This window comes from Paraburkholderia kururiensis (genome assembly GCF_034424375.1).
Classification (GTDB): domain Bacteria; phylum Pseudomonadota; class Gammaproteobacteria; order Burkholderiales; family Burkholderiaceae; genus Paraburkholderia; species Paraburkholderia kururiensis_A.
The window spans coordinates 1,146,154-1,603,333 of sequence record NZ_CP139965.1 but is presented as its reverse complement, the minus strand read 5'-3'; the positions used below and the strand labels follow the sequence as shown (position 1 = coordinate 1,603,333).

Genomic DNA, 457,180 nt, shown 5'->3' with positions numbered 1-457,180 from the left:
GAAGCACGTAGAAGGTTGCCGTCTGTCTGATATTCATAAATTGACTTGGTGGTCAAGGACTTTATATTGGCCACCAGACCATGGAGCTCGCACGATGACAACAGCTGCAAGTCCTATCGATCCAATCACCGGTGTCCTTGAAGCTTTTGAGTCCCACAATGTCGTCGCGATTTGCGACGGTGGCCACGGATGTGAGCAAGCTTATGCATTTCGGGTTTCGCTGATCCGGGACGCTCGATTTGCTCACGTGGTGAACGATATCGTGGTTGAAAGTGGCAATTCTCTTTATCAGGAGTTGATAGACCGGTTTGTTGCAGGGGAATACGTCCCCGAAGATAAACTTCGCCAAGCATGGCAAAACACGACACAACCCCACGACGTCTGGGATCGTCCTGTCTTTGAGGGGCTTTTTCGTGAAGTCCGCGAAGTAAATTCCTCACTCCCGAAAGACCGTCAAATCCGTATCTTGTTGGGCGATCCACCAATCGACTGGTCGAAAATCAGCAGCGCCGAAGAACTCGTTGAAGCCTGGAATGCCGTTGGCGACCGTGATAGCTGCCCAGCAGACATTATCCAACGTGAAGTGCTGGCCAAACAGCGTCGCGCCTTGGTCATCTACGGTGGCATGCATTTGTTGCGTAGGAACCTCTACTGGCACGCGAAAAAACAAGAGCTGGTGAACCACCAATTCAAGCCACTACCCGATGGCATCGTTTCGTTGCTGCAAAGGCAGGGCGTCGAAGTCTATTCTGTTTGGGTTCCGGTATTTGTTGATCTGGCAACACTACAGGCCGACGTCACCTCTTGGCCAACTCCCAGCCTTGCGCACATTCGCGGCACCCCACTCGGGGAGGCAAGCTTTGCCTCATATTATCCGCATGCCATGTTTACCAAGCATGACGGTGTGACCGTAGAGATTTATGTCGATCCTATCCGCTCCCCTGTAATGCAGGAACAGTTCGACGCCATCCTTTATCTCGGACCACCTCCCGCGTTGACCTGGAGTCAACCGTCTCCGGCGTTGTCCTCTGATCCGGAATACATCAAGATGCGTTCGCAGAGGCTCGCATGGGCCGGCATGGGCGGCGGTGGCTAACGCGTCGACATCTGTCGGGTTGGATTCCAGACGACTTCCATCAAGCTGCTCGTCGGTGTGCTGTGACCGAGAGGGGCGTTTTGTCGACGATTCGTGGAGCGATGTCGAACGGCCAGTTGTGGCCGACTACGGGCTCATCGTCTTGCATCGAAACCGCAGCGAGCGGTCCAGGCGACCCGCTCAACGCAACCCGTTGAAGACCCCCGACACTTTCAACAACAGACAGTCAGCAAACTTAATTGCGCTCGAACTCCTTGAGAAATCTTTCGACCCGCCGATCGGGAATGATCCACAGCGCGGCAACGAGGGCATACAGAAGGTAGGACACCACCGGCGCAACAAAGGCCAGCACAATGCCTGCAAGGTAGAGCAGAGGTGAAATCTTGCTCTTCCAGTCGGAACCCAGGGCCTGCTTCATCACCGACTGTTTGCCTTGAGCGTGCACGATCGCAACCTGAAGCACGTTCCAGGCGAGCGCGGTGGTGAGCAGCGAGACGCCGTACAGTGCCGTGGGCACCGGCGCAAAGCCGTGCTCCCCGGCCCATGCCGTTGTAAACGGGATGAGCGACAAGAAAAACAGCAACCCGAGGTTGGCCCAGAGGATGCCGCCAGTGACTTCGCGGATCAGGTGCGCGAAGTGATGGTGGTTGCTCCAGTAGATCCCGACATAAACATAACTGAGAACATAGGACATGAAGATCGGCCACAACGCGACCAGGGCCTGAAACGTCACGTCGTGCGGAGCGTGCATTTCAAGCACCATGATGGTGATGATGACTGCCACGACGCCATCAGTGAATGCTTGCAGCCTTTCTGATCTCATACATGGTTTTCCTTAAAAACGCCATTCACGTCCATCGCCTGTCCATAGCGAAACGATAAGTGCGATTGTCGCCAATCCGGAAGTTTCAGTCCAATGGCAGCGTCTGCCCGAGGCTATGTGAAAACTCGCATCGAACACACCCGCTGACAAACGCGGCTCGCCAGATCGCCGCGTTCGTCGAGCCATTCGATCCGGTGAGAACGATGCTGTGCGATTCCGGCAACCCGGAATGCGTCCACCGGTTCGACGGCCACGACGGTGTGCTCCATCGCCGCGAAAGCAGCGGCGTCGGTTCCGATACCGGCTCCAACGTCAAGAACGTAGGACGAATTCATCGGGATGAGATGCATGATGGCCGCGTGGTGTTGTCGCAAACGAGATGTCTTGCCATTGTTCGATGAGCGATCGTGCATTCTCCGCGTAGCCTTCCGCCCCTGCCCATCTCCAGCGCAAAAAAACGTCCTGGCCTATATTAGGCGCCTGGTAAGCGGTCGATGGCGGAATCTCGCTGATCCGACCGCATAGCGCTGGCCCAACGTCATCTCGGTGGTCGATATGCACACAGACGCGAAGATCGAGCCGGCAAGCTTGCCGCCGGCGTCCCAACTGATGTCCTCTTACGGTCGAGCCGATTTTGCCGACGCATTTTCGGTCGATCTGCCGGAGACCGCATCCCACGACGCAGAGCTTATCGCCCGGTACATCTTCGACCATCAGCCCGAATGGATTGCGGCGCTGCTGGAATTGCGCGACCTGCTGGTACGGCCGTTTGGTATAAGGCGCGCCGCGGACCTCCGGGCCGCGGGCGGCGACAGGATAAACATTTTCCGCGTATTCGGGCGATATCCGAACGAGATCGTGCTCGGGGAAGACGACACGCATCTGAATTTCCGCGTGTCGGTGCTCTTGCAGCCCTCCTCCGATGAATGCCCCCGCCGGGTGATCGTGACTACGCTCGTTTTCTACAACCAACTGCTCGGCCGCGCTTATATCGCATTGATCGCGCCGTTCCATCGCATGGTCGTGCGAGGCTCGCTTCGTCAGGCACAGAAAACCGGATGGTCCGCCTGAGCGGATGCCGCCATCGCAGCCGTGGCGACGCGTCGTTACTTATTCGCGGTCGTCGGCTACCCGGCGGCGGGCGGGCCAGAAATAGAGTGCGACGAGCCCGCGCTGGCTGCCTCGACGAACCGCGCCGGCGGTGCGCCCCCGGAACAGGAATGTATTGGAAACGACGGCTGTGCCAGGCCTCAGATCCCTGTCGAGCAGATTGCTGACCGCCGGCATGGCGGACGGCATCAGATAGCAAACGATCGCATGGGCGCGGCGAAGATTACTGCGATGGAAATCGCCCCACCGAAGCGTAACGTTCGGCAACCCGGACGCTCTCAGGCGTGATATCAGGTACGGAAATAGCGATATCTCGATCCCTTCCACCATCGCTTCGGGAAATGCGCGCGCGACTGCCACCACCAGCGCGCCCCACCCACTTCCCAGATCGACGATCACGGCAGACCGGGCAAGATTTGCCTGTTTGAGCAGCGCAACGACGTCGGAGGCTTCGACGCCTCTCGAGGAAAGCGTCGGCACGCCCGTGAGCGCCGTGAAAATCACAAGCGACAGGCCCGCGAGCAGCGTCAGAGCGACGGCCGTATACGACAGCAGCGTCATCATCAACGCGGAATGCGCGGTAGCAACAGGTACGACACATGTTCCCCGCCGGTCGCGATCGTGTTCGTTCCGCCATACAGCGTGGCGTCGCGGTTCGGATGAGCGGCGAAAAAGAGCCCTGAGTTGTGGGCGTCGGGAAGTGCGTAATCGTCAGCGTGCACAATGTTCGCATCCGGTCCGTATCCGAAATCCTTGCCCTGGATCGTCAACGCGAGTCGATAACCCTTTGGAATGACGATGCTCGTCGGCTCGGTAAATTCGACGTCGACGGGATAGAGTTCCCCGGGCGTCATCGGCTCCGAAGTGGCATGCGGGTGGAAAGGCTGGTAGGGGGTCGACTTCGCCGGATCGACGGCGCGGTGCGACACGCGCAGATATCCGAGATCCAGCGGCACGTTCGGATCGCTGTTGCCCACAAAGGTGACGTCCCTTCCCTGCGGATCGATCAGCCTGAGGGCTGCGAAGATATCCATATCCGTCGTCGAGGAACCGACCCATAGCCTCACGCCGATCGGGCCGGTGAATTCCGTCTCCGCGCTGAAGGGCTTCGTCGTGAAAGTCAGCCCACCCTCAAGTCCCGCGTACGACTTCTCAGCGGACGCCAGATGCTCGCTATCCGGCGTCATCGAAGCATTGGCCGCGTCGAGATAGTAGCGTTGCCAACGCGTGCCCGGCAGCGGCCAGGCGGAAGCGCTCCTCCAGACTGTTCCGTTGGGCCGGCGGATCTGCACAGCGACGCGCGGCTCTTTTTCCCAACCGTTATCCAGGCCCTTGAGGAAATGATCAAAGAAGCGCTTTTGCAGCGCGAGCGCCTCTTCCGAATAGAAAGGCGTCAAGTGGTCTCCGGTCTGAATCCGCAGCCATTTGTCCTTGCTGGCGGCGAAGCGATAGCCCGCGGTGCTCCAGTCCGTCCAGTTCGCAACGTCGAGCAGCGGTACCTTGATCCGGCTCGCGTCGGCCCGGTTCAGTACCCACCGCATGGCAACGTGGGCGTTTAACGGCCTCCATCGCGCAAGCCAGCCGAAATGCCTCGCACAGTCTTTACCAGGCAAAGGCACCACGGGGACGTCGATCGTCCCGCGACATGCCTTCGCCCCCATGGCCTCGAGCGAGGCAACCGTATGAGCCGAACGCACGAGGCCCGTCACCGCGTGGCCCGCCGTAACGAGTTCGCGAACGACGGCGGAACCGACGAAGCCCGTCGCGCCTGTGATGAAGACCCGCATGGTCGTCTCCCCCGGTCCCGCTTCAATGGGACGAGCCGGCCGGTTCGATGCGGAAGTAACCGGGATCGGCGAGGTCCGCGAGGAGCCCCCGGTGCTGCGGCGTCCAGCCCAGAATCGCTTGCGTGTGACGGCTCTCCGCAGGGGCGTCGATCGCGACGAAGGGTGCAAACCACCCGAAATGCGCGGAGGCTTCTTCCGCGGAAAGGGAAACCAGCGGCAGGCCGAGGCTATCGCTTATCGCCGCGGCGATGTCCTTGAGCGCTACGCCCATTTCGCCGATTGCGTGGAACGGCCCCGCCGTCACGTTCTCGAGAGCCAGACGGTAGACACGAGCTGCATCGAGCCGATGCACGGCGGGCCAGCGGTTGAGCCCTTCGCCCACATAAGCCGAGACGCCCTTCTCGCGCGCAATGGCCGCAAGACGCGGCACAAAACCATGGTCGCCCAGACCGTGAACCGATGGCGCGAGGCGTATCGTGGTGGCCTGCACGCCCCGCGCGACCAATTCCCTCACGGCCGCCTCCGACGCGCGGGGGAATCGCTCAGAAACGGGTGGCGCGATGTCTTGTTCGGTTGCGATGCGACCAGGGGCCAACAAGGCGACGCCGGACGTGACGAGGAATGGCCGGTCGGATCCTTCAAGCGCCGCACCGATCGCCTCGATCGCACGCCGTTCTACCGCGCTGTTCTCGGCAAAGCGGGACCAGTCGTGATTGAACGCGGTATGTATCACCGCATCGGCTTCGGAAGTGCCTTCCCGCAGGCGCCCGATATCTTCGAGCGACCCCACGAGCGTCCGCACGCCGGCCGTCCCGAGTTGGGCCGCCCGCTCTGCGGATCGGACTAGGCCCGTAACCTGATGCCCTGCCCCGACCAATTCACGCACAACCGCAGAGCCGACCCAGCCGGTCGCCCCGGTCACGAATATCCTCATCGCACCTCTCCCGTTGAATGACGGGTGCAGCATAGGGCGTTGAACCGGAACGATCCATGCCTTAGAGTTCGCTTCTGGTATTCGATCGTTCGAACTTCGTCATGGATCCACTCTCCGATGTGTTGTCCCTCCTGAAGCTGCAAAGCTACGTTTCCGGCGGCTTCGATGCGGCCGGCGACTGGGCCGTGAAATTCGCGTCATTCGACGGGATCAAGTTTCATGCGGTGCTGCGGGGCCGGTGCTGGCTCAGCGTCGATGGCGAACCGGAGCCCCTTGAGGTCACTGAAGGCGAGTGTTTTCTGCTCGCGCGAGGCAAGCCCTTTTGCATCGCGAGCAATCTGGCGGCAGCGCCGGTCGCGTTCGGTACTCTGGTCCCGCAGGTCAGGGACGGCCGCATCGTGACGCACAACGGTGGCGGCGAATTCCTTAGCGTGGGCGGATATTTCACGCTGGCCGATGGTCAGGCCGATCTGCTTTTGAACGTGCTCCCCGCGGTCATTCACGTTCGGGAGGAACCGGGTCCGTCAACGCTGCGATGGTGTATCGAGCGCATGAGAGCGGAATTGCGCGAAGCGCAGCCAGGCGGCGCCATCGTCGCGCAGCAGTTGGCCACGCTCGTGCTTGTGCAAGCGTTGCGGCTGCAGCTTGCGGGCGGGCGCAATGAAGCCGTCGGCTGGCTTTTCGCGCTCGCGGATAAACGGATACGCGCGGTGATCAACGCCATGCACGAGACGCCCGGAGCGAAATGGACCGTACAGACGCTGGCCGAGCAGGCGGCCATGTCACGCACGAGTTTCGCGCTCCGGTTCAAGGAACTCGTCGGGCTCTCGCCGATGGACTATCTGACGCGTTGGCGGATGAATCTGGCCGCTGCCAGGCTGACGCACTCGCGCGACTCGATCGCCGAAATCGGCCTCGCGCTCGGGTATGAATCGGAAAAGTCCTTCAGCGCAGCCTTCAAACGGATCATGAATTGCGCTCCCCGCCAATATGGCCGCCAGCCGCCCTCGCACGCATGACGGTAAATCGTCCGCGCGGGAACAATGGATGGATCACCCGTCTGGGGTCGCCTACCGCTGGATGCGGATCTCTGCGAGCGCCTTGATCGATACGCTGCTGGCGTGGCCACAGGGCTACGCGCATTAAAGTGGCCCGCGGATGCACGCCGTCTGCAACGCTCTTTGAGCCGGCAATCAAGCGCTCATTGCCGGCCAATCAAATCGGTAAGTGAGCGGTAAGTCGAGCTCCCATAAAGTCAGTCCCCTCTTGTCTGCTGACTTTCTGGAAGCGATCGTGAAAAAAAACTTTTTGTCGGTTCGGCCCGTCATCTTCATCGCAGCCATGCTTGCACTCTTTTCGAGGACAGCGTGGGCCGAAGGAGAAAATCCCGACCCGACCGATGCGGCAAGCTCGGGGCTTACGATCCTGAATAATGCGACGAACGTGACGCGCTGGGGCCTGGGTGCGGGCGTGGGTGTCGGGCAATCGCCCTACAAGGGATACGGGACGAAAGTTGAACCCTTTCCGTTGGTTTACTTCGACGACAAGTGGGTGCATCTCCTTGGCACCACGCTTGACCTGAAAGTCGGCACCTGGCATGGCGTGAGCGTTGCACTTCGCGGAAAGTATTCGCTGGGCGATGGCTACAAGCAGTCAGATGCGCCAATCCTGAATGGCATGGAAGACCGGAACGGCGCTTTCTGGTACGGTCCGGCGCTCGCATGGCGCACCGCGTTCGGCACGCTGTCCGGCAACTATCTGTTGGGCGGAAACAAGGGCGAGAAGGCCGCTCTGGATTACAGCAAATCATTCGATGTCGGAGATTTTTCGCTTACCCCGCACGTGGGCATCGAATGGCTAAGCGGAAAATACGTGAATTACTATTACGGCGTGCGCCCTTCCGAAGCGCGCCCCGGACGCCCGGCTTACACGGGCACGGCAACCTGGAGCACGTCGCTCGGAACTCGTGTCGATTACAACTTCACGAAGCACCAACGCTTCGTGCTGGACGTGGGCGTATCGCACCTGGGCAGCGGCATCACCGACAGTCCGCTGGTCGGCAAGCGCTTCATTCCAGATATCAGGATCGGCTACATGTACCAGTTCAAGTGAGTTCAGTTCCATGGCGCGAGTCGCAATTGTCGAAGACCACGAACGTCTCGCCGACATGGTGAGGCAGGCTCTCGCCGGCGTGGGCATCGAGGCAGACCTGTTCCACACTGTCTCCGAGGCTTCCTACGGCGTGCGTCGGGCCGATTACGCAGTGTGGATCGTTGATCGCGGCCTTCCTGACGGCGATGGGCTCGCCTTCCTGCGTACGCTGCGCAAGGCGCATCAGATGACACCGTGTCTTATGCTGACGGCCCGCGATGCCTTGCACGATCGCGTGGAGGGTCTTGAAAGCGGCGCAGACGACTACCTGACCAAGCCGTTTGCAATGAGCGAACTGGTTGCCCGGGTGCGTACCCTGATGCGCCGCCCGGCGTCGTTGACCGCATTGGTCATGTCGTTCGGCGGCGTGACGGTGGACCCCCGGCAACGCGAGATGCGATGCGGCGCATCGTCCATCCTGCTCGCGCCGGCGGAACTGCAGATCCTGTCGTGCCTCATCGAGGCGGGCGGTCGCACGGTTCGGCACGCGGCGCTCGAGCATGCCGCATGGGGACTCGGCGAAGCAGTCACACCGAATGCACTGGAAGTAACCGTGCACCGGTTGCGCAAGAAGCTGGCCGCGATCAACGCAACCGTGCGACTCGTGAATCTTCGCGGCACGGGCTTTACCCTTCAGGAAGCCTTCGATGACGGGCGCGGACCCCATGCACCGCAACACGAGCGCGTATAAACGGGAGGTTTTTCGTTCCAGCCATTGGGCGGTCGAGATTGACGGAAATGCATGACGTGTCCCGTCGTCCGGCCGCCCAGGCCAATACCGCTTTCAGGAAAGGGGCGTCGTGCTCGATCATTGGATTCGAAGTCTGTCTGCGCGGTTATGGGTGACAACCGTCGTGGCACTGGCCATCAGCCTGACCGCCCTGGCTGCCCTCGTGATCTATGTGTTCGATCACTATCCGGAGCAGACGCTGGGTCGACGGGAGTTGATGGAAAACGTCCGCAACGTGGTTGGCGCAATCAACTTCGACAACGAGGACATGCCTGTTTCCGTAAAACTTCCGGAGCGTGAAGGCTGGCTGTTCCGGGTGGCGTCCACCGAACTCAAATACCGGATACTGGATGAACAAGGACACATCCTGCTGGCTTCGGACGGCGGCAAACGCGATGGCCCCTGGCTTGCCGGGGACCTTTCCGGGGACGCAGGCAAGATCGTGCACGCGACGATCGGCGGGGAGCGGTTCTCCGTGGCGACGCAGCAGGTCGTGCGAGGCCGGTCCGTGTACTACGTGCAGACCGCGACAAGCAGACGTTTCATCGAAGCGCTCGTCAGCCTGAAGGTCAAGCCGATTCCGGCCCTTGTGAGAGTCACCCTGCTCTTTGCCGTCGTTATCTTCGGGCTGGCCCTGCCCTTCACGATTCGCCGCGTGCTCAAGCCGCTGCGCGACGCGTCCGATGCGGCAGCGCAGATCACGCCGCGCAATCTGAAAACGCGTCTTTCGGCTCGCGGCATTCCGAGCGAGATCAAGCCGTTGATCAACGCATTCAACGACGCGCTGGAACGACTGGAGAAGGGCTTTACAGTCCAGCAGCAATTTCTTGCGACCGCCGCGCATGAGCTTCAAACGCCGCTCACCTTGATTCGCGGCCAGATCGAGCTGCAATCCGAGATCAGCGAAAAAGACCTGTTGTTCCGCGAGATCGATCTGATGTCGCGACAGGTTCGACAACTGCTGCATCTCGCCGAAGTCAGCGACGCCCAGAATTTCGACTTTGGCGAAGTCGACACGGCCGACGTAGCGCACGAGGTGATTGCATATCTCGCCCGTAAGGCCGATGAAAAGCAGGTGAGCCTGCATATCAAAGAACGTCCCGCACTACCCGCCATTTGGGCTGACAAGGGCGCGCTTTTTATTCTCCTCAAGAACCTCGTCGAAAACGCGATCCATGCGTCGCCCGCGAATGGCATCGTGCTGTTGACCATCGACGCAGCGTCGATCGGAATTAGTGACGAAGGGCCCGGCATACGCGAGGATCATCTTCCCTTTCTGTTCAAGCGATTCTGGCGTGCGCCCGATGCAAAACATGAGGGAGCCGGTCTTGGGCTCGCGATATGCAAGGAAATTGCGCTGGCGCATGGCTGGCGGTTGACCGTGAGCGCTTTCTCGCCTGGAACGGGCTTCACTGTGTGGTTGTGATCGAGTCCTCATTCCCGGCCACACCCACAGGCATTCCCTCAAACCGCCACGTTCAGCAGCCGATTTTTTTTTACGCTCGCCACAATATTCCCGCGGCTGAAACGTCTTCAGACGCATGGAATCGCCACCCACTTCGCGCCCGATGACCGACCCAGACCGCGACATCACCGCGACAGTGATGCGTGAACGAACGAGGCTCGTGAATTTCATCCGGCGTCGAATACGCGACCCGGACGACGCCGAGGACATCCTGCAGGACGTGTTCCACGAATTCGTGCAGGCCTACCGCCTTCCTGCGCCGATCGAACAGGCGAGTGCGTGGCTGTTCCGTACCGCCCGCAACCGCATCATCGACCGCTTTCGCAAGAAGAAAGAGCAGCCGCTGACCGAGCTGCTCGAAGCCGAGGACGACGATGCCAACGTCGAATATCGCCTCGACCTCGCGCTGCCGGCGCACGATGCCGGGCCCGAAGCGCTGTACGCCCGCGCGCTGTTGCTCAAGGCCTTGCAGGATGCGCTCGACGAGCTGCCGCCGAATCAACGTGAGGTGTTTATCGCGCACGAACTGGAGGGCCGATCCTTCAAGGAAATGGTCGGGCAAAGCGGCGTCGCGCTCAATACGCTGCTCGCGCGCAAACGCTACGCCGTCTTGCATCTGCGCGCCCGGCTGCAGCCCATTTATGACGAACTGGATCTCTAGAGGAGTCCGCGAATGAATTTTCGAATCAGATGTGTGGGTAAGGCGCTGCTCGGAGTGATCGCCATAGGCGTGCTCGGAGGGATAGTCATGACGCTATGGAACTGGGTGATTCCGGCGCTGTTCGTCGGCGCCCGTACGATCGACTTCGTCCATGCACTGGGCCTGCTGGTATTGAGCCGCATCCTGTTCGGCGGATTCCGCGGACACCGTGGCTGGCACGGCCGGCGCCACTGGCGCAAATGGGAGTCCATGACGCCCGAAGAGCGCGAGCTGTTCCGAACGGCGTGGCGAGCGGGCCGCAGCCGGCGCACAGGAGCGTGAACATGCGCGAGAAATCGGCGAGCGGCTGCAAACAGGAGCCGGGCGTGATTGCGCCCGTCGTCGACCTGAAACGTTGCGAGGGCAAGGCGGATTGCGTCACGGTCTGCCCCGAGGCCGTGTTCGAGGTGCGCCACATCGACAGGACCGATTACCTCGGCCTCGATTTGATGCATCGCCTCAAGCAGCGGGTGCATGGAATGAAGGTCGCCTACACGCCGAATGCGCAGGCGTGCCGGTCGTGCGGATTGTGTGTGACGGCCTGCCCCGAACGCGCTATCACGCTCGTCCGGCGGACATAGCAGCGCCCGCATTCGCCGGTGACGAAACCCCAGCGTAGAACGCCTGACGGGGCTTAGTCGCCGGGTACGCCATCGATGTCATCGATCTCATCAGGGAACGCACATGGGCTCATCCACGACCCTTCTTCTGCGACGGCTTCACGAACAAAACCAGACCGAGTTGATGGCCCGCGCACGCGCGCAGTACCGCGGGCCGAGCGAGGCGTTTCTGACGCTCGCGGAGGAATACGAAGCCCTTGCTCCCCGGTTGCGGGGAAGGTTTCTCGAAACGCTCGGACTCTCCAGTGAAGACTTCGAGTCTTCACAAGGCAATCCGCTGCTATTGGCCGTGTCGGCGGAAACGGGACGATTCCTGCGCAACATGGTGCTCTCGCAACAGCCGGCCCGAATCCTCGAACTCGGCAGCTCCTGCGGCGTGTCCACGCTGTATTTCGCCGAAGCCCTGCGCACCCTGGGCCGCGGCGTGGTCGTCGCGACGGAATGCGACGCGCTCAAGTGCACACAACTGCGCGCGCACGTCAAAACAGCGGCCCTGGACGCTTATGTCGACCTGCGTGAAGGCGATGTATTCGAGACCGTTGCCGGACTGGACGATACGTTCGACATGGTCTTTATCGACGTCTGGGCCGACGCCTATCTCGACCTGTTCAGGCAGATCGGGCATCTGTTGCGCCCGGGATCGGTCGTACTCGCCGACAACATGTACACAGCCGAGAGCGCGGTCCAACCGTACAAGCACTACCTCGACGACAATCCGCGTTTTTCGACCACGACGCTGGACTTCGAATCAGGCATTGAATTCACCGTCGTCGTTTCCTGAAGGATGGCGGTGATGGAATGTGCCGCGGCTGCGGATGTGTTTGCGTCAGCGGGACATGCGCACGCTGTGGTTTGATGGAGAACCGGGCCGCAACGACGCGGCCCGGGGTTCGCATTGCAGACATGCACGTGGCGACACTCATGCAATCGCCGTCTCGCTCTCCACATGCGGAGCCGGTGCGTCGCCGGCATCGGGCCGGATCTTGAACCAGATGGAGTACATCGCGGGCAGAAACACCAGCGTCAGGACCGTGCCCGCGAACGTTCCGCCGATCAGCGTGTAGGCGAGTGTGCCCCAGAACACCGAATGGGTCAGCGGGATGAAGGCGAGCATCGCGGCAAGCGCAGTGAGGATGACCGGCCTCGATCGTTGGATGGTGGCTTCCACCACCGCATGGAACGGCGTCATCCCTTCGCGGCCGTTATGCTCGATCTGTCCGATCAGGATCAGCGTGTTGCGCATCAGGATGCCGGACAGCGCAATGAGCCCGACCAGTGCATTGATGCCGAACGGCTGGTTGAACAGCAGCAGCGTGGGCACCACACCGATCAGCCCGAGCGGGCTGGTGGCGAACACCATCATCGTGGCGGCAATCGAGCGCGTCTGGAAGATGATGATGAGCAGCGTCAGCGCGACCATGATCGGAAAGAGCGGCACGAGCGCCTTCGTCGCCTTGCCCGATTCTTCGATGGACCCGGCCTCCTCGATCCGGTAGCCCTCCGGAAGTTTCGCGATGATAGGTTGCAGCTTTGCCAGCATCGCCGTGGACACGTCGGGCGGTTGCAGGTCTTCCGCGATATCGCCGCGCACCGTGATGGTGGGCGTGCGGTCGCGACGGCGCAGGATCGGGTCTTCCATGCGGATATCGACCTTGCCCACCTGTGAGAGCGGCACGCGCTGTCCTGCCGAGCCGACCAGCGTGAATCCGCTGATGCGGTTGGGATCGAGCCGGATCTCGCCGGCCGATCGCGCGACAACTTCCACCGAACGAATGTCCTCGCGCACGTTCGTCACCGGGATGCCGGTCAGCAGAAACTGCAACTGCTGCGCAACCGAACTGGAGGTCAGCCCGACCGCCGCGAGCCGATCCTGATCCAGCGTGAAGTGCACCGTGGGCACGAGCGGCCCCCAGTCGGTATTCACGGTTCGCATCATGGGGCTTGCGTTCATGACGCCTTCCACCTGCGCGGCGATGGTGCGCAACGTGCGGGCGTCCGGTCCCATGACACGGAACGCGACGGGATACGGCGAGTACGGGCCGAACACGAGCTGCGTCACGCGCACCTGGGCCGCGGGCACCAGCCCTTCGGCAACCGCTTCGCGCAGACGGAGTTTAAGTGCCTCGCGCTCTTTCTCGTCATTCGTGCGGATCACGATTTTGGCGAACGACGGGTCAGGCAATTCCGGAGACATCGCCAGATAAAAGCGCGGCGCGCCCTGCCCGACGTACGAGGTCACGATCTTTGCTTCGGGCTGCTTAGCGAGCCATCCCTCCACCTTGCCCGCGGCCGCCGAGGTTTGCTCGATCGAGGTGCCATAGGGCATCTGAACTTCCACGAGCACTTCAGGGCGGTCGGACGTCGGGAAGAACTGCTTCTTCACCACGCTCATGCCCATCACCGCCACCACGAACGAACCGACCACGATGCCTGCCACCATCCACTTGCGTTGAACCACACGCACGAGGAAGCGGCGAAAGCGCTGGTAATTCGGCGTGTTGTAGATCGCCTCGTGGCCGCCTTCGATCTTCGGAATGTCGGGCAGCAGCTTGACGCCGAGATACGGCGTGAACACGACCGCCACGATCCACGAGGTGACCAGCGCGATGCCGACGATCCAGAACATGTTGCTCGTGTATTCGCCGGCCGTGGAGCGCGCAAAGCCGTTCGGCATGAAGCCGACCGCGGTGACGAGCGTGCCCGAGAGCATCGGCGCGGCCGTGTGGCTCCACGCGTAGGCAGATGCTTGCACGCGGCTGTAGCCCTCCTCCATTTTCACGACCATCATTTCGATGGCGATGATGGCGTCGTCCACCAGCAGCCCGAGCGCGAGGATCAGCGAGCCGAGCGTGATGCGATCGAAATTCTTGCCCGTGGCGGCCATGACCACGAACACGCCCGCGAGCGTCAACGGTACCGCCGCCGACACCACGATGCCCACGCGCCAGCCCATGCTCACGAAGCTCACGATCATGACCACGAGCAGCGCGACGAAGAACTTCACCATGAATTCGTCGATGGCCCCGTGAATGTTCACGGCCTGGTCGGTCACCTTCGTGAGGCTCATGCCGAGCGGCAGGCCGGCATTGATCTTCGCCACTTCCTTGTCGAGCGCCTGCCCCAGGTTCAGCCCGTTCCAGCCGTCGCGCATGACGATACCGAGCAGCAAAGCCGGTTCGCCGCCATTGCGTATCTGGAAGGTGGCCGGGTCCTCGTAACCGCGCTCGACGGTAGCCACGTCCGAGAGCTTGAGCGTGCGGCCCTGCACGACGATGGGCGTGTCGCGGATCTTCTGCAGCTTGTCGAAGGCGCCCTCCACGCGAATGAACACCTGCGCGCCTGCGGTATCGATGGAACCGGCCGGCGTCAGCACGTTCTGGCCGTTCAATGCCGCGAAGATGTCCTGGGGCGTCACGCCGAGCGTGGCGAGCCGGTCGTGCGAGAACGAAATGAAGATCCGTTCGGCCTGCTCGCCCACGATGTTGACCTTCTTCACGCCGGCCACGTGAAGCAGCCGCTGACGAAGGTCTTCGGCGTCACGCACGAGCAACCGTTCGGGTTGCCCTTTGGCTTTGAGCGCGAACAAGGCGAAGGTGACGTCCGAGTATTCGTCGTTGACGAGCGGACCGATCACGCCGGCCGGCAAATTGCCAGCTTCGTCGGAGAGTTTTTTGCGCGCCTGGTAGAACTCTTCGGGCACCTCGGCGGGCGGCGTGCTATCGAGCAAGGTCACCGTCATGAACGCGAGGCCCGGACGCGTATAGGTTTCCGTGCGGTCGTACCAGCGCAATTCCTGCATGCGCTTTTCGAGCGGCTCGGCGACCTGATCCTGCATCTCCTGTGCCGTGGCGCCGGGCCATGCCGTGATGACCGTCATCGACTTGACCGTGAACGGCGGGTCTTCGGCCCGCCCCAGCTTGAAGAACGCGACGACGCCGGCAACGGAAATCAGGATGATGAGAAACAGCGTGACGGAACGCTCGCGAACCGCAAGGGCCGACAGATTGAAGCCGCTCATCGCGTGTCTCCCTTCTGGGCGACCGAAGCCGTGGCCATGCTGTCATCGGCCAGTCGCACCTTTTCACCGTCGTGAAGCAGGTGCGCACCCAGCGCGACCACCCGCTCGCCTTCGCGAAGGTCGCCCGTGACCGTCGCCGTGTCGGTGCTCAACGCGCTCACGCGTACCTTGTGCCAGGACGCATGGGCCGGCGCCCCGTCGATGGTCCAGACGCCGGTGCCCGTGCCCGGATCGAACAGCGCGCCCACCGGCACCTCCAGCGCGGCCTCGTGCTGGCCGCCCTTACTGGCCGGACCCGGCAGATCGATGGTCACCGTGGCACCGAGCGGCGCGTCGGCGAGCGCGCCGCCAAGAACGTACCGGGCCTCGTAGGTGCGCGTCAGCCGGTCGGCGGAATCCGAGAGCTGACGCAACGTGGCGGGCACGCTCTTCCTGTTCGCGCCGTAGAGCGTTGCCTGCGCAACCGAACCCGCAGCCGGACGCAGCGTTTCGGGAAGCTGCACGACGGCTTCGCGCGGCCCCGCGTGAGCGAGGCGCACGACGATCTGCCCCGCGGTGACCACCTGCCCCGGTTCGGCGAGCGTCTCGACAATCACGCCGTCGGCATCTGCCAGGAGGACGGCATATCCCGACGCGTTGTTCGCGAGGTCGGCTTGCGCTTTCGCGGCGGTGAGCTGGGCTTTTGCCGAATCGGCGGCGGCCTTGAGTTGCTCGTACGTCGATGCCGATACCGCGCCTGCTGCTACCAGCCCGCGATAGCGGGCCTCGTCGTCCGCGGTCTGCGTGGCTCGGGCCAGGGCGGCATCCACGAGCTGCTGTTGCGAGCGCGCCTGCAACCCAAGATCGATCGGATCGATGCGCATCAAGGGCTGGCCGCGCTTGACCGTCTGGCCCACGTCGACCAGCCGCTCGATCACTTTGCCCTGAACCCGGAAGCCCAGATCGCTTTGAACCCGAGCGCCCACGACGCCCGTGAACGCGCGGCTTTCGCCCGGGGCGTGCTGAACGATGCTGGCGCGCACCAGCGGAATCTCGGTGCGCGGGTCGGAGACATGCCCGTCACCGCATGCCGCAAGAGCAAGCGAGGTCAGGCTCAGTGTGTAAAGAAGATGACGACGCCGAAACATGAGATCGCTCCTTGCGACGAGTAGGAGCGCTCATTCTGGTACCAGTGACCAATTTAGTCAACGGTCACAACGAAAACTCAGGGAGACAGGCTTCTGAGCACCAGGCTCGCGAGCTGGGTCGTCGCTTCCTCGGCGGAATCGAGGTTGTACTGGAGCTGCAGCGGGTTGAAGTACGGCTTCATCACGAGAAAGATCGCATTCACAGTCTCGTCGAGCGGTGTCTTGCGCTCGAACTCACCGGTCTCGCGGCCCTGCCGCAGGATGTCCGACAGCAGCTGCCGGATCCGCTCCTCGTAACCCCTCACCGAAGGCCACGGCGTCGCTGCGGCCACGGCGGCGATGTCGTAAAGCTTGCGGTCCTGGAAGAAGAGCTGGCTGCCGGAAGCCACTAACGTCTTGAAAAAACGCCGAAATTTTTCGGTGGCGCTACTGACTTCGGCCACCGCCTCGTTCACGGCCGCGTTGATGGCTGCCAGGCGATTGGCGCAAATCACCTCGCCTATGGCCTGCTTCGAGTCGAAAAACTTGTAGATGTAGGCCTTCGAAAAACCGATTTCTTTCGCGAGGTCGGAAACGGTGGTTTTTTCGTAACCGTATCGGGTGAAGTATTCCGTCGCGGCATCGACAATCTGCGCGCGGACTTCGTGGTCCGTGGGGCCACGGGAGGGCTGGGCGGGGGGGCTGGGCTGAGTCATGTCACCAAGCTTAGCCTCTCAGAGAGTGATTGACAACAAGTGACCATATTGTATATTAGTCACTAATTTCTCACTTTTGAGGCTCATCATGCTTTCACGTCGCCCCGTCCTTCTTCTGCTGAGCGCCGCCGTGCTCTCGGCCTGCACGGTGGGCCCCGATTACCGGCAGCCCGAGGTCCCGCTCGCGCAAAGCTACATGACCCGGCCGCCTACCCCGGCGGCCACCCCCGCCGCGGCGGATCTGTCGGCCTGGTGGGAAGGGTTCGACGATCCGCTGCTCACGCGCTATGTTTCGATCGCACTGGCCCAGAATCTCGACCTCGCCCAGGCGGTCGCGCGAATCGACCAGGCGCGCGCGCGGCTCGGCGGGGCCACCGCGGCGCTGCTTCCCTCGGCGACGGTTTCGGGGTCCGCGGCGCGGGCGTACCAGTCAATCGATACGCCCGAAGGCCAACTGCTCAACGCGACGCCGAATTACAAGCGCTGGGGCAGCGAGTACGAGACTGATCTCGAAGCCGGTTGGGAAATCGACATTTTCGGTGGTCTGCGCAGACAACGCGAAGCCGCGCTGGCAGATTATTCGGCCACCCGCGCAGCGGCCGTTGCAACCCGACTTGCCGTTGCTGCCCAGACCGCGGACATCTACGTGACGATACGCGGCCTTCAGGCACGCCTCGACATTGCGAACCAGCAGGTGAAGACGCAGGAAGAACTGCTCGATGACGTGAAGCTCCTTTACTCGAAGGGGGCGGCCGCCAACTACCAGGTTCAACAGGCGCAAGGAACCCTCGACCAGGTTCGCGCAACCATACCTGTGCTCAATGCCGGCCTGGATGCGGCATCGAACTCTCTTGACGTCATCCTCGGCTCGCCACCGGGTACGCACCGCGCAGAACTGCTTGCTGTCGCGCCCATCCCTGTTGCGCCGTCCCTCGCCGATATGGGCACGCCCGCCGATCTGCTGCAAAGACGGCCCGACCTGATTGCTGCGGAACGCCATCTCGCAGCCTCCAACGCGCGTATTGGCGCCGCGATCAGCGAGTACTATCCCACCGTTTCGCTGAACGCTTTTCTGGGCAGTGCAACGGCGGCGGGAGCCGGGACGCTTTTCACGAGCGGTGCCACTCAAGGCGCGGGTCTTGTCGGGTTGCGCTGGCGCCTGTTCGACTTCACGCGCATCAACGCCGACGTGAGCGCGGCGAAAGGAGCCGATGCCGAGGCGCTTGCCGGCTATCGCCTCGCCGTACTTCGCGCCACCGAGGATGTCGAAAATTCTTTGTCATTGCTGGTCAACCGCCAGACGCAAGCGGCCACCCTTTTGCACGCGGAATCGTCACTGACTCAAGCGCGAAATTCCTCGATGGCCGCTTACCATGGCGGAGCTGCAAGCTTCATCGACGTATTGCACGCCGACGAATCTTTGCTGCAGGCGTCCGACGCGAGAGCGCAGGCGCAAACGGAATCGGCTCGCGCCGCCATCGCGACGTTCAAGGCACTCGGCGGCGGCTGGAATCCGCAACCGATCCAGACAAAGCCGGCTGGCACAGCCATCACAAAATTGGGCTAGATTAGCTATTCCCGCTTTTTAATCGCCACCCCGCAACGGCACGGACGCCGGCACGAGGCATTCATGAATGAATGAATCAACGGCACGAGTCCGCCGATCTGATCAGGCTGATTTCTTCGGACCGTTTCAATCCTGGAGAACGGCCTCGATTGTTTCAGTTGAACAATACCGCTGCTTGAACTCGTTGGGCGTCAGGTAATCCAGATTCGAATGTGGCCGGATCGCATTGTAGTGACGCCGCCACTGCTCGATCACTGAAGCTGGCCCAACCTGTCCTGATCACCATCGCAATGGCTGCGGTTCAACGTTCCCTTACCGCGCGCTATGTCGCCGAACGCGGGTTGCCGATCGTGCCGCGCGCTGACAGCCGGCCCCTCGGTCGAGCGGGATACATCTGGCAGTGAACGGGCACCCCAATATTCACGTTACATCCTCTATACAGCAATCACCTCACCCACTACTCTCGCATTCCCCGCTGGTTCCCATGGACGTCCTTGAAGTCACTCCCCAGGTGCTCGCCGGTCGCGGCGTGTCGTTCAGCTCGCGCGAAAATGCCGTGTTATCTATTGGTCGGCGATATGGTGGCCATGGCGCACACGGATGACTGGCTCGGGACGGATCATCTGGTCGAGCTGTCGCTCGTCTGGATGCGCGCCAACGGTGCGAATCCAGAATGGCAAGACCGTATCAGTATCGTTCGCATGGCGGTCGACCTGGCTGCCGACATCCTCATGACATTCGGGCTGAGAACCGAGCAAGCCGTGGCGTCACCCTTTGCCGGCGGCGGCTGACTCGATTATCGCGTGCCACTCGTCGGCCACACGCGCACATGGGCGAGAGGCTGACTCGACGCACTTGTGAACGAGGCCAGATACGCTGACTAGCCCTCCCCCAACGGTTACGGCGGCCCTTCTTCCGAATCACGAATCCTTTACCAAACCGAAACCAGGTCATCACGCTTCTTCGCCGGGTCATCACTAGACTGTGAGCCATCGAATCGTCGTAACCCTGCGACGATTCATCGGCCGGAGAGGGGCATGAACGGAGCAAATGTCGGATGTACCCCCGCATCGGACGCGGATACCTGTTCTGCTCGCCCGGCGCGGGCCGGCATGCAAATGACCTGTGGCTCTTCATACGTGTATTGGCAGCTCGGCGACATGGAGCAGCTTGAGGCACTCACAGGCGGCGAGACAGGCGAGTGCCCCGATCACTTGCGTAGCGCAACAGCGATATTCGATTGTGCAGTCGACGCAATGGCCGAACTTCGGAAACTGCACCTGAATTCAGCCCAGGCATTGGCCGAGCATGCTTTCGACATGGCACAACACGTCGCTGACATCTCGTCGTCGATCGATGTGTTGCCGGCCAGCATAATTGGGCACGTGCTCTTTGAGCGGGGGCGCCTGGACGAAGCCCATGCATTGATCGCGCCGCGTCTGCCGCATCTGCGCCACGCGGGCATGGTCGAAGGTGTGCTTCGTTGCTACGGCTTGCTCGCGCGCATCGCGGCAGCGCGTGGACAACCGGGCCATGCCCTGGCCTTGCTCGCTGACGCCGAGGAACTTGCGATCGAGCGCTGCTGGTCGCGCCTGCGCGTCGCGTCCCTTTCACAACAAGTGGCCATCCATCTCTGGATGGGATCGCCCGGCGAAGCGACGGGTTGCGCGCGACGGCTGGAAGAGCAGATTGCAGCATGTGCGCAGCAGGGCAGTATGCCGGGCTTCGATATGGCACGTTACCAGGTCATCACGCATGCGCGCCTCGCGCTTGCACGGCCGAATGGCACCTTCGATGTTCAGCAGCTTCAGAATGTCTACCTCGATTGTGTATCGCGGCACGATTACATCAGCGCGGTCGAGATCGCGCTGCTGCTCGTGGAAGTGCAATTGCAGCAGCAGCGACAAGATACGGCTTTCGAATTGCTCGCTGCGCTAGTGCGTTATGCCGTTTCAGCAGGGTTGATGCAAACGCTCGTGGACTGCAACGACAGCGTGGGCGAACTGATCTCGAAGCTCGGGCGGGGGGACATGCCGCCGCGGCTAACCGATGCTCAGAGCTTGCGTGCCTACGCAAGCCTGATCGACGCGCGACGGCGAGCGCGACGTGTGCCGCAACCGTGCCGAGGTGCGGTCGCGACTGCGAATGCCCTTCGCGGATTGCCCTCGACTACGAGTCTCAGCGACCGCGAACGCGTGGTCGTTTGGCTCATGGGACAAGGGATGACCAATAAACAGATTGCGTTGCATTTGCGCATCGCACCCGAAACCGTCAAGTCTCATGCGAAGCATCTATACACCAAGCTATCAGTAAAAAACCGCGCGGAAGCAGTAACAGTCGCAGTTCGACTCGGGCTGGCACAGTTTCCGGAGAAAGGCGCTGCGGCCAGCGTTGTCAGAGGGCGCATCGGTTGACGGTAATGCGCGCGATGCGGCTGAACCCAAAACCAGGTCACGCAAAAGGAAAGAAGTATGGACATCGGAAATTGGCAAGAAGCTTATGACGGTGGATCGCCGGAGGCGGAAAACGCCCTCTTTCTTCAGTTAGCCGGGAAGATGCTCGATATCCAGGAGGCCAATCGGAAAGCATCCCGGCGCGAACACGCGGACCGTACGCTACACGCCAAGATGATCGCAGGCGTGACGGACGCAGTGTTGGTGGTGGATGCAGCACTGCCAGATGAATTCCAGGTGGGGCACTTTCGTGCGGGGGCCACGTTGCGCGCGGCCGTCCGGTTTTCGAACGCGAGTCCGTTCGCACAACCCGACAACAGTCCGGACATGCGGGGTGTCGCGATCAAACTCTGGCCCGATGCCCGAGCGTCGCAGCCGCAGCAGAGCGAGCCCGAATCGCAACACGTGCACGATCTTCTTATGACGAACTATCCCGTTTCGCACGCCCGAAACGCGACGCAATTTGTCGACTTCGCGGTGCTTGCGCAAGGACCGCGCGATACGTTTGCAGAGCGCCTCTCGCAGAGATTCGGCGAGAGCGAGGCCCGACGCATGCTCGACAATGTGCGACATGGCGCTCGAGTTCCTGAAAGCCTCGCCCTGGAGCGCTTCTGGAGTCGGGGAGCGATACTTTGGGGTGCTGTGCCGGTGCGCTTCGAATTGTGTCCGGCACATGGCGCTTCGGCGCTCGCGAAAAAGTTCGACGGCGAAAATGCACTGCGTGACGAACTTGCGCAACGGTTGAGCAAGGGCGATGTGGTCTTTCGTCTTGCGCTACAGCGCTTCGTTGACGAAGTACGTACGCCCATCGAGGATGCCGCCGTACCGTGGCAGGAAGCTGATTCTCCGCCGGTCGATATCGCCACGTTGACGATATCGCGCCGATCGCTCGACAGTGACGAGGGCAGACGCCAGGCACAAGCCGTCGCCGATATGGCTTTCAATCCCTGGAACGCGCCAGCGTCGTTTCGTCCGCTGGGCAACCTGAATCGCGTGCGCAGACTGGTATACGGCGAGAGCGCGCGACGATGGCAGGGCCGCTCGTGAGCCTTGTCCGGAAAGATCGGGGGCGAAGGTTTCAATGAAGTACGCTTGCGGGGCGCACAACCATATCGGCATCGTCGCGCAGATAGCTCACCACCACCGTCAGGCGAGCAGCCTGGAAGCCGTGTGCGCAGAGCGTAAGCGAATCTACCGTCAAAGAGTCGGCACGATGCGTATGCTCCCTCGCCCACGCGGCAGACGGCTCATCCGGAATCTGTTCCAGCAGCGCAGCGATTTCCTGCAGCGTCAGACGGCCGGGAACATGCGCGCCCGACGTTGACATCACGACGATATCGGCGGGTGCCGGCGCGACAAGTCGATCCGGCCCGCTCGATACGATATCGGCAATGAACCGATACCCTCGGCTACGATGCGTCTCGATGAACCGGGGTTGCCTCGCATCGTCCTCCAGAACGGAGCGAATCGACCTGACGTGCGTTTTGATGACTTCTGGCTGCACCCACTGATTGGGCCACAATGCAGTCAACAGGCCTTCGTGAGTCACCAGCCGGCCGGCATTCCGTATCAGGAATTCGAGCATGTCGAAGGCTCGCGGAGCCAATGTCAGCCTGTGCATGGCGCCAGTCGCCGTGGACTTCCAGAGGCATTTGTTGTCGGAGTCCAGTTGGAAAGGAGGAAAAGAAATCATTCGGCGCTCCGTGTAAGCTCTTGACTCGGTGATCGACATGCTCAATGCAGAGCCGGCACGCACCAACACAGGGCGCGTTCTGAATTCCCTAACCATGGAAAAATATTAGTTCCGCTGCCACGACATGCCTATCAGCAACTCGCCTGCCAGCCGTGGAAAATTCCCTTAAATATCGGGTAGGGCGATTCCTACCCCGGATGACGATCCGCGCTGGTCTCAATGGTCGGACCGCCATCCGCCGCAGTTCGACGATCTACGCGTCGACGTCGAAGCCCCGGATTTCCGACCGGCGTGTGAAATGATATGAAGCGCTTGTCTACTCGACGTGCAGCAGCGGCAGTCGTCGCGGCACTAGCTGTTCTTGGCGTTGCGGTGGCATATACCGTCTCGCGGTACCGGTCCAACGAATCGGAACTCACTCTCTTGACCTGGTGGTCATCGCCCTCCGAATCGGCAGCGTTGAACCACATTGTGGACGCCTTCAACGCATCGGGCGGACGACTGACCGTGCAGATTGCACCGGGCGCGCTCGTCGCCGAGCAAACGACCATTCGGTCCATGCGCGACGGCCAGTCACCGGATGTCGCGCAATTCAATATCTCGCGGCAGTTCGACCAGTTGGTCGAAGATGGACAATTGCGGCGGCTTGATTCCGTATCGAACAGGAACAATTGGGCGAACGTCTTTCCCGCCTACGTGCAAAGTGTCATCCGGCGCAACGGCCACTTCTATGCGGTGCCGCTGGGCATCCACAATTACAGCGCGATTTTCTTCTCGTGGCCGGTTTTCAAGAAAAGCGGAGTGGATTCGCCGCCTCGCAATATCGACGAGTTGATCGCGGACTTGCGTAAAGCACGAGACCACGGTTTCGTCCCGGTGGCTGTAGGCCCGCAAGACTGGGAAGTCAAAATAATCTTCGATAGCTTGCTGCTTGGCGTGGCAGGCAAAGAGCGGTTCCTGCGGCTATACCGGGATCATGACGTGGCACTGGCGGCTTCTCCCGAACTCACTCGCGTCCTGACCTACCTCCGCGAAATCAGAGACCTCGCTGAGCTATCGCCGCAAGCATCCACGTGGAGCGATGCAACGCGACAGGTCGTCTCGAATCACGCTGCGGTGCAGTTCATGGGGGACTGGGCCGAAGGAGAATTCATTGCGAAAGGCTTATCTGCCGGAAAAGACTTTGGATGCCTGACCGGAATCGGCACGGGGCCGGTGCAGGCGGCAATGATTGGCGGCGACGTATGGGTGTTTCCGAAGACGGATGAGCCGATAAAGATAAAAGCGCAGAACCTGCTGGCCGAGGTGGCGACCGATCCAGGAGTGCAAATCGACTTCTCTCGTGAGAAGGGTTCGATTCCCGCGCGTCTGGATGTCGATACCGACAGGCTGAACGTCTGTCAGCAGCGCTTCGCGGCACTGGTGAGACATGACGATGTCGTGCCGAACGCAGACATGTTTCTGTCGCCGGACGAAAGCCACGCGATACGCGCGGTGCTGATGCGCTTCTGGCGTCGGCAATTGGACGTCGCGGGTACACAGAAGGCGTTGCAGAATGTTCTGTGACCTTGCATTTGCAGCGGCACCGACTCGAAACGCGATGTCGCGAATCGCCGGCAGCCTTCTTCTTGCAGGCGACTAAATGTCCAAACATTATCCGCAAGGTTATCTGGTCGTACTTTTCGTCACGCTTTTTTGCGTTTGCCTGCTCGGTATTGAAGGGTGGCGCAACTGGGCGGTTCGACTTGAAGAGTTGCGCTCGATGCACGACCGCGGAGAGGAACTGGCCAAGCTGGCGGCGCAACACGCTGACGGCGTGTTCCTGCAGGCGCAGCTCGTTCTTGCGTCGGTGGCCGACGCAGCACGTTATCCGGCCAGCGGCGGCGCTTCCGCATTCGAATCCACCATCTCGGCCATCAAGCGGCGTATGCCCGGCATCGATTCTGTCGCGGTGGTCGACACCGATAAAGGTGTTGTTACCTTAGATGCCGATTCGATCGCCCTCTATAACGATGCGACTCCACCCAAATCCGCATTGAATCTGTCGGCAGGACTCGAGTGTGAAAATCCGTGCATTCGCCGCCCTGTGGTGAGCCCATGGACCGGAAAGCTCGTGATTCCCATGATGCGGCGCATCCCCGCCACGGGCTCCGGTTCGCACAGGGTCGCACTCGTGACCATCGATATCGAGCTATTCAAGACATTTTATCGATCGCTTTCGATTGGCCAGGAAGACAAGATCTTTCTCAACTCCGAAGACGATTACACGTTTCTCTCCAGACCATCGAATAACGCGTTGAGCGGACGTCCAATCAGTAACCGGCAGGTGTTCGAATCGTATCGATCCGAGGGCCCGGTCGGCAGCATTCTTGTCCAATCGACGGCGGACGGTGTGAACCGGCTCTATAGCTACCGCAGGTTGGCCAATTTTCCCGTGTTTGTCATGGTCGGGATATCGAGGGACGATCTGCTGGCGCGATGGTGGCGCGACGTCGCCTGGAACCTGGGTGCAACGGCGGCTTTAGTGTTCGCGGTCGCCCTGGTCGCCCTTCATTTCGTGCGCCAGTCCAGATTGCGCGCGAGTGCTGAGGAGCGGACCGAGGAGGCATTGGCGCTGAGTGGCCGGATCAGCGGCGTGTCGGCTTACCTCGAATCCGCGCGCGAGGAAGAGCGCAAGCGAATTGCGCTCGAAGTCCACGACCAATTAGGTCAATCGCTCACGGCGCTCAAGATCGAAGCGTTTCTGCTGAAACGCCCAGGGATTACGCCTGCCGACGCGACGCGAAGCGCGGACGAGATGCTCGACATGATCGACGGGACGATTGCCACTGTGCGCAATGTTTCGAACGCACTGCGCCCGGTCGCTCTGGACTACGGAATCGTGGCGGCGCTCAAATGGCTGACGACCGATTTTACGGCGCGCAACCGCATTGCCTGCGCATTTCAGCATCACGGTGAAGTACCGTTGCTGGACGAAATGGTTGCCACCGCGATATTCCGGCTGGCACAAGGCGCGCTGACCAATATCATTCGTCATGCCCATGCACGGTCGGTCAGGGTGTATTGGTCGAACGAGGATGGCACGTTGAGCATGTCGATCATCGACGACGGATGCGGATTCGACGTCGATGCCTCGCTGGAAGCTCAGTCATACGGCTTGCTCAGCATGCGGGAACGCGCGCGCATGTGTGGCGGCAGTCTGTCGATCAAAAGTGCCCCCGGTTTCGGCACGACTGTGAGTTTAATTATTCCTTCAGGAGCCTTTTAAAATGGTCAGGCTCATTATCGTCGACGATCATGCGATCGTGCGTCGCGGTCTGCGGCGCATTTGCGAGACGGATCGCGATCTGGTGGTGGTCGCAGAAGCAGGCAGCGGCGCGGAAGCGCTTGCATGGCTCGGCACCAACCCTGTCGATGTCGTTCTGCTCGACATGACGATGCCCGGTGTCCATGGCGTGGATCTGATCAAGCAGATTGCATCGATCCGGCCGGCGTCACGCATCCTCGTTCTCAGCATGCATGCGGAAGCCGAGTTGGCGACGCGGGCGCTGCGCGTCGGCGCTCATGGCTACCTCACGAAAGACGGCGACCCCGACGTCCTGATCACGGCCATCCATAAAGTGGCGTCTGGAGGAAAGTTCGTCGATCCATCGCTCATGGAAGCCCTCCTGTTCGCGAAGCTCGACGCGGAGGTGCAGACGATGTCCGCACTCAGCGACCGTGAATTCGAAGTGTTCAGGTTGCTCGCATCGGGCGCCTCCGTCACCGAGATCGCGGAACGTTTTTCGCTCAGTGCGAAAACGATCAGCACGCACAAGACACGACTCATGCAAAAGCTTGGGCTGCGCAGCAACGCCGACATCGTGCGTCTCGCGATTGCCGAGGGCATCATCAAGAATGACGCGCGATAGACAACGCGCTACCGAAGCTTGCCCCCATCCGGGGGATAGGGCCGCCTGGGTCTGCGTGCGATAGTCGTTCGAGCAGTGCGCACACGTTCCTGTGAAGACGGGAACCCATCTTTCCAGATCGGGCAGAACCGGACCTTCCGCTTTTTTGATGAATCAAGCGGACGGAGGCCGACAAACCGGAGGCTGAACATGAGCAAGAAGGTAGCGGATGTCATTGTCGAAGTCCTGGAGTCTGCCGGCGTCGAGCGCTGCTACGGCATCGTCGGCGATACGCTGAACCGGATTGCGGAGTCGATTACCGAAAGCCATATCGAATGGATCACCATGCGCCATGAAGAAGCGGGCGCGTTTGCCGCATCCGCCGAGGCCCAGCTTACGGGCGGGTTGGTCGCGTGTGCGGGGAGCTGCGGTCCTGGCAGTTTGCACTTCATCAACGGCTTGTACGACGGCCATCGCAACCGGGCGCCGGTGATCCTCATTGCCAGCCAGTTGATTCGCAAGGATCTCGGCTTCCAGTCGGTGCAGGAGGTCGATTTCAAGAAAGTCTATGGCGAGTGCAGCGTCTATTGCGACATGATTTATTCGTCCGATCAGGCGCGGCGCAAGACCGTCGCCGCGTGTCAGGCCGCGTTGACCAAACGCGGCGTGGCGGTGCTGATCGTCCCGGCCGACGTCTCGCGCGAAGATGCGGTCGACGAATTGCCGTTTAGCGTGCATGTGAGCAAGCCGGTCATCCGGCCCAATGATGAAGAGCTTGACCGCATTGCGGCCATCCTCAACACGGGCGGCAACATCACGATCTACGGCGGCTCGGGCTGCATGGGCGCGCACGCGGAAATCATGGCGACCGCATCGCGCCTGAACGCGCCGATTGCCCGCACCTCGCGTGCCAAGGATGCACTGCAGCCCGACAACCCGTACGACATCGGGATGACCGGACTGATCGGCAACGAAGCGGGCTACAAGGCGGTCCTGCAATGCGACACGTTGCTGCTGCTCGGTGCGGATTTCGCGTGGAGCCAGTTCTACCCGTCGAAGGCCAGGATCGTGCAGATCGATATCGACTCCGATCATATCGGCCGTCGGCATCCGGTAGAGGTCGGCGTGGTGGGCGACATCAAGGATACGCTGGCCGCATTGCTGCCGCGCCTGGTACAGCACGAGAGCACCGAGTTTCGCGACACACTCGTGATGCGTTACCTGGACGGCGAGCGGGCCGCCCGCGAACATGCCCGACCGGGATATCACAGCGGCTTGTCCGGTATCCACGTCACCGAACTGATCGACACGTATGCCGCCGAGGACACACTCTTCGCCTGCGATGACGGCACGCCCGTCGTGTGGGCCTTGCGTCATATGCGTGCAAACGGCAAGCGCCGCTTCTTTGCCAGCCTCTTGCACGGAACCATGGCGAGCGGCATGGCTTCTGCCATCGGGCTGCAAAAGTGCCAACCCGGGCGGCAGGTCATCGCCTTGTGCGGCGACGGCGGTTTCAGCATGCTGCTCGGCGACCTGTTGACGATCGTTCAGCAGCAGTTGCCGATCAAGGTGGTGGTCTTCAACAACGGAAAACTCGGCTTCGTGGAAATCGAGCAGAAGGCCGAAGGCATGCTCAACACCTTCACGCATTTGCAGAATCCGGATTTCGGCGACGTGGCGAAAGCCGTGGGACTGTGGGGCCGGCGTGTGGACAAGGCGGAAGACATCGAGGCCGCGGTGGTCGACTGGCTGGCACAGCCCGGTCCGGCGCTGCTCGACGTCAAGGTCAACGCGATGGAACTGGTGATGCCGCCTTTCGTCGCCCTGGAACCTGCAATCGGCATGGCGTTGTATACGGCCAAGGCGGTCCTGCACGGCAAGGGCGGCGAAGTGTGGGAGATGATGACCGAAAACTTCATTTGACGAACGGGCAGCCTGGGACTGACGTTCGGTCCCGGGTTTGCCGTGCAACGTGCAACGTGTGGTCGGTAAAACAGCGGGGCTTCCTCACATCAGGAAGCCCCGCCGCGTTTCAGGAGATGCGCTCGCCGCTCGTGAAGTGAATCATCCGTCTCGCGCCGCCTGACGTTGCGTGTCGGGCGCCCAGCCGCCGCCCAGCGCCTGTATCAGGCTGACCGCAGCATCGAAACGATCCTGGCGCGACTGCACCAGCGACAGTTCGGCGGAAAGCAGATTGCGCTGCGCGTCCAGCTGGTCGAGGTAAGTGGCATAGCCTTCGCGGTATCGGCTGCTGGCAAGCGAGAAAGCACGTTGCAGGATGTCGCGCGTGCGGGATAGCGATTCGTACTGTTCCCGATATTTCGCCGTGGCGGCCAGGTTGTCCTCCACCTCGCGAAACGCCTGCATGACCGTCTTGCGATAGGCGAAAGCGGCTTCGTCGCGACGCGCGGTGGCGACGTCTTCCTGCGATCGCAGCCGGCCCGCGTCGAGCAGCGGCGCGAGAATGCTGCCGCCAATCGACCAGACGCTGACAGGGCTCGCATCGACCAGCGTAGACCCGACAAAGCCGCCCATTGCAGACAACCGGATATCCGGCAGAAAGGCGGCGCGCGCGGCATCGAGTGTGTGGTCGGTTGCGGCAAGGCGCGCTTCGGCCGCTGCAATGTCGGGGCGGCTGCGCAACACGACGGACGGCAACGCGACCGGAATCTCCGGCAGCGTCAGTTGCTCGAAGCGGCGCGGGCGCGCGACCGCGCCGGGTACGCGACCCAGCAACAGGCTCAAGCTGTCTTCCGCGCGAGCCATGCCAAGCTCGAGGCCGGGCAGCCGTTGCACGGTGGATTCCACCTCCGCTTGCGCACGGGTCAGGTCGAGTGCCGTTGAATAACCGGCATCGAAGCGATGCTGCTCGATATGGAGTTCGTCGCGTCGCACCTGAAGGGTCTGCCGCACGATCGCCAGTTGGGCGTCGAGCGAGAGCAACGTGAAGTAGCTGGTCGCGACGGTGGCGGCCACCCCCAGCCGCACGGTCTGCCGCGCGTCCTCGGTGGCGAGGAGCGAGGCGCGTGCAGCCGCGCTGCTGGCCTTCAGTCTGCCGAACAGATCGAGGTCATAGCTGGCCTGGATCAGCGCCTCGCCGGCGGCCTGTTCCTCGGGGACGCCGAATCCCGGATTGACGTTGCGTTCGCGACCGCCATCGGCGCCGAACTGCACGTTCGGCATACGTTGCGCCTGCGCATAGGCAAGCTGGGCTCGCGCCTCTTCGACATTGACCGCGGCCAGCGCAATATCGTCGTTGTGCGACATCGCTTCATCGACCAGAGCGTTCAACGTGGCATCGCCGAACGACTTCCACCAGTCGAGCCGCAGTGTGCTCGTGCCGGCGTTGGTCGGCGTGCGCCAGGCCTGCGGCGCCTGAACGCCCGATCCGGCCGGCGCCGGCCTGCGCGGACCCGCGCAACCGGCCAGTGCGGCACCGATCAAGACGATAAAACGGCGACGTATCATGAGCGGCGCTGCGTGTCGGTGGAGTGGTCGCGCCGAGCCGCGGCATGCGTGTCGACCTCCGTGACGACCGACATCCCGGGGCGCAGACGCGCTGCGAGATCCTGGTGCGGATCGACGGTAATGCGCACGCCGATGCGTTGCGGCACCTTGACGAAGTTGCCGGTCGCATTGTCCGGCTTGAGCACGGAAAACTCGTTGGCCGCCGCTGGCGAGATCTGTTCCACATGTCCCTGCAACCGCGCGCCGTCGAGCGCGTCGACCGTGAAGCTCACCGGCTGGCCGACGCTCATGTGCGCGGTTTGCGCTTCCTTGTAGTTGGCGATGATCCAGCGTTCGTCGGGCACCACCGCCATGAGTTGCGTGCCGTTCGTCACGTACTGGCCCAGCCGCACAGCGATTTCGCCCAACTGTCCGCTCTCCGGTGCCCGGATCACGGTGTGGCCCAGATCGATCTGGGCGGCATCCAGTTGTGCCCTGGCCTCGGCGATGGCGGCCTGCAGGCTGAGGCGCGCCGTTTCGACCGTCAGAATGGCTTGCCGCGCCTGTTCTCGCGCGGCCTGTGTCTGCCGCAATTGCGCCTCGCCCAGTGCGAGCGCGGCCACGGCCTGGTCGCGCTCGCGCAAAGACACGGAGCCGTCGGCGACCAGTTTCGATATGCGAGCCATGTCGGCCTTTGCCTTGGCCAGTTGGGCCTGGGCGTTGAGTATGCCCGCGTCCTGGCTCTTCAAGGCGGCTTCGCTCGAAGCATGCGCCTGCGCGTTGTTGGCGAGATTGTCTTCCGCTGCCTGCAGGGCGGCCAGGGCTTGTTCGACCCGAGCGCGATAGCTGCTGTCGTCGATGCGAACCAGTACCTCGCCTGCCTGCACGCGCTCGTAGTCGTGCACCGTTACCTTGGCGACATAGCCACTGACCTGCGGTGCGATAACTGTGGTGCGCCCGCGCACATAGGCGTCTTCCGTCGTTTCGCTGTGCAGTGAAAACCAGCCCCACGCGTAAGCGATGGCGAGCAGGACGGTCAGCGCGATGACCGCGACGAAGGCCGTTACCCAGAAGCGCCGATGGGGCGGCGCCCATGTGGCGGGCGTCGTTGGCGGAGATGTCATGGCTGCACCTGTCGGGCGGATTGGCGTAGGTGATTGAAGAACAGCGAAAGCGCGACCGCGCCCGCCGTGCCGGCAGCAAGCCACGCCAGCAGACGGAACACGTCGTCGTAGGCGAGCACGGACGACTCGCCGGATATCGACTGGTTCAGCAGCGCGCCGCCTTCGGCAGCGCGCATCGTCGGGTCGCTCATCACGGGAGCTACGGCGGCGGCGCCCGCCGAAAGACGGCTGCTCACGGCGGGATCGCCGATCGCCGCTTGAGCCGCCAGGTCGTCGCTATGCACGTGAGCACGTTCAATCTGGTAGCTGCCCATCATGGCCGAGCCGGCGAGCGCGCCGACGTTCTGCGTGATGCTGAAGACGACGACCAGCGTGATGTAGTGATCGCGACCTGTGCGCAGCATCTGGATGAATCCGTACAACATGGCCGGGCCGATGAAGAGCGTGGTGCCGAAGCCGATCAACGCCTGGCTGAGGTAGAGCTGTTCCGGTCTCGTCAGGTTGTTGGCATGGCTGTCGAGCCACGCACTTGCGGCAATGCAGAGTGCCGCCAGCATGACGTGATAAGGCAGCCGGGCTTCGCTCAAGGTCAGCGCGCTCACGACCATGCCGGCCACCATCGCCATCGCCACCAGGACGAACAGCATGTGCAGCTGGTCGTTGTCGAGGCCGGCGGCCGACAGCAATCCGACCGAACCGAAGGTCTGCTCCGCGAGAGCGAGTCGCATCAGCAGCGCGATGCCGACGAAGCGGGCGATATTGATCGTGGACAGCCACTTCAGTTCGAGCAGGGGCCGCTTGCGGTTGGCCTCGATACCGATGCCGATGGCGAGCAGCAACACGCAGGCGGCCAGCATGCGGCCCAACCAGGGCGTGTCGTGCCACCAGACCGAGCGTCCGAGGCCCAGCACTTCGCAGCCGAGCACGACGCCGGGCACCAGCAGCGCGATGCTGACGAAGTCGATCGGCTCGAATGAGCGTGCCCGGTCGCTGGGCGGCAAGGGCGCGAGCAGAATCGCGGCCAGTATCGCGAGCGGGACGGCCAGTTCGATGCAATGCATGCCCTGCCAGCCACGCGCGCTCAATAGCTCCACCGGTATCAGACGCGCCAGCGGCGTACCGAACTGCGTCAGGCTGATCCCGACGATGACCGCCAGCGGACGGTGCTTCGCCGACATGATCACGAGGAAGTAGTAGATGGAAAGACTGGTCAGCGCGCCCGTTTCGAGGCCGTTGGCGATGCGCGCTGCAACCGCCATGGGAAAGCCGGGCAGCAGCAATTGCAGCGCAGCGACGAGCGCGTAGAGGACCAGCAATCCCTGTGTGACCAGTGGAATGCCGAATTGCGCGCGCGCCTTGACCAACGTGAGGTTCGCGCTCGCGTTCATGCCGAAATAGAGCGCGGGAAGCCAGCTCGCTTCGGCCGTATACAGGCCGAGCGAGCCCGAGATGGTCCCGAGGTTGACGTTGGTGAGTGCGTTGGGAAAGGTCGTCATCAAGCCGATGAACGTGCCGACCAGGGCATAGGCTATTCGACGCCTCGATGTCATCCGTGGGGTGTACGGAGAACCCGCCGACGTTGGCTTCTCGGAATCGGCATAGACGTAGGCGCTCATCGCACTCCCCGGTGGCTTGACGTGCAAGCCTACCTTGCGCGCCGTGGTGCGCTGTATCCCCCTGATTGGGGATGGCGGCGGGGAGTTATGGGGGATGCGTGTCCCTTCCGGTTCGCGACAGCTTTGCCGTCTTCCTTGCGCAAACCCCCTGCCTGCGCCGGGCCAAAGAGCCGGGTGAAATACCTTCCGCTTTCGCGCGAACTCGAGCCGGTGCCGCCCGTCCATCACGACTCCCCGGCGCACCTCGCCAGTGGATGTGCCAGAATCGCCCGCATGAACTGGATTGCATCGCTGCCGATGTATAACGTCACGCCCGTGCTGGCCTCGCACTGGCGCGCGCTGCTCGCCGATACGCTGCGCGTGGCGGCGCCCGGCGCGCGCATCGAAGACCGCGGCAGCGACCTCTACGGACTCTGGCGCGACGACCGTCTCTTGCTCGCGCAGACGTGCGGCTATCCGCTCATGCATTCGCTTGCAGGCGCGGTGCAAGTGGTCGCGACGCCGCACTTCGATGCGCCGGGCTGCGACGGCCTCTCCTACCGCAGCGTGCTCGTGGTACGCGTCGACGCGCCTTATCCGTCGCTCGAAGCGTGTCGCGGCGCGCGCGCCGCGTTCAATCAGGACGATTCGAACAGCGGCATGAACCTGTTCCGGCACGCTGTGGCCCCGCTCGCACGTGGCGGTCGCTTCTTCGGCTCGGTGCTCCAGACGGGGTCGCACCTCGCTTCGTTGCAGGCGCTGGCGGAAGGCCGCGCAGACGTGACCGCAATCGACTGCGTGACCTTCGCCTTCGTGCAGGACGGATTGCCGGCGCTGGCCGCCGCGGTGCGCGGCATCGGCTGGACCGCGCCCGCACCGGGGCTCCCGCTCGTGGCCGCGCGCACGGTGCCGGCTGCATTGATCGAGAGCCTGCGCGGTGCACTGGACATCGCGCTGCAAGCCGATCCGGACCGCGCGCGGGCGCTGCATTTGAAGGGTTTTTCGGTGCCGCCCGCGCACGCTTATGACCGCATCGTGACGCTCGAGCAAGAGGCCGAAGGGGCCGGCTATCCACACCTCGCGTAATGCCGGCCGCAGGTGGGCGCTCCCTGATACGCAGCATTGCACCTGACTTCGACACTCGCCTCGTCGCGCTGCGGGCCTTCATCGCCATGCGTCAAAACCGGCGTTTTGCTTTGCAGACCACTTCGCTGCCCGCTTCACATCTCCTTCACCGCCGGCTTCGCCACGACGCGCGACGGCCTTCATCGGCGGACGCAGGGCCAGGCCGCGAGGAAACGGCAAGCCGCCATTTTCCAAGGCGCATGCCCCGGCCGGCCTCCGCTGTGCGCACGCCCCTGCCGCCCCGCGCCTCACCGCGCCCTTACTGCGCTTCCATCACCAGCAACTGCGCGCCGTCCGCCACCTGATCGCCTACGCCGTAGAGCACTTCGGTCACCTTGCCGGCGGCCGGCGCGCCGATGGTGTGCTCCATCTTCATCGCTTCCATCACGATGAGCGGCGCGCCCTTCTCGACTATCGCGCCCGGCTCCACGAGCACCGCGATCACCTTGCCCGGCATCGGCGCGGTGAGGCGCCCTTCGCCGTGCTCCGCGTCCGCGGCATGCGCGAGCAGGTTCTGCCACTCGAATGCCAGCGCCGCGCCGTTGCAGAAGACGTGGAACACGTCGCCGTCGGCGAAAACGCGGCCTGTCGTACGCACTTCGCTCCCGCCGTCGCCAATGGTCGCGCCGTACTCATGCGCGCCCTCGCCGCGCCACCAGCGGTACGGCTCGGTCTTGCCGCCGTAGTGCAGCGTTTGCGTGTCGCCGTCGCGTGAGAAGACGACGTCGAAGGCGGCCTCCCCTTCGGGATCGCGCCACGCGAGCTTTTGCGTGTAAGCGCCGTTGAGCCGCCAGTGCGAAAGCGCATCCCACGGCGAGCGGCCCTGCGGCGCGCCGCCTTCGCGCGTGAGCAACGCTGCACAGGCCAACGCCAGTGCTTCGCGCACCGGCTTGTCGTGCGCGCCGAACAGCGAATCGGCATGGCGTTCGATCAGGCCCGTATCGAGCTCGCCCGTCATGAACGGATGGCTCGTCACGAGGCGTTGCAGGAACTCGACGTTGGTGTGCGGCCCCACCACCTCGCACGCTTCGAGCGCGCGTTTCATGCGGGCCAACGCCTCGTCGCGCGTGGCGCCGTAGACGATCAGCTTCGCGATCATCGGGTCGTAGAACGGCGTGATGGTGTCGCCTTCGCGAATGCCGCTGTCGATGCGCACCGCCGCGCGCTCGCCCGCCGTGCCCAGCGTGAACGCCGCGCCCTGCGGCATGCGCAAATGCTTGAGCGTACCCGTCGAAGGCAGAAAACCGCGCGCCGGATGCTCGGCGTAGATGCGCGCCTCGATGGCGTGGCCCGTGCACGTCAGTTCGTCCTGGCGCAGCGGCAGCGGCTCGCCGGCCGCCACGCGCAGTTGCCACTCCACGAGGTCGAGGCCCGTCACCATTTCCGTGACCGGGTGTTCCACCTGAAGGCGCGTGTTCATTTCCATGAAATAGAACGCGCCGCTGCCGGTCATGATGAACTCGACCGTGCCGGCGCCCACGTAGCCCACCGCGCGCGCGGCGGCCACCGCGGCCTCGCCCATCGCCCGACGCACCTCGGCGGCAAGCCCCGGCGCGGGCGCTTCCTCGAGCACCTTTTGATGCCGCCGCTGCACCGAACAATCGCGGTCGAACAGATAGACCGTGTGGCCGTGGCGGTCTGCGAAGACCTGCACTTCGACGTGACGGGGCCGCGTCAGATATTTTTCGATCAGCACACGGTCGTTGCCGAAACTGGCGGCCGCCTCGCGCTTGCACGAAGCGAGCGCCGCGGCGAAGTCCTCGTGCCGGTCCACTACGCGCATGCCCTTGCCGCCGCCGCCCGCGCTGGCCTTCAGCAGCACGGGGTAGCCGATCTGATCCGCCTCGCGTTGCAGCAGCGCCGGGTCCTGGTCGTCGCCGTGGTAGCCCGGCACGAGCGGCACGTCCGCCGCCTGCATGAGCGCCTTGGCCGCGGCCTTCGACCCCATCGCGGCAATGGCTTCCACCGGCGGCCCGATGAACACGATGCCGGCCTGCTCGCAGGCGCTCGCGAAGTCCTCGTTCTCGGACAGAAAGCCGTAGCCCGGATGGATCGCCTCGGCGCCGGTGGCGCGCGCGGCCTCGATGATGCGTTCGATGCGCAGATAGCTTTCGGCCGCGGCCGAGCCGCCGATGTGCACGGCCTCGTCGCAGGCGGCCACGTGTTTTGCGCCGGCATCGGCGTCCGAATACACGGCGACGGTGGCGATGCCGAGCCGCCTGCACGTGGCGGCGACGCGGCACGCAATCTCGCCGCGGTTCGCTATCAGGATCTTGTTGAACATGAGCTGTCTCGCTGGAGCAGGGTCGTGCTGCCTGGTGTAGTTGTGAAGTCGACGCGGGTGCGCTTGCGGCGCCCGCGCGCGTTCGGTCAATTCGGCGGCGTCATTGAATCCGCCGCAACATGAAAGCCGGGGTGGCTCTCAAGCCGCGCGCCACGCCGGCGTGCGCTTTTCGAGAAACGACGCCACGCCCTCGCGGCCTTCGTCGCTCGCGCGAATGCGTGCGATGCGCGTGGCCGTGTCTTCGATCAGCGCTTCGTCGATCGCGCGGCCCGCCACGTCCTGCACGAGCCGCTTGCACTCGCGCACGGCGTTCGGGCTGTTGGTGACGAGCGAATCGGCAATCTGGCGCACGGTGGCGTCGAGCTTGTCTTCGGGCACCGCTTCGCCGACGAAGCCGAGCCGCAGCGCCGTGGCGCAGTCGAACGCTTCGGCCGTCGTGAAGTAGCGGCGCGAGGCCTGCTCGCCGAGCGCGCGGATCACGTACGGCGCGATGGTGGCCGGCATGAGCCCGAGCCGCGCTTCGGAGAGACAAAAGCGCGCCGTCTCCACGGCCACGACGATGTCGCACGCCGCGATCAGCCCCATGCCGCCCGCGTAGGCGTCTCCGTTCACGCGGGCGATCACGGGCTTGCGGCAGCGGTAGATGGCCGCGAGCATCTGGGCGAGACGCAGTGCGTCGGCGCGGTTTTCCTCGTCGGAAAAGCCGGCCATCTTCTTCATCCAGTTGAGGTCCGCGCCCGCGCAGAACGCCTTGCCGTTTGCAGTCAGCACGACGGCGCGCACGTCGTCGCGCGTGTCGAGCAGGCCGAACACGGACGTGAGTTCCGCGATCATCTTTTCGTTGAACGCATTGCGCACGTCGGGGCGATTCAGCGTGACCGTGGCTACGTGGTCCGCGAACGCTACGCCGAGAGTTTCGTATTGCATCGCCGCTTCTCCGTCACATCGGTCGTCACATGCGCCATCACATGCGGAACACGCCGAAGCGCGTCTCTTCCACGGGCGCGTTCATCGCGGCGGCAAGGCCGAGGCCCAGCACGTCGCGCGTCTGTGCCGGATCGATTACGCCGTCGTCCCACAGGCGTGCGCTCGCGTAGTACGGGTGGCCCTGGCGCTCGTATTGATCGCGAATGGGCTGCTTGAACGCTTCTTCCTCTTCCGCGCTCCACGCGCCGCCCTTCGCTTCGATGCCGTCGCGCTTCACCGTGGCGAGCACCGATGCGGCCTGCTCGCCGCCCATCACGGAGATGCGCGCGTTGGGCCACATCCAGAGAAAGCGCGGCGAGTAGGCACGCCCGCACATGCCGTAGTTGCCCGCGCCGAACGAGCCGCCGATGATCACCGTGAACTTCGGCACCTTCGCCGTGGCCACGGCCGTGACCATCTTGGCGCCGTTGCGCGCAATGCCCTCGTTCTCGTATTTGCGGCCCACCATGAAGCCCGTGATGTTCTGCAGGAACACGAGCGAAATCTTGCGCTGGCAGCACAGCTCGATGAAATGCGTGCCCTTCAGCGCCGACTCGGAAAACAGGATGCCGTTGTTCGCGACGATGCCGACGGGGTGCCCCCAGATGTGCGCGAAGCCGGTGACGAGCGTGGTGCCGTAGCGGGCCTTGAATTCGTCGAAGGCCGAGTCGTCCACGATGCGCGCAATCACCTCGCGCACGTCGAAGGGCTTGCGCGTATCGGCAGGAATCACGCCGTAGAGGCTCTTTGCGTCGTAGCGCGGCGGCAGCGGCTCTTTCAACGCGAGCCCGGCGGGCTTCGAGCGATTGAGGTTGCCCACAATGCTGCGCGCAATGGCGAGCGCATGCGCGTCGTTCTGCGCGAGATGGTCGGCCACGCCGGACAGGCGCGTGTGCACGTCGCCGCCGCCCAGGTCTTCGGCGCTCACTTCCTCGCCCGTTGCAGCCTTCACGAGCGGCGGGCCGCCCAGGAAAATCGTGCCCTGGTTCTTCACGATGATCGACTCGTCGCTCATCGCCGGCACGTAGGCGCCGCCCGCCGTGCACGAGCCCATCACCACTGCGATCTGCGGAATGCCCGCCGCCGAGAGATTCGCCTGGTTGTAGAAGATGCGGCCGAAGTGGTCGCGGTCGGGAAACACTTCGTCCTGGTTCGGCAGATTCGCGCCGCCCGAGTCCACCAGATAGACGCACGGCAGCCGGTTTTCCGCAGCGATTTCCTGCGCGCGCACGTGCTTCTTCACCGTGACCGGATAGTACGTGCCGCCTTTCACGGTGGCGTCGTTGCAGACGATCACGCATTCCTGGCCCGCAATGCGCCCGATGCCCGTGATGATGCCCGCGCCCGGCGCCTCGTTGTGATACATGCCGTATGCGGCGAGCTGCGAGAGTTCGAGAAACGGCGTGCCCGGATCGAGCAGTTGCGCAATGCGCTCGCGCGGCAGCAGCTTGCCGCGCGCCACATGCTTGTCGCGCGCCGCCTCGCCGCCGCCGAGCGCGAGCTTGCCCACCTTCTCGCGCAGGTCGGCCACGAGCGCTTCGAGCGCAGCGGCATTGGCCCGGAAGTCGTCCGAGCGCGGATTGAGCTTCGTTTCGATGATCGGCATCGCGTGAGTTTTCCGCTGGGTTGCTGTGTGAGTGCCTGTGGTTCGTGGCGCCGTGTGCGGCGGCGCCTTACATCGTTTCCGCGAACAGCTCGCGGCCGATCAGCATGCGGCGAATCTCGCTCGTGCCCGCGCCGATCTCGTAGAGCTTCGCGTCGCGCCACAGGCGGCCCACGGGGTACTCGTTGATGTAGCCGTTGCCGCCCAGAATCTGGATGGCTTCGCCGGCCATCCACGTGGCCTTTTCGGCGGTGTAGAGAATCACGCCCGCGCAGTCCTTGCGCACCTGACGCACATGTTCGCGGCCCAGTGTGTCGAGTTGACGACCTACGGCGTAGAGATACGCGCGGCAGGCCTGCAATGTGGTGTAAAGGTCGGCCACCTTGCCCTGGATGAGCTGGAATTCGCCGATGGACTGGCCGAACTGCTTGCGGTCGTGGATGTAGGGCACCACGGCGTCCATCACGGCGAGCATGATGCCGGTGGGGCCGCCCGCCAGCACGGCGCGCTCGTAGTCGAGGCCGCTCATCAGCACCTTCACGCCGCCGTTGAGCTGGCCCAGCACGTTTTCTTCGGGCACTTCCACGTCCTGGAACACGAGTTCGCCCGTGTGCGAGCCGCGCATGCCGAGCTTGTCGAGCTTCTGCGCCACGGAAAAACCCTTCATGCCCTTCTCGACGATGAACGCCGTGATGCCGCGGGCGCCCGCTTCGGGATCGGTCTTCGCGTAGACCACGAGCGTGTCGCAATCCGGGCCGTTGGTGATCCACATCTTCGTGCCGTTCAGCACGTAACGGTCGCCCTTGCGGTCCGCGCGCAGCTTCATGCTGACCACGTCCGAGCCCGCGTTGGGTTCGCTCATGGCGAGCGCGCCGACGTGCTCGCCCGACACGAGCTTAGGCAGGTACTTACGCTTCTGCGCCTCGGTGCCGTTGCGGTGGATCTGGTTCACGCAGAGGTTCGAATGCGCGCCGTACGAGAGCCCGACCGACGCCGACGCGCGCGAGATTTCCTCCATCGCCACCATGTGCGCCGTGTAGCCCATGTTCGCGCCGCCGTATTCCTCGGAGACCGTCATGCCCAGCACGCCCAGGTCGCCGAACTTGCGCCACAGGTCCATCGGGAACTGGTCGGTGCGGTCGATTTCGGCGGCGCGCGGCGCGATCTCTTTCGCCGCGAAGCCAGCCAGGCTGTCGCGCAGCATTTCGATTTCTTCACCGAGCGGGAATTGCAGGCCGGGCACGTTGGTCATCGATGTCTCCTGGTATTCGTGGGGGCGCCTGAAGACGCCATAAAGACGACGCCGTAAAGACGCGTGGGGCGCGCGGCTGGCGCGCCGGTCAACGCGAATTTCACGCCACATTTACGTATACGTCAATAGGTATTTCTGAGCCTTACTCAGATTTTCCATTGAGCCTTCTCGAAGCCATGTAACATGGACTATCCTTCACGGGTAATTGCGGGCATTCGCCCAACCCAGCCACCTGAAAGTGACCTTTGCTCATATGTCGTCCGCTACCCCGGCCGCCCAGCCTTCGCCCACCTCGCCTTCCACGCGCCGGCAGCCTGCGGGACGCAAGTCGCAGCAGCGCGTGAAGGAAATTCTTCAGGCCGGGCGCGACGTGTTCTCCGAAAAAGGCTACGAACGCGCCACCACGGCCGAGATCGCCCAGCGGCTCGGCATTTCCGAGGCCACCGTGTTCAGCTACTTTCGCGGCAAGCGCGAGTTGTGCGCGCGCGTGATCGGCGACTGGTACGACGAGATCATCGACGCCATCGAAACGGGCCTGCCGCGCGACGGCTCCGTGCGCCAGCAGTTCGCGTTCATCGTGCGCACGCATTTGCGGTTGATGCTCGTGAACGGCACGGGCCTGTGCGCGCTGGTGCTGTCCGAGGGCCGCACGCGCCACCACGAACTCTCCGAAGCGCTCACCGACCTGCAACGCCGCTACACCGCGCCGCTCATGCGCGTGCTGGCGCGCGGCCAGCAAGGCGGGCAGGTGCGCGCCGACGTGCCGTTGCGGCTCTTGCGCTCGCTCGTGTTCGGACCGATGGAACACGTGTTGTGGGACGCTACGCTGGCGAACCGCCGCATCGATATCGAAACCACGGCCGAGCGGCTCATCGACGTGCTGTGGGCCGCCTTGCAGCCGCCGGACGTGGCGGTCGCGGCACTCGTGCAGTTCAGCCAGGAGGTGGGCGAAGCCGCGAAGCGGCTGGAGGCGGCGCGGGCGGTTCAAGCCGGACGGGCGAGCGTTCAAGGCGATGGCTCGGGGGCAGCGCGGGAGGGTTGAGCGCGGGGCTTTGGGCTTTGGGCTTTGGGCTTTGGGCTTTGGGCTTTGGGCTTTGGGCTTTGGGCTTTGGGCTTTGGGCTTTGGGCTTTGGGCTTCGGGCTTCGGGCTTCGGGCTTCGGGCTTCGGGCTTCGGGCTTCGGGCTTCGGGCTTCGGGCTTCGGGCTTCGGGCTTCGGGCTTCGGGCTTCGGGCTCCGCAACGCAAACCATCACCGGCGACCAGGCCCAGCCAAGCCCTACCACCTACCCGCGCTTCCCCGCGCTTCACTTTATCGATCATTTATCGATAATCTGTCGTGTAACATTCGCCGCTGCACCCTGTACCGACTCCCCACGAGGCGCCGATGTCCGCACAACTCACCTCCGCCCTTGCATCGAAGTTCGCCACGCTCGCGCTCGGCCACCTCACGCGCGAGTACCCCAACAAGCTCACGCATTCGCTCGCCGGTCCGCAGGACGTGCAGGGGCCGCGTGCGCTGCATCCCATTTTCTACGGCAGCTACGACTGGCATTCGTGCGTGCACGGCTATTGGCTCGTGCTGCGTCTGATCGATCGCTTCCCCGGCTTGCCCGAAGCCCAGCAGATCGTCGCGGTAGTGGACGAGCATTTCACCGAGGAAAAAGTGGCCGGCGAGCGCGCCTACCTCGATCTGCCGCACAACCGCGGCTTCGAGCGGCCTTACGGATGGGCATGGCTCCTGGCGCTCGCAGCCGAAGCCGCTGAATTGAGGGTGCCGCAGGCGCCGCGCTGGTCGCAGACACTTGCGCCGCTCACGGAAGCCTTCGTCGAGCGCTTCGAGGAATTCCTGCCGAAGGCAACGTACCCGCTGCGGGTCGGCACGCACTTCAATACGGCGTTCGCCCTGGCGCTGGCGCTGGATTTCGCGCGGCGCACGTCGCGCGACTCGCTGGCCGCGCTGATCGAAGAGACCGCGAGGCGCTGGTATCTGGACGACGCGGCGTGCCAGGCGTGGGAGCCCTCCGGCGACGAGTTCCTTTCGCCTTCGCTGATGGAAGCAGAGTTGATGAGCCGCGTGCTCGCGCCGCGCGAGTTCGAGCCGTGGCTCACGCGCTTCCTGCCGGGGCTCGCCGCGCGCGAGCCCGCCACGCTGTTCACGCCCGCCACGGTCACGGATCGCACTGACGGCAAGATCGCGCACCTCGACGGCCTCAACCTGAGCCGCGCGTGGTGCCAGCGCTCGCTGGCGCGCGTGCTGCCGCCTGCCGACCCGCGCGTGGCGGTGCTGCTCGACGCCGCTGAAACGCATCTGGCCACCGCGCTCGATCACGTGGCCGGAGACTACATGGGCGAGCACTGGCTCGCCACGTTCGCGACGCTGGCGCTCGAAGCGTAAGGGCTGCGCCGCGCGGTGGCCGGGGATCTAGCGTTTTCTCCCGGCCTTCGCCATGCCTCGTGCACCTGCTGGTTTGGGTTGGGTCTGCGCCGCACGCGGCTGCGGCTGCGTCCCCTTTGCCTTCTTCGCCTTCTTCGCCCTCTTCGGCTTCTCCACTCTCTCCACTCTCTCCACCCGCGCCGGCCACGACTGCGCCGCAACGCTCACCGCGTCGGCGAACGCGTGCGCGGCCTCGCTACGGCTATGCGGCGCCCGCTCCACCAGGCCGATTTCTCGGCAGAACGACGGATCGCCCACGTCGAGCGCCGTCACACCTGGCGGCCATGCCGTGCGTCCCAAGGTCTTCGGCACCAGCGCGCAGCCCACGCCGTGCGCCACCAACTGCACGATGGCGTCGAGTTCATCGAGTTCCACCACGTCGCGAACCGTGATCCGCGCGCGGCGCAGAAAGCGGTCCACCACACGGCCGCCGAACGAACTGCGGTCGTAACGCACGAACGGTGCCGTCTTGAGCACGGTGCGCCAGTCGGTGGCGGCAAGCGCATCGGGCACGAGCAGCGTGAACGGCTCGACGGCAAGCGTGCGCCACGCGAGTTCCGAGGGCAGTGCAAACGGCGGGCGAATGATGACGGCCGCGTCGATCTCGCCCGCGTCCACCTGACCGAGCAGATTCAGCGACACGCCCGGCACCACGCGAATGCGCCAGCCCGGCCACTGGCTGCAAAAGGCGTGAATGGCGCCGACCAGAAACGACGTCTGCGCCGAGGCAATCGCGCCCACGCGCAGCACACCGGTTTTCTGCGCGGCGGCGCCGCGTTTGCCGAGGCGCGCGTAGAGCGACATCAGTTCGCCGGCGAGCGCGAGCGTTTCGCGTCCGGCCGGCGAGAGTCGCGCCGAACGCCCCGTGCGGTCGAACAACACGACACCGAGTTCCTCTTCGAGCCGTTGCATCTGCGCACTCACCGCCGACTGCGTGAGCCCGATGCGCGCGCCGGCCGCCGAAAACGTACCGTGCTCGGCTACGGCGAGGAAAGTCTTGAGTTCGCGAAGCATGACGATTCATCGATAAATTTTGTGCTGAGCACGAAAATATATCGTTTCTCGCCAATTTCCGTCATGAGTAGACTGGGCGTTTTCTAACCGATCACACTGCACAGCCACCCATCGCCATGAGCCAGACCGCCGCCGCCTCCAACACCGCATCCACCGCGATTCCGCCGTTCCATCTCGCCTTCCCCGTTCACAGCATCGCGGCCGCGCGCGAGTTCTACGGCTCCCTGTTGGGCTGCCCCGAAGGCCGCAGCTCGGAAAACTGGGTGGACTTCAATTTCTATGGGCATCAGATCGTCGCGCACCTCGCGCCCGAGGAAATCGGGCATCGCAAGACAAGCGCGGTGGATGGCGACGCCGTGCCTGTCCGCCATTTCGGCGTCGTGCTTTCCATGCCCGAGTGGGAACAGATTTCGGCGAAGCTGACGGCCGCGGGCATCGACTTCATCATCGAACCGCATATCCGCTTCAAGGGCGAAGTGGGCGAACAGGCGACGATGTTCTTTCTGGACCCGTCGGGCAACGCGCTCGAAATCAAGGCGTTCGCGGATAGGGCGTCGCTGTTCGCGAAGTAGACGTGAAACGCGTTGCGCCGCCGCTTCGCAACGAAACGGGGCGCAGCAGCGCGGCAGTTTTGGGGCACGCGGGCCGCGAGACCCATCGCGCGGCCCGATCACACCTCAACGGCGCGCCAGCACCCAGTAGAACACCCCGCCCAGCGCCACGCCGATGAACCACGAGAAGTTCGCGAACGCCTTGAGCGACGGCACGAACGCGCAGGCCACCGCGATCGCGGCAGCGGGCAGCAACGCCCCGACCGCACGCCAGTTCACGCCGTTGCTGTACCAATAGGCGCCTTCCTCGGACATCGAGTACAGCTCGTCCGTCACCACATGCTGGCGTTTCACGAGGAAATAGTCGACCAGCAGCAGGCCATACAGCGGTCCGATGAATCCGCCCAGCACGTCGAGCGTGTAGTGGATCACTTCGGGATTGTTGAACAGGTTCCACGGCGTGATGAACACCGAGGCCACGGCCGCCAGCATGCCGCCCGCGCGCCAGCTGATGCGACTGGGCGCAACATTGGAAAAGTCGAACGCGGGCGAAACGAAGTTCGCGACGATGTTGATGCCGATGGTGGCCACCATGAAGGTCAGCGCGCCAAGCACCACCGCGAACGGCTGGTCGATGCGGCTCACGGTTTCTACGGGGTCCGTAATAAGTTGGCCGAAGACCGGTAGCGTGGCCGACGTCGTGATGACCGTAATGACCGAGAACGCCAGGAAGTTGACCGGCAGCCCCCAGAAGTTGCCGCGTTTCACGCTGCCGAAGCTCTTGCAGTAGCGCGAGAAGTCGCCGAAGTTGAGCATGGGCCCCGAGAAGTACGACACCACCAGCGAGATCGCGGTGATCATCACGGGCAGACCGTCCCAGCCGCTGTATTTCACTTCGCCGAGGTTGAGCCCGATGTTCGAGATGCCCGCACGCGCCACCATGTAGAGGGCGAGCACGAACATCACGACGTAGACGGCGGGACCGGCGAAGTCGATGAACTTCTTGATGGTCTCCATGCCGTTCCAGAACACGAGCGCCTGCAGCAGCCACAGCAGCATGAAGCCCGTCCATCCCAGCGACGAAAGCCCGAGCCAGCCGTGCTGATGCACGTCCGCATACGGCATGAGCGAAGGCGCGAACTTCAGCACGACCACCACGAACGCGCTCGACGCAAGGTAAGTCTGGATGCCGTACCACGCCACCGCGATGAGCCCGCGAATCACCGCGGGCACGTTCGCGCCCAGCACGCCAAAGGTGGCGCGGCAGATCACGGGATACGGCACGCCGTGCTTCTGGCTCGACTTGGCGATGAGGTTGCAGAACACGTTCACGATCGCAATGCCCACGATCAGCGAAACGAGGACCTGCCAGCTCGCGAGCCCGAGCGCGAAGAGACTGCCCGCGAAGACGTAGCCGCCCACGCTGTGCACGTCGGACATCCAGAACGCGAAGATGTTGTAGGCGCCCCAGTGCTGGTGCTCGAGCGGCGCGAGGTCGTCGTTGCAGAGGCGCTCGCTGTAGCCCGCGCGCGCCGCGATGTCGTCCTGCGCATCCGCAGGCCGCCCCGGGATGGCGGCGGAGTTGATGAGGTCAGCCATGACGGCCTCCAGTCGAAGGGAGCACGCGCGAGGCCTACATGAATGGTCGGCCTCGATCGCGCCGGATCGAAATGGACTCTCCCGCCGCGATGCGCGACGCTGCGAACGGACGATGCAGCGCCACGCCTTCGGCGAAGAAAGCGCGGGGTTACTGCGGTGCTGCCGATTGGAAAAATGGATGGAGCGGCGCTGCGGTTGCGTTCACTGCACATCGGGAAATGCGACTGCAAGCACGGACTGCGAGCACACGCTGCGGCCGCACGCGTATTACCCGAGTTGCTGGAGGGTCATCGTAAAGTGGCCAAAAAGATTGTCAACAAATTTCCTTGGCATCTCGAATCATTTCGACAACTCAAGGCACGCCCAACCGGTAAATGAGCACTGAATGCCGCGCTATTCCGGTGCATTTGCACCGTGACGCGGCATGACCCGCACCAGATATTGATAACAATCCGGCATCCAAAAATGCGCTGCGGCCGCATCCCACATTGTTGACAGTCTTTGTATTCGCGCTACGATGGAGCGCGATCCGAACCCTGCCCGCCATGACAGAAACGAATACCAACGGAACCGGCAATCTGAAGCCCGATGCCATTGCCGCCCACATCCGCACGGCCATTCTCGAACACCGCCTCTCGCCCGGCACCAAGCTCACCGAAGCGCAACTGTGCGACATCTTCGGCGTGAAGCGCGGCCCCATTCGTCTCGCGCTCGCGCAGCTGGCGAGCGAACGGCTGGTCGATCTGGAGCCGAACCGCGGCGCTTACGTGGCGAGTCCGTCGCTGAAGGAAGTGCATGAAGTGTTCGAGATGCGGCGCATCATCGAGCAGGCCGTGATCGAGCGCGTAGCCGGCGAACGCGGCACGCCGCGCCATTTGAAGACGATCAAGAGCCTGATCGGCCAGGAGCGCAAGGCCTTCGAGAGCCGCGACTTCGCGCAATGGATTCGCCTCTCGGGCCAGTTCCATACCGAGCTTGCCACGCTCACGGGCAACGAAGTGCTGTGCGACTGCCTCAACGGCCTCGTCGCGCGCTCTACGCTCATCTCGGCACTCTACGAATCGCTGGGCCGCAGCCCATGCTCGTTCGACGACCACGCCGCCATCGTCGCCGCCCTCGAAGCGGGACACGCGGCCGAAGCCGCCGACCTCATGTCGCGCCATCTGCGTAGCGTCGAGGTGAAGATGCTGGACCGGCCCTCGCACGGCAACGTCGATCTGCGCGACGTGTTGGGGCCCATTCAGACGCAGTCGCGCGACGCGTCGGCGCCCGCCGATAAAAGCTGACCGAAGCCGAGGAAACCCGGCAAGCGCTTAAGCGCGGCGCGCCGATTCACCCGAACGTCCGTTCCAAAGCGGGCAACCCGCCCTCCTGATTTACCCCAATCGGGGTACGCGCCCTGCTGCAACGCACGACATTGCCGAAGCCTTGCGCCGCAAGACTTCTCGTGCGCGGCCGCGCCCATCCCTGCCGCCTTGCATCGTTTAGCGTTCCTTGACGACGCCGCACGCGACTGCTGTACTAAATCAAGCCGATTGATTTACTCCCACAGAGCCGAGCCACGCAGCCGGCCGCCCACAGTCGTCCATCAAGAAACCGGAGGAGCGTTCCATGAATCTTCATCTGCATGCCGTCGCGCGGCGTCTCGGTGTCCGGCACATTGCCGCCTTGAGCGTCGCCGTTTCCGCTGTCTGGTGTGCCGCGTCCGCGCAGGCCGCCGACCAGGTCGTGGTGGGCCTCATCACGAAAACGGACACCAATCCGTTCTTCGTGAAGATGCGCCAGGGCGCCGAGGCCGCGGCGCAAAAGAACGGCGTGAAGCTGCTCACGGCGGCCGGCAAGTTCGACGGCGACAACGCGAACCAGGTCACCGCGATCGAGAACATGCTCACGGCCGGCGCGAAGGCAATCCTCATTACGCCGAGCGACACCAAGGCCATCGTGCCGAGCATCAAGAAAGCACGCGCGGCCGGCGCGATCGTGATCGCGCTCGATACGCCGACCGAGCCGCAGGACGCCACCGACGCCCTCTTCGCCACGGACAACTTCAAGGCCGGCGTGCTGATCGGCGAATACGCGAAGGCGGCGATGGCCGGCAAGCCAGCGAAGATCGCGACGCTCGATCTCGCGCCCGGCATCTCGGTGGGCGTGCTGCGTCACAACGGCTTCCTGAAGGGCTTCGGCGTCAAGGAAGGCGACGCCTCTATCGTGTGCAGCCAGGACACGCGCGGCGACCAGGCCAAGGGACAGACGGCAATGGAGAATTGCCTGCAGAAGTCGCCGGACATCAACCTCGTCTACACGATCAACGAGCCGGCCGCGGCGGGCGCATGGCGCGCCTTGAAAGCAGCCGGCAAGGAAAAAAGCGTGATGATCGTCTCCGTCGACGGCGGCTGTGACGGCGTGCGCAACGTGCAGGCCGGTGCCATCGCGGCGACTTCGCAGCAGTACCCGCTCAAGATGGCCGAACTCGGCGTGAACGCGGGCGTGGAATACGCGAAGACGGGCAAGAAGCCGAGCGGCTACCACGACACGGGCGTCACGCTCATCACCGACAAGCCCATGTCCGGCGTCGACAGCAAGGACTCGAAGTTCGGGCTGGAGAACTGCTGGGGCAACAAGTAAGCGCCGCCATGCCGTTGTCCGTTCGTCCCGCCGCCATCGTCATTGCCTGAGAGGAGTGCATCATGCCGACTCCAACCGCCCCGGCGCCCAGCCCGCGCCAGCATCACTTCGCCGACCGGCTGCCGTCCATCGCCGATGTCGGGCCGTTCCTCGCCCTCGTGCTCGCGTGTGCGTTCTTCATCTCGCAGAGCAATCGTTTCCTCTCGTTCGAGAATCTTTCGCTGATTCTCCAGCAGACGATGGTGGTTGCCGTGATCGCGATCGGTCAGACGCTCATCGTGCTGACGGGCGGCATCGATCTTTCCTGCGGCATGGTGATGGCGTTCGGCTCCATCGTGATGACGCGCTTCGCCGTGATACTCGGGCTGCCGCCGCTGCTCGCCATCGCCTGCGGCATCGCGGCCACGACACTGTTCGGGCTCCTGAACGGTGTGCTGATCACGCGCATCAAGCTGCCGCCGTTCATCGTGACGCTCGGCACGCTGAACATCGCATTCGCGCTCACGCAGATCTATTCGAACGCGGAGAGCGTGTCGAACCTGCCGAACGCGATCATGTTCTTCGGTAATACGTTCGGCGTCGGGCACGCGCAGGTGACGTACGGCACGGTGCTCACGCTGCTCATGTACCTCTTCACGTGGTTCGTGTTGCGCGACACCGTGCCGGGCCGGCACCTGTACGCGCTCGGCAACAACGCCGAAGCGGCGCGGCTCATGGGGCTTTCGTCGCAACGCATCCTGCTCACGGTCTACGGGCTCGCGGGCGCCATTTACGGCGTCGCGGCGCTGCTTTCGGTGGCGCGTACCGGCGTGGGCGACCCGCAGGCAGGGCAGACGGAAAACCTCGACAGCATCACGGCCGTGGTGCTGGGCGGCACGAGTCTCTTCGGCGGACGCGGCACGATCGTCGGCACGCTGCTTGGCGCGCTGATCGTGGGCGTGTTCCGCAACGGGCTCACGCTGATCGGCGTGTCGTCGGTGTACCAGGTGCTGATTACGGGCATTCTCGTGATTCTCGCCGTGGCCGCGGACAAGCTCTCGCATCGCCGCGCATGACGTCCGACGGTACAAGTACAGCCACAGCCCCAGTCTCAGCCTGAGTTTCGCAAGCAAGGAGCAAGCGATGTCGACACTCCCCTCCTCTTCGACCGCCACGCCCGTTCTCGCGGCACGTGGCCTCGTGAAGCGCTACGGCCAGGTCACGGCGCTCGACGGCTGCGATTTCGAAGTGATGCCCGGCGAGATTCTCGCCGTGATCGGCGACAACGGCGCGGGCAAGTCGTCGCTCATCAAGGCGCTTTCGGGCGCCACGGTGCCCGACGAAGGCGAGATCCTGCTGGACGGCAGCCCCGTGAAATTCCGCAGTCCGCTCGACGCGCGCGACCACGGCATCGAAACCGTCTATCAGGACCTGGCGGTGGCGCCGGCCATGACCATCGCCGAGAACCTGTTTCTCGCGCGCGAACTCGTGAAGCCCGGCTGGCGCGGCAAGCTGCTCAAGATGATCGACAAGCGGCGCATGCTCGAAGAAGCCACAGCGCACATGAAGGGCCTGCAGATCGGCATCCGCTCGATGAAGCAGGCCGTGGAAACGCTTTCGGGCGGCCAGCGCCAGGGCGTGGCCGTGGCGCGCAGCGCGGCGTTTGCGCGCCACGTCGTGATTCTCGACGAGCCTACGGCGGCGCTCGGCGTGAAGGAAGGCAACATGGTGCTCGAACTGATCCGGCGCGTGCGCGATCGCGGCCTGCCGGTGATCCTCATCAGCCACAACATGCCGCACGTGTTCGAGGTGGCCGACCGCATCCACATTCAGCGGCTCGGTCGGCGCGCGGCACTCGTGAAAACGAAGGACATTCACATGTCCGAAGCGGTGGCCATCATGACGGGCGCGAAGGAAGCCGACGTGAAGGCGATTGCCTGAACGCGTCTTCCCGAAGCCGACTGCTTCGTTCGCGCTTCGTTCGTACTTCGCGCTCGCTTTGTTCTCGCTTTGTTCTCATTTTCGCGCGCGTCATCCCGCGCCTCTCGCGATGGAAAACGGCCACCGTCCTCCGCTCAAGCAACCCGTCAGGCAACCTGTCGGCTCGAATCAGGTGGGCATGCGGCAGTTCAACGAGCGCATCGTGCTGCAGGCCATCCGCCTGCGCGGACCGCTCGCGAAGGCAGACGTGGGCCGGCTCACGCGGCTTTCCATGCAGACGGTCTCGATGATCGTGGACCGGCTGATCGACGACGGTTTGCTCGCAAGGCAACCGCGTGTGCGCGGCCGCATCGGTCAGCCGTCGGTGCCCATCGCGCTGGCGCCCGACGGCGCGTTCACCATCGGCATCAAGGTGGGACGCCGCAGCCTCGACGTGCTCGCGATGGACTTCATGGGCAACGTGCGCACACGCGACGTGCTGGAATACGAATACCCCGACCCGCACCTGCTCTTTCCCGCGCTCGAAGCCAAGCTCGCGCGCGTGAACGCGCAGCTTGGCGCGCACGCGAAAAAGATCGTGGGCGTAGGCGTGGCGGCCCCGCTCTGGCTGGGCGGCTGGCGCGACTTCCTCGGCGCGCCGCCGGAAGCGCTCGCGGCGTGGAACGACATCGACATTCGCACGCGCATCGAAACGATGACGGGCCTGCCCGTGGAGTTCGCGAAAGACACCACGGCCGCCTGCGCCGCGGAACTCGTGATGGGCCAGGGGCGCGGCATCAATCACTTTCTGTATCTGTTCGTGGGCACGTTCATCGGCGGCGGGCTCGTGATCGACGGACGCCTGCACGGCGGCCCGCACGGCAACGCGGGCGCGGTGGGGTCGATTCCGCTGGCCGGCAACACGCCGGAGTCACACGGCGCGGCCGACCCCGCGCGGCAACTACTGCACGCCGCGTCGGGCTTCGTGCTGGAACGCCTGTTCGCCGCGGCGGGCGCACCGGCCACGGCTGCCCACGATCATCGCGCGTTGTCCGCCGACCTGTGGCGCCTGACGGAACAATGGCTCGACACCACGTGCCCCGCCATCGCCGCGACGCTCACGAACGCGGCGGCGCTGCTCGACCTGGAAGCCGTGGTGATCGACGGCGAACTGGACCGGCAACTGCTGCGCGAAATCATCCGGCGCACGGAACGCGTGCTGGACCGTTTCGAATGGGAAGGCATGGTGCGCCCGCAACTGCTGGAAGGCACCATCGGCGCCGACGCGCGCGCCATGGGCGGCGCGATCCTGCCGCTCTACGCGCATTTCGCGCCGACGCACGAGCTGTTTCTCAAGCCTGCTACACAGGCAGGCTATTGACGGCGGCAGTGCGCGGCACGCCGGGCTTGTGGCGCGCGTGTTTGCATTCGCCTCTTTTGCGTCTTTAGCGTCTTTCGCCTCTTTCGCTTCTTCGAGCCGCGCCTTGACGCGCGCAATACAGGCCGCAGACGCCGCTACCGCTGTGCCGCGTTCGCCGCTGCCGCCACACGTTGCAGCGTTGCGGCATCGTCGGGCACGCCCGGCAGCGGCGTGCTCTGCGCACCGGCATTCGCCACCTGTGTGCTGCCCGCCGCCTTCGCGGGCGCATCCACGAGCGGCTGCAACGCCGGCGCCAGCGACTTCAGCAACTGCACCGCGAGCGCACTCGTGAACGAATAGCGGCTTGCATACGGCTCGTGCACCCACGCCGTGAGCGTGCCGTAGAAGCGGTCGCCGATTGCGAACACGAACGTCGCCGAACGGTTCACCTTGCGCGACTCGATGAGTCGTGCGCCGCGTGCGTAGACGTTGAAGCGCTGGTCGCCCGTGCCGGTCTTGCCGTACACCGGCAGCGTGCGGCCGTCGGGGAACGTCATGCCTTCGGCCAGCCGGCGCGCCGTGCCGCCCTGCACCACGTCGCCCAGCAGGCCATGCACGACCGCCGAAATTTCCGGCGAAATCAACGGTTGCGGCGGCGTCGCCGTTCTCGCGAAGCGCGTTTCGTAGGGCGTGCCCTGCGCGAATTCGAGCGACTCGATGCTGTGCGTCGGCAGCTTGTTGCCGCCGTTGGCAATGAGGCCGATGAGCTGCGCGAGCGCGGCGGGCCGGTCGCCCGATGCGCCGATCGCCGTGCCGTACGAAGGCGTGATCGACGCGAACGGATAGCCGAGCGCCTGCCACGACTTGCCGATCGCCTCGTAGGCGCGCTCTTCCACCATGCGGCGGATGCGGCGGTCCTGCGTGCCGTGATAGCGCGTCTTGAAAAGCCACGAGTAGGTGTAGGCGCGCACCTGGGCGCTCGCGTCCTGCGCCTGCGCGAGCGTTGCGTCCGGGTGCGTGCGCAGGTAGTCCACGGTCCACAGTTCGAGCGGATGCACGCGCGCAATGTAGCCGCGGTCGTTCAGGTTGAAGCGGTCCACGCTGTACTTCGTGTAGAGGGCCGCGAGGTCGTCGTCGGTGAGCCACTGGCCGGGCGTGCCTTTCAGGGCCGCGCGCATCTGCGCGTCGAACCAGGCCTGCGGCTGGTCGGGCGCCACGCTGCGCAGCACGGTGGCCACCTTCGGCGGCGACTTGCGCACGTCGTGCAGCAGCGTGGCGAGCGCGTCGTCGGCGGACTTGCCGTGGTACTTCTGATAGAAGCGCTTCAGGTACACGCGGCTTTCCTGATCGGCGAAGCGCGCGAGATACGTGCGGCGCACCGCGGGGTCGTCGAGCCATTGCGACGGCGGCCCCGAGGTCTGAATCATTTCGTAGTGGACGATGTCGCGCATGAGCCGCACGAACACCAGGTTCACCGAATGCTGGAACGCCTTGTGGACCGTGAGGATGCGGCTGTTGTCGCTGGACTCGAAGTTGTTGAAGCTCTGCGCGCCGCCGCCCGTGTAGAAGGTTTCGCCAGGATTGGCCGAGTATTTGCGCTCCACCGCGGCGTCCAGCATGGCGCGCAGCGAACGGTCCGGCGTGTGCTGGAGGTAGTCCACGGCCCAGCGCGTCAGCGCGTCGGACGGATCCGGCTTCACCTGCTTCAGTTGCGCGGGCGTCATCGCGGCGTAGCGCGCGTGCAGTTCGCTCACGATCTGCAGGTAGGTGACCACCGTGCGTAGCTTCGCTGTGGAGCCGAGGTTCAGGCGCGCGCCCTGGTTGATGTCGAACGGCTGGTTCACGCTGTCCGTCTGCACGCGCACCACGTTGGAGTCGCCGCGCCTCTCGAACAGCGTGAAGCTGTAGGCGATCTTCGAGGGGTCGTCGTGCGGCGTCAGCATCTCGAAGCCGACGAGGCCCGCGGCGCTCGCGCCGTCGCGCGTGGCGGCCTGCGCGAGGCGCTCGCTCACGGCACGCTGAACGGCGTTGTCGAGCGTGGACGTGGCGGTCAGGTCGAGCCGGTCGAGATCGTAGACGTTGCTCACGCCGAGCGTGCTCATCAGATACGTGCGCACCGCGTTCACGGCCTTGCGCGCGACGAACGACTGCGCCGTATGCACGGGCCGCGCGGTGCTCAGTTGCAGATGCGCCGCGAGCGCCGCGTCGCGCAGCGCGGGCGTGATCACGCCGCCGTTCGCGAGCAGACGCAGATAGCTATCCGTGAGCCGTTCCAGGTCCTCGTTGCCATGCAGGAGGAAGCGCGACGGCGAGCGTTGCGCGATGAGGAGCGACAGCATCTGGCGAAACGCGAGCGCCTGCTCGTCGAGCGTCGCACCCGACTGTGGCGCGCGCAGAATGCGGTTCACGTCGTCGAAGTCGCGGCCGTACCAGGCGGCGAGGCCATCGCCGATGCCGTTGATCTCGCCCACGCCGGCCTTCGCCGCCAGCGGCACCGAGTTGAGGTAATGGACCACGATCTGGCGCCGTGCCGGCATGGTCTGCGGACCGTCCAGGTAGGCGCGCACCGAAGCGGACGCGATCTGCCGCAGCTTTTCGGGCGGCGTCGCGGTGCGGCCTTCGGGCGAATGGCGAAACTTCTCGATCTGCGTGGCGAGCGTGCTGCCGCCGGGCGTGGGCTGACGGTGGTTGAAAAAGCGCGCGCCCTGGTCAAACAGCGCGCGGCTGAAGCGCCCCCAGTCGATGGCGGGATTGCGGTTCGGCTGGTCCGCCGCGAGCAGGTAGCGGTCTTCGATGAAGAGCAGCGAGTTCGAGATAAGCGGCGGCACGTCGTCGAAGCGCTCATAGACGCGCATCGGATAGCGCGCCGAAAACAGCGGCTCGCCGCTCGAATCGCGCAGCACGAGACCGGCTTCGTCTTTCTCCTGATAGGGCAGGAAAAGTCCGCGATCCGCGAGTTCGGCCATGCGTTCGGAATCGCGCGCCTGCGCCACGACGGCAAAACCGTGCGCCTCGAGCCGCTTTTCGAACGCGGGAATGCGCGCGTAGCCGAGGCGTTCGTCGTAGGGACCGTGGGAAGGAAAACGAATGCTGTCGCTCGGACCGGAACCCACCGTGAAGCCGACGTCGCGTGTGAGTTCGGAAAGATAGTGCGCCTGCAGGCGGGAAGTCTCGATCTCGATCTGAATGATGCGACCGGCAATGACCGCCGCGACGAGAATCGCGGCGACAAGCCCCCACTTGATCCATCTCCAGATGGACACCGCGCTCGCGACGCGAACGGGAAATCGAACCAGCGGCCGATTCATGGCGGCTTCTCCCTGGCGTTGGCCAGATCGCTGCACTGCACTTTTCAGACTGCACTTTCAAGCTGCACTTTTTAGCAGTCTAGCTCGCGCGTTCAGACTTCGGGAAATACGGACAAACACCGCTTCACATCAGTCGCGCGGCCACAACACACTCGTGCGCGGCACCGGATTGCATGTCCACTCATGCATGCAATGTGCGCTGCTGCACGATACTGCCTGGTGGAGTGCCGACGGCCGCGCGCGAAGTGCGAGCCTCGTGCATGATTGAGCAATCGCAGTACCCGCGCCGGCTCGTTCTAACCGATGCCTTCCGCCTACGCCTTCCTGTCTTCGCCATGCAAAGCTATTACGAAGCCACCGTCACCCGCCCCGCACGACCGCAGCTTGCTGGCCGGCATAGCGCCGCGGTCTGCATCGTCGGTGGCGGGCTCGCGGGACTGTCCACGGCGCTCGGGCTCGTGGAGCGCGGGGTGCGCGACGTCGTCGTGCTGGAGGCAAAGCAGGTGGGCTTCGGCGCGTCGGGGCGCAACGGCGGTTTCGTGTTCGGCGGCTACAGCCTGGATTGCGCGGAGCTGCTGCGCATTCTCGGCGCGCCCCGCGCGCGCGAGCTTTACGCGCTCACGACGTCGGCCGTGGACTTGATGCGCGAGCGCATCCGCCGCTATGCGATCGACTGCGACGCAACCGACGCCGGCGTGATCCTCGCAAACTGGTTCGACGACCCGGCGCGGCTCGACGCGCAGCGCCGGCTGATGAAGACGTCGTTCGGCGTGGATTGGGAGCCGCTCAGCGCAGCCGAACTTGCCGCGCGCCTCAAAACCACGCGCTATCACGGCGGTCTCTTCGAGCGCAACGCGTTCCACTTTCATCCGCTCAAATACGTGCTCGGCGTGGCGCAGGCCGCCGTTGCGGGCGGTGCGCGGATCTACGAGCAGTCGCCGGTGCGAGGCCTGCGCCGCGAAGGCAGCAGCTATGTGGTGCAGACCGCGGAAGGCGAGATCGAGGCGCAGCACGTCGTGATGGCGGGCGGCGGCTACGCGCGGCGTGTCTACCGGCGCGTGGAGCGCGCGGTGCTGCCCATCGCGACCTACGTGATGGCGACCACACCGCTCGGCGCGCGGCTCGCCGACGCCATCGCCTGCGAAAGCGCCGTCTACGACACGCGCTTCGCGTTCGACTACTACCGGCCGCTGCGCGACACGCGCATTCTGTGGGGCGGTCGCATTTCGGTGCGGGAGCGCGAGCCCGAGGCCATCGCGCGGCTGCTCCGGCGCGATCTGCTGAGGGTGTATCCGCAACTGCACGACGTGCGGATCGATTACGCCTGGGGCGGGCTCATGAGCTACGCGCGTCACAAGATGCCGCAGATCGGGCGAAGCACCGACGGCGTCTGGTACGCGGTGGGTTTCGGCGGACACGGCATGGCGCCCACGACGGTATCCGGCGAGCTGCTGGCGGCGGCCATCACGGGCGAGCGTGCCGTGCCCGAGGCGTTCGCGGCGTTCGGCCTCACGCGGGCGTACGGGCTTGTCGGGCTTGCCGCCGCGCAGCTCACCTACACGGCGATGCAGGCACGCGACGCGTTCGCCGACCGCAGACGTTGACCGCCCGGCAATCGATTTTCGGACGATGCCGTGCCGTACGCACCGTCTTTCGCGACTATCGACAAGGCCGTCTGCTCACCCTTCGGCTCGAGCATTCGCCAGCTGCCGGCAAGCCGCAAAACACCGGCCTGCGACCGCGCAAATGCTTGCCGGACGGCGTTTTTCACCATGCTAGAATGCCCCGTCCATGCCCGTGAAACGCACAATGAAAAAGGCAAGCAGGGTCGCCGCGCCCGAAACCGACGGCACGCCGTCCGAAGCCCGCCGCAAGTACGATCCTGAACAGACGAAGCGCAACATCCTCGAGGTCGCCACCCAGGAGTTTTCGTCGATGGGCCTCTCCGGCGCTCGCGTGGACGCCATTGCGGAGCGCACGAACACCACCAAGCGCATGCTCTACTACTACTTCGGCAGCAAGGAAGGGTTGTACGAGGCGGTGCTGGAAAAGGTGTACGGCGACATCCGCACGCTGGAGCAGGACCTGCCCATCAGCGAACTGGATCCCACCGAAGGGCTGCGCAAGCTCGTGGAATTCACCTTCGACTATCACGACCGGCACCGCGACTTCGTGCGGCTCGTGTCCATCGAAAACATTCACGGCGCGAAATACATCGAACAGTTGAAGTCGTTCAAGAGCCGCAACGCGAGCGTCATTCGTACCATCGAAGACCTGCTTGCGCGCGGCGTGGCGGCGGGCCAGTTCCGTCCCGACATCGACGCCATCGACCTGCATCTGCTCATCAGTTCGCTCTGCTTTCACCGCGTGGCGAACCGCTATACGTTCGGCAGCGCGTTCGGTCGCGATCCGTCGCATCCACGGCTACGCGCGCGGCATCGCGAGATGATCGCCGATGCCGTGCTGCGGTTCGTGCGCAAGGAAGCCTGACCACAAATAAACAGGGGCCCGTTCGGGCCCCTGCTCTTTACCGCGCGTCCGTTCGAATTCAGTCGAGCACGATGCGCTTGATGTCCCCCACCACGAAGATATAAGACAGCGCGCCGATCAACGCGATCACGCCGATGAACGCGAGCGCGCCGACGAACGACCCCGTGGCCGACACGATGAAGCCCACCGCGAGCGGCGTGATGATGCCGGCGAGGTTCGCGGCAAAGTTGAAGATGCCGCCCGTCACGCCGAGCAGGCCGTCCGGCGCGATGTCGGACACGAGCGTCCAGCCGAGCGCCGCCATCCCCTGCGCGAAGAACGCCACCGAGAGAATCACGATCACCGTCACGTTGCTCTGGACGTAGTTGGCCAGCACGATGGTGGACGCGAGCAGCAGGCCGGCAATGATCGGCAGCTTGCGCGCCACGTTCGCCGACTTGCCCCGACGCAGCAGCCAGTCCGACAACGTGCCGCCGAACATCACGCCGACGGACGCTGCAATGAACGGCATGATCGCGAAGAAGCCGATCTTGAGCCACCCCATGTGACGTTCGGTGGCGAGGTAGGTCGGGAACCACGTGAGGAAGAACACGAGCGTGGAGTTGCCCGCAAACTGGCCGAGACAAATGCCCGTGAGCTGCCGGTGCTTGAGCAGGCGTCCGATGGTGCGCCACTCGAAGCCGCCCTTCTTGCCTTCGCTTGCAGCGCGCGCATTCTGTGCCGCGGCATCGGCCGGCTTGCGATGCGTGAGACCGCCGCCCGCTTCGATGTAATCGAGTTCCGCCTGGTTGGCCGCCGGATGCTCGCGCGGCTCGCGATAGAACAGCCACCAGATGCCGCCGAACACGATGCCCACGCCGCCCACCACGTAGAACAGCGAACGCCAGCCGAAGGCGCCCATCAATGCGAACAGGAACGGACTGAAGAACGCGAGGCCGATGTACTCGCCCACCGTGTACGTGCCCGTCGCCATGGCGCGCTCGCGCTGCGGGAACCACGTCGCGACCACGCGGCTGTTGGTCGGAAAGCACGGCGCTTCCGTCACGCCCAGTCCCAGCCGGCACGCGAACAACGCGCCCACACCGCCCACGAAGCCCTGCAGCAGCGTGAACACCGACCACAGCGTCATCGAAAGGTAATACGTGACGCGGCTGCCGAAGCGGTCCAGAAAGAGGCCGCCCGGAATCTGCGCCGCGACGTAGCTCCACGAGAACGCCGAGAAGATCAGCCCCATCAGCGCAGCGCCGATACCCAGCTCCTTCGTAAGCTGCGGCGCGGCGATGCCGAGCACCGTGCGGTCGAGGTAGTTGATCATCGTGCCGAAGGCGAGCAGCGCCAGAATGCGATAGCGTGCTTTCGAACGCCGCATGGTGCCGACGGACGTGCGGGCGGCGGGCATCAGAGGCTCATCGCCAGTTTGGGTCGATCCGGACATGGTTGTCTCCTGGTGTATTCGAACGATGTTGTTGTAGTGAGCGTGGGTGCGTACCGGTGGGCGCTGCTGAGCGTGAAAGACGGCGGCGTCCTCAGCGGTTCAGCAGCGACTGGAAGTGCCGGTACATCCGCTCGGCGTCGGGCTCGCGGCCCGTGAAGAGGCCGAACGCGTCGACCGCCTGATACACCGCCATGCCGCCGCCCGAGAGCGTGCGGCAGCCGGCCGCCTCGGCGGCCTCGATGAGCGCCGTGCGAATCGGGAAGTAGACGATGTCGGTCACCCACAGCCCGCTGTGCAGCAGATGCGCCGGCAGCGGCAGGCCAGGCAGCTTCGCCATGCCGGTGGGCGTGGCGTGGATCAGACCGTTCGCCTGCGCGAGCGCGTCGCCCAGCACGCCGCCGGCCGTGACGGTGGCCTGCGGAAAGCGCGCCTGCAGGTCGGCGGCGAGCGCGCTGGCGCGTTCCTTGTCGACGTCGAAGAGCGTCAGCGTGCGTGCGCCCATCATCAGCGCGGCATGCGCTACGGCGGCGCCCGCGCCGCCCGCACCGAGCTGCACCACGCGTTCGAGCGACACGTCCGGCAAACCGCGCCGGAACGCGCGCGCGAAGCCGGACCAGTCGGTGTTGTGGCCGATGCGCTTGCCGTCCTTCAGCAGCACGGTGTTCACGGCGCCGAGCGCGCGGGCATCGTCGGAAAGTTCGTGCAGCAGCGGAATGATGGCCTGCTTGCAGGGAAACGTGACGTTCAGGCCGTTGTAGCCGAGACGCTCCGCGCTCGCGAGCAGTTCGGGCAGCGCCGACGCGTCGAGCTTGAGCACGTCGAGGTCGATGCGGCGGTACACGTAATTGAGACCGAGCTGCCGCCCTTCCTCTTCATGCATGGCCGGACTCAGCGACCCTCCGATACCCGCGCCAATCAGGCCGATCAGAAACGACGACGTGCTCATTGCTTGCCTTTGTTCTTCAAAATGGTGGCCATGCGCTCCAGCGCGAAAACGTAGCCGTCGGTTCCGCATCCGCAGATCACGGCTTCGGCGCCGGCCGAAACGAACGAGTGGTGCCGGAACGCCTCGCGGCGATGCACGTTCGAGATGTGCACTTCGATCACGGGCTTCGCGACTGCCGAGAGCGCATCCGCAATGGCCACCGACGTGTGCGTGTACGCGGCCGGGTTGATCACGATGCCCTGCACGGCCGAGCGCGTTTCGTGCAGCCAGTCGATCAGTTGATGCTCGGCGTTCGACTGGCGAAAGTCCACGGCAAGACCCAGGCGCTCGCCCGCTTCGCGGCAGCGGCGCGCGACGTCCTCGAGCGTTTCCGCTCCATAGATATGCGGCTCGCGCGTGCCGAGCAGATTCAGGTTCGGCCCGTTGAGGACCAGTACCGACGCAAAACTCATCAAGACCCCTCTATGTCAGGAAGGCGCCGGAAAGCGCGGCGGCGATGCACACGCTTCTCCAGCCTGACGCGCAGTGTGCGCCGGAATGCCGCAGGTGTCTTTGGGGGTTTTCGATAATTTGTACGATCTAGTTAGTTTGGATAAACTCCGCCTCGAATCCATTGCAATAGCCTTTTCCGCGCAGCAATGGTGTACCAGACAGATACAAATGGAACGTTCGATGGTGCGGCGCAACGGTGCGTGCGCTCATCGCACGGTGCCGCTGGAGCAGGTGCGGATCTCAGACCGTCTGCATCCATTTCGTCCCAACTTTTCGTCCCTCTCCGTGTGCCCGCAGGAGCCTTGCATGCAGCGTTCGATTGCCACCGTCTCCATGAGCGGCACGCTCATCGAAAAACTGACCGCCATTCAGGCGGCCGGCTTCGACGGCATCGAAATCTTCGAGAACGATCTGCTCTACTTCGACGGCTCGCCCGCCGACGTGCGTCGCATCGCCGCCGACCTCGGGCTCGAGATCACGCTGTTCCAGCCGTTTCGCGACTTCGAGGGCGTGAGCGGCGAGCGGCTTGCGCGCAACCTCGAACGCGCGAAGCGCAAGTTCGATCTGATGCACGAGCTGGGCACGAACCGCATCCTCGTGTGCAGCAGCGCTTCGCCGGACACGATTCGCGACGATGCGCTCATTGCCGACCAGCTCGGCGCGCTCGCGCTCGCCGCGCAGCAGGCCGGCGTGTATGCGGGCTACGAGGCGCTGGCGTGGGGCCGGCACGTGAATTCGTATCGCCACGCGTGGCGGCTCGTGGATGCGGTGAATCATCCGAACCTCGGGCTCGTGCTCGACAGCTTTCATACGCTCGCCATCGGCGACAGCGTGGACGAGATCGCTGCGATCCCCGGCGAGCGCATCGCGTTCGTGCAGATTGCGGACGCGCCGAAGCTCGCCATGGACGTGCTCGAATGGAGCCGCCATTACCGCTGCTTCCCGGGCCAGGGCGACTTCGATCTGGCGGGCTTTACCGCGCGCGTGGTGGAGGCCGGCTACACGGGGCCGCTGTCGCTCGAAATTTTCAACGACGGTTTTCGCGCGGCGCCCACCGCCACCACGGCCGCGGACGGCTATCGGTCGCTGCTGTTGCTCGAAGAGCAGACGCGCGGCGCGATGAAGGCCGCACAGGCGGGCGGTGAAGCGCGACACGCCGGCGGCGACGCTGCCGTCGCACTCTTCGAGCCGCCCGCCGCGCCGGCGCACGTCGGCTTCCAGTTCCTCGAATTCGCCGTGGACGACACGGCCCGCGCACATCTGGCCGACTGGCTCGGCAAGCTGGGTTTCCGCCAGACCGGCCGGCATCGTTCGAAAGACGTCGAACTGTTCCAGCACGGCGATGCGTCCATCGTGCTCAACGCCGAAGCTGACTCGTTCGCGAGCGCGTTCTTCCAGCAGCACGGCCTGTCGCTGTGCGCCTCGGCGTTCCGTGTGAACGACGCCAGGCTCGCCTTCCAACGTGCAGCGGGCTTCGGCTACGCGCCGTTCTCCGGACGAGTCGGCCCGAACGAGCGCGTGTTGCCCGCCGTGCAGGCGCCCGACGGCAGCCTCAACTATTTCGTGGACGAAACGCCCGACGAACCCACGCTGTTCGAAGCGGACTTCGTGCTCGCCGACCGCTCGGCGAACGAGGCAGCGCGCGGCCCCATCGCGGGCATCGATCACGTGTGCCTTTCGCTGCCGGCCGCTTCGCTCGATACGTGGGTGTTGTTTCTGCGCACGGCGTTCGGCTTCGAACCCGAGCCGGGCCAGCTCGTGCCGGATCCGTACGGCCTCGTGCGCAGCCGGGCGCTGCGCAGCCGCGACGGCTCGGTGCGCGTGGCGCTCAACGCATCCGTGGATCGCCACACCGCCGTGGCCGAGGCGCTGCATACCTATCGCGGCTCGGGCCTGAACCACGTGGCCTTTCACACGGCGGACATCTTCCGCGCCATCCCGCACTTCGTCGCACGGGGCCTGCCGCTGCTCAAGATTCCGCGCAACTACTACGACGACCTCGCCGCCCGCTACGCGCTGCCCGATCAGACCATCGACGCGTTGTACGAAAACAACATCCTGTACGACCGCGACGCGCAGGGCGGCGAGTTCTTCCACGCCTATACGGAACTGCTGGACCAGCGTTTCTCGCTGGAAATCGTGGAGCGCCGCGGCGGCTACGACGGCTACGGCGCGGCCAACGCCGCGGTTCGCCTTGCGGCCCAGGCGCAGCAGCGCCGCCATGCGGCCCGCTGAACCATGGCGACCCTCGGGAATCAGGGCACACGCGGCTATACAGAGAAAGTAAATCGTTATACCGTAGCTGCCGCAGTATTTAAGGCACGTTTTGTGCCGCAACAGGTAATCGTTTTCCTCTTATAAACGATGAGACAGCACGCCCGTCCGGCGTGCATAACAAAGCCAAGGCTGGAGATAAAAGATGACTTCTCGCGATACCTTCCGTAATGCATTGCTGGGCGCCGGCTTCGCGCTCGCCGCCGGCCCCGTGCTCGCGCAAAGCAGCGTCACGCTCTACGGCGTGGCCGACGACGCGATCACCTACGTCAGCAACCAGAAAGGCCACTCGAACTGGTACCTGCGCCAGGGCAACCTCTACGCCTCGAAGTTCGGCCTCAAGGGCGTGGAAGACCTGGGCGGCGGCACCAGCGCGATCTTTGACCTCCAGGCGGGCTTCGACCTGAATACGGGCGCGGCATCGTCGTCGGGCCTGCTGTTCAACCGCCAGGCGTTCGTGGGTCTGCAGAACAAGGACTACGGCACCTTCACGATGGGCCGCCAGTACACGCCGTACTACCAGTTCGTCGGTCCGCTCGCATCGAGCAACTGGCTCACGGGCGCAACGGGCGCCCACCCGGGCGACTACGACGGCCTCGACACCACCATCCGCGTCAACAACTCGTTCATCTATACGTCGCCGCTGTGGTACGGCGTGCAGGCGAGCGCGATGTACGCGCTGGGCGGTGTGGCGGGCAGCACCGGCAAGGGCCAGACGATCAGCGGCGCGCTGCGTTACGCCAACGGCCCGATCGCCCTCGCGGCCGGCTACCTGCGTATGGACAACGCCTACGTGAACCCGGTTTCCACCACGAACCCGGCGTTCGACTCGTCGTCCACGGCGAGCTTCGCGGTCTCCGCCGTGAACCAGGGCTACGTGACGGCGCACTCGGTCCAGCACATCGCCGCCGCCGGCGACTACACGATCGGCAACCTGATGGTCGGCGTGAACTACTCGAACGTGCGCTACCTGCCGGGCAGCCGCTCGCTCTTCACCGACACGGCGGTGTTCAACTCCTACGGCGCGATCGCCTCGTACCGCTTCACGCCGGCATTCGACATGGCCGCGGCGTTCTCGTACACGATGGCGTCGAAGGCGAACGGCATTTCGAGCGCCGCGCGCTACCAGCAGTACTCACTGAAGGAGGCCTACCACCTCTCGAAGCGCACCACGCTCTACGCCGTGCAGGCGTACCAGCACGCCACGGGCCAGACGCTCGGCTCGAAGGGTGCAGGCAGCATCGTGGACGCGGCGCCTGTGGTGGGCGACTCGCAGAACTCGACGCCGTCGTCCACGCGCTCGCAGTTCGTCGGCATGGCCGGTATCGCGGTGGCGTTCTAACCGCGACGGCCTGGCCTGGACGCGCACACGGAAGGCGCGCTGCCCGCGGGCGGCGCGCCTTTTTTGTTTTTCCAGCGCCGGGCATACCGCTTGCAAAAACTGCTTTAATCGCGACCGATATAATCGGCCGGATCGTTTCAGGCTGCGCAAACCCACGCAAGCCAACGTTCGTCAACGCCAGGAGACACATGAACAAACTCGCCGCCACCCTCTGCGCCCCGATGCTGCTCGCCGCGTGCGCGTCCTTCCAGAGCAATCCCGATGCGGGCGAACCGGTCATCGACACCACCACGCAGCGTTCCGTCGACAGCGTCGTGCAATGTATGACCGTGGAGGCTTCGAAGCATGACAGCAGCGTGAAAACCACCGCGCTGCCGCAAGGCGCGATGCTGGACTTCGGCGACTCGAACGTCGTCAAGGTGCGCAGCGACAACGGCGCCACGACTTACCGGTTCTACGCCGGCAAGCGACACATCAAGAATCTGTGGATCGAGAGCGCGAGCAAGACCTGCGCGCCGTGAAGAAGCGGCCAGAGCGCGGGCGTAACGCGTTGTTACGACTATGGCAGCGGCGGTTGCACTCGCGGGCCGATTCTTAAGAATCGTTTAAGACTTCCTGCGCATGATCCGTCGAAACTCGACCGAACAACCGCGAAGCAACCCGGAAGGTGGACCGATGGACAGGCAAGACACGACTTTGACGAGCGCGCCGCAGCCTGCGGCCCCGGCGAAGCGCACGATTTTGCGCCGCCTGCTCAGTCATCACGAAATCGCCACGTTGCTGCTGTTGCTGCACGCGCCTATCGACGCGTCGGCGAAGCCCGAGATTCCGCTGCTGCAGGAAGCCGGCCTCGTCGAGCAGGTGCAGTCCGAGGCCGGCACGCCGCACATTCGCCTCACGCCTGAGGGCAACGCCATTCTGCGCGGCCTGGGCCTCGACCGTCCTTCGCGGTAATCCGCGCCTCGATAAAGCAGGCAGTCACGCCTGCCACACCGCGTACCCGGCTTCGCGCAAGCCGATTCCCAGTTCCACTTCCATGTCGCGCGCACCGTCGTACGGCAATGGATTGAACACTTCATACAGTTCCGGCATCAGCCGCAAGCCGTAATCGCGCACGAAGCGGTTCGACTGGATACCCGCCTTGTGGCGGTCAAAACGCAGATCGGGATCGAGCCCGGTCATTCCCACATAAACGCAGGGCTTCGCGAACCGGTAGTCGGGATTCGCGCGGCGAAAGCGCGCCTCGTTCCAGACGGTGTCGGCGAGTTCGACCACGTAGACGTAGTAACGGTGGGCTTTCGGTCGAGCCCCGGTACGCGCTTTTCCGCTTGCTGGCATGGCGGGACGATCAGCAGATCAGCAACCGCGGTCGGCCGCAACCATGCACGCTGTTCAACAACGACGGCCGCCCGGTCACGCCTTCGGAGCAGCCGCGGCCGTGCCGTGCAAGAGCGCGCGGTACTCGGTGGGCGTCACGCCCACGGTGGCCTTGAATTGCCGCGTGAATGCGCTGTGGTCGGTGTAGCCGCATAGCGCCGCGACGTCGGTGACCTTGTCGTGCGAGACGAGCAGCGCCGTGGCCGCATCCAGACGCGTCTTCAGCAGCACCTGGCGCGGTGTCAGGTGGAAGACCTTGTGGAAATAGCGCTCCAGCTGCGCCACCGACATATCCGCCATTTCCGCCAGCTGCCTCAGGTTCAGCGGCTGCACATAGTTTTCCTGGATGTACTGCACGACGGTGGCGAGCTTGCTGTAGGCAGGATGACTGCTCTCGTCCGCCCTGAGGTCGCGCGAAATGCCGGCCAGTCCCACCACGGTACCCGTCGAAGGGTCGCGCAGCGGCGCCTTGCAGGTGAGGCACCAGCCCGGCTGCCGCCCCGGATACAGATGCAGTTCCAACTGGTCGATGAGCGTATTGCCGATGCTCACGATGGTCCGGTCCTGCGCGGTGTAGACGCGGCCGAAGCGGCGCGGAAACACATCCTCGGCGGTCTTGCCGAGCAGTGCTTCCTTGTCCTTGTAGCCGCAGCGCGAAGCGAGCGTTCGGTTCACCAGCACGTAGCGCGCCTGCACGTCTTTCACGAAGAACACGACTTCGGGCATCGCGTCGAACACCGGCTCGAGCAACGTGAAATGCGTGAGCATGGCCGTGAGCGTGGCGTCGGCAAAGGCCGACGCATCCGCGGACCCCGCTGCGCCGGGAACCGCGTTCGGCGTCATACCGGCTGCCGCTTGCAGCGCCGGATGGATGATGTCGGCCAGCATGGTCATGTCGGAATTCCGCGCGCCCGGAGCGGGTGAGAACGTGCGCTCGATTATAGGGCGCGGCACCGGCGCAAAAAAATCGGGAGAGGCCCGTGCTCAGGAATCGGCGGCCTCGATCAAGGTGGCGATCTGCGTGGGTTGCAGCGGCGGACGGGGGGCGGCCCTACCCGTGCCTGCGCCCGCTTCTGTGCCCCAGCCGAAATAAGTGCGCGCCGCCGTCGCGCAGATGCGGCCCTGACAGGCGCCCATGCCGCAGCGTGTCTGAAGCTTGGCGTCGCGCCAGTTCGCATGGGCGCGCACGGCGCCGACGGTCACGTCCTCGCAGCGGCACAGCAAGGTGTCGTCGGGCGGCAAGGCGCGCGCCGCTTCGCCCAGCGCGAAGGCCGCATCGACGTTCGCCGCGAAGCGCCGCCATCGCGCGCGGTCGGCAAAGCGGGCGCGGGCAGCGGGCGCGGCGTCCACGGCCGCCAGTCCCGCGATCTCCCCTTCCACCCGGGCGAGTTCCATGCCGCCCACCCCCGTGCATTCGCCGGCCGCAAACACGTTCGCAACAGAAGTCTGCTGCAGGTCATCCACGACGAGCACCAGGCTCGTCCTGTGGGCCGCGACCGTGCATCCCAGCGATTCGCCCAGCAGCACGTTCGGCTCCAGTCCATAGCCGCACGCGACGCGATCGCACGCGAGCGTGACCTCGCGCGCGCCGCGACGAATCGTGACCTGTTCGACGCGTCCCGCTCCCCTCGCCGCATGCACCACACTGCCGGTCCAGTACCGCAGGCCAACGAAACCGCGCGTGAGCGTGGTCGCCTGCGCGAGCTTCGACGGCGTGCGCATCAACCTCAGCGCAAAATGCGCGACCGCCCACGCGCTCGCCTGTTCGACCACGGCCAGCACGTCGGCGCCTGCATCGCGCGCCGTGGCGAGCGCAGCGAGCAGCAGCGGCCCGCTTCCGGCGATCACGAGGCGCTCGCCACGCACCGGCACGCCGCCCTTGATCAGCGCCTGCAAGCCGCCCGCGCCCGTGACGCCCGGCAGCGTCCAGCCCGAAAACGGCAGCAGACGTTCGCGCGCGCCGGTGGCAAGAATCAGGCGGTCGTACGAGATACGCACGCCGCCGTGCTGTTCAGACTCGATCAGCAGTTCCCTTCCCGCGAGCGGCGCGACCACGCGCGACGACTGCCACCACGTGACACGCCCCCCCGGCGCGAGATCGTCCATCAACACACGCAAAGGCTGCTGAGCCGGATGCCACGGTCCCTGGCGCCAGACCTGGCCGCCCGCGCGCGGATTGTCGTCGACGATCGCCACGCGCGCGCCTTGCCCCGCCGCCGCGCGCGCCGCACTCAAGCCTGCCGGCCCCGCGCCGACGACCACCACGTCGTAGCGTTCGCTCATTCCGTCCTCGTCGTCTCGATCCGTTGGCCGTCGCAACACAGCGTCTGGCAGGCAAGCCGATGCGCGCGGCCGTCGATGGTCACGCGGCACTCCTGGCACACGCCCATGCCGCAAAACATCGTGCGTGGCTCGCCGCGAACGGACACGCGCGCGCCTCGTGCGGCGCCTACCGTCGCGGCAATTGCCAGTGCGGCGGCAACCGTGGCGCCCAGCGGCACCGCCACCGTGTGGCCGTCCACCGTCACGCGCACTTCCTGCACTGGCGTGTGGCTCGCGTGCTGGGCGTCACGCATGCTCGACTCCTTGCGCAAAACGCGCGGGCAGGTACGGGTGGGCGGCAATGGGTGGCGGCTCGTCGAGTATCTGGGCCGCCAGCAGGTTTGCCGTAGCGAGCGACGTGGTCACGCCCAGTCCCTCGTGGCCCACCGCAAGCCACACGCCGCGCAGGTCGCGCCCGGCCGGGCCGATCAGCGGCAAGCCGTCGGGCGAGGCGGCGCGAAAGCCCGTCCATGCGCGAATCGCGTTCAAGCCCGGCAGCGACGGCAGATAACGCGACGCGCGCTTGAGCATCTGCGCGAGCACGGGCATATCGACGGCGGGGTCCGTGGTATCGAACTGGCGCGACGAGCCGATCAACAGTTGCCCTGTCGGCCGCGGCTGCACGTTGAACGCCACGGACGTGCCCTGCGCGTGATGCGCGCTCTTGATGTAGCCCAGTTCGAGCAGCTGATGTCGGACCACGCCGGGGTAGCGGTCGGTGATGAGCAGGTGGCCCTTCTTCGGCTGCAGCGGCAGCCAGGGCACGAGACGTTGCGCGGCGAGGCCATTCGCGACGACCACGTGCGCCGCGCCCAACGTCTCTCCCGTGCGCAACACTACGCGCGACGGCTCCAGAGCGATCACCTCGGCGCCCGTATGCAAACGGATGTTCGCGGCTGCCGGCGAATGTCGCAGCAGCCACTCGGCCGCCGCAGGCGCATAGACGATGCTGTCGTGCCCAACACGCAGCCCGCCCGCCATGCCTGGCGCGAGCGCCGGCTCGCAGGCGTACAGCGCGTTTGCGTCCAGCAGTTGCGCCGCCACGTTCTGTGCCGCGAACGCCGTCTGCATGGCGCGGGCCGCGTCGAGTTCTTCGTCGTCGCTTGCGACCCAGAGCGTGCCGCAGCGGGAGAACGCATCGCGCTCGCGCAACCGGGGCGCGAATTCGAGCCACAGTTCGCGCGAATAGCGGGACAGCGCCAGCTCCGCGGGCGAGTCGTTCATCACGACGATATGGCCCATGCCCGCCGCCGTCGCGCCGCCGCCCACGCCATTCGCTTCGAGTACGGCCACGTGCAGGCCGCGCGCCGCCAGCGCGGCGGCACACGCGGCGCCGACAATGCCCGCGCCCACCACGATCACATCGGCTACGTGGTCCCTCGTCATGCCGTGCGAATGCCCCACACGAACGGGTCGCGCTCGTCGAAGCGCAGACGCGACTCCGCCGTCACCCACGCCTCGCCCGTGATGGTCGGTACGACCGTGGGCGTGCCCTCGCCGTTGGGCTCGCCCGGCACCCAGCTCGCTTCGAACACGCTGCCGATGATGCTCTCCTGCCGCCACACGGCGCCCGGCGCGAGCTTGCCGTCCGCGGCGAGGCACGCCACTTTCGCGCTCGTGCCCGTGCCGCACGGCGAGCGGTCGTACGCGTTGCCGGGACACAGCACGAAGCTGCGGCTGTCGATGCCCGCGCGCGAGCCCGGCCCGAACAGTTCGATGTGGTCGATGAACGCGCCATCCGCGCCCGTGATCTGCTGGGCGTCGAGCGCGTCGCGCATGGCTGACGAAAACGCCGTGAGTTCGGCGATATGCCGCGCTTCCAGCGTGCGCCCGGGGTGCGCGACGAGAAAGAACCAGTTACCGCCCCAGCCGATGTCGCCCGTGAAGCGGCCGTAGCCAGGCACGTCCACCGCGACGTCGCGCCGGTAGCGATACGCCGGCACGTTGCGCACCGACACGCTGCCGTTCTCGTTCAACGTTGCGTCCACCACGCCGACCGGCGTTTCGATGCGATGCCGCCCCGGCCCGATGCGCCCCATGTGCGCGAGCGACACGACGAGCCCGATCGTGCCGTGTCCGCACATGCCGAGATAGCCCACGTTGTTGAAGAAGATCACGCCGGCCGAGCATTGCGGGTCGTGCGGCTCGCACAGCAGCGCCCCCACCACGACGTCCGAGCCGCGCGGCTCGTTGACGATGCCGGCGCGCCAGTGGTCGAACTGCGTGCGAAAGGTGTCGAGCCGCTGGGCGAGCGGGCCTGGTCCTGAGGAAACCACGTCGGGACCGCCGGACACGACGAGCCGCGTGGGCTCGCCTCCGGTATGGGAATCGATGATGTCGAGCGTTTTCATGCCCTGATGGTAGGAACGCGCCCGCCGCGCGTCTTGGTGGCGTTGCGCGTGCGGCGTGACGATTTCTGCACAATGCGCCCGTGCGCACAGCGTGCCCTTCGTGTTTGCACAGGCTGTGCGGAAATCGTCATGCGCGATGCGCGAATGACGCAAGACGCCCATCGCGCTGCTGCTTACACTGCAACCCATCGATCACATGAGGAGAGCCGTCGTGGCACATATCTGGCAAGGCGTCATGCCCGCAGTCACCACCAAGTTCAACGCGGATTTCAGCATAGACCGCGCCTGGACGAAGAAGAACATCGAGGCGCAAATCGATGCAGGCGTGGACGGCATCATCGTGTGCGGGTCGCTGGGCGAAGCGTCCACGCTCTCGCTCGACGAGAAGCTCGAAGTGCTCGACATCGCCGTGGATGCCTCGCATGGCCGCGTGCCGGTGCTGCTCACCATCGCGGAAAACAGCACGCTGGACGGCTGCCGCCAGGCCGAAGCGGGCGCGAAGCGCGGCGCCGCGGGCTACATGGTGCTGCCGGGCCTGCGCTATCTCTCGGACCGGCGCGAAACGCTCCACCACTTCCGCATGGTCGCGGACGCGAGCCCGCTGCCGCTCATGGTCTACAACAACCCGCTTGCCTACGGCGTGGACATGACGCCGGAAATGTTCGCCGAGATCGCGGACGAAGCGAAGATCGTCGCCATCAAGGAATCGTGCGGCGACGTGCGACGCGTCACGGATCTCATCAACGTGGTGGGCGACCGTTACGCGATTCTGTGCGGCGTCGACAACCTCGCCATGGAAGCGATACTGATGGGCGCCCACGGCTGGGTGGCGGGTCTGGTGTGCGCATTTCCGCACGAGACGGTGGCAATCTACCGGCTGATCCGCGCGGGGCGTCTCGAGGAGGCGCGCACGCTGTACCGCTGGTTCGCGCCGCTGCTCGCACTCGACGTGTCGGCCAAGCTCGTGCAGAACATCAAGCTCGCGGAAGCCATCGTGGGCCTCGGCACCGAGCCCGTGCGGCCGCCGCGCCTGCCGCTCGCGGGCGCGGAGCGTGAGGCCGTGGAGACGCTGATCCGCCGCGCCATCGAAACGCGTCCGCCGTTGCCGCAGATCTGATGGACGCGCCGGGGGAGCGCCGGCATAGGCGCCGCAGCGCCCCCCGGCGCCGCTTCAAGCGGGCTGCGGCGCCCCGCAACAATGCTTTTCATCAAAGCCCACGGCGGGGCGTCGTTCTTTGCCCCGCCGCCTTGCACCCACGCCCGCCCTCCGAAGCACCCGCTTACATCCTGTAAAATCGCGCGTTGGCCTTCGCCCTGCCGCCCTACCCGGGCGCCCAGAGCGCGCCGCCTCGTGCCCACCCCGCGCCTTTCGGGCTTCAACCCGCCCGAGCACCGCTACACGCCACGCGCAACGCGTGACCTTTCATTCCAACGATTATTCGGCCATGCAAGCAACCGACCTGGGCGTCGCCACGCCCGCCCCTGCCCGCGCACTCACGCGCGCCGACTACAAGACGCTCGGCCTCGCCGCTCTGGGCGGCGCGCTCGAGTTCTACGACTTCATCATCTTCGTGTTCTTCGCGCCCGCCATCGGGCAGTTGTTCTTTCCGCCCGCCATTCCCGACTGGCTGCGCCAGTTGCAGACCTTCGGCATCTTCGCGGCCGGTTATCTGGCGCGGCCGCTGGGCGGCATCGTCATGGCGCACTTCGGCGACCTGCTGGGCCGCAAGCGCATGTTCACGCTCTCCGTGCTGTTGATGTCCCTGCCCACGCTCATGATGGGCCTGCTGCCCACCTACGCCACGATCGGCGTATTGGCGCCCGTGCTGCTGCTCCTCTTTCGCGTGCTGCAAGGCGCGGCCGTGGGCGGCGAGGTGCCGGGCGCGTGGGTGTTCGTCTCGGAGCACGTGCCGTCGCGGCACATCGGCTATGCGTGCGGCACGCTCACGTCGGGCCTGACGGCGGGCATTCTGCTGGGCTCGCTTGTCGCGGCCGCGGTGAACCGCCATTTCGTGCCGGCCGAAATCTCGGCCTACGCATGGCGCCTGCCGTTTCTGCTGGGCGGTGTGTTCGGCCTCTTTTCGGTGTGGCTGCGCCGCTGGCTGCACGAAACGCCGGTGTTCGCGGAGATGAAAGCCCGCAAGACGCTCGCCGCCGAAATCCCGCTGAAGGCCGTGCTGCGCGACCACGGGCGGGCTGTGATCGTCTCGATGCTGCTCACGTGGATGCTGTCGGCCGCCATCGTCGTCGTGATCCTGATGACGCCCACGCTGCTCCAGAAGCAGTTTCACGTGGATGCCGCGACGTCGCTGTTCGCCAACAGCGTCGCCACGCTGTGCCTGACGGCGGGCTGCATCGTGAGCGGCGCGATGGCGGGCCGCATCGGCGCGCGCCCGACGCTGATCGTGGGCGGCCTCGCGCTCGCGGCGCTGTACTACGCGATGTTCCATCAGATCGGCACCGACCCGTCGATGCTCGTGCCGCTCTACGCGGTGACGGGCTTCTTCGTCGGCACGATCGGCGCGGTGCCGTTCGTGATGGTGAAGGCCTTCCCGCCGGTGGTGCGCTTCTCGGGCATCTCGTTTTCGTACAACGTCGCCTACGCGGTGTTCGGCGGACTCACGCCCATCGTGGTGTCGCTGCTGATGAAGTCGGAGCCGATGGCGCCAGCCTTCTATGTGGCCGCGCTCTGCGTGGTGGGCGCCGTCACGGCGCTCTTCATCAAGGACGCGCACACCGCGCGTTGAGCCGCCCCGGTTGAGGCACGGCCCCAGGACGAGGCGCTTTGAGCCGGCAGCGCCCGTCCCGCATCGACACTTCAGGCCGGCGCGAAACATCGCGCCGGCCGTACCGCCTACGATGGGGTCATGAACACGACACCTCATCCCCGCGCGCCCCGCCCTCCATTCACGCCCACGCTCGCGCGCATTGTCGCGACCGTGAGCGTCGGCTTCGTCGTCACGCAGCTCGACGTGACCATCGTGAACATCGCGCTCGCGCGGCTCGGCACCGATTTGCACGCCGACGTCGCCGGTCTGCAATGGGTGGTCGACGCCTACACGCTCGTCTTCGCCGTGCTGATGCTCTCGGCCGGCGTGCTGGGCGACCGCTTCGGCGCGCGGCGCCTGTACGCCGCGGGCATTGCGATCTTCGCGCTTGCCTCGCTCGCCTGCGGGCTCGCCACCAACGCCGCGACGCTCGTGGCGGCGCGGGCGCTGCAAGGCGCCGGCGCGGCGGCCATGCTGCCCAACTCGCTGGCGCTCCTCAACCACGCGTGCGGCCACGAGCGCACACTGCGCGCACGCGCCGTCGGGCTGTGGACGGCGGCGGGCTCCATCTCGATTGCGGCAGGCCCGGTGGTGGGCGGCATGCTGATCGCCGCCTTCGACTGGCGCAGCATCTTCCTCGTCAATCTGCCGATTTGCGCGGCGGGGCTGGTCGCGACGTTCGCCTGGCTGCCTAAGCCGTTGCCCGCGCCGTTATCCAGGCCGTTATCCGCGCCGTTACCCAAGCAGCCGACAGCCCGTCAGATGCTTGCATCGAACCCCGCGGCGGCCACTGTTGCCCGTGGGGTCGATCTGCGCGGCCAGTTGCTCGCCGTCGTCGCATTGACGGCGTTCACGGGCGCCGTCATCGAGTGGCGCCCGCTGGGCTTCGCGCATCCCGCCGTGGCGGGCGGTTTCGTGCTGGCGGTGGTGGCCGCGCTCGCGTTCGTCCGCGTGGAGGCACGCGCCGCGGCGCCCATGCTGCCGATCGCGCTGTTTCGCAACCGCACCTTCAGCGCGGCCGTGCTGTTCGGCGTGTGCGTCAACCTCACCTACTACGGCACGGTGTTCGTGCTGGGCCTGTATCTGCAGCGCGTACGCGGCGACACGGCCTTGCAGGCCGGCCTCGCGTTTCTGCCGCTGACCGGAGGCTTCCTGCTCTCGAACATCGCGAGCGGCTGGGTAGTGGCGCATTACGGCTCGCGTGTGCCGATGATTCTCGGCGCGATGATCGCGTCGCTCGGCTACGGTCTGCTGCATTTCGTGGACGGCGCCACGCCGCTCGCCGCGGTGCTCGTGCCGTTCCTGCTGATTCCGTCCGGCATGGGCCTCGCCGTACCCGCCATGACCACCGCGGTGCTCGCGTCCGTGGAGCCCGCGCGCGCCGGCACCGCCTCTGCGGTGCTCAACACGGCGCGCCAGGCGGGCGGTGCGGCGGGCGTTGCCGCGTTCGGCGCGCTTGCAGGCGGTTCTGAGGCCGCCCACATCGTGAGCGGACTGCACGTGGAAACGGCGGTCTCGGTTGTGCTGCTGATGATCGGCGCGGCACTGGCCTGCGTCGTGCATCCGCGACCCGAGGCGAGCCACGGCGTGGAACCGTGCACGGGCGGCGCGGCAAGCCACAGCGAGCTGAGCAACTCCTGACGTCTGTTCCGGCGCTACCTGAAGCGGTCCTTGAAGCGGTCCCTCAAGCGGCCCCTGAAGCGGCCCCTCAAAGCCGCGCCTCCTGAATCGCGCCGGTCGCGATGGCACGCTCGATCAGCCCGTCGTCCTTCGCCTTGCGAATGGCATCGGCAATGAGCTGTTCCGGGTCTTCCAGTTCCGCCTTCAGCGTGCCGATCACGCCCGACGCATCGAACACGACGAGCGTCTTCGCCGAATCGGCAAGGCTGATGATCACGCGGTTCGGAGGCTCCTGGCCGATGCTTGCGCAGAGCTGCACGAGCTGGCCGCCCATGGTGTAGTCGAAGTTCTGTATCAATGCGCGCTCCTTCGGGAACGGTTCGTTTATCCCGACAGGCCCAAACGCGGCGCGCGCGCTCCATCCACGCTGATGCGCCCCGCGCCTGTCACGAACAGCAGCAGAAAGCCTCCCGCAATCGCCACGTTCTTCCAGAAGTGGATCACCATGTCGCGTTGCAACGCGGCGTCGGTGACGTTCCAGAAGTCGTGCCCGAATATCGCGGTGACGATCGTGTAGACCGCCATCACGAGGCCGAGTGCGCGAATCCTCACGCCCAGCACGAGCGCAAGTCCACCGAGCACTTCCACTGCCACAGCAATCGGCGCGCCTACCTGCACGAACGGCACGCCCTTCGCGTGCAGATAGCCGACGAAACCCGCGTACCCCAGAAGCTTCATCGCGCCGCTCCACAAGAACAGAACGGAGAGCGCCACGCGGGCGATGAAAATCACCAGGGAGTCGAGGGGTCGCGTCATTGAAGGCTCCTGAAAAGGGGAAATAGCAGATGACCTCTTGGGGTCATGTCAGTTCCAGCAGCGTGTGGGGTCAGCATATGTCCGATCGGAAGCCATTTCCAGGTAGATGCGGCGCGACAAGGGAAATCCCCGGAAATGAGCGGGCAGAATCGCCGCGTCAAGGCGCGACGCAGGGAAAACCCACAGGCGCCGCACGCACGTACGCTTGTTATAATCCTTTCACGAATTCGAACGAAACATAACGCACCGCGTGGCGCTGTTCTTTTGCCCGCGCGCACGGTGCGCAAGGATCCCCATGCTCAAGGACGAACGCCTGCGCGTACTCAGCCAGGCGCTGGCGAAACAGAACGTGATGCGGCTGCGCGACGCGGCCGCGCTGCTCGAAGTGTCCGAGATGACCGTGCGGCGCGACGTGGCCGCCAACCCCGAGCGCTTCACGTATCTGGGCGGCTATATCGTGAGCGCCACCGACGTGCCCAACACGCCCGGCTACTCCCTCGACGCCGAGAAAGACCATTTCGCGCAGGCGAAAGCCGAAGCCTCGGCGCATGCGGCGAAGCTCATGGCGAGCAACGAAACCGTATTCGTGGATTGCGGCACCACCCTCACCACGCTCGCGCGCCTCATTCCCGCGGACCTCCAGGTCACGGTGGTCTGCTACTCGCTCAACATCGCCGAGATTTTGCGGCGCAAGCCGAACGTGCGCATGATCCTGCTGGGCGGCGTGTACGTGCCGTCGTCGGACTCGTTCGCGGGCGACGAAAGTCTCGAGATGCTGCGCCGCATGGGCATCAACAAGGCGTTTATTTCAGCGGGCGGCGTGGACGAGGCGCGCGGCGTGACCTGCTGGAATTTCCACGAAGTGGCCATCAAGCAGGCTGCGATGGCGAGCGCCGTGGAACGTCACCTCGTGGTGGATTCGAGCAAGTTCGGCATGGTCAAAGCCGTGCGCTTCTCGCAGCTGGTCGAGTTCGATTCGGTGATTACCGAGAAAGGGCAACAGCCGGTCAAGCGGTAGCGTGCAGTCGCGGCTCGCCGGTCGCTCAACCCACCGTGCGCGAACCGTCCCTCGCTTCAGTTCCCCCGCCGCCACGCGAACAGCACGCCGGCCAGCAGAATGAACGCGCCGATGATCACTTTCTGCCACGTGCTCGGCACGCCCACCAGAATCAGCACGCTGTTGATCAGCGTCACCAGCACCACGCCCAGCAGCGTGCCCATCACGCTGCCCGTGCCGCCCGTGATTCTCGCCCCGCCCAGGATCACGGCGGCGATCACGTCGAGTTCCGAACCCACCAGATCGAACGGATTGGCGAGCCGGTTGTTCGACACGTGCAGGATGCCCGCGATACCGGCCAGCATGCCCGTGTAGCCGAACACGAACAGATGCACCGCGCGCAGGTTGTAGCCGAGGCGCTCCGCAATCGCGAGACTGCCGCCCATCGCATAGACGGCGCGGCCCATCATCGTGCGGTTCAGCAGCCACCATGTGAGCGCCGCGGCCATCACGAGCGCGAGCACCGAGACCGGCAGCACCGCGCGCAGGCCGTCCGCCGTGCGATAGAACACGAGCGGAATACGTCCGAAGTGGTCCATGCTGTGCGGGATGTTCATGAAGAACGTGGTGCCCACGAACGTGAGCAGCAGCCCGCGGTACAGGTACTGCGTGCCGATGGTGACGATCAGCGACGGCGCCTTCAACCGATGCACGAGCAGCCCGTTCACGAGCCCGAGCAGCACGCCGCCCACGGCGCCGCACACGAGAATCAGCACGAACGGCGCGTCGGGCCACCAGGCGAACACGGCCTTCGTGATGGAGTACATGGTGAGCGCCGCGATCGCCGTGAACGACACGTCGATGCCGCCCGAGGCCAGTACCACGAGCGTGCCCAGCGCGAAGAGCGATATCGTGGTGGCCGAGTGCAGCAGGTCGAAGAGCGTAGCGAACTGGAAGAAGCGCGGATTGATTGCGCCCACCACGCCGCACATCACGACGATCAACGCCGCCGTGAACCATTCGGGCTGGCGCGCGAGCACCACGCGCCAACCGTGCTTCACGGCGGGCTGGACGTCATCGGCGGCGGGTGGGGTCATGGTGCGGTTCATCTGCGAGGGAACACTGGGTGGCATGTCAGGCGGCCTCCGACAACAGCGCGTGATACAGGTCCGCTTCCGTCAGCTGGTCGGCACGGTACTCGTTCGCGACGCGCCCTTTCTTCATGAGCAGGATGCGGTCGCAGTTCTGCAGCAGCTCCGGCAGGTCGTCGCTGATCAGGATGATGCCGATGCCGCTCTGCGCGAGCCGCTGCATGATGCGATAGATGATGTCCTTCGAGCCCACGTCCACGCCCACCGTGGGGCCGTGCAGGATCAGCACGCGCGGGTCGATGGCGAGCCACCGGCCGATCAGCACGCGCTGCTGGTTGCCGCCCGAAAGCGACTGCACGGGTTTGTCGATGCCGGGCGTCGCGATCTGCAGGTCGTCCACGGTCTGCCGCGCGAGCGCATCGGCCCGCGCGCGGTCGATCTGCCCGAAGCGGTCGCGCAGGCTCGAGATCATCGCGGTGATCACGTTGTCGCGAATCGGCTTGTCGAGAAAAAGCCCTTCGTTCAGGCGGTCTTCGGGCACGTAGCCGATGCGGTGTTGCTTCGCATCCGACGGCGTGCGCACCGTAATGGACTTGCCGTCCAGCACGATCTGCCCGGACTGTGCCGGCGCCACGCCGGCCAATGCCCGCGCGAGTTCGTTGCGGCCCGAGTCGAGCAGCCCCGTCACGCCAAGGATCTCGCCCGCACGCAGCGAGAACGAAACGTCTGCGAACTGGCCCGCGCGCGTAAGCCCTTTCACGTCGAGCACGCGGTCGCTGCCCACCTCGCCTTCGCGATAGCGTTCGCTCGTGAGGTGGCGGCCCGTCATCAGTTCGCTCAACTGCGCTTTCGTGTACTGCGTAATGGGCCCTTGCGCCATCTTCTGACCGTCGCGCAGCACGATCACTTCGCCGCCGATCGCATAGCACTCGTCGAGCTTGTGGCTCACGAACAGCACCGTCACGCCGTGCGCGCGCAACTGGCCGAGCACGCCGATCAGGTTATCCACTTCCTTTTGCGTGAGCGAGGTGGTGGGCTCGTCCATGATGACGAACTTCGCCTCGCTCGCAATGGCGCGCGCAATCGCCACGAGTTGCCGCGTGGCAAGCGGCAGCTGCTCGACGAGCGTCGCCTGGAACGCGGCGTCGCCGGGCAGCCCCACCGCTTCGAGCGCACGCGCCGCCGTGCGCGCGAGCGCGCGGCGGTCGAACGTACGGGCGAGCCTGCCGTCGTGATCGGCAAGCTCGGACGTGAGCGCCACGTTCTCCGCCACGCTCATGTTGGGCAGGAGCGAGAGATCCTGATAGACCGTTTCGATGCCCGCCGCAAGCGCCTGCAACGCGGTGAGTCGCGCGTGCCGAACGCCCTCGACGATCAGCTCGCCCTCGTCGGGCGGCTGCGCGCCGGAAATGATCTTGATCAGGGTGCTCTTGCCGCACCCGTTTTCGCCGAGCAGGTGATAGATCTCGCCGCGCCGGAAGGCGAGGCTCACACCGCGCAGCGCATGCACGCCGGTGAACCGCTTGTGAATGCCGGCCACCTCGAGAAAGTGCGGCGAAGACGTGGGCGCATTCATGTCAGAACGGGTATTGCTTGTAGTTCGTCTTGTCCACACTGACCCAACCCTGGCCGCGCACGATGATGCCCTTGCCCGGCCCCTTCGAGACCGTCACCTTCGTGTAGCCCGGAATGCCGAGGTCCGCACCGTTCTCCACCGTCTTGCCGTCGATCAGCATCTTCGCGACCTTGTTCATGGCGAGCCCGGCGAGCTTCGGGTCCCAGAAGGCGATGCCGTTGATGGCGCCGCTTTCGAGGAACTTGCCGGCCTCCGTGGGCAGGCCCGTACCGTAGACGCAGATCTTGCCTTGCAGCCCCGCTTCTTCGACGGCGCGGCCAATGCCGATCACGTCGAGCGACGACGAACCCTGGAAGCCCTTCAGGTCCGGATGCTTGCGCAGCACTTCCTTCGCGACCTCGTAGGCGTGCTCGCCGTCGTTGTTGGTTTCGAGCTTCGGCTCCACGAGATCCATCTTCGGATACTTCGCCTTCGCGTTGCCGATGCCGCCGTCCGCCCACTGCACCTGCGAGCGGCTGCCGAGCGACCCGACGAGCACGGCCCACTTGCCTTCGTTGTGCATGCAGGCCGCGAGCCGCTCGTTGAGCGCGGCGCCATACGCGGTGTTGTCGAACGCTTCGATGTCCACCATCGTGTTCTTCTCGTTGTCCGCCTCATGCGTGACGACCTTGATGCCGCGGTCCATCGCCTTCTTGAGCGCGGGTTCGAGCGTAGGCGGGTCGTACGGCACCACAGCGATCGCGCTCACCTTCTTCGCGATCAGGTCTTCGATGATCTTGAGCTGCTGGGCCGCATCGGCGCGACCCGGGCCGGTCTGGTAGGCGGTGACGCCGGGGTTCTCTTTCGCGAACTGCTTCACGCCGTCGTCCATGCGATTGAACCAGTTGATGCCCGTCACCTTCACGACCGTGACGATGGTTTCGTTCGCGGCGTGGGCCGCGGCGATCACGCCCGTGGCGAGCGCGGCTGCCGTCAGCGCGGCGGCGAGTCGAGTGCGTTTCATGCAATGTCTCCTTTATGGTTGGTTGTGGACTGCGAAGATCGGGTCTGCCGTGTGTCGGCCTCGTGTCAGTCGGTCCGCACGCTGTTGCCACCGCTGCCTGCGCTGCGCCGCCAGGGCGCGCCGAAACCGAACATGGACCGCACGCGCGCCTCGCCGGCAAACGCGAGCGAAAGCAGCAGCAGGAAGCCCCAGGCGCAGTCGCCGAAGAACTGCGAAACGCCGAGCAGATTGAAGAGGCTCGCGAGGAACTGCAGCACCGTCGCTGCGAAGAACACGCAGACGATACGCCCATACCCGCCCGCCGGATTCACGCCGCCCATCACCGCAATCAGGATGGCGATGAGCAGATACGAGTTGCCGTAGTCCCACTTCGCGCTCAACGTGTGCGTGACGCTGATGAGCCCCGCCAGCGCCGCGAGCACGCCGCACATGGTGTAGGTGGCAATCAGCATGCGGTCGCGCGGAATGCCGGCGTAGAAAGCGGCCTTCGGGTTCGTGCCCATCAAATAGAGCCGCAGGCCGAACGGCGAGCGCTTCGCGATCCAGCCGAGCAGCAGCACGGCCGCGATGAAGATGCAGAACGAAATGGGCACCTGAAAGACGGTGCCGTTGCCGATGTCCGAGAGCGGTTCGACATAGTCCACGTGCACCGAGGCACCGTTGCTCAGCACCACGGCGATACCCGTGAACAGCAGTTGCGTGCCGAGCGTGCAGAGAATCGGCGTGAGCCGCAGCCGCGCGATCACGATGCCGTTCAGCAAGCCGCCCACGAACCCCATCGCAATCACGATGACGCAGAAGAGCGCCGTGTAGAGCCCCGGCTGGTCGTCGCCGCTCACGACCTTCGGCACCACGAGCGCCGCGATCATGCCCGAGAGGTTCGCGAGCCCCACGCCGGAAAGATCGATGCCGCCGTTGCCCGAGATCATCGAGAGCATGATGCCGAGCGCGAGCAGGCCGAGTTCGGGCAACTGGCCGCCCATGGACTGCAGATTGTCGAGGCTCACGAACTGGCCGTGCGAGAGGAACGTCGCGACCAGCACAACGAGCACGTTCACCGCGAGCAGGAAATTCAGTTGCCGGTCCTTGAGCCACGCTCCCGGCGAAAACGAACGCTTCATCGCAAACCCCACTCCTTTGACGATGACGCCGCGCTTCATGCGCGGCACAGTTCAATGCACGTGTGAAGGCTCGCCGGCCTGTTGAAGGACGCGCGTCACTTCGTCGAGCGTCGGCATGGAAGGCGCCGTGCCCGGACGCGTGACCGAAATGCCCGCGAGCGCGCAGCCGAAGCGCACCGCCGACACGGCATCTTCGCCGCGCGCCAGCGCCGCTGCGAAACCGCCCGTGAAGCCGTCGCCGGCACCGGCCGTTTCCACCACGCGTCCGCACTGAAACGCCGGGATCAGCAGCGACTGCGTGGCCGAATGCAGCAGCGCACCCTTCTCGCCGAGCGTGATGATCGCGGTGCTCACGCCTTTGGCAAGCAGCACGTCGGCGGCACGGCGCGCGTCTTCCACGCTTTGCACTGCGATGCCCGTGAGCGTGGCGGCCTCGGTCTCGTTCGGCGTGATGTAGTCGCACAGCGCGTAGACGTCGTCGTCGAACGGCATGGCGGGCGCGGGATTGAACACCGTCGTCACGCCATGCCGGCGCGCCAGTTCGAGTCCGCGGCGTGCAGCGGCCACCGGCTGTTCGAGCTGCGTGACGAATACGCGCGCGGCAGCGATGTCGGCTTCGATGGCATCCACATCGGCGGCGCAAAGCTGTTCGGCGGCGCCGGCGGCGACGATGATCGCGTTCTGGCCGGTCGCGTCGTCCACGAAAATGTGGGCGGCACCCGTCGATACGCCGTCTGCCACCGCGGGCACCCGCGCCGTGATGCCTTCGGCGGCCCACGTCGAGCGGGCGATGGCGCCGAAGGCGTCGTTGCCGATGCGCGTGCAGAACACCACGTCCGCGCCCGCGCGCGCCGCGGCCACCGCCTGATTCGAGCCCTTGCCGCCCGGCCCCATCTTGAACGCCGTGCCCGCGATGGTTTCGCCCAGCAGCGGCATACGGCTCGCGCGGAACGTGAGGTCCGTCACGTAGATGCCGAGAATCACCACGCGACTGGCGCCCGGTCCACCAGGCCCGCGCGGCTGCGTTGCCGGCGCATTCATGACCGGCTCCCCGCGCCGGGCTGCGACGGGGCGTCGGGCGCGAGCAGCACGCCCTTCTTGAACACGAAACAGCCATAGCCGCGCTGCTCGCCGGTGGCGATCACGCAGTAGGCCGTCCGCGCACGGTCATAGAAGGCAAAGCGTTCGATGGAGGCGAACGGCACGTCGCGCCCTTCGGCCGCGTTCACTTCGGCCTGGGCCTCGCGCTGAACCGCGGGAAGGGTGTTCGGCTCGCCGACCACTTCCATGCGCAGCGCGGGGTGGTCGACGAACGTATCGAGCGGCAGCACCGAAAGCACGGCACGAATCGCGCGCGCCGAATCCACGCCGTCGAGCCGCAGCAGTTTGCCGAGCACCGAGGCGCGCGCCACCGAGTCGGCGGGAAAGTTCGCATCGCAGATCACCACTTCGTCGCCGTGGCCCATCGATGCAAGCGCATGCAGCACGTCGGCACTCAGAAGCGGGTCGAGATTCTTCAGCACGTTTTGTCTCCTACTCTCTGTTCGGTTTATTCAGTCTGTTCGGCAATCACGCGGTACGTCCGGTCTAAGACGCCTGAGCCTGATACTCAGTCTCCGTAAGGAATCCAGACGTTCTTCACCTGCACCGCCTCGTGCAGGAACGGCAGGCCTTCGCTCGCGCGGTCGAACCAATCGAAGACGCGCCCGTGGTCCACGAACGTGCGCTTCAGGTTACCGGCCGACTCGCGCTCGACGAGCGCCGCATGCGCCGCACTGCCGAAGCACCATACCGCGTCCACGTCGTCGTGACGCACGAGCGCCGGCAGCAACGCGCTGCGCTCGCCCGTCACGATGTTCAGCACACCGGCCGGCACGTCCGACGTTTCCACCACCTGGTAGAAGTCCGTCGCGACGAGCGGCGCCGTTTCGCCCGGCAGCAACACGACGCGATTGCCCATCGCGAGCGCAGGCGCGGCGAGCGACACGAGCGCGAGCAGCGGCGCTTCGTCCGGACACGCTATGCCGATCACGCCGAGCGGCTCGTGCATCGCCAGCGCCACGCCGCGCAGCGGCGGCGTGTGCACGGCGCCGTCGAACTTGTCGGCCCACGCAGCATAGGTGAAAAGCCGCGTGATCGCCGCGTCCACTTCGGCATGCGCCGCGGCGTCAGACATACCGTGGCGTTGCACGAGCTGATGGGCGAACTCTTGCGCACGCACGGCCAGGTTTTCCGCGAGGTAGTAGAGCACCTGGGCGCGGTTGTGCGCCGTCGCGTTCGACCACCCTTGCGCCGCGCGCGCCGCGGCCACGGCGTTGCGGATGTCCTTGCGGTTGCCCGCCCCCACCTCGCCCACCACGCGGCCGTCCGGCGCATGCACGGGCAGCACGTAGCCGCTGTCGGGCCGCACCTGCTTGCCGCCGATGAAGAGCTTCGGCGTGCGGTCGATCACGGCCGCCGTCGCGAAGGCCTCACGCTCGCCGTCTTCGTCCGCGTCGTCTTCCAGCGCCACGGCATGCGCGAGAACCGCCTGCTGCTGCGCCGGCCGTTTCGCAAGCGTGAGCCATGCGCGCGGCTGGAGGTATTCGTAAATGCCCTCGCGTCCACCCTCGCGACCGAAGCCCGATTCGCGGTATCCGCCGAAGCCGACGGCCGCATCGAAGAGGTTCGTCGCGTTCACCCAGACCACGCCGCATGCGAGCTTCGGCGCGATGTCGAGCGCGCGGCCGATGGTTTCGCTCCATACGCTCGCGGCGAGGCCATAGCGCGTGTTGTTCGCGAGCGCCACCGCTTCGTCGGGCGTACGAAAGCTCATGGTCACGAGCACCGGGCCGAAGATCTCCTCTTGCGCGAGCACCGATGCACTCGCCACGCCCGTGACGAGCGTGGGCGGGTAATAGCAGCCCTCGGGCGGCATCTCCACGTGCGGCGGCTGCCAGATGTCGCAACCCTCGGCACGGCCGCGTTCCACGAGCGTGCGAATGTGTTGCAGCTGCACGTCGTCCACGATGGCGCCCATGTCGATGCTCTTGTCCAGCGACGGCCCCACGCGCAGCGTCGCCATGCGGCGCTTCAGCTTCTCGACGAAGCGCGCTTCGATGCCTTCCTGCACGAGCAGGCGCGAGCCCGCGCAGCACACCTGGCCCTGGTTGAACCAGATGGCGTCCACCACGCCTTCCACGGCGCCGTCGAGGTCCGCGTCGTCGAATACGATGAACGGCGACTTGCCGCCCAGTTCGAGCGTAAGCGCCTTGCCCGAGCCAGCGGTGGCGACGCGGATCTGCCGGCCCACGTCGGTGGAGCCCGTGAAGGCGATCTTGTCCACGCCGCGATGCTCGACGAGCGCGGCACCCGTGCGTCCGTCGCCGGTCACGACGTTGAGCACGCCCGCGGGCAAGCCGGCGCGCTGCGCGAGTTCGGCGAACAGCAACGCCGTGAGCGGCGTGTATTCGGCCGGCTTGAGCACGACGCAATTGCCCATGGCAAGCGCCGGCGCAATCTTCCAGGCCAGCATCAGCAGCGGAAAATTCCACGGCACGATCTGACCGATCACACCGAGCGGCGCCCACTCGGCGAACTCCGTTTCCTGAAGCTGCGCCCAGCCCGCGTGATGCAGAAAGTGACGCGCGACGAGCGGCACGTCGATGTCGCGCGTCTCGCGAATGGGCTTGCCGTTGTCGAGCGATTCGAGCACGGCGAAGAGCCGGCTGTGCCGCTGCACCATGCGTGCGAGCGCGTAGAGATGCCGCGCGCGGCCCGGGCCGCCCAGCGCCTGCCAGGCGGGCTGCGCGGCACGTGCGCTGGCCACGGCGGCGTCGACGTCGGCCGCATCGCCCTGCGCCACGTGCGCCAGCAGTTCGCCGGTGGCCGGCGCGTGTGTGGCGAAACGCTCGCCTTCAACGGGCGCGCACCATGCGCCGCTGATGAAATGGCCGAACGCGGCCTCGTGCTGCGCGAGCCAGGCGCGCACAGGACCGTCGTCCTCAGGGGCGGGGCCGTAGGCCATCGATGAAAAATACTCCGCTACGCTCATGGTCATGGTGGGTGATTCGGGCAGGCGTGGTGGTCGTGTTCCCATGTTCGTCGTGGCGCTCATGCGAGCGGATGACGATGAAAAGCCGAATAACGGCCGCTCACGTGGTGTTCCAGCTGCCGTTCGATGTCGGCGAGCAGGCTCGATGCGCCAATGCGAAAAAGCGCCGGTTCGAGCCATTCGCGGCCCAGTTCCTCTTTCATCAGGATCTGATACGAGAGCACGGACTTCGCGCTCGACACGCCGCCCGCCGGCTTGAAGCCGATCGCGAAACCGGTGCGCGCCAGGTACTCGCGAATCATGCGCACCATCACGAGCGACACGTCGAGCGTGGCGTTCACGCCTTCCTTGCCGGTGGAGGTCTTGATGAAATCGGCGCCGGCCATCATGCAGACCATCGACGCGCGCGCCACGTTGGACAGCGTGCGAATGTCGCCGGTGGCGAGAATCGCCTTCAGATGCGCGGGGCCGCAGGCGGCGCGAAAGTCGCGCACTTCGTCGTAGAGCGCGCGCCAGTTGCCCGTAAGCACGTGTTCGCGCGTGACGACGATGTCGATTTCGGCGGCGCCGTCGGCCACGGACGCTTCGATTTCCTTGAGCTTCAACTCGTGCGGCGTGAGGCCTGCGGGAAAGCCGGTGGACACCGCCGCGACCGGAATGCCGCTGCCTTCGAGTGCATCGACGGCCGCCGCGACGAAGCGGTGATAGACGCACACGGCGCCCGTCGTGATGCCGGCAGACGCCATGCCGAGCGCTTCCAGAATGTCGTCGCGCACGGGATGCCGCGCCTTCGCGCAGAGCCGGCGCACGCGGCCTTCGGTGTCGTCGCCGTTGAGCGTGGTGAGGTCGATGCAGGTAATGGCCTTGAGCAGCCACGCGGCCTGCGCGTCTTTCTTGACGGTGCGGCGCGTGGCGAGCGTCGCGGTACGGCGTTCCACCGCCGACGCATTCACCCGCAGGCTGTCGAACCAGCCGGCGTCGAAGGGCACGCCGGGGTTGCGTTCGCCATGTGCACCCAGACCGCGATGCAACGCGATGACGGACAGCGGCATAGAGGGACTTTCAGACATCGTCACGACCTGATCTTGTGCAATGCAAAACAGAAGTTGACGGTTTGCTCGCATGCATCCTACATCGACTGATAGGATCGTAACAAGTCGTCGTTACGATTATTTCTTCGCGCTTTCCACGCCTTCCCCCTGCCCATGCCTCGGTGTTTTCACCAGGCCTGGCGCATGCGCGCAGGTCGTGAAAGTGGCGTGAAGGTTTGCCCCCGCGAGAATCCGCCCCATTCATCCATTTCAACGCAGTGAATGAGGAGACGATCGTGAGGAAGAAGCATCTCGCATTGGCCGTACCGGCGGCGGTCGCGTTCGCGGCAGGCAGCGCGCACGCGCAATCGAGCGTCCAGCTCTACGGCCTCATGGACCTGAGCGTGCCGACCTGGCAGTCGCATGCCGACGCGAACGGCAATCACGTCATCGGCATGGGTATCGGCGGCGAGCCGTGGTTCAGCGGCAGCCGCTTCGGGATGCGCGGCGCGGAAGACATCGGCGGCGGCACGCAGGTGATCTTCCGGCTTGAAGCGGAATACCGCGTGGCGGACGGACAGATGGAAGACCCGGGCCAGCTCTTCGACCGCGACGCGTGGGTCGGTCTGCAGAACGGCACGTTCGGCAAGATCACGGCGGGCTTCCAGAACACGATTGCGCGCGATGCATCGGCCATTTACGGCGACCCGTACGGTTCAGCAAAGCTCTCTCTGGAAGAAGGCGGCTGGACCAATTCGAACAACTTCAAGCAGATGATCTTCTACGCGGCCGGCTCCACGGGCACGCGTTATTCGAACGGCCTTGCGTGGAAGAAGCTCTTCAACAACGGCCTCTTCGCGTCGGCGGGCTACGCGTTCGGCAACCAGACGAGCTTCGGTCTCAACTCGGTGTATCAGGGGGCGCTCGGTTACAACGGCGACGCCTTTGCCGTGTCCACGTTCTACAGCCACGTGAACAAGCTGGGCTTCGCGAACCAGAGCTTCTCGGTGGGCGGCAACTACACGTTCGGCATTCTGCGGGCCAACGCCGGCTACTTCCGCTACTGGGGCGATCAGGGCTCGCTCGGCCAACGTCAGGACAACGCATGGACCGTGTCGTTCAAGCTCTCGCCGAAGGGGCCGCTCGACTACGAACTCGGCTACCAGCAGATGCGCGTGCACAACGCGGCGTACAACGCGGACGGCAACATTCCGAACGCGAACCTCGGCACGTTCGACCCCGCCTCGGGGCTGCACAACGGCTTCAAGGAGACGCTGTACGGCTCCGTGTTCTATCACTTCTCGAAGCGCACGGAAGTGTATCTGGCCGGCGACTACATGCGCCTGCACGGCGGCTACACCGTGGGCAGCACATTCGGCTCGAACAACCAGGTGGAAGTGACGGGCGGTATCCGTACGCGGTTCTAAGTACGCGCTTCTAGGTACGCGCTTGCAGGCACACGCCGAAGAACCGTTCATCCTCCACGTGTAGTGGATTGGCGACCCGCATGGGCACTTGCCCTGCGGGTCCTTTTTTTAAGACGGTGGGTGCAACGCCCGGCACAGCGCGTGAACAGCAGACCGCATTGGACTGTGCGCACGCCCGCCGTAAAAGATCAGCGCACGCCGCCGCTCGCGTTCAGATGCTCGCCGGTGATCCAGCGCGAATCGTCGGAAGCGAGGAACACCACGACACGCGCAATGTCGTCGGGCTGGCCGATGCGGCCGAGCGGCGTTTGCGCGAGCACGTTGCTCTCCATGTCCGAGCCGATCACCGAAGCGGCATGCGTGCCTTCGGTCTCGATCAGGCCAGGATTCACGGCATTCACGCGAATCTTGCGCGGGCCGAGTTCCTTCGCGAGCGAACTGGTGATGGCGTCCACGGCGCCCTTCGTGCCCGAGTAGACGGCCGTATATGCCGGCGTGATGCGCGTCACCACCGAACTGACGTTCACGATGCTCGCGCCCTCGCCCAGATGCTTCGCGGCAGCCTTCGTGGTGAGCAGCAGGCCCAGCACGTTGATATCGAACTGCCGATGGAAATGCGCTTCGTCGATCTCTTCGATCGGCGCAAACGAATACACGCCCGAGTTGTTCACCAGAACGTCCAGACGGCCATACGTTTCGACTGCGGTGTTGACGATGCGCTCGGCGTCCGCGGCCTTCGAAACGTCGCCCGCGACAGCCACCGCTTTGCCGCCCGCGGTGATGATGGCGTCCACGACGGCGTCTGCGCCGGCCTTGCTCGACGCGTAATTGACCACCACAGAAGCGCCTTCGGCAGCCAGTGCTTTCGCGATACCCGCGCCAATGCCCTTCGATGCGCCGGTCACCACGGCGACTTTGCCAGTCAGCTTGCTCATGATCGTTTCCTTCAAAAATGCGTAAGTGGGTACAAGGAACGCGATGGGTTCCGTGCATATGCAGTAAGACGGTGTGAATCTATCCCGGCCCGGGTCTGGGATAAACGTGCTGAGAGCGAATACATTGGCCGGATGAGACAAACAATCGCCGGCCGGGAGGCGGCACGTTTCGCACATGCCGCACGCAACCATGACCTGCAAGGTAATGGACCCACCGCGGGCTTTGGCTATCATCGCGGCCATGAGCACACTGACCTCCGTCCCGCTTCGCATGTCGACTTCGCAACCGGCGGCCGCGAGCCGCCCGGTCGGCGAACTGCTGCGCGAATGGCGCCAGCGTCGCCGAATGAGCCAACTGCTGCTCGCCACCGAAGCCGAGATCTCCACGCGCCACCTGAGCTTCGTCGAATCCGGCCGGGCGCTGCCGAGCCGCGAGATGGTCATGCATCTCGCCGAGCGGCTCGACGTGCCGCTGCGCGCACGCAACGCGCTCTTGATCGCAGCCGGTTACGCGCCGCTGTTTCGCGAACGGTCGCTTTCCGATCCGCAGCTTGCCGCGGCGCGCGAAACGGTGGAGCGGGTGTTGAAGGGGCACGAGCCGTACCCCGCGCTCGCCGTGGACCGGCACTGGACCATCGTCGCCGCGAACGGGGCGCTCGCGACGCTCGTGGCGGGTGTCGACGCGGCGCTGCTCGAAGCGCCTGTGAATGCGCTGCGGTTGTCGCTGCATCCGCAGGGCGTCGCGCCGCGCATCGTCAACTGGCATGCATGGCGTGGGCATCTGCTGGCCCGATTGCAACGCCAGGTGGAAGCGAGCGGCGACGCCACGCTCGCCGCGCTCCATGAGGAACTCGCGGGTTATCCGGCCCCGCACGGCACGCCGCCCGCCGACGACGAAGCCACCACCGCGTTCGACCAGATCGCCGTGCCGCTGCGTGTCCAGACAGAGCTCGGCGTGTTGTCGTTCTTCAGCACGACCACGGTGTTCGGCACGCCAGTCGATATCACGGTCTCCGAACTGGCCATCGAAGCGTTCTTTCCTGCCGACCCGCAAACAGCCGAGGCGCTGCGAGCCCATGCGGCGCGGCCAGCGAATCCGGCGGATGAGTGCGATGGTTCGTGACGCGCCGCCGCGGCGCATAGCGGGCGTACGCCCCATCGAATGAAACCGCAAGCCGCGGAGCGTTTCGCGCATGCGGCGTGCGTAGAGTGGTTCATGGCCTCACAGGAGTACGCACATGAACCGCTTCGACTCGCAACTTCCCCTGCTCGACACGCACCACGATCCCGCACGATCGGTTGCGCCGGACGATCACGACGCGCGGCGCCCCCATACGGCGACCTCCGCTGCGCCCCTTTCTCGACGCATCGAAACACTGGACTGGGGCGGCATCACGCAGACGCTCGACGAATACGGCTATGCCGTCGCGCCCCAATTACTGACGTGCGACGAGTGCGAGGCGCTCGCCGCCCTCTATGACCGCGACGAGCGCTTTCGCAGCCGCATCGTGATGACCCGGCACGGCTTTGGCCGCGGCGAGTACCAATACTTCCGCTATCCGTTGCCGCGCCTCGTCCAGCAGTTACGCACGAGCCTCTATCCGCATCTCGTTCCGATTGCCAACCGCTGGAACGAGGTGCTCGGCATCGACGTGCGCTATCCGGCCTCGCACGCGGAATACATCAAACGTTGTCACGCCGCCGGCCAGTCGCGCCCCACTCCGCTGCTGCTTCGATACGGGAAAGACGACTACAACTGCCTGCACCAGGACCTGTATGGCGAGCACGTGTTCCCGTTACAGGTGGCGGTGCTGCTGGCCGAGCCCGGCCGTGACTTCACGGGCGGCGAGTTCGTCATGACCGAGCAGCGGCCGCGTATGCAGTCGCGCGTGCAGGTGGTGCCGCTGCGCAAGGGCGACGCGGCCATCTTCGCCGTTCACCATCGGCCGGTACGGGGTGTGCGCGCCGCGTACCGCGTCAATCTCCGGCACGGCGTGAGCCCGCTGCGCTCGGGCAGACGACACACGCTGGGCGTGATCTTCCACGACGCGACGTAAGACATTCGAAAGAAACAGATGCGCGGCCCGCCGGTTGTTACAAACGGCGGCCGAGAACCGTTACAAATGCCGGCGCCAAGCTGTTACAAACGGCGGTGAAATGTAACGCGTCCGTATGTCGCATTTTTTACCGCAAGAGTAAACCCTTCGCTTTATTCATATCAAAAGCGGAATGGAATTTCGGGCCGCCGCGGGAGCGTCGCCGGAAAGTTGCTTCAATCAGTGGATACCCTGTCGCAGCAAGGCTTTGAGGCCGGCACAAGGCGCCCGCCGGTCGCTCGGCGCCGCCCAATAAGGCATGTTGCGAAATTATGAAAAAATTACTGATCGACAGTCGGTTTTTTTCCACATTTTTTTTGATCGGCCATTGCTTTTTGACATTCGCCCCCATACAATTCGCTCCAAGCTGTTACGAGTTGTAACAAGCTGTATCAAATAGACAGATATCGCCGAAGGTCGTTACAAGACCAGGCGGGGGCAGAAAAGACATAACGGCGAACAACGCCGGCAGTTCAATCGGGGCTTCGGAAAACTGAGAAATGGACCGTAGCAGCGAGACGCTGGAGTCAATCCGCGAAATCAATTTGTCGTACATCATGCTTGCGCAACGTATGTTGCGTGAGGACAAGGCAGTCGGCATGTTCCGGCTGGGCTTGTCGTCGGAGCTGGCCGATCTGCTTGCCGGGCTGTCGCTCGCACAGATCGTCAAGCTGGCCTCCTCCGACCAGCTTTTGTGTTTCTTCCGCTTCAACGATCACGCGATGCTGTCTGCGCTCACGCAGACGACGCGTCACGCTGACGTTGCTTCGACGCATGCCGCCATCCTGCTCGCGGGTCAATCCGCAGAGCAGTTCGCCTGACAGGGACCGCCATGCAAGCAGAAGCCACTATGCTCAAGGCTGCGCCGAAGCGCAGCCTCACTGAAGACGCACAGGAAGTGTTCCGCGCGATCGCCTTGATCGAACTGGGCGCCCGCATGCAGGTGCTGGAAAGCGAACTCACGCTTTCGCGCGACCGCATGATCCGCCTGTACCGTGAAGTGAAAGGCGTGTCGCCGCCCAAGGGCATGCTGCCCTTCTCGGCGGACTGGTACATGACGTGGCTCGCGAACATTCACGCGTCGCTGTTCTACAACACGTATCTGTTCCTCAAGAACGAGGCGCGTTGCTCGCACCTCGACGCCTTGACGAAGGGCTACCGGCTGTATCTGGAACACTGCCGCCACAGCGACACGGAAGCCGTGCTGGATCTCACGCGTGCCTGGACGCTCGTGCGCTTCTTCGACGCCGGCATGCTCCAGCTCACGCCGTGCTGCCGTTGCAGCGGCAAGTTCGTCGCGCACAAGCACGACCTGCAACACAACGTAGTATGCGGCGCCTGCCAGCCGCCCTCGCGTGCAGGCAAGACGAGGAAGGCCGCCGTGGCGCGCCGCAACGTCTGCGAAGACACGGTCATGGCCGACGACGCCCTGCTTGCTGAAGTGACGGCGCAGGCCCATGCGCCGGTTGCGCAAGCACGCGTCGCAGAAGCGGCCTAGCGGATCAGGAAGAAGGCCCGCAGGCCCGCCCATTTCTCACCGTTTCATCGGTTCATTTCGCGGCCCGCCTCCATGGCGGGCCGTTTTGTTTTTAGCGTCGCGCGCCTCGCTTCCCTCCCCGCCGATCGGTACTTCCCCTGGCCTTTCTTGCAACGCGTCGATAGCGAACAGAAGGTTTCGTTTCGCTACGATCCCGCAAACGCAAGGCCGTTCGCGGCCTCACAACAACTCACAACAATAAAGACACCGGATTCCTTACTTTTTCACTTCAACAATGTTTCGTTCTCCTTCGTCGGCGTGCAACGAAAGGAGGACGAAATAACCGGTGCAGGGACGCAAGATGAAAGTACTGCTCGCAGAAGACAACGAATCGCTGAGCCACTGGCTGCTCAAGCTGCTGAAGGAAGAGCGCATGGCCGTGGATCGTGCGGCGGACGGCGATGCGGCCGACCAGCTTTTGCACACTGAACAGTACGACGTCGTGCTGCTCGATCTGCAACTGCCGAAGATGACGGGCAAGGACGTGTTGCGCCGTCTGCGTGGTCGTCGCAACAACGTGCCGGTACTGGTCGTCACGGCGAGCGGATCGATCGACGAGAAAGTGGAGTGTCTCGGGGCCGGCGCCGACGACTACATCGTGAAGCCGTTCGAAACGCGCGAGCTGGTGGCACGCATCAAGGCGCTCGCGCGCCGCCAGAACGGCGAAAAGCACACGGACTTCGCCTGCGGCGACCTCACCTACAACACGGACAGCCGCCAGTTCCGCATACGCGGCGAGCCGCTCTCGCTACGCCCCAAGGAGCATTCCATTCTCGAAATGATGATGCTCAAGTGCGGCAAGACGCTCTCGAAGTCGGCGCTGATGTCAGGCGTGTACGCACTCGAGGAGGAGTCGAGCGAGGACGCCATCGAGATCTACGTGCATCGCATCCGCAAGCGGATCGAGCACTGTGACGCGACCATCGTCACGTTACGCGGCATCGGTTATCTGCTTCAGCAGAAGAAGTCGTAAGCCGGAGCGGCGAACACATCGGCCACACATCGGCCCGTTGGTGCGCTTAAAACAAAGGCCGTGCACGTCGGCTGACGACATGCACGGCCCTACGTTCCCTACGTTGCTTTGCCTGAATCGCTTAAAACAGCTCAGCGTTTGGCCATCTGCTGCGTGTCTTGCGCGGCCCCCTGCTGAGGCGAGGCGTTGCCGATCTTCGTATCGTCACCCCAACCGCCGCCCAGCGCACGGATCAGGTTGACCGTGGCCACAGCCTGCACGCCCTGAAGCTGGCTTGCCTGCACCTGCGAGACCAGCACCGAGCGCTCGCTGTCGATCACGTTCAGATAACTGACCTGCCCTTCCTCATACTGCGTGCGCGACAGATGCGCGGCCCGCTGCGACGCGTTCACCGCATCGTTTTGCGCCTTCATCTGATCGTCCAGCAAGCGCAGGTCGGACAGGTTGTCCTCCACTTCGCGGAACGCCACGAGCACCTGCTCGCGGTATTGCGCGACCTGTTCGTCGTACCTCGCGCGGGCCTGGTCGAGACCGGCCTGGCGGCGCCCGCCGTCGAAGATCGGCAGCGTGAGCGCCGTGCCCGCGAACGGACCCAGCAGGAAGGTGCGCGTGGACCACTTGAACAGATCGCCCAGCGTCGCCGACTCGTAGCCGAACGAACCCGTGATGTCGAGCTGCGGGAAGAACGCGGACTTCGCGAGCCCCACGCGCGCATTCGCCGCGGCCATCGCGCGCTCGGCGGCGGCGATGTCGGGCCGGCGTTCGAGCAGCGCGGACGGCAGGCCGGGCGGAATGCGCACCGCCACGGGGGCAAGCGGTGTTTCGGGGAACGAAAAGTCCGCGGGCGCCTTGCCGAGCAGAATCGCGAGGCTGTGTTCCGACGCCGCACGCTGACGCGCCACGCCCACCGCATCGGCCTGTGCCGTAGCCAGTTCGTTGCGTGCCTGCGAAACGTCGAGTTCGCTGATGTCGCCTTCCTTGAAGCGACGCTCCGCGAGCTTGAGCGCGTCCTCGCGCAGCGCCACCGTGCGCCTGAACAAATCCACCTGCGAATCGAACTGACGCAACTGGAAGTAGTTCTGCGCGACGTCCGCCTGCAACGCAAGCTGCACCGAGCGGAACAGCGCCTCGCTCTGCTGCGCATCCGCGCGTGCCGCGTTCACGTTGGAGCTGACGCGGCCGAACAGATCGGCCTCATACGAAACGGTGCCCTGCGCGCGCCACAGCGTCTGCGTCGGCACATTCCGGTCGTCGGGCAGGAACTGCGAGGCCGGCGAGAGCCGTTCGCGTGTGGGGCCAAAGCCCGCATCGAGCGACGGGAACCACGATGCGCGCGCCGAGCGCGTCACGGCACGCGCCTGCTGCACGCGCGCCGCCGCCGCCTTCAGGTCCTGATTGGCCGCCGCGGCCTGCTCTTCCAGCTGGTTCAGCGTGGCGTCGCCGAACACGCTCCACCACTCGCCGCGATGAGCGTCGTCGGCCGGCTGCGCGGCCTTCCACGTGCCGGCGTCTTTTGCGGCGATGGGCGCTTCCTTGAAGGCCGCGGGCGCCGCCGCGTCGGGGCGCTTGTATGTCGGCTCCACCGAACACGCGGCGAGCAGCGCGACGAGCAGGCCGCTGACCGCAACCCAGCCGAGCCTGCCGAGCCCCTGCATGCCGGCAGCGCCGCCTATGAATCCACGATTTTTCATTATCAGGTTCTCCTCAATCCATCGCGGGCAGCGCGGAGCTGCGCGGCGAGTCCTTCTGCGCCACGTGGATCGTGCCGCCTGCCAGCATGCGCAGCACCACGTAGAACACCGGCGTCAGCATCAGGCCGAACAGCGTCACACCGAGCATCCCGAAGAACACCGCCACGCCCATCGCATGGCGCATTTCCGAACCTGCGCCCGAAGAGAGCACGAGCGGCACCACACCCATGATGAACGCGATGGACGTCATCAGGATGGGGCGCAGCCGCATGCGGCTCGCTTCGATAGCCGCGGAAAGCGGCGAGTGTCCGTCGTGCTCCAGCTCGCGTGCGAACTCCACGATCAGAATGGCGTTCTTCGATGCGAGGCCCACCAGCACCATCAAACCGATCTGCGTAAAGATGTTGTTGTCGCCTTGCGTGAGCCACACGCCCGCGAGTGCGGACAGCACGCTCATCGGCACGATCAGGATCACTGCGAGCGGCAGCGTGAGGCTCTCATAGAGCGCGGCCAGCACGAGGAACACCAGCAGCACGCTGATCGGGAACACCCAGATGCCCGAGTTGCCCGCAAGAATCTGCTGATACGTGAGGTCGGTCCATTCGAACTTCACGCCGCGCGGCAGCGTTTCGGCCGCAATGCGTTCGGCTGCTTCCTGGGCCTGCCCCGACGAGAAGCCAGGCGCCGGGCCGCCGTTGATGTCCGCCGCGGTGTAGCCGTTGTAACGCACCACCATTTCGGGGCCATACGTGGGCGACACGGTGACGAGCGACGACAGCGGCACCATCTCGCCCGCGTTGTTGCGCGTCTTCAGTTGCAGGATGTCGTCCGCATGCTGACGGAACGGCGCATCGGCCTGCACCCGCACCTGGTACACACGCCCGAACTCGTTGAAGTCGTTCACGTAGAGCGAGCCCAGATAGATCTGCATGGTGTCGAACACGTCCGTCACCGGCACGCCGAGCTGCTTCGCCTTCACGCGATCCAGGTCCACGTTCAACTGCGGCACGTTGATCTGGTAGCTCGAGAACGTCGGGCCCAGCTCAGGCGTAGCCGATGCCTTCTTGATGAAGTCCTGCGTCGCCTTCGCGAGTTCCTCGTAGCCCACGGCGCCGTGGTCCTCCAGCTGCATCTTGAAGCCGCCCAGCGTACCGAGGCCCAGCACCGGCGGCGGCGGAAACACGGCCACGAACGAACCCTTGATGCCCGCGAATTTCTGGTTCAGCGCGCCTGCAATGGCACCTGCCGAGAGCGCCTTGCCCTTGCGTTCGCTGAACGGCTTGAGCGTGACGAACACGATGCCCGCGCTCGAACTGTTCGTGAAGCCGTTCACCGAAAGACCCGGGAACGCCACGGCGCTTTCCACGCCGGGCTGCTTCAGCGAAATGTCGCTCATCTCGCGAATCACGTTCTCCGTGCGGTCCAGCGACGCGCCGGTCGGCAACTGCGCAAACGCCACGAGGTATTCCTTGTCCTGCGCGGGCACGAAGCCGCCCGGCACGATGTGCATGACGAACACCGTCGCGCCGAGAAGCACGGCGTAGACCGCGAGCATCGCGCCCTTGCGCTTGAGCACGCCGTTCACGCCGCGGCTGTAGTTCTCCGCGCCGCGATGGAACACCTTGTTGAAGCCGCGGAAGAAGCCGCCCAGCAAGCGGTTCATGATGCGCGTGAGCCAGTCTTCCTTCGCGCCGTGGCTACGCAGCAGCAGTGCCGACAGCGCCGGCGAAAGCGTGAGCGAGTTGAACGCCGAGATCACCGTGGAAATGGCGATCGTCATCGCGAACTGCTTGTAGAACTGGCCCGTCAGGCCCGTCATGAATGCGAGCGGCACGAACACGGCCACCAGCGTGAGCGCGATCGCGATAATCGGTCCGCTCACTTCCTGCATGGCGCGATACGTGGCGTCGCGCGCACTGAGTCCGCGTTCGATGTTGCGCTCCACGTTCTCCACCACCACGATCGCGTCGTCCACCACGATACCGATCGCGAGCACCATCCCGAACAGCGAGAGCGCATTGATCGAAAAGCCGAACGCGAGCAGCAGCGAGAACGTCCCCACGATGGAGACCGGCACCGCAATGAGCGGAATGATCGACGCACGCCACGTCTGCAGAAACACGATCACCACGATCACGACGAGCGCGATGGCTTCGAGCAGCGTGTGCACCACGGCCTCGATACTCGAGCGCACGAACTGCGTCGGGTCATAGACGATCTTGTAGTCCACGCCCGCCGGGAAGTCCTGCTTGAGTTCCTTCATCGCGGCGCGCACCTGGTCCGAGATCGCGAGCGAGTTCGCGCCCGGCGCCTGGTTGATGGCCAGCGCTACAGCCGACTTGTTGTCGAGCAGCGAACGCAGGCCGTATTCGGACGCACCCAGTTCGACGCGCGCGATGTCACGCAGATACGTCACGCCACCATCGGGCGCGGTCTTCACGACGATGTCGCCGAATTCCTTCACCGTCTTCAGGCGCCCGCGCGCATTCACCGAAAGCTGCAACGGCGTGCCGGGCAGCGTGGGCGATGCGCCGATCACGCCGGCCGCCACCTGCACGTTCTGCTCGCGAATCGCGTTCACCACGTCGTTCGCCGTCAGGCCGCGCTGCGCGACCTTCTGCGGATCGAGCCACACGCGCATCGCGTAGTCGCCCGCCCCCCACAGCTGCACCTCGCCCACGCCCTGAATGCGCGCGAGCCGGTCCTTCACGTTGAGCAGCGCGTAATTGCGCAGATACGTCATGTCGTACTGATCGTTCGGCGAGATCAGGTGCACCACCATCGTGAGCGTAGGCGAGCTCTTGATGGTCGTGATGCCGAGCCGCTGCACGTCTTCGGGCAGACGCGGCAGCGCCTGGTTCACGCGGTTCTGCACGAGCTGCGTGGCCTTGTCCGGATCGGTGCCCAGACGGAACGTGACCGTGAGCGTCATGTTGCCGTCGCTGTTGGCCTGCGACTGCATGTACAGCATGTTCTCGACGCCGTTGATCTGCTCTTCGAGCGGCGAGGCCACCGTTTCCGCGATCACCTTCGGGTTCGCGCCCGGATACTGCGCGTGCACGACGACCGACGGCGGCACGACCTCGGGATACTCGGAAATGGGCAGCTGGAACAGCGCGATCACGCCGGCCAGCAGAATCACGACCGACAGCACACCCGCGAAGATGGGCCGGTCGATGAAGAATTTCGATATGTTCATGGGTGGCTCTGAATAAGGGAGAGCGTATGTGCGATGCGGGCGACGTCCTGCTTGCGCCTGCCATGAGCGGGCATTGCGTACGTCATGAGTTCTTCGCCTGCTTCGTCGCGTTGGCTGCGCCGCCCTGGTTCGCTCGCGGCTGCGCCTGCGCTTCGCTTTGCGTCGGTTGCTTGCCTTGCGTGCCGGCTGTGCCTGCAACCGGCGCGCTGTTCGGGTCGCCGTCGCCCGTCATGGGCACCATGTGCGCTCGCACTTCCTCGCCGGGCCGCACGCGCTGCGTGCCGTTCACCACGATGCGCTCGCCCTTCTTGAGGCCGCCCGTAATGACGCGCAGGTTGCCCTGCTGGCCACCCAGCTGCACCGCGCGATACGCGACGTGATTGGCGCTGTCCACGACGAAGACGAACTTCTTGTCCTGGTCGGTGCTGATGGCGGCGTCGTCGATGAGGAGCGCCGGATGCGGCGCGCTGCCGCTCACCTTGATGCGCGCGTAGAGGCCGGGCAACAGCGTGCCGTCCGCGTTGTCGAAACGCGCACGCACGCGGATGGTGCCCGACGACGTATCGAGCCGGTTATCCACGGACTCGATCGTGCCCGTGCGCGAGTAGCCCGTCTCGTTGGCGAGGCCGAGTTCCACGGGCACTTTCGTGCCGCCCTTCACGTGGCTGATGTAGTCGAGATACGTCTGCTCGTCGGCGTCGAACGAGGCGTAGATGGGCGACACCGAAACGAGCGTGGTGAGCGGAGCCGCATTGGCGCCGGCCGACACCACGTTGCCCAGCGTGATTTCCGCGCGCGACACGCGACCCGACACGGGTGCCACGATGCGCGTATAGCCCAGATTGATCTGTGCCGCTTCCAGCGCCGCCTGCGCGGCCTTCAGGTTCGCGCTCGCCTCGCGGGCGGCGTTCTGCTTCTGGTCGTAGTCGCGCTTCGCGATGGCGTTGTCCGTGATGAGGCGCTGTGCGCGTTCCCAGTCGCTCTGCGCATAGCCGGCGCCTGCCTGCGCCGCGGCCAGTTGCGCGGCGGCGCGATCCACTTCGGCCTGATACGGACGCGGGTCGATCACGAACAGCGTGTCGCCCTTCTTCACGAGCGCGCCGTCCTTGAAGTTGACCGACACGATGGTGCCCGACACCTGCGGGCGAATGTCCACCTTCTCGATGGCCTCGAGCCGGCCGGAGTACGACTGCCAGTCGACGATGTTGCGTTCCAGCACATTGGCTACGTCGACTTCGGGCGCCATGGCCGCCTGCGACTGGGCCGGCGCGTTGGCATTCCCGCGCATAGCGCCGACCGTGCCGAGTCCGGCAACGACCACAAGGGCAACCACTGCAACGATGATTCGGGGGCGAGACAACGGAAAGACAGACATAGTGGGCTCCAATGCGATGGTCGTTTCAATTCGTATTCGGTGGGTCGTTCGCGCACATTCCTTCAGCGAGCGGTTCTGCTACGTCGTCGCGTGCGGGTCTCACGCAAGCGCGCGCGTGTCGAACTGCCACTGAAAAAAGCGCACGGCTTCCTGCAATGCGGCCGGATAACCGCCAATGGCCGCGTGCGAGACGCTCGGGAAACGCACCACCTGGGTGCGCACGCCCGCGTCGATCAGGCGGCTCGCGTACTTCTCGGCCTCGATGTGCAGCACGTCGTTCTGCGCCGTCACGATGAGCGTGGCGGGCAAACCGGCGAGCCGCGTACATTCCAGCGGCGCCGCATACGGATGCATGCGCTGCGAAGGCTGCGGCAGATACGCGCGATAACAGGCCGCGCACTCGCTCGCCGTGATGTCCGAACTCAGGCGCCGCTCGTCGCCGAGGCGCGTGAGGCTCGGGTCGAGCATCGGCGCGAACAGGGCCTGTGCGTCGAACCGCACGTCGGAACGGTCACGGCCGATCAGCGCGACGACATTGGCGATCTGGCCACCCGCGTCGTGCCCCGCCACGCCAAGGCGCCGGGCATTGCCGCCGAACGAACGTGCGTGCGACTGAACCCACAGCGCGGCACGGTGAGCGTCTTCGGGCGCGGCCGGAAAAGGGAATTGCGGCGCCAGCGAATAGCCCACCGAAACCACGAGTGCCGGTAAGTGCTCTGCGAAATAACGAGCGGCGTGGTCCGCTTCTTCCAGTGATCCGCGTACAAAACCGCCGCCATGGAAATACAGCAATACCGGCAATCCATTCCCTTTCACCGGCCGATAAAGACGCAATACGATGGATTGCGCGTAGCCGTCGATCGTCACGTCCGAGACCACCAGCGCAGGCCCCGCCGGTTCGCCGTCCGGGGCCGCGTCCGTCTCTTGCGCCGTGCGGTCCCCCGAGGGCGCGAAGCCCGACGGGGCAAACGGAAACGACGGTTTGAATGCATCCATGGCGAAGCGCGCAATGCGCGAAATTAGTATCGAACGGGGCGAATTGTGGGTTCGGCAGAGTTGCAAATAAATGCCTATAATCCGGCAACACAATTCGGCGGCACTGAACAATCGTTTTTGCAGACACGCGTCTGCCCAGACAGTGGAACGCCCGCCCCCTTTTGGAGAATCGCAATGGACCGGCTTCAGGCCATGCAGGTATTCACTCGGGTGGTCGACACGAACAGCTTCACGCGCGCAGCGGAAACGCTGGACATGCCCCGCGCGTCGGTCACGACCATCATCCAGAATCTCGAAGCGTTTCTCGGCACCCGTCTCATGCATCGCACGACGCGGCGCCTTTCGCTCACGCCGGACGGCGCCGCCTACTACGAGCGCTGCGTGCGCATCCTCGCGGACGTCGAGGAAACGGAAGCGGCCTTCCAGAACGGCAGCAAGAAACCGCACGGCAAGCTGCGCATCGACATGCCGGGCTCCATCGGCCGGCTGCTCGTCATTCCGTCGCTGTGCGAGTTCCGGCAACGCTACCCGGACATCGACCTGCAACTGGGCCTCACGGACCGCCCCGTCGACCTGCTTCAGGAAGGCGTGGACTGCGTGATTCGCGTGGGCGCACTGCAGGACTCGTCGCTCGTCGCGCGCCGCATCGGTCTGTTCGAAGGCGTGACGTGCGCGGCGCCCGCGTATATCCAGCGTCACGGCATGCCGAAGTCGCTCGAAGACCTCGAGCAGCATCGCGCCGTCAATTACTTCTCCAGCCGCACGGGGCGCGTGATGGACTGGGCCTTCCTCGTGGAGGGCAAGGAAATCGAGGTGAAGATGCAAGCGGCGGTGTCGGTGAACGACGCCGACGCGTACGTGACGTGCGGCCTCGAAGGCTTCGGCCTCATTCAGCCGGCGCGCTACCAGGTGCTGCCGTATCTGAAGTCAGGCGAACTGGTCGAAGTGCTGCCCGACGAGAAACCGCTGCCCATGCCTATTTCGGTGGTCTACCCGCACTCGCGGCATCTTTCGCCGAAAGTGCGCGTATTCGTGGACTGGATTGCCGAAGTGTTCGACCGTTGCCCGCTGCTCTCGGGACGCGCTGCGCTCGACAAGACCTGCTCGAAGCGCACCTTCGAGGAGCGCGAGTCCAAACCGGATATCGATACGCCCGTTGTTACGGAATGGGCTGCGTGAACGAAGCGCAAGCGGCGAGACACAAGCGGCGTGAGCCCGGCAGCGATGCCGGGCTTTGTGTTTGTTCAACGGCGCCGCGGCTCGGCAAACGAGCGGCGGCAAGTCAGCGGCTCGGCACCCCTTCGCGCCACTCCGCCCAGTGCGTCGCGATGTCCTGCACGAGCGGATTGCCCGCTCGGTAGAGGTTCTCGATGGCAATCGAAAAGCCGCCCTGCGCCGCGTAGTTCAACAGATTGTCCGCGCTCGACTGGCCCGCATAGGGCCGGTCGAAATCCGATCCCGAACGCAGTACCGCCACGCGGTTGAGATCCACTCGGCCCACCGCAGCCGCGCGCGTGAGCGCTTCGTACGTTGCGTTGTCTTCCTGCTGCGTCGTGCAATAGACGCCCTTGCCGTCCGTGAGAATCTTCGTCCAGTCGCGCGCACGCTCGCCGAGCAGTGTGCCCGACCACCACGTGTCGCCCGCCAACGTATCGCACTGAATCACCGTGGGCGGCTGGTTCGCGGGGGCGTAACCGTATTTGGCGCGCGCAGCCTGGGCCTGCGCGTTGTCGGAAAGCGTGACGCTGCGCGACAGCGCGAACGCTGCATCGGTCAGCTTCGTGTTGAGCTGGAAGACCTCGGTGCGATAGTCGAGCGGCGGCTTGTCGCTCGGGCTCTTCGTGTTGATGCCGAGGTAGCCGGTGTTCCAGCCCGACGGAATTTCGCGTCCGTCGATTTCCCACTGAATGCCGAAGTCGACCAGATACTTCGCCCACGCCGCCGACCCGAGCGTGCCCTGCGCCGGATCGATGCCTGCAATGCCCGCCACCATGAAGTACGTATGGCGCAAATCGAAGCGCGGCGAGAACGCGAGCGCCATGATGGACGCCGCCGCATTCGCGTGGCCCATGCCCGTCGTCATCACGCAGACGTCCTGCTTGTTGCAGTGAACCGCGGGATAGTCGGGCGAGAGCCCGGCCACCTTGATGTCCTGCCACGGCCCCAGGCGGTCGAGCCACACCTGCCCTTCGGGCCCGAACATCGAGACGATCATCACCTTCACGTGACGGCCCTGGCCTTCGCCCGCGCCCTGCGCGAAGCTGCTTGCATCCTCGGCATTGGCCGGCACGGTGGAAACGGCGGCGCAGGCAACCAGCGACAGCGCGGCAGCGGCGCTCAGTGTACGAGTCATCATGTTCGTGTCTTCCTTCTGGGTGTCGTACGGCGGGTGGGAGGCATGCCGTCGTGGCGGCTCGTCCAGTTCACGAGCGCAACGGCGACAGCCACAATGACTGCGGCCACGGCTCATCAGGCGCCACCCAGTATAGGGGCACGAAATTCTGTTTCGAAGTGCTTTTTCGCGTGCGTAGCCGCGTGTTCGCGGCGCGTGATTGGGCATCGCGGGCATCGCGATGCGCCGCGGCTCGTGGTACGCCCCTGGCGGCTCGCGGCCGTCAAGGCGTGGCCGCTGCGCCCGAGAGCAATGCTGCGGCCTGGCTCGACCCGGTCTGCTTCGCGATGTCTCCTGCCGTGAGGCCGCGATTGTCGCGCAGCGTGCGGTCGGCACCGCGGGCAAGCAGCAGCTTCACGGTATCGGCGCGGTCGTAGCCCGCGGCCCACATCAACGCGGTCAGGTCGTTCTTGTAGAGGCGATTTACGTCCATTCCGGTATCGAGCAGCAGTTTCACGACAGCCGTGTGCCCCTGCCCCGCGGCGTATTCCATGGCCGTCTTGCCGACGCGGTCGGTCGCGGCCGGGTCGGCTCCGTGTGCGAGCAGCAGTCGAACGATCTCTTCATAGCCGCCATACGACGCCGCCATGAGCGGCGTGACGCCCTGCACGTCGGCCTGCCGCACGTTCGCGCCGTGCTCCACGAGCGTACGCGCCATGCCGGCGAGGCCCTTCTTGCTCGCCGTGATGAGCGCCGTGTCGCCGATACGGTTGCGCGAATCCACGGCGGCACCTTCGTCCAGCGCCGCACGAACGGCGGCTTCGTCACTGCTGCGGGCAGCCGCGAGCAGTTGCTGGTTCAGGGCATCGCCGGCAGCGCTCGCGTAGGTGGCCGCACCCAGCATGCTGCCGAGCAACGTGCGCGTCATCCATATCGCGGTTCGCTTCATCGTGGAGTCCCCTTTGGTCGGGCTGGTTCTTCTCTCTCGAACAACGGTCGATGGAATATCGTCTGCATCACTGAAGATTGGCGATGTAGGCAGCAAGGTTGCGGATATCGTCGTCGCTGAGGCCGCGCGACACGCTCGCCATGTTGCCCGCATCGTTGGTACGCGTGTGCGACCGGAAGTCCTGCAACTGTTTGGCGATGTACTGTGCGTGCTGACCCGCCACGCGCGGAATCTCGTTCTGGCCGAGAAAGCCGCCAAGGTGGCACATCGTGCACAGCACCTGCGCTGCTTTCTGGCGGCCCGCATCGATGCTCGCAGCGTCGGCCTTCACGGGCACCGGCACCAGCTTTTGCGCGGCGAAATAGGCGGCGAGGTCCTGCATGTCCTCTTTCGATAGCGTCGCGGCCACCGGGCTCATGCGCGGATCGCTGCGGCGTCCCTCCTTGAAGTCCTTCAATTGCAGATAGAGATAACGTGCCGTCTGTCCCGCGAGGATCGGATAGTCGGGATTCGTCGAATTGCCGAGCGGACCGTGACAGGCCACGCATACCTGCGCCTTCGCTTCGCCCGCAGCCGCGTCGGCGTGTGCGAGGCAAGGCAAGACGGCCGCGCTGATACACGCGAGCCAACCCGCTATGGCCGCGTGGTGGCGAGACACTCTGCATCGCCATGCGTATCGCAGATAGACGCGGCATGCGGCGCATGCCGCACAGGCGACACACCGCGCCCGCTCCAGCTGACGACGCGCGCTGCAACGGTTCAAAGCGGCCTGCGACGAGATCGGTTGAACCATGGCCGCATCGCGTCAGGGCAACGCAAACACAAGCACGGTGTTGCCGCGCTTGAAGTCGAGTTGCGTATTGCCGCCCGCTGCCACGGCAACGTACTGCTTGCCGTGAATCGTGTACGACACGGCCGGCGCGTTCACGCCCGCGCCGCACTGGAATTCCCAGAGCTTCTTGCCGGTCGATGCATCGAATGCGCGGAAGAGGCCGTTCCCCTCGCCGTTGAACACGAGACCACCCGCGGTGGCGAGCACACCGCCGATCAACGGCTGCTCGGTCTTGTAGTCCCACACCACCTTGCCCGTATCGATGTTGACGGCCGAGAGCTTGCCCCACTGCTGTTCGGCTGCAATCGTCTTGAACGCGCCGCCCAGCCAGAGCTTGCTGCCGCCCGGATAGGCGGCGTCTTCCACCTGATACGTCATGGGCTGATGCAGGTTCGCCGCATACACGAGCCGCGTCTTCGGGTCGAACGCCATGGGCGACCACTCCACGCCGCCGTTCGCACCAGGCAACATGCGCGCGCCTTCGGCCGTGGGCAGCGTCCACATGTTCTCCTGCGGAATCATCGCGTCGGAGAAGCGGATCAATCGGCCCGTCGCGCGATCGTGCACATAGACGTGCCCCGTCTTGCCGCCGTGAATCACGCCCGGAATCATGCGGCCGTTCTCGTCGCGCACGTTGACGAGAATGGGTGGGCTCACGGCGTCGAGGTCCCAGACGTCGTGCGCGATGTACTGGTAGTGCCACTTGTATTTGCCGGTATCGAGGTCGATCGCCACGAGCGAATCGGTATAGAGGTTGTCGCCCGGCCGGATCGCACCGTAGAGGTCCGGCGACGGGTTGCCCACCACGAAGAACACCGTGCGCGAGGCGCGGTCGATGGCGGGCGTCATCCAGACACCGCCGCCCAGCGTCTTGTAGAAGTCGCCGCCTTTTTCAGCAAGCTGCTTCTTTTCGGCGTCGATGTCGCGCTTCATGTCGCGGCCCGTGGCGTCCTTCGTTGCCCACACGCCTTCCTGGCCCGAATCCGGAATCGTGTAGAACGTCCAGAGCAACTGGCCGCTCGCGGCATCGAACGCCTTCAAGAAACCGCGAATACCGTACTCGCCGCCGTTCGTGCCGATCAACACCTTGTCTTCCACCACGGTGGGCGCCATGGTTTCCGAATAGCCCTGCTCAGGGTCTGCGATCTGGCTTTCCCAGAGCAGCTTGCCCGTTTTCGCATCCAGCGCGACGAGCTTCGAATCCAGCGTGCCCATGAACAGCCGGTCGCCGGCAATGGCCACGCCGCGGTTGTTCGGTCCGCAGCAGAACGTCGTGACGGGTCCCATCTTGTGCTTGTAATGCCAATACTCCTTGCCGCTCACGGCATCCACCGCATAGACGTGATTGAACGACGTGGTGATGAACATGATGCCGTGCGAAACGATGGGCGCCGTCTCCATCGACTCGTTCACCGCAGTCTGGAAGATGAATACGGGCTTCAGCTTCGCAACGTTGGTGCGGTTGATCTGCGTGCCGGGATAGAAGCGCGTCTGCGCATACGAGCCGTTTGCGTGAAGCCAGTCGGTGGCATTGCCCGCTGCGGTGTCGAGCTGCTGCTGCGTGACGGGCGACAGCACGGGCGGCATGGGCGACGTCGTGGTGGTCGCTTCGCTTTCCACTTCCTGGGCGGCCCATGCGGGCGCAGCCCCGAGCGTGAGCGCAACCAGCGACGCGCAGACGAATGACGAGTGATGGATCGTATGCATGAAGGTCTCCTCTTTCATGGCTTATCGAGGTATTCGTCATGCGAATGCAGCAATCACCGCGCAATGGAATGATTGCCGGATACGGAATGGCGCATCCCTCTCAAACTGAAGATCCGTTTCCAACCATGGGTTCTTTCGAGCGGGCGGAGCGACTGCGCTTGCAGAATTAAGCTATCCCAGGAATACCGGCGGGGCTTCCGGCCAGAGGGAAGGCTCCCTCAAGCGTAGGCGAGCCTATTGCGGTTTTCCAGGGATTTTCAGGCAGTATTAATACGGGTTTTTCGGCAGCCGATTAAGGCGCGCCCAAAGGCGGGAATGCCGCAGCGCGATGTTCCGCTCGAATACTCCAATCTCGATGGACCGGGGCGGCAAAGCGCCTCGCGAAACGCCGTTGCAGCGTTTCGAGCCGACACGTTCGGCGTTGCAGCAAAGCGCTGCCAGGTGGGGACAATCAGGCAGATCGCAAAAAGAGAATCGATGTGCCATGCACCACTGAATGAATTGCGCTGCCCGCGCGCAGCGCAATTCAGTACCGCTCGCTCAAACCACTTCCACGCGCGGCGCGCCTTCTCTCATCTCGCCGATCACGGCGGCGCGCTCGAAGCCGTCCGCGTTGAAGATGGCCAGCACTTCGTCCACCGCTTCCGGCGCGCAGGAGACGAGCAGCCCGCCTGAGGTCTGCGGGTCGGTGAGCAGCGTGCGCGCCACGTCGGGCAGGCTCTCGGCAAGGCGCACCTCCTCGCCATACGAAGCCCAGTTGCGTCCCGATGCGCCGGTGAAGATGCCTTCGCGCACGAACGCCTCGACGCCCGCGAGCCACGGCAGATCCGCATAGCGCACGCGCGCCGTGAGCCCCGCGCCGCGCGCCAGTTCCAGCGTGTGACCGAGCAGGCCGAAGCCGGTTACGTCGGTGAGCGCGTGCACGCCGGGCAACGCGGCCAGCTGCGTGCCGGGGCGGTTGAGCTTCGTGGTGGCCGCGATCATCGCGGCGTAGCCGGCCGCGTCGAGCTGGTTCTTTTTCAGCGCGGCCGAGAGCACGCCCACGCCCAGCGGCTTGCCGAGAATCAGCACGTCCCCCGCCTGGGCTGCCGCATTGCGCTTCACGCGCGACGGGTGCACCACGCCCAGCGCCACGAGGCCATAGATGGGCTCGACCGAATCGATGGAATGACCGCCCGCCACCGGAATGCCGGCCTGCGTGCAGACGTCCTCGCCGCCGCGCAGCACGGCCGCAATCACGTCGTGCGGCAACACGTTGATCGGCATGCCGACGATGGCGAGCGCAAAGAGAGGCTTGCCGCCCATCGCGTAGACGTCGGAGAGCGCGTTGGTGGCCGCGATGCGCCCGAAGTCGTAGGGGTCGTCGACGATGGGCATGAAGAAGTCCGTGGTCGCGACGATAGCCTGCTCGTCGTTGAGACGGTAGACAGCGGCGTCGTCGGCGGTTTCCGTGCCGACGAGCAGATCGGGAAACGCGGGCAGCGGCGCGACGCGCTTGAGCAGCGCCGACAGCACGCCCGGCGCGATCTTGCAGCCGCAGCCGCCGCCATGCGAGAGGCTGGTGAGGCGCGGCACGGCGGGCGCGGACGTGTCGCTCGAAATGGAAGAGATCGGGTGGGTCGGTTCGGTCATGACGGGCATCGCCGGCGAAGGCGTTGAATCGCGAATGGCATGGGAAAGCGCGTTGGAACGCGGCGTAGCCGCTATTATCGCCAATCGCCGCACAAGGCGCCTTCGGTCATGCCCTTGCCGACGCCGTCGCCCATACGCTCACCCCCGCTCCAGCGTCGCCATCGCCCGCACCACCACGAGCAGCATCGAAAGGCTCGTGCCGCCCGTCGCGCGCAAGTCCGCAAGCAACCGGCCGTAATGGTCGAGCGGCGCCTCGCGGCGGCCTTGCCAGCTTTGCACGAGATCGGCCGCCGTATCGTCGTGCGCATGACCTTCGGTGAGCGCGCTTACCGTCAGCGCCCGCTTGAGCCGTGCGAACTCGGCGAGCGCCGCCGCCCGCGCCAGCATGTCCCAATGCGTCGGCGTGGGGAGCGCCGCCGCGCGCTCGCCAATCCAGCCATAGTTGAGCAGCGTGCCCAGCGTGAAGTACACGCCCGCCACCTGTTCGAGCGGACGCCCGGACGTTGCTGCCACTTCCGCGATGTCGAGCAACGCGGCCGATATCTCGCCGCTCACCACACGCACCGCGAGTTCGCTGTCCACGCCTGCATCCACGAGCACGCGTTGACGCTCCGACAACGCTTCGAGGTCGGCTGCGGGCAGCAGCCGAGGCCATTGCGGCGCGAGCGTCTGCGCGGCCTCGCGGCAGCGCGAGAGCAGCTCCGCCATGCCGCCTTCGCCCGCGGCGCCCGCCTGCAGTTGGCGCAGAAACCACAACGCCGCGCGTTCGAGCAGCCGCACGACTTCCACGAACATGCGTGCCTGCAGATCGTCGGGCACGCGGTTGTCGAGCGCATCGATGGCGCGCCACACCTCGTCGAGTTCGAATACGTCGCGCGCCATCACGCAGGCCCGCACGATCTCGGCAGGCTTCGCATCCGTCTCTTCCACGAGCCGGTACACGAATTCGCAGCCCACGCGGTTCACGAGCGCGTTGGTGAGGTGCGTGGCGAGTATTTCGCGGCGCAGCGGATGCTGCTGCATCAGCGCGCTATAGCGGCGCTGCAACGGCTTCGGGAAGTAGTCGACCAGCATGTCGGCCACGAGCGGATCTTCGGGCACGTCGGATTCGAGCAGCTCGTCGTAGAGCCACATCTTGCTGTAGGCGAGCAGCACCGCACGCTCCGGCGTGGTGAGCCCCTGCTTCGCCGCTTCGCGCTCTGCGATCTCTTCGTCGTTCGGCAGGAATTCGATGGCTCGATTGAGCCGCCCGATGCGTTCCAGCGCGCGCATGAAGCGCACTTCGGCTTCGAAGAGCGGCACGCCATAGCGGCCCGCAATGGAAAGCGCTTGGGTCTGATAGTAGTTGTCGCGCAGCACGAGCAGCGCGACCTCGTCCGTCATTTCCGCGAGCAGTGCATTGCGCTGCTTTTCGGTCATCTCGCCGTCCGCCACCACGAGTCCCAGCAGAATCTTGATATTCACTTCGTGATCCGAACAATCGACACCCGCAGAGTTGTCGATGGCATCGGTATTGATGCGTCCGCCGCGCTGTGCGAATTCGATGCGGCCCAGTTGCGTGAAGCCGAGATTGCCGCCCTCGCCCACCACCTTGCAGCGCAGATCGGCACCGTTCACGCGCACGGCGTCGTTGGTGCGGTCGCCGGCCTGGGCGTGGGTTTCGCGCGTGGCCTTCACATAGGTGCCGATGCCGCCGTTGTAGAGCAGGTCAACGGGCGCCATCAGAATGGCGCGCATCAGCTCGTTGGGCGCGAGCGCCGTCGCGCTGATGCCGAGCGCCGTCTGTACGGGTTGCGAGATGGGAATCGTCTTGGCCGTGCGCGGGAACACGCCGCCGCCCGCGGAGATGAGCGCCGGGTCGTAGTCGGCCCAGCTCGACCGTTCGAGCCCGAAGAGGCGCCCGCGCTCGGCGATGCTCACCGCCGGGTCGGGATTCGGATCGAGAAAAATGTGCCTGTGATCGAAGGCGGCCACGAGGCGAATGAACGGCGAAAGCAACATGCCGTTGCCGAACACGTCGCCCGACATGTCGCCGACGCCCACCACCGTGAACGGCGTGGTCTGCGTATCGATGCCCATTTCACGGAAATGGCGCTTCACGGACTCCCACGCGCCGCGCGCCGTGATCGCCATCTTCTTGTGGTCGTAGCCCACCGAGCCGCCCGAGGCAAACGCGTCGTCGAGCCAGAAGCCGTATTCGCGCGAAATGGCGTTCGCGTAATCGGAGAACGTGGCCGTGCCCTTGTCGGCGGCCACCACGAGATAAGGGTCGTCGGGGTCGTGGCGCACCACGTCGAGCGGCGGCACGATGGCGCCGCTCACGCGGTTGTCCGTGAGATCGAGCAGGCCGCGCAGGAACGTCTGGTAGCACGCCACGCCTTCCTTGAGCCAGGCCTCGCGTTCGCTCGCGGGCGGTGGATTCTTCACGACGAAGCCGCCCTTCGATCCCACCGGCACGATCACCACGTTCTTCACCATCTGCGCCTTCATGAGGCCGAGCACTTCGGTGCGGAAATCTTCGCGGCGATCGGACCAGCGCAGGCCGCCGCGCGCCACGCGTCCGCCGCGCAGGTGCACGCCTTCCACGCGCGGCGAATAGACCCAGATCTCGAACATGGGCTTCGGTTCGGGCAGCCCCGGCACCTCGCGCGGATCGAACTTGAACGAGAGCGCGGGCCTCAGCCCGCCCGCGGCATCGCGCTGGTAGTAGTTGGTGCGCTGCGTCGCGTTGATGACGCCGAGAAACTGGCGAAGAATGCGGTCTTCGTCGAGATTCGGTACCTTGTCGAGCGCGCCTTCAATCGCCTTTTGCAGATACGCCACCCGTTCGCCGCGCAGGCTGCCGTGTGCCTCGCCCAACGCCGGGTCGAAGCGCGCGCAGAACAGTTCGACCAGCGCGCGCGCAATCTGCGGATTGCCTGTGAGCGCACGTTCGATGTAGGCGTCGCTGAAGGTGGAGCCCACCTGGCGCAGGTACTTTGCATAGGCGCGCAGAATCGTCACCTCGCGCGCGGCCAGATGCGCGCGCAAGACGAGGCGGTTGAAGTTGTCGTCTTCGATGGCCGCGGTCCAGACCTGCTCGAAGGCCTCTTCGAACAGGTCTTTCACGCGTTCGATATCGAACTCCATCTCGTCGGCCAACTCAAGCCCGAAGTCGTGAATCCACGCAGGTGTGACGCCCTGCGCCTCGATCAGGTACGGCCGTTCCTCGTCCACGCGCACGCCGAGATGTTCGAGCATCGGCAAGCTGCGCGAGAGCGCAATCGGCGGCCCTGCGCGATACACCTTGAAGCGGAACGCGCGCGGCCCCGACTCGATGGGCCGGTACAGGTTCATCGCGAGACGGTCCGTGCCCTGCACGCGTTCGATCAATTCGATGTCGCGCACTGCCGTACGCGCGGCGTAGTCGTCGCGATAGCCCGCGGGGAACGAATCGCCGTAGCGCAGCAGCAGGCGGTTGCCCTGCTCTTCGCCGAAGGCGTCGAGCAAGGCGTCGGCGAGGTCGTCCTGCCAGCGGCGCGTGGCCAGCACGACGCGCGCTTCCAGTTCGCGCGTATCGACTTCGGGCATGGCGCCGGGCGCCGCGTGCACCACGAAATGAATGCGCGCGAGCGTGGACTCCGAAAGCAGCGGCGTGAATTCGACGCTCTCGCCGTTGAACGCACCCATGAGCAGCTTCGCCACGCGGCGCCGCCAGTCGGTGTTGTACTTCTCGCGCGGTACGAACACGAGGCACGAAACGAAACGGTCGAACCGGTCGCGCCGCACGAAGAGCCGCGTGCGCTGATGTTCCTGCAGGCGCAGCACGCCGAGCGCCATCTCGTAGAGCGAGTCTTCGTCGGTCTGGAACAGTTCGTCGCGCGGCCAGGTTTCGAGCACCGTCACGAGCGACTTCGCGAGATGCCCTTTCGGCAGGAAGCCGGCGCGCTGCACGATATGGGCGCACTTGCGGCGCACGATGGGAATGTCCGCACTGGAGCCGAAATAAGCGGTGGACGTATAGAGACCAATGAAGCGGCGCTCGCCCTTCACCGCGCCGTCCGCGCCCGCAAGCTTCACGCCGACGTAATCGAGATAGCCGGGCCGGTGCACCGTGGCGCGCGAATTCGCCTTCGTGAGAAAGATGGGCCATGCGCCGTTGACGATCTCCGCCGCCGCGGGCGGCAGCGGCGTGACGTCGGACGCGCCCTGCTGACGCAGGCCTTCGCGCAGAATGCCGAGCCCGGAGCCCGGCACGCCGCGCAGCGCGAGACCGCCGTCGTGCTCGACGAGTTCGTAGTCGCGCTGCCCGAGAAACGTGAAGTGGTCCGCCACCATCCATTCGACGAACGAGCGGGCCTCCACGCCCTCGGGCGTGGTCTCGTGGGCCTTCATCTCTTTGATGGTGGCGCGCGCCGTTTCGATCATGCGCGGCCAGTCTTCCACCGCGGCCCGCACGTCGCCGAGCACGCGCGTGATGTCGTTGCGCAACGCGTCGAGCTTTGCCGCGTCGCCGCACCGGTCCACCTCGAAATGAATGAACGAGGCGAGCAGCGAATGCCCGTTGCCGTCCTCGCTGCCGGGGCAGACGCGAACGATGGCGCCCGTATCGCCTTCTTTGCCGGCCGCTTCGGCGCGCCAGATGCGAAACACCGGATGCAGCACCGAATGCAGCGCGAGCCCCAGCCGGTTCACGGCCATCGAAACGGAGTCCACGAGAAACGGCATGTCGTCGTTGACGATCTCGACCACCGTGTGGTCCGAGTGCCAGCCGTGCTGTTCGAGTATGGGGTTGTAGACGCGCAGCCGTTCGCTGCCGGAAACGAAGCGCTGCGCGGTCTGCCAGTGCGCCATAGCGGCGCCGTAGAGGTCTGCGATGCTGCGGCTTTGCAGGTCGTCCGCATCGCCGAAATCGTAGTAGTGCCGCAGAAACGGTTCCACCACATTGAACGCCGCTTCGGGAAGGCGCCCCCGCGCGAATTCGACGACATCGTTGAGCCGGTGCGCCACGGCTTCTTCGGTCTTCGCCTGCATGATGTCCTCCGCCAACGGGTGAGCATCGCGTGCATCGTCAGATGCGCATTATGCGCCACGGCGGTGAAAAAGCGAGGCCAGTGCAGGCGCCGCGCCGTCATCGTCATGCAATGCAGATGCACGGATGTGCACTCCGCTTCCATGCTGCCCGGCGGTCACGATCTGTTACACGCCGAACGTGCGGCAGCCCGCATTTCGATGTGGTTTCCAGGGTTCGCCGCAGTGGCGCCGCTGTGCTCGTGCGCTACTCTTTGGAGGTCCGGCGAGCCGTCGTTCGAAGGCTTCGACGGCACGCTGCCCGTCTCATCCATACCAGATACATAGCGCCGGCACGGCATGAACGCCGATGCCTGCGCATGCATGACCGGAAGTGAACTCGGCGATGCTGCATTGCGCTCATGCATTGCAGTGCACCGTGCACTCCGGTTCATGCCCGACGTCTTTCAGACGCGCGGTTTTGTCGAAAGACGCCGGCCTGCAATCGAAATGTCCCGGGGGCAACACGCCGAGTCATGGAGACCGAGCCATGAGGAGCAGGCCATTTCGACGATTTCCGAGGGGTGTCCGCGCGAATGCCATTGCGTGCGCCACGTTGCTGCTGTTTGCAGTGAGCGCGCGAGCGCAATCGCTGGAAACGCAGGCCGCTCAGGCGGCCCAGGCGGACGAACGCGCGAGCATCAGCGCGCTGCGCGAGGAACTGGATAAACGCATCCACGAACTTGAAACGCTCAAGCACAAGCTCGCCGACGAAGAGGCGAACTTCGCGCGCTTGAGCCGTGCGCTCGAAACCGGCAAGCTGGAAACAGCGCGCGGCACGGGCGGCACCGACGTGAACGGTCAGCCGCTCGGCACTGCGGACGGCACCGCAGCCGACACGTCGGGCAACACCGCCGCACCCGGTCAGGCCGTGCAAAGCGTACAGGCGGCGCCGGCCGGCAACACCACGCCGCCCTCCACGCCCGCGCCGAGCCAGCCGGTGGGTCAGGCGCCCGTGGCGGATACGCGGCCGCCCGCCGTCGCACCTATCTTCGAACAGCCCGGCGTGCTCACGCCGCGTCACTCGTTCGTGGTAGAGCCGTATTTTCAGTTCGCCTATTCGTCGCAGAACCAGCTTTCGCTGGTGGGCTACACGATCATTCCGGCACTGCTGATCGGCCTCATCAACGTGAGCGAAGTGAAGACGACCACGCTCACGGGCGGCGTGGCCGTGCGCTATGGCCTCACGAACCGGATGGAGCTGGAAGTTCGCGTGCCCTACGTGTATCAGACCAACGATACGGTGGGCCGCCAGATCTTCACGGGCGCCGCCTCGAACAGCGTGATCAGCAGCAACGGTCACGGTATCGGCGACGTGGAAATGACGTTGCGCTACCAGCTGAACCAGGGCGGCCCGGACAAGTTCTATTACATCGGCTGGCTGCGCTTCAAGTCGGCCACCGGCAAGAGCCCGTTCGACGTGGTGACCGACTGCGTGACCACCTGCGTTTCGAACACGACGGGCACGGGCCTGCCGCTCGAGCAGCCCACGGGCTCCGGCTTCTATGCGATCCAGCCGGGCCTCACCTGGCTCTTCCCGACCGACCCCGTGGTCTTCTTCGGCAACTTCAGCTATCTGCACAGCTTCGGCAAGGACGAAACGCTCACGCTGCGCAACGGCGCCACGCAGTTCCTCGGCAAGGTACAGCCCGGCGACATCTGGGGCTTCAATATCGGCATGGGGCTCGCGCTGAACGAGAAGGCGTCGGTCAGCATCGGCTACGACCAGAGCATCGTGCTGCCCACGTCGCAGAACGGGCAGACCGTGCCGGGATCGGTGCGCGTGGTGCTCGGCACCCTGTTGATCGGCTACTCGTACCGTCTCTCGCCGAAGACGACGCTCAACTTCTCGATAGGCGCCGGGCTCACGCGCGACACGCCGGACCTCACGCTCACGCTGCGGGTGCCGATGTCGTTCTGAGCGTTCTCATTGCTCCGAAGGGCTTCGCTTGCCGCTCCTCGCTTCAATCGACCCATCACCACCGCGCGCCCTTAACGGGGGCGCACGGTGGCGGCAAGCGCCGCGTTGATGGACGAAATGAGATTGGCCACCTTGTACGAGGCAAGCGAGTTCACCGACGTGTTGATCGACGTGAGCGCCTGGATCTGCTGGTTGTTCAAGGTGTTCTGAATGGCCATGGCGCCCGGCGGCAGCGCGCCGGGCTGCACCGCGTTGCCGCGCCCGTTCTGCACCAGCGTGCTCGCGCCGCCGGATGCCAGCAGCGCCTGGGCCTGTTGCGCCGTCATCGCGCCCACGTCGGGAATGTTGAAGCTCGTCTGCGTGACGAGGTTGCCGTTCACGTAGACCGCGCGCGAAATGCCGAACGAGACTTTGAGGCCTTGCGATGTATCGAAGCCGCCGCGCAGGGTGTCGAGGCGTTGCTCGCTGAGCGCTGTGGTTTGCGTCGACGGCCAGTTGGCGTCGTTCGCGGTGGAAGGAGCCGGAGCCGCGACGGCCGCTGTGCGCGTGTCTTTCGCAATGTTCGCGACGTTCGCATCATCGGCCTTGTCGCCCAGTTCGCTCACCACGGGCGCTTCGGTCGGAATGGGCGCCGCCACTTCCTCGCCGGGCTGACCCGCCGCCGTCTGCACGCCGTCCGTTCCCGCCGCCGACGAATATCTCGCCACACCGTCTTCGTCGATGCTGCCGGTCGCGACGGAAGGTACGTCGCCGTCCACCGCGTCGACCACGGGCGGCACGAGTCCTCCGTACGCCAGCGCCACGATGCAAGCGAGTTTCAGAGGTCTATGTTTCATCGCGGTTCTCAGAATTCGCCCGGACCGAGCTTCGGCACGACCACCTGAAACAGGCTGTCGCGCGGTATGCCCACGTAGAGCGGCGCTTGCGGCGCAACGTGCCAGTCGCTGGCGTCGTTGAACCTGGGCGGCTCGGCCCGGTTATGGATGACGAACACCACGTGGTCCTGCCATCGCTCTTCGAAAGTTTCCTGCGATATGGCGCGCGTGCCCGTGGCCGGATCGCCGATCAGCACGCGGCCATTGTGCATGCCCTTCACCACCACGAAGTGGTGATAACCGTGTTCGACGATCAGCACGATGGCGGGCGTCTTCGTCTCTTCGAGCTTCGCGAGCGGCACTTCGTAGCCGTCCGCCAGGAAGCCGTGCGCCATCAGGAAATTGCGGATGTCGAGCAGAGAAAAACCCTCCCTGCGGATCTTCTCCTGGTTGCCGTGCTCGTACATTTCCACGAAGGCCTGCTGCTCCGTCACCGGATAGTCGTACTGGTAAGTCAGCAGCGTCGCCACTGCCGCCGAACCGCAGCTGAAGTCGAATTGCTGCTTCACGGTGCGCTTGAAGCGGGCCTCCTTGAGGCTCGTCACGTGCATGCCGTAATAGCCGCCGCGCGGATCGGAGATGTTGATCGAGTCGGCCGAGGCAGCCTGCACGATCAGGCCGGCCGCCAGCGCGGCACACGCAAAAACGATCTTCCTCGCTGCGTTCGGGTTCATGACTTGCCCGCACTCGATTGCACTCAATTACCGAAGCGCACGTTCAAGACAGTGGCGTTCTGGATCAGCACGTTCGCGCCGGTGTTCTGGATCACCGTGGGCAGCCCGCTCGAGTTCGAGAACGAGCCGTCGTTGATCGAGTTCGAACCCGTCACGACCTTGTAGGCGGTGTTGTCCGCCACCGTGCCGGTCAGATTGTTCTGGCCGACCATCACGTCGCCGCCGCGCTGCGTATCGAGCCGGCTTGCGTCGAGCGCCACGCCGAACTGGGCATCGGGCGGTGCTATTGCTGCGGCGGCCGGGGCTGGGGATACAGCGGGCGCTGGAGTGGCTGTGGTGGCTGCGCTCTGTTCCCGCGCAGCACTGCTTATGGGCACTGCCGTCGCCTGCGCTGTCCGTGCAGCCTCCGTGGCTACGCCCGTTGCCGCCGCTGGAGCATCGGCGGCCTGGGCCGCGAAGCTGGGCAGCGCGAACACAACAGGCAATACCAGCTGCGCAAACCGTTTTTGCGCTTGCATGGTGGTCTCCCTCGTCCTGCAGTCCTGCATGCGGCCGGATGCCAGGCACGCACGACCGGTTGTCTGCGATGCCTGCCGTGTGCCATGGGTGGGCCGGAGCAACGAGGCCCGACGCGAGGCACAGGGCGGCGGAGCGACCGCCGCAGGGCGCTGACCACGCGCCCCGCGACGAGTCGCACGACTGACTGCTTACGTCGACTGACCGCTCAACGTCCGACCGTCAGGTTGGCCTGCACGGTCACGGCCTGTTGCACGAGCGATGCCGCGCCGCTGTTCTGGTTCGCGATCATGATGCCCGCTGCCGACTGGCCGACGCTCGACATCGCGTTGGACATGTCGAACGTGCCCGCGCTCACCGCAATGGTTCCGCCATTGCCGCCTGCGCCGCCCGCTGCGCCATTGCCCACGCCACCGTTGCCGGTGCCGCCCGCTCCGCCTGCGCCGCCCGCCGCGCCCACGGCGCCGTTGCCGGCCGTGGCGCTGCCGTTGCTCGCCGTGGTGGATGCGCCGCCGTTGGTCGCGCTGCCGCCGGTGCCCGTGCCGCCTGCACCGCCTGCACCGGCCGTGCTCGTGGCTGCGCCGCCGTTACCCGCGCTCGCCGCCGCTGCGCCGCCCGTGCCGGAGCCAGCTCCGCCCGTGGCCGTGGATGCGCCCGCCGTGCCCGCGCCGCCCGTGCCCGTGCCGCTTCCGCTGCCGGTACCCGTGCCGGTGCCCGTGCCTGCGCCGGTCGAGGCCGACGCCGCGCCGCCACCGCCGCTCGTGCGTGCACGTGCGTCGCCCGTGCTGCCGCTGCCGGTGCCGCCGCCGAAGCCCTTGCCGAGTCCGGCTGCATCGCCGCCCAGACCGACCGAGGCCGCGAGCGCTCCACCGCCCGTGCCGCTGCCGCGTCCGCCGGCCGCACCGGCGTCCCCGCCTTGCGTGCCGCCTGCCGACGCCTGACCGCCGCGGCCGCCGTTGCCGCCATAGCCGTCGCCGGCCGTGGCGCTGCCGTTGCTCGCATTGCCGGCCGTGGCGCTGCCGTTACGCGTATTGCCGCCGCTGCCGCCGGCGCCGCCTGCACCGCCGGCTCCGCCCTTGCCGCCATAGCCGTCGCCGCCATAACCCGCGCCGCCCTTGCCGCCGCGGCCGCCGTTCGCGTTACCCCAGTTCCCCGCCTGGTTGCCGATGCCGGAGACACTGAGATTCGTCACGGTGCCGTCGAGCTTGCTGAGCGCGACAACCTTGGTGGAGTTGAAGGAATCCTGGTAGGCGGTGGCGCCTGCAGCGAGTTCGTTGGCGTTGCTACCCGTGGTGCTGGTCTGCGTGGAGCTTGCGGAGCTGGTGAGCGTGTTGGCGCCAGTGGTGGACTTCTGGTCGCATGACTTGCTCGTGTCACTGCATGGATTTGCCATTGCGTATCCGCTGAAGCCCAGGGCCAGGGCCGCGGCGGACGCCAATAAGGTTCTGCGCATGGAATCCTCCTGTTCGTGATGAGGGGCGGCTTGGCCAACCACGCCAATCCGCGGCACGTCAACGCATAGGTGATGCCATTCGCGCAAACCGTTGACAGACAAGGGAAAGTTAAATTTCTCGAAACGCGCGGTATTTTTATAAGGGTTTTCCCTTATATTTTATGTTTCAGCCGCGCAACGGGAAAATCGGAGCATATCGCGGCGATTAAAATGTGCGCTCGCACATTTCCATAACATTCATGGAATTACAGAAGGAATTTGAAGTTTAATCGTAAAAATAAAAAGTGTTTCGTTGCTGCTATCCGGAAAGACGGTGTAAGACCCGGAAAGCACGAGGGGTAGCGCGCAAACGATTCAACGTTCACTTCCTGCGCCTTGCCCAGAGCGGGTGCGGCGCTTGCTCATAGTATGGGTTCGGCGCGCCGCCCCTGCGCGACAGGCGCGGGAAAAACGTATCCTTTCACGTTAGGCAGACCACAAAGCGCGAATTAATTCGCCAATTGCGAATCCATTATGCATGGCGATTTCCGGGCAAGGCAATACAACCGTCATACGAGATTGCAGCGCACCAATATGCACGTCCGTTCGCCTTGCTACATTGTCGTCTAATTATATTTTCGTCTGACGTGCAAAAGTATTTAAAGCCTTTTTTATCCCGGCTTTTAAATGGACCGTACGCCATGGCTGCTATGAGCCGGCCTGTACGGTTTCGGCCATCCAGTGGTGGACGGCCTGGCAAATCCATAGAGAATCGTCGTGCGGAAGATCGTGGCCGGCCCAGGGATGCTGAAGATGCGTGGCCTGCCAGCGCGCCGCGAGTGTCTGCGAGCAGACGGGGTTCACGAGGCTGTCGCCGCGCGAGGAGAGCACGAGCACGGGGCTCGCGGGAGCCCTCGCCTGTGCCGAGAAATGCGCCGCGGCCCACAGTTGCCTCAGCGCGTTCGCACGTGTGACGGGCGCACTGCGCCGGATGGCCGACCATACCGCGACGTCCTCGTCGAAGCTCTGCCGGCGGTTGCAGGTGAGCCGGTGCACGCGTGCTTCGATGGCATTCGCATTGCGCGGATCGCCCCACGCGAGCGCGATGCGCGCGAGGTCCGGCCACGCGCCCGGCTGCAGGCGTTCGGTTGCGCGATTGAACGGCCGCATGCTCGTGTTGATCAGCACGAGCCGCGTGACGTCGGCGGGATGACGCGTGGCCCAGTCCGCGGCCACCATGCCGCCCAGCGACATCGCAAGCACGTTGAACGGTCCCGTCTTGCCCGCCTGCAGCAGCGCCAGCCGCACGAAGCCCACCATGTCCGCCACCTGGCCTGGCGAACGTAGGGCGGCGAACGTGCCGTTGCCGGGCAGGTCGAGCGCGTAGACGTCACGCGCCGCCAGGGTGTCGCGCAACATTTCCGGCAGCACGCCCCAGTGGCGCGCTTCACGCGTAAGCCCCCGCAGCAGAATCCAGGTACTCATGCGCCGGGCTTGCGATACCAGTGCGCGATGGCGCGCTGGAACATCTGCTGGCGCGCATAGCCCTGCGGCAGCCAGCGTTTCGACGAAAACGCGGCGCGCGCGAGGAAGTCGAACAGGTTCGCGTGACGACGCAGCACGCGCGCCGTGCGATGCGCCATTACCGGGTTGAAGATGCCCTGGCGCGAAAAGATCTGCCGCGGATTCTTCTTGATCCAGAGCCACGAGCCCAGTTCGAGCGTGAGCGGCAGGAAGATGTTCTGCACGGGCGCGCGGTCGTAGGCGCAGTCCCATAAGTCGCCGTGCAGCAGGTACTGGTGGCTCTGCGGCTCGAACTTGTAGCCGTGATGCGGATGCGCGCCCTCGAACATCGACTTGAGCGCGTACATCTCCGGCAGGTGGTGCATGAGCTTGCGCGTACGCGCGTAGGGAAACCAGATGCTGTCGGCCCAGCCGTAGCCCGAGTGGCAATCCAGCGCGATGCTGAGCGGCCGCGCCGCCAGTTCTTCCTCCACGAGCTTGAGAAGCGCCGCGGCCTCGACCTCCATCGGCTCGCCGCGCCTGCCGCGATACCAGGGCAGCCACGCGCCCACGCGCTGGCCGCCCGCGAGAAACGGCACGCGCGCGTCGGCGTCTTGCGGCGCGTTGCGCATCAGGTCCACGCCGTTCGGATTCGCGCGCGTGGCCTGCCACATGCCGCCCGGGTTCACGATGGGCATGAACACGAGCCGGATGGATTCGAGCTGGCGCAACAGCAGATCGTCCCATTCGAGACGGCCCACCAGCGCGCGCATGTAGTCGAGCACGAGGTGCGTGCCGATGCGTTCCAGGCCATGAATGCCGCCGAAGAAACCGATGGCGGGCGCGGCGGGATTGTCCGAGCCGATACAGGCGGTGTAGAGCCGGAAGGTGCGGCCGTGAACGTGCGTTTCGCCGGCGCTGCGGATGTCGAACCAGGCACGGCCGTCGTCGAGAATCGATTTCAGGTCTTCGTATTCGGCAAAGCTGTCGGGAAGGAAACTGAGGGCCTGCATGGCGACGCCGGTTCCTTTCGCTATTGTCGGGTTTGCCGGGCCTGTTCGGGGCACGCGCTAATGCTTCAAATATAGCCGCTTCATGACGAATAAAGCATGACAGTGTGACCTTTCACACGAACGTCACACGGCATTCGCCTGCGTGTGCCTTGCGCCCGTTCGTCATGCGGTTCGCCTGCGCGATACACATATAGTCATCTAGACGTCTCGATGGCTTCACCGAACCGTCATAGACCCTTCCTAGAATGCCTCGACATTCACGGGCGCACGCACTCGAACCAGCGCATTCGCGCGCCCGCGCCTGAAACCACGACGGAACTGTGATGGACGCCATTCGCATCGAACGCCTGTCGAAGACTTTCAGCAACGGCCGCAAAGCGCTCGACGAAATCGATCTGCGCATCGAGCCCGGCGAGATGGTCGCGCTGATCGGCGCGTCGGGCTCGGGCAAGTCGACGCTGCTGCGCCACATCGCGGGCTTCACGGCGAGCGACGCGCAGCCTTCGCTGATCTCCGTGCTGGGCCGCCCGATCCAGCAGAACGGCAAGATCGTGCGCGAGGTGCGCAGCATTCGCCGCGACATCGGCTTCGTGTTCCAGCAATTCAACCTGGTCGCGCGGCTTACGGTGGAAACGAACGTGCTGATCGGCGCACTCGCGCGGCTGCCGCTGTGGCGTCGGTTGATCGGACACTTTCCGCGCGAGGCGCGCGAGATGTCACTCGGCGCGCTGGCCGAGGTGGGCATCGCGGAACACGCCTACGAACGCGCGTCGACGCTTTCGGGCGGCCAGCAGCAGCGCGCGGCGCTCGCACGGGCCCTTGTGCAGCGCGCCCAGATCATCCTTGCCGACGAGCCCATTGCCTCGCTCGACCCCGAATCGTCGCGCCGCGTGATGGACATGCTGCGCGCGCTCAATGCGAACCACGGGCTCACGGTGCTCGTGTCGCTGCATCAGGTGGACATCGCGATGCAGTACTGCCCGCGCACCGTCGCGCTGCGCCAGGGCCGCGTGGTCTACGACGGGCCCTCGGCCGCGCTCACGCCGGCCTTGCTGCAAAAGCTCTACGGCGACGACGCGCGCACGCTCTACGAAGGCACGCACTACGAAGCCACGATCATGCGGCGCGACATGCCGCCGGCGGCGGCCGCGCAGGCGGAATGCAGCGCCAGCCTCGTCGCGCCCGCAAGGCATCGCGTCGCCACGCCGGTTTGATCACCGCGTCGAGCAGTCGCGCACACGATTGACGTCAAGCCGCCGGCTCAACCATTCGCCGCCCCTTCATCACCGATCCACCCAACGGACCCGTTCTCATGAAACTGCTTCGCTTCCTGCTTGCCGGCGCCGCGGCCTGCGCCACGTTCGCCAGCGTGACCGCCCACGCCGAAGACCTGAGCTTCGGCATCATCTCCACCGATTCGTCGGCTGTGCTCAAGCAACGCTGGCAACCGCTGATCGACGACCTCAACAAGCAGACCGGCCTTTCCGTGAAGGCGTTTTTCGCCACGGACTATGCGGGCATCATCGAAGGCATGCGCTTCAACAAGGTGCAGATCGGCTACTTCGGCAACGCCTCCGCGATGGAAGCCGTGGACCGTGCCAACGGCGAAGTGTTCGCCAAGGTGAAGTACGCGAACGGCGACGCGGGCTACCACTCGGTGCTCATCACGAACGTGGCGAGCCGCTTCAAGACGCTCGACGACGTGTTTCGCAACACGAAGGACGTGAACCTCGGCTTCGGCGACCCGAACTCGACCTCGGGCAGCCTCGTGCCGGGCTACTACCTGTTCGCGAAGCGCAACGTGCCCGTCAACACGTCGGCGTTCAAGATGGTGCTGCCCGCGAGCCACGAAGCGAACCTGCTCGCCGTGGTGAACAACAAGATCGACGTGGCCACCAACAACACCATCGAGCTCGCGACCCTGCAAAAACAGCATCCGGACAAGTACGCCCAGGTGCGCGTGCTGTGGACCTCGCCCATCATTCCGTCGGACCCGCTCGTCTGGCGCAAGGACCTGCCCGACGCCACCAAGGAAAAGCTGCGCAACTTCTTCTATCACTATGGCGAGAGCGATCCGCACGAGAAGGCGGTCATGGCGGCGATCACGGGCTTCGCGGGATTCGCGCCGTCGTCGAACGAGCAACTGCGTGCCGTGCGTGAAATCGCGCTCTTCCAGCAAAAGCAGAAGATCGCGAACGACACCCAGCTTTCCGACGACGACCGCAAGACGCAGCTCGCCGCGCTCGACGCGAAGCTCGCGGCACTCTCCGGCACGGCGCCGAAGCAATGAACGCGGCGGACGTGGCGGCTTCGGCTGGGTCGGCACAGGCGCCGGCTTCGGTCGCGACATCGGCGGATCGCAACGCGCAGGCCTTGGCAGCAGGCGCCCGTGACGGCCGGGCCGCGGCACTGCGCCCGAAAGCCCCAGCCAAACGCGGCTGGACCTCGCTCGCGGGCTGGGCCATCGCGTTCGTGCTGCTCGGCGCGTCGTGGCGCGGCGCGGACATGCGCCCGCTCGAACTGTTCTCCGACGCCGGCAACATGGGCCAGTTCGCCCGCGAATTCTTCCCGCCCGACTTCACCGAGTGGCACACGTACCTGCATGAAATGCTCGTGACGCTCGCGGTCGCGATCTGGGGCACGGCGCTCGCCATCGTATGCGCGGTGCCGTGCGGCCTTGCCTGCGCGCACAATCTCGCGCCGCGCTGGGTGCTGCATCCCGTGCGCCGCGTCATGGACGCCTGCCGCGCCATCAACGAGATGGTCTTCGCGATGCTGTTCATCGTCGCGGTGGGGCTGGGGCCGTTCGCGGGCGTGCTCGCGCTCTGGGTCCACACCACGGGCGTGCTCGCCAAGCTCTTCGCCGAAGCCGTGGAAGCCATCGATCCGCGCCCCGCCGAAGGCGTGCGGGCCACGGGCGCCTCGCCGCTCGACGAGATCGTCTACGGCGTGCTGCCGCAGGTGCTGCCGCTGTGGATTTCGTATGCGCTCTACCGCTTCGAGTCCAACGTGCGCTCGGCGATGGTGGTGGGCATGGTGGGCGCGGGCGGCATCGGCGTGGTGCTGTACGAGGCGATCCGCTCGTTCAACTACGCGCAGACCTCCGCCGTGATCCTGATGGTGATCGTGGTGGTGACGTTCATTGACGTGGTGTCGGCCTGGCTGCGGGAGAGGGTTACCTGAGCGAGTTAGCTGAGCGGGTTGCCTGAGCGGGCCACCTGAGCGCGTGACCTGAAGGCCTCGCGCGGCGCATCGGCCGCCGGCCCATCGCCTGGGCCGAAGCGTGCACGATGGACAGGACGCGCGCGAGGCGGCTGCCATAATCGCGCGGTCGCCCTCGTCTACGTCACCCCTCCCTGTGCCGATGGAAACGGCCGTCGTCCTGCTGGTTCTGCTCTCCGCCCTGTTGCGCGCTTCCTGGAACGCCTTCCTGCATCTCTCCGACGACCGCGTCTGGCTGCTCGGCATCATACTCGGGCAGCGTGGCGTCGATGGCTTCGGCGAGCAGGCCGAAGGCAGGCGCGATCTCCTCGTCCGGCACGCAGGCGTAGCCCGCGAGCAGCCCGCGCGGCGCGCTCGCCGGTTGCGCGTAGTAGCCCGAAAGCGGGCGCACCACGATGTTGCGTTCGAGCGCCGCGGCCGCCACGGCGCGGTCGTCGGCGCCCGGCGGCAGTTGCATGACGAGGTGCAGGCCGGCGTCGCCGCCCACCGCGGGCAACGCGTCGCCGTAGCGGGCCGCGACCGCGTCGAGCAGCGTCTGCCGACGCTGCCCATACAACGCCCGCATCTTGCGGATGTGCGACGTGAAATGCCCCTCGGCGATGAACTCGGCGAGCACCGCCTGCTGCAACAGCTGCCCTTCGCGGTACAGCTCGGCGCTGGCGGTGGCGAAGGTATCGGCAAGCGCTTCGGGCACCACGAGGTAGCCCACGCGCAGCCCCGGAAACAGCGTCTTGCCGAAGCTGCCCACGTAGATCACCTGGCCCGCCGTATCGAGACCCTGAAGCGAGGCGAGCGGCCGGCTGCCATAGCGGAACTCGCTGTCGTAGTCGTCTTCGATGATCCAGCAGCGGTGCTGGCGCGCGTACTCCAGCAGCATGCGGCGCCGTGCGAGCGTCATCACCATGCCCAGCGGATATTGATGCGAGGGCGTGACGAGCATGAGCTTGGGCGGCTGCGCGAGATCGTCGGGCGACGGGGCAATGCCTTCGCTATCCACGGCAATGGGCCGCGACTGTAGACCCGACACGTGCAGCACGCTGCGCACGCCCCAGTAGCACGGGTCTTCGGTCCAGATCACGTCGCCGGGATCGGAGAGCAGCCGCACGGCCAGATCCACGGACTGGTGGATGCCCGTGGTGATGACGATCTGCTCCGGCGCGCAGCGCACCGAGCGCGAAGTACGCAGATAGTCGGCCAGCGCGTGGCGCAGCGAAGCGAGGCCGCCGCCCGGCGCATAGGTGAGCAGGTCCGGCCGCAACCGTCGCCAGTATTTGTTGTGCAGGCGGCTCCAGACGCGCGCGGGAAAACGCGAGACGTCCGGCACGCCTGGCATGAAGGCGCCCCATTGACGCTTCGAGACGCCGGCCCCTGCGATGAGCCGGGCGCCGCGGGCCGAGAGCACGTCGGCGGGATCGAGGCGCGGGGCGGCGAGGCCCAGTGCGCTGCGATCCGCCGTGTAGAGCAATCCGGCCGCGGAACCGGCCACGCCCGCCGACGCGTCGCGCCGCCCCGCGAAGCCGCCGCCGGCCGGCTGCGCTGGCCGGCCTGTCTGGAAGACCGCGCCGGCCGACGAGCCCTCGCCGCTCCTCGCGGCGTCGCCCATATCGCCGACGATCTCGTCCGGCGCGCTGTCCGCCACGAACGTGCCGCGCCCCGTCGCCGAGGTCACGTAGCCTTCCAGCGCCAGTTGCTCGTACACCTGCGTCACGGTATTGCGGGCGATGCCCAGCTCGCTCGCGAGCAGCCGCGACGACGGCACCCGCGTGCCGGCCGGCAGTTCGCGGGACAAAATGGCCTGCTGCAGCAGCCGGTGCAACTGGCGATAGACCGGCTGGCCGCTGCCGCGGTCGATGCGCTGGGCCAGCCAGTCGGAGAGCACGCTCTTGCGCAAGATTGGCTCCTAAGAATTTACCGAAATGGCTCTGAAACTCGGAGCCAAACCTGAGTATAGTCGCTGCACGTACCGCGCACGACGCGGGAGCTGCGCGCCATTTGCCCACCCCCGCCAACCCCGCTAACCATATGGGAAGGAGATCACTGTGACGAACGCCAACGACAACGCCGGTCTGCATAGCCGCAAAGACGCCGCTACGCCTCGCGGCGTGGGGGTGATGTGCAACTTCTACGCCGAGCGCGCCGAAAACGCGGAACTCTGGGACGTGGAAGGCCGCCGCTTCATCGACTTCGCGGCGGGCATCGCCGTGGTCAATACGGGCCACCGGCATCCGAAGATCGTCGCGGCCATTCGCGAGCAACTGGACCGCTTCACCCACACGGCGTACCAGATCGTGCCGTACGCGTCGTACGTGGAACTGGCTGAAAAGATCAATCGCCGCGCGCCCGGCAACTTCCCGAAGAAGACCGCGTTCTTCACGACGGGCGCCGAGGCTGTCGAAAACGCGGTCAAGATCGCGCGCGCCCACACCGGCCGTCCGGGCGTGATCGCCTTCACGGGCGGCTTCCACGGCCGCACGATGATGGGCATGGCGCTCACGGGCAAGGTCGCGCCGTACAAGATCGGCTTCGGGCCGTTCCCGGGCGACGTGTTCCACGCGCCGTACCCGAACCCGCTGCACGGCGTGAGCACCGCGGACGCGCTGCACGCCATCGAATTCCTGTTCAAGGCCGACATCGATCCGAAGCGCGTGGCGGCCATCATCTTCGAACCCGTGCAGGGTGAAGGCGGCTTCTACCCGGCGCCGGCCGACTTCGTGCGCGGCCTGCGCAAGATCTGCGACGAGCACGGCATCCTCCTCATCGCCGACGAAGTGCAGACGGGCTTCGCGCGCACCGGCAAGCTGTTCGCGATGGAGCATCACGACGTGGTGCCCGACCTCATGACGATTGCCAAGAGCCTGGGTGGCGGCATGCCGATCTCGGGCGTGGTGGGCCGCGCCGACGTGATGGACGCCGCGGCGCCCGGCGGCCTCGGCGGCACCTACGCGGGCAATCCGCTTGCGGTCGCGGCCGCGCACGCGGTGCTCGACGTGATCGACGAAGAACGCCTCTGCGACCGCGCCACGGCACTCGGCGAACGTCTCAAGGCGAAGCTCAACGCGCTCAAAGGCGAGGTGCCGCAGATCGCCGACGTGCGCGGTCCCGGCGCGATGATCGCCGTCGAGTTCTGCAAGGCCGGCACCGACCAGCCGGACGTCGACTTCACGAAGCGCGTGCAGGCGCGCGCCCTGGAGCGCGGGCTGCTGCTGCTCGTGTGCGGCGTCTATTCGAACGTGATCCGCTTCCTGTTCCCGCTCACGATCCAGGAAGCCGTGTTCGACGAAGCGCTCGGCATTCTCGAAGAAGTGCTCAAGGAAAGCGTGGCCGTGGCCGCATGAATCTGACTGAACGCGCCTCACCGAACGCACCTGCACCTGACCGACCGGAACCGCACATGAAGCTCAACGATCCCTCACTGCTGCAAACGAAGGCGTACCTCGCCGGCGAATGGCAAGGCGCCGACGACGGTTCGACCTTCGACGTCGTGAACCCCGCCACGGGCGAGCGCATCGCCGACGTGCCGCGCATGGGCGCGCCCGAAACGCGCCGCGCCATTGCCGCGGCCAACGCGGCGTGGCCCGCGTGGCGTGCGAAGACCGCCAAGGAACGCTCGCAGATTCTGCGCAAGTGGTACGACCTGATGGTGCAACACGCCGACGACCTCGCGCTGATCCTCACCACCGAGCAGGGCAAGCCGCTCGCCGAGGCGAAGGGCGAGATTCTCTACGCGGCGTCGTTCATCGAATGGTTCGCGGAGGAAGGCAAGCGCGTCTACGGCGACACGATTCCGACGCCGGCCGGCGACAAGCGCATCGTCGTGACGAAGGAGCCGGTCGGCGTGTGCGCGGCCATCACGCCGTGGAACTTCCCGGCGGCGATGATCACGCGCAAGGTAGGCCCCGCGCTGGCCGCGGGCTGCCCCATCGTCGTGAAGCCGGCGGAAGCGACGCCGCTGTCGGCGCTCGCGCTCGCCGTGCTGGCCGAGCGCGCCGGTGTGCCGAAGGGCGTGTTCAGCGTCGTGACGGGCGACCCGAAAGCGATTGGCGGCGAACTCACCAGCAACGCGACCGTGCGCAAGCTCTCGTTCACGGGCTCGACGCCGGTGGGCCGTCTGCTGATGGCGCAATGCGCGCCCACGGTGAAGAAGGTTTCCCTGGAACTGGGCGGCAACGCGCCGTTCATCGTGTTCGACGACGCCGATCTGGACGCCGCCGTGGCCGGCGCCATCGCGTCGAAGTACCGCAACAGCGGCCAGACCTGCGTATGCACGAACCGCTTCTACGTGCACGAGCGCGTCTACGACGCGTTCGCCGCGAAGCTGCAGGAAGCCGTGATGCAACTGAAGGTGGGCCGCGGCACGGAGCCGGGCGTGGTGCAGGGTCCGCTCATCAACGAAGCGGCCGTGCTGAAGGTGGAGTCGCACATCGAAGACGCGCTCGCCAAGGGCGCCCGCGTGCTGACGGGCGGCAAGCGTCACGCGCTCGGACACGGCTTCTTCGAACCCACCGTGCTCGCCGACGTCACGCCCGCCATGAAGGTGGCACGCGAAGAGACGTTCGGGCCGCTTGCGCCGCTGTTCCGCTTCTCGTCGGACGAAGAAGTGATCCGCCTCGCCAACGACACCGAGTTCGGCCTCGCCTCATACTTCTACAGCCGCGACATCGGCCGCGTCTGGCGCGTAGCGGAAGCGCTCGAGTACGGCATGGTGGGCATCAACACCGGCCTCATCTCGAACGAGGTGGCACCGTTCGGCGGCGTGAAGCAGTCGGGCCTCGGGCGCGAAGGGTCGCACTACGGCATCGATGATTACGTCGTGATCAAGTATTTGTGTATGGGTGGGGTTTAGCCTTCTCTGAAGGACTTCCGTTGCGAGGGTGGCGCCACCTGCTACGCGCGCCAATGCGGCGGAAGTCCACAGCAGCTGGGTCCGGGTCACCGCATCGAACCTTGTCCGGCGCGCGCCGCCGGGCAGTCGTCCAGGCCACCGGGAAGCTCCTCCCGCCGTCCGACCGTCAGCACCAACTCGCGCAATACACGTCTCTCCACTGCTGGCGCTCCCGCCATCCACGGCGGCGTCCCACCACGGCGCGATGGATCTGTCGCACTCGACAGCCCACATCAATTTCATTCGATTTGAATCCCCCGCACGCAGGCGACGCGCAGCGCCACTTCCCGAACGGAAGCGACGTGCCGCTGAGTATCGTTTGGCAGTCTCTTTCTTGCCATTACATCAACTGCATGGTAATTAAACGGCTGCTCCGGCACTCAACGGTCCAATATGCGACGCAGTTATCTAAAAATCGGCGATAAATCGTCGGCCGACGGAACGGTCATCGAGGGAATTCCCGGCGTAACACATAACGGCACCGAATTCACTTTTGTCGGCGCACACGTGGACTGTCCCACTTGCAAATCGGTAGGCGTGATCGCCGCCCAGGGCCCTCGCTGGCCTGGCTCCATGATGGGAAAGGACAGGGCACTGGAAGGCGATATCTGCATGTGCAAATGCTCGCCACCGCCGACCATGATTGCATCTCAGTCCGTCATGTTCGAAAGCTTCGAAGGTGATGCATTAGCGACCATGGGTTTTGCGCCCAATGGCGAGCCTCTTGAGCACGCCTTCAACGGCTATAACCAGCACTTTCTGATAATTAATAGCGACGGGAAGCCGGTAGAAGGACTGCCCTACCTTCTCAAGAGTGCGGATGGCACAACTGTGAAGGGCACCACATCGAGCGCCGGCGTAACCGATCTGGTATCGGCTAACGGTGCGCACGATGTCCAGTTTCTGCTCCGCACCGTGAGAGGCGAATAATGCAGTTAGCCAGCGGCGTGATGACCCCCAAGGATGACCGCAAGCCGATCACGGTGCAATGCAAGGTCTACTGGATTCATCGTCACGAATGGAATGCCCAATGGATCGCGCAATATCATGCCGCGACACCGTCCCTCGCAAAAGAGATACAGGCGCGCAAGGTCGATATGTCCAGACTGGACAGCGAACGTGTCGACGGATCGCCCACGGGCGGCAACGAAGCAAACCGGTTCACGTGCGAAGACTTCGCGTTCGAGGTCCTCATAGAATTTGCGTCGCGCAACAAACTTCCACTGAAAATCAAGACGGATTCAGCGGTCTTCAAAAACATCGACAAGGACTTCAGGTCGGGTAGCAAAACGGCTCCGCCGACACCGGCCGGATTCGCACTCGACGTGGCCTATGCGAGCGGCGCTCCCGACGTACTGAGGAACTCCTCGCCTGTTGCGGACAGTGACCTGTTGCCAGGTGATCTCTTCGTCGAATTCAACGGCGGCCACATTCAGGTGGTTACTAGCGTTGCACCTGGCAAGATCGATATCATGCAGGGCAACTTCCCGGGCCCCGGCGAAACACCCAGGAGAAAATGGACAAGCTACCTGGAACTCGGTCCGTGGTTGCGCTCAACGAACGACGGCAACCGGAAAAGCTCGAACTATCTGGGTGCCCCCGTTCAGGACGCCAGCTATGAGCAGCGCGGCGGCAAGTGGATGTATCAACGCCATTACGGCAACTATCAAAACTGGGACAGTGATGTCTGGGGCACCATGAACAAGCATGTCCGCTGGAACTTCGCCGAGTTCAACAATCTATGAGACTGCGATTTATCGCCGTGGCGTTGGTCGTGCTCGCCCTGTGCTACTTCGGTGCGGGCGCGCCCGCAATGACCTTGCTGCTCAAACCCGCGATCGTCGGCGATGGATTGGCGCTGAAATCGATCACGTACCATTGGGCCAATCGCGCCGACCGCGCCATACCGGAAACCGAGTTGCTGGCCAGCCGCTTTTACGTGCTGCTGTTCGCCGCCGTCACCGTGGGGGCGGCGTTGTCTGCACTCAAAGCCGATCGCGACATCAGGCGTTTCGCTTTTGCTTTCGGCTGGTCCATCGTCCTCTTCGGCATCCTGGTCTATGCGCAGATGCAGGCTTTTTACACGGTCGGCTAAGTCATGAAACAACGATCCACAGTAATGCTGTCCGTCGTTGCCTTGCTAATTGCGATAGTGGGACTCGTATTCACCGGAGGCACGCTCCTTCGACTCAGAGGCCTCGACCAGTTGCATCGCCTTCTGAGCTACGACTACATGAGTTTCGTCGATAGTCAGGCCGATGGCGCCCTCGGTAGTGTGGCGAACGACTTCTTCACGGGCATTGCCCTCATGCTCGTCGGGTGCGTCCTTTTCACAAGGGTGGCGAAAACTGGTCGCGTTGCAGGTGTTATATCGGCGTTTCTGTTTGTGTTCGTCGCCGTCACGTTGGTGTATGCCTGCCTGACGTCTCGCGTTGGGACGACACCGTATTGATGCGGCGTTCTGTGGCGCGCTCCGTCCTATCCCCATTCAGCGCCACCACCTGCCCCGCCAGCTCGCGCAGCCGCGCCCGTAGCTCGGGCGGAGCAAGCACTTCCACGTTCGGGCCCATCGCCAGCAGCTGTCCGGCGGCGAAGTCGAAGGTCTCGACGGGTAGCGTCACTTCGTGCCAGCCATCGGCATCCGCGGGTGCAATCGCGGCCTGCTCTACCGACGCCGCGCCGAGCTTCGCGAGCCGCGCCATGCCTTCGCGTGTCACGCGCAACCGCGCCGTGCCCTTGAGCAGGCTCTTTTCGTAGGCGGCGACGGACGCGCTCCATTGCGTGCGCAGATCAAAATCGCGTGGCCGCTCGAAGCGCTCGTTGTCGAGCACCTCGAGCCGCGTGATGTTCGCCACCTTGTAGACGCGTTGACTGTCGCGCACATGCGCCACCAGATACCAGTCGCCCGCCTTGAGCACGAGCCCGAGCGGCTCGCGCTTGCGCATGCCCGCGCCTTGCCAGCTGCGGTAATGCATCGCGACGCGCTTCTGTTCCCACACCGCACGCGCAAGCTCCGGCAGCAACGGCACGGGCGCGGGCCGCTTGTACCAGTCCACCGGATCGATATGCAATCGCGCGCCGATTCGCGATGTCGCCGCGCCGCCGTCGCCGGGCGCGGCCGCGACGAGCTTCAGTTGCGCGGCGCGCAATTCGTCGGCAAGACCGAGGTCGGCTGCCGCGCCGCCCAGGCCCGCGAGTGCGAGCGTGTCGGCATCGGCGCGAGTGAGATCGGCAAGCGGCGTGCGATAGCCGTCGAGCAACGCGAAGCCGCCTCCGGGCCCGCGGTCCGCGTAGACCGGCACGCCCGCCGCACTCAACTGATCGATGTCGCGATAGACGGTGCGGATCGAAATCTCGAACTCGTCGGCCAGCGCCTGCGCCGTGACGCGTCCGCGGCTCTGCAGCAACAGCAGCATCGAAATGAGGCGGCTCGTACGCATGCGGCATGTTCCTCGCAGCTTGGGAAATCCTGACACCGGTTGTCAGCTATTGGGCAGTATAAGAACGGGTGAGGCAACGGTGCACCGCACTCGCGCTTCTTCACTACGGAACCGTTCATGTCCACTGTTCGGAAAAGCGCTCCGGCAAGGCCCGGAGTTGGAGTTGACGGCGCGGTGTCCTGCGTCGCGCACGAGACCGGCTCGTCGTCCGCTCGCCGCGGTCGGCTCACCGTGCTGCAAGGCACGGCGCTCTATATCGGCGCCGTGCTGGGTACAGGCGTCATCGCCCTGCCCGCGCTTGCCGCGCAGGTGGCGGGACCGGCCTCGCTGCTCGCGTGGCTCGCGCTCGTCGTGCTCTCGGCGCCGCTTGCCGCGACGTTCGCCGCGCTCGGCATCCGCTTTCCCGATGCGGGCGGCGTCTCCACTTACGTGCGCAATGCGTTCGGCCCGCGCGCCGCGGCAGTGGTGGGCTGGTGCTTCTACTTCACCGTGCCCGCAGGCTCGCCGGCCGCGGGCATGTTCGCCGGCGCCTACGTGGCCGCGGCCTTCGGCGGCGGCGAGCACACGATGATCGCGACGGCCGCGGCCCTGGTGCTCATCGTGAGCGCGGCCAATGCGTGGGGCCTGACGGTGTCCGGGCGCCTGCAGCTCGTGCTCGCCGCGCTACTGGTGGGGTTGCTGCTGGTCGCAGTGGCCGCGTCCGCGCCGCATGCGCGCGCGGTCAACCTGCATCCGTTCGCGCCGCATGGCTGGCTTGCCGTCGGACCTGCCGCCGCGTTGCTCGTATGGAGCTTTGCGGGCTGGGAGGCCATCACGCATCTGGCCGGCGAGTTCCGGCATCCCGCGCGCGACTTGCCGCTCGCCACGGGCATCGCGGTTGTGGTGGTCGGCGTGCTGTACATGGCCGTGGCCGCCGCGAGCGTGCTGGTGCTTGGGCCAGCCGCGGGCGCATCGACTGCGCCGCTCGCGCAACTGCTGGCAAGCGGCGTGGGCGCCAGGGCTCAGGCATTGACCGCCGTGGCCGCGCTGCTGCTCACGCTCGGCACGATGAACGCGTACTTTGCGGGCGCCGCCAAGCTGGGCGCGGCATTGGGCCGCGACGGCGCGCTGCCGGCATGGCTTGCGCGCGGCAGCCTGGCGGGCGACGTGCCGCGGCGCAGCCTCGCCGTCGTCTTCGCTCTCGCGGCGAGCATGCTGATCCTGGTGGCGGCGACCGGCATCGGGACGAAGTCGCTCGTCATGATGACGACGGGCTCGCTGGTCGCGATCTACGTGTTGGGAACGGCCGCGGCGCTGCGGCTGCTGCCGCGCGGCAGCGCCGCGCACCGTTGCGCGGCGGTGGCCTTCGCGGCCGTGGTGGGACTGCTCGCGCTGACCGGCTGGTATCTGCTGTGGCCGCTCGCCATTGCGGCGTGCGCGCTGGGGTATCTGCGGATGCGTGGAAACCCTCCACGCACCCACGCCTGAGCGCACCGGTTCAGGTCGCGTCGATCAAACCCGCTCGATCGCGATGGCGATGCCCTGGCCCACGCCGATGCACATCGTGCAGAGCGCGTAGCGGCCCTGCGTGCGTTGCAGTTGATACATCGCGGTGGTGACGAGACGCGCGCCGCTCATGCCCAGCGGGTGCCCCAAGGCGATGGCGCCGCCGTTCGGATTCACGCGCGGGTCGTCGTCGGCTACGCCGAGCATGCGCAGCACGGCGAGCCCTTGCGAGGCGAAGGCCTCGTTCAGTTCGATCACGTCGAACTGGCCGATGCTCATGCCCAGCCGCGCGAGCAGCTTCTGCGTGGCCGGCGCCGGGCCGATGCCCATCACGCGCGGCGCCACGCCCGCCGTCGCCACGCCCAGCACGCGGGCACGCGGCACGAGGCCGAAGCGCTTCGCGCTTTCTTCGTTCGCGAGCAGCAGTGCCGCCGCGCCGTCGTTGACGCCCGAGGCATTGCCCGCCGTCACCGTGCCGTCGGGCCGCACCACGCCCTTGAGCTTCGCGAGCGCTTCGAGGCTCGTTTCGCGCGGATGCTCGTCTTTCGCGACCACCACGGGCTCGCCCTTCTTCTGCGGGATCGTGACCGGCACGATTTCCTGCGCGAGCGTGCCGTCGGCCTGCGCGCGCGCCGCCTTCTGCTGGCTGCGCAGCGCGAAGGCGTCCTGGTCCGCGCGGCTCACCTGGTAGTCTTGCGCCACGTTCTCGCCGGTTTCCGGCATCGAGTCCACGCCGTATTGCTGCTTCATCAACGGATTGACGAAGCGCCAGCCGATCGTGGTGTCGTAGACCGCAGCCTCGCGGGAGAACGCCGAAGCCGCCTTGCCCATCACGAACGGCGCGCGGCTCATGCTTTCCACGCCGCCCGCGATCATCAGCCCGGCCTCGCCCGATTTGATCGCGCGCGCGGCGATACCCACAGCGTCCATACCCGAGCCGCACAGGCGGTTCACCGTCGAGCCCGGCACGCCTTGCGGCAGGCCCGCGAGCAGCAGCGACATGCGCGCCACGTTGCGGTTGTCTTCGCCGGCCTGGTTCGCGCAGCCGAAGATCACGTCGTCGATCGCGTTCCAGTCCACTTCCTTGTTGCGCTCCATCAGCGCCTTGAGCGGCACGGCGCCCAGGTCGTCGGCGCGCACCTGCGCGAGGGCGCCCGCGTAGCGGCCGATGGGGGTGCGAATGGCGTCGCACAGGAAGGCTTCGGTCATCTGTGTCTCCGATGGCAGGTCATGGTTCAAAAAGTTCTGTATACGAACCATAGATCGCATAACGAACATTGAGGCCGATGTTAGGCCCGCGCGGACCGGCATGTCAAGCCGCGCCCCGGCGCCCGGTGCCATCCACCGGAGCGCCCGCCTCAGCCACAGCAGCTTCGCATCCACGGCAAGACTCGCGCGAAGCGCGGTTGGCGAAACAAAACGCATGCGCTATCTTCTCGGGTTCCTGAGACGGCGCGCCTCTTTGCCTCCCCGCCTTCCCCTTGCGTTTATGAGCCCAGCCCCCGACGACCTCACGCCCGTTCCCGACACCGCCGCCCAGGCGCCCGACAAACCCGGCGATTCGTACGTGCAGTCGTTCGCGCGCGGTCTTTCCGTGATCCGCGCGTTCAATGCCCAGCGGCCCGAGCAGACGCTGACCGAGGTCGCCGCCGCCACGGGTCTCACGCGCGCGGGCGCGCGGCGCATCCTGCTCACGCTGCAAACGCTCGGGTACGTGGAAACCGAAGGGCGGCTGTTCCGGCTCACGCCGAAGATTCTCGACCTCGGCTTCGCCTATCTGACCTCCATGCCGTTCTGGAACCTTGCCGAGCCGGTCATGGAGGAACTGTCGGCCGAGGTTCACGAGAGCTGCTCGGCGGCCGTGCTGGACCGGACCGAAATCGTCTACGTGCTGCGCGTGCCCACGCACAAGATCATGACGATCAATCTGTCGATCGGCAGCCGGCTGCCAGCGTATTGCACGTCGATGGGCCGCGTGCTGCTTTCCGCGCTGGACGACGCCGCGCTCGATGCCACCCTCGCCGCGTCGCCGCTCCAGACCCACACGACGCGCACCGTCACGGACAAGGACGAGCTGAAGAAAATCATCGCGCAGGTGCGCCGCCAGGGCTGGGCCATCGTGGACCAGGAACTGGAAGGCGGCCTGATCTCGCTTTCCGCGCCCATCCGCAACCGCCAGGGACGCGTCATTGCCGCCATGAACATCAGCGGCAACGCGCAGCGCACCTCGGCAAAGCAGATGGTGAAGGCTTTTCTGGAGCCGCTTCAGCAGGCCGCGCAACGCGTGTCGCAGATGGTCGCGGTGCGCGGCTGAAGGCGCTGCTGCCCTGCGCCTTCAGTCCGTCGCCCCCTTCGCGGTCTCGCGCAGCAGCGAGACCGCCACCAGCGACGCCAGCACGCATAGCGTCACATAACCCGCCGGCGCGAGCTTGCTGCCCGTCACGCGAATCAGCCACGTCGCCACCCGTTGCGCCGTGCCGCCGAACACACACACGGCCAGCGCATACGCGATCGAAATGCCCGTTGCCCGCACGCGGCGCGGAAACGACTCGCACATCAGCGCGAACTCCGACGCCGAGCCCATCGAGCAGCACAGCAGCATCGAAAGCGACATCGGCAAGCCCGGCGTGTGAATCGCGTACGTGGGCATGTAGAAGTTGAGGATATAGATGGAAACCGTGCCGCCCATCACCGTGAGTGCGATGAGCAGCAGCGTGCGCAGATGCCCGATGAACAGCTCGCGCAGCATGCGACGAGAGAGTCCGTGATGTTCGGCGCCGAGGTTGTCGTCGGCCAGGCGCCGGCGCAGATAGATGCCGAATGGCGCGATCAGCAGACCGAGCGCGAAGGGCACACGCCATGCCACTACCGGAGAGCCGATCGATGACCATCTCTATCGCAAAATCAATGGGTTAAAGGCTTCGCAGCCCGTGCCCCTGCTTTGGCTCTTGCGCCGTGTAGCGGAAGTGTAAGCGGTTGGCGCCAGGCTTCCGATGCACTTCAGTAAAGCACGGCGGCAGAACATGCATATGCCAGCGTGTGGCAATGCCAGGTCGAACGTGCACGAATCCTGCTGCCGCGAAATCGGCAATCGGTATGGTTTCTATGCTCGGGCGGCGGAACGGTTCTGCGATGCGACCAGCAGCGGGCTCGGGCGGCACTCACACAGGCACCAGTCGCCGCTGAGCGCAGACTTCCTGCCGTCTGGCCCCTGCTCCAGCAGGCGCTCGCCCACACAGACAATTTTTCCCGTGGTACTGCACTTCGGGCACCAAACCGGATCGCCCTCATACGCTGCTGCCCTGCCGTCGATGATGTCGTTGCGCACCGTCGCGATTACGCGCCCGTTCGCGGTCGTGGTATCGCCGTCGCGGATGTCGTGGCGAATATTCATGCTGTTTCTCCCTCTTCAGCGTTATCCAGTCGGTCCGGGCACCGTCGCGACACGGCACGAAACGCCACCGCTCTGCTTCCGGATCGAAGAGCGCAACCTGCCGGGGTGCCAGCCACGCACATAATCAAGCGTCTCGCGCCAGGCATAGAGCAAGCGCCGTCGCTCGCCGTACGGATGGCTTGCTGTATTCATCACGCCCCGGAAAGCGCAACCTGCGGGGAGCCTTCGGCGGGAGCAACGTGTGTCGGCCTGGTGCCAGATTCAGTTGCAGTTGCGCGACTGCCCTCCACGTCGATGATCTGACGCGCACGCAGATACCCGCTGCTGTCGATCCGGAGGAACCCTGCGCGAGAGTCGTGCACGTACTGGTCGAAGAAGCGGACCATGTTGGCCGAAAGCTCCGGCGGGTTCAGCCACGCGTCCCAGTAGGCCTGCTGCTCTTCGGACAGCGGCTTGTTGAAAGGAGAGTCGCCACCGCCAGCCGTTTCCACCACACGGTTGTATTCGCTGCGATCCTTCTTCCACAACTGCGTGAGATAGGCGCGCCAGTTCATGGTGTCCGCGTCGATCTTCATCTGCTCGTGGAATTGCCGAATCCGCTCAAGCTGCGCCTGTATCTCTGGATCGGCCGAGCGCACATTCTTGTAGATGTCGGCCGGTCGCTGGTTGAATCGGACCTTCAGCCAGCCATAGAACAGGCGCATGTGCGCGAAGACCTGCTGTTCCAGCGTGCCGGTCGCGTTCACGGTACGCATGTATTCATCGAACAGCGCCTTTACGTCCTCGTCGTACTCGAACAGCGCGCTTATTTCCTTGCTGGCGAGTTTCGGCGCGATGAACGGCACGCCGCTGATTGCCGCATCAAGGCGCATGCGGTTCAGGGCGATACGTGCCAACAAATCGGAGCGCGCCTGTTCTTCAGGGCGGTATCCGCCGCCAACGTCGGAATGCACGCCCGGCAGAACGGTCTCCTCGTAGAACGCGGTACTGCCGCGCACGGGTGTCAGGGGAAAGCAGGCACGCAGTTCATGGCCGGAGACGAAATGCACGCACCGCTCGACCTGCTCGGGCACCTCCAAGCGCAGATCGGAAAGATTGTGGGCGGGCAGGCCAACCGATTCGACCGTGTCGAAGACGCCAAGGAAGCGAAAATGCAGCGGCGCGGATTCGCCATCCACTGCTGTCGGACAGGGCCAGTGTGCTACGCCATCCTTAAAAGAGCATTTCTTCAGCAGACGGTTCACGAATGCGCGCGCGAGTGTTGCGCCACGTGAGAAGCCGAATACGGCGATGTCGATGCGGCTGACCTTGTGGTTGTATTTCAGGTTTTCCGAAAACTCCTTCTCAGCCTTGTCCAAGCGCACATCGCTGCCCGCCCCGGCTCCGCCCCCCAACATTTCGCTATCGCGGACCCTTTCCCACCAGCCTGGATCGCTAGCATCGAGCGGTGTGCCCACGCCAGGATAGTAGAGTGGAACAATCAGCGGCAACTCATCAGCGATATGGCCTTTGTACAGACGAGCGATATTGGAAAGCTTCTGTTTGGGCTCGTCAATAGCGAGATTATTCCCCGTACCGTCGAAAAAGAAACTGAACCACGGCTGCTGTTCGCACGTCGTGCAGATCATGAACTCTTCAGCGTGCAACTGTGTTGCCGTCTTCATCGACCGCAGGAAGTGCATCGGATCGTCGGTTATCCAGTCTTGCATTTTTATTCTCCCATGTGGCGCATCACACGCTGACCGTAAAACAGTTTATCGACACGCGGACTCGCGGCATCGCCTGGTTCCCCCCGGTCCGGGATCACTTCAACTTCCACCTGATGATCGGAAAAAAATCTGACCATCAGGATGTTGTAGGCATCTTTCTTGGTTGGCATCGCACCTTTCACCACAACATCGCGGCTATACGTTTTCCACTGTGACTTGTCGTCCTGACGTCCACCGACGCGCCACACTACCTTGATCGTCTTGCCGACTCCGGGCATCAAGGAACAACAAATATGTCCGCTCGTTCCACCTCGCGAGAACTCCGACACCAAGACTCCACCCACTCCAGTATCCTTACCCTCGTCGGTCTGAATCCAGAAGTCCTGAATATAGTCCTCGGTGTAGTTCGCGCCCCACGCCGAAACATCCACATAACCGCGTGGCTGACCTGTCGCACAGGCTGCCAGCACGCACAGCGTCATCGTCATGAACACACGTGTCATCCACCGCGTGATATTGGTGTGCATCTGCCACGATTCGCCAATGTCACGGTTATTCTCCGTGCCATCGAAAAAGAAACTGAACCACGGCTGCTGTTCGCACGTCGTGCAGGTCATGAACTCTTCCGCATGCAACTGCGTGGCTGCTTTCATCGACCGCAGGAAGTGCATCGGATCATCGGTTATCCAGTCCTGCATTGTCATTCTCCCATGTGGCGCATCACGCGCGGTCCAACGAAAAACAGTTTGTCCATGCGGGGATTTGAGGGGCCAAAGCTGCCGTCGCCAGGAAAGACCTCTGCTTCAACTTCATGATTCGGGAAGAAACGAACTATCAGAACACTATGGTCTTTCGTGTCCCCCGGCATTTTTCCAATTACCACAACATCGCGGCTATACGTTTTCCACTGCGACTTGTCGTCCTGAGGTCCACCGACGCGCCACACGATCTTGATCGTCTGGTCTACGCCCGGAATTAGCGAACAGCATTCGGAGCCGCCCGCACCTCCCTTTGAAAATTCAGCCACATTGGCGCCGCCGATTCCTGACCTCTTTCCATCCACAGTCTGAATCGAGAAGTCCTGAATATAGTCCTCGGTGTAGTTCGCGCCCCATGCCGAGACATCGACATAGCCGCCTGACTGACCTGTCGCACAGGCGGTCAGCACGCACAGCATCATCGTCATGAACACACGTGTCATCCACCGCGTGATATTGGCGTGCGTCTGCCACGATTCGCCAATGTCACGGTTATTCCCCGTGCCATCGAAAAAGAAGCTGAACCATGGCTGCTGTTCGCACGTCGTGCAGGTTATGAAGTCTTCCGCATGCAACTGTGTCGCCGTCTTCATTGACCGCAGAAAGTGCTTCGGATCGTCGGTTATCCAGTTCTGCATTTTTATTCTCCCATGTGACGCATCACACGCTGGCTGTAAAACAGTTTATCAACGCGTGGACTCGCGGCATCGCCGGGTTCTCCCCGGTCAGGGATCACTTCAACTTCTACCTGATGATCGGAAAAAAATCTGACCATCAGGATGTTGTAGGCATCCTTCCTAGTTGGCATCGCACCTTTCACCACAACATCACGGCTATACGTTTTCCACTGGGACTCATCGTCCTGACGTCCACCGACGCGCCACACGATCTTGATCGTCTGGTCTACGCCCGAAATTAGCGAACAGCATTCGCGACCACCTTTACCGCCTCGTGAGAACTCCTGAACCTGAACACCCGCCAACCCGGTATCCTTGCCATCAACGGTCTGAATCCAGAAGCGAGGAATATAGTCCTCGGTGTAGTTCGCACTCCACGCAGAAGCATCGACATAGCCACGTGGCTGACCTGTCGCACAGGCGGCTAGCATGCCCAGCGTCCATACAATGAACATGCGCACAATCATCCTCATCGATTCATCCTCCTTGCTTTTGGGTTAGCTTATCGAGAACGGGCCAAAGCAACGGATCGATGTGAGCACTGGAACGTCCGGCCTTTATTTCATCGTCTGAAATAAACTCGGCCTGAATGGTGACCGCAGGAAAATCATTCATGAACCGGATAATGAGGTTAGAAAAATGACTGGGATCGTCTGGTGCCGAGCCGGTTAACACGACTGTCCTTTTGATGAATTGATTTCCCATGGACTGTTTGTCCAGTAAATGGTAATTTGCTCGCCGGGCCTCGGTAACTGATAGCAGCATGCGGCCGGTCCGACTCCTCCCATGGCAAGCGGCGGAATCGGCCCGCCGAACCCTACGTCTTTTGCATCCCGTGACTTGACAAGTACGGCTCCAATTTCGAAATCCGTATAGTTGACCGTAAAGATACCCACCTTGTTCAGCAAACCAGTTCTGCCGTGATCCGCATTGCTGCTACGCTGACCGGTCGAGCAGGCGGCCAGTAAACCAATCATCAACGCGACCGATACGCGTGCCATCCATCTCATCAACGGCTTCCTCTTATGTCGGCTCACTGTCGCTACGCGGTGGCTGAAAGCCACCTGCGTCGTGCCGTTTGACTGCAACTTGAGTAGGACTTTCTTTTCCATAGTCCTGCGGCTATTTCCAGCAGTTGAAATCCGGGTCCGACATACGTTCACTGACACACCAGATCGCCAGCGCTGTAGACATGCACCCGCTGAGGGATAGCGCGGTGAGCACAATCACCATCACTTGAATCGTTCTTTTCAAATCACATCCCCACTTGGGTTACCACTGCCGTGCCTTCGGCTTTGGTTCCTCGGCATACATGCGAACGTAGACCCGCCAGTCGCGTGCGAACGTCACGACCGCCAGCCCTTCGCCTTCGGCGCGGGGCAGTTCTCCCGCCACCAAGGCATCGTCCGAGTTCTCTCCCATCGGGCCAATCCATTTCACTGTGACGCGTGTTCCTGGAACCGGCATCCGCGCAGCCGCGACGATGCGCCGGGTCGGCTCGAACCCGTTCGGGTCGATATCGCCAAGGCTCGCGCTGGTCGTAAAGAGATCTCTCGTCGATTCAATCTCGATCTTCCGTTTGTGACTTGGGGTGTCGTTTACGATCCTGACCCGCATGGTGGCGTGGCCGTATTCCCGCAGCTTCGCCTGATGTGCCTCGGCCGCAACTTCTGCCGCACGCTGCCGGGCAGTGGCCGCGACCTCGTTCCAGACGCCATCACCCAACGCTGCATAGGCATCGATCAATGCCGTCTTCCCGCCACGGAACTGCGCAAGCACGGCCTGCAATGCCGGATGATCGTCGTACTGCCGCCCGTAAAGCAGTCCTGCCGCGACATAGACACCCTGGTCTGTCTTTTCGGTCACGCCGTAGCCGAATGCCTGTTCGACCAGCGGCGTGATCTGCTGCAACTGGTCGTTCGCGTCGAGGCGCTGATCGAGCACGTCAGGACGTGCACGTTGCAGCCAGGCCCGCACCTGAACAGGCGCGCCCGCGCGGTGAAGCGCATCCACGACCTCATCGGGAACAGGCAACGCGTCCCATGCCGTCGGGATCGGCAGGTTCTCACCAGGCAGTTCAACGAGTTCGCTGCGATAGTCCAGACACCACCACGAGAGGCATGGGCCGAACACGTAGCGACGCGTTTCGCAGGGTAACGTCCGGTGCAGTACGGGCAGGTAGGCCGGCTGGTGAAAGAAGAACCACGCGTCTTCGCCCGCCGTTCCGAGTTTCGCGTGCAGCAGCGTCTGCAAGTGGTCAACGAGCGGTTCGACCTCGTGCGTTGCCCATAGCCACGACACGAACCGGCTGTCGCGCCTGGCGAGCCCAAGAAGTGAACGGTACGCGCGCAACGGCTCGTCCCCTTCAGGGGGAGGACACACGATCAGGAACGGTCCCGTTGTCGCCAGATCGTCCAGACCGGTATTGCCGTACAGGGGCACACGCGGCATCGCCCGGATCGTGTCCGCCAGAAAGTGCTGCCAGTTGGGCACCATGGACGCGACGTCGAGCAGCGCATAGAGTTGCGCGCGCGGGTGAGTGGCCCTGTACGCGGCGTACTGATCGCGAAAGCGATCCAGCAGGGGATCGTCCTGTTTGAATACCATGGAGATTCGATTACTGGCGAAGGGATTACATACGCGCGAACGGCACGCCAGCGCGACTCGCGCGCTGCGCGCATTCCATCGCGGCGGGCGTGGGAAGCACCGGCAGGTCGCCTGGCAGGCTCGCCGGTCCGCTACGGTCGAAGGCGGCAGCACGCCATTTTCGATCCCCCCGTGTGGCGTCCTCGATGCCGTTCGCGGTCATGCGGAAGTAGGAGCCGCCGCACTTGAACAACAACTCCTTTTTAGCCTCGATGACCACGCGCCCTTTCGAACTCGTGATGGTCGTATCCTGTTCCGACGCGATGCTGATTTCATCGCTCTGCGCCTGAATCTGCACCTTGCCGCGCGCGGCGAACAGCTTGATGCCGCACCTGTGCGCGAACAGCGACAGAACTTCGCCTGCGGCAATCACAACGTGCTTCATCGCGCTGACGTTGAATCCCGAGGATGCCGTGACGCTCACATCCTTGCCCGCAGAAAACAGCATGCGATCCGGCGTCGCCATGCCGATGCCTTTGGGCGCGGACAGTGCAATCACGGCCTGCTTCAGGCCTGCCAGTTCGTCCTTCAGCCACGCGTTTTCTGCCTTCACGTCTGCGACTTCCGCATGTGCGGCGCGGGCCGCGTCGGCCAGTTCCTGCGCCTGGGCCTGCGTGAGATGGAACTGCTCCGTCGCGGGTTCCATGTCGGTCAGGTGCCCCCGTGCAACCGGCTGGGCATCCGTCGAAACCAGCATCCCGCCGCCTGCGCGCAGGTGTCCCTTCAGGTCCGTGCGAAGCTCGTACCCCTCGCCCCGGTCCGCGTTGTTCCGGTCCACCGCGTAGCCGAGATTCAGTTGCGTCTTGCCGTGCTCGGTGGCGAGCTTGATATGCTCCTTGCCTTCGCGGTCCTCCATCTGCAAGGTGTTGTTGGACCGCGTATGGATGGTGTGCCGCGTCGCCCACGGATAACCCATTACAACCGGGTCCGTATGATGTGCCGTGTGCAGCACCTGGGATATGTATGGCCGGTCGGGATCGCCCCACAGGAAACCCACGAGCACGATGGTGTCCGGCTCAAGGGCAAAGTGGAAACCCGTCTGTCCCTGGCCCGCGAAAGGCTTCGCGAGGCGCACCGGACAACTCTCCAGTCCGGGCGTCCTGCCGTCTGCGTCTGCGTGAATGCTGACGATGTAGCGCCCCTCTCCATCGAGATAGGGACCAACGTAGCCTTGGGTCGATGCAACCTTGCCGGTCACAACGCCCTGGATGCGCGGCCATGTCTCTTCCTTTAGCGGCATGCGGTAAATGCGGTCGCTCGGGATGGCAGTGAATTCCACCTTGTAGCCCTGCTTGAGTGAGGCACTGCACTTCATGCTCACCACCAGCAGGCCGTGCTTCACTTCCGGCAGGGCACGGTTCGACAACCTCAACACGCATGAGGGCGCCATGTCCAGCAGATCACACTCTCCCGTGTAGACCACCTGTTCCGCCAGCGCCGCTTCCTGTCGCAGCAGGGCTTCGCGCGCAGCATCCTGCTCGTCGTCCAGATCGCGGCCCCACGTGTACGCTTCACCATACGTGGTCCGGTCGTCGCGGATCGCCTTCGTGCCGTCCATGCGCAGGTTGTTCGGCTGCTCGGGGCTGTAGCTGCGCACCGTGAATTTCGCCGGCACCGTCTTCGTCTTCATCGTGAGCGACTGCACGGACTCCCGCCCAACCGTATGCAGGCCGTTGGGCTCCTGATACGGCACAGTGAGGCGTTCGCGGTCGTGGACGTAATGCGTGAAGTCGTCCCCGAACCGGACCGTTTCACAGTGCTTGCCGGTCTCGCAGACGAACCAGATACCGATGCGCCTGCAAAGACGCGTAATGAACGCGAGATCGTCTTCCTGCCATTGCGTGATGATGGGCCGCTTGCGATAGGTGCGATAAAGATCGAATACGAAGTCGGCCAGAACCTTGTCAAAACCGTTCTCCCTGAGAATCTTTTCGATAACTTCCGGCTCACTCTCGTTCAGAAAGAAGCGGGTACGCGGCGAATTGCGCAGCAGTGCGAGGCGTGATTCGAGCGTTACCTCGTACATCGTCTGTTCGTGATTACTCGCAACGAGGGAAAATCCGGTAATCACGCCTTGAACGCGGCGCGCGTCTTCCGGCGTGTGCCAGCGGGTCGCGGGCGGCGGCTGGATGACGAACGACGCCGGTTTCAGGATGAAATTGGTGCGCGGCAGGTCGCGTTGCGGATGCGTGAACTGGATCGTGTACTTCGTCGGCTCGCCCATGCCTCGCGTGCCTTCGAACGCATAGACATCAGCGAGCGCAGCACTGGCGGAAGAGGGTATGTCGAGAGAGTAATACTGGTGGACGTTTATGCCGGGACGTGCCAGCGGATCGCGCGAATTCAAGTGAGCACTCCTGCGAGAGGCGGTGGATTATCCTTCGCCAGACTGATAATGCTTCTCCATTTTTCGCCATATCGCAATCGGAAAAATGTCAAGAAATATCAAGCTGGGTGGCATCCCGGATATTCGGCATGGAATTTAACATGTGGTAAAACGCGGTTGATATCGATTTAAATCAGGACGCTGCACTGCCGTGCCCATCATTTAAAGCCCGCGCAATGCGGTTTTTTTCGTCTTATACCTCTCCCGCAATTCCTCACCATGCGCGACTGTTACGCGGAAACCGCTGCGGCCTTACGAGAAGCGCTGCGGCCTACCGTCAAGCGCGGCGGCGCATCGTCGCTCGGGGTATTGCACCAGGGCGTACCGGCTCCTTCCACGCTGGCGGGCGACGCCGCGACGGCGCAGAACGGGCGCATCCGGCGGTAACCCCACCGACCGTGACCTGCGCCACGTGCGCCGCTCGTCGTGGCCCATGCGCCGCACGATGTTGCGTGCACATGCCGCGCGCTGTACTGCGCCGGCCACTCTCCGAATCCCGAATGGCGCTCGGCGCTCGATATGGATTTGCGCGCGTTGATACGATGCTGCGCGAGGCCGGCATAGTGGCCTTGCCGAAGAAACGGCAGAAGCGGCATAGCCGCGGCGCGCTGCGGAGGGCCATGCAGCATTCGGCAGCCAGAAGAAAGGATGCGTGTTACTCGGCAGGACATCTTCACCGGCAGGGGCGACGTACCGGCGTGCGTGCATTGATCCATGCGCCGCCAGGCATTTGCATGGCATATCGGAAGGTACGACCGGACCTGCGCGTCGTGCAGCAGTAACAGCCGGACAAACGCGCCCAGTCCGTTACCGCGCTTCCTGACGACGCCGTTCAGAAGGCGCTGGCGCAGCTAATGGCCGGCAGACACCGAGCGAATCTGGAGCATGAAATCGCGTGAACAGCAGCAAAGCGGTAGCAGACGCCTCCAGGCGCGCCTCAAGCTCCCGTACGCGCCGCGCGAGCGCTTCGATTTCCTCGGTCTGGTCGTGCTGGTCGCGTAACGGATCAGATCGGTGCGGGTGTAGTCAGTGGGAACAATGTGCCGCTGCGTTCGAGCGGCTTTGACCTGCGGCCGTTTGCTCTTTGCATGCCTTCCTTGCCAGACGCGGCTCCTGCGATCGGCCTGTTCGAGCAGCGTCGAGGTGGCCGCGCCGAATTCGCCGCCCTGCGAGAAGCCCTGCATCAGCCGCGCGAGCACGATGATGACGGGCGCGCCGCGACGCCGATCTGCGCATCAGTGGGCGCGATGGCGATGAGTCCCATGCCGAGCGCCATCAAGAGAATCGTGACGTTGAGCGCAGCCTTGCGTCCCTTGCGGTCCGCGTAGACGCCCAGCAGCACGCTGCCGAGCGGACGCGTGAAAAAGCCCGCCGCGAACGTGCCGCGCCGAAAGCAGCAGCGAGTGGGTCGAATCCGCCGACGGGAAATACAGCTGGCCGATGATCACGGCGAAAAAACCGTAGACGGTGAAGTCGAAGAACTCCAGCCAGTTGCCGACCACGGCGGCCGCGACCGCACCGCGGCCCATGCGTGTGGCCGGCGTAACAGTGTGCTCATCGCTGCCCCAGATAACGTTCGACGAGCCGCGCCCAGAACGCTGCGCCCACCGGCAGGTTGGTGTCGTTGAAGTCGTAGTGCGGGTTGTGCACCATGCAGCCGTCTTCGCCCACGCCGTTGCCGATGCGCAGAAACGTGCCGGGCCGCTTCTGGAGCATGAAGGCGAAGTCTTCGCTGCCCATCAGCAGGTCGGCCTGCGCCACCACCTTGTCGTGGCCCACGAGTTCGCGCGCCACTTCGATGGCGAACTCGGTCTCGGCCTCGGAATTGATCACCACCGGATAGCCTTCGATGTACTCCACCGTCGCCTTCGCGCCGTAGCTCTCGGCCTGCGCCTGCGCCAGTTCGGCGATGCGCTTTTTCAGCAGCGCGCGCACGTCGGCGCTGAACGAACGCACGCTCAATTCGAGCCGCGCGGTGCTCGCGATCACGTTGTTCGCGGTACCCGCATGCATCGAGCCCACCGTAACCACCGCGGGCTGCGCCGGGTCCACGTTGCGCGCGACGATGGTTTGCAGCGCCATCACGATGCTGGCTGCCACCACCACCGGGTCCACCGTCAGATGCGGGCGCGCGGCGTGACCGCCCACGCCCTCGATCACGATCACGGCCTTGTCGCCCGCCGACATGAACGGGCCCTTGCGGAACAGGAACACGCCGGGCTCCGCGCCCGGATGGTTGTGCACGCCGAACACGGCGTCGCACGGAAAGCGCTCGAAGAGACCATCTTCGATCATCTTTTTCGCGCCGCTATCGACGCCGCTTTCCTCGGCCGGCTGGAAATACAGATGCACCGTGCCCGAGAACCGGCGCGTCGCCGCCAGATGCTGCGCGGCGCCCAGCAGCATGGTGGTGTGGCCGTCGTGGCCGCACGCATGCATCTTGCCGGGCGTGGCGCTCGCGTACGGCAAGCCGGTCTCTTCGACGATGGGCAGCGCGTCCATGTCTGCGCGAATGCCGATGCTGCGCGCGCTGTTGCCTACCCCGTCGCCTACCTTCAGCGTGCCCACCACGCCGGTCTTGCCGACGCCGCGCGTCACCTGCCAGCCCCACGCTTCGAGCCGTTGGGCCACGAGGTCGGCGGTCTGGACTTCCTCGTAGGCCAGTTCGGGATGGCGGTGGATGTGATGGCGGATTTCGCGCAGCGCCTGCCCGGCGGGCTGCAGGTCGGCGACTTCGGTAAGGCGTGTGGCCTGGTTCATTGGCTACTCCTCATCGGTTACTCCTTCAGGAACCCCGGTTGATGGGCGAGCACTATATCGGCGCAATTTCCTTCGAATAAGATGCTGTTTTTTTCACCCCGATTAAGCCTGCTTATCACGGGGTTAACCCTTGCTTCCGTCGCCCATGAAGCTCCAGCAGCTCCAGGCCTTCGTCGCGGCCGCCCATCACAAGAGCCTGCGCGCCGCCGCGCGCGAGCTCGGCATCACGCAGCCCGCCGTGACGCACACCATCCGCGAACTCGAAAACGCGCTCAACGCCGAGCTCATGGTGCGCAGCGTGCGCGGCATCGAACTCACGGCGTGCGGGCTCGCACTGCTGCCGCGCGCGGAGCAACTGCTGGGCGACATGCAGCGCACCGTCGAAGCCGTGGAGCAGGTGAAGGGCGAGCTGGCCGGCAAGGTGAGCGTGGGCACCATGCCTTCCATTGCGCTTACGGCGCTGCCGCGCGCCGTCTCCGCCTTTCGCGCGGCCATGCCGCTCGTGCGGCTGCATCTGGAGGAAGTCACCGTGCCGGACGCCGTCGCGCGGCTGCGCAACGGCAGCCTCGATATCGCCGCGATCCACCACGTACAGGCGCTCGACAGCGACCTCGTGCAGGAACCGCTCTACTCGACGCAGTTCGTGGTCGCGATGCGCGCAGGGCATCCGCTCGCGAAGGCACGGCGCCTTGCCGACCTCGTGGACGCCGAATGGATCGTGACCGTGGGCGCCGATCACTTCCCGCACAGCGTGATGATGGCCATGTTCAGCGCGCACGGGCTGCCGGTGCCCCAACGGCTGCTGCGCGCGCCGTCGTCGTTCGCGGTAACGCTCGGGCTCGTCTCGCAGACCGACGTGATCGGCTGCTTCACGCGACCGCTCGCCGCGATGGTGGAGCCCCTCGGCATCCGCACGGCCGACATCGAAGAAACGCTGCCCAGCTACGACCTGAGCGTCATCTCGCGCCGCGATCTGCGGCCCACGCCCGCCGCCGCGCAGTTCGTCTCGTGCCTGCAACGCGCCGCGCGTGAATGCTTCGCCACGCCCGGCGAACACATCACCGATGGATGAAACCTTCCACGATCGCGGCTCAAGTCGCGCGCCACGCTGCCGTTAACCGAACGATCACCACGCGAGCGCGATGCCCGTCGAACCGGTAGCATCAGCATCCGAACCTACCCGTCTCTACCGACCGCCATGCAACCAGGCTCCCCCACCCCTCCCGCCAGCTTCGAAACGATGGGCGTCGCCCTGTTCGATTTCTTCGACCTCACGCCCACCTCGCTGTGGCTCGAAGACTACAGTCAGTTGCGCGCGCTCTTCGAGCGCTGGCGCGCGGAGGGCGTAACCGACCTGCGCCGCTTTCTGGAAGAGGACACGAAGCGTGTGGCCGCGTGCTCGGCGTGCATCCGCGTGCTGAAGGTGAACCGGCACACGCTTGCGCTGTACCGTGCGCAGTCGTTCGACGAATTGGTGTCGCGACTCGACCACGTGCTGCGCGACGACATGCTCGAAGCGCACGTGGATGAACTCGTGCAGATGTGGTCGGGCAAGACCTCGTTCGAAAGCAAGAGCGTCAACTACACGCTCGACGGGCGGCGCCTCGATATTCTGCTGAAGGGCGTGATCCTGCCGGGCCACGAGGCGCAATGGGACCGCGTGCTCGTGGCCATCGACGACATCACCGAACTCGAAGACGCTCGCCGCCGCGCCACCGCGAGCGAACAGTACGCGCGCGGCGTGTTCGAATACGCGCCGGTGTCGCTCTGGATCGAAAACTTCTCAAGCATCAAGGTGCTGCTGGAAGAAGTGCGCATGCAAGGCATCACGGACTTTCGCACCTTCACGGACGTGCACCCCGAGTTCGTGGAGCGCTGCATGGCCGAAATCCAGGTGCTCGACGTCAATCAGTACACGCTCGGCATGTTCAAGTCGCCGGACAAGGCAACGCTGCTCTCGCGCCTGCCCGACGTGTTCCGCGACGACATGCGTCCGCACTTTCGCGAGCAGTTGATCGACCTGTGGGAGGGCCGGATCTTCCAGCAGCGCGAGGTGGTGAACTACGCGCTGGACGGCAACGAAGTGAATGTGCATCTGCAGTTCTCCGTGTTCCCAGGCCACGAGGAACATTGGGATCTCGTGCTGCTCGCGCTCACGGACATCACGGCACGCAAGAAGGCGGAGATGTACCTCGAATATCTCGGCAAGCACGACGTGCTCACCAAGCTCAAGAACCGCTCGTTCTACGTGGACGAATTGAACCGGCTGGAGCGCAAGGGGCCGTTCCCGGTGAGCGCGATCATCGTGGACCTCAATAATCTGAAGGCCGTGAACGATCAGCTGGGGCACGCGGCGGGCGACGCCCTGCTGCGCCGCGCCGGCGAAGTGCTGAGCAAGGCGGTGCAGAAGCCGTTCCAGACGGCGCGCATCGGCGGCGACGAATTCGCGGTGCTGATGCCGGGCGCCGACGCACGCGACGCCGAAGTGGCGATGGAAAGCATCGTCAAGCTCGTCGAACTCAACAACCAGTTCTATACGGGACCGCGGCTCAGCTTCTCGATGGGCAGTGCCACCTGCGAAAAGGGCACGCGACTCGAAGACATGCTGCGTGCCGCCGACAAGGCGATGTACGAGAACAAGCGCAACCACTACGAAACGGTGAATAACGTGGGGCGGTAGGAACGCCGGGCGACGTGTCTGGTTGCGTCGCCTCGCTGTGTGGTTCAGTTGCGTACCTCGTCGCGCACTTCGCTGCCCGATTCACCGGCCCGCCACTGCGGTACAGGTATGCGTGAATGCGAAGGCGTAAGCATCGATACGTAGCCGCGCACGCATTCGTTTCGCCGCACCGCACATGACGTTACTCGTGGTTACACAAGCCACATGAGCGTTTCACCTCGGTCCCGCAGGCACTTCTAGAATCCCTCCGGCAATTCGCGTGGCGCGAAGCGGTGCTGCATCGGCACGCTTTGCACGACCGTCAGCACTGTCCTCGCGCCCTGCCCTTCATCGTCACACGGAGAACTCATGACCCGCTTGCCTCTCGCCCGCGCCGCTCGTTCCGCTTGCCTCACCACGCTTCTTACCGTCGCCGTTGCCGGCACGGCCCACGCACAGCAACCCCAGGCACCCGCCGACGCCCCGAGACTCCACGCTTCGGACGAAGCGTTCGTTGCCGATGCCACCCAGGCCGTGTCCACGCAGATCGACGCCGCGCGCATCGCCACCGCGCGCTCCACAGACCGCGACGTCAAAGCCTTTGCCGAACATGTGGCGAGCGACGACGCGAAGGTGTCCGCCGCGCTGCGCGCCGCCAGCCCGCGCGGCGTGGACGTGCCGAAGAACGACCCCGACGTGGCCGCACTCGACGCCGTGAAAAACCTGCGCGGCGCCGACTTCGACAAGGCCTACATCGAACAGGTCGCGCTGGGCGGCGGACAGAAAACGCTCTCGGCGTTCCAGGCGGAAATCGCGTCGGGACGCAACGAGCCGTTGAAAGACGCCGCACGCAAGGCGCTGCCCACTATCCAGCAGCACTACGCGATGGCGCAGGAACTGGCAAAGCGCAAGCATCTGCCCGAAGGCGCGCAATGAAGTGAAGGACACACGGCGGGCTCGGGTCGTATGAAGTGGCCTGGCGCCGCCGTGTGCATGAATTGAGCGACTGCTGCAACAAACTTCATGGCAACCGACACCGCCATGCACTGAAGCCGTTACGGCACATGCACCGGCAGTGCACCGTAACGGCTTCATGAAAAAACAGCCCATCGCGGGACGAATCCCGCGACGAACATCACCATCAAACCGTGGCAATGCCCGGGTCGCTCACGCTCGGGCGCCCCGTTTCCACGTGACCGGCAAAGCGCTGCAGGAACGCGCTGTCGCCGTTGTCCACCACGGAGAGGTCGTACCATCCGTGGCTGCCGCGCAGGTCCCAGTAGTCCTCCACGTGATCGCCGGGCTTCACCGTGAACACACGCGGATACCCCGTGCCGTAGGCGTTCGTCACCGTGATATGGCGCGCGGTGTTGCCGCGGTTCACGATGCGCAGCGAGACGTTGCCGTTCGCCACGTCGTAGCCCGTCTGCACTTCGAGGCGCGCGTGGCGGCCCTTGCCTGCCGCAGTGGATACCGAATAGTTGCCCTTGAACTCGCGCAGGAAACCGTTCGGGCCGTGCACGGCAAAGTCGTAGACATCGTCCGTGGACGAGAGCGGCGTCCACGCCGTCGAAAGCTTCTTGCCGGCTTCCACGGTGTAGGTCCACGGTCCGTCGGTGCGGCTTTGCGAGGTCACGTAGAAGGCCGCGCCCACCTCGCCGCGGTTGAAGAACTCCAGACGGAAGCGGCCGCTTTCGCCTTCGGCGTGACCGTGCACGAAGAGCTCGTAAGGCAGCGCGCGCGCCGGACGCAGGCCGCGCTCCTGACGCGGCAGCGACTGCACGAGCGGCGGCAGCGGCACGTAGTCGGGATGGCGCAGACGGTCGGGCGGCGCATAGCCCGTCGTGTCGGGCAGTTGTGGCCACGAGCCGTTCGGATTCGCGAAGTTGAACGCGGTGGTGAGGTCGCCGCACACCGCGCGACGCCACGGCGTAATGTTCGATTCGGGAATGTTGTACTGACGGCCGAAGCGGCGTTCGATGAAGCGGATCAGCGACGTATGGTCGAACACCTGCGAGCAGAGCCAGCCGCCGCGGCTCCACGGCGACACGACCGTCATCGGCACGCGCACGCCGAGCCCGTAGGGGCCGGCGGGGTTGTTCGAATCGCCGGCATAGATTTCGTTGGCCGTGCTCACCGTGGAAGCGCCGTTCGCGCTCGACGAAGGCGCGTACGGCGGCACCATGTGATCGAAGAAGCCGTCGTTCTCGTCGTAGGTGATGAAGAGCGCCGTGCGGCTCCACACTTCCGGGTTCGACGTGAGCACCTTCAGCACCTGCTCCACGTACCACGCGCCGTAGTTGGCGGGCCAGTTGGGGTGTTCGGTGTAGGCCTCGGGCGCCACGATCCACGTGACCTGCGGCAGCGTGCCGTTCGACACGTCCTGTTGCAGCACGTCGAACAGCGTGCCGCCCGCGCTCACGTTCGTGCCCGTGCGCGCCTTCTCGTAGAGCGGCGAGCCCGGCTGAGCGTTCTGGTACTGGTGGAAGTACAGGAGCGAGTTGTCGCCGTAGTTGCCGATGTAGGGGTTCTGCGTCCAGCCCCACGAGCCCGCCGCCGTGAGCCCCGTGCCGATGTCCTGATAGATCTTCCACGACACGCCCGCCTGCTCCAGCACCTCGGGGTACGTGCTCCAGCCATAACCGGCTTCGGCATTCGAGATCACCGGGCCGCCGCCCGCGCCGTCGTTGCCCACCCAGCCCGTCCACATGTAGTAGCGGTTCGGGTCGGTCGGGCCCATCAGCGAGCAGTGGTACGCGTCGCAGATCGTGAAGGCGTCGGCCAGCTGGTAGTGGAACGGAATGTCGTCGCGCGTCAGGTACGCCATCGTCGTGGTGCCCTTGTGCGGCACCCAGCCGTCGTAGCGGCCATTGTTGAACGCGCCGTGCGTGTCGGTCCAGCCGTGCGGCAAATCCTGCACGAATTGCATGCCGAGATTCGGCGCATCGGGATGGAACGGCAGCAGGTAGCCGCCCACGCCGTTCGGCTGGTACCAGACGGACTTGCCGTTTTGCAGGGTGACGGGCCGCGGATCGCCGAAGCCGCGCACGCCGCGCATCGTGCCGAAGTAATGATCGAACGAGCGGTTCTCCTGCATCAGGATCACGATGTGGCCGACGTCTTCAATCGTTCCCGTCGCGTTATGAGCGGGAATGGCGAGCGCATCGCGAATGGTTTGCGGCAGCGCGCCGAGCATCGCAGCCGCACCGGCCGAGCCGGCGGCAAGACGCAGAAAGTCACGACGATTCTTCGAGGTCATCTTGTTTCGTCCAGAGGTAGGGGCAAGCTTCAACGGGAAAGCAGAGGTACGCCCACGCGCTACCGCATGCGTCGGGCGGCTCTGCGCAACGGTTACTGCGCGTAGTGCATGACGGGTGATGCGAGACCGTCGGCGGAAGGCGCCGCGGCCTGAAGCTGCGCGTTGGCTGCGGACTGCGCGGCCTGCCCGGCCGGACTGGCCGCGTTGCTGTTCGCGGCCGTGCCGTTGCTCGCGCTTTCGGTGTTCGCGTCGCTTGGGCCGCACGCGGCGAGCGAAACCGAGAGCAGCGCGGCCGCGCACCATGCAAGCCGGGGACGGCGAATGGCCAACATGCGGCGCGCGGCTTGCGATGCGTTCGCCTCTTTCGACACCTTCGGCATTCGCGTAAGCAGTCTTGAGCTTCCGTTCATCGTGTTGCCCTGGCTTCTGGTGGGTGTTAGTGATGTAGCGGCTTGCGGCTAGTCGGCCCGGCTGAGTGAGCGCGGCGCTCGCGCAGATCGTCACTGCGGGATGGCTGCGCAGGTCACGATCGAATGGCGGGCAGCATACCGGCGCGACCGTGTCACCTTCGTGAATCCGGTAAGGGGGTTATCCGCGAGCGGACCGTGTGGCGGGGCTCTCAGCGGGGTTGGCCTTGCAAGGCGTTACCTTTTGTTACTCTTTACCTGGGCTCGGACTGCGCTACGCGAGAGACCTTCGCGGACTCGTCGGCACGTGCGCGAACGGACGATGGCCGCGTTCGTGGCACCATCGAACGCGTGGCGCGTGGGTCTTCAACGCCGCCCGCGACGACGCTAGAGTTTTCCGCTTGCCGTTTTCCGCTTGCCGTTTTCCGCTTGCCGTTTTCCGCTTTCCGCTTGCCGCATCGAACCGAACGGGGCTGCCATGTCTGCACAGACCAACGCGAACACCAACACGCTCATCAACGAATACGCCCAACCTGTCGGCGCGCCGCTGCCCGGCTGGTCTGCGCGCCCCATGCCCGAGGCTGTCACGCTGGAAGGCACGTACTGCCGCCTCGAACCGCTCAACGTGGAACGCCATGCCGCCGATCTCTTCGCGGCCTATCGCGCAGCGCCCGATGCGCGCGACTGGACCTACATGGCCGTAGGCCCGTTCGAGCAGTTCGAAGACTATCGGCGCCACGCCGACGCCGCGGCGCGCAGCACCGACCCACGCCACTACGCCGTGATCGACCGCAGCACGGGCAAAGCCGTGGGCTCGCTGGCGCTCATGCGAATCGAACCCGCGCATGGCGTGATCGAGGTGGGCCACGTCACGTTCTCGCCGCTTCTCAAACAGACGCCGCTCTCCACCGAAGCGCAGTTCCTCCTCATGCGCTATGTCTTCGACACGCTCGGCTACCGCCGCTACGAATGGAAATGCGACAGCCTCAACGCGCCGTCGCGCAAGGCGGCGGCCCGGCTCGGCTTCCAGTTCGAAGGCATCTTCCGGCAGGTCATCGTCTACAAGGGACGCAATCGCGACACGGCCTGGCACTCGATCATCGACAAGGAGTGGCCGCTGCTGAAGCAGGCCTTCGAAGCGTGGCTCGCGCCCGAAAACTTCGACGACATGGGCAAGCAGCGCCAATCGCTGACCGAGGTGCGCGCGAAGTACTCACAAGGCGCCTGATCGGTCCATCGACGCGCAACCTCCTGCCCTGCCCACTCAGGGCAATTTTCTTCAATACGCGCGGCCTGCCCGCCGGTACCTTGCGATCTCGTTCTTCAAGCACGCAAGGTATCGGCGCCTCATGAGCATCTATCTTTCCATGGCGGCCTTCGCGCTCGCCACGTCGGTCACGCCGGGTCCGGTCAACATCGTGGCGCTCACGAGCGGCGCCCGCTATGGCCTGCCCGCCAGCCTCAGACATGTGACGGGCGCCACCGTCGGCTTCACGGCGCTGCTCGTGCTCACGGGTCTCGGTCTGCATGAATTGCTGGTGCGATGGCCGGGCTCGACGCGTGTCATTCAGTGGGCAGGCGTCGCGTTCCTGCTGTACATGGCCTTCAGGCTCGCCATGGACGACGGCCGGCTCGACACCGGCAACGCTACCGAAGCGCCCTCGCTGCTCTCCGGCGCCACCATGCAGTGGCTCAATCCGAAAGCCTGGCTTGCGTGCCTTTCCGGCATGGGCGCCTACGCGGCCTACGGCGGAAGCAGCCGCGTGTGGGCGTTCGCGGCGATCTACTTTCTGATCTGCTATGGGTCGATCGCGAGCTGGGCGTATGTCGGATCGTTTCTGAGCCGCTATCTGCACGACGCGCGGCGCGTGAGGCTCTTCAACCGGTCGATGGCGGCTTTGCTCGCGGCGAGCGCGGTTTATCTGTTGGCCGCGTAGTGCCCGGTACGGCGTACGTGCCGCTTCCTTGCCCCGTCACCCGGCCCGCGCCGCGCCACGATATTGCCCCGGCGTAGCCGCGACGTATTGGCGAAACGCGCGTTGCAGATGCGCCTGGTCGGCAAAGCCGGCGTCGATGGCGACGTCCGCGATGGCGCGGCCGCGCTTGAGTTGCGCGCGGCTGTAGTCCACGCGCCGGTTGACGAGCCACGCGTGGGGCGTCATGCCGTAATGCTGCTTGAACGCGCGAATCAGATAGGATGGCGAAAGATCGGCCGCCGCGCAGATTTCGTCGAGCCGCAGTGCGCGCGTGCAGTTCTCGCGGATGTAGTCGGCCGCGCGCAGCGGCTTGTGGTTGGCTTCGTCGGCGCGCGACGGGGCGGGGTTGAGGGCGCGATGCAGGTCGGCGAAGAAGTCGAGCACCGCGCCGTGCTTGTGCAGCGGATCGCCGTGCGGATCGGTCAGCGTCGCATACAGCCGGTTGACCCCGGCATACAGATGCGGCGCCGTGGTCCACGTCGTGGCAAAGCCGCGATAACCCAGGTTGTGACTGAAGCCCAGTTCGTGCTGCAGATTCGTGAGCCACGGCACATCCACATAGATCATGCAGTAGGACCATGCTTCGTCGGCCACGGGGTTGCATGCGTGCAGCTCTTCCGGATTCACCACGACCACCGCGCCCGCGCCGATCGGCTCGAGCGACTTGCCCTTCGCGCCGTTCAGGTACGTGCTGCGCCCGCCTGTGACGGCGCCGATCGAAAACGTGTCGTGCGTGTGGCGCGTGTAGCACACCTTGCGGCCGTCCTGCACCGAGCGCGCCTCGACGAAGGGCAACGCGGCGTCGCGCCAGAACTTCGGCGTGGTGGCATCGTGCTGCGGCAAGGCGTGAGCGTTCGTGTGCGTCGTCATGGATGCGTGGCTGCGTGCGAGTGGAGGGGCCGCTTCGAGGCAAAGGCGACAAAGGCGGTTTAAGCGCGTCGAGCCATTCTATCCGCGCACGTGCGGCACGCGCGCATGGCGGCAACGCCGCGAGGGTTTAGCCCGGCAAACGCGCGAGACGTTCGAGAAACGTCCGCAGCGCACGATTGAACGCGTGAGGCCGCTGCAACGGTGCGAAATGACTGACGTCGTGCAGCAGCATCCACTCGGCAGCCGGAATGCTGCGCGCGAGATATTCGGCGTGCTCGCGTTCGATGAACTCGTCGTGCTCGCTGTGGACGATGGTCACCGGCACGCGGATCTTCGCGAGGTCCGCAGCCGTGTAGTTGGGTTCGGTGCGCATCATCTGGGTCACTGCGGCCACAAACGCGTCGAAGTCGTGCGGCGTGGCGGAGAGCGCGGCGTAGTCGCGTGCGTGCCGGCGAAAGCAGCGGTCGATCACGTCGGTGGGCACGAAGGGCTTCGTGCCGCTCGGGTCCATGTTGCAGCCGAAGAAGAACACGCCTGCGATGCGCTCGGGCGCCTGCATCGCGAGAATCAGCGCGATGCAGGCGCCGTCGCTCCAGCCCACTATGGGCGCATGCTGAATGCGCAAGGCGTCCATGACGGCAAGCACGTCCGCCGCCATGCGTTCGTAGGTGAACGGACGCGTATCGCGCGTGCTGCGGCCGTGGCCGCGACTGTCGATCAGCAGCACGGAGCGCCCCGCCGCGACGAGATCCGGCACCTGGTATCCCCAGTTGCCGCCGTGGCCGAGGCCGCCGTGCAGCAACACGACCGGCGCCCCGCTGCCGTGCAGCGCATACCGGATGCACGCGCCGTCGTGATCGACGTAGCCCTCCTCCGCGGCCGCGGGCAGCGATGGCGCGCCGTGCGCTTCGAAGTGGCGCAGGTCGTCGTCGAACGTTTCCATGTCGAGGTCCTCCTTGAGCGATGGGCCGTGCCTCTACGACGACGAACAGGCCGCGCGCGACTCGACATCCGCGTGAAGAATCCTTCCCGATCAGCCCGCGATGCGACGCACGACCTCGACAAACGCGTGCCCGGCTTTGAGCAGCGAGCCCGAATTGTCGATGCGCGTGAGCGCAACGCCCGCCGGCATGCAAAAAGGTGCCTCGCGCGCAAGACGCGCCGCAACCTCGGCCGCGCTCTCGCGGCCTCGCGAGGCGAGCCGCGCGGCCAGCACGTCGGGCGCGGCTTCCACATGAACCACATGCAGTTGCGCGTACCGTTGCAGTGCGCGGTCCAGATACGCACGCGAACCGTTCACGATCACCGTGCAACCACGCGCGAGCCACGCATCGAGTTCGATGCCGATACCGTAGCGCAGCCCATGGCTCGCCCACTCCAGCGCGAACAGCCCGAGCGACGAGCGCGCCTCGAACTCGGCCGGCGTAAGCGGCACATGGTTCTCGCCATTGCCGCTGGGCCGCGTGATGTAGCGATGCGCGAACAGCACGCGCGGCTCATCGAGATGTTCGCGCGCGAAGCCGAGCAGCGAGTCTTTGCCCGCACCGGACGGCCCCATCACGTAGATCAGGTTGCCGTTGTTTCCTTTCGTCATGGGCGTTGCGCTCCGCTGGCGGTTGCATCGACGGATGCCGCAATGGCGTCGCGCGCGAACGGCAGGCGCTGCCACAACACGAACGGTGCGCCCGGTGCCGGCTCGACGAACAGCGCGGCGCCGCGCACAGGCAGCGCGCCGAGTTGCGGCACGCGCTGCGCCCACCACGCGCCGAGCGTATCGCGTTCGCGTGCGTCGTCGAGCGAACTGGAGAGCGTCATATGGAAGCGAAACTCTTCGAACACATATGGGTAACCCCACGCGTCGAGCAACTCGCGCTGGCGTGGCGTGAGCGACGCTGCGTGACGACGCGCGAGATCGGCCGCCGCGAGCGGCGCACGCAACGGCGCGAGCGTGCGCAGCGCGTCGGCGGCAAGCGCACGCATGTGCACGTCGCCCTCCGGGGTGGACGCGCGCAATGCAACGAAGTTGCCGAGCGTGGCGGCTTCGGCCTGCAAGTCGAAAGAGGACTGACGCAGCGCCCACGTGCGCGTGGTCTCGAGCGTCTGTTGCGGCGTGACGCCGGGCGCGAGACGGAAAGGCGGCACCAGCGTGCCGTGCCAGCCGTAGCGGCGCGGCGCTTCGGTGAGGGCGTGCAGGGGCCGCTGCAAAGCCGACGGCTGCGGCGCGGCGAGCGTCACGTCAGCTTCAGGATCGCGGCCCAGCCATGCGCACCCTTCGGTCCACCATGCCGACTCGCGCGGCGGCGCGTAATACAGCGCGAAACGTGCTTCGGGCGACCAGGGGGCTTGCGCGTTGCCCGCGAAGTCTGCGGCGACCATCGCGGTCATAGTTCGTTTTCCACGAGCAGTTGCACGCGGTCCGCAGCGAAGTGCGTAACGCCGTACTTGATGGGCGTGCCGTTGGGGTCCACGTCCACGTTCTCCACCCATAGCACGGGTTGCTGCCGGTTGATGTTGAGTCGCCGCGCCACTTCGGCATCGGGCAGCACGCTGCCGATGCGGCTCCACTTGCGCAGGTAGTCCGTGAGACCGTATTCCGCGAAGGCCTTCGTGCTGCCGCCCGCGCGATCCATGACGGCCGGCAGGTCCGGAAAACGCGCGGCCGGATACCAGCTGCGCGCGTAAGTGAGCGGCACGCCGTCCGACTCGTGCAGCGTTTCCATGCGGTACACCAATGCGCCCGCACGCAGACCCAGCGCCTTCGCCACCGCAGGGTCCGCCTTCACGCGCGACGACGACAGCACCTTGCCCGCTGCCGCGTGATGCTGCTGGCGCAGGTTCTCGGTGAAGCGCGTGCGGCGGCCGATCGTGTAGTCGATGGCGCCGGGCTGCACGAACGTGCCGCGCCCCTGCTCCACGCTGACGAGCCCCTGCGCCGCGAGCCCGAGCATCGCGCGCCGCACGGTATGGCGGTTCACGTCGAAGCGCCGCGCGAGTTCGCCTTCGCTGGGCAGGCGCCCGTCTTCACCGAACCCGCGCGCCGCGATTTCAGCGGCCAGAATCTGCTCGATCTGCCGCCACACCGCCACGCCCGCGCCGCGTTCGAGCTGCGTGGCTCGCGTTGCCTCGTCGGTGGATGTCATGGTGCTGTCATTCCCCCAGGTTCAAATAATCGACCGCGCATTGTAGTGCGCAGCGCGTGATGGAAGTATGAAACGCCGCGCGTCGCAGAACGAGCACGATTCTACCTCTAAACGTCTAGACGTTTAGATGAATAGATGGTCAAATGGCGACGCTGCATCACACCACCCTACCCGTTTCGACACACGGCATTGCGCCAGAGAGGATCTTCGATGAACGCAACGTCTGCCCTACCCACTCAGCCCGAACCCTCGGCGCGGCGTCAATGGATGGCCGTGCTGGCCCGCACGCCGCGCGCCGAACTCGAAGCGGCGCTTGGCCGCGCGCTCGAAGGACAACCGCGTCCCGTCTACGACTGGCTGCGCCGCCCCGAGACGGGCCTCGCCATGGTGCGCGGTCGCATTGGCGGCAGCGGCGACGCCTTCAATCTGGGCGAGGCCACCGTCACGCGCGCGACGCTGCGCCTGCGCAGCGCGAATCACGATACCCCCGCCGCCGCCCCGATCGGCGTGGCGTGCCATCTGGGCCGCGACAAGCGGCGCGCGGAATTGGCCGCGCTCGCCGATGCGCTGCTGCAATTGCCCGACCGGCACGCGCAACTTCACGCGCACCTGATCGAACCGCTTGCGGCGCGCATCGCCGCCACACGCGCGACGCGCGAGCAGAAGGTGGCCTCTACGCGAGTCGAATTCTTCACGATGGTGCGGGGCGACTGATGAACGAACCCACTACGACGACTATGGCCAAGCCCGCAGAGCACGCCGCGCAGATTGCGCTGTCCACCTTGACGCCCGGCTTCGCCGATCCCGTTCACGACACGCAAGCGGTCTTCCGCACGCTGCTCGATGCGCTCTCGCGCCCAGGCAGAATCGGCAGAATCGAAACGCCGCTGCCCGCCGCGGATGCCTCAGGCACCCTGCGTTCGCGCGCCGATCTTGCGGCGTTCGCCGCGTTGCTCGCGCTCTGCGATTACTCCACACCGGTCTGGCTTGCGCAGCCCGATGCGGTGCTCGGTTCCGCGCTGCGTTTTCACACAGGCGCGCCGCTCACCGAAGAAGCGCACGATGCCGCGTTCGCCTACGTCCACGACGCGGACACGTTACCGCCGCTCGAACGCTTTTCGCTGGGCGAGCCGGAATCGCCCGAACACGCGGCGACGCTCCTGATCCGCGTCGCCGCGCTCACGGGCGGCACGCCGGTCGTGCTGCGCGGGCCCGGCATCGAGCATACGCACACCATCGCGCCCATCGGCCTGCCCCCGCGCTTCTGGCACGAACGCGCCGCCCTGGGTCCGCTGTTTCCCTGCGGGATCGACTGCTATTTCGTCTGCGGCGCCACGTTGATCGGCCTGCCGCGCACCACGCTCGCGGAGGTGAACTGATGTACGTGGCCGTCAAAGGAGGCGAGCGCGCCATCGAGGCTTCATGGCGTCTGCTCGACGAGGCGCGTCGCGGCGACACGTGCGTCGCGGAACTCAGCGTACGGCAGATTCGCGAGCAGTTGCGCCTTGCCGTGGCGCGCGTGATGACCGAAGGCTCGGTCTACGACGAAGAACTGGCCGCGCTCGCCATCAAGCAGGCCGCGGGCGACCTCGTGGAAGCGATCTTTCTGCTGCGCGCCTGGCGCACCACGGTGCCGCGTTTCGGCTATACGTTGCCCATCGAAACCGAAGCGATGCAGATAGAGCGCCGCATTTCGGCCACCTTCAAGGACGTGCCCGGCGGTCAACTGCTGGGGGCGACCTACGATTACACGCAGCGTCTGCTCGATTTCGCGCTGCTGGCTGAAGGTTCGGATGAAGACGGCAACGCGGTTCACGCAACGGACGCGCCGCAAGATGCATGCACGCCTCTGGAAAGCACGAACGAACGCCACGCGCCCGCCGCTACGTCGATGCCTCGCGTCGTCGCGCTGCTGGATCGCGAAGGCCTGATCGAACAGGAAGTGCCCTCGCCTGCGGGCCGCGAGCCCGGCGACCTCACGCGCGAGCCGCTCGCGTTCCCCGCGGATCGCGCCACGCGTCTGCAAAATCTTGCGCGCGGCGACGAAGGCTTCCTGCTCGCGATGGGCTACGCCACGCAGCGCGGCTACGCCAATTCGCATCCGTTCGCGGGCGAAATACGCTTCGGGTCCGTGGACGTGGAGATGGTGCTGGACGAACTGGGCGAGGCGGTGGTGATCGGCGAGATCGACGTGACCGAATGCCAGATGGTGAATCAGTTCGCCGGAAGCAAAGAGGTGCCGCCCACCTTCACGCAAGGCTACGGCCTCACGTTCGGGCACGCGGAGCGCAAGGCCATGGCGATGGCACTCGTGGACCGCGCGCTGCGCGCCGATGAACTGGGCGAGCCGATCGAATCGCCCACCCAGGACGTGGAATTCCTGCTGTCGCACAGCGACAACGTGGAGGCGTCGGGCTTCGTTCAGCATCTGAAATTGCCGCATTACGTCGACTTCCAGTCCGAACTCGAACTCGTGCGGCGGCTGCGCGCCGAACATCGGGCGCAACGCGACGCGCAACGAAACGAGGCACCCACCGCGGCAAACGTCGCAAGCAGCGAAAGCGAACACGAAGAAGACAAGGAGCAAGCGCATGAACGCGCCTGAAACACTGTCGGGCCCTGCGCCGCACGACGCGGACGGCTACAACTTCGCCTACCTCGACGAGCAGACCAAGCGCATGATTCGCCGCGCCCTGCTCAAGGCCGTTGCGGTGCCGGGCTACCAGGTGCCGTTCGCGTCGCGCGAAATGCCGCTGCCCTTCGGCTGGGGCACGGGCGGCATCCAGGTGACGGCGTCGATCATCGGTCGCCACGACACGCTGAAGGTGATCGATCAGGGCTCCGACGAAACGACGAATGCGGTCAACATCCGCCGCTTCTTCGCGCGCACGGCCGCTGTGGCCACCACGCGCAAAACGGCGGAAGCCACCCTCATCCAGACGCGCCATCGCATTCCCGAAACGCCGCTTACGGAAAAGCAGATCCTCGTCTACCAGGTGCCCATGCCCGAGCCGCTGTTCCGGCTCGAGCCGCGCGTAGCCGAAACGCGCAAGATGCACGCGCTCGCGGATTACGGGCTCATCAGCGTGAAGCTCTACGAGGACATCGTGCGCCACGGCAGCATCGCGACCACCTACGACTACCCCGTGATCGTCAATGGCCGCTACCTCACCTCGCCCTCGCCCATCCCGAAGTTCGACAACCCGAAGATGCATCGCAACCCGGCGTTGCAGCTTTTCGGTGCGGGGCGCGAACGCCGCATCTACGCGATTCCGCCGTACACGAACGTGCGCAGCCTCGACTTCGACGATCACCCGTTCGAGATTCAGCGCTGGGAACACGCGTGCGCGCTCTGCGGATCGCGCGAGAGCTTCCTCGATGAAATGATCGTGGACGACGAAGGCACGCGCATGTTCGTGTGCTCGGACAGCGACTATTGCCACACGCGCCGCGAGTCCGCCGAAAACGGCACGGCCGCCGCGACGGGAGACGCCCCATGAAGCCGCTTCTCAGCGCACGCAATCTGACGAAGCAGTACGGCGGCCGCAACGGTTGCCGCAATGTGAGCTTCGATCTGTATCCCGGCGAGGTGCTGTGCATCGTCGGCGAATCGGGCTCGGGAAAAACGACGCTGCTCAATGCGCTCGCGTTGCGCACGCCGTCCGACGAAGGCTCGCTCCATTACACCACCGCACACGGCGAAACGCTGGACCTGTTCGCGCTTTCCGAGCCGCGCCGCCGTCTGCTCATGCGTACGGAATGGGGCTTCGTGCAGCAGAATCCGCGCGACGGACTGCGCATCGGCGTCTCGGCGGGCGCCAACATCGGCGAGCCGCTGATGGCGGTGGGCGCGCGCCACTATGGGCGGATTCGCGACAACGCCATGCAATGGATGACGCGCGTCGAACTGGACCCTTCGCGCATCGACGAGTTGCCCACCGCGTTTTCAGGCGGCATGCAGCAACGGCTGCAGATTGCGCGCAACCTCGTGACGGGCCCGCGCCTCGTGTTCATGGACGAACCCACGGCGGGCCTCGACGTCTCCGTGCAGGCGCGCCTGCTCGATCTGCTGCGCACGCTCACGGGCACGCTGCATCTTTCGGTGCTGATCGTCACGCACGACATCGGCGTGGCGCGACTGCTCGCGCATCGCTTGATGGTGATGCAAGGCGGCGAGGTGGTGGAGTCCGGCCTGACCGACCAGGTGCTCGACGATCCGCAGCATCCGTACACGCAGACGCTCGTTTCGTCCGTGCTGCCCGTATGACGCACGCCCTGCACTGTCTACTGGAAATACCGGATACCGGAATGTGCCCATGACTTCTTCTCTTGCAGAACCGCACGCGCACGACATGACACGCGACATGACCCGCGCGTTCGCCGATCACCCCGCACTCATGCTGCGCGCCGTCGGCGTGCACAAGACCTTCACGCTGCACGGCCAGGGCGGCATCGAAATCGAAGCGCTCGCGGGCGTGTCGCTCGACGTGGCGCGCGGCGAGTGCGTCGTGCTGGTCGGCCCTTCGGGGGCCGGCAAGAGCACGCTGCTGCGCTGCCTGTACGGCAATTACCTCGCGAGTGCGGGCGCGATCGCCGTACGATGCAGCGCGAGCACCGACCCCTCCACCGCCGCCTGCATCGCCATCACGAACGCCGAGCCGCGCGACGTGCTGAACCTGCGCCGCCACGTGATGGGCTACGTGAGCCAGTTCTTGCGCGTGATTCCGCGCGTGCCCACGCTTGCACTGGTCGCGGCGCCGCTCGTGGCGCGCGGCGTGCCCGACGACGAAGCGGAGCATCGCGCGGCCGCGCTGCTCGAGCGGCTCAACATCCCGAAGCGGCTCTGGCCGCTCGCGCCCGCCACGTTTTCGGGCGGCGAACAACAGCGCGTCAACATTGCGCGCGGTCTGATCGCGGACCATCCGCTCTTGTTGCTCGACGAACCCACAGCCTCGCTCGATGCGGAAAATCGCGACGTCGTGGCGGATTTGATCGTGGAAGCGCGCCAGCGCGGGGCGGCAATTGTCGGTATCTTCCATGACGAAGACACGCGCCTGAAAGTGGCCACGCGACGCCTCGAATTACAGCCGCCTATGTCTGGCGGCGCGAACGCATTCACACCCGCCGCGCTGCACTGAGCGGCGCGACTATGCCGAACGAAAGCGGTCCTGCATGCGCGGCCGCAGAACAAGGAGCCAACCGATGTTGATCAAGAACGCTCGCATCGTCACGCGAGACGAGGTATTCGAAGGCGTGGTGCGCGTCGAGAACGGCATGATCCGCGACGTCCAGCGCGGCACCACGTCGGCGCCTGAAGCCGAGGACTGGGCCGGCGACTACCTGCTGCCCGGCCTGATCGAGCTTCATACGGACAATCTCGAAAAACATCTCGCGCCGCGCCCCGGCGTGCAATGGAACACCGACGCCGCCTTCGTGATTCACGACGCGCAGGTGGCGGCTGCGGGCATCACGACCGTGTTCGACGCGCTCGCCATCGGCACGCGCCTTTCGGTGGGCGTACGCGGACGCGACGTGCAGATGCGCTGCGCGGCCTCGCTGGAACGCTTCGCCGCGCGGCAACTGCTGCGCGCCGAGCACTTCCTGCACCTGCGCTGCGAGATCGCGACCGAGGACGTGGTCGAGCTGTTCGACGAGCTGTGCACGCATCCGCTGATGCGGCTCGCCTCCGTGATGGACCACACGCCGGGTCAGCGCCAGTGGCACGACCCCGCGCAATGGCGCCGCTATCAGGAACGGCACGGCAAATGGACCGACGAGCAGGCCGCGACGATGCTCGCCGAACTGGCCGACGAACAGCAGCGTTTCGCCGACACGCATCGACACCAGATCGTCACGCGCTGCAAGGCACGCAACATTCCTGTGGCAAGCCACGACGACACGCTCGTGGAGCACGTCGAGCAGGCCGCCGCCGAAGGCGTCGCGATCTCCGAATTTCCGACCACGCGTGTGGCCGCACAAGCCGCGCGCGAACGCGGCATCGCCACCGTGATGGGCGCGCCGAACGTGGTTCGCGGCGGCTCGCATTCGGGCAACGTGTCGGCGCTGGAACTGGCGCAGGCGGGCCTGCTCGACATCCTCTCCTCGGACTACGTGCCGTCCAGCCTCCTCACCGCTGCCTTCGAACTGGTGCACAAGGCCGACTGGCGCCTGCCGCGCGCCCTCGCCACGGTCTCGTCCGAACCCGCGCGTCACGCCGGTCTCACGGATCGCGGCGCGATCGAGCCCGGCCTGCGGGCGGACATGGTGCGCGTGACCATGCTCGATGCGTTGCCCGTTCCGCGCGCCACGTATCGCGCCGGCCAGCGCATCGTTTGAGGCCTGCGGCGCAGGCGCCCGCGGCATGTGGGGGGGGACACGCGGCATACGTTGGGCATAAAGTCGCAGCCGCGCTTGAGTGCCACCTTTCGGCACGCCTTCATCGCGCGGCGTCCTGCCGCATCGCAACAGCCTTGTAAAGCCCGCCGCGCGCGGCTGTCGCGCCTGCGCAAAAGAAGCCGTGCTGCGCGGCGCGGCCATCTGCCTTGTCCGCGCCATCCGGTATTACACTAGCTCCGCTTTAATTTTGACTTGGTAAGCTTGGCGCGCGCTGCTGGCCGCCGGCCGGCGGCCGTAAACAGGGGCTGGGCGCGACAGGCGCCACCCTTCGCCGTGCGGGCGGCACAACCGCGCGCACGGCTATTCGAACCACTCCGAGGAGTAAAAACAGTGAAAAAACTGCTTGCGGCCGTGACGGTTGCCCTGCTTGCCCTTTCGGCGGGCGCCCATGCCAAAGACTGGACGACGATTCGTTTCGGCGTCGACGCCAGCTACCCGCCGTTTGAATCGAAGGCCTCCGACGGCAAGCTGGTCGGCTTTGATATCGACCTCGGCAATGAAATCTGCGCGCGCCTGAAGGCCAAGTGCGTCTGGGTGGAAAACGACTTCGACGGCATGATCCCCGCGCTGAAGGCGAAGAAGTTCGACGGCGTGCTGTCGTCGATGTCCATGACGCCGCAACGCGCCGAACAGATCGCGTTCTCGTCGAAGCTCTTCAACACGCCGACGCGCCTCGTCGCCAAGAAGGGCTCGGGCCTCAAGCCGACGCCTGAATCGCTCGCAGGCAAGAGCGTGGGCGTCGAACAGGGCACGATCCAGGAAACGTACGCGAAGACCTACTGGGAGCCGAAGGGCGCCAAGGTCGTGCCGTACCAGAACCAGGATCAGGTCTACGCCGACCTGCTGTCGGGTCGTCTGGACGCCGCGCTGCAAGACGCAGTGCAGGCCGACATCGGCTTCCTGAAGACGCCGCGCGGCGCGGGCTACGAGTTCGTGGGCAAGGACCTCGTCGATCCGAAGATTCTCGGCAACGGTGCCGGTATCGGCCTGCGCAAGGAAGACACCGACCTGAAGGCGAAGATCGACAAGGCAATCGCCGAGATCCTCAAGGACGGTACCTACAAGAAGCTCGAGAAGAAGTACTTCGACTTCGACGTGTACGGCGGCTAATCCCGCTGTTCTTCGTACAGCCGGCCGCGGCATACGCCACGCCGGCTGCACGAACCCGCAGTACGCAAACGGGCTTCGCGATACGCGCGGCCCGTTTTGTTTTGGCGCGCCGCATCGCCGCAAGTGCGACTCAAGCGCGCCGCTCATGACGGCACGTGCCGCACAGCGCGCCCATATCGGCTAAGATCGGCGGATTCCCTCAACGCCACATCAACTGTCTTTCGTGCGGCATGCGCTGCACGAACCCCATCGATCATGCAGACCAGGAACCATCCGCTGATTTCGCCGACGCTCGGCACCGCCCGCCAGATCACGAGCTTCCACTACGGCCCTGCCGGCGGGCAGAAAATCTACATCCAGTCCTCGCTGCATGCCGACGAACTCCCCGGCATGCTCGTTTCGTGGGCGCTGCGCCGCAAGCTCGCGGCGCTCGAAGCCGCGGGCAAACTTCGCGGCGAAGTGGTCGTGGTGCCCGTGCCGAATCCGATCGGCCTGAACCAGCACGTGCTGGGCCACCTGGCGGGCCGCTTCGAATCGAACACGGCGCAGAACTTCAACCGCAACTTCTACGATCTGGCCGCGCTCGTGCTGCCGCATATCGAAGAGCGCCTCACCGGCGACGTGGAGGCAAACCGCAACGCCGTTCGCGCGACCATGCGCGAAGTGCTCGATGCGCAGCGCCCGAAAACGGAACTGGATTCGCAACGCCTCGCACTGCAACGTCTCTCGTACGACGCCGACGTGGTGCTCGACCTGCATTGCGACTGGGAAGCGGCGCTGCATCTGTACACGAACCCTGACCTCTGGGACGACGTGGAGCCGCTCGCGCGCTACCTCGACGCGAAGGCGTCGCTGCTTGCGCTCAACTCCATCGGCAATCCGTTCGACGAGATTCACAGCTTCTGCTGGTCCGATCTGCGCGAACGCTTCGGCGACCGCTTCCCGATTCCGAACGGCTCCATCTCGGTCACGGTGGAACTGCGCGGCCAGGCCGACGTCTCGTACGAAGTCGCGGACAAAGACGCCCAGGCGATCATCGAATACCTCACGCTGCGCGGCGTAATCGACGGCACCGCTGCACCGATGCCGCCGCTCGCGTTCGAGGCCACGCCGCTCGCCGGCACGGAACCCATCGTCGCGCCCGCGAGCGGCGTGCTCGTGTTCCGCGCGATGTACGGCGAGTGGGTGGAGGCGGGCACGGCAATCGCCGACATCGTCGACCCGCTCACGGACCAGGTCAGTACGCTCAAGTGCACGGTAAGCGGCGTGCTCTACGCGCGGCACCGTGCACGTCTTGCGACGGCCGGCATGGAAGTGGCGCGCGTGGCGGGCGCCACGCCCATCCGCACGGGGTCGCTCCTCTCGCAGTGAAACTGCGCGGGCATCGTGTCCTACGGTGCCCGCTATTGCGATGACGCTGCGTGTCGTCGCACCGCCTTATAGCCCCGCCTCATAGCGCTGCATGACTCCGATGGCCGGCTTCGGTTTCGAGCCGGCCATCGCGCTTGTTCTCCCTTCTTCCCTTCGCCGCCCCCCCAGCGGTTGCACGCGCAAACGCTTGCGCGCCGCTGCACCGTGCTGCTCCGCGCGATTCAGTCTTCGTATGCGACGCCATCGCTATGTAGCGTGCGCACCACAAATCGCTTCGAAATTCTTGCTGTCACATTCCTTTCGTTGCCGGCCCTTACATTGCAGCCCGTCGCATGACCTGCCGAAGAATCAGGTGCGGCTATCGCATTCTTTTCTCCTGGAGAACACGCCTTGAACAAGAAAGTCTTGACCGCCGCTATTCTCGCCACGCTTGGCGGCACCGCCCACGCGCAAAGCAGCGTGACGCTGTACGGCCTCATCGACGCCGGCATCAGCTACGTGAACAACAGCAAGACCTCCACGGGCAGCGACAAGCTGTTCAAGTACGACGACGGCGTCGCGCAAGGCAGCCGCTGGGGCCTGCGCGGCACGGAAGATCTGGGCGGCGGTCTGAAGGCCATCTTCGTGCTCGAAAACGGCTTCAACAGCGGCAACGGCACGCTGGGCCAGGGCGGTGCGATGTTCGGCCGCCAGGCGTTCGTGGGTCTGTCGAAGACCGACGTCGGTTCGCTGACCTTCGGTCGCCAGTACTCGTTCACGACCGACTACCTGGGCGGCAGCTACTCCACGGGCGGTCTGACGGCAGCCGGCAACTACGCCTACCACGTCAACGACATCGACCAGCTCACGTCGAGCCGCATCAACAACGCGGTCAAGTTCAGCAGCGCGAACTTCGCGGGCTTCACGTTCGGCGCGTTGTACGGCTTCTCGAACCAGGCCGGCGCATTCGCGGGCGCGCCGCAGACGGGCACGACGGCCAACCCGGTTGCCGGTTCGTCGCGTGCGTACAGCTTCGGCGCGAACTACGCCGCGGGTCCGCTCGGCATCGGCGCGGCCTATACGGACATCCGCTTCCCGAGCCAGGCGTCGCCTGCCTTCACGACCGCGATCTTCGGCATCAACACGGGCACCATCAAGGACCTGCGTTCGTTCGGCATCGGCGCGCGCTACGCGTTCGGCCCGGCCACGCTGTGGGCCTTGTGGACCAACACGCTGCTCTCGCCCATCACGGGTTCGTCGACGATGTACAACGCCTATGAATTCGGCGGCAAGTACGCGTTCACGCCGGCACTGACGGCAGCGGCGGGCTACACGTACTCGCGCTCGTCGGGCCTCTTCTCGGCGCACTGGAACCAGGTCAACGCCGTGGTCGATTACGCCCTCAGCAAGCGCACGGACGTGTACCTGCTCGGCGTCTACGAGCAGGCTTCGGGCCATCTCGCGAACGGCACGCAGGTACCGGCGCAGATCGGTTCGAGCACGAGCTACTTCAACACGTCCGGCACGTCGGACAACCAGGTTGCCGTGCGCGTGGGCATCCGCCACAAGTTCTAAGCGGCACACGCTCGAGGCGGCACGCCGCCGTTGCATCGGGAAAGCGCCTTCGGGCGCTTTCTTTTTTCCGCGCGCGGTTCGCGCCCTTCTCCGGCCGCCCCCGTTCCCGCGGCGTCCATCGCGCTTCTGGTACGCTTCGCCCTTTCGGCTCTTGCAGCGCATTCAGGCGCTGGGTAACGAAGCAATGGCAATGGATACTCCTTTCAACGAACGCGGCGTCTCCGTCACGCGCAATGCGATTTCGGCGGCCGGGCAGGTCTTCACGTTGCGTGACGTGCGCGACGTGCGTGTCATCACGGTGGGCAAGAACCGCGTCGTGCCGATGGTCATCAGCCTGTGCGGCGTGGCCGTCGCCATCGCGGGCGGCTGGTTCGGCACGGCGGCGGCGCTCGTGTGCGGCGCGATGCTCGTGGTGGTAGGCGGGCTCGCGTGGACGACCCAGGACGTGACGCATCGGCTCATCGTTGCGACTGCGGCGGGCGATCGCGAGGCCGTGTCGAGCACGGATGCCGACTTCGTTGCACGCGTGGAGCGTGCGGTGAAAGACGCGCTAGCCGCCGCGAAGGCGCAGCAGCAACAACAGCAGCAATAACGCGTCAGCAACGGCGAAGGCTCGCTCGTAGCGTAGCGCCTCGCCTCACCACGGCCGCCTGAGCGACCCTCAGCCCATCTCCAGCGGCTTCACATGCCAGATGTCGTGCGCGTATTCGGCAATCGTGCGGTCCGATGAGAAGAAGCCCATGCCCGCCACGTTTTCGATAGCGCTCTGGTCCCACGCGCGCGACTCGCGGAAACGGCGGTCCACCTCTTCCTGGGTCTTCGCGAACGACGCGAAATCGGCCAGCACCATGTAGTGGTCGCCCCAGTCCACGAGCGTGTGGAAGATGTCCGAAAAGCGCAGCGGATCGCCGGGCGAGAAGAAGCCGGTACGGATCTGGTCGAGCGCCGTGTGCAGTTCCGCATTTTCTTCGTAGATCTGCCGCGGCCGGTAGCCGCCGGCGCGCAGGCCATCCACTTCATCGGCGGAATGACCGAAGATGAAAATGTTGTCCTCGCCCACCGCGTCGCGAATCTCGATGTTCGCGCCGTCGAGCGTGCCGATGGTGAGCGCCCCGTTCAACGCGAGCTTCATGTTGCCCGTGCCCGATGCCTCGGTGCCCGCCATCGAGATCTGCTCCGAAAGATCGGCCGCCGGAATGATCAGTTCCGCCACGCTCACGCCGTAGTTCGGCACGAACACCACCTTCAACCGGTCGCCCACCACGGGGTCGTTGTTGATCTTCGCCGCCACGTCGTTGATGAGCTTGATGATGGTCTTGGCCATGCGATACGCGGAGGCCGCCTTGCCGGCGAACATCACCACGCGCGGCACCCAGTCGCGCTGCGGATTTTCGCGAATGCGGTTGTAGCGCACGATCACGTGCAGCACGTTGAGCAGTTGCCGCTTGTACTCGTGAATGCGCTTCACCTGCAGGTCGAAGAGCGCGTCGGGGTCGAACGACACGCCCGTCTGGTGCATGAGCCGATGCCCGAGGCGGATCTTGTTTTGCCGCTTCGCTTCGTGGAAAGCTTCGACGAACGCAGGGTCGTTGCGCAGTTCGCGCAGCTTCGCGAGTTCGAACAGATCGGTACGCCAGTGCGTGCCGATCTGCGTATCGATCAGCGACGAAAGCGAAGGGCTTGCCTGCGCGAGCCAGCGCCGCGGCGTGATGCCGTTGGTGACGTTGGTGAAGCGCTCAGGGTACATGCGCGCGAAATCGGCGAAGATGTCGCGCGTCATCAGCTGCGAATGCAGCTTCGACACGCCGTTCACCTTCTGGCTCGCCACGATCGCGAGATGCGCCATACGCACGCGCCGCTGGCCGTACTCGTCGACGAGCGAAATGCGGCGAATCAGGTCGACGTCATGGTCCGAATGCTCGCTCACCTGCTTGAGGAACTCGGCGTTGATGTCGAAGATGATCTCGAGGTGACGCGGCAGCAGACGCGCGAGCAGCTCCACGTCCCACGTTTCGAGCGCTTCGGGCATGAGCGTGTGGTTCGTGTACGAGAACATCTGCTGCACGTGGTCGAGCGCCTTGTCCCAAGGCACGTGATGCACGTCGACGAGCAGCCGTATCAGCTCGGGAATGGCCAGCACCGGATGCGTGTCGTTCAGATGCACCGCGACCTTCTCGGAGAAGCGGCCAAACGTGCTGTGCGTGCGCAGATAGCGGCGAATCAGGTCCTGCATTGTCGCGGAGACGAAAAAGTACTCCTGGCGCAGACGCAGCTCGCGCCCGGCCGGCGTGGAATCGTCGGGATACAGCAGGCGCGAGACGTTCTCCGACGCGTTGCGCGCTTCCACCGCGCGCTGATAGTCGCCCTGGTTGAAGGCGAAGAGATCGAACTCCTCCGTGGCGCGCGCGGACCACAGGCGCAGCGTGTTCGTCGCGCTCGTGGCGAAGCCCGGAATCACCGTGTCGTACGCCATCGCGTTCACGTGCTGCGTGTCGATCCACTCGATGCGGCCTTCGCGCTGCACCGTGCGCCCGCCGAAGTGCACCACATACTGGACTTCCGGCCGCGGAAACTCCCACGGGTTGCCCGCGCGCAGCCAGTAGTCCGGCGCTTCCACCTGCTCGCCGTCAACGATCTCCTGGCGAAACATGCCGTACTCATAGCGAATGCCGTAGCCGAAGCCCGGAATGCCGAGCGTCGCCATCGAATCGAGAAAGCACGCGGCAAGCCGGCCCAGGCCCCCGTTGCCGAGCGCGGCGTCGGGCTCCAGATCCGTAAGCGCCTCCATGTCCACGCCGAGACTCGCGAGCGCTTCTTTCATGGAGTCGTAGATACCGAGCGCGAGCAGCGCGTTCGTGAACGTGCGGCCGATCAGAAATTCCATCGACAGGTAATAGACGCGCTTCACGTCCTGTTCGTACTGCATACGCGTGGTCTTCATCCAGCGCGCGACGAGCCGGTCACGCACGGCGAGCGCCGCTGCATGGAGCCAATCTTGCGGACGCGCCGCCACTGCGTCCTTGCCGACACCGTACATGAGACGGTTTGAAATGGAGCGCCGCAGCGCATCGACGGTACTGTTGAGCTGGTCGAACTCCAGATCCACGGTCGTCATCGAAACCTCCAGGAAAAACGATGCGGCTTCCTGCACGCGAATGCCGTGCCAGCAAGGCGGACGCGGAAGCCGGTCCGACGGGTAAATATGCAGAGTAGGACATTTTGCGCAGCGCGGTGCAGCCAGCGCGATGCACTCCACAGTGCAACGTAGAGCGGACGCAACACGGAGTGCATGCGGCCACAGCCGACATGAAACGCATTGCCATGCAATGCAATGCCGGTGCAGAGCAATGTCACCGCACGATGCAGTCACTGGCACGAACTGCACTGGCGCATGCACGATGCATCCTGTACCGCAGGCGCGTGCAGTACAGTGCAACAGAATGCGCAGCGCCCTGGCGCGCCGCGGCGCATGCCCGCACGATGGACGAAGCCTGAAAAAATGGAGGCCACCATGAACGAAGCCTTGACCCTCGGGATGCTTCACGCACAGGAACTGTTGCTGGTGTCGCTGATCCGCGCGCTGCCGCCCGACACGCGGCGCCGCATCGCGGACGAGTACCAGGCTCAGGCCGAACTCGCCGAAACGCCGCATTCCGCGCATCCCGGTTCCACCCGCGACCGCGAGGCCGACGAAGCCTTCAAGGCCCACGTGCGCAAGCTGTCGATCCTGCTGGCGTCGCTTTCCTGAAGCCACGCCGCGGGCGCCGGACGGGCGCGAGCGCTACGCCGCGCCTGCGCTGAAGCAACGGCACGAGGCGTCAACCCGCGGCGCCTGCAAAGCGTTTCACCGCGTCTCACTGAAGACTGGAGCGGGCGTTTTCTTTAAACGGCTACTGCCGTGCTAGTTCGAAGACGCCGGCCGGGACAGACCGTTAGTTGTGTTGTTGCTTCGTAAGCCTTGCCCCTTGCCGCGGGCGCCCTCCCCGCTCCGCCACCCCGCGTTTGAAGCGTTCACTGCACGATCGCGGCGGCTCTGTAACAATCGCGTGACGGGCGGCCGAGGGCCGCCTGCCCAGCCACCGACGAGCCCACCTTGTCCGACACTTCCGCTACCCCGGCCCCCGCCGAAGACGTCGACGAATCGATGTCCGGCAAGAACCGCCGCGCGATGGCCGCCATCATGCTGGCGGTCGCGCTCGCCACCCTCGACACGGCCATCGCCAACACCGCGTTGCCGGCCATCGCGGCCGACCTGCATGCCGCGCCTGCGGCATCCGTGTGGATCATCAACGCCTACCAGCTCGCCATGGTCGCGACGCTGCTGCCGCTCGCGGCCCTGGGCGACATCGTCGGACACCGGCGCGTCTACATCTCGGGGCTCGCCACCTTCACCGTCGCTTCGCTGGCCTGCTCGCTCGTTTCCACGCTGCCCGCGCTCGCCGCCGCGCGCATTCTCCAGGGCCTCGGCGCGAGCGCCATCATGAGCGTCAACATCGCGCTGATCCGCTCGCTTTACCCCGCGCATCGGCTCGGGCGCGGTGTGGGGATGAACGCGCTCGTCGTAGGCGTGTCGTTTGCAGTGGGGCCCACGGTGGCGTCGCTGATCCTCTCGTTCGGTGCGTGGCCGTGGCTCTTCGCCGTCAACGTGCCGCTCGGCGTCGTGGCGCTCGTGTTCGCGCTTCCCGCGCTGCCGGCCACGCCGCGCGGCAGCCATGCATTCGATCCGCTCGCCGCGTTGCTCAACGTGATCACCTTCGCCGCGCTGATCTTCGCGCTCGGCGAAGCCGCGCAGCGCGCGCCCGCGCCGCGCGTGCTGATTGCGGGCGCCATCGCGGTCGTCTTCGGATGGCTGTTGATGCGCCGCGAAGCGGGCCATCCCGCGCCGATGCTGCCCGTCGATCTGTTCCGGCGGCCCGTGTTCGCGCTCTCGGCGCTCACGGCGGTCTGCTCGTTCGCGGCGCAGGGGCTCGCGTTCGTTTCGCTGCCGTTCTATTTCGAAGACGTGCTTCATCGCAGCCAGGTCGAAACAGGCTTTCTCATGACGCCGTGGCCCGTGGTGGTCGCGCTCGCCGCGCCGTTCGCGGGGCGTCTATCGGACCGCTACCCGCCGGGGCTGCTGGGCGCCATCGGGCTGGCGGTGCTGAGTGCCGGCATGGCTTCGCTCGCGCTGCTGCCCGCGCATCCGACGGTGCACGAGATCGGCCTGCGCATGGCGATCTGCGGCGCGGGCTTCGGCTTTTTTCAGTCGCCCAACCTGAAGGCCATCATGTCGAGCGCGCCGCCCGGACGCAGCGGCGGCGCGAGCGGCATCATCGCGACCTCGCGGTTGCTCGGGCAGACCACCGGGGCGGCGCTCGTCGCACTCAGTTTCAGCGTTGCGGGCCGTCACGGGCCGACGCTTTCGCTCGCGGCCGGTGCCGTATTCGCGGGTGCCGCAGCGATTGCGAGCGGCTTGCGGCTCTTCGCGCCGTCGCATCGCCTCGGCACGCCGGTCGGGCCCACGGGTCGCTAGACGTCGGTCGTCTGCCTGGCACGACGCGGCGGCCCAATCGGGGAACGTGCGCGCGCCCGCCATCTCCGCTTCGTTTGCGCGAGCCCCATGGCTGCCCGCGCCTTCCGCTTGATACGATGCGCAGTGGCAGCGGCGAGCGCATCGCCGCCCTCTTCTCCTCAGACATTCCCGGCGCGGCGCGCGCTCTTTTCTCGCGCCGGCTCAGCAGAGACTTCAACGAAACGCAAAGGAAACGGACATGACGATCGAAACAGTGGGTGTGGTGGGCGCAGGCACCATGGGCAACGGCATCACGCAGACAGCCGCCGTCGCGGGCCTCAAGGTAATCATGATCGACGTCACCGACGCCGCGCTCGCCAAGGGCATCGCGACGCTGACGTCGAGCCTCGAACGGCTCGTCGCGAAAGACAAGCTGGACGCCGCCACGCGCGACGCGGCGCTGGCACGCATCGAAACGTCCACGGACTACCAGCGCCTCGCCGCCGCGGATCTCGTCGTGGAAGCCGCCACCGAAAACGTGGAGCTGAAAAACCGCATCCTGAAGCAGATCGAAGCGGTGGTGCAGCCTCACGCAATCATCGCGTCGAACACGTCGTCCATTTCGATCACCGCGCTCGGCGCCACGCTCGCCGACCCCACGCGCTTCATCGGCATGCACTTCTTCAATCCGGTGCCGCTCCTGCCGCTCGTCGAAATCATTCGTGGTTTGCAGACGAGCGCGGCAACGGCCGATTCCGTGCGCGAACTCACGGAGCGCCTCGGCAAGTCGCCGATCGGTGTGAAGAACTCGCCGGGCTTCGTGGTGAACCGCATCCTCGTGCCGATGATCAACGAGGCGTTTTTCGTGCTGGCAGAAGGTGTGGCGAGCGCGGAGGAGATCGATGCGGGCATGCGGCTGGGCGCCAATCATCCCATCGGGCCGCTCGCACTCGCGGACCTGATCGGCCTCGACGTGTGCCTTTCCGTGATGGACGTGTTCCTGAAGGACTTCGGCGATACGAAATATCGCGCGTGCCCGCTGCTGCGCGAACTGGTCGCCGCGGGCCACCTGGGACGCAAGACGAAGCAGGGCGTCTACAAGTACGACTGAAGTGCGCGCTGGCGTGTCGCCCGCACGTCAGTCTTGCTGGCAGCAAAATACCGACAGGGCGCGTGTCGCGAAACCACGCCGCGCGCCCCGCTCGCTCGCACCGTCAGCGTGCGAAATACCCCTTCACCGCAGCGATAAACGTGTCGATGTCCGCGCGCGACACATCGAGGTGCGTCACGAATCGCGAGGCGTACAACATCTGCGTGAGGATGCCGCGTTCCTTGAGCCATGCTTCGAGCGGCGCGCAGTCTTCCTTCGGAAACTGCGCGAACACCATGTTCGTGGCCTGCGATTGCACCGTGACCTGATCGATGCCCGCGAGTCCCGCCGCGAGATGTGCGGCATTCGCGTGGTCCTCGGCGAGCCGGTCGACGTTATGCTCCAGCGCGTAGAGGCATGCGGCCGCGAGCACGCCGGCCTGACGCATGCCGCCGCCCAGCACCTTGCGCCAGCGATGCGCGCGCTCGATCAGTTCCCGGCTGCCGACCAGCACCGATCCCACGGGCGCACCAAGCCCCTTCGAAAAGCAGATCGAAACGGTATCGAACGGTGCCGTGAGCGCGCCCACCGGCTGCCCCGACGCAACGGCCGCGTTATAGACGCGCGCGCCGTCCAGATGCGTGGCGAGCCCGTGCTGACGCGCAAGCTGCACGGCATCGGTCACGTAAGCGGGCGGCAGCACCTTGCCGCCGATCGTGTTTTCGAGCGCGAGCAGGCGTGTGCGCGCGAAGTGATCGTCGACCGGTTTGATCGCGGCGGCGATCTTCTCGAGCGGCAGCGAACCGTCCGCCGCATTCTCGAGCGGCTGTGGCTGGATACTGCCCAGCACCGCGGCACCGCCGCCTTCGTACTTGTAGGTGTGCGCGGCCTGACCCACGATGTATTCGTCGCCGCGCGCGCAGTGCGCCATCAACGCGGCGAGATTGCTCTGCGTGCCGCTCGGAAAGAAGAGCCCCGCCTCCTTGCCCGCGCGCTCGGCCACGGTGGCCTGCAGACGTTGCACGGTGGGGTCGTCGCCCCACACGTCGTCGCCCACCTCGGCGCGCATCATCGCGGCCTTCATGCCCTCGCTGGGTCGCGTTACGGTATCGCTGCGCAAATCGATCATGCGTCATGTCCTTGTGACGGGTGCAATGGGGTGTAACGGATGCAAAACGGTGCGATGGGCACGCGCGGTGCCCATCGCACGACAGACGGGGAAGTGTATTTCCAAACGCACACCGTTGCCACGCCACGCGCGACGCGCGGTTGGCAGCCTACCCGGCCATGCCGGGCGGTGTGGATCAGCCGCCTTGCCGCGGCAGGTAGCCGAGCGGATCGACAGGCTTGCCGTCGCGGCGAACTTCGAATTCGAGCGTGCCCGCGCCTTTCGCGTCGGCGCCCATCTCCGCGATGGCCTGGCCTTGCGCGACGGCGTCGTCTTCCTTCACGAGCAGCTTGCTGTTGTGTCCGTAGGCGGTAATCAAGGAGTCGTTGTGCTTGACGATGACGAGCGGCCCATACGCTTCGAGCCCCGTGCCGGCATAGACCACGCGCCCCGCCGCGGCCGCCTTGACTGTCTCGCCTTCGGTGCCGCCGATCACGATGCCGTTCGTTTTGCCGGCCACGAAGGGCTTGAGCACCGGGCCTTGCACCGGCCATGCGAGCCGCACCGCAGGCGCCGCGTTGGCACCGTTGGCCGTGCCGGCACCCGGCGACATGGCCTGCGCCGAGGGCAGCGGCGCGACGCGCAGCACCTGACCGGGCAGCGGCGGCACGTCGGCGGCGATGTGGTTCCAGTCGGCGATATCCTGCTTGCGCTGGCCGAACGCCGCGGCGATGCCCGCCACCGTATCGCCCGGATTGACGCGGTAGTAGCCCGCCGGCACCGGTTGCTGTGTGCGCTGCACACTCGCGCTGGGGTAAGCGGGCTGCTGCTGTTCCCAGGGCATCCAGCCGGTCGTACAGCCCGAAACGAGCACGGCGGTTGCGCCTGCGCTTACGCCGATACTCGCCGCCGTCCTCGTCAGCGTCTTTGCCAGATTCATGCCCACGTTGCGCTGCTGTCGAATCATCGTTGTTGTCCTCCGCTCGCTGATGCCAACCCACATTCGATTGCCGCAAGCCGCGGTTCGTTCGCGCGAATTCGTCGACCGGCGCCGTGGCGCTCCACCTTGCCGGCCGCTGCGCTACACGCTGCCTTCCGACTCGATTACAAGAATTCGGGCCTCGCCGACGGGATGCGCGACGTGTTCGGTGCCCACCGACGCGAAGAAGATGTCGCCCGCCTCCAGCACCGTAGTCTGTTCCGCGCCGTTGTCGCGATAGCGCATCTCGACGCGGCCATCCAGCACCGCGAACACCTCTTCGCCGTCGTTCACGTGCCAGCGGTACGGCTGATCGGTCCAGTGCAGCCGCGTGGTAATGCCGTTCATGTTCGCGATGTCGAGCGCGCCCCATGCGCGCGGCGCCGTGAACGTCTTGCTGCGGATGATTTTCATGATGTGGGCCCCGAACGGCCCGGCTGACTTCGGTACGTGAACGGAACCACGCGGAAAGCAGCGCGGACCGGCGCGAAGCGCAGACGGAACCGGCAAAGCGAATGAATGGAGAGCCCGATTATAGGGCGCATGCGCAACCCGCGTGCCCGGCGCGGGGTCGGCAACCGCGGCCGGAGGCGCATTGCATCGGGAGGCTGCTGGCCTATACTGGGTCCTGCTGCCCAGATTCCCTCCACCCACCGTTTGCCCCGTCGCAAGCCACATCGGTAAGGACCGCGAGCATGAACAAAGCCACCTTTCTGTCCGTGCAGTTGAACCTCGAGGATATTGCAGCGTCGCCCGGTCTCGTCGAATTGCTCAATACACACCTCGTTTTTGCCGCGGACGTGGCCGAAGCCGCCGACGAACTCGTCCAGCTCGCGAGCGTCGCGCGCCTGTCGGGCGGCGTGGAAGCGAAGGTCGAAGTGCCGGCGCTCGCGATCGAGCGCTTGCGCGACGCGCTCGATACGCTCAGCGGCTACGACGAAACCTGGCTCTTCGCCCTTGAACCGAGCGAAGGGCTGTTCGACGACCTCACGCGCCGGCACATGCTGCATTGAAGATTGCCGCAGCGGCATAACGCAGCCGCCGCCCCACAAACAAAAACGCGGACCGGGTAACCGGTCCGCGTTTTCTCTTTGCAGCGGGCGCGTCGCCCGCGTCGCTCACTTCCGGCTCGCGCCGCTGCTACACGGCGCAACCGGACAGCGCGCTCGCTTTAGTGGCCGAAGTACACGTCCTGGCTCGGCGCGGCCTGCGTCACCGCGCGACCTGCCGCCGACGATCCCACAATTTGCGCACCGTAACCGCTCGTATCGGTTTGCGCCACCTGCGCTTGCGCCGCGACGCGTTGTTGCGCAGCCTGGATGTCGGCCGGGTAGTCGACGCGATCAGCCGCCGGGTTATAGCCGGCCTTTTCGAGCTGGATCAGTTCGGCGCGCACTTGTGCACGCGTCACGGGTTGGTTCGACTGGGCAAACGACGCCACCGGGGCGGCGAGCAGCGTGGCAACGGCGACTGCGGAAAGAAGAGACTTGGCATTCATGATGACCTCCGGAACTTGTCTGTTTTGGCTGCCCGACACCCTGTCGTGCAGCGCTTGAGAACAAGTCTAGGCAGAACATCCCCTAGGGGAAACCCTCACTTTGACCAAACTCTATTGTTCAGATCGCAATAAAGACCGCGAAAATCACCGATTGAAACAATCCATTACAGCAATAGTCGCGGCCGCCTGCGTGTCGTGTCAGGCCCAATGCGCGTGGAAGCTGCCCGGCTTGTCGACGCGCTCGAAGGTGTGCGCGCCGAAGAAGTCGCGTTGCGCCTGCACGAGATTCGCGGGCAGACGTTCGGAACGGTAGCCGTCGAAGTACGCCACCGCGGACGCGAACGTGGGCACCGGCACGCCCGCCGTCACCGCCGCCACGACGACCTCGCGCAGCGCGCCCTGGTAGCGTGCCGCGATGTCGCGGAAGTACGGATCGAGCAGCAGGTTCGCGAGCGTCTTCTCGTGAGCGTAGGCGTCCGTGATCTTCTGCAGGAAGCGCGCGCGGATGATGCAGCCCGCGCGGAAAATCTTCGCGATGGTGCCGTAGTCGAGGTCCCACTTGTACTCGTCCGAGGCCGCACGCAGTTGCGCGAAGCCCTGCGCGTACGAGATGACCTTGCTCAGATACAGCGCGCGGCGCACCGATTCGACGAATGCGGCACGGTCGCCCGAAAACGCCTTCGTCGCCGGCCCTTCGATCACCTTGCTCGCGGCCACACGCTGCGTCTTCAGCGACGACAGCACGCGCGCAAACACCGATTCGGTAATGAGCGGCAGCGGCACGCCGAGGTCGAGCGCGTTCTGGCTCGTCCACTTGCCCGTGCCCTTTTGCGCGGCGCGATCGAGAATCACGTCGACCAGATCCTTGCCCGTTTCGTCGTCCTTCTTGCGGAAAATCTTCGACGTAATCTCGATGAGGTAACTGTCGAGTTCGCCCTGGTTCCATTCGGTGTAGACGTCGGCCAGTTCCGCGTTCGACAGACCTGCCACCTGACTCAGCACCGCGTAGCTTTCCGCGATGAGCTGCATGTCGCCGTACTCGATGCCGTTGTGCACCATCTTCACGTAGTGGCCCGCGCCGTCCGGGCCCATGTAGGCAACGCACGGCTCGCCGTCGGGCGCCTTCGCGGCAATCTCGGTGAGGATCGGGGCCACCAGGTCGTAAGCTTCGCGCTGGCCGCCCGGCATGATGGACGGCCCCTTGAGCGCGCCTTCCTCGCCGCCCGACACACCCGTGCCGATGAAATGAAAGCCCGCCTTCGCGAGCTCCTGATTGCGGCGGATGGTGTCCTGAAACGGCGTGTTGCCGCCGTCGATCAGAATGTCGCCCTTGTCGAGCAGCGGCTTGAGCGCCGCGATGGTGGCGTCGGTCGGTTCGCCCGCCTTCACCATCATGAGGATGCGGCGCGGCGTTTCGAGCGAGGTCACGAATTCCTCGAGCGTGTAGGTCGGCACCAGCTTGCGGTCCGGGAATTCCGCGATCAGTTCGTCGGTTTTCTCGCGGCTGCGGTTATAGACCGAGACCGCGTAGCCCCGGCTCTCGATGTTGAGCGCCAGATTGCGCCCCATCACGGCCAGCCCTACTACGCCGATTGCCTGTTTGCCCATGTCGATTCTCCACTTCAGAAAACGGGGATGCCGCGTGCGCGGTGCGCCACTGCGCGGCGTCGAGGGTCAAAGGATAAGGGAAATGGCCGTTCGCTGCCCTCGCGTGCTCATCGGCGGCAATTCGCGGACCCGCTCAGTAGAGCCCCTTCTTCAGGCGCTCGGGCAGTTCGCGGTCGTAGGCCACGGCATCGAAGTCTTCGCTGATACTGCGCAGCATTTCACCCGCGCTCGGCAGCAGCGAACGCTCGACGTACCGCGCCGGGTCCCAGAGTTTCGAGCGCACCAGCGCCTTCGAGCAATGAAAGTAGACCGCGTCGACGTCGATCATCACCACCGTACGCGGCCGCTTGCCTTCCACGGCGAAGCTCTCGAGCAGCGCCTCGTCCACGCTGATACGCGCGCGGCCGTTCACACGCAGCGTCTCGCCTACGCCCGGCACGATGAAGAGCAGCCCCACGTGCGGCTGCGCGAGGATGTTGCGCAGACTGTCCACGCGGTTATTGCCGATGCGGTCCGGCATGGCCAGCGTGCGTTCGTCGACGATGCGCACGAACCCCGGCGCGTCGCCGCGCGGCGAGCAGTCGAGCCCTTCGGGGCCCGCCGTCGCAAGCACGACGAAAGGCGAGCGCTCGATGAACTGCCGGTAGGTTTCGTTGACGTAGCGGATTTCCTTGCGCACGGACCGCTCCTGCGGCTGGCCGTAGAGCGCTTCCAGTTCTTCGATTGTGGTGAGCATCGGCACGTTCCTGTCGTGATGGCAATGGAGTGGAGTGGCGAACCTGAGGCGTGGTGGAACGGGCGCGCTGCGAACCCGTTGCAAACCGCGCGCGATGAGCCCGCTTCGAGCGCTCTATCCAGCGGCGGCGGCGAGTTGCTCCGCGAGCGCGGCCAGCGTCTCGCCGCATGGCGCTTCCACCTTCAGCGCGAGCATCGGGTCCGCACGCGTTTTGCCGAGATTAATGGCCGCGATCGGCTTGCCGGCACGCTCGGCCCACACGCAAAAGCGAAAGCCCGAATACACCATGAGCGACGAACCCACGACGAGCACGGCGCCCGCCGCATCGAGCGCGGCGCTTGCCGCTTCGACGCGCGTGCGCGGCACGTTCTCGCCAAAGAACACGACAGCGGGTTTCAGCATGCCGCCGCAGACCTCGCATACGGGCACGCGAAACGCGGCGAGATCGGCCCATTCGATGTGCGCGTCGCCGTCCGCGGCCGGTTCCGCATTCGCACCGGCAAACGCCGGGTTGTCGCGCTCCAGGGTCTGCTGAAGCGACGCGCGCGAATACGCGGTGCCGCACGCCATGCACGTCACGCCGCCGATGCTGCCGTGCAGCTCGATCACGTTCGCGCTGCCCGCGCGCTGATGCAGTCCATCGACGTTTTGCGTCACGAGCGCGGCCACGTGCTGCGCCGCTTCGATGCGCGCGAGCGCGCGATGCGCCTCGTTCGGCTGCGCGTGCGCGACCACGGGCCAGCCCACCATGCTGCGCGCCCAGTAGCGCTGCCGCGCCTCGTGCGAGCCGACGAACGCCTGCAACGTGATGGGCGGCGAACGTTTCCATTCGCCGTTTTCGTCGCGATAGCCTGGAATGCCGGAGTCGGTGCTGATGCCCGCGCCGGTCAGCACGAAAAGCCGCGGATGCCGGTGCACGAAAACATGCAGCGCCGCAAGCGCGGTGGGGTCGATGGCGGGGGACAGGAGGTCGGTCATGGGCGAGGCTTTACGCGCCGGGTGTTCTGCATTGCCTGCGCCGTCTGCCCTGCGTGCGGCGCGTGCCGTGCCTCCCATGCTGCGAGCGCGGCGCGGTAGCGCTCGCACGCTTCGTCGTAGAGATCGAAGACACAGGGCGAGCAGCCGCTGCGACAACAATCGTCTTCGGCGGGGCGCATAGGTGGTTGTGGACGAGGATCGTCGGGGTGCAGGCAGTCGTGCACGGCGGACAAACGAAACGGCGTGAACGCGATCGCGCCAGTATACGGGAGCGCCGTCGAATGCGCAGAGCGCGCGCGATGCTCGCGATCACGCGCACGCTCTGCCCTGCTGCATTGTCCTCACGCCGCGCCGGCCTTGCGCACGACGAGGCGATGAATGCGCTTGCGCAACGAAGCGCTCACGTTCAACCGCGGCCCACGAACGGCATCTTCGTCGCCATGAGGGTCATGAACTGCACGTTCGCAGCGAGCGGCAACTCCGCCATGTGCAGCACTGCGTCGGCCACGTGCGCCACGTCCATCAGCGGTTCCACGGCAATTTCGCCATTGGCCTGCGGCACGCCGCGCGCCATGCGCTCGGCCATGTCCGTTGCCGCGTTGCCGATGTCGATCTGCCCGCAGGCAATGTCGTACTTGCGTCCGTCGAGCGATACCGACTTCGTGAGTCCCGTGATCGCGTGCTTGGTCGCCGTGTACGCGATGCTGTTGGGGCGCGGCGCATGCGCCGAAATAGAGCCGTTGTTGATGATGCGGCCGCCGCGCGGCGACTGCGCCTTCATCAACGCAAAGGCCGCACGCGTGCAGAGGAACACGCCGGTGAGATTGGTATCCACCACGGCGCGCCAGACATCGACATCGAGTTCGTCGATCTCCACAGGCGGCCCGTTGCGTCCCGCGTTGTTGAACAGCACGTCGAGCCGCCTGTAGCGGGCGCGAACGGTATCGAAGAGATGCGTGACGCTCGCGGCATCCGCAACGTCGCAAGGCACGGCCAACGCTTCCTGGCCGAGTTGCCGCGCTTCGGTAACGAGCGAATCGAGCAGCGCGGCGCGACGCCCCGCGAGCACGACGCGATAACCGTGTTCGAGCAGCCGCTTCGCGACGGCGCGCCCGATGCCGCTGCCCGCGCCCGTCACGAGCGCGACCTTGCCCGTGCGCGGATCGGCTGCGCGGCCTTCATGACGATGAACCTCTGTTCCCATGCTCACCTTGCCCTGTCTCCTGGTTGCATACGGTTAACGCGCGCCGCACATGACGTTACGAGGGCGGCGCGCGGAAAGTGTCTGCGGCAATGTCGTTGTCGCTTCGCGTTTCGAGCTTGCCGCTTCGGCAGGCCGCGAGGAACACATCGTAGTCGCGCTCCGCCTGGTCTGCATAGGTGCGTGCATACGCTGCGAGCGACTGCGGGAATTGATCGCTGCGTCCCATGTAGGCCGCGATCTCGATGGCCTCGCCGCTCGCCTTCGCATGAGTGCGTGCGAGCGCCCAGCCACAGAGCCGCGCGTAGCTTTCCAGCAGCATGCTGTCGAACAGATCGACGTTCGCGGCAAGCTTTTTTTCGCGCAATTCGCGAACATGGAAAGGACGCTGTGCGGTGCTGCTGGTCCAGCCGGCGAAGACGTCTCGTGTAGCCTGCAGCAAACGCTGCGCCATCGCTACGCGCTCGCCATGATGGCGCGCGGTCAGCGTACGTGGCGAGCCGTCACCTACGTATCGTGCAATGGCAGAGGGATGCGCCTCTCTCGCCTGGAGAAAGAGCGGCTTGTCGTGATGGTCCGTGCACAGCAGCACGAAATCGCGACTCGCGCCGTTCTCGATTTCAAGCTGAAAAGTGAGGTCCTGTAGCGTGAATTGGTCGAGCAAAGCGCGGCGGTCGTATGCCAGCGTCTCGCGATATTGCTGCCACATGGGCTCGATTACGCTGCGCCAGTCGCCGCCCTCTTCGAACGCGCCCTCGTCCGCTGCGAACAGCGGCGCGGCGTGTTCCGCGCGAAACAACGTGGGTGGAAAGTTGCGCCACGCGAAGCCGTGCGGCGTGCGGTCGACGAGCGTGTGGAGCGCACTGCCGAGCGTGCCCACCGCGCCCTTTTCCAGACTGCGCCGAATGACGCGACGCGCCTCCGGCGTCAGCGCGCTTTCGATCATGCGGTCGAACGTGATGTTCTCGTGCCACAGATCGATGGCGCCGTATTGCGCGTACTGACGCATGCGGTCGCGATACTGCGCCACGGCGGACATCACGAGGTCTTCCGCGGCGCGACTCGAGAGCTTCCTTTGACGTGCCGCGAGCACAAGACTCACGACGAGCCGCTTCACGTCCCATTCCCACGGACCCATCGCCGCTTCGTCGAATGCATCCAGTTCGAACGCGAGTTCCCGCTCCGCGGTAACGAAGCCGCCGAAGTTGAGCAGATGCGCATTGCCGCTAATAGGCACGAGCATGCCGGTGTAGGGCACGCGGCTCAGGTCATGCGCATGCAGCGCCGCGCTGCCGAGAAAAAATGCGAGCGGCGACGACGCCATGCGCGCGTGATGCAGCGCCGCGAGTCGTGGCGCATGACGGGCGCTCTGCTCGCGCAGCGGCCCGAGCGGGTCGCGACTCAAATCGCCGATCTGCCGATGCGCGGAACGCTTCATGTGTTCGCGCGCCGCGCGGCCCTTCGCGTGCCGGTGCTCGATGGTGCTGCCTTTCATGCGGCTCTCCGTGGTGTTCGATGTCATGCAGCAGATCACGCGTCGTCATGTGACGGTCATGCTGGAGCGAGAAGCGACAAGCCGCGCAGAACCGATGCACCGCCGCCCGCATAAAAGCGCCGCCCGTATTAAACAGTGCAGCCGCACCCCACGCAAGGGGACGTGCCCGCGCACCGCGCGCTACAATCCGCGCATTCCCCACACCGGTGATGCGCCATGTCCCTCTCCGCCTGGCTCTTCTTCCTGCCCGCATGCTTCGCCCTCAACATGGCGCCGGGCCCGAACAATCTGCTCTCCATCAACGCCGCCGCGCGCCACGGTTTCCTGAAAGCCGTCGTCGCGGGCGCGGGCAGGCTCGTCGCCTTCGCCACGATGATCGTGCTCACCGCAACGGGCCTCGCGGTCGTGCTGCAGGCGTCCGAACTCGTCTTCCTCGCGATCAAGCTGGCGGGCGCTGCGTATCTCATCTGGCTCGCCATTCAACTCTGGCGCAGCGATGCGGGCCCGCTCGCTTCCATGGCCGACGACGGCGGCTCGCTCGCGCGCATGGCGCGGCGCGAATGTTTCGTGGCGGCGGGCAATCCCAAAGCGATCCTCGTTTTCACGGCGTTTCTGCCGCAATTCGTCGATATTGCGAAGCCCATGCTGCCGCAGTTCACCGTGCTCGGCGCGAGCTTTCTCGTGCTCGAATGCATTGCGATCGCGCTCTACTCCGCGGCCGGCGTCTACCTCGCACGCTGGCTTGCGCGCGCGTCGGTGCGCCGCTGGTTCAACCGTTGCTGCGGTGCGTTCCTCGGCGCCATCGGCGTGAGCTTCCTGTTCGCGCGTCGCGCCTGAGCAGTTTCATAAGGCATCCCTAATGGTTGCGCCGAAAAACTTTAACTGTCGTGAATCGACATTGCCTCCTATGCTGTGATCATCGCCCTCGCCGGCGCGCCCGGTTCCTGTTCGCCTGAACAGGACGCAGCGCAGCGCCCACGCGTGCAAAGGGCAGCCGGCCTTTTCATCGTCAGTGGGGATGTCATCATGAAGATCTGTATCTTCGGGGCGGGGGCTATCGGTGCTCTCATGGGCGTGGAGTTGGCACGCGCGGGCGCGGACGTGAGCTTCGTGGCGCGCGGCCCGCACCTCGCCGCCATGCAGGCGAACGGCGCGCGGCTTCTGATAGACGGCGAAGAACACGTTGCCAAAGTGCGTTGCACGTCGGACGCGCGCGAACTCGGCGTGCAGGACTACGTGATCATCACGCTCAAGGCCCATTCGGTGGCCGGCGTGATCGATTCGATGCAGCCGCTCCTCGGCAGCCACACCGCCATCGTCACGGGCACCAACGGCATTCCTTATTGGTACTTCTATCAGCACGGCGGCAAGTTTGCGGGCACGCGGCTGGAAAGCGTCGACCCGGACGGCGCGCAGTGGACGCGCCTCACGCCCGAACGCGCCATCGGCTGCGTGCTGTATCCCGCGGCGGAAATCGTGGAGCCCGGCGTCGTCAAACATGTGTACGGCAAGAAGTTTCCCATCGGCGAGCCGAGCGGAGAGCGCACGCCGCGCATTCAGCAGCTGCACGAGATCATGCAGGCAGCCGGGTTCGATGCGCCGATACGCGACAACATCCGCGATGAAATCTGGCTGAAGCTCTGGGGCAATCTCTGCTTCAATCCCATCAGCGTGCTCACGCATGCCACGCTCGACATCATTACGAGCGACCCGGCCACGCGCGCACTGTCCCGCACGATGATGCTGGAAGCGAAGGGCATTGCCGAGCAGTTCGGCGTGCACTTTCGCGTGGACGTGGAGCGGCGCATCGATGGCGCGGGCGCCGTGGGCGCGCACAAGACCTCGACGCTCGTCGATCTGGAACACGGCCGGCCGCTGGAGATCGATCCGCTTCTGACCGTCGTGCAGGAGATGGGGCGACTGGTGGGGGAACCGACCCCTACCATCGACATCGTGCTCGCGCTCGTGAAGCAGCGCGAACGGATGGCGTTGCAGGGCGCCTGAATCACGCAGAAACAAGAAGCGGGCCGTGTGCGAACGGCCCGCTTTTTTTACGTCCGCGTCCGCGCCTGCGCTACTGCGCGAGCGAGAGCCACACCGCCTTCGGCTCCGTGAAGTTTTCGATCGCCACGTCGGCGTGCTCGCGCCCGAAGCCCGAATCGCCCGAGCCGCCCCAGGGCAGACGCACATCGGTATAGCCGTAGGTATTGATCCACACCGTACCCGCACGCAGTTCGCGCGCCATGCGATGCACGCGTCCGATGTCCGCGCTCCACACGCCCGCCGCAAGGCTGTAGAGCGTGCCGTTTGCGATGCGCACCGCGTCCTCTTCGTCTTCGAAACGGATCACGCTCGCGACCGGGCCGAAGATCTCTTCCTGCGAAATGCGCATCTCGTGCTCGACGTTCGCAAACACGGTGGGCTCCACATAGAAGCCGCGTTCGCCGATGCGCCTGCCGCCCGTGACGAGTGCCGCGCCCTCGTCGCGACCGATGGCGACGTAGTCGAGCACCGTCTTCATCTGCGCGGCCGAAACGAGCGGTCCCATGGACGTGTCGCGTCCTGACGGATCGCCCACGCGAATGGCTTTCGCGCGTGCGGCGAGCCGCTCCACCACGTCGTCGTAGACATCGCGATGCGCGAGGATGCGCGAGCCCGCGGAACACACCTGCCCTGTGTTGAAGAAGATGCCCGATGCCGCTGCGCGCACGGCCTGGTCGAGGTTCGCGTCGGCGAAGATCACGTTTGCGGACTTGCCGCCCAGCTCGAGCGTCACGCGTTTGAAGTTGCCCGCGGCGCCTTGCAGAATGCCGCGACCCACCGACGGCGAGCCCGTGAACGTGACCTTGTCCACGCCGGGATGCGCGACGAGCGCGTCGCCCACCACCTTGCCCTTGCCCGTCACGATGTTGAGCACGCCGGGCGGCACGCCGGCTTCAAGCGCGAGTTCGCCGATACGCAGCGCCGAAAGCGGCGTGATCTCGGCCGGCTTGACCACGAGCGTGCAGCCGCACGCCAGCGCCGGCGCGATCTTCCACATGCCGATCATGAGCGGGAAGTTCCACGGCACGATCGCGCCCACCACGCCTACCGGTTCGCGCACGGTGTAGGTGAGCGCGTCGGGACGCACGGGCACCACCTGCCCGTTGATCTTGTCGCACCAGCCCGCGTAGTAGGCGAGCGTGTCGATGGCGGCGGGCACGTCCTGACGCATCACGGCGGCAATGGGCTTGCCCGCATCCAGACTTTCGAGTGCCGCGATCTCGTCCTGATGCTCGCGCAACAACTCGGCCATGCGGCCCAGAATGCGGCCGCGTTCGGCGGCACGCATACCGTTCCACACTTTCAGCGCGGCGCGCGCGGCCTGCACGGCGACGTCGACATCCGCCGCCGTGCCCTGCGCGACGAGCGCGATGGGCGCTTCGGTGGCGGGGTTGAGGTCGACGGAATAGTCGCCGCCGCTCGGGGCAATGCGCTTGCCGTCTATCAGCAAATCATGGCGAACGAGGCCTGCGTGGGTGGCTGATTCCATGGTGAGACTCCTTGCATCGATCGAAGAAGGGCGATCCGCTTGTCTCGCGTCGTGGCCGACGCGGGCATCGCATGCCTGGCACCGCACGCCGGCCCTCGTGTCTTCCGGATGCAGGACCGATGCCTCAGGCGATACGCGCCGTGAAGGACCGCGGCCGTGCTGCTCCATGCGACGGAGCGAGCGTGCGAACCGAAGGGCGAGCGAGAGCGGTGGCGTCATCGTGAGCATCGGGCGACGTGGCGTGCGGGCTCCTTTCTTCGCTTGCCGCGCACTCTGTCGATTCGTTCAGCCCCTCGCACGCATACTCGACAAGCTGCTGCCATACCGCCTGAGCATTCGGGCGCAGCGAGCGGTTCTTGCGCCGTACCAGCAGGGTGGTGAGCGTCACTTCGGGTTGCAGCACACGCACCGTCAATGCAGCGGAGGGCGCGGGCCAATGCATGCCCATCGGCAAAATCCCTACGCCGAGTCCGAGTTCCACCACCCGCAGCACGGCCGCGATATGGCCGAGCTCCTGAACCGGTGCCGCATGGGGCGCGTGCGTCGCCAATGTCCGTGCGATGACACCGTGGCCGCACGCATCGTCGTTGAGCGTGACGAGCGGCGTCGAGTCGAGGTCGCACCACGCGAGTGTGTCGTGTTGCGCGAGCGCATGGTCCGCAGGCAGCACGGCGCAGAGCGGTGTCGTGAAGAGCGGCTGCGTTTCGATGGTGCCGGTCGTCGCGGTTGCACCTTTCGCGGCCATCGGTGCATCGGCCATCAGCGCGAAATCCACTTCGCCCTGCTCCACGGCCGGAATGATCGCGGCCTGCGGCAAGTCGCGGATGCGCACGGCGAGCGCAGGAAACGCGGCAGCGCACCGTGCGAGCCCGGCCGGCAGACAGCCGGACGACAACACAGGATTGCTGGCCAGCGCCACCACGCCGGCATGGCCGACGCACGAGGCGCGCCCCTCGTTGAGCGCCAGCTCGATCTCATCGAGCAGCCGGCCGATACGCTGTTCGAGCCCCGCGCCCGCCGAGGTCAGCGCAACCTGGCGCGTGGTGCGATCGAAGAGGCGCAGGTCGATGGCATCTTCCAGCTCGCGAATACAGCGGCTCACGGCCGACTGCGTAAGGCCGAATTCGCGCGCCGCGCGCGTGAAACTGCGCTCGCGCGCCACCGCCACGAATACCTTCAACTGATGTAGCGAAACGTTCATTGGCGACCGTTCCTTCGATGAGGCCTTCTACGCGGTCCGGCATCTCGCCCGGTTACGCGACTTGCCGCTCGCCTCGTTACTCGCCCGTCTGTTCGGGCCAGTGAGAGAGCCGCGACGCGCCGCCGTTGCCATTGCCGTTGCGCATAGCCCCGGACAAAGCTTCGCCTGACTCGATCCAGCGCGCCCGCATGGGCTGCAGAATGAATTTCGCCGACACGCCCGCTGCAATCGTAATGACCGCCGAGACCACGAACACCGCGCTCCACCCGCCCGTGGCCGACAGCACCGAAGCGATCGGCACGAGCAGCGACGCCGTGCCCTTGGCCGTGTACAGCGTGCCCGCATTCGCTGCCGCGTACTTGCTGCCGAACGTGTCTGCGCAAATGGCCGGGAAGATCGAGAAGATCTCGCCCCAGAACAGGAAGATGAGCGCGGCGAACACCATGAACGCGTAGGGGTTCGTGCCGAACTGCATCATGCCGAGCAGTGAGAGCCCTTCGCCGATGAAGATCAGGAACATGGTGTTCTCACGGCCGATCTTGTCGGAGATGAACCCGCATAGCGGACGCGTGAAGCCGTTGCAGATGTTGTCGATGGAAAGCGTCAGCGTGAGCAGCGGCAACGTGGCCCCGAACACCGTCATCGGTATGCGGGCAAGGCCCCAGTCCTTCGCAATGGGACCGATCTGCGCGGTGGCCATCAGCCCGCCCGCTGCCACCGCGACGAAGCACACGTAGATCACCCAGAACACGGGCGTCTTGATCATCTGCCCGGGCGTGAAGTCCATGCGCGACACCGCGAAGCGCTTCTTCTGCGAGGAGACCGCACGAAGCTGAGGCTTCCTGAGCAACAACGCGAGCACGAAGATCGCGATGCCCTGCAGCAGACCGAAGAACAGGAAGGTGTGCTCGTAGCCCGAGCGCGTGATCATGTTGGCAATCGGGATCACGGTCACGGCTGCGCCCGCACCGAAGCCCGCCGCCGTGAGGCCTGCGGCAAGCCCGCGGCGGTCGGGGAACCACTTCAGCGCATTGCCCACGCAGGTGCCGTACACGCCGCCCGCGCCTACGCCTGCAATCACGGCGGCCACGTAGAGCATCGGCAACGTCGTGGCATACGAATTGAGCACCCACGCGAGCCCTGCGCATACTGCACCGCCTGCCACGACCGGACGCGGACCGAAACGGTCCACGAGCCAGCCCTCCACCGGCACGAGCCACGTCTCGGTCAGGATGAAGATCGAGAACGCAAGTTGAATCGATGCCTGGCCCCAGTGGTGCCTTGCGTTCATCGGCGCGACGAAGAGGGTCCACGCGTATTGGAGGTTCGCCACCAGCGCCATGCACATCATGCCGATGACAAGCTGACACCAGCGGTTTTGCCAAAACGGGCGTACCGCGGGTTGATTGATGTCTTCCATGAGACTTGTCTCCGCTATGTATTCAGGGCAGCAGACTCATACGCCGGCCTGCATCCATTCCGCCTTATGGTTATGTCCCGGCCATTGCGCCACCGGATTTTTCATTGCGGGAATTAAGCGAAATGCGGAATAAACCTTTACCGCTTTTCGCCCCCGCCTGCGCGGCTCCCTGCATGCCCGGAAGCCTTGCCCTCCTTGCTTTTCGCCCCTTTTTGCCGCCTTTTTCCGCGTCTGACCGCGCGTTAACCCGCATTTCACGGCCGGCGACTCATGCTTTCAAAGTCATGCTAGGGTCATTGCTGAATTACTCATAATTAAAGTTTGTTATTATCAGGATTCACATTCGTTTATGGATACGGCCATGACGATGAGAAACGCCACGCTGCGCCAGCTCAAGGTATTCGAGACGGTGGCGCGTCATCTCAGCTTCTCGCGCGCCGCAGAGGAATTGCACCTTACGCAGCCCGCGGTCTCCACGCAGGTAAGGCAGCTGGAGGAACATGCGGGCCTGCCGCTTTTCGAGCAGCTCGGCAAGAAGATCTACCTCACGCCCGCCGGCACCGAAATGCTTCATTACAGCCGCGCCATCATGCAGCAGTTCCACGAAGTGGACGAAGCGATGGGGCAATTGAAGGGCGTCTCGGGCGGTACGCTCAACGTGGCCGTGATCAGCGCCGGCGACTACTTCTTTCCGCGCCTGCTCGCCGAATTCATGCGCCGCTACTCGGGCGTCGTGCTGAACCTTGCGGTGCATAACCGCGAGGAACTGCTGCAACAGCTGGCCACGAACCGCACGGACCTCGCCGTCATGGTGCGGCCGCCGCACGAGATGGACTCCATCAACGAGCCCTTCGCGCCGCATCCGTACGTGATCGTGGCCGCGCCCAACCATCCGCTTGCGCACAAGCGCAACATCAAGCTCAGCACGCTCGCGAACGAGGCGTTCATCGTGAGAGAACGCGGCTCGGACACGTGGAATTCCATGGAAGAAGGTTTCACCGGCAAGCTCTCGAACCTCAAGATCGCCATGGAGATCAAGAGCACGGAAACCATCAAGCAGGCCGTGATTGCGGGCATGGGTATCGCCTTCCTTTCCGCGCACACCATTGCGCTCGAATTGCAGGTGGGCAATCTCGTCGTGCTCGACGTGGAGACCTTTCCCGTCATGCTGAACTGGTACGTCGTGCATCGCCGCAACAAGCGGCTGCCGCCTGTCGCGCTGGCGTTCAAGCGCTTTCTCATGGAGGAAGGCGCGCAGCTGATCGAACGGATTACGCGCGTGACCGAATCGACGGTCCATAAAGGTTAAGTTATGGACTGCCAATAAAACTTTAACTATTGCAAATCTATTGCGGCCTCTATGCTGGAGTCGAGTTCTCTCACTCGACTGCACAGGAGTCCGACCATGAATCACGCTTCGGTTCTGTCCCATTCCATCACGCGCAACACGTCCCGCAGCGCGACCGAAAGCGCGGAGGACGCCCACCTCGACGCCTACAACGCGGCGTTCAGCGACCTGGGGCTGCGCTTTCGCTGGGACCGCGACACGTTCGCCGCGCTCAACGAGTTCGGCAGCGAGCTCGCACGCATCACCGCTTACATCGAACGGTTTCATGCGCATCTGCATCGCGCGTATGACGCCGACTTTCTTGCCCAGCTGATTCTCAGCAAGAAGAGCGAATACTTCCGCGAGATCTCGCCGCAGGCGGGAAACTGATTCACGGGCCCAGATTTCCTGGCCCTCCTGCGCGTGGCCTCGCTTCAGGCTTCGGCATGGCCTCACACGTGACCGATGCCTGAAGCGCGCGTAACGCGTGCGCGTAGTCGCGTTCATTCCTGCCCCGCCATCGCCACTACGGTCGGCTGCTGGGCGTGCGCCGCAGTCAGCGTATTGGCGAGTTGCCCGATTCCTTCAATCGCGATCGTCACCGTCGCGCCATCGCGTATCGAACCGACGCCGAGCGACGTGCCGCATGCGATCACGTCGCCGGGCTCCAGCATCATGTCGTGAGAAATCATGCTGACCTGCTGTGCGGGCGTGAGCACCATGTCCGCCAACGGATAGTTCTGCCGCTCGGTGCCGTCTAACGTGGTCACTACGCGCGCTGCGCGCCAGTCGAAGCCCGAGACAATAGCCGGGCCGATCGCGCAGAACGTATCGAATCCCTTGGCGCGACACCACTGCGGAAAATCCGGGTTCTCGTTGAGCAGTTCGGCAGCGGTGACGTCGTTGACGATGGTGTAGCCGAAGATGGCGGCCTCAGCCTCCTCGAGGCTCGCGTCGCGGCAGCGCTTGCCGATCACGATGCCCAGCTCGCCCTCGTACGCGATCTTTCCCGCGTAGCTGGATGGCCGCCGGATCGCATCGCCTGGCCCGATCACCGAGCCCGCCGGCTTGATGAGAAACAGCGGATGCGCGGGCACGGCCTTGCCGAGCTTCGCGGCAAGCGCATGAAAGTTGTTCCATAGCGCCACCACCTTGCCCGGCGCGCACGGCGCAAGCGGCGTCAACGCGCGCAGGGAGAGCACGGCGCCCGTGGGCACCGGCTGATCGATGCCCTCGTATTCGTGCAGATAGCCGTTCTCGACGCGTCCGAACGCGATACCACCGTCGCTGGACATGAAGCGCATCCATGTTTCCATGCTTGCCTCCGTGGCGAGCCGGCCTGCACACGTGCCGTCATGCCGGCCGCCCGAACCATGCTGAACGTTGCCGATGCCCCTCTATGTGCGACCGGCCACACAGCGTGCGGCCCGTCGCACTCGCCTTCGCTCACGTCGGCATCAGATGAGGCCCGCGGCGCGTGCCCACCGGTACTTCGCGCCGAGCACGGCCACCGGAATTTCAGTGGAGTACGCGTAGGCCGGCACGCCGTGCTCGTAGAGATACGCAGCGGCTTCCTCCACTTCCACGTCGCCGGCAAGCGATGCCACGATGGGCTTTTCAATGCCCTTCGCCTTCATCTCTTCCTTCACTTCGACCACCAGTTTCGCGAACACCATGGGCGGCGTGATGATGGTGTGCCAGTAGCCGAGGATGATCGCGTGGATACGCGGGTCTTCGAGGCCCAGCCGGATGGTGTTCTGATACGTGGTGGGCGGCTCGCCGCCCGTGATGTCCACGGGGTTGCCTGCTGCGCCGAAGGGCGGAATGAACTTGCGGAACGCGGCGTCCAGATCGGGCGGCATGGTCATCAGCGAGAGGCTGTTGTCCACGCAGGCATCCGAGAGCAGCACGCCCGAGCCACCCGCGCCCGTGATGATCACGACGTTTTCGCCCTTCGGCGTGGGCAGCTTCGGAATGCCGCGCGCGAATTCGAGCAGATCGCGCAGCGAGCGCGCGCGAATCACGCCGCATTGCCTGAACACGTCTTCATAGATACGGTCATTGCCGGCGAGCGCGCCGGTGTGCGAACTGGCCGCCCGTGCGCCAAGGCTCGTGCGCCCCGCCTTCAGCACCACGACCGGTTTCTTCTTCGACACGCGCCGTGCCGCTTCTGCGAACGCGCGGCCGTCTTTCAGGTCTTCGCAGTGCTGCGCGATGATTTCCGTGTTGTCGTCCTGCTCGAAGAACGTGAGCAGATCGTCTTCGTCGATGTCGGACTTGTTGCCGAGTCCCACGATTGCGGACACGCCCATCTTCGCCGCACGCGAAAAGCCGATGATCGCCATGCCGATGCCACCCGACTGCGACGACAGCGCTGCCTTGCCCTTCACATCGTACGGTGTGCAGAACGTCGCACAGAGATTCTTCGGCGTGTAGTAGAAGCCGTAGATGTTGGGTCCCATCAGGCGGATGCCGTACTCACGCGCAATCGCCACAATTTCCTGCTGGCCTTCGACGTTGCCCGTTTCCGCGAAGCCCGACGGGATCAGCACCGCGCCCGGAATACCCTTCTGCCCCACTTCCTTGAGCGCCGCCGCAACGAACTTCGCGGGAATCGCGAACACGGCCACGTCGATGTTGCCCGGCACGTCGAGCACGCTGCGATACGCCTTGCGGCCCATGATCTCGTCGGCCTTCGGATGGATCGGATAGATCTCGCCCTGGTAACCGCCGTTGATCAGGTTCTTCATCACCGAGTTGCCGATCTTGCCGTCCTCCGACGACGCACCGATCACCGCGACGCGATCCGGCCGCATGATGCGGTTCATCTGCCGCACGATGGCTTCCTGGCTCGGACGATAGCGCTCCACGGGCGGCGAGAAGTCGAGCACGATGCGCACGTCTGCCGCAATCGCGCCCGTCTTGCTGGCGAACACGGGGTTCAGATCCATCTCCGCGATTTCGGGAAAGTCTGTGACGAGCCGCGACACGTTTTCGATCAGCGTGGCGAGTGCCTCGCGATTCACCGGCTCGCCGCCGCGCACGCCTTTCAGCATTTCGGCAGCCGCGATGCCGTCGAGCATCGAGCGTGCGTCGTCGCGTGTGGTAGGTGCGAGGCGGAACGTAATGTCCTTGAGCACTTCGACCAGCACACCGCCCAAGCCGAACGCCACGAGCTTGCCGAACGACGGATCGGTCACGGCGCCCACGATCACTTCCTGGCCGCCGCCCACCATCTGCTGCACCTGAACGCCCACCAGATTCGCGCTGGCGTTGTAGCGCTTCGCGTTTTCCATGATGGTCGCGAAGCCCTGCGTCACCTGATCCGCGTTCGCGAGTCCCACCAGCACGCCACCGGCTTCCGTCTTGTGCAGGATGTCGGGCGACACGATCTTCAGTACCACTGGAAAACCGATTTCACTCGCGAGCTGCGCCGCATCCGCAGCGGTGGCCGCCACGCCTTCCTTCGGCACCGCGATGCCGTAGACGTCGCAGATGAGCTTGCCTTCCGGCGCCGTGAGCGCGTTGCGTCCTTCCGCTTTCACGTGATCGAGAATGTGCCGCACGATGTCCTTGTGCGTCTTCCCCGCGTGACGGGTTGCGTCCTGAACGGCGGCCGTGCCGCGTTCCTTGAGCGTGAGTGCGTCTTCGTATGCCATGTCCTGCCGTCTCCGAAACAGGTTGAAGAAGAGCCGCCCTGCGCGCCGCGATGCGGCGCACGGGTGTCGCGTTGCATGACTTCTGCCGTGCCTGCAACGAAGAGCGGCGGCGAGCGCGAGAGGCCGCTATGCCAGCTGTGCCAGGCTGGTAGCGTCGCGCTTGAAAACAGCCTTCAGATGGCGCCTGCGGCCCGCAGTGCGTTGATCTGCTCCGACGAGTAACCGAGTTCGGCCATGACTTCCTCGGTGTGCTCGCCGAGCAGCGGCGAACGCTTCACGTCCGTGGGGCTGTCGGAAAGCTTGATCGGATTGCCGACCGTGAGGTATTTGCCGCGCACCGGATGGTCCACCTCGACGATCGTGCCCGTGGCGCGCAGAGACTGGTCCTCGGCGATTTCCTTCATCGAGAGAATCGGTCCGCACGGAATGTCGTACTTGTTGAGCAGCGCCATGGCTTCGAACTTGGTGCGCTGCATGGTCCAGTGCTCGATCTCCGCGAAGATTTCCTTGAGCTTCGGCAGGCGCGCGTTCGGCGTTGCATAGTCAGGATCACTAATCCATTCTTCGCGGCCGATCAGTTTACAGATGCGGTCCCACACCGGCGCCTGCGTGATGAAGTAGATGTAGGCGTTCGGATCGGTCCCCCAGCCCTTGCACTTGAGGATCCAGCCCGGCTGCCCGCCGCCCGAGGCGTTGCCGGCACGCGGCACCGCTTCGCCAAAGGTGCCGTTCGGAAACTGCGGATATTCCTTGAGCACGCCCGTACGGTCGAGCCGCTGCTGGTCGCGCAGCTTCACGCGGCACAGGTTCAGCACGCCGTCCTGCATGGCGGCCAGCACCTTCTGACCGCGGCCCGTCTGCACGCGCTGATAAAGCGCCGTCACGATGCCGAGCGCGAGGTGCAGGCCCGTACCGCTATCGCCGATCTGCGCGCCCGTCACGACGGGCGGGCCGTCGGCGAAACCCGTCGTGGAGGCCGCGCCGCCCGCGCATTGCGCGACGTTCTCATAGACCTTGCAGTCCTCGTACGGCCCCGGGCCGAAACCCTTCACCGATGCCACGATCATGCGCGGATTGAGTTCCTGGATGCGCTCCCACGTGAAACCCATGCGGTCCAGCGCACCCGGCGCGAAGTTCTCCACCAGCACGTCGCAATGCTGGATCAGCGTTTCCAGCACACGCTTGCCTTCGGGGTTCTTCGTGTCGAGCGTGATCGAACGCTTGTTGCCGTTGAGCATCGTGAAGTAGAGGCTATCCGCGTCGGGAACGTCGCGTAGCTGCTCACGCGTAATGTCGCCCGCACCCGCGCGTTCCACCTTGATCACGTCCGCACCGAACCACGCAAGCAACTGCGTACAGGTCGGGCCCGACTGCACGTGCGTGAAGTCGAGAATGCGCACACCATCGAGTGCCTTGCCCATTTGATGTCTCCTTCTCCTGATTCGCGTGATCGGCGCGTCACTTGTACATGGTCTGGTTCTTCGTTCCCGGCGCGTACTCGCGCGGGTCGACCCAGATGTTCACCACGGCCGAGCGACCGGTGCGATGAATCGCTTCACGCGCACGCTGCAGGGCGCCCGCGATCTGCGCAGGGTCGCGCACTTCCTCGCCGTAGCCGCCCAGCATTTCGGCAAACTTGCTGAAAGGCACGTCCGAAAGCAGGTTGCCGACGTTGCCGCGTTCTTCGCCGTATTTCGCCAGTTGTCCGTAACGAATCTGGTTCATCGCCGAGTTGTTGCCGATCACGGCGAGATACGGCACGCCGAAGCGGTTGGCAGTCTCCATGTCGAAGGCGGTCATGCCGAACGACCCGTCGCCGTAGTAGCAGAGCACTTCTTTGTTGGGATGCGCGAGCTTGGCGGCAATCGCGAAGCCGGTGCCCACGCCCAACGACCCGAGTGCGCCCGGGTCCATCCATTGGCCCGGCCGGCGCGGACGAACGGCTTGCGCGGAGATGGTTACCACGTCGCCGCCGTCGCCGATGTAGATGGTGTCTTCGCCAAGAAACGCGTTGAGTTCATAGGCGACGCGGTACGGATGAATCGGCGTGTTGTTCGACCGGAAAAGCGGCATCAGTTTTTCCGTCGCCGTTATTTCGGCATCCTGAAGCTGTGCCATCCACTTGCGCCGCGCTTCGCGCCGGTCGTTCTTGATGCGGCCGCTCGCGGCCTGCAAGACGGCATTGAGAATCGCGCCGGGGTCGCCCACGAGCCCGAGGTCGATATCGCGGTTCTTGCCTACCGTGCGGTAATCCATGTCGATCTGCACCAGCGTGAGTTCCTTGCTGATGCGGCGGCCATAGCCCATGCGAAAGTCGAACGGCGTGCCCACCACGATCAGCACGTCCGCGTTGGCGAAGGCCTGCGAGCGCGTGCGGTCGAAGTGATGCGGGTCGCCCGGCGGCAGCAGGCCGCGGCTTGCGCCGTTGAAGTAGCCGGGAATGTCGAGGCCGCGCAGCAGTGCGATGGCTTCTTCGTGGCCGCGTGCCGTCCATACCTGCTGGCCGTAGAGAATGGCCGGCCGTTCCGAGTTGACGAGGATGTCGGCCAGTTTCTCGATATCGCGCGGATCGCCGATGGATTTCGTCGACGCACGATAGTGGCCAGGCTGCGGAATCACAGCGCGAGTGAGGTCGACTTCGCGGTCCAGAACGTCGCGCGGAATTTCGAGATAAGCGGGCCCCGGCGCGCCGTTGAAGCACTCGCGCGCAGCCATGGAGATCATGTCGGCCACGCGTTCGGTGCTCGGCACCGTGGCTGCGAACTTCGTGATGGGCGACATCATGTCCACGTGCGGCAGGTCTTGCAGCGAACCCATCTTGTGCTGACCCAGCGCGCCCTGGCCGCCGATGTGCAGCACCGGGCTTTCCGAGCGGAACGCCGTGGCAATGCCCGTCACCGCGTTCGTGCAACCCGGGCCCGCCGTCGTTACCACGCAGCCCAGCTTGCCGGTCTGGCGCGCATAGCCGTCCGCCGCGTGCGCGGCCACCTGCTCGTGGCGCACGTCGATGATGCGGATGCCTTCGTCCACACAGCCGTCGTAGATGTCGATGATGTGGCCGCCGCACAGCGTGAAGATGGTGTCCACCCCTTCGTTCTTCAGGGCTCGCGCGACCAGATGGCCGCCCGAGACGACGTTCGCGTCACGGCTCTTCTGCTTGAGGGTGTCTTCTGCGGTCGTGGTGCCGCTAGGGCTGACGGGTGAAACCACTGCGGACATGGTCGTCTCCTGGTCGATCGGTTTGTTCAACGGCGACTGCTGCTCACATCGAAGACACCCGGCACGCGGATAGCCTGCGACCGCTTTTCAATACACCGTATGTGATATATCACATTCAATCAAGACGAATTTTCCCGTGCCGTTCGCCGCCTGTTCGAGCCGAATCTCTTTCGAGTTCGGGCCATCAGCTCGAATTTTCCGGTCCACACGCCCTGCACTTTCGGGAAAACCCTGGAGGTCGTTACGTCTTGATGACATGTGATATATCACATACCATATTTTCAAGATCGTCAAGCACGATCTTTCCCGCACCGGCTGCGGTGCCCTTTGGAACGGACGAACGCGAGCGAGGAGACAGTGAACATTCACGAATATCAGGCGAAGGCGCTGCTGCGGCAGTACGGCGTGGCGGTACCCGAGGGACGCGTGGCCTTCACGGCCCACGAAGCCGGCGAGGCGGCGCGGGCGCTCAGCGGGCCGGCATGGGTCGTGAAAGCGCAGATTCATGCGGGCGGGCGCGGCGCAGGCCGTTTCGCCAACGACCCCGACGGCAAGGGCGGCGTGCGCGTCGTGCGCTCGGCAGACGAAGTGGCGAGCCACGCGGAGCAGATGCTGTCTTCCGTGCTGGTGACGAAACAGACAGGTCCGGCCGGGCGCGAAGTGAAACGCGTCTATGTCGAGCAAGGTTGTGCGATTGCGCGTGAGCTTTACCTGGGAATGCTGATCGACCGCAGCACATCGCGCGTCACCGTGATGGCGTCGACCGAAGGCGGCATGGAAATCGAAGACGTAGCCGCACGCACGCCAGAGAAGATCGTGAAGCTCGCCATCGATCCGGCTACGGGCATGCAGGCGCACCACGCGCGCCGGCTCGCCTTTGCGCTCGGGCTCTCGGGCAAGCAGATCAATGCCGCGACGCAATTCATGTTGGCCGCGTGGCGCGCATTCGTGGAACTGGATGCCTCCATCGTGGAAATCAATCCGCTCGTCGTAACCGAAGACGGTGATCTGCTCGCGCTGGATGCGAAGATCAACTTCGACGACAACGCCCTCTTCCGTCATCCGCAGATCGAAGCGATGCGCGACGAAGCCGAGGAAGACCCGACCGAACTCGAAGCCGCGCAGCACGCGCTCAACTACGTGACGCTCGACGGCAACATCGGCTGCATGGTGAACGGCGCGGGCCTCGCCATGGCCACGCTCGACATCATCAAGCTATACGGCGGCGAGCCTGCCAACTTTCTCGACGTGGGCGGCGGCGCGACGAAGGAGCGCGTGGCCGCGGCGTTCCGGCTGATTCTGCGCGACCCGAAGGTGAAGGGCATTCTCGTCAACATCTTCGGCGGCATCATGCGCTGCGATGTGATTGCCGAAGGCGTGGTCGCTGCCGCGCGCGAAGTGGAACTGGACGTGCCGCTCGTCGTGCGGCTGGAAGGCACCAACGTCGATCTGGGCAAGCAGATTCTGCGCGAGTCGGGCTTGCCCATTCTTTCCGCCGATCATCTCGCCGACGCCGCCGCCATGGTGGTCAAGGCCGTTCAAGGGGTGCACTGATATGGCCGTTCTTATCGATAGTAGTACGAAGGTGATTTGCCAGGGCTTCACCGGCTCGCAGGGCACGTTCCATTCGGAACAGGCGCTGGCCTACGGCACGCAGATGGTGGGCGGCGTCACGCCCGGCAAGGGCGGCACGACGCATCTGGGCCTACCCGTGTTCGATACCGTAGCCAACGCGGTAGAACGCACGGGCGCCAATGCTTCGGTGATCTACGTACCGCCTCCCGTGGCAGCGGACGCGATCCTCGAAGCCGTGGACGCCGGCGTGCCGCTCGTCGTGTGCATTACCGAAGGCATTCCCGTGCTCGACATGGTGCGCGTAAAGCGCGCGCTCGCCGGCTCACGCACGCGGCTCGTGGGTCCGAATTGCCCTGGCGTCATCACGCCGGGGCAATGCAAGATCGGCATCATGCCGGGCCATATTCATCGGCCGGGCAAGATCGGCGTGGTCTCGCGCTCGGGCACGCTCACCTACGAAGCGGTGGCGCAAACCACCGCGGCGGGGCTGGGGCAAAGCACGTGCATCGGCATTGGCGGCGATCCCGTGAACGGCACGCACTTCATCGACTGCCTCGAAATGTTCCTTGCCGACGACGACACCGAAGGCATCATCATGATCGGAGAGATTGGTGGGAGTGCCGAGGAAGACGCCGCATGCTTCCTCAAAGACACGCGCATGAAGAAGCCTGTGGTGGGCTTCATCGCGGGCGTGAGCGCGCCGCCCGGTCGACGCATGGGCCACGCGGGCGCGATCATTTCGGGCGGCACGGGTACGGCCGGCGCGAAGATCGAGGCCATGCGCTCGGCGGGCGTGCACGTGGCGCAATCGCCGGCGGCGCTCGGCGCAACGATGGTCGAAGCGCTGCGGGCGATGTGATTCCGCGTGAGTGGAAGATGAACCAGAAGCGGCGGGCTGCTCATGGGCAGCTCGCCGCGCGCGTTCAGACGAGGAAGTCGCAGTTCGCTTCGACGTAAGCGGCCAGATCGAGCGAATGCTGGCGCACCAGCTTTTCCGCAAGTTCCGTGTCGCGCTTTTCCAGCGCCTCGATGATGCGCAGATGATCGACGATGGAACGCGACGCGCGATCGCTCTGCGAAATGGTCATACGGCGAATCGCGCGCACATGGATGAAGATGTTCTTGATGGTGTCCAGAATGATCTGCGACTTCGAGAGTTCCACGATGGCCTGGTGAAAGGCGATGTTCGCGTCCGAGTACTCTTCGATGTGCTCGGCCGGCGTGGTGTCGCGAAAGTCGTCGAACATGTGGCGCAGCTTCGCGATTTCGTCGTCGCTCGCATGCAGCGTGGCGAGGCGCGCGGCCATGCTTTCGAGCGCGGCCCACATCTGGATCATCTCGACGATCTCGCGCTTGCTCTTGCGCACGATATAGATGCCGCGGCGCGGCACCATGCGCAGAAAACCTTCCTGCTCGAGCAGCGTCATCGCTTCGCGCACCGGCGTGCGGCTCACGCCGAGCTTCTCGCTCAGTTCGCGCTCGTCCAGCCTTATTTCGTCGTGCGACTGGTAGATGTCCGCGTCGGCAATGGCCTGACGCAGCATCACGTAGGCCTGATCGCGCAGACTGGCGCTCGCGTTGATGGGTTGCAACGCGAGCGTGAGAGGGGTAGCCACCGGCGTTACCCCCGCCTCAGTTTGAAGTTCCGACGACATTCATCGCCTCTTTACGGACAGCAGGACGATACGCGGCGGGTACGGCAGCCGGCACGTCGCCCAGATCGGCGAACCGGCCGTGCAGAGCGGCCTGGCGCGCCACGGATGTCGGCACCGCACGGGTCAGCAGCACAGTGGCGGCGGCGCCCAGACCCACCACGGCGAGGGCAAAAAGCCCGAGAGACACAAATTCCATTTGAAGCTCCATAAGATTGAGAGACCGGATGACTCAATCATATGGTGCGTCGCCGCAAAAATCAATATTACGTATGTAGTATATCAGAAGCACTGTCGGTAGATTACAACAAGTTGGCCGACGAATGCGAGGCCGTATGCCGCCGCCATGTATACGCTGCGCCTGGGGCTCCCGCCGTCGCCTTCACCAGATGCCGCCGAGCGCCTTCACGAGATCCACGCTCGCGTCCATCTCGCGCCGCCGCAGGTCGACGGCCAGACGCTCGTTCGTGAGCGCCGTGTTTTGCGCCGTCACCACATCCAGATAATTCACCGTGCCGATGCGGTACTGCTCCAGTTCCAGTTGCAGCGTCTTTTCGGCCGATTGCACTGCCGCATCCTGCTGCGTCGTCTCCTGCTGCAGGATGCGCAGCGCCGCGAGGTTGTCCTCCACTTGCTGGAACGCCGCGAGCACCGTCTGCCGGTAGTCGGCCACGCTGGCGTCGTACTGCGCCTTCGCGCGGTCGGTCTCGGCTCTGCGACGGCCGCCGTCGAACAGCGTGCCCGCCAGCGCCGGTCCGAGCGACCACACGCGCGAAGGCGCCATCAGCCAGTTCGAAAGCGCCGAACTCTCCAGCCCGCCCGCAGCGGAGAGCACGAGGTTCGGGAAGAAGGCCGACTCCGCGATGCCGATCTGGTCGTTCGCCGCCGCCACGCGTCGCTCGGCGGCGGCGATGTCGGGCCGGCGTTCGAGCAGCTGCGACGGCACGCCGGGCGGAATCGCAGGCGGCGTGAAGTCGGCTGCCGCGGGCGGCAGCGTGAACGTCGAAGCGGGCTGGCCGATCAGTGTGGCAATGGCGTGCTCGTATTGCGCGCGCGCCACGCCGAGGTCGAGGTCCTGCGCCTCGGTGGCTTGCAGTTGCGTGCGCGCCTGCTCCACGTCCGCCTGCGACGAGATGCCGATGCGATACCGGCTCGTGGTCAGATCGAGCGCCTGGCGGTAGTCCGAGAGCGTCTGGTCCAGCAGGCGTTGCGTGGCGTCGAGCGTACGCAGGTTGAAATAGTCGACAGCCAGCTCGGATTGCATGGCGAGCCGCACGCTTTGCAGGTCTGCGGCACTGGCCTGTTCGTTCGCGCGGGCCGCGTCGTTCTCATGCGCCACGCGGCCCCAGAGGTCCGGCTCCCATGTGGCGTCGGCCACGACCGAGTAGTCCTGGAACGTCTTGCCCGCCGTCTGCTGATGGCCGATGACGTTCGCCGAGTCGTGCAGGTTCGACGCAGCCGTTGAAGCGCCGATGGTCGGGAACCAGTCCGCGTGCGCGGAGGCCACCATCGCGCGTGCCTCGCGCCACTGCGCAGCGGCTTTCTGCACGGTCTGGTTCGATACGTCGACACGCGACTCCAGCGCGCAGAGTTGCGCGTCGCCGAAGCGCGTCCACCACGGGCCGCGGGCGGCTGCATCGGCGGGCGTGGCGCGCGTCCACGTGGACGACGCCGCTGCGCCGCTCGTTGCGGCAGCGGCAAGCGGTGCGGACGGCGTGCCTTCCTTGTAAGCCGCGGGCACATCGACCTGCGGCCGCACGTAGTCGGGGCCGATCATGCAGCCGCCCAGCAGCAGTGCCGCGAGCACGCCCGAAAATGCGACACGGGCCCGCCGCATCGTCCCTTCATGGCTGCGGCGCTGGCCGGCGCCTGAGCGCGCGCCCTCGCCTGCTCTACCATCGCAGGCACGTCGCCGCCCCATACGGTGAGCGACACCGCAAAAAGCGTCGTTGCTCATGATTGCGCTCCACCCGCTTGCACCACGCGCACCGGTTCGCCGCCGGTAATCGAGTCCGACGGATTCAGGATCACCTGATCGTTCGCCCCCACGCCCGCTGCTACCTCGATGCGCGTACCGAAGTCGCGCCCCGGCGTGATCGTTTTCAGCACGACGCGATGCCGGGCGTCGACGGTTGCGAGTTGCACGCCCTGCGGCCGATACAGCAGCGCGTTGACCGGCACCGAAAGCCCCGGCTGCGCGCTGTGCAGCGTCAGCCTCAGTTGGCCGTACGAGCCGGGCAGCACCGCGCCGTCGTCGTTGGGTACATCCACTTCCACGCGCAGCGTGCGCGTAGACGGATTGATCGCCCCGCTGTTGCGCACCACGGTGCCGGCGTGGCATTCGCCGGGCTGCTGCGTGAGAACGAGGCACGCCGGCGTGCCGTCGCTCACGGCTTGCGCGTCGTTCTGCGGCACGTCCGCGTAGACGCGCAGCGTGTGCGTCTGCGCGAGGTCGAACATCTCTCTCGCCGGACCGCCCGTGCTGCCCGCATCGATCAACGCGCCCACGTCGACGTTGCGCGCCGTCACCACGCCGTCGAACGGCGCATAGACCTTCTCGTACGACTGCATCTGCGCAAGCCGCGCCACGTTCGATTGCGCCGCGAGCAACGCGGCGTGCTTCGCCTGCGCGTCGCTCACCTTGATGTCGGTCTCCTGCTGCGAGACCGCGTGCGTATCCACGAGCTGTTGCCAGCGCGAGGCCGTCACCTGCGCGAGCTGGTCGTTTGCCAGTGCCTGCTGTTCGTCGGCGCGTGCCGCGCGAAGGGCCGCGTCGACCTCGGGGGCATCGATGACGGCGAGCAGTTGGCCCGCCTTCACGTGCGCGCCGATGTCGGCATACCACGCCTTCAGATAGCCGTTGGTGCGCGCGAAGATGGGCGTCTGCTGGTTGGCCTCGATGTCGGCCGGCAGCAAGAGCGGCTGATCCGCCGGCGCCACGGTCGGCTTCGTCACCTGGACGGCGGGGACTTCGAGCGTCGCCGTCTGCTTCTTGAGCGCCGCGTGAGCGGACAGACGCGGCACGATGCCCGCCGCGAGCGCAGCCGCCACGGCGGCGGCGATCACCGCAAACCGCCGACCGCGGTGGTGGTTAGTCGAGGACGGTTGGCTCGCGGGCACGTCCGCATTACCGCCGCGTTGCGCCTCACCCGTTTGCCCGCTGTTTGCAGTGGCCGACGCCTCGCCGGGCGCTGCCGCGTCACGCGCGGTCACGTCGAAATTGCTGGAAGACATGGTCAACTCCGCTCAATTCAGGATGCTGGTATCGATGGGCTGCTCCACGGCATGGCGTCGGCGCGAAGCAAGCCAGCCGTGCACGAGAGCAAACACCACGGGAAGAAGGAGCAGCGTCGTGGGCGTGCCGGCCAGGAGGCCGCCGATCACGGCGCGGCCCAGCGGCGCGTTCTGTTCGCCGCCGTCGCCGAGGCCGAGCGCCATCGGCACCATGCCGATCACCATGGCGAGCGCCGTCATCAACACGGGGCGGAAGCGGCTCACGCCGGCCTCGAGTGCGGCCTTGAGCGGCGCCATGCCTTCGGCAATGCGCTCGCGTGCAAAGCTCACGACGAGAATGCTGTTGGCCGTCACCACGCCGATGCACATCATGGCGCCCGTGAGTGCGGGCACGCTGAGCGTGGTGTGCGTGACGAACAGCATCCATAGAATGCCGGCCATCGCGCCGGGCAACGCGCAGACGATCACGAGCGGATCGAGCCACGACTGGAAGTTCACGACCATCAGCAGGTACACGAGCAGCACGGCGAACGTGATGCCGGCGGCCAGCCCCGCGAACGAGTCGTGCATGGTCTGCACCTGGCCGCGTATTACCACACGTGCGCCGCGCGGCAACTGCGCTTTCGCGGCATCGACGATGCGCGTGACGTCCGCCGCCACGCCGCCCAGGTCGCGGCCTTGCACGGAGGCGTAGAGGTCGATGACAGGCTGCACGTTGTAGTGCGACACCACCGCCTGCTGCGAGTCGCGCGAGAACGTGCCGAGCGTGCCGAGAATGCCCGTGACCGCGCCCGCGTTGCTGCCCGAGCCGCCCGTGCCCGGCGTGAAGGTGGCCGCGAGCGGAATGTTGGCGAGCGTCTGCAACGAGTGAATGTCGTACTGCGGCGTCTGCGTGATGACGGGATAGCTCACGCCGTTGGCCGGATTGAGCCAGAAGTTCGGCGACGTCTGCGCGCTGCCCGAGAGCGCGATCAGCAGGCTGCGCGCCACGTCCTGCTGTTGCAGGCCGGCCTGCAACGCCCTCGTGCGATCCACGTCGACGTCGATGGCGGGCTGGTCGGCAGGCTGCTGGATGCGCAGATCGACGAGTCCGTCCACGCCGCGCAGCTTCGGCAACAGCGCGTCGGCAAACGCGCGGTTCTGGTCGAGGTTCGTGCCGATCACCTGGATGTCGATGGGCGCGGGCAGTCCGAAGTTGAGGATCTGGCTCACCATGTCCGCGGGCAGGAACGAGAACGTGATGCCCGGAAACGCCGTACCCAGCTTCTGCCGCAGCGCGGCCACGTACTGCGCCGTGGGATGGTGCTTCGCGTTCAGCGTGATGAGAATGTCGGCATCCGCGCTGCCGATGGGCCCCGAACTCGTATAGGAAAGGTTGATGCCGCTCGCGGGCAGCCCGATGTTGTCGACGATCGTGGAAAGCTCCGCGGGCGGAATCACGGTGCGGATGGTGCCTTCCACTTCGTCGGTCAGCCGCGCCGTTTGCTCGATGCGCGTGCCCGTCTTCGCCCGCATGTGCAGGCGGATTTGTCCCGAATCGATTTGCGGGAAGAAGTCGCGGCCAAGGAACGGCGCCAGCGCGAGCGAGCCGAACGCGATCACGATGAAGCCTGCCACGAAGCGGCGCGGCGACACGAGCGCCCGTTCCAGCGCGCGGCGATAGCGCTGGCGCAGACGTTCGAACGCAGCCTCGAAGCGCTGCTGAAAACGCCGCAGCGCCTCGAATCGCGGCGCGCCGCCCGCGTCAGGCAGACTCGTCTCGCCTGTCGATTTCGCGTGCCGCAGCAGATACATCGCGAGCGTGGGCACCAGCGTGCGCGAGAGGAAGTACGACGCGAGCATCGCGAACACCACTGCTTCGGCCAGCGGCGTGAACAGATAGCGCGCCACGCCCGAGAGCAGCAGCATGGGCACGAACACGATGCAGATGGACAGCGTGGAGACGAGCGTGGGCACGGCGATTTCGCCCGAGCCGTAGAGAATGGCCTGCAGCAGCGGCTCGCCCTGCTCGAGATGATGCGTGATGTTCTCGATGGCCACCGTCGCGTCGTCCACCAGAATGCCCACCGCGAGCGCGAGTCCGCCGAGCGTCATGATGTTGATGGTCTGCCCGAGCAGCGAGAGCGCGATCAGCGACGAGACGATAGCAAGCGGAATCGAAATCGCGATGATGAGCGTGGCGCGCCAGCTGCCGAGAAAGAGCAGGATCATCGCGGCGGTGAGCCCGGCCGCGATAAGACCTTCGCGCACCACCCCCGACACGGCGGACTTCACGAAGGTCGACTGATCCGTCACGGTGCGAATGTCGAGCGCCGCCGGCATTTGCGAGCGGATGCGCGGCAGGAGCTGCTTGATGTTCGAGATGATGTCGAGCGTCGATACGCTGCCGCTCTTCTCCACTTCGAGCAGCGCCGCGCGCTGGCCGTCGTGGCGCACGATGTTGGTCTGCGGCGCGTAGCCGTCGCGCACCGTTGCCACGTCGCGCAGATAGATCACCGTGCCGTCCGGGTTCGCACGCAGCGGAATCGCGTTGAGCTCGGCCACCGAGCGCGCCGCGCCGTTCATGTTCACGTTGTATTCGAACGTGCCGATCTTCGCGGTGCCGCCGGGCAACACGAGGTTTTGCGCGTTGACGGCGTTCACCACGTCCGTCGGTGTGAGGTGCTTTGCGGCGAGCGCCTGCGGGTCGATGTCGACCATGATCTGGCGCACCTTGCCGCCGTACGGAATGGGTACCGCGGCGCCCTGCACCGTGGCCAGCTGCGTGCGGATGAAGTTGTTGCCGAGGTCGTAGAGCTGCTGTTCGGGCAGCGTCTTGCTCGACAGCGCGAGTTCCATGATAGGCACTGTCGAGGCGTTGTACGTGAGCACGAGCGGCGGCAGCGTGCCGGGCGGCAGGATGCGCAGCAGCGACTGCGCGCCCGTGGAGGCCTCGCTCATGGCACGCGTGATGTCCGCGCCGGGATGGAAGAAGATCTTCACGACCGCGACGCCGTTCAACGACTGCGATTCGATGTGCTCGATGTCTTCCACGTCGGACGTCAACGCGCGTTCGTACGGCGCCACGATGCGGCGCGACATGTCTTCCGAGGAAAGACCGTTGTAGCTCCACACCACGCTGATGACGGGGATATCGATGTTCGGAAAGATGTCGGCGGGCGTGCGCAGAATCATCAATGGCCCGAGAATCGCGAGCAACAGCGCAAGAACGATGAACGTGTAGGGGCGCCGCAGCGCGACTTTGACGATCCACATGGCGAAGACCCGGCAGCAGAAGGAATGCGCACAGTCTGCGGGGGCCGCGTTTGCGCCTCCATGGCGCGAGAATGACAAAGATGTAATGATCGCCGCGCCGCGCGCCGGGTATCATCGTCGACAGTTTTTCACGCTCATTTCCCGCTTATTTTTCCGCTCAACAACGAGGGTGCCGCAATGAAGGTTCTCGTGATCGAAGACGAGCCAAAGGCCGGCGACTATCTGAAGAAGGGCCTCGAAGAATCCGGCTTTGTGGTGGACGTGGCCCGCAACGGCGTGGACGGACTGCACCTCGCGCTCGAGGAAGCGCACGACGTGATCGTGCTCGACGTCATGCTGCCCGGCATGGACGGCTGGCAGGTGCTGCAGCAGTTGCGCGGCCGCAAGGACACGCCCGTGCTGTTTCTCACCGCGCGCGACGAAGTGGAAGACCGCGTGCGCGGCCTCGAACTGGGCGCGGACGATTACCTCATCAAGCCGTTCGCGTTCGTCGAACTCCTCGCGCGTGTGCGCACGCTCGCGCGCCGCGGCCAGGCGCGTGAAGGCGACGCGCTCACCGTCGCGGACCTCGAAATCAACGCGAGCCAGCGGCGTGTGCGGCGCGCGGGCAAGCGCATCGACCTCACGCCGCGCGAGTTCTCGCTGCTGCATCTGCTCGCGCGGCGTACCGGCGAAGTGCTGAGCCGCACGCAGATCGCGTCCTACGTCTGGGACATGAACTTCGACAGCGACACGAACGTGGTGGACGTGGCCATACGCCGGCTGCGCGCGAAGGTCGACGACGACTTCGCCGTGAAGCTGATTCATACCGTGCGCGGCGTCGGCTACGTGCTCGAAGCGAGAGAAGGCTGATGCGCCGGCCGCTGTCGCTCACCGCGCGGCTCGCGCTCTGGTTCGCCGCCATCACGGTGCTCGTGTTCGCGGCCGGTGGCGCGGTGCTCTACGACGCGCTCGCCGACCAGATCCGCACCCAGGACGACCTCGACCTCGTGTTGACCGCGCGCCACCTGCGCCGCCTCGCCGAAGAACTGCAGGGCATCGACGACATTCGCGAGCACGAGTCGCGGCTCGACAGCCTCGTGCTCGGCAACCAGGCGTTCTTCATGCGCATCACGGACAAAGCCGGCAACGTGCTGCTCGAACGCAACCCCTCGCGCTTCGCGATCGGCACACTCAAGCAGGTGTCGTTCACGCACCGCATTCTCGAACACGACGTGACGGCATGGGGCGGCGCGGACGGACTGCGCCTGCGCGGCGTCGCCACCAACATGCAGTTGCGCGACGGCAGCGTGATCGAAGCCGTGGTGGGCCGCGAAATGAGCGACCGCGAAGCGCTGCTCGCGCGCTACCGCCTCATCATCGCGGGCGTCACGCTGTGCGCGCTCGCAGCCGCGGCCGCGCTGGGCTACGCGGCCGTGCGCGAGACGCTCAAGCCGCTGCGCGACATGGCGGGCAGCGCGGCACGCGTCACGGTGGGCGCGCTCGATACGCGCATCGACGCAACACGGGCGCCCGCCGAACTGCGCGCGCTGGCCGACGCGCTCAACGCGATGCTGGCGCGGCTCGAACTCGGCTATCAGCGGCTTTCGCAGTTCACGGCGGACCTCGCGCACGACCTGCGCACGCCGCTTGGCAACATGCGCGGCGCGAGCGAGGTGGCACTGGCCCGCCCGCGTTCTGTCGAGGAATACCAGGCACTGCTGGTGTCGAACATCGAGGAATGCGAGCGGCTCTCGCGCATGGTGGAAAACGTTCTGTTCCTCGCGCGTGCCGAACATCCGCAGTTCGCGCGCAGCGCCAGCACGTTTGCGGCACAGGAGGAACTCGCACGCATTGCGGACTACTTCGAAGGCATCGCCGACGACAACGGCATCGCCATTCGCGTGGACGCGCAAGGCACGCTGCGCGCGGACGTGGACCTGTTCCGCCGCGCCGTGAGCAACCTGCTCGCCAACGCATTGCGCTACACGCCGCGCGGCGAGACCGTCACGCTGAGCGCCGCGCCGCACGCTCAAGGCATGACGGTCACCGTGGCCAATCCTGGGCCCGTCATCGCCCCCGAACATCTCGAACGGATCTTCGACCGCTTTTATCGCGCCGACGAATCGCGCACCAGCACGGCGGGCGGCTCCACGGGACTCGGCCTCGCGATCGTGCGCACCATCATGGACCTGCACGGCGGCAGCGTGAGCGTGCAAAGCGACGAGGCGGGCACGCGGTTCCATCTGCATTTCCCTGCGGCATGAAGGGCGATATGAGGGGCAACATGAGGGTCATGCGCCCGACGCGACGACCGGGCTCGCGAATTTTTTTCGTCTCGGCCCGAGACAAAGATTGACAATTGCACGCCAGTCGAGACACACTCGTTCGCATGCATACGCCAGCCCTCGCCACCATCGCGATTAATAAGCCAATGAACAACCATTGGGGTTACGCCCGTTGGTTCGAGTCATGGGGGACGCGTGCGCGATAGCAGGTAGCATCACTTGCGTATCACAAGGCCCCGCCGGCAAGGTTTGGGGCCTTTTTAGTTTGTGGTGACGGCGCCTTTCCTCTGTCGGCTTCTACTGACGGAGAAAGAAGATGGAAGAGGCGTCACAGCAGTCCAGCTTGCAGTCCGCATCTCAGTTGTTAAGCCACCGGCCCGTGCAGCAAAACCCGCGCGACGACGAAGCGTTGCCGAAGCTCGTGCTCCATTTCGCGGTGAACCCGGCCGCCACCGTCACCTGGCGCGTCACCGCCGACGCCGAGTTGCGCGTGCACAGCGAACGCATCTGGCTCACGCGCATTTGCTCGCCATACGACTACTGGATGAACGCAGGCGAGACGATGCGCCTGCAACGCGGCGAGCGCATCTGGCTCAGCACGGACGGCCACGAGGCCGCGCGCGTTTCGCTGACGAGTGCGTGGCACGCGCCACGCACCGTGCTCGCGCGCGTCTCGCGGCTCTTCAACAGCGTGTTTCGCGTGTTCGCCACGTGACGCAGGCACCGTGGATGCGCCGTCCGGTAACGACGATACGGAGCCGCCGTCACGTGCCGCGTTGGGCCGGGGTTGCGCGAACTCGCGCGCTTCGAAGCAACGTGGCCGTGCAGCGCGCCGGCATCGCGGCACGCGTGATGTCGCGCGTGCCGCCGTCGGTCAGAACTTCGGTCAGAACTTGTGGCGCAGCCCCAGATTGACCATCTCCTGCGTGCTCGTGCCGGCGTAGCCGTACGAGCCGATCGACGCCTGGGCCGCCATCGAACCGCCCGTGCCGTTGCCCGTCTGGCCGCTCGCATGCTGATAGGCGGCGGTCAGATAAACGTCGGTGCGCTTCGAGAGGTTGTAGTCGGCGCCCAGCGAAATCTGGTGGTAAGTCGCCGACGTATCGCCGTTCGCCTTCGTGTAGCTGTATCCGACGCCCACCAGCAACGGCACCCCGACCTGATAGTTCACCCAGCCCTGGCCGGTGTTGTACTTCTCGCTGGAAACGAAGGTCGAGCTGCTGTCGGGCCGGTATTGCGCGTTGCTGTAACCGAGCCCGAACGTGAACTGGCCGAGCGTGTACTGCCCGGCCACGCGCGCGATGGAGAGCGAATGCGCGGTCTGGTAGCCGAGGTTGACGGGGCCGTCGAAAGTGCCGTCCGACGTGCTGTCCCACGTGGTGCGGGGCACCGCCGTCGCCTGGCTGTTGGCCGCGTAGAAGTAGCCGGCGGCCACGCCGAGCGGCCCGTTCGTGTACGAGACCGCGCCCGCATACGACTGTCCGGCGCCCGTGCTGCCCGCCACGCCGCCGAACGAATACATCGCCTCGGCCTGCAGGCCGTACCACACCGGCGACGTGTACTTCACGGCGTTGTTCACGCGAAAGCTGTTGTCGTAGTTGTCGACGTCGCCCGCCGTGGCGAAGGCGCTGCCGAAGTAGTTGTCTTCGGTGAGACCCTGCACGAGGTCGATCAGCGGATCGTACTGACGGCCGAGCGTGACCGACCCGTACTGCGCGCTCGCCAGCCCCACGTATGCCTGGCGGCCGAACATCCGGCCGCCCTGGCCGAGTTGTCCTGTGGATGGATTGAAGCCGTTTTCCAGCTGGAAGATCGCCTTCAGGCCGCCGCCCAGGTCTTCCGAACCCTTGATGCCCCAGCGCGTGCCGGAGAGATTGCCGTTGCTGCTGTTGCCGAGGGCCCACAGGTTCTGGTTGCCCTGGGCGTTGTGCACGTAGGTGATCGAGGTGTCGATGGTGCCGTACAGTGTCACGCTGGTCTGCGCGTGAGCCGTGCCGGCAGCGAACAGTGCGGACGGCGCAAGCAGGGTGAGGGCAAGTCTTTTCATTGATGTTCTCCTGTCTATAAACGAGGCAATGCACGCGGAAATACGACCTATGCCGCAATTGCCCGAGGAGACTAACCCGCCTTAATTCGAATCGATTCGTCCGCTAAACGCGCTGTATCAAAACGGTGACGCGTGCCGAATGGAATTCCATTTATTTCCCGCAATGGTTATTCGACGGAGAAGAAATAATGGTGATGCCTGCGCTGAACCGATCCACGGCGCCTGCGGCTTTGTGCGTTATCCGCCGCCAAATGGCGGTTAAATGGGCATCACGATTGACTGCTCGCTGCGCTGATCTTCATTTCTGCGCCGAATTCAATACTGAATTGCCATTTCGGGAATCAACATTGGTAACGAATTTCGTTATATTCGGCGGCTCGATGCGTCGCCTTTTCGCAAGCGACCTCCCCGATCTCCACGCTGATTCGGTCTATCCGACCGCATGATGCGCTTACGCGGCTCCGGCCGCGTTTTTCTTATCCGGCAGCGCCCCGCCGCTCCCTTCACGCCACCAACTGCTTCAGCAACGCCTCCACCGCGTTCACGAGGCCGTCCTCTTCGTTGCCGGCCCGTCGCGCGAGTCCGATCTCGATGTCGGGCAGCGCGGGCAATCCCACCGGGTCGGGCACGCGGGCAATGCCCGGTCCCGTCGCCGTGGGCAACAGCGTGGCCACGCCGACGCCCGCGCGCACCGCCGCCTGAACCGCGGAGAGACTGCCGCTTTCGAAGGCCACTTTCCACGGGCGCCCCGCCTGCGCCAGCGCGGAAAAGATGACGTTGCGCCAGCGGCACGGCTCCGAAAAGAGCACGAGCGGCAATGGGTCGGCGAATGCATCGAAGCCCTCCGCCGCCGCCCACCAGAGCGGCACGTGCGTGCCCCAGCGCAGCGGCCGCTCGAGAAACGCGGCGTCGCAAAGCGCAAGCTGGATGCGGCCCGACTCCAGCGCGCCCATCGTCTCGGCGCCGCCCAGCACCAGCAGTTCGAGCGTCGTCGAAGGATGCAGGCAGCTGAAGTCCGCGAACGCGGCGGGCAACGCGGTACCGGTGAGATCTTCCAGGAGGCCCACGCTGCACCGCCCCGACAAGGTCGCGCGTGGCACGCCGGCCAGCGCCTCGCCGGAAAGCGCGACGATGCGCTCGGCGTAGGGCAGCAGCGCCATCCCGGCGTCGGTCAGCGACACGCCTTTCGCCGCGCGCTGAAACAGCGCATCGCCGACCAGTTCTTCGAGCCGCCGCAATTGCTGGCTGAGCGCCGGCTGCGTGCGCCCGAACGCGTGTGCCGCCCGGCTGATGCTGCCGAGGCGCACGCAGGCGAGAAAGACGCGCAGCGATCCGATATCGAGATCCATTGCCATAAGAGATCGTTATGGGAGGCGATAGATTCTGCCACGTTCCTTTGAACCGCGGGCACGGGTACCGTGACGGCAATATCGAAGGAGACTCGCCCGTGACACCCCACGCCACCGAATCCGCCTCGCCGCGCCTCGCCGGTCCCGCCCTCGCGACCGGGTCCATGATCAGCGTGCAATTGGGCTCGGCGCTCTCCGAGCCGTTGATGACCGCGCACGGCTCCGCGGCCGTCACCGCGTTGCGGCTGGTGTGCGCCGCGCTCGTGCTGCTCCTGCTCGCGCGGCCGCGTCTCTTCCGGCTGACGGGGGCGCAGTGGCGGGCCGCGCTCGCGCTGGGGGCCGCGATGGCCGGCATGACGCTCTGCTACTTCGAGGCGGTGCTGCGCATTCCGCTTGGCGCCACGGCGACCATCGGCTTTCTGGGGCCGCTCGCGGTCGCGGCCGCCGCGTTGCGCGGCTGGCCGCGCTTCGCGTTGCCCGCGCTGGCCGGCGCCGGCGTGCTTGCCATGAGCGCAGGCAGCGCCCACGGCGCGCTCGACCCGGCCGGCATGCTGCTGGCGGGCGGCGCGGCGCTGGGCTGGGGCGCGTACATCGTGCTCACACGCCGCGTCGGTCAGCTCTTTTCACAGCAGGAAGGGCTCGCGCTTTCGCTCGCGGTGGCCGCCGCCCTCACCTTGCCGGTGGCGCGAGCGGTCGACCCGGCCGGCTTGCCTGCCGCCCTGTGGCCGGCCGCCGCGGGGCTTGCGCTGCTCGTGCCGCTCCTGCCGTACTCGCTCGAAATGATGGCCCTGCGCCGCATGGACATGGGCGCCTTCAGCGTGCTGATGAGCCTCGAACCGGCAATCGGCGCGGCGCTCGGCTTCGTGGTGCTGCATGAGCGGCTGTCGGCGGCGCAGTGGCTCGGGATGCTGGCGGTGATGGCCGCGAGTGTCGCGGCAGTGCGGTTGACCGCGCGCCGCGGTGCCGTGGCCTAGTCGGTCTGCGCTCGCGTCGACGCGGATCATTTGTCTGAACACCGTAAGCCAGGACCGGACAAAATCTTTCATCGACACAACAAATCCAGACATTTCCCTAAAGGCCGTCAACCGTTCGGCCGTTATAGCCGTTTGCTGTCTTTTACGAAATCTTTACGCGCGCTAACGGGCCGAACACGCCGGTGGGCGCATACGCAGGCGCGCGTTCAAGCGCAACAAGGCTGGCGGATCTCCGCCCGCCCGACAGGCGTACACAAGCTGTAAAGGATCGACCGTGCCGCCGCCGGGGGCAGCGCCTCGAGATTCGGGGCCACAGCGGCACGATGCCAGTCCATATCCTTGCCGATACATGTCAGACACTGATTCATCCTGCTTCGCCCGTGTCCGTGCTCTTGCGCGGCGCGTCTGTGGTTCGCGGCACCTGCAGCGCTTCGCGGTGCCCGTCCTTGCGGCAAGCGTCTGCGCGCTCCTGCTGCTGGTCTTTCAACACCTCTCGCAAACCGTCAATTACCGCTCCGTCGTCTCGCAGCTCTGTCACCTGAGCGCGCGCGAATGGATCGGCGCGCTCGGCGCCACGGCCGCGAGCTTCGTCGCGCTGGTGGGCCGCGATGCCGTCGGGCTGCGCTACGTCGACGCCAGGGTGCCGCGTCTGCCGCTGTGGGTCGGCGCCACCGTGGGATCGGCGCTCGGCAACGCCACGGGCTTCGGCGCGCTGACGGGCGGCGCCGTACGCTGCCGCGTATACGGCGTGGCGGGCGTCACGCCCGTGCAGGTGGGCCGCATGACCGTGTTCACGAGCATCACGCTCGCCCTGGCCCTCGCGATGATGACGGCGGCCGGCATGGTCGCCTCGGCCGGCACGCTGGCCGGCATGATGGGGCTGGCGCCCGACGTGCTGCGGCTCATGGGCGCGATGCTGCTGGCCGCCAGCGGCGCGCTGATCGCCGCGTGCGGCGCGGCGCCGAAAAAGCTGCGGCTCTTCGGCCGCGACGCGCTCTCGTTCAACGTCCCGGCGCGGCGCGACCTCGTGGCGCAACTGGCACTCGCCGTGGTCGACGTGATCGCGGCCGGCCTCGCGCTGTGGGCGCTGCTGCCGCACAAGGGCACGTCGGTCGCAGCGCAGGTGGGCTTTGTCCAGTTCGTCACCGTCTACGCGGCCGCGATGCTGCTCGGCATGATCGGGCACACGCCGGGTGGCGTGGGCGTGTTCGAGGCCGCGATGGTCTACGCGCTGGGCGGCACCGTGCCGACTCCGCAGATGCTCGCCGCGCTGCTCGCGTATCGCGCGATCTACTTCGGCGTGCCGCTTGCGCTCTCCGCCGGCGTGCTCGCCGTGTTCGAAGGACGCGCCCTCAAGGCACCGCTCGCGTCGGGCTTCGCGCAGCGCGGCGCGCAAAGCGTCTCGCAGCTCGCGCCGCTCTTTCTCGCCATCTGCACCTTCGTGGTGGGCGGCATGCTCGTGATTTCGGGCGCCACGCCCGCGTTCATGAAGCGCATCGCTATCCTGCAAACCGTGCTGCCGCTGTGGGTCATGGAAAGCTCGCAGATGCTCGCGAGCCTGTTCGGCGTGCTCCTGCTCTTCGTCGCCCGCGGCCTGCTGCGCCGGCTCGACGCGGCGTGGTGGTTCGCGCTCATCATCGCGTCGCTGAACCTCGCGCTCTCGCTCGCCAAGGGTCTCGCCTTCGTCGAAGCGGGCGTGCTGTGCGTGCTGATTGCGTTGCTGCTCGCCACGCGCAAGCGCTTCAACCGCCATTCGTCGCTGTTCGCCGAGCGCTTCACGCCGGGCTGGCTGGTGTCGGTGGGCATGGTGATCGCGCTCGCGGTGTGGGTGCTCTTCTTCGCCTTCCGCGACGTTCAATACTCGCAGCACCTCTGGTGGCAGTTCGCCTTCGACGAACGCGCGCCGCGCGCCTTGCGCGCCACGCTGGCGGCGGGTCTGCTCGCCTCGGCGCTCGCGTGCTGGCAACTGTTGCGTCCCGCGCCGGGCCGCTTCGAAAAGCCCGAGGCAGCCGATCTGCTCGAAGCCGCGCGCATCGTGCGCGCCCAGGAGCGCAGCGACGCCGTGCTCGCGATGATGGGCGACAAGAGCTTCCTGTTCTCCGAGTCGCGCGAGGCCTTCCTCATGTACGCCAAGCGCGGTCGCACGTGGGCCGCGCTGCACGACCCCGTGGGCCCGCGCTGCGAATGGCCCGGTCTGATCCGGCAGTTCGTCGCGCTGGCCCACGCACACGGCGGCCGGGCTGCGTTCTACCAGGTGCGTGCGGATGCGCTGCCGCTCTACCTGGACGCCGGCCTCACGCTCATGAAGCTCGGCGAGGAAGCGCACATCGCGCTGCCCGAGTTCGAGCTCAAGGGCTCGCACCGTGCGCATCTGCGCTATGCGTTGAAACGCGGCGAGCGCGACGGCTTTTCCATCGAGCTGATCGAGCCCGACCGTGTGCCCGACTGCCTGCCCATCCTGCGCGAAATCTCCGACGCGTGGCTGGAAAGCCGGGTCGCGCGTGAAAAGAGCTTTTCGGTGGCTGCCTTTACGGCGGGCTACCTTGCGGCGCAGTCCGTGATGCTGGTGCGCCAGCAGGGCAAGCCGCTCGCCTTCGTCACCTTCATGACCACTGACCTCCACACCGAAGCAACGGTCGGCGTGATGCGCCATCTGCCCGACGCTTCGCCCTATGCCATGGAATATCTGTTCACGCAGCTCGCGCTGCATCTGAAGGGCGCGGGCTTCCGCTCGCTGAGCCTCGGTGTCGCGCCGCTCTCCGGCATGCAGCCGACACCGCTCGCTTCGCCCTGGCACCGCGCCGCGGCGCTCGCCTGGCGCTTCGGCGGCTGGTTCTACAACTTCCGCGGCCTGCGCGGCTTCAAGAACAAGTTTCAGCCGCACTGGGAACCGCGCTATCTGGCGGCTTCCGGATCGGTGAGCGTGCTGCTCACGCTGGCCGACCTTTCGCTTCTGGCGGGAGGGTCGCGGTCGTGAAGGCTATTGGATCGATTCGAGTGGCACACGCGCGGCGCGAGCGGGCTTCGGCTTCGGCTTCGGCTTCGGCTTCGGCTTCGGCTTCGGCTTCGGCTTCGGCTTCGGCTTCGGCTTCGGCTTCGGCTTCGGCTTCGGCTTCGGCAGGCCGCAATGTGGCTGAAGCGACGCGCCTCGTGCGCGCCGCGTCGGCCGCGCTGCTGATGTCCGCTTCGGCCATCGCCTTCGCGCCTGGCGCACACGCCGGGACGCCGGAGCACGTGGCGGGCGGCCGTTACGGCGACGTCACCGTCACGAAGCCCGCGGGCGACATGCGCGGCTTCGTCGTGCTGTTCTCCGAGGCGAACGGCTGGGCGCCGTCCGACCAGCAGGCCGCCGACGCCCTCGCCCGTCACGGCGCGCTCGTGGTGGGCGTGGATACGGCGCGCTACGCCGCGAAGCTCGCCACGGCCACGCGCGAAAACTGCCACAAGCTTTATGGCGATGCCGAAGCGATCGGGCACCAGCTCGAACGCCAGGTGGAATCGAACCGCTATTACTCGCCCATCGTGGCGGGCACAGGCGAAGGCGGCCTGCTCGCGGAACGCACGCTCGCGCAGGCGCCGGCCAATACGATTGCAGGCGCGGTATCGGTCGATGCGGACAAGACGCTCGACGCACGCTTCGCCCCTTGCCCCGCCGATCCCGCACTGAGCCGCGGCCCCGGCTTGCCGGGATTTCTCGCCAAAGGCGTGACGCGCGCAGCAGGCTCGGCAACGCCCACGGCAGCGGCCGGCGCACAACAGACCACGCAGGAAACCTTCGCCCCCGGCATGACGAAAGCCGCGCGCCTCGTCGCGCTGACCGAGCCGCATCTGCGCGCGGAGATCCAGAGCGAAGAGGACGTCTCCGACCTGCCGCTCGTCGAACTGCCCGCGGCGCATCCGTCGGACATGCTCGCCGTCGTGATCTCCGGCGACGGCGGCTGGCGCGATCTCGACAAGACCATTGCCGAAGCCATGCAGCAGCAAGGCGTTTCGGTGGTGGGATGGGATTCGCTGCGCTATTTCTGGCGCGAAAAGACGCCCGAGCAAACCAGCCACGACCTGGCCCGCGTGCTGAAAACCTACAGTGCGCGCTGGCACACGCGTCAGATCGCGCTCGTCGGCTACTCGTTCGGCGCCGACGTCATGCCGTTCGCGTACAACCGGCTGCCGGCGGCGTTGCGGGCAAAGGTGTCGTTCGTGTCGCTGCTGGGCTTTGCGCCCGACGCCGATTTCCAGATTCGCGTGACCGGCTGGCTCGGCATGCCCGCCAGCGACAAGGCGCTGCCGGTGAGCCCCGAACTCGCGAAGATGCCGCCCGCCATCGTGCAATGCGTGTACGGCGAGCGCGAGCCCGATTCGCTGTGTCCGTCGCTCGCGGGCAAGGGCATCGAACTCGTGCGCACACCGGGCGACCATCACTTCGGCGGGAATTACGATGCGCTCGCGAAGCGCATCGTCGATAGCTGGAAAAAGCAGATCGGGTTGCGCGGTTAAGTGCGGCTAAACGCGCGCAGGTGATTGCGCCGCCTTCAACGCAATCGCATCGCGCCACGCTCAATGAAAAACGGCCCGCCATGAATGGCGGGCCGTTGCTTTTTGCTCGACCGGCTGGCAGTGAGCCAGGCTTATTCCACTTCGGCCAGTTGCTGCGCGTCCTGCTCGCGCTCCACCGACGAGCGGATCAGATGCTCGAACGCGCCCAGCGAAGCCTTCGCGCCTTCGCCCACCGCGATCACGATCTGCTTGAACGGCACCGTCGTGACGTCGCCGGCCGCGAACACGCCGGGCACCGAGGTCTGGCCCTTCGCGTCCACTTCGATTTCGCCGTGCTTCGACAGCGCGACCGTGCCCTTCAGCCACTCCGTGTTCGGCACGAGGCCGATCTGCACGAACACGCCTTCCAGTTCGAGGTGACGCTTCTCGCCCGTGGTGCGCTCCAGATAGTGCAGGCCCGTGACCTTGCTGCCGTCGCCGGCCACTTCCGTGGTCTGCGCCTGCTTGATGACCGTCACGTTCTTGAGGCTGAACAGCTTGCGCTGAAGCACGGCGTCGGCACGCAGTTCGGCGCCGAATTCGAGCAGCGTGACGTGGCTCACGATACCGGCGAGGTCGATCGCCGCTTCCACGCCCGAGTTGCCGCCACCGATCACGGCCACGCGCTTGCCCTTGAACAGCGGACCGTCGCAGTGCGGGCAGTACGCCACGCCGCGGTTGCGGTATTCGCGCTCGCCGGGCACGTCGATTTCGCGCCAGCGCGCGCCGGTCGCAATCACCACGCTCTTCGCGCGCAGCACCGCGCCGCTTGCGAGGCGAATCTCGATCTGCTCGCCCGGCACAAGTGCCTCGGCGCGCTGCAGATTCATGATGTCGACGTCATAGGCGCGCACGTGCTGCTCGAGCGCCGCCGCGAACTTCGGCCCTTCGGTTTCCTGCACGGAAATGAAGTTTTCGATGGCGAGCGTATCGAGCACCTGGCCGCCGAAGCGTTCGGCCACCACGCCCGTGCGAATGCCCTTGCGCGCCGCGTAGATCGCGGCCGCGGCGCCCGCCGGGCCGCCGCCCACCACGAGCATGTCGAAGGTGTCCTTCGCGTTGAGCTTCTCCGCCGCGCGAGCAGTCGCGCCGGTATCGAGCTTCGCGAGAATCTCTTCCACGCTGCAACGGCCCTGGCCGAAGACCTCGCCGTTCAGGTACATCGTGGGCACGGCCATGATCTGGCGCGCTTCCACTTCGTCCTGGAACAGTGCGCCGTCGATCGTCACGTGGCGGATGCGCGGATTGATCACCGACATCACGTTGAGCGCCTGCACCACCTCCGGGCAGTTCTGGCACGACAGCGACACATAGGTCTCGAAGGCGAAATCGCCGTCGAGGTTACGAATCTGTTCGATCACTTCCGGTTCGAGCTTCACCGGATGTCCGCCCACCTGCAGCAGCGCCAGCACGAGCGAGGTGAACTCGTGGCCCATCGGAATGCCTGCGAAACGCACGGCGATGTCCGTCCCCGCGCGGCGCAGCGTGAACGAAGGCGCGCGCTCGCCCTGGGCTGCCGCGTCACGATGCTCGGCAAGCGTGATGCGACCCGACAGCGAAGCGATTTCCTGCAGCAGCCCCTGCAATTCCGCCGACTTCTCGCCATTGTCGAGAAATGCGGCGATCTCGATGGGCTGCGTGATTTTTTCGAGATAGCTCTTGAGTTGATTCTTGAGATTAGTGTCGAGCATGGCGATTTCCAGCGAATGGCGATACAGAAAAAAGGCAACACCGGGCCACCCGCAGGCGCGAATGGCGCCTGCGGCTCATGCAAATGAGCGGGAGAGGTAGCCCGGTCGGGAACGACCGGGGTCGTTATGAGAGCGTTTAGATCTTGCCGACGAGGTCCAGCGACGGCTTCAGCGTTTCGGCGCCGGGCGTCCACTTCGCCGGGCACACTTCACCCGGGTGCGACGCCACGTATTGCGCAGCCTGCACCTTGCGCAGCAGTTCCTTCGCGTCGCGGCCGATGCCGTTGTCATGCACTTCGTACAGCTTGATCTGGCCTTCGGGGTTGATCACGAACGTGCCGCGCAGTGCGAGACCTTCTTCTTCGATCAACACTTCGAAGTTGCGGGCGAGCGTCGCCGTCGGGTCGCCGACGAGCGGATAACGGATCTTGTTGATCGTGTCCGACGTGTCGTGCCAGGCCTTGTGCGTGAAATGCGTATCCGTCGACACGCCGTAGATTTCGACGCCCAGCTTCTGGAATTCGGCGTAGTGATCGGCCAGGTCGCCCAGTTCCGTCGGGCACACGAACGTGAAGTCAGCCGGGTAGAACACGACGACCGACCACTTGCCCTTGAGGTTCTCTTCCGAAACCGGCACGAATTCGCCGTTGTGGTATGCCGTGGCCTTGAACGGTTTGACTTGCGTGTTGATGAGAGACATGCGTGCTTTCCTTACGCGGTTGGGTTGAGACGTTTGGGTTGAGACATGAATAAAACTGCGACAGACGAAGAGTACGGGAATGCTGCACCGCTGCAAAATTGGTTAGTTTGATCGCGGGAATTGCCTATCCCTATCGCCTGCGAAGCCCGGCCGGGCGGGGCTCGGCGGCATTTTACCGTGCTCGCGGGGCGCGCGCCGGAGCGCCGCGTGAGACCACCGGCGGAGTCGCGCCCGCCAGGGGCGCCGGTTTATGACGCTTTCGCGACACCTTACGACCCACGACGCGGCGCCTTCGTTCCCCGACCGTTCGGCAACGGCCCGCCGTGCCGTCTCGCAAATTTGATCAAATTTACAGCGGCCGCTTTCCGTGCCAGGATTTGATCAAATCCAACCTTGCCCCGCCGCCGCGCTGATGCAGCAGTCCATGCGCACGCGGTCGCGCGTCGTCATTCGAAGGAGCGTCGCTTGAATATCCGTCACGGTGTGAACTGGGAACGCGCGCAAGCGCTGCTCGAACACGAGCGGCAGGCCTTTGCCGCGGCACGGCCGAAGTCGCAGGCGCTGTCCGCGCAGGCCGCACAGCATTTGCTTTTCGGCGTGCCGCTGCACTGGATGAACGACTGGTCCACGCCTTTCTCGCTCTATGTGGAGGAAGCGCGCGGCGCCCGCTTCACCGACGTGGACGGCCACCGCTACGTGGATTTCTGCCTTGGCGACACGGGCGCCATGTTCGGTCACGCGCCGCCGCCCGTGGCCCGTGCGCTCGCGGCTCAGGCCGAGCGCGGCTTCACGACCATGCTGCCCAGTGAAGACGCCGTGTGGGTGAGTGCCGAACTCGCGCGCCGTTTCGGCCTGCCCTACTGGCAGTTCGCGATGACCGCCAGCGACGCCAACCGCTTCGTGCTGCGCTGGGCGCGCGCCGCGACGGGCCGCGACAAGATCGTCGTGTTCAACGGCTGCTATCACGGCACGGTGGACGACGTGTTCGTCGATCTGATCGACGGACGGCCCACGCAGCGCGCGAGTCTGCTGGGCCAGGTGCACGACCTGCTCGACCACACGCGCGTAGTCGAATTCAACGACCTCGCCGCGCTCGCCGATGCGCTGAAACACAACGACGTGGCCTGCGTACTCGCGGAGCCGGCCATGACGAACATCGGCATGGTGCTGCCCGAGGCGGGCTACTGGCAGGAAGCGCAGGCGCTAATCCGCCGTCACGGCACGCTGCTGGCCATCGACGAAACGCACACCATCAGCAGCGGCCCCGGCGGCTACGCGAAGGCGCACGGCATCGAGCCGGACCTTTTCGTGCTCGGCAAACCGGTGGGCGGCGGCGTGCCTTGCGCGGTCTACGGCTTCAGCGCCGAACTCGCGGCACGCGCGCAGCAGGCGAAACGCACGGCGCCGCCCGGGCACTCGGGCATCGGCACCACGCTGACCGCGAACATGCTCGCCATGAGCGCGATGCGCGCGATGCTGGCCGAAGTCATGACCGAAGCGGCCTATACCCACATGTTCGCGTTGGCAAGCCGCCTCGAAAGCGGGCTCACCGAGGCCATCGCCCGCCACGCGCTACCCTGGTGCGTGACGCGCGTGGGCGCGCGCACCGAATTCCAGTTCACGCCCTCCCCGCCGCGCAACGGCAGCGAAGCGCGAGCCCAGCTGGACGATGAACTCGAACACATCGTTCATCTGTATCTGCTCAACCGCGGGGTGCTCATCACGCCGTTCCACAACATGATGCTGGTGTGCCCAGCAACAACGACGCAAGACGTGGACCGTCTCGTCGATACGTTCGACGCGTGCCTCGCCGCATTGACGTGAACCACGCAAAGGCACATCGAGGTCCATGAAAACTCGCCATCATCATTCGCTCCAGGACGAAACCTACGCCACGCTGCGCCAGTGGCTCACGGTGGGCCGCTTCGTACCGGGCGAGCGGCTCAAGATCCATCACCTCGCGGCGCAGCTGGGCGTGGGCGAGATGCCGGTGCGCGCGGCGCTGCAACGGCTCGCGGCCGAATCGGGCGTGATGAACGTGCCGAACTGCGGCGTCGTGGTGCCGCAACTCACGAAAGCGCAATTCGACGACGTGCTCAACGTGCGGCTGATACTCGAAGGCCAGGCCGCCGAGCGCGGCGTGCCGCATCTTTCCGCGCGCGACATCGGCCGGCTCGACACGCTCGCCGCCGCCATGGCCGATGCGCTCGCGCAAGGCAGGCACAAGCGCTACCTCGACGCCAACGAGAAATTCCATCTGATCCTCTATCGCGCGAGCGGCTCGCCGCTGCTCGTCGATCTGATCGAGACGGTCTGGCTCCAGGTCGGCCCCATTTCGAACCTGCTGTTCGGCGACGCCGCGTTCGCACTGACGCTCAACCACGCCCACGAAGCACTCATGCAGCAGCTGAAGCAACGCGATGCGGCCGGCGTGCGGCGCGCCATCGAACACGACCTCGAACACGCGGCCCAATACTTGCGGACACGGTGCGTATGAAAACGCCTTCCCCTCCACCGATGAAAACACGCGAAGAAAACCGTATCGATGCACTCGACGCCCTGCAACAGTCGATGTTCGATCTCATCAAAGGGCTACCGTTCAAGGGGCGCCTCGCGCAAGGGCTGCTGATGGCGTTGCAGGCCGTGGCGAGCGCGAGCCTCGCCTACGGCATCGGCCTCGCGCTGCATACCGAGCAGGCGTTCTGGGCGGCGATCACGGCCATCGCCGTCACGCAAAACAGCTACAGCGACACGATGCATCTCTCGCGCGACCAGTTCATCGGGGCGATAGCGGGCGGTCTCGTGGGGTTCGCGGGCGCGATGCTGGGCGGCGGGCCGGGCGCCACGCACGCCTCGCTCCATTTCGCGATCTACATGGCGAGCGTGGCCATCGTCATTGCGGGCTGCTGGTGCTTCAACATGGGAAGCGCCGCGCGCCTGGCCGCGATTACGACCACCATCGTGCTGCTCGTACCCGCCATCGGTCCGGCATGGAACATCGCGCTCGTGCGCTTCGCGGAAGTCACGCTCGGCACGGTCTGCGCGCTCGCGGTGTGCTGGGTCACGGAACGCATCGAGCGGCGCGGCACGGGCGCGTCGTAACGCCTATGGCCGACTGTCGCGCCACAACCTTGTGACCACAACCCGGCGGCCATGACGAGCGGGCTGCGACAAGACACGATACGCGCGCCATGGTTTTCCCGCGTGACTACGCGGCCCCGCTTTGTTTTACCCTAACGCCTTCCTTACGTCCCCTCAGAAAGCCTCACGCCATGCCTGAAGAATACGAAGTTCACGGACCCCACGATCACGCCGTCGAGCACGCGGCACATGGACACAGCGGCCACAGCGCCCATGGCAGCGGGCCGTCCGCCGACCCGCTGCCGGGCCGCATTGCGGTGATGACCGCCGTGCTCGCCACGGTGGGCGCGATCCTCTCCTACCAGAGCGGCACGACCGAAAACCTCGCGCTCTACTACAAGAACGAGGCCGCCATCCGCAAGACCGAAGCGGCCAATCAGTGGGCCTACTACCAGGCGAAGGGCGAGAAGCAGAACCTCGCGGAACTGGGCGCAGCGCTCGCGCCCGCCGATTCACCCGCGCGTGCGAAGTTCGAAGCCGACGTGAAGAAGTATCGCGACCAGAAGGAGCCCATCCGCACGCAGGCGGAAGCGCTCGAAAAGGAAGTGGAACGAAACGACGCGGCAGCCGAAACGCAGCTGCACCGGCACCACCGCTGGGCGCAAGCCACCACGCTGATCCAGATCTCGATTGCGCTCGCCGCCATCACGCTGCTCACGCGGCGCAACTGGCTGCAAGGCGTGACGATCGCCGTGGCCATAGCGGGCATTGCAACGGGCGTCGCGGCCGGGCTCGCGCTTTGATGAACGACGTGGGCAACCCGTGCTCACGTTCAGCGCGCGACGGAGGCGCTCACGCGCTCAGCAGCACCCCGCTGCGAATGGGCCGCACGCCGCTCACGCGGCCCAGCGGCGCACCGGCCGTCACGAAACGCACGGCGCGCCGCATGTAGAGAATGCCGTCGGTGCGGCTCGTGAGCGTGACCGTCTCGTCGGTGATCGGGTCGACGATGTCGAAGAGCGCGTCACCCGCGCGCACCGCGGCGCCCGGCTCCACGCGATGCACGAGGATGCCGCTCACCGGCGCATAGAAAGGCTCGCTGCCCGCAAGCGGCGTGGCCTCTGCGAGAAGCGCCGGCAGCGGCCTCGGCTCGCCGCGAATCGCACCACGCAGCTTGAGAAAGTCGACGATCGCGTCGGCGTCCTGTTGCGCCGTCTCCCACGTTACGTCGCGTTGACCGCGGCACTCCACCGTCGTTGCCACCGTGCCCGCCCGCACGGGCCGGCCTTCCGGCGCACGCTGCTGCAAGCGCCACCAGAAGAGGCTATGTGCTTCGTCGAACGCGATGCCGCCTGAATCCGTGGCGAGCAACGACGCCCGCGCACCCAGGTAGCGCGCGAGCGGTTCGAACGTCTCCCACCCTGCGTCGCTCGTGTACAGGTGCATGGTGGCTTCCAGCGAGCAATGCAGGTCGATCACCACATCGGCGTCGAACGAAAGCCTCAGCAGTTCCAGTTGCAGCGATTCGAACTCTGTCTGCGGCGTCTGCGCGGCAAGCGCGGCTCGCACGGCTTCGCGCACGATCTGCACGTTGCGTGCGGCGTCGCCCGTCAAGGTTTCTTCGACACCCGCCGTGAGCGCGGCGAGATCGAGGAAATGCCGGTTGAAGTTCTTGCCGCTCAGCAATTCGAAGCGACCGACGAATTGCCCCAACACGTTCTGCGCAAGACCCACGGGATTCGCCACGGGCACGAGCACGATCTGCGCGGCCAGCGCGCCTTGCGCCTCGAGCGCGGTAAGGCGGCGTCTCAGCATCACGCCGGTGAGCATGGCCGGCGTTTCGTCGGCATGAAGCGAGCACTGGATATAGACCCTGGCACCGTCGCTTGACGACGAGGAGGACGAAGAAGAACCGAAATGGAAACTGACAAGCTCGCGCCGCGTGCCGATGGCAGGCGAGAGCAAGGGCGTGACGCGCGTGTGCATGATGGGCGTGATGATCGTGATGAGCCGGGGAAAGCGCAGGAAGCTTCGCGTGCAGAGCCTTCGTCGGGACCTGAGCAAGAGCCGCCGCGCCGAAACGGCATGGTACGTTCGGCCGGTTGTCTGCACGAGTGCTGATCCCGCTATCATGATCGCCTTTTCCGATCGGTCGAAACCATGGCGCTCACGCTCGCGCAATTGCGCATCTTCACCGCTGTCGTGGAGCACGGCAGTCTGCGCGCGGCGGCACGCGCGCTCGGCACCGCACAGAGCGGCGTCACGCAACAGCTGCAAAACCTGGAGACCACGCTAGGCGCCACGCTCTTCACGCGCACGAATCGCGGCATTGCGCTCACGGCGTTCGGGCAGCGGCTGCTGGCGCGCGCCGGCGCGATCCTCGCCGAGTGCGAGCGCACCGAGCAGGAGATGGCGCAATTGCGCGGCACATTCGAAGGCACGGTCTCGCTCGGTATGACGACCGAGCCGCTCGTCGATACGCTCGCGCCCGTGCTCAGCGAGTTTCGTGCGCGCTACGAGCGCGTGGCCGTGCATCTCATGAGCGGCACGTCGCGCATGATGATCTCGTGGATTCGCGACGGCACGCTCGACTTCGCCGTGGCGCCCGTGTCGAAACAAACCGACGTTACCGGGCTGACGGTGACGAAGCTGTATGCCTCGGACCCGGTCGTGGTGTGCCGGCGCGGGCACCCGCTGGCTGCCGCCACGTCGCTGCGCCAGCTCGCGGGCTGCGAGTGGATTGCGACACGCGCCCCGCATCAGCCGGGCACGCCGCCCGGCACGGCGTCCGCCAACCGCCTCGTCGATCTGTTCGCCGAACATCGCTTGCCGCCGCCCAACATTTTCGTGACCACCGAAGCGCTGTTCGACGCACTGCACCTGATCATCGAAACCGATTGCCTCTCGCTGGAGCCGTCCGTGGTGACGCGGCACCGCTCGTTCTCGCGCCTGCTCGCCACCATTCCCATCCGGGAGCGCGTGAAGCGCACGGACATATGCCTGCTGCAACGTGCCGACGCGCCGCTCACGCCCGCGGCCCAGGAACTCGCCGCCATGGTGGCCTCTTATGCACGCGCAATGCAGGTCCGCAAAAGCCGCGCGTAGCACGCGATTCAACCAAAGCGCATGAGCGCTGCACACGTTCAGATGCAGTGGGCATGAAGTTGCGTCGAATCGAATGCGCGGCGCGTGTGTTGTCACCCAGGTAACAGCGACGGCCTCTACGCATCGCCAATCTCACGTGCACCCCATCACGCGAGATTGCGATGAGACCCGAGACCAACGTGTTACCCGCGGGCACGTTTCGCCCGCATGCCGATGCGTCATGCACGGCGAATGCGGCCTTCGAACGCGCGTGGCGTTCGGTTCATGGCCACCTCGAACAACGCGCGCGCAGCCTCGCGAAGGGCGATCGCGTGGCCGCCGACGACCTCGTCGCGAACACCGCGCTCAAGGCCCTCGTCTACATGCGACGCATGCCCGATCGCATCCGCAATCCCGAAGGGTTCCTCTTTACCGTGCTCAATCACGTGTTCCTCGACAGCGTGCGCCACGCGAGTCGCGAGGGCCGCGTGCTCTACTACTGCGACGAATCCGATGCCGACTACCTGGGCGCCGCCGCTGCCACGGCCATTTCGCCCGCGCACATCGTGGAGCTTGGCGAAGGACTCGCGCTGATTGCCGAGGCCATCGAACGGCTCACGCCCGCGCAGCGCCAGCTCTTCTCGCTCAAGTTCGAGCACGAGCTTTCCTATGCCGCGATTGCGGACGAACTGAACATCAACGAAGCGCTCGCGCGCAAACGTGTCGAGCTATTGCGCCGCAAGCTGCGCGCGGCCGTTGAAAAGCGCGACACGCGTCCACGCCCGCATTCACGAATGCGCGGCTGACGCGTTCTTACTGCCGTTACCCGAGCCGCGCCTCGCGATCCAACCGACCCACGACCTCAAGGAGAAACTCCATGGCGGATTCCACCGCAGTCAATGCCCAGATCACCGACGCCGTCACGCAAACCAACGTCAAGGTGGTGGCCGAGGCGCCGGCGCAGGCCATCGCCTCGCTCTACCAGGTCGCGAGCCACTCCGCGGGTTTGTCGCTGCAGAACGCGGTGCAGAGCCAGCAGTCGCTGAACCAGATATCGACCGCCGTGGTGTCGAAGGCCGTGGCGCTGATCATGGCGATCGGCGAATAGCGCAGCCGGCACGCGTGACGCGAGCAATCGAGGTCCACACTGGAGCACCCTCTCATGGCTATCTGGGATCTGTTTACGAAGGGCGCGCGGCCGGCGGCTGCGACACAGGGCAGCGGGGCGGCGCCGGGGGCGAGCGCAGGTGCAGGCACGACGGCGGGCACGGGCGCGGGCACCGACCCGAGCACGACACAGGACGCCACGGCTGCTCCGAAGGCTCAAGACAACGCGCCTGCGTCGGGCAGCGGGGCCGCGCCTACGCCTACGCCTACGCCTACGCCTACGCCAACACCAACACCAACACCAACACCAACACCAACACCAACTCCAACTCCAGCGCCACCGCCCATGCCCCAACAACCCACCCCGCTGTCGCGCATGAACACGCTGCTCGCCGCGCAGATGCAAGCGGCCACGCCGCCCACCGACGCGCTCAACAGCCAGATCGTGCAGGCGGTCCAGCTCACGAATGCGGAGACCGCGAGCTATGCGGCATCGCAGATCGCGACTGCGCCCGACATGATGATCAGCCAGGCATCGGGGCTTGTTGCGCAGTCGGCGGCGAATTACTTCGACGGCGTAAGCAAGCTCGCGCTCGCGAGCCAGGCCGTGCTGCTCAAGAAGATGACCGAAGACATCGCCAAAGAGAATCTGACCGGTGCCGCCGAAGACGCGCTGGGCGCGCTCGCCACCGATCTGCTGATGGGCGCCGCGGCCGCCGTCGCCGCAGCGGCCGGCGTGATCGAAGCCGATGCCGCGAGCTTCGCCATCGACAAGATCGATCAGAGCATCGCGAAGTACAGCCAGACACTGGCGAACCGCAAGACGAGCTGAGCCGCGTCGCGCCGCATTCAACCATTCACGAACGATACAAGGACACCCCATGAGCGACATCGAATCGCAGGTCTCCTCCTCGTTGCGCCGTCTCGCGGAGGCCTGGCTCAAACGCAGCCTGACGCCCGCCGAGGCGCGCGAACTCGACAACTTCCAGCAGTCGTGGGCGAACGGCGAATCGCCTGCAACAACGCCGGCAACGACACCGCCGCCCGCCGGCACGACCTCGAGTGACCCTGCCGATCACGCCCGCGCTCAAGCCGCGCAGGCGCTCGCCGAAGGACGCGAGCGCTCCGAAAACGTGATCCGCGACATCCTGCAGAAACTTCAGAGCACGGCCGCGCAGGCGTTGCAGGCCCACGAGCGCGAAGAGGCCGCCATCCTGAAGATCGTCGAGAGCGCGCGCTCGCTGAACGACCTGCGGCCCTCCGCGCTGAGTCTTCCCGGCAGCGGCGTGCCGCCCGCCGCGCAGCTCGTGCTGCCGCAGATCGCGGACCGTCTCGCGAATCTCGTGAAGAGCGAGGTGGAGCGCTGCTTCCAGCAGAACTTCGGCCCCTTGCAGCGCGAACTCGCGAACGCGCTCGCGCAACTGCACGACGCGAACACAACGTCTGCGGGCACGCAGCAGGACGGCACGCAGCAAGCCTCGACGCAACCCGCATCGGCGCCGCAAAGCGCAGCCGCGAGCAACGTCACGGGCAACGCCACCGGCCACGCCGACACCGTCGCGCAACCCGGCACGCCGCCCGCGGCCTGAGAGCTTCACAGAGTCCCATGGTGGACGTTCATGCAACCAGCGCGGCGCCTGCCGTGCACCAACCTCAAGGAGTCTCAACATGGCCTTTCCCACTTCCGTGAACGACCAGGTCACCGATGCCGTCACGCAGTCCAACGTCAAGGTGGTCGGCGAAGCGCCCGCCATGGCGATGGGTTCCATCTATCAAACGATGGCGCACTCCACCGGCATCCTGTTCGAGAACGCCGTGTCCGCGCAGCAGCAGCAGAACACGCTCACGCAGGCCGCCACCAACCAGGGCGTGATGCAGATCTACAGCCTCGACACGACGGCCGCCGCGGGCGCCACCGAAAAGGTCGCGCAGACGGGCGTGTCGGACAACCTCACGAGCCTGCTCACGGTGCTCAACGCGTTCCGTCAGCGCTAACGCGCGCCGCCGTCACGCGTGAGCCGCATGGCATCATCCTCAACGCATGAAACGCATGATTCAGGAGCACAGCAATGGCCTTTCCCACTTCCGTCAATAACCAGATCACCGACGCCGTCACGCAGTCGAACGTGAAAGTCGTCGCCGAGGCCCCGGCCATGGCGATGGGTTCGATCTACCAGACGATGGCCCACTCAACCGGCATCCTGTTCGAGAACTCGGTGTCGTCGCAGCAGCAGCAGAACACGCTGTCGCAGGCCGCGGCCAACCAGGGCGTGATGCAGGTCTACACGCTCGACACGACGGCTGCCGCGGGCGCCACCGAAAAGGTCGCGCAGACGGGCGTCGCCGACAACCTCACGAGCCTCCTCACGATCCTCAACGCGCTGAACCCTCCGGGCAGCGCGATCTGAGCGACCGGCACGCGAGTGCGCCTCACCGGCGCCACTCGCTCACAGCGCGCCGAAGCGGCACACCGCTTCGGCGCTTTCGTTTCGAAGGCGCGCGTTGCACATCAACGGCACCGCATCAACGGCAGCACATCAACGGCACCGCATCAGCGGCAGCGCATCAGCCGCCGGCCACGTTAGCCATGTAGCGCAACTGATCGACGTCGACGATCAAGAGCTTGTCCTGCGTCCACGTGACAAGACCGTTGCGGCGCCACGTCTGCAACTGCGCATTGAGCTTGGGGCGGCTCGCGTTCACCATGGCGGCGAGGCTGCTCTGGCTGGGCGGCAGCGGCACGACTACGCCGCCGTATTCGGCGCGCCCGCAGCGGTCCACCACAGAGACCAGATAACGCGCAAGCCGCGATTCGAGCCGATACAGGCAGACGGATTCCACGAACGCCGCTGCTTCGCGCAGCTTCAAGCGCAACAGCATGAGCAGACGCTGCACGAAGAGCGGCTCTTTCGTGAGTTCGGGAAAGTGGCGCCGGCCCAGAATGAAAATGCGCGTATGTCCGCACGCGAACGCCGCCGATTCGCGCACGCCCGACTCGACCAGCGCGGTTTCGCCCACCACGTCGCCGGGCTCCGTGCTGTTGATGATGAGCTCGCGTCCGTCGGGACCGTACATCACCGAATACACGCGGCCCGATACGACGAACGCCACGAAGTCGTCGGGATCGTGCTTGAGAAACAGCGCTTCCCCGTCGTTCAAGCGACGCTCCACCACGTGGGTCGCCGCGTGCCGCACCAACGCATGAGGCATGTCGCGAAACAGCACCGACTGCTGGAGGATCGCGCCGCGGTCTTCGCACGCGTCAGCCCCCATCTCCCATGATGAACCCCGTCCCCTTGCTCCCACTTTGGCCCCCGGCACAGTTTTCTATGGAACACGTTTGAACGTTCGAGTAGGTGTTCCGTGAAGCATTCATCATAGGAGTCGCGCGGGGCGCATATCGCCATGCATTGCGCACCGGCCTGCGTGGCCGTACGCAGTCGTGTACGATGCGCCTCGATCGACAAACGGGCCCGAGAGAGGGCAAGGGCAAGGACCATGACGACGTTGCGCCCCGACGAAGCGCTCACGCATCCCGGCTCGCTGCTGAGCGCAGACCAGCAGATCGTCGCGTCGTACGACTTCGAAGTGACGGGCCGCGACATCGAAGGCGCACGCGCACTCACCGCGCAGGACGGCATTGTCAGCGCGCTCGCCGAACCGCTACGCATCGACTACGGCCAGGTGCATGCGGCGCAGATCATCAACGGCATGGGCGTGACGCTCGGCGACTCCATCATCGGGCTCACGGCAATAGCGGCCATCGCGCATATGCATCCTCAGGTGCGCTTCACCGTGTACCGCCCGGCCGAAGCGCCGCGCTATGTCGAAGCGCTCTATGCCCTCGCGCAAGGCACCATCGCCGACTTTCGCCCCTTGCCCTGGCCGCTCGCGACGCTGCCCGCCGACGGGCCGCGCATCGACGTGGGCAATCATCTGTTCTGGCCCGCGTTCATGAAGCTGCCGATGATCGACTTCTTTCTCGAAGCGCTCGGCGTGGATGCGGCCACCATTCCCGCCGCGCACAAAGCCAACCGCTGGCTGCAACGGCTGCGACTACCCGCGCTGCCCGCCGCGTGGCAAAGCACGCCGTACGTGCTGTTCTGCCCCACGGCGAGCACGCCGGTGCGCAGCATTCCGGCGTCGGCGCACGCACGGCTCGTCGAAGCGCTCGCGCGCCGGTTCGATCTGCCCGTGCTCGGCTTCGGCGCCGTGGATCATCCTCGCTATCTCGACGTGAGCGCGCTGTCGCCGGATACCGCGCACTTTCTCGCCTGGGTCGCCCACGCGCGCTACCTCGTCACGTCGGACACCGCGGCCGTGCACATCGCCGCCGGCTTCGACGTGCCCACCACCGCGTTCTTCACCACGGTCGCACCGGCACTGCGCGTGCGCGACTATCCGCACTGCCGCGCCATCGCGCTCGACGTTTCGCCGTTGCGCGACATCCAGGCGAGCAGCCGCGAGGCCGACCTCGCGCTCGTCGAAGCGGCCTTGCGCGCGTTGTCGATCGACGACTCGCTCTTCGCCGGCAACGTATAGCGGGCGCGCTCGCGCGCCGTTATTGCGTTGCAGCGTAAGGGCTGCACGTCGAGCATCCGGTCATGCACCCCGCCCGCAACGCTGGCATACCCAGCTAGCCGTACCCGCTTTTTTCGCCAATAATGGCCGCACCTCCATCTCTGGACGAGGGCGGCCATGCACTACAGCCCGGAAGCCATCCGCACCATTGCTCTGGTGGGGCACGCAGGATGCGGAAAGACATCGCTGGCGGAAGCCCTCCTGTTTCAGGGCGGCGCAGTGCATACGCAAGGCACCGTGGAGCGCGGCACCGCCCTGTGCGACTTCGATCCGCTCGAACGCAAGTACCACCACTCCCTCTCCTCCGCCGTCACCCACTTCCACTATCACGACACGCGCATCTATCTGCTCGACACGCCGGGCTATCCCGATTTCGCCGGCCTTTCGATCAGCGCCCTGCCCGCCGTGGAGACCGCGGCCATCGTCATCAACGCGCGCACCGGCATCGAGATGACCACGCGCCGCATGATGGCGTACGCCGAAGACCGCAAGCTGTGCCGCATGATCGTGGTGAACGGCATCGACGCCGAGAAGGTGGACCTGCCGCGTCTCTTCGCCGAGATTCAGGAAGCGTTCGGCAAGACGTGCCTGCCCATCAATCTGCCCGCGCAACAGGGCCGCGACGTGGTGGACTGCTTCTTCAATCCGTCGGGCGAGGCGGACTTTCTTTCGGTGGAAGCGGCGCACAACGCGCTCATCGATCAGGTGATCGAACTCGACCCGGAACTCATGGAGCTTTATCTCGAGCAAGGCGAGGCCATTCGCCCCGAGCAGTTGCACGCGCCGTTCGAGCGCGCGCTGCGCGAGGGGCATCTCGTGCCCGTGTGCTTCACGTCGGCGGCCACGGGTGCGGGCATCGGCGCGCTGCTCGACGTCTTCGTGCGTTTGCTGCCGAACCCCACCGAAGGCAATCCGCCGCTCTTCTATCGCGAAATCGAAGGGCATGTCGAAGTCGTGCATGCCGAACCGGTGCCCGACAAGCACGTGCTCGCGCATGTCTTCAAGATCGTGATGGACCCGTACATCGGCAAGATGGCGGTGTTCCGCATTCATCAGGGCACCGTGACGCGCGACAGCCAGCTCTATATCGGCGAGGGACGTCAGCCGTTCAAGGTGGCGCATCTGCTGATGCTGCAAGGCAAGGATCACGCCGACATCCAGCGTGCCGGCCCCGGCGACATCTGCGCCGTGGCGAAGGTGGACGAGATCGGCTTCGATGCCGTGCTGCACGACGCACCCGAAGACGGCAACATCCATCTCACGCCGCTCGATTTTCCCAAGCCTATCTACGGACTCGCCATCGAACCCGCGCGGCGCGGCAACGAACAGCGCCTGTGGGAAGTCCTGCAAAAGCTCGCTGCCGAAGACCCGTGCCTCGTGATCGATCACCCTGCCGGCACGAACGAAACCGTGGTGCGCGGCCTCGGCGAATTGCATCTGCGCTACATGCTGGAGCGCCTCACGGAGCAGTACAAACTCGAAGTCGTCACGCGCCCGCCCAGCATTGCGTGGCGCGAAACCATCGGCGGCAGGGCGGAGGGACATTGCCGCCACAAGAAGCAGACCGGCGGCGCCGGCCAGTTCGGCGAAGTCATGCTGCGCGTGGAGCCGCTGCCGCGCGGCGCGGGCTTCGAATTCGTGGATGCCGTGAAAGGCGGCGCCATTCCTGGGCAATTCATTCCAGCCGTCGAAAAAGGCATTCTTCAGGTGATCGAGAACGGGCCGCTCGCGGGCTTTCCGATGCAGGACGTGCGCGTCACCGTCTACGACGGCAAGAGCCATCCCGTGGATTCGAAGGAAGTGGCCTTCGCCACGGCCGGCCGCAAGGCGTTCATCGAGGCCGTGCTGAAGGCGCAGCCCATCGTGCTGGAACCGATCGTCGATATCGAAGTGATGGCGCCCGAGGCCGCGATGGGCGACGTGATCGGCGACCTCTCGGCGCGTCGCGGCCAGGTGCACGGCACGCGCACCGTGGGCGGCAACGCGATCGTGGTGGCGGGCAAGGTGCCGCTCGCGGAACTCAACGACTATCAGTCGCGGCTCAACGCGATCGCGGGCGGCGACGGCAACTACAGTATCCAGTTCAGTCATTACGACCCGGTGCCGCCGGGTCAGCAGGAACGGCTCGCCGCGCAGCACCGCAGCGAGGCGAACAACGCAGACTGACGAGCGCCGTGCCTGGTCGCTCGCGAGTCCCGATTAAATAAGCTGCTTCGAGCGGGAATAACCCCCACCTGCGTGCGGTTCACCCTGCACGTGCCGCTTTCGTGCGCCCACCGCCGCCTCCACCGCGGTCGTTTCATCTGCACAAAGCCGCACGCGAACCCGGGCATATCGCGTTCCACTTCACGACGCATCGCATCGGGACGATCCACTCCGGTCCCATTTCGGCGAATGGAGCACATCATGAAGCTTTCACTCCTGATCACAGCAGCCGCGCTCGCACTCGGCGCCGCTCAGGCTTACGCACAGACCGACGCCACCAGCACGGCGGCCACCCAGGGCGACAACGCCGCCATGACGAACGACGCCGTGGGCGGCCAGTTGCCCGGCATGAGCGCGAGCGGCGCACCGCATGCGAAGACACGCGCCGAGGTCTATCAGGACTTCCTGCGCGCGAAGCAGGACGGCACGCTCGACCGCATCAACGCGCTGTACGGCGGCGGGGATTAACCTGCCGCGCCCCACAGAACCACCCACCCCACCCCGCTTTGCGCCGCCGGCCGCTGACGGCGGCGCTTCCGTTCTCTCGCCGCCGCACCCCGGTTCGCTCCCGCCGCACGCTCGCGTTCGCTTTGCGACACGCCGCTTCGCGCGCCTGACGGCACGGCCATGACGCATGAATAAAGTGTCCTGAAGCCATCAGGCGGACGGTGCTCGCCTGTGCGCTGTCGTGTCGTTCGTGTTCGTGCTTGCGTTTGTCCGGCTTCCCGTTCTTACTCACGACCCGGTCGCTACCATGAGCAACACCATCACCAGTCAGTACCTCCGCACGCAGACGCCCGTAGACGACGCGCAGGCCGGCAACACGCCGCCTGCCTCGGACATCGAGCTGCGCATCATGCAAGACATCGAACAGCTGCTCGCCGACCTCAGCGTCGCCACGGCGAACGGCGACTTCGATACCGGCAGCGGCAACACGGGAGGCGGTGGAGGCGGCTTCGGCTCGGGCGCCTCGAATTTCTTCCAGGCACCGGCGTTCAACCTCGGCTCGGCAAGCGGCACGAGCGGCGGCACCACGCCCGCCACCACCGGCACAACGAGCGCTCCGGTCATGGGCAACAGCGGCACGCCGAACGGGCAGTCGGGCTCGCCGCAGCAGACGGGTTCGGTCATTCCGCTCAGCACCGCGCCACAAACCACGGCACTCACGCCCGAGCAAAGCAAGCAGACAGCCGACGCCTACGTGTCGAACCTCCAGCACGACTTCGGTCTGACGCGCGACCAGGCCGCCGGCATCGTCGCCAACCTGTGGCACGAGAGCGGCGGCATGAATTCGGGCATCAACCAGGGCGGCGCGATCGGCGCGCCCAGTTCGAACATGGCCGACGACAACGGCAACGGCTACGGCATCGCCCAATGGGGCGGCTCGCGCAAGCAAGGGCTCATCGACTACGCGCACGAGCACGGGCTCGACCCGTCGAGCCAGGCCGCCAATTACGGCTATCTGAAGCAGGAACTCGAGACCTCGGAATCGGGCGCCATCGCGGCCGTGAAGAACACGAACAGCGCCCAGGCCGCCACGGCTGCGTTCTGCGACGTGTTCGAAAAACCGAGCGACCCGGAAATGGCTTCGCGCCTGAGCCACCTTTCGGAGATTCTCGCGTAAGCGAGCGTTGCGTTTGCGGCGGGCGCCGCATTTGACCGCTGGCATTGGACGGCCGGCTCGTCGAAGGGCCGCGGCCGCTGAGCGGCGCAGCCCTCCAGGTCTTCAACGGCGGGCTTCGTCCACCAGCCCCGTTCGCTCCTGCACGCCCCAGCTCTTGCGCGCCGTCAGCAGATGCAGCCAGCCGAGCGCCGCGCCCGTGTGCCGCAGCAACTGGAAGCTGAACGGCTCGGCCAGCGCCGCGAGAACCGCGAGCGCGAAATGCGAGCTGCGGCGCTCGCCCGTCCAGCGTCGGTACAGATGCACCGACCACACGTGAAACGCGAGATCCACCACGATCTTCGCGACGATTACCGCCGACACCGAAAGCGCAATACCGATGCGTCCCGTGTAAATGAACATCAGCAGCAGCACGAACGCCGTGAGGCCGTAGATAGGCTGCAACGTATCGATGGCCTTCACCGGCATCATCAGAAGCCCCAGCGCCCCATAGCGCCGGTTGCCGGCCATGTCGCGGTTCCAGTACTGCGTCTGGAGAAAGCCCGCGAACCAGCGGCGCCGCTGGCGCAGGAACGCGGCGAGCGAGCCGGGCGCGTCGGTCTGCGCGTGGGCCGTGCCGATCACGCGCACACGCCACGTCTTGCCGTGCTCCACGGCGTAGCGGCGCAGCCGGTGAATCAGCTCGTAGTCTTCCACGAGGCATTGCGTGTCGAAGCCGCCCACCGCGACGAGCGCCTCGCGACGAAAGCAGGCGAACGCGCCCGACACCAGCAGCAGGCTATCCGCCCGCATCCACGCAAAGCGCGAAATGAAATTGCGGATGTACTCGTAGGTCTGAAACCACTGGAAAAAGCGGCCCGTCAGCGTGCGCGCGCACATCGGCGTGATGATGCCCGTGGCCGCCACGAGTTCGGGCTCGCGCGCGAAGGCGTCGCGCATCGCGGCGCAGGCGGTACCCGCCAGGCGCGTGTCGGCATCCACGGTGAGCACGGTGTCGGTATCGACGGAGGCAATCGCCACGTTCAACGCATGCGCCTTGCCCGCGTGCGGCAGGCGCAGCCAGCGCAGCGTGGGGAACAGCACGCTCGGCGCGCTGATCTGCCCTTCGGGCGGCGGCACGAGACCGTAGCGGCCCGCGAGCAGCGCGGCGGTGCCGTCCGTGGAGCCGTCGTCGGCAATCACGATCTGCGCGGGCGGCGCGTCCTGTTCGAGCAGCGCCTTCAGCGTGACGGGCAGCACCGACGCCTCGTTCCAGGCCGCCACGATCACACCGAGCGTGGGCTGCGCGGCTTGCGCTGCGGTGCCGCGTTCCTGCGAAGACGGCGACTTCATCAGCGGCAGTGTCTTGAACGCGACGAAGGCGAGCAGCAGCGTGTCGTACACGACGTAGGCAATGCCCACGGACCACGCCACCACGTTGTGCAGGAAAAACGCGCGGGCGAACAGCACGACCCACACCGCGAGCACGCCGCCGTGGATCAGCACGCTCACGAGCGGCGTGCCGCGCGGCGTGACGCGTGACGAGGCCTGGGCGAAGGCGTCGCTGAGTGTATGGGGCGCGGGGCGGGCCGGCTGGTTAGCCGACGACGCGCAGCGCGGCGACCGGGCGTGCAGGTCCGCGGCCGGGCTCGCCGAATGGCCCTTCGCGTTGCGCCTGGGGGCGCGCCGGGGAGCCCCATTAAGGTCGCGATTGAGGTCGCAACTGACGTCGCGCTCGTGCTCGCGCCTTTCGAGCGCCGCCAGATCGGGCACGGAACTCATGGCCACATCCGCCGCAGCACGGAGTGCCGATCGATCAGCTCATGCTTGAGCGCGCCGCCCACGTGCAGCGCCAGCACCAGATAGAGCGCATAGCCGAACCACGTGTGTATGGCGCCGAGCACGTCGTGCATGTGCTCCTTGAACTGCGGCTCCAGATGCATGATGAAGCCGACGCGCGGCCACGGCACGAGGTGGAACAGCGTCATGGGGTGCGTGCCCGCGTCCTTCCAGGCCGAGTCGTGGAACCAGCCCGAGAGCGGCAAACCCAGCATGATCGCGTAGAGCAGCCCGTGCGCCACGTGCGCCGCCACGCGCTCCGCCCGGGGAAACGCGAGCGGCAACGGCGGCGGCCGGTGCGACGCGCGCCACAAGATGCGCATGAGCACGAGACCCAGCACGGTGATGCCGATGGACTTGTGCGTATCGATGACGGGGCGCACCCAGGCGTCGGGCAAGGCATCGACGGCCAAGGCCAGCGCCACGTTGCAGAGAATGCCTGCGGCAATGGCCCAGTGAAGCAGGATGGCGACGCGGCTGTAGCGCGCCGACGGCCCGGGGCGGGCGCGTTCGGCCTGCGCCCGTAGAGTGTTGGTGTTCATCGTGGCTCGGCTGGAAGCGGGAAGGTTCTGCAACGGGACATCAGGACGGCGCGGACGGAGCCCGCCGTGCAGTTTTACCGCGCAGTCACCGCGCAAGCGGCACGCGGCACTGCCAGCAATAACGCCCGGCCGACGTACTTTATTCCCTCGCGCTTCGGCCCAGCAGTTTCTTCCGGCCCCTAAAAGGCGCGCCACAGGCTTCCCACCGATGCCGCCAAGCGATGCCGTGCAAGCCGCCCGCCAGCCCGGACGGCTACAGATTCACTCTTCGGCACACAGCATGAACAAGGCCCGGCCATCAACGGAAAACGCGGCACGCCCAGCACGTGGCAGGCCGCCGCGATTGCTCCGTCGTCAGCCGTCGTCCATCCAGCGGGGCTATGAACTGGCGCGCCGGACGAACACGCGGCGCGTGACGTCGAACGCCACGAGGTTGCCGGCCACCACGAGCAGCAAGCCCACCACGGCAAGCGGCGACCACTGGTAGCCCTCGAACACCGTGGAGACCGCCAGCGCGACCAGCGGGAACAGCACCGTGCAGTAGGCGGCACGCTCCGGGCCGATGCGCCCCACGAGCGTGAGGTACGCCGTGAAACCGATCACCGACCCCGGCACCGCGAGATACGCGAGCGCCCCGAGATAGCGCGGCGTGAGTTCCACCGTGAACGGCAGGCCGGCCAGCGCGCTGCCGAGCGTGAGCACCGCCGCGCCGATCAGCATGGCCCAGCCGTTGGTGACGAGCGGATTGAGCCCGATCGACTGCATCCGGCTGGACAGCAGATTGCCCGCGGAAAAGCACATCGTGCCGAGGAACGCGATGGCAAGGCCTGGCCACGTGCCGTGGTCGCCGACATGCCCCGCCATCTGTTGCAGGAACAGGCACGCAATGCCGGCAAGGCCGAGCGCCGCGCCCGCAATGGCCGACGGCTGGAGCGGCCGCCCCATGAAGAGCCGGCCGTTGATCGAATTGAGCAGCGGCGCGGTGGAGAACACCACGGCCACGAGTCCGCTCGGCACCGCCTGCTCGGCGTAGTAGAAGCACAGAAAGTTGATGCAGAAGAGCGCAAAGCCCTGGGCGACGAGAAAGCGCCACGCGCCGCGCGGCGGCTTCATGGGCCGCTTGAAGAGACGCAGCAGCAGGAACATCGCGGCGGCCGCGAGCCAGAAGCGCCACGCAATGGAAACAGGCGGCGGCACCGCGCCGAGCTGCCATTTGATGGCGATCCACGTGGTGCCCCAGATCAGCACGGTGACGGCGTAAAGAAAGAGATTCATGGCGCAATGAACATGGGTGAGTAGCGAACCTGGGCCTGGTTTTGAAGGAGTCTTTGCTGCGCCGCTCTCGAACCGCGGACGCAAGCTGCCCAGCAACGCCCACTGTGCCGCCGCGCACCATCCGCGCGTTGTCCAGAATTGCGGTCTTTTCGGGCTCCCGCCGGCGCCCGGCAACCCGCGGCCTTATACTGGCGCGACCATGTGCGACCCCATCCTTGCCTGCGCGAACGACGCCCCGCCCGACTCCCTCGCCCGCCTGCGCGAAGCCGGCGAGATGCCGTTCGGGCTGCATTCGGTGTGCCGCACGTTGAGCGAAACGGACGCGAAGCTCGAACGCTTCGCGTGGCTCGGGGACCAGCTCGCCATCGCCGAATGGTCACGCTTCACCGACGAAGTCGAAACCGCCTACGACCACCCGGGCCATCACACGCTGTCGTGCTACCTGGACGGCGGCTATCGCACCGAGCGCCGCAAGCTGCCGGGCCGCTATGGCGCGCCGAGCCGCCTGTGCGCGCTGCCGGGCGATCACGAGTCCTCGTGGTGGGTGCGCGGCGAAATGCACTTCCTGCACCTCTACTTCCTGCCCGAGCATTTCACGCGCCGCGCGGTGCAGGAACTGGACCGCGAACCGCGCGAACTCACGCTCGCCGACCGCACCTATTTCGAGGACGAACGCATCGCGGCGCTATGCCGGATGCTGATCGACGAACACTGGGACGACGCCGACGGCAAGCTGCGCGTCAACGAAACCGCGCACGAAGTGCTGAGCCTGCTGCTGCGCGGACAGAGCGCCACGCGCGCGGACCTCGCGTTGAAGGGCGGACTCGCGCCGGCCGTGCGGCGGCGCCTGTGCGAGTACATCGACGCGCATCTCACGCAGCCCATCACGCTGGGCGATCTGGCCAACGAGGCCGCGCTCTCCGAATACCATTTCGCGCGGATGTTCCGCCTTTCGTTCGGCGCAGCGCCGCATGCGTGGATTGCCGGCCGGCGCATCGAACGGGCACGCGCGCTGTTGCGCCACACCGCACTGCCGCTCGCCGAGGTGGCCGCGCAATGCGGCTACGCGAACGCGGCGCACTTCAGCCATCGCTTTCGCGACGCGCTCGGCGTCGCGCCGAACGCGTTCCGCCGCATCATGCAGGCGGCTTGACGGCCGCCTGCTCGCACCCTATCCCAATGCCCCCGCCACGATGCGCGCCGCCGCGGCGATCACGTCGTCGCGTGCCTTCGCCTTCGGCTCGCGCTGCGTGAAGTAGACGGCCAGCATGACGGGCGCACGCCGGGGCGGCCAGAGAATGGCCAGATCGTTGGTGGTGCCGTAGTCGCCGGTACCCGTCTTGTCGCCCACGGCCCAATCCCCCGGAACGCCCGCGCGAATGCGATGCGCGCCCGTCGTGTTGCCGCGCAGCCATGTCACGAGCTGATCGCGTTGTGCCGCTGGCAGCGCCTGTCCCACGGTGAGCGTCTCCAGCGTGTGCGCCATGGCGGCCGGCGTGGACGTGTCGCGCAGGTCGCCCGGGATGGCCGTGTTGAGTTCGGTCTCCCAGCGGTCCAGCCGGAAGGCGGTATTGCCTGTGGCATGCGCGTAGGCCGTCACGGCCTGCGGACCGCCCAGCACCTTCATGAGCTGGTTCGCCGCAGTATTGTCGCTGTACTGGATCGCGGCCTGACATAGTTCCGCTACTGTCATGCCGTCTCTCACGTGCTTCGAGGAAACCGGCGAGTAGTGCGCGAGGTCTTGCTTCGTGTAGCGGATGCGCCTTTGCATCAGGCCGGGCACGTCGAGGCTGCGCGCCAGAATGGCCGCGGCCAGAACGACCTTGAAGGTGCTGCAAACGGCAAAGCGTTCGTCGGCGCGATAGCCGATCGCGCGCGCCTTGCCGCCGCCTTCCGTATCGATGGCGCACACGCCCAGACGTCCGCCCGACGTGCGTTCCAGCGCGGCGAGCGCGTCTCGTACGGAGGCATCCTGCGATGCGGTCGGCGAGGTCTGCGCTCGCGTCTTCAAGGTCAGCGCGAGCGGCAACATGCCGGCGGCGAGCAACAGGGTTCGGCGGTAAGCGCGATGACGGCGATGGGTCATGATGGGTCGTCTCTTGTCGTGATGGTCGGGCGAGGGTGCTGCACGAACAGCACTATCGGCCCGTTGCGAGCCGCCGACAATCGACGATAATTGCCGCCACGCAAAAGAAAATCTATCGGCTTCGGCAACCATGCGTCTTCATCTTCCTCTCAACGCGCTGCGGGCATTCGAGTCGTCGGCGCGGCATCTGAGCTTCACGCGCGCGGCGCAGGAGCTCAACGTCACCCAGGCCGCCGTGAGCCAGCAGGTGCGCACGCTCGAAGCGCGGCTGGGCTGCGCGCTCTTCAAGCGCCTGCCGCGCGGCCTTGCGATCACCGACGAAGGGCTCGCCCTGCTGCCCGTGCTCAGCGAATCGTTCGGGCGCATCGAGACCGTGCTCAAGCAGTTCGAAGGCGGCCGGCGCCGCCAGGTGCTCACGGTGGGCGCGGTGGGCACGTTCGCGGTGGGCTGGCTGATTCCGCGGCTCAAGCCATTTCGCGAAACGCATCCGTTCGTGGAGTTGCGTCTGCTCACGCACAACAACCTCGTGGACCTCGCGGCCGAAGGGCTCGACTTCGCCGTGCGCTTCGGCGACGGCGGCTGGCCTGCCACTCACAACACGCTGCTGCTCGATGCCCCGCTCGCGGTGCTCTGCGCGCCGGCCATTGCGAGGCGCCTCAAGAAGCCCGCCGACCTCGCCAACGAAACGCTGCTGCGTTCGTATCGCACCGACGAATGGCCGAACTGGTTCGCGGCCGCGGGCGTGGCGCCGCTCGCGGCCAAGGGCCCGGTCTTCGATTCGTCGCGGCTGATGGTGGAGGCGGCGGTTCAGGGCGCGGGCGTGGCGCTCGCGCCGCCGCGCATGTTCGTGCACGAACTGCAAACGGGTACGCTGGTGCGCGTCTTCGAGGCGGAACTGCGTGCGGGGGCCTACTGGCTCACGTGGCTGAAGTCGCGCCGCCTGTCCCCCGCGATGCAGCTGTTTCGCGACTGGGTCTTGCAGGAAGCGGCGGCCACGGCGTGATGCGATGTGCGCCACGCGGCAGGTGGAGGTGGCGCCATGAGGCCAAAAACGCCCCGCCCGCCTGCCGGCTTGCAGACTCAGGCGTCGAAGCCCAGTTCCGCGTTCACGGTCATCCCCACTTCGAGCCACGTGCCCGCGCCGGCCACCACGATGCCGTTGTTACCGAACGTGAGCGCGCCGTCGAAACGCGGATTCGCGCGATACGCCTGCATGGTGTCGAGCGGCTCGTGCGGCCAGGCCGGGTCGGGTGCGCCGGTTTGCTGGTCGATGGTGGGCATCGGGCAGCGCGTGCAGAGCTTCACGAGCCGCACATCCACGGTTGTACCGCTCGCGTCGATCTCGAGGCGCTCCACGTAATCTTCTTCATAAGGGTCGAGCCCCGACACCACCACGTTGGGACGAAAGCGGTTCACGGGCACGGGCGGCGCGCCCCTGGTTGCGAGCCGCGCGTTGAGATCGTCCAGCGACGCCTGACCCAACACGAGCAGCGGATAACCATCGGCGAATTGCGTCGTCGAAACGAATTCGCCGGTCCACTTGCGGCTCACCTCGCGGCGCGCCGAGGGCGCGAAGCGCACCAGACGCACGGGAAAACCGAGGAAGTCGCTGAACCATGCCGCGGTTTCTGCGCCTGTATCGAGCGCTTCCACCGTGTCTTTCCAGACGGTCGCGGCGACAGTGGGCGCGCCGGCAAGATCGTCCGCAAGATTGGCGGCGGAAAGCGGCGTCATGAGCGGCGCGCGGTCCGGCGCGCTGATGGTGAGCACGCCGTCGCCGAAGACGGGCTTCACGAGCGCGAGCCGCGGATGAACGCGCTGCGTGAGCATCACGCCCGCGGCATCGACGAGCATCCAGCTGCGGTCGTAATCGAAGCCGGTTTCGCCGAGGCGCGCACGGGACAGCGCAACGCCCGCGCACGACTTGATCGGATAGACGAACAGTTCGCTGATGATGGGCATGGGGACAAAGCAGCAGAGAGGTGGGGCAAGGCGCAAACATAGCACAGGGCATGCAGTGGGCGGGCGTGGCGCCGTGCCCGCCTGTGCCGCCCTGTTCTGCGCGGTGGGCCTTGTCGTCTTGCTGCCTCGAAACCCCTGCCTTGCAGCATCCGCCGGCGCAGTCCTATATTGAAAGATCGACATGCCGGCGGCGCGCGCAGACGGCGCGGCGCGTACCGGCGCATCACTGCACATGTCCAAGCCGAGGGGGGGCAGATCGTGAGGACCACGACAGACGTGCTCAGGACCGGACGACGCGAAACGATACGGCACGTGGCTTACAGCCTGGCGGACAGCGGACGCTATGCCGACTGGCAGGCCATCGAAGGCATCTTGTGCACCCGCTACGGGCTGCTCGAAACACGCCGGCTGCTGGCGGACCGCTTCATTCGCTCGGAACTGAACCGGCGCTGCACGGCGGCGTCACGCGGCCGCGGCGGCCGGGAGGGATTGAACGGGTAGGCGCCGGGCCGGCCCGTTCGCGTGGCGTCATTGGAACGGCCGACGGCGACGGAGCCGTCGCAGGGTTCGCTCGGGAACATGCGGATTTATGCGAGGCGAATAAAACGTGCGGTGCATCGTCGTCGCTCACGCTTGCGGCGCGCCATGCGCGCGCCGCATGTCTTCGAGAAACGCCTCGACAATCGGGCCCCTGCGGTTGCGCTGCTGCGTGACCATGTGAAACGTCACGTCGTAGCGCAGCTTGGCGGGGTTCAGCGCCGCGAGCAGGCCCTGCTTCACGTAAGGCGCCGCGAAATGCTGCGGCAGATACCCGAGGTGGTGCCCCGAAAGAATCAGCAGCGCGACGGCTTCCATGTTGTCCGCCTGGGCCGTCACCTTCGCGGGCGTCGTGGAAAGCTGCACCTCAGGCAACGGATACGTGCGCCACGCCCATTCGAAGTCCGCAGCCTTCGACGGATCGAGCCGCCCCGCCTGGCGATACAGCGGATGCCCGCGCCCGCAGTAGGCCACCTGCCGCTCCTCGAAGAGCGGCGTGTAGTCGAGCGTAGGCACGCGGTGCCAGAAGTAGCCGATGGCGACGTCCACGTCGGCCGCCAGCAACCGCTCTTCGAGTTCGCCCGGCGGCCGCACCGAAATCGAGAAGCGCACGGCCTCGTCGCGCCGCCGGAACAGCGCAATGGCTTCGCTGATGCGCGCGTTATGGCTCACGGGCGTGTGCCCGATCAAGCCGATATCGAGCGAGCCCACCAGTTGTTTGTCCATGTGGCGCGCCTCGCTGCTGAACTCGTCCACGGCCGCGTAGAGCTTTTTCGCGAGCGCGTAGAAGCGCTCGCCCTTCGTCGTGAGACGAAAGCCGCCGCGGCCCCGCTCGCAGAGCCGGAAGCCGAGCCGCGTTTCGAGCGTGGAAAGCTGCGTGCTGATGGTGGGCTGGCTCACGTTGAGCGTGGACTGCGCGACGCTCACGCCGCCCGCATCGGCCACGGCGACGAACACGCGTATCAGGCGCAGGTCGAGGTCGGTCAGCGCGCCCAGCATGTCAGGTTCCTGCCTTCAAAAAAATACATACCGATTGATCAATGTTAACGTTCGAACTTAGCGATTCAAGTTTCGATTTTGGTGCCGCACACTACTGCCGCAAAGGGCCATTGGCATGATAGGCCAAAACGGATGAATACAGACCAATCCACCCGCAAACGACGAGGAACGGCGATGACCAGCGAATACTTCCAGCCCATGAGCGGCAACGCGATGCCCCGCTTCGGCGGCATCGCCACGATGATGCGTCTGCCGCACGCGGAAAGCGCCGAAGGGCTCGATGCCTGTTTCGTGGGTGTGCCGTTCGATCTGGGCACGTCGAACCGCACAGGCGCGCGCTTCGGGCCGCGCCAGATCCGCAGCGAATCCGTGCTGCTGCGGCCCTACAACATGGCGACGCGCGCCGCGCCGTTCGACTCGCTGCGCGTGGCCGACATCGGCGACGTGGCGACCAATCCGTACAACCTGCATGACTCCATCGCGCGCATCGAAGCGGCCTACGACGCGATCCTCGCTCACGGCTGCCGTCCCATTTCGCTGGGCGGCGACCACACCATCGCGCTGCCCATCCTGCGCGCCATGCATCGCCGGCATGGCCGCGTCGGCCTGATTCACGTCGACGCCCACGCCGACGTCAACGACACCATGTTCGGCGAGAAGATCGCGCACGGCACGCCGTTTCGCCGCGCGGTGGAAGAAGGACTGCTTGACTGCGAGCGCGTGGTGCAGATCGGTCTGCGCGGCACAGGCTACGCGGCCGAAGACTTCGACTGGTGCCGCGAGCAGGGCTTTCGCGTGGTGCAGGCCGAGGAATGCTGGAACCGCTCGCTGAGCCCGCTCATGGACGAGGTGCGCGAACGCGTGGGCGGCGGCCCCGTGTACGTCAGCTTCGACATCGACGGTATCGACCCTGCCTACGCGCCGGGCACGGGCACGCCCGAGATCGCGGGGCTCACGGTGCCACAGGCGCTGGAGATCGTGCGCGGCGCGTGGGGTCTCGATATCGTGGGGGCCGACCTGGTGGAAGTGGCGCCGCCCTACGATCCGTTCGGCACCACGGCGCTGCTGGGTGCGAACCTTGCGTACGAGTTGCTGTGTGTGTTGCCGGGTGTGGCGCGACGCGCGTGATGTGAAGCAACGCAGCACGTGAGGCACGGACGAGCCATAACAGCTGAACAACAAGCAAAACAACAAGCGAACAACAAGCCGAAGGCCGCACGACGATGCGGCCTTCGTCGTTTCCGAAGCCTCGAAATCGCCAAGGCTAAGACTCTCTTAAGCGCCCGCGGATATTCTTGAGCCCGCTTGCACTCACAGCACTATCCCGAACACAAGGAACAGCGCATGACGAAACAACCGCTCTCCGTCACCAAAGTACCCGAGGTCACGCTCGGCTTCTGGATCGTGAAAATTGCCGCCACGACGCTCGGCGAAACGGGCGGCGACGCCGTCTCGATGTCGATGAATCTCGGCTATCTGATCGGCACCGCGATCTTCGCGGTCATCTTCATCGCCGCCGTCACGGCGCAGGTTCGCGCCAAGCAGTTCTACGCGCCGCTCTACTGGCTCACCATCATCGCCACCACGACCGTCGGCACGACGCTCGCCGACTTCGCGGACCGCTCGCTCGGCATCGGCTACGCGGGCGGCAGTTCGATCCTGCTCGCGCTCGTGCTCGTCTCGCTGCTCGCGTGGTATCGCACGACAGGGTCCGTGTCGGTCAGCACGGTGTCGTCGCCGAAGGCCGAGGTGTTCTACTGGATCACCATCATGTTTTCGCAGACGCTCGGCACCGCGCTCGGCGACTGGACCGCCGACTCGGCGGGCTTCGGCTACAGCGGCGCGGCCGCGCTGTTCGGCGGGCTGCTGCTCGTGCTCGCGATCCTGCACTACTGGACCCGCATCTCGAAGACGCTGCTGTTCTGGTGCGCCTTCATCCTCACGCGGCCGCTCGGCGCCGTGGTGGGCGACTTTCTCGACAAGCCCGTCGATCACGGCGGACTCGCGCTGAGCCGCTATACGGCGTCGCTTGCGCTGGTGCTCTTTATCGTTGCGTGGATGACGTTCTTCCGGCAGCGGCCCGCCACGGCGGCGCATTGAACGAGACGCCGCGGGCTTGCAACGCACCCGCGGCCACTTCATACGCCGGCCTCACTGATACAGCTTTTTCAATCGCGCGGCACGGCGCTTACAACATCGACAGGCAGGCATTTGAGGCGGCCTACTTCTCCTCGCCCTCGATGCCTGTCATGCCGAGTTCGGCACCGGTCTCGGGGTCCGACGCGGTGTCCGATGCAAGACGCTGCTTCATCGCCTCCACGGCCTTGACTTCCTTGCCGTCGAGTTTCCCGCTCGCCAGTCCGTCGCCGCCGTCCACCGCGACCTGCGGCTCGGGCACGAGTTCGAGCCCGCGGCCCTCGTTCCACGGGCCCTGCACGGGCGGCTCGCCCACCTGCATCCTGAAGTACTTGCTGGCGTACTCCTTCACCGGCGGCAGCTTGCCCGGCGGGAAGTTCGGGCTGATCGAATACAACGCCTTCTCGAACGACTTCTGGTGCGAGACTTCGCGCGTCATGAGAAAGCCGAGCGCCTCACGCACGCCCGGGTCGTCGCTCACGTTGATGAGCCGCTCGTAGATGATCTTCGCGCGCGCCTCCGCCGCGATGTTCGAGCGCAGGTCCGCCGTGGGCTCGCCGATGGTGTCGATATACGCTGCCGTCCACGGCACGCCGCCGGAGTTCGTGAGCGGCGTGCCCGCGCCGTACAGCACCTGCGTCACGTGGCTGTCGTTGCCCGCGCCGTTGAGCTTGCGGTACATCTCCGCCTGCGCGTCCACGGCCTCGGCCAGTTCGCCCTTCGCGCCGCGATTCAGCATCGCAACGATGGAGCCGATGATCTCGAGGTGGCTCAACTCTTCCGTCGCGATGTCGAACAGCATGTCCTTGCGGCCCGGATCTTCTTCGGTGATCGCCTGCGTGAAATAGCGCATGGCCGCGGCGAGTTCGCCTTGCGGGCCGCCGAACTGCTCGAGCAGCAGATTCGCGAGCCCGGGATCGCATTCCCCGACTCGCACGGTGTACTGCAAACGCTTGTTGTGGACGAACATGACACTCCCCCTTCGTGGGCGATTGAACGAGCCCTTCGCACCGCATTGAACATTCCCGGCAGCGCGTGCACGGCGCGCTGCGGCCTTCGCAGCGACCTTTCCCGAGCGTTCCTGTAATCGGGCGCATGAAACCCGACCTGCCGCTGTCTCCGTCCACTGCTCGGCCTACTGCCGGCTCGTTCGATGCGCGCGCTTTGCTGCGTTCGTCGGCCGCGCTTCGCTACGGACGGCGCGCGCTCGTCGCCGTCACGTGGGCGAGCATGGCGATCTTCGGCGTCTACATTGCGATCTCATTGCGATCTCATTGCGGTCTATTACGGCGGGGCGATTCCGGCAGGCCGGCTCGACGACTGGAACGCGGTACTGCCGCGCCTCTACGTGCCCGGCGAGCGCTGGGGCAGCGTGGCGATTGCCGCGCACTTCCTCGCCGGGGCGATGCGGCTCGCCATGGGTCCGGCGCAGTTGATCACCGGCCCGCGCGGTACCACATCGCGGCTGTATCGCTGGACGGGACGCGTCTACGTCGCGGCGGCGGCCATCGCGGGCGTGGGCGGAACGCTTTACATCGCGTTGCGCGGCACGGTGGCCGGCACGCCGATGAACGTCGGCTTCGGCCTCTATGGCGTGCTCATGGTGGTGGCATCCGCGCAAACGCTCAGGTACACGCGGGCACGGCAGTTTCTCCAGCATCGCGCCTGGGCCATTCGCCTCGTCGCACTCGCGGTGGGCGCGTGGCTGTATCGCATGGATGACGGCCGCTGGCTGAAACGGGCCCACGGCATCGACGATCACTCGCGCACCTTCGACGGCCCCTTCGATGCCTTCATGGCGTTCTTCTACGTGCCCAACCTTGCCGTGGCCGAGGCGCTGATTCGGGCTCACGAGGCGCCGCCTTCGCTGCGCATGCGGCGCGTGCTCACGCCGCTCGTAATCGCGGCGGCGGCGCTCATCGCGCTCGCCACGTGGCGCTTCACGGCGTCGTTCGTATTGGGCACCGCCTATCGTGGCCCGCATCGCGAGACTGTCGAGAACGTAAAGCGGGGGACATAAAGCGCGCAACGCGACCGTGGCATGCAGAGGCGCCACGGCACCGCGGCACGCCGATTGCTACGCACTGCCCAGACCGCTCGCGCCTCATTGGGCCGCCCCGCGCGAAGAGCCTCGCTCCCGCCCCCGGCGCCCCATACCGCGCGCTTTCCGCGGTTCTTCAGGGAGTGACGCATGTACGAATTACAGAGTTCGCGTGAGGCGGCGGGCTCGCGCATGACCCGCCGCCTTGCGGCCTCCGCTGCCGCCTTTGCCGGCACAGCGGACGCCGATGCAGGCATCCGCCGCGTTCCGGTTCATCTCTGTCGCGCGGAGCCCGCATGACGCCACCCGTCGACGCCCTCACCGCCCGGTCCGCGCAAGCGTTGCATGCATCGCGCGCGGACGATCAGGCCGAGCGCGCCGGGCCGCAGATGACGCGCCCCGTTCCGACCGACGCGCCCGCGCAGCAGACCGCCCTCCGCTTTCCGGGCAGCATCCAGCCGCACGGCTTTCTGCTCAGCTTCGACGAGCGCGGACGCATCCGCCAGGCGAGCGCCAACGTCGTGGACCTCACGGGCATACCGGCCGCCGATCTGATCGGCGAGCCGCTTGCGCGCGTGATCGGCGAAGCCGCGGCCTCGGCTGCCGTGCGCGCTGTCGCGACGCCGGGCGCGGACGGCACGCCGCGCTTCGTCGGCGCCATCGCGGACCCGCGGCCGGCCAGCGGCGTGAAGGCGCCGCCCATCGGTATCGGCCACGACGAAGTGCAACGCGCCTCGCCGCGCAGCGCTTCGTCCAGCGCGGCCATGCAAACGCAAGCCCAGACACAAGCGCAAACACAAACACAACCGCAAACCCAGAGCCACGCAAGCTCGGCCCCAGACCCACGCGAAGCGACCACCACCCGCCCGCCGCTTGCCGTCGTCGCGCATCGGCACGACAGCGTGGCGCTCGTCGAACTCGAGCCGGCGTTGGGCACGGCGGACGTGTTCTCGTCGCTCTATCCGCTCGTGCGCACGTTCCTGCGCGGCCTGCAGGACGCCGGCAGGGTGGAGGACCTCGTGCACCTCGCCGTCGAGGAAATCCGGCGCATTACCGGTTTCGGCCGCACGCTGGTGCGCCGCTTCGACGCCACGGGCCACGGCCACGTGATAGCCGAGGCCCGCGAGCCCGGCTACGCGCCCTGGCTCGATCTGCGCTTCCCCGCCTCGGAACTGCCGGCCGAAGCGCGCGCGCTCTATCTGCAAAACCGCATCCAGCTGGTGGCGGATGCCGCGTACGCGCCGGTGCCGCTCGTGCCGTCGCTGCATCCGGACACGGGCCGCGCCACTGACCTCACGTGGGCTTCGCTGCGCAGCGCGCCGGCCGCGCAGGTCGCGCAGATGAAGCACCGCGGCTCCGGCGCGGCGATGTCGATGGCCATCGTCGTGCGTGGCCGCTTGTGGGGCATCGTCTCGTGTCATCACGCCACGCCGCGCCTCGCGCCGTTCGAGGTGCGCGCCGCGTGCGAGCACATCGCGCAGATGCTCTCGCTCCAGATCGAAGCGCGCGAAGACCGCGCCGAGGCGCAATACCGGCTCGGGCTGCGCGAGCGGCTGTCGCGGCTCGTCGCGGCAATGGCCAACAGCGAGCACTTCGTGGCCGCGCTGTGCGAGAACGCCGCGGACCTGCTCGGCCTTGCGGACGCCACGGGCGCGGCCATCGTCTTCGACGGTCGTGTGGCGACGGTGGGCCATGCGCCGGACGAGGCCGCCGTCGAACAGATCGTCGCGTGGCTCGACCGCCAGAGCGGCGAGCCCTACGCCACCGACCAGCTCGCCGCGGCCACGGGCGCGCCCGCGCTGCCCGGTGTCGCGGGCATGCTCGCGGTGCCCATCTCGAAGCTCTTTCGCAATTACGTGCTCTGGTTCCGGCCCGAGGTCGTGCAAACGCTGCACTGGTCGGGCGATCCGGACGCCCATCCATCCGCAGCCGGCACCCGTCCACAGAACGAAAACCGCATCGGCCTGCACACCGAAACCGTGCGCGGACGCTCGCAGCCCTGGCGCGACGCCGAACTCGAAATCGCACGCGAGTTTCGCGCGGCGCTGCTCGGCATCGTGCTGCGCCGTGCCGAAGAGATCGCGCAACTGGCCGTGGAACTGGGCCGTGCGAACGAGGAACTGGAGGGCTTCTCGTACACCGTCTCCCACGACCTGCGTGCGCCCTTGCGTCACATCGCGGGTTTCGCGGACCTGCTGCGTCAACTGGAAGGCGGGCGCCTTTCGGAGCGCGGGCGCCATTTCGTGGAACGCATCGTCGATTCGGCGCGCTTCGGCGGCCGGCTCGTGGACGACATGCTCGCGTTCTCGCACATGGGCCGCGCCGCGCTGCGCGTGCAGCGCGTGAATCTCGACGAACTCGTGCGCGAGCTCGTGGCCGAGCAGCAGCGCGAACAGTCGGCGCGTCCCATCGAATGGCACGTGGGCAAGCTGTGCACCCTTGCCGCGGACCCCATGCTCATGCACGTGGTGCTGCGCAACCTGCTCGACAACGCCGTGAAGTTCACGCGCCACCACACCCGCGCGGACAACCCTGCGGTCATCGAAATCGCGCACGAGCCGGGCGAAGCCTTCGACGAAGAACGCGAGCGCCGCCACGAAAACGGTCCGCCGCTTGCGGGCTACGAAGTGATCTACGTGCGCGACAACGGCGTGGGCTTCGATCCGCGCTACGTCGACAAGCTGTTCGGCGTGTTCCAGCGCCTGCACCGCTACGAAGACTTCGAAGGCACCGGCATTGGCCTGGCAAGCGTGAGGCGCATTGTCGAGCGGCATGGCGGCAAGGCGTGGGCCACGGGCGAGCCGGATCGCGGCGCCACGGTCTACCTGGCCTTGCCGCGCGCCGCCGCGGTGCCGCCGCATTCCGCGGGCGAAACGGCCGCGGCGGCCGTCGCGCGGCTCGCCGCCATCACGCCCGGCACGCAGCCGTTTCGCAACGTCCGCCAAACCGATGCACCCAAGGAGTAGCTGTGCTCAGACCCATCCTGCTCGTAGAAGACAACCCCAACGACATCGAACTCACGCTCATCGCGCTGGAGAAAGTGCGGCTCGCGAACCCGGTGGTGTCGGTGCGCGACGGCGTGGAAGCGCTCGACTATCTGCGCCGCGAAGGCCAGTGGTCGGAGCGCGCCGAAGAGAACCCCGCCGTCATCCTGCTCGACAAGAAGCTGCCGAAGATAGACGGCCACGAGGTGCTGAAGATCGTGCGCGCCGACGAGAACCTGAAGCGCATTCCCGTCGTGATGCTCACGTCGTCGCGTGAAGAGAAAGACCTGCTGCGCAGTTACGACCTGGGCGTGAACGCGTACGTGGTGAAGCCCGTGGAGTTCGACGACTTCATGGCGGCCATCAGCGACCTGGGCGTGTTCTGGGCCGTGCTCAACGAACCGCCGCCCTATTCGAAATAAACACAGCGAAGTGAACGCAGCGAAGTGAACGCGGCGCGTCGACCGCCGCGAAGGAATCACCGATAGAGCGGCAGCCTGATCCAGAACGTTGCCCCGCAGCCGCGCCCCTCGCTGTGCGCGGTGATGGTGCCGCCATGCAGTTGCACGATGTTCCGCGCGAGCCACAGGCCGAGCCCCAGGCCCGACGCGCGACCGCCGCCGTCTTCCTGATGAAAGCGCTCGAAGATGCGCTCCAGCGCTTCGGGCGCAATGCCGCGGCCCGTGTCGCGCACCATCAGCAGCGCCTCGCCGCCGTCCGTCTGCACGGCCACGGTCACGCGGCCCTCCACGCAGAACTTCGTGGCGTTGGTGAGCAGATTCCAGATCACCTGGCGGATGCGCGCCTCGTCGGCCATCACGATGCACGACGAGAGTTCGTCGGCGACGAGGCACAGCCCCTTCGCCTCGATGCTCACGCGCATGTCTTCCGCGACGTTGCCAGTGAGCGCGCCCAGATCGACAGGCGCAAGCTGCACCGAGAGCTTGCCCGTGGCAATGGCGCCGCTGTCGAGCAGGTCGTCCACCATCAGCGCAAGCTGGCGGGCGTTGCGCTCGATCACGGTGCCCGCACGCATCATATGGGCCGTGTCGCTCGTGCGCTGTAAAAGCGTGGCCCACGACAGAATGGCGCCCAGCGGCGAGCGCAATTCGTGGCTCACCGCGGTCACGAAATGGTCCATCGCGCGCGTGGCCTCCTCGCTCTGACGGCGCGCCTGCCGCTCGGCCTGCGCGATGGCGACGTGCTGAAGCTCCGACTCCTTGCGCGCGGTGATGTCGAGCGCAAGCCCCGCGATGGAGGCGCCCACGCCGTCGCGATGCGCCTGGCCCGCGGCGCGCAGCAGAATCCAGCGCGGCGCGCCGCCCGGCAGCGTCACGAGAAAGTCCACTTCGATCGGCGTGCCCGTGCGCAGCGTTTCGTCGAATGCGTCCTGCACGCGCGCGCGATGCGCCTCGTCGATGCATTCTTCGAAGAGACGCGTTTTGGTGAGCACAGCGTCGGGGTCGAGCCCGAGCAGCGCCTTCAACTGCACGTTGCAGATCAGCTCGCCGGTAGCCGTTTCCAGTTCGATGGCGCCGACGTTCGCAAACGCCAGCGCCTGCTGGAAGCGCTCCTGCTGCGTGCGCAACTGCGCCGTCGCTTCTTCCATCAGCACCTGGCGCAGCCGCGCCTGCGAGCGCAGCTTGGCCCGCTCGCGCTGGTCGCGCCCGGCCGCTTCCATGCCGTCCGTGATGTCGAGCACGCACAGGCCGTAGAGCCGCCGGTTGTCGCCGGCTTCCAGCAGCCGGGCGCGCACCTGCCAGTAGCGCGTTTGCAGGCGCCCGTCGCGGTGCGGATCGAGGTCGTAGCGAATGGGCGGCGACAGGCGCGCCTCGCCCGGCGCGAGATGCGCGAGCACGGCATGCAGCCAGCGGCGGCGCTCTTCACGCTGCTCGCGCGAGCCCACCTGATTGATGTCGTACACCGAGCGGCCCACCACGGCCTCGCGTTCGCTCCCGAGCAGCTTCAGGTACGCGCGGTTCACCGCGACCACCTGGGCGTCTTCGTCGAGCACGAGCCAGGCGTCGGGCAGCGCATCGAAGATCTCCCCGCCCGCGAGGAGACCCGGCGCATTAGACGGATAGCGCGACATGACGCGGCCGCCCGCTAGCACACGCTGCAACGTCGCCCCGGTGCGGCAACGTGGACGCGGGCACCGGCGCCGCGCGGCGCTTCGGCATGCGAAACGGTGGTCAAGACGGCTTGTGCGACTTCTTGCGAGGCTTCCTCCAATACACGGAGCGCAGGCGTTGCCTGCCAGCAAACCTGATGGAAAGTGGGCACGTATAAGGTCCAGATAGATAAACGAGGCCGCGCGGACGCGAACCTCCGTCAACGACATCCCGCTGACAGGAAGACTGCGCGCAACCTGCGGCGCAGGTTGCACAGAAACCGAAAAAGCCGGGCGCGGCCTGCCGCCCGGCGATCGTTCGGCGCTGCCGCGGTGCGGCAGCAGGGCGGACAGACGGCGCCGCGCGCCGTGCCGTCCGCCGCGAACGCGTCAATGACGGCGCGAGGCGTCGTCCTTGACCGCTTCCTTCATGTCGCCAATATCCTTGCGCGCCTGGCCGGCGCCTTGCTGCAGATCGCCCTTGAGTTCGCGAGCCGGGTTGTCGGTGGCCTTGCCCACCTGTTCGTTAACCTTACCTTTCACCTTTTCGGCTACGCCCTTTACCTGGTCTTTGTTCATCTGGGTTCTCCCATTGGACTGCGACGACTTTGCCGCCCTCGTGGAGTAGCAGCCCGCGTACCTGGCACGGTCGTGCCTGTCATGCCGTTCGCCGTGCGTCGCGGGACAACGCGGCTTTCCGCTGCCTTGTGTGTGCGTTGCTCTGGGCGCGGTGCCACTGCGCTACAGCCCCGCTACAGCCCCGCTACAGCCCTTTTACGCAGCGCACCATGAAAGAAGCGCCGCCGCCGTGCAAATAAGAGAGGCCATCCGGCCGCAAGGGCCGCTGCCCAAGGCGTTCGGGCACGGCGCACACACGAATGCCACGGGCGGGCACGGCAATCGCTACGCCACATCACGGCGGCTGCACTGGGGCAGAGAGGACAGCCGTTGACGCCGCCGGAGAAGGGAAACGCTTATGGCTACGCTGCTGCTTGTGGACGACGACCGGAATTTCCTGCGCGCGCTGCGGCTCGTATTCGAGCTGGACGGCTACCGCGTGCTGACCGCGCACGACGGTGCCGACGCCTGGGCGCTCGCCACGGCCGAGCGGCCGGGCGCCATCGTCACGGACCTGATGATGCCGGGCATCGACGGGCTGGAGCTATGCCGCCGCCTGAAAGCCGAATGGAGCACGCTGCGCATTCCCATCGTCATGCTGACTGCCACGTTCCCGCTGCCCGCGCGCGGCGACCGTCCGTGGGACGTGCTGCTCAGCAAGCCGGTCTCGGCCGCGCTGCTGCGGCGTGTGGTGGACTCGCTGACGGGCGGCAACGCAGGCGACAAAACCGCCGCACCTGAGGCGCACACGCATGGACGCGAGTCCGCGTCGGCGCCGAAGCGCGACTTGATGGAGCGATAGCCCCGGCGCGCATGCCGCAGCGGCAACGGTCGCCGTCAACGCGCAAGGGCGCTCTGCCGCCTTGCCCCCTGCCTCACAACGGCTTCGCCCTCACCTGATTCGAGACCGGCACGAAGATCCCCGCGCCCAGGTGGTGGAGGGTGTGCAGCCCGGCATTCGATCCGTCGAAGTTCCAATGGCCGTTCGCGAACACGCGGCTGTCCGCTGCTGCCGCAACCACTTCGCCAAAGCAGGTGTCGTAAGCGTCTTCGGTATGCGGCTCGCGAATCAGGCGGCACTCCATCCACGCGGCGCAGCCCGTTTCGACGAGCGGCAGTCCCAGCACCGGCCCCTGCACGGTTTCGATGCCGTACTTCGCGAATTTGTCCATCTCGCGCCCGCTCGACGAACCCACCGCATACGTGTGGTCGATGAAGGCCGCACCCGGCACGCAGATGCCGAAGGTGCCGCTCGCCATGGCGAGTTCGCGCGTGAAGGTGTGCTTGTCGATCACCACGGCGATGCGCGGCGGCGTGAATTCCACGGGCATCGACCAGGCCGCGGCCATCACGTTGCGCCGGCTGCCGTCGGCGCTCGTGACGAGCACCGTGGGGCCGTGGTTGATGAGGCGGCTGGCATGTTCGAGTGCGACGGGTTGGAAGTGGCTCATGTCGGTGTGTGTAGAAGCGGTCGATGAACGTGAATGGCTGGAGCGCGGTGCGGTCAGAACGGATGCCTTGGACGGGTCTTGAGCGCATCGATCAAGGCCCGCACCTTGGGCGACGGATGGCTCGTGGAAGGATAAACGACGTGCACGCCCGCTGCTGGCGAGCGCCACGCGGGCAAGAGACGCACGAGGCGGCCCGCTTCCACGTCGGCGGCAATGGAAAAGTCCGTGAGGTAGCCGAAGCCCACGCCCGCGAGCGCAGCGGCGCGGGCGGCCGGCGCGGTGTCGGTGGTGAACGCGCGCTTGCAGCGCACGCTGCGTTTGTCGCCGCGCGCGTTGACGAGTTCCAGCGCCTGCGGACGTCCCGGCACGGGACGCGCCACGTAGGGCTTGTCTGCAAGCGCCTCGGGCGTGCGCGGCGCGCCCCATGCCGCGATCCATTCGGGGCTCGCCACGAGCCACCGTTCGTAGCCGTCCACCCTGGCGGCGCGATAGTTCGAATCGGCGAGGCGCCCCAACCGCACCGCCACATCCACGTTTTCCGCCACGAGATCGATCACGCGGTCGTTGCAGAGCAGTTCGACATCGAGTTCGGGATTCGCCGCGCGCAACTCGGCGAGCGCGGGCACCACCACGACCGACCCGTAGTCCACCGGCGCACTCACGCGCAGCGTGCCGCGCAACGGCCCCGTGCCGCCTGAGACGGCCGCGAGCGCCTCGTTCGCGGTGCGCAGAATTGCCACGCTCGCCTCGTAGAACGCGCGGCCGGCGTCGGTTACGTTGAGGCGCCGCGTGGTGCGCACCAGCAGGCTCGCGCCCACCTCCGCTTCCAGCCGCTGCATGTGCGTACTGACCATCGTTTTCGCGAGACCCAGCCGCCCGGCCGCCGCCGTCAGGGACCCCGCCTCCACCACGGCAGCGAAGATCGCCAGCCGGTTCAGATTCACGTCGCGTACGTCGGCCATCGTCGATTGTCCACTCGAAAAGGATTATGTTTCCGCGATTATCCGTCTTCACCGCACACGCCGCCCGGCCTACGCTTCGGTCCATGCCCTTTCGGCACGCCCTTTCACGAACCACCAGACGGAGTCTTCGCATGTCCCCCACGCCTGCCGCTTCGCGCCCGCGCCAACCCATTCGTCTTCACACCACCCGCCTGTCCGGCCACGGCCACCGTGTGCAGCTGTTTCTCACGATGCTCGATCTGCCGTTCGAAGTGGTCGAGGTGAACATGAAGGCCGGCGACAACCGCCGTCCCGAGTTTCTCGCGCTCAATCCGTTCGGCCAGGTGCCCGTGATCGAAGACGGCGAGACCGTGCTGTTCGATTCGAATGCGATTCTCGTCTATCTCGCGAAGCGTTACGGCGACGCGTCGTGGTTGCCCGACGACCCGCACGGCGCCGCGGCCGTGCAGCGCTGGCTCTCGCTCGCCGCGGGGCCTATCGCCTACGGTCCGTGCGCGGCGCGGCTCGTCACCGTGTTCGGCGCGCCGCTCGACCACGCCTTCACGCAACGCGTGGCCGTGAAGCTCTTCGACGTGATCGAAGGTGAGTTCGCGAGCAAGCGCTTCGCCGCGGGCGACACGCCGACCATCGCGGACATCGCCGCCTACGCCTACATCGCGCACGCGCCGGAAGGCGGCATCTCGCTCGATCCGTATCCGAACCTGCGCGCGTGGCTGCGCCGCATCGAAGCGTTGCCGCGCTTCGTGCCGATGCCGCAGACGAAGGCCGGGCTGCTGGCGGAATAACGCATCGCGCGGCCGTTGCCGTTTCGAAGCCACCATCGCGCTCATCGGGAGAAGCTCACCATGTCCGACCTTTCGACCTTGCCGCCGTCGGTCTCGCAGAACGAGCCGCGTGCCGACTGGCCGTTCCACGCCGGCGAACTCGAAGCGCAACGGCGCGCGGACCCAGGCAGCGACGGCAACAGCGGCGGCACGCGCGGCATCCGCACCTACCTGCCGGAGCAGCATCGCGCGTTCTACGCGGAGTTGCCGTTCATGGTGCTGGGCGCACTCGATGCAAACGCGCAGCTCTGGGCAACGCTGCGCGTGGGCGCACCCGGCTTCGTTTCGTCGCCGGACCCGCACACGCTGCGCGTCGCGGGCCGGACGTTGCCCGGCGATCCGCTCGCGGATGCATTCAAACCAGGCGCGGCCGTGGGCGGCCTCGGCATCCAGTTCGCGACACGCCGACGCAATCGCGTGAACGGCATCGTCACCGCCGCGAGCGACGACGCTTTCACGCTGCACGTGAGCCAGAGCTTCGGCAATTGCCCCAAGTACATCCAGCGCCGCGAGCCGCTGCCGTTGCCACCGCAGTTATCCCTTTCGCGCGATGGGTCCGCGCATGCCGCGGCACCGCAGCGCATCGCCACCACGCTCGACGACGCCGACCGCGCACTGATCGCCAACGCCGACACGTTCTTCATCGCGAGTGCCAACCTGGCCGACGACGCCGGGCCGGCGCGCGGCGTGGACGTCTCGCATCGCGGCGGCCTGCCGGGCTTCGTGCGCGTGGACGACGCCCGCACGCTCACCGCGCCCGACTTCAAGGGCAACCGCTACTTCAACACGCTCGGCAATCTGATCCGCCATCCGCGCGCGGGGCTTCTTTTCATCGACTTCGAACGCGGCGACCTGCTTTATCTGGCCGTGCAGGCCGAGGTGATCTGGAGCGGCCCGGAACTCGACGCCTTCGCGGGCGCCGAGCGGCTCGTGCGATTCCACATCGAAGAGGTGCGGCGCAGCGCGGGCGTGGTGCCGTTCAGGTGGTCCGCGGTGGAGTACGCCGCGCAGTTTTCACCGCCGTTTTCATCGTCGTTTGCGCCGCAGCCGGGTGCTTAGCGGTTGATTGCCTGGCGGCCGGCGCTGTCGTGGCGGGCGCCTCGCCGCGCTTCAGAAAATCGATGAACGCCCGCAACGGCGCGGGCACGTGGCGGTAGCCCGGGTAGTACAGGAACGGCCCCGAAAACCGCTGCCACCATGGCTCCAGGATCGGCTCCAGCGCGCCGCTTTCCAGGTGGGGCCGCAGCATGTCTTCGAACAGGTGCACCACGCCCACGCCCGCGAGCGCCGTGCTCACCACGAGGTCCATCGCCGCCGCGGGCCGCACCACCAGCGTGCCGGGCGGGTCGAGCCGCACCACTTCCCCGTCGCGCTCGAAGGTCCACATGGCCATCGCGCCGCCCGCGAACTGGCCGCGCAGACATACGTGGCCGAGCAGCTCGCGCGGATGCTCGGGGCGTCCGTGCAGATCGAGGTAAGCGGGCGTCGCGGCGGTCGCGAAGCGCTCCACGCGCGGGCCGATGGGCACCGCGATCATGTCCTGTTCGAGCCGCTCGTCGTAGCGGATGCCGGCGTCGCAGCCCACTTCGAGCACGTCGACGAAACCGTCTTCCACCACCACTTCCACGCGGATGCCGGGATACGCCTGCAAGAACGGCGGAATCACGCCGGGCAGCACGATGTGCGCGGCACTGGAGGGCACGTTGAGCTTCAACGTGCCCGCGGGCTTGTCGCGAAAGCCGTTCAGCACGTCGAGCGCGGCTTCCATTTCCGCAAACAGCGGCGTGAGCTTTTCGATGAGACGCTGGCCCGCCTCGGTGGGCGCCACGCTGCGCGTGGTGCGGTTGAGCAGGCGCAGACCCAGCTTCGCCTCGAGGCGCCGCACCGCCGTGCTCAGGCTGGACGCCGACACGCCGCTCACGCGCGCCGCGTCGCGAAAGCCGCCCGCGCGGGCGACGGCGACGAAGGCGGCCAGATCGTTCATTTCCATGCTGGACCTTTCCAGAAGCTTTCCGAGAGGGCTTACCGCGTTGATTTCGCTGTGCAGCTTTTTGCACAACCTGTACACACTAGCCTGGATTATCGAACAGCGCAGTTACGCCCATACTGGCCCTCGCCTCCTCTCTCACACCCACATTCAAGGAGAACGACATGGCTACGATGCAACTTGCCGGCACCTTCCGGCTGGGCGATCGCACCGTGAACCGCATGGGCTACGGCGCCATGCAACTGGCCGGCCCCGGCGTGTTCGGACCGCCGAAAGACCGCGCGGCCTGCATCGCGGTGCTGCGCGAAGCCGTGGAAGCCGGCGTGAATCACATCGACACGAGCGACTTCTACGGCCCGCACGTCACGAACCAGATCATTCGCGAAGCGTTGCATCCGTACCCGGACGATCTCGTGATCGTCACCAAGGTCGGCGCCGTGCGCAACGCGGAGGGCGCGTGGCTGCCCGCCCTGGAACCCGCGCAGATCGCTCAGGGCGTGCACGACAATCTGCGCAATCTTGGCCGCGACGTCATGGAAGTCGTGAACCTGCGCGTCATGGGCGACGTCCATCGCCCGTCGGAAGGATCGATCGAAAAGCAGGTGACGGCACTCGCGGAGCTTCAGCAGAAAGGGCTCGTGCGCCACATTGGCCTCAGCAATGCGACCGCGGCGCAGGTGGCCGAAGCGCAGCGCATCGCGCCCGTGGTGTGCGTGCAGAACCACTACAACGTGGTCCACCGCGACGACGACGCGCTCATCGACCACCTCGCCGCACAGGGCATCGCCTACGTGCCGTTCTTTCCGCTGGGCGGCTTTTCGCCGATCCAGTCGACCAAGCTCGCGCAGATCGCCCGCGCGCTGGACGCCACGCCCATGCAGGCCGCGCTGGCCTGGCTGCTGCATCGCGCGCCGAACGTCCTGCTCATTCCGGGGACGTCGTCCGTCGGGCATCTGCGCGAAAACCTGAAGGCGGCGCAGCTCGAATTGAGCAGCGAGGTGCTGGCCGAAATGGACGCCATCCGCACCGAGGCGCAATAAGGCGCCGCACGTCGCTCGTTGGCCCTCGCGTGCGTGCATGCCGACGGAGCACGCGGGTTGCTTCACCTTGCTTGAAGCGATGGATGCGCGGCATCCGTTCGAACCATCAAGGAGGACCGACATGCAACGACCGCAAGAACGCGCAAGGCTTGCCAGCAGCAGTGGCAGCGGCCACGAAGCGCCGGGCGATGAAGCACCGGGTGACGAAGCACCGGGTGACGACGCACCCGCCAACGCGCCCGCGACCGGCGAGAACCTGTGCCCCGACTGCCGCGGCACGGGCGTGCTGGACGGCAAACCGTGCGCGACGTGTGAAGGCACGGGCCGCGTGACGCAGGGAATCGGCGGCGGTTGAAGCGGCGGCGATGTGCGGCGCGTGCCTGGCGCGGCGCACGTCGAGTCAGGCAGACGAGCCTCGGCGGCGGATGCGGGCCGCGGCTCCCTTCCCGAACCCGCACAGGCCATGCGCAAAAGGCCAGAAGCCTCGGCCCCTCACCGCACGCCCAGCTTCCACAGCGTCACCTCGTGCAGCGTTTCGCCGGGCCGCAACTCGGTGGAAGGAAACGCGGGCTCGTTAGGCGAGTCGGGAAAGTGCTGGGCTTCCAGCGCGAAAGCGTCCGTCTGTCGGTACATCGTGCCGGAGCGGCCCACCGCGCTGCCGTCCAGGCTGTTCGACGTATAGAACTGCAAGCCGGGCTGCGTCGTGTAGACGTCGAGCACGCGGCCCGAAGCGGGGTCGTAGGCGCGCGCCGCAAAGCCGGGCTCCGTGCGGCCGCCGTTGTCCAGCACCCAGTTCTGGTCGTAGCCGCGCGCGATTTTCAGCTGGCCGAACGCATCGCGCAGATGCGCGCCGATGGGCGTGAGCGTGCGCACATCCAGCGGCGTGCCTTGCACGGGGCTCAGTTGGCCGGTGGGAATGGAGGTGGCGTCCGTGGGTGTATAGCGTTGCGCCGCGATCTCGATCATCTGCTGCTCGACGTTGCCCGACGCCTCGCCCGCCAGATTGAAGTAGCTGTGGTTCGTCAGGTTGACCACGGTGTCCTTGTCCGTCGTCGCGCGATAGTCGATGCGCACCGTATCGTCGCTCGACAGCGTGTAGGTGACGTCCACCGTAAGCGTGCCCGGAAAGCCGTTTTCGCCGTCCGGGCTCACATAGCGCAGCGTCACGCTCGCATGCGTGGCGTCGCCACGTGTCGCGACGGTGGTCCACAGCTTCGTGTCGAAGCTGTTCGGGCCGCCGTGCAGCGTGTTGGGGCCGTCGTTGACGGGCAGCGTCCACGTGCGTCCGTCGAGCGTGAAGCGGCCGTGCGCGATGCGGTTCGCGTATCGGCCAATGGTCGCGCCGAAGTGGATGTTGCCGTTGTAGGCCTCGTAATCGGCAAGCGAGCCGAAGCCCAGCACGATGTCGGCGAGCGCGCCGTGGCGGTCCGGCGCATCGAGTTCGGTCACGATGGCGCCGTAGTTGATCACTTTCAGCGTCACGCCATGCGCGTTGCTCAACGTGTATTGAGTCACCGCCGCGCCGGACTTCGCGGTGCCGTACGGCGCCTGAGTGAGCACAACTTCAGCGGCCTGTGCGGCGTGCGTGCCGCATGCGGCGCACGCGGCGAAGACGAACGCGGCCACGCCTCGACAGGCGAGCCGGTGCGGTCGAATAAAGGTTGCCGGTTTCACGTCGACTGTTCCCCCGTGGTGGACCCGATCGTGCGGCGTGCCTTCCGCCCGCAGGTATCCGCCACGTGCGCATGATCTGTGCCGCGGCCGGCGACGATCCGGCGGAACGTCGCTACGCGCCTTCGCGCAGCGCGAGCCGCGCTTCGAGAAACTGCAGCAACGCACGCACCTTCGACGAATTGCGCCGGTTCGGCAGATACGCCGCGTAGGCCACCACCTCGCCGCTTTGGGGCGTGACGCAATAGTCGGGAAAGAAACGCAGCAGGCGGCCGGCGGCGAGGGGCTCGTTCACCAGCCAGTCGGGCAACAACGCGAAGCCCTGCCCCGCATGCACGGCTTCGAGCAGCATGTCGAGGCTGTTCGATAGCAGCCGGCCGCGCACCGGCACGCGTTCCTCGCTGCCGTTGCGCGTGAAGGTCCACACCTGGCGCGCGCGATAACTGCCGCCGTAGGCAATGCGCACGCACTCGCGTTCCGCCAGTTCCGCGGGCGTTTGCGGCGCGCCCACACGTTCGATATAGGCCGCGCTCGCCACCACGAAACGCGGGTTCGCGGCCAGCGTTCTCGCGATCAGGCCGGGGTCGCTCGACGGCAGCCCGATGCGCAGCGCCACGTCGATACGTTCGAGCGCGAGATCGACGAAGCGGTCGGACACCAGCACGTCGAGCGCCACGCGCGGGTAGGCGTCGAGGAACGCGGCCAGATGCGGCGCCAGCACGATGCGGTTGTACGTGGAGGGCACCGTCACGCGCAGCGCGCCCACGGGTTCGGCGCCGCTGTCCAGCACGCTCTCGTCGGCCTCGGCGAGTTCGTCGAGCAGCTTCGAGACTTGCGCCACGTAGGCCGCGCCGGCGTCCGTGAGGCTCACGCGGCGCGGCGTGCGCGTGAGCAGCGCGGTGCCGAGCGACGCTTCGAGCGCATCCATGAGCCGCGTCACCGACGACGTCGCCACGCCAAGCCGCTGCGCGGCCCGGGCGAAGCCGCCGGCGTCGGCCACTTCGAGCAGCGTCGTAAGGGCGAGCAGTTTGTCCATGCGGCGGATTATGCCAGCGCAGGCACGCCCGACAGACCGACGTTGCGCTGCACGCAAAGCGGGGTTGCGTGCCGTACGTATTCCGCGCGCGGCACCGGCCGCCTATGCTTGGCGCGGTCGGTATTCAAGCCGCTATTCATCTCCGTATTCATCGTTGGTCGTCGTCATTCAAGGAGTCGTCATGTCCACGCCGTCAAGCGCGCTGGCCGGCCACGGCAAGGCCGCCGGCCTCACCCAGGGCCTCATCGCGCTCTTCGCCTTCAGTTGCGGCGCCATCGTCGCGAACCTGTATTACGCGCAGCCGATCACCGAACTGATCGGGCCGTCGCTGCAGATGTCGGACGGCACGGCGAGCCTCATCGTCTCGCTCACACAGATCGGCTACGCGCTCGGCCTCTTCTTCATCGTGCCGCTCGGCGATCTGCTCGAAAACCGCAAGCTCATGATCGCGACCGCCGTGGTCTCCATCGCGAGCCTGGCCGCCGCGTCGGTCCTGCATTCGGCGGGGGCATTCCTCGCGGTCTCGCTGCTGGTCGGCTTCAGCTCGGTCGCGGTGCAGATCCTGATTCCGCTCGCCGCGCATCTCGCGCCCGACCATTCGCGCGGCCGCGTGGTGGGCACCGTCATGGGCGGACTGCTGCTCGGCATTCTGCTGTCCCGGCCGCTTTCCAGCATCGTGGCCGGGCACTTCGGCTGGCGTGTGGTGTTCGCAGGCGCCGCGGTCGTCATGACCATCGTCACCACCGTGCTCGCGTTCACCATCGCGCCGCGCAAGCCCGATCATCGCGCCACCTATTTCGAACTGATCGGCTCGCTGCTGCACCTCGGGCGCACGATGCCCGTGCTGCGCCATCGCGCGCTGTACCAGGGACTCATGTTCGCGTCGTTCAGCCTTTTCTGGACCGCGGTGCCGATCGAACTCACGCGTCACTACGGGCTTTCGCAGACCGCCATCGGCGTGTTCGCGCTGGTGGGCGCCATCGGCGCAACGTCGGCGCCCGTGGCGGGCCGGCTGGCCGATGCGGGCCACTCGCTGCGCGCCACGCTCGTCGCACTCGTGGCCGGTGCGCTCGCCTTTGCGCCGGCGCTGGTTCATCCCGCGTGGGGCGTGGCGGGCCTCGTCGTGACGGGCATCGTGCTCGACTTCGCCGCGCAGATGAACATGGTGCTCGGCCAGCGCGAAATCTATGCGCTGCACGCGGCAAGCCGCAATCGGCTGAACGCGCTGTACATGACGAGCATCTTCGTGGGCGGCGCCATCGGTTCGGCACTGGCCAGCGTGCTCTACGAGCATGGCGGCTGGCCGCTCGTGGCGGGCGTGGCCATGGCGTTCCCCGTTGTCGCGCTGCTGCATTTTCTCGCGGTGGGCCGGCCGCATGTGCGCAATCAGGCAGCGCGCGCGGCACCTTCGGCATGAGCATGCGTGTGGCCGGTCAGCGCTTCAGAACGATTAAGCCCTGGTTTCAGGCCTCGTCAGGACAAACGGCGTGGGCCTGACAGAAACTAGGCGCCATCGTGGAACCAGCAAGCAGGCGAGGAGCGACATGAATCGCAGACGACTATGGATAGCCGCAGCCGGCCTCGCCATCGCGGCGCTCGCTGTGGCGGCAGGCATGATGTACAAGCCCGCCATCGATCCCGTGCCCGTGCCCTCGCCCGCCGGCTTCGACCCTGAGCTCGTGCGCGAGGGCGCGCGCGTGGTCGCGCTGGGTGACTGCGTGGTGTGCCACACGTCCAAAGACGGCCGCCCCTTCGCGGGCGGCCTGCCGCTCGCCACGCCGTTCGGCACGATCTACGCCACCAACATCACGCCCGACGCGGACACGGGCATCGGCCACTGGTCCGAAGCCGCGTTTGCGCGCGCATTGCGGCACGGCATTGCGCGCGACGGTCATCCGCTCTACCCCGCCTTTCCCTACGTCCACTTCACGCGCATGCCCGACCGCGACATCTCGGCGGCCTACGCGTATCTCATGAGCCGCGACCCGGTTCATGCCACCGCGCCCGCGAACCGGTTGATCTTCCCGCTCAACTTCCGCCCGCTCGTCGCGTTCTGGAACGTACTGTTCTTGAGGCCTGGGCCACGCGAGCCCGACACGTCGCACGACGCCGTCTGGAATCGCGGCAAACTGCTCGTGGATAGCCTGGGCCACTGCGCCTCGTGCCATTCGCCGCTCAACGCGATTGGCGGCGAAAAGGCGGGCCACGCGTTCGACGGCGGCATCGTGGACGGCTGGGAAGCGCCGCCGCTCAATGCGCTTGCCGATGCCGTACGGCCGTGGACGGAGGCGCAACTCGTCGAATATCTGCGCACGGGGCGCGCCTCGGAACACGGGGCCGCCGCGGGCCCCATGCTGCCCGTCACGCGCGACCTCGCACGCGTACCCGCCGAAGACGTGCAGGCCATTGCGGCGTACCTCCTCTCGATCCAGAAGACGCCTGCGTTGATGAACCCAATCAACGCAGGCAATGCAACGTCAGCAACGGCCGCCACACCCACGATCACGCAAGCCGCGTTGCAAGCCGCGCCGCAAGCCGGATTACAAGCCGGGTTACAGCCCTCCTCGCACGCCACCACCCCCGCCGAGCAACGCGGCGCCACGCTCTTCAACGCCTCGTGCGCGCAGTGCCACGGTCCCGCGTCGCCCATGCAGACGCTCGGCGAACGCGCCACGCTCGCGTTCAGCACCGCCGTCAATGCCGTGACCCCGCGCAACGCGATCCAGATGATGCTCAACGGCATCGCCTGGCACGGCGAAGACGCCATCCACTACATGCCCGCGTTCAGCGGCCTCTACGACGACCGCCAGATCGCAGACCTCGCGGCCTACATCCGCGGCGCGTATTCGGCGAAACCCGCGTGGCCCGACGCCGCGCCGCTCGTCGCCGACCTCAGGAAGACGCTCAAAACGGAGGACTCCGCACGATGATCTCCCTCACCGTGAACGGCGTGCAGCACACGCTCGACATCGATCCTTCCACGCCGCTGCTCTACGTGCTGCGTAACGACCTGCATCTGCACGGCGCGAAGTTCGGCTGCGGCCTCGGGCAATGCGGGGCCTGCACCGTGATCGTGGACGGCGAGGCCACGTTCTCGTGCCTGCTGCCCGTGAGCGCCGTGGGCACGCGCGCCGTGCGCACCATCGAAAGCCTCGGCACCGCCGCGCAGCCGGGGCCGCTGCAAAAGGCGTTCATCCAGCACCAGGCCGCGCAGTGCGGCTACTGCATCGCGGGCATGATCATGCGCGCCCAGGCGCTGCTGGACCGCAACCCGCATCCCACCGAACAGCAACTGCGCGAGCACATGGAGCCGAACCTCTGCCGCTGCGGCACGCACATGCGCATCCTCGCCGCCATTCGCGAAGTGGCCGGGCTGCCGGAGCCGAAGGTCGAAGCACCCTCCACGCACACCGCAACCTGAGAGCAAGGGCCGACCGATGAACCCTCAAGACGAAACCATCGACGAAGGCCGGCGCCGCTTCATGGTGTCGGGCGCGCTCGTCGTGACGTTCAGCCTCGTGCCGGGCGCCGAGGCGCTGGCGCAGCAAGTGATCGCCGACGAAGGCGCCGCGGTGCATGTGGCGAAAGAAACGCAAATGCTGGCGGGCAGCCTGAAGACGAACCCGCTGCTCGACGCGTGGATCAAGATCGCACCTGACGGCAAGGTCACGGTGTTCACGGGCAAGGTGGAACTGGGCACGGGCGTGCGCACCGCGTTGCTGCAAGTGGCCGCGGAAGAGCTGGACATGGCGCCCTCGCTCATCACGTTTCTCACCGCGGACACAGGTGCCTCGCCCGACGAAGGGCTGACCGCGGGCAGCCACACCATCGCGGACAGCGGCAGCGCGCTGCTGAACGCGTCGGCGCAAGTGCGCGGCCTGCTCGTGGAGGCCGCGGCGAAACGCTTCGGCGTGGCAAGCAGCGCGCTCGTGGCGCGCGACGCCGTGATCCGCGCGCCGGACGGCCGCACCATGACGTACGGCGAGGCGGTGGGCTTCGTCGATCTGCATCGCAACGCAACGCCCACGTCCCCGCTCAAAGACCCGAAGACGTTCAACGTGATCGGCACGTCGCTGCCGCGGCTCGACATTCCGTCGAAGGTCACGGGCGGCGTGAGCTACGTGCAGGACCTGCAGTTGCCCGGCATGCTGCACGCACGCGTCGTGATGCCGCCGTCGTACGACGCGAAACTGCTCGACACCAACGAGCACGACGTCATGAAGATGCCGGGCGTGGTGAAGGTGGTGCGTAACGGCAGCATGCTCGCCGTCGTCGCGACAGGCGAGTGGCAGGCCGTGGTGGCACAGCGCGCGCTCATGGCGGGCAGCACATGGTCGCCGGGCCGCGCCTTGCCCGACCCGGCCACGGTGCATCGCAACCTCAAGACACTGGCCACGCAGCAGATCAAGATCGCGGACCAGCACACCGCCACGGCGCCCGCCGTGAAAACGCTTAACGCCCGGTTCGAAAAGCGCTACCTGCTGCACGGATCGATTGGTCCGTCGTGTTCGGTAGCGGTGTTCGACGCGGGCAAGCTCACGGTGTGGACGCACTCGCAAGGCGTCTATCCATTGCGCGACGCGCTCGCCGAAATGCTCAGCATGCCGAAAGAAAACGTGCGCTGCATCCACACCGAGGGCTCGGGCTGCTACGGCCACAACGGCGCCGACGACGTGGCCGCGCACGCCGCGCTGATCGCCGCCGCCCTGCCGGGGCAGCCCATCCGCGTGCAATGGATGCGCGCGCAGGAGCACGTCTGGGACCACTTCACGCCTGCGATGGTGACGGAAGTAAGCGCGTCGCTGGATGCGAACGGGCAGATCGTGGACTGGCGCTACTCGCTCTGGAGCAGCTCGCACAACGAACGCATCGTCAACGCGGGCCGGCTGCTTCCGGCGCGCATGCTCGACAAGCCGTTCGTGTCGGCACCTTCCGTGCCCATGCTGCAACCCGAAGGCGGCGGCGACCGCAACGCCATTCCGCTCTACGCGCTGCCGAACCTGTACGTGATGAACAACTTCTCGCCGACCATGCCGTTGCAGACCTCGGCCATGCGCTCGCTGGGCGCGCATACGAACGTGTTCACCATCGAAAGCTTCATGGACGAACTCGCGCATGCCGCGAAGATCGACCCTGTGGCATTCCGCCTGCGGCATCTGGACGATCCGCGCGCGAAAGACGTGATCCGTCTCGCGGCGGAGCGCTTCGGCTGGCAACGCGCGATGTCTTCTCCACGGCCCCGCCATCACGGCGTGGGCTTCGGTTTCGCGAAGTACAAGAACCTGATGGCCTACGTGGCGATGGCGGTGGAAATATCGGTGGAGCCCGAAACGGGCCAGGTGACGCTGGAGCGCGCCGACGTGGCCGTAGACTCCGGGCAGATCGTGAACCCGGACGGCATCCGCAACCAGATTGAAGGCGGCGTGATTCAGTCGGCCAGCTGGACGCTGCACGAAGCGCTGCGCTACGACACCGAACGCATTCGCAGCTTCGACTGGAGCAGCTATCCGATCCTGCGTTTTTCGTCGGTGCCCAAACGCGTCGCCGTGCATCTGATCGACCGGCCTGGCGCGCCGTTTCTGGGCGCCGCCGAAGCCGCGATGGGACCGACGGCCGGCGCACTCGCGAACGCGCTTTTCGACGCGACCGGTCTGCGCATTCGCGAGATGCCGCTGGCCGGCGACGCGTTACGGCGCCGGATGGAGCAGGCGTAGAGCGAGGCCCACGCCGGCGCGTGGCGAGGCGGCGAGGGGCGAACTCGCCGCCCTGTCGTCGGCTCGTTGCCTTGCTTATTTGCCACCTCGTTGCCACCTCGTTGCCGCCTCGTCTTTCTGCCTCATTACCTCCTCGCGCGCTTCAGCGCCCCTGCCTCCAGACGCCCCGCACGCCCTCACTGCAACGACCGCGCCGCCGGATGCACGGCGAACGCCGCGGTTTGCCAGCGGGGGGCCGGCGCGGGCGCCGCCTTCTGCGACGAAGCGGCCTCGCCGCCATGCGCGGCTGCGGGCGCGGCGGCCAGCTTCTTCGCAATCGTTTCACCGAGCGTGACGAGACGGCGGATATCCGGCGCATCCGAATGCAGGTTGAAACGCGGCGAGAGATCCGTGGTGAGGGCGGCGGCCTGCCGCAATTGCCCCTTCTCCGCCAGGTGCCCCGCGAAGTCCAGCGCCGCACGCAGTTCCCACATGGGCGCGTCGTGCTCGTGAGCCAGCCGCATCGCATCGGAAAGCAGGCGGCGGCCCGCGGCCTCGTGCAGTTCGGCGGCGTCGGGCGCGCGTTCGGCCACGCGGCGCGCGCGCTCCAGCTCCACGATGCCGCGCACGCGCAGCAGTTCCGGCACGAACATGTACTCGCCATTGGCCTCACAATGCGCGAGCGTCTCGTCGAGCTTGGCGCGCGCTTCGTCGATGCGCCCCGCTCGCGTCAGCCCCTCGCTCCACGCCACGATCAACGGCGTGACGAGCCGCCGGAAGCCGCGCCCGAGCAGCCGCGCAAGCGCCGGCCCCATGCGCGCGAGCCCGGCCTCGGTACGCCAGCATTCGATATCGATCTGCCCCGCGAGGCATTCCGCGTAGTCGCGCCAGCTCTCGAAGCGATGGATCGCGGCCTGCGAGCGCAGGATGCTCAGGTAGCGCGTAGCGGTCTCCAGCTCGCCGCATTGCAGCGCCAGCGGCACCACGCCCACGGCAAGCAGATGGCTCAGCGAAGGCTCGAGCATGTCGGCCCGCACGCGATTCATCGCCTTTTCGATGTACTGCATGGCGCGTTCTGCGTCGCCCTGAATCCACGCCATGCGCGCGAGCGTGGCGTTGCCGATGATGAGCGGGTCCACCGAGAGCGAGCACTCCGAAGGGCGCGACTCGTCGATGGAATTCGTTGCGTGCTCGATGCGCTCGCGCGCCTGCTCGTGCTCGCCGTAGAGGTGCAGCGACACGGCAAGCATCTGCGCGGCGAGCGCCTGCTGGAACGGCGAGCCGCTGCGCTCCGAAAGATGCTGGAAGCGCGTGGCGAAGCGCATCGATGCGTGAATGTCGCCGGTGGTGAGCATGGTGTTCCACAGGCCCCAGAGCGCGCGCGCCTGAAACGCCTCGTCGCCGGCGTCGCGCGCGAGCCAGAGCACGCGGTTCCATAGCGACGTGGCGTTGTGCACGGGCACGTCGGTATAGAGCAGCGTGGAGGCATACGCGGTGCACAGGCGCATTTCGCAGACCGTATCCACGGCGCCCGCGGGCAACGTATCGAGCATCGTCAGCGCGCGTTGCGCGCGGTCGCGGCATTCGTGCACGAGCCCGGCTTCGAGCAGCGTGCAGACCAGCGAGCCGGCCATCGCCACGCCGAGTGCGCGGTCGCCGTCGCCGGCAAGCGCCCAGTCGCACGCCGTGCGGGCTTCGTCCAGCGACGGCAGCGGGCGCTCCTGCGCGCCGCCGCCGAGCGGCCCTCCGCCCACGGGCAGCGCGCCTTCTTCCATGCGCTTTTGCACGTGCAACATGTGGCGCGTGCCGATCAGCTGCACTTCGCCCTCGTCGCGCAGCTTTTCCATGGCGTAGGCGCGCGTCGATTCGGTGAGCCGGTACTGGGCAATGGCGCCGCGGCACTCCACGTTGACGAGCGACTTCGTGGCCAGTTCGCTGAGACTCGTGATGACGGACGCCACCGGCATGCCGGGCTCGGTGGCCACGGCGCACACCGCGTCGAAATTGAACGTGCCCGTGAAGAACGCGAGCCGCCTGAAGAGCGCCCTCGACGTGGAGTCGAGCAACGCGTAGCTCCAGTCGAACGTGGCGCGCAAGGCCTGGTGGCGCGGCAAGGCCGAACGCAGGCCGCCCGTGAGCAGATTCAGGCGGTCGTCGAGCCGCGAGGCCACGCCTTCCACGCCGAGCGTCGCCACGCGCGCCGCGGCCAGTTCCACGGCAAGCGGCAGACCTTCGAGGCGGCGACAGATGTCGGCCACGATCGCGAGGCTCGCTTCGTCCGATGCGCACCCAGGCGCGATGGCGCGAGCGCGATGCAGGAACAGTTCGACGGCGGAGTGCGCGAGGATCGTGTCGGCGGATGCGCCGTTGGCCGGCACCGCGAGCGGCTCCACGCGAAACACGCATTCGGTCCAGATACGCAGCGGCTCGCGGCTCGTCACGAGCACGCGCAGCGCCGGGTTGCGCAGCACCAGCACTTCGACGAGGCTCGCCACCGCGTCGATTACGTGCTCCGCGTTGTCGAGCACGAGCAGGCAGCCGGTGTCCGCCAACGCATCGGCCACTTCCTGGGCGGTGAGCGACTGTGCGGCGTCGGCCAGGCCCACGGCGGCCGCGAGCGTGGCCAGCACGGCATCGGGCGACGCGGCCTGAGCCAGCTCCACGAAGTACACGTTGCGCTCGCCGCGATCGCGCATCGCGCGCGCAACGTGCACGGCAAGACAGGTCTTGCCGATGCCGCCCGCGCCCACCAGCGTGGTCACGGCGGCACGGCCCATCTGCTCGACGATCTGCTCCACTTCGGCCTGCCGTCCGATCAGGCGTGCCACGCCCGCGGGCAGCATGCCGCCTTGCGGACCCGCAGACGATTGCCGCAGCGTGTCGGTATCGGCTTCGGCCGTGCGTGCCGTCTGAGCCACCAGCAGATAGCCGCGGCCCGGCACGGTCTTGATGAGATCGCGGTCGCCGCCCAGCAGCTTGCGCAACGCGGCGATGTGCACCTGGAGCCGGTTCTCTTCGACGATCAGGCCGGGCCAGACGGCATCCATGATGTCGTCCTTGGAGAGAATCGTCCCGTTGGCACGAAAGAGCACTTCCAGAATGTCGAACGCCCGCGCACCGACACGCACCGAGCGGCCGTGCTGATGAATTTCGCGCTGGTCGAAGTTCACCAGCAATGTGCCGATCTGATTCATGGCCATTCTCCTGGCAGGGTTTCGCAATGGCGCCTGCGGCATGCGCGCCCGATCAAATGTCAAAAATGTAAACGAGCGGTAATATGCCGTCTTGAACAATAGTGCTCAAGCGCATCGCACCGCGGGCAGCGCCTCGCAGGTGCCGGTGTTTCGCCGCGGTCGTTCGCGGCTGTGGTGGCGCAGCAGGTCACGAGGCCACGCCCCGTCTTGAGGAAACCGCCCCATGTCTCACGCACACACCACGACGGCCCGCCCTGCGAAGGACCCTAAAGACACGCTGGGCTGCGTGTCGAGCAAGCTGCTCAAAGACGTTCAGTTCGACGGCGACGACATCCGCTTCTACCGCAAGTGCATGGAAGCGGCGCAACTGGACCGCATTGCGATGCCCGCGTGCGAGCGCGGCTTTCTGATCGGCGTATCGCTCGCGGCCGGGCACCGGCGCAAGATCTTCCGCGGCGCGCGCGCCGTGGACCGTCGCTTCGAAGCAGGGTCCATCTATATCCGCGATTTCTCCGAGGATTACCGGGCCGACCTCTACGGCGGCTTCGACTTCGTGCTCGTGGAGCTGCCGCGCGCCTTTCTCATGCGGCTCGCCGACGAGCAGGGCGTGGCCGACATCGCGGGGCTCACCTGTGCGATGCATCAGAAAGACCGCGTGCTCGGCCATCTCGCGCAAACGTTGGCACCCGGCCTCGAAGCGCCCGGCCCGCTCGGCAAGCTCTTCATCGAAGAGGTGGGGCTCGCCATCGGCACGCATCTCGCACGGCAATACGGCAATGCGCGCGTGGCGCATGTGATGCCCGATCCGCACACACCGTTGAAGCCCATGAAAGGCGGCCTTTCCGCCGCGGCCGAAGCGCGGGCCAAGGAAATGTTGATGCAGGCCTCGCAAGCGGGCGCATCCATTTCGGACATTGCACGCGAATGCGATCTTTCGCGCGCCTACTTCATCCGCGCATTCGCGAAGACCACGGGACGCACGCCGCACCAATGGCTGCTGGAGCAGCGCACGGCCCAGGCGCGCAACCTCATCGAGGCAACCGGGCTGCCGCTCTCGGACATTGCGGCCATCTGCGGCTTTGCGGATCAGAGCCACCTGAGCCGCGTGTTCCAGAAGACGGTGGGCATGTCGCCGGGCGCGTGGCGGCGCAGCGGAGCGCCGCCCGGCGGCGCGCCGCGTGCGCAGTCGCGGCCTGCATCGGAGTCCATACCGCGCGACCAGGACACCGGCCCGCACGCCGATTGAAGCGTCGAAGGCGCCCGCGATGCGGCTCGCGGCGGGCCGCTAGGCATGCGCCTTGATGTCGGCCAGGTACGCGTGAATCTGTGCCACCACGGCCGCCCCGTCGCCCACGGCCGCGGCCACGCGCTTGGCCGACTCCGAGCGCACGTCGCCCACGGCGAAGAGGCCTCGCACGTTGGTCTCCAGCGGATAGCGGTGCCCCGTCACGACGAAGCCGCGGCTGTCCAGTTGCACGCCGCTGGTGGAGAGCCAGTCCGTTTTCGGGTCCGCGCCGATGAAGAGGAACAGATGCCGCGTCGCAATCGCCTCGCGCGTCTTGCCCTCGGCGCAACCCGGCAGCGCCTGCGCTTCCGTTCGTGGTTCCACTCGTGGTTCAACCCGCGCTTCCGCCGCCGTTTCGTCCGCGGGTCCGTCCCGCACGATATGAATCTGCGCGAGCCCGCATTCGTCGCCCTCCAGCGCATCGAGCACGCAGCCCGTGCAGACCGATACGTTGGGCAGCGCCGCGATGCGATCGATCAGATACCTCGACATGCTCGCGCGCAGGTCCTTGCCGCGAATCAGCATGCGGATGCTGCGCGCGAAGCCCGCGAGATACACCACGGCCTGGCCCGCCGAATTGCCGCCGCCGATCAGCACGATGTCTTGCCCCTTCGCGAGCCGCGCCTCGATAGGCGAAGCCCAGTAGTAGAGCCCGCGCCCCTCGAAGCGCTCGAAGCCCGGCACCGCGGGCTTGCGATACGCGGCGCCGCTCGCGGCCACCACGGTATGGGCGCGCACGCATTGCCCATCGGGGAGACCCAGCACGAAACCGCCGGAGGCACGGGCCACGTCGCGGTGTACATCGACCACGCACCCCGGAATCGCGACGTGCGCGCCGAACTTCAACGTCTGCTGGAATGCGCGCGCCGCCAGCGCCTGGCCCGAGATGCCCGTGGGAAAGCCGAGGTAGTTTTCGATGCGCGCGCTCGCGCCGGCCTGGCCGCCCGGCGAGCGGCGGTCGAACACCACGACCGAGAGCCCTTCCGAAGCGGCATACACCGCTGCCGCCAGTCCGGCGGGCCCCGCGCCCACAATGGCCACGTCGTAGACATGCGAGCGCTCGAAGGTGGGCACGAGACCGAGGCGCGTCGCGAGTTGCGCCTCGTCGGGCGCGCGCAGCACCGAACCGTCGGGGCAGAACACGAGCGGGAAATCGGCCGGGCCGGTCGTGAGTCCCGAGAGCAGACGCACCGCGTCGGCGTCCGTGCGGGCATCCACGATGGAAGCCGGATACGCGTTGCGCCGCAGGAAGCCTTGCAGGCTCACGAGGTGCGCGTCGCCGGCATCGCCCACGATGATGGGCCCGAGCCCCTGCTCGATGAGCCCGAGCCGCCGCAGAATCAGCGCGCGCATGATGTGCTCGCCCAGCTGGGCGTCCGCGACGATCAACGCACGCAGACGTTCGGGCGTGACCACGAGCGTGTCGCAATCGGTGAGCGCGAAGCCGTCTATGAGCGCGGGCTTGCCCGCGAGCTGCGCCATCTCGGCCATGAAGTGGCCGTCTTCGTGTTCGGTAACGAGTGTCTGCCGGCCCAGACGGTCGCGCGAACAGATGCGCACGCGGCCCTTGAGCAGCACGAAGAGGCCCGGCGCCACCTGCCCCGTCTCGAAGACGAGTTCGCCCGCGGCGAAGCGCTTAGGCGTCGCGAAGCGGCGCAGGCTGGCGATCTCCGCGGCAGAGAGCTTCGGAAACATCTGGTGCTGACGATGTTCGAGCGACGAGTAAGGCGTATCGAGTTCCGCTGCGGGAGCATCGGGCGAAGCGGAAAGGTTCGGCGGGCTGGCGCTCATGGTCGAACTCGGCAAACGGGTGTGCCGCGCGGCAGGCGGCACGGCTGGATAGGAGAGGTTAACGAGGGCCTACGCATAAAGCCTTGGCGACGGGTTAAACGTTCTGAACGAAGGAGTGCGGCAACACGTGCCGTCACCGTTCGTTGCTTCGTATGAAAACCATGAAGCGACATGAGTACATCGGGCCGCGTGGAAACTCACCTGCACGCAGCGGTAAAACACCTTGAAACGTTCTTAAGTACGCTCATGACGGACTCCAATCAAGCTACGATGCCGCTCATGCGCCATGGATGCCGGCTCTGCCCACATTGCCCCGCCTGCGGCGACATCCTCATACGAACAGGAATCTGGCCATGAAGCTGTCATTCGAAGCCCTCGAAGCCCTGGATGCGATCGACCGGGCCGGCACGTTCGCCGAAGCAGCGGAACAGCTGCACCGCGTGCCGTCGTCGCTCACCTATCTCGTCCAGAAGCTCGAAAGCGATCTCAACGTCGAACTGTTCGACCGCAGCGGCCGCCGCGCGCGGCTCACGCATGCGGGCCGCGTGGTGGTGGAAGAAGGCCGGCGTCTGTTGCACGCCGCGGAGCAGCTCGAACTGAAGGCGCAGCGCATTCAACACGGCTGGGAGTCGGAACTGCGCCTGTGCATCGACGAAATCCTGCCGTTCGGCGCGCTGTGGCCCTACGTGCATACGTTCTACGACCTCGCCATGGATACGCGCCTGCGCCTGTCCACCGAAGTGCTGGGCGGCACGTGGGACGCGCTCGTCACGCGCCGCGCCGACCTCGTGGTGGGCGCGACGGGCGAGCCGCCGCCGCTGCCGCATATCGTGGCGCGGCCCGTGGGCACGCTGCGCCATGTGTTCGCCGTCGCGCCGGATCATCCGCTCGCGCAACTGCCCGAGCCGCTTTCGCTCGAAACGGTGCTGCGCTATCGCGGCGCCGTGATCAGCGACACCTCGCGCGAATTGCAGCCGCGGTCGGTGGCCACCGAAGACGGCCAGCCCTACATCGCCGTGCCCACGCTCGCCGCGAAGCTGGCGGCGCAATGCGAGGGGCTCGCGGTGGGCACGCTGCCCGAGTGCCTCGCCCAGCAGGCCATCGACGCAGGCAAGCTGGTGGCGCGACGCGTCACAGGCATGCGCGAGATCACGCACTGCTACCTCGCATGGCGCGAAGACGAAGCGGGACGCGCACTGCGCTGGTGGGTGGAACAGCTCGACCGCCCCGACCTGATCGACCGCTTCATCACGCAGATTTGAGCGTGCGGCGAATGGGTGGCGAGGTGAACCTCGACGTGGACGTGGACGTCGACGTCGACGCCGACGTTGAAGCGGCGCTCGGGTCGCCGCCCGTGTTGCTGCTGATGCCGCCCGTCCCGCCCGCGCGTAAAAGGCCCGTGCCGATGCGACGCAGTTCCGCGTCGAACCAGTGCTCGCCGTTGGCTTCGCTGTGGCGCTTCGCTTCGTCCAGCGCGGCAGCGGCTTCGTCGTGCCGTCCGCAGGCTCTCAAACCGCGCGCGTATTGGCCCAGCAGCATGGTGAGCGGTGCGAGATAGCCGGTCTTGCGCAAGCCGTCGAGCGCCGCGGCGAATTCGCGCAAATGGGCCGGCTGCGGATCCACTGCACACTTGAGGCTCGCGGCATAACACGCGCAGCACGCGCTCCAGATCACGAACCCCGTGCGTGCCGCGCGCGTTTCCAGCAGCGCAATGCCTTCGCGCGCCAGGTCGTGGGCACCGGTCAAGAGCGCGACGGGCACGAGCCCTTCCACCAGCACGTAACAGGTCACGATGTCGTGTTCGTAGCGCATGGCCGCATGGAGCGCGTCTTGCGCCACATGCAACGCCTGCCGCGCATCGCCCTGCGCCCACAGCACGCGCGCCAGCGTGGCCCGCGTGGCAATGCCGTGTTCGATGCGAAAGCCCACCACGTTCCAGCGATGCGTGGGGTGTGCGTAGACGGCCAGCATCTCGTCCAGCCGTTCGCGCGCCGCCTCCTGTTCGCCGGCGTAGTGCAGCGCGATGGCCTCGAGCCGCAGGCCGATCACGCCGACAGGCAGATCGGGGAAGCGCCGCGCCAGCGCACGAAAGCGCTGCGCGAACGCGAGCGCCGTGCGGATGTTGCCGCCGTACCGGCAGGTGCTCGCCAGGCCCCACAACGCGCGCAGCTGATACTCGCCGCTCTCCGTTTCGAGCGCGAGCGTGAACACGTCGGCCCATACGTCGAGCACCTCGCGCACGGGCCCTTGCGTATAGACGCGCGCGGCACCGTAGGCCGCGAGCAGGCGCAAGCGCGTTTCGGGCGGCACGGGCGCGACGGCGGGGTCGAGCGTGGCGTCGAGTGCGATGCGCGCACGCTCGCAGCATTCGTCGATCAGCGAGGCATCGAAGAGGCACGGCACCGCGACCGCCGCGAGCGCAATGCCCACGACCGCGTCCCCGCCCGGCGCGAACGCCCAGTCGAGCGCCGCGCGCAAGTTGCCGAGTTCGCGCCGAAACGCGAGAAACCACGTGCCGGGCGCGTGCCCGCTGCTGAGCGACGGCGCCTGCGAAAACACCGTGTGGAAATACGTGGCATGCGCGAGCGCTGCCTGCTTGCGCTCGCCGCAGTCTTCGAGCTTTTGCAGCGCGTAGGCGCGCGTGATGGCGAGCAGGCGGTAGCGCGTCTGTGTGCCGGCGCCCGCGCTTTCGCGAATCACGAGCGACTTCGCGACGAGCCCGCTCAACGCATCGAGCAATTGCGCCTCCGAAAAACCGCGCGACGCGTGGTCGTTTTCGGCGCCTTCGCTCGTCACGCCTCTCACGACGTGATACGCGGCATCGAACGAGAAGCCGTCCATGAACACGCCGAGCCAGCGCAACAGCGTGCGCTCGGTGTCGTCGAGCAGGCGATAGCTCCAGTCGAGCATCGCCTTCAAGGTCTGATGCCGCGGCAGCGCCGTGCGAAAACCGCCGGCCAGAATGCGGAAGTGATCGTCCAGATGATCGGCGAGCACTTCGACGCCGAGCACGGCCGCACGCGCCGCCGCGAGTTCAATGGCAAGCGGGATGCCGTCCAGCCGCCGGCACACGGCCGCCGTCAGGCGCAGCGTGCGTTCGTTGAGCGGGAAGCGCGCGTCCGCGGCACGCGCACGCGCGATGAAGAGCTGCACGGCGCTGGCCTGCACGATGGCCTCGCCGCTGTCCGCCTCGCCGGGCACTTCGAGCGGCGGCACCTGGTGCACCAGTTCGCCGGCCACGCGCAGCGCCTCGCGGCTCGTGGCCAGCACGCACAGCCCAGCGCTCGCCGCCGTCACCGCCGTGGCCACCTGCGCGGCCACGTCGATCAGATGCTCGCAGTTGTCGAGCACGAGCAGCATGCGACGGCCCGCGAGGCCGGGCACGATGTCGGCCAGCGTCAGGCGGCCGGCGGGCCTCGCCATGCCGAGCGCCCCCGCCAGCGCAGCGGGCAGCGCGTCGGCCAGCGCATCCGCGAGCGCGTCGGCCACGAAGCGCGGGTCCGATACCGACGCGAGCGGCACGAACACCACGCCGTCCGCAAAGCGCGCGGCCACGTGCGCCGCCACTTCGGTCGCCACGCGCGTCTTGCCGATGCCGCCCGAGCCCACCAGCGTGACGATGCGCGCGGCGCCGAGTGCGTTCGTGATCTGCGCCACGGACGCCTCGCGCCCCACGAGCGCCGAAGCCGACACCGGCAGGCGCTGCGCGAGGTCCGGCGTGCCGCGCTTCACCGCCGCGTCGCTCAATGCGCCGACCAGACAATAGCCGCGCCCCGGCACCGTGCGGATGAGGTCGCGGTCGTTGCCCAGCGCCTTGCGCAAGGCGGCGATGTGAACCTGAAGGTTGTTTTCCTGAACGATGGTGCTGGGCCAGACGCCGCGGATAATGTCGTCCTTCGACACCAATGCGCCTTCGGCCCGAATCAGCAATTCGAGAATATCGAATGCGCGGCTGCCAATACGCACCACTTCGCCGTTCAAGCGAATTTCGCGGCTCTCGAGAAAGACGTGGAGTTGCCCGATCTGAATCATTGCAAGCTGTCTTTCGACAAATGAGTCGGTATTAAGTCATGCCGGCGCAGCCGGCGCGGCACGCTCATCCTACGGCATTCCCCTCATTCGAAGATTTAAATATTCCGAACTCAATGTTCGATATTTTTGATTAGACGATTTTTTATTCGCGACGCGAATCTCTCAGGCAGCACGGCTTGCTTCTTTTGCCGTTTTGAACCAGGCGGTTTTGCTGCGCCCGGCCACGCATGCCTTCGGACCGAAAAGCCGCGAAGACATGCGCCTGTCACATTACGGGTGCTGGTAAGCGTCGCGCGGCTTCGGCATCGCCGGCATCTTCGTGTACTGGAACACCGGCATGGCCTTCAGCGCCTCGCGCGTGGCGCCGGGCAGCACGAGCTTGCCGTCGGCGAAATCGAGCTGCTCGATGGGCACCGCCACGTCGTGGCGCATGCCGACGAAGCGCTGCGCATCCACGATGGCATACGAGACGGACTTGTCCGGCGCCACGACGATGTCATAGACCTTGCCCACCTGCTGGCCTTGCTCGTTGAACACGGGCTTGCCGAGAATGGAGCGCTTCACGCTCCAGCCCGCGAGAATCGCGTCGGCTTCCGTCACCGAAATGCCGATCGTCTGATGGCCCACCACCTGCGCCTGTGCGGTCTGCAGGCAGACGGCGGCGCAGGCGGCCACGGCCACCGAGATCCACGTCTTTCGAATCATGCTGTTTTCTCCAGTTGCAATGCGAACTACGAAACGGCGCCGCCCGTCACACAGGCCGGCGCCGGACTGATGTGCCGGCCGCAGGAGCGCGCGCCCGCCGCCCGAGCCGGCCGACGCGTTGCGCTTCAGAAGCCGCGTTTATCGTGCAGGTCGCGCGCGGGTTCTGGGCCGCCGTTTCAGCGCGCGGCCATCTGCTCCAGTTCCGCGGCGAGGATCATCTCCATGCTGTTCGCCGGACGGTGTGCGCCGCGCCACTGCGGCTTGTAGATCGGGTCGCCGCGGCGAATGGCCCGGCCCGTCAGCGCGCAGTAGCCGCTCGAGCGCGACTTGGCGCTGATCCAGCGCTGGTCGATGTAGCGGCAGCGCGTGGAGTCGCTCCACGACACGAGCATGGAGCTGTCGTTCTGCTTCTCCATCGCGATGATCGACGTTCGGTTCAGCCCCACGCCCGCCGCCGCCCGCGCGGCATTGCCGCCCGCTGCCTTGCGTGCGCCTGCGCCGCTGCGCGCACGCGGGCGGGCCGCTTCGGGCCGCGCTGCGTGCATGGGCTGCCGCGCCTCGGACTGAAGCCACAGCAGCATGACGACGTGTTCCCAACGATCGAGTTCTTCCATTTGGCGTGTCCTCGCACAGGAATGGCTATACCGCGGGCGCGGGCGCAACCGCTCATGGTTGCGGGCCGCTCATGGCGCACATGGATGATGCACACCGTGAAGCCAGGCGCGACGCGGCGGACATTCCGGCCGTTCGGCTACGCGGCACCCGCAGCATGAACGTTAGGCGCGTGGCGCTGAAGAGTCCTTTGCGTTCGCTTAAATCTTCTTGCAGCCGCGCGGCAAGCAGGCCGCTGCCTCATTCGGCCACCGCGCATGAACCCGGGCCGGCGCGCAGCGCGAGGATCGCGAGCAGGATGACGGGAAACAGCAGCGCCCAGAACGAGGCCTGCACGAACGCGATGCAGGCCACGATCGCCCCCATGGCAAAGCCCGCCACCGGCAGCAGGATGTCGGCAAGCCGCTCGCGGGCCGCATGCTTCGCGTCGCTCGTGCGGCCGGTGAGCGCGTCGATGGTGTACAGCACGCCCAGCGTCACGTTCAGCGTCATCATCGTGGTGGGCGGTTGGCCCGGCAGCACGAGCCGGCTGTGCGCGTTCTGCACGCCCATGGCCGCGGCGCCGAAGAGCGCGGCCACGATGGCCCACGCGCTGTCGGGCCCGTAGTGCGGCCAGACCACGAGGCCCGCGGCCATCATCAGACACAGGCAGGCGGCCTCCAGCACATAGAGGGCGCGCTCCGCAAACGCGCCGCGGCGCGTGGCCATGCCCACCACGCCGCGCGCCACGGCCACGCCCGCGATGAAAGCGGGAAACGCGAGCAGCTTGATGAGAATGCCCTGCCCCTCGCCCACCACGTTCGCGCCGATCAGCACGAAGTTCGCCGTGACGTGCGCGGCGAACAGGCCGAACAGCGCGACGAAGCCGAACGCATCCACGTAACCGGCAATGAACGCGAGGATGGTGACGAGGCGTTGCGGCGTCGAAGCCTCGGCACCGGCCTCGGCTGCCTGCACGGCAGACGGTGAAACGTTCATGTCGATGTCCTGGTGCGGCGTGCTCATGACTTCGGCTGATCGTCGGCGCCTGCGTCGCGCTGCGCGGCGACGATGGGCGTGGGCGTCGGCGTGGACGACGTGGAGGCCGGCGCGCTGACCGCAGCCGGCGCATTGCGGGCCGCGAGATGCGCCTTCAGCTGCGTCACGAGCTGGTCGCCGCCCAGCATGCCGAGCAGCCCCGCGAGGGCGATCAACGGCGGCGCCGGCGATTTCAGGCCGAGCAGCCCATAGCCGATGCCGAACAGCAAGCCCGATAAGAGCGAGTAGACGTATTGCATGACGTCGGTCCTTGCAGTGCCCAATGGTGAGTGGGTGAGTGAAAACGCATGTGGACGCCGCCGCGGCTGGCCTTCCTGCCGCGGCAACGACGCGCAGCCATCCTATCGCCGTACCGCCGCCGCACCGATTTAATCGTTCTGAATTCTCCTGCACGCCGTTGCTGCTTGCGCCTCGATGCGCGCGAACCGGCGCACCGCCTCGCTTCAGAACGTTTCAGGTGCGGCTAAGGACTTTCAGCCGCCCCTTGCGTACTGTTGAAAAACCGACGGCGCAGCACGAGGCGAGCCGCTCCGTTCATCGCCTTCGCGCCATCACGGACAGCCCTGTCCATCCACCTACAGGAACGCACGATGACTGCCCAGTTCAACGACGCGGCGACCGCGGATACGGTCTTCTTCAACGGCAAGATTGCGACGCAGGACGAGAAGCGCTCGTTCGTCACGGCGCTCGCCGTCAAGGACGGCCGCGTGCTCGCCACGGGCAACGACCGCGACGTGATGCAGCGCGCCGGCGCCAACACGCGGCGCGTCGACCTGCAAGGCCGCACCGTCATTCCGGGTCTCAACGACTCGCACCTGCACGTGATTCGCGGCGGCCTCAACTTCAACATGGAGCTGCGCTGGGACGGCGTGCCCTCGCTCGCCGACGCGCTCGACATGCTGCGCCGCCAGGTGGCCCGCACGCCCGCGCCGCAGTGGGTGCGCGTGGTGGGCGGCTGGAACGAGCTGCAGTTCGCCGAGCGCCGCGGGCCCACGCTCGAAGAGATCAACGCCATCGCGCCCGACACGCCGGTCTTCATCCTCCACCTCTACGACAGCGCGCTCCTGAACGCCGCCGCGCTGCGCGCCGTGGGCTACACGAAAGACACGCCGAACCCGCCGGGCGGCGAGATCCAGCGCGACCGCAGCGGCAACCCCACGGGCATGCTGATCGCGCGCCCCAACGCGGGGCTGCTCTACGCCACGCTCGCGAAAGGCCCGAAGCTGCCGTATGACGACCAGATGAATTCGACGCGCCACTTCATGCGCGAGCTGAACCGGCTCGGCGTGACGAGCGCCATCGACGCGGGCGGCGGCTACCAGGCCTACCCCGACGACTACGCCGTCATCATGGAACTCGCGAAGCGCGGCGAGCTGACCATGCGCATCGCGTACAACCTGTTCACGCAGAACGCGAAGAAAGAGATCGAAGACTTCGCGCGCTGGGTGAAGATGACGAAGCCCGGCGACGGCGACGAGTTCCTGCGCGTGAACGGCGCGGGCGAAATGCTCGTGTTCTCCGCCGCGGACTTCGAAGACTTTCTCGAGCCGCGCCCGGACCTGCCGGAGTCGCTCGAAACCGAGCTGAAGGGCGTCGTGAAGCTGCTCGTGCAGAACCGCTGGCCGTTCCGCCTGCACGCCACCTACGACGAATCCATCAGCCGCTTCCTCAACGTGTTCGAAGAGGTGAACCGCGAAGTGCCGTTCGACGGCCTGCGCTGGTTCTTCGACCACTGCGAAACCATCTCGGAGGCCAACATTGCCCGCATCGCCGCACTGGGCGGCGGCATCGCGGTGCAGCACCGGATGGCCTATCAGGGCGAGTACTTCATCCAGCGCTATGGCGAAGCCGCCGCGCAACGCACACCGCCCATCCAGAAGATGCTGGCAGCCGGCCTGCCCGTGGGCGCCGGCACGGACGCCACGCGCGTGGCGAGCTTCAACCCGTTCGTCTCGCTCTACTGGATGATCTCGGGCCGCACGGTGGGCGGCACGCTGCTGTACCCCGAGCGCAACCGGCTGGAACGCATGGAAGCGCTGCGCCGCTACACCGTGGGCAGCGCGTGGTTCTCGAACGAAGACGACCGCAAGGGCGCACTCGTGCCGGGCCAGTACGCCGACTTCGCCGCGCTTACCGACGACTTCTTCACCGTGGACGAAGAACGCATCAAGTACCTCTCGTCCGTGCTCACGGTGGTGAACGGCAAGGTGGTCTACGCCGACGAGGAATTCAGCCCGCTCGCGCCGCCTGCGCTGCCCGTGAGCCCCACGTGGTCTCCCGTTGCCGAGTTCGGCGGCTACAGCCGCTACCGGCCGGCTGCGTCCGCTGCATCGTCGCAGACCACGGCGCGCGCCTGCATCGACGCTTGCGCGAACCAGTGCGGCGTGCACGGTCACGGCCATATGTGGGCGTGGCGCAGCAACGCGCCGGTGAGCGACCACAACGGCTTCTGGGGCGCGCTCGGCTGTAGCTGCTTCGCGTTCTGATCCGTCGTCGCCCATCGCCACCCATCGCCATCCGGACCGCGCACCATGTCTTTCGCACCCGCTCGCTTCAAGGCCAACGTCGCCGCGAACGCCACGGACATCGCCCTGCTGTTCCTGCGCGTCACCGCCAGCGTGCTACTGCTCATCGTGCACGGTCTGCCGAAGGTGCAGCACTACGCGAGCCAGGCCGCGGCGATCGAAGACCCGTTTCACCTCGGCAAGCATCTGAGCATCGCGTTCGCGATCTTCGCGGAGGTGGTGTGCCCGGTGCTCGTCATCGCAGGCTTCGCCGCGCGGCTCGCGGCGCTGCCTGTGATGGTGGTCACCGTGATCGCCCTGCTGTTCGTGCATCCCGAATGGACTGCGGAGCAGGCACAATTCGCGTGGATGCTGCTGATTCTGTTCGGCACGATTGCCATTGGGGGCGCAGGTCGTTATTCGCTTGCCGCACTGCTCGACCTGTGACAGGAGACACGATGAGCCGCTGCGTCGCCGGCATTCCGATACCGGACAGCACCATGGCCCAGGCCGCGCTCGCCACGGTCATGGCTACCGAACCCGACATTCTGTACCGGCATTCGGTGCGCGTATTTCTGTTCGCCGCACTGATCGGCAAGCATCGCGCGCTCGCCTATAACGCCGAACTGCTTTACGTGAGTGCGCTCTTCCACGACATCGGGCTCACGTCGCTCTATCGCGATTCGCAGAAGCGCTTCGAGCTGGACAGCGCGAACGCGTTGCAGGCGTTTCTCTCGTGCCACGGCGTACCGGACGACGACGTCGCCGAAGCCGCGCGCGCCGTGGCGCTGCACACGTCGTTCGGCCTGCACGCGGAAATGCCTCCGCTCACGGCATTGATCGGCGCGGGCGTGGAAACGGACCTGCTCGGCATGCACTTCGACGAAGTGTGCCAGGCCGACCGCGACGAAGTGGTGAACGCGTTTCCGCGCGGCCCGCGCTTCAAGGAACAGATTCTCGAAACGTTCGCGCAAGGCATGGAGCGGCGCCCACTCACCACCTTCGGCACCGCGAATGCCGACGTGCTCGAACGGTGCGATCCGAACTACCGGCGCAGAAATTTCTGCGGCCTGATTCTGGGCTCGAACTGGAAAGACTAGCGGCAGGCAGCCGCCACGCGGCATCGGGCGCCCGCTTCGCTGCGCCCGTCACGTTCGCGGCGCGACGGCCGGCCCACGCGCGCGTGGTATCGCGCCCAGGACCATTCGATTTCAACGGCATTTCACGGAGGCCGCCATGCCCACTGCCAACGCTCGACCGGGCAAGACCCTGCCCGGCTTGATCCATCAAACGCCGAATCACACACCGGACCACACGCCGATCCCGGTCGCCTTCCCGTCGCTCGTCTCGGTCGTCCCGTTCGTCTCGCTCGGCGCGAACGAAGCGCAGTGAAAGCGCATTGAGCGCGAACGCACCAGGCCAACCGTCATGAGCGACCCCGTCCTTTCGACATCCGCATCGCCCGCCGCCGCCCAGGCCGGGGCCGCCGCCGCATCGAGCACGACACCTGGCACGACTCCCGGCACGATGCCCGCCATCGCCCCCGCGCACGTCGGACCGCTGCTGACGGGCCTCGGGCTCGCCACCGGCATGGAGTTCTACACGTTCGACAGCATGAATCTCGTGCTGCCGGACCTCACGGGCTCGCTCGGCGTGTCCGGCGACGAGGCGAGCTGGCTGCTCACCACCTACAGTTGCGCGCTCTTTCTCGGCGTGCCTGTCTCCGTGTGGCTTGCGGGCCATGTCGGTTATCGCCGCTTTCTGCTCGCCACCGTCGTGGCCTTCGCGGGCACCTCGATGGGCGTGGCGCTCTCGCCCGGCTTCGAAACGATGCTGGTCTGGCGCGCACTTCAGGGTCTCGCCGCGGCGGGCCTCGTGGTGTGGTGGCGCGCGAGCATCTACGTGCTGATGCCCAAGCCCCAACGCAGCGCCGCGCTGATGCGCGTCTCCACGGTGCTCTATCTGTCGAGCGCCGCCGGTCTCGTCGCGAGCGGCTACATCACCGACCACTACGACTGGCGCCTCATCTTCCTGCCGAACCTCGTTTATGCCGGCGGCGCGCTGTGGCTCATCGCCCGATACTTTCCGGCCATGCCGCCCGCCTCGTCGCAACGCGCCGTGCAGACGGACTGGCCCGGCATCGTGCTGCTCGCCGTCGCGCTCATTTCGCTGCAGATCATCCTGAATCGCGGCGAGATAGACGGCTGGTTCGGCTCAGCGCATCTGCGCACGCTCGCCTTCGCGGGCGCCGCGGCGTTCGTGCTCTTCGTGGCGTGGCAATCCAGTCCGGCCAACCGGTCGCCGCTCATGTGCGTCGACCTGCTGCGCGACCGCCACGTGCTGTCGTCCGCGGTGCTGGGCGTGTTCACGGGCATGATTCTGTCGGGCAGCGTTTTCGTGCTGCCCGAATTCCTGCGCAATCTCGCGGCGAATACCTACAGCGCGACGCAAACCGGGCAGATCATGTGCGTCTATGCGCTCGCCGCCGCGGCCATGCGCCCGCTCATCGTGCCGCTCATCACGCGCGTGGGTCAGCGCAAGGCGATTGCGCTCGCGCTCGTCATGCTGATCGCCTCGATGGTGGTGTTTCATCGCCTGCTCACCACCGGCACGCCGGGCCCCTATTTCGTGCTGCCGCTCGTGCTCTACGCGGCCTGCCTTTCGCCGCTGCTGCCCGCCGTGGGCAGCGGCACCGTGGCGCGAATCGAACAGAACCGCTTGCTGGACGGCGTATCGCTCTACATGACGTTTCGCCAGTTCGGCGCGTCGCTGGGCGTGGCGCTGTTGACCATCCTGATTACGCATCGCGAGACGCTGCATTCGTCGCGCCTCGCGGACCACGTCCGCATGGACCGCGACGTCACGCGCGACTGGCTCTCCACCATCGGCGCCACGCTCACGGGCAACGGCGGCTACACGAGCTTCGACAGTTCGCGCGCCGCGGTGCGCATGCTGGCCGAAGAAACCGCACGCCAGGCCGCGACGCTCGCCTACGCCGACGCATTCGCCTTCATGGCCGCCGTGGGCGTGCTCACGCTCTGCGTGCTGCCGCTCGTGCCGCCTACGCCGGTTGCGTCTGTGGTTGCGTCTGCGTCTGCCTCTGTGTCCGTTACGCCCCTCACGTCTGTTCCGAAGAAAACACCATGAATCACGACACGATCCGCCACGCCGCGTGTGCGCTCGCTGCCCCCAGGAGGCCGCGATGAGCGAGACCCCGCTGCGGGAAACGCCCGCTAAAAGCGCCCCTGCCGTGCCGCCCGCCAGCCGCCGTTCGCTGATCTTCGGCGCGGCCGGGCTCGCCGTGCTCGTGCTCATCGCGCTCTACTTCCTCGTGCCCGACCTCTACGAGAAGCGCACGAACGACGCCTATGTGGACGCGCACATCGTGTCCGTCATCCCCAAGGTGCCCGCCTACGTGCAGAAGCTCCACGTCGACGACAACAGCAAGGTGCAGGCAGGTCAACTGCTGATCGAACTCGATCCGCGCGATTACGTGGTGCAGCTCGAACAGGCCAAAGCCAGCCTCGCCGACGCCGAGGGCAAGCTCCAGGAAGCACGCGACCAGATTCCCGTGGCCGATGCCGAGATTGCGCGGCAACGCGCCGAACTCGACGTTGCCGAATCCAACGCGAAGCTCGCGCAGATCAACCTGACCCGCCTGCAATCGGTGTCCGACATTCGCGCCGTGTCTTCGCAGCGCGTGGACGAAGGCAAGGCCGCGGCGTCCAGCACGCGTGCCTCTGTGATCGCGGCGCAGGTTCGCGTTCAGGCGGCCCAGGCGCAAGCGAAACTCGCGCGTTCGCAGGCCGCCACGGCGCAAGCCGCTGTGGGCCAGGCGCGCGCCGCCGTGGATCAGGCCGCGCTCAATCTCACGTACACGAAGATCTATGCGGGCGAAGCGGGCAGTATTGCGAAGAAGACGGTGGAGCCCGGCAACTTCGTGCAGCCGGGTCAGTTGTTGCTCTCCGTGGTGCCCGAGCACCTCTACGTCATCGCGAATTACAAGGAAACGCAGCTCACGCAGGTGCGCCCCGGCCAGGCAGTGGCCGTCGACGTCGACGCCTTCCCGGACCTGCACCTGCGCGGCCACGTGCAGAGCATCCAGCGCGGCACGGGCTCGCGCTTCGCGCTGCTGCCGCCGGAAAACGCCACGGGCAACTTCGTCAAAATCGTGCAACGTGTGCCGGTGAAGATCGAGTTCGACAACCCGGGCGAGGCGATGAAGTGGATCGCGCCGGGCATGTCGGTCGAAACGCGCATCTTCATCAGGGAGCAGCCGAAATGGCTCGAATTCCTGGGCTAGTGCTGCCGCAGCGGCACGCACGCATGTGGTACATGCGGCTCGCGTGCGCGGCGGCGTTCGCGTGGACCGGCGTGCTCGCAGGCTGCACCGTCGGGCCCGATTACGTGGCGCCCAAAACGGCGTTGCCGGCGGGGTACGTGGAGCGCGATCAGGTTTCATCGAATACGGCTTCGTCTAATGCGTCGCTCGATGCGTGGTGGCAGAACCTGGGCGACACGACGCTTGACGCGTTGATCGAAGAAGCGTTGCAGTCCGCGCCCGATCTCGCCGAAGCCGAGGCCCGCGTGCGCGAAGCGCGGGCGTTGCGCGGCATCGCGGGCGCGGCCGACTATCCCGAGATCGATGCGGGCGGACTCTACCGCCGCACGCACGGCAGCGCCAACGTGCCCACCGGCGTGCAGCCGGGCGGCATGGGGCCGGGCAAGAACGGCAATCTCTGGCAAGCGGGCTTCGACGCGTCGTGGGAACTCGACGTGTTCGGCGGCACGCGGCGCAGTGTCGAGTCCGCAGACGCCTCGTATGAAGCCGCCGTCGCGGGCAGCCAGGACGTGCGCCTCACGTTGGCTGCGGAAATCGCGCGCAACTATATCGAGCTGCGCGGCGCGCAACGCAGGCTCGACGTGGCGCGCCGCAATCTCGCCATCCAGCAGGACGGGCTCGTGCTCACGCGCGCACAGTTCGATGCGGGGCTCGCGTCGCGGCTCGACATGCTGCGCGCCGAAGCGCTGGTTGCGGACACGCAGGCCGAGATTCCGTCGCTCACAGCGAACGCGCGCGGCTCGATCTACCGGATCGGCGCGCTGGTGGGGCATCAACCCGAAGCGCTGCTCGCGCAACTCGATGCACCCCAGGCCATTCCAGCGCCCGTCGCCGACGTGCCGGTGGGCTTGCCCTCCGATCTGCTCCAGCGGCGCCCCGACATTCGCGCGGCGGAACGCCGGCTCGCGGCGGCCAACGCACGCATCGGCGTGGCGAAGGCCGACCTCTATCCGCACTTCTCCCTCACGGGCGCAGCGGGGCTGGAGAGCCTGGACGCCTCCACGTTCCTCACCTCGCCCAGCCGGTATCTCTCGGTGGGGCCCAGCATTCGCTGGCTGATCTTCGATGCAGGCCGCGTGCGTTTCCAGGTGCACGCCGAAGAGGCCCGCACCGACGCCGCCGCGGCCGCCTACCAGCGTACCGTGCTCGGCGCGCTGCGCGACGTGGAAACGGCGCTAGTGTCGTATGGCCAGGCGCGCGTGCGCCGCGATCGACTTGCCGCAGAAACGGCAAGCGACCGCGAAGCCGTGACCGTGGCCACGCGCCTGTACCGCCAGGGTCTGGTGGACTTCCTGCCTGTGCTGGACGCCGAACGCTCGCTCTACGCCGCCGACGACAAGCTCGCGCAGACCGACCGCGACACGGCGCTCGCGCTCGTCGCGCTCTACAAGTCGCTGGGCGGGGGATGGTCCGCGCAAAGCGGGAACGCGGTTTCCGGAGTATCGACCGTCACGGCAGTCGCTGCACCGTAGTGCGGCGCGTGGGCCGGCGCGCAGGCAAGCGCCCGTCCGTTGCGCCGGTTGTACGCATCAGTCCCGCATCACCCTCTTTTCAACCGCTTTGGCAGCCCGCAGCACTTCCTGCAACGCGTGGCCGTCATCGCTCACAGGAGCACGCACATGAGCACCATCATCACGAAAGACGGTACGCAGATTTTTTACAAGGACTGGGGCACCGGTCGCCCGGTCGTGTTCTCGCACGGCTGGCCGCTCAATGCCGATGCCTGGGATACCCAAATGTTGTTCCTCGTGCAGCACGGCTTTCGCGTGATCGCGCACGACCGCCGCGGCCACGGCCGTTCGGACCAGCCGTTCCAGGGCAACGACATGGACACTTACGCCGACGACCTCGCCGCGCTGCTCGACGCGCTCGACCTGCACGAAGCGACGCTCGTGGGTCACTCCACGGGCGGTGGCGAAGTCGCGCACTACATCGGCCGTCATGGCACGAAGCGTGTGGCGAAGGCGGTGCTGATCGGCGCCGTGCCGCCCATCATGATCAAGACCGAGGCGAACCCCAACGGTCTGCCGCTCGACGTGTTCGACGGTATCCGCAAGGGCGTGGCCGAAAACCGCCCGCAGTTCTATCGCGATCTGGCCACGCCGTTCTTCGGCTTCAACCGGCCGGAAGCGAAGGTCTCGCAGGGCGCCATCGACGCGTTCGTGATCCAGGGCATGGCGGGCAGCATTTATGGCCAGTACCAGTGCATCCACGAATTCTCGGAAGTGGACTACACGGAAGACCTCAAGAAGATCGACGTGCCCACGCTGATCCTGCACGGCGACGACGACCAGATCGTGCCCATCGACAACGCCGGCCGCCTCTCCGCGAAGATCGTGAAGAACGCCACGCTGAAGGTCTACGCGGGCGCATCGCACGGCATGTGCGTGGTGAACGCGGATCAGGTCAACGCGGACCTGCTCGCGTTCCTGCAGTCGTAACGCGCGCGGCGCATCAGCGGCACGGGGCGCAGGGCCCCGTGCTTCTCTCCGTTTCTTCGAACTCGCGTCGACCCAAGGCCATGACTTCCAAGACCCTCACCCATCTCACCTCGGCCGCCGGCGCGCCCGTTGCCGACAACCAGAACTCGATGACCGCCGGTCCGCGTGGCCCGGTCATGCTCCAGGACGTGTGGCTGCTCGAAAAGCTCGCCCACTTCGACCGCGAGGTCATCCCCGAACGACGCGTGCACGCCAAGGGCTCCGGCGCATTCGGCACCTTGAAGGTGACGCACGACATCACGCAGTACACCAGGGCCAAAGTCTTCGCGCAGCCCGGCAAGGAAACGCCGCTCTTCATGCGCTTCTCGACGGTAGCCGGCGAGCGCGGCGCCGCCGACGCCGAGCGCGACGTGCGCGGCTTCTCCATCAAGTTCTATACCGACGAGGGCAACTGGGACGTGGTGGGCAACAACACGCCCGTGTTCTTCATCCGCGACCCGCTCAAGTTTCCCGACTTCATCCACACGCAGAAGCGCGACCCGTACACGAACCTGCGCAACAACGTCGCGGCGTGGGACTTCTGGTCGCGTCATCCCGAGTCGCTGCATCAGGTCACCATTCTCATGAGCGACCGCGGCATTCCGAAGAACTACCGCCAGATGCACGGCTTCGGCTCGCACACGTACTCGTTCATCAACGCCAGTAACGAGCGCTTCTGGGTGAAGTTCCACTTCAAGTCGCTCAACGGCATCGAGAACTACACCAACGAGGAAGCCGCGCAGGTCATCGCTGCGGACCGCGAAAGCGCGCAGCGCGACCTTGTCGAGAACATCGACCAGGGCAACTTCCCGCGCTGGGCGTTCCGCATCCAGGTGATGCCTGAGGCCGACGCAGCGAAGGTGCCGTACAACCCGTTCGACATCACGAAGGTGTGGCCGCACAAGGACTACCCGCTGATCGACGTGGGCGTGATCGAACTGAACCGCAACGCGCAGAACTATTTCGCGGACGTGGAGCAGGCCGCGTTCACGCCGGCCAACGTGGTGCCGGGCATCGGCTTCTCGCCGGACCGGCTGTTGCAGGGCCGGCTGTTCTCGTACGGCGACACGCAGCGCTACCGGCTGGGCGTGAACCATCACCAGATTCCGGTGAATGCGCCGAAGTGTCCGTTCCACCACGCGTTCCACCGCGACGGCGCAATGCGTACCGACGGCAACCTGGGCGGCACCGTGAACTACGAGCCGAACCGCTTCGGCGACTTCACGCAGGACCGCAACGCGGAAGAGCCGCCGCTCGCCGCAGGCACCGTGGACCGCTACGACCATCGCGAGGACGGCGATTACTACAGCCAGCCGGGCGCGCTGTTCCGTCTGTTCGATGCGGGCCAGCGTGAGCGCCTGTTCGCGAACATCGCCGCAGCCATCGACGGTGTGCCGAAGGAGATCGTGGACCGCCAGATCGAGCATTTCCGCCAGGCCGATGCGGCGTATGCCGAAGGCGTGATCGCGGCGATGGCCGCAAGAGCAGAAGAAAGGAAGGCGTAAGAGACCTGAACGGCGGTGCGGAACGGTGCGTACGCCGTTCCACGCTTTTCGGGCTCGCCGTCTGCTGCACTTCAGGCGCGAGGCGCTGCGCCGGCTTGCAGGTTCCAGATTCGCTTGGGTCCTGCAAGCCAGCCGGCCTCAATGACCAGGCGAGCCCACGGTAAGCCGGCTCGTTACGTCGGTCACGCCGCTGACGCCTTGCGCGCGCTGCGTCGCAAGCGCGATCTGCCCTTCTTCGGGCACCGTGCCCGTGAGCGTGACCTTGCCGTCGCGCGCGAGCACCGTGAGGTGCGCCGTATCGACGTTTCCGCCCTTCACGATCGCCTTGCGCACGGCACTCGAGAGCTTGCGGTCGGCCTTGCGCATCGCCTTGCGCGCCACGGCGGCGCTGGACGGATGCGCGGCGTGGTTCTCCACAGGCGGCGCGTAGCCCGTTTCATCGGCGTGGGCAGCGATGCCCGTCGTGGCCACCGCAGCTGCGGCAAGCGTCATCCAGAACTTCTTCATTGCGCTTCTCCTCGAGTGAACAGTCGTTGAACGGCAAGTCGAACGGTAGTTCACCGAGGCTTAAAAGTCCTTGGATGCGGCTTAATCGTTGTTCGCAGGCGCTGTGGCAGCGCCGCTTCTTATGCCGCAGCGGCTTCCTGAGCGAGCCGCACGGCGCCGTTGCCCGTGGCGGCATGTTCCTGAATGAGCCGGTACACCGTCTCGCCCGGCACCGTCTCCACTTCGAGCAGCCGGTCGGCAATCTCGCGCAACACCGGTTCATTGGCGTGCAGCAACGCATGGCAGGCATCGTTCAATTCGGCGAGCAGCTGATTCGCGTGACCGATGGCCTCTTTGAGCTGCAAGCCCGCCACCTGCTGCGGGAGCGCCGCGAGGCTGAACAGGTTGCCGTCCGCGTTGAAGCCGAACTTCGACACCATGTCGAGCCCGATGCGCGAGGCCTCCTGCAAGTCCTGCGCCGCGCCGCTCGATGCCTCGCCGAACACCAGCAGCTCGGCGTTACGGCCGCCCAGCAGCACCTGGATCTCGTTGCGCATCTCCGTTTCGCGGTACAGGTGCTTGTCCTGCGTTTTCGTGATGAGCGCCACGCCGAGCGCGCCGCCGCGCGGCAGGATCGTCACTTCTTCGAGCACGCCGGTGCCGAGCAGCGCGGCCACGAGCCCATGCCCTGCTTCGTGCACGGCGATGCGCATGCGCTCCTCTTCGGAAAGCGCGCGCTCCGAGCCGTTCACGTCGCCAATGCGCGCGATCTTGATGGCCTCGATGAAATGCGCGGACATCACTTCGTGGTCGCCGGCCTTGCGTGCGAGCAGCCCGGCCTGGTTCACGATCATCGAAAGCGTAGCGGGCGACAGCCCCGTGGTGAGCCGCGCGAGTTGATAGAAGTCGATGCGGTCGAGCTTCGTTTTCAGCTTCGTCGCGTAAAAGCGCAGAATCTGCGCGCGGTCTTCGAGGTCGGGCAAGCGCACGTTCACCGTGCGATCGAAACGGCCCGGGCGGCGCAGCGCTTCGTCGAGATTGTCGGGATGGTTGGTCGCGGCCACCACGATCACGCCTTCGTTGGAGGCGAAGCCGTCCATCTCCGCAAGCAGTTGATTGATGATGCGATTGCTCTCTGCTTCCACCGACCCGCCGCCCGCATCGGTGCGCTTGCCGAGGCCGTCGGCTTCGTCGATGAAGATGACCGTGGGCGCGTTCTTGCGTGCCAGCTCGAACAGATGCCGAACCTTCTGGATGCCCACGCCGTAGTATTTCGCGCTGAAATAGCTGCCCGTGATCGAGATGAAGTTCGCGCCGCATTCGCCTGCGAGCGCCTGCGCGAGACGCGTCTTGCCCACGCCGGGGCCGCCCGTCATCAACACGCCGCACGGTGCGCGCACGCCCATGCTCGTGAACTGCGAGGGCGCCGCGAGATAGGCCTGCACGTCGGCGAGCGCCGCCTTGGCTTCGCCTGCGCCGATCACGTCGTTGAAGCGCAGCGCGGGCGAACGTTCGAGCAGTTGCGCGCCGCCGCGCATTTCGCGGCGCATGAACCACGCGAGCCCGCCGATTATCACGAGCGGCAGGAAGAGACTCAACAGGTCGCGCGTGCGGTCGAACACGCTGGTCCAGCGCGCGGCGCCGGTGCGAACGTCGGCGTCCGGCAGCCACACGAGTTGATACGGCGCGTGCGTGCCATCCTTCACTTCACCCAGCAGCAGCGCGTTCGAAAACGCGCCGTTGTGGTCCACAACGAAATACCGCTCGCCCGTCGTGGTGGAAACCAGAATGGCGTTACGCGCCACGCCGATGGCGTCCACGTGCTGTTCGCGAATGTCGGTCAGCATGGCCGAGGCATCTTTCTCGCGGTGTGTCCATGCCGATGCGTCGCTGCGCATCTGACTGGCGATGCCGGTCAGCGCGGCCTGCGTGGTCGCGCCATGATGCTCGTGCCGCCAGTATGCGAACGCGCCGGTGGCGACGATTGCCGTTGCGGCGACGGCCAGCATGACGTTCCGGCCAATGCGGGACCACAGCGAATTGCGTGCGGGTTTCATCAATCGATTCCAGATAGGGGCCGCATGTCGAACATGAGCGCCGAACCCGGGAGGAGAAGAGACGAGCGGAAGTGTGGCACGCGCAAGGGCATTTTTACTCGCCCCCGATGTGTCCACGACGTGTGCACTGCGCGCGTCTGACGTGCCTGACGAGTAGGACGCGCCGGTACGGCAGGCCGTTCATGCAGGAGGATGCGTGAACCGCCGCGCAGATCGAATCTCGGCCCTCGTGCGGGCCGCCTGGGTTTCAGCAAAGGGACATCGCGATTACGACCCTCATTAATCGCAGTGCACCATTGGCATTATGCCCGCTATCTCCTCGCTTCATAAGGCCCGAAAAAGCGAATATTTCCCCGTCATTTCGCCATTCGGCATTTATTACGGACTACTGGGGCATTTCCGCCGTGGGGCGCCTGCGGCACAGCGCTTGCTCCATCTCGGAACCGTCCGTGCACCGGCCGCGGAAGAGGAAACCATAAGGAGGTCACTCATGCTCTACTACGCTCTGGTCTTTTTCATCATTGCCATCATTGCCGCCGCGTTCGGCTTCGGCGGAATTGCAGCGGGAGCGGCAAGTATTGCCAAACTGCTGTTCTTCATTTTCCTGGTCATCTTCATTGTGACGTTGATCATGGGCCTCGTCAGGCGTTAGGCATAGCTCACGTTTGACTTCCCTTGCGCGACCCCGGCAGCGCGCGGCCATCGCCGCGGCCTGCCGGGGTCGCGTTTTTGCATCGCCCGGCTCTCTCCTGCCCGCGCAGTTCGTTCGCGCCGCACGCAGCGGCGCATTCACAAGCACGCGCCTCGCACGTTCATACGCATTGCCGACCGGCTTCGCACGGTGGCGTGCATTGAACCGCTGTCCAAAGGAGAGACGACATGATTGTGGCGACATGGAACATGCAGGGCGGCGTCAACACGCCGTACATCAATCAGGTGGTGCAGCAGACGGGCGCCCACGTGCTGTGTCTGCAGGAATGCGGCAACCTTGCGGAGCATCTGCAAGGGCGCGCGCCCATCCTCAACGGCATGGGCGCGATCATCGGCTACACGGGCAACTTACGCCTCGGCTACGGCTTCATGCAATGCGTGTACTGGGAAAACGTGTGGGCCCAGGGCGGCCTTGCGGTGCTGAGCAACATCGGCATCAACAACTACGGCATCCTGCCGCCGGCGCCCGTGCATGGCTTCGCGCCCGCGAACCCGCGCGCCATGCCGTGGATCACCGTGCGCGACCCGTGGAACGGCAACGTCATCTCCGTCTACTCGATTCACAGCCCGCCCGTGGACGGCCTCACCACCACGCTTCAGCAAACCTGCGCGTGGAACAACACGCAGCTCGCACAGATCAACGCGATTGGCGGCACGTGGGCCTGCGTGGGCGATTTCAACGCGGACCCGACCGTGCCGGGTTTCGTGGCACCGCCCGTGGGCAACATCGTGCGCGGCAACCGCGCGACGCAGCAGAGCGGCGGCATTCTGGACTACGCGGTGACGAATGCCTTCGGCTTCGCGTATCAGCAGCAGACCCAACTGGCGGGTGCGTCGGACCACTACCCGCAGGTGTTCACGTATTGACGCGCACGCATCAGCGGTACGTCCACGCGCGATGAGCGAGGAAGGTGGCCGGCGGCACCACGCAGGCCACTGCCGCGATGCCGGACCACGGCACACCGCCCGCGAATTGCACGCCGCCCGACACCAGCGCGGTGAGCCCGAGCCCCAGCGTCGAGACCACCGCGAAGCGCGACGCGTTACGCACGTGAACCGGCGCGGAGAAACTCCATAGCGTGTTCATGAGATAGGACACGCCGGTCGCACTGAGGAACGCGAGCGCGTTCGCGAGCATGGGTGGTGCCTCTGTCTGCACGATCAGGCTCATGGCCACTGCCGCATGCACGGCGGTGGCCATGACGCCGGACACACCGAAACGCAGCAGCTTCACGATGTCGCGCGAAGTCCACGCCACGATGTCAGGCTCCTTCGTCGGCGGTCAGTACGGCGAGCAGCGAGACGCCGAAGGGCAACGTATGCCGCGCGAGCCAGCGGCTCTCCGCGTGCATGGCCCGATAGAGCAGCGCGTTCACGGGCGGCACCGGAACGGCATCGCCTGTCGAACGTTCGCGGCGCAACAGCCGGTCGGCCCAACGCGCCGCCACTGCTAGCGGGAACAGCAGCGTGTTGAAGTAGGTCACGTGTTGCACCTTGCATCCCGCGGCACGCGCGCAGCGCTCGAGCGCGCGACGGCTGTAGCGCCGGCAGTGATGCAGAAACACGTCGTGCGCACTCCAGAGCCATTGATACGCGGGCACCGTCACCACTATCACGCCGCCGGGTGCGAGCAACGTGCGCATCTGCGCGAGCGAACCTACGTCGTCGGGTATGTGTTCGAGACAGTCGAAGAAGCAGATCAGATCGAACTGCTGGCCGTTGAAGGGAACGTCGTCGGGGCAGCGGCCCGCGCGAATGTCGAAGCGGCCGCCGGTCTTGCGGTCCGTGAGCCGGCGCGCGGTCTCGTCCATCTCGAGGCCGCTCACATGGCCGAACTGTTCGAGCAGCGCGAGATTGCCGCCCGTGCCCGATCCCACTTCGAGCACGCGCGCCGCTTCCGGCAGGCACAGACCATCGAGCAGCACGCGCAACACGTCGCGACGCCCCTTGAACCACCAGTGTTCGGCCTCGGTTTCGGCCATCTCGAGATAGGCTTCGGGCGACATGTCGGTCTCCTCTCTTTAATGGCCAGCGGCACGCGTACGCACACCGGCGCGACGACGGGCGAAGTCGGGACGCCATGCCTGAGCGGCACGCAGGTCGCTGCGTCCTGAACGGTTCACACGTCCCACCGGCAGCGGCGTGACCTTGGTGTGCGTCTGATAACGGCGGCGAATCAGATACACCGGGCGTTCCTTCGACTCGTAATAGATGCGCCCGATGTACTCGCCCACCACGCCGATGCCGATCAATTCGATACCGCCCATGAACAAGAGCACCGAAATGACCGAGGCATAGCCCGGCACGGGATTGCCGAACACCAACGTGCGCCCGATGATGAAGCCGCCATACACGAACGCGAGCAGCGCGATGACGAGGCCCACGTAAGTCCACGTGCGCAGCGGCACCGTGCTGAAACTCGTGATGCCTTCCAGCGCGAAGTTCCAGAGCCGCCAGCCCGAGAATTTCGAATGCCCCGCGCAGCGCGCCTCACGCTCGTACTCCACGACCACCGTGCGATAGCCGACCCACGCGAACAGCCCTTTCATGAAGCGCCGCCGCTCGGGCAGGCTGCGCAGCGCGTTGACCACCTGGCGATCCATGAGCCGGTAGTCGCCCACGTTTTCCGGCAGCTTCACTTCGGAAAGCAGGTTGTGCACGCGGTAGTAGAGGCCCGCCGCGGTGCGCTTCGCAAACGAATCGCAGGCGCGATTGCTGCGTTTGGCCACCACCACCTCGGCGCCCTCGCGCCAGTGCGCGATCATCACGGGAATCAGGCCCGGCGGGTCCTGCAGATCGGCGTCGATGGGAATGACGGCGTCGCCGTTCGCTTCGTCAAGGCCTGCCGTGAGCGCAGCCTCCTTGCCGAAGTTGCGCGTGAGGTCGATCACGCGCACACGAGCGTCGCGCGCGCCGGCGGCCACGAGCTGATGGAGCGTGCCATCCTGGCTGCCGTCGTTGATGCAGACAATCTCGAAGCGGATGCCTTCTATGTCTTCGAGCACCGGCACGACGCCCGCAAAGAACTTCTCTACCGCTTCGCCCTCGTTGTAGAACGGAACCACCAGCGAAACGAGCGGTATCTCGTTATGGTTCGACATGATGCTGCTCCCCGTATGACTTTTCCTGCGTGTGGTGTCGCCGCGCTTTTTCGTGCGGCGACGCTGTTCTTTCCGGACGCTTCGTTATCCGTGATGCGTTGCTTGTTGTTACGCTCTGCGCTTCACGCGCCCGACACGTTTCAATCGTTATCGTCCGTCCCGCTCCATGCTTCAAGGCCAGCGTCGCCTTCGCAGCCCGGCATCGTCCGTAACAGGCAGGCATGGCGACTCGCGCCGTTCGCGCTGCATCCTGGCCACGACTAAACCCCAGGCCGCGAGCGTGACGAGCGGCACGAACTGCAACGGCGCGCGGCTCACCACCAGCAAGCCCGCGAGCGGCATCAGCCAAAGCGCGGCAAGACACTCACGCTCGCCGGCTCGCCATCCGTGCGCGAGCGCATGCCGTGCGAGCCACGCCGCGAATACGGCGTACCAGGTGAGGTCGTAATCGTAGAGATAGGGGCTCACGAGCAAGCTGGCGCCGACGAGCGCGGCGGCCCGTAATCCATAGGCCGATTCGCGCGTCCACGCGAGCACCACGATGCTCGCGGCGAGCAATGCCGAGGCGCCTTGCGCGGCATAGGCGATTGCAGACGGCGAATGCAGCAGCTTCGCCATCGCGAAGAACGTCGGCATGCGGGCGAACGGTGCCGGCCCGTTTTGCACGTAGCGGGCCATCATGCCGACGTTGGCCACGAACGACGACAGCGCGTCCGCGCCGAACGCGATCACGCCCAGCACGAACAGCGTGCCGACGGTAGCGAGCAACGCGGCGAGCGCGCGCCATGCGCGGCTGCATAAAAGCGCCAGTGGAAACAACAACGCCAGATGCGGTTTGATGAATAGCATTCCGAAACAGATGCCCGCCACAACCGGGCGCCGGCGCAACAACGTCAAACCGGTCGCCGCAAGTGCCGCGGTGAGCAGGCTGCTCTGCCCCATTGCCGCAGCCAGCAGGGCAGCGGGGAACGCGGCCACGAGAAAGACGGCATCGCCGCGCGGCACGATGGCTCGGATGGCAGCAACGAAACACAACCCGGTGCCGACGCTCCACACCACGGCCGCTACGGGATAGGGCAACAGTGCGACCGGCTGCATGAGTAGCAGCGCAAAAGGCGGGTACAGCCAGGGCAATTGGCCACCGGTTTCGCGCAACGAAGGCACGACGCCCTGCTCGATTACCGCGAGCCGGTCCAGTTGCCACGCTTCGCAGCCGTGCCCATGCAAGGCGAGCCACGACGCGCTCCAGGTGGGCAAAAAGTCCAGTGCCAGCGGGCTCAAGCCAGGATGACGCAGCACATACAGGCGGTACAGATAAATGCCCGCGAACAGCAGTTGGCACGCGAGCACCGCAGCCGCGTAGATACGCACGCGCCGCAGGCCCAGCCAGTGCGGACGGCGCCGCGGTCCCGCTACGGGCAGTTCGACAAGCGGCCGGTTCCAGGCAGGCGACAGCGCGTGGCGTGCGAGCGGCTTCATGGCATTACCTCGCACCCGACTCGAGCCGCGCACGCCGCATCGTCATGAGCAGCATGAGCAGCAGCACCACGGGACCGATCTGCGGAAACTTGAGCATCCGGTTGGCGCTCTCGTAGACCGGCAAGAGCCAGCAGAGCGCGAGCACCGTCTGCTCGCCACGCAGCCAGCCCTTTTGGAAGCCACAGGCCGCAAGGCAGAAGACGGCGATGCCAAGCCATGCGAGTTCGTAGTGCCACACGTAGGGCGTAACCAGCAGCGTGGCAACGGCGAGCGCAGCTGCGCGCACGCGCATGTCGCTCGTCTTCGTCCAGACACGCAATGTGGCAGCGATGGCGATCAGCGCGACGAATATCTGTACACCGTACGATACCGGCAGAGAAAGCCCTGCAAGGCGCATCGCAGCGAAGGCCGAAGGCGAAGCACTCCAATACATGACGCGATGCTCGAGCACCAGTTCGCGCGCGATGGCGGTGCCCGCAGCGAATGCGGGTATCGAGGCTGTGCCGCACACCATCACACTTGCCGCCATCAGCGCGAATGCGGTCATCGCGGCGCTCGCGAATACGCGCCAGTCACGCACGGCAATGAGCACGAGCGGAAACAGCACGGCCATCTGCGGCTTGATGGCCAGCAGGCCCATACACACACCGGCTCGCACCGGGTAACGCGTCATCGCGCCCAGTGCATAGGCCGCAAGCGCTGCGGTAACCAGCGAGTTCTGCCCGAGCATGGCCGCGACGAGCACGCCCGGAAACGCGAGCACGACGAGCGCGGCGAGCCCCTTGCGCCCCAGATGAACCTTGAACGACGACACCTCCAGCACCGCCGCAACGAAGGCAGCGCAGCCCAATACGGTGAACAGAAGGAAGGACGCCGCATACGGCAACAGCGCAACGGGCGTGACGAGCATGAGGAGCGTGGGCGGATAGAGCCACGGCAGGAAACCGTGATTCACGTAGCCGCCCAGCAATGCGGTCTGCGCGTGCGCAAACGACGGATAGTGATAGACCGAGCCCGGGTCCCCGTGCAGCATCAGCCAGGACGCCGTCCAGAACACGGTGTAGTCGATGCCGGGACGCGGCCCGTCTTCATGCATGAAGCCGCCGCTGACGTACGCCCACGCCGCGAGCAAAATGACGGCGAGCGCGAGGGTTGCGCCCCCGTACAACACCACACGCTCGCGGTTCAACCACCCGCTTCCGTCATAACGGCTCTCGCCGTTTCGCGCTCCCCGATTCGCGACGTCCATGATTCCCCGCATGCTTCGTTAGACGGCCGGTCGGTCACACCGGCGTTTCGCATTTCACGTCCTTAATGCAGACAGGCCGTGCGCTCTTTTTTTTGCCTGGCGTGCAGGCTGCGTGTCACTTTTGTGTTGCCATGTGCGTTGCCGCACATAAAGACATGGCGCTGCGTTTTGCTCCGTGATAGTGCGTGCTTTTACGTGGCTTCACGTGGCACTGTGTGCGCTCGTATTTCGCTATGGATTACTACGTATCTCCGCGCCTTGATGTTTCGCACACGAGTCGCGGTACTCCATTGTTAGAAAAAAATCGGGCGGCTTGCAAGCCTGCGGGGTTTCCACAATCGGGTTTCTTCTGACCAGAAAAGGCTCGAAATTGAGGTGTTTTATGGCATCGAGGGCCGCTTATCCGACCCGCGTTGCAACCTTGAAACAATTCCGTTCGGTTCGCGCTTTGCAAAACCAGATAGCTATCTGCGCGGTGCGTTCTCGCAGTCTCAGGGAAAGTCCCTGGCATATTTTTTGTGCCTTGCCCGGCAAGGCTTTCCGGTCGATATGGGCGCGTACCCGCAGCGCACCATTTTTCAGAATCGTTACCTTTTGTAACGCCCCCGCCACTCGACTTTTCCGTCGCACGTCTGAACAGCCCCGTCATTCCTGGTTTTTGGGAAATCTGGCCCACTGTTTGCAATAGGTTCGTCGCGCAAGTCGACGACGTGACGACCCGCGATTCAGCAGTTCAACAGACATACAACATGGAATCGCAAAGGCGTCGCCCTCGGGGACATTCGTTCATGCGGAGCCTGCCAATAGGAAGGCAATCTCCCGCGTGAAGCGATGGTGGGTAGTCGTAGTCTTGCAGCAAGGTGCCGGTGCCGGCCGGACACCATAAACAATTGCAAGTCGGGGGATGAAGAAAATGAACAAGCATGTCATGACGAGGCTTTCCAGCCGCCACCGCAGCGAGACCGCCCATCGGCGTCCCGCTGCTTCCTTTCCTTCCTTGCGCGAACTGCCGCGCCACATGCCCGCGACCGCTCTTGGGCGTCGCGGGCGGCTGGTGGTTTCGCACCCGCTTGCCAGTCAAACCATGACGGTGGCCCAGACCGCCCGCAAAGGCATGTGCATGCGTGCACCTATGCCCTTGCGGACAGTCTGAGCGCCGCATGACCGGCGTCGCTTCTTTCGCCGTACCGCTGTAACCCGCAGTAACCCTGTAGTACCAGTCGTTCCAACCCGCAAGCCATTGAGCTCAATGGTGTTTATTTAGTTATCCAAAAGGAGAAAGCCATGTTGAAGATCATCAACCTCGTCAAGCAGATCGTTCGCGACGAAGACGGCGTTACCGCCATCGAATACGGCCTGATCGCAGCGCTGATCGCCGTCGTGATCATGGGCGCCGTCTCGACGGTCGGTACCGACCTGAAGAGCGTGTTCAACTCGATCGGCACCGACCTGACGGCGGCGACCTGAGGTGCATGTCGACGGACGATTCGCGGGCCTCCCTGGCGGATCTTCCTCGCGAATCGTCCTCGACATCACGTGGTCGTCGTCTCTTTCGCCGTGAGTGGATGTGAACCCGTAGACCAGGAGAGAACCGTCATGGAACGCTCGATCAACAGGACGCACGCAGCGTCCCGCACCGCAGGCCGGAAGCGTTCGCGCCTCGCGCTGCTTGTGAGCCGCGGCCTTGCTGCGCGCTTCGCATCCGCCGACGAAGGCGTGACCTCCATTGAATACGCGTTGATCGGCGCGCTGATCGCCATCGTGATCATTGGTGCGATCACGACGATCGGCACCGATCTGCAGTCGGTCTTCAACAGCGTTGCTTCGGATCTCTGATCAACGCCCGTCACGAAAGCGCTACGGAGAACGCCATGTACCTGCCTCTGCCGCCTCTGCCCGCCCAGCCGATTCCGCTGTGCGTGGCGTTGCTCGTGATCGTTGCGGCCAGCACCGACATCACGGCCCGGCGCATTCCGAACGAGGTCGTGGCGACAGGCCTCGCAGTGGCGTTCCTCGTTCAGTGCTCGATTCACGGTGCAGCGGCCGGTGCGCTGCTCTGGCTCACGGGGGCCGCAACCGGCTTCGCGCTGCTGCTGCCCTTCTATCTGTTGCGCGGCATGGCCGCAGGCGACGTCAAGCTGATGATGACTGTCGGCGCCTGGGTGGGCCCCGCACTCGCATTTCATATCGCGCTCGCAGCGTTCATGGCGGGTGGCATCGGATCCGTTGCGCTTGTCGTGTATCGCGGCCGCGCACGGCAACTCGTCGGCAATCTGCGCGCCATTGCGCGCAACACGTCGCAAGCGGCGCAAGACGGCGCCACAGGACCCCGGCAGCTGCCGGGATCGGTAGGCACGATGCCCTACGGCGTCGCGATTGCAGCAGGAACGCTCGGAATGTTGTTCGCAACGGCCGCATAGCGAAGCACACGAGCACGAACACAACAGCACGACCGATTCAATCAGGCAGAAACAGAACAGGCACGCAGGGGGGACGCGATGGAAACGGACAACATCGGATACGAAGCGAGAGGCGCAGCAGCCTCCATGCGCGACGGCGCGCGAGGCAGCATGCCCGCCGCCGACAGTCGCACGGCAGGCGACACGGCGCCCGCCCTGCGCGCGCCCCGCACGCTGGCCGACACCGGCCTGCCCGCCACCTTCGTTGCGGCGCTCGTGCTGAAGTCCACGCACGTGCACGGCAAGTCGTGCTTCGCCGATCTCGCCGAACGGCATCGCCTGCCCATCAGCGTGCTCGACGACGTACTGGCCCACCTGGTGCGCGAACGTCTCGCCGAAATCAGCCATCGCGGCGCAAGCGACGTGGACGTTCACCTGCGCCTCACGGATGCCGGCCGCGCCGCGGCGCACGACGAACTCGCCCGCTGCAGCTATTTCGGCCCGGCGCCGGTCACGCTGGAACACTATATCGATAGCATTGCGAACCATTCGGTTCGCTCGCTGCGGATCGTGCGCAACGACGTACAGGCCGCGTTTCAGAACATCGCGATCGATCCGACGGTGCTCGACGCCGCGGCGGCATCGCTCAACGCGGGCCGTCCGCTGCTGCTGTACGGGCCGGCGGGCAGCGGCAAGACGTTCCTCGCCGAACGGCTGGGCCGCCTGCTGCACGGCGACGTGCCGGTCCCGTACGCCATCTACGCCGGCGGCGAAATCGTGCAGCTGTACGACCCGCTCGTGCACGAAGACGCCGCAGGCGAAGCGCTCGCGCAGCCCGGCGACCGCCGCTGGCGCATGTGCCGCCGCCCTCTCGTGATCTCGGGCGGCGAACTCACGCTCGACATGCTCGACCTGCGCCGCGACGCGTCCACCGGCTTTTATCAGGCGCCGCCGCACATGAAGGCCAACATGGGTATCTACATCGTGGACGACCTGGGCCGCCAGCGCATCGAGCCGCGCGATCTGCTCAACCGCTGGCTCATGCCGCTCGACCGCAACTTCGATCTGTTCACGCTGCAGAACGGCTCGCGTTTTTCCGTGCCCTTCGATGTGTGGCCCGTGTTCTCGAGCAACCTGGAACCCGCCGAACTCGAAGACGAAGCGTTCCTGCGCCGGCTGGGTTCGAAGATCTACGTCGGCCCGCTCGCCATCGAAGACTACCGCGCCGTGTTCCAGTCCTGCTGCGCGGCGCTCGGCGTCGAGGCCCCGGAAGACGCATTCGCGTACCTGGTGCATCGCCTGCACATTCCGTCCGGCAAGCCGTTTCTTGCGTGCTATCCGAACGATCTGCTGCGCCTTGTCGCCGCTGCCGCGTATTACCGCGGCGAACCGAAGGTCGCCACGCAGCCCGCGCTGCGCGACGCGTGGTGCAGTTACTTCGGTGTACTTCCTGACCACGACGGCATCCATCCGAGCGACGAAGAACGCGCCGCCCGCAAGCTGGCGTCGGGCTGATCCGCATCTAACCCTGATCTGTCGAGGAGTCTTGCCATGAAAAACAGTCGTGCCCTTGCGATGCTTGCCGTCGCAGTCCTGGCGGGTCTGGCCGCCGTCCTGTTCGCGTCACGCTGGCTCGTGCAGAGCTCGTCCAGCGCCGTGACGCCCGTGGCCGTGGCCACTGCCGAAGTCAATCTGGGCGAGCCGCTCGGCGCGAACCAGATTCGCGTCGTGAACTGGCCCAGCGCCAGTGTGCCCCCTGGCGCGTTCACCGACGCGAAGTCGCTGGAAGGCCGCGTGGTTCGCACGAGCCTCGAGCGCGGCGAGCCGGTGCTCGAATCGAAACTCGCGCCCATCGGCACGAAGGGCGGTCTCTCCGCGGTGATCGGCGCGGGACGGCGCGCCATCACGGTTCGCGTGAACGACGTGGTGGGCGTGGCGGGCTTCGCGCTGCCGGGCAATTACGTCGACGTGATCGTGAACACGCAGGAGCCGGGCAAGCCCGATTCGCAGCAGAGCATTTCGAAGATCGTGCTCGAAAAGATTCTCGTGCTCGCCGTCGCACAGCAGGTGAGCCGCGACGACACGCAGCCGAAGGTGGTCAACGCAGTAACGCTCGAAGTCACGCCGGACCAGGCGGAGAAGCTGGACCTTGCTCGCAGCGTGGGCACGCTCTCGCTCGTGCTGCGCAATCAGGTGGACCGTCAGACGCTGGACACGAAGGGCGCCACGAAGATCACGCTGCTCGGCGCAGCGCCCGCCGCGCCGGCGTCGGCGCCGGTCGCAGCACCCGTGCATCCGGCCCGCGTGCGCTACGTCGCCCATGCGCCGGTGAAGCGCGATTGCGTGGGCGTGCTCTCCGGCGTTGCCGGCAGCGTGGAATGTTTCTAGCGCACTTGCAAGCAACAGCGACGGCAGCGAACGACCAGACGCCGCCGTCAAACAAAGCAGCGAACGAACTCAATGAAGTCGAATCCCGGCGCAAGTCGCCGGGCACACGGGGGATCACGTCAATGGACACCACACGCGTATTTGAATCGGGGCGCCGCACGCAAGCCTGCGTGATTCGCGGCACGGCGCTCGCCGCGGCACTCTTCGCCGCACTGCTCACGGCCCAGGCCGGCGTCGCGCAGGAAGCCGCCCTGCCTTCGAAGATGGCCGCGGCACCGCTGCCCGCCGCACGCGGCGCGGTGCCGATGCTGGTCAGCATGGCTGCCATGCCGGCGGGCGCAGTCGCCGCGGCCGCCGCTGCCGAAGCCGCCCCGCTGCGCGGACCGAACTGCACGGGCACCATGCACGAGGAGTCCAACGTGGTGGTGCCGGTCGGCAAGTCCACGCTCGTGCCGCTCGCCGAACCCACGCGCAATCGCACGCTAGGCAATCCTGGCGTCGTGCAGGCCACGCTGGTTTCGCCGCGCACGCTCTATGTGGTCGGTATGTCGGTTGGGACCACTAACATGATCGTGCAGGGCAAGAGTGGTGCGTGCCAGATGATCAACGTGGTGGTCAATATCGATCCCTCGGGTCTGCAGCAGTCGCTCGCGCAGCTGATGCCCGAAGAGCCCAACATTCGTGTGGCAACGGCTGCCGGCAACCTGGTGCTCGCGGGGCGTGTATCGAGCGCCGCGGCTGCGCAGCAGGCCATGCACATCGCGCAGGCGTTCGCCGGCGCGCAGCCCACGCAGCAATCGCAGTCGGCCACGTCCAGCGCGGGCAACGGTTCGTTCACAGCGAGCCAGCAGATGTCGAGCACGAGCAAGCCGTCCGAAGTCATCAACATGATGACTATCGACTCGCCTCAGCAGGTGATGCTAGAAGTCAAGGTGGCCGAAGTATCGAAGACGCTCATGAACCAGATGGGCTCCGCACTCAACATTCAGGGCGGCTTCGGTTCGTGGACGGGCGCCGTGGTGAGCGATCTGCTCGCAGGCGTTTCCAGCGCCTTCGTGGCGAACAAGGCGAACAACCGGCCGTTCCGCGTGGCGCTCGACGCGCAGAACACCGACCAGCCCGTGAAGATTCTCGCGGAGCCGAATCTCGTCACCATCAGCGGCCAGGAAGCCACGTTCCTGGCGGGCGGCAAGATCTTCATTCCGGTGCCGCAGAGCAGCAGCACAGGCGCCACCACCATCACGCTGCAGGCCGAGGAATTCGGCGTGGCGCTCAAATTCACGCCTACTGTGCTGTCGAGCGGCCGCATCAACCTGAAGGTGGCTCCTGAGGTATCCGAACTATCTTCCACGGGTGTGACGCTTTCGGCCACCAATGTCTCGGGCGTTTCGATCCTGCCGCTCATCACCACGCGGCGCGCGTCCACCACGGTGCAGATGGGCGACGGCGAAACTTTCGCGATTGGCGGGCTCATCAAGGACAACGTGTCCGGCACGTTGAAGGCGCTGCCCGGTGTAGGCGAAGTGCCGGTGCTGGGCGCACTGTTCCGCAGCACGGCCTTCCAGCAGGACCGCACGGAGCTCGTGTTCATCATCACGCCGCACCTCGTGAAGCCGCTGCAAACGAGCAACGTGCCGCTGCCCACGGATAGCTTCAACAAGCCCAACGAGGCCGACGTCTACGCCACCGGCGTGATGGAAGGCCGCGGCGGCGCCCGCAAGCTGCACGGCATGCCGGCAGCGCCGAACACGCCGCCGCAGCCGCAACCCGGCAACGCAGGCGATACGACGCCGGGCCCGGTCTCGCGCAACGACACGGCAGCAGGCGCCCAGGCCAGCACGCAGGCGGGCACGCAGGCAAGCGGGCAACAAGCGGCGCCCGATGCAAGCGCGCCCGCTGCAACGGCGCCCGCTGCCCCGCCCGATGCCAGCACCGAAGCCCAGGTCTCGCGCATCGAAAACGAAGCCGCACGCATCGCCACACGCGAAGCCGGCACGCCGGGCCAGTCGGCCGACCACTGATGCATGCACTGTTCAAGGGGAACGTCATGAAACTTGCATTCTTCGCTCTCGCGTCTCGCACCACGGCGGCCGTGGCCGCCGGAGCCGCCCTCCTCACGCTGGGCGGCTGCATGACCAGCACGCCGATCTGGGACGCGCACTTCGGCCAGGCGGTACGCGCCGTCACGCAAGCCCAGATCATCGACCCGCATGCAGCCGAACACGCCCAGGCCTCGCACGACATGGACGGCCGGGCGGCCGTCTCGGCCGTGGACGTCTATCAGAAGAGCTTCGAGGCGCCCACGCCTTCGCCCAACGCGTTCGTGATCGGCGTGGGTAGCGGTTCGGGCGGCGGCGCGGGCCAGTAACGTCAACGTGTGCGGGAGACTGTCATGCGTCGGAGATCTTCAATGAGCGCGCGGCGTGCCGCGCATCGCAAGGAGCGCGGAGCGGTGGCCATCGTCGTCGCGCTGGCCATCGCCGTGCTGATCGGCTTTCTCGGCCTCGCGCTCGATCTCGGCAAGCTGTACGTGGTGCGCAGCGAGCTGCAGAATAGCGCGGACGCATGTGCACTCGCCGCGGCCCGTGACCTCACGGGGGCCATCAATCTGTCGGTGTCCGAAGCAGCCGGCATCACGGCCGGCCATCTCAACTTCGCGCTGTTCCAGCAGAACGCCGTGCAGCTTTCCACCGACAGCAACGTGACCTTCAGCGACTCGCTGAACAACGCGTTCATGCCGAAGAGCTCCGTGGCAGCGCCTGCCAACATCAAGTACGTGAAGTGCACCACGCAGCTCACGGGCATCGCCAACTGGTTCATCCAGACGCTCAACATGCTGCCCGGCTCGACGGTAGCGAACGCGTCGTCGGTCTCCGCGATGGCGGTGGCGACCGTGGGCGCGGCGCAAACCACCTGCGCCATTCCGGTGTTCATCTGCAAGCCGGGCACCGCGGGGCCGTCGAGCCCTTCCGCCTACACCATCGGGCAATGGCTCACGGCCAAGGCCGGTGCGCCGCCCACTTACGGCTCCGGCGACTTCGGCTGGGCCGCGCTCGACGGCAGCAACAGCGCGTCGTCAATCAAGAGCGAACTCACGGGCAACTACTGCTCGCTGCCCGCAACGGGCACGAGCCTCGGCTCGCCCGGCAACAAGGTGGCCGACTCGGCGGCGTACAACACGCGCTTCGGCATCTACGCGAACCCCTATTCGCAGAGCGGCGGCACGCCCGACTTCACGGGCTACGCCTATACGTCCACGAACTGGAACGCCACCACGGGCAACGCGTACAGCGACTTCGTGAGCAAGCGGCAAAGCTTCACGCCGTATCAAGGCGATTCCGCGGCGCAATTGAGCACGAGCGGTTCGTACGCGCAGACCAGCTACTCCGCGGGCGCCGACCGCCGCCTTGCGCTCGCGCCCGAGGTGGACTGCACGCAACTCCTCTCGGGCCACAGCGCCGCCGTTACCTCCTGGGACTGCGTACTCATGCTCGACCCCATGCAGTCGGGCGGCAGCGCGGGCCCGGTGCATCTCGAATACCGCGGCTCGTCTTCCGCCGCCGGCAGCCCGTGTGCCACGCATGGCGTGCCGGGCAGCGGCAGCTCCGTAGGCCCGCAGGTTCCGGTGTTACTCCAGTAGAGGCAACCATGAACCGCTCCGCTCATCGTCTTTCCAGCCGGCGCCGCATGCGCGGCGTCGCCACGGTCGAGTTCGCGCTCGTGCTGATTCCGCTCCTCATCATCGTGACGGGCATTGCCGAATTCGGCCGCGCCATCTATCAGTACGAGGCGCTCACCAAGGCGACGCGCGACGCGGCACGCTACCTGTCCACCTATCTGCCCACCGACCCGGCCTACCCGGTTGCGCAGGCGCAGTGCCTCGTGGTGTACGGCAGCACGACGTGCGGCTCGCAGGGCACGGAACTGGCACCTGGCCTCACGACCTCGATGGTGGTGATCTGCGACAGCGCTCACACCGCGAGTTGCAGCGATGCGTCGGACCCCGCGCAATTCGCGAACGTGCCGACTTACGACACGAACAACGGCACGGCGAACCCGTCGTATCTGTCGGGCAGCATCAACCTCGTGGAAGTGAAGATCAAGGGCTACCCGTACCAGCCCACGCCTGCCTTCTTCACGTTGCCGCCCATCACGTTCAGCAACATCGTCACGGTCATGAGGCAGGTGTCATGAAAACGCTCGCCCTTTCCATCACGCGTTCCGCCACGCGTCGCGCGAAGCAGCGCGGTGCCACGAGCGTCGAGTTCGCGCTGGTCTGCGCGATTCTCTTCACGCTGCTCATCGGCATCTGCGAATTCGGCCGTGTGCTGTTCTACTGGAACACGGCGAGCGAAGCGGTGCGGCTCGGCGCGCGCACGGCCGTGGTGTGCGACGCGGATGCCACCGTCGTGAAGACGCGCATCCAGTCGCTGCTGCCGCTGCTCGCCAGCTCGAAAGTCAACGTTGCCTATGTACCGTCCGGCTGCGACTCCGACCCGTCCACGGCGCGCAACAGCTGCACGATGGTCACCGTGAGCGTGACCAATCTCAGCGTGCAAACCATGATTCCGTTCGTTCCGTTGACGCTCTCCATGCCGCCGCTCACCACGACGCTGCCGCGCGAGAGTCTTGCGAGTGCAACGGGCGGCACCGTCTGTCAATAAATGCCTTCAACGCTACCAACGCCACCGGCGAGGTCCACCATCATGATGAACATCCTCGTTACCTCCGAAGACGCCGCGCGTCTTGCGCAGATCGCACGGCTCGCCGGCGACTGCGGCTCGTACCGCATCACGCGCGCATCCGGCAAGCCGTCGCAGCTGGAAGGCCGGGCCGAGGGACTCGACGCATTCGACGCGCTGCTCGTCGACGCGGGCACACTGCAAGCCGCGGAACTCGCGGTGATCGAGCGCCTTTGCCGCGAGCATCCGGGCCTCACCTGCATTCTGATCACGGCCGACGCGTCGCCGCAGACGTTGATCGAGGCCATGCGCGCCGGCGTGCGCGACGTGCTGGGGTGGCCGCTGGAACGGCAGACGCTTGCCGAAGCGCTGGAACGTGCCGCGGCCCAGCGCCCTGCACGCAATGCGGGCGACACGCACGACACGCAGTTCCTCTCGTTCATTTCGTGCAAAGGCGGCACGGGTACGAGCCTCATTGCAGGCAACGTCGCGTGGGAAATCGCGCAGATGCGCGACAAGCGCGTGCTGCTCGTCGACCTCAACCAGCAGTTCGGCGACGCCGCGTTTCTCGTTACCGACGAAACGCCGCCTTCCACACTGCCGCAGATGTGCGCGCAGGTGGAGCGCATGGACGGCGCGTTCTTCGACGCGAGCGTGCTGCGTCTTTCCGACAACTTCCATGTGCTCGCAGGCGCGGGCGACCCGGTCAAATCGGCGGAGATCCGCGAAGACGGGCTCGAATGGATTCTCGGCGTGGCCGCGCCGCGCTACGACTTCGTGATTCTCGATCTGGGCGTGGCCATCAATCGCCTTTCCATGATCGCGCTCGACCTCAGCGAACAGATCCATCTCGTGCTGCACGCGAACATGCCGCACGTACGGGCTGCGCGCCGTCTGCAGGAAATTCTCGTCTCGCTCGGCTACCCCGTGGACCGCATGCGGCTGATCCTCAATCGCTACGCGCGTTCGGGCGAGCGGGCCCGCGCGGCACTGGAAGAAGTGCTGGGTCTGCGCGCGTGGCAAGCCATTCCCGAAGACGAGAGCGTGGTGACCGAGGCCATCAACCAGGGTTTGCCCGTCTCGAAACTCGCGCGCAACAGCAGCGTGGCGCGCAGCCTGCAACGTTACGCAAGCCAGATCGTCGAGACCGCGCGGCCCGGCAACCAGGCGGCCGCGCGAGGCGAACCGCTCTTTGCGCGCCTGCTCGGGCGCGGTGCGGCGCCCAAGGCGACGACCGGCGTACCGCCGAAGGCCACACCGAAACTCAGAACCATGTAAGCCCGAATCGAGGAGACCGCCATGTCATTGCGTGACCATATTTCGCTTCAGCGTGTGGCGCCCGTCGCAGGGTTGGCCGACGCGCCGCGTCCCCACAATGCCGCCGCGCGCGAAGCGTGGCAGAAGCTGCGCCGCGAGATTCATCTCGCCGTACTCGAACGCGTGGAACTCGAGCGGCTCTCGCGTCTGCCGTCAGAGCAGGTGCGCCAGGAAATCGCCACGCTGGTGAGCCGCATTCTGGATGAACAGAAGCTGCCCACCAACGACCTGGAGCGCAAGCAGCTCGCCATCGATGTGTACGACGAGATGTTCGGTTTCGGCCCGCTCGAAACGCTGCTGCGCGACCCGAGCATTTCGGACATCCTCGTGAACACGTATCAGCACACTTACGTCGAGCGCAACGGCCGCCTGGAACTCACGGACGTCACGTTCTACGACGACGCGCACCTCATGAAGGTGATCGAGAAGATCGTCTCGCGCGTGGGCCGGCGCATCGACGAATCGAGCCCGATGGTGGATGCGCGCCTGCCCGACGGATCGCGCGTCAACGCCATCATTCCGCCTTCCGCGGTGGATGGTCCGCTGCTTTCCATTCGGCGTTTTTCGGTGAACCCGCTGCAGGTGTCCGACCTCGTGCGGCTGCAAAGCCTCACGCCGCCCATTGCCGACGTGCTCGAAGCGCTCGCGCGCGCGAAGGTCAACATCCTCGTCTCGGGCGGCACGGGTAGCGGCAAGACCACGCTGCTCAATATCCTCTCTGGATTTATTCCGGAATCCGAACGTATCGTGACGATCGAAGATGCGGCCGAACTGCAACTGCGCCAGCAGCACGTGCTGCGCCTCGAAACGCGTCCGCCCAACATCGAGGGCAAGGGAGAAATCACGCAGCGCACGCTGGTGCGCAACGCACTGCGCATGCGCCCGGACCGCATCATCCTTGGCGAAGTGCGCGGCGCCGAAGCGCTCGACATGCTCAACGCGATGAATACGGGCCACGAAGGGTCGCTCGCCACCATCCACGCGAACACGCCGCGCGATGCGCTGACGCGCCTCGAGAACATGATCGGGCTCGTGGGCCTCGGGCTGCCGCCGAAGACGATGCGCCAGCAGATTGCCTCGGCCATCTCCGTGGTCGTGCAGGCCGCACGCTTGACCGACGGACGCCGCAAGATCGTGAGCATTCAGGAAATCACCGGCATGGAAGGCGACATGATCAACATGCAGGAAATCTTCACGTTCAAGCGCACGGGGCTCGACGCGAACGGCAACGTGCGCGGCTATTTCTGCGCCACCGGCGTGCGGCCCAAATTCACCGAACGGCTGCAGGCGTTCGGCATCACCCTGCCCGACGCGATCTACGATCCGTCGCGCCATTTCGAAACTGCGTGATCGAAGGAGATTCGTATGGACCCGACCTTCTACGCCTTCGTCATTCTGCTGTTCGTCGCGGTCGTGCTCGCGTTCGAGGGCCTCTACCAATGGTGGAACAGCCGCCACGGCCCCGCTGCGCGGCGTATCGAGGCACGCATTCGCGCAATGTCCGCGGGCGGCCAGGTGCACAAGGAGCAGCTTTCCATCCTCAAGGACCGCATGCTGAACGAGGCGCGTCCGTTCGACCGCCTGCTGCTGCGCGTGCCGCGCATCCATACGCTCGATCTCGTGCTTCAGCAGTCGGGGCTCGGCTGGTCGGTGGCGAAGCTTGCGGGCGTGTCTGTTGCGATGGCCTCCGTGGCGCTGGCCGTGACGTCGATTCTGCCGATGCCCATGCTTTACGCCGTGTTCGCCGCACTCGGCGCCGCGTTTCTGCCCTCGCTCTTCGTCATGCGCAAGCGCACGAAGCGGCTTGCGAAGCTCGAACGTCAGTTGCCCGAAGTGTGCGACATGATTGCGCGCGCGCTGCGCTCGGGCCACGCGTTCACGAGCGCCATCGGCATGGTGAGCAGCGACTTCGCGGAACCGATGGGCGGCGAATTCCGCATCACGTTCGACGAGATCAACTACGGCGTCTCGCTACAGGAAGCGTTGCTGAACCTCGCGGCACGTGTGCCCGTTCGCGACCTGCGCTATTTCGTGATCGCGGTGCTGATCCAGCGTGAAACAGGCGGCAATCTGGCCGAACTGCTCGACAGCATTGGCGCGCTCATTCGCGAACGCTTCAAGCTGTTCGACAAGATTCGCGTGCTCTCCGCGGAAGGCCGCCTTTCCGCCTGGATACTGGGCCTGCTGCCGTTCGGCACGGCGGCGCTGATGATGCTGGTGAACCCGTCGTTTCTCGAAATTCTCTGGAAAGACCCGGCCGGCCTGAAGCTGGTTGAAACGGTGCTGCTGTCGATGGTGTCCGGCGTGCTGTGGATGCGCCGCATCATCCGCATCCGTGTCTAGTGCGTCCCGCTGCGCATTTGCCGTAACCGTCTGCTCAAGGAGTCGCCATGCAAGCCCTCAATTCCACGCAACTGCTCTTGCTGGGCGGTGTGTTCGTTCTCGTATTCGCTGCCGCGTTCGGCGCCATGCTCGTATTCGCACCGCGCAGCATGGAGCGGCGGCTCGCCCAGGCAGGCGCGGCGCCGCAAGGTGCCTCGTCGGCGGCCGGCGTGCCCTCGGGCACGCCGGACTGGATCGCGAAGCTCGCCGAGATCACGCAGCCCGTCTCGAAGCTCTCGCTGCCCAAAGACGGCTGGGAAAATTCGCCGCTGCGCTTGAAACTCATGAACGCGGGTTGGCGCACGCCGCACGCAGCGGGCATCTACCTCGCCGCGAAGACGCTGCTCGCGTTGATCCTGCCCACCATCGCCACGCTCGTGCTGATCCACACGCCGCTCGCGCAAAAGCCGTATGGGCTCGCCGCGATGCTCGTGGTGCTGGGCGCGTTCGGCTATTACCTGCCGAACGGCGTGCTGTCACGGCGCGTCGCAACGCGGCAACGCGTGATCTTCGAAGACTTCCCCGACGCGCTCGATCTGCTCACGGTGTGCGTAGAAGCGGGCCTGGGTCTGGACGCCGCGCTCATCAAGGTAGCCGAGGAATTGCGCCACCGCAGCAAGGTGGTGGCGGGCGAACTCGAACTCACGCTGCTTGAAATGCGTTCCGGCTTCACGCGCGAAACGGCACTGCGCAATCTCGCGCTGCGCACGGGCGTGGAAGACATCGACTCGTTCTGCACGATGCTGATTCAGGCCGAACGCTTCGGCACGAGCGTGGCCGACTCGCTGCGCGTGCTCTCCGACATGCTGCGCACGCGCCGCCGCATGCGCGCGGAAGAACGCGCGGCCAAGATCGCGCTGAAACTGCTGTTTCCGCTGATCTTCTGCATTTTCCCGGCGCTGCTGACGGTGCTGCTGGGGCCCGCGTTCATCAACATCTATCGCGTGTTGCTGCCTACGTTGACGGGGCAGTGATTGCCGGAGATGGGTAACGGGGTGCAGGTTCGCCCCTTACCCGTCGCTTCGGTCCGCACTCAATGCGAGTTCGATGGGTGCTGGACGACAGCCGCCAAAATCTTTCATCATGCCGACACGATCAAGGCCTGGCGGCATGACGTGAAAACGCGAAGTTCTCCTTTCGGCAGCGAGGCCAAGCCTGTTACCAGCCATACCGGGATAGCCACTTGCCTTCCACGCCAACCCGCATGGGCCGACACTATGCCCACTTCTCGCGGACGCGCAAGCGGTAGCAATTCGTCCGGCCGCAATCGTCACCACTTGAACGAGGGTATTTGCCGTGGACCCACAGACCATCGAAACGTACTCGACAAGGGCCGATCTTTTCGCCGCGGAGTGGCGCAACCAGCCTCCCCCCACCGACATGTACGCGCTGTTGCAGCGCTATTTCACGCCGGAAGGCAAGACTGCGGACATCGGTTGCGGCGCGGGCCGCGACGTGGCGTGGCTCAACGAACATGGCTTTCCCGCCGTCGGCTACGATGCCGCCGAAGGATTGCTCGCCCAGGCCGCGGCCGATTTTCCATCGTTCGATTTCAGGTGCGCGGCCCTTCCCGACCTGGCGGGTATTGCAAGCGGCTCCTACGACAACGTGCTGTGTGAAACCGTCCTCATGCATTTGCCGCCTGACGAGATCACGCAGGCCTGCGCCCGTCTGATCGATATTCTCAGGCCCAACGGTACGCTGTATCTGAGCTGGCGAGTGGCAGAATCGGCGTCCACCCGCGATGCTGCGGGACGACTCTACGCTGCGTTCGACGCCGCTCAGGTGAGGAATGGCCTGGGCGATGCGCAAATCCTGCTCGATGCCGAAGCCGTCAATTCATCGTCGGGCAAGCGCGTGCATCGACTTGTCGCCCGGCGATAGCGATCGATACTCACCGGGCTCCACGAGCACCGGTTCATAAAGGAGAAAACAGAATGAGAATGGACGCCTTTGCTTTCTGCACGACCCAGTGGGCCGAAGTCGAAAGAACGGAGCACCAGGGGGAAACCGGCGTCGCGTATTGGCGCACGCAGTTCTTTGGCGAGACGCCGAATCAGATCCGCGTGCGGATGGTCGAATACACGCCGGGTTATCTCGCAGACCATTGGTGCCAGAAAGGGCACATTCTTTTTTGCATGGAAGGCGAACTGGAAACGACGCTCCAGGACGGACGGAAGTTTGTTTTGACCGCGGGTATGAGCTACCAGGTGGGGGACAACGCTGAGCCGCATCAGTCCTACACCAGGACGGGCGCAAAGCTGTTCATCGTTGACTGAGCGACGCGTTGACGTGGTCGGGCATGTCCGCTGTCGGAGGGGCCGCCCGCCATATTGCGCCGATAGGCGAGTCCGCAAAGACCGATGCCCGCACGGCTACGCCGGCAGAAGACCGGCAACCCGGTAACTCTCAATCAATTCGTCGAAGACGGAGATATCCGACCGACTGCGGGCAATGAGTTGTGCGCCCGCCACGGCGGCGAAGATGGCGCGGGCGCGCCGTTCACTGTCTCTCGGGCGGACCACGGCCGCCGCCGAAAGCACCTTGCTGAGCCACGCCACGTTCACATCGGCGAACGTCTGGACCTCTTTGGTCACAGCTTCCGGCAGATCGTCTGATTCCGCGGCCATGAAGCTGCACAGGCACATGCGGTTATCGCTTTCGAGCGCCTTGCGAAACGTCTCGGGATAGCGGCGCAGGCACTCGATCGGATCCGCCGACTCGGCCAGGAGCGCATCCAGTGCGGCCGCCGAGTTCTCCCAATAACGCCGCGCCACCGCTGCCGCAAGATCGGCCTTGCTTTCGAAGTGGTGATAGATGCTCGCAGCCTTGATGCCGACCGCGTCCGCGAGACCGCGAAAATTCAGGCCGCCGTAGCCGTGCGCCTGCGCAATGGTTGTGGCAGCCGCCAGGATTCGCTCCCGGGAATTCAGGCCTGGACCGTTCTTCACTGCGACCACCTCCGCAACGGAATTCACTGTTGACATGCGGCATTATACCTTCTACCGTAAACCTACCTAACGTTAGGCAGTCAAGGCAGATGCCCTTTGGCACTGTCCGATCCCGTACGACCCGCAACATTGAGAGGCACGCATGACTTTCAGCACCGCCGACGTAAGCGAACTCCCGATCATGACCCTCTACGATTTCCCCAAAGGCCCGTATCCGACACGCGTTCGCATCGCCCTGGCCGAGAAGGGCCTGCAATCGCGTGTCCGGTTCGTGATGGTCGACCTTTACAAGGGAGAGCACAAAAGGCCCCAGTTCATCGCCGAAAAAAACTACTCGGGCACGCTGCCGGTGCTCGAATTGAGCGACGGCACCTGCATTGCAGAATGCACCGCCATTACCGAATATCTCGATGCGCTCGACGGTGCGCCCACACTGACCGGCCGCACGCCGCTCGAAAAAGGCGTGATTCACATGATGAGCAAGCGAGCCGAACTGGAATTGCTGGACGCGATCAGCGTCTATTTCCACCATGCCACGCCGGGACTCGGGCCGGACGTCGAGGTCTATCAGAATGCCGAATGGGGATTTCGTCAGCGAGACAAAGCCCTGAGGGGCATGCGCTATTTCAGTGATGTCCTGGAGAAACAACCGTTTGTCGCCGGAGAGGCCTTCTCCATGGCGGATATCACCGTCATTGGCGGACTGCTCTTTGCGTCGATCGTGAATGTCCCCATTCCTCCGGAGTGCGAAGCGCTTATCGCCTGGTACGCGAAAATGCGGGAACGCCCGAGCGTGAAAAACCAGCCGGCGTTCGTTTGAATTCACGGACGGCGGGAAGCTGCTTCTTGCTGAAACGCGCCGCTCAGCGACTGCCGGATCGCAAGGCTGTCGTGTGGCGGCGAAGGCAATGCGCCCTTCACCGTCTGCCGCCGGGCGCCACGTGTGGCAACATCGCGATGAGCCCCACATCACGCTGGGGCCTCGCACCCGTTCCCACATTGCAGGAGAACCCATGTTCGACCACGTCAAATTCGGCGTCAGCGACTATGCAGCCAGCAAAGCGTTCTTCCTCGAGGCACTCGCACCGCTCGGCGTAGCCGTTGTCGGGGAGGGATCGCCGACGTACGGCGTCGAGCTTAGCCCGCCCGGCCCGGCGTCGTTGTGCCTGTACCAGACCGAGGAGAAGCCCGCGCATCTTCACCTGGCATTCGTGGCCGAGAATCGCGAGCAAGTGGAAGCGTTCTATCGCGCAGCCCTGGAGGCGGGCGGCAAAGACAACGGGGCACCGGGTCTGCGCCCGCATTACCACGCGAACTACTATGCAGCCTTTGTCATTGGTCCGGACGGGCACAACATCGAAGTGGTTTGCCACAAACGCGAGGACTGAGCTTTCCGTCGAGGGTGCGCGCGGGGTAGAGCTATCAGGTGCCGCCCTGCCCCGCAGCTCGAATAGTGCTCGACGTGAAAATCACGGAAAGAATCGCCGTCTTCATCACGGCCGCGATGAAAAGCCAGGAGCGACGAAGGCAAGTCTTCAAGAACGGGATTGATCGCGTCCATAGGTCGCGACCAGTCGAGCCCAGCCGTTGTTCTCATGCGATTGAACGAACCACGCCCCCATCGACGCGTAACGCCGCACCCGTCGTGGCCGATGCCTGCTCCGAGCATGCGTACACAACCATGTTCGCCACTTCGTCAGTGGTGGCGAAACGATGGATCAGCGATGTTGGCCGTGACGTCTTCAGGAACTGTTGCTCAGCCTGCTCTTGCGAAATGCCCTGCTCTTGTGCTGTCGCCTTCATCCAGTTCGAAAGAATTTCGGAGTTGGTCGGGCCGGGCAGTACGGCATTGACGGTCACGCCCGTGCCGGCAACAAGCTCGGCTAGCCCCCGCGACACCGCAAGCATCGCGGTCTTGGTCACGCCGTAGTCGATCATTTCTTTCGGGATGTTCAACCCCGACTCGCTGCTGATAAACACCGCGCGCCCCCAGCCCCGCTCCACCATTTTGGGCACGTAATGGCGCGCGGTGCGAACGCCGCTCATCACGTTGAGTTGGAAAAGGTCCAGCCATTCGCTGTCGTCCTGAGAGAAGAAGTCGTTCAGCCGCGCAGTCCCTGCGTTGTTGACGAGAATATCGGCCGCCGGCACTTGTGCGAACAAGGCCGCGCAGCCTTCGGATGTCGCAACGTCTGCAACGACGCCGGTCAGGTCTGCGTTCGGCAGCATCGCGCGCATTTCGCGCAACGTGGCATCGACCCGCTCCTGAGTTCTGCCGTTGACTACGACGGCAGCGCCTGCACGCGCCAGCCCTTCGGCAATCGCGCGACCGATGCCGGCTGTGGAACCCGTTACGATCGCCTTGCGGCCATTCAGTTCGATCTTCATGGCGCTTATCTCCGTGCTATTTGTGCTTCGGCGGCTTGCGCGAGGCATTCGACCCATTCCTGGTGGTAGCGATAAAGCGCACCAGGATGCGTCCTGCCGATCAGTTCCACGAAGAACGGGCCTTGCTGCGTCTCTTCGGTCAGCAGATGGCAACCATCCTGGGTTGGCGTGATTACCCAGCCGTGATATGCGCTTGAACCGGTTTCATCGCCATCGACCGTTGTTGCCCACGCGAGCCGCCGATTCGGCACGCACTCAGTGACGACGAGCGACATCGGATAGCCGACCGTCACGCGGCTATAGCGCGTGCCGAGCGCGAGTTCGGGCTCGCCAGAAAGTATCTTGACCTGGTCCTCGGCAGCGAAATAGCGCGACCACCGCTCAGCGTCGACGAGCAGTTTCCAGACCACTTCCGGTGGCGCTTTCACGTCAATGTCATTGAGCGCGTAAATTGCCGAGGTGCGCGGGTCATAACGTTCTGGCCATATGACTTTGTCGATCATGTATCGGATCTCCGTTTATCGGTAAGGGTTAGCTGCGGGAACGCTCACGCGCCGTGGCGACTTCGGCGAGATTCCTGAGCAGCTTTTCGTGCGTGAGCCAGAACACGTCAGGCGCCTGCTTCGCGAGTTCCAGCCAGTGCGGTCCCTGCATCGTCTCTTCGGTCCATAGATGGCATCCGCGCGCCGTCGGCGTGATAAGCCAGGCGTGATAGGCCATGGACGTTTCCGAGACCTTTGGATAGCCGCCCCACGCAATGCGGGTCATCGGCTCGAACTCCCGCACGGATGCGAAAACGTCCTGGCCCGCGAGGTTCGTCTCGAATCTCGTACCCAGGCCAAAGCTCTCGCCGCCGTCGAGCAACTGCACATGCTGCACACCAGGATAGAAAGCTGGCCACGATTCGAAATCGGTTAGCAGCGACCAGATCGTTTCGACGGATGCCGGGACCTCGAGCTCGTTGGTGAAATGGATCGGAGAGCGGCTCGGTTTCATCTGCTCGGGCCACTTGATTATTTCGTGCATGGGATTTCCTAACGGGATAAGGAGTGGATTCGAATGCTGCCGACGGAAAACAGGCCCGAGACCTATTCAGGTTTGATGAGGTCCTGAAAGATGAGCGGCGCCCAATTGCGGCCCCTTGCCTGTACGAGCGAGCCGCCCTCCCGGAGTGATCCCAGCCAAACCGGCGCGAAGCCGAGCCGTTCAGCGAGCATGGCTACCGGTGCCCCCGCGTCCTCGTCGTCACTGGATAGAAACACGACGCGCCGGCCGCCGCCGACTTTGGGGTCGGCAGCCAGCATGTGTGCAGGCAGGTGATTGAATCCCTTGACGAAGCGGGCACCGGGGAAGGCCCGAGCAATCACGGCCGATGACGGCAGGCCATCCAGTTCCTCGACGGGCACGCCAAACGCGTTCGTCGCGTCGATGAGGGTTTTGCCCTGCCAGTCCGGCAGGATCTTCGCGACGTTGCGATGCTCCCAGAACGGCACCGCGAGGATCAGCGTGTCGGCCTGCACGGCGTCCTGCAAGGTCACGGGACTGACGGTCGGGCCGATGGCGCGGGCTTGCGGCAGCAGCGCATCGGGCGCTCGCCGGCTGGCTACAGCGACTTCAATGCTTTGGCGGGCAAAGGCGCGCGCCAAGGCCTGTCCCACCGGGCCGAAACCGATGATCGAAAAACTCATGATGATTCTCCTGCACAAAATTGGCATGCAGAGAATGGTAATTGCGGCTAAATCGAATGATAATTGCGCCCATTGCCATAAGACCTATTCCACGCTGGAATGAGTTGCAGCGTGCGCAGCCGGAGTCGCGTGATGGATCGGTTTCAGGAATTGGACGCGTTTCTCGCGGTCGTCGAAGCGGGCGGCTTTTCCGCGGCCGCACGCAGGATTGGCGAGTCGCAGTCTGCTGTCAGTAAGGCCGTCAATGCGCTGGAAAAACGGCTCGGTGTAGCGCTGCTTCATCGCAGCACGCGCAAGGTGACGCTGACCGATCAGGGGCAGCTTTACTACGAGCGCATGCGGCCATTGGTGGACGAGATCCAGGTTGCGGATAACGAGCTAGCCAGCGCCACGCTCGACGTTTCGGGGCTCATCCGCATTGCGGCACCCTCGACGTTCGGTCGGCTCCATGTGCTGCCGCTCATTCCCGCCTTGCTGGCGCAATTTCCTGGCTTGCGCATCGATATGGTTCTGTCCGACGCCGTACGCGATATGGTGGAAGACAGGATCGATCTTGCGATTCGCGTGAGCCCCATCGAAGAGCCGGACTCGGTAGTGCGTCGTGTGGCTGCCACCTCGCTCGTGTGCGCCGGATCGCGCGGTTACTTCGAGAAGTACGGCGTACCCCTTACCCCTGCCGAGCTCGCAGATCACAACTGCCTGGTCTATGGCGAGATGACGGAGTGGCCGTTCGTCGGGCCGGAGGGCCGGTTCAATGTGCGAGTGCGCGGCAACCTGTCGTCCAATAGCGTCGAGACGATTCTCGCGGGCGTGCTGGCCGGCGTCGGCATCGGCATGTTTCACCGCGCCTCGCTGGTGGGCGAGTTCCGGCATCCGGACATCGTTACGGTGCTCGACGATTTTTTGCAACAGCCCAGGGAAGTCAGCCTCGTCTGGCCCAAACGAAGGTTTGTGTCCACCCGCGTGCGCAGTGCGACCGATTTTCTGGCCGATGCGCTCGCGCGGCGCATCTAGTTTCATGACGCTTCAATTGCCGCGATTAGCGCGACGCGTAATTGCTCGAAATGAATATCGCGCCCGGCGCTGTAAGGTAAAGTTACTGCCCGGACAAACGAAGCTAGAGAACACGGTTCGATACCTCGCAATCGAGGTCGATGATGCGCTCGAGACGGCTGAGCAAACCGACGTGTGAAGGGACGTAGGCCGGACGGCATCGAACGCTGCCGGGCACAACTGGTCACTCGGCAAGACAACAAGAATTGCAGATAATTTAGTTCGGCCTCTTCTTCAAGATTGATTTTCTGGCACCCGTGGCACGATTTCGATAGCAAAATCCGATGCGAGCACATCTCAGAATCGCCAGACCTGTCAGCGACCTTTCGCGGGCGGAAAGCATGTATTGCGCAGCACTCGGCGTCGCTGTCCTGGCAAAGTTCCAGAACCATCAGGGGTTCGACGGCATGATGTTGGGACGTCCCGGCATGGACTATCACTTCGAGTTCACACAGTGCCGCGAACATCCGGTAGTGCCGACACCAACGCATGAGGATTTGCTGGTGTTTTACGTCCCGGATCACGCTGAGTGGAAGTCCACTTGTGAGCGCCTCGCCGAAAGCGGATTTGTTTGCGTGACGTCGCTCAATCCTTATTGGGACGTGTCAGGTAGAACATTTGAGGACTACGACGGCTACCGCATCGTTCTGCAAAACTCGGCGTGGCCTTCATGACGCGGACGTAATGTCATTAAGCGCAAGCTCGATCGCTTTGCAGCAACTCGTATAGTCGCGCGAAAGGCAACCCATGGCCACGAAGAGAGGTTCCGGTTGATGGCGTTTGGCCGGGCGCTGTCGTGAGCCGACTATATTGGCGTCTGGTACATTCCGTTCGTATCCATTCGGGGACTCGTCATGAAGCTTCGGACCGTGTATTTGAAGGTGAATGAGATGGAGACATCCACTTCGTTTTGGGCGAGGCTCCTCGGATATGAACCGCTTAAGCGGTCCGAGAAGTGGACTGAATTCATGATCGGCACCAACCGGCTGGGCCTGTTGTTAAACGACTTCGGGGACGAGATCAAGGGTAGCGGTTCAGTCCCCGTCTTTGAGTTCGAAGAAAATGCACTTCACGAATTTGTGAAGCGCGCAATAGAAAGCGGAGCTTCGGTCGTGATGGACGGATTAAAAATCGAGTCGATGCAAAGCATCGTACTGAGCAGCCCAGACGGACACGAATTCGAGCTTTGCATGTGCCGTAACTAAACTTGCGGCCCTGCTGCTGCTTCTCGCATTTCCTGACGAACGACTGCCTGGCGTCGCCGACAGGTCGTTTCACGAGCCATGTGGAACGGCACTTCCGGTTCGGTTGGCGCCTTTTGCGCCTTTTGCATTGGATGCATGCTCAAGGACGGTCGGTGCGCTCGATCGTGGGGCGCTGATCGGCCACTTTCGGCCGATCGACAAGGCCATTCAGATCCATGACAATCGCCTCCGATGTCCATCTTTGCTGTTCGACCTCTTTTTATGCGAGTGGAATTTTGAGCAACGAAAGCTACATCGGTTGGTTGAGAAAGCAGGTTGGCAATGAATTGATACTGAGTCCATCGGTCGGTGCCGTAATCCACGATCACCAAGGCAGGCTTCTATTGCAAGAGAAGTCTTCGGGTGAGGCTTGGAGCTTGCCCGCTGGGGGGATTGAACTGGGCGAAAGCCCACAGGAAGCAATTGCTCGCGAGGTGATGGAAGAGACCGGCTATGCCATCCACATTCACGGCATTCTCGGCGTCTTCGGCGGGCGGTCGTTCAGGTATACGTATCCGAACGGGGATCAGATTGAATACGTTGTCATGCTATTTCAGTGTAGGATCATCGGTGGCGACGGAATTCCTGGCGATGCGGAGACCAAATCCACCCGGTATTTCGGAAAGCATGAAATGCCGGAGCTGGCATTACCGTATCCGAACGACGATTTGTTCCGCGCGTTCTAACAGGCTGTTGAAATAGCTTCCGCCATGGTCATCGGACCGGGAGCGGTAAACGTTGAAACAAGGAAGCGGACAACACTGAGACCGAAGCGATGCGCGGAGCGGACGGCTACACCGAGACGATGTTTACGATGGCAAGGCTGGATGACTTCGTGCCGGCCAATCACCCGCTGCGCCCGATTCGCATTTGGCTGAACGACGCACTCAAGCGCATGGACCCGGTGTTCGCTCGGATGTACGAGAGCGACGCGAAGGGTGGCCGCCCGAGCATCGCCCCGGAGAAATTGATTCGCGCGTTGCTGTTGCAGGTGCTGTATTCGATTCGAAGCGAACGCATGCTGATGGAGCAAATCTCCTACAACATGCTGTTTCGCTGGTTCGTCGGCCTTTCGATGGACGATGCGGTGTGGGACCACTCGACCTTCAGCAAGAACCGTGACCGGCTGCTCGAGCACGACGTCATCGTTGAACTGTTCAACGAGACGGTTGAGTCGGCGCATGCGCGCGGTTATCTGTCGGGCGAGCATTTCAGCGTGGACGGCACGCTGATTCAGGCGTGGGCCGGGCACAAGAGCTTCGTGAGCAAGAACAAGTCGGATGACGATGCGCCGCCTGATGGCGGTGCGCGTGAGCGCGAGAACTGGCACGGTGAGAAGCGTAGCAACGAGACCCACGAATCGAGCACGGACAGCCAGGCGAAGCTGTTTCGCAAGAGCCGGCGCACTGGTGCGCTGCTTTGCTACATCGGGCACCTGCTGACGGATAACCGGCATGGTCTGGTGGTGAACGCGCAAGTGACGCAGGCCAGCGGTACGGCCGAACGCGACGCTGCGGCTCAAATGCTCGCGGACGCGGCGCAAGTTGCCAGCGCCCCCATTACTGTGGGGGCGGACAGGAATTACGACACGGCGGGCTTCGTGGCGAGTTGCCGCGCCAATCGTGTGACGCCGCACGTGGCGCAAAACGACGGCCGCGCGGGTGGCTCGGCGATTGACGCTCGGACGACACGCTGGGCTGGCTACGCCATCAGCCAGCGCAAGCGCAAATGCATCGAGCAGGTCTTCGGCTGGGGTAAGACAGTCGGCCGGATTCGTCAGGCGATGTATCGCGGCCGCGAGCGGGTCGAGCAGTTGTTCTTGCTGACACAGGCGGCCTACAACCTCACACGCATGCGTACGCTCGCGAACAGAACGGAGTAGAAGTGCAAATCGGCGAGGAGACGGCATTGGTTCCACCTGAATTAAGGGCGCTCGCTATCAAATCGACACGAACCAAACCGACGCGATGGTTTTTTAGAAAGACATCCCTTGCGTCAGTGAGATGTATTTCAACAGCCTGCTAAGCATCCCCCGGATGGCGCCGCCGCTCGGCCGGATTCCCGAGTTCGGCCAGGAACAGCCACTCGACAGACCTACCTACATTGCTGACAATTGCAGGGGGCGTCTCTGCACAACGTGCAGCGACTCCATCTACCTCGCTCCTGATGGACACGGGCTCCAATGAAGTCGGAACAGAATGAGGGACTGACAGCCATGGATCGATTTTCCATGCTTCATCTTGGGTGGTGGATCGGTTTTCTCGTGCTGTGCCTTGCACTTTGGGAATCCGACAAAGCCGTACTCGGGATATTCCTTGTCTCGCTTCTTCTTGTTCCACCGCTTGGAATCGCCTGGGTTGCCGGGACAATAGGAAACGCTGTCAACCGCCGATGGCGCTGTGCGGCCTCCGCATGCCTGGCACCTCCATTAGCCGGCGCCCTCATAATGGGGCTGTCGCTTATCGGTCTGGACCCCGACCGCATTCATTTTCTTCTAGTCAAGTATCCCCACGAGATCGAAGTTCATTTCTCCCCCTCGGGCGGAAGTGCATTTCGCAGCTGGAGCTGGGGCCTGGACGCTGCGCCATTGTCCCCAGGCGTTGCCTACACATTGAACTACGATCCAAGGGATGCGGAGCTACTGGCGGCAAAGACTCCCGACAAGTCTATTCGTTCGATGGGCGATCATTTTTACCTTGTGAAGCAGTCTGAGGACGGAAGCGCGCTGTGAGTGTAGAAAGCGATAAGGCCATGAGCCGCCGATCGACGGCGACGCCTGTTTCGTCGACAATCCTCTGGAAATGTCGTGAGGGTTGCATGGCGACGATGCACTTCTGGGGATTTACGTGCGAACAACCAATATGCAGACACGCCTTGCGGCCATCGCACGTGAATCGGAATGGTTCTGGTCCGCGCTCGTCGCAGTGCGCAGTCTCAATCTGCCCTCGTGGTGTATAGGTGCTGGGGCTGTTCGCAATCTTGTGTGGGATTCGCTGCACGATTTCCGGACTGCATCTCCGTTGTCTGACATTGACGTCGCACACTTCGACGCTTCCGACCTCACAGGCAAGTGCGACGCGAATATTCAGCGCCGATTAAATAGTATCCGTCCGAACACACCGTGGGAGGTCACTAATCAGGCTGCCGTGCACACGTGGTTCGAAGCGACTTTTGGTCATCCGGTCTCGCCGCTGGCTTCGCTGAAGGACGCTGTCGCAGCGTGGCCCGAGTTCGCGACATCTGTCGGATTAACGCTACGCGAAGACGATTCGATTGACGTAATCGCACCGTATGGGCTTGACGATCTTTTTGCTATGGTGGTCCGGCGAAACCCGGCACGTGTCAGCATCGAAGCTTACCGAAAGCGAATCCAACAGAAGCAGTATCAAAGGCGTTGGCCGCGCGTAACGATCGTGCCGAGTTGACCGGCGCACAGATTGATTGTCTGCTGTGGAGCAGGCGACCGCTACCATCACCGTGCAATATGCTCATCATAGAGGGCGGCGGTCGGCAAATCGCAGCGCCCGCAACGGGCGCTGGCCGGCCACAACCAGTCCATCGACCTCGACAGCCAGATCGTCCACAATCGGCATCGCACATTGCCGCCTGAACCGCTATGACCCTGTACACACCCACGCTACGTCGAATCCACCGTCGATCATCGAATGACATAGCACGTCTGCAAGCTGTGCTCGAAGGTGCGCCGGGCTATAGCCTCGCAGTGGAAGGCAAGCTGCCCGCGCCGAATGCCGCGATCGAGCTACTTGAAGCCCTGCCGCCCGGCAAAAAACCACGCGGACAAATTCGTCTTCGAAATCTCTCACGATGTCGAAGCGGTGGGATGTATCGAGATGGTGCGGGGCTATCCCGAGGCCGACATCGCTTTCATCGGCTTGTTGTTCCGGGAAAGCTCGCAGGGACGGGGCTTGGGTCCGCAGGTTCTGCATCTCGCCGAAGCAATCGGGATGGGCTGGCAATGTCGCGCATTACGCATTGCCGTCATCGACACCAATCCGAGAGCGTTCGAATTCTGGAAACGCGAAGGCTTCATCGAGTTGCTTCGCTAGCCGGCGATGGATTTCGACGGGCAGGCAATCGTAATGGAGCGCGCTCTGGCGGCCGCAATACCTGCCTAACGCAGATCTTGCCCCATCACGTTGCATACGTCGCCTCTGTTTGTCATCAACATCAGTCCGCCATCAGCGGCAGTGCGAACGTTTGTCTGAATTGCCAGCCATCCACGTTCATCCGAACGTTGATGCGAAAAAAGTCGCTACCGTTCGGGCCGCCAACCGGAAACGTCACCGCGCATTGAGTTCTATCGCTACCTTTCCAAAATGCGACGCGCTTTCGAGAAATCGATAGGCGGCACGAGTGTCATTGAACGCGAACGTCCGGTCGATGGCAGGCTTGATACCTGTTTGGGCGATGGCACGAACCGCGTCCGCGAGATTCGCCGTCGAGCCGGTATTGCTGCCGATGATTCGCAATGTCTTCAGATTGATCGGCAACACAGGGATCGTCAGATCCATCCCACTCACAAAGCCCACCACGAAGATCGTTCCTGCAACCGCTGCTGCATTGAGCGAGCGCCGAAAAGTCGCAGTCCCCACGGTTTCAACGATGAGGTCTGCACCGGCACCCTCTGTTTCCGAAAGCACGACCTCGTCCCACGCGGGCGTTGACAGGTAGTTGATGGTTACGTCGGCCCCCAGCGCGCGAGCGCGCTCGAGCTTTTCATCCGATGACGATGTGATGATCACCCGTGCGCCCGCTGCTTTTGCGAACTGCAGCGCAAACAGGCTTACGCCGCCCGTGCCGAGCAGCACGACAACACCCCCCGGGCGAACATTGCCTGCACGTATCGCGTTCCACGCCGTAGTCGCCGCGATGGGCAGGCTCGCGGCCTCTACGAACGTCATTGCTTCCGGTACGCGAACAAGAGAGGTAGCTGGCACAACGGTGTAGTCCGCGAGCGAGCCTGGCATCGTGACGCCTCGCAAACGCTCCGACACGGCGCGGGTAATCGGGCCCGACACCCAGTCCACCATGAGTCCCGGCACGACCCTGTCGCCCACTGCCCAACCCTTGACCCGGCTACCGACTTCGACGATTTCCCCTGCGCCGTCGGTGCCGGGAATAAAGGATGGCGTACCGGCGCTTCCAAACCGCCCGGAGGCCACCATCAAATCGAGGTAGTTCAGGCTCGCCGCCTGCAGACGGATGAGAACTTCGTCCGCTTCGGGCCTTGGTGTAGGCACCTCGGCACGGCAAAGGGAGTCGATTGACAAGGAAGCTAGTTGAAATGCCTGCATGGAAGACCTCCGGTTGGTGTCACCGCGACGGTGAAATCCTAGCTTCGCCCGGGCGTTATAATCGAGCGCAGAAACATAACATTGCTGTGCTGGGTGCACGAATGGACAGTGTTGAAGCGGACCAGACAGAAGCGTTCCTCGCGGTGCTCGAGACCGGCAGCTTCTCTGCCGCTGGACGTCGGCTTGGACGGGACGGCTCGGTTGTATCGCGACGGGTCGCTGCATTGGAAACCCGCCTTGGTATTCGGCTACTCGAGCGCTCAACACGCCGGGTTGCGGCGACAGAAGCGGGCAGCCGTTTTCGCGACCGCATCCGCGAGGCCATGGAGATGGTGCGACTCGCCGAAAACGAGGCTCGCTCGATGTCCTCATCGCCTGAGGGGCTTTTACGGCTCAGCCTGCCCGTCGCGTTCGGACGATTGTGGATCGCACCCAGGTTGCCCGAGTTCCTTGCCAGATATCCCGGAATACGCATCGAAGCGGATTACTCAGACCGCTACGTCGATCTCATCGCTGAAGGGTTCGATGTCGGCATTCGCATTGGCGATATGAAAGACAGTCGACTGGTCGGACGTCGTCTCGCAATGACACGGCGGTTGCTGTGTGCCGCGCCCTCCTATCTTTCCGCAAGCTCGCCGCTTCGCGATGCTGACGATTTAGCGAGGCACGAATGCGTCAGCTTCACAAAACTGGCCACCCACCCAATCTGGCATTTACAGCGCGGTGGTAAGACCCGTGCGATCAGGGTTAGCGGCCGGCTCGCGATGGATGACGCGCAAGCAGTCGTTCAGGCCGCGCTCGGCGGCGTTGGTGTAATCATGGCCGCGGATTGGCTGGTTGGACACGAACTCGCCGAAAGGCGATTAGTGCCTGTTCTGACAGATTGGGAAGTCAGAGGCGAAGCGGGCGTCAATGTGGTTCGGGCATCGGTGAAACACGAACCGGCAAAGACGCGCGCAGTCGTCGAGTGGCTAGTGCAGATATTTTCGAAACCGCCCTGGATTGGCAGGGGCTGAAAATTCCGCGCATTCACGCCGCAACTATTTTCGTCCGCCGATGAACGACCGCTCGCGAGAAATTCGGATGCCCCTTGTGGGTCGGGTTATGCTTTTTTGCATCGCGCGTGGACCATGGCGCCGCACCGGGCCGCCAGGCTCTGGCCGGCCACATGAACGGTCGTTCAAGGCGCCAACCAAAATTGCTGAGAATCTCCAAGGGACCGGCAACGGGCCGAGCATGGCGCACTGATTTAGCTGGTTGCTTTTGAGAATGACTAGTCCTAATATAGTCTCCATGCCTACCTCCGACAGCTCCCGAACCCACGCTCGCTCCCGCCCCGTTCGTCCCGCCGAACGCGGTCGGCCACGGGAGTTCGATGTAGCCCAGGCGATCGACAGCGCTGCCCGCGTTTTTTGGGAGCATGGTTACCACGCGACCCCTGTCGACGCACTGTGCGACGCGACCGGCGTGTTCCGCGGCAGTCTGTACCGGACGTTCGGCGACAAGCACGGCTTGCTCGTCGCAGCGTTCGATCGCTATGCGGACGGCGCCGTCGCGCGGCTGAAGGAGCGATTGGCCGCCGACATGCCGCCCGCTGACGCGTTGCGCGCAGCCCTGCTGCATTACACGCAGGTCAGTGCGAACCTGTTGGATCGGCGCGGCTGCTTCATCACAAACGCAGCCATCGAGTTGCTCCCGGACGACCAGGCCATGCGCTCGCACATCGAATCGACACTGCACCGCATTGCGACACAGTTCAGTCTCGCGATCGCGCGCGGCCAGCAGGCCGGCCAATTCGATCGAAGCCTCGATGCAGAGGACGTCGGACGGTTTCTGCTCTGCATCGTTCAGGGAATGCGCGTGCTCGGCAAGATCGACATGGACAGGTCGGAGCTCACGTCGATCGTTGACATGGCGATGCGGGCGCTGGTCTGACACAAACAGTTCCATCGGCGCACGACTGCTATTTCACGGGTGCCGGCAGCCGCCGGCATTTTTTTACTCTATTTTGAGAACGATTAGTCATGAAATCAGAGTCTGCCTCATCCGCGTCGCGGACGCGTTATTGGAAGGGCGTCGCGTTGTGTCTGTCGGCAACTGCGCTGATGGGTGCAATGTTTCCTGTAATGACCGATGCGCTGAAGCAGATCGATCCATTCACTTTTACGTCCCTGCGCTACCTGATAGCCGGGGTCGCGTTCGCGACGCTGCTGCGGCACCGTGAGGGAGCCGATGCGTTCAGAACCGACGGCCACTCGCTCGTGACTGCGTGGTTGCTCGGGTCTGTCGGCTTTTGCGGATTCGGATCGTTCGTATTTCTCGGACAGCAACTTGCCGGACCGGACGGCGCACTCGATGCCTCGATCATGATGGCGACACAACCGATGATGGGCTTGCTTCTTGGCGCATGGCTACGACGCAGCGCACCACCCGTGCTTTCGCTTGTCTTCGTCGCGGTATCGTTCTCGGGCGTGTCGCTGGTGATTACGAGCGGTGATCTGCTGGCAGCCGTTCATGGCCCCCAACACTACGCCGCCAGCGGGCTCATTGTGATCGGCGCGTTTTGCTGGGTCGTATACACGTTCGGCTCTGCGCGGTTTACGCGCTGGTCAGCATTGAAGTACACGACGATGACGACGTGGCTCGGGCTGACTACGATCGTCACCGTCAACGCGATCTTGATTGCGCTGCACGTCGTGCCCGCACCGACGCTTCCAACACTGCGCTCGATCGCACCGCACCTGCTCTACATGGGACCCGTCGCCGGGTTCGGTGCGATCCTGTTCTGGGTCTCCGGAAATCGGATCCTCGGTCCGATGAATGGGGTGCTGTTCATGGATGTGGTACCGATCACGGCATTCGTTGTGTCAGCGCTGACGGGAGTCGTACCGATGTCCGCGCAGATCGCGGGGGCCACGCTGACCGCCGCCGCTTTGGTCATGAACAACGTATATTTGCGCCGCCGCTCGTTGAGGATCACGGCGTCCGCGGCAGCGTGATGGCGCAGACGCCATGCTGCACATAATGACGGCAGGATGGCCAAAGTATTCGGCGAGTCGCGCTTGCGCAGCAGCGTCCGCGTGCATATCGAATAGCGATCGGCCAGCGTCGGTCAGTCGACCGGTGAAAGAAGCGGACATTGGAAAGTCCGCTACACGCAGCTAAGCGGCGTTCAGTCCATGATTTTGTTCGTCGGGTCAATTGCCGATATCGATGCCTTGGCACTCGTCTGGCGGATGACAGTTGCTAGTCGAGCGAGGACGTTAGCTTGACTGTATGAAGGTGACCAATAAGGGCATCAATGAAAGCGCGGACCTTTGCCGACATGCTGCGGTGAGTCGGATACAGCGCGTGAAGCTCAATGGGTTCCCGTCTCAATGACGGAAGTACCCGCACCAGGGTGCCGGCCGTCAAGGCGGGAGCTGCGAGGTAGCTGGGAAGAAAACCAATCCCGCCGCCGCCTTCAAGAACGATCTTCTGTGCAGCCGCGTCAGGGATGATCGCCCTACCCCGCGGCTGTATGGTCAATTCCGTTTGACCATCCTGAAAAACCCAGCTTGTAGGTGCCTCCCGAACGACGAGCCTATGTCCATGAAGTTCAGCTGCCTCCATCGGAACGCCCGATCGCGCCAGGTAGGATGGACTCGCGCATAGCCACAATTCGACTGGTGGCAGCCTGCGAGCGATAAGCGACGAGTCAGGAAGTGTACCGACGCGCACCGCTACGTCGATCCCTTCGCGCGCAATGTCGACGTAATTTGAGTCCGTGGTCAGCTCGACGACCAGCTCCGGATAGCGGTCGAGAAACTCAGGCAGCATGGGCGCAATGAGTCCCTGTGCGAACGATTGCGTCGTGTTGATACGTAGCAGCCCGCGTGGCTCTCCCGCGTAGCCATCGATGATCGCCTGTGCTTCCTGCAGGTCGTGAACTGCCCGCAACGCGTAGGGCAGTAGCAGTTTTCCCGCGTCAGTGAGCCTGAAATGTCGTGTGGACCGGTCGAAGAGCGCTGATCCAATCTCCGTCTCCAATCGTAAGAGCGCCCGACTTACGGTCGATTTAGGGGACTTCAGCGCCCGTGCCGTGCCCGAAAGACTTCCGCTATCAGCTAATCGAAGAAATATGATGAGGTCAGCCTGGTCCATTTCGTGTCGTTTTCCGGAACAGCGAGTCGCGGTTTAGTCATCTTATATTTAAAACCGGACCGCCCTAGACTTCTCCTCCACGACGAACACCGAGCGTCATGACGAACTGAGGGAGTCATGGAGAACACACACACGAGCTATCTGGTCGCCGGCGCCGCCGGCAATCTTGGGCACCGAATCATCGATGCGTTGCTTCGCACGCGACCCGCCGGGGAGATCCGGGCCGGTGTTCGCGGCGGTTCAGCAGGCAAACACGGCAATCGTGCAAGAGACTGGATCGCGAACGGCGTAACCGTCGTCAATATGGACCTGGACGACCCGCTCAGCCTCAAGCACGCCTGTGCCGGCGTCGGTACCGTTATTTCGGCAGTTCAGGGTGGCCCTGACACGATCATTGATGGCCAGTCCCGTTTGCTTGAGGCAGCGCTCGCGGCGAACGTCCGGCGATTTGTCCCGTCGGACTTTTCTGAGAACCTGTTCTCAATTCCTGAAGGCATTAACCCTTACCTCGACATGCGGCGGACCTTCGATCGCAAGGTCGCCCCGAGTGGCATCGGCTATACCCACATCCTGAACGGTGGATTCATGGAGGCCGTGTTCTCCAACCCCGGCCTGATCGATGCCGAGGCGGGCACGATCACTTACTGGAGAGACGACGAAGTGCCCCTCGATTTCACCTCCATGAAAGACGTTGCAGCCTGGACAGTGGCTGCCGTTGAGGATCCGGCGGCGGTTAACAGGATGGTGTCCGTGGCAGGCGACCGCCGCACCATTGCCCAGATTGCAGGTGACTATGCAGCAGCAACGGGCAAGGAACTTCATCGGGTGCGTCGAGGCTCGATCGCGGACGGATATGCCGAACTACGGCGAATGGCGAAGGCCGGTGCCCATCCGATGGCAATGCTGCCGCTCCAGTATCTGCTCCCGATGATGTCGGGCGAAGGGACTTTGCGCGACATCGCAAATGACCAATATCCGACAGTGCGGCCGACATCGCTCCTTGGCTTCATGAAACGTCACTACATAACGAGGAGCAGCAAGCGATGAGTGATCTGATCAAGCCGTTTCAGCTCAGTGTGTCTGAGCACGAACTGTCCGAGTTGCGTGGGCGACTGCAGAGGGTGCGCTGGCCCGACCGTGAAACCGTCAATGACACGAGCCAGGGTCCGCAGCTTTCAAAGCTGCAGGCACTGGTCGCGCATTGGATAGACGGTTACGACTGGCGTCGCTGCGAGTCGATGTTGAACGACTTCGGGTAGTTCAAGACAACCATTGACGGCCTGAAAGCGACGCTACGCCGGATGAAGAGAGCATGCTCGCCAGTGCCCGGTATTTCTGGAGCACGTTATCTGGATACGCCCAGGTGCAGCAAACCCGTCCGCAGACGATAGGCTACGCGCTCGCAGATTCTCCAGCCGCGCAGGCAGCGTGGAGTTACGCCATGTTCCAGGACACGTGTGGTACGGCAGGCAACGCAGAAACTTCCTTCACGCTCGACGAAATACTCGACGACATCATGTTGTATTGGCTACCCAATGCATCAGCTTCGTCGGCTCGACTTTATTGGGAATTAAAGCGATCCAACTGGTCTTCTGCGGCTCGCATCGAGCGTCCAATTGTCGTGCCATCCGGATTCACCACGCTTGGCGGCGAACAGGTGCGTAAATCGCGACGCTGGATTGAACAACGCTACAGCGATGTGCGGCACTTCGCTGAGCACGAGCAGGGCGGCCACTTTGCCGCGTTGGAAAACCCGCATGCTTCGGTAAGCGATATTCGCTCGACCTTTGCGGACCTTCGTGAAAGCTAACCCAATGGCATGCCTGCGTCGAGGCGTTGTTCGGGTACTTGCTTCATGCGGCGATTAGCTGCGAGTATCGACGAGGCAAGTAGGCTGATTACTCGTCCATCAACTTCGCCTGCGGGGAACGAGCGCTATAGAAAGATCCGCGTTGGAACAGGTCCCAACGCGAGCCGGCACTTCGATTTCGCCGCTGTGTTTGCACAAGCCTACGGCCTGGACTCGTTTATCGACGCTGGTAGACAATGCCCTGAATCAAGACCTGATCTGGCTCCGGCTGCTCGTCAAAACGTTTATGCGCCTCGGCAATGGCGACTTGATTCTCGCTGGCCCAGTTGACCAGCGCCATGACAGGCTTCAACAGCGTTCTTCCCATGTCGGTGAGTTCGTAATCGACGCGGGGAGGAATCGTTGGATACATCGTTCGCGTTATCAGTCCGTCGCGTTCCAGTCCGCGCAAGGTCAGTGTCAGCATCCGCTGCGAAATGCCGTCGACGCCGCGCTTCAATTCGTTGAAGCGCCGCGGGCCATTGGCCAGCATAGCGACAATGTAGAGGCTCCACTTGTCGCCGATGCGATCCAGGATTTTACGGGTTGCCAGGCAGCCGCCCGCGTCAACTGCAGGCATATCAACAGGTGGCTCGGGGTGACTAAGTGACATGCGTGTGCCTTCTTGTGAGGAAACGGCAGTAGCCATACGATCCTTTGTATGAATGAGTAAGTCAGAATGCGTTGATTACTCGGTTCTCATTTTATACTTTGGAGCTTTTATGAGCCACACCCTACTTGTTACGTCCAGTCCGCGCGGGACTGACAGTCTCTCCACCCGCTTCGCCACCGAAATCGCCCAGGGCATCCAGACCCGTTCGGGCGGCCCGCTGACCGTGCGCGACCTCGCCGCGAATCCGCCGCCGCACATCACGCCGGCCTACATCCAGGGCCGGATCACGGTGCCCGAAGATCGCACACCGGAACAGGTCGAGGCGGTTAAGGTCGCGCAAGAGTTGGTCGATGAGCTGAAGGTCGCCGATGTGATCGTGCTCGGTTCGGGCATGATGAACTTCGGTCCGCCCTCACCGCTCAAGGCGTGGTTCGATCACATTACCTGGCCAGGCGTCACTTTCAGCTATGGCGACGCTGGGCCCAAGGGGCTGCTGACCGGCAAGAAGGTCTATCTCGTTACCGCTACTGGCGGCGTGTTCTCCGAAGGGGCCTGGGCCCCGTTCGACTTTCAGACCAACTATCTGCTGCACCTGCTTGGTTTCATCGGCCTGACTGACGTTGAAGTCGTGCGTGTCGAAGGCACGGTTTTCGGCCCCGATGCGGCGAAAGCCGCAATCGCCAACACCGAAACGGCCATCAAAGCCTTGTTGGCGAAGGCTGCGTGACCTCATGGCCGGGAGAAAGGCCATCGCGCTGTTTGGTGGGACCGGGCCGACCGGAAGGCACATCATCGAGGAAGCCTTGACGCAGGGCTACAACCTGTCGGTCTATACGCGCGACGCAAAGAAACTCGCCTCGTTCGCGGGAAGGGTAGAAATCGTTGTCGGCGACCTGCAAGACCAGAGTGCCATTGCAAAGTGCGTTCAGGGTGCCGATGCGGTTATTAGCGCCCTTGGTCCCAACAGTCTCAAGGTGCAGGGCGATAAGCCGATCATGCGCGGCTTGACCAACATCATCGCCGCGATGAAGCACGCGGGCGTGCGCCGTCTTATCCAGATTTCTACGGCTGCCTATCGTGATCCCAAGGATGGCTTTGCCTTCAAACCTCATTCGTTCGCGCTGTTGTTCAAAGTGATCGCGCGTAGTGGGTATGAGGACATCAAGGCGACTGGCGAATTGGTCGCCAATTCCGACATGGACTGGACACTGGTACGCATTCCTAACCTCAAGGATGGCCCCGCCGATGGCAGCGTGGATGTGGGTTGGTATGGAAAGACCAAACTCAGCATGAAGCTCTCCAGAGGCAATCTTGCGAAGTTCCTGGTTGACCAGGTGACCGACAGGAAGTTCGTGCGTGCCGCGCCGGGCATTGCTAACCATTGACCCAGGAACGTCTGGACAAGGTTCATGCCATGAGTGGATTCACCCATGCTGATGTACCCGATCAATCGGGAAAGACCTTTATCGTCACCGGCGCCAACACCGGCATAGGCTTTGAAATAGCGAGTACGTTGGCGGCGCGGCGAGCCAGGGTGCTTCTCGCGTGCCGTGATGAGGCGAAAGCGGAAGCTGCTATTGGCCGGATTCGTCTGAAGACGCCTGAAGCGAATCTCGCATTCCTGCCGCTTGACCTCGCAGACCTGGCGAGCGTGCGGAGCGCAGCAAAACTAGCCGAAAAGGAACCGCGCATCGACGCGCTCATCAATAATGCGGGCGTGCAAGGGCCGAAGCTGAAGCACACGGCGCAAGGCTTCGAACTGACGTTCGGCGTCAATCATCTTGGTAGCTTTGCGCTCACCGCGCTCATGTTGCCCAAGCTCACGGAAACATCCGGGTCGCGCATCGTTGTCACGAGCAGCGGTCTGCACAAGAACGCGAAGATCGAGTGGGACGATCTTAATGCGGAGAAGAGCTACAAATGGATGCCTCGCTATGCAGCCAGCAAGCTGGCGAATCTGCTTTTCATCTTTGAGCTGGATCGGCGACTGCGAGCGGCGGGAGTATCTGTTACGGCGGTGGCCTGTCATCCAGGCCTTGCCGGAACCAACCTTGCGCGCGATAGCTGGTGGGGCGCGATTGCAATGTCGTTGATCGGCCTGTTCTTCAATACACCCGCTCAGGGCGCGTGGAGCGCATTGCAAGCGGCGACCGGACAAATAAAGTCCGGCGGCTATTACGGGCCGACGAAAACTTTCGAATTGCGAGGCCCTTCTGGTGAATGCACTCCGTCGCAGGACGCGCGGAATCCAGAACTCGCAAAACGACTGTGGGACGTATCGGTTCAACTGACCGGAATCGATGCCGAACTACCTTCAAATTCATAGCGCGAAGATCAGATCACGAGAACAGGGTTATGCAAATAGACCTCTATACTGAAATCACATGCCCGTGGTGCATCGTCGGGCATCACCGTCTCGATAAAGTGCTGGCGGAGCGTTTCCCCAACCTGGCCGTCGACATTCGGCAGCATCCCGTTCTGCTGCTGCCCGATGCGCCGGCAGGTGGCCTCTATATTCCCGACTTGCTGCGTTCGCGCTACGGTATAACCGATCCGAAGGTGGCCTTTGCTCGCCCCGAGGGAGAAGCCCGCGCTTCGGGCTTCGACCTGGATCTGGGCCGCCAGCTCTGGACCTATCCGACCCAGGCCGCTCATGCCGTGATTCTGGCAGCCGCAGGGCTTAACATGCAGCATAGGCTCGCCGTTGCAATCACTGACGCTTACTTCATCGAAGCGAAGAATATTGCCGATGCCGATGTACTGGCCGACATCGTAGCCGACTACGGTTTTGACCGCCATCAGGCTCGCGCCATCGCGCTTGATCCTGCACAGCACCATCGCGTTGAGGAGGAAGCGATCAAGTCGGCGGATGCCGGTGTCCGTTCGGTTCCTCACTTTGTCTTTGGGGGAAGCATTGCCATCAATGGCGGCCGCACCGAAGACGAGATTGCTGCAGCAATACAAGCAGCTTCCGGCGCAATCTCTCTGTAACGCGGCATCCTCAAATTCAATGACCCTGAACTCGGCGTACGCCAGGTCGATAAGGTTCTGCTGAGCTGTTGACTGTATTGGCCGATGCCGACCAAAAAGACCGGCCGTCGGATGACCGCAGTACTTCAAGAAGCGACGAAGGGACCGCGATCTGACGACCGGCCGCTTACGGATCGCTTCACGCCCCCCATCACACCCATACCCACCGACAATCCCCGCGCTCGCTCCTCGCACCCCAGTCCACCGCAAGCCCCTCCTCCTCACCCAAGCCCGAACTATCACCAATCACTTCGACAACAATCACTCACAGAACAGGTAAGCTTTCACCGCAACGCTTACGATCAGAAATCAGAAGCCCCTCCCGATGAACATCTCCTTCGTGAATACAACGCAGTCCGATGCCGACACACTGGTCGCCATTCGTATCGCTGCGATGCGCGAAAGCCTGGAGCGAATCGGTCGGTTCGATCTGCAGCGTGCTCGCGATCGCTTCCTCGCATCGTTCGACCCGGCGCTGTGCCGGTTCATCCACGTCGATGGCGTTCGGGCAGGCTTCATCCTGATTCGCCCACAGGTCGACCGCTGGCTCCTGGACCACCTTTATATCCTGCCGGAGCACCAGGGGAAGGGAGTCGGCGCAGCAGTCTTGCAAGACGTTATCGCAAACGCTGACGCGCAACGCATGCCAATCCGCTTATGCGCGCTGCGCGGCAGTGCTTCAAACCGCTTCTACCAGAGACATGGCTTCGTGCAGACCGACGAAGCAGAATGGAACATCTACTATGTGCGTTAGCCGGGCGCCCATGCTCTGGACGACATAGCGAATGATGCTTTGCTCCTGAACGTTCGCAACCAGTTCGTCCGCGCGAGACAACAGCCGCAGCAGCAATGGATTCGTATTGGCGTCGTTGTACCCGAGCACGAGATCGATCGTCGGAGGCACGCCGTCCAACGCCCGGGCAACAACGTTCGGTGTCAGCATGTTGTGGCAGTCACGTGCCGATGCTGTCCCAGCCTGATGTCGTTATCGACGTCATTCGCAAGGCCGCGCCCGCTGTTCAAAAGGGCTGACAGATGCGCGTCGTCAGAGATGCATCGGGCGCTGCCCTGTCAGCCGCGCCCACGCGAACGTGCAGGCACGCGGCGACAACGAAGAAAGGATCAGCGCGACTGCAGCTTGAATCCGTCGCCGCCGATGCCTGCGCGATCCACCGCTGCGATGCGGTTGCGTCCCTGGTCCTTGGCCTGATAGAGCTGTGCATCCGTCAGGTTGATGAACGCCGTGACGTCGATGCCTTCCTTCGGCACGACGGTGCCCACGCCGAAACTCGCCGTGACTCGCTGACCGTGCGGCGAGCGCAGATGCGCGATGTCTTCGTCCGCGATCAGCGTGCGGCAACGCTCGGCCACGCGCACGGCCTCCTCGGCGTCCGTTTCAGGCAGTACGAGCACGAATTCCTCGCCGCCAAACCGGCCCAGGAACGCGTTCGGCCCGGCCGCTTCGCCCAGCACGCGCGCAATGCGCTTCAGACATTCGTCGCCCTGCAGGTGACCGTAATAATCGTTGTACGACTTGAAGAAATCGATGTCGACCATCACGAGCGAGAGCGGCTTGCCCGATGCAGCCGCGCTCGCCCATTCGCGCGCGATGACCGTGTCGAACATGCGACGGTTGCCGATGCCGGTCAAGCCGTCGGACAGCGACAGGCGTTCCAGTTCGCGCTGGAGTTCCGCAAGCCGTTCCTCCGTGCGCTTGCGTTCGCTGATGTCGAACATGAAGCCGATCAGCGCGTCGACGTCGCCGTTCTCTTTGCGCACGACGTGGACCACATCGCGAATCCATACGTAGTCGCCGTCGGCGGTCAGGGCGCGATAGTCCGCTTCGTGATCGGTGCCCGCCTGCGACTGCGCAACGCAAAAATTCACCACCGACTCGCGGTCGTCCGGATGCATGCGCGCGGCCCAGTCCTCGACCGTTTTCCACGTGGAGGGCGCGTAGCCGAGCAGCGCTTCGATCTGCGGGCCGATATAGGCGAACTGCATCGTCGCCCAGTCGATCTTCCAGGGAATCGCCCGGGTGGACTCGAGCAGCGTGCGATAAACGGCGGGGTTGTCCTCCCCGGGCACGCGGCCGGGCGGTGCAAGGCTGTCCTCGTGGCGCAGGAAAGCAGCCTGAAGTGAACTGCTGGCCGGATCTTTGTCGTCGTGGCTCATCGTATTCGTCCAGTAACGCGTCAGTGCGTTATCGGCAGATAGCGGCGGTGCCTTGAACGCGGCGCGGAAGATGGGTCGCAAAAAAAGCCTCATGGTGCGGTGCTTCCTTCACTGCCTGGAAGCATTGGTCAAGCGCCGCCGTCGTGGTTGCCCTCCATGCCGCGGCGAAACCTTAGCACGCCGTGCCTGAAGCGACCAGGCGCCGGACGATGACCCGCATCGCATGAGAAAGGCGCGGCCCGGCTACAACACACCGTCGAACCCGAATGCCGTCACGGCGCTGCCACAGGCACGCTGCACGATGGAGAACGTCGAACGCGCAGGAACAGGCCGGCCGCGCCGCGCGCCAACGTGCGCCTGCGAAGGCCGCTCATCGTCCAGGAAGGAGACTGCCATGTCCGCATCGAACGTATCCAACGCATCGAACGCACTCGGCGCACTGCAAAAGCACCACAGCACCTTCGCGAAGCAAGGCGTGCTGTCGGTGCGCACGGGCCTCGTCTGGCGTGCCGCCGCGGCGCCGGCCCAGCACGCCATCGTCGTCACGGCGCAGCCCGATCACGTCGCCGCCCTGCGCGCGCAGTTGCCGGCCACACTCGAGAACGTGCCCGTCGACGTGCGCGCCGCCAACCCCATGGAACAGATGCGCGCGCTCGATCCCGCGCGCTATCTCGCTCTGGCAGAAGCGCGCCAGGAGCTTCGGCAACCCGATTTCGACGGCGAGCTGTTCTTCGACGGCAAAGGCAACGCCGCGCCGCAGCACCCCGCCCCGCTCACCGCCTTCGCCGTTACGCGCGCCCGCAAACCGCAGGAGCCGTACACCCCCGCGCCGGATGCAAGCCTCGATGAAGTGACGGCGCCCGTCACGCTCGTCCTGCACGCAAGCCCCGACGCCGGCTGGGCGCAGCTCTCGAATTTCCTCGCGGGCGTTCGCGAGAATCTCGTGGTGGGCATGTACGACTTCACGTCGGCGCACGTGCTCACGGCCGTGGAAGCCGCGCTCGCGGGCGGCAAGACGATGACGCTCACGCTCGACCATCCCGCGAAAAACCACACGGCGGACCAGACCGACGAGGAAACGCAAGCCGACCTGCACGCGTCGCTCGGCACGCATTTCAACGGCACCTGGGCGCTGACGAATTCGGACCCGAAGGCGCCGGTGTGGATCTATCCGAACGCGTATCACATCAAGGTCGCGGTGCGCGAAGACGATACGTTCTGGCTCTCGTCGGGCAACTGGAACAACAGCAACCAGCCGCAGATCGATCTTTCGGACCCGGCATCGGCACAGAAGATCGCCGCGGATAGCGACCGCGACTGGCACGTCATCGCGACCAGCGACAAACTGGCCGCCACGTTCCGCGCGTTCTTGCAGCACGACTACGACGTGGCGAGCCAGGCCATCAAGCAAGCGGAGGGCGCGGGCGCCGGCGCGATGGCACGCGCGGCCATGCTCGACGAAGGCGTGCCGCCCGACATGCTGGAGATGTTCGCGGCAGGCAAGGCGCCGCGCCAGTTCTTCGCGCCGCTCACGCTCGCCGACACCGTGCGCATCCAGCCGCTGCTCACGCCGGACAACTACCACGAGCACGTCAAGACGCTCATCGACTCGGCGCAGCGCACGTTCTACATGCAGACGCAGTACATCCACCCGAGCGGCCGCGCCGGGGACGAAGCGCACGACGCGCTGATCGCCGCGGTCAAAACGCTCGTGGAAAAAGGGCTGGACGTGAGGCTCATCACGAGCCAGTACCAGACCGACGCCTGGGTCGAGAAGCTCGCAGCCGCCGGCGTGCCTGCGTCCGTGCTGCGACGTCAGCCCAACGTGCACAACAAGGGCATCGTGGTGGACGGCAGCACCGTGATGGTGAGCAGCCAGAACTGGTCCGCAGACGGCACGCTGCGAAACCGCGACGCGGGGCTCATCATCCATCACGCCAAGGCCGCGGCCTATTTCGAGCAGATCTTTCTGTACGACTGGACCAATCTCGCCTCGCCGGTGGAAGGCTGATCCATTCGCCGGGCGTTACGCCCGCGCTCAGGTTTTCCCCGCGGCAGCCGTTAACCGTGCATCAGCATTCGTACGGATACGGCCTCGCACGGCACGCGGCGAGGCAGAGCACCGCCACGCCGCATGACGCTTTCCATCTCAGCCTTTGTTTCGCTGCTGTTCGCGCTCTGCGGTGCGCTGCTGCCCGCGCGCGGCAGCGCGGCCCTGCCCGAGCAGGTGTCGTCCACCCAACCCGGCGCGCCGCTCAACGAACGCGTCGTCATGGTGCCGGTGCAATCGTCGCCGCCGGTGCGGCTGCAGGTCACGCTCTACATGCCGGGGCGCGGCGGGCCGTTCCCGCTCGCTCTCGTCAATCACGGCGCCTCGCACGACCCAGCCAACGCGCCGCGCGTCGCAGATGAATTCATCCCGTACTACTTCCTCTCGCGCGGCTACGCCGTCGCCATGCCGATGATGCGCGGCTATGCCGGCTCCGAAGGCGAGTTGCTGCCGCACGGCTGCGACGTGACGGCCATCGGCATGGACGCCGCGCGCGACATCCGCAAGGTGCTCGACGACGTGAAAGACCTGCCCGGCATCGACGCCTCGCGCATCGTCGTGGCGGGCAAGAGCATGGGCGGCTGGAACACGCTCGCGTTCGGCTCGCTGAATCCGCCCGACGTGAAGGGTCTGCTCAATTTCGCGGGCGGCGTGAAGGAGTCCGACTGCCGTTCGCCGGATGCGAGTCTCGTGGCCGCCGCAGCGCAACTGGGCGCGCGCACGAAGCTGCCTTCCATGTGGTTCTACGGCGACAACGACCAGACCTTCGCCACGTCCACATGGCAGGCCATGTTCCGGCAATACACGGCGAACGGCGGACGCGCGCAGCTGGTGGACTACGGCCCCTTCCAGAAAGACGCGCATGCCATGACGGCCTCCGGCGCGGGCTTGCCGCTCTGGGTGCAGAAGGCCGACGCGTTTCTCGCGAGCATCGGCATGCCGGGCCGCGAAGTGAACCCCGAGTATCTGCCGGGCCGCGGGCCGCGCGCCACGTCGTATGCCGAGATCGGCGACCTCAGTGCCGTGCCCTATCTGGACGATGCGCAGAAGGAGACGCTCTATCGCGGCTTTCTCGCGGCACCGCTGCCGCGCGCGATCGCCATTGGCGTGACTAGCGGCGCGTGGGCCTCGGGCGGTTTCGATGCCAGCGAGGCCGCAATGAAACGATGCTGGGCCGTCACGCAGTATTGCCGGCTTTACGCCGTGGACAACGCGGTGGTGTGGCCGCGCGACGCGTCCGCGCCGCCGCGCACGAACTTCGCGGCGCTTGCCGACGCGAACGCCGTGCCGTATCTCTCCGCCATAGGACGCGCCGCCTACGCGGACTTTCTCAAGGCGCGCCGGCCACGCGCGTTCGCGATTGCGCCCGATGGCGCGTGGGGCGCGGCATCGGGACTCGACGCCCTCTCATCGGCGCTCGTGCAGTGTGCGGCCGGGCATACGGGCTGCCGCCTCTATGCCGTGGATAGCGACGTCGTCTGGAGCACGAACCGCTGAGCGCGCACCGTCGAACACGATGCCGCTCACCCGGGCCGGCACGACTTCACGCCGGCAATCGCTTCGAGCCGCGCACACACCGTCTGAAATTCGCTTTCGGTGACGCGCGAAAAGGCGATGGAGACATCGTCGAGATCGGGATCGTCGTCCGACTGTTGAACGATGAACTGCTTGACGCGCACGCTGCCCGTGTCGAGCACGCTGTGAACCGTATCGAGCGAAACGCTGCCGCGTTCCACCACCAGCTCGATGCTGCGCCGCTGCCGCACGGAAATGAAGCGCCGTTCGAGCGGCTTCACGCCCGCCAGAATGGCCAGAATGATGACCGTGGCGCCCACCGACGCGGTGTACATACCACCGCCCACGGCCAGCCCGATACCCGCGACGGACCATAAACTCGCTGCCGTCGTGAGCCCGCGCACGATCTCGCCGCGCAACAGAATGGACCCGGCACCCAGAAAGCCGATGCCCGAGACCACTTGCGCGGCGATCCGCGAAGGGTCGAGCACCACGTCCTTCTGGCCGCGCACGTCGGCAAAGCCGAACGCGGACACCAGCATGATCAACGCGGAGCCCACGCATACCAGCATGTGCGTGCGCAGGCCCGCGGCCCAGTTGAGTCGTTCGCGCTCGAAGCCGATGACACTGCCGAGCAGAGCCGCAAGCAGCAGGCGCGATAACAGTTCGATGTTGCCGATCATGTGCGAACACCCCGGGTCATGGCCATTGCGGCATGGTACGGCAGCAGGCCGCATCTTGCAGGCCATTTCCATGCTGTGCGGCCCTCGCAGCGCAGCATGCGGAGTGCCCGCATGCGGTTACGCGAGTGCCACCACCGCGATCTCCACGAGCAGATGCGAGGCCGCGAGTTTCGCCTCCACGGTCGCGCGCGTCGGGGCGCAGCCTTCAGGCACCCACGCGTCCCACACTTCGTTCATGCCCGCGAAGTCGCGCTCGATGTTGGCGAGCCACACCTGCGCGGAAACGAGCCGCGTCTTGTCGATGCCGGCTTTCGCGAGAAAGCCGTCGATCTTCTCCAGCACCTTCGCGGTCTGCACTTTCACGTCGGGCGCGGGATCGGCCGACGTCTGGCCGCCGATGAACACGAGCCCCGCGGCCTTCACCACGCGGCTCATACGCTGATTGGTTTCGATACGAACGATGTCGGACATACGCTTGTGCGCTCCTTCGCCGTGACGGCGAGACGAGGTTGAACGATGCCGCGCCGGGAATACGCGACGGCGCAGCGGAGAACGGCATGCCGCGTCGCGGAACGACGCGGCGCGGCACGCACGGAAAAGGGCCTAAAAAGAGGGGCGTTCTATCGCTCAGTGCGCCGCGACGTGCGCGGTCGAATCGCCCGAAAGCGCCGACGCACCAGCCTCGAAGCGATCGATCCTGAACGCGTCCAGCGGCAACGACGCCTTGCCGTCCAGCATCAGTTCGGACACCAGACGTCCGCAACCCGGGCCTAGCTGGAAACCGCTGCCGCAATAGCCGAACGAGTAGTAGAGGTTCGACGCGGTACGGCTTGCCGAGATGACCGGCAACGAATCTTCCGTGAACGCTTCCACGCCGGCCCACGCGCGGTTGATGCCCAGATGCCGCAAGTGCGGAAACAGATCCACCACGGTCTGCGCGCTCTTCACGAGCCGCAGAAAATCCACTTCGCCGTGCCGCCCCGGCAAATCTGCGATACCGATCAGCTTGCCGCCAATCACGACCGTGCCGTTGTCGAACTGCTTGAACGACAGTGGCCGGCCCGTGGCACCCAGCGTCGCGCGACAGAACGGCGCCACGCGATGCGTGACCATCAGCATGAGCCCCTCGGGATGCACCGGCACCGGCTCGCCCGTCTGACGCGCCAGCTCGCCCGACCACGCGCCCGCCGCCACCAGCAGCTTCTGCGCCGCGAAGACACCGCGCGACGTATGCGCAATCCAGCGCGAGCCGCGCGGCTCGATGCGCGTCACCGCCGTGCCTTCGTGAAAGCGCACGCCGTTGCGCTGCGCCGCGAGGCGAAACGCGGTGGTGGTGCGAAACGGCAACGCGTAACCGTCGCGCTCCACCCAGATGCCGCCTGTCACGTGCTTCGCGAGCGCGGGTTCCAGTGCGAGCACGGTCTCGCGATCCACGATCTTCTCGTGCGTGAAGCCGTGCGCTTCGAGCAAGGCCACGCGTTCTCGGCATTCGTCGAGTTCGGCTTCGGTCTCGGCGATCTTCAGTTGCCCTGACGGTACGAAGCCGCCGTCGTCGCCCACCGTTTCGCGCAGCGTGTGCCAGATTTCGCGCGACATGAGCGCAAGCGGAATCTCAGGCAACGGACGCCCCAACGTGCGCACGCCGCCTGCATTCACGCCCGACGAATGGCGTGCCACGTAGTCGGCTTCCAGCACGATCACGCTCGCGCCGCGTCGCGCGAGATGAAACGCGCTGCTCGTGCCGTGCAGACCGCCGCCGATCACGAGGACGTCGGCTTCCTCCACACCGTTCGCAGCCACAGCGATGGCGTCATTCACCGGCAAGCTCTCCCAACGTGAGCGGCTTGATGGGCGGACGAATGCGGTAGTAGCCCACTTCCTCGGGCGACACCTTGCGTGCATCCGCGATCACCTCGGTCACGGTGAGCCCGCACATGCGCCCCTGGCACGGGCCCATGCCGCAGCGCCCAAACGACTTCGCCTGATTCGGTCCCACGCAGCCCAGCGCCACGAAGCCGCGCAATTCGCCGGCCGTCACTTCTTCGCAGCGGCAGACCACGGTGCTGTCCGCGGGAATGCGGTTCGCGTCGCGCGGACGGTAGAGGCTGTCGAGGAACGGACGAATGCGCATCACCCGTTCCAGCGCCGCGCGATGCACGGCGGCCTCGCGATCGCGCGTGGCGGCATCGATGGCACCCAGTTGCGCCGCGGCGGCCAGCGCCGCCAGCGTGCCCTGCTCCGCCGCGGCCTGGGCGCCGCCAATGCCGGCGCCATCGCCCGCCACGAAAATGCCCGGCACGTCGAGTTCGCCCCACGCGTCCACCTGCGGCGTGAAGCAGAGTTGCGCGTCGTTCCAGCGATGCGTCGCGCGCAATGCCTGCGTGAACTGCGTATTGGGCACCACGCCCTGATGCAGCAGGATCACGTCGGCCTCGACACGATGCGTGCGGCCCTGGCTTGTGAACGAAAGCGCGGCGGCACGCTGCACGCCGTTGCTATCCGCTTTGCCATCCACGCTGAGGTTGTCCGCGGCTTCGTAGATAGGCACGCGTGCCTCGCGCAGCGTGCGGATGAGATGCAGGCCCTTGCTCAGGAACGGCCACGCGCGCAGCGCCGAGAGCAGATGACGCTTCGCGCGCCAGCGGTCCTCGTGCCGCGTCGTATCGACGAGCGCGCGAATCGGCACGCCTGCACGCACGTACTGCCAGCCGAGCAGATACAGCAGCGGCCCGCAGCCCGCGAGCACAGGCGCCGAAGACGGCACCTCGCCCGCGCTCTTCAAGAGGATCTGCGCGGCGCCTGCCGTCATGACGCCGGGCAACGTCCAGCCCGGAATAGGAAACGGCCGCTCCAGCGCGCCGCTCGCGAGAATCACGCGTTGCGCCGCGAAGCTGCCCACCTTGCCGTCCTTCAGGTAGTGGACCGCGTGCTCGCGCGTGACCTGCCACACCGACGCATTCGCCACGTGCCGCGCGCCCGATTGCGCAAACGCATCGGCAATCGAAGCGCCGATCGCGTAGTCGGGGCCCAGAATCTCTTTGCGCTGCGCGTCGGCGCGACCGATGGCGCGATAGATCTGGCCGCCCACCGCGTCCTGCTCGTCGAGCAGCACCACCGAAAGCCCGGCACGCGCCGCGCGCGCGGCCGCGCTCATGCCTGCGGGACCGGCGCCTACCACCACGACGTCGACGTTCTCCGAAGCGAAATCAGCGGCCATGAACAGTCTCCGGCAAGTCGGCATTCAGCGGCGGCAAATCGCGCGCGCCTTCCTGGGAACGGATGCGCATGCCGTCCTTCACTTCCACCATGCAGCTTTGGCGGCTCGGCACGCCGTCTATTTCGACGAGGCATTCGAAGCACGCGCCCATCATGCAGTACGGCGCGCGCGGCGAGCCCGAGACGGGCGTCGCGCGAAACCGCGACACGCCCGCGGCCAGCAGCGCGGCGGCCACGGACCGCCCCGTGGGCACGGCAAGCGGCTGATCGTTGAACCAGATGCGCGCGAGCGCGGCGGTAGCTGATGCATCGCGCGATGCATCGTCGGCCGGCAACGGCTTGAAGAGCGGATAAGCAGTTTGAGAAGTCATGTCGGTGTCAGTGAGCGAGGATCGGTTCGGCCGCGCCTTCGAAGCGGCGCGCGGAAAAAACCGGCAGTTCGTCGGGCATGGGCTGCGCTCCGGCAATCCACGGCGCAATGTGCAGCGCGTGGGCCGCCGCGAGCGTCACACCGCTGTGACAGGTCACGACGAACGCGCCTGGATGCGCTTCGGACTGGTCGTAGATCGGAAAGCCATCGGGACTGTAGACGCGCAGCGCAGCCCACATCCGCACGAGGCGCACGTGGCGCAGCATCGGAAACGCACGCACGCCGCGTTGCGCGATGTCGCTCAGCACGCGCGTGGTGGTGAAGTCGTTGAAGCCGACCTCTTCCATCGAATCGCCGAATTGCACGGTGCCTTCGTCGGTCTGCCGCACGTTGAGCGTGGGGTAGTGAAGGAACGGCGCAACGCGCTCGCTGACGAGCACCTGGCCGCGATTCGGCGCCACGGGCGCATGGAGTCCGACCAGCGGCGCGAGCGCGCGATTGCCGAGCCCTGCGGCCAGCACGAGGCGCGCCGCGCGATACGTGCCATGCCGGCCGTGCACGACGAAGCCGCCCTGCGCACCCGCCGCCGCGTCGATGCGCGCAACGTGCTCGCCCGACACGAGCCGCACGCCGCGCCGCTGCATGCTCGCATGCAGCGCGCGCAGCAGCTTGAGCGGATTCACGTGGCCGTCCATTGGCGTGTAGCTCGCGCCCAGCACGGCGGGGCCGATGTCGGGCAGGCGCTCGCGTACTTCGCGGTGATCGAGCATCTCGAACGGGTACTCGCCCAGCTCATCGCGCAAGGTGGCGAGGCGGTGCTCGCGCTCGGCGAGTTCGTCGTCGGAAAAGCAGAAGTGGAAGCCGCCGGGCTGGCGCAGCGCGACGTCCACGCCGCTCTCTTCGAGCAACGCCGCCGCAAGCGACGGCCAGCGCACCGCCGAGCTACGCGACCAGCGCGCATACGGCGAAAGCCCATAGCCCTTGCCCTGAATCCACACGAGCCCGAAGTTGCCGCGCGAGGCGCGAAAGCCGCCGTCGTCTTCATCGAGCACGGTCACGCGCGCGCCTTCGCGGGCAAGGCCATACGCCACCGCCGAGCCGACGAGGCCGCCGCCCACCACGAGCACGTCGGCGCCGGCATCTGCGTTCGCGATCAACGTCATCGAACTTCTCCAATCAGGATGCGATCGAGTCCCACCAGCCGGTCGAGCACCACCATCAGCACGATGGTGCCGACGATCAGCACCGCCGACACCGACGTGACGAGCGGATCGATGGTCTGCGCGATCTGGTTGTACATGGCGACCGGCAGCGTCGTAGTGCCCGGCGTCGCGACGAAAATGGTCATCGTGAGTTCGTCGAAGCTCTGGATGAACGAGAGCAGCCAGCCGCCCGCCACGCCGGTGCGAATCATCGGCAGCACCACGCGGCGAAATGCCGTGAAGCGGCTGGCGCCACACGAAAGCGCGGCACGCTCCGCGTCGCGATCAAGACCTACCGCCGACGAAAGCGCCAGCCGCAACGCATACGGCAGCACGATCACCACGTGCGTGGCGACGAGCGCCCAGAACGAGCCGCCCAGTTTCAGCAGCGACAGAAAACGCAGGAACGCGATGCCGAGCACGACGGTAGGAATCATCATGGGCGAGAGGAAGAAGCCCATCAGCGCGCCCCGGCCCGGAAAGCGGTAGCGCGCAATCGCGAGCGCCGCAGGCACCGCCAGCACCACGCCGATGGTGGCCGCCGCGAACGCGAGCCGCACCGAAAGCCAGAACGCCGAAACGATATCGCCGTTTTCGAGAATCGCGCGAAACCAGCGCAGCGAGGCGCCGTCGAAGGGCATCGAGATATAGCCCTTGTCCGTGAACGCGACGAGCATCACGACGACGAGCGGCGCGAGGATGAAGGTGAGAAACAACGCGTTGTAGGCAAGGCCCAGGAATCCGTTCTGTTTCATGGCGTCACCGTGGCGCTAGTCGAAGATGTGCTTGAAACGGCGCTCGGCAAGGCGGCTGCAGCCCATCACGATCGCCACGTTGGCCACCAGCAGCAGCACCGCGATGCTCGCGCCGAGCGGCCAGTTCAGCGTGCCGAGAAATTCGTCGTACGCAGCCGTGGCCACGACCTTCAAACGACGTCCGCCGATCAGCGCCGGCGTGGCGAACGCCGAAGCCGACAGCGCGAACACGATGATGGAACCCGAGAGCACGCCCGGCAGAATCTGCGGCAGCACCACGCGCCGGAACACGCGCAGCGGCGACGCGCCCAGCGAACGGCCGGCCCACTCCACCTGCGGATCGAGCTTTTGCAGCGTGGCCCACACCGACATCACCATGAACGGCACCAGCACGTGCGTCAGCGCCACGATCACGCCGGTCATCGTGAAGACGAAGCGGATGGGCTCGTCGGTGATGTCCAGTGCGCGCAGCACGCTGTTGATCACGCCGTTGTTGCCGAGCAGGATCTGCCAGCCGAGCGTGCGCACCACGACCGAGATCAGCAGCGGCCCCAGCACGATCAGCAGACAGATGGACTGCCACGGCCGGCGCATGCGCGCGAGCACGATGGTCTCCGGCACGCCGAGCACGATGGAAAGCAGCGTCACGGCAAACGCGAGGCCGGCCGTGCGCAGGAAGATCGTGCCGTAGTACGGGTCCGTCACGACTTCGAGGTAATTGCTCCACGTATAGCCGGGCTGCACGCCGGCCACGTCGCTGAAGACGTGGAACGACAGCATGAACGTGAGCAGCAGCGGCACGAACAGGAGCCCCACGAAAAGCAGCAGCGCGGGCGCGGAGAGCAGCCAGGGCGCGGCGCCGCCCCGCGGGTCGTCAAGCGTGGCCATGCGTGTCCTCCCGGCCCAGCACGCGCAGGTCATCGTCGGTCCAGGCGAGTGCGACTTCGTGGCCTTCGTCCGGCGGCGGCGCGCCGTAGTTCGGCTGCGCGACGTGCATGCGGCCCAGCGCCGTCTCCACCACGAGCAGCCACTGATTGCCGACGAACACCCGCGTGACGATGCGGCCCAGCAACCGTCCATCGCCGGCACGCGCATCGCCGTTCACGAGCCGCACCTTCTCGGGCCGGATATAGACATTCACGGCGCCGTCCACGTGACGGCCTTCGTGCGGTACGTGCAGCGTCGTGCCCGCCACTTCCACTTCGGCGCAGCGCGGATTGCGACGCAGCACTTCGCCTTGCAGCGTGTTGGTGCGGCCGAGGAACGTGGAGGCGAACGGCGTGGCGGGCCGCTCGTAGGCATCGAACGGCGTGCTCAACTGCGCGATCTTGCCGCCGTGCATGACGGCGATGCGATCGCTCATCGTCATGGCTTCCACCTGATCGTGCGTGACGAGGATCGTGGTGATGCCGAGGCGTTTCTGAATGGCGCGCAGTTCGATGTGCATCTCCTCGCGCAGTTTCGCGTCGAGGTTCGACATGGGTTCGTCGAGCAGCAGCAGTTCCGGCTGCATGGCGATGGCGCGCGCAATCGCCACACGCTGCCGCTGGCCGCCCGACAGTTCCTTCGGATAGCGCGCATCGAGCCCGCGCAGCCGCACGAGTTCGAGCGCCTCCGCAATGCGTTCTGCGCGCTGCGCACGCTTCATCTTGCGCATTTCCAGGCCGAAGCCGACGTTGCCCGCCACCGTCATGTGCGGAAACAGCGCGTAGCTCTGGAACACCACGCCGATGCCGCGCTTTTCGGGGCGCTCGTGCGTGATGTCGCGACCGTCGAGCGTGATGCGGCCCGTGGTAGGCGAGACGAAGCCCGCCACCATCTGCAGCGTCGTGGTCTTGCCGCAGCCCGAGGGCCCGAGCAGCGAAAGGAACTCGCCGCGCTCCACCGAAAGATCGATGTGCTCGATCGCCGTGAAGTCGCCGTAGCGTTTGGAAATACCTTGCAGGGTCAGGAAGCTCATCGACGTTCATCCTTGCCAAAAGCACAGGCGCGCGCGTGGCGCGCGACTGCATGCAACGCGCTGCTCACCGCTCGACCGAACGGTTCCAGCGCTCGGTCCACTCGGCACGATGCTGGTTGATCGTGGTCCAGTCCATCGTCGTGAGCTTCGCGATCTGTTCGGGGCCATACGGCACGCGCGCGGCAACGTCCGGCGCAAGCTTCACGGTCTTGTTCACGGGACCGAGGCCAATGCCCTGCGCCTGCAATGCCTGCACTTCAGGGCTCAGCAGGTATTGCACGAACTGCTGCGAAAGCTGCGGCTGCGCGTTTTCCGCGAGCACGCAGGCGGCCACCTGCAACGCGACGCCGCCTTCCTTCGGGTAAATGAACTTGAGCGGGAAGCCCGTGTTTTGCAGCGCCACCGCGCGACCGCTGCCGTACGGCGCGACGATCACGTCGCCGGACTGCATGAGGCCGTCCATTTCGCCGGGCGTGGGCGCCCACGAAAGCACGTTGGGCGCGACCTGCTTCGTCATTGCGGTAAAGCCGGGGTCGATGTTCTTTTCGCCGCCGCCGTTCATGCGCGCGAGCATGACGAGCGTATGCAGACCATAGGTGTTCGTGATGGGCGGCACGCCGAGCTTGCCCTTCACATGCGGGTCTTCGAGCACCTTCCACGAATCCGGCGCGGGCAGGCCCAGCTTCTTGAACGCCTGTTCGTTGTAGCCGATGCCCGTTGCCACCATACCCACGCCCACCGCCGTCGGGCCCAGCCGCGCGAGCGGATAGAGGTCTTTCATCACCGGCGCGTCTTCCACCTTCGCGCACAGGCCGAGTTGCATGGCCTGATACATGGGACCGTCGTCCATCACGGCGACGTTGATCTGCTGGTGGCCCTTTTGCGCCTGCAGTTTCGCGAGCGTGTCGCTGGAATTGCCCGCGACGTAGACGATCTTCACGTCGTGCGCTTTTTCGAACGGCGGAATGATCTTCTGGCGATAGAGCTGCTCGTTGGAGCCGCCCACGTTGGCGACGTACAACGTCGTTTCGGCCTGCGCGGCAAGCGTCGTGGCGAACAGGCCGGCAACGGCAAGCCCGACCGTGACGGCCTGCGATATGGAAAGGGAACGCTGGCGCAACGCTTTCTTCATGACGACGATCTCCATTCGTATGGGGGAGCGGTGGTTCGGCGTATGCGCCGATACATCGAAGTCTCGCGCGCCGCAATCCATATCGTCCAATACGAATAAAATACCGACCTATGCACGGTTGATATACCCCAGGGTTTGCCCCGACGCAGGCCCATGCACGCGCGCGGTCGCGTCGAAAAAGGAGAAGCAACATTGAATCTCAAGCACATCGAGGCATTTCGGGCGGTGATGGTGGCGGGGTCCATGACCGCAGCGGCCAAGGCGCTCTTCACTTCGCAGCCGAACGTGAGCCGCCTGATTTCCCAGCTCGAACGCGAGACCGGGCTCACGCTGTTTCAGCGCACAGGCGCGCGGCTCATTCCGACGAGCGAGGGCACCGCGTTCTTTCGCGAAGTGGAGCGTGCATATGTAGGGCTGCAAGGTCTTACGAATGCAGCGACGCAGATCCGCAACCTGGGCACGGGGCGTCTGCGTATCGCGGCCATGCCGTCCGCGGGGCTCACGCTCGTGCCCCATGCCATCAAGCGTTTTCAGAGCCTTTATCCCGAGGTCACGGTGTCGCTGCACGTGAATACGTCGGGCACCGTGAACCACTGGACGGCCTCGCAGTTCTGCGATCTGGGCGTGGCCGTCTACATCAGCGAAGCGTCGAACTGCGAGGTGGAGCCGCTTTCGAAGGTGCCCGCGTTGTGCGTGCTGCCCGCCAACCACCGGCTCGCGAAGAAGGCCGTGATTCGCCCCGCGGATCTGCAAGGCGAGTCGTTTATTTCGCTATGCCAGGGGGACGGCACGCGCACGCAGATGGACGAGGTGTTTCTGCGTGCGGGCGTGGAGCGCGTGCTCGCCATCGAGGCGCAGTACACCGCGATCTGCTGCGAGCTGGTGCGCTGCGGAATGGGCGTGACGCTCGCGCATCCCATCGTGGCCCGCGACTTCGCGGGGCCGGACATCGCGATTCGTCCGTTCTCGCCCGCGGTGCTGTTTCCCACGTACCTGCTGTTTCCGCCGAACCGGCCGCGCGACAGGCTGGCCTCTGCATTCGTCAAAGTGCTGCGCGAATTGCACGAGGAATTGCTGGACGAGATGAAAGCGACGATGACGGAGGGCCGCGCGCGTCAGCAGCGCAGCGGTAGCAGCCGTGCGCTGAAGTCTGCGCCTGCGCGGCGTCTGCGGTCCGCCGGTTGAACGCGGCGGCTATAGCGGATGCGTGCTGCCCGCCTGGGTCATCATGGAAACAGCCGCGGCGTCGGGCATGCCGTTGGAGTCGATGGCACCGGCTTTCGCGAGCGCATCGAGGTCGCTGTCGACACCAGGCTGCCCCACGACGAACGGCGTCGTGAGAAACGAGGGCTGCGCAAGCGTGACGGCGTAGCGCTGCTGAAGATTCGTGACCACGGCGGATTGCGCGGCCAGCACGTTGGTGCCGTTCGAAAGCGCCTGCTGGAAGCGCGTGTTGTTCGGCAAGCCGGCGACGAGTCCGCTCACCGTGGTGCCAAGTTGCGCGGCGAGATAGACGAGCATGAGTTCGGTTTGCGGCGTCGTGTTGAACGTGCCGCCTGCGAACATGACCGAATGCAGCGTCGTGCCGCCCGAGCTTGCGGCCAGAATGCAGGGCAGCGAGGCATTGAACGTCACGTTGTAGCGGCCGCCGCTGTCCGAGGTGGTGGAGGCGGAGCCGTCCGCACAGCCGAAACTCACGACGGCGCCCGCGAGCGCCCTGCCCGTTGCAGCCGTGCCCGACACGCCGACGCTCGGCAATGGACCAGTGCCGCCGCCGCAGCTATCCATGCCGAAGCACGCGGTGCCGTTGCACGAACCGAGCGTCACGAGCGCAGCCGCGGACAACGCCGCGGCGAGGGGTCGAACAAAATGGGCGTCTCGAGCATTCATGGCTGCCTGTCCTCAGGAGAAGAACCGGGGTGCCGGATGATCGGTTCGAACCGGCGCTGTTCCTGATTTTAGGCGTCATGCGGGCCGTCGGGTGCGTCTGAAAAGAGGCTTGGGTGGCGCGCCACGCGCTTCTCTGACGAAACACGGCGTGACGCGCGGTCGCGGCTCAATGATGCAGGAAGAGCGACTGCGTGCCGGGGGTCGTGGCGGATGCGACGGCCACACCGGATTGCGCGCTGCCCGTCGCCACGCCGCCCATCGACTGCGCGGCCAGCGTGTTGTCGTCCTGCGCGGCCACCTTCGCTTCGGCAGCCTGAATGTCGGACGGGTAGTTCACGTCGTTGTTGCCGGGACGATAGCCGGCCTTTTCCACCTGGATCAGATCGGCACGCACTTCGGCACGCGTGACGGGCGCATTGGCGGTCTGCGCGAAAGCAAGGACGGGCGCGCTCAGGGCGCAGGAGAGCAGCAGGGCACGGATCAGGGTCTTCATGGTATTCACCTCCGGGAGCATAGCGGCCGTGTCCACCATGGACCGGCCTTCGGGCTCTCCACGCTGGTTGGTGAAGAGTTGTACCCATTCTGGTAGGGACGCACTGTCCGGAAGCTGACCTGTGGATTACAAGTTTGTTATCTGCATAGAACGCCGCGGGCCAGGGCTCCGCGTCTACTCGACTTCCTGCCTCCACACCCCCACCCCCTCCGCTTCGATCACCACCCGGCAACGCTCCTGCTCCACAAGCGTCGCGTCACCCGCCGCGAAATCGAACGGCGCGCCCTCCACCTCCACGCGCGCGAAGCGCTCGCCGTTGCGCAGTTCGACGGACGCCACGTGCGCGTCGAACGCACGCGGCCCTTCTTCGAGCCGTATAGCGCGCGACGCCACGCGCCACATCACGCGCTCGCCCACTGCGATGGAGCGGTCCGACGTTTCGATGACGAGCCGCCCGTTCACCTCGATGAGCCCCGGCGCGCGCATCACGCCGCTGCCCACGTTGCGCAGGCCCAGCAGTTCGGCCACGCGCATGTTGGCCGGCCGGCTGAAGACGTGCTCCACCGTGCCCGCCTGAAGCATGCGGCCACGTTCCAGTACGAGCACTTCGTCGGCGAGCAGCGCGGCCTCGTCGGGGTCGTGCGTGACGATCACCGTCACCGCCGATATCTCGCGCTGCAATTCGCGCAGCGACTGCTGCAAGCGGCGACGGCGCGGCGTATCGAGCGCGGAAAACGGTTCGTCGAACAACAGCACGTGGCTGTGACGCGTCAACGCGCGCGCGAGCGCCACGCGCTGGCGCTGGCCGAACGAGAGTTGATGCGGCAGCCTGCCCAGCAACGCGGCAAGACCGAGATGCTCGACCCAGTAGCGGGCGCCCGCGGCATCGGCATCCACGGGAAACGCGAGTTGCTGGGCCACGGTCATGTGCGGAAAGAGACCGTAGTCCTGCGGCATGTAGCCCACCTGCCGGCGCTCCGGCGGCAAGGCGCCCAGGTCGCGTTCGCCCAGTTGCACGCTGCCCGCTTCGTTGTGCTCGAGGCCCGCAATGAGGCGCAGCGTGAGCGACTTGCCGGAGCCCGAGGGGCCGATGATGGCAAGGCGGCGCGTCGTGGGCGTCCAGTGAACGTCGAGGCTGAACGGGCCCAGGTGCTTCGTGAGACTCAGCCGCAGGTTCAGCGGCGGACGCTGCGCCGCCGCGTCCGCCACTGCATCCGCCGGGGCGAATGCGGCCTCGTCGCCGTTCGCGGGCCGTGCAAGGGTCGTCGCGTCGCGCACGCCGCGGCTGTACACGGAGAGCATGGCGCACGCCACGGCGATCACGAGCGTGGGCAGCAGCAGCGGCATCATCGCGGGCAGCCCCTGGCCGCCGAAGACGACATACGTGTACACGGGCAGCGAATACGGGTGATACGCGACCATCACCGTCGCGCCGAATTCGCCGAACGCGCGCAGCCAGGCCAGCGCGAGGCCGGCTCGAATCGCGGGCCATGCCACCGGCAGCGCCACGCGGAAGAAGCGGCTGCCCGCACGGTGCCCGAGCGTGGCGGCCACGTCTTCGAATACAGGATCGATGGACGCGAACGCCGAGCGCGCCGCCACGATCAGAAACGGCGCGGCCACGAAGGTTTCGGCGAGCACGATGCCCGCGAACGAATCGGTCAGCACGCCGTTCGTCACGCGGCCAATCCAGCTATACGGGCCGAGCAGAAACAGCAGCAGCACGCCGCTCGTGAGCGGCGGCAATGCGAGCGGCAACTGCACGACGAAGCCGAGCAACGCCATGCCGCGCGACGACGAACGCGCGAGCCAGTAACCGAGCGGCACGCCGCCCACCAGAATGACGAGCGCGGCCACACTCGCGCTCGCGGCCGATACGCCCACCGCCGACCATGTTGCCCGCCAGTCCACGCCCGCCCAGTCCGCGTGCCCGATCTGCGGCACGCTCGCCACGAACGGCGCGCACAGATAGACCGCGAGCAGGATGGCGAGCGCGAAGAGCGGTCGCCCTGCCGTGCGCTTCATTGGGCGGCGTCGATGACGGCCTGCAACGAAGACGGCACGGCCTGCACGTTGCCGACCACCTTCGGACGAATCACGTCGACGCCATGCTCGCGCAGCAGCGCGCGGCCCTGCGCGCTCAGCAGGAAGTTGACGAAGCGCGTGGCGCCGGCCTGGTTCGGCGCATCGGAAAGAATGGTGAGCGTGTAGCTCGCCTTGATCTGCAACTCAGGCGCCGGATGCACGGCGGGAATCTTGAGGTCCGAGGTTTCCGTCGAATAGAAGAAGCCGGCGTCGAGCTGACCCGACTGCAAGCGGCCCACCAGGGTCTCTTCGGGCAGCACCTGGTTGGGGTTCTCGGGCGCACCGAGCGTCTTTTCGACGAGGTCGGGCTGGCCATACAGCTGCGCGGCCTTCGTCATGAGTTCGACGGTGAACGCGCCCTTCGGATCGAGCTTCGGGTCCGTGCGGCCAATGCGGATGCCCGGTTCCTGCAGCACCTGGTCCCAGCGCTTCGATTTGAACGCGGCAGCAAAACGGCTCTGCGGGTTGTAGCCGACGAGGAGCGGCGACTCCGCGAAGTTCACGTACCAGCTCACGTGGTCGCCGTTGGCCGCGCCCGTCAGACTCGCGTTGACCTTCGGGCTTGCGCTGATGAACACGTCGCCGCGCCGCAGCTTGCCGCGAATCTCATTGGCGATCTTGTTCGAACCCGCCGCGTAGCCGCGAAAGCGCAAGCCGGTTTCCTTTTCGAAGGCGGGGCCGACGCTGCGCTCCATGAGATTGACGAGCGACCCTGCATAGAGAACGTTGACGGTGTCTTCGTCGGCCGCACGGGCACTATTCGCCGCCCCGAGACCCAACACCGAACTCAACAACACGCCGCAAACGACGAGCTTGCGCAACATGGCCTTCCCCGTACCGTTATAGAGAGCGATATATTACGACGCTTCCGCATTCTGTCGCGCATTCCGCGCACATCCGGCACACATCCCCGCCCGCCTTGCCCGTCGCCCGGACGGTCGATCATGCCGCCACTGACGCAGATCAAGGGTCAAAAGTCAGACCACGCAAAAATTCAGTTGCGCCGTCCGCTCCTGCGCTCGATCGAACCTGTCCATCGGCAACGACCCGGTCATGACCCTCCTCCCGCACGCCGCCTCCGAAACACCGCACGTGACCCGCCGCTGGCCGCAAGCGCTGTCGCGTCAGGCTACGGCATCTTCAGAGGCCGGCTCAGCGACCTCGCCCGCGCCTCGCGCACGGGCCGTCACGCTCGCCACGGCACTCGCCGCCGCACTCGCCGTCTCGCTCACCGCGTGCTCGCTCGCGCCGCATTACGAACGCCCCGCTGCACCAGTGCCTGCGGCGTGGCCCGCCGATACGTCGGCAGCAACGTCGGCAGCAACGTCGGCATCATCCGGCGGCTCGCCGGTGAATCAGATCAGCTGGCGCGACTACTTTCCGGACCCGCAGCTGCAAGCGCTGATCGACGAAGCGCTCGCCCACAACCGCGACCTGCGCGTGGCCGTGCAGCGCGTGGAGGAAGCGCGCGCGAGCTACGGCATCCAGCGCGCGGACCAGTTGCCGACTGTCGACGCCGGCGCGACCTATGGCCGCTTTCGCGCGCCCGGCGGCTTCCTCGCGGGCACGCCTCTGCTGGGCGGAGGCTCCACGATAACGGGCAGCGCCTATAGCCTGAGCCTCATGGAAAGCAGCTGGGAACTGGACCTCTGGGGCCGCGTGCGCAATCTCAAAGACGCGGCGCTGGAAAACTTCCTCGCGAGCGACGCCTCGCGCCGCGCCGTCTCCGTGAGCCTGATCGCCCAGGTGGCCGACGCGTACCTCGCCCTGCGCGAATACGACGAACGCATCGCATTGGCGCGCGAAACCATGACGACCCGCCAGGAGTCGCTGCGCATTGTCCGGCGCCGCTTCGAAACCGGCGCCGTGGCGCGGCTCGATCTCACGCAGGCGGAGATTCTGCTGCAACAGGCCGAAACGCTCGACGCCCAGCTCGAACAGGCACGCGCCGCCGAGGCCCACGCGCTCGACCTGCTGCTCGGCGCGCCCGCGCAGTTGTCGCCCGCCACCGCGCCGTTGAACGACGCCAGCGTGCGCCCCGACCTAGGCGTCGGGCTGCCGTCCGATCTGCTCGAAAACCGGCCCGACATCGCCGCCGCCGAACATCAGCTGCGCGCAGCCAACGCGAACATCGGCGCGGCGCGCGCGGCGTTCTTTCCGCGCATCACGCTCACGAGTTCCTACGGCACGACGAGCAGCGGCCTGCACGACCTGTTCAGCTCGGCCAACGGCGCGTGGCTGTTCCTGCCGAATCTCTCGGTGCCCATCTTCGACGCGGGCCGCAACCGCAGCAATCTCGCGCTCGCGAAGGCGCGCGAACAGGAAGCGGTGGCGCAATACGAAAAGACCATTCAGGCCGCGTTTCGCGACGTGGCCGACGCGCTGTCCGCACGCGACTGGCTCGATCAGCAGACGCGCATTGCGCGCGCCACGCTCGCCTCGCAAAGCGAGCGGGCGCGGCTCGTGAAGCTGCGCTACGACACGGGCGCCACGCCCTTCCTCGAAGTGCTCGACGCGCAGCGCGACCTGCTCGCCGCGCAGCAACAGCTCGTGCAGACGCGCCGCGCGCTGCTGGCGAGCCGCGTCGCCCTGTTCGCGGCGCTGGGCGGCGGCGTGCCGGCCGGCGCAGATTCCAATCAAGAGGGTTCCACGCCATGAAGCTTCAACCGAGGAAACTGCTGCCCGCCGCCGCGCTCCTGCTTATCGCGGCCACGGCCGGCTATTACGCGTGGACGCGTCTGCACGATACCGGTCCCGGCGACGGCTTCGCGAGCGGCAACGGCCGCATCGAAGCCACGCAGATCGACGTGGCCACCAAGCTGGCCGGCCGCGTGGACAGCATCTTCGTGCACGAGGGCGACTTCGTGAAAGCGGGCCAGCCGCTCGCGAAGATGGACGTGAACACGCTCGACGCTCAACTCGACGAAGCACAGGCCAGGCAGCGCGGCGCGGTGAACAGCGCGGCGAGCGTGGAGCAACTGATCGCGCAGCGCGAAAGCGACGTGGTAGCCGCGCAGGCCGTGGTCACGCAGCGCGAAGCCGAACTCGATGCCGCGCAACGCAAGCTGGCGCGCTCCGAAACGCTTTCGCGCGAAGGCGCGTCGTCCATGCAGGAACTCGACGACGACCGCGCCCGCATGCGCAGCGCCGACGCCACGGTGCGCGCGGCGAAAGCGCAGGTGGCCGCGGCGAAGGCCGCCGTGGACGCCACGCGCGCACAACTGGTGGCGGCACGCTCGGACGTGGCCGCGGCACGAGCCACCGTGGCCCGCGTGAACGCCGACATCGACGACAGCCAGCTCACGGCACCGCGCGACGGACGCGTGCAGTACCGCGTCGCGGAGCCCGGCGAAGTGCTGGCGGCTGGCGGCACCGTGCTCAACATGGTCGATCTGTCCGACGTCTACATGACCTTCTTCCTGCCCGAAACCGTGGCCGGCAAGGTGGCGATGGGCGCGGAAGTGCGCCTCATCGTAGATGCCGCGCCCAACTGGGTCATACCCGCCACCGTCACGTTCGTCGCGAGCACGGCGCAGTTCACGCCGAAGACCGTGGAAACCACGAGCGAGCGCGAAAAGCTGATGTTCCGCGTGAAGGCACAGATCAGCCGCACGCTGCTGCTCAAGCATCTCGAACTCGTGAAGACCGGCGTGCCCGGCGTGGCGTGGGTCAAGATCGACCCGAAGGCCGCGTGGCCCGCGAAGCTCGCGGTCAACGTGCCGCAGTAAGGCCGGCTCATGAGCGTTCTTTCGCCCACGCCCGTCGGCGCCGCGCAGGCGGCTTCCGTCGCCAGCCTCACCGACGTCTCGCTCACCTACGGCGACGTGCGCGCGCTCGACGCGATCAACGTGCAAATTCCCGCGGGCTGCATGGTGGGGCTGATCGGGCCGGACGGCGTGGGCAAGTCGAGTCTGCTCGCGCTCATCGCGGGCGCGCATGCCATCCAGACGGGGCACGTGGCAGTGCTGGGCGGCGATATGGCCGACGTCCACCACCGGCGCATCAGCTGCCCGCGCATCGCCTACATGCCGCAGGGCCTGGGCAAGAATCTCTACCCCACGCTCTCGGTGTTCGAAAACGCCGACTTCTTCGGGCGGCTGTTCGGCCATCGGCGTGCGGACCGCGAGCGGCGCATTCGCGACCTTCTGCAAAGCACCGGCCTCGCGCCGTTTGCCGACCGTCCCGCGGGCAAGCTCTCGGGCGGCATGAAGCAGAAGCTGAGTCTGTGCTGCGCGCTGATCCACGACCCCGATCTGCTCATTCTCGACGAGCCCACCACCGGCGTGGACCCGCTCTCGCGCCGCCAGTTCTGGGACCTCATCGACGAGATTCGCCGCGCGCGGCCCGGCATGAGCGTGATGGTGGCCACCGCCTACATGGAAGAAGCCGCGCGCTTCGACTGGCTCATGGCCATGGATGCCGGCCGCGTGCTGGCCACGGGCAGCCCGGCCGCGCTGCTGGAGCGCACGGGCACCGCGACGCTCGACGCCGCCTTCATCGCGCTCTTGCCCGAAGAGAAGCGCCGAGGCCATCACGCCATTCAGATCCCGCCGCGCGATCCGTCGAAAGAGGCCGACATTGCGATCGAAGCCGACGACCTCACCATGCGCTTCGGCAACTTCGTGGCCGTGGACCACGTGAGCTTTCGCATTGCGCGCGGCGAGATCTTCGGCTTTCTGGGCTCGAACGGTTGCGGCAAGACCACCACGATGAAGATGCTCACGGGCTTGCTCGCGCAGAGCGAAGGCCACGCCACGCTGTTCGGCCGCACCGTGGATGCCAATGACATCGACGTGCGCCGGCGCGTGGGCTACATGTCGCAGTCGTTCTCGCTCTATACCGAACTCACGGTCAGACAGAACCTGGACCTTCACGCGCGCCTTTTCCGGCTGCCGCGCGAGGCCATTGCGGCGCGCATCGAAGAAGTGGTGCAGCGTTTCGATCTGGCGAGCGTGCTCGACGAACTGCCCGACGCGCTGCCGCTCGGCATTCGGCAGCGCCTTTCGCTCGGCGTCGCGATGATCCATTCGCCGGAGATGCTGATTCTCGACGAGCCCACGTCGGGCGTGGACCCCGTTGCGCGCGACGCGCTGTGGCAGATCCTCATCGACCTCGCGCGCAAGGACAACGTGACCATCTTCATCTCCACGCACTTCATGAACGAAGCGGAACGCTGCGACCGCATCTCGCTCATGCATGCGGGCAAGGTGCTGGTGAGCGACACGCCCGCGAACATCGTGGCGAGCCGTCATGCACCGACGCTGGAAGAAGCGTTCATCCGCTATTTGCAGGACGCCATGGGCAACGAGCCGCAACCCGCGCCGCTGCCGCCGCCCGAACCCGAAGCGCAGTTGCCGCGCGGACTCGAACGCATTGCGGCGTCCCGGCCAGACAGCCTGTTCGACGTGCGCCGCATGGCGAGCTTCGCGCGGCGCGAAACGCTGGAACTGCTGCGCGATCCCATTCGCCTCACGACCGCGCTGCTGGGCAGCGTCATCCTCATGTTCGTGATGGCCTACGGCGTGAATCTGGACGTCGACAATCTTTCGTTTGCGGTGCTGGACCGCGACCAGACGGTGGCGAGCCAGAACTACGTGCTCAACATCGAAGGCTCGCGCTACTTCGTGAAGAAGCCGCCGCTCAAGGACTACGCGGACATGGACCGCCGCATGCGCAGCGGCGAGATCAGCCTGGCCATCGAGATTCCGCCCAACTTCGCGCGCGACGCCGAACGCGGCCGCCACGTGCAGATCGCCGCGTGGATAGACGGCGCCATGGCGCAGCGCGCCGAAACCATTCGCGGCTATGTGGAAGGCCTGCAAACCGAATGGCTCGAAGCGCAGATGCGCGAGCGGCTCGGCAAGCACGCCATGCCGGGGCAATACCAGCTGGAAATCCGCTATCGCTACAACCCGGGCGTGGAAAGCCTGGTGGCCATGGCGCCCGCGATGATTCCGCTTCTGCTCATGCTGATTCCCGCGATGCTCGCGGCGTTGAGCGTGGTGCGCGAAAAGGAGCTGGGCTCCATCGTCAACTTCTACGTGACGCCCGCTACGTCGCTCGAATTTCTGCTCGGCAAGCAGGCGCCCTACGTCGCGCTCGCGATGATCAGCGCCATGCTCTTGTGGTTCGTCACGCTCACCGTGTTCCAGGTGCCGTTCAAGGGCAGCCTGCTTACGTTCATGCTGGGGTCGCTGCTCTACGTGATGGCGTCGACGGGCATCGGCATCTTCATCTCGTCGTTCATCAGCAGCCAGGTGGCGGCCGTGTTCGGCACGACGATCCTGACGCTCGTGCCCGCTGTGAACTTCTGCGGCATCATCAACCCGGTTTCGGCCATGCAGGGCTCCGCCGCGCTGGTGGGCACCGTGTTCCCCACCACGTACTTCGTGACGATTGCGCGCGGCACGTTTTCCAAGGGGCTCGGCATCGAAGTGCTGGGCGGCTCGCTCGTGCCCATCGCGATTGCGGTCGTGGTGGTGCTCACCGCCAGCGCGCTGCTGCTGAAAAAACAGGCCCGCTGACATGCGCCTCGCCAACATCCTGCAACTCGGCATCAAGGAACTGCGCGGCCTCGCACGCGACCCCGTGCTGGTCGTGCTGATCATCTACTCGTTCACGCTCTCGGTCTATGCGGAGGCCACCGCGATTCCCGACGTGCTGAACAACGCGGCCATCGGCATCGTGGACGAAGACCAGTCGCCGCTTTCGGAGCGCATCGGCGGCGCGTTCTACCCGCCCTACTTCACGCCGCCCTCGATGATCACGCCGCCGGAGATGGACCGCCGCATGGACATCGGCGCCGACACCTTCGCGCTGGACATTCCGCCCAACTTCCAGCGCGACCTGCTGGCAGGCCGCTCACCCACCATCCAGCTCAACGTGGACGCCACGCGCATGACGCAGGCGTTCAGTGGCAGCGGCTATGTGCAGAACATCGTTCACGGCGAGATTGCGGAGTTCATGCAGCGGTATCGGTCCGCGGCGCCGCAGCCCGTCGATCTGAACGTGCGCGTGCGGTTCAATCCGAACCTCACGCACCTGTGGTTCGGGTCAGTGACGAGCATCATCGATGCCATCACCATGCTCGCCGTCATTCTCACGGGCGCCGCGCTCATTCGCGAGCGCGAGCACGGCACCATCGAGCATCTGCTCGTCATGCCCGTTACCCCCGTGGAAATCATGTTGAGCAAGATCGCCGCGATGGGGCTGGTGGTGCTCGTGGTGTCGAGCCTGTCGATGCTGTTCGTCGTGGAGGGGATACTCAGCGTGCCCATCGAAGGATCGCGCTGGCTCTTCATGGCGGGCGCCGCGCTCGACCTGTTCGCCACCACGGCCATGGGCATCGCGCTTGCCACCGCGGTCGAATCCATGCCGCAGTTCGCGTTGCTCGTGATCCTGATTCTCGTGCCGCTTCAGGTGCTCTCGGGCAGCGTCACGCCGCGCGAAAGCATGCCGGAGATCATTCAGACCATCATGCTTGCGGCACCTAACACGCACTTCGTGATCCTCGCGCAGTCGATACTCTTTCGCGGCGCGGGCTTCAGTGCCGTGTGGCCTCAGTTTCTCGCGCTCGCGGGCATCGGGCTCGCCATGTTCGCGCTGGCGCTGCGGCAGTTCCGCGGTTTTCTGAAGTGAGCGGGCGAAACGCGGCTCACGCCATGCACAGGCTCAGGCCGTCTTGAGCGTGGCGGCGTCGCGCCGGGGCGGCGCGCCGAACATGCGCGAATATTCGCGGCTGAACTGCGAGGGGCTTTCGTAGCCCACGCGATACGCGGCCGCTTCCGCGTGGATGGCACCGTTCGCCATCAGATGACGGGCTTCTAGCAGACGCAGCTGCTTCTGGTATTGCAGCGGCGTCATGGACGTCAGCGCTTTGAACTGCCGATGAAACGCCGACGGGCTCATCTGCGCTATGGCCGCCAGCTCTTCGATGCGCAGCGTTTCCGAGAACTGGTCGCGCAGCACGTGGATCGCGTTCACCACCCTCTCTGCATGGCTGTTGGCGAGCACGACCTTGGCCACTTCGTTGCCGTGCGGCCCCACCAGCAGCCAGTAGCAGATCTCGCGCATGATGAGCGGCGCGATGACGGGAATCGCCTTCGGCGTGTCGAGCAGGCGCACGAGACGCAGCACGCAATCGGCAAGCGGGCCCTCAAAGTCGGTGACGAACACGCCGTGGCCCACGTTGCCATGCGACATGGCGGGCGCCCGCGGAGTGTCGAGGCAGGCCAGCACGTCGCGCATGACGGCCGGATCGAATTCGATCGCCAGGCCCAGATAGGGCTCGGAGGGGCTCGCCTTCACCACGCGGCTCAACGCCGGCATCTCGACGCTCACGACGAGCGCCTGTCCCGCGCCGTATTCGTAGTGCCGGCCGCCGAACGTGGTGCGCTTGGCGCCTTGCGCAACGACGCAAAGCGCCGGCTGGACGATATGGTGCGAGGGGTGCCGCTCGTGGTCCGAACGAAGCAGGATCAGGCCATCCACGGCCGTGGCGAACGGGCTGGCCTTACCCGGCCCTTGAGCGTCGGTCTGGCGCTTGAGAAGTGCGGCGAGGGTTTGGGACATGGGTGAAACCTCGGATGGAGCCTTCCGGCAGGCATTGGGAGGCATGTTACAGCGGAGCGGACGGGCCCGCTGGCGTCGCGCGCCCTTCGAGCAGGATCAGGCAAGAACGCGGCGAGTTCTGGCATTCGGTTCACGGCCGCTGCGTCCTATGCTGGCGCCTTTCCAGCCAGACGAGGAGTCAGCATGTCAGCAGGACAATCGAATCCCGGCGCCACGAAAATCGCCATCGTCACGGGAGGCAGCCGCGGCATCGGGCGCAGCACCGTGCTTCAGCTCGCCCGCCGCGGCGTGCCATCCATCTTCACGTACCGCGCCAATCGGGCCGAAGCGGAGAAGGTCGTCGCGCTCGCGGCCGAGGCGGGCCAACGGGCCATCGCGCTGCCGCTCGATACGGGCGACGTCACGAGCTTCGACGCGTTCGTCGGTCAGGTGCGCGCCGCGCTCGACCAGCTTGGCGCGCAGCGCTTCGACTACCTCGTCAACAACGCGGGCACGTCGCACCACGCGGCCTTCGCCGAAGTAACCGAAGAAGCGCTGGATAGCCTCTACCGGGTCCATTTCAAGGGTGTGTTCTTTCTCACGCAGAAGCTGCTGCCGCTCATCAACGACGGCGGGCGCATCGTGAATATCTCGTCCGGGCTTACGCGCGCCACCTACCCGGGCAGCGCGTCGTATGCGTCGATGAAAGGCGCGGTCGAAGTGCTCACGCGTTATCTCGCCAAGGAACTCGGCCCGCGTCGCATCGCCGTGAACGTGGTCGCGCCGGGCGCGGTCGCCACGGACTTCAGCGGCGGCATGGTGCGCGACAACCCCGAGGTCAACAAGATGGTCTCCGACATGACGGCGCTGGGCCGCCCGGGTTTGCCCGACGACATCGGCCTTGCCATCGCGTCGCTGCTCTCGGAAGACCAGCGCTGGGTGAACGCACAGCGCATCGAAGTATCGGGCGGCATGGCGCTTTAAGGTGTTGCGGGGCGGTTCGCCGGAGGCCATCGCGCTTCGTGTATAAAGGGGCAACCCTGAACACGCGGAGACTGCCGTGGCGACCACCCCACCCTCTAACACCCCACCCACCGAAGAAGGCGCGGGCACCGATGCGCCGCGCCGCGCGCGGCGCTGGGCCATCGGCGGCGGCATCGCGCTGCTGGTCGTCGTGCTGCTCGCGCTCTGGCGGCCCTGGCACGGCACGGCCGACCTGCACGCGTTGAACGAGCTGGGATTCTTCACGGGCGGGTGCAGCGAGAACGGCGGCCCGGCCAGTTCACCCGATTCCGAATGCCTCTCGTTGCGCGCGAAGCCGGGCCTCTCGGCGGCTCAGGTGGCCGCCGCACTGCCGCAGCTTGCGAAGATCGACCGCAAGCTCGAACTGAACCTGGCGAATACCGGGCTCGACAGCGTGGACGGGCTCACGACGATACGGAACCTCGAAGCGCTCGACCTCTCCGGCACCGCCGTCTGGAACCTCGCCCCGCTCAAGGACATGCATTCGCTCAAGCGGCTCGTGCTCCATCGCACGAACGTCGAGAACATCGATGCACTGAAGACGCTGACCGGCCTGCAATCGCTGAACCTCTGGGACACGCGCGTCGCGAACCTCGGCGCGCTCAAAGACCTGACCGACCTGCGGCAACTCGATCTGCGCGACACGCAGGTGCGCGACCTCGACGCGCTCGCGAGCCTCTCCCAACTCGATACGCTCAAGCTGGGCGGCGCCCGCAACGTCCGCAACATCGAACCGCTCGCCGGCCTCACGGCGCTGAAGACGCTCGACCTCAACGAAACGCAGGTGGAAAGCATTCGTGCGCTCAGGAAGCTGCACGACCTCCAGGCGCTTTATCTCGCGAATACGCCCGTGCGCGACATCGACGCGGTGAGCGGCATGCCCGCGCTGAAAACGCTGGTGCTGGACGGCTCGAAGGTGGACGACATCGACGCCCTGCACGGACTCACGCAACTCGACACGCTCGTGCTGGCGCGCACGCCGGTCACGAAGATCGATGCGCTCGCGGGGCTCACGAGTCTGCAACGGCTCAATCTGTCCGACACCGAAGTGGAGAACATCGACGCGCTGAAAGGGCTCACGGCCCTGCAGGATCTCAACCTCTTTCGCACAGAGGTCAGCAACGTGGAGGCGCTGAAGAATCTGCACGGCCTGCAGGAGCTTTATCTTGCCAACACGCCGGTGCAGGACGTGGATGCGCTCAAGGGTTTGACGAACCTGCGCGAACTCGTGCTGTACGGCACGAAGGCGACCAACGTGGATGCGCTGAAGGCAGCGCTGCCGAATACGCGCGTGGTGTGGTGAGGGCTGCCATGTGCGCCGCGTGAAGTGAGCGCATGAGGCGAGCGCGTGGCTTTTCGCCATGCGCTCGCTGGCCGCAGGCTTCAACGCGGCTTCAACCCGCCATCACAGATCGGTAAACACGGCTTCGGCCGCCATGCGCGACTTCGGCAGCTTGCGATTGAAGTCCGCTTCGGCGCTGTAACCCAGGCCCACCACCACCACGCTCGTGAAGCCCTTGTCGCGCAGGCCCAGTTCCTGATCGAGCACCTGGGCGTCGAAGCCTTCCATCGGGCATGCGTTCACTTCGAGCGTGGCGGCGCCCAGGAGCAGCGTGCCGAGCGCGAGATAGACCTGCTTTTCCATCCAGTGCTGCGCGTCTTTCAACTGGTAGCGGTGCAGGTCCACGTACGACTGACGCGTCTTCTGCTGCCCCGCACGCGCCTCCGGCGCGACGAAGCGGCCATCGCGCTCCTCCTGGCCGAGCACGGCTTCCAGATGCGCGCCGCTCATTTCAGTGCGCGCGCAGAGCACGACGACATGCGACGCGTTGAGAATCTTCGCCTCGTTGTACGAGTAGCCGCCCTGCGCGGCCCTGGCGATGCGCGCCTTGCCGGCCTCTGTGGAAGCCATCACGAAGTGCCACGGCTGCGAGTTCACCGACGACGGGCTGAAGCGCAGTAGTTCGCGCAGCTGTGCGATGGTCTCGTCGGGAATCTTGCGCGCGGCGTCGAAGGCTTTCGTGGAGTGACGCGTCCGGGCGTAATGGGCGATGTTCATGTGTTGTTCCTTGCTATGAGGCTTGAAGTAAAAGCTGCGGAAAAAACGGAAAAAGAAGGCCTAAAACCCTTCGAGCACGATCTTGCCGCGCGCGCGGTTCGTCTCGATCAGCGCATGCGCGCGGCGCAGGTTCGCGGCGTTGATGGTGCCGAGCGTTTCGTTGAGCGTGGTGCGCAGCACGCCTGCATCGATCAGCGACGCCACGCGATTCAGAATCTCGTGCTGACGAATCTGGTCGTGCGTGGAGAACATGGAGCGCGTGTACATCAGCTCCCAGTGCAGCGACACGCTCTTCGCCTTGAGCTTGCGGAAGTCGAACAGCTCGGGGTCGTCGATCAGGCCCACGCGACCCTGCGGAAGAATGGCCTCGACGATCTGGTCGAAATGACGGTCGGTCTGGTTGAGGCTCGCAATCAGATCCACGCCCGCAAAGCCGATGCGCCTGAGTTCCTCCGCAAGCGGCTTCGTATGGTCGATCACGTGATGCGCGCCCAGGTCCTTCACCCACTGCACCGTTTCGGGCCGCGACGCGGTGCCGATCACCGTGAGTCCCGTGAGCTGGCGTGCAAGCTGCACGAGAATGGAGCCCACGCCGCCGGCCGCGCCGATCACGAGCAGCGTCTGCGGTTGCGAGCCTGCTGCTTTGGCCGCGGCGTTGGTCGTCCCCTCGGCCGCGCCCAGGCGATCGAACAGAAGCTCCCATGCGGTGAGCGACGTGAGCGGCAGCGCGGCCGCTTCGGCGAAGTTCAGCTTCTCGGGCATGCGGCCCACCAGCCGTTCGTCCACGAGATGCAGTTCGCTGTTCGTGCCGGGCCGCAGCAGCGAACCCGCGTACCAGACGCGCTCGCCCGGCTTGAAGAGCGTCACGCCGGCACCCACCGCGCGCACCACGCCGCTTGCGTCCCAGCCCAGCACCTTGGGTTGACCCGCCTCCGGCGCCTTGCCCGCGCGCACCTTCACGTCGACGGGATTCACCGATACGGCGCGCACTTCCACCAGCAGATCGTGCGCGCCCGGCTGCGGGTCGGGCAAATCGAGATCGACGAGCGATTCGGGATCGCTGATCGGCAGGCTGCGGTAATAACCCATCGCTTTCATCGTTGCACTCCGTCAGAAAAGAAAGGCGAGGCGCGGCACGCCGCGCTCATGCGTGCGGGGCAGCCAGCGGCTCCCGCGGTACAAGCGGTTCGAAATGGAACAGCTCCGGGTCCGCCGCGAAGTGCGGCCAGAGCATGTGCAGGAACGGACGGAAATCGGCATGCAGCAAAAAGGCGCTGTGGGCGTCGATGCTGTCCCACTCGATTTCGAGCACATAGCAGCTGCGGTCTTCGCATTGCGGGCCGAAGCGGTGGCCGAGATAACCGCGCTTGCGCACGAGAAACCCGCTCGCCTCGCGCCATGCCGTTTCGAACGACACGGCGCTGTCTGCTCTCAACTGAAAACGCGCAATCGCGATGACCATGCCTGCTCCTGCCGGGCGAACCCCTCGTTTGAGGCTCGATCATGGGTCACGGCACGCGCTTCACCCAGTGGGCAACGGCGATATCAGTTTCAAAGAAACGTTGAAAGTGGCGTGGCGGTCAGCTTCTGCACCGCTGGCGGTCAGCCGGCGTACGAGGCAATGCGCTCCAGCAGAAAGTCGCGCAGCGCGTTGACGGTGGGCGAAAGCATCGTGCGATGCGCGCACACCAGATGAAGCGGCGCGCTCTCGCCGTCGAACGCGGGCAACGCCGCTTCCAGCGCGCCGGATTCGAGGTCTTTCAGCACGTCGAGCCGCGATTTGTAGGCCACGCCCAGGCCCGCCAGCGCCCAGCGGCGCACGAGTTCGCCGTCGTCCGAACTGCGGTTGCCGTTCACCGTGACGACAGTGGGCTCGCCGTTCCGGAAGAAGGTCCAGCGGTCGTGCAGGCGTTCGCTCAGCGTGAAACGCAGGCAGTTGTGCCGCGCCAGGTCCGCGGGCGTGGCGGGACGCCCGTGGCGCGCGAAATAGTCCGGCGAGGCGCACAGCACGCGCCGGTTCTCGGGCGCAAGCGGCAGCGCGACGAGCGTGGAGTCTTCGGGCACGCCGTAGCGGATCGCGAGGTCGATGGGGGCGCGGAACATGTCGGCCACGCGGTCGCCGATGCGAACCTGCAGCGACACAGCCGGGTGCTGCGCCTGAAACGCGTCCAGCCAGCCGGCAAGCACATGGCGGCCGAGGTCCGAAGGCACCGAAAGCGAGACCGAGCCGCCGATCATCTTGCGCCCATGCGCCACCGCGTTGCGGCCCGCCTCCACCTGTTCGATGACGTTGCGCGCGTACTCGATGTAGCGCTCGCCATCGGGCGTAAGGCGCAGGCTGCGCGTGGAGCGCGCCAGCAATCGCGTGCCGAGTTCCGCTTCGAGGCGCTTGAGCCCCGCGCTCGCCACGGCGGGCGCGAGGTCGAGCTGGCGCGCCGCGGCCGAAAGGCTGCCGTTGTCCGCAGCCGTGAGAAAGATAAGAAGGTCTTCGAGTCTGATCATGTCCGCTTGCGCCGCCGGGTCGGTCTCTCGCGCGGGCCGCACGAACGCGCGCCGTGCGCGGTGCCTGCGAGAGCGTGACGCGGCGGCATGGCGCCGCCGCGTCGCGAACGCATCATACAAGTGCGGTACGAAACGCGCAGCGCGCGGACCTGACCTTATGCGGCAACGCCCACGCGGAAGAACGACACCGCACGCGTCAACTGCGCGCCCTGGTTTTCCAGCGACTGCGAAGCCGCAGCCGCCTCTTCCACGAGCGCGGCGTTCTGCTGCGTGACCTGGTCCATCTGCGAAATGGCCTGACTCACCTGGTCGATGCCGCGGCTCTGTTCGCCCGAAGCCGCGGCAATCTCGCCCATGATGTCGTTCACGCGCGCCACGGCCTGCGTGACTTCGGCCATCGTCTCGCCGGCCTGGCCCGCCAGCGCCGCGCCCTCCTGCACCTTCTGCACCGAGGCGCCGATGAGATCCTTGATTTCCTTCGCCGCGCTCGACGAACGCTGCGCGAGGCTGCGCACTTCGCTCGCCACGACCGCGAAGCCGCGGCCCTGCTCGCCGGCACGCGCGGCTTCCACCGCGGCGTTCAACGCGAGAATGTTGGTCTGGAACGCGATGCCTTCGATGATGCCGGTAATCTCCGCCACCTTCGACGAACTCGCGCTGATGTCGGCCATCGTTCCCACCACTTGCCCCACCACCTCGCTGCCCTTCTGCGCCACGCCCGACGCGTTGGTGGACAACGCGCTCGCCTGCTGCGCGTTCTCGGCGTTCTGCTTCACCGTGGACGTGAGCTGCTCCATGCTCGCCGCCGTTTCCTGCAGCGACGAAGCCTGTTGCTCCGTGCGCGACGAGAGGTCCTGATTGCCCGAGGCGATCTGGCTCGCGCCCGTGGCAATGCTGTCCGCGGCCATGCGCACTTCGCCGATCAGCTTCGTGAGGCTTCCCTGCATGTCGCCCATCGATGCGAGCACGCTGCCGCGCGGCGCCGAAGCTGCGCCGCTCACGGGGCTCAGGTCACCGGCCGCGACGCGGCGCGTCACGTCGCTCAACCGGCCGGGCTCCGCGCCCAACGCACGCATGAGGCTGCGCGTAATGAGCAGCCCGGCGCCCACCGCAACCGCGAGCGTCAGCAGACAAACGCCGATCAGCAGCGTGCATTGCCGCCGGTACTGACTCTCGGCTTCCGTGATGCGCTGCTCCGCGCGCGACTGCGTGTATTCGGCGAAAGCGTCCGTGGCCTTCACGAGTTGCGCGAGCAACGGACGGCAACGCTCGTTCAGCGCGACGACCGCTTCGTCATGCTTGCCGTTCAACGCGAGATTGACGATATCGACCGCAACCGGGCCGTACTGGCTCTCCACACGACTGATTTCGGCGGCGAGGCTTTTGGCCTTCCCGGTCGCATCGCTCGAAGCGATCAGGTCATTCAGCACTTTCAACTGGCTCTGCACGTCCTGTTGCGCCTGCGCTTCAGCGGCCTTCTCCGCCTCGATATCCGCGGGCGCCGTGACGAGCGCGAGATTGCGCGCCGCGATGGCGCGGCGGTCCACGGCCTGCCGTACCTGCGCCGCCGCCAGCGCCCGTGCATTCACGCCATGCACGTATTGCGCGAAATTGTCGTTCGCATCGCTCAACGCATTGAGCGAAAAGGCAGACACGAGCAAGACCAGTCCTACTAGCACGCTGAAGGCGGTGGCAAGCTTCATCCGTACGGTCATGCGATTCCAGTTCATCGAATTTCCCTTTGTCGTAACGTCATACCTGAACAGCGAACGGCGGCAAATATCCGCTTCGCATATCCCGTGTTATCGACAAACTTTCTGTACCGTTTAGGGAAAAATCTGGCGCAATCGTTTGCGCGTGAAACTGAAATGATTAGACGCAAGCCGTCCGGCTAGAACGGACTTTCGTCTGATTTAATGCTCGATTAAATTCGCGGCAGTCGATTCGCGCGCCACTCTAGAGCGGCACGCGAAATCTCCATAAAAATCGGCGTAGCCGTCCTCGTCAGAACAAATGCTTCACGCCCACCATGGCGCCGAGTTGCCCCATGCCCGCGCCCGGCGTCGTGCCGGCACCGCCGCCGCTCACCGCGTACTTCGCCTTCGCGCTGTTCCACAGATACGAGGTCTGCGCGTAGACCGCGGTGCGCTTCGAGAACGAATACGTGGTGCGCAGCGTGGCCATCGTGGCGCGCGTGTCGTGTGCGGCGTTGACGATGCGATAGCCTTCGCCGTCCACGGTCAGGAACGGCGTGACGGCATACGAGGCGCCGAGGAAGAACAGGTTGGAATGCGCGCCGGGCGCCGCGGCCGAATCGGTGCTCACGCGCCGGCCGACCCAGCCCGCGCCGATGCGTGCGCCCGCCACGTTCGCGTAGGCGCTCACGTGCACGCGGGCGTCCTTGTCCGCACTGCTCGTGAAGGCCACGGGCGCCACGCCGTCGAAGAAGTTCGCCGCCGCGCCCGTGCCGCCGCGCTGTTCCTCATAGGACGCCGCGGCGCCAAACCACGCGCCGTCGTACTTGAGCATCACGGACCAGTCGCGGCACTGCACCGCCTGGCCCGGCACCTGGCCTGCGCACGTGCCCTGCCCCGGCGAATTGCCCGTGCCGGCGCCGTCGCGGCCGAACGAATAACCGGCGCCGAGCGTCACGCCCTTGTACGAGCCGATGTAGGTGACGGCGTTGTCCGCGCGTCCGTTCGGCACGTAGGCATCGAACGAGCCGAGACCGTAGATGTCGGGGCCGATGATGTCGGCGCCTTGCAGCGCGAGGTAGGTCATCATGTACTGGCGACCGAACGCGAGCGTGCCGTAGCTGTTGCGCAGGCCCACCCAGGCTTGCCGGCCGAACAGGCGTCCGCCCTGGCCCAGGTCGCCGCCGCGCACGTTGAAGCCGCTTTCCAGCGTGAAGAGGGCCTGGAGTCCGCCGCCCAGGTCTTCAGTGCCGCGCAGTCCCCAGCGCGACGGCATCTCGCCCGTTACGCCGGGCATGCGCACCACGTGATCGCCGGCCGCGTTCGCGTGCGACACGAATTCGACGCCCGTATCGATGATGCCGTACAGCGTGACGCTGGACTGCGCGTGCACCGTCGACGTTGCAGCGAGCGCGCAGCAAGCCCCTGCGCCCAGCAGACCGTTGAGTCTTTTCATGTTGATGTGTCTCCAATCCTGATTGATGTCGCGCTCTGGTGGCGCGTGCGAGGTTGCTTCTCTGGTTGCTTCTTTGGTTGCCTCTGGAACGACGTGCGAAAGCGTTGCTGACGAGCGCGAATGCGGCTACGTATCAATCGCTTGCCTGCGGGCGCCGAATGAGCAGCAGCGCCGCCGCGGCCGCCACCAGCGTGACCGGAATGCTCGCGCCGATGACCATCGTGGCGCTCTTGCCCGCTGCGAGCAGCGTAGCGGCCGCGAGCGGCCCGACCACCGACCCGAGCCGGCCCACCGCCACCGCGGCGCCCACGCCGGTACCGCGCATCACCGTCGGGTAATACATCGCGGCGAGCGCATACAGCACCGATTGCCCGCCCACGATGAACATGCCCGCCGCAAACGCCGCGGCCGAAAGCATGGCGAGGTCGGGCGCAGCGGCAAGCGCGGCCAGCGAAAGCACGATGCCCAGATACATTCCGCCCACCACACGCGTGGGCCGCATGCGGTCGAGCGACATGCCGATGCCGAGCGCGCCCAGCGCGCCGCCTACGTTGAAGAAGATCTGCACGATGCCGATCTGCGGACGGCCGAGGCCGCGCGCGGCCATCAGCGAGGGCAGCCAGTTGAGCAGGAAGTACAGCACGATGAGCGTGCAGAAGTAGCTGATCCACAGCGCGAGCGTGGGGACCGTGCGCTCGCCGCCGAACAGCGTGTGGGCCACGCCGGGGCGATCCACGCCCGACGTCGATGCATCGAGGAACGCGCGCGACTCCGGCAGCAGACCGATCAGCAACGGCACAAGCAGCAGCGGCCCGGCGCCGCCCACGTAGAAGATGTGCCGCCACTCCGTATCGCCCGCCAGCAGCACGCCGATCACGGATGCAATCACACCCCCGAGCGGAATGCCGCAATACATGGTGGCCACCGCGCTGCTGCGCAGCCGCGGTTCCACGGCTTCGGACGAAAGCGCGATCAGGTTCGGCAGCGCACCGCCCAGACCCAAGCCCGTCAGCGCCCGCACGATCACGAGCATCGGAAAGCTCGACACCTGCGCAGTGGCAATGGAAAGCAGCCCGAACAGGCACGCCGAAATAATGAGCACGCGCTTGCGGCCAATGCGGTCGGCAAACCGTCCGCCCAGCATTGCGCCGGGCAGCAGACCGAACGTGCCGGCGCTGAACGCGAGACCCATCTGCGCAACCGTGAGGCCGAATTCGTGTGCCATGCGCGGAGCGGCCACGCCCACCGACTGCAGGTCCAATCCTTCGAGCAGGGCCAGGGCGAAGCACAGGCCGAGCGTGGTGGCCGGCGTGCTTCTCTGCGCAACGTAAGTGTTCATCTCGTCTCCTAAGGCCGCGTGCTGCGCTGTTGGGTACACGGGCGAATATCGTTCTCGTTACAACCGGTAGCGGCCGGTCGTTGCGGGCGGCGGCGCGTGTTGCCGCCGCACCCCACAATATCAGGCAACCTGATTAATCGACCGAAAAAAAGTCCGCCTGACAGAAGGGCCGCCTTGACGCTTCAGACGACGCCTTCATGCAGCAGGGGACGGGATGATTTAATAACAGGCTACCTGAGATTTCAAGGGCAACGGCGCCGGTGTTAACCCGCAAAGACCCCTGAAAAAAGGCGGCAAAAAGAGAAGTGACGGTGGACGAAGGATCAATCGCGCAGGTTGCGCGCGAACGTTTCCATGGTGCGCTGGATCTGCGCCACGTCTTCAGCGCTGAGATCGCCCAGCATGCGGCGCTCCAGCGGACGCAACACCTGCTCGCACTCGCGCAGCATGGCCGAGCCGGCGTCGGTGAGACTGAGCAGAATCACGCGCCCGTGGTTCGGATCGCCCTCGCGCGTGACGAAGCCGCGGCTCGCCATCGCGCTCATGACCTCGTTGGCCGACTGCGGCGTGATGAACGACCGCACGGCGAGCTGTGCGTTGGAGAGCGCGCCCCGCGCTTCGAGCACCGAAAGCGCTGTGTATTGCGCGAGCGTGATGCCGAGCGGCGCGAGCGCTTCGGTCATCTGGCGCCGCAACAGCCGGTCCAGATTGCCGATGACGTAAGTGAGCCGTTGCGGCGAGCGCGCCTTCGGCTTTTCAGCGGCGGACCGTGCGGTGTTCTTCGTGCCCCTGGTACTTTTCGTGCCGTGGGTGCTCTTCATGCTTGCCGGCTTGGCGGATGTCGAACTCATGGATAGGCCTGATGGAAATCGCGGGCCATCTTACCTCACGCGTGCGCGGCAGCGGCATGGGTGTAATCGCGGCGTCGGGTCGCGCGGTCGAGCGCAATCAGTTGCGATCGGGCGCCGCCACGGCACGCGCGTCGGCGGCATCTTTGTATACATGAATCACAATACGTCGCCACACCTCCTCTCGTTTACCCGCAATTTCGCGGGTTCCATGTTGATTCATCGGCGTCGCTGTATACAATCATTGCCAATCACGCCTCTCACCGCGCAGAACATGTCCATCACCGACGCCCCCGCTCTCGACACCAAGGCAGCCACTCCCTCGCAGACCGTGCGCGCGCTGCTGGGTCTGCGCGAACTCGTGCTGGGCGGCGAACTCACGCCGGGCGAGCGCATCTCCGAACTGTGGGTGGTGGAGCGGCTGGGCGTGTCGCGCACGCCGGTTCGCGCGGCGCTCATTCGCCTTCAGGAAGAAGGGCTGATCGAACCGATTCCCACGGGCGGCTTCGCGGTGCGCGCGTTTTCCGAAGCCGAGATTCGCGACGCCATCGAACTGCGCGGCACGCTGGAAGGACTCGCCGCGCGGCTCGCCGCCGAACGCGGCGTACCCGCGGCAATGCTGCGCGAGCTGCATGACTGTGTTGACGAGATCGATACGCTGCTGGTCGGCGCGCTGAACGAAACTACGTTCTCGCACTACGTAGACGCCAACATGCGCTTTCATCGCCTGCTCGGCAAAGCCGCGGGCAGTGAAGTGGTTGCGCGGCAGATCGAGAAGGTGGCCACGCTGCCGTTTGCATCCGCGAGTGCGTTCGTGATCGTGCAGTCGCTCGATCCGCGTGCGCGCGAAACGCTCGTGGTGGCGCAGGCGCAGCATCGCGCGGTACTGGAGGCCATCGAGCAGCGCCAGGGCGCGCGCGCCGAAGCGCTGATGCGCGAGCACTCGCAGATCGCTCACGAAAACCTGAAGCGCGTGCTCGACAACCAGCGCGCGATGACGAAGCTCACGGGCGGCAACCTGATTCGACGCAACGCACGCTAACGCCACCCGCTCTCAGCACCGTGCTTGCGCCGGTGCCTGAAGGAACGGCATCGCGCAACGGTGATCGCGGCGCCTGGACGGCACACGCAGGCACCGCACCTGTCGGATGTGACTCGTGGGTTCGCCCCGAGCGGCCCACGCTTACGGCGTAAGAACACGCCAGGAGGAGACGAATGTTCCTGAAAGACACGTGGTACGTAGCCTGTACGCCCGATGAAATCGAAGGCAAGCCGCTCGGCCGGCAGATTTGCGGGGAACGTATGGTGTTTTTTCGTGACGCGAGCGGCAGTGTCGCAGCGCTCGAAGACTTCTGTCCGCATCGCGGCGCGCCGCTTTCGCTCGGCACGGTGCGCAACGGCCAGCTCGTCTGCGGCTATCACGGGCTCACGATGGGCGCCGAAGGCAAGTGCGTGAGCATGCCGTGCCAGCGCGTAGGCGGCATTCCCGCGGTGCGCCGTTACCCCGCTGTCGAGCGATACGGCTTCATCTGGGTCTGGCCCGGCGACGCGGACAAGGCCGATCCGGCTGCCATCCCTCACCTCGAATGGGCCGGGCATCCCGATTGGGCCTATGGCGGCGGGCTGTATCACGTGAAGTGCGACTATCGGCTCATGATCGACAACCTCATGGACCTCACGCACGAGACCTACGTGCACGCCACGAGCATCGGGCAGCCCGAGATCGAGGAAGCGCCGCCCGCAACGAAGGTGAACGGCGACACAGTCACCACAAGCCGCTTCATGCACGGCATCCTGCCGCCGCCGTTCTGGGCCGCCGCATTGCGCGCCAAAGGGATGGCCGACAACGTACCGTGCGACCGCTGGCAGATCTGCCACTTCACGCCGCCCAGCCACGTGATGATCGAAGTCGGCGTTGCGCACGCGGGCAAGGGCGGCTACGACGCGGACGCGAGCGACAAGGCATCGAGCATCGTGGTCGATTTCATCACGCCGGAAACGGAGACCTCGATCTGGTACTTCTGGGGCATGGCGCGCAGCTTCGCCGTGCACGATGCCGCGCTCACCGACAGCTTGCGCACGGGCCAGGGCAAGATTTTCGCGGAAGACCTGGAGATGCTCGAAGCACAGCAGCGCAATCTGCTGGCGTGGCCGGACCGCCCGCTGCTGAAGCTCAACATCGACGCGGGCGGCGTGCAGTCGCGACGCGTGCTTGAGCGGCTAATCAACGAAGAGCGGGCCGCGAGCGCTCAGGCCGCCTGACTTCGTCAGACCTCGCTGAAATTCGCACGAGTTCAGCTGAGTTCCCCGCTCACGATTCGACTCGCCGCCGCGCGTTCGTATGCGCCTCTTCTCGCGAGATGTGCTCATACGTTCGCGCGGCAAGCCCCTGCCTGCCCCGGACAACGCCTATGAAGGTCACGCTTACCCGCAAACTCGCCGTCGCCACGGACATCTGCCTCTTCGAACTCGCGCCCGCCGAGGGCACGACGCTGCCGCCGTTCACGGCCGGCGCGCACATCGACGTCCATGTGGGCGGCTTCGTTCGCCAGTATTCGCTGTGCAACAGTCCAACGGAGCGCAACGTGTACCGCATCGGCGTGCTGCGCGAAGCGGCCTCGCGGGGCGGGTCTGTCGCGATGCATGCCTGCGTGCCGGGCACGACGCTCGACATCAGCGAACCGCGCAATCACTTTGCGCTCCCCGCTGAAGCTGCGCACAGCATCCTGCTGGCGGGCGGCATCGGCATTACGCCGCTCATGAGCATGGCGGCGCATCTGCACGAAACGGGCGGCTCGTTCGAGCTGCATTACTGCACGCGCGAGCCGCAACGTGCCGCGTTTCTCGATCAATTGGAGACGCCGCCGTTCCGGCATCGTGCGCACTGCTATTTCGACAACGATCCCGCCGGCAGGCGTATCGACTTCGCGCAGGTGCTCGCGCGTCCCGAGCGCGGCAAGCATCTCTACGTGTGCGGGCCGGCGGGTTTCATCGATGCCGCGCTGACCGCGGCCGCGCAAGCGGGGTGGGCGAGCGGCAACGTGCATCGGGAATATTTCGGCGCTGCGGCCACAAACCCGCCGGCCGTGGGCTCTGCGGGCAACGAGAGCCCCTTCCAGGTCTCGCTTGCAAGCTCGGGGCGCGTGGTGGACGTACCGGTGGGCACGTCCATCGTGGAGGCGTTGCGGGGATGCGGCGTCGAGGTGCCCGTCTCGTGCGAGCAGGGCGTGTGCGGCACCTGCCTCACGCGCGTGTTGTCCGGCACGCCCGATCACCGCGACGTCTATCTCACGGACGAGGAGCGCGCCGCGAACGATCAGATGCTGCCGTGCTGTTCGCGCGCGCTCACGCCGATGCTGGTGCTGGATCTTTGAAGTGATGCGCTGAACGCGTGGGCTCGCGTTCAGCGCAATACACACGCTATGCACGCGTTACGCACGCGCGCCTGAGGACTATCAGGCGGCAACGTGCCCCGCAGCGGGCAACGCCGCCTTGCATCCCGCTTCGACGAGCGCGAGACGATGCTCGAACGCGGTGAGCGGATAGTCGAAGAAATACGCACCTGTAGCCCGTTTTTCGACATAGAACGGATCGGCGTCGCCGGCCGCAGTCGCAGCACTCACGATACGCAACGTACGCGCCCACGCGAACGCGAGCAGCAGCCAGCCCAGCAGCGCGAGATAGTCGCTCGCCACGCGGTACGGCAGCTCGGCGTCGTCGTTGCCCACGCGTATCACGTCGCGCGTCACACGTTCCACGTCCGCGCACAGCGCGTCGAGCCGCTCGCCTGCGGAAGCCGTGCGGCTGTCCGCGGCGTGCGTGCACTCGCGGCAACGCGACGCTTCTACGCGCAGATGAGCCAGCAGCGTCCGCAAGCCCTCGCCGCGATCGGCCATGACCTTGCGCGCGAGCAGATCGATGGCCTGAACCTCGTTGGTACCTTCGTAGAGCATCGACACGCGGCTGTCCCGCACGGTCTGCTCGATGCCGTATTCGTGGATGTAGCCGTAGCCGCCGAACACCTGCAACGCGTTCGACGCCGCGGCAAAACCGTTCTCCGTGAAGAACGCCTTCGTAATGGGCGTGAGCAGCGAAGCGAGCGTGGCGGCCTCCTGCCGGGCCGACGCATCCGGATGATGCGCGGCCACGTCGAGCCAATGTCCCGCCCAGTAGCCGATGACGCGTTCGCCCTCCACGATGGCACGACTGTCGAGCAGCAGGCGCCGTATCGCGGGATGCGAGGCAATGGGCGCCGAAGCGCGCGCCTCCGCAACGGAGGACGAAGCCACGGCGCGCCCCTGCACGCGTTCGAGCGCATACGCCGACGCCCGCTGCCACGCGCTCTGTGCATGCCCCACGCCCTGCATCGCGACCTGCAGGCGCGCCGCGTTCATCATCACGAACATCGAGGCGAGCCCGCGATGCGGCTCGCCCACCATCCAGCCCAGCGCGTTTTCGAAGGCCATCGTGCAGGTGGGGCTCGCCTTGAGCCCCATCTTCTTTTCGATGCCTTCACAGCGCACGCCGTTGCGTTCGCGTCCCGCGGGCGTATCGATCCACTTCGGCACGACGAAGAGCGAAAGCCCTTTCGTGCCCGACGGCGCGTCGGGCAAGCGGGCGAGCACCAGATGCACGATGTTCTCCGTCATGTCGTGCTCGCCGCCGGTGATGAAAATCTTCGTACCGCTGATGCGATAGCCGTCGCCGGAAGCGTCGGGCACGGCACGCGTGCGCAGCAAGCCGAGGTCGCTGCCGGCCTGCGGTTCGGTCAGGCACATCGTGGTGAGCCATGCGCCGCTCGCCACCTTGGGCAGGAAGTCGCGCTGCACGCGCTCGGACCCATGCGCCTGAAGGCACGCGGTGGCGCCGTGCGTGAGACCGGGCGACATGAGCCATGCGTGGTTCGCGGCCGCCAGCATTTCCTGGAGCGCGACGTCGAGCAGTTGAGGCAGGCCCTGGCCGCCGCAATCGGTATCGAGCGCGAGCGTCGGCCAGCCGGCCTCCACGTATTCGCTGTAGGCCTCGGCAAAGCCGGCTGGCATGGCGACCTCGCCGCTCTCGAAGCGGCAGCCTTCCAGGTCGCCGCTCGCGTTGAGCGGCGCGATGCGTTCCTGAACGAAACGCGCGGCTTCGTCGAGCACCTGCTGCGCCGTGGAAAGATCGAGATCGCTCCATTGCGGCACCGTGCGCCACAGCGATGGCGCATCGAGCCACTCGCCGATCACGAAACCCATGTCGCGCAGCGGCGCGCGGTAATCGAGACTCATCGTGCAGACCTTTGCGCGAACTCAGTTGGGTGCAGCGTGGCTGGCGAGGATCACGCCGGCATCGGCGGCATCCGTCGCATACATCGCCTCGATCTGCGCCGCGCGATGCGTGAGCACGGCGCGCTGGTTGATCGAGCCTTTGTCCGTGATCTCGCCCAGATCGAGCGATGGCGACACGTCGAGCAGCAGCATGCGCGTGATCAACGTCGCGCTGCCCGTCGCGCTGCGATTGAGGCGCGCGAGCAGGTCCGCGAAAAACGCGCGCACGGCGGGCGCCGCCAGCACGGCGCGCGCATCCGCGTCGGGCGGCATGGCCGCGAGACGCCGGCAATCGTCGAGACGCGGGAAGATCATGGCGCCCACGTCGTCGCGATTCATGCCCGTGATGACGGCGTCCTGCACATAAGGCGCGCCCGTCGACACGATGCGTGCCCGCATGGGCCCCACGCTCACGAACGTGCCCGACGAGAGCTTGAAGTCCTCTGCAATGCGGCCGTCGAACATCATGCCGATCTCGGGACGTTCGGGGTCCACGAAGCGCACGGCGTCGCCCGTGCGGTAGTAGCCCTCTTCGTCGAACACGTCGCGCTGCTCGGCCTGCGTGGCGCGCCAGTAGCCGGCCATGACGTGCGGGCCGCGAAAGCGCGCCTCCAGCTTGCCGTCCACGGGCACGAACTTCGCCTCGCAACCATGCGCCGGCAGCCCGATATATCCGGCGCCCGAATGCGGACCCGTGGTGAACATGCACGACGGCGACGTCTCCGTCATGCCGAGCCCGGCCATGATGCGGATGCGTTCGCCGCAGTACTGCTGCGTCACGCGTTCCAGGCGGTCCCAGGCGGCCTGCGAAAGCCCCGCACCCGCAAAGAAATACATCTTCACGCGCGAGAAAAACGTGGCGCGCAACTGCGCGTCCTGTTCGAGCGCGATGGCGAGTTCTTCCCAGCCCTTCGGTACGTTGAAGTAGACCGTGGGCGCGATTTCGCGCAGATTGCGCAGCGTCTCGTCGAACTTGCCGGCCACGGGCTTGCCGTCGTCGATGTAGAGCGTGCCGCCGTTATAAAGCACGATGCCCACGTTATGGCTGCCGCCGAACGTGTGGTTCCACGGCAGCCAGTCCACCAGCACGGGCGGTTCCAGGCCGAATTGCGGGAACGTCTCCAGCAGCATCTGCTGGTTGCTGCACAGCATGCGGTGCGTGGTGGGCACCGCTTTCGGCAACCGTGTGGAGCCGGATGTGAAGAGAAATTTCGCGATGGTGTCGGCGGTGAGCGAGGACTGAACGGCGTCCACGGTGGTGGGCACCGTATCGAGCAGCGACGAGAGGTGCGTCACGCCTTGCATGTCCGCGGGCGCGGACGCGACGACGCGCTCCACGTCGGGCGGCACCACGGCGTCGAAGGCACGCGCGAACGCGGCGCCGTCGGAGGCGAACACGAGCCCCGGCGTCAGCAGGTCGAACGCATGCCGCAACTTGCCGAAGTCGCTCGACACGAGCGAATATGCGGGCGAAATAGGCGCATGCGGAATGCCGGCCCACATCGCGCCGAAGGCCATCTGCAGATGTTCGAGGTCGTTGCCCGAGAGAATCGCTACCGGCCGTTGCGCGGAAAGACCGCGGTCCAGCAGCGCCTGGCCGATGGCCCGCGCGCGCTCCAGCATCTGCGCGTAGGTGATGCCGATCCACTGGCCGTCAGCACCGCGCCGTGCCACCAGCAAGCGGTCCGGATGGCGCGCGGCGCCGCTCGCGAGACGGTCGGTGAGGCAGCGCGGATAGTCGCCGAGCGGCGCATCGGCGCGCGCGTACCAGCAGCCGTTGCGCGTTTCGATGCGCGGCGGCGTGGAGCCGATCGCGACCGACCGGTACGGCACATCCGCCGACGGCTGCGAGGCGCCGGCAGCTGTGCCCAAAGGGCTTGCATACGCATCCAAGGCGTGTCTCCTGTCTGCATGCCGGCCGGTGCGCTCACGTGCCGGCAGCAGATTCGTCGTGTTGTTATGTTCGTGGGTGTCCGGTCCGCGCGACCCGGTCTCCGCGACCGGGTCTGCTCCCAACCGCTTCGAACGAGCCGGCCCGTTCAGATCGGATAGTGGCGCGGGCCTGTTTGAACCGTGATCCAGCGCAGGTCCGTGAATTCCGCAACGGACGCCTTACTGCCGAACCGCCCGTATCCGCTCGCCTTCACGCCGCCGAACGGCATCTGCGCTTCGTCGTGCACCGTCGGGCCGTTGATGTGGCAGATGCCCGACTCGATGCGCTTCGCCACCTGCATCGCACGCGCGATGTCGCGGCTGAACACCGCTGCCGAAAGACCATACTCGCTGTCGTTCGCCAGGGCGAGCGCCTCTTCGTCGCCGTCCACGCGCTGCACCGTGACCACGGGCCCGAACGATTCGTCGGCGTAGAGCTTCATGTTCCGCGTCACGCCGTCCACGATAACAGGCTGCATCACGGCGCCCGTCACTTCGCAGCCGAGCGGCAGCGCGGCGCCGTGGGCGCGCGCGTCTTCCACGAGCGCCTTGATGCGCTGTGCCGCGCCCACGCTTTCCAGCGTGCCGAGCGCGACGCCCGGCGCGGCGGGGTCGCCGGCCTTCAGCGTGCGCGCCTTCGCGACGAGCTTCTCGACGAAGGCGTCCGCCACCTTGCGGTCGACGATCACACGTTCCGTCGACATGCAGATCTGCCCCTGGTTGAAGAACGCACCGAAGGCGACGGCCTGCACGGCGGCGTCGACGTCGGCATCGTCCAGCACCAGCACGGGCGCCTTGCCGCCCAGTTCGAGCAGCGCGGGCTTCAAGTGCCGCGCCGAGAGCTCGGCAACGATGCGCCCCACGCGCGTGGAGCCCGTGAAGTTCACGCGCTTCACGGCGGGGTTCGCGATCAGACGTTCGACGATAGCGGGCGCGTCTGCGGCGGCATGCGTAATCACGTTCACGACGCCGTCGCCCAGACCCGCATCGTGCAGCACGCTGCCGATCAGACGATGCACGCCGGGGCAACCTTCGGACGCCTTCAGCACCACAGTGTTGCCGCATGCGAGCGGCATGGCGAGTGCGCGCGTGCCGAGAATCACGGGCGCATTCCACGGCGCCATGCCGAGCACTACGCCGCAGGGCTGGCGCACGGCCATGGCGAGACTGCCGGGCACGTCGGAGGGAATCACGGCGCCGTCGATCTGCGTCGTCATAGCCGCGGCCTCGCGCAGCATGTTGGCCGCGAGCATCACGTTGAAGCCGTACCAGTTCGGCATGGCGCCTGTTTCAGCGGTGCCGATGGCGATGAAGTCGGCGGCGCGGGCGTCCATGAGGTCGGCCGCAGCGGCAAGCCGCTTGCGGCGCTCAGTCGGCCCGAGCGTGGACCACGCCGGGAAGGCGCGCGCGGCAGCGGCCACCGCGGCGTCCGCATCGGCCAGCGTGGCGGCCGCTGCGCGCGACACCGGCTGCCCGCTCGCCGGACCGATCCGCTCGAACGTTTCATGGTCCGACGCGCCGCGCGACACGCCGTCGATCAACAAGCTCACCTCGTGCATTTCGATGTCTCCGCTCAGGTCTCGTCCGTTCCTGTCTTGTCCGCTATTGCGCCTTAGCGGCGGTAGCTTTGCAGACCGGGCTTGATGCTCTTGTCGTCGAGGAACTGCTTGAGGCCCTGGGCACGGCCGCCTTCGGGGTCGCGGTAATTGGCCTGGTCGAGCTTGGCGTAGAGGTAGTCCTCGTTCTGCTCCCACGTGAGTTCGCGGCAGCGCTTGAAGCCGTGCTTCGCGTTGCGCAGCACCACGGGGTTCTTGTCGAGCAGCTTCGCCGCGAGCGCGCGCACTTCTTCGCGCAGTTCCGCGCGCGGCACGCTCTTGTTCACGAGGCCCATCTGCGCCGCCTGCTGGCCCGTGAAGGTCTCGCCCGTCATGATGTAGTAGAGCGCCTGGCGGTGCCCCACGGTATCGGCCATGGCCTTGCTGACGAGGTTGCCCGGCGGGATGCCCCAGTTGATTTCCGAGAGGCCGAACACGGCTTCGTCCGCGGCGATGGCGAGGTCGCAGGCCACGAGCGGCGAGAATCCGCCGCCGAAGCACCAGCCGTTCACCATCGCGATGGTGGGCTTCGAATACATGCGCAGCAGTTGCCACTGCCAGCGGCTCGCGTCGCGGCGAATCTTTTCCTGCAGGATTTCAGGGCCGGCATCCACTTCGCGGAAGTATTCCTTCAGGTCCATGCCGGCCGTCCACGCGTCGCCTTCGCCCGTCAGCACCAGCACCTGGGCTTCCGGGTCCAGCTCCACGGTCTCGAGCACGTTCGTCATCTCGGAATTGAGCGTGGGGCTCATTGCATTGCGCTTTTCCGGCCGGTTCAGCGTCACCCACGCGATGCCGCCCTCCACCACCACCTTGACCGTGCTCCAGCGACCTTCGTAACTCATCTCTTCTCTCCATGAACAGTGCCGCGATTGCGACTTGCCACCAATTTACTATCAGGCTACCTGATATGTAAAGCGTCATCGGTACGCCTTGGGACAAACCCCTAATCGGGCGCGAACCTTCGGTCTGCTACGTCATGGAAGGCCATGGAAGCGGCGGCAAGGACGCTAAAGAAGACGCCCCGGCAAGGCCGGGGCGCGAGGGGCAGAGACAGTGGTGGGCGCGCGGTTGCGTTTGCCGCCCGGCGCGGCTTCAACCGCGTCGCCGCGGCGGCGCCGGGCCTGTCGATTCGCGCACCACGAGTTCGGGTCCGCGCACGGCGTACATTTCCTGGGCCGGCGCGGTGCCTTCCACCATTTCGAGCGCGAGCGTAATAGAGCGCGCGGCGATCTCCGCCGTCGGAAAACGCACCGTCGTGAGCGCGGGGCGAAACTGGTGCGAAAGCTGGATGTCGGTGATGCCGATCACGGAAAGATCGTCGGGCACGCGCTTGCCCAGATCCGCAGCGGCCTGCATGGCGCCGATGGCCATCAGGTCGTTCGTCGCGAAGAGCGCGGTCAAGGCGGAATGCTTGCGCAACAGCGTCATGGCGGCCTCGTAGCCGCCTTCGATCGAATCGCGCGTGCGCGCCGCGACGAGCGACTTCGCCGCATGACCGCGCGCCGCGAGCCCGCTTTCGAAGCCCGCCACGCGCACCGTTTGCGGACCACCCGACCCTTCGCCCACCAGCGCGCCGAACTTGCGGTGCCCGAGTTCCGAGAGATGGCCGGCGGCCAGCGCACCCGCCGCCGCGAAGTCGACCGTCACGCACGGCAGCGCACGCGTGGGCTGCACGTGCTCCCACATGCAGAGCACGACGGCCGCGCCGCGCCCCGCCACTTCCACCAGTTCGCGCTCGGCGAGGTCGGTGTTCATCACGATCACGCCCGCGGCCAGCGTGCCCGCAATCTGGTCCAGGTAGGCGCGCGTGATGGCGGGGTCGTCGTCGGTATTGCAGACCAGCAGGAAATAGCCGCGCTTGCGCGCCTCGCGTTCGGCCGCGAGCACGAACTCCGGGTAGAACGGATTGGCAATGTTGGAGAGCATGAGCGCAAGCGTGGACGTGCGGCCCTGGGCCAACGCGCGCGCCGTGAGGTTGGGCCGGTAGCCCAGTTCGCGGATGGCGGCCATCACGCGTTCCACCGTTTCGGGCTTCACCTTCTGCGGATTGCGCAGCACGTTCGACACGGTCGCGCCCGTCACCTTCGCGCGCCGCGCCACTTCGGCGAGGGTCACCATGGCGTGCGCGATCCACGCTCGCGAAATCGCGCCACGCACGTGGCCATAGCGTTACTCATATGCTGGGATGGCGTCTCAAAAAGTTGCACCGCTGAAATCGCTGAGCTAAGTTCTGGTCCATAACGAACTTGCAGGAGACGACATGGTAAGGCCGCTGCCGGACTTTGCAACACAAAAATTTAAGCGCTTAAATGCGAGCGGAAATCGCAAGAATCGCGCTGGGCACAGCGGCGCCCTGCCCGGCGGGAGCACGCGATGACCACCATTTCGCTGCGCCATGTCTCGAAGCAATACGGCCAGCATCGGCCCGTCTTGCAGGACGTCAACCTCGACATCGGCGACCACGAATTCTGCGTGTTCCTCGGGCCCTCAGGCTGCGGGAAGTCGACGCTGCTGCGCATCATCGCGGGGCTCGAAGAACTGACCACGGGCGAACTTCTCATCGGCGGCGAGCGCATGAACGAAACGCCGCCCGCGGAGCGCGGCGTCGCGATGGTGTTCCAGAGCTACGCCCTGTTTCCCCACATGACCGTGTTCGACAACATCGGCTTCGGTCTGCGTATTGCGGGCGTGCCGAAGGACGAGATTCGTCGCCGCGTGCTGGAGGCGGCGCGCGTGCTGCAACTCGACGAATTGCTGGAGCGTCGCCCGAAGCAGCTTTCGGGCGGGCAACGCCAACGCGTTGCCATTGGCCGCGCTATCGTGCGCGAGCCGAAAGTGTTTCTCTTCGACGAACCGCTCTCGAATCTCGATGCGGCGTTACGCGGACAGACGCGCATCGAAATCGCCCGGCTGCATGGGCGCTTTCGCGAAGCCAGCTCGGTCTATGTGACGCACGATCAGGTGGAAGCCATGACGCTCGCCGACAAGATCGTGCTGCTACGCTCCGGCGAAGACGTGGCGCGCGAGGGCAGCATCGCGCAGATCGGCGCGCCGCTCGACCTCTACCATCGCCCGGCCAGCCTTTTCGTGGCCGGGTTCATCGGCTCGCCGCGCATGAATTTCCTGCCCGCCACCATCGCCGCCATGAACGGCGAGACCATCGAACTGCGCCTCGACTCTACGGGCGAGTCAGTGACGTTGCATGAGCGTTCGCCGCAACGCGCGCTCTCGCCGGGCGAGCGCGTCACGCTCGGCATTCGCCCCGAGCATCTCTCGCCCATGCCGTCTCGCGACGCCGCACCGGCCGGCACGATCACGCGCACGGTGCTGCTGGTGGAGCAACTGGGCGAGGCCGCCTACGTGCATCTCGACCAGCCGGGCGGCACGCCGCTGCTCGCGAAATCGCCAGGCACGTCGACGCTGCGCGAAGGCGAGCGGCAATCGTTCCATTTACCCGAAGGCTTGTGCCACCTGTTCGACGCAACCGGCAAAGCCGTTTTGCAGAGCCGTGAGGTGCTGGCCATCGCGTAAGAGAAAAGCAGCCCACACGTAAAACACACCAACTGAAGGAGACAAGGACATGAAGCTCAACGCACGTGCGCTCGCGATCGCCTGCCTCACCGGCGCCGCTTTCGCAGCGGCCACGGTGGCCACAGTGGCAGATGCAGGCACGCTCACCGTCAACGTTTCGGCGCGCGGCAACCAGCGCGCCACCTGGCAGGAGGCCTTCGATCAATTCAGGAAGGCCAATCCCGACATCGAGCTGAAAGTGACCTACGTTGGCGAGGAAGCCTACAAGGTGCAGATTTCCGGCTGGCTCGCCACTGATCCGCCCGACGTGCTCAGCTGGCACAACGGCGAGCGCATGGCGTACTTCGCGAAGCGCGGCCTGCTGGAAGACCTCAGCGGCGACTGGCAGAAGAACGGCTGGAACAACACCTATGCTTCCGTGAAGCAGTCGTCCAGCTACGCGGGCAAGCAGTACAGCCTGCCGCTCGGCTACGACGCCTACGGTTTCTTCTATCGCAAGGACCTGTTCCAGAAGGCCGGCATTTCGGGCGAGCCCGCCAGCTGGCCGCAGTTTCTCGAAGACTGCCGCAAGCTGAAGGCCGCAGGCGTGGCGCCCATCGCCGTGGCCGCACGCGACTCGTGGACACTGGCCGCATGGTTTGACTACCTCGACCTGCGCATCAACGGCTACGCGTTTCACCAGCAGTTGATGGCCGGCGACGTCGCTTACACCGACCCGCGCGTGAAGCGCGTGTACGAAGCGTGGAAGACGCTGATCGACAACAAGTACTTCATCGACAACGCGCTTTCGTACGACGTCGATTCCATCGGTCCGCTGCTCGTGAACGGCCAGGCCGCGATGATGCTGATGGGCACCTTCTTCTCCGCCGGCCTGCCCGCGGCCACGCGCAACGAGATGGGTTTCTTCCGCTTCCCAGTGATCGACGCATCGGTGCCCGTGGCCGAAGACGGCCCCGTCAACGTGCTGATCGTGCCCGCGAAAGCGAAGGACAAGGCTGATGCACGGCGCCTGCTCGCCTTCATGGGAACGCCGCAGATCAACGGCGAACTCGCAAAGGGCTGGGGTCAACTGCCTTCGAACAACAAGGCGCCTGAGCCGCAAGACCCCATCTCGAAGGTCGGCTTCCAGACGCTTTCCAGCACGACGGGTGGCATCGCACAGTTCTACGACCGCGACATGACGAAGGAAATGGCCGACGAAGGCATGAAGGCCATGCAGCAGTTCTTCTCCGACCCGACGCAGATCGATTCCATCCTGCAGCGGCTCGAAGCCACGCGCAAGCGCATCTACAAAAAGTAGACGCGCAACCACTGACGGGGCGATGCACGCATCGCTCCGCTCATGAACCGCCGGAATTGCACTCATGTCGCTTACCGCCACTCATCGCGCGCGCTCGCAGGCGCCACGGTCCGCCGCACGCAAACCGGTGCCGCTCAACCAGCGGCGCACGCGTGCCGCGCTGCTGTTTCTGCTGCCGGGCCTGGCGCTCTTCGCCGTGTTCGTCATCTATCCGATTGCGAGCAGCATCAGTCTCAGCTTCCATCACTGGGACGGCATGACGGCGAAGACTTTCGCCGGGCTCGACAACTACCGCGAGCTGTTTGCGTCGGACACGTTCTACGTCGCGCTCAAGAACAACCTGATCTGGCTCGTGCTGTTTCTGCTCGCGCCACCGGCGGGCCTCGCGCTCGCGCTGTATCTGAATCAAAACGTGTTCGGCATCCGGCTCGTGAAGTCGCTGTTCTTCGCGCCGTTCGTATTGCCGGGCGTCGTGGTGGGCCTCGTGTTCTCGTGGTTCTACGACCCCACGTTCGGACTGCTCAAGCTGATCGTGGGCCACGGCATTCCGGTGCTGGGCGATCCGCACTACGTCACCTACGGCATCATCTTCGCCGCGCTGTGGCCGCAGATACCGTTCTGCATGATCCTCTACCTCACGGGGCTCACGGGCATCAACAGCGAGATCATCGAGGCGGCGCGCATGGAAGGCGCGCGCGGCTTCACGCTGCTGTGGCACGTCATCCTGCCGCAATTGCGGCCCGCCACTTTCATGGCCGTGGTGCTCACCGTGATCGGCGCATTGCGCAGCTTCGATCTGATTTCCGTGATGAGCGGCGGCGGCCCGTTCGACAGTTCCACCGTGCTCGCCTACTTCATGTACGACCAGGCCATCAAGTACTACCGCGAAGGCTATTCAGCGGCCATCGCCGTGGTGCTGTTCGCCATCATGCTGGTCTACATCGTGTGGCAATTGCGCCGCCTCGTGCGCGTCGAATCGTAAGGAATCCGTCATGTATCCGATGCCCGTGCAACGGTGGCGTCCCGCGCCGCGTTTCCTCTATCGCCTCTCGCTGCCTGTGGCGCTGCTGCTCTGGCTCGTGCCGCTCATCGCGGTACTCGTCACGTCGGTGCGCTCCACCGACGAGCTTGCCGCCGGCAACTACTGGGGCTGGCCTCAGCATTTCGCGTTCATCGAAAACTACGGCACGGCGCTGACACAAACGCCGATGCTCCACTACTTCTGGAATAGCTGCCTGATTACGCTGCCCGCCGTGGCGGTATCGATTTTTCTCGCCTCGATGGCCGGCCACGCGCTGGCGAACTATCGCTTTCGCGGCAACGCCGTGCTGCTTGGGCTCTTCGTGGCAGGCAACTTCGTGCCCATCCAGATTCTGATGATTCCCGTGCGCGAGTTGATGCTCGGGCTCAATCTCTACAACACGGTCTGGGCGCTCGTGCTCTTTCACGCCGCTTTTCAGACGGGTTTCTGCACGCTGTTCCTGCGCAACTTCATTCGCGAGTTGCCCTACGAGTTGATCGAGGCCGCCCGCATCGAAGGCGCGAGCGAATGGAGCATCTATCTGCGCGTGGTGCTGCCGCTCGTGCGGCCCGCGCTCGCCGCGCTGGCGATTCTCGTCTTCACGTTCGTCTGGAACGACTACTTCTGGGCGCTGTGCCTCACGCAAGGCGACGACGCCGCGCCTATCACCGTGGGCGTGGCCGCGTTGCGCGGGCAATGGACGACGGCATGGAACCTCGTGTCCGCAGGTTCCGTGCTTGCGGCGCTGCCTTCGGTGGCCATGTTCTTCGCCATGCAGAAGCACTTCGTGGCAGGCCTCACGTTCGGCGCGACGAAGGGCTGACGCGCGAACGGCAAGCGCCTGCTGCATAACCACTCAACCACGATGCAAGGAACGACTTCAATGCAACTCGGCGTCTGTTACTACCCGGAACACTGGCCCGCCCACCAATGGGAGAGCGACGCGCGGCGCATGGCGGAACTCGGCATCGCGCGCGTGCGCATCGCCGAGTTCGCGTGGAGCCGTATGGAACCGGAGCCGGGACGTTACGAGTGGGCATGGCTCGACGACGCCATTGCGACGCTCGCGCGCCACGGGTTGAAGATCGTGCTCGGCACGCCGACGGCCTCGCCGCCGAAGTGGCTCGTGGACCAGCATCCGGAAATACTGCCCGTCATGCGCGACGGCACCGTCATGCAATTCGGTTCGCGACGCCACTACGACATTTCCAGCCCCGTCTATCGCGAGCATTGCGCGCGCATCGTCGGCGAGATGGTGCGGCGCTACGGTCGTCACCCCGCCGTGGTGGCCTGGCAGACGGACAACGAACTGGGCTGCCACAACACGGTGCCGGCCTACACGCAGGCGGCACTGCAACGCTTTCGCCGCTGGCTCGCCGACCGCTACGACACCATCGGTGCGCTGAACGCGGCGTGGGGCAACGTGTTCTGGAGCATGGAATACCGGCACTTCGACGAGATCGGGCTGCCGCAATGCACGCCCACCGATCTCAATCCGTCGCACGTGCTCGACTTTCGCCGCTTTCAGTCCGACGAGGTGGCAAGCTTTCACGCGTTGCAAGCCGAACTGATTCGCGCACATGCGCCGGGGCGCGATCTGCTGCACAACTTCATGGGCTTCTTCACCGCGTTCGATCACTACGCGTTTGCGCGTCACGGTCTCGACGTGGCCGCCTGGGACAGTTACCCGGTGCCGCGCACGGAGGTGCTGCCGCTCGGGGAGGCCGACAAGCATCGCTGGGCACGTACCGGGCATCCCGATGTCTCGGCGTTCAGTCACGACCTCTATCGCGGTATCGGCAACGGCCGCATGTGGGTCATGGAGCAACAGGCGGGGCCCGTGAACTGGGCACCGTGGAACCCGGTGCCGCAGCCCGGCGTCGTGCGGCTCTGGACATGGGAAGCCTTCGCGCACGGTGCGGAACTGGTCTCGTATTTCCGCTGGCGCCAGTGTCCTTATGCGCAGGAACAGATGCACTCGGGGCTGCATGCACCGGACGACACGCTCTCGCAAGGCGGCCGGGAAGTGGCGCAGGTCGGCGAGGAATTGCGCGCGCTCGGCACGGCCCGTTATGCGACGCAGCACGCGAGCGTCGCGCTGCTGTTCGATTACGAAGCGGACTGGGTCGTGAGCGCACAGCCGCACGGTGCCGACTTCGACTATCAGCATCACGTGTTCGAGTGGTACAGCGCGTTGCGCTCGCTGGGCCTCGACGTCGACATCGTGTCGGCGCATGCCGACGTTGCCGGCTACCGGCTCGTCGTCGCGCCCACATTGCCCATCCTGCCGGACAGCGTGATCGCCCAGATCGAGCGCGGCGCGAGCCACTGGATTTTCGGGCCCCGCACGGGATCGAAGACCAGCAGCTTCGCCATCACGCCCGAGTTGCCGCCCGGCAAGCTGCAACGCGTGCTGCCCGTCCGGATCGCGGAGGTCGAATCGCTGCGGCCATCCATTCGCCCGGCCATTCGCTTCGAAGGCGCCGAGGGGCACGCGCTGCGCTGGCGCGACCGTGCCCAGCCAGGCGCCGGCACCGACGTGCTCGCCCGGTTCGACGACGGCGTGCCCGCGCTGCTGCGCCACGGCCGCGTGAGCCTCGTGACGGCCTGTTTCGACGAGGCGATGCTGCGCGCCATCGTGGCACACTGCGTGCGCGATGCGGGCATCGAGGCCATACTGCTGCCCGAGGGACTGCGGCTGCGCACACGCGGGCCGCTCCGTTTCGCCATCAACTACAGCGACGAACCGCACGCCGTGCCCGCACCGCACGGCGCGCGGTTCGTGCTGGGCGGCCCGCGGGTGGAACCTGTGGGCGTCGCCGCCTGGATCGAGGACGATTAACCGTTGCGCTCACGCTTTGTCCGCCTGACGCGGATTCCGCACTTCGTACCGCTTGCAGTCGCCATGCTGTTGCTCGGCGTGGCGTTGTCGTTTACGGCGCCGTATCTGTCGCTCTTTGGTATCGAACAGGCGGGCATGTCGCCGCTGCGGCTCGGCCTCTTCATGACGCTCATCTCGGCGAGCGGCGTGGTGGCGAGCACGATGGCGGGCCGATGGTCGGACCGGCACGGCAAGCACCGCGTGCCGTTGATCGGCTCGCTCGCGGCCGCGGCGCTCGGCTACCTGGCCCTGTGCTTCGTGCGCGACTACACGGCGCTTATCGTCATCGGCGTGGCGTTGCTCGGCACGGGCGCGGCCTCGCTTTCGCAGGTGTTCGCGTTCGGGCGCTCCGTGCTGCCGCTCGACGATGCAGCGCAGGCCGATTTCGCCCTCGCCGCGCTGCGTACGCTGCTCTCCGCGGCATGGGTGTTCGGCCCGGCCGTGGGCGCGCTGATTCTCGCGCAGACCGGCTTCCTCGGACTGTTCGCGTTTGCGGCGGCAAGCTTCGCGGCCAGCGCCGTGCTCGTGTTCCGCATTCCCGAGATTGCGCCGGCACGGCACCGCGTCACGCTGCGCGAAGGCGAGACTGCCGTGGACCACGATACGCCGCACGCGGCCGCGAACAAGGCGCATGCCGCGACGCAACCGGCGGGCCCCAACGTCATCATCCGCGCCCTGCTCGCGCTCACGCTGATCGGCCTCGCCGCGAACGCCACGATGATCGTGCTGCCGCTTTTCATCGTGCACGGCTTGAACGGCACGCGCCTCGAGGTATCCGCTGCATTGGGTCTGGGCGCGCTGCTGGAAATACCGATGATGCTTTGGCTCGGCGCGAAATCGCCGCAGCTCGCGAAGCCGCGCTGGCTCACCGCCGCAGCCGTGCTGCACACGCTGTACTTCGTCGCGCTCGCGGCGGCGTCGAAGCCCGGCATGGTGGTGCCGCTCCAGGTGTTGAGCGCGGCCGTGGTGGCCATCACCTCGTGCCTCGGCATGACTTACATCCAGGACCTCATGCCGCGGCAGACGGGCGCCGCCACCGCGCTCTTCTTCAACGCGGCGCGCGTGGGCTCGATTCTTTCCGGCGTGCTTTCGGGAACGATCGTCGGCACGCTGGGTTATCGCGCGGCCTTTCTGATGTGCGGGGCGCTCACGTTCTGCGCGCTCGTGCTGCTTGCGGCCGGTGACTTGCCGGTACGGCAGCTATTCGAGCGGCAACCGCTGCGCGCCGTCCGCAACGCCGCGCGAAGACTGTGGCTGTGGCGGCCCTCGCGGCGGCAAGCCGCACGCGAGGACTGACCTACCGCGTCTATCACGATCTACCGCGGGCGGAACGCGTTCAGCGACGAAAGCGCATTGCCGTGGAAGTCGAACAGCGTGTTGTTGTCCCATTGATCCCCGGCACCCACTTTCCAGCCCACGCCCGCCACCGGCGTCCACTCCGGCTCCCACCAGAACACGCCCTTGCCGCGATTGCCGGGCACGGCTTTGACGAGATCGACGAGCGCGCCCACGAATTGCGCCTGCCCTTCCGGCGTGGGCGGATAGTTGACCGAGCCCGTGTTGGTCATCGAGTTCGGTTCGGAATCGCCGTCGCTCGTCGTCCACGGGTACGCCGTTTCCACCACCATCACGTCTTTGCCGTAACGCGCGCTGAGGTCGTTCATGTTGGCGCCGAGCGCATCCAGCGTGCCCTGCCATTGCGGGTAGTAGGACAGCCCGATCACGTCGAAGGTCACGCCGCGCTGCGTGGCGCTGTCGAACCACCAGCGGCTCGTTGCGTTGTTGCCCCCGCTGTCCAGGTGCAGCATGACCTGAATGCGTTCGTCCACGGACTTCACCGCGTCGTGCCCGGCTTTCAGCAGTTGCGCGAGGTTGTCCCACTGATCGTATTTGCCGAGCGGCCAGAGCATGCCGCCTGTGATCTCGTTGCCGATCTGCACCCACTCGGGCCGCACGCCCACCGCGCGCAGCATGCGCAGCACGTCGGACGTGTACGCCGCGAGCAGGCCGCAGGTCTCGGCCAGCGTCTTGCCCTCCCACGCGTGCGGCGGGTATTGCTTGCCGGGGTCCGCCCACCAGTCGCTGTAGTGGAAGTCGATGAGAATGCGCATGCCGAGCGCGGCGGCCCGGCGCGCCAGAACGCAGACGTGCTGCGCATTGTTGTAGCCCGCAGGCGAGCTTTGATTCGCGGGATAGAAAGCGGGATTGCCGGGATCGTTCCACACCTTGAGGCGAATCGAATCCACGCCGTGCCGGCGCAGAATCAGCAGACAGTCTTGCGCCACGCCGTGGTCGTAATAGCGGGCGCCATGGTCTTCGAGTTCGAGCAGCGTCGAAACGTCCGCGCCCATGGCGAACGGGCGGCCCGCCTGTAACGCGGGGCCTTGCGCCGCGCCCGCAAGACGCGGCACGGCGGCATTGAGACCGGCGAGTGCCGCAGTGGCACCCATCCACGAGAGCATTGATCTTCTCTTCATGTGTCTTCCTCCAGTTGTCCTGCGTGACGGATTCGATGAAACAGTCGCCGAATTTAAGCGCTTAAATTTCTGTGCGGCGAACTGCCTGCCAAGGCTATCAAAAGGAGGTCGCAGCAGGCAAAGATCGCGACGCGGGTCCACTATGTGGCCGCACCGCGTTGCGCGCGCAGCGCGAGGCACGGGTGGCCCGATGGCGCGACACACGTGGCATGCCGGTTGCTGCCCGTTGCTGTTACGCAGGGCGTTCGTGCACTACGCACTCGCCTGCCTCCTTCACGGCATTTCACGTCATGACCGATTCCACGAACGCGCCTTCGCATTTCGCCCGCACGTTGAAGTCCGCCGCGGAAAAGCAGGCGCCGGAGCACGCCAACGTCACGTTCGTGCTGGGCGCCGGCTTTTCGAATGCGTGGGATTCACGCTACCCCATCGGCAACGATCTGTTCGACTTCTCGCGCGACGACTGGATGGACGACGCGTCACCGCTCGACACGTTCCTGCACGCCATCCACTTCCGCACATGCGACGATCACATCGACCGCGCCGCGTTTCTCGACATCGTCTATCAGGTAGGGATGCTGAAGAAATATCCGCTGATACGGCCCAGGTACGTGGACGACTTCTATCTGCAACTCGTGGAGCGTGAGCTGCGCTATCTGGTTCTGAACCGGTTCATTCGCGCCACGGGCCTGTCGCCTCACGGCGACACCTGGCTGGCGCAAAGCGCGTTCACCAGCGAGCAAGTCGCGATCGGCGACTTTTTCTCCGCGCTGCGCGGGTACGCGGCCAGCATGCATTCGAGCAGCAGCGCGCGCGGCAACGTAGGCGTGAGCTTCATCACGACGAACTACGACTTCGTGATCGAGGCGATCTTCTCGGCCTCGGGCGCACGCGACGACGCGCGCAGCCTCTATCGCGGCTTCACGCCGCTCGCCTGGTGCGGCGACACGGACTGGCATGCCATCGTGACGCCCGACGTGAGCGGCCAGCTGCTGAAGATCAACGGCGGGTTCGAAATCTTTCCGCGCCGGGATGATTTCGAGGTCGACTACCGGCCGCGCGCCGCCGCGGCGGCACGCGCCAATCCGCCTGAAATCATGCTGCCGTCGCGCGCGCAGGACTACGATCGCCCTTATTTTCAGGCCTTGTTTCCGAAGGCGGTGCGTCTGCTCAGGGAAACGCGCATCGTCGTGCTGGTGGGCTACAGCTTTCCCGAAGAGGACGCGCTCATTCGCCTGCTGCTGCGCCAGTTCGCCGAGGCGCCGAACGACGGGCGGCTGCGCGCGCTCTATTACATCGATCTGGAAGACACGCGCACGCAACGCGCACGCGCGACGGCCGTATTTCCGCATGCAAGCGAAAAGGAAGGCCTCGCCGTCATTCCGTGGCAAGGCAGCTTCAGCGAATGGTGCCGGCTCGCGGCGGCAGGTCTTCGCGGCTGAGCGCGTTCCGCACCGTCGTGCAGACGGCATGGCGGCCGCGCGTAGATCATGCAACGCGTTGAAAAGATGCTTCGCCTTGCGTTATTCGCGCGCCGCTTTGTGGTCGCCGTGCTCGCGCCGTTCCGCGGTATCGCGACCCACGATCTTGCTGAACATCGAATCAGGTTCGTAGAGCAGCGCCAGCGAGCGCTTTTCGAACTCGTCGAAGAATTCGTCCCACGAGATTTCGACGAGCGCTTCGTGCTCGGAATGCGGGGCTTTCGGAAACATCACACGCACAATGCCCACGTCGCCGTCCTTGTGCGTGCGCTCCACTGCGGCGGGCTTGCCGCCGTGCTGCTCGGCCCATTTACGGATCGTGTCGTGATCGGTAGTGAATTCGGACATGGTTGCCTCCTTTGCCGGACAGGTGTGTCTGTCAGTTTTCAGCAACCGGTGTGCCAGTGCGGCAGCGGCGGCGGTCTGGGCAATTCGCCTCCGATCATGCCCAACGCGGTGCGTTCAAACGGGCGGCCTGCCTGCCCTCTTCAATGCACCCTATGCCGCGCAGGATCGCCGTCGTAATTCAACGGAATCCATCGGTATCCCGCACCATCGGCACTCACGTGGCCCAAACCCGGAAAGGAGATGTGCGCCGCGCCGATCACGTAGTGCCGCTGTGCGGCGAGCGCGAGCAGGTCGCGACGCGTCTGTTGCGCAGCAGCGGCGTCCGAATCGTATTCGACCGTGGCGGCAGGGTCGCGCAACTGGATCGACGCGACGTGGATGACGTCGCCCCACACGAGCATCGTGTCTTTTCCGCTTTGCACCACGTAGGCCGTGTGGCCCGGCGTATGGCCCGGCGCCGCGAGCGCATGGATACCCGGCGCAAGCGCGGCGTCGCCGTCGAACGGCTGGAAGCGTCCTGCTGCCACGTACGGCGCAACGGATTGCGCGGCCGCATCGAAGAACGAACTGAGGAAGGCCGGCGCGGTGCGCTTGTTGTTCGCATCGAGCCAGTAGTCCGCTTCCCGGCGCGCCGCACGCACGACGGCATTCGGAAACGCGCGCTCGCCATCGAGCACCACGCCGCCGACGTGATCCTTGTGCATATGCGTGAGCAGCACGAGGTCCACCTGCTCGGGGCGATAGCCCGCCGCGCGCAGGTTCGCGAGCAGATGCCCGCAACAGTCGCCGTAGAGCACGCCCGCGCCCGTATCGATCAGCACGAGCTGGCTGCCGGTATTGACGAGAAACGCGTTGATCGAGCCCTGTACCGGCAGCGAGAGGTCGTCGCTGGCAAGGTCGTGATCGGTATCCGTGCGCGACACGTTCGTCATCACGGTTTCAACCGGAAAGTCATGCGTTCCGTCGAGCAACGCCGTGACTTCGTACGAGCCCAACATCATGCGATAGAAGCCTGGCGCCTGTTTGAGCACCTGAGGCGCCGCCGCATGCGCGGGCAACGCATGCAGCAGCGACAGCATTGCAGCGACGGCAAGTACGACGAACGCAACGAATGCATGCGGTAACGCGGGACGGCTGACAGGCGAAAGAGACGTCTTCATGGCGTGAATGACGGAAAGGAAGGGGCAAGGGGCGTAAGCGGCATGCTGCTCACGACGCCACCGATTATGGTTCCCCCTCGCGCAGCCGCGAAATTAAGCGTTCTGAACGGCCTCTCGCACGGTGCGCAGCTCCATGACGAATCGCGCTTCGCTTGCAGACAGCTCGCCGCGGCTTCAGAACTATTCAGATCCGTTGCAATGGGCGACACGGACAGGGCACACACGGCACGGCGTCGCCTATTTCGCCGCAACCGGTTCGTCGTGTGCGCGCACCCTTCCGAGAAATGCGAACACCGCAAGCGCACTGAGCAGCGTGATGAGCGTGAGTCCATCGAGCAGATGGTCGAACGCCGAATCGTAGGCGGCATGAAGCGTTGCCTGCGCGATCTCCGGCAGCTTCGCCGCCGCGTGCGAGAGGTCGCCTGTCGCGAGCCGCGCGGCGGCCTCGTCGAGACGGGCTGGCATAGCGTCGGGCGTCGCATGGTGCAGGCTGCGCTGCGCGAGCGCCGCGAGCAGCGCATTGACGACCGCAAGCGCCACGCCCTCGCCCGCCACGCGCGTGGTGCTGAAGATGCCCGTCGCCATCCCCGCGCGCGATTTCGGCACCACGCTCACCGATAGCCCATCCATGAGCCCCCAGGGCAAGGCGGCCCCTACACCGATGGCGATCATCGGTGCGATGGCGGCAAGCTCGCTGCCTGTGCGAAGCGCTCCGGCAAGCGCGTGCAGCCCCGCCGCGGCAATCAACAATCCGAGCCCTGAAATGACGCCCGCCGACATCCACCGTGTGAGCGTGGCGGCGATGATCGGCACGACCAGCATCGGCGCCGACAACGCAAGCATCAGCCAGCCTGCGTGAATCGCGTCGTAGCCTTCTATGCCGATGAAGCGCAGCGGCAGCACGACAAGCAGCACGATGTAGCAATAGCACGTCGCGACAGGCAATACCTGCACGCCGACGAAGCGTGGATAGCGAAACAGCGACACGTCGAGCATCGGTCGCTCGCTGCGCAACTCGACGATGACGAACGCCGCCGCGAACGCGATAGACGCCCCCAGCGAAGAGACGACCACCATCGACATCCAGCCGCGCGACGGCGCCTCGATCACGCCATACGTGAAGCACCCAAGCGCGGCCGTGAACGTGAGCGTGCCCGCCCAGTCCACCTGGCGCGCGTGCGGGTCGCGTGACTCGTGCATGCGCGGCACGCCGAATATGAGCGAGAGCAGGCCCGCAAGCGCACCTGTCGAGAAAATGGCGCGCCAGCCGAAAGCCGCGATCAACCAGCCCGCCAGAACGGGCCCGAACGCGAGACCGATGCCGAACGTCGTGCCGAGCAGGCTGAAGGCGCGGGTACGCGCGTGACCGTCGAACTCCTGGGCGAGCGCGGCCGTGCCGCCCGCGAGCGTCGCCGCAGCGGCAACGCCCTGCACACCGCGCAGCAGATCGACCGCGAGCACCGACGGCGCGAAGCCCAGTGCGAGCGAACTCAGCGCGAAACCCGCCACGCCACAGGCGAACAGCCGCTTGCGGCCGAAGCGATCCGCGAGCGTGCCGGCGGCCATCAGCAGGCTGCCGAACGTGAGCATGAATGCATTGGTGATCCAGTTCATCGCGGCCGGGCTGCCGCCCAGCGCGATGCCGATCGCCGGCGTGGCGACGGCGCCCGCGGAAAACGATAGCGGCATGGCAAGCGCGGCCACGCAGACCGCGGCCAGCACGACGGTGCGCCTCGTCATGCCGGAAGAGTGAGTGGTGTCCATCGTCGATTCCCCGTGGAATGCCGCGGCATGACGGCATATCGCAGCGCCATGCACCCGGCCGAGCGACGAACGATAATCCGGATTCAATCGACGAAAAACAACGTACCGTTCCGTAAATTGCGGAGCTGCATTCCGCAATGGCGGCGAACATCGGGAGTCGAACCGGCATGGACAATTTAAACGGCATTGTCGCCTTCGTGCGTACCGCGGAAACGCTCAGCTTCGTGGAGGCCGGACGCAAGCTCGGCATTTCCGCGTCGGCCGTCGGCAAGGCGATTGCGAAACTGGAGGCATCGCTCGGCGTGCGACTCTTTCATCGCACCACACGCCGCGTGAGCCTGACGCACGAAGGGCAGCACTTCCACGAGCGCTGTCACCGCATTCTCGAGGAATTGCGCGACGCGGAAGCGATGCTCTCCAAAGCCGCTCAAACGCCGCGCGGCCGATTACGCGTCAGCCTGCCCGTCATCGGCTATCGCTTTCTGCTGCCTGTCTTGCCCGCGTTCAGCGCGCGCTATCCGGACGTCGAACTCGATCTCGATTTCAACGACCGGCTGGTCGATGTCGTGGACGGCGGGTTCGACGCGGTAATTCGCAGCGGCTCGCTCACGGATTCGAGTTTGATGTCGCGTCGGTTGGGTCCGTTTCGTTTCGTGCTGTGTGCGTCGCCGGAATACGTCGCACGTATGGGCCGGCCGCGCACCGTAGCCGCACTGGCGGAACACGATTGCGTGCGCTACCGGTTTCCGACCACCGGCAGATTGCAGCCCTGGGCATTCGGCGGCGGCGACGAACCACCCAGGCTGCGCACGTCGATCACGTGCAACAACATGGAGGCGTTGCGCGGTGCCTTGATCGCGGGGTTCGGCATCGGCTTCGTGCCGGACTTTCTTGTTCGTGACGCGCTTGCCTGCGGCTCGCTTGTCACCGTGCTGGACGACTTCGCCATTCCGCCGGGCCAGTTCTCCGTTCTCTGGCCGTCGAGCCGGCAACTGTCGCCGAAGTTGCGCGTGTTCGTCGACTTCATGTGCGAGCACGTGTTTGCGCAAACGTGACAGGCGAAACCGCGCACTGCGCAGCGGATTCGCGCCATCGGCATCTGCATCGTGCCGTCACCACGGCACCACCCTGCCGAGATAGTCGAGGTAATGCAGTCCCGAGCGGCCTTCGTACGCCTGCATGGTATCGATGAGATTCGGAATGCTCTCTTCGATACTCAAGCGCGCCTGCGGACCGCCCATGTCCGTTCGCACCCAGCCCGGCGCCATCAGCAACAACGTCTTCGCATCGTGCTGATGGCGTGCAGCGAAGCTGCGCATGAACATGTTGAGCGCCGCCTTGCTGCCGCGATAGACCTCGTAATTTCCGTTCACGTTGTTGGCGACACTACCCTGCCCGGACGACATGACGCCTATCGTCCCCGCGGGCTGCACGAGAGGCTGAAGCGCCTCGATCACCCGCATCGGGCTGAGCGCGTTCGTCACCATGACGCGCACGAATTCTTCTGTGGAGACGTCCGCAATGGTTTCGCCATCGTCGTTCTTGACGCCGGCGTTCACGAACAGCACGTCCACTACCCGCCCCTCCAGACGACGACGTAGGGCCTCCACGTCCGCCTCAATCGTGATGTCCACGGTCTCCACTTCGAGCGCGCCTTGCCACGCTGCTGCCGCTTGCAGCAGTTTTTCCATGGAGCCCGCCCTGCCCGTCGCGATCACGTGCCAGCCGCGCCTGAGGTATTCCTCTGCCATGGCGAAGCCCAGCCCGCGCGATGCACCGATGAGAAGAACCGTCTTGTGTGCCGTCTTTGTCGTCGAGTCTTGCATGAGTCGTTCCTTGAGAGGTGATATCTCAAGGACTATATGCACGCCGTACGGCGGGCGGAAGGCGCGGCCCGTGCACTTATAAAATGCGCCAAACGCGATGTATCGACCGACACCGTCAGGAGCCCGCATGGCCGAACCCGATCTGAATCTGCTTGTTGCGCTCGACGTATTGCTCGCCGAGGGCAGCGTGATGGGCGCTGCGCGCCGGCTGGGTTTGAGCGCGTCGGCCATGAGCCGCACGCTGACGCGTCTGCGCGAGGCCACGGGCGACCCGCTGCTGGTTCGCGCAGGGCGCCACATGGTGCTGACGCCGCATGCGCAAGCCCTTCGTGAGCGCACGCGCAATACGGTGCATGAGGCGCGCGCGGTGCTCGGTCCTTCCAGGTCGGAGCCTGATTTCGCGACGTTGCACCGGACCTTCACCCTTCGCGCCAACGAGGGCTTCGTGGAGGCATTCGGTGCACCGCTGATCACCGCAGTAGCCGCAATCGCGCCGCACGTGCAGCTATGCTTTGCGCCCAAGGCCGAGAAAACGGCGCTGCATTTGCGCGAGGGGCTGGCCGATCTGGAGATCGGCGTGCTGAGCGAAATGGGACCGGAGGTGCGCGTGCAGGCGCTATTCCGCGACCGCTTTCTCGCCGTTGTGCGAAAGGGCCATCCGCTTGAACGCGAGCGCAATGTGAGCGCCGAACGGTACGTCGCGTTCGGTCACGTGGTTGCGTCGCGGCGGGGACAAAGCCATGGACCGGTAGACGAAGCGCTGGCTGCGGCAGGGCTAAAGAGAAAGATCGTCGCCGTGGTTCCCGGCTTCCCGGCTGCGCTGGCTGTGGCACGCGCGTCCGATCTGATCGCGCTCGTTCCAGCGTCGTTCGTGCGCAATCGGCTGGAACACGGCGAACCGCACATGTCGGAGGGCATCCACGCCTTCGAGCTGCCTGTCGAGACCGGCGAGATCACGGTCTCGCAGATGTGGCATCCGCGACTAGAAGCCGACCCGGTCCACCGCTGGCTACGGCAGCTTGTGCTAGGTGTCTGCCGGCAGAGAGAGGCGCTTTGGCAGCGTTAAGCCTGTTGATCCGGCGCCGCACGTTGAACGCTGACGCCAGTGCGGAAGTTGTCGGACGAGAGCGGCAGGTGTCCCCAGTCGATCTTCTCGCTCGCATGGGGCAACCCCGTGATCTGCCACTGCTGTTCTCGCGGAACCGCCAGCATGTCGGCACTGGCGAGCACATAACCCAGGTATGACCAGATGTTTTCGGGTGTGCCGCGATAATTCTGCGCTTCGAACAACGTCGTGAAATACCACCAGCAGTCGTATCCGTTGTCGCCCAGAAAATGGGCAATGTCTGCATAACCCTGGTCATTGGCTTCGACAAAGACGACCGGACGGCAGCGCCCAATCGTCGCATGGGCGCCTTGCAGCACATACAGATCGTAGCCTTCGGCGTCGATCTTGAGAAAGTCGACGCGTGGAAGGTTCAGACTATCGACCGTCAGCAAAGGCACTTTTTCCATGACCGCATCGCTGCCGTAGTCGGCGCCGACGCTGACGCCCCCGTAGTTGCAGTCATGGTACGGAGGCACGGTGCACATCTCCACCTGTCCCAACTCGCGCCCCACGGCGGCAAGATGCGTATGCACGTTGTGGCAATCGTTGAGCGCGAGATTCGCACACAGCAACTGATTGATGAGACGCTGGGGTTCGAAGGCATGCACGGTTCCCGAGCTTTCCACCGCTTTCGAAAGCGGTACCGTATGACTGCCTATGTTCGCCCCCACCTCGACGGCAATGTCGCCGGGGCGCAGCAACTGTTCAAATAGACGGACTTCCGCTTCGCCCCATTCCCCGTATGCGATCAAGCTCTTGCCGATGTATTCATCGTGTGGGTTAACAAGAAATCGGCCATGGCGGCCATTCACGAGCTGATAAATGTTCCCGTTTGTCATGGATTTTTGGCGGCAGCGCCGCAAGTAGCGCGGTTTTTCTATTCAGTGGAGCCTCCATACTATCAAACGCATATGTTCTGTTATCCGAATTAGTCAAAGATACTCAACATTGCCATCCACGCTGATCGCCTGGCCCGAGATATTGCGCCCCGCCGGCGACGCGAGAAACAGCGCCATTGCTGCGATGTCTTCAACGGTCACCATGCGGCGGAGTGAAATCCTGTCGAGGTATTGCGCTTTCATTTCGTCGAACGACACGCCTATCGATTCGGCTCGCGCCGCGATCACCTTGTCCATGCGCTCGCCCTGCACGACGCCCGGCAAGATGGCATTGACGCGGATGTTGCTGGGCCCAAGCTCGATGGCCAGCGACTTGACGAGCCCGACAATTGCCCACTTCGTCGACGCATACGGGGTACGAAACGCGTAGCCCAATCGCCCCGCCACCGACGACATCGCGATAATGCCGGGGCTAGGCGATGTCTCTTTCAGCAGCGGCACCGCCTTGCGCAGAAAGTAGTACTGGCTGTTGAGATTGGTCGAGACAGTGCGCTCCCATTCGTCCGGTTGAATCGCCTCCACTTCGCCTGTCGGCCCGGCAATGCCCGCATTGTTGATGAGAAGGTCGAGCCCGCCCAGCTTGCTTCGCGCATCGTCTATGACGCTGTCCACCTGCTCGCGGTTGCTCACGTCCGCCACGCCCACGTGAAGCTTCGGATTGCTCTCTTTCGCCTTTTCGACGGCCGATGCGTTCACGTCGCAAACATAGACGTGCGCGTCTGTTTGCACGAAGGCCTCCGCAATAGCGGCACCGATGCCGGTTGCCGCGCCGGAAATGAGAACGCGCAGACCCGGCTCAGGTTTCAGTCGCTCAAAAGTATTCATGTCTCCCACCAACGAAATGTCTTTGCCCCGACCGCACGGTTCGTCTTGCGGCTCACCAGTGAATCATCGGCAGGCCGGCAACAGGTGAAGTGAAGTACGGAATGGATTGGCCCTTCAGGCTGCCCAGGTATACGGTCTTGAGGTCCGGTCCGCCGAAGGTCACGCTGGTGAGCCACGGCGCGGTCGTGCCGCCCGTTTCTTCCATGACCTTGCCCGGCACGATCTCGCCCGTCGCGAAGGCTGCATCGAACCGCGCGGTGGCGTCCTTGTCGCCATCGTCCAGCAGTGTATGGACGTCGCCGCTCGGGTCGATGGCCACCAGACGGTCCGAGAAGATCATCGCGCACCACAGGTTCCCGTAGGCGTCGAACGCGATTCCGTCGATCAGCCCGGCACCCAGCTGGCTCGGCCCATACGTTTCTCGCGGCCCCAGTTCGCCGTTCTCCAGCACGCGAAAGCGGCTGACGCGTTTCGCCGTGGTCTCGGCAACGTACAGCCACTCTTCGCGCGCGTCGAAGCGAATTTCGTTCGTGAACGCGAGTCCGTCGGCAACGATGCGGGCGCCGCGTTCGTCGAGCAGCACGATATAGCCATCCGCAAGGTTCGAGCGAATCGCGTCGGGCCACGGGTTGATTCGCGTGGAAACCGTGATCCAGAGGCGGTTCCTGCTGTCCCTCAAGACGAAGTTCACTTTGCCCATCGGTCTGCCGTCGATGTTGTCGAGCAGAACGCGCAGTTCGCCGGAGCGCGTGAGCCGTTCCACGCGGTCCGTGCCGATGTTGGCAATGACCACGTTGCCGTGCGCGTCCAGCGCGAGGCCATTGGGCAACGACCCGCTCGTCAAGCCGTCGCCTGAAGCAGGGGTATCCGCGTTGCTGGGCAGGATCAGCTTCTGCTCGCCTGCAGCGTCGATCCGCACGACGCCGCCGCGTGCATCGGCCAGGAGCAGCGAGCCGTCGCGCTGCGCGAGAATGCATTCGGGGCGCCGTAGTTGCGTACCTGTGGTGCGGATAGACGCAACATCCACCACGAAGTCTTTGATCGGATTCATTCGTTATCCTTCGCGTAATCGCTTACCGAGCCGGCCTACCGAATTAGCCCGCCGCTCCTGCGGCAGCAACCGGACGCTCGGCGGCGTGAATCGCTCTGGCGAGCATCGGCACCAGAAGCAGGCCCAGCACCGAGGCGACCACCACGACGTTGAAGCCGGCATCGCTTCGGCCCGTTACCGTCTCGGCAAGCCCGAAAAGATAGGGGCCGACGAAGCCACCCAGCAATCCGATCGTGTTGATGAAAGCGAGCCCCGCAGCGGCCTGCACGCCTTGCAGCCGCTTCATCGCGACCGCCCAGTACGACGGCAGAATGCCGCCCGCGAAGAACCCGGTAATGCCAAGCAGCGTGATCTGTACCGCCTGATTTTTCGTGGCAATGAACGCGCATGCGCTGACCACGACGCCCGCGGTCAGCGCGCCGAGAAAACCGCATTCGTTGCTGATACGGCGATGTATGCGCGGCAGCGTCAGCACGCCGATCAGAAAGCCGATGCCGACACTGCTCGACAACACGCCCACCAGCAGCGGCGACTTCACGTGCATCTGCGCCACGATGGAAGGCGTGAAGAAATAGAGGCCCACGAACGCCACCTGATTCAGGAAGTAGATGAGCGCGATGAGCACCGTGGTGGGGCGTTTGAGCGCCGCGATCCAGTGTGCCGAGTGGACGTCGGCGTGACCGTGCGTGTCGATGACGGCGTGCGCCTCGAGCGCTTGCGCTTCCTTCGGCGACAGCCACTTCACTTCGGACGGCCGGTTCGGCAGCGTGAAATATAGGATGACGCCCACAACGATGGTGGGCACGCCTTCCAGCAGGAACATCCATTGCCAGCCGTGAAGGCTGCCCATTCCACTGACCGCACCCAGTTGCATGAGCGCGGCGCCGAGCGGGTTGCCGAGAATGAGCGCGACGGATGGCGCCGTATAAATCCACCCCACGGCCACCGCGCGGTCTTTGGGTGCGAACCACAGCGTCACCATGTACATGAGCGCGGGAAAGAGCCCGGCTTCCGCCACGCCCAGCAGCACGCGAAGCACATAGAACGACCACGGCCCCTGCACGAACATCATGGCCGTCGATAACGCACCCCACGTCACCGCAATGCGCGCAATCCACTTGCGCGGGCCGAAGCGGTGAGCGGCCAGATTGCTCGGCACTTCGAGCAACGCATAACCGATGAAGAAAATGCCCGCACCGAATCCATAGGCCGCGGCATCGATACCGAGGTCCGCGGCGAGCGCACCCTTGGCAAGCGCAACGTTCGTGCGGTCGATGAACGACATGAAGTAGATCGCGCACATCAACGGAAGAAGCCGCGCCATCGCTTTGCGCGTGGCGAGCCAATGCGTCTCTCCCCGGCCGGGGTCAGCAGCAGTGTCAGTCATCGATGTCTCCAGAAATTGTCCTGCGTGTTCTATTTATGCCCTGCCATCGCCTTGTACCAACGCCGTTGGGGGTGCAGGAAAAAGGTCATCGGCCGCCACGCTCGACGAGCGCCGCGCCGTCCGCTTACAGTGAAACGTTGTCGCGACCCTTGAGGCCCAGCATGGCGCGCGCGTCGGCCGGGGTCGCAATGTCGAACGAAAGCTCTTCCAGAACGCGGCGAATCTTGCGCACCTGCTCCGCGTTCGATTTCGCCTTCACGCCTTTGGCCAGATACACGCTGTCCTCCAGCCCCACGCGTACATTGCCGCCCATGATGGCGCCCATGGCGACGAGCGACATCTGGTGGCGGCCGGCACCCAGTACGGAGAACTGATAGTTCTCGCGCCCGAACAGACGGTCTGCGGTGGAGCGCATCACGTTGAGGTTCTCGGGATCGGCTCCGATTCCACCCAGAATGCCGATGACGGATTGAATGAAGAACGGCGGCTTCACGAGGCCACTATCGGCGAAATAGGCGAGGTTATAGAGATGCCCCACGTCGTAGCACTCGAACTCGAAGCGCGTGCCGTAATCGCGAAACTCCGTGAGGATGTTCTTGATGTCGCGGAAGGTGTTGCGAAAGATCATGTCCTCCATGCCTTCCACGTATTCCTTCTCCCAGTCGAATCGCCACGACGACATCTTCGCGGCAACGGGATGCAGCGAGAAGTTCATCGATCCCATGTTGAGCGAGCACATCTCGGGTTTCGCCACACGTGCATAAGCGAGCCGCTCTTCCAGCGTCATGCGCGTACTGCCGCCCGTCGAGATATTGATGACGGCATCGGTTTGCGCCGCAATTGCAGGCACGAACTGGCGAAAGACCTCGGGCGATGGCGTGGGGCGCCCGTCTTCAGGATTGCGCGCATGCAGGTGGAGAATGGCGGCCCCCGCCTGCGCGGCCTCGACGGCCTGCGCTTCGATGTCGGCGGGTCTGAACGGCAGGTACTCCGACATCGAAGGCACATGCGCCGAACCGGTGACAGCGCACGTGATGATGACCTTGCTGTTTGAAATGCTCATGTAAACAGTCTTCCAGGTAGGGCCGGATGGACGGCGATCGCGAAACTCAGAGCGGGAAAGAAGCGTGACTGGATTGATGGTAGTGAGATACGATCCGCCGCGGAAGGTCATTTACGGACAAGCTGATGTCCCATCAGGACATCGGGAGGAGACACCGTGGCGTCGAAATATCCGCTGCTGAACGAGCGCATTTACGCGCCCTACAAGATCGCGGCATTGGTCGAAGTGCTGGCAGAACAGGGCATCGCACCGGAGCAGAGTTTGAAGGGAAGCGGCGTTGCGCCGGACGAGATCTACGACGCCTCCGTCATGACATCGGTGCGCCAGTACGCAGCGGTGTGCGCGAACGCGGTGAGGATGTCGTCCGATCCGCGCACGCCGTTCAAGACCGGCGCGCGCCTTCATCTCGCCGCCTACGGCATGTACGGATACGCGTTGATGTCGTGCCTTTCGCTGCGTGATTACTTTCGGCTCGGCGTGAAATACCATCGGCTCGCCACGCCCACGCTCACCATTCAATGGACGGAGTACCCGAAGACGTCGGTGTGGACGTTTCCGGACGCGTTCTCGTCGAACTTTGCGCACGACGTGCAGCAGTTCCTGCTGGAGCAGCAGTACACGCAGCACGTGACCCATCTGCAGGACGTGGCGGGACGCAAATGTCCGCCGTTGCTTGCGCGCTTCTCGTACCCGCAGCCTTCGTATGCGGCCATCTACGAGGAGTATCTGGGCTGTCCCTGCGAGTTCGGTACACCGGAATGCGAACTCGTTTACGACAGCGCCATACTCGAATTGCAGCCGCATCTCGCGCACCGTCATTCCGCGGCGCTCTTGCAGGAAACGTGTGACAGGCTCATCGGGCAGGCGAAAACGTCGTCCGGGGTCTCGGGCGAGGTCTACCAGGTATTGATGCGCAAGCCCGGCGAATTTCCCGGCATGGAAACCGTGGCAGCGGCGTTGAAGATGACGAGCCGCACGCTGAGGCGCCACCTCGCGTCGGAGGGAACGTCGTTCGTTGCCATCGTCGACGACGTGCGGTGCTCGCTTGCCACGGAATACCTGAAGACCACGAAGCTGAGCACCGACGACGTCGCCATGCTGGTGGGCTTTACCGACACCGCGAATTTCCGCAGGGCGCTCAAGCGTTGGACGGGCAAGGGGCCGGGCGAAATTCGGGACCAGAACTAGCGCGATACCGCGCCGCACCATCGGAAAATGCCCGGTTTAGCGCGTGGCCGCAGAGCGCGCTATGATGCCGAATCACTGTGGCGGCCGCACGGGAAGCCACACGGAATCGCGCCCCGAACGCTGCAATGACGAAATACGTCCGGAACCCGAAGCGGACGGAAAGGAGACATGCGATGTGGTTCGTTGGAAAAAGCGAGCTTCTCTCGCTCATTGAAAAGAATTGCCTCGAAGAGGTAATGCCGGCATTCAGCGATCATCGCATCCTGCGCAAGAATGCCCTCGTCTATCGCCCCGACGAACGCAGCGACTACGTGTACCTGCTCAAGGTGGGCCACCTGCGGCTTTATCGCATCACCGAAGACGGGCAGGAAATCACGCTGTCGTTCATCAAGGCCGGCATGCTGTTCGGCGACGGCGACGTGCTCAACGAAACCAACTATTCGCATTACGCGCAAACGCTTACGGACTGCCGCATCTGCTACATCAACAAGGCAGACTTCAAAGACCTGCTGGACCGTTACGCCGTCATCAGCCAGTTCGTGCTGCGCAGCCATCATCAGCGCTGGCAGGAAGCGCAGCAATTGATCGAAAGCCTTTCGCTGCACGAAGTGCGCAAGCGGCTCATCAATATTCTTTCCATGTTCGCGCGGCAAATCGGCAGCCCGTTCGTCCACGCGGGCGTGGGCACCGGCATTCTGATCGACCTTTCGATACCGCAAGACAAGCTCGCCGAATTCATCGGCACGTCGCGCGAGTCGGTCAACCGCCACTTCAGCGACCTCAAAACCGAAGGTCTCGTCGACACGTATCAGCGCAAGATCGTGTTGACGCCCGCATTCGTCTCGCAGTACCTGCGCGATGCGCAGACGCCCGTCGAGAAGACGGCGCCTCCACCCGTGCAGGGCGCGCACCGCGACATCAAGGTGCCGTTAGTGGGCGCGTGAAAGCGCCTCGCGCAGCGCCGCTACACCGCTTTGCGGGCTCGATAGCACCGGCACGCGCGTCGTGCCCAGCGACGGCACGAGCCGCGCCATCGAAACCTGCGCGAGTACGATGACGTCCACCGTCTCGGCAAGTTCGAGAATGGTCTGGCGCAGGATCTCGTCGTGGCGGCCCGTATCGCCTGCAAGCAGCGCTTCGAACGCGGCTTCCGCCACGCGCTCCACCACCGCGATTTCGCGCGCGGCTTCCTGCGCTTTTTTGCGGATGAGCCGCACGGTAGGCTCCAGCGTGGTCTTCACCGTCGCCACCACGCCAATGCGCGAGCCGAGGCGGCTCGCCTCTTCCGCCATCGTCTCGTCGATCTTCATGATGGGCGTGCGCACCATGCCGCGCACCACGTCCACCGCCTCGCCCACCGAAGAGCACGCGTTCAGGATGTAGTCCGCGCCCATGGCCTGCGCATTGGCCATGTACGTGTAGAGCCGCGCCGTGACTTCGGGCGTGAGATGCCCCGCCGCGCGCACGTCGTTGAGCAGGCTGTCGTCCACGATGTTGATCATGCGGACATCGGGCAGTTGCTGGTTGAACTGGTCTTTGAGCGGCTGCACGGTGACGGGGCCGGTGTGTACGACGACTATCGTGGTCATGTCTTCAAGGTTTCCGTAATGAAGGGGCAAATGCAGAACGACGAATGCATCACGCGGTAGCGGCTGCCATGACGCGTTCCTGGGTGGCGTCGTCGCGATCGAACAGGCCGTTCACACGGCCTTCGCGCACGACAAGGATACGATCGCTGATGGCGAGCACTTCCTGCAAGTCCGACGAGATCGCGATGATCGCAACGCCCTGCGAAGCGAGCTGCGCGAGCACGGCATGCACTTCGGCCTTGGCGCCGATGTCGATGCCGCGGGTGGGTTCGTCCACGATCAGCAGGCGCGGCTTGCGTGCGAGCCATTTCGCGAGCACGACCTTCTGCTGGTTTCCGCCGCTCAGATTGACGACCTTCTGCTCGATGGAAGGCGTCTTTACGCCGAGTTCGCGAACGAACTGACGGCAGCGTTCGTCTTCTTGCGCACGCTTGACGAATTGCAGCGGCGAGTAGGTTTCCAGATGCGTGAGGCTGAAGTTCTCGCGAACGCTCATGCCGGCCACGAGCCCCTGCGCCTTGCGGTCTTCGGTTGCGAAGCCGATACCATGCGCAATCGCGTCGTGCGGACTGGCAATGGCGGCAGCCCGCCCTTCGATCAGCACTTCGCCCGTTGCGGGGCGCATGCCGAAAATCATCTCCATGATCTCGGTACGCCCCGCGCCCACAAGGCCCGCAATGCCCAGAATCTCGCCGCGATGCACGCTGAACGAGATGTCGCGAATCCAGCCGGCCGCGCCGTGGCGCGTGCGCAGCGAAAGGCCGCGCACTTCGAGCACCACGTCGCGCGTCGCATGAGACGCCGATCTCGCGTAAAGCTCGCTCAATTCGCGCGCCACCATTTCGCGCACCAGCCATGCGCGGTCCACGTCGCGCATTGCAGCGTCGGCCACGGTGGACCCGTCGCGCAGCACGGTCACACGGTCCGCGAGTTCGAACAACTCCTCCAGCCGGTGCGAGATGTACACGACGCCGATACCACGCTCGCGCAGCCGCTTGATGAGATCGAGCAGCAGCCGCGTTTCATGATGGCTGAGCGACGCGGTGGGCTCGTCCATGATCAGAATTTTCGGTTCACAGGACACGGCCTTCGCGATTTCCACCATCTGCTTCTGCCCAACACTCAGGCCGCTCACCAGGCGGCGCGGGTCGAGCGTCATGCCGATGTTGGCGAGCAGTTCGCTCGCCTGCGCATTCATGCGCGCACGGTCGATGAAGCCGAAGCGATTGAGCGGCTCTCGGGCCAGAAAGATGTTCTCGGCAATGCTCAGGTTGTCGACGACCGAAAGCTCCTGATAAATGATGCCGATGCCCAGCGCGCGCGCGTGGTTGTTGTCCGCGAGCACGACGGGTTGACCCTCCAACCGGATCTGCCCGCCTGCATCCGGTTGCAGCACGCCGGTCAGAATCTTCATGAGCGTGCTCTTGCCCGCACCGTTCTCGCCGGCGAGCGCGAGCACTTCGCCGCGCGACACGTGCAGGCTCACGCGGTTGAGCGCACGCACGCCGGGAAAGGTCTTCGAGATGTGGCTGACTTCGAGAAAGGGGGTCATCGCGTGTCTCTCAAGCATGCTTCTCAAGCTGTATCTTTCGGCAAAACGACTCGCTTCATGCACGGGCCCCTGCCCCGCAGCGGCCCCGTGTCTCTTCCTGTCGCGTACCTCGCGCCACCTCGCCGTTACTTGGTATAGCTGCCCAGATTGGCCTTGGTCACCACCGTCACGCCCGTGTCGATGTCTTTTTCGCTCGTTTCCTTGCCCTGGATCTGCGCGTAGAGGTGATCCACGGCAAGGCGCCCCATGGTGACGGGCCGCTGCACGATGATGCCCTGAATCAGGCCGTCTTTGACGCCCTTGATGGTGTCCGGCAGATCGTCGAAGGCCAGCACTTCGAGCTTGCCCTTCTTGTCGCCGAATTCGCGCGTGCTGAGCACTTTCGCCACGGCGGGACCGCCCACCTGGCTCACACCGAAGATGCCCTTCAACTGCGGATGCGCACGCAGCGTCGTTTCAACCACCGACACACCGCGCGCCAGATCGTCGTCCGTGCCCTGCGTTTCCACGATCTTGATGCCGGGATACTTCGCGAGTTCCTGCTTGATTCCCGTAATGCGTTCGTTCAGGTTCACCGCGCCCAGTTGGCCCGTGATGATCGCCACTTCGCCGTTGCCGTTGAGGGCCTTGGCCATCGCGGCTGCCATGGTCGCGCCGGCGGCCACATTGCTCGTGCCGATATACATGGAGCGGCCGCTCTTGGGCGAATCCGAATCGAAGGTAAGCACCTTGATGCCGTTGCGCTTCGCCTGCTGAATCACGTTCTCCACGGACTTCGGCTCGTTCACCGAAATGGCGATGCCGTCCACGTGGCGCGCCATGAGGTCTTCGATAATCTGCACCTGCGTCGAGCCCTGCGTATTCTGCGGCACGACCCATTGGTAATTGACGTTGTACTTCTTCGCTTCTTCCTTCGCGCCCGTGTTGCAGTCGTCGAAGAAGGGCACGGCCACCTTCGGTATCACGGCGATGGAAATGGACTGCGGGTCCTTGGCGGATGCCGGTTGCGCGAAGAGCGTGCCGAATGCGGCAGCGGCCAGTGCGAGGCTTGCGCCATTGAAGATCGCCTTGCGAAGCAGACGGGATTTCATTGTGTTGTCTCCATGTTTATAAGATTGATGAGCCAAGCTGCGCGATGTGGCTATCGCGCCTTACGGCGCAGTCTCCAGATGTCGATGCTGACCGCAATCAGGATGACGCAACCCGTAATGGTTTGTTGCGCGTAGGTATCGATGTTGAGCAACACCACGCCGTTGGTGATGATGCCGGCCAGCGCCGCGCCGATCACCGCGCCCTCCACGCTGCCGGCGCCGCCCGAAAGGCTCGCGCCGCCAATCGCGGCGGCGGCGATCACGTCCAGTTCGGCGCCGAAGCCCGCAGCCGGTTCGGCCGATACGAAACGCGAGAAGCTGATGACGCCCGCGAGCGCGGCGATCACGCCCGAGAGCAGATAGACGAGAAACTTCACGCGGTGCGTGCGCACGCCGCTCAAGTGCGCCGCGGTCTCGTTGCCGCCTGTTGCGTAGACGTGCCGTCCAAAACGCGTGCGCCGCATGACGACGGAAAAGCACGCCGCCAGCACCACCATCACGACCACCGGCACCGGAATGAAACCCACGTAGCCCTGGCCGAGATACGTGAAGCCGTCCGGCACGTCCGGCGTAACGGGCACGCCTTTGGTGATGATGTACATGAGCCCGCGCCCGATGCTCAGCGTGCCGAGCGTCGCGATGAAGGGCGGCAACTGGATGCGCGTCACGAGCAGCCCGTTCACGGAACCGGCCACCACGCCGGTAGCCAGCCCCGCCGCCACGGCGACGAACGCATTGAGCCCATGCTGGAACGCGAGCGCCGTAACGAGCGACGACAGCCCCATGACGGACCCGACAGAGAGGTCGATGCCGCCCGTCACGATCACGAGCATCATGCCGATCGCCATGATCGCGGTGAGCGAGAACGAGCGGAACACGCCCATCAGATTGTTGGTGGTGAGGAAGTACGGAGAGCACAGGCTGATCAGCACCCCCACGGCAATCAGCACCGCGAATATGTTGAATTCCCGCACACCGAGGCACGCGCGCACGGTGGCGAGCAGGCGGGATTCGGTGTGCGCCTCGACGTGGGTGGGAATGGCTTTCAACGCATGTCTCCTGGGTCGTGTGCTTGCTGCGCCTTCAATGCGCAAAGAGTACGTGGAGGTTCCGCTGCGAAACTGTGATGGGCGTCATACAACGGGATCGGGGTTATCCCTCAAGAGCGCGGGGAAAAGAGGGCGCGCGACCGGTTGCGCGCGCAGGACAGGACTCACGCTATGACGAGCGTCACAGACTTGCCGGCGCGGAACTCGCTACGCTGCGTGAAAGAACAGGCGCATGGGCGTCTGTCCCTTGAACCCGATCTGGAGGAGAGAGCGCATGACCAAGCGTGTGATAGTGACCGGCGGCAGCGGCCTGGCCGGCAAGTGGGTAGTGGAGAACCTGGTCCAGCACGGCTACGACGTAATGAACCTCGACCGCGTACCGATGGCAAAGCGCACGGTGCGCACGCTGATTACCGACATCACGGACGCGGGCCAGGTGTTCAATGCGCTCGCATCGAGCACGGCACCCGTGGAGTTCGCCGACGATCTGGAGCCGAAGCCCATCGACGCAATCGTCCACTTCGCGGCCATTCCGCGCATCATGATCACGACCGACAACGAGGTCTACCGCATCAACGTGATGGGCACGTACAACATTCTCGACGCGGCCTCGAAGCTCGGCATTCGCAAGGTGATCGTGGCGTCGAGCGAAACGACGTACGGCGTGGTGTTCGCCCACCGCCATCGCGATCCCGCGTATTTCCCGCTGGACGAGGCGTATCCCGTCGACCCCATGGACAGCTACGCCACCTCGAAGGTCGTGAACGAAGTCACGGCGAAGGCGTTCCATGCGCGTACCGGTTCGGACATCTACTGCTTTCGCATCGGCAACGTGCTCGACCCCGAGGACTATGCGAAGTTCGCCACGTGGAACCAGGACCCGGCCCTGCGCAAACGCATTGCGTGGAGCTACATCGACGGGCGCGACCTCGCCGAGGCGTGCCGGCTCGCCATCGAGAAGGACGGGCTCGGCTTCGAGGTGATGAACGTCGCGGCCGACGACGTGTCGTCCGACCTGCCCACGCGAACGCTGCTCGACCGCTACTACCCCGGCGTGCCGGTGAAGAAACAGCTGGGCGAATTCGAAACGCTGCTCAGCAACGAGAAGTTGAAGCGCCTGCTGGGCTGGAAGCAGCAGCACGCCTGGCGCGAAGAGGCGAAGCGCTTCGGGCAGTAGCAGGCACGGCGCGCCGCTAGCGCCCGAACTCCGTGCCGCTCACGGCCTCGGTCAGATAGTCCACGAACGAGGCAATGCGCGCCGAAATCGCGGTGTTGCGGTAGTAGACCGCGTTGATGGGCTGCCGCACGTCCTGCGTCTGGCGTGCGAACAGCTGCACGAGCGTGCCTTCGCGACGGTCGCTCGCCGTCATGAAGTCGGACAGGCACACGATGCCGGCGCCCGCCAGCGCGAGTTGCCGCAGCGTTTCGCCGTTCGACGACCAGATGGCGGGTGTGATCCGGTACGGCTCATTGTCCGGCCCCGTGATGGGCCAGACATTGAGCGACTCCGGCTGGTTGAAACCCAGCAGCGCGTGCTTCCGGAGGTCTTCCACGCGCCGCGGGTGGCCGTGCGCTTCCAGGTACGCAGGGCTCGCCAGAATGCGCAGGCGGCTGCGGCCCACGGCCTTGCGATGCAGCGTGGAGTCCTTCAACGGACCAATGCGGATGGCCACGTCCGTGCGCCGCTCCAGCAGGTCGATGATCCCTTCGTTGCTGTTGAGTTCCAGCTCCACCTGCGGATAGCGCTCGCGGTAGCCCTGCACGAGCGGCACGATCACGTGCAGCATGAACGGCGTGGCCGCATCCACGCGCAGCCGGCCCGAGGGCCGCTCGCGGCGCGCGGCCATCTGCTCCTCCGCGCCCTCTACCGATGCGATGATGGCCCGCGCATCGCTCAGGAACGCGCGCCCTTCCTCCGTCAGTTCCAGACGGCGCGTGGTCCGGCGCAGCAGCGTGGTCTTCAGCTTCTCTTCGAGCCGTCCCAGCGTGCGGCTGGTGGCGGAAATGGTAAGGCCGAGCTGCTGCGCGCCGGCCGTGATCGAACCGGTATCCACCACGCTCACAAAGGCCTGCAACTCGTCCAGGGTAATTTTCATCTTTGATTTCGAATCAAAACTATTTGGTTTATAGACGACTTTTTCAGCAAAAGTAAAGCGCGCACACTGCGTCCCGTCTTCATCGAAGCCAGGACCGCACACCATGCCTCTCGCCCTCCTCGCGCTCACGCTCAGCGCGTTTGCCATCGGCACCACCGAGTTCGTCATCGTCGGGCTGATTCCCACCATTGCGTCCGACCTCGGCATCGGCCTGCCCTCCGCCGGTCTGCTCGTGAGCCTGTATGCGCTCAGCGTGGCCGTGGGCGCGCCGGTGCTCACCGCGCTCACAGGACGCGTGCCGCGCAAGCTGCTGCTCGCGGGGCTCATGGCGCTCTTCACGATCGGCAACCTCGTTGCGTGGCGCGCGCCCAGTTACGAGTCGCTGATCGTGGCACGCGTGCTGACCGGCCTCGCGCACGGCGTGTTCTTTTCCGTGGGCTCGATCATCGCCACCACGCTCGTGCCGAAAGAGAAGGCGGCCAGCGCCATCGCCACCATGTTCAGCGGCATGACGGTCGCCTTCGTCGCGGGCATTCCGCTCGGCACGTTCATTGGTCAGCATTTCGGCTGGCGCGCGACGTTCCTCGTCGTCGCCGGATTCGGGCTGATCGCGTTGCTCGGCGCGGTGGCCTTCGTTCCGCGACAACTCGCGCATGCGCGTCCTGCCGGATTGCTCCAGCAATTCCGCGTGCTGGGCCAGCCGCGTCTCGCGCTCGTCTATGCCATGACCGCGGTGGGCTACGGCGGCTCGCTGATCGCGTTCACGTTCATGGCGCCGTTGCTCGAACAGATCACGGGCTTCACGCCGGCCGAAGTCAGCCTCGTGCTCGTGGCCTATGGCGTTTCCGTCGCGGCAGGCAACCTGTGGGGCGGCAGGCTGGCCGACCGCGTCGGCCCCGTGAAGGCGCTCAAGCGCATCTTCCTGCTGCTCGCCGCGGTGCTGTTCGCCCTCACCTTCACGCTGCACAACCCGTGGCTCGCCGTGCTCACCATGCTGTGCTGGGGCGCCGTGGCGTTCGGCAACGTGCCGGGTCTGCAGGTGTACGTCGTCAAGCAGGCGCGCCATTTCGCGCCCGAGGCCGCCGACGTGGCATCGGGCTTCAACATCGCCGCGTTCAATCTGGGCGTGGCGGGCGGGTCGTCGCTGGGCGGCTTGATCGTCGCGCACATCGGCCTTGCGCACACGCCGTGGATTGCCGCTGTCGTGACGCTCGGCGCCTTCGCGCTCACGGCGCTGAGCGGCCGCCTCGACCAGCGCGCAGGCTTGCCTGAACGCACGGCCGAACCCGTGGCCGTCGCTCACTGACCCGCACCGACCCGCATTAATCCGTTTAGCCCATCCCGCCCATCGTGGAGAACATCTTGAACAACGCGAACGTTGATCCCCTCTTCCAGCCGCTCCAGCTTGGCGAACTGACGCTGCCCAACCGCATCGTCATGCCGCCGATGACGCGCTCGCGCGCAAGCCAGCCCGGCGACGAGGCCAACCCCCTGATGGCCGAATACTACGCACAGCGCGCCGGCGCCGGGCTCATCGTGAGCGAGGGCACCTACATCGCGCCGCTCGGCAAGGGTTACGCATGGACACCCGGCATCCATACGCCGTCGCAGATCGACGGATGGCGCACGGTGACGAACGCGGTCCACCGCAAAGGCGGGCGCATCTTCGCGCAACTGTGGCACGTGGGCCGCCTGAGCCACACGAGCCTGCTGGGCGGCCGGCAGCCCGTGTCGTCGTCGCCGCTTCAGGCGAAGGGCGTGAACGTGTTCATCGCGGGCGAAGGCGATGCGCCGGGCTTCGTCCAGGCGTCCGAGCCGCGCGCGCTCGGCGTCGACGAAATTCGCGAAATCGTGAACCAGTACCGCACCGCCGCACGCAACGCGATGCAGGCCGGCTTCGACGGCGTCGAGCTGCACGCGGCGAACGGCTACCTCGTCAACCAGTTCATCGATTCGAACGCCAACACGCGCACCGATCAATACGGCGGCTCGCTCGACAACCGCCTGCGCTTTCTGGACGAAGTGGCGCGCGCGCTCGTCGAAGGCACCGGCGACACGCGCCGCGTGGGCATCCGGCTCGCGCCGCTCACCACGCTCAACGGCTGCGAAGACGCCGACCCGCAGACCACCTACCTCGCCGCGGCCAGACGGCTCGACGAGATCGGCGTGGGCTACGTCCATATTGCCGAAGCCGACTGGGACGACGCACCGCACATGCCGCTCGAATTCAAACGTGCACTGCGTGCCGCCTACTCGGGCGTGCTGATCTACGCCGGCAAGTACACGGGCGAACGTGCGCGCGACGCCATCGCGTCGGGCTGGGCCGACCTCATCGCATTCGGCCGCCCCTTCGTCGCGAACCCGGACCTCGTGCAGCGCCTGCGCCTCGGCGCGCCGCTCGCGCCGCACCATCGCGAAACGCTGTTCGGCGGCGGCGCGAAAGGGCTCACGGACTATCCGGCGCTCGAGGAAGCCGCCAGCTGAACGCAGCGCACGCGCGCCCACGCCGCCGCATTACGCGCGGCATGCTGTGGTTTGCCATGACAAAACCCCTGCGGCGACGGTGGTACATTAGCTGCCTGAACTCGAAAGCATGGGCGCGCGTGGGGTCGTACTCTCACGCGCCGCCGCCATAAGCGTCCGGCGTGCGTCCCGGTTCGACGGTATCCGGTCTCACCTGTCACGGCCGCGGGTCACGGACTCAGGAGACGACAATGAACGTGCCAATGGACGTGCGCCAGCGCGATCACATCGAAACCGTGGTCCTCGCGACCACCGGCCAGTCGCCGGCCGCCGCGCGCATGCACGACGCCATCATCCGCAGTTCGTGGCAACGGTGCGTGCATCAGTACGGGCTCGACCCCACCCGCATGCAGGAAGCGCGCATCGTGCCGCAGACGCGGCTGCGCGAGCATCAGCAGCGTATCGACGACTTCGCGCGCATCGCCCGCTACGGCCTTGAAAGCCTCTACGGCCAGGTGGCGCAGATGGGCTACGTCGTGCTGCTCACCGATGCCGACGGCGTCACCGTCGACTACCTGGGCGATGCCGCCGCCGACGCCGGCCTGCGCCGCGCGGGCCTTTATCTCGGCGCCGAATGGAGCGAGAACGGCGCGGGCACGTGCGCGGTGGGCACGGCGCTCGCAACGGGCCAGGCCTTGACCGTGCATCAGGCCGATCACTTCGATGCCACGCACATTCCGCTCACCTGCACTGCCGCGCCGCTCTTCGACTCGCGTGGCCAGCTCAACGCCATCCTCGACATTTCCGCGCTCAGCTCGCCGCAGGCGAAGGACAGCCAGATGCTCGCGCTGTACCTCGTGCGCACCTACGCGAGCCGGATCGAAGACGCCTATTTCCTGCGCCGGCATCGGCAGGACTGGATTCTCAAGCTGAGCCCGGCCTCCGAATTCATCGACGTCAATCCCGAGTACCTGATCGCGCTCGACGCCGACGGCTGCATCGTGGGCCACAACCATCGCACGCTGCACATGCTGACGGCCGAGCCGGGCGTGGCGGCCATGGGCTCCGGCACGGGGGCAATGGGCACGCCCTTGCTGGGCATGCGATTCGACACGCTGTTCGACGCGCGCCCCGAGGAACTGGGCCGCTTCGTCTATTCGCGGCCCAGCGAGCAGCGCATCGTGCGCCTGAACCGAAGCGGACGAATGCTCTATCTGAGCGTCATGCCGCCGATGCTGCGCCTGCCGGCCTGCACGCCGCAGAGCGTGGCCGCACCGATCCCCGCCGAACTGGCCGCGCTGTGCGGCGGCGATGCGGCTCTGCAACAGCAATTGCAGCGCGCCGCGCGGCTCGTCGACGCGCCCATCAATCTGCTCATCAACGGCGAAACGGGCAGCGGCAAGGAGTATCTCGCGCGCGCGTTGCATCGGGCGAGCGCGCGCCGGGATGGGCCGTTCATCGCCGTGAACTGCGCGGCGATTCCCGAAACGCTGATCGAGAGCGAACTGTTCGGGCACCTGCCCAACAGCTTCTCCGGTGCGGGACCGAAGGCGCGGCGCGGCCTGATCCAGGAAGCCGACGGCGGCACGCTGTTCCTCGACGAAATCGGCGACATGCCGCGAGAACTGCAATCGCGCCTGCTGCGCGTGCTGGCCGAAGGCGAGGTGCTGGCGGTCGGCGCGTCGCGTCCGGTCAAGGTGAACGTGCGCGTGATTTCGGCGACCCACCATCCGCTCGATCAGCTGATCAGCGGCGGCGGCTTCCGCGAAGACCTCTATTACCGGCTCAACGGCGCGCGGCTCGTGTTGCCGCCGCTGCGCGAGCGCAGCGACCTCGACTGGCTCGTGGAGAAGTTTCTCGCGGTGCCCGAGGGCGAGCCAGGCTTCACGCTCTCGGAGGCAGCCCGCGCACAATTGCGCCGGCACCGCTGGCCGGGCAATCTGCGTGAACTGCGTAACGCGCTCGAATACGCGCGCGCCGTGTGCAGCGGCCGGCATATCGAGGCAAGCGATCTGCCTGAAGGCATCGGTGGGCCGTCTGCGCTGGCTGCATCTACCGCAGCTTCGAGCGAGAGCGCCTGGCTTGCCGACGAATACGCCGCAGCGGGTTCGACACCACCGCGGCCCCATCCCGCGCAGGAACAGGAAGCTGCGCCGCAACCGCGCGCGCTGCCGCCCGAAGCCACGCTGCTGTTACAGCATCTGCGCGCGTGCGGCTGGAACCTGAGCGCTGTCGCGCGCCAGCTCGGCATGAGCCGCATGACGCTGTACCGCCGCATGGCGCGTTACGGCATCCAGTCGCCCAACCGCAGCGACAGCGTCGCCGCCGGGCCAACGCAAACCCACGTGCGCCCCCGCGCAAGCTGACGGCGCGAGGCTCGCCGGGCACCTCGATACGCCTGTCTACCGCGATGCACGTGATGCTGTGACACCTGTCTCGGGCACCTCGCTCGTTCGTCTCTTTCGCCTGCCTTTTTTCGGGGTAATCCCGTAAATCTCGCGCCTTGCCGGCCGGGATTCGCGTTGGCATACCTGTTGCAGATACGCCTGTCAGTACAAACAGACAGGAGACAGGCATGCGCGAACCCGCCCCGGTTCGGCCGCAAGCGGTGGGCATCATCGCCAACCCGGTGTCGGCTCGCGACATCCGGCGCGTCGTGGCGAATGCCAACAGTCTGCAACTGGCGGACCGCGTCAACATCGTGCTGCGCGCGATGGCCGCGCTCGGCGCATGCGGCGTAGCGCGGGTGCTGATGATGCCGGACCGCGAGGGGCTGCGGCCCATGCTGGAGCGGCATCTGGCCCGCGAACGCGCGGCCTCGGGCAGCACGCACGCCTGGCCCCAGTTGGAGTGGCTCGCCATGCCCACGACGGCGCGCGTCGACGACACGTTTCTCGCCGCACGCCTGCTGCGCGAAGCGCAGGTCGCGGCCATCGTCGTGCTGGGCGGCGACGGCACGCACCGCGCGGTGGTACGCGAGTGCGGGCAGGTGCCCATCGCGGGGCTTTCCACCGGCACCAACAACGCGTATCCCGAACTGCGCGAGGCCACGCTTGCGGGCCTCGCAGTGGGTCTCTACGCCACGGGCCGCATCGCGCCCGATATCGCGCTTGTCTACAACAAGCGGCTCGACGTGACGCTCCATGCGGCGAGAGGCGCGGTACGTCACGACATCGCGTTGGTGGACGTGGCCATCGCGCACGAGCACTACATCGGCGCGAAGGCGCTATGGCGCACCGATTCGCTCGCGGCCGTCTACATGGCGTTTGCCGATCCTGAAGCGATCGGCCTGTCGTCCATTGGCGGCATGCTCGCGCCCGTCGGTCGCCGCGAACCGGGCGGCCTGCATGTCGAAGTGGCGCCGCATGATTCGCGCGCGCCGTCCTCCGAATCCGAAGCAGCCCCACCGCTCTTTCATCTGCACGCCGCCATTGCGCCCGGCCTGCTGCAGCCTGTGCCCATCCATGGCTGGCATCGCCTCAAAGACGGCGAGCCGGTACGCGTGCGCCAACGCTCGGGCGTGGTCGCGCTGGACGGCGAACGCGAGATCACGTTCGGCCCCGACGACCGCCTCACGATCACGCTGCGCGAACGCGCCTTCCGTTCCGTCGACGTCGCCCAATGCCTGCTCCATGCCGCCACGCACGGCTTGCTGCGCGCGCCGCCGTTCGCATCCGCGCTGGCATCTCTGCCTTTTCCCTCGCAACAGTGAAACCAAACCGACCAAGGAGACAGCATGACTGCGAAACCTTCCCTGCCGTTGCAGCGCAAAGAACTGCTCGACTGCTACCGCAGGATGCGCACCATCCGCGACTTCGAAGAGCGCCTGCACGTGGACTTCTCGCGCGGCGACATTCCGGGCTTCGTCCACCTCTATGCCGGCGAAGAGGCCGCGGGCGTGGGCATTCTGCATCACCTGCACGACGGCGACCGCATCGCCAGCACGCACCGCGGCCACGGGCACTGCATCGCCAAAGGCGTGGACGTGATCGGCATGATGAAAGAGATCTACGGCAAGACCGGCGGCTCGTGCAACGGCAAGGGCGGGTCCATGCATATCGCGGATCTTTCCAAGGGCATGATGGGCGCCAACGGCATTCTGGGCGCGGGCGCGCCGCTCATCTGCGGCGCGGCGCTCGCCGCCAAATTCCGCGGCAAGGGCGAAGTGGGCATCACCTTCGCGGGCGACGGCGCGTCGAACCAGGGCACGTTCCTCGAGAGCCTGAACCTCGCGGCTGTGTGGAATCTGCCTGTCATCTTCGTCATCGAAAACAACGGCTACGCCGAGGCCACCTCGCGCGACTACGCCACGGCGGTGGACAGCTACGTCGATCGCGCCGCGGGCTTCGGCATTCCGGGCGTGACCGTGGACGGCACCGACTTCTTCGCCGTGCACGAAGCTGCGGGCGAAGTGATTCGCCGCGCGCGCGAAGGCGGTGGGCCGTCGCTGCTCGAATGCAAGATGGTGCGCTTCTACGGCCACTTCGAAGGCGATGCGCAAACCTATCGCGCGCCCGGCGAACTCGACAACATTCGCGCCCACCGCGACTGCCTGAAGATTTTCGCGGCGCGCGTGACCGAAGCCGGCGTGCTCACGCAGGGCGAACTGGACGACGTCGACCGCGAGGTGGCCGCGCTCATCGAGCGCGCGGTGCAGGAAGCGAAGGCGGCGCCGCAGCCGCAACCCGCCGACCTGCTCACCGACGTCTACGTGAAGTACTGACCCGCCCGTTCAATGAACGCAACGAACGCGACGAACACAACGAACGCGACCCATCACAGGACAACCGCATCATGGCCCGCAAACTCAGCATGAAGATGGCGATCAACGAAGCCATCGACCAGGAAATGACCCGCGACCCGAGCGTGATCATGCTCGGCGAAGACATTGTCGGCGGCGCCGGCGCCGAAGGCGAAAAGGACGCCTGGGGCGGCGTGCTCGGCGTCACGAAAGGCCTCTACGCAAAGCACGGCGACCGCCTGCTCGACACACCGTTGAGCGAAAGCGCCTACGTGGGCGCAGCGATCGGCGCCGCGGCGTGCGGCATGCGTCCCATCGCCGAACTCATGTTCATCGACTTCATGGGCGTGTGCTTCGACCAGATCTTCAATCAGGCAGCCAAGTTCCGCTACATGTTCGGCGGCAAGGCGGAGACGCCGGTGGTGATCCGCTGCATGGTGGGCGCGGGCTTTCGCGCCGCCGCGCAGCACTCGCAGATGCTCACGCCGCTCTTCACGCACATCCCTGGCCTGAAGGTGGTGTGCCCCAGCACGCCGTACGACACCAAGGGCCTGCTGATCCAGTCCATTCGCGACAACGACCCGGTGATCTTCTGCGAGCACAAGAACCTCTACGGCTTCGAAGGCGACGTGCCCGAGAACTCGTACGCCATTCCGTTCGGCGAGGCCAACGTGGTGCGCGACGGCAAGCATGTGTCCATCGTGACCTACGGGCTGATGGTGCATCGCGCACTGGATGCGGCTGCGGCGCTCGCGAAGGAAGGCATCGAGGCCGAAGTGATCGACCTGCGCACGCTTTCGCCGCTCGACATCGACACGGTGCTCGAGTCCGTGGAGAACACGGGGCACCTCGTCGTGGTGGACGAAGCGAGCCCGCGCTGCAACATCGCGACCGATATCTCGGCGCAGGTCGCGCAGCAGATCTTCAAGGCACTGAAGGGGCCCATCGAAATGGTCGCGCCGCCGCACGTGCCTGTGCCGTTCTCTCCGGCACTCGAAGACCTGTATATCCCGAGCAGCGCGCAGATTGCCGAAGCGGCGCGCCGCACTGTCGGTTACGCGAATGGCAAGAGCCAGGGAGGAAACCGCTGATGGCCGGTCAGATCATTCCCATCGTCATGCCCAAGTGGGGCCTCGAAATGCGCGAAGGCACCGTGCAGGACTGGCTCGTGAAAGAAGGCAAACGCATCGAAGTGGGCGAAGCGCTGGTGGACGTGGACACCGACAAGATCTCCAACGCCGTCGAAGCCGCCGACGCCGGACTGCTGCGCCGCATCGTCGCGCAAAGCGGCGAGACATTGCCGGTGAAGGCGCTGCTCGCGGTGCTGGCGGACAACGACGTGAGCGACGCCGAGATCGACGCCTACATCGCGGCGTACGAGGTGCCCGCTGCGGACAGCGACGACGAAGACGCCGGCCCGCAGTTCCAATACGCGGACGTGGACGGCATCCGCGTGCGCTACGCGAAGCGCGGACCGGAGCACGGCACGCCGGTGCTCTTCATTCACGGCTTCGGCGGCGACCTCAACAACTGGCTCTTCAACCTGGACGCGGTGGCGGAGAAGCACCCGGTCATCGCGCTCGATCTGCCGGGACACGGTCAGAGCGAGGCGAAGCTGCCGGGCGCGTCCATCGCCGCGCTCGCCGACTTCGTCCTGAAGTTCCTGCGCGCCGCCGACGTGAACGGCCCCGCGCATCTGGTCGGCCATTCGATGGGCGGCGCCATCGCCATCCAGATGGCTGCCGCGGCGCCGGGGCAGGTCGCGAGCCTCGCGCTCGTCAGCCCCGCGGGTCTCGATACCGCGATCAACAGCGGCTATACCGACGGCTTCGTTCAGGCGCAGTCGCGCCGCGAGTTGAAGCCCGTACTCGAGCAGCTGTTCGCCAACCCGGAGCTGGTGAACCGCCAGATGATCGACGACATGCTGAAGTTCAAGCGCATGGATGGCGTCGAGCCGTTGCTCGCGGAACTGGGCGCGGCGTTGTTCGCGAACGGCAGGCAGTCGGCCGTGCTCGCGGACGAGCTCGAACAATTCGGCAAGCCCGTGCTCGTGTTCTGGGGCAAAGAAGATCAGGTGATCCCTTCGACCCAGGCGAACAAGGCGCCGTCGAGCGCGCAAGTGGTGCTGTTCGACGCCACCGGCCACATGGCGATGCTCGAAAAAGCCAGTGAGGTGAACGCCGCGCTGCAACGGCATCTGGCTGCCGGTTGATGTCTGTCTGGCCGCTTCGAGTGTCGATGCTTCGATGCTCGAGCCCTAACGCTCGTAGCGGCCGAACTCCGTTTTGCTTTTTTCGCCTGCCGCATCACGCCCATACCCGTCGGCGCGTTGCGCGAAGCTGAACGCGCAACGTGCGTCCTCATCTCAAGGAAACCCGTCATGACTTCTTCGACCGCCTCTACCCGCGACACCATGCGCGCCGCCGTCTGGCACGGCCGTCACGACATTCGCGTGGAAACCGTTCCGCTGCCCGCGGCGCCGCCCGAAGGCTGGGTGCAGATTCGCGTGCACTGGTGCGGCATCTGCGGTTCCGACCTGCACGAGTATCTGGCCGGGCCGGTGTTCATTCCCGTCGACACGCCGCATCCGCTCACCGGCATTCAAGGCCAGTGCATCCTGGGGCACGAGTTCTGCGGCGAGATCGCGGCACTGGGCGCGGGCGTGCAGGGCTTCGCCGTGGGCGAGCGCGTAGCCGCCGACGCGTGCCAGCACTGCGGCCACTGCTATTACTGCACGCACGGCATGTACAACATCTGCGAGAACCTCGCGTTCACCGGCTTGATGAACAACGGCGCCTTCGCCGAGCTGGTCAACGTGCCCGCCAATCTGCTCTACAAGCTGCCCGACAACTTCCCCACGGAAGCCGGCGCGCTCATCGAACCGCTGGCCGTGGGCATGCACGCGGTGAAGAAAGCGGGCAACCTGCTTGGAAAGAACGTCGTGGTGGTGGGTGCGGGCACCATCGGCCTGTGCACGATTGCCTGCGCACGCGCGGCGGGCGCGGCGCAGGTGATCGCGCTGGAGATGTCGGCGGCGCGCAAGGCGCGCGCGAAAGCCGTGGGCGCGAGTCACGTGATCGATCCGTCCGCGTGCGACGCGCTGGCCGAAATCCGTCGCGTGACCGGCGGGCTGGGTGCCGACGTGAGCTTCGAATGCATCGGCCACAAGGACACCGCGAAGCTCGCCATCGACACCATCCGCAAGGCGGGCACCTGCGTGATGGTCGGCATTTTCGAAGAGCCGAGCAGCTTCAATTTCTTCGACCTCGTCGCCACGGAGAAGCAGGTGATCGGGTCGCTCGCCTACAACGGCGAATTCGCGGACGTGATCGCGTTCATCGCCGACGGCCGCATCGACGTGACGCCGTTCATCACCGGCCGCATCCAGCTGGAAGACATTGTCGACAAGGGCTTCGAGCAACTGGTCCACCACAAGGAGAACAACGTGAAGATCATCGTCTCGCCGGCTGAACTGATGACGGCGTAACGTGGCGAAGTAACGTCACTCGTCGACGTCACTCCAACCGGCGCCTATGGCCTTCGAACTGATCGATCTTCCCGCCGCCACCGACGACCCGCTCGCCGCCGAACGGGATCTGCTCGCGATGGCGGCCGAAGGCCGCTGTGTGGCGCACCTCTGGCAAGTGCCGCCGTCGCTGGTGGTGCCGCGCAGCTACCAGCGCTTCGACGCGCTGGAGCGTGCACGCGCCGACTTTGCGCAGCGCGGCTGCCCGGTCTTTCTGCGCATGTCGGGCGGCGGGCTCGTGCCGCAGGGGCCGGGCATCGTCAACCTGAGCCTCGCGTATCGCGTGCGCGGCACGGTGGGCGAGCTTTCCGAGACGGTGTACCGGCATCTGTGCGAGATCCTGCGCCACGCGCTCGGCTCGCTCGGCGTGCAGACGCATTGGCAGGCCGTGGAAGGCTCGTTCTGCGACGGCCGCTTCAACCTGGCTTGGGGGCCGCCGCACGACGCCCGCAAGATCGCGGGCACCGCGCAATACTGGCGTCGGCTGGAAGCGGCTTCGCAAACGTCATCGGCACCGCTCAACGTCGTGTTGGCCCACGCGGTGCTGCTCGTGAGCGCCGACCCCGATGAGATCAACGCGCGCGCCAATGCGTTCGAAGACGCCATCGGAAGCGGACGGCACTACCTGCCCGGGCGCGTGGTCAGCGTGCGGCAGGCGCTCGCGGCAACGGGCGGCGCGCTGGGCGAAGACATCGACGATCGCGTCATGGCGGCGCTTCGAGCGCATGTGGAAGCGGCTGAGGCGCCGGGCGCAAGCGCGGGTTGCAATTGAGACACCACGCGAGCCCCACGCTTCACGAAGCGCGTCCCTGCTGCTCCAGCCACGAACGGAACAGCACGACGCGCTCGTCGCCAACCTTGGTGTCCGCAACGTACGTGCAATAGCTGCGCGACGGCAGACGCGGACCGTCGAACGGCGCGACGAGCCGGCCTGCGGCAAGATCGTCGGAGACCAGCGCCGTGGGACCCATCGCGATGCCGATGCCGTCGATGGCCGCCTGCAAGGTCAGATAGAAGTGGTCGAAGGTCAAGGCGGCGGCCGGCCTCAATGCGGGAAGCTGCACGCTTGCCAGCCAGTCGGGCCAAAGCCGCGGAAGGCTCGACGTGTGCAGCAACGTGTGCTGTCGCAAGTCGCCCGGCACGCGCAGCGGCAGCCGCTCCAACAACGCGGGACTACAGACGGGCAACCGCTCCTCGGAAAGAAACGGCCGCATCGAATAGCCGTAGAACGTGTCCGGACCACCCCGGATCACGACGTCGTAGTCCTCTTTCAAGCTCTCCAGCGGCCCGTTCGACGTCTCCACCGCAACCTCCACGTCGGGATGCCCGGCGCGGAATGTCGCGAGCCGCGGCACCAGCCAGCGCAGCGTGAACGTGGCGGGCGCGTTCACCGAGAGCGTGCGCGACACGGTTTCCGGCAGGCCGTATCTCGCCGTCGCCTGCGCGAGCTGCTCGAACAGCGGGCCGACTTTCTCCAGATAGTCCTTCGCTGCGGGCGTGAGCTTTACGCGGCGGTTGTGCCGTTCGAACAGCGGCGCGCCAAGCCACGTTTCGAGCAGCCGCACGTGCTGGCTCACGGCGCCTTGCGTCACGTGCAGCTCCGCGGCGGCTTCCTTGAAGCTGCCGAGGCGCCCCGCTGCCTCGAAGGCGCGCAAGGCGTTGAGCGGCGGCAATACCTTTTTCATCGGCGAGACATCGGCAACGTTATGGCGGGAGTTTTTCTAACGCGACATGGCAATTTATCTGGTTTGTTGCGGGCGGCCAAGATAGATATTCTTTCCCGTGCAGTGCTGGTCCCTCTTCCGCTCCGTTTGCCCGCCTTATCGGCCCGAAATTCAGATGCTCAGTTACACCGGCGGTATCGTGCTCTTTGCAGCGGTGCTCCATGCCAGCTGGAACGCGATGCTGCACGGCAACCGCGACCGGTTCTGGTCCATGACGTGGATGAGCATCGCCATCGCGGCAGTCTCCGCGCTCGTCATCGTGTTCAGTCCGCGGCCGGCCAGCGCCTCGTGGCCCTACATCGTCGCGTCGGGGCTCGTGCACATCTTCTACAACGTGAGCCTCGTGCGCTCGTATCGCCGCAGCGACCTCGCGCTCGCGTATCCCATCGCGCGCGGCTCGTCGCCGCTGCTCGTCACGCTCGGCGCGGCGCTCTTCGCGCATGAAGCGATTGGCCCCTTGCACGCGCTCGGCATCGCGATGGTGTCGGGCGGCATCATCGCCATCGCGTTGCAGGGGCGTCACGTGTCGCGCGCGGGCGCGCTCGCCGCACTCACGACGGGCGCGACCATCGCGGTCTATACGGTGATCGACGGCGTCGGCGTGAGGTTGTCCGACGCAGAGCCGCTTAGCTACACCGCCTGGATGTTCCTGTTCTACGCGCTGATGCCCGTGCTGTTCGTCGCGACGCGCGGGCTCGCGCCGCTTTGGGCGCCCCTACGCGCGGAGCCGCTCTCGGTCGCGTTGTCGCTGGCGGGCGGCCTCGTTTCGATTGCGGCGTACGGCATCGTGATCTGGGCGCTGCAGTCGGGCGCGATGGGCGCGGTGTCGGCGTTGCGCGAGACCAGTGTGGTGTTCGCGGTGCTGATCGGTCGCGTGTTTCTGCGCGAAGCGGTCAGCCCCACGCGCTGGCTTGCCTGCGTGGTCGTCGCGGCCGGCGCGGTGTGTCTGGGGCTTTGACGTCGCAGCCCCGAAACGTCTTTCCACTTCCCATGAAGGTTCGCTCGATGAATACCGTCTCTCAGGCACCGCTCATTCTGATTACGGGCGCAAGCCGCGGCGTAGGCGCGGCCACCGCGCGTCTTGCGGCGGCACAAGGCTACGACGTGGCGATCAGCTACGTTGCCAACGAATCCGCCGCGCGCGCGGTGGCCGCCGACGTGGAAGCGCTGGGCCGCCGCGCGCTCGCCGTGCGCGCGGACAGCGCGGACCCGGAACAGGTGGCCCAGCTATTCGCCGCAATCGACCGCGACTTCGGCCGCATCGACGTGCTCGTGAACAACGCCGCGATCATCGCGCGGCAGTCGCGGCTGGAAGATCTCGCCTTCGAGCGCATGCAGCGCATCTTCGCGGTCAACGCGATCGGCCCGATTCTGTGCGCGCAGCAAGCGGCCAGGCGAATGTCGCTGCGTCACGAAGGAAGGGGCGGCGTGGTGATCAACGTGTCGTCGGCATCGGCGCGGCTGGGCAGCCCGAACGAATACGTGGACTACGCTGCGTCGAAGGGCGCGCTGGAGACCTTCACGACCGGTTTCGCAAAAGAAGTGGCCCGCGAGGGGATACGCGTGAACTGCGTTCGTCCCGGGCACATCTACACCGAGATGCATGCGAGCGGCGGCGAGCCGGGACGCGTGGATCGCGTGAAGGACTCCATCCCGATGGGCCGAGGCGGCCAGCCCGAAGAAGTGGCGCGCGCCATCTTGTGGCTGGCGAGTGCAGAGGCGTCGTTCATTACCGGCACGTTTCTCGATGTGACGGGGGGGAAGTGAGGGGGGCGTCGGATAAACCGGGTGGATGCAATGCGCAGGCGGTCCGCCTTGATATCGGTTTGTCCAGGCTACAAAAGATGCACGATCGAACGAGGCCACGAACCCTTCGCGGGCAGCTTCGTCGATCTCTACTAGCACGGGCGTCGCGTCGCAACACAACCTAGGCATCAAGCCGGGAGCGCCATACCTGGCCGATGCCATCCCAGCGGTGTCAAGGCTGAATGGTCAGCGCCGCAAATGTCCGGACAAACCGCATGCGGACAAGCGCTATGACTTTGCCCGGTACGGGCGCTACCTGAGCCGCGCGGAATTGCGGCTCGTATCGCCTGCGGAAATGTGGAAACAAGGAGTAGTTTGGAAGCCATCGCCGGATCATCGAGCACACGCATGCCTGGTTTGCCGGATCCGGCAAACCGCATATTCATTTCGAGCGTCGGCTCGACATTCATGTCGCATTGTTCTCCCTAGCCGCTGCTCTCATCTGTTTCACGCTTCGCGGATAACTTGCGTTGGCCGCTCTTAACAAGACATGCACTGAACGTGGCTTCCGCGCGGCATGACCGCACGCTGCAAAGGCAGACAGCGCACATTGACCATTATTGACAATATTCCGTTCCGTTCCCGGTAGGTTTATCCGGCCTAAAACGTTGCGAATTAATCGGCTTCGCATCGCTCCTTTAAACCGGATGGGAATGCGTGGAATGAATACTTCCGCAAAGCGTTTTACTAATGCACTGCTCCACCCGGGCGCGCGCCTGACCCAGCATCTCAGGCTGTGGATCGGCAGTCAGGAGCGCGACTTCACAGTGCTCGGCTCAATGTGCGGGAAGGCCTCTTTCACGTTCGTCGGCCCCGACAACGTGCCGACGCCGTTGCCTGTCCTGCCGAAAAGCGATCTCCAGGTCAACGACCGTCCTCCCCATACGAACTGACACGTCATGATCATCAGCCCGCCCTTTCTGCCCGCATCGGGCCTGACGTCCAGTGACGCGTCCAAGCCTGACCCCATGATGGATGCCGTCGACAAATTCGAACTGGCGCACGGTATTTATCCGATCGCAGCCGACCGGACCTGGCATTGCGGCGCCCATCTTGCGCCGGACGTGCACGGTCCGGTCCATGCCATCGCCGACGGCGAGGTGGTGGCATACCGCGTCTGCCAGCATGCGATGGATGACGGCAACGGCAACGCGGGCTTCGTGCTGCTCAAACACTCCACCGAAACCGGCGACGGACGCGCGCTGACGTTCTATTCGCTCTACATGCACCTGCTGCCGCTTGCTGAATACCACACGTTCGGACACGACGGGACCCAGCTACCGGCGTTCCTGCAAAATCCGTCCGGGCAGGATACCCAGGGGAAGGTCACGCCCACGGCGAAGGGGAATGACCAGAAGGTGCGGCGCAAGGATGTGCTGGGTTTTCTCGGGCGCTATCAGGGTGTCACCTACATGCACTTCGAGATCTTCATGACGCCGGGCGATTTCGAAGCGTATTTCGGGCACACGCAACTCGGAGTGGCGTCGCCAGCGACGGCGACCACCCAGGACTGCTGGGGGCATACCTGGTTCACCATTCCTGCGGGGCAGCAGTTTTACGCATTGCCTCAGGGAACGGACGCACACGGCAAACTCCACGGCATCGCTTTCAAGGCGGGCTACGCAGGCACGAATGCCCTGCCACTTGCCGTGGAGATGTACTTCAGCAAGGGAGCGAAGTACACCAACGTCTGGAGCATTGCGGCGGACGGCTCGCGCACGCTGCTCACATCCGCGCCGGTCGAGGAGAAGGACTACGAATACGATCTGTACCATCGCGCAACGGCGCTCTACGAAGCCTGCCCCAGCGACGGTTACGAGATGCTGCGCTTCGGGCGCATTCTTTCAACGCCTGCGACCCTCCCGGAGGCAGCCCGTGCGACGTGGGTGCAGATACCCTACGACACGGGGAAGCAGGGTTACATCGATATCAGCAGGGCAGAGGTCAAAAAGCTGTCTGACGCGGATTTCCCGTCTTTCATGGGCTGGCAGAAGATCAGCGACGGCAATACACCTTTTGTCAGTGACGGCCTGTGCGATGTCGACCTGTTGAAGAAGCTCGTCAGGGACGCTGCGGCCAGCGAGCCGTCCACAGTCGTGAAGGAAGCCACTGAAGTCCAGAAGGCAGACGCACTTTCGTACTATGTGAAGGGCCATGAGGAGGTACGTCGGGCCCTGCGCGGATTCATCTGCAACGCGCCGAGCGAATGGGATAGCACGCACAACGAGACGCGCTTCGCGAAGCTGCTCGACGAAGGCGGGTTCTATCACGGCAACCGGAAGGGCTACGAGGATTTTCTGAAGTACCTCAAGGAACTGCAGTTCTGGGACGTGACGGGGTTGCCTGCGGGGCAGAAGCTCTGGTTTTTCCATCCGCTCGCGTTTATCCGGCACTTCAGGAAGTGTGGGTGGCTAACCCACGACGAGTTGGCTGCCACGTTTCCTCGCTATCCGTTCTATACGCAGGCTGGCAGTCCGCGAAGAGCCATCGCTACAAATGACGATACATATAGGATAACGTTGGCCATCGCGCGCCAACGTGTCGAAAATCATGTCGCTTCGCTGAATAGGTGTCTTAGAAAATATCTTGGTAGCAATCCGAATCGAATTGCTATGTTTTTGGCTCAGATCCTGCTGGAAACCGCGCAGTGGCGCAACCTTGGCGGTAGCAGACGTCTTATGCACGAATGGGGGTTTGGTCGATATTCGGCTGCAAATCCCGCGACTCAATACTATGGCCCGTTTTATGGGCGCGGCGTGATGCAGCTTACATGGGCTGGCAATTTTGAGGTGTACGGAAAATATCGCGCCCTTCCTGACAATAGCGGATCATATATTGAAAGAATGGTAGGAGTTACGTCTAGAATTACGACCACATCACACCACTATTCAGCCAATCCGAATGATGGAGGCCAATTAATGCTTTGGCATCCTCGCTACGATCCGGACACAGTGGCTGAAAATCCGGAATATGCTTGCGATTCCGGCGGCTTCTATTGGGTATCGAAGACTTTCTCACAAGGGACAAGCATCAATCGCATTGCAGATGAAAATTACTCGGCGTCATCGGTTGGCTTTATAAATCGCCTGGTAAATGGAGGTGGAAATGGGTATTATGAAAGACAGGCGTATTCGGCATATACACTAAGAATATTGGGCGATGGACTGGATACGTCGGAAACAATGCATATTACCCCTCCCCACCCGAAAAGTGCAATTGTCGCGTCGATGCTGAGGCCGGAGTAATTAATGAAAATAATCAAATTTATCTTTTTGATATTTCCGCTTATCTCTTTTTCGGCAAACTCCGCTGAAAATGAGCACATCTTTTCACCTGCACCAGGGGTTAAGGCGGCAGTTAAAACGAATGGCGCCACATTAACCTGGGAAGTAGATGGCGGCGGCAAAATCAATAGACACGCCGTGAATATTGATACAGAAAAATCAACACACATCGACATTGACGATTATGATTTTAGTGGGCACCTTGGATTTGCCGTGTGGCATGTGGACGACGGGCTGGGGGTTTATTCGATTTACAGGATTTTTACGTTTTCTCCCTTGTCAAATAAATTTGTGGAGCGGTACCCGGCGCCGCGATGTGGAGATGAGTTTATTAATTTAAAGATCGATAAAAAAAGACGGCGCCTTTTAAGTACCATTTGGGATCAAAGTGTCCCTAAGGTATGCGCCACTCGTCTGGTGCGTCTGAAGCAATAATCGCTCAGCCGCCAATTTAGTAATGTGAACATCAATGCTGCCATCCATCAAGGCAACAAGCTGAAAAAAGGCGGCAAAGTTGCCAGCGGGTCGCCCCGTTCGAGGTCCTGGGTCGACCGCTTGCCCGTTAGGGCGACGATGCCATCTGCGATAAGCACGAGCCCACCACGATTGCCGACGGTTGCGGAAGGTTTACCGGCCGGGACGGTAAGGCAGTCGCTTTTCACTACTATCGCCATCCGTGCTGTCGCAGCCTGCTCTCGTCACTCGAAAACGTAAATATTGCGTTAGCGCGAAAACTCCGCCACCACCTTGCCGATGCGCGAGCCGGTGCGATTACGCTCGATGGCGGCGGGCAAATCCGCGAAACCCACCACCTCGCTCACCGTCGACTTCAGCGTGCCGTTCGCGACCTCGCCTGCCAGTTGCTCCAGCAGCGCCGCGTCCGGCGTGTTGATGAACCACAGGCCGCGACGGCCCGCCGGCGTGCGCGCCAGGATGTCCGGCGAAGTCGTGCCGACGATCGCGCCGTTCGGCGTAAGCACCTGCCACGAGCGGTCGAGCACTTCGCCGCCGACGTAGTCGAGCACCAGATCGATGTCGGTCGCCACGTCCTCGAAACGTTGAGTGCGGTAGTCGATCACGTGGTCGGCGCCGAGGCTGCGCACGTAATCGACGTGAGCGGTCGACGCCGTCGCGAAAACCTCGGCGCCCGCGCGCTTCGCGTACTGCACGGCGTAGCCCCCCAGTCCGCCCGCCGCGCCGTGGATCAGGATGCGCTGCCCCGCGCGGATCGGGCCGGCGTGATGCAGGCTCTGCCAGGCCGCCACGGCGGCCACCGGAATCGCGGCGGCGTGGACGTCGTCGAGTGCATCGGGTGTGCGCGACAGGTTGGCTTCGTCCACGGTCACGAAGTCGGCGTAGGCGCCGGGGCGTCCCAGCGGGCCCATGACGCGGTCGCCCGCCTTGAAGCGCGCGACGCCGGGGCCCACGGCCTCCACCACGCCCGCCAGTTCGATGCCCAGCACGGCGGGCAGTTGAAGCGGGAAGGCATCGCGAACGTAGCCCTCACGGATTTTCCAGTCGATGCCGTTCACGCCGGCAGCGCGAACGCGGACGAGCACTTGCCCAAGCCCGGCTTCAGGTGTGGCGGTCTCGCCCACTTCGACGGCATCCGCGCCGCCATAGGCCCGGATCAGTACAGCGCGTTGAGTCGTGTTCATTTCAGGTTCCTCATATCAGGTTGCGGTGAGGACAAGATAGGCCGTTGCATACATAAAACAAAGACGCGAAAATCGAGACTGCTCGTTTCAAATATGGAACATCATGGACCTGAACGCGCTCGCCGACTTCGCGTTGGTGGCAACCCACGGAGGACTCGGGAAGGCGAGCCGCGCGAGCGGCAAGTCGAAGGCGACCTTGTCGCGACGCATCGCCGACCTGGAAGAGGAACTGGGCGTGCGGCTCATCGAGCGCGGTGCCCGCGGCCTGAAACTCACGGAAGCCGGCCAGATGCTGATGACCCGCACCGAAGGGCCGATGCACGAGGTGGCCGAGGCCATGACGGCTGCGCGCGAAGGACTCGCGGCGCCGCGCGGACGCCTGCGTATCGCGGCGCCGTCGCTGTTCTCGCACCTCGCGATGGGGCACATTTGCGCGCAATTCTGCGCAGCCTACCCGGAAGTCACGATCGAGCTGGTAGCGGAAGACCGCATGGTGGACCTCGTCGAGGAGCAGTTCGACGTGGCCATCCGCATCAATCCGAGCCCGGACACCAGCCTCGTAGGCCGATGCTTCGCCAAAGACAGGCTCGTCGTCGTAGCCGCGCCTTCCGTACCCATGCCCAAGCCTCGCGCGAGAGCCAAAGGCGAGGCCACGTCCGTTCCGGCCATCGTGTTTTCGAACTTCGAACCCACTCACTGGACCCTTGATGAAGGGCGGCTCGTCATACAGCCCATTCCACGGCTGCGGCTTTCGTCGTTCCTGATGATTCGCGACGCCGCGGTGACCGGCGCCGGCGCGGCTCTGCTGCCGCAGTCCATCGCATGGAATCAGCTCACGCGCGGCGAGCTGGTGCAATGGGGCACGGTCTCAGGCGTGGAAACGGCGCTCTGGGTCTTGCATACGTCGCGACGCCTTCCTCCGCCGAAGGTCCGCGCCTTCGTCGACTTTATCTGCGACCAATACCCGGAAGCGTCGCTCGTGCTGAAGGGGTAGAAGCGGCCTCGCTCGAAGGACGCCACAAACATCGCTCGCTTAACTGCCATCGCTCGGTTGCCATCGCTCAACCTCCACCGATCAGCGGCCGAGGTTCCATGAACGTGTGCCGGAAATATTCGCGCACGGCATGCATGGCCGGGCTCAGTTCGGCGTTTCTGCGCCACGCGAGTCCGACGCTCATCGGCGGCACCGGGTCGCGCAGCTGAATGGTTTCGATGCGCCGCCCTTCCAGCGACCACGGCCGGTAGACCATGTCCGAGAGAATCGCCACGCCGCTGCCGTTCGCCACCATGCTGCGCACGGCTTCGACCGACGACGTGCGCAGCTTCACGTTCGGCCGGTAAGGGGTTTCGTTCCAGTAACGCAAAGCCGTGTAGGCCGCTTCGTCGACGGTCAACATCACGAAGGGTTCGGCGGCCACGTCGGCGAGCGTCACGTTTTCGCGCTTGAGCAAGGGATGCTGCGCGCACAGCCACAGGCGCCGCGGCGAGTGGATCACCGGCTCCAGCGTCAGCTCCGGATTGGCCACGTTCGAGGTGAGCAACACGGCCATGTCGTAGCGGTCCGTGATCAAGCCCTCTTCGATGGACTCGCGATTCAGTTCGTGCAACTGGATGGTGAGCCGCGGATAGAGCGTGCTCATCCGTTGCAGGTGATGCGGCAGGAAATAGCCGAGCACGGTGTAGCTGGCCGCGAGCGTCAACGTGCCGGTCAGCGTGCTTTCCAGGTTCGGAATGCGCATCGCCTCGTCCACGGAGGCAAGAATCGTATAGGCGTGGTTGAGAAAGCGCCGCCCCGTCGTGGTCAACGTCACGCCCGCCGAGGTACGCATGAAGAGCTGCGTGCCCAGGTCGTCTTCCAGTTCCTTGATCGCATTGGTGACGGCCGACTGCGAAATGGTCAGCTGAATGGCGGCCTGCGAGATCTGCCCGAGTTCCGCAGTCGCGACGAAGTACTTCAATTGCCGAAGCGTCAGGGCCATGGCGCGCATCCGAAAAATCGATATCGAGACGCGTCGTATCGTATTCCCGCCAAAAAAATCGCGGCGGTCCGGGTATTCACCCGGCGCGGCTCCTGTGCCGGCAAGTCTCTGCGCCCGTTCATGCGCGGCGCGTGCCATCGAAAAAACAGATAGCGTCCCATCCAAAAATAGAACTATTTTGGCGAATGGCGACCGGCTAATGTTCTTCTCGACGGAGCGCACGCAGGCATCGCACGGCGCGCGCTCTTCTCATCGAGGAGAGAGACCCAGCATGAAGAAACACCGCGTCGACCTGAATTCCGACATGGGGGAAGGCTTCGGTTCCTGGACGATCGGCGACGGCGTCGATGAAGACATCATGCCGCTCATCAGTTCGGCCAACATCGCGACCGGCTTTCACGCCGGCGATCCCAACATCATGGCGCGCACGGTCCAGCTTGCGAAACAGGCGGGCGTGGGCGTGGGCGCGCACCCCGGCTTTCGCGACCTCGTGGGGTTCGGCCGCCGCACCTTGACGGAGACGCCGCAGGCGCTCGTCAACGACATCGTTTTTCAGCTCGGCGCGCTGCGCGAGTTCGCGCGCCTTCACGATGTCAGCGTGCAGCACGTCAAGCCGCACGGCGCACTCTACATGCTCGCCGCACAGGACGAGGGCCTGTCGCGGCTGCTGGTCGAAACGCTAAGGCGGCTCGATCCCACGCTGCTGCTGTATTGCATGGAAGCTTCGGTGACCTACCGGATCGCACGCGAACTCGGCCAGCCGGTAGTGCGCGAGTTTTACGCCGACCGTGACTACGACCGCAGCGGCTCCATCGTCTTCACGCGCCGCGTGGGCAAGCTCGACCCGGCGCAGGTGGCGGCGAAGGTGGTGCGCGCCTGCGTGGAAGGACGGGTCAGAACGGTGGACGGCGAAGACATCGAGATCGACTTCGACTCCGTCTGCATTCATAGCGACACGCCCGGCGCGCTCAGGCTGGTCGAAGCGACGCGCGACGCGCTCGTGAGCCACGACATTCGCGTCGCGGCGCCCCTGCACGCGGCTTCGCGCTGACACGCCGCCCACAACAACGATGAGGAGCCCCAGATGGCACAACAACACGAGATCGTCAGTCCCTTGCCCGGCACGTTCTACCGGCGCCCGTCGCCCGATGCCGCGCCTTTTGTCGAAGCCGGTACGTCAGTGGAAAGCGGGACGGTGGTGGGACTGGTTGAAGTGATGAAGCAGTTCAACGACGTCGAAGCGGGCATAGCCGGCCGCGTGATCGAAATTCTGGTGGACGACGGCGAGCCCGTCGACGCGGGCCAGGTTCTGATGCGGATCGAGGAATGAGCGCCATGAGCAGAGTGAATTCGTCGGATGCCGACGCCGTTGGCACGGCGTTCTATCAACCCAGGCGCATTCGCACGGTGCTGGTCGCCAATCGCGGCGAGATCGCCGTGCGCGTGATCCGCGCCGCGCACGAGCTGGGCATGCGGGCGGTGGCCGTGGTGAGCGACGCCGACCGCGAAAGCCTCGCGGCCCGCATGGCGGACGAGGCCGTTCACATCGGCTCGTCGCACGCGGCGAAGAGCTACCTGAATCCGTCGGCCATTCTTGCCGCGGCAAAACAGTGCGGGGCCGACGCCATCCATCCGGGGTACGGCTTCCTGTCGGAGAACGCGGCGTTCGCGGCGCAGGTGGAGGCCGCCGGGTTGATCTTCGTCGGCCCTTCGTCGAACGTGATCGCGACCATGGGCGACAAGGCCAAGGCGCGCGAAACGGCGCAGCGTGCCGACGTTCCCACCGTGCCGGGCAGCAACGGCATCGTGCTCTCGCTCGACGAAGCACGCCGCATCGCGGAGCGCATCGGCTATCCGGTGATGATCAAGGCGGCAGCCGGCGGCGGCGGGCGCGGCATCCGCGTGGCGCACGACGCTGCGCAACTGGATGCCGAACTGCCGCTCGCGCAGCGCGAAGCGCAGGCCGCGTTCGGCAACGGCGGCGTCTATCTCGAACGCTTCATCGCGCGCGCCCGGCATATCGAGGTGCAGGTGCTGGGCGACGGGCACGACGTGGTCCATCTGTTCGAGCGCGAATGCTCGCTGCAACGGCGTCGCCAGAAGATCATGGAAGAAGCGCCCTCGCCTTCGCTCACGCCGGCACTGCGCAGCGCGCTGTGCGCGTCGGCGACGCGGCTCGCGCGGCAGGTGGGCTATCGCAGTGCGGGCACGCTGGAGTATCTGTTCGACGACGCGCGCGGCGAGTTCTATTTCATCGAAATGAATACGCGCATCCAGGTCGAGCATCCGGTGACCGAAGCGATCACGGGCGTCGACCTCGTGCGGGAAACGCTGCGTATCGCCGACGGCGAACCCTTGCGCCTGAGCCAGAGCGACATCGTGATGCGCGGCGCGGCCATCGAATGCCGGATCAACGCCGAAGACCCGGCGCACGATTTCCGCCCGAGCCCCGGACGCATCGAGGAACTGGTGTGGCCAGCCGGTCCGGGCGTGCGCATCGACTCCATGCTCTATCCGGGCTACGTGGTGCCGCCGTTCTACGATTCGCTGCTCGCCAAGCTGATCGTCTTCGACGAAAGCCGCCCCGCCACGCTCGCGCGCCTCGCACGCGCGCTTGCCGAACTGCACATCGGCGGCGTGAAGACCACGGCGCAACTGCATCGCGCCTTGCTGGCCGACGACGACGTGCGCGCGGGCCGCTATCACACGAACTATCTCGAAGCGTGGCTCGCGGCGTCGCGCGAACAACTGGCCGCCGCGGCCGCGCACCACGAGGAGGCCGCATGACCACCCGCTATACGTTCGGCGGCGACGAATTCATCTTCGTGGAGATCAGCGAGGAAATGTCGCTCGACGCCTTCTTCAAGGGCACGGCGATCACGCGCGAACTGCAGCGCCGCGACGTGCCCGGCATCGTCGACATCTGCCCGGCCAATGCGTCCTACCAGGTGCGCTACGACCCGGACGTGATCGACCCCGAGTCGCTGCTCGCCTTGCTCAAGGACATCGAGGCACAAACCGGCGATGCGGAGCTGAACATCGCCACGCGCATCATCGAAATTCCCGTGCTGTACAACGACCCGTGGACGCACGAAACGCTGATGCGTTTTCGCGAGCGGCATCAGGACCCGGAGTCGACGGATCTGGAATACGCGGCGCGGATCAACGGCAAGGCCAGCGTGGACGACTTCATCGCCGCGCACGCCGGCTCGCCGTGGTTCGTCTCGATGGTGGGCTTCGTGGCGGGTCTGCCCTTCATGTTCCAGATGGTCGAGCGCGCGCGGCAACTGCAGGTGCCCAAGTACGTGCGGCCCCGCACCGATACGCCGAAGCTGACGGTGGGCCACGGCGGCTGCTTCGGCTGCATCTACTCGGTGCGCGGCGCGGGCGGCTATCAGATGTTCGGCGTGACGCCCGCGCCCATCTTCGATCCGGCACAGCGGCTCGATTATCTGCGCGACTTCATGGTGTTCTTCCGGCCCGGCGACATCGTGAAGTTCAAGCCCATTGACCGCGCCGCGTACGACGAAGCCGTGGCCGCCGTGGAAGCCGGCACGTTCTCGCTGCGCGTGCGCGACGTGAATTTCTCGCTCGAATCCTTCCTGCGCGACCCCGACGCATACAACCGTTCACTGGTCGAGGTGCTCCATGCCGACTGATTCCCGCCTCGCCATCGAAGTGGTCAAGCCCGGCCTCGCCACCTCGGTGCAGGACACCGGCCGGCAAGGGTATTACCACGTCGGCATTCCACCTTCCGGCGCGCTCGATCAATACGCGTTGCGCGCGGCCAATCTGCTGGTGGGCAACCTCGAATCCGCCGCCGCGCTCGAATGCACGCTGCTCGGCCCGCAACTGCTGTTCCATGCGGAGACGCTGATCGCGGTCACGGGCGCCGACATGCTGCCGAAGATCGACGGCGTGGCGCAGGCCTGCAATGTCGCGCTGCGAATCAAGGCAGGCAGCACGCTCACGTTCGACTACGTGAAAGGCGGCGCACGCGCGTATCTGGCCGTGGCAGGCGGCATCGACGTGCCCGTGGTGCTGGGCAGCCGCTCCACCTATGCGCTGGGCGCCTTCGGCGGCCACGAAGGCCGGCGTCTGCAGAAGGGCGACCGGCTCGCGATGGGACGCGAGCGCGGACCGGCGCGCGAAGGCACGGAACTGCCCGCCGCGCTGCGCTCGCCGCTTGCCCGCGAGGTCGAACTGCGGGTACTGCCGGGCCTCTACCACCATCGCCTCACCGACGCATCGGCCGCGTCTTTCTTCGAAGACGCCTGGGTGGTGGCGCCCGAAGCCGACCGCATCGGCTATCGCTACAAGCAGGGCAGGCCGCTCGAATTCAAGCCGCGCGAGCAGCCGTTCGGCGCGGGCGCCGATCCGTCGAACATCGTGGACGCCTGCTATCCGGTGGGCTCGATTCAGGTGCCGGCCGGACTGGAGCCGATCATCCTGCATCGCGATGCAGTGTCAGGCGGCGGCTACGCGACCATCGGCACCGTCATCAGCGCCGACATGGACCGGATTGGCCAGATGCAGCCGAACCATCAGGCGCGCTTCGTGCCCGTCACGATGGCGCAAACGCTCGCCGCACGGCGTGAAGCGCAACTGAGACTCGCACGCCTGCGCGAAGTGCTGCTGCGATAGCGCGCAAAGCAGTTCGCCGCGAGCCGCATGCGCCGCACGGCGGCTCGTCTTTCCAGCGCACGTTTTCAATCACCGCACGCTGCCTCGCGGCGCGCGCGGCCCCGTGCGCCCGTTCGATCGATGCACGACCCACGCAGTTTCTGTTCGCGCAGTCTGTTCGTTATCCGGCGGCGTCAGCGCGCTCGCTCATGGCGCCGCCCTTCCTGGACCCGCAGTGTATTGAGGAGCACGTTGATGGCCAATCTGACGCAGGAAGTCGCCGGAGGCGACCTCGATCTATCGACCGCTGCCATTCCGGACAGCGCCCGCATGCCGGCGTTCTCGCTCACCATGGCATGGTGGGCGGTATGCAGCGCCGTGTTCTACATCGTGGTCGGCGCAACGCTCGCGCTCACCTACGGCGCGCGCAATGCGCTGATCGGCATGGCGCTTTCGGTGGTGTCGTATGGGCTCGTCAACGCCGTGATCAGCCGCTATGCGGTGCGCACCGGCCTGTCGGTCGCACTGTTTTCGCGCGTGCTGTTCGGCAGTTCGGGAGCCGCGCTCGCCACCCTGATCTTCTTCGCAACGGCCATCTATTACGCGGTATTCGAAGGCTCCGTCATCGCGGTAGCGGCGCACAGCCTCTTTCCCGTGCTCGATTACCGATGGGCTGCGCTCATCGTGGTCTGCTACAGCGTTCCGCTCGTGTTCGGCAGCGTGCAGCACTGGCTCGACAAGTTCAACGGCGTGCTGTTGCCGTTCTATCTGCTCGGGCTCGTCGCCGCGGTCGTGCTGACCACCCACGAATACGGCTACAACGCGGCATGGCTCGACTTCGGCCCGAAAGGCGCGGTGCCCGCCAACGGCTGGTGGAACTGCTTCGTGTACTACATGGGCGTCTGGGTGCTCATGATGTTCACCTTCGACTACGCCCGTTTCGGCCGCAGGCAAGACGCCGTCTACCACGCCCGCTTCAACTTCGGCATGCCGTTCTATCTGGTCACGTTCCTGTTGAACGGCGCCGTGGGCATCTATCTGGTCAGCACGACGCCGGGCCTCGGCACGCTTTCCGAAGTCTCCGTCGTGCTGGCACTGCTCAAGCTCATGGGCATCTGGGGCCTGCTGTTCGTGTGGGTCACGCAGTCGCGCATCAACACGGCGAACTACTATCTCGCGACCATCAACATGCAGGCGTTCTTCCAGAAGGTGGCCGGCCTGCGCGCGCCGAAGTTCGCGTGGGCGCTGGTGGTGGGCGTGGTGGTCTATGCGCTGATGATGGCCGACGTGTTTTCGAAGATCCTTCAGGCGCTCGCCTATCAAGGCATTTTCGTCGTGGCGTGGGTAGGCGTGGCGCTCGCGCATATTCTGTCGGCACGCTATGACGAACTGGTGGGCGATGCGATCGAGTATCGCGATTCGCATGTGCCCGCATTCAACCCCGGCGGTTTGACCGCATGGTTCGCGGGCGCCTTCGCCGGCTTCGTGCTGATGAACATGCAAGGCACCGTGCAGTCGCTTTCCGCGCCGGCCAGCTTCGTGGTGTCGTGGCTCGTTTATCGCGGCATGCTGGCGTCGGCGAAAAGGACGTGGTTCGTGCGTGGGGAGGATACGGGCAGTTATTGAAAACCACCCGGCTCTCTTCGATAACGCTGCCGCAAGCGCCGTTTTTTCGCCGGCGATTGCGGCGGCGAATGGGGAAAGATGCTTCGAACGAAGCGTCTCGCGTCGCGCAAAATGAACCGGCAGCGCGCCGGTCAAAAAAATGAAATTGCAGGCGTCGGCGCAATCCCGCTGGCGACCGGCGTATGATGTCTCGCACGGTCGGCGAGAAGCTTTCCCCGGACAGCACCCCAGCGGTGGGTCCGATTCAGGCCAAATCCCGCCTTCAACCGTTCGACTCCCCTCTCACCGCAAGCTGATCCGGGCGTATCTGGCGCATCCGGTCGGCCGATATCCGCAGCGTTAATCGCTGCGGATGGCGGGAAGGCGGGCGACGTAAGCATGCGCCGTATCGATGCGTCGAGATATATCCGTGTATTCTCCCGCACGCCAACGACGGCGAGTTCGGTTAGTACCTATGGCACTATTTTGATGCGGCGACGGCGAACTGCCCGCGAGGCGGCTCTGCATGCCGTGCGTTGCCGCACGCAATCAAGAAAAATGTCGGATACCGGTTTGTAAGGAAGCAAGTTTCATGGATGAACGCAAGCGCGACAGCATGATTGCCTATCTCCGTCACCGCATGGAGGAATTCGGAATTAGCCCGGATGATCTGGCCTCAGCAATCGCCGCCGATGCACAGGTGGGCCGTTATCGCAGCGCGAATGGCGAGAGCTGGAGCGGCGAAGGGCCAATGCCGCAATGGCTGAAACAGGCCATTAGCGCGGGGCAGTCGCTCGAGCATTTCGAATTGCCGTCGGAGCCGGTTTCAAAGCCGCCCGTGCAAAAAGGCCCGGACTGGGCGAACGACCCATTCGCCGGTACACCGCTCGCGCGCTCGAATTCCCGTTAGAGCGAATGCGATGCGGCGCACGGCGGGGATCGAGCGCCGCCGGAATAAAAACGCGTGCGGGGTCGTCGCATGGCCGGAACACAACCGCTCACGGCGAGAAGTCCGCAGCATGGGGTGGAGCTGCCGGATCAGGCATTCAACGAAGGTAACGTCGATCGAGTTCCCGGCTTTTTCGGCGAGTGGAAAATGCTTATCGATAATCCACTCGGACCGCTGGTGCTGGATGCGTGAATGACGGGTTCGCCCGACTGCTTTACGGCCCTACGTCAGGCATGGCGTGCGAGAAAGCGGTCCAGTTGGCCGGCGAAGGCCTTGCTGTCGTTGGCGGTGTAAGGCGCCGGGCCGCCCGTGCCCACACCCGAACTGCGAAGCTGGTCCATGACCTCGCGCATGGTGAGCCGCTCTTCGATGTTCTCGCGGCTGAACCAGCTTCCGCGCGGGTCCAGCACATGAGCGCCCTTCTCGAGCGCCGCCGCGGCGAGCGGTATATCCGCCGTAATCACGAGGTCGCCGTGTGTGACGAGCTGGACGATGCGGTTGTCGGCGGCGTCGAAGCCGGCCGGCACCTGCACCGCCTTGATAAAGCGCGAAGGCGGCGTGCGCAAATACTGATTCGCCACCAGCGTCACGCATACTTCGACGCGCCGTGCGGCCCGAAACAACATCTCCTTGACGACGACCGGGCAGGCGTCTGCATCAACCAGCACTTGCATCGAGGTATTTCCGACAGAGAAAGGAAGCCTCATGTTACCGCTCACGCGCGCTACGTCGCGATTGCCGTGTGCTGCGACATCGACCGCTGCGTGAAGCCGGCTAAAGCAGCCCCATCGCCGATGCCTTGAGCGTGGCCGCCGCGCGCGTGGAGCACTGGAGCTTGCGAAACACGTTTTCGACATGCGTGCGCACCGTGCTCGGGCTCATCGTCAACTCGCGCGCGGCTTCCTTGTTGCTCGCGCCGCGCGAGATCACGCGCAGCACGTCGATCTCGCGCGGCGATAGCGGCGGCCCCTGCGACGCGCTTCTGGCTGGCCGCCGCACGACGGGCGCCTGCTCCGTGACCAGTGCGTCGACAACTTCCTCGCTTAACCGGCCGGCCGCCACCTCGTAGCGCAGCATTTGCGCGGCCGCGTCGGCGGACAGTGCGGCGCGCCAGGGCCGCGCCGAGCGCAATGCGACCCACGCCACGGATGCCGCGAGTACACGCGCCTCCAGCGTCAGCGCCTGACGGCTCGCGCCGCGGAAATATCCTGAACCATCCTCCCGTTCGTAGGCATACGAGGCGAGTTCCGCCGCTTCGCCAAGCGCGCCGGTCTGCTTGCCGGCGCGCGCCGTCCAATACGGCACCAGCCGCACCTTCTCCCAGGCACTCGCAGGCAAAGGCGTAGCCATATTCCATACGCTATTGGGCACGGCGGCCCGGCCGGCGCCGTGAATCAAGCCTGCTCGATAAACCCGCGCATGCGCCGCTTTGTCCGGCGTGAGCCGGGCACAACAGGCCGCCGCGGTGGCCGCGACCGCGCGCGAAAATCCCGTCATCCACGGCAGCTTCAAATCGATCACGTCGGCGATGAGTTCAGCCGACGTGGTCTGCTGCATGTCGGACGTGATCAGCGCAGCATCGAAATCGGCCAGCGACGCGCCCTCCAGTTCCGCCAGCCACGCTGCCGCATGGCGTGCCGCCGTCTGAACGAGGCGCGTGGGATACCGTGCACCGGACCGTTGCTCGATGAGCGCCAGCGCCCGCTCGATACCATACGTGCGGCCGAAAATCTCCAGGTCGCCCGCGAGCGCCACCACGAATACCGGCATGGGCACCCTCTCGCGCGCAATACGCCCCGGCAACCCCGCGCCGTCCCAGGTTTCGAAGATGTGACGCAGCGCGGTTTCGGTCACGCTCGAAAGACCCAGCATGCGTGCAACTTCGCCCGATACCTCGCAGTGAATTTGCGCGAGCGGCAGCATCACGGCACCGGCGCCGCCCGATGCTTCGAGCCGCTCGGCCCAGCCTGGCCGGCTTTCGAGCATCGCGAGGCGAATCGCGATGTCGTCGCCGAACACGTCCGCAAAACCCGCCGCGTTCGCCGTGCAACCCGACCAGCGCAGCAGCGACACTTCACGAACCGCGTCGCACGCCCACGCATCGAGCCCGGCCGCCTGCGCGAGGCGTGCTGCCAGCCACCCGGTACGCAACGAATGGTCGGTGGGCTGGCCCATGCTGAGGTCACCGATGAAGGCGAGCGCTCTTACGCAGTCGAATACGCGCAGCGGGGGCGGGCTTGTTTCGAGGTCGAACGTCGGCATTGAGGGCAGGAAGTGGCGAGGAGCTGCGGTCGATCATACGCGACGAAGTCGTGCGCACAAGATCGGTCATTCGACCGATGTTGCCGGATCCAACGAGATGACATGCTCTCGTCCATCGAGGTCGGTCGCTGCATCAGCGCGACGGACTCCGTGCCGCGGAACCCGGAATATTCCGCGCCTCGCTGCCGTTTACTGCGGCTCAACCGAACGTTATTGCGCATGGAGCTGCCTTGAATCGCGATGTCATCCATCCCGCCTATGTTCGCCTCTTCCACTGGATCAACGCCATGTGCGTGATCGGCCTGTGCATGAGCGGCTGGCAGGTCTACGACGCATCGCCCATTTTTCACGCCATCCGGTTTGCCCCCGCCATTACGCTGGGCGGCTGGCTGGGCGGTGCGCTGCTCTGGCACTTCGCGATCATGTGGGTGCTGGGCGCCAATTTTCTGGTCTATCTGGCAATCGGTATCGCAACGGGACGCTTGCGCCGGAAGCTGTTTCCGGTCACGGTCCGCGCGCTGCGATCAGACATCGTGGCCGCCCTGCGAGGCCGTCTGACGCACGGCGACCTGAGCCAGTACAACGCCGTACAGAAGCTGGCCTATCTCTTCGTGATCGCCGACATCGCTCTTCTCGTGCTGTCCGGCCTCGCGATCTGGAAGCCCGTGCAATTGCCTCTCCTGAGCGGCCTGATGGGCGGATTCGACAACGCCCGCGTGGTGCACTTCGTCGCGATGAGCGCGATCGTGGGTTTCATTACCGTCCACGTGACGATGGTGGCCATCGTTCCGCGCTCGTTGCTCACGATGGTTCGGGGGCGCTGACATGGGCATCCGGAACAACGACGCGTCGCCCGCTTTCGCCTGTGAACCCGATGCGGCCTCCATCGTCAAAGACGCCCAGCGCGAACTCCAGTCGTCGGCGCGACGCCTGTTCGGCCGAAGAATGCTCACGCTTGGCGGCCTGATGCTGCTTTCCGGTTGCGATCTCAAATCGGGCCACTCGGTGGAGGCGATGCTGCGCCGCGTGTCCCGGTTGAACGACGACGCGCAGGCATGGCTGTTCGATCCGCACAAGCTCGCGCCGACGTACCCCGAATCGATGATCGCGCGGCCGTTCCCGTTCAACGCTTACTACGACATCGACCAGGTACCGGAGGTCGATCCGCAAACGTATCGCCTCGAGCTGAAGGGACGCGTTAAAGGCAAGGCTGTCTGGAGCCTCGCGGAACTGGGCGCGTTGCCGCAACGAAGCCAGGTCACGCGGCATATCTGCATCGAAGGCTGGAGCGCCATCGGCAAATGGGGCGGCGTGCCGTTTTCCGATTTCCTCTCGCGAGCCGAGGCCGACACCACCGCGAAGTACGTGGCGTTTCACTGCGCCGACGGCTACTGGACCAGCATCGATATGCCCACCGCGCTTCACCCGCAGACGCTGCTCACGTTGACCTACGACGGCGCCGTCCTGCCCGCGAAGTACGGCTTCCCGATGAAACTTCGCATACCTACCAAGCTTGGATACAAGAACCCCAAACACATCGTGGCCATCACCGTCACGAACGAATTCCCGGGCGGATATTGGGAGAACCAGGGCTACAACTGGTTCGGGGGTTCCTGAGCCGGCACAACCCAACGCCGGGTCCGTCCTCTCTCCCTGGCCATCGTCACGTTTGTCTATTGCATCAGGAGCTTTCATGTCCACACGCCGCACACTCGCCGTTTCGTTACTCATGCTGAGCCTCGCCGACGCAGCGTTCGCGCAGTCATCTTCCGACAAGCCCGAACGCATCAGAGGCACGATCGAATCGTTCTCCGGCAGCACGTTGGTGGTACACCGGCGCAGCGGCGACACGGTGAACATCG

408 protein-coding genes and 5 pseudogenes (1 of these 413 cut by a window edge) are annotated in these 457,180 nt (G+C 65.3%); 220 read left to right on the top strand and 193 right to left on the bottom strand.

Translation table 11 applies throughout. The features are described 5' to 3' along the window. Window positions 1-94 precede the first annotated feature (94 nt). Window positions 95-1,096, top strand: coding sequence for a hypothetical protein (locus tag U0042_RS07230; RefSeq protein ID WP_114815151.1), 1,002 nt, complete (start codon window positions 95-97; stop codon window positions 1,094-1,096). Window positions 1,097-1,331: 235 nt separating this feature from the next. On the opposite strand, the gene U0042_RS07225 is transcribed toward U0042_RS07230, so the two are convergent. Continuing rightward, window positions 1,332-1,919 (bottom strand): TMEM175 family protein, encoded by a 588-nt coding sequence (locus U0042_RS07225; RefSeq protein WP_114815150.1) that lies wholly within the window; start codon window positions 1,917-1,919, stop codon window positions 1,332-1,334. Between the two features lie 113 nt (window positions 1,920-2,032). Next, window positions 2,033-2,269: a hypothetical protein gene (locus tag U0042_RS07220; RefSeq protein WP_114815149.1), complete on the bottom strand. Its 237-nt coding sequence runs from the start codon at window positions 2,267-2,269 to the stop codon at window positions 2,033-2,035. Window positions 2,270-2,474: 205 nt separating this feature from the next. Between U0042_RS07220 and U0042_RS07215 the strand changes: the two genes are divergently transcribed. Next, entirely contained in the window at window positions 2,475-2,990 is a 516-nt protein-coding gene (locus U0042_RS07215) for a DUF2867 domain-containing protein (RefSeq protein ID WP_114815148.1), read from the top strand. Between the two features lie 39 nt (window positions 2,991-3,029). Here U0042_RS07215 and U0042_RS07210 read toward each other — a convergent pair whose 3' ends face one another. From U0042_RS07210 to U0042_RS07195, 4 genes and pseudogenes are all read right to left on the bottom strand, one after another. Next, window positions 3,030-3,593 carry a methyltransferase gene (locus U0042_RS07210; protein WP_114815147.1) on the bottom strand — a complete coding sequence of 188 codons (564 nt, stop codon included), beginning with the start codon at window positions 3,591-3,593 and terminating at the stop codon, window positions 3,030-3,032. Next, window positions 3,593-4,570 carry a CocE/NonD family hydrolase C-terminal non-catalytic domain-containing protein gene (locus tag U0042_RS07205; RefSeq protein ID WP_232833624.1) on the bottom strand — a complete coding sequence of 326 codons (978 nt, stop codon included), beginning with the start codon at window positions 4,568-4,570 and terminating at the stop codon, window positions 3,593-3,595. Before U0042_RS07205 ends, U0042_RS07210 begins: the two co-directional genes overlap by 1 nt. A gap of 87 nt (window positions 4,571-4,657) precedes the next feature. Next, window positions 4,658-4,816, bottom strand: a pseudogene (locus tag U0042_RS07200) (NAD(P)H-binding protein); the annotation flags it as partial. 22 nt (window positions 4,817-4,838) lie between these two features. Beyond that, on the bottom strand, window positions 4,839-5,750 hold the full coding sequence (locus tag U0042_RS07195) for an SDR family oxidoreductase (protein WP_114815155.1): 912 nt from the start codon (window positions 5,748-5,750) through the stop codon (window positions 4,839-4,841). A gap of 101 nt (window positions 5,751-5,851) precedes the next feature. On the opposite strand from U0042_RS07195, the gene U0042_RS07190 reads away from it, so the two are divergent. The 8 genes from U0042_RS07190 to U0042_RS07155 all read left to right on the top strand — a co-directional run bounded on the left by U0042_RS07190 (window position 5,852) and on the right by U0042_RS07155 (window position 12,197). After that, complete coding sequence (locus U0042_RS07190) at window positions 5,852-6,769, top strand: AraC family transcriptional regulator (protein ID WP_114815145.1); 918 nt, start codon at window positions 5,852-5,854, stop codon at window positions 6,767-6,769. A 274-nt stretch (window positions 6,770-7,043) separates the two neighbouring features. Further along, window positions 7,044-7,862: a MipA/OmpV family protein gene (locus U0042_RS07185; RefSeq protein WP_232833622.1), complete on the top strand. Its 819-nt coding sequence runs from the start codon at window positions 7,044-7,046 to the stop codon at window positions 7,860-7,862. A gap of 10 nt (window positions 7,863-7,872) precedes the next feature. Further along, window positions 7,873-8,592 (top strand): response regulator transcription factor, encoded by a 720-nt coding sequence (locus U0042_RS07180; protein ID WP_114815144.1) that lies wholly within the window; start codon window positions 7,873-7,875, stop codon window positions 8,590-8,592. Between the two features lie 109 nt (window positions 8,593-8,701). Beyond that, on the top strand, window positions 8,702-10,057 hold the full coding sequence (locus U0042_RS07175) for a sensor histidine kinase (protein ID WP_198665439.1): 1,356 nt from the start codon (window positions 8,702-8,704) through the stop codon (window positions 10,055-10,057). Between the two features lie 115 nt (window positions 10,058-10,172). Continuing rightward, the gene (locus tag U0042_RS07170; RefSeq protein WP_198665438.1) at window positions 10,173-10,757 is read left to right on the top strand and encodes an RNA polymerase sigma factor; all 585 of its coding nucleotides are present in this window, start codon (window positions 10,173-10,175) and stop codon (window positions 10,755-10,757) included. Window positions 10,758-10,769: 12 nt separating this feature from the next. Next, on the top strand, window positions 10,770-11,078 hold the full coding sequence (locus U0042_RS07165) for a hypothetical protein (RefSeq protein ID WP_114815141.1): 309 nt from the start codon (window positions 10,770-10,772) through the stop codon (window positions 11,076-11,078). 2 nt (window positions 11,079-11,080) lie between these two features. Beyond that, complete coding sequence (locus tag U0042_RS07160) at window positions 11,081-11,377, top strand: 4Fe-4S dicluster domain-containing protein (protein ID WP_114815140.1); 297 nt, start codon at window positions 11,081-11,083, stop codon at window positions 11,375-11,377. A 103-nt stretch (window positions 11,378-11,480) separates the two neighbouring features. Next, entirely contained in the window at window positions 11,481-12,197 is a 717-nt protein-coding gene (locus tag U0042_RS07155; protein WP_114815139.1) for an O-methyltransferase, read from the top strand. 138 nt (window positions 12,198-12,335) lie between these two features. Here the strand turns inward: U0042_RS07155 and U0042_RS07150 are convergent, their stop codons facing one another. The 3 genes from U0042_RS07150 to U0042_RS07140 form a co-directional block, all read right to left on the bottom strand. After that, window positions 12,336-15,434 (bottom strand): efflux RND transporter permease subunit, encoded by a 3,099-nt coding sequence (locus U0042_RS07150; RefSeq protein ID WP_114815138.1) that lies wholly within the window; start codon window positions 15,432-15,434, stop codon window positions 12,336-12,338. Next, window positions 15,431-16,561 carry an efflux RND transporter periplasmic adaptor subunit gene (locus U0042_RS07145; protein WP_114815137.1) on the bottom strand — a complete coding sequence of 377 codons (1,131 nt, stop codon included), beginning with the start codon at window positions 16,559-16,561 and terminating at the stop codon, window positions 15,431-15,433. Before U0042_RS07145 ends, U0042_RS07150 begins: the two co-directional genes overlap by 4 nt. Window positions 16,562-16,638: 77 nt before the next feature. Further along, complete coding sequence (locus U0042_RS07140) at window positions 16,639-17,256, bottom strand: TetR/AcrR family transcriptional regulator (protein ID WP_114815136.1); 618 nt, start codon at window positions 17,254-17,256, stop codon at window positions 16,639-16,641. Between the two features lie 88 nt (window positions 17,257-17,344). Between U0042_RS07140 and U0042_RS07135 the strand changes: the two genes are divergently transcribed. Further along, complete coding sequence (locus tag U0042_RS07135) at window positions 17,345-18,823, top strand: efflux transporter outer membrane subunit (RefSeq protein ID WP_114815135.1); 1,479 nt, start codon at window positions 17,345-17,347, stop codon at window positions 18,821-18,823. Window positions 18,824-18,949: 126 nt separating this feature from the next. On the opposite strand, the pseudogene U0042_RS07130 reads toward U0042_RS07135, so the two are convergent. Continuing rightward, window positions 18,950-19,078: pseudogene (locus U0042_RS07130) on the bottom strand (integrase core domain-containing protein); the annotation flags it as partial. 332 nt (window positions 19,079-19,410) lie between these two features. Here U0042_RS07130 and U0042_RS07125 point away from each other — a divergent pair. The 3 genes from U0042_RS07125 (at window position 19,411) to U0042_RS07115 (ending at window position 22,323) form a co-directional block, all read left to right on the top strand. Next, window positions 19,411-19,614 (top strand): hypothetical protein, encoded by a 204-nt coding sequence (locus U0042_RS07125; protein WP_157977920.1) that lies wholly within the window; start codon window positions 19,411-19,413, stop codon window positions 19,612-19,614. A 246-nt stretch (window positions 19,615-19,860) separates the two neighbouring features. Then, the gene (locus U0042_RS07120) at window positions 19,861-21,237 is read left to right on the top strand and encodes a LuxR C-terminal-related transcriptional regulator (protein ID WP_114815133.1); all 1,377 of its coding nucleotides are present in this window, start codon (window positions 19,861-19,863) and stop codon (window positions 21,235-21,237) included. A 57-nt stretch (window positions 21,238-21,294) separates the two neighbouring features. Next, a complete protein-coding gene (locus U0042_RS07115) occupies window positions 21,295-22,323 on the top strand; it encodes a hypothetical protein (RefSeq protein WP_114815132.1) in 1,029 nt (342 codons plus the stop codon). A 31-nt stretch (window positions 22,324-22,354) separates the two neighbouring features. Here U0042_RS07115 and U0042_RS07110 read toward each other — a convergent pair whose 3' ends face one another. Then, window positions 22,355-22,969, bottom strand: a complete 615-nt coding sequence (locus U0042_RS07110) for a winged helix-turn-helix domain-containing protein (protein ID WP_157977919.1) — start codon at window positions 22,967-22,969, stop codon at window positions 22,355-22,357. 423 nt (window positions 22,970-23,392) lie between these two features. Between U0042_RS07110 and U0042_RS07105 the strand changes: the two genes are divergently transcribed. The 4 genes from U0042_RS07105 (at window position 23,393) to U0042_RS07090 (ending at window position 28,782) form a co-directional block, all read left to right on the top strand. Further along, entirely contained in the window at window positions 23,393-24,535 is a 1,143-nt protein-coding gene (locus U0042_RS07105; RefSeq protein WP_157977918.1) for an ABC transporter substrate-binding protein, read from the top strand. A 76-nt stretch (window positions 24,536-24,611) separates the two neighbouring features. Beyond that, the gene (locus U0042_RS07100) at window positions 24,612-26,237 is read left to right on the top strand and encodes a histidine kinase (RefSeq protein ID WP_114815129.1); all 1,626 of its coding nucleotides are present in this window, start codon (window positions 24,612-24,614) and stop codon (window positions 26,235-26,237) included. 1 nt (window position 26,238) lies between these two features. Further along, window positions 26,239-26,880 carry a response regulator transcription factor gene (locus tag U0042_RS07095; RefSeq protein WP_114815128.1) on the top strand — a complete coding sequence of 214 codons (642 nt, stop codon included), beginning with the start codon at window positions 26,239-26,241 and terminating at the stop codon, window positions 26,878-26,880. Window positions 26,881-27,069: 189 nt separating this feature from the next. Further along, window positions 27,070-28,782, top strand: a complete 1,713-nt coding sequence (locus tag U0042_RS07090) for a thiamine pyrophosphate-dependent enzyme (protein WP_114815127.1) — start codon at window positions 27,070-27,072, stop codon at window positions 28,780-28,782. A 141-nt stretch (window positions 28,783-28,923) separates the two neighbouring features. On the opposite strand, the gene U0042_RS07085 is transcribed toward U0042_RS07090, so the two are convergent. From U0042_RS07085 to U0042_RS07075, 3 genes are read right to left on the bottom strand one after another with little or no spacing between them, the layout of a single operon-like run. After that, window positions 28,924-30,327 (bottom strand): efflux transporter outer membrane subunit, encoded by a 1,404-nt coding sequence (locus U0042_RS07085; protein WP_232833621.1) that lies wholly within the window; start codon window positions 30,325-30,327, stop codon window positions 28,924-28,926. After that, the gene (locus U0042_RS07080; RefSeq protein WP_114815126.1) at window positions 30,324-31,430 is read right to left on the bottom strand and encodes an HlyD family secretion protein; all 1,107 of its coding nucleotides are present in this window, start codon (window positions 31,428-31,430) and stop codon (window positions 30,324-30,326) included. Before U0042_RS07080 ends, U0042_RS07085 begins: the two co-directional genes overlap by 4 nt. Continuing rightward, window positions 31,427-33,271 carry an MFS transporter gene (locus U0042_RS07075; RefSeq protein WP_232833620.1) on the bottom strand — a complete coding sequence of 615 codons (1,845 nt, stop codon included), beginning with the start codon at window positions 33,269-33,271 and terminating at the stop codon, window positions 31,427-31,429. The genes U0042_RS07080 and U0042_RS07075 overlap by 4 nt, the downstream gene beginning before the upstream one ends. A gap of 48 nt (window positions 33,272-33,319) precedes the next feature. Between U0042_RS07075 and U0042_RS07070 the strand changes: the two genes are divergently transcribed. Beyond that, on the top strand, window positions 33,320-34,111 hold the full coding sequence (locus U0042_RS07070; RefSeq protein ID WP_114815124.1) for a phosphate/phosphite/phosphonate ABC transporter substrate-binding protein: 792 nt from the start codon (window positions 33,320-33,322) through the stop codon (window positions 34,109-34,111). Window positions 34,112-34,409: 298 nt separating this feature from the next. Here the strand turns inward: U0042_RS07070 and U0042_RS07065 are convergent, their stop codons facing one another. From U0042_RS07065 to U0042_RS07050, 4 genes are all read right to left on the bottom strand, one after another. After that, on the bottom strand, window positions 34,410-36,434 hold the full coding sequence (locus U0042_RS07065) for an acetyl/propionyl/methylcrotonyl-CoA carboxylase subunit alpha (protein WP_114815123.1): 2,025 nt from the start codon (window positions 36,432-36,434) through the stop codon (window positions 34,410-34,412). A 138-nt stretch (window positions 36,435-36,572) separates the two neighbouring features. Then, window positions 36,573-37,361 carry an enoyl-CoA hydratase/isomerase family protein gene (locus tag U0042_RS07060; protein WP_114815122.1) on the bottom strand — a complete coding sequence of 263 codons (789 nt, stop codon included), beginning with the start codon at window positions 37,359-37,361 and terminating at the stop codon, window positions 36,573-36,575. 37 nt (window positions 37,362-37,398) lie between these two features. Then, window positions 37,399-39,006 (bottom strand): carboxyl transferase domain-containing protein, encoded by a 1,608-nt coding sequence (locus U0042_RS07055; protein ID WP_114815121.1) that lies wholly within the window; start codon window positions 39,004-39,006, stop codon window positions 37,399-37,401. A gap of 67 nt (window positions 39,007-39,073) precedes the next feature. Continuing rightward, the gene (locus U0042_RS07050; RefSeq protein ID WP_114815120.1) at window positions 39,074-40,255 is read right to left on the bottom strand and encodes an isovaleryl-CoA dehydrogenase; all 1,182 of its coding nucleotides are present in this window, start codon (window positions 40,253-40,255) and stop codon (window positions 39,074-39,076) included. Between the two features lie 253 nt (window positions 40,256-40,508). On the opposite strand from U0042_RS07050, the gene U0042_RS07045 reads away from it, so the two are divergent. Both U0042_RS07045 and U0042_RS07040 read left to right on the top strand, forming a co-directional pair. After that, window positions 40,509-41,297, top strand: a complete 789-nt coding sequence (locus tag U0042_RS07045) for a TetR/AcrR family transcriptional regulator (protein WP_114815119.1) — start codon at window positions 40,509-40,511, stop codon at window positions 41,295-41,297. A gap of 342 nt (window positions 41,298-41,639) precedes the next feature. Continuing rightward, on the top strand, window positions 41,640-42,650 hold the full coding sequence (locus U0042_RS07040; RefSeq protein WP_114811985.1) for a DUF2891 domain-containing protein: 1,011 nt from the start codon (window positions 41,640-41,642) through the stop codon (window positions 42,648-42,650). Between the two features lie 27 nt (window positions 42,651-42,677). On the opposite strand, the gene U0042_RS07035 is transcribed toward U0042_RS07040, so the two are convergent. Then, complete coding sequence (locus U0042_RS07035; protein WP_114811983.1) at window positions 42,678-43,703, bottom strand: LysR family transcriptional regulator; 1,026 nt, start codon at window positions 43,701-43,703, stop codon at window positions 42,678-42,680. A 116-nt stretch (window positions 43,704-43,819) separates the two neighbouring features. Here U0042_RS07035 and U0042_RS07030 point away from each other — a divergent pair, with 116 nt between their 5' ends. Next, window positions 43,820-44,275, top strand: coding sequence for a VOC family protein (locus tag U0042_RS07030; protein WP_114811981.1), 456 nt, complete (start codon window positions 43,820-43,822; stop codon window positions 44,273-44,275). Window positions 44,276-44,380: 105 nt separating this feature from the next. Here the strand turns inward: U0042_RS07030 and U0042_RS07025 are convergent, their stop codons facing one another. After that, window positions 44,381-45,853, bottom strand: coding sequence for an NCS1 family nucleobase:cation symporter-1 (locus U0042_RS07025; protein WP_114811979.1), 1,473 nt, complete (start codon window positions 45,851-45,853; stop codon window positions 44,381-44,383). Between the two features lie 545 nt (window positions 45,854-46,398). On the opposite strand from U0042_RS07025, the gene U0042_RS07020 reads away from it, so the two are divergent. From U0042_RS07020 to U0042_RS07000, 5 genes are all read left to right on the top strand, one after another. Next, window positions 46,399-47,139, top strand: coding sequence for a GntR family transcriptional regulator (locus U0042_RS07020; protein WP_114811978.1), 741 nt, complete (start codon window positions 46,399-46,401; stop codon window positions 47,137-47,139). Window positions 47,140-47,464: 325 nt separating this feature from the next. After that, window positions 47,465-48,478 carry a sugar ABC transporter substrate-binding protein gene (locus tag U0042_RS07015; RefSeq protein ID WP_114811976.1) on the top strand — a complete coding sequence of 338 codons (1,014 nt, stop codon included), beginning with the start codon at window positions 47,465-47,467 and terminating at the stop codon, window positions 48,476-48,478. A gap of 62 nt (window positions 48,479-48,540) precedes the next feature. Next, window positions 48,541-49,533 (top strand): ABC transporter permease, encoded by a 993-nt coding sequence (locus U0042_RS07010; RefSeq protein WP_114811974.1) that lies wholly within the window; start codon window positions 48,541-48,543, stop codon window positions 49,531-49,533. 67 nt (window positions 49,534-49,600) lie between these two features. Further along, window positions 49,601-50,398 carry an ATP-binding cassette domain-containing protein gene (locus U0042_RS07005; protein ID WP_114811972.1) on the top strand — a complete coding sequence of 266 codons (798 nt, stop codon included), beginning with the start codon at window positions 49,601-49,603 and terminating at the stop codon, window positions 50,396-50,398. Window positions 50,399-50,507: 109 nt separating this feature from the next. Next, window positions 50,508-51,758, top strand: a complete 1,251-nt coding sequence (locus U0042_RS07000) for an ROK family transcriptional regulator (protein WP_114812031.1) — start codon at window positions 50,508-50,510, stop codon at window positions 51,756-51,758. Between the two features lie 134 nt (window positions 51,759-51,892). Here U0042_RS07000 and U0042_RS06995 read toward each other — a convergent pair whose 3' ends face one another. Further along, complete coding sequence (locus U0042_RS06995; protein WP_114811970.1) at window positions 51,893-55,045, bottom strand: transglycosylase domain-containing protein; 3,153 nt, start codon at window positions 55,043-55,045, stop codon at window positions 51,893-51,895. A gap of 335 nt (window positions 55,046-55,380) precedes the next feature. On the opposite strand from U0042_RS06995, the gene U0042_RS06990 reads away from it, so the two are divergent. Both U0042_RS06990 and U0042_RS06985 read left to right on the top strand, forming a co-directional pair. Beyond that, window positions 55,381-56,649 carry an NAD(P)/FAD-dependent oxidoreductase gene (locus U0042_RS06990; protein WP_114811968.1) on the top strand — a complete coding sequence of 423 codons (1,269 nt, stop codon included), beginning with the start codon at window positions 55,381-55,383 and terminating at the stop codon, window positions 56,647-56,649. 205 nt (window positions 56,650-56,854) lie between these two features. Beyond that, a complete protein-coding gene (locus U0042_RS06985; protein ID WP_114811966.1) occupies window positions 56,855-57,535 on the top strand; it encodes a TetR/AcrR family transcriptional regulator in 681 nt (226 codons plus the stop codon). 58 nt (window positions 57,536-57,593) lie between these two features. Here the strand turns inward: U0042_RS06985 and U0042_RS06980 are convergent, their stop codons facing one another. The 3 genes from U0042_RS06980 to aroQ all read right to left on the bottom strand — a co-directional run bounded on the left by U0042_RS06980 (window position 57,594) and on the right by aroQ (window position 60,368). After that, window positions 57,594-58,934 carry an MFS transporter gene (locus U0042_RS06980; protein ID WP_114811964.1) on the bottom strand — a complete coding sequence of 447 codons (1,341 nt, stop codon included), beginning with the start codon at window positions 58,932-58,934 and terminating at the stop codon, window positions 57,594-57,596. A gap of 127 nt (window positions 58,935-59,061) precedes the next feature. Continuing rightward, the gene (locus tag U0042_RS06975) at window positions 59,062-59,916 is read right to left on the bottom strand and encodes a shikimate dehydrogenase (RefSeq protein WP_114811963.1); all 855 of its coding nucleotides are present in this window, start codon (window positions 59,914-59,916) and stop codon (window positions 59,062-59,064) included. After that, window positions 59,913-60,368, bottom strand: coding sequence for a type II 3-dehydroquinate dehydratase (gene aroQ, locus U0042_RS06970; protein ID WP_114811961.1), 456 nt, complete (start codon window positions 60,366-60,368; stop codon window positions 59,913-59,915). The genes U0042_RS06975 and aroQ overlap by 4 nt, the downstream gene beginning before the upstream one ends. Before the next feature lie 346 nt (window positions 60,369-60,714). Here aroQ and U0042_RS06965 point away from each other — a divergent pair, with 346 nt between their 5' ends. The 4 genes from U0042_RS06965 (at window position 60,715) to U0042_RS06950 (ending at window position 64,978) form a co-directional block, all read left to right on the top strand. Next, a complete protein-coding gene (locus U0042_RS06965) occupies window positions 60,715-62,643 on the top strand; it encodes a bifunctional sugar phosphate isomerase/epimerase/4-hydroxyphenylpyruvate dioxygenase family protein (RefSeq protein ID WP_114812029.1) in 1,929 nt (642 codons plus the stop codon). 184 nt (window positions 62,644-62,827) lie between these two features. After that, entirely contained in the window at window positions 62,828-64,024 is a 1,197-nt protein-coding gene (locus tag U0042_RS06960; RefSeq protein WP_232833437.1) for a porin, read from the top strand. A 188-nt stretch (window positions 64,025-64,212) separates the two neighbouring features. After that, window positions 64,213-64,545: a hypothetical protein gene (locus tag U0042_RS06955; protein WP_114811957.1), complete on the top strand. Its 333-nt coding sequence runs from the start codon at window positions 64,213-64,215 to the stop codon at window positions 64,543-64,545. A gap of 154 nt (window positions 64,546-64,699) precedes the next feature. Beyond that, complete coding sequence (locus U0042_RS06950; RefSeq protein WP_114811955.1) at window positions 64,700-64,978, top strand: hypothetical protein; 279 nt, start codon at window positions 64,700-64,702, stop codon at window positions 64,976-64,978. A 24-nt stretch (window positions 64,979-65,002) separates the two neighbouring features. On the opposite strand, the gene U0042_RS06945 is transcribed toward U0042_RS06950, so the two are convergent. The 6 genes from U0042_RS06945 to U0042_RS06920 form a co-directional block, all read right to left on the bottom strand. Next, the gene (locus tag U0042_RS06945) at window positions 65,003-65,362 is read right to left on the bottom strand and encodes a hypothetical protein (protein WP_114811953.1); all 360 of its coding nucleotides are present in this window, start codon (window positions 65,360-65,362) and stop codon (window positions 65,003-65,005) included. A 75-nt stretch (window positions 65,363-65,437) separates the two neighbouring features. Next, a complete protein-coding gene (locus U0042_RS06940; protein ID WP_114812027.1) occupies window positions 65,438-66,244 on the bottom strand; it encodes an AraC family transcriptional regulator in 807 nt (268 codons plus the stop codon). Between the two features lie 141 nt (window positions 66,245-66,385). Beyond that, a complete protein-coding gene (locus U0042_RS06935; RefSeq protein WP_114811951.1) occupies window positions 66,386-67,684 on the bottom strand; it encodes an NAD(P)/FAD-dependent oxidoreductase in 1,299 nt (432 codons plus the stop codon). Further along, a complete protein-coding gene (locus U0042_RS06930) occupies window positions 67,681-67,977 on the bottom strand; it encodes a 2Fe-2S iron-sulfur cluster-binding protein (protein ID WP_114811949.1) in 297 nt (98 codons plus the stop codon). The genes U0042_RS06935 and U0042_RS06930 overlap by 4 nt, the downstream gene beginning before the upstream one ends. Further along, window positions 67,970-69,109 carry an NAD(P)/FAD-dependent oxidoreductase gene (locus tag U0042_RS06925; RefSeq protein ID WP_114811948.1) on the bottom strand — a complete coding sequence of 380 codons (1,140 nt, stop codon included), beginning with the start codon at window positions 69,107-69,109 and terminating at the stop codon, window positions 67,970-67,972. Before U0042_RS06925 ends, U0042_RS06930 begins: the two co-directional genes overlap by 8 nt. Then, window positions 69,106-70,074, bottom strand: coding sequence for a 4-hydroxyproline epimerase (locus tag U0042_RS06920; protein WP_114812025.1), 969 nt, complete (start codon window positions 70,072-70,074; stop codon window positions 69,106-69,108). Before U0042_RS06920 ends, U0042_RS06925 begins: the two co-directional genes overlap by 4 nt. Window positions 70,075-70,285: 211 nt before the next feature. Here U0042_RS06920 and U0042_RS06915 point away from each other — a divergent pair, with 211 nt between their 5' ends. From U0042_RS06915 to U0042_RS06905, 3 genes are all read left to right on the top strand, one after another. Beyond that, on the top strand, window positions 70,286-71,191 hold the full coding sequence (locus U0042_RS06915; RefSeq protein WP_114811946.1) for a dihydrodipicolinate synthase family protein: 906 nt from the start codon (window positions 70,286-70,288) through the stop codon (window positions 71,189-71,191). Window positions 71,192-71,519: 328 nt separating this feature from the next. After that, a complete protein-coding gene (locus U0042_RS06910; RefSeq protein ID WP_114812023.1) occupies window positions 71,520-72,821 on the top strand; it encodes an MFS transporter in 1,302 nt (433 codons plus the stop codon). 120 nt (window positions 72,822-72,941) lie between these two features. After that, window positions 72,942-74,483 (top strand): MFS transporter, encoded by a 1,542-nt coding sequence (locus U0042_RS06905; RefSeq protein ID WP_114811944.1) that lies wholly within the window; start codon window positions 72,942-72,944, stop codon window positions 74,481-74,483. A 67-nt stretch (window positions 74,484-74,550) separates the two neighbouring features. Here the strand turns inward: U0042_RS06905 and U0042_RS06900 are convergent, their stop codons facing one another. Both U0042_RS06900 and U0042_RS06895 read right to left on the bottom strand, forming a co-directional pair. Next, window positions 74,551-74,820, bottom strand: a complete 270-nt coding sequence (locus U0042_RS06900) for a hypothetical protein (protein WP_114811942.1) — start codon at window positions 74,818-74,820, stop codon at window positions 74,551-74,553. A gap of 26 nt (window positions 74,821-74,846) precedes the next feature. Then, window positions 74,847-75,278, bottom strand: a complete 432-nt coding sequence (locus tag U0042_RS06895; protein WP_114811940.1) for a DoxX family protein — start codon at window positions 75,276-75,278, stop codon at window positions 74,847-74,849. Window positions 75,279-75,573: 295 nt separating this feature from the next. On the opposite strand from U0042_RS06895, the gene U0042_RS06890 reads away from it, so the two are divergent. After that, window positions 75,574-76,296, top strand: coding sequence for a DeoR/GlpR family DNA-binding transcription regulator (locus U0042_RS06890; RefSeq protein ID WP_114811937.1), 723 nt, complete (start codon window positions 75,574-75,576; stop codon window positions 76,294-76,296). Between the two features lie 56 nt (window positions 76,297-76,352). On the opposite strand, the gene U0042_RS06885 is transcribed toward U0042_RS06890, so the two are convergent. From U0042_RS06885 to deoC, 8 genes are all read right to left on the bottom strand, one after another. After that, window positions 76,353-77,372, bottom strand: a complete 1,020-nt coding sequence (locus U0042_RS06885; RefSeq protein WP_419150498.1) for an ABC transporter permease — start codon at window positions 77,370-77,372, stop codon at window positions 76,353-76,355. Between the two features lie 37 nt (window positions 77,373-77,409). Next, entirely contained in the window at window positions 77,410-78,942 is a 1,533-nt protein-coding gene (locus U0042_RS06880; protein ID WP_114811933.1) for a sugar ABC transporter ATP-binding protein, read from the bottom strand. A gap of 1 nt (window position 78,943) precedes the next feature. Further along, entirely contained in the window at window positions 78,944-79,945 is a 1,002-nt protein-coding gene (locus tag U0042_RS06875; RefSeq protein WP_114811931.1) for an autoinducer 2 ABC transporter substrate-binding protein, read from the bottom strand. A 65-nt stretch (window positions 79,946-80,010) separates the two neighbouring features. Further along, window positions 80,011-81,066: an ABC transporter permease gene (locus U0042_RS06870; RefSeq protein WP_114812021.1), complete on the bottom strand. Its 1,056-nt coding sequence runs from the start codon at window positions 81,064-81,066 to the stop codon at window positions 80,011-80,013. A 51-nt stretch (window positions 81,067-81,117) separates the two neighbouring features. Then, window positions 81,118-82,107, bottom strand: coding sequence for a ribokinase (gene rbsK, locus U0042_RS06865; RefSeq protein WP_114811928.1), 990 nt, complete (start codon window positions 82,105-82,107; stop codon window positions 81,118-81,120). After that, the gene (locus U0042_RS06860) at window positions 82,104-82,589 is read right to left on the bottom strand and encodes an RbsD/FucU family protein (RefSeq protein ID WP_114811926.1); all 486 of its coding nucleotides are present in this window, start codon (window positions 82,587-82,589) and stop codon (window positions 82,104-82,106) included. The genes rbsK and U0042_RS06860 overlap by 4 nt, the downstream gene beginning before the upstream one ends. Window positions 82,590-82,675: 86 nt before the next feature. Beyond that, window positions 82,676-85,099: an aldehyde dehydrogenase family protein gene (locus tag U0042_RS06855; RefSeq protein ID WP_114812020.1), complete on the bottom strand. Its 2,424-nt coding sequence runs from the start codon at window positions 85,097-85,099 to the stop codon at window positions 82,676-82,678. Between the two features lie 59 nt (window positions 85,100-85,158). Next, a complete protein-coding gene (deoC, locus tag U0042_RS06850) occupies window positions 85,159-86,169 on the bottom strand; it encodes a deoxyribose-phosphate aldolase (protein WP_114811924.1) in 1,011 nt (336 codons plus the stop codon). A gap of 224 nt (window positions 86,170-86,393) precedes the next feature. Between deoC and U0042_RS06845 the strand changes: the two genes are divergently transcribed. After that, window positions 86,394-87,557 (top strand): porin, encoded by a 1,164-nt coding sequence (locus tag U0042_RS06845; RefSeq protein ID WP_198665350.1) that lies wholly within the window; start codon window positions 86,394-86,396, stop codon window positions 87,555-87,557. A 188-nt stretch (window positions 87,558-87,745) separates the two neighbouring features. Here U0042_RS06845 and U0042_RS06840 read toward each other — a convergent pair whose 3' ends face one another. Beyond that, window positions 87,746-88,492, bottom strand: coding sequence for a glucose 1-dehydrogenase (locus tag U0042_RS06840; RefSeq protein ID WP_114811922.1), 747 nt, complete (start codon window positions 88,490-88,492; stop codon window positions 87,746-87,748). Between the two features lie 205 nt (window positions 88,493-88,697). Here U0042_RS06840 and U0042_RS06835 point away from each other — a divergent pair, with 205 nt between their 5' ends. After that, window positions 88,698-89,615, top strand: a complete 918-nt coding sequence (locus U0042_RS06835) for a helix-turn-helix domain-containing protein (RefSeq protein WP_114811920.1) — start codon at window positions 88,698-88,700, stop codon at window positions 89,613-89,615. A 115-nt stretch (window positions 89,616-89,730) separates the two neighbouring features. Next, entirely contained in the window at window positions 89,731-90,549 is an 819-nt protein-coding gene (locus U0042_RS06830; RefSeq protein WP_114811918.1) for a 2OG-Fe(II) oxygenase, read from the top strand. A 127-nt stretch (window positions 90,550-90,676) separates the two neighbouring features. On the opposite strand, the gene U0042_RS06825 is transcribed toward U0042_RS06830, so the two are convergent. Continuing rightward, complete coding sequence (locus tag U0042_RS06825) at window positions 90,677-90,940, bottom strand: hypothetical protein (protein WP_157977854.1); 264 nt, start codon at window positions 90,938-90,940, stop codon at window positions 90,677-90,679. A 148-nt stretch (window positions 90,941-91,088) separates the two neighbouring features. On the opposite strand from U0042_RS06825, the gene flhD reads away from it, so the two are divergent. From flhD to U0042_RS06810, 3 genes are all read left to right on the top strand, one after another. Continuing rightward, window positions 91,089-91,409, top strand: coding sequence for a flagellar transcriptional regulator FlhD (gene flhD, locus U0042_RS06820; protein ID WP_114811916.1), 321 nt, complete (start codon window positions 91,089-91,091; stop codon window positions 91,407-91,409). Between the two features lie 29 nt (window positions 91,410-91,438). Further along, window positions 91,439-92,086: a flagellar transcriptional regulator FlhC gene (gene flhC, locus U0042_RS06815; protein WP_114811915.1), complete on the top strand. Its 648-nt coding sequence runs from the start codon at window positions 91,439-91,441 to the stop codon at window positions 92,084-92,086. Between the two features lie 340 nt (window positions 92,087-92,426). Beyond that, window positions 92,427-93,098 (top strand): response regulator transcription factor, encoded by a 672-nt coding sequence (locus U0042_RS06810; protein WP_114811913.1) that lies wholly within the window; start codon window positions 92,427-92,429, stop codon window positions 93,096-93,098. Window positions 93,099-93,229: 131 nt separating this feature from the next. On the opposite strand, the gene U0042_RS06805 is transcribed toward U0042_RS06810, so the two are convergent. The 4 genes from U0042_RS06805 to U0042_RS06790 form a co-directional block, all read right to left on the bottom strand. Then, a complete protein-coding gene (locus U0042_RS06805) occupies window positions 93,230-94,753 on the bottom strand; it encodes an efflux transporter outer membrane subunit (protein ID WP_114811911.1) in 1,524 nt (507 codons plus the stop codon). A 49-nt stretch (window positions 94,754-94,802) separates the two neighbouring features. Continuing rightward, window positions 94,803-97,988 (bottom strand): efflux RND transporter permease subunit, encoded by a 3,186-nt coding sequence (locus U0042_RS06800; protein ID WP_114811909.1) that lies wholly within the window; start codon window positions 97,986-97,988, stop codon window positions 94,803-94,805. Between the two features lie 82 nt (window positions 97,989-98,070). Further along, window positions 98,071-99,363: an efflux RND transporter periplasmic adaptor subunit gene (locus tag U0042_RS06795; protein WP_114811908.1), complete on the bottom strand. Its 1,293-nt coding sequence runs from the start codon at window positions 99,361-99,363 to the stop codon at window positions 98,071-98,073. 99 nt (window positions 99,364-99,462) lie between these two features. After that, window positions 99,463-100,359, bottom strand: a complete 897-nt coding sequence (locus U0042_RS06790; protein ID WP_114811907.1) for an alpha/beta hydrolase — start codon at window positions 100,357-100,359, stop codon at window positions 99,463-99,465. Window positions 100,360-100,533: 174 nt separating this feature from the next. Here U0042_RS06790 and U0042_RS06785 point away from each other — a divergent pair, with 174 nt between their 5' ends. Continuing rightward, the gene (locus tag U0042_RS06785; RefSeq protein WP_114811906.1) at window positions 100,534-101,538 is read left to right on the top strand and encodes a LysR family transcriptional regulator; all 1,005 of its coding nucleotides are present in this window, start codon (window positions 100,534-100,536) and stop codon (window positions 101,536-101,538) included. Between the two features lie 103 nt (window positions 101,539-101,641). Here U0042_RS06785 and U0042_RS06780 read toward each other — a convergent pair whose 3' ends face one another. From U0042_RS06780 to U0042_RS06755, 6 genes are all read right to left on the bottom strand, one after another. Then, window positions 101,642-102,715 (bottom strand): purine-nucleoside phosphorylase, encoded by a 1,074-nt coding sequence (locus U0042_RS06780; RefSeq protein ID WP_114811905.1) that lies wholly within the window; start codon window positions 102,713-102,715, stop codon window positions 101,642-101,644. A 259-nt stretch (window positions 102,716-102,974) separates the two neighbouring features. After that, window positions 102,975-103,640, bottom strand: coding sequence for an ankyrin repeat domain-containing protein (locus tag U0042_RS06775; protein ID WP_419150497.1), 666 nt, complete (start codon window positions 103,638-103,640; stop codon window positions 102,975-102,977). A gap of 67 nt (window positions 103,641-103,707) precedes the next feature. After that, window positions 103,708-104,298 (bottom strand): c-type cytochrome, encoded by a 591-nt coding sequence (locus tag U0042_RS06770; protein WP_419150496.1) that lies wholly within the window; start codon window positions 104,296-104,298, stop codon window positions 103,708-103,710. Window positions 104,299-104,445: 147 nt separating this feature from the next. Beyond that, entirely contained in the window at window positions 104,446-106,179 is a 1,734-nt protein-coding gene (locus U0042_RS06765) for a pyrroloquinoline quinone-dependent dehydrogenase (protein ID WP_114812014.1), read from the bottom strand. A gap of 540 nt (window positions 106,180-106,719) precedes the next feature. Further along, window positions 106,720-107,811 (bottom strand): selenide, water dikinase SelD, encoded by a 1,092-nt coding sequence (gene selD, locus U0042_RS06760; RefSeq protein WP_114812012.1) that lies wholly within the window; start codon window positions 107,809-107,811, stop codon window positions 106,720-106,722. Window positions 107,812-107,949: 138 nt separating this feature from the next. Then, window positions 107,950-112,824, bottom strand: coding sequence for an NAD-glutamate dehydrogenase (locus U0042_RS06755; RefSeq protein ID WP_114812010.1), 4,875 nt, complete (start codon window positions 112,822-112,824; stop codon window positions 107,950-107,952). Window positions 112,825-113,350: 526 nt separating this feature from the next. Here U0042_RS06755 and U0042_RS06750 point away from each other — a divergent pair. Then, entirely contained in the window at window positions 113,351-114,781 is a 1,431-nt protein-coding gene (locus tag U0042_RS06750; protein WP_114811903.1) for an acetate kinase, read from the top strand. Window positions 114,782-114,852: 71 nt separating this feature from the next. On the opposite strand, the gene U0042_RS06745 is transcribed toward U0042_RS06750, so the two are convergent. The 6 genes from U0042_RS06745 to U0042_RS06720 all read right to left on the bottom strand — a co-directional run bounded on the left by U0042_RS06745 (window position 114,853) and on the right by U0042_RS06720 (window position 120,794). After that, on the bottom strand, window positions 114,853-115,617 hold the full coding sequence (locus U0042_RS06745) for a hypothetical protein (RefSeq protein ID WP_157977853.1): 765 nt from the start codon (window positions 115,615-115,617) through the stop codon (window positions 114,853-114,855). A gap of 8 nt (window positions 115,618-115,625) precedes the next feature. Further along, the gene (locus U0042_RS06740; protein ID WP_114811901.1) at window positions 115,626-116,330 is read right to left on the bottom strand and encodes a C39 family peptidase; all 705 of its coding nucleotides are present in this window, start codon (window positions 116,328-116,330) and stop codon (window positions 115,626-115,628) included. A 23-nt stretch (window positions 116,331-116,353) separates the two neighbouring features. Further along, window positions 116,354-116,848 carry a hypothetical protein gene (locus U0042_RS06735; protein WP_114811899.1) on the bottom strand — a complete coding sequence of 165 codons (495 nt, stop codon included), beginning with the start codon at window positions 116,846-116,848 and terminating at the stop codon, window positions 116,354-116,356. A 206-nt stretch (window positions 116,849-117,054) separates the two neighbouring features. Continuing rightward, a complete protein-coding gene (locus U0042_RS06730) occupies window positions 117,055-118,299 on the bottom strand; it encodes a hypothetical protein (protein ID WP_198665346.1) in 1,245 nt (414 codons plus the stop codon). A 687-nt stretch (window positions 118,300-118,986) separates the two neighbouring features. After that, on the bottom strand, window positions 118,987-119,763 hold the full coding sequence (locus U0042_RS06725) for an alpha/beta fold hydrolase (RefSeq protein ID WP_114811891.1): 777 nt from the start codon (window positions 119,761-119,763) through the stop codon (window positions 118,987-118,989). Further along, window positions 119,760-120,794, bottom strand: a complete 1,035-nt coding sequence (locus tag U0042_RS06720) for a M14 family zinc carboxypeptidase (RefSeq protein WP_114811889.1) — start codon at window positions 120,792-120,794, stop codon at window positions 119,760-119,762. Before U0042_RS06720 ends, U0042_RS06725 begins: the two co-directional genes overlap by 4 nt. Window positions 120,795-121,117: 323 nt before the next feature. On the opposite strand from U0042_RS06720, the gene phnC reads away from it, so the two are divergent. From phnC to phnE, 3 genes are all read left to right on the top strand, one after another. Next, the gene (gene phnC, locus U0042_RS06715) at window positions 121,118-122,008 is read left to right on the top strand and encodes a phosphonate ABC transporter ATP-binding protein (protein WP_114811887.1); all 891 of its coding nucleotides are present in this window, start codon (window positions 121,118-121,120) and stop codon (window positions 122,006-122,008) included. Window positions 122,009-122,106: 98 nt separating this feature from the next. Then, window positions 122,107-123,084 (top strand): phosphonate ABC transporter substrate-binding protein, encoded by a 978-nt coding sequence (phnD, locus tag U0042_RS06710; RefSeq protein ID WP_114811885.1) that lies wholly within the window; start codon window positions 122,107-122,109, stop codon window positions 123,082-123,084. Continuing rightward, on the top strand, window positions 123,081-123,977 hold the full coding sequence (phnE, locus tag U0042_RS06705; protein WP_232833436.1) for a phosphonate ABC transporter, permease protein PhnE: 897 nt from the start codon (window positions 123,081-123,083) through the stop codon (window positions 123,975-123,977). Before phnD ends, phnE begins: the two co-directional genes overlap by 4 nt. Window positions 123,978-124,140: 163 nt before the next feature. On the opposite strand, the gene U0042_RS06700 is transcribed toward phnE, so the two are convergent. Then, window positions 124,141-125,907 (bottom strand): PLP-dependent aminotransferase family protein, encoded by a 1,767-nt coding sequence (locus tag U0042_RS06700; RefSeq protein WP_232833435.1) that lies wholly within the window; start codon window positions 125,905-125,907, stop codon window positions 124,141-124,143. Window positions 125,908-126,055: 148 nt separating this feature from the next. Between U0042_RS06700 and U0042_RS06695 the strand changes: the two genes are divergently transcribed. The 5 genes from U0042_RS06695 (at window position 126,056) to U0042_RS06675 (ending at window position 130,993) form a co-directional block, all read left to right on the top strand. Then, window positions 126,056-127,351, top strand: a complete 1,296-nt coding sequence (locus U0042_RS06695) for a 4-aminobutyrate--2-oxoglutarate transaminase (protein ID WP_419150495.1) — start codon at window positions 126,056-126,058, stop codon at window positions 127,349-127,351. 56 nt (window positions 127,352-127,407) lie between these two features. Further along, on the top strand, window positions 127,408-128,859 hold the full coding sequence (gene gabD / locus U0042_RS06690) for an NADP-dependent succinate-semialdehyde dehydrogenase (protein ID WP_114811881.1): 1,452 nt from the start codon (window positions 127,408-127,410) through the stop codon (window positions 128,857-128,859). 432 nt (window positions 128,860-129,291) lie between these two features. Next, window positions 129,292-129,828 (top strand): PAAR domain-containing protein, encoded by a 537-nt coding sequence (locus U0042_RS06685; RefSeq protein WP_114811879.1) that lies wholly within the window; start codon window positions 129,292-129,294, stop codon window positions 129,826-129,828. Next, window positions 129,828-130,643: a hypothetical protein gene (locus U0042_RS06680; RefSeq protein WP_114811878.1), complete on the top strand. Its 816-nt coding sequence runs from the start codon at window positions 129,828-129,830 to the stop codon at window positions 130,641-130,643. Before U0042_RS06685 ends, U0042_RS06680 begins: the two co-directional genes overlap by 1 nt. Then, window positions 130,640-130,993, top strand: a complete 354-nt coding sequence (locus U0042_RS06675; protein WP_114811876.1) for a hypothetical protein — start codon at window positions 130,640-130,642, stop codon at window positions 130,991-130,993. Before U0042_RS06680 ends, U0042_RS06675 begins: the two co-directional genes overlap by 4 nt. 304 nt (window positions 130,994-131,297) lie before the next feature. On the opposite strand, the gene U0042_RS06670 is transcribed toward U0042_RS06675, so the two are convergent. Further along, window positions 131,298-132,338, bottom strand: coding sequence for a helix-turn-helix transcriptional regulator (locus U0042_RS06670; protein ID WP_232833434.1), 1,041 nt, complete (start codon window positions 132,336-132,338; stop codon window positions 131,298-131,300). A 117-nt stretch (window positions 132,339-132,455) separates the two neighbouring features. Here U0042_RS06670 and U0042_RS06665 point away from each other — a divergent pair, with 117 nt between their 5' ends. After that, window positions 132,456-133,805: an APC family permease gene (locus U0042_RS06665; RefSeq protein ID WP_232833433.1), complete on the top strand. Its 1,350-nt coding sequence runs from the start codon at window positions 132,456-132,458 to the stop codon at window positions 133,803-133,805. Window positions 133,806-133,829: 24 nt separating this feature from the next. Here U0042_RS06665 and pcaF read toward each other — a convergent pair whose 3' ends face one another. Further along, complete coding sequence (gene pcaF, locus U0042_RS06660) at window positions 133,830-135,032, bottom strand: 3-oxoadipyl-CoA thiolase (protein ID WP_114811872.1); 1,203 nt, start codon at window positions 135,030-135,032, stop codon at window positions 133,830-133,832. A gap of 280 nt (window positions 135,033-135,312) precedes the next feature. On the opposite strand from pcaF, the gene U0042_RS06655 reads away from it, so the two are divergent. After that, window positions 135,313-136,137: an IclR family transcriptional regulator gene (locus U0042_RS06655; protein WP_114811871.1), complete on the top strand. Its 825-nt coding sequence runs from the start codon at window positions 135,313-135,315 to the stop codon at window positions 136,135-136,137. A 21-nt stretch (window positions 136,138-136,158) separates the two neighbouring features. Here the strand turns inward: U0042_RS06655 and U0042_RS06650 are convergent. The 11 genes and pseudogenes from U0042_RS06650 to U0042_RS06600 form a co-directional block, all read right to left on the bottom strand. Next, a pseudogene (locus U0042_RS06650) lies at window positions 136,159-136,683 on the bottom strand (MFS transporter); the annotation flags it as partial. A gap of 243 nt (window positions 136,684-136,926) precedes the next feature. Then, window positions 136,927-137,217, bottom strand: a complete 291-nt coding sequence (locus tag U0042_RS06645; protein ID WP_114811867.1) for a PAAR domain-containing protein — start codon at window positions 137,215-137,217, stop codon at window positions 136,927-136,929. Window positions 137,218-137,408: 191 nt separating this feature from the next. Next, window positions 137,409-138,926: a T6SS phospholipase effector Tle1-like catalytic domain-containing protein gene (locus U0042_RS06640; RefSeq protein ID WP_114811865.1), complete on the bottom strand. Its 1,518-nt coding sequence runs from the start codon at window positions 138,924-138,926 to the stop codon at window positions 137,409-137,411. A 2-nt stretch (window positions 138,927-138,928) separates the two neighbouring features. Then, window positions 138,929-139,624 carry a DUF3304 domain-containing protein gene (locus U0042_RS06635; RefSeq protein WP_114811863.1) on the bottom strand — a complete coding sequence of 232 codons (696 nt, stop codon included), beginning with the start codon at window positions 139,622-139,624 and terminating at the stop codon, window positions 138,929-138,931. A gap of 2 nt (window positions 139,625-139,626) precedes the next feature. Then, window positions 139,627-140,322, bottom strand: coding sequence for a DUF3304 domain-containing protein (locus tag U0042_RS06630; RefSeq protein ID WP_114811861.1), 696 nt, complete (start codon window positions 140,320-140,322; stop codon window positions 139,627-139,629). A gap of 2 nt (window positions 140,323-140,324) precedes the next feature. Then, window positions 140,325-140,834: a DUF3304 domain-containing protein gene (locus tag U0042_RS06625; RefSeq protein WP_114811859.1), complete on the bottom strand. Its 510-nt coding sequence runs from the start codon at window positions 140,832-140,834 to the stop codon at window positions 140,325-140,327. 4 nt (window positions 140,835-140,838) lie between these two features. Further along, window positions 140,839-141,126: a hypothetical protein gene (locus tag U0042_RS06620; protein WP_198665345.1), complete on the bottom strand. Its 288-nt coding sequence runs from the start codon at window positions 141,124-141,126 to the stop codon at window positions 140,839-140,841. A 507-nt stretch (window positions 141,127-141,633) separates the two neighbouring features. After that, window positions 141,634-142,968 (bottom strand): DUF4123 domain-containing protein, encoded by a 1,335-nt coding sequence (locus tag U0042_RS06615; protein ID WP_114811854.1) that lies wholly within the window; start codon window positions 142,966-142,968, stop codon window positions 141,634-141,636. 25 nt (window positions 142,969-142,993) lie between these two features. Beyond that, the gene (locus tag U0042_RS06610; RefSeq protein ID WP_114811852.1) at window positions 142,994-145,354 is read right to left on the bottom strand and encodes a type VI secretion system Vgr family protein; all 2,361 of its coding nucleotides are present in this window, start codon (window positions 145,352-145,354) and stop codon (window positions 142,994-142,996) included. A gap of 1,145 nt (window positions 145,355-146,499) precedes the next feature. Beyond that, window positions 146,500-146,922, bottom strand: a pseudogene (locus tag U0042_RS06605) (MFS transporter); the annotation flags it as partial. A 25-nt stretch (window positions 146,923-146,947) separates the two neighbouring features. Beyond that, window positions 146,948-148,153: a M20 aminoacylase family protein gene (locus tag U0042_RS06600; protein WP_114811849.1), complete on the bottom strand. Its 1,206-nt coding sequence runs from the start codon at window positions 148,151-148,153 to the stop codon at window positions 146,948-146,950. Window positions 148,154-148,298: 145 nt separating this feature from the next. Here U0042_RS06600 and U0042_RS06595 point away from each other — a divergent pair, with 145 nt between their 5' ends. The 3 genes from U0042_RS06595 to U0042_RS06585 all read left to right on the top strand — a co-directional run bounded on the left by U0042_RS06595 (window position 148,299) and on the right by U0042_RS06585 (window position 151,748). Beyond that, window positions 148,299-149,225, top strand: coding sequence for a LysR family transcriptional regulator (locus tag U0042_RS06595; RefSeq protein ID WP_114811847.1), 927 nt, complete (start codon window positions 148,299-148,301; stop codon window positions 149,223-149,225). A gap of 126 nt (window positions 149,226-149,351) precedes the next feature. Beyond that, entirely contained in the window at window positions 149,352-150,833 is a 1,482-nt protein-coding gene (locus U0042_RS06590; protein WP_114811845.1) for a sensor domain-containing diguanylate cyclase, read from the top strand. 348 nt (window positions 150,834-151,181) lie between these two features. Further along, a complete protein-coding gene (locus U0042_RS06585; protein WP_114811843.1) occupies window positions 151,182-151,748 on the top strand; it encodes a DUF4142 domain-containing protein in 567 nt (188 codons plus the stop codon). Between the two features lie 205 nt (window positions 151,749-151,953). Here the strand turns inward: U0042_RS06585 and U0042_RS06580 are convergent, their stop codons facing one another. Further along, on the bottom strand, window positions 151,954-154,071 hold the full coding sequence (locus U0042_RS06580; protein WP_114811841.1) for a phosphocholine-specific phospholipase C: 2,118 nt from the start codon (window positions 154,069-154,071) through the stop codon (window positions 151,954-151,956). A gap of 92 nt (window positions 154,072-154,163) precedes the next feature. Continuing rightward, window positions 154,164-154,403, bottom strand: coding sequence for a hypothetical protein (locus U0042_RS06575; protein ID WP_157977849.1), 240 nt, complete (start codon window positions 154,401-154,403; stop codon window positions 154,164-154,166). A 553-nt stretch (window positions 154,404-154,956) separates the two neighbouring features. Here U0042_RS06575 and U0042_RS06570 point away from each other — a divergent pair. Further along, window positions 154,957-155,682, top strand: a pseudogene (locus U0042_RS06570) (GNAT family N-acetyltransferase); the annotation flags it as partial. Between the two features lie 145 nt (window positions 155,683-155,827). Further along, window positions 155,828-156,415 carry a LysE family translocator gene (locus tag U0042_RS06565; protein ID WP_114811835.1) on the top strand — a complete coding sequence of 196 codons (588 nt, stop codon included), beginning with the start codon at window positions 155,828-155,830 and terminating at the stop codon, window positions 156,413-156,415. A gap of 36 nt (window positions 156,416-156,451) precedes the next feature. On the opposite strand, the gene U0042_RS06560 is transcribed toward U0042_RS06565, so the two are convergent. From U0042_RS06560 to phnF, 5 genes are all read right to left on the bottom strand, one after another. Then, window positions 156,452-157,324 carry an AraC family transcriptional regulator gene (locus U0042_RS06560; protein ID WP_114811833.1) on the bottom strand — a complete coding sequence of 291 codons (873 nt, stop codon included), beginning with the start codon at window positions 157,322-157,324 and terminating at the stop codon, window positions 156,452-156,454. A 127-nt stretch (window positions 157,325-157,451) separates the two neighbouring features. Beyond that, complete coding sequence (locus tag U0042_RS06555; RefSeq protein WP_114811831.1) at window positions 157,452-158,267, bottom strand: alpha/beta fold hydrolase; 816 nt, start codon at window positions 158,265-158,267, stop codon at window positions 157,452-157,454. Window positions 158,268-158,357: 90 nt separating this feature from the next. Further along, on the bottom strand, window positions 158,358-158,918 hold the full coding sequence (phnN, locus tag U0042_RS06550) for a phosphonate metabolism protein/1,5-bisphosphokinase (PRPP-forming) PhnN (protein ID WP_114811829.1): 561 nt from the start codon (window positions 158,916-158,918) through the stop codon (window positions 158,358-158,360). Then, on the bottom strand, window positions 158,915-159,709 hold the full coding sequence (locus U0042_RS06545; protein ID WP_114811827.1) for a DUF1045 domain-containing protein: 795 nt from the start codon (window positions 159,707-159,709) through the stop codon (window positions 158,915-158,917). Before U0042_RS06545 ends, phnN begins: the two co-directional genes overlap by 4 nt. Beyond that, complete coding sequence (gene phnF, locus U0042_RS06540; protein WP_114811825.1) at window positions 159,706-160,464, bottom strand: phosphonate metabolism transcriptional regulator PhnF; 759 nt, start codon at window positions 160,462-160,464, stop codon at window positions 159,706-159,708. Before phnF ends, U0042_RS06545 begins: the two co-directional genes overlap by 4 nt. A gap of 210 nt (window positions 160,465-160,674) precedes the next feature. Here phnF and phnG point away from each other — a divergent pair, with 210 nt between their 5' ends. From phnG to U0042_RS06485, 11 genes are all read left to right on the top strand, one after another. Continuing rightward, window positions 160,675-161,178 carry a phosphonate C-P lyase system protein PhnG gene (phnG, locus tag U0042_RS06535; protein ID WP_114811823.1) on the top strand — a complete coding sequence of 168 codons (504 nt, stop codon included), beginning with the start codon at window positions 160,675-160,677 and terminating at the stop codon, window positions 161,176-161,178. Then, window positions 161,178-161,843, top strand: a complete 666-nt coding sequence (gene phnH / locus U0042_RS06530; RefSeq protein WP_232833431.1) for a phosphonate C-P lyase system protein PhnH — start codon at window positions 161,178-161,180, stop codon at window positions 161,841-161,843. The genes phnG and phnH overlap by 1 nt, the downstream gene beginning before the upstream one ends. Next, entirely contained in the window at window positions 161,843-163,069 is a 1,227-nt protein-coding gene (locus tag U0042_RS06525; protein ID WP_114811819.1) for a carbon-phosphorus lyase complex subunit PhnI, read from the top strand. The genes phnH and U0042_RS06525 overlap by 1 nt, the downstream gene beginning before the upstream one ends. Next, window positions 163,056-163,964: an alpha-D-ribose 1-methylphosphonate 5-phosphate C-P-lyase PhnJ gene (locus U0042_RS06520; protein ID WP_114811817.1), complete on the top strand. Its 909-nt coding sequence runs from the start codon at window positions 163,056-163,058 to the stop codon at window positions 163,962-163,964. The genes U0042_RS06525 and U0042_RS06520 overlap by 14 nt, the downstream gene beginning before the upstream one ends. Next, window positions 163,961-164,731 carry a phosphonate C-P lyase system protein PhnK gene (phnK, locus tag U0042_RS06515; protein WP_114811815.1) on the top strand — a complete coding sequence of 257 codons (771 nt, stop codon included), beginning with the start codon at window positions 163,961-163,963 and terminating at the stop codon, window positions 164,729-164,731. Before U0042_RS06520 ends, phnK begins: the two co-directional genes overlap by 4 nt. 49 nt (window positions 164,732-164,780) lie before the next feature. Beyond that, window positions 164,781-165,602 carry a phosphonate C-P lyase system protein PhnL gene (gene phnL, locus U0042_RS06510; RefSeq protein ID WP_232833430.1) on the top strand — a complete coding sequence of 274 codons (822 nt, stop codon included), beginning with the start codon at window positions 164,781-164,783 and terminating at the stop codon, window positions 165,600-165,602. Between the two features lie 64 nt (window positions 165,603-165,666). Next, entirely contained in the window at window positions 165,667-166,800 is a 1,134-nt protein-coding gene (locus tag U0042_RS06505; protein ID WP_114811811.1) for an alpha-D-ribose 1-methylphosphonate 5-triphosphate diphosphatase, read from the top strand. A 390-nt stretch (window positions 166,801-167,190) separates the two neighbouring features. Continuing rightward, the gene (locus tag U0042_RS06500; RefSeq protein ID WP_114811809.1) at window positions 167,191-167,970 is read left to right on the top strand and encodes an ABC transporter substrate-binding protein; all 780 of its coding nucleotides are present in this window, start codon (window positions 167,191-167,193) and stop codon (window positions 167,968-167,970) included. Between the two features lie 255 nt (window positions 167,971-168,225). Then, window positions 168,226-169,341, top strand: coding sequence for a succinylglutamate desuccinylase/aspartoacylase family protein (locus tag U0042_RS06495; RefSeq protein WP_114811807.1), 1,116 nt, complete (start codon window positions 168,226-168,228; stop codon window positions 169,339-169,341). 390 nt (window positions 169,342-169,731) lie between these two features. Next, window positions 169,732-170,895: a porin gene (locus U0042_RS06490; protein WP_114811805.1), complete on the top strand. Its 1,164-nt coding sequence runs from the start codon at window positions 169,732-169,734 to the stop codon at window positions 170,893-170,895. A 190-nt stretch (window positions 170,896-171,085) separates the two neighbouring features. Continuing rightward, complete coding sequence (locus U0042_RS06485; protein ID WP_114811803.1) at window positions 171,086-171,487, top strand: DUF6232 family protein; 402 nt, start codon at window positions 171,086-171,088, stop codon at window positions 171,485-171,487. Between the two features lie 69 nt (window positions 171,488-171,556). Here U0042_RS06485 and U0042_RS06480 read toward each other — a convergent pair whose 3' ends face one another. Next, complete coding sequence (locus U0042_RS06480) at window positions 171,557-174,010, bottom strand: glycogen/starch/alpha-glucan phosphorylase (protein ID WP_114812007.1); 2,454 nt, start codon at window positions 174,008-174,010, stop codon at window positions 171,557-171,559. 396 nt (window positions 174,011-174,406) lie between these two features. Between U0042_RS06480 and U0042_RS06475 the strand changes: the two genes are divergently transcribed. The 3 genes from U0042_RS06475 to U0042_RS06465 all read left to right on the top strand — a co-directional run bounded on the left by U0042_RS06475 (window position 174,407) and on the right by U0042_RS06465 (window position 177,497). Then, window positions 174,407-174,643 carry a hypothetical protein gene (locus U0042_RS06475; protein WP_198665344.1) on the top strand — a complete coding sequence of 79 codons (237 nt, stop codon included), beginning with the start codon at window positions 174,407-174,409 and terminating at the stop codon, window positions 174,641-174,643. Between the two features lie 396 nt (window positions 174,644-175,039). After that, on the top strand, window positions 175,040-176,407 hold the full coding sequence (locus U0042_RS06470; RefSeq protein WP_114811801.1) for an MFS transporter: 1,368 nt from the start codon (window positions 175,040-175,042) through the stop codon (window positions 176,405-176,407). Window positions 176,408-176,645: 238 nt separating this feature from the next. Then, window positions 176,646-177,497: a 3-hydroxybutyryl-CoA dehydrogenase gene (locus tag U0042_RS06465; RefSeq protein ID WP_114811799.1), complete on the top strand. Its 852-nt coding sequence runs from the start codon at window positions 176,646-176,648 to the stop codon at window positions 177,495-177,497. 103 nt (window positions 177,498-177,600) lie between these two features. Here the strand turns inward: U0042_RS06465 and ltaE are convergent, their stop codons facing one another. The 3 genes from ltaE to U0042_RS06450 form a co-directional block, all read right to left on the bottom strand. Further along, window positions 177,601-178,605 (bottom strand): low-specificity L-threonine aldolase, encoded by a 1,005-nt coding sequence (gene ltaE / locus U0042_RS06460; protein ID WP_114811797.1) that lies wholly within the window; start codon window positions 178,603-178,605, stop codon window positions 177,601-177,603. Window positions 178,606-178,780: 175 nt separating this feature from the next. Next, on the bottom strand, window positions 178,781-179,551 hold the full coding sequence (locus U0042_RS06455; protein WP_198665343.1) for a peptidoglycan DD-metalloendopeptidase family protein: 771 nt from the start codon (window positions 179,549-179,551) through the stop codon (window positions 178,781-178,783). A gap of 114 nt (window positions 179,552-179,665) precedes the next feature. Then, window positions 179,666-179,977 (bottom strand): cupin domain-containing protein, encoded by a 312-nt coding sequence (locus U0042_RS06450; RefSeq protein ID WP_114811795.1) that lies wholly within the window; start codon window positions 179,975-179,977, stop codon window positions 179,666-179,668. 281 nt (window positions 179,978-180,258) lie between these two features. Between U0042_RS06450 and U0042_RS06445 the strand changes: the two genes are divergently transcribed. Continuing rightward, a complete protein-coding gene (locus U0042_RS06445; RefSeq protein WP_114811793.1) occupies window positions 180,259-180,576 on the top strand; it encodes a hypothetical protein in 318 nt (105 codons plus the stop codon). 158 nt (window positions 180,577-180,734) lie between these two features. Here U0042_RS06445 and U0042_RS06440 read toward each other — a convergent pair whose 3' ends face one another. The 7 genes from U0042_RS06440 to U0042_RS06410 form a co-directional block, all read right to left on the bottom strand. After that, entirely contained in the window at window positions 180,735-181,061 is a 327-nt protein-coding gene (locus tag U0042_RS06440) for a DUF4148 domain-containing protein (RefSeq protein WP_114811791.1), read from the bottom strand. A gap of 198 nt (window positions 181,062-181,259) precedes the next feature. Next, window positions 181,260-182,669, bottom strand: a complete 1,410-nt coding sequence (gndA, locus tag U0042_RS06435; RefSeq protein ID WP_114811789.1) for an NADP-dependent phosphogluconate dehydrogenase — start codon at window positions 182,667-182,669, stop codon at window positions 181,260-181,262. Window positions 182,670-182,802: 133 nt separating this feature from the next. After that, on the bottom strand, window positions 182,803-183,405 hold the full coding sequence (locus tag U0042_RS06430; RefSeq protein WP_114811787.1) for a pyridoxamine 5'-phosphate oxidase family protein: 603 nt from the start codon (window positions 183,403-183,405) through the stop codon (window positions 182,803-182,805). Between the two features lie 114 nt (window positions 183,406-183,519). Then, window positions 183,520-184,383, bottom strand: coding sequence for an NAD-dependent protein deacetylase (locus U0042_RS06425; protein ID WP_114811785.1), 864 nt, complete (start codon window positions 184,381-184,383; stop codon window positions 183,520-183,522). Next, entirely contained in the window at window positions 184,380-184,562 is a 183-nt protein-coding gene (locus U0042_RS06420) for an oxidoreductase-like domain-containing protein (RefSeq protein WP_114811784.1), read from the bottom strand. The genes U0042_RS06425 and U0042_RS06420 overlap by 4 nt, the downstream gene beginning before the upstream one ends. A 227-nt stretch (window positions 184,563-184,789) precedes the next feature. After that, window positions 184,790-185,587: an SDR family oxidoreductase gene (locus U0042_RS06415; protein ID WP_114811782.1), complete on the bottom strand. Its 798-nt coding sequence runs from the start codon at window positions 185,585-185,587 to the stop codon at window positions 184,790-184,792. A 55-nt stretch (window positions 185,588-185,642) separates the two neighbouring features. Further along, window positions 185,643-187,079, bottom strand: coding sequence for a DUF2252 domain-containing protein (locus U0042_RS06410; RefSeq protein ID WP_114811780.1), 1,437 nt, complete (start codon window positions 187,077-187,079; stop codon window positions 185,643-185,645). Between the two features lie 216 nt (window positions 187,080-187,295). On the opposite strand from U0042_RS06410, the gene U0042_RS06405 reads away from it, so the two are divergent. Continuing rightward, window positions 187,296-187,916 carry a LysE family translocator gene (locus tag U0042_RS06405; protein ID WP_114811778.1) on the top strand — a complete coding sequence of 207 codons (621 nt, stop codon included), beginning with the start codon at window positions 187,296-187,298 and terminating at the stop codon, window positions 187,914-187,916. 189 nt (window positions 187,917-188,105) lie between these two features. Continuing rightward, window positions 188,106-189,083 carry a 2-dehydropantoate 2-reductase gene (locus tag U0042_RS06400; protein ID WP_114811776.1) on the top strand — a complete coding sequence of 326 codons (978 nt, stop codon included), beginning with the start codon at window positions 188,106-188,108 and terminating at the stop codon, window positions 189,081-189,083. 70 nt (window positions 189,084-189,153) lie between these two features. Here the strand turns inward: U0042_RS06400 and U0042_RS06395 are convergent, their stop codons facing one another. The 3 genes from U0042_RS06395 to oxlT form a co-directional block, all read right to left on the bottom strand. Beyond that, entirely contained in the window at window positions 189,154-190,611 is a 1,458-nt protein-coding gene (locus U0042_RS06395; RefSeq protein ID WP_114811774.1) for an aldehyde dehydrogenase family protein, read from the bottom strand. Between the two features lie 124 nt (window positions 190,612-190,735). After that, a complete protein-coding gene (locus U0042_RS06390; RefSeq protein WP_114811772.1) occupies window positions 190,736-191,812 on the bottom strand; it encodes a LysR family transcriptional regulator in 1,077 nt (358 codons plus the stop codon). Window positions 191,813-191,888: 76 nt separating this feature from the next. Further along, complete coding sequence (oxlT, locus tag U0042_RS06385; RefSeq protein WP_114811770.1) at window positions 191,889-193,232, bottom strand: oxalate/formate MFS antiporter; 1,344 nt, start codon at window positions 193,230-193,232, stop codon at window positions 191,889-191,891. A 361-nt stretch (window positions 193,233-193,593) separates the two neighbouring features. Here oxlT and U0042_RS06380 point away from each other — a divergent pair, with 361 nt between their 5' ends. Continuing rightward, complete coding sequence (locus tag U0042_RS06380; protein ID WP_114812001.1) at window positions 193,594-194,541, top strand: LysR family transcriptional regulator; 948 nt, start codon at window positions 193,594-193,596, stop codon at window positions 194,539-194,541. A gap of 96 nt (window positions 194,542-194,637) precedes the next feature. Continuing rightward, window positions 194,638-194,949, top strand: coding sequence for a hypothetical protein (locus U0042_RS06375; protein ID WP_114811768.1), 312 nt, complete (start codon window positions 194,638-194,640; stop codon window positions 194,947-194,949). 113 nt (window positions 194,950-195,062) lie between these two features. Here U0042_RS06375 and U0042_RS06370 read toward each other — a convergent pair whose 3' ends face one another. From U0042_RS06370 to U0042_RS06355, 4 genes are all read right to left on the bottom strand, one after another. Continuing rightward, on the bottom strand, window positions 195,063-195,875 hold the full coding sequence (locus U0042_RS06370) for a fumarylacetoacetate hydrolase family protein (protein WP_114811766.1): 813 nt from the start codon (window positions 195,873-195,875) through the stop codon (window positions 195,063-195,065). A 141-nt stretch (window positions 195,876-196,016) separates the two neighbouring features. Next, window positions 196,017-198,218, bottom strand: a complete 2,202-nt coding sequence (locus tag U0042_RS06365) for an acetate--CoA ligase family protein (RefSeq protein WP_114811764.1) — start codon at window positions 198,216-198,218, stop codon at window positions 196,017-196,019. Between the two features lie 173 nt (window positions 198,219-198,391). Then, window positions 198,392-199,639, bottom strand: coding sequence for a formyl-CoA transferase (gene frc / locus U0042_RS06360; RefSeq protein WP_114811762.1), 1,248 nt, complete (start codon window positions 199,637-199,639; stop codon window positions 198,392-198,394). A 37-nt stretch (window positions 199,640-199,676) separates the two neighbouring features. After that, window positions 199,677-201,437, bottom strand: coding sequence for a thiamine pyrophosphate-binding protein (locus tag U0042_RS06355; RefSeq protein WP_114811760.1), 1,761 nt, complete (start codon window positions 201,435-201,437; stop codon window positions 199,677-199,679). 357 nt (window positions 201,438-201,794) lie between these two features. Here U0042_RS06355 and sucC point away from each other — a divergent pair, with 357 nt between their 5' ends. Both sucC and sucD read left to right on the top strand, forming a co-directional pair. Continuing rightward, the gene (sucC, locus tag U0042_RS06350; protein ID WP_114811999.1) at window positions 201,795-202,991 is read left to right on the top strand and encodes an ADP-forming succinate--CoA ligase subunit beta; all 1,197 of its coding nucleotides are present in this window, start codon (window positions 201,795-201,797) and stop codon (window positions 202,989-202,991) included. A 1-nt stretch (window position 202,992) separates the two neighbouring features. Beyond that, complete coding sequence (gene sucD / locus U0042_RS06345; RefSeq protein WP_114811758.1) at window positions 202,993-203,871, top strand: succinate--CoA ligase subunit alpha; 879 nt, start codon at window positions 202,993-202,995, stop codon at window positions 203,869-203,871. A gap of 64 nt (window positions 203,872-203,935) precedes the next feature. On the opposite strand, the gene U0042_RS06340 is transcribed toward sucD, so the two are convergent. The 5 genes from U0042_RS06340 to U0042_RS06320 all read right to left on the bottom strand — a co-directional run bounded on the left by U0042_RS06340 (window position 203,936) and on the right by U0042_RS06320 (window position 211,153). After that, window positions 203,936-204,667, bottom strand: a complete 732-nt coding sequence (locus U0042_RS06340; RefSeq protein ID WP_114811757.1) for a GntR family transcriptional regulator — start codon at window positions 204,665-204,667, stop codon at window positions 203,936-203,938. Next, the gene (locus U0042_RS06335; RefSeq protein ID WP_114811997.1) at window positions 204,645-204,863 is read right to left on the bottom strand and encodes a hypothetical protein; all 219 of its coding nucleotides are present in this window, start codon (window positions 204,861-204,863) and stop codon (window positions 204,645-204,647) included. The genes U0042_RS06340 and U0042_RS06335 overlap by 23 nt, the downstream gene beginning before the upstream one ends. A 183-nt stretch (window positions 204,864-205,046) precedes the next feature. Continuing rightward, window positions 205,047-206,501, bottom strand: coding sequence for an efflux transporter outer membrane subunit (locus tag U0042_RS06330; protein WP_114811755.1), 1,455 nt, complete (start codon window positions 206,499-206,501; stop codon window positions 205,047-205,049). Between the two features lie 116 nt (window positions 206,502-206,617). Further along, a complete protein-coding gene (locus U0042_RS06325; RefSeq protein WP_114811753.1) occupies window positions 206,618-207,898 on the bottom strand; it encodes an efflux RND transporter periplasmic adaptor subunit in 1,281 nt (426 codons plus the stop codon). 12 nt (window positions 207,899-207,910) lie between these two features. Next, the gene (locus tag U0042_RS06320) at window positions 207,911-211,153 is read right to left on the bottom strand and encodes an efflux RND transporter permease subunit (RefSeq protein WP_114811750.1); all 3,243 of its coding nucleotides are present in this window, start codon (window positions 211,151-211,153) and stop codon (window positions 207,911-207,913) included. 177 nt (window positions 211,154-211,330) lie between these two features. Here U0042_RS06320 and U0042_RS06315 point away from each other — a divergent pair, with 177 nt between their 5' ends. The 3 genes from U0042_RS06315 to U0042_RS06305 all read left to right on the top strand — a co-directional run bounded on the left by U0042_RS06315 (window position 211,331) and on the right by U0042_RS06305 (window position 214,135). Continuing rightward, window positions 211,331-212,005, top strand: a complete 675-nt coding sequence (locus U0042_RS06315; RefSeq protein WP_114811748.1) for a heavy metal response regulator transcription factor — start codon at window positions 211,331-211,333, stop codon at window positions 212,003-212,005. Beyond that, the gene (locus tag U0042_RS06310; RefSeq protein WP_114811746.1) at window positions 212,005-213,399 is read left to right on the top strand and encodes a heavy metal sensor histidine kinase; all 1,395 of its coding nucleotides are present in this window, start codon (window positions 212,005-212,007) and stop codon (window positions 213,397-213,399) included. Before U0042_RS06315 ends, U0042_RS06310 begins: the two co-directional genes overlap by 1 nt. Before the next feature lie 337 nt (window positions 213,400-213,736). Beyond that, window positions 213,737-214,135: a DUF2917 domain-containing protein gene (locus U0042_RS06305; RefSeq protein WP_114811744.1), complete on the top strand. Its 399-nt coding sequence runs from the start codon at window positions 213,737-213,739 to the stop codon at window positions 214,133-214,135. Window positions 214,136-214,306: 171 nt separating this feature from the next. Here the strand turns inward: U0042_RS06305 and U0042_RS06300 are convergent, their stop codons facing one another. Beyond that, window positions 214,307-215,467: a porin gene (locus U0042_RS06300; RefSeq protein WP_114811742.1), complete on the bottom strand. Its 1,161-nt coding sequence runs from the start codon at window positions 215,465-215,467 to the stop codon at window positions 214,307-214,309. Window positions 215,468-215,592: 125 nt separating this feature from the next. Here U0042_RS06300 and U0042_RS06295 point away from each other — a divergent pair, with 125 nt between their 5' ends. Continuing rightward, entirely contained in the window at window positions 215,593-215,913 is a 321-nt protein-coding gene (locus tag U0042_RS06295; RefSeq protein ID WP_157977848.1) for a hypothetical protein, read from the top strand. A gap of 57 nt (window positions 215,914-215,970) precedes the next feature. Here the strand turns inward: U0042_RS06295 and U0042_RS06290 are convergent, their stop codons facing one another. Further along, window positions 215,971-216,816, bottom strand: coding sequence for a LysR family transcriptional regulator (locus U0042_RS06290; RefSeq protein ID WP_114811740.1), 846 nt, complete (start codon window positions 216,814-216,816; stop codon window positions 215,971-215,973). Between the two features lie 98 nt (window positions 216,817-216,914). On the opposite strand from U0042_RS06290, the gene U0042_RS06285 reads away from it, so the two are divergent. The 3 genes from U0042_RS06285 to U0042_RS06275 all read left to right on the top strand — a co-directional run bounded on the left by U0042_RS06285 (window position 216,915) and on the right by U0042_RS06275 (window position 222,284). Further along, on the top strand, window positions 216,915-217,790 hold the full coding sequence (locus U0042_RS06285; RefSeq protein ID WP_157977847.1) for an EamA family transporter: 876 nt from the start codon (window positions 216,915-216,917) through the stop codon (window positions 217,788-217,790). 349 nt (window positions 217,791-218,139) lie between these two features. Beyond that, window positions 218,140-220,767 (top strand): bifunctional lysylphosphatidylglycerol flippase/synthetase MprF, encoded by a 2,628-nt coding sequence (mprF, locus tag U0042_RS06280; protein WP_114811736.1) that lies wholly within the window; start codon window positions 218,140-218,142, stop codon window positions 220,765-220,767. 200 nt (window positions 220,768-220,967) lie between these two features. Next, window positions 220,968-222,284, top strand: a complete 1,317-nt coding sequence (locus tag U0042_RS06275) for a virulence factor family protein (protein WP_114811733.1) — start codon at window positions 220,968-220,970, stop codon at window positions 222,282-222,284. Between the two features lie 131 nt (window positions 222,285-222,415). Here U0042_RS06275 and ahpF read toward each other — a convergent pair whose 3' ends face one another. Next, entirely contained in the window at window positions 222,416-224,014 is a 1,599-nt protein-coding gene (gene ahpF, locus U0042_RS06270) for an alkyl hydroperoxide reductase subunit F (RefSeq protein WP_114811731.1), read from the bottom strand. A gap of 136 nt (window positions 224,015-224,150) precedes the next feature. Further along, entirely contained in the window at window positions 224,151-224,714 is a 564-nt protein-coding gene (gene ahpC, locus U0042_RS06265; protein ID WP_114811729.1) for an alkyl hydroperoxide reductase subunit C, read from the bottom strand. 465 nt (window positions 224,715-225,179) lie between these two features. Here ahpC and U0042_RS06260 point away from each other — a divergent pair, with 465 nt between their 5' ends. The 4 genes from U0042_RS06260 (at window position 225,180) to U0042_RS06245 (ending at window position 228,598) form a co-directional block, all read left to right on the top strand. Further along, a complete protein-coding gene (locus U0042_RS06260) occupies window positions 225,180-226,538 on the top strand; it encodes an aspartate aminotransferase family protein (RefSeq protein WP_114811727.1) in 1,359 nt (452 codons plus the stop codon). A gap of 25 nt (window positions 226,539-226,563) precedes the next feature. Then, window positions 226,564-227,211, top strand: a complete 648-nt coding sequence (locus tag U0042_RS06255) for a GntR family transcriptional regulator (RefSeq protein ID WP_114811725.1) — start codon at window positions 226,564-226,566, stop codon at window positions 227,209-227,211. Window positions 227,212-227,231: 20 nt separating this feature from the next. Further along, on the top strand, window positions 227,232-227,816 hold the full coding sequence (locus U0042_RS06250; protein WP_114811723.1) for an FUSC family protein: 585 nt from the start codon (window positions 227,232-227,234) through the stop codon (window positions 227,814-227,816). Window positions 227,817-227,986: 170 nt separating this feature from the next. Further along, window positions 227,987-228,598 carry a DUF4337 domain-containing protein gene (locus tag U0042_RS06245; RefSeq protein ID WP_114811721.1) on the top strand — a complete coding sequence of 204 codons (612 nt, stop codon included), beginning with the start codon at window positions 227,987-227,989 and terminating at the stop codon, window positions 228,596-228,598. A 49-nt stretch (window positions 228,599-228,647) separates the two neighbouring features. On the opposite strand, the gene U0042_RS06240 is transcribed toward U0042_RS06245, so the two are convergent. Then, entirely contained in the window at window positions 228,648-229,781 is a 1,134-nt protein-coding gene (locus U0042_RS06240; RefSeq protein ID WP_114811719.1) for a succinylglutamate desuccinylase/aspartoacylase family protein, read from the bottom strand. A 174-nt stretch (window positions 229,782-229,955) separates the two neighbouring features. On the opposite strand from U0042_RS06240, the gene U0042_RS06235 reads away from it, so the two are divergent. The 7 genes from U0042_RS06235 to U0042_RS06205 all read left to right on the top strand — a co-directional run bounded on the left by U0042_RS06235 (window position 229,956) and on the right by U0042_RS06205 (window position 234,394). After that, window positions 229,956-230,900 (top strand): LysR family transcriptional regulator, encoded by a 945-nt coding sequence (locus U0042_RS06235; RefSeq protein WP_114811717.1) that lies wholly within the window; start codon window positions 229,956-229,958, stop codon window positions 230,898-230,900. Between the two features lie 161 nt (window positions 230,901-231,061). After that, a complete protein-coding gene (locus U0042_RS06230; RefSeq protein ID WP_114811715.1) occupies window positions 231,062-231,685 on the top strand; it encodes an RNA polymerase sigma factor in 624 nt (207 codons plus the stop codon). A 71-nt stretch (window positions 231,686-231,756) separates the two neighbouring features. Next, entirely contained in the window at window positions 231,757-231,987 is a 231-nt protein-coding gene (locus tag U0042_RS06225) for a RebB family R body protein (protein WP_017775300.1), read from the top strand. A 345-nt stretch (window positions 231,988-232,332) separates the two neighbouring features. After that, window positions 232,333-232,818, top strand: coding sequence for a hypothetical protein (locus U0042_RS06220; RefSeq protein WP_232833428.1), 486 nt, complete (start codon window positions 232,333-232,335; stop codon window positions 232,816-232,818). Window positions 232,819-232,867: 49 nt separating this feature from the next. Then, on the top strand, window positions 232,868-233,575 hold the full coding sequence (locus U0042_RS06215; protein ID WP_114811711.1) for a hypothetical protein: 708 nt from the start codon (window positions 232,868-232,870) through the stop codon (window positions 233,573-233,575). A gap of 79 nt (window positions 233,576-233,654) precedes the next feature. Continuing rightward, window positions 233,655-233,981 (top strand): RebB family R body protein, encoded by a 327-nt coding sequence (locus U0042_RS06210; protein ID WP_017775296.1) that lies wholly within the window; start codon window positions 233,655-233,657, stop codon window positions 233,979-233,981. Window positions 233,982-234,055: 74 nt separating this feature from the next. After that, window positions 234,056-234,394, top strand: a complete 339-nt coding sequence (locus tag U0042_RS06205; RefSeq protein ID WP_017775295.1) for a RebB family R body protein — start codon at window positions 234,056-234,058, stop codon at window positions 234,392-234,394. Window positions 234,395-234,551: 157 nt separating this feature from the next. Here the strand turns inward: U0042_RS06205 and U0042_RS06200 are convergent, their stop codons facing one another. Further along, window positions 234,552-235,259 carry a Crp/Fnr family transcriptional regulator gene (locus U0042_RS06200; RefSeq protein WP_232833427.1) on the bottom strand — a complete coding sequence of 236 codons (708 nt, stop codon included), beginning with the start codon at window positions 235,257-235,259 and terminating at the stop codon, window positions 234,552-234,554. Between the two features lie 225 nt (window positions 235,260-235,484). Between U0042_RS06200 and U0042_RS06195 the strand changes: the two genes are divergently transcribed. From U0042_RS06195 to U0042_RS06180, 4 genes are all read left to right on the top strand, one after another. Continuing rightward, entirely contained in the window at window positions 235,485-236,528 is a 1,044-nt protein-coding gene (locus tag U0042_RS06195; RefSeq protein ID WP_114811709.1) for a glycosyltransferase family 9 protein, read from the top strand. Window positions 236,529-236,684: 156 nt separating this feature from the next. Continuing rightward, the gene (gene fusA, locus U0042_RS06190; RefSeq protein WP_114811707.1) at window positions 236,685-238,733 is read left to right on the top strand and encodes an elongation factor G; all 2,049 of its coding nucleotides are present in this window, start codon (window positions 236,685-236,687) and stop codon (window positions 238,731-238,733) included. 240 nt (window positions 238,734-238,973) lie between these two features. Continuing rightward, window positions 238,974-239,240: a DUF4148 domain-containing protein gene (locus U0042_RS06185; RefSeq protein WP_157977846.1), complete on the top strand. Its 267-nt coding sequence runs from the start codon at window positions 238,974-238,976 to the stop codon at window positions 239,238-239,240. Window positions 239,241-239,526: 286 nt separating this feature from the next. Beyond that, window positions 239,527-240,396: a phage tail tip lysozyme gene (locus U0042_RS06180; RefSeq protein ID WP_114811704.1), complete on the top strand. Its 870-nt coding sequence runs from the start codon at window positions 239,527-239,529 to the stop codon at window positions 240,394-240,396. Window positions 240,397-240,498: 102 nt separating this feature from the next. On the opposite strand, the gene U0042_RS06175 is transcribed toward U0042_RS06180, so the two are convergent. The 3 genes from U0042_RS06175 to U0042_RS06165 all read right to left on the bottom strand — a co-directional run bounded on the left by U0042_RS06175 (window position 240,499) and on the right by U0042_RS06165 (window position 244,028). Continuing rightward, window positions 240,499-242,154 carry a glycosyltransferase family 2 protein gene (locus tag U0042_RS06175; protein WP_232833426.1) on the bottom strand — a complete coding sequence of 552 codons (1,656 nt, stop codon included), beginning with the start codon at window positions 242,152-242,154 and terminating at the stop codon, window positions 240,499-240,501. Next, window positions 242,151-242,753 carry a cytochrome b gene (locus U0042_RS06170; RefSeq protein ID WP_114811700.1) on the bottom strand — a complete coding sequence of 201 codons (603 nt, stop codon included), beginning with the start codon at window positions 242,751-242,753 and terminating at the stop codon, window positions 242,151-242,153. The genes U0042_RS06175 and U0042_RS06170 overlap by 4 nt, the downstream gene beginning before the upstream one ends. Before the next feature lie 378 nt (window positions 242,754-243,131). Then, window positions 243,132-244,028, bottom strand: a complete 897-nt coding sequence (locus U0042_RS06165) for a DMT family transporter (protein WP_114811698.1) — start codon at window positions 244,026-244,028, stop codon at window positions 243,132-243,134. 274 nt (window positions 244,029-244,302) lie between these two features. Here U0042_RS06165 and U0042_RS06160 point away from each other — a divergent pair, with 274 nt between their 5' ends. Next, window positions 244,303-245,181: a helix-turn-helix domain-containing protein gene (locus U0042_RS06160; RefSeq protein ID WP_114811993.1), complete on the top strand. Its 879-nt coding sequence runs from the start codon at window positions 244,303-244,305 to the stop codon at window positions 245,179-245,181. A gap of 18 nt (window positions 245,182-245,199) precedes the next feature. On the opposite strand, the gene bla is transcribed toward U0042_RS06160, so the two are convergent. Continuing rightward, window positions 245,200-246,114, bottom strand: a complete 915-nt coding sequence (gene bla, locus U0042_RS06155; protein WP_114811696.1) for a class A beta-lactamase — start codon at window positions 246,112-246,114, stop codon at window positions 245,200-245,202. A 130-nt stretch (window positions 246,115-246,244) separates the two neighbouring features. Between bla and U0042_RS06150 the strand changes: the two genes are divergently transcribed. Beyond that, complete coding sequence (locus U0042_RS06150) at window positions 246,245-247,117, top strand: LysR family transcriptional regulator (RefSeq protein WP_114811694.1); 873 nt, start codon at window positions 246,245-246,247, stop codon at window positions 247,115-247,117. A gap of 77 nt (window positions 247,118-247,194) precedes the next feature. Here the strand turns inward: U0042_RS06150 and U0042_RS06145 are convergent, their stop codons facing one another. Next, window positions 247,195-248,076, bottom strand: a complete 882-nt coding sequence (locus U0042_RS06145; protein WP_114811693.1) for an MOSC domain-containing protein — start codon at window positions 248,074-248,076, stop codon at window positions 247,195-247,197. A gap of 312 nt (window positions 248,077-248,388) precedes the next feature. Between U0042_RS06145 and U0042_RS06140 the strand changes: the two genes are divergently transcribed. Then, window positions 248,389-248,577 carry a hypothetical protein gene (locus tag U0042_RS06140; protein WP_114811691.1) on the top strand — a complete coding sequence of 63 codons (189 nt, stop codon included), beginning with the start codon at window positions 248,389-248,391 and terminating at the stop codon, window positions 248,575-248,577. Between the two features lie 126 nt (window positions 248,578-248,703). Here U0042_RS06140 and U0042_RS06135 read toward each other — a convergent pair whose 3' ends face one another. Further along, entirely contained in the window at window positions 248,704-249,612 is a 909-nt protein-coding gene (locus U0042_RS06135; protein ID WP_114811689.1) for a LysR family transcriptional regulator, read from the bottom strand. 174 nt (window positions 249,613-249,786) lie between these two features. On the opposite strand from U0042_RS06135, the gene speB reads away from it, so the two are divergent. Together speB and U0042_RS06125 are read left to right on the top strand one after the other, a co-directional pair. Further along, on the top strand, window positions 249,787-250,740 hold the full coding sequence (speB, locus tag U0042_RS06130) for an agmatinase (RefSeq protein WP_114811687.1): 954 nt from the start codon (window positions 249,787-249,789) through the stop codon (window positions 250,738-250,740). A 216-nt stretch (window positions 250,741-250,956) separates the two neighbouring features. Next, window positions 250,957-251,712, top strand: a complete 756-nt coding sequence (locus U0042_RS06125) for a hypothetical protein (RefSeq protein WP_114811685.1) — start codon at window positions 250,957-250,959, stop codon at window positions 251,710-251,712. Between the two features lie 121 nt (window positions 251,713-251,833). On the opposite strand, the gene U0042_RS06120 is transcribed toward U0042_RS06125, so the two are convergent. Next, window positions 251,834-252,718 carry a manganese catalase family protein gene (locus U0042_RS06120; RefSeq protein ID WP_114811683.1) on the bottom strand — a complete coding sequence of 295 codons (885 nt, stop codon included), beginning with the start codon at window positions 252,716-252,718 and terminating at the stop codon, window positions 251,834-251,836. Window positions 252,719-253,000: 282 nt separating this feature from the next. On the opposite strand from U0042_RS06120, the gene U0042_RS06115 reads away from it, so the two are divergent. From U0042_RS06115 to U0042_RS06105, 3 genes are all read left to right on the top strand, one after another. Then, window positions 253,001-253,768: a DUF2306 domain-containing protein gene (locus U0042_RS06115; RefSeq protein WP_157977845.1), complete on the top strand. Its 768-nt coding sequence runs from the start codon at window positions 253,001-253,003 to the stop codon at window positions 253,766-253,768. A 317-nt stretch (window positions 253,769-254,085) separates the two neighbouring features. Further along, the gene (locus U0042_RS06110; RefSeq protein WP_114811679.1) at window positions 254,086-256,755 is read left to right on the top strand and encodes an ATP-binding protein; all 2,670 of its coding nucleotides are present in this window, start codon (window positions 254,086-254,088) and stop codon (window positions 256,753-256,755) included. A gap of 2 nt (window positions 256,756-256,757) precedes the next feature. Then, window positions 256,758-257,195: a response regulator gene (locus tag U0042_RS06105; RefSeq protein WP_114811669.1), complete on the top strand. Its 438-nt coding sequence runs from the start codon at window positions 256,758-256,760 to the stop codon at window positions 257,193-257,195. Between the two features lie 56 nt (window positions 257,196-257,251). Here the strand turns inward: U0042_RS06105 and U0042_RS06100 are convergent, their stop codons facing one another. Further along, window positions 257,252-258,865, bottom strand: coding sequence for a sensor histidine kinase (locus U0042_RS06100; protein WP_114811668.1), 1,614 nt, complete (start codon window positions 258,863-258,865; stop codon window positions 257,252-257,254). A 408-nt stretch (window positions 258,866-259,273) separates the two neighbouring features. Next, window positions 259,274-259,462 (bottom strand): CsbD family protein, encoded by a 189-nt coding sequence (locus U0042_RS06095; protein ID WP_114811667.1) that lies wholly within the window; start codon window positions 259,460-259,462, stop codon window positions 259,274-259,276. 397 nt (window positions 259,463-259,859) lie between these two features. Here U0042_RS06095 and U0042_RS06090 point away from each other — a divergent pair, with 397 nt between their 5' ends. Beyond that, window positions 259,860-260,303 (top strand): response regulator, encoded by a 444-nt coding sequence (locus tag U0042_RS06090; RefSeq protein ID WP_114811666.1) that lies wholly within the window; start codon window positions 259,860-259,862, stop codon window positions 260,301-260,303. A gap of 73 nt (window positions 260,304-260,376) precedes the next feature. Here U0042_RS06090 and U0042_RS06085 read toward each other — a convergent pair whose 3' ends face one another. Both U0042_RS06085 and U0042_RS06080 read right to left on the bottom strand, forming a co-directional pair. Continuing rightward, on the bottom strand, window positions 260,377-260,952 hold the full coding sequence (locus U0042_RS06085; protein WP_114811665.1) for a flavin reductase family protein: 576 nt from the start codon (window positions 260,950-260,952) through the stop codon (window positions 260,377-260,379). 53 nt (window positions 260,953-261,005) lie between these two features. After that, the gene (locus tag U0042_RS06080; protein ID WP_114811664.1) at window positions 261,006-261,914 is read right to left on the bottom strand and encodes a LysR family transcriptional regulator; all 909 of its coding nucleotides are present in this window, start codon (window positions 261,912-261,914) and stop codon (window positions 261,006-261,008) included. A gap of 131 nt (window positions 261,915-262,045) precedes the next feature. Here U0042_RS06080 and U0042_RS06075 point away from each other — a divergent pair, with 131 nt between their 5' ends. After that, window positions 262,046-262,699: a glutathione S-transferase family protein gene (locus U0042_RS06075; protein ID WP_114811663.1), complete on the top strand. Its 654-nt coding sequence runs from the start codon at window positions 262,046-262,048 to the stop codon at window positions 262,697-262,699. Window positions 262,700-262,759: 60 nt separating this feature from the next. Then, window positions 262,760-263,797, top strand: coding sequence for a pyridoxamine 5'-phosphate oxidase family protein (locus U0042_RS06070; RefSeq protein WP_114811662.1), 1,038 nt, complete (start codon window positions 262,760-262,762; stop codon window positions 263,795-263,797). Here U0042_RS06070 and U0042_RS06065 read toward each other — a convergent pair. After that, entirely contained in the window at window positions 263,718-264,728 is a 1,011-nt protein-coding gene (locus tag U0042_RS06065; protein ID WP_114811661.1) for a LysR family transcriptional regulator, read from the bottom strand. The genes U0042_RS06070 and U0042_RS06065 overlap by 80 nt on opposite strands. 161 nt (window positions 264,729-264,889) lie before the next feature. Here U0042_RS06065 and U0042_RS06060 point away from each other — a divergent pair, with 161 nt between their 5' ends. Both U0042_RS06060 and U0042_RS06055 read left to right on the top strand, forming a co-directional pair. Continuing rightward, the gene (locus tag U0042_RS06060; protein WP_114811660.1) at window positions 264,890-265,765 is read left to right on the top strand and encodes an aldo/keto reductase family oxidoreductase; all 876 of its coding nucleotides are present in this window, start codon (window positions 264,890-264,892) and stop codon (window positions 265,763-265,765) included. A gap of 121 nt (window positions 265,766-265,886) precedes the next feature. Further along, window positions 265,887-266,120 carry a hypothetical protein gene (locus U0042_RS06055; RefSeq protein ID WP_114811659.1) on the top strand — a complete coding sequence of 78 codons (234 nt, stop codon included), beginning with the start codon at window positions 265,887-265,889 and terminating at the stop codon, window positions 266,118-266,120. A 137-nt stretch (window positions 266,121-266,257) separates the two neighbouring features. Here U0042_RS06055 and U0042_RS06050 read toward each other — a convergent pair whose 3' ends face one another. Next, window positions 266,258-267,391, bottom strand: coding sequence for an aldose epimerase family protein (locus U0042_RS06050; RefSeq protein WP_232833438.1), 1,134 nt, complete (start codon window positions 267,389-267,391; stop codon window positions 266,258-266,260). Between the two features lie 160 nt (window positions 267,392-267,551). Beyond that, a complete protein-coding gene (locus U0042_RS06045) occupies window positions 267,552-268,472 on the bottom strand; it encodes a LysR family transcriptional regulator (protein ID WP_114811658.1) in 921 nt (306 codons plus the stop codon). A 181-nt stretch (window positions 268,473-268,653) separates the two neighbouring features. Here U0042_RS06045 and U0042_RS06040 point away from each other — a divergent pair, with 181 nt between their 5' ends. The 4 genes from U0042_RS06040 to U0042_RS06025 all read left to right on the top strand — a co-directional run bounded on the left by U0042_RS06040 (window position 268,654) and on the right by U0042_RS06025 (window position 274,186). Beyond that, window positions 268,654-269,889 (top strand): MFS transporter, encoded by a 1,236-nt coding sequence (locus U0042_RS06040; RefSeq protein WP_114811657.1) that lies wholly within the window; start codon window positions 268,654-268,656, stop codon window positions 269,887-269,889. A gap of 127 nt (window positions 269,890-270,016) precedes the next feature. Further along, the gene (locus tag U0042_RS06035) at window positions 270,017-271,402 is read left to right on the top strand and encodes a c-type cytochrome (RefSeq protein WP_114811656.1); all 1,386 of its coding nucleotides are present in this window, start codon (window positions 270,017-270,019) and stop codon (window positions 271,400-271,402) included. After that, window positions 271,399-271,893 carry a (2Fe-2S)-binding protein gene (locus U0042_RS06030; protein ID WP_114811655.1) on the top strand — a complete coding sequence of 165 codons (495 nt, stop codon included), beginning with the start codon at window positions 271,399-271,401 and terminating at the stop codon, window positions 271,891-271,893. The genes U0042_RS06035 and U0042_RS06030 overlap by 4 nt, the downstream gene beginning before the upstream one ends. Before the next feature lie 16 nt (window positions 271,894-271,909). After that, a complete protein-coding gene (locus tag U0042_RS06025; protein ID WP_114811654.1) occupies window positions 271,910-274,186 on the top strand; it encodes a xanthine dehydrogenase family protein molybdopterin-binding subunit in 2,277 nt (758 codons plus the stop codon). Between the two features lie 176 nt (window positions 274,187-274,362). Here U0042_RS06025 and U0042_RS06020 read toward each other — a convergent pair whose 3' ends face one another. Next, window positions 274,363-277,359: an ATP-binding protein gene (locus tag U0042_RS06020; RefSeq protein WP_114811653.1), complete on the bottom strand. Its 2,997-nt coding sequence runs from the start codon at window positions 277,357-277,359 to the stop codon at window positions 274,363-274,365. Window positions 277,360-277,582: 223 nt separating this feature from the next. Here U0042_RS06020 and U0042_RS06015 point away from each other — a divergent pair, with 223 nt between their 5' ends. Next, the gene (locus U0042_RS06015; RefSeq protein WP_114811652.1) at window positions 277,583-278,605 is read left to right on the top strand and encodes a helix-turn-helix transcriptional regulator; all 1,023 of its coding nucleotides are present in this window, start codon (window positions 277,583-277,585) and stop codon (window positions 278,603-278,605) included. A 39-nt stretch (window positions 278,606-278,644) separates the two neighbouring features. Here U0042_RS06015 and U0042_RS06010 read toward each other — a convergent pair whose 3' ends face one another. Next, window positions 278,645-280,435 carry an FAD-dependent oxidoreductase gene (locus U0042_RS06010; protein ID WP_114811651.1) on the bottom strand — a complete coding sequence of 597 codons (1,791 nt, stop codon included), beginning with the start codon at window positions 280,433-280,435 and terminating at the stop codon, window positions 278,645-278,647. A gap of 353 nt (window positions 280,436-280,788) precedes the next feature. Here U0042_RS06010 and U0042_RS06005 point away from each other — a divergent pair, with 353 nt between their 5' ends. Next, a complete protein-coding gene (locus U0042_RS06005) occupies window positions 280,789-281,697 on the top strand; it encodes a LysR family transcriptional regulator (RefSeq protein ID WP_114811650.1) in 909 nt (302 codons plus the stop codon). Here U0042_RS06005 and U0042_RS06000 read toward each other — a convergent pair. The 5 genes from U0042_RS06000 to U0042_RS05980 all read right to left on the bottom strand — a co-directional run bounded on the left by U0042_RS06000 (window position 281,684) and on the right by U0042_RS05980 (window position 287,061). Next, window positions 281,684-284,467 carry an ATP-binding protein gene (locus U0042_RS06000; RefSeq protein WP_232833425.1) on the bottom strand — a complete coding sequence of 928 codons (2,784 nt, stop codon included), beginning with the start codon at window positions 284,465-284,467 and terminating at the stop codon, window positions 281,684-281,686. The two genes, U0042_RS06005 and U0042_RS06000, sit on opposite strands and share 14 nt — an antisense overlap. A gap of 270 nt (window positions 284,468-284,737) precedes the next feature. Continuing rightward, the gene (locus tag U0042_RS05995) at window positions 284,738-285,172 is read right to left on the bottom strand and encodes a PRC-barrel domain-containing protein (protein WP_198665342.1); all 435 of its coding nucleotides are present in this window, start codon (window positions 285,170-285,172) and stop codon (window positions 284,738-284,740) included. Between the two features lie 176 nt (window positions 285,173-285,348). Continuing rightward, on the bottom strand, window positions 285,349-285,786 hold the full coding sequence (locus U0042_RS05990) for a DUF3331 domain-containing protein (protein ID WP_114811649.1): 438 nt from the start codon (window positions 285,784-285,786) through the stop codon (window positions 285,349-285,351). 238 nt (window positions 285,787-286,024) lie between these two features. Then, complete coding sequence (locus U0042_RS05985; RefSeq protein WP_232833424.1) at window positions 286,025-286,789, bottom strand: YoaK family protein; 765 nt, start codon at window positions 286,787-286,789, stop codon at window positions 286,025-286,027. Further along, a complete protein-coding gene (locus U0042_RS05980) occupies window positions 286,786-287,061 on the bottom strand; it encodes a DUF1427 family protein (RefSeq protein WP_114811648.1) in 276 nt (91 codons plus the stop codon). The genes U0042_RS05985 and U0042_RS05980 overlap by 4 nt, the downstream gene beginning before the upstream one ends. 351 nt (window positions 287,062-287,412) lie before the next feature. Here U0042_RS05980 and U0042_RS05975 point away from each other — a divergent pair, with 351 nt between their 5' ends. The 9 genes from U0042_RS05975 (at window position 287,413) to U0042_RS05935 (ending at window position 297,653) form a co-directional block, all read left to right on the top strand. Further along, window positions 287,413-289,308, top strand: coding sequence for an amidohydrolase (locus U0042_RS05975; RefSeq protein WP_114811647.1), 1,896 nt, complete (start codon window positions 287,413-287,415; stop codon window positions 289,306-289,308). A gap of 45 nt (window positions 289,309-289,353) precedes the next feature. Then, entirely contained in the window at window positions 289,354-289,773 is a 420-nt protein-coding gene (locus tag U0042_RS05970) for a DoxX family protein (protein ID WP_114811646.1), read from the top strand. An 11-nt stretch (window positions 289,774-289,784) separates the two neighbouring features. Beyond that, window positions 289,785-290,426, top strand: coding sequence for an HD domain-containing protein (locus U0042_RS05965; RefSeq protein WP_114811645.1), 642 nt, complete (start codon window positions 289,785-289,787; stop codon window positions 290,424-290,426). 136 nt (window positions 290,427-290,562) lie between these two features. Next, window positions 290,563-290,718, top strand: a complete 156-nt coding sequence (locus U0042_RS05960; RefSeq protein ID WP_157977844.1) for a hypothetical protein — start codon at window positions 290,563-290,565, stop codon at window positions 290,716-290,718. Between the two features lie 36 nt (window positions 290,719-290,754). Next, window positions 290,755-292,473 (top strand): MFS transporter, encoded by a 1,719-nt coding sequence (locus U0042_RS05955; protein WP_232833423.1) that lies wholly within the window; start codon window positions 290,755-290,757, stop codon window positions 292,471-292,473. 55 nt (window positions 292,474-292,528) lie between these two features. Next, complete coding sequence (locus U0042_RS05950) at window positions 292,529-293,629, top strand: HlyD family secretion protein (RefSeq protein WP_114811642.1); 1,101 nt, start codon at window positions 292,529-292,531, stop codon at window positions 293,627-293,629. Beyond that, complete coding sequence (locus tag U0042_RS05945) at window positions 293,608-295,140, top strand: efflux transporter outer membrane subunit (protein WP_114811641.1); 1,533 nt, start codon at window positions 293,608-293,610, stop codon at window positions 295,138-295,140. The genes U0042_RS05950 and U0042_RS05945 overlap by 22 nt, the downstream gene beginning before the upstream one ends. A 147-nt stretch (window positions 295,141-295,287) precedes the next feature. Next, on the top strand, window positions 295,288-296,109 hold the full coding sequence (locus U0042_RS05940; RefSeq protein WP_114811640.1) for an alpha/beta fold hydrolase: 822 nt from the start codon (window positions 295,288-295,290) through the stop codon (window positions 296,107-296,109). A gap of 80 nt (window positions 296,110-296,189) precedes the next feature. After that, entirely contained in the window at window positions 296,190-297,653 is a 1,464-nt protein-coding gene (locus tag U0042_RS05935) for a catalase (protein WP_327205038.1), read from the top strand. A gap of 138 nt (window positions 297,654-297,791) precedes the next feature. Here the strand turns inward: U0042_RS05935 and U0042_RS05930 are convergent, their stop codons facing one another. Both U0042_RS05930 and U0042_RS05925 read right to left on the bottom strand, forming a co-directional pair. Further along, on the bottom strand, window positions 297,792-298,160 hold the full coding sequence (locus U0042_RS05930) for a BON domain-containing protein (RefSeq protein WP_114815245.1): 369 nt from the start codon (window positions 298,158-298,160) through the stop codon (window positions 297,792-297,794). 119 nt (window positions 298,161-298,279) lie between these two features. Next, window positions 298,280-300,196 (bottom strand): AAA family ATPase, encoded by a 1,917-nt coding sequence (locus U0042_RS05925; RefSeq protein WP_114815244.1) that lies wholly within the window; start codon window positions 300,194-300,196, stop codon window positions 298,280-298,282. Window positions 300,197-300,686: 490 nt separating this feature from the next. On the opposite strand from U0042_RS05925, the gene U0042_RS05920 reads away from it, so the two are divergent. Then, window positions 300,687-300,848: a DUF1328 family protein gene (locus U0042_RS05920; protein ID WP_017775244.1), complete on the top strand. Its 162-nt coding sequence runs from the start codon at window positions 300,687-300,689 to the stop codon at window positions 300,846-300,848. 227 nt (window positions 300,849-301,075) lie between these two features. Then, window positions 301,076-301,774, top strand: a complete 699-nt coding sequence (locus tag U0042_RS05915) for an endonuclease/exonuclease/phosphatase family protein (RefSeq protein ID WP_114815243.1) — start codon at window positions 301,076-301,078, stop codon at window positions 301,772-301,774. 10 nt (window positions 301,775-301,784) lie between these two features. Here the strand turns inward: U0042_RS05915 and U0042_RS05910 are convergent, their stop codons facing one another. The 5 genes from U0042_RS05910 to U0042_RS05890 form a co-directional block, all read right to left on the bottom strand. After that, entirely contained in the window at window positions 301,785-302,165 is a 381-nt protein-coding gene (locus U0042_RS05910) for a GtrA family protein (protein ID WP_269814073.1), read from the bottom strand. A gap of 4 nt (window positions 302,166-302,169) precedes the next feature. Beyond that, the gene (locus U0042_RS05905; protein ID WP_114815241.1) at window positions 302,170-302,913 is read right to left on the bottom strand and encodes a class I SAM-dependent methyltransferase; all 744 of its coding nucleotides are present in this window, start codon (window positions 302,911-302,913) and stop codon (window positions 302,170-302,172) included. Between the two features lie 15 nt (window positions 302,914-302,928). After that, window positions 302,929-304,008, bottom strand: a complete 1,080-nt coding sequence (locus U0042_RS05900) for a glycosyltransferase (RefSeq protein ID WP_114815240.1) — start codon at window positions 304,006-304,008, stop codon at window positions 302,929-302,931. 171 nt (window positions 304,009-304,179) lie between these two features. Then, a complete protein-coding gene (locus U0042_RS05895) occupies window positions 304,180-305,487 on the bottom strand; it encodes a glycosyltransferase family 87 protein (protein ID WP_232833632.1) in 1,308 nt (435 codons plus the stop codon). Between the two features lie 4 nt (window positions 305,488-305,491). Beyond that, window positions 305,492-306,736: a glycosyltransferase family 87 protein gene (locus U0042_RS05890; protein ID WP_198665441.1), complete on the bottom strand. Its 1,245-nt coding sequence runs from the start codon at window positions 306,734-306,736 to the stop codon at window positions 305,492-305,494. A 1,284-nt stretch (window positions 306,737-308,020) separates the two neighbouring features. Between U0042_RS05890 and U0042_RS05885 the strand changes: the two genes are divergently transcribed. The 16 genes from U0042_RS05885 to U0042_RS05810 all read left to right on the top strand — a co-directional run bounded on the left by U0042_RS05885 (window position 308,021) and on the right by U0042_RS05810 (window position 322,183). Next, on the top strand, window positions 308,021-308,203 hold the full coding sequence (locus U0042_RS05885; protein ID WP_114815238.1) for a Flp family type IVb pilin: 183 nt from the start codon (window positions 308,021-308,023) through the stop codon (window positions 308,201-308,203). A 204-nt stretch (window positions 308,204-308,407) separates the two neighbouring features. Next, entirely contained in the window at window positions 308,408-308,572 is a 165-nt protein-coding gene (locus U0042_RS05880; protein ID WP_232833634.1) for a Flp family type IVb pilin, read from the top strand. 35 nt (window positions 308,573-308,607) lie between these two features. Continuing rightward, window positions 308,608-309,156 (top strand): A24 family peptidase, encoded by a 549-nt coding sequence (locus tag U0042_RS05875; RefSeq protein WP_114815236.1) that lies wholly within the window; start codon window positions 308,608-308,610, stop codon window positions 309,154-309,156. A 150-nt stretch (window positions 309,157-309,306) separates the two neighbouring features. Beyond that, window positions 309,307-310,650 carry an ATP-binding protein gene (locus U0042_RS05870; protein ID WP_232833633.1) on the top strand — a complete coding sequence of 448 codons (1,344 nt, stop codon included), beginning with the start codon at window positions 309,307-309,309 and terminating at the stop codon, window positions 310,648-310,650. A gap of 36 nt (window positions 310,651-310,686) precedes the next feature. Next, window positions 310,687-311,523, top strand: a complete 837-nt coding sequence (gene cpaB, locus U0042_RS05865) for a Flp pilus assembly protein CpaB (protein WP_114815234.1) — start codon at window positions 310,687-310,689, stop codon at window positions 311,521-311,523. A 122-nt stretch (window positions 311,524-311,645) separates the two neighbouring features. After that, window positions 311,646-313,544 (top strand): type II and III secretion system protein family protein, encoded by a 1,899-nt coding sequence (locus U0042_RS05860; RefSeq protein WP_232833631.1) that lies wholly within the window; start codon window positions 311,646-311,648, stop codon window positions 313,542-313,544. Window positions 313,545-313,570: 26 nt separating this feature from the next. After that, window positions 313,571-313,891: a hypothetical protein gene (locus tag U0042_RS05855; protein WP_232833630.1), complete on the top strand. Its 321-nt coding sequence runs from the start codon at window positions 313,571-313,573 to the stop codon at window positions 313,889-313,891. Between the two features lie 24 nt (window positions 313,892-313,915). Further along, entirely contained in the window at window positions 313,916-315,163 is a 1,248-nt protein-coding gene (locus U0042_RS05850) for a pilus assembly protein TadG-related protein (protein ID WP_419150494.1), read from the top strand. 47 nt (window positions 315,164-315,210) lie between these two features. Next, window positions 315,211-315,717, top strand: coding sequence for a TadE/TadG family type IV pilus assembly protein (locus tag U0042_RS05845; RefSeq protein WP_114815230.1), 507 nt, complete (start codon window positions 315,211-315,213; stop codon window positions 315,715-315,717). Continuing rightward, the gene (locus U0042_RS05840; RefSeq protein ID WP_114815229.1) at window positions 315,714-316,187 is read left to right on the top strand and encodes a TadE/TadG family type IV pilus assembly protein; all 474 of its coding nucleotides are present in this window, start codon (window positions 315,714-315,716) and stop codon (window positions 316,185-316,187) included. The genes U0042_RS05845 and U0042_RS05840 overlap by 4 nt, the downstream gene beginning before the upstream one ends. A 42-nt stretch (window positions 316,188-316,229) precedes the next feature. After that, window positions 316,230-317,483 carry an AAA family ATPase gene (locus U0042_RS05835; protein ID WP_114815228.1) on the top strand — a complete coding sequence of 418 codons (1,254 nt, stop codon included), beginning with the start codon at window positions 316,230-316,232 and terminating at the stop codon, window positions 317,481-317,483. 21 nt (window positions 317,484-317,504) lie between these two features. Beyond that, window positions 317,505-318,872: a CpaF family protein gene (locus U0042_RS05830; protein WP_114815227.1), complete on the top strand. Its 1,368-nt coding sequence runs from the start codon at window positions 317,505-317,507 to the stop codon at window positions 318,870-318,872. Between the two features lie 15 nt (window positions 318,873-318,887). Beyond that, window positions 318,888-319,865, top strand: a complete 978-nt coding sequence (locus tag U0042_RS05825; RefSeq protein ID WP_114815226.1) for a type II secretion system F family protein — start codon at window positions 318,888-318,890, stop codon at window positions 319,863-319,865. A gap of 47 nt (window positions 319,866-319,912) precedes the next feature. Further along, entirely contained in the window at window positions 319,913-320,878 is a 966-nt protein-coding gene (locus tag U0042_RS05820) for a type II secretion system F family protein (RefSeq protein ID WP_114815225.1), read from the top strand. A 322-nt stretch (window positions 320,879-321,200) separates the two neighbouring features. Next, window positions 321,201-321,788, top strand: coding sequence for a class I SAM-dependent methyltransferase (locus U0042_RS05815; RefSeq protein WP_114815224.1), 588 nt, complete (start codon window positions 321,201-321,203; stop codon window positions 321,786-321,788). A 53-nt stretch (window positions 321,789-321,841) separates the two neighbouring features. Next, window positions 321,842-322,183 carry a DHCW motif cupin fold protein gene (locus U0042_RS05810; RefSeq protein ID WP_114815223.1) on the top strand — a complete coding sequence of 114 codons (342 nt, stop codon included), beginning with the start codon at window positions 321,842-321,844 and terminating at the stop codon, window positions 322,181-322,183. A gap of 96 nt (window positions 322,184-322,279) precedes the next feature. Here the strand turns inward: U0042_RS05810 and U0042_RS05805 are convergent, their stop codons facing one another. Beyond that, window positions 322,280-322,891 (bottom strand): TetR/AcrR family transcriptional regulator, encoded by a 612-nt coding sequence (locus U0042_RS05805; RefSeq protein WP_114815222.1) that lies wholly within the window; start codon window positions 322,889-322,891, stop codon window positions 322,280-322,282. 106 nt (window positions 322,892-322,997) lie between these two features. Between U0042_RS05805 and U0042_RS05800 the strand changes: the two genes are divergently transcribed. Next, a complete protein-coding gene (locus tag U0042_RS05800; protein WP_114815221.1) occupies window positions 322,998-323,675 on the top strand; it encodes a glutathione S-transferase in 678 nt (225 codons plus the stop codon). A gap of 193 nt (window positions 323,676-323,868) precedes the next feature. Further along, window positions 323,869-324,243, top strand: a complete 375-nt coding sequence (locus U0042_RS05795) for a VOC family protein (RefSeq protein WP_114815220.1) — start codon at window positions 323,869-323,871, stop codon at window positions 324,241-324,243. 205 nt (window positions 324,244-324,448) lie between these two features. Here U0042_RS05795 and U0042_RS05790 read toward each other — a convergent pair whose 3' ends face one another. The 4 genes from U0042_RS05790 to U0042_RS05775 all read right to left on the bottom strand — a co-directional run bounded on the left by U0042_RS05790 (window position 324,449) and on the right by U0042_RS05775 (window position 326,931). Further along, window positions 324,449-325,243, bottom strand: coding sequence for an SDR family NAD(P)-dependent oxidoreductase (locus tag U0042_RS05790; protein ID WP_114815219.1), 795 nt, complete (start codon window positions 325,241-325,243; stop codon window positions 324,449-324,451). Window positions 325,244-325,248: 5 nt separating this feature from the next. Further along, window positions 325,249-325,746, bottom strand: coding sequence for an SRPBCC domain-containing protein (locus tag U0042_RS05785; protein ID WP_114815218.1), 498 nt, complete (start codon window positions 325,744-325,746; stop codon window positions 325,249-325,251). A gap of 28 nt (window positions 325,747-325,774) precedes the next feature. Next, complete coding sequence (locus U0042_RS05780) at window positions 325,775-326,269, bottom strand: SRPBCC domain-containing protein (protein WP_114815217.1); 495 nt, start codon at window positions 326,267-326,269, stop codon at window positions 325,775-325,777. A 62-nt stretch (window positions 326,270-326,331) separates the two neighbouring features. Then, window positions 326,332-326,931, bottom strand: a complete 600-nt coding sequence (locus U0042_RS05775) for an NADPH-dependent F420 reductase (RefSeq protein ID WP_114815216.1) — start codon at window positions 326,929-326,931, stop codon at window positions 326,332-326,334. 132 nt (window positions 326,932-327,063) lie between these two features. Between U0042_RS05775 and U0042_RS05770 the strand changes: the two genes are divergently transcribed. The 8 genes from U0042_RS05770 to U0042_RS05730 all read left to right on the top strand — a co-directional run bounded on the left by U0042_RS05770 (window position 327,064) and on the right by U0042_RS05730 (window position 333,295). Beyond that, window positions 327,064-327,945, top strand: a complete 882-nt coding sequence (locus U0042_RS05770; RefSeq protein ID WP_114815215.1) for a LysR family transcriptional regulator — start codon at window positions 327,064-327,066, stop codon at window positions 327,943-327,945. Between the two features lie 323 nt (window positions 327,946-328,268). Continuing rightward, window positions 328,269-328,658 (top strand): VOC family protein, encoded by a 390-nt coding sequence (locus tag U0042_RS05760; RefSeq protein ID WP_114815214.1) that lies wholly within the window; start codon window positions 328,269-328,271, stop codon window positions 328,656-328,658. A 180-nt stretch (window positions 328,659-328,838) separates the two neighbouring features. Beyond that, complete coding sequence (locus U0042_RS05755; protein ID WP_114815213.1) at window positions 328,839-329,189, top strand: VOC family protein; 351 nt, start codon at window positions 328,839-328,841, stop codon at window positions 329,187-329,189. A gap of 215 nt (window positions 329,190-329,404) precedes the next feature. Then, window positions 329,405-329,914, top strand: coding sequence for an NUDIX domain-containing protein (locus U0042_RS05750; RefSeq protein WP_114815212.1), 510 nt, complete (start codon window positions 329,405-329,407; stop codon window positions 329,912-329,914). 89 nt (window positions 329,915-330,003) lie between these two features. Further along, window positions 330,004-331,110, top strand: coding sequence for an IS5-like element ISBxe5 family transposase (locus tag U0042_RS05745; protein WP_011488753.1), 1,107 nt, complete (start codon window positions 330,004-330,006; stop codon window positions 331,108-331,110). 300 nt (window positions 331,111-331,410) lie between these two features. Continuing rightward, a complete protein-coding gene (locus U0042_RS05740) occupies window positions 331,411-331,959 on the top strand; it encodes a hypothetical protein (RefSeq protein ID WP_157977894.1) in 549 nt (182 codons plus the stop codon). A gap of 130 nt (window positions 331,960-332,089) precedes the next feature. After that, entirely contained in the window at window positions 332,090-332,653 is a 564-nt protein-coding gene (locus U0042_RS05735; RefSeq protein WP_114814500.1) for a nucleotidyltransferase family protein, read from the top strand. 339 nt (window positions 332,654-332,992) lie between these two features. Continuing rightward, window positions 332,993-333,295 (top strand): GNAT family N-acetyltransferase, encoded by a 303-nt coding sequence (locus U0042_RS05730; RefSeq protein WP_232833556.1) that lies wholly within the window; start codon window positions 332,993-332,995, stop codon window positions 333,293-333,295. 234 nt (window positions 333,296-333,529) lie between these two features. Here the strand turns inward: U0042_RS05730 and U0042_RS05725 are convergent, their stop codons facing one another. Beyond that, complete coding sequence (locus tag U0042_RS05725) at window positions 333,530-334,543, bottom strand: zinc-dependent alcohol dehydrogenase family protein (protein ID WP_114814499.1); 1,014 nt, start codon at window positions 334,541-334,543, stop codon at window positions 333,530-333,532. Between U0042_RS05725 and U0042_RS05720 the strand changes: the two genes are divergently transcribed. From U0042_RS05720 to U0042_RS05710, 3 genes are all read left to right on the top strand, one after another. Further along, window positions 334,534-335,559, top strand: a complete 1,026-nt coding sequence (locus U0042_RS05720; protein ID WP_198665404.1) for a LysR family transcriptional regulator — start codon at window positions 334,534-334,536, stop codon at window positions 335,557-335,559. The two genes, U0042_RS05725 and U0042_RS05720, sit on opposite strands and share 10 nt — an antisense overlap. 277 nt (window positions 335,560-335,836) lie before the next feature. Then, complete coding sequence (locus U0042_RS05715; protein WP_114814497.1) at window positions 335,837-336,478, top strand: TetR/AcrR family transcriptional regulator; 642 nt, start codon at window positions 335,837-335,839, stop codon at window positions 336,476-336,478. A gap of 89 nt (window positions 336,479-336,567) precedes the next feature. Beyond that, on the top strand, window positions 336,568-337,542 hold the full coding sequence (locus U0042_RS05710) for a DMT family transporter (protein WP_114814496.1): 975 nt from the start codon (window positions 336,568-336,570) through the stop codon (window positions 337,540-337,542). A 247-nt stretch (window positions 337,543-337,789) separates the two neighbouring features. Here the strand turns inward: U0042_RS05710 and U0042_RS05705 are convergent, their stop codons facing one another. Then, entirely contained in the window at window positions 337,790-338,686 is an 897-nt protein-coding gene (locus tag U0042_RS05705) for a LysR family transcriptional regulator (protein WP_114814495.1), read from the bottom strand. Between the two features lie 117 nt (window positions 338,687-338,803). On the opposite strand from U0042_RS05705, the gene U0042_RS05700 reads away from it, so the two are divergent. The 3 genes from U0042_RS05700 to U0042_RS05690 are packed head-to-tail and all read left to right on the top strand — an operon-like array spanning window position 338,804 to window position 340,496. Continuing rightward, window positions 338,804-339,733 (top strand): NmrA family NAD(P)-binding protein, encoded by a 930-nt coding sequence (locus U0042_RS05700; protein WP_114814494.1) that lies wholly within the window; start codon window positions 338,804-338,806, stop codon window positions 339,731-339,733. After that, window positions 339,730-339,945: an epoxide hydrolase N-terminal domain-containing protein gene (locus U0042_RS05695; protein ID WP_198665403.1), complete on the top strand. Its 216-nt coding sequence runs from the start codon at window positions 339,730-339,732 to the stop codon at window positions 339,943-339,945. The genes U0042_RS05700 and U0042_RS05695 overlap by 4 nt, the downstream gene beginning before the upstream one ends. Window positions 339,946-339,998: 53 nt before the next feature. Next, window positions 339,999-340,496 (top strand): hypothetical protein, encoded by a 498-nt coding sequence (locus tag U0042_RS05690; protein ID WP_198665402.1) that lies wholly within the window; start codon window positions 339,999-340,001, stop codon window positions 340,494-340,496. A gap of 217 nt (window positions 340,497-340,713) precedes the next feature. On the opposite strand, the gene U0042_RS05685 is transcribed toward U0042_RS05690, so the two are convergent. After that, on the bottom strand, window positions 340,714-341,148 hold the full coding sequence (locus tag U0042_RS05685) for a winged helix-turn-helix transcriptional regulator (protein WP_114814493.1): 435 nt from the start codon (window positions 341,146-341,148) through the stop codon (window positions 340,714-340,716). 109 nt (window positions 341,149-341,257) lie between these two features. Between U0042_RS05685 and U0042_RS05680 the strand changes: the two genes are divergently transcribed. The 5 genes from U0042_RS05680 to U0042_RS05660 all read left to right on the top strand — a co-directional run bounded on the left by U0042_RS05680 (window position 341,258) and on the right by U0042_RS05660 (window position 344,932). Continuing rightward, window positions 341,258-341,875, top strand: a complete 618-nt coding sequence (locus U0042_RS05680; protein ID WP_114814492.1) for an FMN-dependent NADH-azoreductase — start codon at window positions 341,258-341,260, stop codon at window positions 341,873-341,875. 4 nt (window positions 341,876-341,879) lie between these two features. Beyond that, on the top strand, window positions 341,880-342,533 hold the full coding sequence (locus U0042_RS05675; protein ID WP_114814491.1) for an NAD(P)-dependent oxidoreductase: 654 nt from the start codon (window positions 341,880-341,882) through the stop codon (window positions 342,531-342,533). Between the two features lie 29 nt (window positions 342,534-342,562). After that, window positions 342,563-343,474, top strand: a complete 912-nt coding sequence (locus U0042_RS05670) for an oxidoreductase (RefSeq protein ID WP_114814512.1) — start codon at window positions 342,563-342,565, stop codon at window positions 343,472-343,474. A 29-nt stretch (window positions 343,475-343,503) separates the two neighbouring features. After that, a complete protein-coding gene (locus U0042_RS05665) occupies window positions 343,504-344,139 on the top strand; it encodes a DsbA family oxidoreductase (protein ID WP_114814490.1) in 636 nt (211 codons plus the stop codon). 364 nt (window positions 344,140-344,503) lie between these two features. Further along, window positions 344,504-344,932 carry a GNAT family N-acetyltransferase gene (locus tag U0042_RS05660; protein ID WP_114814489.1) on the top strand — a complete coding sequence of 143 codons (429 nt, stop codon included), beginning with the start codon at window positions 344,504-344,506 and terminating at the stop codon, window positions 344,930-344,932. Between the two features lie 368 nt (window positions 344,933-345,300). Here U0042_RS05660 and U0042_RS05655 read toward each other — a convergent pair whose 3' ends face one another. Next, window positions 345,301-346,353 (bottom strand): sensor domain-containing diguanylate cyclase, encoded by a 1,053-nt coding sequence (locus tag U0042_RS05655; protein WP_114814511.1) that lies wholly within the window; start codon window positions 346,351-346,353, stop codon window positions 345,301-345,303. Window positions 346,354-346,747: 394 nt separating this feature from the next. Between U0042_RS05655 and U0042_RS05650 the strand changes: the two genes are divergently transcribed. Then, complete coding sequence (locus U0042_RS05650) at window positions 346,748-348,364, top strand: phospholipase D-like domain-containing protein (protein WP_114814488.1); 1,617 nt, start codon at window positions 346,748-346,750, stop codon at window positions 348,362-348,364. A gap of 123 nt (window positions 348,365-348,487) precedes the next feature. Continuing rightward, a complete protein-coding gene (locus tag U0042_RS05645; RefSeq protein ID WP_114814487.1) occupies window positions 348,488-349,900 on the top strand; it encodes an alpha/beta hydrolase family protein in 1,413 nt (470 codons plus the stop codon). A gap of 26 nt (window positions 349,901-349,926) precedes the next feature. Here U0042_RS05645 and U0042_RS05640 read toward each other — a convergent pair whose 3' ends face one another. The 10 genes from U0042_RS05640 to U0042_RS05595 form a co-directional block, all read right to left on the bottom strand. Next, on the bottom strand, window positions 349,927-350,601 hold the full coding sequence (locus U0042_RS05640) for an MgtC/SapB family protein (protein WP_114814486.1): 675 nt from the start codon (window positions 350,599-350,601) through the stop codon (window positions 349,927-349,929). Window positions 350,602-350,718: 117 nt separating this feature from the next. Then, entirely contained in the window at window positions 350,719-351,072 is a 354-nt protein-coding gene (locus U0042_RS05635; protein ID WP_114814485.1) for a RidA family protein, read from the bottom strand. Between the two features lie 156 nt (window positions 351,073-351,228). After that, on the bottom strand, window positions 351,229-352,419 hold the full coding sequence (locus U0042_RS05630; RefSeq protein WP_114814484.1) for an NAD(P)/FAD-dependent oxidoreductase: 1,191 nt from the start codon (window positions 352,417-352,419) through the stop codon (window positions 351,229-351,231). Next, complete coding sequence (locus tag U0042_RS05625) at window positions 352,412-353,818, bottom strand: NAD(P)/FAD-dependent oxidoreductase (protein WP_114814483.1); 1,407 nt, start codon at window positions 353,816-353,818, stop codon at window positions 352,412-352,414. Before U0042_RS05625 ends, U0042_RS05630 begins: the two co-directional genes overlap by 8 nt. Beyond that, window positions 353,808-354,188: a (2Fe-2S)-binding protein gene (locus U0042_RS05620; protein WP_114814482.1), complete on the bottom strand. Its 381-nt coding sequence runs from the start codon at window positions 354,186-354,188 to the stop codon at window positions 353,808-353,810. Before U0042_RS05620 ends, U0042_RS05625 begins: the two co-directional genes overlap by 11 nt. A 7-nt stretch (window positions 354,189-354,195) precedes the next feature. After that, on the bottom strand, window positions 354,196-355,350 hold the full coding sequence (locus tag U0042_RS05615) for an NAD(P)/FAD-dependent oxidoreductase (protein WP_114814481.1): 1,155 nt from the start codon (window positions 355,348-355,350) through the stop codon (window positions 354,196-354,198). Continuing rightward, on the bottom strand, window positions 355,347-356,144 hold the full coding sequence (locus tag U0042_RS05610; RefSeq protein ID WP_114814480.1) for an ABC transporter permease: 798 nt from the start codon (window positions 356,142-356,144) through the stop codon (window positions 355,347-355,349). Before U0042_RS05610 ends, U0042_RS05615 begins: the two co-directional genes overlap by 4 nt. Window positions 356,145-356,159: 15 nt before the next feature. Then, a complete protein-coding gene (locus U0042_RS05605) occupies window positions 356,160-357,032 on the bottom strand; it encodes an ABC transporter permease (protein WP_114814479.1) in 873 nt (290 codons plus the stop codon). After that, window positions 357,019-358,104, bottom strand: coding sequence for an ABC transporter ATP-binding protein (locus U0042_RS05600; RefSeq protein WP_114814478.1), 1,086 nt, complete (start codon window positions 358,102-358,104; stop codon window positions 357,019-357,021). Before U0042_RS05600 ends, U0042_RS05605 begins: the two co-directional genes overlap by 14 nt. A gap of 64 nt (window positions 358,105-358,168) precedes the next feature. Next, window positions 358,169-359,236: an ABC transporter substrate-binding protein gene (locus tag U0042_RS05595; RefSeq protein WP_114814510.1), complete on the bottom strand. Its 1,068-nt coding sequence runs from the start codon at window positions 359,234-359,236 to the stop codon at window positions 358,169-358,171. 192 nt (window positions 359,237-359,428) lie between these two features. Here U0042_RS05595 and U0042_RS05590 point away from each other — a divergent pair, with 192 nt between their 5' ends. After that, window positions 359,429-360,421: a LysR substrate-binding domain-containing protein gene (locus U0042_RS05590; RefSeq protein ID WP_114814509.1), complete on the top strand. Its 993-nt coding sequence runs from the start codon at window positions 359,429-359,431 to the stop codon at window positions 360,419-360,421. A gap of 9 nt (window positions 360,422-360,430) precedes the next feature. Here the strand turns inward: U0042_RS05590 and U0042_RS05585 are convergent, their stop codons facing one another. The 4 genes from U0042_RS05585 to U0042_RS05570 all read right to left on the bottom strand — a co-directional run bounded on the left by U0042_RS05585 (window position 360,431) and on the right by U0042_RS05570 (window position 364,528). After that, on the bottom strand, window positions 360,431-361,126 hold the full coding sequence (locus U0042_RS05585; RefSeq protein ID WP_114814477.1) for a hypothetical protein: 696 nt from the start codon (window positions 361,124-361,126) through the stop codon (window positions 360,431-360,433). A gap of 166 nt (window positions 361,127-361,292) precedes the next feature. Then, window positions 361,293-361,619, bottom strand: coding sequence for a DUF4148 domain-containing protein (locus U0042_RS05580; RefSeq protein WP_114814508.1), 327 nt, complete (start codon window positions 361,617-361,619; stop codon window positions 361,293-361,295). 174 nt (window positions 361,620-361,793) lie between these two features. Continuing rightward, window positions 361,794-363,644, bottom strand: a complete 1,851-nt coding sequence (locus U0042_RS05575) for an ATP-binding cassette domain-containing protein (protein ID WP_114814476.1) — start codon at window positions 363,642-363,644, stop codon at window positions 361,794-361,796. Further along, on the bottom strand, window positions 363,641-364,528 hold the full coding sequence (locus tag U0042_RS05570; protein WP_114814475.1) for an extracellular solute-binding protein: 888 nt from the start codon (window positions 364,526-364,528) through the stop codon (window positions 363,641-363,643). The genes U0042_RS05575 and U0042_RS05570 overlap by 4 nt, the downstream gene beginning before the upstream one ends. 229 nt (window positions 364,529-364,757) lie before the next feature. Here U0042_RS05570 and U0042_RS05565 point away from each other — a divergent pair, with 229 nt between their 5' ends. Genes U0042_RS05565 through U0042_RS05550 form a run of 4 tightly spaced genes read left to right on the top strand, consistent with a single transcriptional unit; the run spans window position 364,758 to window position 371,342 of the window. Beyond that, window positions 364,758-366,362 (top strand): efflux transporter outer membrane subunit, encoded by a 1,605-nt coding sequence (locus tag U0042_RS05565; RefSeq protein ID WP_232833555.1) that lies wholly within the window; start codon window positions 364,758-364,760, stop codon window positions 366,360-366,362. Further along, window positions 366,359-367,432 (top strand): HlyD family secretion protein, encoded by a 1,074-nt coding sequence (locus U0042_RS05560; RefSeq protein WP_114814474.1) that lies wholly within the window; start codon window positions 366,359-366,361, stop codon window positions 367,430-367,432. Before U0042_RS05565 ends, U0042_RS05560 begins: the two co-directional genes overlap by 4 nt. Before the next feature lie 9 nt (window positions 367,433-367,441). Beyond that, a complete protein-coding gene (gene rbbA / locus U0042_RS05555; protein WP_114814473.1) occupies window positions 367,442-370,228 on the top strand; it encodes a ribosome-associated ATPase/putative transporter RbbA in 2,787 nt (928 codons plus the stop codon). Between the two features lies 1 nt (window position 370,229). Then, window positions 370,230-371,342, top strand: coding sequence for an ABC transporter permease (locus tag U0042_RS05550; RefSeq protein ID WP_114814472.1), 1,113 nt, complete (start codon window positions 370,230-370,232; stop codon window positions 371,340-371,342). A 33-nt stretch (window positions 371,343-371,375) separates the two neighbouring features. Here U0042_RS05550 and U0042_RS05545 read toward each other — a convergent pair whose 3' ends face one another. After that, window positions 371,376-372,275, bottom strand: a complete 900-nt coding sequence (locus tag U0042_RS05545; protein ID WP_114814471.1) for an AraC family transcriptional regulator — start codon at window positions 372,273-372,275, stop codon at window positions 371,376-371,378. Window positions 372,276-372,458: 183 nt separating this feature from the next. Between U0042_RS05545 and U0042_RS05540 the strand changes: the two genes are divergently transcribed. Next, entirely contained in the window at window positions 372,459-373,238 is a 780-nt protein-coding gene (locus U0042_RS05540; protein WP_114814470.1) for an SDR family NAD(P)-dependent oxidoreductase, read from the top strand. 76 nt (window positions 373,239-373,314) lie between these two features. Continuing rightward, on the top strand, window positions 373,315-374,580 hold the full coding sequence (locus U0042_RS05535; RefSeq protein WP_114814469.1) for a leucine-rich repeat domain-containing protein: 1,266 nt from the start codon (window positions 373,315-373,317) through the stop codon (window positions 374,578-374,580). Window positions 374,581-374,682: 102 nt separating this feature from the next. Here the strand turns inward: U0042_RS05535 and nfsB are convergent, their stop codons facing one another. From nfsB to U0042_RS05495, 8 genes are all read right to left on the bottom strand, one after another. After that, entirely contained in the window at window positions 374,683-375,336 is a 654-nt protein-coding gene (gene nfsB, locus U0042_RS05530) for an oxygen-insensitive NAD(P)H nitroreductase (RefSeq protein WP_114814468.1), read from the bottom strand. 60 nt (window positions 375,337-375,396) lie between these two features. Then, window positions 375,397-376,434, bottom strand: a complete 1,038-nt coding sequence (locus tag U0042_RS05525; protein ID WP_114814467.1) for a zinc-binding alcohol dehydrogenase family protein — start codon at window positions 376,432-376,434, stop codon at window positions 375,397-375,399. 46 nt (window positions 376,435-376,480) lie between these two features. After that, the gene (locus U0042_RS05520) at window positions 376,481-376,798 is read right to left on the bottom strand and encodes an antibiotic biosynthesis monooxygenase family protein (RefSeq protein ID WP_114814466.1); all 318 of its coding nucleotides are present in this window, start codon (window positions 376,796-376,798) and stop codon (window positions 376,481-376,483) included. 140 nt (window positions 376,799-376,938) lie between these two features. Then, window positions 376,939-377,838: a LysR family transcriptional regulator gene (locus U0042_RS05515; RefSeq protein WP_114814506.1), complete on the bottom strand. Its 900-nt coding sequence runs from the start codon at window positions 377,836-377,838 to the stop codon at window positions 376,939-376,941. Between the two features lie 155 nt (window positions 377,839-377,993). Further along, window positions 377,994-379,568, bottom strand: coding sequence for a methyl-accepting chemotaxis protein (locus tag U0042_RS05510; RefSeq protein ID WP_232833554.1), 1,575 nt, complete (start codon window positions 379,566-379,568; stop codon window positions 377,994-377,996). Between the two features lie 274 nt (window positions 379,569-379,842). Further along, entirely contained in the window at window positions 379,843-380,988 is a 1,146-nt protein-coding gene (locus tag U0042_RS05505; protein ID WP_114814464.1) for a porin, read from the bottom strand. Window positions 380,989-381,121: 133 nt separating this feature from the next. Then, complete coding sequence (gene mhpT / locus U0042_RS05500; protein ID WP_114814463.1) at window positions 381,122-382,327, bottom strand: 3-(3-hydroxy-phenyl)propionate transporter MhpT; 1,206 nt, start codon at window positions 382,325-382,327, stop codon at window positions 381,122-381,124. A gap of 323 nt (window positions 382,328-382,650) precedes the next feature. After that, window positions 382,651-383,178: a MarR family winged helix-turn-helix transcriptional regulator gene (locus U0042_RS05495; protein ID WP_419150493.1), complete on the bottom strand. Its 528-nt coding sequence runs from the start codon at window positions 383,176-383,178 to the stop codon at window positions 382,651-382,653. A 271-nt stretch (window positions 383,179-383,449) separates the two neighbouring features. Between U0042_RS05495 and U0042_RS05490 the strand changes: the two genes are divergently transcribed. The 3 genes from U0042_RS05490 (at window position 383,450) to U0042_RS05480 (ending at window position 386,549) form a co-directional block, all read left to right on the top strand. Further along, on the top strand, window positions 383,450-384,217 hold the full coding sequence (locus tag U0042_RS05490; RefSeq protein WP_114814461.1) for a GntR family transcriptional regulator: 768 nt from the start codon (window positions 383,450-383,452) through the stop codon (window positions 384,215-384,217). A 173-nt stretch (window positions 384,218-384,390) separates the two neighbouring features. After that, a complete protein-coding gene (locus U0042_RS05485) occupies window positions 384,391-385,437 on the top strand; it encodes an aromatic ring-hydroxylating oxygenase subunit alpha (RefSeq protein WP_114814460.1) in 1,047 nt (348 codons plus the stop codon). Between the two features lie 149 nt (window positions 385,438-385,586). Further along, window positions 385,587-386,549 carry a PDR/VanB family oxidoreductase gene (locus U0042_RS05480; protein WP_114814459.1) on the top strand — a complete coding sequence of 321 codons (963 nt, stop codon included), beginning with the start codon at window positions 385,587-385,589 and terminating at the stop codon, window positions 386,547-386,549. Window positions 386,550-386,630: 81 nt separating this feature from the next. Here U0042_RS05480 and U0042_RS05475 read toward each other — a convergent pair whose 3' ends face one another. From U0042_RS05475 to U0042_RS05455, 5 genes are all read right to left on the bottom strand, one after another. Then, entirely contained in the window at window positions 386,631-388,442 is a 1,812-nt protein-coding gene (locus U0042_RS05475) for an acyl-CoA dehydrogenase (protein ID WP_114814458.1), read from the bottom strand. Between the two features lie 21 nt (window positions 388,443-388,463). Then, window positions 388,464-390,353, bottom strand: a complete 1,890-nt coding sequence (locus U0042_RS05470; RefSeq protein ID WP_114814457.1) for a feruloyl-CoA synthase — start codon at window positions 390,351-390,353, stop codon at window positions 388,464-388,466. Window positions 390,354-390,520: 167 nt separating this feature from the next. Further along, complete coding sequence (locus U0042_RS05465) at window positions 390,521-391,972, bottom strand: aldehyde dehydrogenase (protein ID WP_114814456.1); 1,452 nt, start codon at window positions 391,970-391,972, stop codon at window positions 390,521-390,523. A gap of 53 nt (window positions 391,973-392,025) precedes the next feature. Next, the gene (locus tag U0042_RS05460) at window positions 392,026-392,853 is read right to left on the bottom strand and encodes a p-hydroxycinnamoyl CoA hydratase/lyase (protein ID WP_114814455.1); all 828 of its coding nucleotides are present in this window, start codon (window positions 392,851-392,853) and stop codon (window positions 392,026-392,028) included. Between the two features lie 250 nt (window positions 392,854-393,103). After that, entirely contained in the window at window positions 393,104-394,129 is a 1,026-nt protein-coding gene (locus U0042_RS05455; RefSeq protein WP_114814454.1) for a LacI family DNA-binding transcriptional regulator, read from the bottom strand. 255 nt (window positions 394,130-394,384) lie between these two features. Between U0042_RS05455 and U0042_RS05450 the strand changes: the two genes are divergently transcribed. From U0042_RS05450 to U0042_RS05425, 6 genes are all read left to right on the top strand, one after another. Then, window positions 394,385-395,542, top strand: coding sequence for an ABC transporter ATP-binding protein (locus U0042_RS05450; protein ID WP_114814453.1), 1,158 nt, complete (start codon window positions 394,385-394,387; stop codon window positions 395,540-395,542). A 49-nt stretch (window positions 395,543-395,591) separates the two neighbouring features. Further along, window positions 395,592-396,842, top strand: a complete 1,251-nt coding sequence (locus U0042_RS05445) for an ABC transporter substrate-binding protein (protein WP_114814452.1) — start codon at window positions 395,592-395,594, stop codon at window positions 396,840-396,842. Window positions 396,843-396,906: 64 nt separating this feature from the next. After that, the gene (locus U0042_RS05440) at window positions 396,907-397,824 is read left to right on the top strand and encodes a carbohydrate ABC transporter permease (protein ID WP_232833553.1); all 918 of its coding nucleotides are present in this window, start codon (window positions 396,907-396,909) and stop codon (window positions 397,822-397,824) included. A gap of 10 nt (window positions 397,825-397,834) precedes the next feature. Further along, the gene (locus U0042_RS05435; protein ID WP_114814451.1) at window positions 397,835-398,686 is read left to right on the top strand and encodes a carbohydrate ABC transporter permease; all 852 of its coding nucleotides are present in this window, start codon (window positions 397,835-397,837) and stop codon (window positions 398,684-398,686) included. Window positions 398,687-398,746: 60 nt separating this feature from the next. Then, on the top strand, window positions 398,747-400,705 hold the full coding sequence (locus tag U0042_RS05430; RefSeq protein WP_114814450.1) for a beta-galactosidase: 1,959 nt from the start codon (window positions 398,747-398,749) through the stop codon (window positions 400,703-400,705). A 63-nt stretch (window positions 400,706-400,768) separates the two neighbouring features. Further along, window positions 400,769-402,040, top strand: coding sequence for a sugar efflux transporter (locus U0042_RS05425; RefSeq protein ID WP_419150492.1), 1,272 nt, complete (start codon window positions 400,769-400,771; stop codon window positions 402,038-402,040). Between the two features lie 20 nt (window positions 402,041-402,060). Here the strand turns inward: U0042_RS05425 and U0042_RS05420 are convergent, their stop codons facing one another. Continuing rightward, the gene (locus U0042_RS05420) at window positions 402,061-403,221 is read right to left on the bottom strand and encodes a glycoside hydrolase family 53 protein (protein ID WP_114814448.1); all 1,161 of its coding nucleotides are present in this window, start codon (window positions 403,219-403,221) and stop codon (window positions 402,061-402,063) included. A gap of 290 nt (window positions 403,222-403,511) precedes the next feature. Between U0042_RS05420 and U0042_RS05415 the strand changes: the two genes are divergently transcribed. Continuing rightward, window positions 403,512-404,663 (top strand): SIR2 family protein, encoded by a 1,152-nt coding sequence (locus U0042_RS05415; protein WP_157977893.1) that lies wholly within the window; start codon window positions 403,512-403,514, stop codon window positions 404,661-404,663. An 81-nt stretch (window positions 404,664-404,744) separates the two neighbouring features. On the opposite strand, the gene U0042_RS05410 is transcribed toward U0042_RS05415, so the two are convergent. From U0042_RS05410 to U0042_RS05400, 3 genes are all read right to left on the bottom strand, one after another. Then, complete coding sequence (locus U0042_RS05410) at window positions 404,745-405,050, bottom strand: hypothetical protein (protein WP_114814446.1); 306 nt, start codon at window positions 405,048-405,050, stop codon at window positions 404,745-404,747. Window positions 405,051-405,190: 140 nt separating this feature from the next. Continuing rightward, window positions 405,191-406,210 (bottom strand): MBL fold metallo-hydrolase, encoded by a 1,020-nt coding sequence (locus U0042_RS05405; RefSeq protein ID WP_114814445.1) that lies wholly within the window; start codon window positions 406,208-406,210, stop codon window positions 405,191-405,193. Window positions 406,211-406,447: 237 nt separating this feature from the next. Further along, the gene (locus U0042_RS05400; protein WP_114814504.1) at window positions 406,448-407,974 is read right to left on the bottom strand and encodes an MFS transporter; all 1,527 of its coding nucleotides are present in this window, start codon (window positions 407,972-407,974) and stop codon (window positions 406,448-406,450) included. A 167-nt stretch (window positions 407,975-408,141) separates the two neighbouring features. On the opposite strand from U0042_RS05400, the gene U0042_RS05395 reads away from it, so the two are divergent. Then, window positions 408,142-409,029 (top strand): LysR family transcriptional regulator, encoded by an 888-nt coding sequence (locus U0042_RS05395; RefSeq protein ID WP_114814444.1) that lies wholly within the window; start codon window positions 408,142-408,144, stop codon window positions 409,027-409,029. A 57-nt stretch (window positions 409,030-409,086) separates the two neighbouring features. Here the strand turns inward: U0042_RS05395 and U0042_RS05390 are convergent, their stop codons facing one another. Continuing rightward, the gene (locus tag U0042_RS05390; RefSeq protein ID WP_114814443.1) at window positions 409,087-409,800 is read right to left on the bottom strand and encodes an SDR family NAD(P)-dependent oxidoreductase; all 714 of its coding nucleotides are present in this window, start codon (window positions 409,798-409,800) and stop codon (window positions 409,087-409,089) included. A 127-nt stretch (window positions 409,801-409,927) separates the two neighbouring features. Between U0042_RS05390 and U0042_RS05385 the strand changes: the two genes are divergently transcribed. After that, window positions 409,928-410,866 (top strand): LysR family transcriptional regulator, encoded by a 939-nt coding sequence (locus U0042_RS05385; RefSeq protein WP_114814442.1) that lies wholly within the window; start codon window positions 409,928-409,930, stop codon window positions 410,864-410,866. Here U0042_RS05385 and U0042_RS05380 read toward each other — a convergent pair. The 5 genes from U0042_RS05380 to U0042_RS05360 all read right to left on the bottom strand — a co-directional run bounded on the left by U0042_RS05380 (window position 410,863) and on the right by U0042_RS05360 (window position 416,133). Next, window positions 410,863-411,747: an FkbM family methyltransferase gene (locus U0042_RS05380; protein ID WP_114814441.1), complete on the bottom strand. Its 885-nt coding sequence runs from the start codon at window positions 411,745-411,747 to the stop codon at window positions 410,863-410,865. The two genes, U0042_RS05385 and U0042_RS05380, sit on opposite strands and share 4 nt — an antisense overlap. 93 nt (window positions 411,748-411,840) lie before the next feature. Further along, window positions 411,841-412,632 carry an SDR family oxidoreductase gene (locus tag U0042_RS05375; protein WP_114814503.1) on the bottom strand — a complete coding sequence of 264 codons (792 nt, stop codon included), beginning with the start codon at window positions 412,630-412,632 and terminating at the stop codon, window positions 411,841-411,843. 52 nt (window positions 412,633-412,684) lie between these two features. Beyond that, entirely contained in the window at window positions 412,685-413,683 is a 999-nt protein-coding gene (locus tag U0042_RS05370; protein WP_114814440.1) for an SMP-30/gluconolactonase/LRE family protein, read from the bottom strand. A 43-nt stretch (window positions 413,684-413,726) separates the two neighbouring features. Continuing rightward, window positions 413,727-415,070: an MFS transporter gene (locus tag U0042_RS05365; protein ID WP_114814439.1), complete on the bottom strand. Its 1,344-nt coding sequence runs from the start codon at window positions 415,068-415,070 to the stop codon at window positions 413,727-413,729. Between the two features lie 124 nt (window positions 415,071-415,194). Then, window positions 415,195-416,133, bottom strand: a complete 939-nt coding sequence (locus U0042_RS05360; RefSeq protein WP_114814438.1) for a 3-keto-5-aminohexanoate cleavage protein — start codon at window positions 416,131-416,133, stop codon at window positions 415,195-415,197. A gap of 156 nt (window positions 416,134-416,289) precedes the next feature. On the opposite strand from U0042_RS05360, the gene U0042_RS05355 reads away from it, so the two are divergent. Both U0042_RS05355 and U0042_RS05350 read left to right on the top strand, forming a co-directional pair. Next, window positions 416,290-417,321 carry an AraC family transcriptional regulator gene (locus tag U0042_RS05355; protein ID WP_114814437.1) on the top strand — a complete coding sequence of 344 codons (1,032 nt, stop codon included), beginning with the start codon at window positions 416,290-416,292 and terminating at the stop codon, window positions 417,319-417,321. Between the two features lie 173 nt (window positions 417,322-417,494). Then, the gene (locus U0042_RS05350; RefSeq protein ID WP_114814436.1) at window positions 417,495-418,265 is read left to right on the top strand and encodes a Crp/Fnr family transcriptional regulator; all 771 of its coding nucleotides are present in this window, start codon (window positions 417,495-417,497) and stop codon (window positions 418,263-418,265) included. On the opposite strand, the gene U0042_RS05345 is transcribed toward U0042_RS05350, so the two are convergent. The 4 genes from U0042_RS05345 to U0042_RS05330 form a co-directional block, all read right to left on the bottom strand. Next, on the bottom strand, window positions 418,251-418,910 hold the full coding sequence (locus U0042_RS05345) for an aspartate/glutamate racemase family protein (protein ID WP_114814435.1): 660 nt from the start codon (window positions 418,908-418,910) through the stop codon (window positions 418,251-418,253). The genes U0042_RS05350 and U0042_RS05345 overlap by 15 nt on opposite strands. A gap of 49 nt (window positions 418,911-418,959) precedes the next feature. After that, window positions 418,960-420,462 (bottom strand): sugar ABC transporter ATP-binding protein, encoded by a 1,503-nt coding sequence (locus U0042_RS05340; protein WP_114814434.1) that lies wholly within the window; start codon window positions 420,460-420,462, stop codon window positions 418,960-418,962. Window positions 420,463-420,587: 125 nt separating this feature from the next. Next, window positions 420,588-421,553, bottom strand: coding sequence for a sugar-binding protein (locus U0042_RS05335; RefSeq protein ID WP_114814433.1), 966 nt, complete (start codon window positions 421,551-421,553; stop codon window positions 420,588-420,590). Between the two features lie 50 nt (window positions 421,554-421,603). Beyond that, on the bottom strand, window positions 421,604-422,602 hold the full coding sequence (locus U0042_RS05330) for an ABC transporter permease (protein WP_114814432.1): 999 nt from the start codon (window positions 422,600-422,602) through the stop codon (window positions 421,604-421,606). Window positions 422,603-422,876: 274 nt separating this feature from the next. Here U0042_RS05330 and U0042_RS05325 point away from each other — a divergent pair, with 274 nt between their 5' ends. After that, window positions 422,877-423,779, top strand: coding sequence for an NAD-dependent epimerase/dehydratase family protein (locus U0042_RS05325; protein WP_114814431.1), 903 nt, complete (start codon window positions 422,877-422,879; stop codon window positions 423,777-423,779). A 16-nt stretch (window positions 423,780-423,795) separates the two neighbouring features. Here U0042_RS05325 and U0042_RS05320 read toward each other — a convergent pair whose 3' ends face one another. Further along, a complete protein-coding gene (locus U0042_RS05320; RefSeq protein ID WP_114814430.1) occupies window positions 423,796-424,698 on the bottom strand; it encodes a LysR substrate-binding domain-containing protein in 903 nt (300 codons plus the stop codon). A 103-nt stretch (window positions 424,699-424,801) separates the two neighbouring features. On the opposite strand from U0042_RS05320, the gene U0042_RS05315 reads away from it, so the two are divergent. The 9 genes from U0042_RS05315 to U0042_RS05275 all read left to right on the top strand — a co-directional run bounded on the left by U0042_RS05315 (window position 424,802) and on the right by U0042_RS05275 (window position 436,200). After that, a complete protein-coding gene (locus U0042_RS05315; RefSeq protein WP_114814429.1) occupies window positions 424,802-426,004 on the top strand; it encodes an MFS transporter in 1,203 nt (400 codons plus the stop codon). A 56-nt stretch (window positions 426,005-426,060) separates the two neighbouring features. Further along, window positions 426,061-427,182 carry an alkene reductase gene (locus tag U0042_RS05310; RefSeq protein ID WP_114814502.1) on the top strand — a complete coding sequence of 374 codons (1,122 nt, stop codon included), beginning with the start codon at window positions 426,061-426,063 and terminating at the stop codon, window positions 427,180-427,182. 242 nt (window positions 427,183-427,424) lie between these two features. Next, window positions 427,425-429,527: a sigma-54-dependent Fis family transcriptional regulator gene (locus tag U0042_RS05305; RefSeq protein WP_114814428.1), complete on the top strand. Its 2,103-nt coding sequence runs from the start codon at window positions 427,425-427,427 to the stop codon at window positions 429,525-429,527. 209 nt (window positions 429,528-429,736) lie between these two features. Beyond that, window positions 429,737-430,873, top strand: a complete 1,137-nt coding sequence (locus U0042_RS05300) for an ATP-NAD kinase family protein (RefSeq protein WP_114814427.1) — start codon at window positions 429,737-429,739, stop codon at window positions 430,871-430,873. A gap of 24 nt (window positions 430,874-430,897) precedes the next feature. Further along, a complete protein-coding gene (locus tag U0042_RS05295) occupies window positions 430,898-431,884 on the top strand; it encodes a thiamine pyrophosphate-dependent dehydrogenase E1 component subunit alpha (RefSeq protein WP_114814426.1) in 987 nt (328 codons plus the stop codon). 71 nt (window positions 431,885-431,955) lie between these two features. Beyond that, window positions 431,956-432,993 (top strand): alpha-ketoacid dehydrogenase subunit beta, encoded by a 1,038-nt coding sequence (locus tag U0042_RS05290; RefSeq protein ID WP_042300439.1) that lies wholly within the window; start codon window positions 431,956-431,958, stop codon window positions 432,991-432,993. After that, a complete protein-coding gene (locus tag U0042_RS05285; protein WP_114814425.1) occupies window positions 432,993-434,114 on the top strand; it encodes an acetoin dehydrogenase dihydrolipoyllysine-residue acetyltransferase subunit in 1,122 nt (373 codons plus the stop codon). Before U0042_RS05290 ends, U0042_RS05285 begins: the two co-directional genes overlap by 1 nt. Window positions 434,115-434,315: 201 nt before the next feature. Continuing rightward, window positions 434,316-435,389: a 2,3-butanediol dehydrogenase gene (locus U0042_RS05280; protein WP_198665406.1), complete on the top strand. Its 1,074-nt coding sequence runs from the start codon at window positions 434,316-434,318 to the stop codon at window positions 435,387-435,389. 46 nt (window positions 435,390-435,435) lie between these two features. Next, on the top strand, window positions 435,436-436,200 hold the full coding sequence (locus U0042_RS05275) for a lipoyl protein ligase domain-containing protein (protein WP_114814423.1): 765 nt from the start codon (window positions 435,436-435,438) through the stop codon (window positions 436,198-436,200). A 22-nt stretch (window positions 436,201-436,222) separates the two neighbouring features. Here U0042_RS05275 and gcvA read toward each other — a convergent pair whose 3' ends face one another. Then, window positions 436,223-437,113, bottom strand: coding sequence for a transcriptional regulator GcvA (gcvA, locus tag U0042_RS05270; protein ID WP_114814422.1), 891 nt, complete (start codon window positions 437,111-437,113; stop codon window positions 436,223-436,225). 154 nt (window positions 437,114-437,267) lie between these two features. Between gcvA and U0042_RS05265 the strand changes: the two genes are divergently transcribed. The 5 genes from U0042_RS05265 (at window position 437,268) to U0042_RS05245 (ending at window position 442,677) form a co-directional block, all read left to right on the top strand. After that, window positions 437,268-438,110, top strand: a complete 843-nt coding sequence (locus tag U0042_RS05265; RefSeq protein ID WP_114814421.1) for a DMT family transporter — start codon at window positions 437,268-437,270, stop codon at window positions 438,108-438,110. 47 nt (window positions 438,111-438,157) lie between these two features. After that, window positions 438,158-438,919, top strand: a complete 762-nt coding sequence (locus U0042_RS05260; RefSeq protein ID WP_114814420.1) for a glucose 1-dehydrogenase — start codon at window positions 438,158-438,160, stop codon at window positions 438,917-438,919. Window positions 438,920-439,620: 701 nt separating this feature from the next. Beyond that, window positions 439,621-439,851, top strand: a complete 231-nt coding sequence (locus U0042_RS05255) for a hypothetical protein (RefSeq protein WP_114814419.1) — start codon at window positions 439,621-439,623, stop codon at window positions 439,849-439,851. Between the two features lie 6 nt (window positions 439,852-439,857). Next, a complete protein-coding gene (locus tag U0042_RS05250) occupies window positions 439,858-442,203 on the top strand; it encodes a peptidase M23 (protein WP_327205037.1) in 2,346 nt (781 codons plus the stop codon). Window positions 442,204-442,206: 3 nt separating this feature from the next. Further along, window positions 442,207-442,677, top strand: coding sequence for a hypothetical protein (locus U0042_RS05245; protein ID WP_157977872.1), 471 nt, complete (start codon window positions 442,207-442,209; stop codon window positions 442,675-442,677). Between the two features lie 287 nt (window positions 442,678-442,964). Here U0042_RS05245 and U0042_RS05240 read toward each other — a convergent pair whose 3' ends face one another. Continuing rightward, entirely contained in the window at window positions 442,965-443,900 is a 936-nt protein-coding gene (locus U0042_RS05240; protein WP_114813073.1) for an NADP-dependent oxidoreductase, read from the bottom strand. Between the two features lie 103 nt (window positions 443,901-444,003). On the opposite strand from U0042_RS05240, the gene U0042_RS05235 reads away from it, so the two are divergent. Further along, a complete protein-coding gene (locus U0042_RS05235; RefSeq protein ID WP_114813071.1) occupies window positions 444,004-444,894 on the top strand; it encodes a LysR family transcriptional regulator in 891 nt (296 codons plus the stop codon). 67 nt (window positions 444,895-444,961) lie between these two features. Here the strand turns inward: U0042_RS05235 and U0042_RS05230 are convergent, their stop codons facing one another. Beyond that, entirely contained in the window at window positions 444,962-445,879 is a 918-nt protein-coding gene (locus tag U0042_RS05230; RefSeq protein WP_114813098.1) for a LysR family transcriptional regulator, read from the bottom strand. A 271-nt stretch (window positions 445,880-446,150) separates the two neighbouring features. Between U0042_RS05230 and U0042_RS05225 the strand changes: the two genes are divergently transcribed. From U0042_RS05225 to U0042_RS05190, 8 genes are all read left to right on the top strand, one after another. After that, a complete protein-coding gene (locus tag U0042_RS05225) occupies window positions 446,151-446,930 on the top strand; it encodes a 5-oxoprolinase subunit PxpA (protein ID WP_114813069.1) in 780 nt (259 codons plus the stop codon). A gap of 33 nt (window positions 446,931-446,963) precedes the next feature. Next, on the top strand, window positions 446,964-447,209 hold the full coding sequence (locus tag U0042_RS05220) for an acetyl-CoA carboxylase (RefSeq protein WP_114813068.1): 246 nt from the start codon (window positions 446,964-446,966) through the stop codon (window positions 447,207-447,209). Window positions 447,210-447,214: 5 nt separating this feature from the next. Next, a complete protein-coding gene (locus U0042_RS05215; protein ID WP_114813066.1) occupies window positions 447,215-448,666 on the top strand; it encodes an acetyl-CoA carboxylase biotin carboxylase subunit in 1,452 nt (483 codons plus the stop codon). Further along, window positions 448,663-449,538 carry a 5-oxoprolinase subunit B family protein gene (locus U0042_RS05210; protein WP_114813064.1) on the top strand — a complete coding sequence of 292 codons (876 nt, stop codon included), beginning with the start codon at window positions 448,663-448,665 and terminating at the stop codon, window positions 449,536-449,538. The genes U0042_RS05215 and U0042_RS05210 overlap by 4 nt, the downstream gene beginning before the upstream one ends. Continuing rightward, window positions 449,528-450,523, top strand: a complete 996-nt coding sequence (locus U0042_RS05205) for a biotin-dependent carboxyltransferase family protein (RefSeq protein ID WP_114813063.1) — start codon at window positions 449,528-449,530, stop codon at window positions 450,521-450,523. The genes U0042_RS05210 and U0042_RS05205 overlap by 11 nt, the downstream gene beginning before the upstream one ends. A gap of 234 nt (window positions 450,524-450,757) precedes the next feature. Next, window positions 450,758-452,128 (top strand): purine-cytosine permease family protein, encoded by a 1,371-nt coding sequence (locus tag U0042_RS05200; protein WP_114813061.1) that lies wholly within the window; start codon window positions 450,758-450,760, stop codon window positions 452,126-452,128. 571 nt (window positions 452,129-452,699) lie between these two features. After that, window positions 452,700-453,017: an H-NS family nucleoid-associated regulatory protein gene (locus U0042_RS05195; RefSeq protein WP_114813059.1), complete on the top strand. Its 318-nt coding sequence runs from the start codon at window positions 452,700-452,702 to the stop codon at window positions 453,015-453,017. A gap of 69 nt (window positions 453,018-453,086) precedes the next feature. Further along, window positions 453,087-453,248 (top strand): hypothetical protein, encoded by a 162-nt coding sequence (locus U0042_RS05190; protein WP_157977871.1) that lies wholly within the window; start codon window positions 453,087-453,089, stop codon window positions 453,246-453,248. Window positions 453,249-453,283: 35 nt separating this feature from the next. Here U0042_RS05190 and U0042_RS05185 read toward each other — a convergent pair whose 3' ends face one another. After that, a complete protein-coding gene (locus tag U0042_RS05185; protein WP_114813057.1) occupies window positions 453,284-453,730 on the bottom strand; it encodes a YaiI/YqxD family protein in 447 nt (148 codons plus the stop codon). A gap of 100 nt (window positions 453,731-453,830) precedes the next feature. After that, entirely contained in the window at window positions 453,831-455,318 is a 1,488-nt protein-coding gene (locus U0042_RS05180; RefSeq protein ID WP_114813055.1) for an HD domain-containing phosphohydrolase, read from the bottom strand. Between the two features lie 230 nt (window positions 455,319-455,548). Between U0042_RS05180 and U0042_RS05175 the strand changes: the two genes are divergently transcribed. From U0042_RS05175 to U0042_RS05165, 3 genes are all read left to right on the top strand, one after another. Beyond that, window positions 455,549-456,142 (top strand): cytochrome b/b6 domain-containing protein, encoded by a 594-nt coding sequence (locus U0042_RS05175; RefSeq protein ID WP_114813053.1) that lies wholly within the window; start codon window positions 455,549-455,551, stop codon window positions 456,140-456,142. A 1-nt stretch (window position 456,143) separates the two neighbouring features. After that, window positions 456,144-456,935 carry a molybdopterin-dependent oxidoreductase gene (locus U0042_RS05170; protein WP_114813051.1) on the top strand — a complete coding sequence of 264 codons (792 nt, stop codon included), beginning with the start codon at window positions 456,144-456,146 and terminating at the stop codon, window positions 456,933-456,935. A 76-nt stretch (window positions 456,936-457,011) separates the two neighbouring features. Continuing rightward, window positions 457,012-457,180, top strand: the 5' end (the start) of a protein-coding gene (locus U0042_RS05165) for a DUF5666 domain-containing protein (protein ID WP_114813049.1). The gene runs 446 nt beyond the window's last position; 169 of the gene's 615 nt are visible here — the first part of the coding sequence; it begins with the start codon at window positions 457,012-457,014; its stop codon lies beyond the right edge, outside the window.

Excerpts from the sequence above, each read along its gene's own strand:
- U0042_RS05420 (WP_114814448.1), bottom strand. The coding sequence starts at position 403,221 with ATGAAGAGAAGATCAATGCTCTCGTGGATGGGTGCCACTGCGGCACTC.
- phnN (WP_114811829.1), bottom strand. The coding sequence starts at position 158,918 with ATGACGAAAGGAAACAACGGCAACCTGATCTACGTGATGGGGCCGTCC.
- U0042_RS05610 (WP_114814480.1), bottom strand. The coding sequence starts at position 356,144 with ATGAAACAGAACGGATTCCTGGGCCTTGCCTACAACGCGTTGTTTCTC.
- U0042_RS05575 (WP_114814476.1), bottom strand. The coding sequence starts at position 363,644 with ATGAAGCGCACGGCAGGGCGACCGCTCTTCGCGCTCGCCATCCTGCTC.
- U0042_RS06655 (WP_114811871.1), top strand. The coding sequence starts at position 135,313 with ATGAGCCCAGCCCCCGACGACCTCACGCCCGTTCCCGACACCGCCGCC.
- U0042_RS05405 (WP_114814445.1), bottom strand. The coding sequence starts at position 406,210 with ATGAAGACGTCTCTTTCGCCTGTCAGCCGTCCCGCGTTACCGCATGCA.
- U0042_RS05625 (WP_114814483.1), bottom strand. The coding sequence starts at position 353,818 with ATGGCCGCTGATTTCGCTTCGGAGAACGTCGACGTCGTGGTGGTAGGC.
- U0042_RS05375 (WP_114814503.1), bottom strand. The coding sequence starts at position 412,632 with ATGAATACTTTTGAGCGACTGAAACCTGAGCCGGGTCTGCGCGTTCTC.
- U0042_RS05745 (WP_011488753.1), top strand. The coding sequence starts at position 330,004 with ATGCGCGGAGCGGACGGCTACACCGAGACGATGTTTACGATGGCAAGG.
- bla (WP_114811696.1), bottom strand. The coding sequence starts at position 246,114 with ATGACCCATCGCCGTCATCGCGCTTACCGCCGAACCCTGTTGCTCGCC.
- U0042_RS06080 (WP_114811664.1), bottom strand. The coding sequence starts at position 261,914 with ATGGCCGACGTACGCGACGTGAATCTGAACCGGCTGGCGATCTTCGCT.
- U0042_RS06755 (WP_114812010.1), bottom strand. The coding sequence starts at position 112,824 with ATGCAGGCGAAGACCGAAGAAGCCGTGGCGCACCGGCTCAACGATGTC.
- U0042_RS05570 (WP_114814475.1), bottom strand. The coding sequence starts at position 364,528 with ATGTTGCGCAAGCTCGTCGTTTGCGGCGTGTTGTTGAGTTCGGTGTTG.
- U0042_RS06745 (WP_157977853.1), bottom strand. The coding sequence starts at position 115,617 with ATGAAACATAGACCTCTGAAACTCGCTTGCATCGTGGCGCTGGCGTAC.
- U0042_RS06390 (WP_114811772.1), bottom strand. The coding sequence starts at position 191,812 with ATGAACGTTTCGCTACATCAGTTGAAGGTATTCGTGGCGGTGGCGCGC.
- U0042_RS06990 (WP_114811968.1), top strand. The coding sequence starts at position 55,381 with ATGCAAAGCTATTACGAAGCCACCGTCACCCGCCCCGCACGACCGCAG.
- U0042_RS05700 (WP_114814494.1), top strand. The coding sequence starts at position 338,804 with ATGGAGAACACACACACGAGCTATCTGGTCGCCGGCGCCGCCGGCAAT.
- U0042_RS06100 (WP_114811668.1), bottom strand. The coding sequence starts at position 258,865 with ATGTCGCGCTATCCGTCTAATGCGCCGGGTCTCCTCGCGGGCGGGGAG.
- deoC (WP_114811924.1), bottom strand. The coding sequence starts at position 86,169 with ATGTCTGAAAGTCCCTCTATGCCGCTGTCCGTCATCGCGTTGCATCGC.
- U0042_RS06455 (WP_198665343.1), bottom strand. The coding sequence starts at position 179,551 with ATGATTCGACAGCAGCGCAACGTGGGCATGAATCTGGCAAAGACGCTG.
- U0042_RS06730 (WP_198665346.1), bottom strand. The coding sequence starts at position 118,299 with ATGCGCAGAACCTTATTGGCGTCCGCCGCGGCCCTGGCCCTGGGCTTC.
- U0042_RS07115 (WP_114815132.1), top strand. The coding sequence starts at position 21,295 with ATGGACATCGGAAATTGGCAAGAAGCTTATGACGGTGGATCGCCGGAG.
- U0042_RS07070 (WP_114815124.1), top strand. The coding sequence starts at position 33,320 with ATGAACTGGATTGCATCGCTGCCGATGTATAACGTCACGCCCGTGCTG.
- gabD (WP_114811881.1), top strand. The coding sequence starts at position 127,408 with ATGAAGCTCAACGATCCCTCACTGCTGCAAACGAAGGCGTACCTCGCC.
- U0042_RS05520 (WP_114814466.1), bottom strand. The coding sequence starts at position 376,798 with ATGGTCATCGCGATTGCGCGTTTTCAGTTGAGAGCAGACAGCGCCGTG.
- U0042_RS06305 (WP_114811744.1), top strand. The coding sequence starts at position 213,737 with ATGGAAGAGGCGTCACAGCAGTCCAGCTTGCAGTCCGCATCTCAGTTG.
- ltaE (WP_114811797.1), bottom strand. The coding sequence starts at position 178,605 with ATGATCGATTTGCGCAGCGATACCGTAACGCGACCCAGCGAGGGCATG.
- U0042_RS05780 (WP_114815217.1), bottom strand. The coding sequence starts at position 326,269 with ATGCACGAAATAATCAAGTGGCCCGAGCAGATGAAACCGAGCCGCTCT.
- U0042_RS05195 (WP_114813059.1), top strand. The coding sequence starts at position 452,700 with ATGGATGAACGCAAGCGCGACAGCATGATTGCCTATCTCCGTCACCGC.
- fusA (WP_114811707.1), top strand. The coding sequence starts at position 236,685 with ATGCACTACAGCCCGGAAGCCATCCGCACCATTGCTCTGGTGGGGCAC.
- U0042_RS05710 (WP_114814496.1), top strand. The coding sequence starts at position 336,568 with ATGAAATCAGAGTCTGCCTCATCCGCGTCGCGGACGCGTTATTGGAAG.
- U0042_RS07205 (WP_232833624.1), bottom strand. The coding sequence starts at position 4,570 with ATGCGGTGGGTACTGAACCGGGCCGACGCGAGCCGGATCAAGGTACCG.
- U0042_RS05790 (WP_114815219.1), bottom strand. The coding sequence starts at position 325,243 with ATGAAGATCGAACTGAATGGCCGCAAGGCGATCGTAACGGGTTCCACA.
- U0042_RS05935 (WP_327205038.1), top strand. The coding sequence starts at position 296,190 with ATGACTTCCAAGACCCTCACCCATCTCACCTCGGCCGCCGGCGCGCCC.
- U0042_RS05400 (WP_114814504.1), bottom strand. The coding sequence starts at position 407,974 with ATGGACACCACTCACTCTTCCGGCATGACGAGGCGCACCGTCGTGCTG.
- U0042_RS05360 (WP_114814438.1), bottom strand. The coding sequence starts at position 416,133 with ATGAGCATTTCAAACAGCAAGGTCATCATCACGTGCGCTGTCACCGGT.
- U0042_RS05325 (WP_114814431.1), top strand. The coding sequence starts at position 422,877 with ATGACCAAGCGTGTGATAGTGACCGGCGGCAGCGGCCTGGCCGGCAAG.
- U0042_RS05510 (WP_232833554.1), bottom strand. The coding sequence starts at position 379,568 with ATGAACTGGAATCGCATGACCGTACGGATGAAGCTTGCCACCGCCTTC.
- U0042_RS05615 (WP_114814481.1), bottom strand. The coding sequence starts at position 355,350 with ATGACGTTGATCGCGAACGCAGATGCCGGCGCCGACGTGCTCGTGGTG.
- U0042_RS07040 (WP_114811985.1), top strand. The coding sequence starts at position 41,640 with ATGTCCGCACAACTCACCTCCGCCCTTGCATCGAAGTTCGCCACGCTC.
- U0042_RS05620 (WP_114814482.1), bottom strand. The coding sequence starts at position 354,188 with ATGACTTCTCAAACTGCTTATCCGCTCTTCAAGCCGTTGCCGGCCGAC.
- U0042_RS06555 (WP_114811831.1), bottom strand. The coding sequence starts at position 158,267 with ATGGAAACGTTCGACGACGACCTGCGCCACTTCGAAGCGCACGGCGCG.
- U0042_RS06955 (WP_114811957.1), top strand. The coding sequence starts at position 64,213 with ATGAACAAACTCGCCGCCACCCTCTGCGCCCCGATGCTGCTCGCCGCG.
- U0042_RS06485 (WP_114811803.1), top strand. The coding sequence starts at position 171,086 with ATGGATACTCCTTTCAACGAACGCGGCGTCTCCGTCACGCGCAATGCG.
- U0042_RS06645 (WP_114811867.1), bottom strand. The coding sequence starts at position 137,217 with ATGAATATTCGCCACGACATCCGCGACGGCGATACCACGACCGCGAAC.
- gcvA (WP_114814422.1), bottom strand. The coding sequence starts at position 437,113 with ATGAAAAAGGTATTGCCGCCGCTCAACGCCTTGCGCGCCTTCGAGGCA.
- U0042_RS06030 (WP_114811655.1), top strand. The coding sequence starts at position 271,399 with ATGATCTCCCTCACCGTGAACGGCGTGCAGCACACGCTCGACATCGAT.
- phnC (WP_114811887.1), top strand. The coding sequence starts at position 121,118 with ATGGACGCCATTCGCATCGAACGCCTGTCGAAGACTTTCAGCAACGGC.
- U0042_RS06340 (WP_114811757.1), bottom strand. The coding sequence starts at position 204,667 with ATGTCGTCGGAACTTCAAACTGAGGCGGGGGTAACGCCGGTGGCTACC.
- U0042_RS06075 (WP_114811663.1), top strand. The coding sequence starts at position 262,046 with ATGTCCCCCACGCCTGCCGCTTCGCGCCCGCGCCAACCCATTCGTCTT.
- U0042_RS05840 (WP_114815229.1), top strand. The coding sequence starts at position 315,714 with ATGAAAACGCTCGCCCTTTCCATCACGCGTTCCGCCACGCGTCGCGCG.
- U0042_RS06250 (WP_114811723.1), top strand. The coding sequence starts at position 227,232 with ATGAAAACACGCGAAGAAAACCGTATCGATGCACTCGACGCCCTGCAA.
- U0042_RS06910 (WP_114812023.1), top strand. The coding sequence starts at position 71,520 with ATGCAAGCAACCGACCTGGGCGTCGCCACGCCCGCCCCTGCCCGCGCA.
- U0042_RS07135 (WP_114815135.1), top strand. The coding sequence starts at position 17,345 with ATGCTTTCACGTCGCCCCGTCCTTCTTCTGCTGAGCGCCGCCGTGCTC.
- U0042_RS05785 (WP_114815218.1), bottom strand. The coding sequence starts at position 325,746 with ATGATCGACAAAGTCATATGGCCAGAACGTTATGACCCGCGCACCTCG.
- U0042_RS06985 (WP_114811966.1), top strand. The coding sequence starts at position 56,855 with ATGAAAAAGGCAAGCAGGGTCGCCGCGCCCGAAACCGACGGCACGCCG.
- U0042_RS07210 (WP_114815147.1), bottom strand. The coding sequence starts at position 3,593 with ATGATGACGCTGCTGTCGTATACGGCCGTCGCTCTGACGCTGCTCGCG.
- U0042_RS05915 (WP_114815243.1), top strand. The coding sequence starts at position 301,076 with ATGATTGTGGCGACATGGAACATGCAGGGCGGCGTCAACACGCCGTAC.
- U0042_RS06805 (WP_114811911.1), bottom strand. The coding sequence starts at position 94,753 with ATGCAGGGGCTCGGCAGGCTCGGCTGGGTTGCGGTCAGCGGCCTGCTC.
- U0042_RS05605 (WP_114814479.1), bottom strand. The coding sequence starts at position 357,032 with ATGGCCACGCTTGACGACCCGCGGGGCGGCGCCGCGCCCTGGCTGCTC.
- U0042_RS05495 (WP_419150493.1), bottom strand. The coding sequence starts at position 383,178 with ATGAGTTCGACATCCGCCAAGCCGGCAAGCATGAAGAGCACCCACGGC.
- U0042_RS06595 (WP_114811847.1), top strand. The coding sequence starts at position 148,299 with ATGAAGCTCCAGCAGCTCCAGGCCTTCGTCGCGGCCGCCCATCACAAG.
- gndA (WP_114811789.1), bottom strand. The coding sequence starts at position 182,669 with ATGGGCAAACAGGCAATCGGCGTAGTAGGGCTGGCCGTGATGGGGCGC.
- phnH (WP_232833431.1), top strand. The coding sequence starts at position 161,178 with ATGAACGAACCCACTACGACGACTATGGCCAAGCCCGCAGAGCACGCC.
- U0042_RS05320 (WP_114814430.1), bottom strand. The coding sequence starts at position 424,698 with ATGAAAATTACCCTGGACGAGTTGCAGGCCTTTGTGAGCGTGGTGGAT.
- flhC (WP_114811915.1), top strand. The coding sequence starts at position 91,439 with ATGCTCAAGGCTGCGCCGAAGCGCAGCCTCACTGAAGACGCACAGGAA.
- U0042_RS06840 (WP_114811922.1), bottom strand. The coding sequence starts at position 88,492 with ATGAGCAAGCTGACTGGCAAAGTCGCCGTGGTGACCGGCGCATCGAAG.
- U0042_RS05560 (WP_114814474.1), top strand. The coding sequence starts at position 366,359 with ATGAAGCTTCAACCGAGGAAACTGCTGCCCGCCGCCGCGCTCCTGCTT.
- U0042_RS05480 (WP_114814459.1), top strand. The coding sequence starts at position 385,587 with ATGAAGGTCACGCTTACCCGCAAACTCGCCGTCGCCACGGACATCTGC.
- U0042_RS05750 (WP_114815212.1), top strand. The coding sequence starts at position 329,405 with ATGACAATCGCCTCCGATGTCCATCTTTGCTGTTCGACCTCTTTTTAT.
- U0042_RS07045 (WP_114815119.1), top strand. The coding sequence starts at position 40,509 with ATGTCGTCCGCTACCCCGGCCGCCCAGCCTTCGCCCACCTCGCCTTCC.
- U0042_RS05740 (WP_157977894.1), top strand. The coding sequence starts at position 331,411 with ATGAAGTCGGAACAGAATGAGGGACTGACAGCCATGGATCGATTTTCC.
- U0042_RS07160 (WP_114815140.1), top strand. The coding sequence starts at position 11,081 with ATGCGCGAGAAATCGGCGAGCGGCTGCAAACAGGAGCCGGGCGTGATT.
- U0042_RS07170 (WP_198665438.1), top strand. The coding sequence starts at position 10,173 with ATGGAATCGCCACCCACTTCGCGCCCGATGACCGACCCAGACCGCGAC.
- U0042_RS06275 (WP_114811733.1), top strand. The coding sequence starts at position 220,968 with ATGTCCGCTTCGGCCATCGCCTTCGCGCCTGGCGCACACGCCGGGACG.
- U0042_RS06625 (WP_114811859.1), bottom strand. The coding sequence starts at position 140,834 with ATGAGGATGATTGTGCGCATGTTCATTGTATGGACGCTGGGCATGCTA.
- U0042_RS06180 (WP_114811704.1), top strand. The coding sequence starts at position 239,527 with ATGAGCAACACCATCACCAGTCAGTACCTCCGCACGCAGACGCCCGTA.
- U0042_RS07085 (WP_232833621.1), bottom strand. The coding sequence starts at position 30,327 with ATGATACGTCGCCGTTTTATCGTCTTGATCGGTGCCGCACTGGCCGGT.
- U0042_RS06590 (WP_114811845.1), top strand. The coding sequence starts at position 149,352 with ATGCAACCAGGCTCCCCCACCCCTCCCGCCAGCTTCGAAACGATGGGC.
- U0042_RS06110 (WP_114811679.1), top strand. The coding sequence starts at position 254,086 with ATGACGCCACCCGTCGACGCCCTCACCGCCCGGTCCGCGCAAGCGTTG.
- U0042_RS05435 (WP_114814451.1), top strand. The coding sequence starts at position 397,835 with ATGTATCCGATGCCCGTGCAACGGTGGCGTCCCGCGCCGCGTTTCCTC.
- U0042_RS05525 (WP_114814467.1), bottom strand. The coding sequence starts at position 376,434 with ATGAAAGCGATGGGTTATTACCGCAGCCTGCCGATCAGCGATCCCGAA.
- U0042_RS06980 (WP_114811964.1), bottom strand. The coding sequence starts at position 58,934 with ATGCCCGCCGCCCGCACGTCCGTCGGCACCATGCGGCGTTCGAAAGCA.
- U0042_RS05425 (WP_419150492.1), top strand. The coding sequence starts at position 400,769 with ATGCTGTTGCTCGGCGTGGCGTTGTCGTTTACGGCGCCGTATCTGTCG.
- U0042_RS06965 (WP_114812029.1), top strand. The coding sequence starts at position 60,715 with ATGCAGCGTTCGATTGCCACCGTCTCCATGAGCGGCACGCTCATCGAA.
- U0042_RS05445 (WP_114814452.1), top strand. The coding sequence starts at position 395,592 with ATGAAGCTCAACGCACGTGCGCTCGCGATCGCCTGCCTCACCGGCGCC.
- U0042_RS06000 (WP_232833425.1), bottom strand. The coding sequence starts at position 284,467 with ATGATTCAGATCGGGCAACTCCACGTCTTTCTCGAGAGCCGCGAAATT.
- U0042_RS06045 (WP_114811658.1), bottom strand. The coding sequence starts at position 268,472 with ATGGACAAACTGCTCGCCCTTACGACGCTGCTCGAAGTGGCCGACGCC.
- U0042_RS06245 (WP_114811721.1), top strand. The coding sequence starts at position 227,987 with ATGCCTGAAGAATACGAAGTTCACGGACCCCACGATCACGCCGTCGAG.
- U0042_RS06640 (WP_114811865.1), bottom strand. The coding sequence starts at position 138,926 with ATGCAAGACTGGATAACCGACGATCCGATGCACTTCCTGCGGTCGATG.
- U0042_RS05930 (WP_114815245.1), bottom strand. The coding sequence starts at position 298,160 with ATGAAGAAGTTCTGGATGACGCTTGCCGCAGCTGCGGTGGCCACGACG.
- cpaB (WP_114815234.1), top strand. The coding sequence starts at position 310,687 with ATGAAAAACAGTCGTGCCCTTGCGATGCTTGCCGTCGCAGTCCTGGCG.
- U0042_RS05305 (WP_114814428.1), top strand. The coding sequence starts at position 427,425 with ATGGACGTGCGCCAGCGCGATCACATCGAAACCGTGGTCCTCGCGACC.
- aroQ (WP_114811961.1), bottom strand. The coding sequence starts at position 60,368 with ATGAGTTTTGCGTCGGTACTGGTCCTCAACGGGCCGAACCTGAATCTG.
- U0042_RS07155 (WP_114815139.1), top strand. The coding sequence starts at position 11,481 with ATGGGCTCATCCACGACCCTTCTTCTGCGACGGCTTCACGAACAAAAC.
- rbsK (WP_114811928.1), bottom strand. The coding sequence starts at position 82,107 with ATGAATGCGCCGGCAACGCAGCCGCGCGGGCCTGGTGGACCGGGCGCC.
- U0042_RS05335 (WP_114814433.1), bottom strand. The coding sequence starts at position 421,553 with ATGAAATCCCGTCTGCTTCGCAAGGCGATCTTCAATGGCGCAAGCCTC.
- U0042_RS05430 (WP_114814450.1), top strand. The coding sequence starts at position 398,747 with ATGCAACTCGGCGTCTGTTACTACCCGGAACACTGGCCCGCCCACCAA.
- U0042_RS05760 (WP_114815214.1), top strand. The coding sequence starts at position 328,269 with ATGCGAGCACATCTCAGAATCGCCAGACCTGTCAGCGACCTTTCGCGG.
- U0042_RS06785 (WP_114811906.1), top strand. The coding sequence starts at position 100,534 with ATGGACCGGCTTCAGGCCATGCAGGTATTCACTCGGGTGGTCGACACG.
- U0042_RS06300 (WP_114811742.1), bottom strand. The coding sequence starts at position 215,467 with ATGAAAAGACTTGCCCTCACCCTGCTTGCGCCGTCCGCACTGTTCGCT.
- U0042_RS05455 (WP_114814454.1), bottom strand. The coding sequence starts at position 394,129 with ATGGTGACCCTCGCCGAAGTGGCGCGGCGCGCGAAGGTGACGGGCGCG.
- oxlT (WP_114811770.1), bottom strand. The coding sequence starts at position 193,232 with ATGGAAGACATCAATCAACCCGCGGTACGCCCGTTTTGGCAAAACCGC.
- U0042_RS06175 (WP_232833426.1), bottom strand. The coding sequence starts at position 242,154 with ATGAGTTCCGTGCCCGATCTGGCGGCGCTCGAAAGGCGCGAGCACGAG.
- U0042_RS06310 (WP_114811746.1), top strand. The coding sequence starts at position 212,005 with ATGCGCCGGCCGCTGTCGCTCACCGCGCGGCTCGCGCTCTGGTTCGCC.
- U0042_RS05960 (WP_157977844.1), top strand. The coding sequence starts at position 290,563 with ATGCCCACTGCCAACGCTCGACCGGGCAAGACCCTGCCCGGCTTGATC.
- U0042_RS06835 (WP_114811920.1), top strand. The coding sequence starts at position 88,698 with ATGGACCCACCGCGGGCTTTGGCTATCATCGCGGCCATGAGCACACTG.
- U0042_RS05545 (WP_114814471.1), bottom strand. The coding sequence starts at position 372,275 with ATGTCCCAAACCCTCGCCGCACTTCTCAAGCGCCAGACCGACGCTCAA.
- U0042_RS06615 (WP_114811854.1), bottom strand. The coding sequence starts at position 142,968 with ATGGTATTCAAACAGGACGATCCCCTGCTGGATCGCTTTCGCGATCAG.
- U0042_RS07080 (WP_114815126.1), bottom strand. The coding sequence starts at position 31,430 with ATGACATCTCCGCCAACGACGCCCGCCACATGGGCGCCGCCCCATCGG.
- U0042_RS05965 (WP_114811645.1), top strand. The coding sequence starts at position 289,785 with ATGAGCCGCTGCGTCGCCGGCATTCCGATACCGGACAGCACCATGGCC.
- U0042_RS06930 (WP_114811949.1), bottom strand. The coding sequence starts at position 67,977 with ATGCGTGACGCCCAGCACGCGAGCCACACGCCAGTGCAGGAAGTGCGC.
- U0042_RS05635 (WP_114814485.1), bottom strand. The coding sequence starts at position 351,072 with ATGTCCGACATCGTTCGTATCGAAACCAATCAGCGTATGAGCCGCGTG.
- U0042_RS06055 (WP_114811659.1), top strand. The coding sequence starts at position 265,887 with ATGCAACGACCGCAAGAACGCGCAAGGCTTGCCAGCAGCAGTGGCAGC.
- U0042_RS07000 (WP_114812031.1), top strand. The coding sequence starts at position 50,508 with ATGGAAAACGGCCACCGTCCTCCGCTCAAGCAACCCGTCAGGCAACCT.
- U0042_RS05280 (WP_198665406.1), top strand. The coding sequence starts at position 434,316 with ATGCGCGCCGCCGTCTGGCACGGCCGTCACGACATTCGCGTGGAAACC.
- U0042_RS06420 (WP_114811784.1), bottom strand. The coding sequence starts at position 184,562 with ATGCGCCCCGCCGAAGACGATTGTTGTCGCAGCGGCTGCTCGCCCTGT.
- U0042_RS05905 (WP_114815241.1), bottom strand. The coding sequence starts at position 302,913 with ATGTCGCCCGAAGCCTATCTCGAGATGGCCGAAACCGAGGCCGAACAC.
- phnK (WP_114811815.1), top strand. The coding sequence starts at position 163,961 with ATGAAGCCGCTTCTCAGCGCACGCAATCTGACGAAGCAGTACGGCGGC.
- U0042_RS07015 (WP_114811976.1), top strand. The coding sequence starts at position 47,465 with ATGAATCTTCATCTGCATGCCGTCGCGCGGCGTCTCGGTGTCCGGCAC.
- U0042_RS07195 (WP_114815155.1), bottom strand. The coding sequence starts at position 5,750 with ATGAGGATATTCGTGACCGGGGCGACCGGCTGGGTCGGCTCTGCGGTT.
- U0042_RS06120 (WP_114811683.1), bottom strand. The coding sequence starts at position 252,718 with ATGTTCGTCCACAACAAGCGTTTGCAGTACACCGTGCGAGTCGGGGAA.
- mprF (WP_114811736.1), top strand. The coding sequence starts at position 218,140 with ATGTCAGACACTGATTCATCCTGCTTCGCCCGTGTCCGTGCTCTTGCG.
- ahpF (WP_114811731.1), bottom strand. The coding sequence starts at position 224,014 with ATGCTCGACACTAATCTCAAGAATCAACTCAAGAGCTATCTCGAAAAA.
- U0042_RS05315 (WP_114814429.1), top strand. The coding sequence starts at position 424,802 with ATGCCTCTCGCCCTCCTCGCGCTCACGCTCAGCGCGTTTGCCATCGGC.
- U0042_RS07225 (WP_114815150.1), bottom strand. The coding sequence starts at position 1,919 with ATGAGATCAGAAAGGCTGCAAGCATTCACTGATGGCGTCGTGGCAGTC.
- U0042_RS05215 (WP_114813066.1), top strand. The coding sequence starts at position 447,215 with ATGAGCAGAGTGAATTCGTCGGATGCCGACGCCGTTGGCACGGCGTTC.
- U0042_RS06765 (WP_114812014.1), bottom strand. The coding sequence starts at position 106,179 with ATGCATACGATCCATCACTCGTCATTCGTCTGCGCGTCGCTGGTTGCG.
- U0042_RS06235 (WP_114811717.1), top strand. The coding sequence starts at position 229,956 with ATGGCGCTCACGCTCGCGCAATTGCGCATCTTCACCGCTGTCGTGGAG.
- U0042_RS07220 (WP_114815149.1), bottom strand. The coding sequence starts at position 2,269 with ATGCATCTCATCCCGATGAATTCGTCCTACGTTCTTGACGTTGGAGCC.
- U0042_RS06780 (WP_114811905.1), bottom strand. The coding sequence starts at position 102,715 with ATGATGACTCGTACACTGAGCGCCGCTGCCGCGCTGTCGCTGGTTGCC.
- U0042_RS05220 (WP_114813068.1), top strand. The coding sequence starts at position 446,964 with ATGGCACAACAACACGAGATCGTCAGTCCCTTGCCCGGCACGTTCTAC.
- U0042_RS05245 (WP_157977872.1), top strand. The coding sequence starts at position 442,207 with ATGAAAATAATCAAATTTATCTTTTTGATATTTCCGCTTATCTCTTTT.
- frc (WP_114811762.1), bottom strand. The coding sequence starts at position 199,639 with ATGGGCAAGGCACTCGATGGTGTGCGCATTCTCGACTTCACGCACGTG.
- U0042_RS06315 (WP_114811748.1), top strand. The coding sequence starts at position 211,331 with ATGAAGGTTCTCGTGATCGAAGACGAGCCAAAGGCCGGCGACTATCTG.
- U0042_RS06630 (WP_114811861.1), bottom strand. The coding sequence starts at position 140,322 with ATGCAGAACTGGATAACCGACGATCCGAAGCACTTTCTGCGGTCAATG.
- U0042_RS06040 (WP_114811657.1), top strand. The coding sequence starts at position 268,654 with ATGTCCACGCCGTCAAGCGCGCTGGCCGGCCACGGCAAGGCCGCCGGC.
- U0042_RS06225 (WP_017775300.1), top strand. The coding sequence starts at position 231,757 with ATGGCGGATTCCACCGCAGTCAATGCCCAGATCACCGACGCCGTCACG.
- U0042_RS06825 (WP_157977854.1), bottom strand. The coding sequence starts at position 90,940 with ATGGGGGCGAATGTCAAAAAGCAATGGCCGATCAAAAAAAATGTGGAA.
- U0042_RS06545 (WP_114811827.1), bottom strand. The coding sequence starts at position 159,709 with ATGACCGCGATGGTCGCCGCAGACTTCGCGGGCAACGCGCAAGCCCCC.
- U0042_RS05340 (WP_114814434.1), bottom strand. The coding sequence starts at position 420,462 with ATGACCCCCTTTCTCGAAGTCAGCCACATCTCGAAGACCTTTCCCGGC.
- U0042_RS05265 (WP_114814421.1), top strand. The coding sequence starts at position 437,268 with ATGCTCAGTTACACCGGCGGTATCGTGCTCTTTGCAGCGGTGCTCCAT.
- U0042_RS06995 (WP_114811970.1), bottom strand. The coding sequence starts at position 55,045 with ATGAATCGGCCGCTGGTTCGATTTCCCGTTCGCGTCGCGAGCGCGGTG.
- U0042_RS06475 (WP_198665344.1), top strand. The coding sequence starts at position 174,407 with ATGAACGAAGCCTTGACCCTCGGGATGCTTCACGCACAGGAACTGTTG.
- U0042_RS05180 (WP_114813055.1), bottom strand. The coding sequence starts at position 455,318 with ATGCCGACGTTCGACCTCGAAACAAGCCCGCCCCCGCTGCGCGTATTC.
- U0042_RS05735 (WP_114814500.1), top strand. The coding sequence starts at position 332,090 with ATGCAGACACGCCTTGCGGCCATCGCACGTGAATCGGAATGGTTCTGG.
- U0042_RS06895 (WP_114811940.1), bottom strand. The coding sequence starts at position 75,278 with ATGACGCGACCCCTCGACTCCCTGGTGATTTTCATCGCCCGCGTGGCG.
- U0042_RS05450 (WP_114814453.1), top strand. The coding sequence starts at position 394,385 with ATGACCACCATTTCGCTGCGCCATGTCTCGAAGCAATACGGCCAGCAT.
- pcaF (WP_114811872.1), bottom strand. The coding sequence starts at position 135,032 with ATGACCGAAGCCTTCCTGTGCGACGCCATTCGCACCCCCATCGGCCGC.
- U0042_RS05365 (WP_114814439.1), bottom strand. The coding sequence starts at position 415,070 with ATGACTGACACTGCTGCTGACCCCGGCCGGGGAGAGACGCATTGGCTC.
- U0042_RS06950 (WP_114811955.1), top strand. The coding sequence starts at position 64,700 with ATGGACAGGCAAGACACGACTTTGACGAGCGCGCCGCAGCCTGCGGCC.
- U0042_RS05755 (WP_114815213.1), top strand. The coding sequence starts at position 328,839 with ATGAAGCTTCGGACCGTGTATTTGAAGGTGAATGAGATGGAGACATCC.
- U0042_RS07230 (WP_114815151.1), top strand. The coding sequence starts at position 95 with ATGACAACAGCTGCAAGTCCTATCGATCCAATCACCGGTGTCCTTGAA.
- U0042_RS06330 (WP_114811755.1), bottom strand. The coding sequence starts at position 206,501 with ATGCGGCGGGCCCGTGTCGCATTTTCGGGCGTGCTCGCGGCACTGCTG.
- U0042_RS07010 (WP_114811974.1), top strand. The coding sequence starts at position 48,541 with ATGCCGACTCCAACCGCCCCGGCGCCCAGCCCGCGCCAGCATCACTTC.
- U0042_RS06200 (WP_232833427.1), bottom strand. The coding sequence starts at position 235,259 with ATGGGGGCTGACGCGTGCGAAGACCGCGGCGCGATCCTCCAGCAGTCG.
- U0042_RS05845 (WP_114815230.1), top strand. The coding sequence starts at position 315,211 with ATGCGCGGCGTCGCCACGGTCGAGTTCGCGCTCGTGCTGATTCCGCTC.
- U0042_RS07150 (WP_114815138.1), bottom strand. The coding sequence starts at position 15,434 with ATGAGCGGCTTCAATCTGTCGGCCCTTGCGGTTCGCGAGCGTTCCGTC.
- U0042_RS06195 (WP_114811709.1), top strand. The coding sequence starts at position 235,485 with ATGACGACGTTGCGCCCCGACGAAGCGCTCACGCATCCCGGCTCGCTG.
- selD (WP_114812012.1), bottom strand. The coding sequence starts at position 107,811 with ATGACCGAACCGACCCACCCGATCTCTTCCATTTCGAGCGACACGTCC.
- mhpT (WP_114814463.1), bottom strand. The coding sequence starts at position 382,327 with ATGAACACTTACGTTGCGCAGAGAAGCACGCCGGCCACCACGCTCGGC.
- U0042_RS06450 (WP_114811795.1), bottom strand. The coding sequence starts at position 179,977 with ATGAAAATCATCCGCAGCAAGACGTTCACGGCGCCGCGCGCATGGGGC.
- U0042_RS05795 (WP_114815220.1), top strand. The coding sequence starts at position 323,869 with ATGTTCGACCACGTCAAATTCGGCGTCAGCGACTATGCAGCCAGCAAA.
- U0042_RS05395 (WP_114814444.1), top strand. The coding sequence starts at position 408,142 with ATGGACAATTTAAACGGCATTGTCGCCTTCGTGCGTACCGCGGAAACG.
- U0042_RS06905 (WP_114811944.1), top strand. The coding sequence starts at position 72,942 with ATGAACACGACACCTCATCCCCGCGCGCCCCGCCCTCCATTCACGCCC.
- U0042_RS05725 (WP_114814499.1), bottom strand. The coding sequence starts at position 334,543 with ATGCAGGCATTTCAACTAGCTTCCTTGTCAATCGACTCCCTTTGCCGT.
- U0042_RS06065 (WP_114811661.1), bottom strand. The coding sequence starts at position 264,728 with ATGGAAATGAACGATCTGGCCGCCTTCGTCGCCGTCGCCCGCGCGGGC.
- U0042_RS05650 (WP_114814488.1), top strand. The coding sequence starts at position 346,748 with ATGTCCGCATCGAACGTATCCAACGCATCGAACGCACTCGGCGCACTG.
- U0042_RS05475 (WP_114814458.1), bottom strand. The coding sequence starts at position 388,442 with ATGAGTCTCGATTACCGCGCGCCGCTGCGCGACATGGGTTTCGTGATC.
- phnG (WP_114811823.1), top strand. The coding sequence starts at position 160,675 with ATGAACGCAACGTCTGCCCTACCCACTCAGCCCGAACCCTCGGCGCGG.
- U0042_RS05855 (WP_232833630.1), top strand. The coding sequence starts at position 313,571 with ATGAAACTTGCATTCTTCGCTCTCGCGTCTCGCACCACGGCGGCCGTG.
- U0042_RS06005 (WP_114811650.1), top strand. The coding sequence starts at position 280,789 with ATGAAGCTGTCATTCGAAGCCCTCGAAGCCCTGGATGCGATCGACCGG.
- U0042_RS06585 (WP_114811843.1), top strand. The coding sequence starts at position 151,182 with ATGACCCGCTTGCCTCTCGCCCGCGCCGCTCGTTCCGCTTGCCTCACC.
- U0042_RS05385 (WP_114814442.1), top strand. The coding sequence starts at position 409,928 with ATGGCCGAACCCGATCTGAATCTGCTTGTTGCGCTCGACGTATTGCTC.
- U0042_RS06560 (WP_114811833.1), bottom strand. The coding sequence starts at position 157,324 with ATGACGACGCACACGAACGCTCACGCCTTGCCGCAGCACGATGCCACC.
- U0042_RS06520 (WP_114811817.1), top strand. The coding sequence starts at position 163,056 with ATGAACGCGCCTGAAACACTGTCGGGCCCTGCGCCGCACGACGCGGAC.
- U0042_RS05835 (WP_114815228.1), top strand. The coding sequence starts at position 316,230 with ATGATGAACATCCTCGTTACCTCCGAAGACGCCGCGCGTCTTGCGCAG.
- U0042_RS06380 (WP_114812001.1), top strand. The coding sequence starts at position 193,594 with ATGACGATGAGAAACGCCACGCTGCGCCAGCTCAAGGTATTCGAGACG.
- U0042_RS05990 (WP_114811649.1), bottom strand. The coding sequence starts at position 285,786 with ATGGAAGAACTCGATCGTTGGGAACACGTCGTCATGCTGCTGTGGCTT.
- phnE (WP_232833436.1), top strand. The coding sequence starts at position 123,081 with ATGAACGCGGCGGACGTGGCGGCTTCGGCTGGGTCGGCACAGGCGCCG.
- U0042_RS05275 (WP_114814423.1), top strand. The coding sequence starts at position 435,436 with ATGGCCTTCGAACTGATCGATCTTCCCGCCGCCACCGACGACCCGCTC.
- U0042_RS06160 (WP_114811993.1), top strand. The coding sequence starts at position 244,303 with ATGCCGTTCGGGCTGCATTCGGTGTGCCGCACGTTGAGCGAAACGGAC.
- U0042_RS05285 (WP_114814425.1), top strand. The coding sequence starts at position 432,993 with ATGGCCGGTCAGATCATTCCCATCGTCATGCCCAAGTGGGGCCTCGAA.
- U0042_RS06090 (WP_114811666.1), top strand. The coding sequence starts at position 259,860 with ATGGCTACGCTGCTGCTTGTGGACGACGACCGGAATTTCCTGCGCGCG.
- U0042_RS05290 (WP_042300439.1), top strand. The coding sequence starts at position 431,956 with ATGGCCCGCAAACTCAGCATGAAGATGGCGATCAACGAAGCCATCGAC.
- U0042_RS05515 (WP_114814506.1), bottom strand. The coding sequence starts at position 377,838 with ATGATCAGACTCGAAGACCTTCTTATCTTTCTCACGGCTGCGGACAAC.
- U0042_RS05640 (WP_114814486.1), bottom strand. The coding sequence starts at position 350,601 with ATGATCGGCAACATCGAACTGTTATCGCGCCTGCTGCTTGCGGCTCTG.
- U0042_RS05665 (WP_114814490.1), top strand. The coding sequence starts at position 343,504 with ATGCAAATAGACCTCTATACTGAAATCACATGCCCGTGGTGCATCGTC.
- U0042_RS05945 (WP_114811641.1), top strand. The coding sequence starts at position 293,608 with ATGGCTCGAATTCCTGGGCTAGTGCTGCCGCAGCGGCACGCACGCATG.
- U0042_RS05485 (WP_114814460.1), top strand. The coding sequence starts at position 384,391 with ATGTTCCTGAAAGACACGTGGTACGTAGCCTGTACGCCCGATGAAATC.
- U0042_RS07110 (WP_157977919.1), bottom strand. The coding sequence starts at position 22,969 with ATGATTTCTTTTCCTCCTTTCCAACTGGACTCCGACAACAAATGCCTC.
- U0042_RS06620 (WP_198665345.1), bottom strand. The coding sequence starts at position 141,126 with ATGCTGCTATCAGTTACCGAGGCCCGGCGAGCAAATTACCATTTACTG.
- U0042_RS06035 (WP_114811656.1), top strand. The coding sequence starts at position 270,017 with ATGAATCGCAGACGACTATGGATAGCCGCAGCCGGCCTCGCCATCGCG.
- U0042_RS06015 (WP_114811652.1), top strand. The coding sequence starts at position 277,583 with ATGTCTCACGCACACACCACGACGGCCCGCCCTGCGAAGGACCCTAAA.
- U0042_RS06600 (WP_114811849.1), bottom strand. The coding sequence starts at position 148,153 with ATGAACCAGGCCACACGCCTTACCGAAGTCGCCGACCTGCAGCCCGCC.
- U0042_RS05825 (WP_114815226.1), top strand. The coding sequence starts at position 318,888 with ATGGACCCGACCTTCTACGCCTTCGTCATTCTGCTGTTCGTCGCGGTC.
- U0042_RS06790 (WP_114811907.1), bottom strand. The coding sequence starts at position 100,359 with ATGGATGCATTCAAACCGTCGTTTCCGTTTGCCCCGTCGGGCTTCGCG.
- U0042_RS05975 (WP_114811647.1), top strand. The coding sequence starts at position 287,413 with ATGACTGCCCAGTTCAACGACGCGGCGACCGCGGATACGGTCTTCTTC.
- U0042_RS06135 (WP_114811689.1), bottom strand. The coding sequence starts at position 249,612 with ATGCTGGGCGCGCTGACCGACCTCGACCTGCGCCTGATACGCGTGTTC.
- U0042_RS05595 (WP_114814510.1), bottom strand. The coding sequence starts at position 359,236 with ATGAAGAAAGCGTTGCGCCAGCGTTCCCTTTCCATATCGCAGGCCGTC.
- U0042_RS06885 (WP_419150498.1), bottom strand. The coding sequence starts at position 77,372 with ATGACCCCACCCGCCGCCGATGACGTCCAGCCCGCCGTGAAGCACGGT.
- U0042_RS05550 (WP_114814472.1), top strand. The coding sequence starts at position 370,230 with ATGCGCCTCGCCAACATCCTGCAACTCGGCATCAAGGAACTGCGCGGC.
- U0042_RS06635 (WP_114811863.1), bottom strand. The coding sequence starts at position 139,624 with ATGCAGGACTGGATAACCGATGATCCGATGCACTTCCTGCGGTCGATG.
- U0042_RS06185 (WP_157977846.1), top strand. The coding sequence starts at position 238,974 with ATGAAGCTTTCACTCCTGATCACAGCAGCCGCGCTCGCACTCGGCGCC.
- U0042_RS06665 (WP_232833433.1), top strand. The coding sequence starts at position 132,456 with ATGTCCACTGTTCGGAAAAGCGCTCCGGCAAGGCCCGGAGTTGGAGTT.
- U0042_RS05860 (WP_232833631.1), top strand. The coding sequence starts at position 311,646 with ATGGACACCACACGCGTATTTGAATCGGGGCGCCGCACGCAAGCCTGC.
- U0042_RS06580 (WP_114811841.1), bottom strand. The coding sequence starts at position 154,071 with ATGACCTCGAAGAATCGTCGTGACTTTCTGCGTCTTGCCGCCGGCTCG.
- U0042_RS06060 (WP_114811660.1), top strand. The coding sequence starts at position 264,890 with ATGGCTACGATGCAACTTGCCGGCACCTTCCGGCTGGGCGATCGCACC.
- U0042_RS06880 (WP_114811933.1), bottom strand. The coding sequence starts at position 78,942 with ATGAATGCGCCCACGTCTTCGCCGCACTTTCTCGAGGTGGCCGGCATT.
- U0042_RS06445 (WP_114811793.1), top strand. The coding sequence starts at position 180,259 with ATGAACAAAGCCACCTTTCTGTCCGTGCAGTTGAACCTCGAGGATATT.
- U0042_RS06025 (WP_114811654.1), top strand. The coding sequence starts at position 271,910 with ATGAACCCTCAAGACGAAACCATCGACGAAGGCCGGCGCCGCTTCATG.
- U0042_RS07215 (WP_114815148.1), top strand. The coding sequence starts at position 2,475 with ATGCACACAGACGCGAAGATCGAGCCGGCAAGCTTGCCGCCGGCGTCC.
- U0042_RS07025 (WP_114811979.1), bottom strand. The coding sequence starts at position 45,853 with ATGGCTGACCTCATCAACTCCGCCGCCATCCCGGGGCGGCCTGCGGAT.
- U0042_RS07060 (WP_114815122.1), bottom strand. The coding sequence starts at position 37,361 with ATGCAATACGAAACTCTCGGCGTAGCGTTCGCGGACCACGTAGCCACG.
- U0042_RS06725 (WP_114811891.1), bottom strand. The coding sequence starts at position 119,763 with ATGAGTACCTGGATTCTGCTGCGGGGGCTTACGCGTGAAGCGCGCCAC.
- U0042_RS05995 (WP_198665342.1), bottom strand. The coding sequence starts at position 285,172 with ATGATTCGAAAGACGTGGATCTCGGTGGCCGTGGCCGCCTGCGCCGCC.
- U0042_RS07005 (WP_114811972.1), top strand. The coding sequence starts at position 49,601 with ATGTCGACACTCCCCTCCTCTTCGACCGCCACGCCCGTTCTCGCGGCA.
- U0042_RS07190 (WP_114815145.1), top strand. The coding sequence starts at position 5,852 with ATGGATCCACTCTCCGATGTGTTGTCCCTCCTGAAGCTGCAAAGCTAC.
- U0042_RS05955 (WP_232833423.1), top strand. The coding sequence starts at position 290,755 with ATGAGCGACCCCGTCCTTTCGACATCCGCATCGCCCGCCGCCGCCCAG.
- U0042_RS05705 (WP_114814495.1), bottom strand. The coding sequence starts at position 338,686 with ATGGACCAGGCTGACCTCATCATATTTCTTCGATTAGCTGATAGCGGA.
- U0042_RS05830 (WP_114815227.1), top strand. The coding sequence starts at position 317,505 with ATGTCATTGCGTGACCATATTTCGCTTCAGCGTGTGGCGCCCGTCGCA.
- U0042_RS05255 (WP_114814419.1), top strand. The coding sequence starts at position 439,621 with ATGAATACTTCCGCAAAGCGTTTTACTAATGCACTGCTCCACCCGGGC.
- U0042_RS06365 (WP_114811764.1), bottom strand. The coding sequence starts at position 198,218 with ATGGCATACGAAGACGCACTCACGCTCAAGGAACGCGGCACGGCCGCC.
- U0042_RS06020 (WP_114811653.1), bottom strand. The coding sequence starts at position 277,359 with ATGAATCAGATCGGCACATTGCTGGTGAACTTCGACCAGCGCGAAATT.
- U0042_RS06680 (WP_114811878.1), top strand. The coding sequence starts at position 129,828 with ATGCAGTTAGCCAGCGGCGTGATGACCCCCAAGGATGACCGCAAGCCG.
- U0042_RS05465 (WP_114814456.1), bottom strand. The coding sequence starts at position 391,972 with ATGCACGAGGTGAGCTTGTTGATCGACGGCGTGTCGCGCGGCGCGTCG.
- U0042_RS05505 (WP_114814464.1), bottom strand. The coding sequence starts at position 380,988 with ATGAAAAGACTCAACGGTCTGCTGGGCGCAGGGGCTTGCTGCGCGCTC.
- U0042_RS05170 (WP_114813051.1), top strand. The coding sequence starts at position 456,144 with ATGGGCATCCGGAACAACGACGCGTCGCCCGCTTTCGCCTGTGAACCC.
- U0042_RS06735 (WP_114811899.1), bottom strand. The coding sequence starts at position 116,848 with ATGCAAGCGCAAAAACGGTTTGCGCAGCTGGTATTGCCTGTTGTGTTC.
- U0042_RS06525 (WP_114811819.1), top strand. The coding sequence starts at position 161,843 with ATGTACGTGGCCGTCAAAGGAGGCGAGCGCGCCATCGAGGCTTCATGG.
- U0042_RS06430 (WP_114811787.1), bottom strand. The coding sequence starts at position 183,405 with ATGCTCACCACAATCGAAGAACTGGAAGCGCTCTACGGCCAGCCGCAG.
- U0042_RS06830 (WP_114811918.1), top strand. The coding sequence starts at position 89,731 with ATGAACCGCTTCGACTCGCAACTTCCCCTGCTCGACACGCACCACGAT.
- U0042_RS06470 (WP_114811801.1), top strand. The coding sequence starts at position 175,040 with ATGTCCGGCAAGAACCGCCGCGCGATGGCCGCCATCATGCTGGCGGTC.
- U0042_RS06405 (WP_114811778.1), top strand. The coding sequence starts at position 187,296 with ATGTCCCTCTCCGCCTGGCTCTTCTTCCTGCCCGCATGCTTCGCCCTC.
- flhD (WP_114811916.1), top strand. The coding sequence starts at position 91,089 with ATGGACCGTAGCAGCGAGACGCTGGAGTCAATCCGCGAAATCAATTTG.
- U0042_RS07100 (WP_114815129.1), top strand. The coding sequence starts at position 24,612 with ATGTCCAAACATTATCCGCAAGGTTATCTGGTCGTACTTTTCGTCACG.
- U0042_RS06145 (WP_114811693.1), bottom strand. The coding sequence starts at position 248,076 with ATGCCCATCATCAGCGAACTGTTCGTCTATCCGATCAAGTCGTGCGCG.
- U0042_RS06875 (WP_114811931.1), bottom strand. The coding sequence starts at position 79,945 with ATGAAACGCACTCGACTCGCCGCCGCGCTGACGGCAGCCGCGCTCGCC.
- U0042_RS06400 (WP_114811776.1), top strand. The coding sequence starts at position 188,106 with ATGAAGATCTGTATCTTCGGGGCGGGGGCTATCGGTGCTCTCATGGGC.
- U0042_RS06685 (WP_114811879.1), top strand. The coding sequence starts at position 129,292 with ATGCGACGCAGTTATCTAAAAATCGGCGATAAATCGTCGGCCGACGGA.
- U0042_RS06975 (WP_114811963.1), bottom strand. The coding sequence starts at position 59,916 with ATGAGCACGTCGTCGTTTCTGATCGGCCTGATTGGCGCGGGTATCGGA.
- U0042_RS05185 (WP_114813057.1), bottom strand. The coding sequence starts at position 453,730 with ATGCAAGTGCTGGTTGATGCAGACGCCTGCCCGGTCGTCGTCAAGGAG.
- U0042_RS05715 (WP_114814497.1), top strand. The coding sequence starts at position 335,837 with ATGCCTACCTCCGACAGCTCCCGAACCCACGCTCGCTCCCGCCCCGTT.
- U0042_RS07145 (WP_114815137.1), bottom strand. The coding sequence starts at position 16,561 with ATGTTTCGGCGTCGTCATCTTCTTTACACACTGAGCCTGACCTCGCTT.
- U0042_RS05490 (WP_114814461.1), top strand. The coding sequence starts at position 383,450 with ATGTCCATCACCGACGCCCCCGCTCTCGACACCAAGGCAGCCACTCCC.
- sucD (WP_114811758.1), top strand. The coding sequence starts at position 202,993 with ATGGCCGTTCTTATCGATAGTAGTACGAAGGTGATTTGCCAGGGCTTC.
- U0042_RS05805 (WP_114815222.1), bottom strand. The coding sequence starts at position 322,891 with ATGTCAACAGTGAATTCCGTTGCGGAGGTGGTCGCAGTGAAGAACGGT.
- U0042_RS05895 (WP_232833632.1), bottom strand. The coding sequence starts at position 305,487 with ATGAAGCCGCTCGCACGCCACGCGCTGTCGCCTGCCTGGAACCGGCCG.
- U0042_RS07180 (WP_114815144.1), top strand. The coding sequence starts at position 7,873 with ATGGCGCGAGTCGCAATTGTCGAAGACCACGAACGTCTCGCCGACATG.
- U0042_RS06890 (WP_114811937.1), top strand. The coding sequence starts at position 75,574 with ATGCTCAAGGACGAACGCCTGCGCGTACTCAGCCAGGCGCTGGCGAAA.
- U0042_RS05390 (WP_114814443.1), bottom strand. The coding sequence starts at position 409,800 with ATGCAAGACTCGACGACAAAGACGGCACACAAGACGGTTCTTCTCATC.
- U0042_RS06920 (WP_114812025.1), bottom strand. The coding sequence starts at position 70,074 with ATGAAAACGCTCGACATCATCGATTCCCATACCGGAGGCGAGCCCACG.
- U0042_RS05205 (WP_114813063.1), top strand. The coding sequence starts at position 449,528 with ATGCCGACTGATTCCCGCCTCGCCATCGAAGTGGTCAAGCCCGGCCTC.
- U0042_RS06795 (WP_114811908.1), bottom strand. The coding sequence starts at position 99,363 with ATGTCTGTCTTTCCGTTGTCTCGCCCCCGAATCATCGTTGCAGTGGTT.
- U0042_RS05720 (WP_198665404.1), top strand. The coding sequence starts at position 334,534 with ATGCCTGCATGGAAGACCTCCGGTTGGTGTCACCGCGACGGTGAAATC.
- U0042_RS05655 (WP_114814511.1), bottom strand. The coding sequence starts at position 346,353 with ATGAGCCACGACGACAAAGATCCGGCCAGCAGTTCACTTCAGGCTGCT.
- U0042_RS06410 (WP_114811780.1), bottom strand. The coding sequence starts at position 187,079 with ATGAAAGGCAGCACCATCGAGCACCGGCACGCGAAGGGCCGCGCGGCG.
- U0042_RS07120 (WP_114815133.1), top strand. The coding sequence starts at position 19,861 with ATGAACGGAGCAAATGTCGGATGTACCCCCGCATCGGACGCGGATACC.
- U0042_RS07020 (WP_114811978.1), top strand. The coding sequence starts at position 46,399 with ATGACAGAAACGAATACCAACGGAACCGGCAATCTGAAGCCCGATGCC.
- U0042_RS06395 (WP_114811774.1), bottom strand. The coding sequence starts at position 190,611 with ATGGAATCAGCCACCCACGCAGGCCTCGTTCGCCATGATTTGCTGATA.
- U0042_RS06425 (WP_114811785.1), bottom strand. The coding sequence starts at position 184,383 with ATGACCGACCTCCTGTCCCCCGCCATCGACCCCACCGCGCTTGCGGCG.
- U0042_RS05440 (WP_232833553.1), top strand. The coding sequence starts at position 396,907 with ATGTCGCTTACCGCCACTCATCGCGCGCGCTCGCAGGCGCCACGGTCC.
- U0042_RS05670 (WP_114814512.1), top strand. The coding sequence starts at position 342,563 with ATGAGTGGATTCACCCATGCTGATGTACCCGATCAATCGGGAAAGACC.
- U0042_RS06855 (WP_114812020.1), bottom strand. The coding sequence starts at position 85,099 with ATGAGCGTAGCGGAGTATTTTTCATCGATGGCCTACGGCCCCGCCCCT.
- U0042_RS05645 (WP_114814487.1), top strand. The coding sequence starts at position 348,488 with ATGACGCTTTCCATCTCAGCCTTTGTTTCGCTGCTGTTCGCGCTCTGC.
- U0042_RS06240 (WP_114811719.1), bottom strand. The coding sequence starts at position 229,781 with ATGCACACGCGCGTCACGCCCTTGCTCTCGCCTGCCATCGGCACGCGG.
- phnL (WP_232833430.1), top strand. The coding sequence starts at position 164,781 with ATGACTTCTTCTCTTGCAGAACCGCACGCGCACGACATGACACGCGAC.
- U0042_RS07165 (WP_114815141.1), top strand. The coding sequence starts at position 10,770 with ATGAATTTTCGAATCAGATGTGTGGGTAAGGCGCTGCTCGGAGTGATC.
- U0042_RS07075 (WP_232833620.1), bottom strand. The coding sequence starts at position 33,271 with ATGGACGGGCGGCACCGGCTCGAGTTCGCGCGAAAGCGGAAGGTATTT.
- U0042_RS05350 (WP_114814436.1), top strand. The coding sequence starts at position 417,495 with ATGTGGTTCGTTGGAAAAAGCGAGCTTCTCTCGCTCATTGAAAAGAAT.
- U0042_RS06800 (WP_114811909.1), bottom strand. The coding sequence starts at position 97,988 with ATGAACATATCGAAATTCTTCATCGACCGGCCCATCTTCGCGGGTGTG.
- U0042_RS06010 (WP_114811651.1), bottom strand. The coding sequence starts at position 280,435 with ATGAGCGCCAGCCCGCCGAACCTTTCCGCTTCGCCCGATGCTCCCGCA.
- U0042_RS06070 (WP_114811662.1), top strand. The coding sequence starts at position 262,760 with ATGTCCGACCTTTCGACCTTGCCGCCGTCGGTCTCGCAGAACGAGCCG.
- U0042_RS05980 (WP_114811648.1), bottom strand. The coding sequence starts at position 287,061 with ATGCAATACGTCTACTCGCTCTTATCGGGCTTGCTGTTCGGCATCGGC.
- U0042_RS06505 (WP_114811811.1), top strand. The coding sequence starts at position 165,667 with ATGTTGATCAAGAACGCTCGCATCGTCACGCGAGACGAGGTATTCGAA.
- U0042_RS05970 (WP_114811646.1), top strand. The coding sequence starts at position 289,354 with ATGTCTTTCGCACCCGCTCGCTTCAAGGCCAACGTCGCCGCGAACGCC.
- U0042_RS06085 (WP_114811665.1), bottom strand. The coding sequence starts at position 260,952 with ATGAGCCACTTCCAACCCGTCGCACTCGAACATGCCAGCCGCCTCATC.
- U0042_RS05925 (WP_114815244.1), bottom strand. The coding sequence starts at position 300,196 with ATGAAACCCGCACGCAATTCGCTGTGGTCCCGCATTGGCCGGAACGTC.
- U0042_RS06480 (WP_114812007.1), bottom strand. The coding sequence starts at position 174,010 with ATGACGACCGTGGATCTGGAGTTCGACCAGCTCAACAGTACCGTCGAT.
- U0042_RS05820 (WP_114815225.1), top strand. The coding sequence starts at position 319,913 with ATGCAAGCCCTCAATTCCACGCAACTGCTCTTGCTGGGCGGTGTGTTC.
- U0042_RS05540 (WP_114814470.1), top strand. The coding sequence starts at position 372,459 with ATGTCAGCAGGACAATCGAATCCCGGCGCCACGAAAATCGCCATCGTC.
- U0042_RS05210 (WP_114813064.1), top strand. The coding sequence starts at position 448,663 with ATGACCACCCGCTATACGTTCGGCGGCGACGAATTCATCTTCGTGGAG.
- U0042_RS05680 (WP_114814492.1), top strand. The coding sequence starts at position 341,258 with ATGAGCCACACCCTACTTGTTACGTCCAGTCCGCGCGGGACTGACAGT.
- U0042_RS05800 (WP_114815221.1), top strand. The coding sequence starts at position 322,998 with ATGACTTTCAGCACCGCCGACGTAAGCGAACTCCCGATCATGACCCTC.
- U0042_RS06495 (WP_114811807.1), top strand. The coding sequence starts at position 168,226 with ATGCAGACCAGGAACCATCCGCTGATTTCGCCGACGCTCGGCACCGCC.
- U0042_RS05690 (WP_198665402.1), top strand. The coding sequence starts at position 339,999 with ATGCTCGCCAGTGCCCGGTATTTCTGGAGCACGTTATCTGGATACGCC.
- phnD (WP_114811885.1), top strand. The coding sequence starts at position 122,107 with ATGAAACTGCTTCGCTTCCTGCTTGCCGGCGCCGCGGCCTGCGCCACG.
- U0042_RS06960 (WP_232833437.1), top strand. The coding sequence starts at position 62,828 with ATGACTTCTCGCGATACCTTCCGTAATGCATTGCTGGGCGCCGGCTTC.
- U0042_RS06440 (WP_114811791.1), bottom strand. The coding sequence starts at position 181,061 with ATGAATGCCAAGTCTCTTCTTTCCGCAGTCGCCGTTGCCACGCTGCTC.
- U0042_RS05380 (WP_114814441.1), bottom strand. The coding sequence starts at position 411,747 with ATGACAAACGGGAACATTTATCAGCTCGTGAATGGCCGCCATGGCCGA.
- U0042_RS05260 (WP_114814420.1), top strand. The coding sequence starts at position 438,158 with ATGAATACCGTCTCTCAGGCACCGCTCATTCTGATTACGGGCGCAAGC.
- U0042_RS06215 (WP_114811711.1), top strand. The coding sequence starts at position 232,868 with ATGAGCGACATCGAATCGCAGGTCTCCTCCTCGTTGCGCCGTCTCGCG.
- U0042_RS06125 (WP_114811685.1), top strand. The coding sequence starts at position 250,957 with ATGACGAAACAACCGCTCTCCGTCACCAAAGTACCCGAGGTCACGCTC.
- U0042_RS05660 (WP_114814489.1), top strand. The coding sequence starts at position 344,504 with ATGAACATCTCCTTCGTGAATACAACGCAGTCCGATGCCGACACACTG.
- U0042_RS05950 (WP_114811642.1), top strand. The coding sequence starts at position 292,529 with ATGAGCGAGACCCCGCTGCGGGAAACGCCCGCTAAAAGCGCCCCTGCC.
- U0042_RS06320 (WP_114811750.1), bottom strand. The coding sequence starts at position 211,153 with ATGTGGATCGTCAAAGTCGCGCTGCGGCGCCCCTACACGTTCATCGTT.
- U0042_RS06095 (WP_114811667.1), bottom strand. The coding sequence starts at position 259,462 with ATGAACAAAGACCAGGTAAAGGGCGTAGCCGAAAAGGTGAAAGGTAAG.
- U0042_RS06415 (WP_114811782.1), bottom strand. The coding sequence starts at position 185,587 with ATGGGAACAGAGGTTCATCGTCATGAAGGCCGCGCAGCCGATCCGCGC.
- U0042_RS06335 (WP_114811997.1), bottom strand. The coding sequence starts at position 204,863 with ATGGAATTTGTGTCTCTCGGGCTTTTTGCCCTCGCCGTGGTGGGTCTG.
- U0042_RS06720 (WP_114811889.1), bottom strand. The coding sequence starts at position 120,794 with ATGCAGGCCCTCAGTTTCCTTCCCGACAGCTTTGCCGAATACGAAGAC.
- U0042_RS06940 (WP_114812027.1), bottom strand. The coding sequence starts at position 66,244 with ATGACGCCGAACGCGGTTCCCGGCGCAGCGGGGTCCGCGGATGCGTCG.
- U0042_RS06375 (WP_114811768.1), top strand. The coding sequence starts at position 194,638 with ATGAATCACGCTTCGGTTCTGTCCCATTCCATCACGCGCAACACGTCC.
- U0042_RS05890 (WP_198665441.1), bottom strand. The coding sequence starts at position 306,736 with ATGGACGTCGCGAATCGGGGAGCGCGAAACGGCGAGAGCCGTTATGAC.
- U0042_RS05460 (WP_114814455.1), bottom strand. The coding sequence starts at position 392,853 with ATGAGTTACGAAGGTCGCTGGAGCACGGTCAAGGTGGTGGTGGAGGGC.
- U0042_RS05810 (WP_114815223.1), top strand. The coding sequence starts at position 321,842 with ATGAGAATGGACGCCTTTGCTTTCTGCACGACCCAGTGGGCCGAAGTC.
- U0042_RS06925 (WP_114811948.1), bottom strand. The coding sequence starts at position 69,109 with ATGACGAGGGACCACGTAGCCGATGTGATCGTGGTGGGCGCGGGCATT.
- U0042_RS06935 (WP_114811951.1), bottom strand. The coding sequence starts at position 67,684 with ATGAGCGAACGCTACGACGTGGTGGTCGTCGGCGCGGGGCCGGCAGGC.
- U0042_RS05675 (WP_114814491.1), top strand. The coding sequence starts at position 341,880 with ATGGCCGGGAGAAAGGCCATCGCGCTGTTTGGTGGGACCGGGCCGACC.
- U0042_RS05685 (WP_114814493.1), bottom strand. The coding sequence starts at position 341,148 with ATGTCACTTAGTCACCCCGAGCCACCTGTTGATATGCCTGCAGTTGAC.
- phnF (WP_114811825.1), bottom strand. The coding sequence starts at position 160,464 with ATGACATCCACCGACGAGGCAACGCGAGCCACGCAGCTCGAACGCGGC.
- U0042_RS06675 (WP_114811876.1), top strand. The coding sequence starts at position 130,640 with ATGAGACTGCGATTTATCGCCGTGGCGTTGGTCGTGCTCGCCCTGTGC.
- U0042_RS05200 (WP_114813061.1), top strand. The coding sequence starts at position 450,758 with ATGGCCAATCTGACGCAGGAAGTCGCCGGAGGCGACCTCGATCTATCG.
- U0042_RS05870 (WP_232833633.1), top strand. The coding sequence starts at position 309,307 with ATGCCCGCCGCCGACAGTCGCACGGCAGGCGACACGGCGCCCGCCCTG.
- U0042_RS05410 (WP_114814446.1), bottom strand. The coding sequence starts at position 405,050 with ATGTCCGAATTCACTACCGATCACGACACGATCCGTAAATGGGCCGAG.
- U0042_RS06810 (WP_114811913.1), top strand. The coding sequence starts at position 92,427 with ATGAAAGTACTGCTCGCAGAAGACAACGAATCGCTGAGCCACTGGCTG.
- U0042_RS05985 (WP_232833424.1), bottom strand. The coding sequence starts at position 286,789 with ATGAGCACGCCGCACCAGGACATCGACATGAACGTTTCACCGTCTGCC.
- U0042_RS05240 (WP_114813073.1), bottom strand. The coding sequence starts at position 443,900 with ATGAACACGACTCAACGCGCTGTACTGATCCGGGCCTATGGCGGCGCG.
- U0042_RS05250 (WP_327205037.1), top strand. The coding sequence starts at position 439,858 with ATGATCATCAGCCCGCCCTTTCTGCCCGCATCGGGCCTGACGTCCAGT.
- U0042_RS06565 (WP_114811835.1), top strand. The coding sequence starts at position 155,828 with ATGAGCATCTATCTTTCCATGGCGGCCTTCGCGCTCGCCACGTCGGTC.
- U0042_RS05580 (WP_114814508.1), bottom strand. The coding sequence starts at position 361,619 with ATGAAGACCCTGATCCGTGCCCTGCTGCTCTCCTGCGCCCTGAGCGCG.
- U0042_RS05190 (WP_157977871.1), top strand. The coding sequence starts at position 453,087 with ATGGCCGGAACACAACCGCTCACGGCGAGAAGTCCGCAGCATGGGGTG.
- U0042_RS07125 (WP_157977920.1), top strand. The coding sequence starts at position 19,411 with ATGGCGCACACGGATGACTGGCTCGGGACGGATCATCTGGTCGAGCTG.
- U0042_RS07140 (WP_114815136.1), bottom strand. The coding sequence starts at position 17,256 with ATGACTCAGCCCAGCCCCCCCGCCCAGCCCTCCCGTGGCCCCACGGAC.
- U0042_RS05770 (WP_114815215.1), top strand. The coding sequence starts at position 327,064 with ATGGATCGGTTTCAGGAATTGGACGCGTTTCTCGCGGTCGTCGAAGCG.
- U0042_RS07055 (WP_114815121.1), bottom strand. The coding sequence starts at position 39,006 with ATGCCGATCATCGAAACGAAGCTCAATCCGCGCTCGGACGACTTCCGG.
- U0042_RS06355 (WP_114811760.1), bottom strand. The coding sequence starts at position 201,437 with ATGTCCGCAGTGGTTTCACCCGTCAGCCCTAGCGGCACCACGACCGCA.
- U0042_RS05295 (WP_114814426.1), top strand. The coding sequence starts at position 430,898 with ATGACTGCGAAACCTTCCCTGCCGTTGCAGCGCAAAGAACTGCTCGAC.
- ahpC (WP_114811729.1), bottom strand. The coding sequence starts at position 224,714 with ATGTCTCTCATCAACACGCAAGTCAAACCGTTCAAGGCCACGGCATAC.
- U0042_RS06870 (WP_114812021.1), bottom strand. The coding sequence starts at position 81,066 with ATGAAGCGTTCGTTTTCGCCGGGAGCGTGGCTCAAGGACCGGCAACTG.
- U0042_RS06170 (WP_114811700.1), bottom strand. The coding sequence starts at position 242,753 with ATGAACACCAACACTCTACGGGCGCAGGCCGAACGCGCCCGCCCCGGG.
- U0042_RS05345 (WP_114814435.1), bottom strand. The coding sequence starts at position 418,910 with ATGACCACGATAGTCGTCGTACACACCGGCCCCGTCACCGTGCAGCCG.
- U0042_RS05920 (WP_017775244.1), top strand. The coding sequence starts at position 300,687 with ATGCTCTACTACGCTCTGGTCTTTTTCATCATTGCCATCATTGCCGCC.
- U0042_RS06370 (WP_114811766.1), bottom strand. The coding sequence starts at position 195,875 with ATGGAAACATGGATGCGCTTCATGTCCAGCGACGGTGGTATCGCGTTC.
- U0042_RS07065 (WP_114815123.1), bottom strand. The coding sequence starts at position 36,434 with ATGTTCAACAAGATCCTGATAGCGAACCGCGGCGAGATTGCGTGCCGC.
- U0042_RS05370 (WP_114814440.1), bottom strand. The coding sequence starts at position 413,683 with ATGAATCCGATCAAAGACTTCGTGGTGGATGTTGCGTCTATCCGCACC.
- U0042_RS06670 (WP_232833434.1), bottom strand. The coding sequence starts at position 132,338 with ATGCGTACGAGCCGCCTCATTTCGATGCTGCTGTTGCTGCAGAGCCGC.
- U0042_RS06290 (WP_114811740.1), bottom strand. The coding sequence starts at position 216,816 with ATGGATCTCGATATCGGATCGCTGCGCGTCTTTCTCGCCTGCGTGCGC.
- U0042_RS05230 (WP_114813098.1), bottom strand. The coding sequence starts at position 445,879 with ATGGCCCTGACGCTTCGGCAATTGAAGTACTTCGTCGCGACTGCGGAA.
- U0042_RS05585 (WP_114814477.1), bottom strand. The coding sequence starts at position 361,126 with ATGAATGCTCGAGACGCCCATTTTGTTCGACCCCTCGCCGCGGCGTTG.
- U0042_RS06945 (WP_114811953.1), bottom strand. The coding sequence starts at position 65,362 with ATGCCAGCAAGCGGAAAAGCGCGTACCGGGGCTCGACCGAAAGCCCAC.
- U0042_RS05875 (WP_114815236.1), top strand. The coding sequence starts at position 308,608 with ATGTACCTGCCTCTGCCGCCTCTGCCCGCCCAGCCGATTCCGCTGTGC.
- U0042_RS06165 (WP_114811698.1), bottom strand. The coding sequence starts at position 244,028 with ATGAATCTCTTTCTTTACGCCGTCACCGTGCTGATCTGGGGCACCACG.
- U0042_RS06325 (WP_114811753.1), bottom strand. The coding sequence starts at position 207,898 with ATGTCTTCCAGCAATTTCGACGTGACCGCGCGTGACGCGGCAGCGCCC.
- U0042_RS06575 (WP_157977849.1), bottom strand. The coding sequence starts at position 154,403 with ATGTTGGCCATTCGCCGTCCCCGGCTTGCATGGTGCGCGGCCGCGCTG.
- U0042_RS07030 (WP_114811981.1), top strand. The coding sequence starts at position 43,820 with ATGAGCCAGACCGCCGCCGCCTCCAACACCGCATCCACCGCGATTCCG.
- U0042_RS06210 (WP_017775296.1), top strand. The coding sequence starts at position 233,655 with ATGGCCTTTCCCACTTCCGTGAACGACCAGGTCACCGATGCCGTCACG.
- U0042_RS07035 (WP_114811983.1), bottom strand. The coding sequence starts at position 43,703 with ATGCTTCGCGAACTCAAGACTTTCCTCGCCGTAGCCGAGCACGGTACG.
- U0042_RS06775 (WP_419150497.1), bottom strand. The coding sequence starts at position 103,640 with ATGAAGCGAACCGCGATATGGATGACGCGCACGTTGCTCGGCAGCATG.
- U0042_RS05695 (WP_198665403.1), top strand. The coding sequence starts at position 339,730 with ATGAGTGATCTGATCAAGCCGTTTCAGCTCAGTGTGTCTGAGCACGAA.
- U0042_RS05300 (WP_114814427.1), top strand. The coding sequence starts at position 429,737 with ATGCGCGAACCCGCCCCGGTTCGGCCGCAAGCGGTGGGCATCATCGCC.
- U0042_RS05775 (WP_114815216.1), bottom strand. The coding sequence starts at position 326,931 with ATGAGTTTTTCGATCATCGGTTTCGGCCCGGTGGGACAGGCCTTGGCG.
- U0042_RS05235 (WP_114813071.1), top strand. The coding sequence starts at position 444,004 with ATGGACCTGAACGCGCTCGCCGACTTCGCGTTGGTGGCAACCCACGGA.
- U0042_RS06220 (WP_232833428.1), top strand. The coding sequence starts at position 232,333 with ATGCCCCAACAACCCACCCCGCTGTCGCGCATGAACACGCTGCTCGCC.
- U0042_RS05850 (WP_419150494.1), top strand. The coding sequence starts at position 313,916 with ATGCGTCGGAGATCTTCAATGAGCGCGCGGCGTGCCGCGCATCGCAAG.
- rbbA (WP_114814473.1), top strand. The coding sequence starts at position 367,442 with ATGAGCGTTCTTTCGCCCACGCCCGTCGGCGCCGCGCAGGCGGCTTCC.
- U0042_RS06740 (WP_114811901.1), bottom strand. The coding sequence starts at position 116,330 with ATGAACCCGAACGCAGCGAGGAAGATCGTTTTTGCGTGTGCCGCGCTG.
- U0042_RS06150 (WP_114811694.1), top strand. The coding sequence starts at position 246,245 with ATGCGTCTTCATCTTCCTCTCAACGCGCTGCGGGCATTCGAGTCGTCG.
- U0042_RS06230 (WP_114811715.1), top strand. The coding sequence starts at position 231,062 with ATGAGACCCGAGACCAACGTGTTACCCGCGGGCACGTTTCGCCCGCAT.
- speB (WP_114811687.1), top strand. The coding sequence starts at position 249,787 with ATGACCAGCGAATACTTCCAGCCCATGAGCGGCAACGCGATGCCCCGC.
- U0042_RS06750 (WP_114811903.1), top strand. The coding sequence starts at position 113,351 with ATGAGGAGCAGGCCATTTCGACGATTTCCGAGGGGTGTCCGCGCGAAT.
- U0042_RS05940 (WP_114811640.1), top strand. The coding sequence starts at position 295,288 with ATGAGCACCATCATCACGAAAGACGGTACGCAGATTTTTTACAAGGAC.
- U0042_RS07090 (WP_114815127.1), top strand. The coding sequence starts at position 27,070 with ATGAGCAAGAAGGTAGCGGATGTCATTGTCGAAGTCCTGGAGTCTGCC.
- U0042_RS05900 (WP_114815240.1), bottom strand. The coding sequence starts at position 304,008 with ATGTCGAACCATAACGAGATACCGCTCGTTTCGCTGGTGGTTCCGTTC.
- U0042_RS07050 (WP_114815120.1), bottom strand. The coding sequence starts at position 40,255 with ATGACCAACGTGCCCGGCCTGCAATTCCCGCTCGGTGAAGAAATCGAA.
- U0042_RS06465 (WP_114811799.1), top strand. The coding sequence starts at position 176,646 with ATGACGATCGAAACAGTGGGTGTGGTGGGCGCAGGCACCATGGGCAAC.
- U0042_RS05600 (WP_114814478.1), bottom strand. The coding sequence starts at position 358,104 with ATGAGCTTCCTGACCCTGCAAGGTATTTCCAAACGCTACGGCGACTTC.
- U0042_RS05885 (WP_114815238.1), top strand. The coding sequence starts at position 308,021 with ATGTTGAAGATCATCAACCTCGTCAAGCAGATCGTTCGCGACGAAGAC.
- U0042_RS07095 (WP_114815128.1), top strand. The coding sequence starts at position 26,239 with ATGGTCAGGCTCATTATCGTCGACGATCATGCGATCGTGCGTCGCGGT.
- U0042_RS05415 (WP_157977893.1), top strand. The coding sequence starts at position 403,512 with ATGACCGATTCCACGAACGCGCCTTCGCATTTCGCCCGCACGTTGAAG.
- U0042_RS06255 (WP_114811725.1), top strand. The coding sequence starts at position 226,564 with ATGAAAACTCGCCATCATCATTCGCTCCAGGACGAAACCTACGCCACG.
- U0042_RS05565 (WP_232833555.1), top strand. The coding sequence starts at position 364,758 with ATGACCCTCCTCCCGCACGCCGCCTCCGAAACACCGCACGTGACCCGC.
- U0042_RS06205 (WP_017775295.1), top strand. The coding sequence starts at position 234,056 with ATGGCCTTTCCCACTTCCGTCAATAACCAGATCACCGACGCCGTCACG.
- U0042_RS05225 (WP_114813069.1), top strand. The coding sequence starts at position 446,151 with ATGAAGAAACACCGCGTCGACCTGAATTCCGACATGGGGGAAGGCTTC.
- nfsB (WP_114814468.1), bottom strand. The coding sequence starts at position 375,336 with ATGAACATCGCCCATTACGCCCGGACGCGTCACTCCACGAAAGCCTTC.